409 protein-coding genes, 2 tRNA genes, 1 other RNA gene and 2 pseudogenes (1 of these 414 only partly in view) are annotated in these 461,373 nt (G+C 55.4%); 164 read left to right on the top strand and 250 right to left on the bottom strand.

Features of this window, described 5'->3' with window-relative positions; all coding sequences use genetic code 11:
- Nucleotides 1-623, bottom strand: the 5' portion of a protein-coding gene (xth, locus tag W822_RS37930) for an exodeoxyribonuclease III (RefSeq protein WP_024005925.1). It extends 160 nt beyond the left edge of the window; 623 of the gene's 783 nt are visible here — the first part of the coding sequence; its start codon is at nt 621-623; its stop codon lies beyond the left edge, outside the window.
- A gap of 97 nt (nt 624-720) precedes the next feature.
- Here xth and W822_RS37925 point away from each other — a divergent pair, with 97 nt between their 5' ends.
- The 10 genes from W822_RS37925 to W822_RS37880 all read left to right on the top strand — a co-directional run bounded on the left by W822_RS37925 (nt 721) and on the right by W822_RS37880 (nt 13,253).
- Nucleotides 721-1,902 carry an acetyl-CoA C-acyltransferase family protein gene (locus W822_RS37925; protein ID WP_024005924.1) on the top strand — a complete coding sequence of 394 codons (1,182 nt, stop codon included), beginning with the start codon at nt 721-723 and terminating at the stop codon, nt 1,900-1,902.
- Nucleotides 1,903-1,908: 6 nt separating this feature from the next.
- Complete coding sequence (locus W822_RS37920) at nt 1,909-2,691, top strand: spermidine synthase (protein WP_024005923.1); 783 nt, start codon at nt 1,909-1,911, stop codon at nt 2,689-2,691.
- A 152-nt stretch (nt 2,692-2,843) separates the two neighbouring features.
- Nucleotides 2,844-3,764 carry an ABC transporter substrate-binding protein gene (locus W822_RS37915; protein ID WP_051401789.1) on the top strand — a complete coding sequence of 307 codons (921 nt, stop codon included), beginning with the start codon at nt 2,844-2,846 and terminating at the stop codon, nt 3,762-3,764.
- A gap of 69 nt (nt 3,765-3,833) precedes the next feature.
- Nucleotides 3,834-4,724, top strand: coding sequence for an ABC transporter permease (locus W822_RS37910; protein WP_024005921.1), 891 nt, complete (start codon nt 3,834-3,836; stop codon nt 4,722-4,724).
- 1 nt (nt 4,725) lies between these two features.
- Nucleotides 4,726-5,520: an ABC transporter ATP-binding protein gene (locus W822_RS37905; protein WP_024005920.1), complete on the top strand. Its 795-nt coding sequence runs from the start codon at nt 4,726-4,728 to the stop codon at nt 5,518-5,520.
- A 249-nt stretch (nt 5,521-5,769) separates the two neighbouring features.
- Nucleotides 5,770-7,050: an efflux RND transporter periplasmic adaptor subunit gene (locus W822_RS37900; RefSeq protein WP_024005919.1), complete on the top strand. Its 1,281-nt coding sequence runs from the start codon at nt 5,770-5,772 to the stop codon at nt 7,048-7,050.
- 9 nt (nt 7,051-7,059) lie between these two features.
- Nucleotides 7,060-10,314: an efflux RND transporter permease subunit gene (locus W822_RS37895; RefSeq protein WP_024005918.1), complete on the top strand. Its 3,255-nt coding sequence runs from the start codon at nt 7,060-7,062 to the stop codon at nt 10,312-10,314.
- Between the two features lie 2 nt (nt 10,315-10,316).
- On the top strand, nt 10,317-11,843 hold the full coding sequence (locus W822_RS37890) for an efflux transporter outer membrane subunit (RefSeq protein ID WP_024005917.1): 1,527 nt from the start codon (nt 10,317-10,319) through the stop codon (nt 11,841-11,843).
- A 12-nt stretch (nt 11,844-11,855) separates the two neighbouring features.
- Nucleotides 11,856-12,569 carry a pyridoxine 5'-phosphate synthase gene (gene pdxJ / locus W822_RS37885; protein WP_024005916.1) on the top strand — a complete coding sequence of 238 codons (714 nt, stop codon included), beginning with the start codon at nt 11,856-11,858 and terminating at the stop codon, nt 12,567-12,569.
- A 102-nt stretch (nt 12,570-12,671) separates the two neighbouring features.
- On the top strand, nt 12,672-13,253 hold the full coding sequence (locus tag W822_RS37880) for a nitroreductase family protein (protein ID WP_024005915.1): 582 nt from the start codon (nt 12,672-12,674) through the stop codon (nt 13,251-13,253).
- A 99-nt stretch (nt 13,254-13,352) separates the two neighbouring features.
- On the opposite strand, the gene W822_RS45900 is transcribed toward W822_RS37880, so the two are convergent.
- The 7 genes from W822_RS45900 to W822_RS37850 all read right to left on the bottom strand — a co-directional run bounded on the left by W822_RS45900 (nt 13,353) and on the right by W822_RS37850 (nt 21,221).
- The gene (locus tag W822_RS45900) at nt 13,353-14,009 is read right to left on the bottom strand and encodes a monovalent cation/H(+) antiporter subunit G (RefSeq protein WP_024005914.1); all 657 of its coding nucleotides are present in this window, start codon (nt 14,007-14,009) and stop codon (nt 13,353-13,355) included.
- Nucleotides 14,006-14,287, bottom strand: coding sequence for a K+/H+ antiporter subunit F (locus tag W822_RS37875; RefSeq protein WP_024005913.1), 282 nt, complete (start codon nt 14,285-14,287; stop codon nt 14,006-14,008). The genes W822_RS45900 and W822_RS37875 overlap by 4 nt, the downstream gene beginning before the upstream one ends.
- Nucleotides 14,287-14,778, bottom strand: a complete 492-nt coding sequence (locus W822_RS37870; protein WP_024005912.1) for a Na+/H+ antiporter subunit E — start codon at nt 14,776-14,778, stop codon at nt 14,287-14,289. The genes W822_RS37875 and W822_RS37870 overlap by 1 nt, the downstream gene beginning before the upstream one ends.
- Nucleotides 14,775-16,415 (bottom strand): monovalent cation/H+ antiporter subunit D, encoded by a 1,641-nt coding sequence (locus W822_RS37865; RefSeq protein ID WP_024005911.1) that lies wholly within the window; start codon nt 16,413-16,415, stop codon nt 14,775-14,777. Before W822_RS37865 ends, W822_RS37870 begins: the two co-directional genes overlap by 4 nt.
- Nucleotides 16,412-16,753 carry a Na+/H+ antiporter subunit C gene (locus W822_RS37860; protein ID WP_024005910.1) on the bottom strand — a complete coding sequence of 114 codons (342 nt, stop codon included), beginning with the start codon at nt 16,751-16,753 and terminating at the stop codon, nt 16,412-16,414. The genes W822_RS37865 and W822_RS37860 overlap by 4 nt, the downstream gene beginning before the upstream one ends.
- Nucleotides 16,744-19,743, bottom strand: coding sequence for a monovalent cation/H+ antiporter subunit A (locus tag W822_RS37855; RefSeq protein ID WP_024005909.1), 3,000 nt, complete (start codon nt 19,741-19,743; stop codon nt 16,744-16,746). Before W822_RS37855 ends, W822_RS37860 begins: the two co-directional genes overlap by 10 nt.
- A 263-nt stretch (nt 19,744-20,006) precedes the next feature.
- Nucleotides 20,007-21,221 carry an anti-sigma factor domain-containing protein gene (locus W822_RS37850; RefSeq protein WP_172642798.1) on the bottom strand — a complete coding sequence of 405 codons (1,215 nt, stop codon included), beginning with the start codon at nt 21,219-21,221 and terminating at the stop codon, nt 20,007-20,009.
- Between the two features lie 229 nt (nt 21,222-21,450).
- Here W822_RS37850 and W822_RS37845 point away from each other — a divergent pair, with 229 nt between their 5' ends.
- On the top strand, nt 21,451-22,230 hold the full coding sequence (locus W822_RS37845; protein ID WP_024005907.1) for an SDR family oxidoreductase: 780 nt from the start codon (nt 21,451-21,453) through the stop codon (nt 22,228-22,230).
- A gap of 3 nt (nt 22,231-22,233) precedes the next feature.
- On the opposite strand, the gene W822_RS37840 is transcribed toward W822_RS37845, so the two are convergent.
- Genes W822_RS37840 through W822_RS37835 form a run of 3 tightly spaced genes read right to left on the bottom strand, consistent with a single transcriptional unit; the run spans nt 22,234 to nt 24,042 of the window.
- Complete coding sequence (locus W822_RS37840) at nt 22,234-23,235, bottom strand: Bug family tripartite tricarboxylate transporter substrate binding protein (RefSeq protein WP_031243003.1); 1,002 nt, start codon at nt 23,233-23,235, stop codon at nt 22,234-22,236.
- Nucleotides 23,236-23,284: 49 nt separating this feature from the next.
- Complete coding sequence (locus tag W822_RS45895) at nt 23,285-23,656, bottom strand: hypothetical protein (RefSeq protein WP_024005905.1); 372 nt, start codon at nt 23,654-23,656, stop codon at nt 23,285-23,287.
- On the bottom strand, nt 23,653-24,042 hold the full coding sequence (locus tag W822_RS37835) for a hypothetical protein (protein ID WP_024005904.1): 390 nt from the start codon (nt 24,040-24,042) through the stop codon (nt 23,653-23,655). Before W822_RS37835 ends, W822_RS45895 begins: the two co-directional genes overlap by 4 nt.
- Before the next feature lie 174 nt (nt 24,043-24,216).
- On the opposite strand from W822_RS37835, the gene W822_RS37830 reads away from it, so the two are divergent.
- Nucleotides 24,217-24,939: a M23 family metallopeptidase gene (locus W822_RS37830; RefSeq protein ID WP_024005903.1), complete on the top strand. Its 723-nt coding sequence runs from the start codon at nt 24,217-24,219 to the stop codon at nt 24,937-24,939.
- 104 nt (nt 24,940-25,043) lie between these two features.
- Here W822_RS37830 and W822_RS37825 read toward each other — a convergent pair whose 3' ends face one another.
- The 4 genes from W822_RS37825 to W822_RS37810 form a co-directional block, all read right to left on the bottom strand.
- The gene (locus W822_RS37825) at nt 25,044-25,469 is read right to left on the bottom strand and encodes an organic hydroperoxide resistance protein (RefSeq protein WP_024005902.1); all 426 of its coding nucleotides are present in this window, start codon (nt 25,467-25,469) and stop codon (nt 25,044-25,046) included.
- A gap of 138 nt (nt 25,470-25,607) precedes the next feature.
- Entirely contained in the window at nt 25,608-27,050 is a 1,443-nt protein-coding gene (locus W822_RS37820; protein WP_024005901.1) for an efflux transporter outer membrane subunit, read from the bottom strand.
- Complete coding sequence (locus W822_RS37815; protein WP_024005900.1) at nt 27,047-30,229, bottom strand: efflux RND transporter permease subunit; 3,183 nt, start codon at nt 30,227-30,229, stop codon at nt 27,047-27,049. Before W822_RS37815 ends, W822_RS37820 begins: the two co-directional genes overlap by 4 nt.
- A gap of 10 nt (nt 30,230-30,239) precedes the next feature.
- Nucleotides 30,240-31,439, bottom strand: a complete 1,200-nt coding sequence (locus W822_RS37810) for an efflux RND transporter periplasmic adaptor subunit (RefSeq protein WP_253272302.1) — start codon at nt 31,437-31,439, stop codon at nt 30,240-30,242.
- Between the two features lie 806 nt (nt 31,440-32,245).
- Between W822_RS37810 and W822_RS37805 the strand changes: the two genes are divergently transcribed.
- From W822_RS37805 to W822_RS37790, 9 genes and pseudogenes are all read left to right on the top strand, one after another.
- Entirely contained in the window at nt 32,246-33,964 is a 1,719-nt protein-coding gene (locus tag W822_RS37805) for a ShlB/FhaC/HecB family hemolysin secretion/activation protein (protein ID WP_253272301.1), read from the top strand.
- An 88-nt stretch (nt 33,965-34,052) separates the two neighbouring features.
- Nucleotides 34,053-43,670, top strand: coding sequence for a hemagglutinin repeat-containing protein (locus W822_RS45890; protein ID WP_024005897.1), 9,618 nt, complete (start codon nt 34,053-34,055; stop codon nt 43,668-43,670).
- Nucleotides 43,667-44,062 carry a DUF596 domain-containing protein gene (locus W822_RS37800; protein ID WP_024005896.1) on the top strand — a complete coding sequence of 132 codons (396 nt, stop codon included), beginning with the start codon at nt 43,667-43,669 and terminating at the stop codon, nt 44,060-44,062. Before W822_RS45890 ends, W822_RS37800 begins: the two co-directional genes overlap by 4 nt.
- A gap of 188 nt (nt 44,063-44,250) precedes the next feature.
- Entirely contained in the window at nt 44,251-45,102 is an 852-nt protein-coding gene (locus W822_RS0123725; RefSeq protein WP_024005895.1) for a hemagglutinin, read from the top strand.
- Nucleotides 45,099-45,542 carry a hypothetical protein gene (locus W822_RS46350; protein WP_155848156.1) on the top strand — a complete coding sequence of 148 codons (444 nt, stop codon included), beginning with the start codon at nt 45,099-45,101 and terminating at the stop codon, nt 45,540-45,542. The genes W822_RS0123725 and W822_RS46350 overlap by 4 nt, the downstream gene beginning before the upstream one ends.
- A gap of 136 nt (nt 45,543-45,678) precedes the next feature.
- Nucleotides 45,679-45,912 (top strand): hypothetical protein, encoded by a 234-nt coding sequence (locus tag W822_RS46345; RefSeq protein ID WP_155848155.1) that lies wholly within the window; start codon nt 45,679-45,681, stop codon nt 45,910-45,912.
- A gap of 150 nt (nt 45,913-46,062) precedes the next feature.
- A complete protein-coding gene (locus tag W822_RS0123720; RefSeq protein ID WP_024005894.1) occupies nt 46,063-46,449 on the top strand; it encodes a DUF596 domain-containing protein in 387 nt (128 codons plus the stop codon).
- A gap of 6 nt (nt 46,450-46,455) precedes the next feature.
- Entirely contained in the window at nt 46,456-46,830 is a 375-nt protein-coding gene (locus W822_RS37795; RefSeq protein WP_024005893.1) for a hypothetical protein, read from the top strand.
- 222 nt (nt 46,831-47,052) lie between these two features.
- Nucleotides 47,053-47,402 (top strand): annotated as a pseudogene (locus tag W822_RS37790) (immunity 8 family protein).
- A 363-nt stretch (nt 47,403-47,765) separates the two neighbouring features.
- Here the strand turns inward: W822_RS37790 and W822_RS37785 are convergent.
- The gene (locus W822_RS37785) at nt 47,766-48,689 is read right to left on the bottom strand and encodes a LysR family transcriptional regulator (protein ID WP_024005892.1); all 924 of its coding nucleotides are present in this window, start codon (nt 48,687-48,689) and stop codon (nt 47,766-47,768) included.
- 92 nt (nt 48,690-48,781) lie between these two features.
- Between W822_RS37785 and W822_RS37780 the strand changes: the two genes are divergently transcribed.
- The 3 genes from W822_RS37780 to W822_RS37770 are packed head-to-tail and all read left to right on the top strand — an operon-like array spanning nt 48,782 to nt 51,561.
- Complete coding sequence (locus W822_RS37780) at nt 48,782-49,735, top strand: isocitrate lyase/PEP mutase family protein (protein ID WP_024005891.1); 954 nt, start codon at nt 48,782-48,784, stop codon at nt 49,733-49,735.
- Nucleotides 49,728-50,570: an amidohydrolase family protein gene (locus W822_RS37775; RefSeq protein ID WP_024005890.1), complete on the top strand. Its 843-nt coding sequence runs from the start codon at nt 49,728-49,730 to the stop codon at nt 50,568-50,570. Before W822_RS37780 ends, W822_RS37775 begins: the two co-directional genes overlap by 8 nt.
- Nucleotides 50,571-50,616: 46 nt before the next feature.
- A complete protein-coding gene (locus W822_RS37770; RefSeq protein WP_051401758.1) occupies nt 50,617-51,561 on the top strand; it encodes a tripartite tricarboxylate transporter substrate binding protein in 945 nt (314 codons plus the stop codon).
- Nucleotides 51,562-51,724: 163 nt separating this feature from the next.
- Here the strand turns inward: W822_RS37770 and W822_RS37765 are convergent, their stop codons facing one another.
- The 3 genes from W822_RS37765 to W822_RS37755 all read right to left on the bottom strand — a co-directional run bounded on the left by W822_RS37765 (nt 51,725) and on the right by W822_RS37755 (nt 53,835).
- Complete coding sequence (locus W822_RS37765; protein ID WP_024005888.1) at nt 51,725-52,111, bottom strand: cupin domain-containing protein; 387 nt, start codon at nt 52,109-52,111, stop codon at nt 51,725-51,727.
- Nucleotides 52,112-52,201: 90 nt separating this feature from the next.
- Nucleotides 52,202-53,017, bottom strand: coding sequence for an AraC family transcriptional regulator (locus W822_RS37760; protein WP_024005887.1), 816 nt, complete (start codon nt 53,015-53,017; stop codon nt 52,202-52,204).
- 41 nt (nt 53,018-53,058) lie between these two features.
- A complete protein-coding gene (locus W822_RS37755) occupies nt 53,059-53,835 on the bottom strand; it encodes an AraC family transcriptional regulator (RefSeq protein WP_367379361.1) in 777 nt (258 codons plus the stop codon).
- A gap of 329 nt (nt 53,836-54,164) precedes the next feature.
- Between W822_RS37755 and W822_RS37750 the strand changes: the two genes are divergently transcribed.
- The 5 genes from W822_RS37750 (at nt 54,165) to W822_RS37730 (ending at nt 60,575) form a co-directional block, all read left to right on the top strand.
- Nucleotides 54,165-55,841 carry a 2-isopropylmalate synthase gene (locus tag W822_RS37750; protein WP_024005885.1) on the top strand — a complete coding sequence of 559 codons (1,677 nt, stop codon included), beginning with the start codon at nt 54,165-54,167 and terminating at the stop codon, nt 55,839-55,841.
- A gap of 147 nt (nt 55,842-55,988) precedes the next feature.
- Nucleotides 55,989-58,271, top strand: coding sequence for an FdhF/YdeP family oxidoreductase (locus W822_RS37745; RefSeq protein WP_024005884.1), 2,283 nt, complete (start codon nt 55,989-55,991; stop codon nt 58,269-58,271).
- A gap of 151 nt (nt 58,272-58,422) precedes the next feature.
- Nucleotides 58,423-59,343 carry a bifunctional helix-turn-helix transcriptional regulator/GNAT family N-acetyltransferase gene (locus W822_RS37740; protein WP_024005883.1) on the top strand — a complete coding sequence of 307 codons (921 nt, stop codon included), beginning with the start codon at nt 58,423-58,425 and terminating at the stop codon, nt 59,341-59,343.
- Entirely contained in the window at nt 59,340-60,266 is a 927-nt protein-coding gene (locus W822_RS37735) for a DMT family transporter (protein ID WP_024005882.1), read from the top strand. The genes W822_RS37740 and W822_RS37735 overlap by 4 nt, the downstream gene beginning before the upstream one ends.
- 30 nt (nt 60,267-60,296) lie before the next feature.
- Nucleotides 60,297-60,575, top strand: coding sequence for a 3-hydroxyacyl-CoA dehydrogenase family protein (locus tag W822_RS37730; protein ID WP_024005881.1), 279 nt, complete (start codon nt 60,297-60,299; stop codon nt 60,573-60,575).
- A gap of 45 nt (nt 60,576-60,620) precedes the next feature.
- Here the strand turns inward: W822_RS37730 and W822_RS37725 are convergent, their stop codons facing one another.
- Genes W822_RS37725 through W822_RS37705 form a run of 5 tightly spaced genes read right to left on the bottom strand, consistent with a single transcriptional unit; the run spans nt 60,621 to nt 66,794 of the window.
- The gene (locus W822_RS37725; RefSeq protein WP_024005880.1) at nt 60,621-61,433 is read right to left on the bottom strand and encodes an enoyl-CoA hydratase; all 813 of its coding nucleotides are present in this window, start codon (nt 61,431-61,433) and stop codon (nt 60,621-60,623) included.
- An 11-nt stretch (nt 61,434-61,444) separates the two neighbouring features.
- Complete coding sequence (locus W822_RS37720; protein WP_024005879.1) at nt 61,445-62,884, bottom strand: aldehyde dehydrogenase family protein; 1,440 nt, start codon at nt 62,882-62,884, stop codon at nt 61,445-61,447.
- A gap of 6 nt (nt 62,885-62,890) precedes the next feature.
- Nucleotides 62,891-63,685: an enoyl-CoA hydratase/isomerase family protein gene (locus tag W822_RS37715; RefSeq protein ID WP_031242980.1), complete on the bottom strand. Its 795-nt coding sequence runs from the start codon at nt 63,683-63,685 to the stop codon at nt 62,891-62,893.
- Nucleotides 63,682-65,799, bottom strand: a complete 2,118-nt coding sequence (locus W822_RS37710; protein ID WP_024005877.1) for an acetate--CoA ligase family protein — start codon at nt 65,797-65,799, stop codon at nt 63,682-63,684. Before W822_RS37710 ends, W822_RS37715 begins: the two co-directional genes overlap by 4 nt.
- A 14-nt stretch (nt 65,800-65,813) precedes the next feature.
- Nucleotides 65,814-66,794 (bottom strand): Bug family tripartite tricarboxylate transporter substrate binding protein, encoded by a 981-nt coding sequence (locus W822_RS37705; RefSeq protein ID WP_024005876.1) that lies wholly within the window; start codon nt 66,792-66,794, stop codon nt 65,814-65,816.
- A 104-nt stretch (nt 66,795-66,898) separates the two neighbouring features.
- Here W822_RS37705 and W822_RS37700 point away from each other — a divergent pair, with 104 nt between their 5' ends.
- Nucleotides 66,899-67,810, top strand: coding sequence for a LysR family transcriptional regulator (locus W822_RS37700; RefSeq protein WP_024005875.1), 912 nt, complete (start codon nt 66,899-66,901; stop codon nt 67,808-67,810).
- 242 nt (nt 67,811-68,052) lie between these two features.
- On the opposite strand, the gene W822_RS37695 is transcribed toward W822_RS37700, so the two are convergent.
- Complete coding sequence (locus tag W822_RS37695; RefSeq protein WP_024005873.1) at nt 68,053-68,970, bottom strand: LysR family transcriptional regulator; 918 nt, start codon at nt 68,968-68,970, stop codon at nt 68,053-68,055.
- A 125-nt stretch (nt 68,971-69,095) separates the two neighbouring features.
- Between W822_RS37695 and W822_RS37690 the strand changes: the two genes are divergently transcribed.
- From W822_RS37690 to W822_RS37660, 7 genes are all read left to right on the top strand, one after another.
- Nucleotides 69,096-70,100, top strand: a complete 1,005-nt coding sequence (locus W822_RS37690) for a Bug family tripartite tricarboxylate transporter substrate binding protein (protein WP_051401757.1) — start codon at nt 69,096-69,098, stop codon at nt 70,098-70,100.
- A gap of 42 nt (nt 70,101-70,142) precedes the next feature.
- A complete protein-coding gene (locus W822_RS37685) occupies nt 70,143-71,339 on the top strand; it encodes a serine hydrolase domain-containing protein (RefSeq protein WP_024005871.1) in 1,197 nt (398 codons plus the stop codon).
- A gap of 7 nt (nt 71,340-71,346) precedes the next feature.
- Nucleotides 71,347-72,954, top strand: coding sequence for a gamma-glutamyltransferase (gene ggt / locus W822_RS37680; RefSeq protein ID WP_051401756.1), 1,608 nt, complete (start codon nt 71,347-71,349; stop codon nt 72,952-72,954).
- Between the two features lie 339 nt (nt 72,955-73,293).
- Complete coding sequence (locus tag W822_RS37675; RefSeq protein ID WP_024005869.1) at nt 73,294-73,845, top strand: cysteine hydrolase family protein; 552 nt, start codon at nt 73,294-73,296, stop codon at nt 73,843-73,845.
- Nucleotides 73,846-73,987: 142 nt separating this feature from the next.
- Nucleotides 73,988-74,971 (top strand): GlxA family transcriptional regulator, encoded by a 984-nt coding sequence (locus tag W822_RS37670; protein WP_253272300.1) that lies wholly within the window; start codon nt 73,988-73,990, stop codon nt 74,969-74,971.
- Between the two features lie 15 nt (nt 74,972-74,986).
- Entirely contained in the window at nt 74,987-75,952 is a 966-nt protein-coding gene (locus tag W822_RS37665) for an arsenic resistance protein (protein ID WP_024005867.1), read from the top strand.
- A gap of 175 nt (nt 75,953-76,127) precedes the next feature.
- Nucleotides 76,128-77,414 (top strand): arsenic transporter, encoded by a 1,287-nt coding sequence (locus W822_RS37660; protein ID WP_024005866.1) that lies wholly within the window; start codon nt 76,128-76,130, stop codon nt 77,412-77,414.
- A gap of 20 nt (nt 77,415-77,434) precedes the next feature.
- On the opposite strand, the gene W822_RS37655 is transcribed toward W822_RS37660, so the two are convergent.
- Entirely contained in the window at nt 77,435-78,106 is a 672-nt protein-coding gene (locus tag W822_RS37655) for a flavin reductase family protein (RefSeq protein WP_024005865.1), read from the bottom strand.
- A gap of 24 nt (nt 78,107-78,130) precedes the next feature.
- Entirely contained in the window at nt 78,131-79,099 is a 969-nt protein-coding gene (locus W822_RS37650; RefSeq protein ID WP_024005864.1) for a Bug family tripartite tricarboxylate transporter substrate binding protein, read from the bottom strand.
- A gap of 224 nt (nt 79,100-79,323) precedes the next feature.
- On the opposite strand from W822_RS37650, the gene W822_RS37645 reads away from it, so the two are divergent.
- Nucleotides 79,324-80,346 carry a LacI family DNA-binding transcriptional regulator gene (locus W822_RS37645; protein ID WP_024005863.1) on the top strand — a complete coding sequence of 341 codons (1,023 nt, stop codon included), beginning with the start codon at nt 79,324-79,326 and terminating at the stop codon, nt 80,344-80,346.
- 52 nt (nt 80,347-80,398) lie between these two features.
- Here the strand turns inward: W822_RS37645 and W822_RS37640 are convergent, their stop codons facing one another.
- The 6 genes from W822_RS37640 to W822_RS37615 form a co-directional block, all read right to left on the bottom strand.
- Nucleotides 80,399-81,145 carry an amino acid ABC transporter ATP-binding protein gene (locus tag W822_RS37640; protein ID WP_024005862.1) on the bottom strand — a complete coding sequence of 249 codons (747 nt, stop codon included), beginning with the start codon at nt 81,143-81,145 and terminating at the stop codon, nt 80,399-80,401.
- On the bottom strand, nt 81,142-81,795 hold the full coding sequence (locus W822_RS37635; RefSeq protein WP_024005861.1) for an amino acid ABC transporter permease: 654 nt from the start codon (nt 81,793-81,795) through the stop codon (nt 81,142-81,144). Before W822_RS37635 ends, W822_RS37640 begins: the two co-directional genes overlap by 4 nt.
- 52 nt (nt 81,796-81,847) lie before the next feature.
- Nucleotides 81,848-82,714, bottom strand: a complete 867-nt coding sequence (locus W822_RS37630; protein WP_024005860.1) for a substrate-binding periplasmic protein — start codon at nt 82,712-82,714, stop codon at nt 81,848-81,850.
- A gap of 41 nt (nt 82,715-82,755) precedes the next feature.
- Nucleotides 82,756-83,424: an RraA family protein gene (locus W822_RS37625; RefSeq protein ID WP_024005859.1), complete on the bottom strand. Its 669-nt coding sequence runs from the start codon at nt 83,422-83,424 to the stop codon at nt 82,756-82,758.
- Nucleotides 83,425-83,605: 181 nt separating this feature from the next.
- Complete coding sequence (locus W822_RS37620; RefSeq protein WP_024005858.1) at nt 83,606-84,208, bottom strand: DNA-3-methyladenine glycosylase family protein; 603 nt, start codon at nt 84,206-84,208, stop codon at nt 83,606-83,608.
- A gap of 79 nt (nt 84,209-84,287) precedes the next feature.
- Complete coding sequence (locus tag W822_RS37615; protein ID WP_253272299.1) at nt 84,288-84,974, bottom strand: GntR family transcriptional regulator; 687 nt, start codon at nt 84,972-84,974, stop codon at nt 84,288-84,290.
- Nucleotides 84,975-85,143: 169 nt separating this feature from the next.
- Between W822_RS37615 and W822_RS37610 the strand changes: the two genes are divergently transcribed.
- From W822_RS37610 to W822_RS37595, 4 genes are all read left to right on the top strand, one after another.
- A complete protein-coding gene (locus W822_RS37610; RefSeq protein WP_024005856.1) occupies nt 85,144-86,274 on the top strand; it encodes a sugar ABC transporter substrate-binding protein in 1,131 nt (376 codons plus the stop codon).
- Between the two features lie 69 nt (nt 86,275-86,343).
- Complete coding sequence (locus tag W822_RS37605) at nt 86,344-87,864, top strand: sugar ABC transporter ATP-binding protein (protein WP_024005855.1); 1,521 nt, start codon at nt 86,344-86,346, stop codon at nt 87,862-87,864.
- Nucleotide 87,865: 1 nt separating this feature from the next.
- Nucleotides 87,866-89,896, top strand: a complete 2,031-nt coding sequence (locus tag W822_RS37600) for an ABC transporter permease (protein ID WP_034280403.1) — start codon at nt 87,866-87,868, stop codon at nt 89,894-89,896.
- 79 nt (nt 89,897-89,975) lie between these two features.
- Nucleotides 89,976-90,851, top strand: a complete 876-nt coding sequence (locus W822_RS37595; RefSeq protein WP_024005853.1) for an SMP-30/gluconolactonase/LRE family protein — start codon at nt 89,976-89,978, stop codon at nt 90,849-90,851.
- A gap of 89 nt (nt 90,852-90,940) precedes the next feature.
- On the opposite strand, the gene W822_RS37590 is transcribed toward W822_RS37595, so the two are convergent.
- The 4 genes from W822_RS37590 to W822_RS37575 form a co-directional block, all read right to left on the bottom strand.
- The gene (locus W822_RS37590) at nt 90,941-92,092 is read right to left on the bottom strand and encodes an alpha-hydroxy acid oxidase (protein ID WP_024005852.1); all 1,152 of its coding nucleotides are present in this window, start codon (nt 92,090-92,092) and stop codon (nt 90,941-90,943) included.
- A gap of 22 nt (nt 92,093-92,114) precedes the next feature.
- On the bottom strand, nt 92,115-93,089 hold the full coding sequence (locus W822_RS37585; RefSeq protein WP_024005851.1) for a tripartite tricarboxylate transporter substrate binding protein: 975 nt from the start codon (nt 93,087-93,089) through the stop codon (nt 92,115-92,117).
- A gap of 77 nt (nt 93,090-93,166) precedes the next feature.
- A complete protein-coding gene (locus W822_RS37580) occupies nt 93,167-94,153 on the bottom strand; it encodes a hydroxyacid dehydrogenase (RefSeq protein ID WP_024005850.1) in 987 nt (328 codons plus the stop codon).
- Nucleotides 94,154-94,165: 12 nt separating this feature from the next.
- Nucleotides 94,166-94,846 carry an RraA family protein gene (locus W822_RS37575; protein WP_024005849.1) on the bottom strand — a complete coding sequence of 227 codons (681 nt, stop codon included), beginning with the start codon at nt 94,844-94,846 and terminating at the stop codon, nt 94,166-94,168.
- Between the two features lie 131 nt (nt 94,847-94,977).
- Here W822_RS37575 and W822_RS37570 point away from each other — a divergent pair, with 131 nt between their 5' ends.
- The 6 genes from W822_RS37570 (at nt 94,978) to W822_RS37545 (ending at nt 100,095) form a co-directional block, all read left to right on the top strand.
- A complete protein-coding gene (locus tag W822_RS37570) occupies nt 94,978-95,847 on the top strand; it encodes a LysR family transcriptional regulator (protein WP_024005848.1) in 870 nt (289 codons plus the stop codon).
- A 1-nt stretch (nt 95,848) separates the two neighbouring features.
- Nucleotides 95,849-96,787, top strand: a complete 939-nt coding sequence (locus W822_RS37565; RefSeq protein ID WP_024005847.1) for a DMT family transporter — start codon at nt 95,849-95,851, stop codon at nt 96,785-96,787.
- Between the two features lie 118 nt (nt 96,788-96,905).
- Entirely contained in the window at nt 96,906-97,889 is a 984-nt protein-coding gene (locus tag W822_RS37560) for a tripartite tricarboxylate transporter substrate binding protein BugE (protein ID WP_024005846.1), read from the top strand.
- A 131-nt stretch (nt 97,890-98,020) separates the two neighbouring features.
- Complete coding sequence (locus W822_RS37555; RefSeq protein ID WP_024005845.1) at nt 98,021-98,917, top strand: EamA family transporter; 897 nt, start codon at nt 98,021-98,023, stop codon at nt 98,915-98,917.
- Nucleotides 98,918-99,400 carry a glutathione peroxidase gene (locus tag W822_RS37550; protein WP_024005844.1) on the top strand — a complete coding sequence of 161 codons (483 nt, stop codon included), beginning with the start codon at nt 98,918-98,920 and terminating at the stop codon, nt 99,398-99,400.
- Nucleotides 99,397-100,095, top strand: a complete 699-nt coding sequence (locus W822_RS37545) for a glutathione S-transferase N-terminal domain-containing protein (RefSeq protein ID WP_024005843.1) — start codon at nt 99,397-99,399, stop codon at nt 100,093-100,095. The genes W822_RS37550 and W822_RS37545 overlap by 4 nt, the downstream gene beginning before the upstream one ends.
- Before the next feature lie 134 nt (nt 100,096-100,229).
- On the opposite strand, the gene crcB is transcribed toward W822_RS37545, so the two are convergent.
- From crcB to mltG, 8 genes are all read right to left on the bottom strand, one after another.
- Nucleotides 100,230-100,619, bottom strand: coding sequence for a fluoride efflux transporter CrcB (gene crcB / locus W822_RS37540; RefSeq protein WP_024005842.1), 390 nt, complete (start codon nt 100,617-100,619; stop codon nt 100,230-100,232).
- A 189-nt stretch (nt 100,620-100,808) separates the two neighbouring features.
- A complete protein-coding gene (locus tag W822_RS37535; RefSeq protein ID WP_024005841.1) occupies nt 100,809-102,110 on the bottom strand; it encodes a Glu/Leu/Phe/Val family dehydrogenase in 1,302 nt (433 codons plus the stop codon).
- A gap of 167 nt (nt 102,111-102,277) precedes the next feature.
- A complete protein-coding gene (locus tag W822_RS37530) occupies nt 102,278-103,069 on the bottom strand; it encodes a hypothetical protein (protein WP_024005840.1) in 792 nt (263 codons plus the stop codon).
- 12 nt (nt 103,070-103,081) lie between these two features.
- Nucleotides 103,082-103,735 carry an ankyrin repeat domain-containing protein gene (locus W822_RS37525; RefSeq protein ID WP_024005839.1) on the bottom strand — a complete coding sequence of 218 codons (654 nt, stop codon included), beginning with the start codon at nt 103,733-103,735 and terminating at the stop codon, nt 103,082-103,084.
- A gap of 97 nt (nt 103,736-103,832) precedes the next feature.
- Nucleotides 103,833-104,600 (bottom strand): TatD family hydrolase, encoded by a 768-nt coding sequence (locus W822_RS37520; protein WP_024005838.1) that lies wholly within the window; start codon nt 104,598-104,600, stop codon nt 103,833-103,835.
- Between the two features lie 13 nt (nt 104,601-104,613).
- Nucleotides 104,614-105,675, bottom strand: coding sequence for a DNA polymerase III subunit delta' (gene holB / locus W822_RS37515; RefSeq protein ID WP_024005837.1), 1,062 nt, complete (start codon nt 105,673-105,675; stop codon nt 104,614-104,616).
- Nucleotides 105,672-106,310 (bottom strand): dTMP kinase, encoded by a 639-nt coding sequence (gene tmk, locus W822_RS37510; protein WP_024005836.1) that lies wholly within the window; start codon nt 106,308-106,310, stop codon nt 105,672-105,674. Before tmk ends, holB begins: the two co-directional genes overlap by 4 nt.
- On the bottom strand, nt 106,307-107,320 hold the full coding sequence (gene mltG / locus W822_RS37505) for an endolytic transglycosylase MltG (RefSeq protein ID WP_024005835.1): 1,014 nt from the start codon (nt 107,318-107,320) through the stop codon (nt 106,307-106,309). Before mltG ends, tmk begins: the two co-directional genes overlap by 4 nt.
- Nucleotides 107,321-107,537: 217 nt before the next feature.
- Between mltG and ygfZ the strand changes: the two genes are divergently transcribed.
- Entirely contained in the window at nt 107,538-108,530 is a 993-nt protein-coding gene (gene ygfZ, locus W822_RS37500; protein WP_051401755.1) for a CAF17-like 4Fe-4S cluster assembly/insertion protein YgfZ, read from the top strand.
- On the opposite strand, the gene W822_RS37495 is transcribed toward ygfZ, so the two are convergent.
- The 3 genes from W822_RS37495 to W822_RS37490 form a co-directional block, all read right to left on the bottom strand.
- Nucleotides 108,522-109,658 carry an enoyl-CoA hydratase/isomerase family protein gene (locus W822_RS37495; RefSeq protein ID WP_024005833.1) on the bottom strand — a complete coding sequence of 379 codons (1,137 nt, stop codon included), beginning with the start codon at nt 109,656-109,658 and terminating at the stop codon, nt 108,522-108,524. The genes ygfZ and W822_RS37495 overlap by 9 nt on opposite strands.
- A gap of 144 nt (nt 109,659-109,802) precedes the next feature.
- Nucleotides 109,803-110,192, bottom strand: coding sequence for an RnfH family protein (locus W822_RS0123710; protein WP_081724400.1), 390 nt, complete (start codon nt 110,190-110,192; stop codon nt 109,803-109,805).
- Nucleotides 110,185-110,619, bottom strand: a complete 435-nt coding sequence (locus W822_RS37490; RefSeq protein WP_031242966.1) for a type II toxin-antitoxin system RatA family toxin — start codon at nt 110,617-110,619, stop codon at nt 110,185-110,187. Before W822_RS37490 ends, W822_RS0123710 begins: the two co-directional genes overlap by 8 nt.
- 168 nt (nt 110,620-110,787) lie before the next feature.
- Here W822_RS37490 and smpB point away from each other — a divergent pair, with 168 nt between their 5' ends.
- Nucleotides 110,788-111,249: an SsrA-binding protein SmpB gene (smpB, locus tag W822_RS37485; RefSeq protein ID WP_024005830.1), complete on the top strand. Its 462-nt coding sequence runs from the start codon at nt 110,788-110,790 to the stop codon at nt 111,247-111,249.
- Between the two features lie 198 nt (nt 111,250-111,447).
- Here smpB and W822_RS37480 read toward each other — a convergent pair whose 3' ends face one another.
- The 4 genes from W822_RS37480 to ppsA all read right to left on the bottom strand — a co-directional run bounded on the left by W822_RS37480 (nt 111,448) and on the right by ppsA (nt 115,890).
- Nucleotides 111,448-112,422, bottom strand: a complete 975-nt coding sequence (locus tag W822_RS37480) for an SPFH domain-containing protein (protein WP_437177152.1) — start codon at nt 112,420-112,422, stop codon at nt 111,448-111,450.
- Nucleotides 112,423-112,437: 15 nt separating this feature from the next.
- Entirely contained in the window at nt 112,438-112,890 is a 453-nt protein-coding gene (locus W822_RS37475) for an NfeD family protein (RefSeq protein WP_024005828.1), read from the bottom strand.
- Nucleotides 112,891-112,980: 90 nt separating this feature from the next.
- Entirely contained in the window at nt 112,981-113,310 is a 330-nt protein-coding gene (locus tag W822_RS37470; protein ID WP_024005827.1) for an FKBP-type peptidyl-prolyl cis-trans isomerase, read from the bottom strand.
- 213 nt (nt 113,311-113,523) lie between these two features.
- A complete protein-coding gene (gene ppsA, locus W822_RS37465; protein WP_024005826.1) occupies nt 113,524-115,890 on the bottom strand; it encodes a phosphoenolpyruvate synthase in 2,367 nt (788 codons plus the stop codon).
- 144 nt (nt 115,891-116,034) lie between these two features.
- On the opposite strand from ppsA, the gene ppsR reads away from it, so the two are divergent.
- Nucleotides 116,035-116,880: a posphoenolpyruvate synthetase regulatory kinase/phosphorylase PpsR gene (gene ppsR / locus W822_RS37460; RefSeq protein ID WP_024005825.1), complete on the top strand. Its 846-nt coding sequence runs from the start codon at nt 116,035-116,037 to the stop codon at nt 116,878-116,880.
- A 55-nt stretch (nt 116,881-116,935) separates the two neighbouring features.
- Here the strand turns inward: ppsR and W822_RS37455 are convergent, their stop codons facing one another.
- From W822_RS37455 to rpsB, 17 genes are all read right to left on the bottom strand, one after another.
- Complete coding sequence (locus tag W822_RS37455) at nt 116,936-117,712, bottom strand: TrmH family RNA methyltransferase (RefSeq protein ID WP_024005824.1); 777 nt, start codon at nt 117,710-117,712, stop codon at nt 116,936-116,938.
- A 74-nt stretch (nt 117,713-117,786) separates the two neighbouring features.
- The gene (locus tag W822_RS37450; protein ID WP_024005823.1) at nt 117,787-118,860 is read right to left on the bottom strand and encodes a fatty acid desaturase; all 1,074 of its coding nucleotides are present in this window, start codon (nt 118,858-118,860) and stop codon (nt 117,787-117,789) included.
- A gap of 213 nt (nt 118,861-119,073) precedes the next feature.
- Entirely contained in the window at nt 119,074-119,676 is a 603-nt protein-coding gene (gene rnhB, locus W822_RS37445) for a ribonuclease HII (protein ID WP_051401754.1), read from the bottom strand.
- A 34-nt stretch (nt 119,677-119,710) separates the two neighbouring features.
- On the bottom strand, nt 119,711-120,880 hold the full coding sequence (gene lpxB / locus W822_RS37440; RefSeq protein WP_024005821.1) for a lipid-A-disaccharide synthase: 1,170 nt from the start codon (nt 120,878-120,880) through the stop codon (nt 119,711-119,713).
- Nucleotides 120,877-121,671, bottom strand: coding sequence for an acyl-ACP--UDP-N-acetylglucosamine O-acyltransferase (gene lpxA, locus W822_RS37435; RefSeq protein ID WP_024005820.1), 795 nt, complete (start codon nt 121,669-121,671; stop codon nt 120,877-120,879). Before lpxA ends, lpxB begins: the two co-directional genes overlap by 4 nt.
- Nucleotides 121,668-122,126 carry a 3-hydroxyacyl-ACP dehydratase FabZ gene (gene fabZ / locus W822_RS37430; RefSeq protein ID WP_024005819.1) on the bottom strand — a complete coding sequence of 153 codons (459 nt, stop codon included), beginning with the start codon at nt 122,124-122,126 and terminating at the stop codon, nt 121,668-121,670. Before fabZ ends, lpxA begins: the two co-directional genes overlap by 4 nt.
- Before the next feature lie 94 nt (nt 122,127-122,220).
- Nucleotides 122,221-123,312: a UDP-3-O-(3-hydroxymyristoyl)glucosamine N-acyltransferase gene (lpxD, locus tag W822_RS37425; RefSeq protein WP_024005818.1), complete on the bottom strand. Its 1,092-nt coding sequence runs from the start codon at nt 123,310-123,312 to the stop codon at nt 122,221-122,223.
- The gene (locus tag W822_RS37420) at nt 123,309-123,917 is read right to left on the bottom strand and encodes an OmpH/Skp family outer membrane protein (RefSeq protein WP_051401753.1); all 609 of its coding nucleotides are present in this window, start codon (nt 123,915-123,917) and stop codon (nt 123,309-123,311) included. Before W822_RS37420 ends, lpxD begins: the two co-directional genes overlap by 4 nt.
- Nucleotides 123,918-124,035: 118 nt before the next feature.
- The gene (bamA, locus tag W822_RS37415) at nt 124,036-126,405 is read right to left on the bottom strand and encodes an outer membrane protein assembly factor BamA (protein ID WP_024005816.1); all 2,370 of its coding nucleotides are present in this window, start codon (nt 126,403-126,405) and stop codon (nt 124,036-124,038) included.
- 115 nt (nt 126,406-126,520) lie between these two features.
- Nucleotides 126,521-127,855, bottom strand: a complete 1,335-nt coding sequence (gene rseP / locus W822_RS37410) for an RIP metalloprotease RseP (RefSeq protein WP_024005815.1) — start codon at nt 127,853-127,855, stop codon at nt 126,521-126,523.
- Nucleotides 127,856-127,860: 5 nt separating this feature from the next.
- A complete protein-coding gene (gene dxr, locus W822_RS37405; RefSeq protein ID WP_024005814.1) occupies nt 127,861-129,033 on the bottom strand; it encodes a 1-deoxy-D-xylulose-5-phosphate reductoisomerase in 1,173 nt (390 codons plus the stop codon).
- A 32-nt stretch (nt 129,034-129,065) separates the two neighbouring features.
- A complete protein-coding gene (locus W822_RS37400; RefSeq protein ID WP_024005813.1) occupies nt 129,066-129,938 on the bottom strand; it encodes a phosphatidate cytidylyltransferase in 873 nt (290 codons plus the stop codon).
- An 11-nt stretch (nt 129,939-129,949) separates the two neighbouring features.
- On the bottom strand, nt 129,950-130,717 hold the full coding sequence (gene uppS, locus W822_RS37395; protein WP_024005812.1) for a polyprenyl diphosphate synthase: 768 nt from the start codon (nt 130,715-130,717) through the stop codon (nt 129,950-129,952).
- A gap of 51 nt (nt 130,718-130,768) precedes the next feature.
- Nucleotides 130,769-131,329, bottom strand: coding sequence for a ribosome recycling factor (gene frr / locus W822_RS37390; RefSeq protein WP_024005811.1), 561 nt, complete (start codon nt 131,327-131,329; stop codon nt 130,769-130,771).
- Between the two features lie 9 nt (nt 131,330-131,338).
- Nucleotides 131,339-132,052 (bottom strand): UMP kinase, encoded by a 714-nt coding sequence (gene pyrH / locus W822_RS37385; RefSeq protein WP_024005810.1) that lies wholly within the window; start codon nt 132,050-132,052, stop codon nt 131,339-131,341.
- A gap of 198 nt (nt 132,053-132,250) precedes the next feature.
- Nucleotides 132,251-133,126 (bottom strand): translation elongation factor Ts, encoded by an 876-nt coding sequence (gene tsf, locus W822_RS37380; RefSeq protein WP_024005809.1) that lies wholly within the window; start codon nt 133,124-133,126, stop codon nt 132,251-132,253.
- A gap of 195 nt (nt 133,127-133,321) precedes the next feature.
- Nucleotides 133,322-134,071: a 30S ribosomal protein S2 gene (rpsB, locus tag W822_RS37375; RefSeq protein ID WP_024005808.1), complete on the bottom strand. Its 750-nt coding sequence runs from the start codon at nt 134,069-134,071 to the stop codon at nt 133,322-133,324.
- Between the two features lie 435 nt (nt 134,072-134,506).
- On the opposite strand from rpsB, the gene map reads away from it, so the two are divergent.
- From map to W822_RS37350, 4 genes are read left to right on the top strand one after another with little or no spacing between them, the layout of a single operon-like run.
- Complete coding sequence (gene map, locus W822_RS37365) at nt 134,507-135,310, top strand: type I methionyl aminopeptidase (RefSeq protein WP_024005806.1); 804 nt, start codon at nt 134,507-134,509, stop codon at nt 135,308-135,310.
- 37 nt (nt 135,311-135,347) lie between these two features.
- On the top strand, nt 135,348-137,951 hold the full coding sequence (locus tag W822_RS37360; protein ID WP_024005805.1) for a [protein-PII] uridylyltransferase: 2,604 nt from the start codon (nt 135,348-135,350) through the stop codon (nt 137,949-137,951).
- 5 nt (nt 137,952-137,956) lie between these two features.
- The gene (locus W822_RS37355) at nt 137,957-138,670 is read left to right on the top strand and encodes a MarC family protein (RefSeq protein ID WP_024005804.1); all 714 of its coding nucleotides are present in this window, start codon (nt 137,957-137,959) and stop codon (nt 138,668-138,670) included.
- Nucleotides 138,667-139,155, top strand: a complete 489-nt coding sequence (locus W822_RS37350; RefSeq protein WP_024005803.1) for a disulfide bond formation protein B — start codon at nt 138,667-138,669, stop codon at nt 139,153-139,155. The genes W822_RS37355 and W822_RS37350 overlap by 4 nt, the downstream gene beginning before the upstream one ends.
- Nucleotides 139,156-139,251: 96 nt before the next feature.
- On the opposite strand, the gene W822_RS37345 is transcribed toward W822_RS37350, so the two are convergent.
- From W822_RS37345 to aceE, 9 genes are all read right to left on the bottom strand, one after another.
- On the bottom strand, nt 139,252-140,493 hold the full coding sequence (locus W822_RS37345; protein WP_024005802.1) for a multidrug effflux MFS transporter: 1,242 nt from the start codon (nt 140,491-140,493) through the stop codon (nt 139,252-139,254).
- Nucleotides 140,486-140,977, bottom strand: coding sequence for a MarR family winged helix-turn-helix transcriptional regulator (locus W822_RS37340; RefSeq protein ID WP_024005801.1), 492 nt, complete (start codon nt 140,975-140,977; stop codon nt 140,486-140,488). Before W822_RS37340 ends, W822_RS37345 begins: the two co-directional genes overlap by 8 nt.
- Nucleotides 140,978-141,236: 259 nt before the next feature.
- Nucleotides 141,237-142,754, bottom strand: coding sequence for an amidophosphoribosyltransferase (purF, locus tag W822_RS37335; RefSeq protein ID WP_024005800.1), 1,518 nt, complete (start codon nt 142,752-142,754; stop codon nt 141,237-141,239).
- Nucleotides 142,755-142,813: 59 nt separating this feature from the next.
- On the bottom strand, nt 142,814-143,302 hold the full coding sequence (locus tag W822_RS37330) for a CvpA family protein (RefSeq protein WP_024005799.1): 489 nt from the start codon (nt 143,300-143,302) through the stop codon (nt 142,814-142,816).
- An 18-nt stretch (nt 143,303-143,320) separates the two neighbouring features.
- Nucleotides 143,321-144,262 (bottom strand): SPOR domain-containing protein, encoded by a 942-nt coding sequence (locus tag W822_RS37325; RefSeq protein WP_024005798.1) that lies wholly within the window; start codon nt 144,260-144,262, stop codon nt 143,321-143,323.
- Between the two features lie 32 nt (nt 144,263-144,294).
- Entirely contained in the window at nt 144,295-145,599 is a 1,305-nt protein-coding gene (folC, locus tag W822_RS37320) for a bifunctional tetrahydrofolate synthase/dihydrofolate synthase (protein ID WP_024005797.1), read from the bottom strand.
- A 128-nt stretch (nt 145,600-145,727) separates the two neighbouring features.
- Complete coding sequence (gene lpdA / locus W822_RS37315; protein WP_024005796.1) at nt 145,728-147,629, bottom strand: dihydrolipoyl dehydrogenase; 1,902 nt, start codon at nt 147,627-147,629, stop codon at nt 145,728-145,730.
- Nucleotides 147,630-147,641: 12 nt separating this feature from the next.
- Nucleotides 147,642-149,405, bottom strand: a complete 1,764-nt coding sequence (aceF, locus tag W822_RS37310) for a dihydrolipoyllysine-residue acetyltransferase (protein ID WP_024005795.1) — start codon at nt 149,403-149,405, stop codon at nt 147,642-147,644.
- A gap of 11 nt (nt 149,406-149,416) precedes the next feature.
- Nucleotides 149,417-152,119 (bottom strand): pyruvate dehydrogenase (acetyl-transferring), homodimeric type, encoded by a 2,703-nt coding sequence (aceE, locus tag W822_RS37305; RefSeq protein WP_024005794.1) that lies wholly within the window; start codon nt 152,117-152,119, stop codon nt 149,417-149,419.
- Nucleotides 152,120-152,413: 294 nt separating this feature from the next.
- Here aceE and W822_RS37300 point away from each other — a divergent pair, with 294 nt between their 5' ends.
- The 6 genes from W822_RS37300 (at nt 152,414) to W822_RS37275 (ending at nt 159,375) form a co-directional block, all read left to right on the top strand.
- Nucleotides 152,414-154,168, top strand: coding sequence for a PAS domain-containing sensor histidine kinase (locus W822_RS37300; protein ID WP_024005793.1), 1,755 nt, complete (start codon nt 152,414-152,416; stop codon nt 154,166-154,168).
- The gene (locus tag W822_RS37295) at nt 154,165-154,770 is read left to right on the top strand and encodes a response regulator transcription factor (protein ID WP_024005792.1); all 606 of its coding nucleotides are present in this window, start codon (nt 154,165-154,167) and stop codon (nt 154,768-154,770) included. The genes W822_RS37300 and W822_RS37295 overlap by 4 nt, the downstream gene beginning before the upstream one ends.
- A 15-nt stretch (nt 154,771-154,785) precedes the next feature.
- Nucleotides 154,786-155,655, top strand: a complete 870-nt coding sequence (gene folD / locus W822_RS37290; protein WP_024005791.1) for a bifunctional methylenetetrahydrofolate dehydrogenase/methenyltetrahydrofolate cyclohydrolase FolD — start codon at nt 154,786-154,788, stop codon at nt 155,653-155,655.
- Nucleotides 155,652-157,826: a M3 family metallopeptidase gene (locus W822_RS37285; protein WP_437177151.1), complete on the top strand. Its 2,175-nt coding sequence runs from the start codon at nt 155,652-155,654 to the stop codon at nt 157,824-157,826. Before folD ends, W822_RS37285 begins: the two co-directional genes overlap by 4 nt.
- 20 nt (nt 157,827-157,846) lie before the next feature.
- Complete coding sequence (locus W822_RS37280) at nt 157,847-158,470, top strand: SCO family protein (RefSeq protein WP_024005789.1); 624 nt, start codon at nt 157,847-157,849, stop codon at nt 158,468-158,470.
- A 140-nt stretch (nt 158,471-158,610) separates the two neighbouring features.
- Nucleotides 158,611-159,375, top strand: coding sequence for a glutathione S-transferase family protein (locus tag W822_RS37275; RefSeq protein WP_024005788.1), 765 nt, complete (start codon nt 158,611-158,613; stop codon nt 159,373-159,375).
- Nucleotides 159,376-159,524: 149 nt separating this feature from the next.
- Here W822_RS37275 and W822_RS37270 read toward each other — a convergent pair whose 3' ends face one another.
- The 6 genes from W822_RS37270 to proC all read right to left on the bottom strand — a co-directional run bounded on the left by W822_RS37270 (nt 159,525) and on the right by proC (nt 164,752).
- The gene (locus W822_RS37270; protein WP_024005787.1) at nt 159,525-160,226 is read right to left on the bottom strand and encodes an ABC transporter ATP-binding protein; all 702 of its coding nucleotides are present in this window, start codon (nt 160,224-160,226) and stop codon (nt 159,525-159,527) included.
- Between the two features lies 1 nt (nt 160,227).
- Nucleotides 160,228-160,995, bottom strand: coding sequence for a high-affinity branched-chain amino acid ABC transporter ATP-binding protein LivG (gene livG / locus W822_RS37265; protein ID WP_024005786.1), 768 nt, complete (start codon nt 160,993-160,995; stop codon nt 160,228-160,230).
- Nucleotides 160,992-162,230 carry a high-affinity branched-chain amino acid ABC transporter permease LivM gene (locus tag W822_RS37260; RefSeq protein WP_024005785.1) on the bottom strand — a complete coding sequence of 413 codons (1,239 nt, stop codon included), beginning with the start codon at nt 162,228-162,230 and terminating at the stop codon, nt 160,992-160,994. Before W822_RS37260 ends, livG begins: the two co-directional genes overlap by 4 nt.
- Complete coding sequence (gene livH, locus W822_RS37255; protein WP_024005784.1) at nt 162,227-163,153, bottom strand: high-affinity branched-chain amino acid ABC transporter permease LivH; 927 nt, start codon at nt 163,151-163,153, stop codon at nt 162,227-162,229. The genes W822_RS37260 and livH overlap by 4 nt, the downstream gene beginning before the upstream one ends.
- A gap of 170 nt (nt 163,154-163,323) precedes the next feature.
- Nucleotides 163,324-163,884 (bottom strand): queuosine precursor transporter, encoded by a 561-nt coding sequence (locus W822_RS37250; RefSeq protein WP_024005782.1) that lies wholly within the window; start codon nt 163,882-163,884, stop codon nt 163,324-163,326.
- Nucleotide 163,885: 1 nt separating this feature from the next.
- Nucleotides 163,886-164,752, bottom strand: coding sequence for a pyrroline-5-carboxylate reductase (gene proC, locus W822_RS37245; protein ID WP_024005781.1), 867 nt, complete (start codon nt 164,750-164,752; stop codon nt 163,886-163,888).
- A gap of 226 nt (nt 164,753-164,978) precedes the next feature.
- On the opposite strand from proC, the gene ugpB reads away from it, so the two are divergent.
- The 4 genes from ugpB to W822_RS37225 all read left to right on the top strand — a co-directional run bounded on the left by ugpB (nt 164,979) and on the right by W822_RS37225 (nt 169,234).
- Nucleotides 164,979-166,289: a sn-glycerol-3-phosphate ABC transporter substrate-binding protein UgpB gene (gene ugpB, locus W822_RS37240; protein WP_024005780.1), complete on the top strand. Its 1,311-nt coding sequence runs from the start codon at nt 164,979-164,981 to the stop codon at nt 166,287-166,289.
- A 109-nt stretch (nt 166,290-166,398) separates the two neighbouring features.
- The gene (gene ugpA / locus W822_RS37235; protein WP_024005779.1) at nt 166,399-167,280 is read left to right on the top strand and encodes a sn-glycerol-3-phosphate ABC transporter permease UgpA; all 882 of its coding nucleotides are present in this window, start codon (nt 166,399-166,401) and stop codon (nt 167,278-167,280) included.
- 13 nt (nt 167,281-167,293) lie between these two features.
- The gene (gene ugpE / locus W822_RS37230; RefSeq protein ID WP_024005778.1) at nt 167,294-168,139 is read left to right on the top strand and encodes a sn-glycerol-3-phosphate ABC transporter permease UgpE; all 846 of its coding nucleotides are present in this window, start codon (nt 167,294-167,296) and stop codon (nt 168,137-168,139) included.
- A 12-nt stretch (nt 168,140-168,151) separates the two neighbouring features.
- Entirely contained in the window at nt 168,152-169,234 is a 1,083-nt protein-coding gene (locus W822_RS37225) for a sn-glycerol-3-phosphate import ATP-binding protein UgpC (RefSeq protein WP_024005777.1), read from the top strand.
- A gap of 212 nt (nt 169,235-169,446) precedes the next feature.
- On the opposite strand, the gene W822_RS37220 is transcribed toward W822_RS37225, so the two are convergent.
- The 6 genes from W822_RS37220 to W822_RS37195 form a co-directional block, all read right to left on the bottom strand.
- Nucleotides 169,447-173,706 (bottom strand): two-partner secretion domain-containing protein, encoded by a 4,260-nt coding sequence (locus W822_RS37220; RefSeq protein ID WP_024005776.1) that lies wholly within the window; start codon nt 173,704-173,706, stop codon nt 169,447-169,449.
- Nucleotides 173,707-173,756: 50 nt separating this feature from the next.
- Nucleotides 173,757-175,397, bottom strand: a complete 1,641-nt coding sequence (locus W822_RS37215) for a ShlB/FhaC/HecB family hemolysin secretion/activation protein (protein WP_024005775.1) — start codon at nt 175,395-175,397, stop codon at nt 173,757-173,759.
- Between the two features lie 300 nt (nt 175,398-175,697).
- Entirely contained in the window at nt 175,698-176,789 is a 1,092-nt protein-coding gene (locus W822_RS37210; RefSeq protein WP_034280592.1) for a high-affinity branched-chain amino acid ABC transporter substrate-binding protein, read from the bottom strand.
- A gap of 196 nt (nt 176,790-176,985) precedes the next feature.
- Nucleotides 176,986-177,945: a LysR substrate-binding domain-containing protein gene (locus W822_RS37205; RefSeq protein ID WP_024005773.1), complete on the bottom strand. Its 960-nt coding sequence runs from the start codon at nt 177,943-177,945 to the stop codon at nt 176,986-176,988.
- 119 nt (nt 177,946-178,064) lie between these two features.
- Nucleotides 178,065-180,113: an ATP-dependent DNA helicase RecG gene (recG, locus tag W822_RS37200; RefSeq protein ID WP_024005772.1), complete on the bottom strand. Its 2,049-nt coding sequence runs from the start codon at nt 180,111-180,113 to the stop codon at nt 178,065-178,067.
- A gap of 19 nt (nt 180,114-180,132) precedes the next feature.
- Nucleotides 180,133-180,519 carry a Rid family detoxifying hydrolase gene (locus tag W822_RS37195; RefSeq protein ID WP_024005771.1) on the bottom strand — a complete coding sequence of 129 codons (387 nt, stop codon included), beginning with the start codon at nt 180,517-180,519 and terminating at the stop codon, nt 180,133-180,135.
- Nucleotides 180,520-180,866: 347 nt separating this feature from the next.
- Here W822_RS37195 and W822_RS37190 point away from each other — a divergent pair, with 347 nt between their 5' ends.
- Genes W822_RS37190 through W822_RS37180 form a run of 3 tightly spaced genes read left to right on the top strand, consistent with a single transcriptional unit; the run spans nt 180,867 to nt 184,316 of the window.
- Nucleotides 180,867-181,898, top strand: a complete 1,032-nt coding sequence (locus W822_RS37190; RefSeq protein WP_024005769.1) for a Fe(3+) ABC transporter substrate-binding protein — start codon at nt 180,867-180,869, stop codon at nt 181,896-181,898.
- 49 nt (nt 181,899-181,947) lie between these two features.
- Complete coding sequence (locus W822_RS37185; protein WP_051401752.1) at nt 181,948-183,612, top strand: ABC transporter permease; 1,665 nt, start codon at nt 181,948-181,950, stop codon at nt 183,610-183,612.
- The gene (locus W822_RS37180; protein WP_024005767.1) at nt 183,612-184,316 is read left to right on the top strand and encodes an ABC transporter ATP-binding protein; all 705 of its coding nucleotides are present in this window, start codon (nt 183,612-183,614) and stop codon (nt 184,314-184,316) included. The genes W822_RS37185 and W822_RS37180 overlap by 1 nt, the downstream gene beginning before the upstream one ends.
- A 43-nt stretch (nt 184,317-184,359) precedes the next feature.
- Here W822_RS37180 and ntrC read toward each other — a convergent pair whose 3' ends face one another.
- From ntrC to rph, 6 genes are all read right to left on the bottom strand, one after another.
- Entirely contained in the window at nt 184,360-185,919 is a 1,560-nt protein-coding gene (ntrC, locus tag W822_RS37175; protein ID WP_024005766.1) for a nitrogen regulation protein NR(I), read from the bottom strand.
- The gene (locus W822_RS37170; protein WP_024005765.1) at nt 185,916-187,073 is read right to left on the bottom strand and encodes a two-component system sensor histidine kinase NtrB; all 1,158 of its coding nucleotides are present in this window, start codon (nt 187,071-187,073) and stop codon (nt 185,916-185,918) included. The genes ntrC and W822_RS37170 overlap by 4 nt, the downstream gene beginning before the upstream one ends.
- Before the next feature lie 179 nt (nt 187,074-187,252).
- The gene (glnA, locus tag W822_RS37165) at nt 187,253-188,665 is read right to left on the bottom strand and encodes a type I glutamate--ammonia ligase (RefSeq protein ID WP_024005764.1); all 1,413 of its coding nucleotides are present in this window, start codon (nt 188,663-188,665) and stop codon (nt 187,253-187,255) included.
- A gap of 266 nt (nt 188,666-188,931) precedes the next feature.
- Complete coding sequence (hemW, locus tag W822_RS37160; RefSeq protein WP_253272317.1) at nt 188,932-190,137, bottom strand: radical SAM family heme chaperone HemW; 1,206 nt, start codon at nt 190,135-190,137, stop codon at nt 188,932-188,934.
- The gene (gene rdgB / locus W822_RS37155) at nt 190,137-190,730 is read right to left on the bottom strand and encodes an RdgB/HAM1 family non-canonical purine NTP pyrophosphatase (protein WP_024005762.1); all 594 of its coding nucleotides are present in this window, start codon (nt 190,728-190,730) and stop codon (nt 190,137-190,139) included. Before rdgB ends, hemW begins: the two co-directional genes overlap by 1 nt.
- 56 nt (nt 190,731-190,786) lie before the next feature.
- On the bottom strand, nt 190,787-191,533 hold the full coding sequence (rph, locus tag W822_RS37150; RefSeq protein ID WP_024005761.1) for a ribonuclease PH: 747 nt from the start codon (nt 191,531-191,533) through the stop codon (nt 190,787-190,789).
- A gap of 162 nt (nt 191,534-191,695) precedes the next feature.
- On the opposite strand from rph, the gene W822_RS37145 reads away from it, so the two are divergent.
- On the top strand, nt 191,696-192,628 hold the full coding sequence (locus tag W822_RS37145; protein WP_024005760.1) for a YicC/YloC family endoribonuclease: 933 nt from the start codon (nt 191,696-191,698) through the stop codon (nt 192,626-192,628).
- A gap of 30 nt (nt 192,629-192,658) precedes the next feature.
- Here the strand turns inward: W822_RS37145 and W822_RS37140 are convergent, their stop codons facing one another.
- On the bottom strand, nt 192,659-193,531 hold the full coding sequence (locus W822_RS37140; RefSeq protein WP_024005759.1) for a pirin family protein: 873 nt from the start codon (nt 193,529-193,531) through the stop codon (nt 192,659-192,661).
- A 98-nt stretch (nt 193,532-193,629) separates the two neighbouring features.
- Nucleotides 193,630-194,391: an SDR family oxidoreductase gene (locus tag W822_RS37135; protein WP_024005758.1), complete on the bottom strand. Its 762-nt coding sequence runs from the start codon at nt 194,389-194,391 to the stop codon at nt 193,630-193,632.
- Between the two features lie 246 nt (nt 194,392-194,637).
- Between W822_RS37135 and gmk the strand changes: the two genes are divergently transcribed.
- From gmk to W822_RS37120, 3 genes are all read left to right on the top strand, one after another.
- A complete protein-coding gene (gmk, locus tag W822_RS37130) occupies nt 194,638-195,273 on the top strand; it encodes a guanylate kinase (RefSeq protein ID WP_024005756.1) in 636 nt (211 codons plus the stop codon).
- A 38-nt stretch (nt 195,274-195,311) separates the two neighbouring features.
- On the top strand, nt 195,312-195,518 hold the full coding sequence (gene rpoZ / locus W822_RS37125; protein WP_024005755.1) for a DNA-directed RNA polymerase subunit omega: 207 nt from the start codon (nt 195,312-195,314) through the stop codon (nt 195,516-195,518).
- Between the two features lie 247 nt (nt 195,519-195,765).
- The gene (locus tag W822_RS37120) at nt 195,766-197,901 is read left to right on the top strand and encodes a RelA/SpoT family protein (protein WP_437177157.1); all 2,136 of its coding nucleotides are present in this window, start codon (nt 195,766-195,768) and stop codon (nt 197,899-197,901) included.
- On the opposite strand, the gene W822_RS37115 is transcribed toward W822_RS37120, so the two are convergent.
- Nucleotides 197,873-198,568 carry an ABC transporter ATP-binding protein gene (locus tag W822_RS37115; RefSeq protein ID WP_024005753.1) on the bottom strand — a complete coding sequence of 232 codons (696 nt, stop codon included), beginning with the start codon at nt 198,566-198,568 and terminating at the stop codon, nt 197,873-197,875. The genes W822_RS37120 and W822_RS37115 overlap by 29 nt on opposite strands.
- On the opposite strand from W822_RS37115, the gene W822_RS37110 reads away from it, so the two are divergent.
- Nucleotides 198,549-199,223 carry an arylesterase gene (locus W822_RS37110; protein ID WP_172642796.1) on the top strand — a complete coding sequence of 225 codons (675 nt, stop codon included), beginning with the start codon at nt 198,549-198,551 and terminating at the stop codon, nt 199,221-199,223. The two genes, W822_RS37115 and W822_RS37110, sit on opposite strands and share 20 nt — an antisense overlap.
- On the opposite strand, the gene W822_RS37105 is transcribed toward W822_RS37110, so the two are convergent.
- A complete protein-coding gene (locus tag W822_RS37105) occupies nt 199,198-201,162 on the bottom strand; it encodes a SurA N-terminal domain-containing protein (RefSeq protein ID WP_031242943.1) in 1,965 nt (654 codons plus the stop codon). The two genes, W822_RS37110 and W822_RS37105, sit on opposite strands and share 26 nt — an antisense overlap.
- 222 nt (nt 201,163-201,384) lie before the next feature.
- On the opposite strand from W822_RS37105, the gene ugpQ reads away from it, so the two are divergent.
- Both ugpQ and W822_RS37095 read left to right on the top strand, forming a co-directional pair.
- Entirely contained in the window at nt 201,385-202,146 is a 762-nt protein-coding gene (gene ugpQ / locus W822_RS37100; RefSeq protein ID WP_024005750.1) for a glycerophosphodiester phosphodiesterase, read from the top strand.
- A gap of 16 nt (nt 202,147-202,162) precedes the next feature.
- Nucleotides 202,163-203,020: a 23S rRNA (adenine(2030)-N(6))-methyltransferase RlmJ gene (locus W822_RS37095; protein ID WP_024005749.1), complete on the top strand. Its 858-nt coding sequence runs from the start codon at nt 202,163-202,165 to the stop codon at nt 203,018-203,020.
- Here the strand turns inward: W822_RS37095 and greB are convergent.
- The 7 genes from greB to W822_RS37060 form a co-directional block, all read right to left on the bottom strand.
- On the bottom strand, nt 203,001-203,558 hold the full coding sequence (gene greB / locus W822_RS37090) for a transcription elongation factor GreB (RefSeq protein WP_024005748.1): 558 nt from the start codon (nt 203,556-203,558) through the stop codon (nt 203,001-203,003). The genes W822_RS37095 and greB overlap by 20 nt on opposite strands.
- Before the next feature lie 4 nt (nt 203,559-203,562).
- Complete coding sequence (locus W822_RS37085; protein WP_024005747.1) at nt 203,563-204,411, bottom strand: 3',5'-nucleoside bisphosphate phosphatase; 849 nt, start codon at nt 204,409-204,411, stop codon at nt 203,563-203,565.
- A 206-nt stretch (nt 204,412-204,617) separates the two neighbouring features.
- Entirely contained in the window at nt 204,618-205,541 is a 924-nt protein-coding gene (locus W822_RS37080; RefSeq protein WP_024005746.1) for an alpha/beta fold hydrolase, read from the bottom strand.
- A gap of 80 nt (nt 205,542-205,621) precedes the next feature.
- Entirely contained in the window at nt 205,622-208,207 is a 2,586-nt protein-coding gene (locus W822_RS37075; RefSeq protein WP_024005745.1) for a DNA internalization-related competence protein ComEC/Rec2, read from the bottom strand.
- 158 nt (nt 208,208-208,365) lie between these two features.
- Nucleotides 208,366-209,163, bottom strand: coding sequence for a TatD family hydrolase (locus W822_RS37070; protein ID WP_024005744.1), 798 nt, complete (start codon nt 209,161-209,163; stop codon nt 208,366-208,368).
- Nucleotides 209,164-209,252: 89 nt separating this feature from the next.
- The gene (gene lolD, locus W822_RS37065; RefSeq protein ID WP_024005743.1) at nt 209,253-209,963 is read right to left on the bottom strand and encodes a lipoprotein-releasing ABC transporter ATP-binding protein LolD; all 711 of its coding nucleotides are present in this window, start codon (nt 209,961-209,963) and stop codon (nt 209,253-209,255) included.
- Nucleotides 209,956-211,188, bottom strand: coding sequence for a lipoprotein-releasing ABC transporter permease subunit (locus tag W822_RS37060; protein ID WP_253272316.1), 1,233 nt, complete (start codon nt 211,186-211,188; stop codon nt 209,956-209,958). The genes lolD and W822_RS37060 overlap by 8 nt, the downstream gene beginning before the upstream one ends.
- Before the next feature lie 405 nt (nt 211,189-211,593).
- On the opposite strand from W822_RS37060, the gene W822_RS37055 reads away from it, so the two are divergent.
- The 8 genes from W822_RS37055 to lysS all read left to right on the top strand — a co-directional run bounded on the left by W822_RS37055 (nt 211,594) and on the right by lysS (nt 221,082).
- Nucleotides 211,594-213,282 carry a Na/Pi cotransporter family protein gene (locus tag W822_RS37055; RefSeq protein WP_024005741.1) on the top strand — a complete coding sequence of 563 codons (1,689 nt, stop codon included), beginning with the start codon at nt 211,594-211,596 and terminating at the stop codon, nt 213,280-213,282.
- An 8-nt stretch (nt 213,283-213,290) separates the two neighbouring features.
- On the top strand, nt 213,291-214,388 hold the full coding sequence (pstS, locus tag W822_RS37050) for a phosphate ABC transporter substrate-binding protein PstS (protein WP_024005740.1): 1,098 nt from the start codon (nt 213,291-213,293) through the stop codon (nt 214,386-214,388).
- Between the two features lie 88 nt (nt 214,389-214,476).
- Nucleotides 214,477-215,436, top strand: a complete 960-nt coding sequence (locus W822_RS37045) for a hypothetical protein (RefSeq protein ID WP_024005739.1) — start codon at nt 214,477-214,479, stop codon at nt 215,434-215,436.
- Nucleotides 215,424-217,136, top strand: coding sequence for a single-stranded-DNA-specific exonuclease RecJ (recJ, locus tag W822_RS37040; RefSeq protein ID WP_024005738.1), 1,713 nt, complete (start codon nt 215,424-215,426; stop codon nt 217,134-217,136). Before W822_RS37045 ends, recJ begins: the two co-directional genes overlap by 13 nt.
- Before the next feature lie 143 nt (nt 217,137-217,279).
- Nucleotides 217,280-217,429, top strand: a complete 150-nt coding sequence (locus tag W822_RS46340) for a hypothetical protein (RefSeq protein WP_155848153.1) — start codon at nt 217,280-217,282, stop codon at nt 217,427-217,429.
- A gap of 155 nt (nt 217,430-217,584) precedes the next feature.
- A protein-coding gene (prfB, locus tag W822_RS37035; protein WP_155848152.1) for a peptide chain release factor 2 occupies nt 217,585-218,689 on the top strand; the annotation gives its coding sequence in 2 pieces (ribosomal slippage) (nt 217,585-217,665 and nt 217,667-218,689; 1,104 coding nt in all).
- Nucleotide 218,690: 1 nt separating this feature from the next.
- Nucleotides 218,691-219,440, top strand: coding sequence for an SDR family NAD(P)-dependent oxidoreductase (locus W822_RS37030; protein ID WP_024005735.1), 750 nt, complete (start codon nt 218,691-218,693; stop codon nt 219,438-219,440).
- 118 nt (nt 219,441-219,558) lie between these two features.
- Nucleotides 219,559-221,082, top strand: coding sequence for a lysine--tRNA ligase (gene lysS, locus W822_RS37025; protein ID WP_024005734.1), 1,524 nt, complete (start codon nt 219,559-219,561; stop codon nt 221,080-221,082).
- A gap of 70 nt (nt 221,083-221,152) precedes the next feature.
- Here the strand turns inward: lysS and W822_RS37020 are convergent, their stop codons facing one another.
- From W822_RS37020 to W822_RS37005, 4 genes are all read right to left on the bottom strand, one after another.
- The gene (locus tag W822_RS37020) at nt 221,153-223,045 is read right to left on the bottom strand and encodes a LysR family transcriptional regulator (protein WP_024005733.1); all 1,893 of its coding nucleotides are present in this window, start codon (nt 223,043-223,045) and stop codon (nt 221,153-221,155) included.
- A gap of 14 nt (nt 223,046-223,059) precedes the next feature.
- Entirely contained in the window at nt 223,060-224,367 is a 1,308-nt protein-coding gene (locus tag W822_RS37015; protein WP_024005732.1) for an MFS transporter, read from the bottom strand.
- Nucleotides 224,368-224,444: 77 nt separating this feature from the next.
- Complete coding sequence (locus tag W822_RS37010; RefSeq protein ID WP_024005731.1) at nt 224,445-225,695, bottom strand: Zn-dependent hydrolase; 1,251 nt, start codon at nt 225,693-225,695, stop codon at nt 224,445-224,447.
- Complete coding sequence (locus W822_RS37005; protein ID WP_024005730.1) at nt 225,692-227,074, bottom strand: dihydroorotase; 1,383 nt, start codon at nt 227,072-227,074, stop codon at nt 225,692-225,694. Before W822_RS37005 ends, W822_RS37010 begins: the two co-directional genes overlap by 4 nt.
- A gap of 335 nt (nt 227,075-227,409) precedes the next feature.
- Between W822_RS37005 and W822_RS37000 the strand changes: the two genes are divergently transcribed.
- Nucleotides 227,410-229,359, top strand: a complete 1,950-nt coding sequence (locus W822_RS37000) for a PhoX family protein (RefSeq protein ID WP_031242933.1) — start codon at nt 227,410-227,412, stop codon at nt 229,357-229,359.
- Between the two features lie 213 nt (nt 229,360-229,572).
- On the opposite strand, the gene W822_RS36995 is transcribed toward W822_RS37000, so the two are convergent.
- Nucleotides 229,573-230,355: an IclR family transcriptional regulator gene (locus W822_RS36995; protein WP_024005728.1), complete on the bottom strand. Its 783-nt coding sequence runs from the start codon at nt 230,353-230,355 to the stop codon at nt 229,573-229,575.
- Nucleotides 230,348-231,142, bottom strand: coding sequence for an IclR family transcriptional regulator (locus W822_RS36990; RefSeq protein WP_024005727.1), 795 nt, complete (start codon nt 231,140-231,142; stop codon nt 230,348-230,350). Before W822_RS36990 ends, W822_RS36995 begins: the two co-directional genes overlap by 8 nt.
- A 160-nt stretch (nt 231,143-231,302) precedes the next feature.
- On the opposite strand from W822_RS36990, the gene W822_RS36985 reads away from it, so the two are divergent.
- From W822_RS36985 to W822_RS36960, 6 genes are all read left to right on the top strand, one after another.
- The gene (locus tag W822_RS36985) at nt 231,303-232,469 is read left to right on the top strand and encodes an acyl-CoA dehydrogenase family protein (RefSeq protein ID WP_024005726.1); all 1,167 of its coding nucleotides are present in this window, start codon (nt 231,303-231,305) and stop codon (nt 232,467-232,469) included.
- Nucleotides 232,470-232,540: 71 nt separating this feature from the next.
- Entirely contained in the window at nt 232,541-233,512 is a 972-nt protein-coding gene (locus tag W822_RS36980; protein WP_024005725.1) for a Bug family tripartite tricarboxylate transporter substrate binding protein, read from the top strand.
- Between the two features lie 20 nt (nt 233,513-233,532).
- Nucleotides 233,533-234,495 (top strand): tripartite tricarboxylate transporter substrate binding protein, encoded by a 963-nt coding sequence (locus W822_RS36975; protein ID WP_024005724.1) that lies wholly within the window; start codon nt 233,533-233,535, stop codon nt 234,493-234,495.
- An 18-nt stretch (nt 234,496-234,513) separates the two neighbouring features.
- On the top strand, nt 234,514-235,671 hold the full coding sequence (locus tag W822_RS36970; protein WP_024005723.1) for an acyl-CoA dehydrogenase family protein: 1,158 nt from the start codon (nt 234,514-234,516) through the stop codon (nt 235,669-235,671).
- 10 nt (nt 235,672-235,681) lie between these two features.
- Complete coding sequence (locus W822_RS36965; protein ID WP_024005722.1) at nt 235,682-236,671, top strand: YhdH/YhfP family quinone oxidoreductase; 990 nt, start codon at nt 235,682-235,684, stop codon at nt 236,669-236,671.
- 23 nt (nt 236,672-236,694) lie between these two features.
- The gene (locus tag W822_RS36960) at nt 236,695-238,815 is read left to right on the top strand and encodes an acetate--CoA ligase family protein (protein ID WP_024005721.1); all 2,121 of its coding nucleotides are present in this window, start codon (nt 236,695-236,697) and stop codon (nt 238,813-238,815) included.
- 208 nt (nt 238,816-239,023) lie between these two features.
- On the opposite strand, the gene fdx is transcribed toward W822_RS36960, so the two are convergent.
- The 18 genes from fdx to W822_RS36865 form a co-directional block, all read right to left on the bottom strand.
- On the bottom strand, nt 239,024-239,365 hold the full coding sequence (fdx, locus tag W822_RS36955; protein WP_024005720.1) for an ISC system 2Fe-2S type ferredoxin: 342 nt from the start codon (nt 239,363-239,365) through the stop codon (nt 239,024-239,026).
- 25 nt (nt 239,366-239,390) lie between these two features.
- A complete protein-coding gene (hscA, locus tag W822_RS36950; protein ID WP_024005719.1) occupies nt 239,391-241,253 on the bottom strand; it encodes a Fe-S protein assembly chaperone HscA in 1,863 nt (620 codons plus the stop codon).
- Nucleotides 241,254-241,266: 13 nt separating this feature from the next.
- Nucleotides 241,267-241,794, bottom strand: coding sequence for a Fe-S protein assembly co-chaperone HscB (gene hscB / locus W822_RS36945; RefSeq protein WP_024005718.1), 528 nt, complete (start codon nt 241,792-241,794; stop codon nt 241,267-241,269).
- 2 nt (nt 241,795-241,796) lie between these two features.
- Entirely contained in the window at nt 241,797-242,120 is a 324-nt protein-coding gene (gene iscA / locus W822_RS36940; RefSeq protein ID WP_024005717.1) for an iron-sulfur cluster assembly protein IscA, read from the bottom strand.
- Nucleotides 242,121-242,125: 5 nt separating this feature from the next.
- Nucleotides 242,126-242,509, bottom strand: a complete 384-nt coding sequence (gene iscU, locus W822_RS36935) for a Fe-S cluster assembly scaffold IscU (protein WP_024005716.1) — start codon at nt 242,507-242,509, stop codon at nt 242,126-242,128.
- Between the two features lie 20 nt (nt 242,510-242,529).
- Nucleotides 242,530-243,741: an IscS subfamily cysteine desulfurase gene (locus W822_RS36930; protein WP_024005715.1), complete on the bottom strand. Its 1,212-nt coding sequence runs from the start codon at nt 243,739-243,741 to the stop codon at nt 242,530-242,532.
- A gap of 15 nt (nt 243,742-243,756) precedes the next feature.
- Entirely contained in the window at nt 243,757-244,260 is a 504-nt protein-coding gene (locus tag W822_RS36925) for a Fe-S cluster assembly transcription factor (RefSeq protein ID WP_024005714.1), read from the bottom strand.
- A 297-nt stretch (nt 244,261-244,557) separates the two neighbouring features.
- The gene (locus W822_RS36920; protein ID WP_024005713.1) at nt 244,558-245,049 is read right to left on the bottom strand and encodes a low molecular weight protein-tyrosine-phosphatase; all 492 of its coding nucleotides are present in this window, start codon (nt 245,047-245,049) and stop codon (nt 244,558-244,560) included.
- A 305-nt stretch (nt 245,050-245,354) separates the two neighbouring features.
- A complete protein-coding gene (locus W822_RS36915) occupies nt 245,355-246,347 on the bottom strand; it encodes an LLM class flavin-dependent oxidoreductase (protein WP_024005712.1) in 993 nt (330 codons plus the stop codon).
- A 211-nt stretch (nt 246,348-246,558) separates the two neighbouring features.
- Nucleotides 246,559-247,332, bottom strand: a complete 774-nt coding sequence (gene trmD, locus W822_RS36910; protein WP_024005711.1) for a tRNA (guanosine(37)-N1)-methyltransferase TrmD — start codon at nt 247,330-247,332, stop codon at nt 246,559-246,561.
- A complete protein-coding gene (rimM, locus tag W822_RS36905) occupies nt 247,332-247,922 on the bottom strand; it encodes a ribosome maturation factor RimM (RefSeq protein WP_031242929.1) in 591 nt (196 codons plus the stop codon). The genes trmD and rimM overlap by 1 nt, the downstream gene beginning before the upstream one ends.
- Before the next feature lie 257 nt (nt 247,923-248,179).
- The gene (rpsP, locus tag W822_RS36895; RefSeq protein WP_024005708.1) at nt 248,180-248,437 is read right to left on the bottom strand and encodes a 30S ribosomal protein S16; all 258 of its coding nucleotides are present in this window, start codon (nt 248,435-248,437) and stop codon (nt 248,180-248,182) included.
- 121 nt (nt 248,438-248,558) lie between these two features.
- The gene (locus W822_RS36890; RefSeq protein ID WP_024005707.1) at nt 248,559-248,798 is read right to left on the bottom strand and encodes a sulfurtransferase TusA family protein; all 240 of its coding nucleotides are present in this window, start codon (nt 248,796-248,798) and stop codon (nt 248,559-248,561) included.
- 147 nt (nt 248,799-248,945) lie between these two features.
- Entirely contained in the window at nt 248,946-251,561 is a 2,616-nt protein-coding gene (alaS, locus tag W822_RS36885) for an alanine--tRNA ligase (RefSeq protein ID WP_024005706.1), read from the bottom strand.
- A 191-nt stretch (nt 251,562-251,752) separates the two neighbouring features.
- Nucleotides 251,753-252,433: a C39 family peptidase gene (locus W822_RS36880; protein WP_216593309.1), complete on the bottom strand. Its 681-nt coding sequence runs from the start codon at nt 252,431-252,433 to the stop codon at nt 251,753-251,755.
- A 114-nt stretch (nt 252,434-252,547) separates the two neighbouring features.
- Nucleotides 252,548-253,588, bottom strand: a complete 1,041-nt coding sequence (locus tag W822_RS36875) for a CDP-6-deoxy-delta-3,4-glucoseen reductase (protein WP_024005704.1) — start codon at nt 253,586-253,588, stop codon at nt 252,548-252,550.
- A 4-nt stretch (nt 253,589-253,592) separates the two neighbouring features.
- Nucleotides 253,593-255,920 carry a DNA topoisomerase IV subunit A gene (gene parC, locus W822_RS36870; RefSeq protein ID WP_024005703.1) on the bottom strand — a complete coding sequence of 776 codons (2,328 nt, stop codon included), beginning with the start codon at nt 255,918-255,920 and terminating at the stop codon, nt 253,593-253,595.
- Complete coding sequence (locus tag W822_RS36865) at nt 255,917-257,923, bottom strand: DNA topoisomerase IV subunit B (protein ID WP_051401750.1); 2,007 nt, start codon at nt 257,921-257,923, stop codon at nt 255,917-255,919. The genes parC and W822_RS36865 overlap by 4 nt, the downstream gene beginning before the upstream one ends.
- A gap of 296 nt (nt 257,924-258,219) precedes the next feature.
- Between W822_RS36865 and trxA the strand changes: the two genes are divergently transcribed.
- The 3 genes from trxA to W822_RS36850 all read left to right on the top strand — a co-directional run bounded on the left by trxA (nt 258,220) and on the right by W822_RS36850 (nt 260,443).
- Nucleotides 258,220-258,546 carry a thioredoxin gene (trxA, locus tag W822_RS36860; protein WP_031242926.1) on the top strand — a complete coding sequence of 109 codons (327 nt, stop codon included), beginning with the start codon at nt 258,220-258,222 and terminating at the stop codon, nt 258,544-258,546.
- Nucleotides 258,547-258,629: 83 nt separating this feature from the next.
- A complete protein-coding gene (gene rho / locus W822_RS36855; RefSeq protein ID WP_024005700.1) occupies nt 258,630-259,886 on the top strand; it encodes a transcription termination factor Rho in 1,257 nt (418 codons plus the stop codon).
- 218 nt (nt 259,887-260,104) lie between these two features.
- Entirely contained in the window at nt 260,105-260,443 is a 339-nt protein-coding gene (locus tag W822_RS36850) for a PsiF family protein (protein WP_024005698.1), read from the top strand.
- Nucleotides 260,444-260,605: 162 nt separating this feature from the next.
- On the opposite strand, the gene W822_RS46510 is transcribed toward W822_RS36850, so the two are convergent.
- From W822_RS46510 to metE, 14 genes are all read right to left on the bottom strand, one after another.
- Nucleotides 260,606-261,094: a DUF5339 family protein gene (locus W822_RS46510; protein WP_024005697.1), complete on the bottom strand. Its 489-nt coding sequence runs from the start codon at nt 261,092-261,094 to the stop codon at nt 260,606-260,608.
- Between the two features lie 24 nt (nt 261,095-261,118).
- Nucleotides 261,119-261,376: a hypothetical protein gene (locus tag W822_RS36845; protein ID WP_024005696.1), complete on the bottom strand. Its 258-nt coding sequence runs from the start codon at nt 261,374-261,376 to the stop codon at nt 261,119-261,121.
- 274 nt (nt 261,377-261,650) lie between these two features.
- On the bottom strand, nt 261,651-262,346 hold the full coding sequence (locus W822_RS36840; protein ID WP_024005695.1) for a fumarylacetoacetate hydrolase family protein: 696 nt from the start codon (nt 262,344-262,346) through the stop codon (nt 261,651-261,653).
- Between the two features lie 140 nt (nt 262,347-262,486).
- Complete coding sequence (gene ppa, locus W822_RS36835; protein ID WP_024005694.1) at nt 262,487-263,020, bottom strand: inorganic diphosphatase; 534 nt, start codon at nt 263,018-263,020, stop codon at nt 262,487-262,489.
- Between the two features lie 24 nt (nt 263,021-263,044).
- The gene (locus W822_RS36830) at nt 263,045-264,463 is read right to left on the bottom strand and encodes a heme biosynthesis HemY N-terminal domain-containing protein (protein ID WP_024005693.1); all 1,419 of its coding nucleotides are present in this window, start codon (nt 264,461-264,463) and stop codon (nt 263,045-263,047) included.
- Between the two features lie 3 nt (nt 264,464-264,466).
- Nucleotides 264,467-266,311, bottom strand: a complete 1,845-nt coding sequence (locus W822_RS36825; RefSeq protein WP_024005692.1) for a uroporphyrinogen-III C-methyltransferase — start codon at nt 266,309-266,311, stop codon at nt 264,467-264,469.
- Between the two features lie 92 nt (nt 266,312-266,403).
- Nucleotides 266,404-267,219, bottom strand: a complete 816-nt coding sequence (locus W822_RS36820; RefSeq protein ID WP_081724398.1) for a uroporphyrinogen-III synthase — start codon at nt 267,217-267,219, stop codon at nt 266,404-266,406.
- Nucleotides 267,220-267,228: 9 nt separating this feature from the next.
- Nucleotides 267,229-268,185, bottom strand: a complete 957-nt coding sequence (hemC, locus tag W822_RS36815; RefSeq protein WP_024005690.1) for a hydroxymethylbilane synthase — start codon at nt 268,183-268,185, stop codon at nt 267,229-267,231.
- Between the two features lie 260 nt (nt 268,186-268,445).
- Nucleotides 268,446-269,168, bottom strand: a complete 723-nt coding sequence (locus W822_RS36810; protein WP_024005688.1) for a TerC family protein — start codon at nt 269,166-269,168, stop codon at nt 268,446-268,448.
- Nucleotides 269,169-269,329: 161 nt separating this feature from the next.
- Nucleotides 269,330-270,028, bottom strand: a complete 699-nt coding sequence (locus W822_RS36805) for a TerC family protein (protein WP_024005687.1) — start codon at nt 270,026-270,028, stop codon at nt 269,330-269,332.
- Between the two features lie 232 nt (nt 270,029-270,260).
- Nucleotides 270,261-271,142: a succinate--CoA ligase subunit alpha gene (gene sucD / locus W822_RS36800; protein WP_024005686.1), complete on the bottom strand. Its 882-nt coding sequence runs from the start codon at nt 271,140-271,142 to the stop codon at nt 270,261-270,263.
- Nucleotides 271,143-271,156: 14 nt separating this feature from the next.
- Nucleotides 271,157-272,317: an ADP-forming succinate--CoA ligase subunit beta gene (sucC, locus tag W822_RS36795; protein ID WP_024005685.1), complete on the bottom strand. Its 1,161-nt coding sequence runs from the start codon at nt 272,315-272,317 to the stop codon at nt 271,157-271,159.
- 90 nt (nt 272,318-272,407) lie between these two features.
- Nucleotides 272,408-272,980 (bottom strand): DUF2889 domain-containing protein, encoded by a 573-nt coding sequence (locus W822_RS36790; RefSeq protein ID WP_024005684.1) that lies wholly within the window; start codon nt 272,978-272,980, stop codon nt 272,408-272,410.
- A 299-nt stretch (nt 272,981-273,279) separates the two neighbouring features.
- Nucleotides 273,280-275,574 (bottom strand): 5-methyltetrahydropteroyltriglutamate--homocysteine S-methyltransferase, encoded by a 2,295-nt coding sequence (gene metE, locus W822_RS36785; RefSeq protein ID WP_024005683.1) that lies wholly within the window; start codon nt 275,572-275,574, stop codon nt 273,280-273,282.
- Nucleotides 275,575-275,878: 304 nt separating this feature from the next.
- Here metE and W822_RS36780 point away from each other — a divergent pair, with 304 nt between their 5' ends.
- Together W822_RS36780 and cfa are read left to right on the top strand one after the other, a co-directional pair.
- Nucleotides 275,879-276,796: a LysR family transcriptional regulator gene (locus W822_RS36780; protein ID WP_024005681.1), complete on the top strand. Its 918-nt coding sequence runs from the start codon at nt 275,879-275,881 to the stop codon at nt 276,794-276,796.
- Between the two features lie 193 nt (nt 276,797-276,989).
- Nucleotides 276,990-278,123, top strand: a complete 1,134-nt coding sequence (gene cfa, locus W822_RS36775) for a cyclopropane fatty acyl phospholipid synthase (RefSeq protein ID WP_031242917.1) — start codon at nt 276,990-276,992, stop codon at nt 278,121-278,123.
- A 98-nt stretch (nt 278,124-278,221) separates the two neighbouring features.
- Here cfa and recX read toward each other — a convergent pair whose 3' ends face one another.
- Together recX and recA are read right to left on the bottom strand one after the other, a co-directional pair.
- Nucleotides 278,222-278,701, bottom strand: a complete 480-nt coding sequence (gene recX / locus W822_RS36770; protein ID WP_051401785.1) for a recombination regulator RecX — start codon at nt 278,699-278,701, stop codon at nt 278,222-278,224.
- Entirely contained in the window at nt 278,694-279,773 is a 1,080-nt protein-coding gene (gene recA, locus W822_RS36765; protein WP_024005678.1) for a recombinase RecA, read from the bottom strand. Before recA ends, recX begins: the two co-directional genes overlap by 8 nt.
- Nucleotides 279,774-280,438: 665 nt before the next feature.
- Here recA and W822_RS36760 point away from each other — a divergent pair.
- Complete coding sequence (locus tag W822_RS36760) at nt 280,439-281,344, top strand: recombination-associated protein RdgC (RefSeq protein WP_024005676.1); 906 nt, start codon at nt 280,439-280,441, stop codon at nt 281,342-281,344.
- A 181-nt stretch (nt 281,345-281,525) separates the two neighbouring features.
- Here W822_RS36760 and W822_RS36755 read toward each other — a convergent pair whose 3' ends face one another.
- Entirely contained in the window at nt 281,526-282,035 is a 510-nt protein-coding gene (locus tag W822_RS36755) for a hypothetical protein (protein WP_024005674.1), read from the bottom strand.
- A 129-nt stretch (nt 282,036-282,164) separates the two neighbouring features.
- On the bottom strand, nt 282,165-284,186 hold the full coding sequence (gene uvrB, locus W822_RS36750; protein ID WP_024005673.1) for an excinuclease ABC subunit UvrB: 2,022 nt from the start codon (nt 284,184-284,186) through the stop codon (nt 282,165-282,167).
- A 102-nt stretch (nt 284,187-284,288) separates the two neighbouring features.
- Here uvrB and W822_RS36745 point away from each other — a divergent pair, with 102 nt between their 5' ends.
- From W822_RS36745 to W822_RS36735, 3 genes are all read left to right on the top strand, one after another.
- On the top strand, nt 284,289-285,488 hold the full coding sequence (locus tag W822_RS36745; protein WP_024005672.1) for an amino acid aminotransferase: 1,200 nt from the start codon (nt 284,289-284,291) through the stop codon (nt 285,486-285,488).
- Nucleotides 285,489-285,628: 140 nt separating this feature from the next.
- A complete protein-coding gene (gene lexA, locus W822_RS36740; RefSeq protein ID WP_024005671.1) occupies nt 285,629-286,315 on the top strand; it encodes a transcriptional repressor LexA in 687 nt (228 codons plus the stop codon).
- Nucleotides 286,316-286,333: 18 nt separating this feature from the next.
- Nucleotides 286,334-287,530 (top strand): benzoate/H(+) symporter BenE family transporter, encoded by a 1,197-nt coding sequence (locus tag W822_RS36735; RefSeq protein ID WP_024005670.1) that lies wholly within the window; start codon nt 286,334-286,336, stop codon nt 287,528-287,530.
- A 124-nt stretch (nt 287,531-287,654) separates the two neighbouring features.
- Here W822_RS36735 and W822_RS36730 read toward each other — a convergent pair whose 3' ends face one another.
- Nucleotides 287,655-288,248: a transglycosylase SLT domain-containing protein gene (locus tag W822_RS36730; RefSeq protein WP_024005669.1), complete on the bottom strand. Its 594-nt coding sequence runs from the start codon at nt 288,246-288,248 to the stop codon at nt 287,655-287,657.
- 75 nt (nt 288,249-288,323) lie between these two features.
- Here W822_RS36730 and W822_RS36725 point away from each other — a divergent pair, with 75 nt between their 5' ends.
- Entirely contained in the window at nt 288,324-289,472 is a 1,149-nt protein-coding gene (locus W822_RS36725; protein WP_253272296.1) for an AI-2E family transporter, read from the top strand.
- A gap of 122 nt (nt 289,473-289,594) precedes the next feature.
- Nucleotides 289,595-289,813, top strand: a complete 219-nt coding sequence (locus W822_RS36720; RefSeq protein WP_024005667.1) for an HP1242/YdcH family protein — start codon at nt 289,595-289,597, stop codon at nt 289,811-289,813.
- Between the two features lie 118 nt (nt 289,814-289,931).
- Here W822_RS36720 and W822_RS36715 read toward each other — a convergent pair whose 3' ends face one another.
- Nucleotides 289,932-290,765, bottom strand: coding sequence for a porin family protein (locus W822_RS36715; RefSeq protein ID WP_216593308.1), 834 nt, complete (start codon nt 290,763-290,765; stop codon nt 289,932-289,934).
- A 230-nt stretch (nt 290,766-290,995) separates the two neighbouring features.
- On the opposite strand from W822_RS36715, the gene W822_RS36710 reads away from it, so the two are divergent.
- A complete protein-coding gene (locus W822_RS36710) occupies nt 290,996-292,000 on the top strand; it encodes a linear amide C-N hydrolase (RefSeq protein ID WP_437177156.1) in 1,005 nt (334 codons plus the stop codon).
- A gap of 230 nt (nt 292,001-292,230) precedes the next feature.
- Here W822_RS36710 and W822_RS36705 read toward each other — a convergent pair whose 3' ends face one another.
- A complete protein-coding gene (locus W822_RS36705; protein ID WP_024005664.1) occupies nt 292,231-292,518 on the bottom strand; it encodes an I78 family peptidase inhibitor in 288 nt (95 codons plus the stop codon).
- A gap of 302 nt (nt 292,519-292,820) precedes the next feature.
- Nucleotides 292,821-292,905 (bottom strand) — tRNA-Leu (locus W822_RS36700).
- Between the two features lie 288 nt (nt 292,906-293,193).
- Between W822_RS36700 and W822_RS36695 the strand changes: the two genes are divergently transcribed.
- Nucleotides 293,194-294,174: a Bug family tripartite tricarboxylate transporter substrate binding protein gene (locus W822_RS36695; RefSeq protein WP_024005663.1), complete on the top strand. Its 981-nt coding sequence runs from the start codon at nt 293,194-293,196 to the stop codon at nt 294,172-294,174.
- A gap of 27 nt (nt 294,175-294,201) precedes the next feature.
- On the opposite strand, the gene W822_RS36690 is transcribed toward W822_RS36695, so the two are convergent.
- Nucleotides 294,202-294,831 (bottom strand): LysE family transporter, encoded by a 630-nt coding sequence (locus W822_RS36690; RefSeq protein ID WP_024005662.1) that lies wholly within the window; start codon nt 294,829-294,831, stop codon nt 294,202-294,204.
- A 299-nt stretch (nt 294,832-295,130) separates the two neighbouring features.
- Between W822_RS36690 and W822_RS36685 the strand changes: the two genes are divergently transcribed.
- The 5 genes from W822_RS36685 to W822_RS36665 all read left to right on the top strand — a co-directional run bounded on the left by W822_RS36685 (nt 295,131) and on the right by W822_RS36665 (nt 300,989).
- The gene (locus W822_RS36685) at nt 295,131-296,351 is read left to right on the top strand and encodes an ABC transporter substrate-binding protein (protein WP_024005660.1); all 1,221 of its coding nucleotides are present in this window, start codon (nt 295,131-295,133) and stop codon (nt 296,349-296,351) included.
- A 91-nt stretch (nt 296,352-296,442) separates the two neighbouring features.
- Complete coding sequence (locus W822_RS36680) at nt 296,443-298,365, top strand: ABC transporter permease (RefSeq protein WP_024005659.1); 1,923 nt, start codon at nt 296,443-296,445, stop codon at nt 298,363-298,365.
- Entirely contained in the window at nt 298,362-299,102 is a 741-nt protein-coding gene (locus tag W822_RS36675; protein ID WP_024005658.1) for an ABC transporter ATP-binding protein, read from the top strand. The genes W822_RS36680 and W822_RS36675 overlap by 4 nt, the downstream gene beginning before the upstream one ends.
- Complete coding sequence (locus W822_RS36670) at nt 299,099-299,857, top strand: ABC transporter ATP-binding protein (protein ID WP_024005657.1); 759 nt, start codon at nt 299,099-299,101, stop codon at nt 299,855-299,857. The genes W822_RS36675 and W822_RS36670 overlap by 4 nt, the downstream gene beginning before the upstream one ends.
- 367 nt (nt 299,858-300,224) lie before the next feature.
- A complete protein-coding gene (locus W822_RS36665) occupies nt 300,225-300,989 on the top strand; it encodes a helix-turn-helix domain-containing protein (protein WP_024005656.1) in 765 nt (254 codons plus the stop codon).
- Nucleotides 300,990-301,141: 152 nt separating this feature from the next.
- Here W822_RS36665 and W822_RS36660 read toward each other — a convergent pair whose 3' ends face one another.
- The 17 genes from W822_RS36660 to rpsA all read right to left on the bottom strand — a co-directional run bounded on the left by W822_RS36660 (nt 301,142) and on the right by rpsA (nt 315,458).
- The gene (locus W822_RS36660) at nt 301,142-301,393 is read right to left on the bottom strand and encodes a hypothetical protein (protein WP_031242909.1); all 252 of its coding nucleotides are present in this window, start codon (nt 301,391-301,393) and stop codon (nt 301,142-301,144) included.
- 2 nt (nt 301,394-301,395) lie between these two features.
- Complete coding sequence (locus W822_RS36655) at nt 301,396-301,635, bottom strand: FixH family protein (protein WP_024005654.1); 240 nt, start codon at nt 301,633-301,635, stop codon at nt 301,396-301,398.
- 12 nt (nt 301,636-301,647) lie between these two features.
- The gene (ccoG, locus tag W822_RS36650) at nt 301,648-303,150 is read right to left on the bottom strand and encodes a cytochrome c oxidase accessory protein CcoG (RefSeq protein ID WP_024005653.1); all 1,503 of its coding nucleotides are present in this window, start codon (nt 303,148-303,150) and stop codon (nt 301,648-301,650) included.
- A gap of 20 nt (nt 303,151-303,170) precedes the next feature.
- A complete protein-coding gene (ccoP, locus tag W822_RS36645; protein ID WP_024005652.1) occupies nt 303,171-304,073 on the bottom strand; it encodes a cytochrome-c oxidase, cbb3-type subunit III in 903 nt (300 codons plus the stop codon).
- Nucleotides 304,074-304,078: 5 nt separating this feature from the next.
- On the bottom strand, nt 304,079-304,240 hold the full coding sequence (locus tag W822_RS36640; RefSeq protein ID WP_024005651.1) for a cbb3-type cytochrome oxidase subunit 3: 162 nt from the start codon (nt 304,238-304,240) through the stop codon (nt 304,079-304,081).
- A 25-nt stretch (nt 304,241-304,265) separates the two neighbouring features.
- A complete protein-coding gene (gene ccoO, locus W822_RS36635; RefSeq protein ID WP_024005650.1) occupies nt 304,266-304,928 on the bottom strand; it encodes a cytochrome-c oxidase, cbb3-type subunit II in 663 nt (220 codons plus the stop codon).
- A gap of 10 nt (nt 304,929-304,938) precedes the next feature.
- A complete protein-coding gene (ccoN, locus tag W822_RS36630; RefSeq protein ID WP_024005649.1) occupies nt 304,939-306,414 on the bottom strand; it encodes a cytochrome-c oxidase, cbb3-type subunit I in 1,476 nt (491 codons plus the stop codon).
- Between the two features lie 227 nt (nt 306,415-306,641).
- Nucleotides 306,642-306,833, bottom strand: coding sequence for a cbb3-type cytochrome oxidase assembly protein CcoS (ccoS, locus tag W822_RS36625; RefSeq protein WP_024005648.1), 192 nt, complete (start codon nt 306,831-306,833; stop codon nt 306,642-306,644).
- 9 nt (nt 306,834-306,842) lie between these two features.
- Nucleotides 306,843-307,820: a P-type ATPase actuator domain-containing protein gene (locus W822_RS36620; RefSeq protein WP_024005647.1), complete on the bottom strand. Its 978-nt coding sequence runs from the start codon at nt 307,818-307,820 to the stop codon at nt 306,843-306,845.
- A 74-nt stretch (nt 307,821-307,894) separates the two neighbouring features.
- Nucleotides 307,895-308,812, bottom strand: coding sequence for a cysteine synthase CysM (gene cysM / locus W822_RS36615; RefSeq protein ID WP_031242908.1), 918 nt, complete (start codon nt 308,810-308,812; stop codon nt 307,895-307,897).
- 164 nt (nt 308,813-308,976) lie between these two features.
- Complete coding sequence (locus W822_RS45880) at nt 308,977-309,528, bottom strand: ComEA family DNA-binding protein (RefSeq protein WP_024005645.1); 552 nt, start codon at nt 309,526-309,528, stop codon at nt 308,977-308,979.
- A gap of 218 nt (nt 309,529-309,746) precedes the next feature.
- Nucleotides 309,747-310,739 carry an ADP-glyceromanno-heptose 6-epimerase gene (gene rfaD, locus W822_RS36610; RefSeq protein WP_024005644.1) on the bottom strand — a complete coding sequence of 331 codons (993 nt, stop codon included), beginning with the start codon at nt 310,737-310,739 and terminating at the stop codon, nt 309,747-309,749.
- Nucleotides 310,736-311,665, bottom strand: a complete 930-nt coding sequence (gene rfaE1, locus W822_RS36605) for a D-glycero-beta-D-manno-heptose-7-phosphate kinase (protein ID WP_024005643.1) — start codon at nt 311,663-311,665, stop codon at nt 310,736-310,738. Before rfaE1 ends, rfaD begins: the two co-directional genes overlap by 4 nt.
- Nucleotides 311,666-311,669: 4 nt before the next feature.
- Nucleotides 311,670-312,890 (bottom strand): lipopolysaccharide assembly protein LapB, encoded by a 1,221-nt coding sequence (gene lapB / locus W822_RS36600; RefSeq protein ID WP_024005642.1) that lies wholly within the window; start codon nt 312,888-312,890, stop codon nt 311,670-311,672.
- On the bottom strand, nt 312,880-313,257 hold the full coding sequence (locus W822_RS36595; RefSeq protein ID WP_024005641.1) for a LapA family protein: 378 nt from the start codon (nt 313,255-313,257) through the stop codon (nt 312,880-312,882). The genes lapB and W822_RS36595 overlap by 11 nt, the downstream gene beginning before the upstream one ends.
- A 122-nt stretch (nt 313,258-313,379) precedes the next feature.
- A complete protein-coding gene (locus W822_RS36590; protein ID WP_024005640.1) occupies nt 313,380-313,742 on the bottom strand; it encodes an integration host factor subunit beta in 363 nt (120 codons plus the stop codon).
- A 3-nt stretch (nt 313,743-313,745) separates the two neighbouring features.
- A complete protein-coding gene (rpsA, locus tag W822_RS36585) occupies nt 313,746-315,458 on the bottom strand; it encodes a 30S ribosomal protein S1 (protein ID WP_024005639.1) in 1,713 nt (570 codons plus the stop codon).
- Between rpsA and W822_RS36580 the strand changes: the two genes are divergently transcribed.
- Entirely contained in the window at nt 315,452-315,661 is a 210-nt protein-coding gene (locus tag W822_RS36580; RefSeq protein WP_024005638.1) for a hypothetical protein, read from the top strand. The two genes, rpsA and W822_RS36580, sit on opposite strands and share 7 nt — an antisense overlap.
- A gap of 52 nt (nt 315,662-315,713) precedes the next feature.
- Here W822_RS36580 and cmk read toward each other — a convergent pair whose 3' ends face one another.
- From cmk to gyrA, 7 genes are read right to left on the bottom strand one after another with little or no spacing between them, the layout of a single operon-like run.
- Nucleotides 315,714-316,391, bottom strand: coding sequence for a (d)CMP kinase (gene cmk, locus W822_RS36575; protein ID WP_024005637.1), 678 nt, complete (start codon nt 316,389-316,391; stop codon nt 315,714-315,716).
- Nucleotides 316,388-317,722 carry a 3-phosphoshikimate 1-carboxyvinyltransferase gene (gene aroA / locus W822_RS36570; RefSeq protein WP_024005636.1) on the bottom strand — a complete coding sequence of 445 codons (1,335 nt, stop codon included), beginning with the start codon at nt 317,720-317,722 and terminating at the stop codon, nt 316,388-316,390. The genes cmk and aroA overlap by 4 nt, the downstream gene beginning before the upstream one ends.
- Nucleotides 317,719-318,618 (bottom strand): prephenate dehydrogenase, encoded by a 900-nt coding sequence (locus tag W822_RS36565; protein WP_024005635.1) that lies wholly within the window; start codon nt 318,616-318,618, stop codon nt 317,719-317,721. The genes aroA and W822_RS36565 overlap by 4 nt, the downstream gene beginning before the upstream one ends.
- Nucleotides 318,615-319,751 carry a histidinol-phosphate transaminase gene (gene hisC, locus W822_RS36560; RefSeq protein WP_024005634.1) on the bottom strand — a complete coding sequence of 379 codons (1,137 nt, stop codon included), beginning with the start codon at nt 319,749-319,751 and terminating at the stop codon, nt 318,615-318,617. The genes W822_RS36565 and hisC overlap by 4 nt, the downstream gene beginning before the upstream one ends.
- Before the next feature lie 12 nt (nt 319,752-319,763).
- Nucleotides 319,764-320,852 carry a prephenate dehydratase gene (gene pheA, locus W822_RS36555; protein ID WP_024005633.1) on the bottom strand — a complete coding sequence of 363 codons (1,089 nt, stop codon included), beginning with the start codon at nt 320,850-320,852 and terminating at the stop codon, nt 319,764-319,766.
- Nucleotides 320,845-321,978: a 3-phosphoserine/phosphohydroxythreonine transaminase gene (gene serC / locus W822_RS36550; RefSeq protein ID WP_031242904.1), complete on the bottom strand. Its 1,134-nt coding sequence runs from the start codon at nt 321,976-321,978 to the stop codon at nt 320,845-320,847. Before serC ends, pheA begins: the two co-directional genes overlap by 8 nt.
- Nucleotides 321,979-322,014: 36 nt before the next feature.
- Nucleotides 322,015-324,711, bottom strand: coding sequence for a DNA gyrase subunit A (gyrA, locus tag W822_RS36545; protein ID WP_024005631.1), 2,697 nt, complete (start codon nt 324,709-324,711; stop codon nt 322,015-322,017).
- 495 nt (nt 324,712-325,206) lie between these two features.
- Here gyrA and ompA point away from each other — a divergent pair, with 495 nt between their 5' ends.
- From ompA to W822_RS0123680, 4 genes are all read left to right on the top strand, one after another.
- Nucleotides 325,207-325,773, top strand: a complete 567-nt coding sequence (gene ompA / locus W822_RS36540) for an outer membrane protein OmpA (protein WP_024005630.1) — start codon at nt 325,207-325,209, stop codon at nt 325,771-325,773.
- A gap of 211 nt (nt 325,774-325,984) precedes the next feature.
- The gene (gene ubiG, locus W822_RS36535; RefSeq protein WP_024005629.1) at nt 325,985-326,710 is read left to right on the top strand and encodes a bifunctional 2-polyprenyl-6-hydroxyphenol methylase/3-demethylubiquinol 3-O-methyltransferase UbiG; all 726 of its coding nucleotides are present in this window, start codon (nt 325,985-325,987) and stop codon (nt 326,708-326,710) included.
- Nucleotides 326,707-327,405, top strand: a complete 699-nt coding sequence (locus W822_RS36530; RefSeq protein WP_024005628.1) for an HAD family hydrolase — start codon at nt 326,707-326,709, stop codon at nt 327,403-327,405. Before ubiG ends, W822_RS36530 begins: the two co-directional genes overlap by 4 nt.
- Nucleotides 327,386-327,982: an OmpA family protein gene (locus W822_RS0123680; RefSeq protein WP_051401749.1), complete on the top strand. Its 597-nt coding sequence runs from the start codon at nt 327,386-327,388 to the stop codon at nt 327,980-327,982. The genes W822_RS36530 and W822_RS0123680 overlap by 20 nt, the downstream gene beginning before the upstream one ends.
- Nucleotides 327,983-328,126: 144 nt before the next feature.
- On the opposite strand, the gene ssrA is transcribed toward W822_RS0123680, so the two are convergent.
- Together ssrA and W822_RS36525 are read right to left on the bottom strand one after the other, a co-directional pair.
- Nucleotides 328,127-328,476: a transfer-messenger RNA gene (ssrA, locus tag W822_RS46150) on the bottom strand.
- Nucleotides 328,477-328,493: 17 nt separating this feature from the next.
- Nucleotides 328,494-329,066: a DUF1415 domain-containing protein gene (locus tag W822_RS36525; protein ID WP_024005626.1), complete on the bottom strand. Its 573-nt coding sequence runs from the start codon at nt 329,064-329,066 to the stop codon at nt 328,494-328,496.
- Between the two features lie 162 nt (nt 329,067-329,228).
- On the opposite strand from W822_RS36525, the gene W822_RS36520 reads away from it, so the two are divergent.
- Nucleotides 329,229-329,936, top strand: a complete 708-nt coding sequence (locus W822_RS36520; RefSeq protein ID WP_024005625.1) for a hypothetical protein — start codon at nt 329,229-329,231, stop codon at nt 329,934-329,936.
- Here the strand turns inward: W822_RS36520 and rfbD are convergent.
- The 4 genes from rfbD to W822_RS36500 form a co-directional block, all read right to left on the bottom strand.
- The gene (gene rfbD, locus W822_RS36515) at nt 329,927-330,910 is read right to left on the bottom strand and encodes a dTDP-4-dehydrorhamnose reductase (protein ID WP_051401748.1); all 984 of its coding nucleotides are present in this window, start codon (nt 330,908-330,910) and stop codon (nt 329,927-329,929) included. The genes W822_RS36520 and rfbD overlap by 10 nt on opposite strands.
- Nucleotides 330,897-333,965 (bottom strand): efflux RND transporter permease subunit, encoded by a 3,069-nt coding sequence (locus W822_RS36510; protein WP_024005623.1) that lies wholly within the window; start codon nt 333,963-333,965, stop codon nt 330,897-330,899. Before W822_RS36510 ends, rfbD begins: the two co-directional genes overlap by 14 nt.
- 2 nt (nt 333,966-333,967) lie before the next feature.
- Nucleotides 333,968-335,146 carry an efflux RND transporter periplasmic adaptor subunit gene (locus tag W822_RS36505; RefSeq protein WP_051401747.1) on the bottom strand — a complete coding sequence of 393 codons (1,179 nt, stop codon included), beginning with the start codon at nt 335,144-335,146 and terminating at the stop codon, nt 333,968-333,970.
- A 106-nt stretch (nt 335,147-335,252) separates the two neighbouring features.
- On the bottom strand, nt 335,253-337,460 hold the full coding sequence (locus tag W822_RS36500; protein ID WP_024005621.1) for a carboxy terminal-processing peptidase: 2,208 nt from the start codon (nt 337,458-337,460) through the stop codon (nt 335,253-335,255).
- A 171-nt stretch (nt 337,461-337,631) separates the two neighbouring features.
- Between W822_RS36500 and W822_RS0123675 the strand changes: the two genes are divergently transcribed.
- Both W822_RS0123675 and W822_RS36495 read left to right on the top strand, forming a co-directional pair.
- Entirely contained in the window at nt 337,632-338,855 is a 1,224-nt protein-coding gene (locus tag W822_RS0123675; protein ID WP_031242898.1) for a lytic murein transglycosylase, read from the top strand.
- 134 nt (nt 338,856-338,989) lie between these two features.
- Nucleotides 338,990-339,066, top strand: a tRNA-Met gene (locus W822_RS36495).
- 80 nt (nt 339,067-339,146) lie between these two features.
- Here W822_RS36495 and W822_RS36490 read toward each other — a convergent pair.
- Entirely contained in the window at nt 339,147-340,517 is a 1,371-nt protein-coding gene (locus W822_RS36490) for a sensor histidine kinase (RefSeq protein ID WP_024005620.1), read from the bottom strand.
- A complete protein-coding gene (locus W822_RS36485; RefSeq protein ID WP_024005619.1) occupies nt 340,514-341,224 on the bottom strand; it encodes a response regulator transcription factor in 711 nt (236 codons plus the stop codon). Before W822_RS36485 ends, W822_RS36490 begins: the two co-directional genes overlap by 4 nt.
- Nucleotides 341,225-341,456: 232 nt before the next feature.
- Here W822_RS36485 and W822_RS36480 point away from each other — a divergent pair.
- The 3 genes and pseudogenes from W822_RS36480 to sstT form a co-directional block, all read left to right on the top strand.
- Nucleotides 341,457-341,915: pseudogene (locus tag W822_RS36480) on the top strand (tripartite tricarboxylate transporter TctB family protein); the annotation flags it as partial.
- Nucleotides 341,916-342,007: 92 nt separating this feature from the next.
- Nucleotides 342,008-343,513 (top strand): tripartite tricarboxylate transporter permease, encoded by a 1,506-nt coding sequence (locus W822_RS36475; protein WP_024005617.1) that lies wholly within the window; start codon nt 342,008-342,010, stop codon nt 343,511-343,513.
- 326 nt (nt 343,514-343,839) lie between these two features.
- On the top strand, nt 343,840-345,078 hold the full coding sequence (gene sstT, locus W822_RS36470; protein WP_024005616.1) for a serine/threonine transporter SstT: 1,239 nt from the start codon (nt 343,840-343,842) through the stop codon (nt 345,076-345,078).
- Nucleotides 345,079-345,306: 228 nt separating this feature from the next.
- Here the strand turns inward: sstT and W822_RS0123670 are convergent, their stop codons facing one another.
- Nucleotides 345,307-345,636, bottom strand: a complete 330-nt coding sequence (locus tag W822_RS0123670; RefSeq protein ID WP_081724397.1) for a barstar family protein — start codon at nt 345,634-345,636, stop codon at nt 345,307-345,309.
- Nucleotides 345,627-346,136 carry a ribonuclease domain-containing protein gene (locus W822_RS36465; protein ID WP_253272295.1) on the bottom strand — a complete coding sequence of 170 codons (510 nt, stop codon included), beginning with the start codon at nt 346,134-346,136 and terminating at the stop codon, nt 345,627-345,629. Before W822_RS36465 ends, W822_RS0123670 begins: the two co-directional genes overlap by 10 nt.
- A 256-nt stretch (nt 346,137-346,392) precedes the next feature.
- On the opposite strand from W822_RS36465, the gene W822_RS0123665 reads away from it, so the two are divergent.
- From W822_RS0123665 to W822_RS36460, 3 genes are all read left to right on the top strand, one after another.
- Nucleotides 346,393-347,673 (top strand): MFS transporter, encoded by a 1,281-nt coding sequence (locus tag W822_RS0123665; protein ID WP_253272294.1) that lies wholly within the window; start codon nt 346,393-346,395, stop codon nt 347,671-347,673.
- 37 nt (nt 347,674-347,710) lie between these two features.
- On the top strand, nt 347,711-348,502 hold the full coding sequence (locus W822_RS0123660; protein WP_081724396.1) for a CDP-diacylglycerol diphosphatase: 792 nt from the start codon (nt 347,711-347,713) through the stop codon (nt 348,500-348,502).
- Nucleotides 348,503-348,789: 287 nt separating this feature from the next.
- A complete protein-coding gene (locus W822_RS36460; RefSeq protein ID WP_024005613.1) occupies nt 348,790-349,299 on the top strand; it encodes a hypothetical protein in 510 nt (169 codons plus the stop codon).
- A 102-nt stretch (nt 349,300-349,401) separates the two neighbouring features.
- Here W822_RS36460 and W822_RS36455 read toward each other — a convergent pair whose 3' ends face one another.
- The 4 genes from W822_RS36455 to W822_RS0123650 form a co-directional block, all read right to left on the bottom strand.
- Nucleotides 349,402-351,108: an FMN-binding glutamate synthase family protein gene (locus tag W822_RS36455; protein WP_024005612.1), complete on the bottom strand. Its 1,707-nt coding sequence runs from the start codon at nt 351,106-351,108 to the stop codon at nt 349,402-349,404.
- 137 nt (nt 351,109-351,245) lie between these two features.
- On the bottom strand, nt 351,246-351,737 hold the full coding sequence (locus W822_RS36450; RefSeq protein ID WP_024005611.1) for a hypothetical protein: 492 nt from the start codon (nt 351,735-351,737) through the stop codon (nt 351,246-351,248).
- A 167-nt stretch (nt 351,738-351,904) separates the two neighbouring features.
- A complete protein-coding gene (locus W822_RS45875) occupies nt 351,905-352,480 on the bottom strand; it encodes a hypothetical protein (protein WP_024005610.1) in 576 nt (191 codons plus the stop codon).
- A 203-nt stretch (nt 352,481-352,683) separates the two neighbouring features.
- Entirely contained in the window at nt 352,684-353,250 is a 567-nt protein-coding gene (locus tag W822_RS0123650) for a hypothetical protein (RefSeq protein ID WP_031242888.1), read from the bottom strand.
- 139 nt (nt 353,251-353,389) lie between these two features.
- Between W822_RS0123650 and W822_RS36440 the strand changes: the two genes are divergently transcribed.
- Entirely contained in the window at nt 353,390-354,079 is a 690-nt protein-coding gene (locus W822_RS36440; protein WP_031242887.1) for a cytochrome b/b6 domain-containing protein, read from the top strand.
- 2 nt (nt 354,080-354,081) lie between these two features.
- Here the strand turns inward: W822_RS36440 and W822_RS36435 are convergent, their stop codons facing one another.
- The 9 genes from W822_RS36435 to W822_RS0123645 form a co-directional block, all read right to left on the bottom strand.
- Nucleotides 354,082-354,534, bottom strand: coding sequence for a c-type cytochrome (locus W822_RS36435; protein WP_024005607.1), 453 nt, complete (start codon nt 354,532-354,534; stop codon nt 354,082-354,084).
- Between the two features lie 195 nt (nt 354,535-354,729).
- Nucleotides 354,730-356,106: an adenylosuccinate lyase gene (gene purB, locus W822_RS36430; RefSeq protein WP_024005606.1), complete on the bottom strand. Its 1,377-nt coding sequence runs from the start codon at nt 356,104-356,106 to the stop codon at nt 354,730-354,732.
- Between the two features lie 58 nt (nt 356,107-356,164).
- Nucleotides 356,165-357,283 carry a tRNA 2-thiouridine(34) synthase MnmA gene (gene mnmA, locus W822_RS36425; protein ID WP_024005605.1) on the bottom strand — a complete coding sequence of 373 codons (1,119 nt, stop codon included), beginning with the start codon at nt 357,281-357,283 and terminating at the stop codon, nt 356,165-356,167.
- 49 nt (nt 357,284-357,332) lie between these two features.
- On the bottom strand, nt 357,333-358,559 hold the full coding sequence (glcF, locus tag W822_RS36420) for a glycolate oxidase subunit GlcF (protein ID WP_024005604.1): 1,227 nt from the start codon (nt 358,557-358,559) through the stop codon (nt 357,333-357,335).
- A 6-nt stretch (nt 358,560-358,565) separates the two neighbouring features.
- A complete protein-coding gene (gene glcE, locus W822_RS36415) occupies nt 358,566-359,663 on the bottom strand; it encodes a glycolate oxidase subunit GlcE (protein WP_024005603.1) in 1,098 nt (365 codons plus the stop codon).
- A gap of 7 nt (nt 359,664-359,670) precedes the next feature.
- Nucleotides 359,671-361,176 (bottom strand): FAD-linked oxidase C-terminal domain-containing protein, encoded by a 1,506-nt coding sequence (locus W822_RS36410; RefSeq protein WP_024005602.1) that lies wholly within the window; start codon nt 361,174-361,176, stop codon nt 359,671-359,673.
- A gap of 188 nt (nt 361,177-361,364) precedes the next feature.
- Complete coding sequence (gene aroG / locus W822_RS36405; protein WP_024005601.1) at nt 361,365-362,438, bottom strand: 3-deoxy-7-phosphoheptulonate synthase AroG; 1,074 nt, start codon at nt 362,436-362,438, stop codon at nt 361,365-361,367.
- A gap of 360 nt (nt 362,439-362,798) precedes the next feature.
- On the bottom strand, nt 362,799-364,256 hold the full coding sequence (gene tldD / locus W822_RS36400) for a metalloprotease TldD (protein WP_024005600.1): 1,458 nt from the start codon (nt 364,254-364,256) through the stop codon (nt 362,799-362,801).
- Between the two features lie 21 nt (nt 364,257-364,277).
- Nucleotides 364,278-364,970, bottom strand: coding sequence for a DUF4136 domain-containing protein (locus tag W822_RS0123645; RefSeq protein WP_051401746.1), 693 nt, complete (start codon nt 364,968-364,970; stop codon nt 364,278-364,280).
- 223 nt (nt 364,971-365,193) lie between these two features.
- Between W822_RS0123645 and pepN the strand changes: the two genes are divergently transcribed.
- Nucleotides 365,194-367,932: an aminopeptidase N gene (gene pepN, locus W822_RS36395; protein ID WP_024005598.1), complete on the top strand. Its 2,739-nt coding sequence runs from the start codon at nt 365,194-365,196 to the stop codon at nt 367,930-367,932.
- Nucleotides 367,933-367,953: 21 nt separating this feature from the next.
- Complete coding sequence (locus tag W822_RS36390; RefSeq protein ID WP_024005597.1) at nt 367,954-368,967, top strand: class 1 fructose-bisphosphatase; 1,014 nt, start codon at nt 367,954-367,956, stop codon at nt 368,965-368,967.
- Here W822_RS36390 and W822_RS36385 read toward each other — a convergent pair.
- Complete coding sequence (locus W822_RS36385) at nt 368,946-370,010, bottom strand: aldo/keto reductase (protein ID WP_024005596.1); 1,065 nt, start codon at nt 370,008-370,010, stop codon at nt 368,946-368,948. The genes W822_RS36390 and W822_RS36385 overlap by 22 nt on opposite strands.
- 105 nt (nt 370,011-370,115) lie before the next feature.
- On the opposite strand from W822_RS36385, the gene W822_RS36380 reads away from it, so the two are divergent.
- The gene (locus W822_RS36380; RefSeq protein WP_024005595.1) at nt 370,116-371,063 is read left to right on the top strand and encodes a LysR substrate-binding domain-containing protein; all 948 of its coding nucleotides are present in this window, start codon (nt 370,116-370,118) and stop codon (nt 371,061-371,063) included.
- Nucleotides 371,064-371,158: 95 nt separating this feature from the next.
- On the opposite strand, the gene W822_RS36375 is transcribed toward W822_RS36380, so the two are convergent.
- Nucleotides 371,159-372,139 carry a quinone oxidoreductase family protein gene (locus W822_RS36375; RefSeq protein WP_024005594.1) on the bottom strand — a complete coding sequence of 327 codons (981 nt, stop codon included), beginning with the start codon at nt 372,137-372,139 and terminating at the stop codon, nt 371,159-371,161.
- A 147-nt stretch (nt 372,140-372,286) separates the two neighbouring features.
- On the opposite strand from W822_RS36375, the gene W822_RS0123640 reads away from it, so the two are divergent.
- On the top strand, nt 372,287-372,892 hold the full coding sequence (locus tag W822_RS0123640) for a MarR family winged helix-turn-helix transcriptional regulator (protein WP_024005593.1): 606 nt from the start codon (nt 372,287-372,289) through the stop codon (nt 372,890-372,892).
- Between the two features lie 66 nt (nt 372,893-372,958).
- Here W822_RS0123640 and W822_RS36370 read toward each other — a convergent pair whose 3' ends face one another.
- A complete protein-coding gene (locus W822_RS36370) occupies nt 372,959-374,455 on the bottom strand; it encodes a helicase HerA-like C-terminal domain-containing protein (protein WP_024005592.1) in 1,497 nt (498 codons plus the stop codon).
- Nucleotides 374,456-374,684: 229 nt separating this feature from the next.
- Between W822_RS36370 and W822_RS36365 the strand changes: the two genes are divergently transcribed.
- The 6 genes from W822_RS36365 (at nt 374,685) to W822_RS36340 (ending at nt 378,945) form a co-directional block, all read left to right on the top strand.
- Nucleotides 374,685-375,422: a YebC/PmpR family DNA-binding transcriptional regulator gene (locus W822_RS36365; protein WP_024005591.1), complete on the top strand. Its 738-nt coding sequence runs from the start codon at nt 374,685-374,687 to the stop codon at nt 375,420-375,422.
- Nucleotides 375,423-375,430: 8 nt separating this feature from the next.
- The gene (gene purD / locus W822_RS36360) at nt 375,431-376,714 is read left to right on the top strand and encodes a phosphoribosylamine--glycine ligase (protein WP_024005590.1); all 1,284 of its coding nucleotides are present in this window, start codon (nt 375,431-375,433) and stop codon (nt 376,712-376,714) included.
- A complete protein-coding gene (nadD, locus tag W822_RS36355) occupies nt 376,711-377,298 on the top strand; it encodes a nicotinate-nucleotide adenylyltransferase (RefSeq protein WP_024005589.1) in 588 nt (195 codons plus the stop codon). Before purD ends, nadD begins: the two co-directional genes overlap by 4 nt.
- A 41-nt stretch (nt 377,299-377,339) precedes the next feature.
- Nucleotides 377,340-377,744 carry a ribosome silencing factor gene (gene rsfS / locus W822_RS36350; protein WP_024005588.1) on the top strand — a complete coding sequence of 135 codons (405 nt, stop codon included), beginning with the start codon at nt 377,340-377,342 and terminating at the stop codon, nt 377,742-377,744.
- A 7-nt stretch (nt 377,745-377,751) separates the two neighbouring features.
- A complete protein-coding gene (gene rlmH / locus W822_RS36345) occupies nt 377,752-378,222 on the top strand; it encodes a 23S rRNA (pseudouridine(1915)-N(3))-methyltransferase RlmH (RefSeq protein WP_024005587.1) in 471 nt (156 codons plus the stop codon).
- Between the two features lie 111 nt (nt 378,223-378,333).
- Entirely contained in the window at nt 378,334-378,945 is a 612-nt protein-coding gene (locus tag W822_RS36340) for a Maf family protein (RefSeq protein ID WP_024005586.1), read from the top strand.
- Here the strand turns inward: W822_RS36340 and maiA are convergent.
- From maiA to W822_RS36325, 3 genes are read right to left on the bottom strand one after another with little or no spacing between them, the layout of a single operon-like run.
- Nucleotides 378,927-379,571: a maleylacetoacetate isomerase gene (gene maiA / locus W822_RS36335; RefSeq protein WP_024005585.1), complete on the bottom strand. Its 645-nt coding sequence runs from the start codon at nt 379,569-379,571 to the stop codon at nt 378,927-378,929. The two genes, W822_RS36340 and maiA, sit on opposite strands and share 19 nt — an antisense overlap.
- Before the next feature lie 5 nt (nt 379,572-379,576).
- Nucleotides 379,577-380,530 carry a 4-hydroxy-3-methylbut-2-enyl diphosphate reductase gene (gene ispH / locus W822_RS36330; protein ID WP_024005584.1) on the bottom strand — a complete coding sequence of 318 codons (954 nt, stop codon included), beginning with the start codon at nt 380,528-380,530 and terminating at the stop codon, nt 379,577-379,579.
- Entirely contained in the window at nt 380,530-380,985 is a 456-nt protein-coding gene (locus W822_RS36325; protein WP_034280355.1) for an FKBP-type peptidyl-prolyl cis-trans isomerase, read from the bottom strand. Before W822_RS36325 ends, ispH begins: the two co-directional genes overlap by 1 nt.
- A gap of 69 nt (nt 380,986-381,054) precedes the next feature.
- Here W822_RS36325 and radC point away from each other — a divergent pair, with 69 nt between their 5' ends.
- From radC to rpmG, 9 genes are all read left to right on the top strand, one after another.
- On the top strand, nt 381,055-381,795 hold the full coding sequence (gene radC, locus W822_RS36320; protein WP_024005582.1) for a RadC family protein: 741 nt from the start codon (nt 381,055-381,057) through the stop codon (nt 381,793-381,795).
- A gap of 209 nt (nt 381,796-382,004) precedes the next feature.
- The gene (gene kynU / locus W822_RS36315) at nt 382,005-383,222 is read left to right on the top strand and encodes a kynureninase (protein WP_024005581.1); all 1,218 of its coding nucleotides are present in this window, start codon (nt 382,005-382,007) and stop codon (nt 383,220-383,222) included.
- Between the two features lie 152 nt (nt 383,223-383,374).
- Nucleotides 383,375-383,632 (top strand): hypothetical protein, encoded by a 258-nt coding sequence (locus tag W822_RS36310; protein ID WP_437177155.1) that lies wholly within the window; start codon nt 383,375-383,377, stop codon nt 383,630-383,632.
- Between the two features lie 232 nt (nt 383,633-383,864).
- Nucleotides 383,865-384,131 carry a type B 50S ribosomal protein L31 gene (locus W822_RS36305; RefSeq protein WP_024005579.1) on the top strand — a complete coding sequence of 89 codons (267 nt, stop codon included), beginning with the start codon at nt 383,865-383,867 and terminating at the stop codon, nt 384,129-384,131.
- 368 nt (nt 384,132-384,499) lie between these two features.
- Nucleotides 384,500-386,242, top strand: a complete 1,743-nt coding sequence (locus W822_RS36300; protein WP_031242877.1) for an ArnT family glycosyltransferase — start codon at nt 384,500-384,502, stop codon at nt 386,240-386,242.
- A gap of 18 nt (nt 386,243-386,260) precedes the next feature.
- Complete coding sequence (locus W822_RS36295; protein WP_024005577.1) at nt 386,261-387,646, top strand: MATE family efflux transporter; 1,386 nt, start codon at nt 386,261-386,263, stop codon at nt 387,644-387,646.
- A complete protein-coding gene (locus tag W822_RS36290) occupies nt 387,630-388,877 on the top strand; it encodes a multidrug effflux MFS transporter (RefSeq protein ID WP_155848149.1) in 1,248 nt (415 codons plus the stop codon). Before W822_RS36295 ends, W822_RS36290 begins: the two co-directional genes overlap by 17 nt.
- A 301-nt stretch (nt 388,878-389,178) precedes the next feature.
- Complete coding sequence (gene rpmB, locus W822_RS36285; protein ID WP_024005575.1) at nt 389,179-389,415, top strand: 50S ribosomal protein L28; 237 nt, start codon at nt 389,179-389,181, stop codon at nt 389,413-389,415.
- A gap of 36 nt (nt 389,416-389,451) precedes the next feature.
- Nucleotides 389,452-389,619 (top strand): 50S ribosomal protein L33, encoded by a 168-nt coding sequence (gene rpmG, locus W822_RS36280; RefSeq protein WP_014750397.1) that lies wholly within the window; start codon nt 389,452-389,454, stop codon nt 389,617-389,619.
- A gap of 124 nt (nt 389,620-389,743) precedes the next feature.
- On the opposite strand, the gene W822_RS36275 is transcribed toward rpmG, so the two are convergent.
- Nucleotides 389,744-390,646, bottom strand: coding sequence for a LysR substrate-binding domain-containing protein (locus W822_RS36275; protein WP_024005574.1), 903 nt, complete (start codon nt 390,644-390,646; stop codon nt 389,744-389,746).
- 105 nt (nt 390,647-390,751) lie between these two features.
- Between W822_RS36275 and W822_RS36270 the strand changes: the two genes are divergently transcribed.
- On the top strand, nt 390,752-391,828 hold the full coding sequence (locus W822_RS36270) for a YeiH family protein (RefSeq protein WP_024005573.1): 1,077 nt from the start codon (nt 390,752-390,754) through the stop codon (nt 391,826-391,828).
- A 1-nt stretch (nt 391,829) separates the two neighbouring features.
- Here W822_RS36270 and W822_RS36265 read toward each other — a convergent pair whose 3' ends face one another.
- Nucleotides 391,830-393,620, bottom strand: a complete 1,791-nt coding sequence (locus W822_RS36265; RefSeq protein WP_024005572.1) for an aminopeptidase P family protein — start codon at nt 393,618-393,620, stop codon at nt 391,830-391,832.
- 139 nt (nt 393,621-393,759) lie between these two features.
- Between W822_RS36265 and W822_RS36260 the strand changes: the two genes are divergently transcribed.
- Nucleotides 393,760-394,143, top strand: coding sequence for a DUF423 domain-containing protein (locus W822_RS36260; protein ID WP_031242872.1), 384 nt, complete (start codon nt 393,760-393,762; stop codon nt 394,141-394,143).
- A 140-nt stretch (nt 394,144-394,283) separates the two neighbouring features.
- On the opposite strand, the gene W822_RS36255 is transcribed toward W822_RS36260, so the two are convergent.
- The 3 genes from W822_RS36255 to W822_RS36245 are packed head-to-tail and all read right to left on the bottom strand — an operon-like array spanning nt 394,284 to nt 396,172.
- Nucleotides 394,284-394,937 carry a CoA transferase subunit B gene (locus tag W822_RS36255; RefSeq protein WP_024005570.1) on the bottom strand — a complete coding sequence of 218 codons (654 nt, stop codon included), beginning with the start codon at nt 394,935-394,937 and terminating at the stop codon, nt 394,284-394,286.
- Nucleotides 394,938-394,939: 2 nt separating this feature from the next.
- Nucleotides 394,940-395,647, bottom strand: a complete 708-nt coding sequence (locus W822_RS36250) for a CoA transferase subunit A (RefSeq protein WP_024005569.1) — start codon at nt 395,645-395,647, stop codon at nt 394,940-394,942.
- 48 nt (nt 395,648-395,695) lie between these two features.
- A complete protein-coding gene (locus W822_RS36245; protein ID WP_051401745.1) occupies nt 395,696-396,172 on the bottom strand; it encodes an acyl-CoA thioesterase in 477 nt (158 codons plus the stop codon).
- A gap of 270 nt (nt 396,173-396,442) precedes the next feature.
- Between W822_RS36245 and W822_RS36240 the strand changes: the two genes are divergently transcribed.
- A complete protein-coding gene (locus tag W822_RS36240) occupies nt 396,443-398,089 on the top strand; it encodes an electron transfer flavoprotein-ubiquinone oxidoreductase (RefSeq protein WP_024005567.1) in 1,647 nt (548 codons plus the stop codon).
- A 110-nt stretch (nt 398,090-398,199) separates the two neighbouring features.
- Here the strand turns inward: W822_RS36240 and acs are convergent, their stop codons facing one another.
- Complete coding sequence (gene acs, locus W822_RS36235) at nt 398,200-400,179, bottom strand: acetate--CoA ligase (RefSeq protein WP_024005566.1); 1,980 nt, start codon at nt 400,177-400,179, stop codon at nt 398,200-398,202.
- Nucleotides 400,180-400,871: 692 nt separating this feature from the next.
- Here acs and W822_RS0123635 point away from each other — a divergent pair.
- Nucleotides 400,872-401,564, top strand: coding sequence for a C40 family peptidase (locus tag W822_RS0123635; RefSeq protein WP_024005565.1), 693 nt, complete (start codon nt 400,872-400,874; stop codon nt 401,562-401,564).
- A 201-nt stretch (nt 401,565-401,765) separates the two neighbouring features.
- Here W822_RS0123635 and W822_RS36230 read toward each other — a convergent pair whose 3' ends face one another.
- Nucleotides 401,766-402,110: a DUF2325 domain-containing protein gene (locus W822_RS36230; RefSeq protein ID WP_024005563.1), complete on the bottom strand. Its 345-nt coding sequence runs from the start codon at nt 402,108-402,110 to the stop codon at nt 401,766-401,768.
- A 291-nt stretch (nt 402,111-402,401) separates the two neighbouring features.
- Here W822_RS36230 and W822_RS36225 point away from each other — a divergent pair, with 291 nt between their 5' ends.
- The 7 genes from W822_RS36225 (at nt 402,402) to W822_RS36195 (ending at nt 412,582) form a co-directional block, all read left to right on the top strand.
- Entirely contained in the window at nt 402,402-403,067 is a 666-nt protein-coding gene (locus tag W822_RS36225; protein ID WP_024005562.1) for a TetR/AcrR family transcriptional regulator, read from the top strand.
- The gene (locus W822_RS36220) at nt 403,045-405,366 is read left to right on the top strand and encodes an acyl-CoA dehydrogenase (protein ID WP_031242868.1); all 2,322 of its coding nucleotides are present in this window, start codon (nt 403,045-403,047) and stop codon (nt 405,364-405,366) included. The genes W822_RS36225 and W822_RS36220 overlap by 23 nt, the downstream gene beginning before the upstream one ends.
- A gap of 2 nt (nt 405,367-405,368) precedes the next feature.
- Nucleotides 405,369-406,652 carry an acetyl-CoA C-acetyltransferase gene (locus W822_RS36215; protein ID WP_024005560.1) on the top strand — a complete coding sequence of 428 codons (1,284 nt, stop codon included), beginning with the start codon at nt 405,369-405,371 and terminating at the stop codon, nt 406,650-406,652.
- A gap of 9 nt (nt 406,653-406,661) precedes the next feature.
- Nucleotides 406,662-408,587, top strand: a complete 1,926-nt coding sequence (locus W822_RS36210) for a 3-hydroxyacyl-CoA dehydrogenase NAD-binding domain-containing protein (RefSeq protein ID WP_024005559.1) — start codon at nt 406,662-406,664, stop codon at nt 408,585-408,587.
- Between the two features lie 111 nt (nt 408,588-408,698).
- On the top strand, nt 408,699-410,168 hold the full coding sequence (locus tag W822_RS36205; protein WP_024005558.1) for an OmpP1/FadL family transporter: 1,470 nt from the start codon (nt 408,699-408,701) through the stop codon (nt 410,166-410,168).
- Nucleotides 410,169-410,274: 106 nt separating this feature from the next.
- Nucleotides 410,275-410,853: a chalcone isomerase family protein gene (locus W822_RS36200; protein ID WP_024005557.1), complete on the top strand. Its 579-nt coding sequence runs from the start codon at nt 410,275-410,277 to the stop codon at nt 410,851-410,853.
- A 49-nt stretch (nt 410,854-410,902) separates the two neighbouring features.
- Complete coding sequence (locus tag W822_RS36195) at nt 410,903-412,582, top strand: AMP-binding protein (protein ID WP_024005556.1); 1,680 nt, start codon at nt 410,903-410,905, stop codon at nt 412,580-412,582.
- Nucleotides 412,583-412,793: 211 nt separating this feature from the next.
- On the opposite strand, the gene W822_RS36190 is transcribed toward W822_RS36195, so the two are convergent.
- Nucleotides 412,794-413,783 carry a CysB family HTH-type transcriptional regulator gene (locus tag W822_RS36190; RefSeq protein ID WP_024005555.1) on the bottom strand — a complete coding sequence of 330 codons (990 nt, stop codon included), beginning with the start codon at nt 413,781-413,783 and terminating at the stop codon, nt 412,794-412,796.
- A 233-nt stretch (nt 413,784-414,016) separates the two neighbouring features.
- Nucleotides 414,017-415,123, bottom strand: coding sequence for an LPS export ABC transporter permease LptF (lptF, locus tag W822_RS36185; protein ID WP_024005554.1), 1,107 nt, complete (start codon nt 415,121-415,123; stop codon nt 414,017-414,019).
- Nucleotides 415,124-415,179: 56 nt separating this feature from the next.
- Here lptF and W822_RS36180 point away from each other — a divergent pair, with 56 nt between their 5' ends.
- From W822_RS36180 to tdh, 6 genes are all read left to right on the top strand, one after another.
- Nucleotides 415,180-416,703 carry a leucyl aminopeptidase gene (locus W822_RS36180; protein ID WP_024005553.1) on the top strand — a complete coding sequence of 508 codons (1,524 nt, stop codon included), beginning with the start codon at nt 415,180-415,182 and terminating at the stop codon, nt 416,701-416,703.
- On the top strand, nt 416,693-417,127 hold the full coding sequence (locus W822_RS36175) for a DNA polymerase III subunit chi (protein WP_024005552.1): 435 nt from the start codon (nt 416,693-416,695) through the stop codon (nt 417,125-417,127). The genes W822_RS36180 and W822_RS36175 overlap by 11 nt, the downstream gene beginning before the upstream one ends.
- Before the next feature lie 36 nt (nt 417,128-417,163).
- Nucleotides 417,164-418,165 carry a hypothetical protein gene (locus W822_RS36170; protein ID WP_024005551.1) on the top strand — a complete coding sequence of 334 codons (1,002 nt, stop codon included), beginning with the start codon at nt 417,164-417,166 and terminating at the stop codon, nt 418,163-418,165.
- Between the two features lie 126 nt (nt 418,166-418,291).
- Nucleotides 418,292-418,984, top strand: a complete 693-nt coding sequence (locus W822_RS36165; RefSeq protein ID WP_024005550.1) for a Bax inhibitor-1/YccA family protein — start codon at nt 418,292-418,294, stop codon at nt 418,982-418,984.
- Between the two features lie 274 nt (nt 418,985-419,258).
- Nucleotides 419,259-420,461: a glycine C-acetyltransferase gene (locus W822_RS36160; RefSeq protein WP_024005549.1), complete on the top strand. Its 1,203-nt coding sequence runs from the start codon at nt 419,259-419,261 to the stop codon at nt 420,459-420,461.
- Between the two features lie 26 nt (nt 420,462-420,487).
- On the top strand, nt 420,488-421,525 hold the full coding sequence (gene tdh / locus W822_RS36155) for an L-threonine 3-dehydrogenase (RefSeq protein WP_024005548.1): 1,038 nt from the start codon (nt 420,488-420,490) through the stop codon (nt 421,523-421,525).
- An 18-nt stretch (nt 421,526-421,543) separates the two neighbouring features.
- Here tdh and W822_RS36150 read toward each other — a convergent pair whose 3' ends face one another.
- On the bottom strand, nt 421,544-422,482 hold the full coding sequence (locus W822_RS36150; protein WP_024005547.1) for an AraC family transcriptional regulator: 939 nt from the start codon (nt 422,480-422,482) through the stop codon (nt 421,544-421,546).
- A gap of 357 nt (nt 422,483-422,839) precedes the next feature.
- Here W822_RS36150 and W822_RS36145 point away from each other — a divergent pair, with 357 nt between their 5' ends.
- Complete coding sequence (locus W822_RS36145; protein ID WP_437177154.1) at nt 422,840-423,751, top strand: tripartite tricarboxylate transporter substrate binding protein BugD; 912 nt, start codon at nt 422,840-422,842, stop codon at nt 423,749-423,751.
- 145 nt (nt 423,752-423,896) lie between these two features.
- On the opposite strand, the gene W822_RS36140 is transcribed toward W822_RS36145, so the two are convergent.
- The 19 genes from W822_RS36140 to W822_RS0123630 form a co-directional block, all read right to left on the bottom strand.
- Nucleotides 423,897-425,597, bottom strand: a complete 1,701-nt coding sequence (locus tag W822_RS36140; protein WP_024005544.1) for a mucoidy inhibitor MuiA family protein — start codon at nt 425,595-425,597, stop codon at nt 423,897-423,899.
- 141 nt (nt 425,598-425,738) lie between these two features.
- Complete coding sequence (gene recO, locus W822_RS36135) at nt 425,739-426,326, bottom strand: DNA repair protein RecO (RefSeq protein WP_024005543.1); 588 nt, start codon at nt 426,324-426,326, stop codon at nt 425,739-425,741.
- A complete protein-coding gene (era, locus tag W822_RS36130; RefSeq protein ID WP_024005542.1) occupies nt 426,319-427,242 on the bottom strand; it encodes a GTPase Era in 924 nt (307 codons plus the stop codon). Before era ends, recO begins: the two co-directional genes overlap by 8 nt.
- Nucleotides 427,239-427,991, bottom strand: coding sequence for a ribonuclease III (gene rnc, locus W822_RS36125; protein ID WP_024005541.1), 753 nt, complete (start codon nt 427,989-427,991; stop codon nt 427,239-427,241). The genes era and rnc overlap by 4 nt, the downstream gene beginning before the upstream one ends.
- Nucleotides 427,991-428,797 (bottom strand): signal peptidase I, encoded by an 807-nt coding sequence (gene lepB / locus W822_RS36120; protein WP_024005540.1) that lies wholly within the window; start codon nt 428,795-428,797, stop codon nt 427,991-427,993. Before lepB ends, rnc begins: the two co-directional genes overlap by 1 nt.
- Before the next feature lie 11 nt (nt 428,798-428,808).
- Complete coding sequence (gene lepA, locus W822_RS36115) at nt 428,809-430,602, bottom strand: translation elongation factor 4 (protein WP_024005539.1); 1,794 nt, start codon at nt 430,600-430,602, stop codon at nt 428,809-428,811.
- A 220-nt stretch (nt 430,603-430,822) separates the two neighbouring features.
- Nucleotides 430,823-432,322: a DegQ family serine endoprotease gene (locus W822_RS36110; RefSeq protein WP_024005538.1), complete on the bottom strand. Its 1,500-nt coding sequence runs from the start codon at nt 432,320-432,322 to the stop codon at nt 430,823-430,825.
- 19 nt (nt 432,323-432,341) lie between these two features.
- On the bottom strand, nt 432,342-433,346 hold the full coding sequence (locus W822_RS36105) for a MucB/RseB C-terminal domain-containing protein (RefSeq protein ID WP_024005537.1): 1,005 nt from the start codon (nt 433,344-433,346) through the stop codon (nt 432,342-432,344).
- Complete coding sequence (locus W822_RS36100) at nt 433,343-433,840, bottom strand: sigma-E factor negative regulatory protein (RefSeq protein ID WP_024005536.1); 498 nt, start codon at nt 433,838-433,840, stop codon at nt 433,343-433,345. Before W822_RS36100 ends, W822_RS36105 begins: the two co-directional genes overlap by 4 nt.
- Nucleotides 433,841-433,849: 9 nt before the next feature.
- Nucleotides 433,850-434,449: an RNA polymerase sigma factor RpoE gene (rpoE, locus tag W822_RS36095; RefSeq protein ID WP_024005535.1), complete on the bottom strand. Its 600-nt coding sequence runs from the start codon at nt 434,447-434,449 to the stop codon at nt 433,850-433,852.
- Nucleotides 434,446-434,967, bottom strand: coding sequence for a hypothetical protein (locus tag W822_RS36090; protein ID WP_155848148.1), 522 nt, complete (start codon nt 434,965-434,967; stop codon nt 434,446-434,448). Before W822_RS36090 ends, rpoE begins: the two co-directional genes overlap by 4 nt.
- The gene (fabF, locus tag W822_RS36085; protein WP_024005533.1) at nt 434,951-436,180 is read right to left on the bottom strand and encodes a beta-ketoacyl-ACP synthase II; all 1,230 of its coding nucleotides are present in this window, start codon (nt 436,178-436,180) and stop codon (nt 434,951-434,953) included. Before fabF ends, W822_RS36090 begins: the two co-directional genes overlap by 17 nt.
- Nucleotides 436,181-436,360: 180 nt before the next feature.
- Nucleotides 436,361-436,597 carry an acyl carrier protein gene (acpP, locus tag W822_RS36080; RefSeq protein ID WP_024005532.1) on the bottom strand — a complete coding sequence of 79 codons (237 nt, stop codon included), beginning with the start codon at nt 436,595-436,597 and terminating at the stop codon, nt 436,361-436,363.
- Between the two features lie 318 nt (nt 436,598-436,915).
- Nucleotides 436,916-437,662: a 3-oxoacyl-ACP reductase FabG gene (gene fabG, locus W822_RS36075; protein ID WP_024005531.1), complete on the bottom strand. Its 747-nt coding sequence runs from the start codon at nt 437,660-437,662 to the stop codon at nt 436,916-436,918.
- 9 nt (nt 437,663-437,671) lie between these two features.
- A complete protein-coding gene (gene fabD / locus W822_RS36070) occupies nt 437,672-438,604 on the bottom strand; it encodes an ACP S-malonyltransferase (RefSeq protein WP_024005530.1) in 933 nt (310 codons plus the stop codon).
- Between the two features lie 25 nt (nt 438,605-438,629).
- On the bottom strand, nt 438,630-439,604 hold the full coding sequence (locus tag W822_RS36065; protein WP_024005529.1) for a beta-ketoacyl-ACP synthase III: 975 nt from the start codon (nt 439,602-439,604) through the stop codon (nt 438,630-438,632).
- 59 nt (nt 439,605-439,663) lie between these two features.
- A complete protein-coding gene (gene plsX, locus W822_RS36060) occupies nt 439,664-440,704 on the bottom strand; it encodes a phosphate acyltransferase PlsX (protein WP_024005528.1) in 1,041 nt (346 codons plus the stop codon).
- Nucleotides 440,705-440,806: 102 nt separating this feature from the next.
- A complete protein-coding gene (rpmF, locus tag W822_RS36055) occupies nt 440,807-440,989 on the bottom strand; it encodes a 50S ribosomal protein L32 (protein ID WP_024005527.1) in 183 nt (60 codons plus the stop codon).
- A gap of 56 nt (nt 440,990-441,045) precedes the next feature.
- Nucleotides 441,046-441,603: a YceD family protein gene (locus tag W822_RS0123630; RefSeq protein ID WP_024005526.1), complete on the bottom strand. Its 558-nt coding sequence runs from the start codon at nt 441,601-441,603 to the stop codon at nt 441,046-441,048.
- Nucleotides 441,604-441,712: 109 nt separating this feature from the next.
- On the opposite strand from W822_RS0123630, the gene W822_RS36050 reads away from it, so the two are divergent.
- Both W822_RS36050 and W822_RS36045 read left to right on the top strand, forming a co-directional pair.
- Entirely contained in the window at nt 441,713-442,315 is a 603-nt protein-coding gene (locus W822_RS36050) for a Maf family nucleotide pyrophosphatase (RefSeq protein ID WP_024005525.1), read from the top strand.
- A complete protein-coding gene (locus W822_RS36045) occupies nt 442,312-443,013 on the top strand; it encodes an SAM-dependent methyltransferase (RefSeq protein WP_024005524.1) in 702 nt (233 codons plus the stop codon). The genes W822_RS36050 and W822_RS36045 overlap by 4 nt, the downstream gene beginning before the upstream one ends.
- Here the strand turns inward: W822_RS36045 and W822_RS36040 are convergent.
- From W822_RS36040 to W822_RS36020, 5 genes are all read right to left on the bottom strand, one after another.
- The gene (locus W822_RS36040) at nt 443,010-443,792 is read right to left on the bottom strand and encodes an N-acetylmuramoyl-L-alanine amidase (protein ID WP_437177153.1); all 783 of its coding nucleotides are present in this window, start codon (nt 443,790-443,792) and stop codon (nt 443,010-443,012) included. The genes W822_RS36045 and W822_RS36040 overlap by 4 nt on opposite strands.
- Before the next feature lie 114 nt (nt 443,793-443,906).
- A complete protein-coding gene (locus tag W822_RS36035; RefSeq protein WP_024005522.1) occupies nt 443,907-444,584 on the bottom strand; it encodes a protein-methionine-sulfoxide reductase heme-binding subunit MsrQ in 678 nt (225 codons plus the stop codon).
- A 16-nt stretch (nt 444,585-444,600) separates the two neighbouring features.
- Complete coding sequence (gene msrP / locus W822_RS36030) at nt 444,601-445,584, bottom strand: protein-methionine-sulfoxide reductase catalytic subunit MsrP (protein ID WP_024005521.1); 984 nt, start codon at nt 445,582-445,584, stop codon at nt 444,601-444,603.
- A 63-nt stretch (nt 445,585-445,647) separates the two neighbouring features.
- Entirely contained in the window at nt 445,648-446,313 is a 666-nt protein-coding gene (locus W822_RS36025) for an HAD-IA family hydrolase (protein ID WP_024005520.1), read from the bottom strand.
- Between the two features lie 19 nt (nt 446,314-446,332).
- Nucleotides 446,333-447,286 (bottom strand): RluA family pseudouridine synthase, encoded by a 954-nt coding sequence (locus tag W822_RS36020; RefSeq protein ID WP_031242858.1) that lies wholly within the window; start codon nt 447,284-447,286, stop codon nt 446,333-446,335.
- Between the two features lie 551 nt (nt 447,287-447,837).
- Between W822_RS36020 and W822_RS36015 the strand changes: the two genes are divergently transcribed.
- On the top strand, nt 447,838-451,023 hold the full coding sequence (locus W822_RS36015; protein ID WP_024005518.1) for an Rne/Rng family ribonuclease: 3,186 nt from the start codon (nt 447,838-447,840) through the stop codon (nt 451,021-451,023).
- 121 nt (nt 451,024-451,144) lie between these two features.
- On the opposite strand, the gene W822_RS36010 is transcribed toward W822_RS36015, so the two are convergent.
- From W822_RS36010 to W822_RS35975, 8 genes are all read right to left on the bottom strand, one after another.
- Entirely contained in the window at nt 451,145-452,104 is a 960-nt protein-coding gene (locus W822_RS36010; protein WP_024005517.1) for a Bug family tripartite tricarboxylate transporter substrate binding protein, read from the bottom strand.
- A gap of 140 nt (nt 452,105-452,244) precedes the next feature.
- The gene (locus W822_RS36005; protein WP_031242857.1) at nt 452,245-452,424 is read right to left on the bottom strand and encodes a hypothetical protein; all 180 of its coding nucleotides are present in this window, start codon (nt 452,422-452,424) and stop codon (nt 452,245-452,247) included.
- 1 nt (nt 452,425) lies between these two features.
- On the bottom strand, nt 452,426-454,147 hold the full coding sequence (locus W822_RS36000; RefSeq protein WP_024005515.1) for an FAD-dependent monooxygenase: 1,722 nt from the start codon (nt 454,145-454,147) through the stop codon (nt 452,426-452,428).
- A gap of 241 nt (nt 454,148-454,388) precedes the next feature.
- Nucleotides 454,389-454,829 carry a MarR family winged helix-turn-helix transcriptional regulator gene (locus W822_RS35995; protein ID WP_024005514.1) on the bottom strand — a complete coding sequence of 147 codons (441 nt, stop codon included), beginning with the start codon at nt 454,827-454,829 and terminating at the stop codon, nt 454,389-454,391.
- 14 nt (nt 454,830-454,843) lie between these two features.
- Nucleotides 454,844-455,719 carry an acetyl-CoA carboxylase, carboxyltransferase subunit beta gene (gene accD / locus W822_RS35990; protein WP_024005513.1) on the bottom strand — a complete coding sequence of 292 codons (876 nt, stop codon included), beginning with the start codon at nt 455,717-455,719 and terminating at the stop codon, nt 454,844-454,846.
- Nucleotides 455,720-455,742: 23 nt separating this feature from the next.
- A complete protein-coding gene (gene trpA / locus W822_RS35985) occupies nt 455,743-456,573 on the bottom strand; it encodes a tryptophan synthase subunit alpha (protein ID WP_024005512.1) in 831 nt (276 codons plus the stop codon).
- 9 nt (nt 456,574-456,582) lie between these two features.
- A complete protein-coding gene (gene trpB / locus W822_RS35980; RefSeq protein WP_024005511.1) occupies nt 456,583-457,782 on the bottom strand; it encodes a tryptophan synthase subunit beta in 1,200 nt (399 codons plus the stop codon).
- A gap of 53 nt (nt 457,783-457,835) precedes the next feature.
- Nucleotides 457,836-460,154 carry a RelA/SpoT family protein gene (locus W822_RS35975; RefSeq protein WP_024005510.1) on the bottom strand — a complete coding sequence of 773 codons (2,319 nt, stop codon included), beginning with the start codon at nt 460,152-460,154 and terminating at the stop codon, nt 457,836-457,838.
- Between the two features lie 120 nt (nt 460,155-460,274).
- Between W822_RS35975 and W822_RS35970 the strand changes: the two genes are divergently transcribed.
- Nucleotides 460,275-460,784: an NAD(P)H-dependent oxidoreductase gene (locus W822_RS35970; RefSeq protein ID WP_031242852.1), complete on the top strand. Its 510-nt coding sequence runs from the start codon at nt 460,275-460,277 to the stop codon at nt 460,782-460,784.
- Nucleotides 460,785-460,960: 176 nt separating this feature from the next.
- Here the strand turns inward: W822_RS35970 and W822_RS35965 are convergent, their stop codons facing one another.
- Nucleotides 460,961-461,311 (bottom strand): RidA family protein, encoded by a 351-nt coding sequence (locus W822_RS35965; RefSeq protein ID WP_024005508.1) that lies wholly within the window; start codon nt 461,309-461,311, stop codon nt 460,961-460,963.
- Between the last annotated feature and the right edge of the window lie 62 nt (nt 461,312-461,373).

Genomic DNA, 461,373 nt, shown 5'->3' with positions numbered 1-461,373 from the left:
CCCATCATACGGTAGTCCCACCAACTGAACAGTTTCTCGTCCTGCTCGAACAGTCGGAAGGAATCGGTCAGCCCCAGGCCGCTGAGCGACTGCAAGGCCTCCCGTTCTTTGGGGGAAATAAGGATATCACCCGTATATTTGGCGTGTACGTCCCGATCTTCCGGCGCAATGTTGTAGTCGCCGCAAATGGCCAGATTCGGGAACAATTTCAATTGTGCTTCCACGAACTGGTTGAGCGCCGCGTACCATTCGAGCTTGTAGAGGTATTTTTCGCTGTCCAGCGAACTGCCGTTCGGGCAGTAGGCACAGATGACACGTAACGGGCCGGCCGTGGTCTCGCAGGTGGCGCTGATCAGCCGCTGCTGGGTATCCGGATAGAGTGGGTTATTGATAACCACGTCCTGCAGCGAACTGCGTGAAAGAATGGCCACGCCGTTATAGGTTTTCTGACCCGTCCAGACAGCGTCGTAACCCAGCTCCTGAAAAGCGTCCCGTGGAAATTTCTCGTTAACCTGTTTGAGCTCCTGTATGCAGAGTATATCGATACTATGCTGATCCAGCCAGGCCAGTACCTGGGGCAGCCTGACGGTGAGCGAATTGACATTCCACGTAGCAATTTTCATAGCGGTCCTGAATTTCCGTTTAACACAAACAGCGCACGGCCATTGTAAGCCGGATGCGTTATGATTCGTTTCTCTTCAATCAAAAAAAGGAATTATCATGTCTGACGTTTTCGTGGTTTCCGGTGTTCGTACTGCGATTGGCAGCTTTGGCGGCGGTCTGAAAAATGTAAGCCCGGGTGAGCTGGGCACAACCGTGATCCGCGAGGCGATGAAACGTGCAGCCGTGGCGGGCGACGATATCGGTCACGTAGCAATCGGGCATGTCATCAATACCGAACCCCGCGATATGTATCTGTCGCGTTATGCCGCGGTCAGCGCGGGTGTAGCCCAGGGCACGCCGGCCTTCAACGTGAACCGCCTTTGCGGCTCGGGCCTGCAGGCCATTGTGTCGGCAGCCCAGACATTGCTGCTGGATGATGCGCAGATTGCCATTGCCGGCGGTGTTGAAAGCATGAGCCGGGCGCCTTATATCGCGCCGGCCCACCGTTTTGGCGCCCGCATGGGTGACAGCGTGATGCAGGATATGATGACAGGCGCACTGTCGGATCCTTTCGAAAAAATGCATATGGGTGTGACCGCCGAAAACGTGGCGCGTGAATACGGCGTTTCCCGCCAGCAGCAGGATGAACTGGCCCTGGCTTCGCATCAGCGCGCCGCCAATGCGATTGACAACGGTTATTTCAAAGAGCAGATCGTGCCCGTGACCATGAAATCACGCAAGGGCGAAGTGGTCTTTGACACGGACGAGCACGTGCGGCGCGATGTCACGCTGGAGAATCTGTCCTCACTCAAGCCGGTTTTTGTCAAGGAAGAGGGCACCGTGACGGCGGGTAATGCATCCGGCATTAATGACGGCGCTGCCGCGCTCGTGCTGATGAATGGCGATGCTGTCAAAGCGCGTGACGTGAAACCTCTTGCGCGCCTTGTCGCCTATGGTCATGCCGGGGTTGACCCGCGCCTGATGGGAATCGGCCCTGTTCCGGCAACACGCAATGCGCTGGCTCGTGCGGGCCTGAAAATCGACGATATGGATGTGATCGAAGCCAACGAAGCGTTCGCTGCCCAGGCTTGCGCGGTCACGCAGCAGCTTGGTATGGATCCGGCAAAGGTCAATCCCAATGGCAGCGGCATTGGCCTAGGTCATCCGGTCGGGGCTACCGGTGCCATTATTACCGTCAAGGCGTTGCATGAACTGCAGCGTATTGGCGGCCGCTATGCACTGGTAACCATGTGTATCGGCGGCGGGCAGGGCATTGCTGCGATTTTCGAACGGGTCTAATGAACGATGTCACAGCGCAGACGAGAGCCGCACCCCGACTTTGATGATCCGATCATCTCCGAGTCCGAGGGAGTCCGGTATTTGCATTTCAATAGCGAATGGATACAGGGCGCCATGCGGGTGTCCCGTCCCGAAAAGCTGGAATTTGAGTACACACAGCAAATGATGGCGTGGCTGCTGTTTCTGGCGCCTCCCATTGATCGCGATATCGGCATTCTTGGTCTGGGAGCGGGTTCGCTGACGCGTTTCTGTCAGCACCATTTTGACAGCAATATCGTGACAGTGGAATGGAATCCGCAAGTGACCTCGCTCTGCGAATCGGCTTTTGCCCTGCGTCAGACGGACCGCTCCCAGGTGGTGCACCAGGATGCACATGACTGGGTACAGGAGCCGTACAATGACAATCGTTATGGTGTGCTGATGGTGGATCTGTACGATTACACAGCGCAGGGGCCGGTCTGTTCGTCGGCTGAATTCTATCGCGGCTGTCGCCAGGTCTGCCGTGATATCGGCGTGGTCACCATCAATCTTTTCGGCCATCACGGCAGTTTTCGCAAGAATATCCGTCACATTGGCAGCGCCTTCGATGATCGTATGATACTGTTTCCTGAAACGATCGACGGCAATCGTATCGTGATTGCGTTCACGGGTCCGCCCTTGCGGGTAGCACGGCAGGCATTGCAGCAACGTGCCCACCAGGTGCAAAGCCTTTACCGGCTGCCGGCAACCGGATGGCTTAAAACCCTGCTCAGGGAAAACGGCCGGACCGGGGACGTGCTCGAGTTCTGAGCGCCAGGAAGCGCCCGCAATATTCTCGTTAATACCACTGGCACATCCCGTTGAGCTGTGACAAAATCGCCGGGGTTGAATTATGTCATTCAGGAGTTGTTATGGTGAAGGCCAAATTAACCACCGTATTGTCAGCAGCGTTTTTGTCGGCCATGCTTTCGACAGGCACTACTTTTGCAGCGGACAAGTTCGTGGCGGTAACCGCGATTGTCGAGCATCCCGCACTGGATGCTGTTCGCGATGGCGTCAAAGAAGCCCTGATCAAAGAGGGTTTTGAAGAAGGCAAAAACCTGAAGTGGCGCTATCAAAGCGCGCAGGGCAACACGGGTACCGCCGCCCAGATCGCTCGCCAGTTCATCGGTGAAAAACCCGATGCCATTGTCGCGATCGGCACTCCTTCTGCCCAGGCGCTGGTGGCAGCAACCAAAACCATTCCGATCGTTTATTCCGCTGTAACCGACCCCATTGCCGCACAATTGGTCAAATCCCTGGATGGTTCCGGAACCAACGTCACCGGGTCTTCCGATGCGCTGGAGCTGGAAAAGCAGGTGGATCTCATCAAGCAGGTCGTACCCCAGGCCAAACGGGTTGGCATCGTCTACAATCCAGGTGAAGCCAATTCAAGCGTCGTGGTAAAACAACTGAAGGAATTGTTGCCCAAATCGGGCATGACGCTGGTTGAAGCCTCGGCCCCCCGGTCTGTAGATGTGGGCTCGGCTGCGCGTAGTCTGGTCGGCAAAGTAGACGTGATCTACACTAATACCGACAATAATGTGGTGTCTGCGTATGAAGCCCTGGCCAAGGTCGGCAATGAATCGAGGATTCCGCTTATTGCCGCCGATACCGACAGCGTCAAACGTGGTGCGATCGCGGCGCTGGGCGTCAGCTATAAAGGCCTGGGCGAGCAGGCGGGCGTGATTGTGGCGCGTATTCTGAAAGGCGAGAAGCCGGGCGATATACCGTCAGAAACGGCCAAGGTACTCGAACTATTTGTCAATCCCGCTGCGGCACAGAAGCAGGGTGTCAAGTTGAGCGACGAATTTATCAAAAGCGCCAAGGTCGTCGTCAAATAACGCAAGACGACATTTACACCAGCCTGGGGCAACTCAGGCTTTTTTATTTCATCAGAAATTCTCTTAAACATGTCACTTTTTTCTTCTCTTGGTGCGCTAGAGCTCGGCTTTATCTATGGCCTGGTCGCACTGGGTGTGTTTATCTCGTTTCGCGTCTTGCGCTTTCCCGATCTGACCGTGGACGGTACCTTCGCGACCGGTGGCGCAGTCGCCGCACTGCTGATCAGTGGTGGACATGATCCTTTTGTTTCCAGTCTTGCTGCCATGCTTGTGTGCGGATTCGCGGGCATGGTCACCGGCTGGTTGAATGTAAAACTGGGCATTATGGATCTGCTGGCCAGTATCCTGATGATGACTGCGCTGTATTCGATCAATTTGCGTATCATGGATGGTCCCAATATTCCCCTGATTACGAGCGATACGGTTTTTACATTGACGCAGCCGGGGTCCATCGACGATTTTGTATGGCGGCCGGCATTGTTGTGCATTATTGTGATTGTCATCAAAATTCTGGTTGATGCCTATTTTTCGACGCGCTCCGGGCTTGCCATGCGGGCCACGGGTTCCAATTTGCGAATGGCCCGCGCCCAGGGTGTGGCCACGGGCCGGATGGTTCTGATCGGCATGTCATTGTCCAATGCACTGGTGGGCCTGGGCGGTGCGCTCTTTGCCCAATCTCAAGGCGGCGCAGATATCTCCATGGGTATCGGTACCATTGTGATTGGCCTGGCAGCGGTGATTGTGGGCGAAAGTATTCTGCCGGCACGACGTTTTCTGCTGATTACCCTGGCTGTCATCATCGGCGCCGTCCTGTACCGATTCTTTATCGCGCTGGCGCTCAATAGCGACTTCATCGGCCTCAAAGCGCAGGATCTGAACTTGATTACCGCCTTGCTGGTCGCCATTGCCCTTATTCTTCCGAAACTGCGCCGCAAGCGACGCAATCGTGGAGGTGCCTGATATGTTGAACGCACAAGACTTGTTTATTACTTTCAATCCTGGCACTCCGATTGAAACCCGGGCGCTGCGCGGGCTGTCATTGACCATCCCTGACGGACAGTTTGTGACCGTCATCGGCTCAAACGGGGCCGGCAAATCGACTTTTCTGAATGCCGTGTCCGGTGAGCTGATGGTTGATTCAGGGACCATTCAGATCAATAACGAAGATGTGACACGTAAAAGCGTATGGCAGCGAGCGGTCAATGTGGCGCGTGTTTTCCAGGATCCGATGGCCGGCACCTGTGAGGATCTGACCATTGAAGAAAATATGTCGCTGGCCTATTGCAGGGGGACCCGGCGCGGTCTGCGCCCGGCGCTACGCAACCCGTTGCGCGATCTGTTTCGCGAGCGACTGTCGATTCTGGGCCTGGGACTGGAAAACCGGCTGACCGATCGCATCGGCCTGCTGTCTGGTGGCCAGCGTCAGGCCGTCAGTCTGCTGATGGCGGCGCTACAGCCGAGTAAAATTCTGCTGCTTGACGAGCATACCGCCGCGCTTGACCCGCGCACGGCCGAATTTGTACTGCAGCTGACCGAAAAAATTGTGGTGTCACAAAAACTCACGACAATGATGGTCACGCACAGTATGAAACAGGCGCTGGAAATCGGTGAGCGCACAATCATGCTCCATCAGGGACAGGTCGTGCTGGATGTATCGGGTGAGCAGCGCAGCAACATGACGGTGACCAATCTGCTGCAGATGTTTGAAAAAGTGAGGGGAGAGCAGATCAGTGATGATGCCCTGTTGCTCGATTGACGCAAAACACGGTCATAGGTCCATTTTTTACGTGAATTTACTGTGAAAAGGGCCGTCGGTCGTGTCACCGTGTTATTTTTATGCGGTGCACACGATATCGGCTGCGAGCCAGAAAAGACCCTCTTGCTTTAGGGTTTATACTAAATAGTATTTGCTTAGGCAATTAATTTCTGGTTATAATCCTCTCTTCAATACCGTTCAATCTGCTATCCATCAGGATCAGCCCTCGCTCTCAAGGTTACCCAGTCAATGACAAACAGACTCATTTTACGCAAGCGCTATATTGCAACAATTTTGCTGTCGTGCCTGGTTGCGCTTGGTGGTTGCGGTAAGGAAGACCAACAGGCTGGTGCCCAGAATGGTCCGCCTCCGACCCCCGTCAGCACAATCAAAGTCACCGAGACGCCAACAACCATTTTCACCAGCCTGCCAGGCCGCGTCAACGCTGTGCGTGATGCGCAGGTACGTGCGCGGGTCAATGGTATTGTTCAGAAAATCGAATTCGAGCAAGGTCGTGAAGTCAAGAAAGGGCAGGTACTGTTCCGTATCGATCCCGCTACCTATCAGGCACAGGCTGCCCAGGCTGAAGCGGCATTGAACCAGGCCAAGGCAACGGCCGGCAGTGCGCGTCAACTGGCTAACCGCTACTCGACACTGGTCAAATCCAACGCCGTCAGCCGTCAGGAATATGACGATGCCCGGGCCCAGGCCAATCAGGCCGATGCCACCATCGCGTCGGCCAAGGCTGCATTGGACGCAGCCCGTATCAATTTATCTTATACCGACGTTGAGTCTCCCATTGACGGGATTATCGGCCGGGCATTGGTTACCGAAGGCGCATTGGTCAGCGGTACCGAAGCCACCGAGATGGCGCACGTGCAGCAGCTTGATCCGGTTTATGTCGATTTCACGCAATCGACCGCCGAACTGTATCGCCTGCGTAAAGCCATGGCCGACGGTCAGCTGACCAAAGTCGACGAAGACACGGCGCTGGTGCAACTTGAGCTGGAAGATGGCACAGAGTACGCAGAAAACGGCAAGTTGCTGTTTACGGGCGTCAGTGTCGAACCCACGACGGGTCAGGTCACTTTGCGTGCCACCTTCCCCAACTCAGACAAACTGCTGTTGCCGGGTATGTACGTCAATGTCAAGCTGGAGCAGGGCAAAGACGACAAAGCATTGTTGATTCCCAAGCAGGCGATCCAGCGTTCCACAGACGGATTGAGCAACGTGATGGTGGTTCGCGAGGGTAAAGTGTCAGCGATCGCCATCGAAACGGGTGGGGACGTGAAGAACGATACGATTGTCACCAAAGGGCTGAAAGCGGGTGATGAAGTTGTTGTCGAAGGCTTCCAGAAGATTCGTCCTGGTGCACCAGTCAAACCCCAGCCCTGGAAAAGAGACAACGCTGCCGCAAAAGGCGGCCAGCAACCTGACTCCGGTGCCCAGCAGCCGCCCAAACAGGAAGGCGACAAGCCTGCGCCAGATGAAAGCAAGCCTGAATCGCAGGGCGACAAGCCGGCACAGTGAGTATAAAACATGTCAAATTTTTTCATTAACCGGCCCATTTTTGCCTGGGTTATTGCCATCATCATATTCTTCGCGGGTGTGATTTCCATTCCCAATATGGCGGTTTCGCAATATCCGGAAGTGGCTCCGCCTACGATTACGGTACGCGCTACCTACCCAGGTGCGGGTGCTGAAGAGGTCGCACGTTCGGTTACCAGTCTGATCGAGAACGAGCTGAACGGTGCGGAAGGCATGTTGTACTATGCCTCCACCAGTGACTCATACGGTGCTGCCAAGATTGATGTCACCTTTGAACCAGGTGTTGATCCCGATCTGGCACAGGTGGATGTACAGAACCGGATTGCCAGCGTCAACTCAAAGCTGCCTCAGGCAGTGACACAGCAGGGCATTACGTACTCGAAAAGTACGGCCGGCTTCCTGATGATTGTCTCACTGACCTCGACTGATGGCACGCTGGATGATTCTGGCCTGGGCGATTACATCACACGGAATATCCAGAACTCGATTTCCCGTATCAAGGGTGTCGGTGAATTCCAGCTGTTCGCGTCGCCACGCGCCATGCGCATCTGGGTCGATTCGGCAAAAATGACCTCGTATGGATTGACCACGAGCGATATCAAGACCGCCTTGCAGACTCAGAATGCGCAGATTACGGGTGGTACGCTGGGTTCACCGCCCACACCCGACGACCAGACCACCAGCGCGACCGTTATCGTTAACGGCCAGCTGAGTACGGTCAAGGAATTCGGCGATATCGTCTTGCGCGCCACCAGTGGTGGCTCGACAGTCAAGCTGCGCGATGTTGCCCGTATTGAAGTGGGCGCTGACTCTTACCAGTTTGGCTCCCGTCTGAACGGTCAAACGTCGGCTGCTTTTGCCGTGTCGCTGGCGCCTAACGCCAACGCGCTGGAAACCTCGAAACTGGTTCAGGCCGAAATGGAAAGCCTGGCCCAGTATTTCCCAGACAATATCAAATACACCGTCCCATATAACACGGCACCGTATGTTGATGCGTCCATTAACCAGGTGGTTCATACTCTGATCGAGGCGATGCTGCTGGTGTTCGTCGTGATGTTCGTCTTTTTGCAGAATGTCCGCTACACGCTGATTCCTGCCATTGTGGTGCCGGTCGCCCTGGCCGGGACGATGGCGACCCTGCTGTACATGGGGTATTCCATAAATACGCTGACGATGTTTGCGATGGTGCTAGCCATTGGTATTCTGGTGGATGATGCCATTGTGGTGGTCGAAAACGTCGAGCGGATCATGGCCGAAGAGGGGTTGCATCCCAAAGAGGCAACGGTGAAGGCAATGCCGCAGATTTTCGGGGCCATTGTCGGTATTACTCTGGTATTGATGGTCGTGTTTGCGCCGCTGTTTTTCATGAGCGGATCGGCGGGGGTGATTTATCGCCAGTTTGCGGCAGCCATGATTATTTCTATCGGCTTCTCGGCATTCCTGGCCCTGACCTTTACGCCTGCCATGTGCGCGACGCTGCTCAAACCGGTGCCTAAAGGGCATCATGAGAAAAAAGGCTTTTTCGGCTGGTTCAACCGTACGTTTTCAAGCATTACGCATAATTACACCGGTCTGGTGGGTGCGCTGCTGAAACGGGGCGGGCGCATGATGCTGATCTATCTGGCGCTGGTCATCGTGCTCGGCTTTCTGTATTTACGCTTGCCCAGTTCGTTTCTGCCAACGGAAGACCAGGGCTATGCCGTGACCAACATCGAATTGCCGGCAGGCGTATCGGCCAAACGGACGGAAGATGTCATCAAGCAGGTCGAGGACTACTACAAGAAACAACCCGAGGTGGAAAATATCATTACCGTCCAGGGCTTCAGTTTCAACGGGTCCGGTCTGAACTCTGCGATTGCCTTTACGCCGTTCAAGAAATTTGCGGATCGCAAGGGCGACGAGCATAGTGCCATGTCCGTAGCCGGTCGTGCAACGGGGCAACTGCTTTTCGGCATTCCGGATGCGATGGTGCTGTCCATTGTGCCGCCGTCAATCCCATCCCTGGGGACGGCTACCGGTTTTGACCTGCGACTGCAGGATCGTGGCGGCATGGGACAGACCCAATTGCGCGAAGCGGCCAATCAGCTGATTCAACTGGCAGGTCAAAGCAAGATCCTGTCCCAGGTCCGTATTTCGGGGCTGGGTCCTGGTCCGCAATTGAAAGTGACCGTTGATCGCGTCAAAGCCTACTCCCTTGGTGTGAATATGGCCGAGGTCGGTGCTGTCCTGTCTGGCACCATAGGTAACAGTTATCTGGGGCAATTTCCGAACCAGGGCTGGATGCAGAACGTCTGGATTCAGTCTGAAGCAGGTCAACGGATGTCGCCTGACGATATTATGAAACTGCGGGTTCATAACACCAGCGGCGAACTGGTTCCAATGTCATCATTTGTGACGCTGGACTGGGTACAGGGTCAGACGCAGGTCCAGCGGTATAACAGTTATGACGCTATTACCATTCAGGGACAAGCCAATCCAGGCTACGCCAACGGTGAAGCCATGGATGAAATCGTAAGACTGATCGGTCAGTTGCCATCCGGCATCGGCTATGAATGGACCGGTCTGTCCTATCAGGAAGTGCAGGCAGGCAACCAGGCACCGATCATGCTGGCCCTGGCCTTTGCAGTGGTGTTCCTGGTGCTGGCCGCCTTGTACGAAAGCTGGTGGATTCCGCTATCGGCAGTGCTGATTGTGCCCCTGGGTATGTTGGGTACCGTCGGGCTGGTCTCGCTGGTGGGTATGTCGAATGACATTTACTTCCAGGTGGGTATGATTACCGTTATCGGTCTGTCGGCGAAGAACGCGATTCTGATTGTCGAGTTCGCCAAAGATACCTACGCATCGGGCGAAAAAGGCCTGATTGAAGCGACGCTCGAAGCCGCACGCTTGCGTTTCCGTCCGATCCTGATGACCTCATTCGCCTTTATTATGGGTGTTGTCCCACTCATGCTGGCGAACGCCGAAGGTGCTGCAAGCCAGCAGGCGGTTGGTTACGGGGTGTTTGGTGGTATGCTGGCCGCAACTCCATTTGCCGTCCTGTTCGTTCCGACATTCTTTGTGGTTGTCATGACATTCTTCAAAGTCAAACCACGTTTGCTGGGTCGCCAGGCCGATGAGCACGAAAAAGCGTCCGAAGCTGAAAAAGAATCTCAGCATATCTATAAAGATGTGGCTGAGGCAGATGATATGACCACGAAGGACGAACCGACACGTCCGGACGGATCACCTTCGAAAGGAAACGAATAATCATGCAAGGGTCACAACGTACATTGCCCCGTTTGTCTGCTGTATTTATCGCGGTTTTACTGGCTGGCTGCTCGCTCAGTCCGGATTACACCCGGCCCGACGCACCGGTCCCGGGGAACTATCCCGGACAGAATGGTGCCACCCAGGCATCGGCTGCCGATCTTGGCTGGGAGCAGTTCTTCCATGAGCCACGCCTGAAAGCGCTGATCGGACTGGCGCTCGAAAACAACCGTGACATGCGTATCGCGGTCAAACGGGTTGACGAGGCGCGCGCTCAGTATGGTATTACCCGTAGTGATCAGTTTCCGCAAATCGGGGCAACCGCCCAGGAATCAGCCCAGCGCCTGCCACGCAACATGCGTATGGCAGGCCCGGACAGTCCGTCGGTTACCCGCAATTTTTCGGCCGGTATCGGCATCACCGACTTTGAACTGGATTTCTTTGGCAAGCAACGCAATCTGTCAGAAGCGGCATTTCAGTCATACCTGGCGACTGTGGAAGGACGCAAAACCGCGCAAATCAATCTGATCGGTCAGCTGGCCACCGCGTATTACAATTTACGCGCCGCGCAACAGCAAAAAGACCTGGTGGCCAAAACGCTGAAGTCGCGTCAGGCCACCTATGACCTGGTTCAGACCCGTTTCCGTGGCGGCGTTGCATCTGCACTGGACGTGAACCAGGCCAAAACCTCTCTGGATGCGGCTCGTGCGACATCGGCAGAACTGGATCGCAGCGAGAAGCAGGCACAGAACGCAATGCAACTCATTATTGGCGCGCCGTTACCGGCAGATTTGCCGCCGGCCAGCCCGTTTGCAGGCGATGTCCTGATGGCGAAAATTCCTGCCGGCCTGCCTTCAGATCTGCTTGAACGACGCCCCGACATCATTGCTGCCGAGCACGATTTGCTGGCGGCCAATGCCAATATTGGTGCAGCAAGAGCGGCATTTTTCCCCAGTATTTCGCTTACCGGTCTGATCGGCTCGACCAGTCTCGGCCTGAGCTCGCTGTTTGATGGCGGGCAGGGCACCTGGTCGTTCAATCCGGTGATCAATCTGCCTATCTTTACCGCCGGTCGTCTGCGCAACAACCTGGAATTGACGGAAGTGCGCAAGGATATTGCCGTGGCGCAATATGAAAAATCCATTCAGACCGCGTTCAAGGAAGTGGCCGATGCGCTTGCGGGCGAATCGACCTACGGTGCCCAGCTGGATGCGCTTCGAGATCAGCAGAAATCGGCCTATGAGTCACTCAATCTGGCAGACCTGCGCTATAAAAACGGGATAGACAGCTTCCTGCAAGTCCAGACCGCGCAGATCAATCTGTTCACCGTGCAACAGAGCTTCGTGCAAGTAGGTCTTGGATCGTTGCTGAATAAAGTTGAACTGTACAAGGCGCTTGGTGGCGGCTGGAGCCGCGATACTGTGATGCGACCAAATCCCGATGCACCGGTATCGAACACCGCTCCCGCGTCGAATACGGTTCCCGCTACAGGCAATGCCACACAAATCACACCGACCACGCAACAGTAGTGCAGAGGCATCATGATTGATCTGGGTGTAAATATTGATCATGTGGCCACGCTGCGCCAGCAGCGTGGCTGTGACTATCCCGATCCGGTACGCGCCGCGCTGCTGGCCGAACAGGCCGGCGCCGATGCGATTACACTGCATTTGCGCGAAGATCGACGGCATATACAGGATAAAGATGTATTCGCCCTCAGGCCGTTATTGAAAACCCGGATGAATCTGGAGTGTGCCGTTACCGAAGAAATGCTGGATATCGCCTGTCGGGTTCGCCCCCAGGATGTCTGCCTTGTGCCGGAAAAGCGGCAGGAGCTGACCACCGAAGGCGGACTGGATGTGATCACGCACTTTGACGCCGTCAGCCAGGCGGTATCCAAATTGCATGATGCCGATGCCCGTGTCTCGCTCTTTATAGATCCCGATGCCGCGCAGATTGACGCCGCCGTGAACGCCGGTGCACGTGTTATTGAACTGCATACTGGCTCTTATGCGGAAACCACAGGTGAGGCGCAACAGGCCGAGCTTGAGCGCATTCGGATCGCGATTGCCCATGGATTGCGCCAAGGACTGAAAGTGAATGCCGGTCACGGATTGCACTATCAGAACGTACAGGCGATCGTCGCACTGGGAGGCATCACCGAACTCAATATCGGGCATGCCATCGTTGCACAGGCCATCTTTGATGGTTGGGAAAAAGCAGTACGTGATATGAAAGCGTTATTGCGGCACTGACACATCACCACTGGCTCTGGGGTCATCCGGCAATTTGGCCGTGCGCTCGGCTATCATATAGCCTATCGCAATTAATGTATTATGCAATACAGGTATTTTCCCATGACTCAACCTATTGATTTTCTGTTATCCCGCAGTTCGATGAAACTGGTGACAGCGCCTGCGCCCAGTGATGAAGACCTGGCGAAAATTTTGCAGTCAGCCATGGCAGCCCCCGACCACGGCGGTCTGCAACCGTGGCGCTTTAAAATTATTCGCGGCCAGGCCATTCAGAAATTCGCTGATTTTTCCATTGCATTGCGCCAAGGCAGCGATACGCCGTTCACTCCGCAAAAAGAGGCAGCGACCCGTGCCTGGCTGAGCGAAGTGCCAATGATCATTGCCGTAGCCTGCCACATTGATTACGGCAATACGGCAATCAGCGAAACGGAAAGAATGCTGGCCACAGGAGCAGCCGTCACCAATATCCTGAACGCAGCTCATATGCTGGGTTATGGTGCATTCTGGAGCACCGGTATTGCAACTTATATCGATGAGTTCCAGTGCGGCCTGGGCTTCGATGCGCTCGATTACCGGTTTCTTGGATTCATAGCGATCGGCACACCCAAAATGCCGATCCCGCCCAAGAAACGTCCGGACTATACCCAGTTCACAGAAGAGTGGAGTGAACCGCTGGACGTCTGAGAGGACGTCTTTAATCGTCGGCTTTACGATATACGGAGCTGTCGCCCCGGCTGATACTGCCCGGGCTGTCCCCGGCGAATGATCCGAGGCACGAGCCCGTCAGGTCCGATCTGGCGGCTTATGTGTGTCTTTTTTATCTCGTATCGCAGAAGGCTTATCGTCGTTCTGCGGCAAACTGTCGGTGTTCTCAGACAAGCCGTCGGCATGATCCGAGCCGGCAGTGTTATCCGATTGTTCCCCAGCCTGTTTTTCAACCTGTTTCCCGGGCTGTGGGCCAGACTCGGCTGGTCGCGGCTGCTCAGCTACCGGCTTCTGCTCTTCGGGCTCCATCTCCAGTTCGGCTTCTATTGAGGCCACATCCTGCGCTGCCACCCGTTCATTTTCCTCTTCAGATGCCGTCTGATCCGTTGAGGTATCCTGTCGTGATGTTTCTTCGGGCGGAAGATGGGATCGCTCTTCGCGCAACACAAAAGAACGCACCAGCAGGATCGTACTGACGGGCGACGTGATGAAAATAAACAGGCCGATGACGATTTCATGCAGAAACGTGCGATCCTTCAGACTGAACGTAAGCAATAGCGAGGCCAGCAACAAACACCACAGGGCGCTGGAGTAAATAATGGCCTGGATATGGACACGCGGAAGGAAGTTGTTGACGCGCACGATACCGATGCTGGCGGCCAGCACAAGAAGGCCGCTGGCCACCATCAGAATGCAGGCCGGAATAATAATGAATGGCGACAGGGATGCCATCATGGTTCAATTACCTCGCCACGCAACAGAAAGCGGGCCATTGCAGCCGTACTCAGAAAGCCGAACAGGCTGACCAGCAGGCCGATATCAAAATACCAGGACGTGCGATAAAGCATACCCAGTGTCAGGGCGATCATCATGCCGATCAGATACAACGCGTCGATACCCAGCACACGGTCCTGGGGAGTGGGGCCCACAAACAAGGGATGGCTGATAATCACGCCTGCCAGGGCAAAGCAGAACAGCGTGAAATAGCACGACCAGATCAGAAGGGTTTCCATTACTCGAATATCTCCTTCAATGGTTTTTCATAGCGCTCAACGATATAAGCGACCCAATCCGTGTTCGGATCCAGATCCAGAATGTGCAGTTCGACCGAGTCTCCTGATTCCGGAAAGCCCGCCCAGACGGTACCTGGCGCGTAATTGATAATGGAGGCCAGGATGGCCAGCCCGTGCGGATCACGCAGCGATAACGGAATCGTTACAAAGCCGGGTCTGATATGTGTTTTGGGATACTTCAGAATCAGACCCAACGCCCACGTATTGGACTGGAACGTATCGGCCAGTACAGTAGCGGCCAATTTCAACATGACCCATAATCGGCGCGGTTTGGCCAGAAACGGTCTGAGGCGGCGTGACATCAGCACGATAATCAGGGCAGCCACCAAGGCAAAGACCAGTGTGCCTAAACCCAATGGGATATCTGCCAGCAGAATCCAGATGACAGCAAGAAACAGAGTGAGTGGCAACCAGGAGAACCAGGATTTCATTGGGTGCCTCCGTGGGGGAGTGCGAATGCGGGTCGCGTGTTGAGCACGGCTTTCATGTAGGCGCCAGGATCATCCAGCTGTTTGGCGGTGAGCGATAACTGGTCCATGACGGGGCCGGCGAAAACGGTCAGGCCGATGCACAGCAGCAGAAGCAGCGTAATGGGAAAGGCTTCGCGTCGGCTCAGCACAGGTGGTTTTAACTGCTCGTCACTCCAGAACATCCGGATACCGGCGCGGCCCAGCGCGATCACGGTGGCCATACCTGAAATGAGCATGGCAATCACGAACAACCAGACACTAGTGGTGGAGGCAGCATCGGTTTCTGACAAATCCAGCGCCTTGGATAACAGCGCGAATTTGGCAATAAAGCCCGAGAATGGCGGCATGCCGGCGATCACCAGTGCGCAGATAAAAAACGCTAATCCCAGAAAGGCCAGTGCGAACGGAATGGGTTTACCCACCACGGTACCGGAATAATCGGACTTGTCCTGGTCTTCGGCACTAAAGGCCTCCAGGCTGATGGCCAGCACGTTGCCGCCAAAGGTTTCGGTCCGTTTGATGAGTTCGATCAGGTAAAAAAATGTGCTGGTGACCAGAACAGAACTGAGCATATAAAACAGCGACGGTCCGGTCAGGATGACACTTGGCATACCCAGCGCCGTCAGCAGCGTACCCGACGACATGATGATGCAATAGCCCACCAGGCGTCCGCTGTTTTTTTCCGAGAGGATACCGAGCGTGCCAAAGAGCAGGGTTGCCAGCCCGATGACGTACATCCAGTCGCCACTGAAGGCAGCGGGCGCGCCCGTAGGCAACAGGAGTGAGCCGATGCGCAGCAGTGCGTAGATGCCGACTTTACTCATAATGGCAAACAGTGCGGCGACCGGCGCCACCGCCGCCGAGTAGGCGCTGGTCAGCCAGAAATTCAGGGGCCATGCGCCAGCCTTGATCAAAAACGCGACGCCAAGAATAGCACATGCGGCTTCAAACAGGCGGCGGTCGTCGCCCGCCAGAGTGGCGGCCCGCAGACCCAGATCAGCCATATTAAGCGTGCCGGTAATGCCATATAGCACCGAAATGGCGATCAGCAGCAGGAACGAAGCAATCAGATTGACTGTGACGTAATGAAGCCCTGCAGCCACCCGTGCCATACCGGACCCATGCAACGCCAGCCCATAGGAGGCCGCCAGAAAAATCTCGAAAAAAACAAAGAGATTGAACAAATCGCCGGTCAGAAATGCGCCATTGAGGCCCATCAGAATGAACTGGAAAAGCGGGTGAAAGAACACGCCTGCTCGATCCCAAAGGGCAGTCGAATACAACAAAGAACACAAGCCCAGGATCGCAGTCAGCATCAGCATAATGGCGCTGAGCTGGTCCGCCACCAGCACGATGCCGAAAGGCGCGCGCCAGTTGCCCAGCAGATAAACCATAATATGGTTTTCATAATCGTTCGGGATGCGGCCGGTTGTAATTCCAAAAAGCGCCACCGCCACACAAAACTGTGCCAGTACAGATATGACGCCCACCACCACACCGGCCGTGCGGTACTGATCCCGCAAGGCAAGCATGAGTGCGCCCACGACCATGGGAATCACCACGGGCAGAATGGGAAGATGAGTCATCCAGCTATTCATTGCGACTCCGTTCCGTCAACATGGTCGGTATTGGACAGACCGCGCAGAGCCAGTATGACCACCAGGAAAAGGGCCGTTGTGGCAAAGCCGATCACAATCGCCGTCAGCACCAGTGCCTGAGGTACCGGATCCGCATAATTGGCCAGGGTGGTTGCCACGCCTTTTTTCAGGATCGGCGGCGCGCCCGTCGTCAGTTTGCCGGTGGTGAAAATAAACAAGTTGACCGCATAGGACACCAGCGTGAGCCCGATAATGACCTGATAAGTCCGGGGCCGCAGCAGTAACCAGATACCCGAACCCACCATAATGCCAATGGCGATTGAAAGAATCAGTTCCATGATGGGGCTCCCTGGTCATTCGGTGTCGCAGATGGTGACGGCGGATCAGCGGTATCCCGCTTTAAATCAGCCTCGGGCGTATTGCCCGAAATGGGGTTGCCTGCCTGATTTTCATCTGAGGTTTCTGCCGACGCTTTTTTGTAGAATCGCAGAGACTGGTGACTGAGCGCAACCAACATGAACAGCGTTGAGCCCACCACGACTGCGAATACGCCCAGATCAAACAGCATGACACTGGACAAATGCAGGTGACCCAGCGGACCCAGGTCGAGGTCGGCCGCCAGGGCGGACAAAAATGGCAATTCTGCGAACCAGGCGGTGATTGATGCGGCGCCGGCCATCAGTAATCCGGCCGAAATCCAGTATTGAGGGAAAATACGCGAACGATCTTCCACCCAGCGGATGCCGCCCATCATATATTGCAGGATCACCGCCGCGGCGAATATCAGGCCGCCGACGAAACCACCACCGGGCAGGTTGTGACCTCGTAGCAGAAAGAACAGGGCGATCAGCGTCGAGATCGGCATAATGAAACGCGAAATCACCGTAGGCACCAGCATCGTGCCGCGTGGCAGCTCTGCATCTTCGTCAACCGCTGCGGTGTCGCCACTCTGTCGGAAACGCCGATCTTCCAGTGCCTTCAGGCTTTCGCGCGGCGGACGGAAACGCCGAAGCAGGGCGTAGACGGTGAGCGCCACAATGCTCAGTACTGTAATTTCACCGTAGGTATCAAAGCCGCGGAAATCGACCAGCAAGACATTGACAACATTGGACCCGCCGCCTTCAGGCAGGGCTTTTTCAAGGTAAAACGAGGACACGCCTTCGGGCCGCGGGCGCGATAACTGCAAATAGGTCAATACGGTCATACCCATCCCGGCTATCACGGCAATAATCATGTCCCGCAGCCGGCGCACCATTGCCCGCCCTTTGTCGGAGGCGGGTTCGGTTGTCATCCTGCGGGGCAGCCAGCGCAGACCGAGTAACAGCAGCACCGTGGTCACCATTTCGACCACCAATTGCGTAAGCGCCAGATCGGGCGCAGACAGCCATAAATATGTCAGGCTGCAGCACAGGCCGGCGCCGCCCAGCAAAACCAGAGAACGGAAGCGGTTATATTTTGCCTGGTAGGCTGCGCCCACCGCGCAACACGCTCCGATAATCCACAGCAGAGTGAAGGGGAGGTCGATATTGCGCATCACGAGCTTTGGCCAGGCTTCAAAAAGAAGCAGCGGCATGATGGTGACCACAACCGTAATGACCACAATCCACAGCACCTGGGGTTGCAATCGCCTGGTCGAAAACAGACTCATGACCTGATAGGCGACCGTATCAATCGTATTCATCAGACCGTCAAAAAAGGCACGTCCGTCCAGGCGATACAGCAAGGGCGTCTGGCCCGGCATGCGTTTTTGCAGCGGCCTGAGGATGATCGTCAGCAAAATACCGCCTCCCATGGCGATCAGGCTCATGGTGAGCGGCAGATTAAAGCCATGCCAGATCGCCAGGCTGTAGTCGGGCAGCGCGGGGCCGAGGATGGCCTGGGCGGCGGAGGCAAGAATGGGGCCAATCACTGTTTGGGGCATCATGCCGATCAGCAGGCAAAGCAATACCAGAACCGCGCTGGGCACCAGCATCCATCGGGGCGGTTCGTGCGGTTCTCTGGGCAAATCGGTCGCTTTGGGACCAAAAAAGACCTGTACAATCAGACGCACCGAATAGGCGACACTGAATGCGCTGGCCAGCACGGCAAAAACCGGTAGCCAGGTGGATACTTCAAGATAATCCGGCAGGTTCAGGGTTTCGGCAAAGAACATTTCTTTTGAAATAAACCCATTTAGCAGCGGAACCCCGGCCATGGCTGCAGCGGCCACCACGGCCAGCGTCGCGGTAATCGGCATGGCCTTACGCAGACCCGACAGCAGAACGAGGTCGCGCGTGCCGGTTTCATGGTCGACAATGCCGGTCGCCATAAAGAGTGAGGCCTTGAACGTAGCGTGATTGACCATATGGAACAGGGCCGCAATCAGCGCAAGCTTGCTGTTCAACCCGAGCAGCAGGGTGATGAGACCCAGATGGCTGATGGTGGAGTAGGCCAGGACCGCCTTCATGTCCCGCTGAAAGGTCGCGACAAAGGCGCCCAGAAACAGTGAACACAACCCGGCCATGCCGATGACCCAGAACCATGCAGCGGTATCGGCAAGAACCGGCCAGAATCGCGCCAGAATGAACACGCCCGCCTTGACCATGGTGGCCGAATGCAGATAGGCCGACACCGGCGTAGGCGCGGCCATGGCGTTCGGCAGCCAGAAATGGAATGGAAACTGCGCGCTTTTGGTCAGCGCGCCCAGCGCAAACAGTATAAGGATGGTCAAATACCAGGGATGCCTGCGCAAGGTATCGCCGGAGCCCAGCACCACATCCAGGTCATAGCTGCCCACTACGTGACCGATCATGAGCATGGCCGCGAGCAGACAGAATCCGCCCGCTGCCGTGATTGTCAGTGCCATGCGCGCGCCGCGCTTGGCGTCCTGCCGGTGATTCCAGTAAGCAATCAACATGAACGAAGACAGGCTGGTCAACTCCCAGAAAATGACCAGCTGAATAATATTTCCCGATAAAACCACCCCAAGCATCGACCCCATGAAGGCCAGAAAAAAGGAGTAGAAACGGGTAACCGGGTCTTTTGGCGACATGTAGTAGCGCGCGTAAAGCACCACCAATGCACCCATGACAGTGACCAGCATCGAAAACAGCCAGGCATAACCGTCCATGCGGAATACAAGATTCAGTTTGTACGTGGGAAGCCACTGCAGGGTCTGGATAACGGTATTGCCGGCCAGCACGTCGGGCAAAAAGGTCAGCGTGATAATTGCGCCGATTATTGCAATAATTCCTGCCATCCAGCTTTCTGGCGATCTGGCGTGATCGGGCAGTAATCCGACAAGGACACTACCCAGAAACGGAAGAATTAGAAGCAGGATTAATGACATTAAGTGCTAGTTATGAGGATTTATGGCGAATTATTACAATGATACTTTATCTTTTCGGCATACCGATTAAATTTTTTAATCTCGCTGAATTTGAGCTGAAAAAATCGGTCTTTCACGACACAACAATGACTTGTATCGTTGAAAGATGGTCGAACGGAGTGTTATGAACGCATCATGAACGCGATGAATACACCCGTGCAAAACGACAACAGTCACCAGGGAGCCGTACCCGATTCACAGGCGGCAAACTCAGACCAGGAAAATTACCGCTGCAGATCTGCCACGGTTCCCTGATAAAGAATAGAACCGGACGGCCGGTCGTTGCGCGATCCGCCTTCGGGCTCAAGACTGATCAGAATCTGGTCGCCCGCGGCAACTGGCCCTACCTTGTCGGCAGCAAGCGCAAACGCGCGACTGTCGCGAATCAGGCTCAATGGTACGCTGGTTCCGTTTGACCGTTTCCAGGCTTGTAACACCAGTCCTTCGGAGACCGTCTGGCGCAGCACCGGTGAAAATTGTGCGTCACCCCTGGCATTGAATCGAACCACCCAGCCGGTCTGCGCTTTGCTCATGGATGAGTCCAGCACTGCCACTTTATATGGAATCGCAGAGGCAGGCGTGCTCATATACCAGGAGACGAGCGCGGCGATAGCCAGTAATAGCGCCAGAATGCGCCAGAAGGGGAGCATGAACCAGAGTTTTCGCGCACTGCTTCTGAGACCGGATACAAAAGACGGTTCAGATGCATCCTCGTCGTCCGGCTCGGAAATGGTCGTGGCGGCTTCCGGTGAAGCGGGCCTGACAAATGTCGCTTTTTTTATTTTTTCCCAGACGCGGCTGCTGGCCACCTGGGCAGGCAATTGGCTCAGAAAGTGAGTAAATTGCGCTTCCCAGAGCAGCGCAATACGTGAAACACCCGCGTCATCGTTCATCAATTTATAGACGAGTTTCTCTTCATTTTCCGATAGGCCCCCCAGAACATATTCGCCTATTTTTTCCGTCGCGTTGTGCGGTGGGGAAAACTCGGGCAGATGCTTGCTCAAATGTTGCAGGCCGAGAAACAGGTTTTCTTTGAACCGGCCCAGTGGCATACCCATTTTGGTTGCCGTCTGCGCCTGCGACATGCCGCTGAAGTACATATTGATCATGGCCTTTTGCGGCTCTTCGGGCAATTCTTCAAGATGCAGATAAAAAGCGGGTGTGGCCGGCAGATCTTCACGCACGTCTGCATGCAAATTGCTGCTGACTTCATTGAGTACGGACTCGTCCTGATCCTTGCTGGCGGCCTGGATCGCATCATAATGCTCTTTGAAAATCTGGCTGATGCGATAGCGCAGGATAGAGTAAATCCAGCCTCGCGCCGGACCCATATCATCTTCGTAGGCTTCGGCATTGTTCCAGATGAGCCCGAAGGTGGACACCACCGCCTGTTCGGCCAGGTTGTAGTTGCCCAACACTCTGAGCGAGAGCGCCATCATTGGCGGTCCTTCATGTTTGAACAGAGTCTGTAATGCGCTCTTCTGCTTTTTTGCACACGCTTTTAAGATTTTTTCGTAATTAAAAGGGGTGTTTCTGGCAAACATGTACTTTTTCCAGGAAATTGGGTGAAAATAGATTCAAGTTTACCGCAAACCGGCCTGATGCAACTATCTGACTTTTGTCAGGCCACGTTACAAATTAATTGACAACACATTTTCAGGGAAGGCAATGCAACACCAGGGTTCATACACAGATCAATTCAGCCTGCAGGGCAAAATCGTGTTTATCAGTGGTTCGACGCGCGGGCTGGGCCTGGAAATGGCCTCGGCCATGGCGCGTTGTGGTGCCCAGGTGTACATTAACGGCCGCACTAGCGCCTCAACGGCGCAAGCCTGTGCCATGCTTGCTGAACAGGGTGTAAGCGTTCAGGGGATTGCCGGCGATATGTCCGTTCCACAGGATATCGAGCAGTGCATAGCGACGCTGGAAGACAGGCACGGCCGCTGCGATGTGCTGGTCAATAACATGGGCATTCGCATTCGCCAGCCGCTGGCTGCATTTGATATCGAACAGATGCGCCAAATGCTGGAAGTCAACCTGCTGGGAGCCATGTATCTGTCGCAAAAAGCGGCGGCGCTCATGCACAGACAGCGATGGGGACGTCTGATTACGATCACCTCGGTCGCAGGCGAAGTCGCCCGTCCTGGCGATGCCGTCTATCCGGTGACCAAACAGGGACTGACCGGCATGATGCGCGCGCTGGCCGTCGAGCATGCACAGGCCGGGATTACGAGCAATGCGATTGCACCCGGCACTTTTGCAACAGAGACGAACCGGCAGATGATTGAGTCTGAAGCCGGCCAAACGCTCGCGAGGCGAAATCCGACCGGTCGCTGGGGCCAGCCCGAGGAAATTGCCGGTCTGGCCGTATTTCTGGCTTCGGACCTTTCAGCCTATGTCAATGGACAGGTCATCGCCGTGGATGGCGGCCTGTCCGTGCTGTTCTGATACTCAATTGATTTTCAGATCGAGCTTTTCAATCAGTGGCTGCCAGCGTGCTTTTTCCTGACCCATGTATTCTTTGAAGGCTTCGGGTGTGGTCGGGATGGGATCCATATATTGCGCTTTCAGTTTCTTCTCGACTTCCGGATCCTTGAGTGCGGTCAGCAGTGCATCGGTCAGCGTATTGCGAATTTCGATCGGTACTTCAGACGAAATGATGAAGCCGGACCAGGCTGCGCCTTCGATGCCAGGCGCGCCCGCTTCAGAGACCGTCGGGATATCGGGCAGTGAACTGTTACGCTGGGCGCTGGTCTGCGCCAACGCGACCAGGCGTCCTTCCTTGACCAGCGGCAACACAGCGATCGGCGCCAATGCGGTGAATTGGGTGTCGCCCGCGATCAGAGAATTGAGCGCGGCGGGTGAAGAGGGGTAAGGCACGGCGGTCGCCTTGCCATTGACGGCCTGAAGCATCAGCTCCATGGACAGGTGTGACCCCGTGCCCGTACCGGAGGTGGCGAAATTCAATTTGTCCGGCTCGGCCTGAATTTTTTTGATCAGTTCCTGCAAGGTGGTAATACCCGATTTTTTAGTGACCACAATGACATTGGGCTGAGTCACCGCCATAGTCAGGGGCGCAAGATCTTTCTCTGGGTTATAAGGCAGCTTGCTGTAGATGAACTGGTTGTTCACAAGCGGCCCCGTGATGGAAATACCGAAGGTATAGCCGTCGGGTTTGGCTTTGGCTACCTGATTCGTGCCGATATTGCCACCCGCACCGGCCTTGTTTTCGATCACGATGGTCTGGCCCAGTTTTTTTTCGGCGCTGCCCGCAATAATCCGGGCAATCTGATCGGGTGTGGATCCAGGGCCGAAAGGCACGATCAGCGTGAGTGGATGCTCAGGCCACTGGCTGTCTTTGGCCTGTGCGGGGAGCATGCCCAGCATCAGTGAACTGACGGTCAGGCTGGCCAGTGCCAGTCTCACCATCGTTTTTCTTTTGTTCTTTTTCATTTTGCAACAATATCCTTTGGAACAATATAAATAATGATCTCGATAAAAATCAGCGGTCCTGACCTGTCATGATATGCAGAAATATTTCATACGGCTGCATTTCGTTGGGCCCGGCCTCAGTCGAGACGGGGGTCTGCTGGATCCGGACGTACTCGGCGTAGGGCAGCGTTGCCTTCAGCTTTTCAAAACGCGCTTCGCATTCCGGAAACATATCCGATTCGGCCGGATCGTCCGCGTAGCGGGTCGCGTATTCCGCAGTCATGCAGGTAATGATGGCCCGTTCCTTATCGAACTGGGTGTAGTCGGCTGTGTCATCGTTCAGCCCGTTCAGACTGATGCCAAGATAGATCAGCGCCACCAGCACAAACAGTGCCGCAATCAGATACTTGATAAAACGCATGCGGCCACGAGTATCTTTCATAATCCCGTCTCGTCCTTTTTCAATCCGAATAAGGTAGTCGCCAGTGTTTCGTAGGTGTTTTTCGCATTCGGCGGCAGACTGTCAAAGACATCGTGCAGTGAATATTTCATTCTGTAGGCACGCTGAAAACTGTCGTACACTTCGGTTTGCTGGGCACGCAATGCCTTGGTCGACACCTGCTGCAGCAATGTCTCGTAAGCCGCATGACACTCCTTCCGGATGGTCGATAATGCGGTCTTGTCCACGTATTGCGAGCTGAGCAGCAGGGCACCGCGGGTCACAATGCAATCGGACTGCAGGGACAATCGCAAGCGCTCGTCAGCCTGTCTGTCCGAGCACGCGCTCAACAGCAAAAGCACGGGAATAATAAGAGTCAGTCTGAGCATCTGGCAGCCATCGCAGCCAATCCCGGCGTGTACAAGCAAGGGTGGTCGACGAGATCGGGCGATATCGGAAATGGGTAGAAACGAAAACTATACACGGATTCGGGGCGTAATTGAGCTTAAATAAGTAAAATGCATTCTCATGATCATACTCATCTCTTTCCTTCGATGCGAGCCATGTCGGGTTTAGCAGGCTGGCGCGGTCTGGTACTGCTTGGCAGTCTGGCTGCGCTTATGCAATGCCCGGTGGCGCACGCGCAATCCGATGAGGATCTGGACATCATCCCCGAAGCACCCACGGTCGATTCCGACGTCAAAACCATACGGGGCCTCGCAGACGATCTGGCGCCGCCCAAAGGCTGCAATAGCAAGGGTTGCGACCCGTCGCTCAAGCTGGATTTAAAGATCATGGGCTTTCTGTCGTCGCCGCTCGATAAAAGCTATGTGTCCTCGCGTTACGGCTTGCGTATGCATCCCATCTATAACCAGTTGCGATTTCACGCCGGCGTGGATCTGGTTGCACCCATGGGCAGTCAGGTCAAGTCCACCCTGGGCGGCAAGGTTTCTTTTGCAGGTGTAAAGGGGGGGTATGGGAACATGGTGGTTGTTGACCATGGATCCGGTTACGAAACCCGTTATGCGCATCTGCGCAATTTCGCTCCGCGGCTGGCTGTCGGTCGTATCGTCGATAAAGGCGAAGTGATTGGTGCGCTGGGCGATACGGGACAAGTCACGGGCGCGCATTTGCATTATGAAATACGCTATAACGATCATGCCATCAATCCCCTGACGGGTCAGGGAGCTGCCGGTATCGGACGCATTGAAAAAACCTCGGTGATCAAAGGCGGTCAAAGCCAGCGCATGCGAACAGGACGCATCCGGACAATCATCCGGCATTGATGCGACATTGGAGTCTTATTGATGTCCTGTTTTGCGCTCACAGGCTGCCACTGCTGTGGCCATAATGATGCGGGGCAGCAGGGCAGTCCGAAGCAGATAAGACGTTAAACGACAGTGAGGGTGACGTCAACGTTGCTGCGTGTGGCATTTGAGTAAGGGCATACCACATGGGCTTTTTTTACCAGTTCCTGCGCGACACTGCGCTCTACGCCGGGCACAGAAATCTTCAACTCGACCTCAATGCCAAATCCCTGTGCAATCGGACCAATGCCGACACTGCCTTCAATACTGGTTTCATCAGGCAGCTTGACTTTTTCTCGTGAGGCGACCAGCTTCAAGGCTCCCAGAAAGCAGGCCGAATAGCCTGCGGCGAACAGCTGCTCAGGGTTCGTTCCCTCTCCGCCAGCCCCGCCCAACTCCTTTGGAGTGGTCAGTTTGACATCGAGCACGTTATCGGAAGACACAGCCCGCCCGTCACGACCGCCGGTTGCGGTGGCATGGGCGACATAAAGCACTTTTTCAACTGCCATGATTGACTCCTGATGAATGTTACAGGTTAACAGATCGTGAGTTCCCGTTATAGCATCCCTATGGCAGACATCGGCCCAATGACCCTGATTCCGGACAGGGAATGGCGCGCGGTCCAGTTGCGGGCCCGGGCCTGCCGTTCAGGGCTGCCAGCCGCCACCCAGCGTTTTGAACAGGGCCAGGCGGTTAATCTGTTCCACCAGCCGCAGCGTGATCATGTCCTGCTGCGCAGTATAGTAGGTTCTTTGCGAGTCCAGTACTTCGAGAAAGCCGCTGCCACCGCCCCGGGAGAACAGGGCATTCGAAAGTTGAAAGCTGCGGTAAGTCGAGTCAACCAGTGATTGCTGGGCTTGCAGTCGCGCTGCAATATTGGTTCGCACCGCCAGCGCGTCGGCCACTTCCCTGAAGGCGGTTTGAATGGTTTTTTCGTAGGTCGCCAGCAAAATATCGCGTTGTGCCTTGGTCAGATCCAGATTGCCCTGGTTGGCACCGCCATCGAAGATGGGCAGGCTGATTGACGGGGCAAAGCTCCACGCCAGCGTCCCGCTTCCAAACAGGCCCGACAGGCTGCTGCTGGCTGTTCCTGCCGAACCGAGCAACGAAATACTTGGGAAAAAGGCGGCGCGGGCTGCGCCGATATCGGCATGAGCTGCGATCAGATCGTGCTCCGCGGCCAGCACGTCCGGCCGTTGCTGCAACACACTGGAGGGCAACCCGGCAGGCGGCATGACCAGACGCGAAGCGGCCCGTCCCTGCAGGGCAAAGTCCGCGGGCGGAAGCAAATTGCCGGGCACCGGTGCACCCGTCAGCAGCGTCAAGGCGTTTTTATCCTGAGCCAGCTGTGATTCATATTCCGCCACCTTGACCCTGGCGGCATCCACTGTGCTTTGGGACTGCGCCAGCGTGAGACCGGACTGGGCACCCAGTTCATGACTGCGGCGAACCAGCTCATGTGACTTTTGCTGATTTGCCAGCGTGCTGCGCGCGAGCGCCAGCTGTTGACCGGTGGCCTCAAGCTGCAGCCAGGCGGCAGCAATTTCACTGACCAGGCTGATCTGGGCGCTGCGACGGCTTTCCTGGGCGGCCAGATAGCGTTGCATGGCCGCAGCCTTCAGGTTGCGAATTTTCCCGAAAAAATCAATCTCGTAACTGGTCAACCCAAGATCGACACTGTAGCGTGTCGACAGTGTGGTTTCGCCGGAATTGGAGACACTGGCCGGGGTACGGCTGCGGCTGACCTCGCCATCTACGCCTACCGCAGGCAGGCCATCGGCTCTGGCAATGCCATATTGCGCGCGGGCCCGTTCAATATTGAGCGTGGCAATCCGCAGGTCGCGGTTGTTCTGCAAACCCAACTGTACAACCTCACGCAGGCGGGGATCCGTAAAAAAGGTACGCCAGTCCAGGTCGTTGGCCGTTGGTAACACTGAGGTACCGGCCGACGCCGGTGCCTGGGGCCAGCTTGCGGACACCGGCGCGGCTGGTTGGTGATAATCGGGCGCCAGATTCACGCAGCCTGCCAGTCCCAGAACAGGCAGGGCGAGCATGGCGATTTTGTGCGCGGAAGTCTTGAAATCTGTCATACCGTGTGACCCGTTTGATTGCTGTCCGGGGAATGAGTGCCGTGGCCATCATTATGCGAATGGCGCTTGCGTCTGAAACTGCGCACCAGCACAAAAAATAGCGGAACAAAAAAGAGACTGAGCGCCGTGCCGACCATCATGCCACCCAGCACGGCGGTACCGATAGCATGCCGGCCACCGGCGCCAGCACCGGTCCCGATTGCCAGGGGCAGAACGCCAAAGCCAAAGGCCAGCGACGTCATCAGGATCGGTCGCAGGCGTTGACGCACGGCGATCAAAGTGGCTTCCAGAACAGAACGGCCTTGCTCCTGCAACTGCTTGGCGAACTCAACAATCAAGATCGCATTCTTGGAAGTCAGGCCGACTGTTGTCAGCAAGCCGACCTGGAAGAAGACGTCATTATGCAGCTCCCGCAAGGCGGTAAAGAGCAATGCGCCGACAATCCCCAGTGGCACGACCAATATGACGGCAAAGGGAACGGACCAGCTTTCATAGAGCGCCGCCAGGCACAGAAAAACGAACAGAATGGAGACCGCGTAAAGCAGCGGGGCCTGCGCACCGGAAATGCGCTCCTGCAGCGAGGCGCCGGTCCATTCAAAGCCGATGCCTGCCGGCATTTGCTTAAGTACGTCTTCCACGGCCTGCATGGCGGCACCGGAACTCACATCGGGTGCGGCATCCCCCAGAAACTCCAGGCTGGGGCTGCCGTTATAACGGCTCAGTTCGGGCGAACCGAAGCTCCATTTTGAACTGGAAAACGCGGGGAAGGGCACCATCTCGCCCAGCGTATTCCTTACATTCCACTGGTCGATATCGCTGGGCAGCATGCGAAAAGGCGTATCACCCTGAACGTAAACGCGCTTGACACGGCCTCGGTCCAGAAAATCATTTACGTAAGTGCCTCCCATGGCGGTCGACAGGGTACTGTCTATGGCATCGGTATTCAGACTGAATGCACCGGCGCGGGCATCATCAATGTTGATCGTAAATTGCGCCGTATCTTCGGGTGCATCAATCCGCACGTTCATCAGCTCCGGTCGCTCGGACAGCAGTTGCAGGGCCTTGCGGCTGGCTTCGACCAGGGCGTCATGGCCCAGTCCATTGATGTCCTGCAGGAAGAAATTGAAGCCCGAACTCGAGCCCAGACCGCGCACAATAGGCGGCAGCGTCGCAATAATGCGTGCGTCCTTGATATACGCCAGATCCTGGGTCGCCTTTCTGGCAATGGCGGCAGAGGATTGCTCGGGCAGTGGGCGTTCACTCCAGTCCTTGAGCATTACATACGCTCGTGCCGAGCTCTGGTCGCCGCTGCGACCGGTAATACTGGTAATACTGCGCACGTCGGGCTGCTTGAGAAAATATTTTTCAATTTCCCGCATGACAGGCTGCAGCCGGGCATCGGTCGCCCCTGCGGGCAGGGTAATCTGCAATCTGACGGCGCCCTGATCCTCGGGTGGCAAAAAAGAGGTGGGTAAACGCAAGAACAGAAAGCCCATGAGCACGGCGATAATGACATAGACAATCAGGCCGCGCCGGGGACGTTTTGATACACCGGCGACGGCTGTCTGGTAACGGTCTGCGGTCCGGTCAAAACGCCGGTTGAACCCCATGAAAAAACGATCCACGTAACCAAGCGGCCCCTTGCGGGCCAGGGTCGGGTCGATATGCCCGCCTTTTTTCGCCGGTTTGAGCAGGCTGGCGCACAGGGCAGGGGTCAGGGTCAGCGCAACAATAACCGAGAGCACCATCGCAGAAACGATCGTAATGGAAAACTGCCGGTAAATCACGCCGGTAGAGCCGCCAAAAAATGCCATCGGAATGAACACGGCAGACAGCACAAGTGTAATCCCGACCAGCGCCGGCGTAATTTCCCGCATGGACTTGCGGGTGGCCTCGCGCGGCGGCAGCCCCTGTTCATGCATTACGCGTTCTACGTTTTCCACCACCACGATCGCATCGTCCACCAGCAGGCCGATCGCCAGCACCATTCCAAACAGTGTCAGAGTGTTAATGGAAAATCCGGCGACCGACAGCACCCCGAACGCACCCAGCAGAACCACCGGTACGGCAATGGCCGGAATCAGCGTGGCACGCAGGTTCTGCAAGAACAGATAAATGACCAGCACCACCAGCACCATGGCTTCCAGCAGGACTTTGACGACCTCGTCAATGGATGCACTGATGAAAGGAGTCGAGTCGACGCCGATAAAGGTTTTCAGGTTGTTGGGGAAAAACGGTTCAAGCTCTGCCAGCTTCGCGCGCACGAGATCGGCCACTTCCACGGCATTGGCGCCGTCAGCGGCAATAATCCCCATACCGGCACCTGGCAGGCCTCCCAATGCAGAGCGGATCGTCAGGTTTTCAGCGCCCAGTTCAACCCGGGCCACATCGCGAATGCGGACGACGGCGCCATCGGGTGCCACGCGCAGCACCACATTGCGAAAATCGTCTTCGGTCTGCAGCATGCTGCGCGCGGTAATGGTCGCATTCAATTGCTGGCCACTGACGGCTGGCAAAGAGCCCAGCTGGCCGGCAGATACCTGCACATTCTGCTTTTCGATGGCAGCAGTCACATCCGAGGGCATCAGGCTGTAGCCAAGCAGTTTTTTGGGGTCCAGCCAGATGCGCATGGCATAGCCCGTTCCGAGGGTCTGCACTTCGCCTACGCCGTCGATTCGGCTGATCACATCCACCAGATTACTGGTGATGTAATCGCCCACATCCACCGGCGAGGCACTGCCATCGTCCGAATACAGCGAGACCACCATCAGGAATTCTTCCCCGCCTTTGGTGACCGTCACCCCGCGGCTTTGCACCTGCTGGGGCAGCCGCGACATGGCCTGCTGCAGACGGTTCTGCACCTGCATCTGGGCCACATCGATATTGGTGCCGGCATCAAAAGTGAGGGTGATGCGCGCGCGCCCGGCAGCGTTACTGGTGCTGCGCATGTACAGCAGATTGTCCAGCCCCTTGAGTTGCTGTTCGATGACCTGGGTCACCGAGTCTTCTACCGTCTTGGCAGAGGCACCGGTGTAGGTGGCGGTAATGGCCACGCGGGGCGGCGCAATATCGGGATACTGTTCAAGCGGCAAGGTATGGATGGATGCCAGGCCTGCCAGCATAATCACAATGGACAATACCCAGGCAAAAATGGGCCGGCTGATAAAAAACTGTGCCATATCCCGATTCCTAGCCCGACTGGCGTGTGGTTTCCACCGGCCGAACCAGTACGCCGGGGCGCACGCGTTGCGACCCGGTCAGCAGCACCCGTTCACCTGCCGCCAGCCCGTCCAGCACCTGCCAGTTGTCGCCGATCGCCCGTCCGACTACGACGGAGCGTTCCTGCACTTTGTTTTCAGCATCGACGACCAGCGCAACCGTACTGGCGTCGGGCCGCCGGGTGACCGCTTGCTGCGGTACGAGGACAGACTGGTCGCCCGTATTGTTTTGCAGCACGGCCCGCACATACATGCCGGGCATCAAAATCCGGTCGGGGTTGGGCACTTGCGCACGCAGCGTAATCGAACCGGTGCTGGCATTGACGGTCACGCCGCTGAAAGTCAGGCGGCCCGTATGAGAATACATCAGTCCATTTTCGAGCCTGATGCGAATAACCGCATCGTTTTCCGATGTCGCCTGTAAACGGCCGGCCTGGATATCTTCCTTCAATTGCAGTATTTCAGCTGACGATTGCGACACGTGTATATATACCGGATCCAGTTGCTGCACGGTCGTCAATGCCGTCGTCTGATTCGCGGTCACCAGCGCACCCGGCGTCACGTTGGACAGTTCGATCCAGCCGTCAATGGGAGAGACAATGCGGGTATAGTCCAGGTTGATCTTGGCGCGCTGCTCCTGTGCGCGGGCGACAGCCAGGTCGGCCGCGGCCTGTTGCGCATCAGCCTGCGAAGCCTCATTGATCTGTTCACTGATCGCATCAATACGAACCAGCGAACGATTGCGTTTGGCCACCGTTTGCGCGTTGGCCAGCGTGGACGCGGCTTTCCTGACACTGGCGCGGGCCGCAGCGTACTCTGCCTCGTACACCGCCGGATCCAACTGATACAGCACCTGTCCTGCCTTGACCATGGATCCTTCGGTGAACAACTGTTTCTGCACAATGCCATTCACTTGCGGACGAATCTCGGCAATCAGCGGAGACACGGTACGCCCGGGCAACTCGGTGTCAAAGGTAATGCGCTGTGATTTGAGCGTGATGACGCCGACTTCGGGCGGCCCGTCGGCCTTGGGCGCCGGTGCGGGATCCTCGTCCCTGGAGCAGCCCGAGACCAGCAGGACGACCAATAGCAATGCCGGCAGCAATAGCGCTGGCATGGAAAAAAAACGATGTTGCTTTTTCATTGTAGACAGACTGACAAATTTAATCATGGCATCGTATATAAACGGGAGCAGGGGACGAACACCATTCGATGCCCCCTTGCCGCAATGTCAGCTTCCCCGATTCGGGCAGAAAATGTGCGCGTCGGGTGCGCCGGCGCTTACCGGCGATGTCGGACAAAACAGGCGAAACGCGAAAATAGTAGCATGATTACACAGTATTTCAGTTGAAACTTTTGTATCACACGGCCAAATTGCACTTTATCTAATAAAAACGGCAATTTGCGGCATTTTCGTAATCGTTTGAAAGGCTTGTTACATCGCGCGGAAAATCACAACTGTATATTTTTGCACCGGAGAAAAGGGTGTGACGCCGTTCATCGGTCATACTGCTTTCGCGCATTATTCAGAAACGCCAGTTCAGATAGGCGTTTACCCGATGTTCACGCATGCGGCCGCCGTCAATCTCAATATCAAACTCATAAAACAACCTCAAAAAAATGCAAGTAATTTGATGAGGCGATAAGACAATCAATGGACGTGAACGTTTTTTTTCAGGGCAGAGTGAATTGAAAAGAGGAGGGGTCGCTGTGCCGAACGCACTCCCAGGTAGGAGAACGTCACCGTGAGTCATGACTCGCAGACAAAGGAGTTTTTTTGCCTAATTTAGGGTTTTCTTGATCTAGGTAAATTACATTTCGGCAAGACCTCTCTACAATGCTGCCCAATAAAAATGGGGTTGGCAGAAAGTGATGTTGGAAGAGGCAATTTTCAATGCACGCGATGGGCGGTTGCCGCAAAGGCGGGTGCGCCCACTATTTTCGCTCACGCAATGCAGTCGGTCGTCTCGGCAGCTTGTGATTTCTATCTTGCTCGTGCTCGGATGCATTTGGGAGACCTCTGCGCGGGCACAGGCGCTTCGCCCCGAGATGCTGGACGCGCAGCACTTTCAACGGCAGCAACAGCAGCAACAATTTCTTCAAAGCCAGTTGCCTGCGCCCCAAAGCGTGTCCCGTGCGTCGGCTGTTGCGCCACCGGATCGCACTCAATATCCCTCGGAGACACCGTGTTTTCCCATTACGTCGGTTGAACTGACGGGAGAGTCGGCAGAGCGTTTCGCCTGGGCGTTGAATTCGCTCCTTGCTCCAGAAAAAGCTCCAATGCATTTGCCTTCTCCCGTCGGGCAGTGCCTGGGTGTGCAAGGTATTGCACTCGTGGCCGATCATGTGCAGAACACCATCATGGCGGCCGGATACGTGACGACGCGTGTGCTGGTCGGCTCTCAGAATATCGGCGGCGGCCATTTGAATTTGTCGGTTATCCCAGGGCGTGTGCAGGATATTCGCTTTACAGACTCATCCGAGTCACGGGCTCGCCGCTGGAACGCGTTGCCTGTGAGGGAAGGCGGGATTCTCAATATCCGCGATCTTGAACAGGGACTGGAGAACTTTCGACGCATTCCAACGGTAAACGCCGATATCCAGATTGCACCTGCGAATGAGCCGGGCAAAAGCGATCTGCTGATCAACTGGAATCAGTCCCGGCCATTTCGCCTGATGGCCAGTTTTGACGATGCGGGCAGCAAAAGTACCGGACGCTATCAGGGAAACCTGACCGTGTCGCTTGATAACCCCTTGACACTGAACGATCTTTTCTATGCCAGTCATACCCAAAGTCTGGGTCACCCCACCAGCCATTCTCGACGCGCCAAAGACAGCGCGCTGCATTATTCCGTCCCGTTTGGCTACTGGTTGCTGAGTGCGAACTTTTCAACATTCAACTATCGCCAGCCTGTGGCGGACATTCATGAAAGCTATGTCTACAGCGGACGCAGTCGCACGCTGGACCTGAGTCTCAGCCGCCAGGTGTATCGCGACGCCAAACGCAAATTCAGCGTCTATCTGAAAGGCTGGGCGCGTCATTCCCGAAACTATATTGATGAAGTGGAAATCCCTGTCCAGCGGCGCCGCATGGCCGGCTGGGAAGCGGGGGTCAATCATCGCGAGTACCTGCGCGCGGCCACGCTCGACGTGAATCTGTCCTATCGGCGCGGCACCGGGGCGGGTAATGCACTTAAAGCGCCGGAAGAAAAATACGACGAGGGTACTTCACGGCCGCGCATCTGGCGCGCGTCGGTCAATCTGAGCGCGCCGTTTACGCTAGGCAAACAACCGGTTCGCTACACCGGTACCTGGCAGGCGCAATGGAACAAATCACCACTGATTGCACAAGACCAATTCAGCATTGGCGGTCGCTATACCGTGCGCGGCTTCAGCGGCGAGTATGTGCTCATGTCCGACCGCGGCTGGTTCTGGCGCAACGAGCTGGCATTCTCGCTTTCCACACTGGGTATTGCCGGGCATGAACTGTACGCAGGTGTTGATGCGGGCCATGTCAGTGGACAGCATGCCGACCGACTGGTGGTGCGCTCGCTCATCGGATCGGCCGTCGGTCTGCGGGGCAGTCTATCCAAATACGTGCACTACGATTTTTTCATTGGCAAGCCATTGAATAAACCCAACGGGTTTAAAACACCAGCCACAACAGGTGGCTTCAGTATCAGTTTTTCGTTGTAAGACGGATGGGCCTGTCATGTCGAAATTTTTCGCGTTTCCTTGCGGCATGGGCGCAGCGGGCCATCAGAACGTCGGTTAGGGGAAGAGTATGAATAAGCGCTGCTATCGTTTGCGATTCAATCACGTTCGCGGTCAGTGGATGGCCGTTGCCGATATTGTGGTCGGCCCGGGTAAAAGTCATGCAGGCCGCTCGGGCGGCGCGGCTGGCTCACAAGACCAGGTGAACGCCAGAAACAAATGGGGTATTGCGATGATCCCCGCATTGCCCCGATTGCGCCTGATCATGCAGGCGATCGTGCTGGCGGGCGTCACGGGCCTGATTGCTTTTGTGCCGGATCACACAGCGCAGGCCCAGATCGTGGCGAACAAAGCTATGCCGACCCATACGCAGCCGTCAATCGTCACCACAGCCAACGGGCTGCCTCAGGTCAATATCCAGACCCCCAATAGCGCCGGTGTCTCTATGAACAATTACAGCCAGTTTGACGTGCAGCCCAGCGGCGCCATTCTGAACAATTCCCGTACCAGCACCCAAACGCAGCTGGCAGGCTGGATTCAGGGTAATCCTTTGCTGACAACGGACAGCGCGCGCGTGATCGTCAACCAGATCCAGTCGTCCAATCCGAGCCTGTTGCGTGGCTATATTGAAGTGGCGGGCCAGCGCGCCCAGGTAGTGATGGCCAACCCGGCTGGTATCAGCTGCGAGGGCTGCGGTTTTATCCATGCGGACCGCGCGGTCCTGACTACCGGGCAGGTCGGCCTGAATCCTTCTACCGGAGCACTGGACAATTATGTGGTGCGCAGCGGCACGGTCAATATAGCCAATATGGACGCCAGCCAGACACCTTATGTGGACGTGCTCGCTCGTGCGGCGAAGGTGACAGGTACCATTCGCGCAAAACAATTAGATATCAAAACCGGCATCAATACGATCGATGCCAATACTGGCGCTGTTTGCGCTTCTGCCGGCAGGACTGAAGTCACTGCCGCCTCCGATGCCTCGGCAGCCTCGGACGGACGGGGCGATCAGCCAGAAGTCGCTATCGACATCGCCGAACTGGGCGGCATGTATGCCGGGCAGATTACGTTACTCGCGACCGAGCACGGTGTGGGCGTACGCAATTTGGGCAACATCCGCGCCGGAGAAAATCTGACGCTCTCGGCCAATGGGCAGTTGCACAATCGCGGTACCCTGGCGGCAGATGGGGCATTAAACGTGCAAGCCGACTCGTTGCTGAACGATGGCACACTCTATGGCGGACAAAACACCGCCGCCACGACCGTCACTTCCCTGAAGAACAATAAACAGATCCTGTCGGGCGGCAATATTGCGTTGACAGCGAACGGTGCGACCGGAAGTCTGACGCTGGGATCAGAAAGCAGACTGGCTGCCGGTCTGGATTTATCGGAAACCAACCAGGCACAACCTGGCACGTCGGATAAATCGAGCGCCACGACTGGCAAAGATAGTCGTTCCTTAAAAGACAAAGACAGTCGTTCCTTAAAACCCGGTCAATCGATTTCTCTGAACGCCAAAGATCAAGCAATAGTAGCCGGTACGATACAGGTCGACGGCAGCCTGCTTGCGCAGGCCGATACGCTGTCAGTATCGGGCAGCGAACTGGTGGCGCAAGACATCCGTCTAACCTCCCGTCAGGGCGATCTGCTGGCCAATAAAGCCAAGATTCATGCGCACACCTTGGCAGTGAATACGCCATGGCAGCTTTCCACCGAGGAGGCGCAGATCCAGGCCGAAGCCTTGCAATTGAACGCTGGCAGTATTCGCAACCGCCGGGGCAAGCTGATTCATACCGGGTCAAATCCCTTTGTATTGCAAACCGGTGCCCTGGATAACCAGGGCGGGTTGATTGCGACCGTCTCAGCAAACCTGACTATCAAGAGCGACAGCATCAATAACACTGAGGGGACGATCCTGCAAACCTCTGCTGCCGAGACCTCGGCCAACCCGGACGACAACGCGCTAAATATCAATCGATTGAACATCAATCAGCTGAGTATCAATAGCGGGACACTGACCAATACGCGCGGCACGATCCGTAACAACACCGGGGCAGTGAATCTTGCGCTGGCAGACAATGCCTTGCTCACAAACCAGGCCGGCCAGATTCATAGCGGCACGACCCTGACATTGCGTGCAGGCGGCATCGATAACCAGGCGGGTCGTATCCTCGCGGGTGAGCGCCTGCAGTTGCAGCTGGATAAGCAAGGGCAGGGCGTGGATAATCGTCGCGGAAAAATCGCGGCTCAAACGCTTGACGGATTTAACACCCGCACGCTGGATAACCGGGAAGGCCGAATCGAAGTCAGTGGTGAAACCGGCCTGTGGCTGGCCACGACCGGTCTGCTCACAAACGAGCAAGGCATCATAGCGGTCAAAGGGTCATTAAACATTCAGGCGGGCGATGTGGACAACCGTCAGGGCGTGGTCTCTTCTCAACGGAACGCCCGAATCCATAGCGCGTCCGGTTTGAACAACGACGGCGGCAAGGTTGTAAGTGATCAGACCCTCTTCGTTGAAGTGGATGGCGATCTGCACAACCAGAACGGCAACGTATCTGCCGGAACGGATATGGTGCTGCGCGGCGATACGGTCAATAATCAGGCTGGCAAACTGTTGGCCAATGGCGACGTGGCGCTGAACGCCTCAACGCTGCATAACGAGAACGGCCGCATCGCTGCCCAGCGATTGCAGCTGCGCGGTGGTGCTATAAACAATGACGCGGGTCTGATACAGGCCGTACAGGAAATGACCATTGATACCGATGGGCATCAACTGATCAATACAAACACGGGTAAAGACAAAGGCGTGATCAGTGGCGGTACGCTGCAACTTGCCACCGGAAAACTGGATAACCGCGAAGGGTTTATCGGCGCCGCCAAAGCAGCCACGCTGCAAACCGGCACGTTAGACAACCGGCAAGGTCGTGTGGGAACTGATGATCTTCGTATTCAGGCAAAGGACCTGGACAATCGGCAAGGCAATCTGCAAAGCGTCAAGAACATCGCGCTGGACCTGGGCAACGCAAGCCTGGATACGCGCTCGGGGCTGATCCGCGCCGGAGACACATTGCACATCTCTGCGGCTACGATCAATAATGACGACACGTTCGATGGTGATCGGGCAGCGCAACAGCAAAAAGGCATTCAGGCCAATACGATCACACTGGCTGGTGGTACGCTGTTCAATCATAGCGGTTTTATAGCGGCCACACAAAACCTCGAATTCAACATATCCGACAGCCTGAATAACCAGAGTGGGTATATCACCTCCCTTGGCACGACACGTATTCTTGATCCGCAGGGCAACCTGCTCGTCAACAACGAACAGGGCTATATCAGCGGCAAAGAAAAGACGCAGGTTCAAAGCGCACAATTGACCGGGCAGGGCGGCACCTTCGCAGGTGATCACCTGTCACTGGATCTCAGAGGCGATTACCAGAATGCCCATTCCCTGATTGGCCACACGCGGCTGGATCTGAGCACCACCGGCGATGTGTACAACGAGGGCAAGCTCGAATCGGCCAACGCGCTGGCGATCCAAGCGCACAACCTGAAAAATACGCAACAAGGCAAGATACAAGCGAAACACACTCGTCTACAGGCAAGCGATACCATACGGAACGAGGGCCTGATCAACGGACAGAATACCGTGGTGGTCGCGGACCGCATTCACAACCTTGGCACAGGCCGCATCTATGGCATCCGGCTGGGACTTCAGGCCAGAGAACTGTCAAATGGCGGGAAACAACAGGACGATACCTCTCGGGCCGGTACCATCGCGGCACGCGACCGGCTGGATATCGGCGCCCAGACCTTGTCCAATCAGGATGGTGCGCTGATCTACAGCGGTGGTGATGCGGCCTTCGGGCGCACACTGGATCCAGACGGCAGAGTCACAGGCACCGCCTCTTCGATCGTAAACAACGGTTCGATGATTGATATCGCCGGCTCAGCGCAGATAAAAACCGAACAATTGCGCAATCTGAACGCAGACTATCGCACCGAATTACAGCAGGTGGGTCCCGTTCGAAAGGGCAAGGACTACGAGCCCATTCCGGAACACAGTTCCTGGGACCCTAGCTTGCATAAGCGGTATGACAGCGATTCGGCTGTGGTGCTGACAATGGAAAAATCGATGCTGTATTACGAAGGGCCTGACGACAAATTGTGGGACTTCTGGGGTAAGCCCAACGCGCTCAAGATAGGTAAGCGATATCGAGGTGGCGGTTTTCCAAGTGCATATATTGATGACCGGCGGGTTGGCATAGCGCCGAGCTATTACGTGTCTCGCTTGGATGACGAAGACATTCTTTTTCCGTGGATTATTGATGAGAGTAAGAAAGTCTACTCTCTGGTCTACTCCCCAGACGATCCGATATGGGAAAAAACGGGTATTCCCGCGCCTGACCGCAATATTCCGCCATCCACCATCAAGGTCTGCTCAGGAATCTCGTGGAACGAGGTTTGCCAAACCAAGCCCAATCCCGAGATGAAGCGGTATATAGACAACAATCCCAGCTACGCCAAACTTGATGAACTCATCTCGCAATACAACCATGCCATCCAGGGCTATCACGAGGATATGTTCCGTGAGTACGAATACGAGGTGACCACGCAAGAAACCCGTATCACGCATAGCAAGCCCGGTCAGATCTCGATCGGCAAGAATCTCGCCCTGTCTGGCGGGGCCTTCACCAACGATAAAAGCCGGGTAGCTATTGGCGGCGCGATGACAGGGACTGTGCAGTTCATCAACAATATCGATGATGAGAATGCCATCCGCCGAATCACGGAACGTGGACGCCACCGCGAGCACGACGATGATGACGATTACGGCGACTGGCACGATTACGAAATCCCCCGTGAAGAACACATTCCGGCGTCGGTGGCCGTCGTGCAGATCGGCCAGGGCGCTCAAAGCCAAAGTGTCGATATTGTACCGGTTCCAGACCAGACAGCCGAAATCTCGGCCGGCGGCGCTGCGCCGGTCAAACCGGGCGATCTTGTTGGCACGGGTCATGCCATTATCGAAGTCAGTCCAGATAAGCCACTGGAAGGCACCGTGACAGGCTCGTCCGAACCGGCACCGGTCATCCGCACCACGACGCCACGACGTGATTTGCCCTCAGCCAGCCTGTTCATTATCCGCCCCGATGGGCAGGGCGGACCGCTCATTGAAACCGATCCGCAGTTTACCCAATACGGCAACTGGCTGACCTCCAACTACATGCTTGAACAACTGGGCCTGGACCCGCAGCACACCCTGAAGCGCCTGGGCGACGGCTTCTACGAGCGTAATCTGATCAACGAACAGATCGGCCAATTAACCGGCCGTCGTTTCCTGGACGGCTATCAGAATGACGAAGAACAATACCGCGCCTTGATGAACAACGCGGTCACCTTCGCCAAAAAATTCGATCTGCGTCCCGGCATCGCGCTGACCGCCGAGCAGATGGCACAACTGACCAGCGATATTGTCTGGCTGGTCGAGCAAACCGTGACCCTGCCGGACGGCAGCCAGCAGCGTGTGCTGGCGCCGCAGGTATACGTTAAAGTGCGCAAGGGCGATTTGCGCGGCGATGGCGCACTGGTCTCGGCAGACCAGATCAAGTTGCAGGCAAACGATACGGTATACAACAGCGGCACCGTCGCCGGCAGACAGCTTGTGGATATCACGGCGGACAGCATTGCCAATATGGCGGGCGGTCGCATGAATGCCGATAAAATTGCGCTGACCGCCAAAGACGACATCCGGGTGGTGGGCGGGCAGATTTCTGCAGAGCAGGCGTTGAACCTCAAAGCCGGCCACGACATTGAAGTAGCCAGCACCCTGAATCACATACAGACACGTTCGGACCAGGACAATTACGAATACACGGACCTGGATAGACTGGCCGGGCTATATGTGACTGGGTCCAAAGGCCTCGGCCAGTTGCAGGTGCAGGCGGACCGGGACCTGATCTTAACGGCCGCTGCTCTTGGTAATGCAGGCCAGGGCAAGGACAGCAGCACTGTGCTGCAGGCGGGAAATAATCTGGCCTTGAAAACCCTGACCACGCGCATGAGCGAGCTTGTGGTGAGCGATGCCAGTAACTACGTCAAACGGATTGGGTCAGAAGAAAAAGGCACGCACATCGCCAGCAACGGCGACATTGTCATGCGGTCCGGCAACGACCTGAGCTTACGCGGCGCAGACGTCACGAGCCAGCAGGGCGCCGTCAATTTGCAGGCCGGGCGCGATGTCCGTATTGAAGCCGGATTGTCCGAAAGCGGCGGCCAGCTGCGTCATAAGGGAAGCAAACGTACCGGCCTGGCGACCAAAACAACAGAGATCCGAAGTGACGTGCAGCGGCAAACCCTGGTGGGCAGTGCGGTTAGTGGAGAAACCGTTAGCATTCAGGCGGGGCGCGACCTGAAAGTCGTAGCCAGCGACGTGGTGTCAGACAACAGTACCACCCTGATCGCCCAAAACAACATTCGGATCGAAGCGGGTACCGAAAACAATCGCGAACACGAATACCGCAACACCACCAAATCCGGTCTGCTTGGCGGCAGCGGGGGCCTGGGCTTTACCGTGGGTACGCAAAGCCTTACCCAACAAACCGACAGCCAGGGCGCGATCCAAAGCCAGGCGCGCAGCAGCGTGGGTAGCATCAAAGGCGACACCCGGCTTGTTGCCGGCGAACAGGTGCTTGTTCGCGGCTCTGACGTGCTGGCGGGCGATGACATTCTGATCGCCGGTAAAGCGGTGACGATCGATCCGGGCACAGACCAGCGCCAGTCAAAACACGTGACTGAGTTTCGTCAGAGCGGCCTGACCATCGGGGTCGATGCGCCCATCATACAGGCCGTGCAGGCAGGTGTCCGTGCAACCGAACAGGCTGGCAAAAGCAAAAACGCCCGCGTCAATGCCATGTCGCTTGCCAACGTCGGCTGGTCGGGCTACAAGATCGGGCAGCAGGGAGCCAATGTGGATCAGGCCATGGGCCAGTTACAGGCAGGCGATGCCAAGGGCGCAGCCGAAACCGCTGGCGTCAAGCTATCCATTACCTACGGCAGCCAGCGCAGCCGCAGCAGTACCGAAGTGCAGCAGACCGAAACCAGCGGCAGCCAGGTCCGTGCGCAAAACACCGTAACGATACTGGCCACAGGTGCAGGCACCGACTCTGACATCACCGTCATCGGCTCCGATATCGCAGGGAAAAAGGGCACGACCCTGATTGCGGACGATGCCATCACCCTGCAGGCTGCAGAGCAAACTACCCGCGAGCGCAGCAAAAATAGTTCTTCGGGCGGCAAAATCGGCGTCTCAATCGGATATGAAAATGGCTCGGCGGCATTTGGTATCACTGTGGGCGCAAATGTAGGCAAAGGCAAGGGCGTTGGTGATGAAATCTGCTACATCAATACCCATGTTGGCGATCGCGATAGCGCGACCCTGATTCAAAGTGGCGGCGCAACCACCCTGAAAGGCGCACAGGTGGCTGGCTCGCGAGTGAGGTTAAAGGCTTCAGATCTAACCATAGAAAGCCTGCAGGACAAGGCCACCTTCAAGGGCAAGCAGGACGATGCTCGGGGTGAAATCACGATTGGCTATGGGGCCTCTGGCTCAGGTAGCATCTCACGCTCTAAAATCTCGGCCGACTATGCTGGCGTGAACGAGCAGTCTGGTATATTCGCGCAGGATCAGGGGTATCAGATTGACGTGGCGGATCACACCGATCTGACAGGTGCCATCATCACCTCCAGCGCCGCTGCGGAGCAAAAGGGGCTAAACCGCCTCACGACCGGCACGCTGGACGCGCGCCATATCGAAAACCACAGCAAGGTCAAGGCCACCAGCGTGGGTATCGGCGGCGATGGCAACCCCATGGGCGTCTTCGGTGGAAGCAGCTCGGGGCTGACGGCCAGCTTTGGATATGGGTCATTCAGCAGCAACGAGAGCAGCGTATTCCACAGCGGCATCAACACCGCCAACATTGCCATTACGCGGCCCGACGCTCAACAAGCCCTGACCGGCAAGACGGCCCAAGACACCATCGCAAGCATTCATACCTCACTGACTAACGATGAAGCCCTGGCCATTCGCGGACTGGACAACACCTTCGACAAAGACGAGGTGCAAAAACAAATCGATCTGGACCGAGATATCTCGCAGCAGTTCAGCAAAAACACCCAGGAGGCCTCGGGTGAGCTGAAAAAACGCATGGCGCGCAACGACGCCGATTTTAAAGCGGGACTGATCAGCGAAAAAGAACGCGATGAGCGCAATGCGCAGTTGCGCAACCTTGAGTGGCTGCTGGGCACTGTCTCTGCTGGTCTGGCCACACCCTCCAACGGTCTGGCTGGATCTCTGGTCGCAGCAGCCAGCCCCACGATTGCCCGGGAAATCGGGCAGCAGTTCAAACAGGCTGGCAAGGAGGGTAGTGCAGGGCACATTTTCGCCCATGCGGCACTGGGCGCGCTAGTGGCGGGTGCGACCGGCAATGGTGTTGCTGGCGGGGCGCTGGCTGGGGCAGGGGCTGAAACCATTGCCCCCATTACTGCCAAACTGCTCTTCGATAAAGACGTCACTCAGCTGACGCCCGAAGAGAAAAAAACGGTAAGTTCGATTGCGAGCCTGACCGGAGCCGGGCTGGCAGGAGCTGTTGGTGGAAACGGTAAAAACCTAGTCAGCGGCAGTGTGGTGGGGCGCACCGCAGTCGAAAATAACTATTTGACTAACGCTCAACTGGAGAACCTTGCACAACAGATAAGGAATTGTTCTGGAGATCAGTGCGATAAAGTTATCCGGGAGATGGTGGACACCAATATTCGGCAACAAGAAGAAATCCAGCCCTTTTGTGCGGCCTCGCCCGAGCAGTGTCAAACAAAATATGGCCACTTGCTTGACGAGATGGATGCTTCAATTGCGTTGATCAAAAAGCTGGATATCGACAAAACCTTGTCCAACAAGTTTCGCAATTACCTGATCGCGATTTATATGCTGAATAGCGAAGCCCGCGGCCTTGCGGTTGAGGATGGATGGGCTAAGCGTATTGAGGAGATGGGGGTCGACAAGGAAACGGCACAGTTAATAGCTGCGGAACTTCCTTCGATGTTCGGCTCTCCCGGCGGACGAAAGGCTGGAAGAAGAAAGGTAAGCGTTCAGCCTGAACCGAATAAAATGCAGATAGCGGATAAGGATAATAGTGTCGCAGGTAAAAGCTCTATCAAGACACCTGCGTCAACTGCGTTATCGAAACAGCAGTCAAATTCCAAGCTGAGCGAGTCTGAACGCCTAAATTTGGAAGCTTTTGACAGTTTTACGGGCGGCGCTAGCCGTCTGAAGAAAGGTCAGATAACGATGGATGGTCAAGCGATTAAGGCCAACGGTGAATTTAGCAAGAACGCAATGGTATTTGATAATGTACCGCGATCCAAAGTCGTGAAGTACTATAAGAAACTCGCAGGAATTGAGTTTCTGCCGAACCCACAATTAATGACAGAAACACCAGATATTTACGGTAATCCCGGAATTCTATACACGGTGGAAAAGGGAAAAATTACGTATACATTGAGGAGCGGTTCTAGCTCAGTCGATAAGACAAGAGCGAAATGGACTATAGAGATAAGTGGGGTAAGAGGGTATCCCGTAGGTGAGCGTGTAGTAAATCGGAAAAAAATTGAGATGAAATTCAGATGAAAATATATGAAGACATTCCAGAAAATGTAATGACCGATCTCTTGGAAGCTGTGGAGGGATCATCTGCAGATGCTATGTGGACTTATATCCGTGAGGACATACCCGGTGTGTCATCATGCACATACGACGAGCGAAGGAACTATTATTTATCAGTCATGTATCAATTAATGAAGGCGGGTCGGTTGAAGATTGCATTTAATAACACCTTTTGGGAGGGCACAATAGAGGAGCAGCTTCAGAGATATTCGGATCGATGGCCGAACGACGAAAATTGTTTGTTCAAAGCAGATTTTCAATTGATTGAGAATCCGGACGACGGTGGGCTTTATTTTTGGGCTAAGGGATGTTTTGTTTGGATATACGAAGATGGATTCGAGGAATGGACAAACTAAGCTGCTTAGCATTTAGCATTTGTACCTTTCTAATTAAATTTTCTGTCGGGACTAATTTACGTCTGGACGACAACCGTCAACGACGTCGCAGGTGGAGTGCTTGACGGGGCGGAAAGCAATGCGATTAGATCCATTACAGCGAATTTGATCTCCGGAAAACACATCAGCCACCGGACCCCCGAAAAAAAATGGATAGTGTCAGTGGCAGTATGGTCGGTAGCACGGCGTTCGAGAATAACTATTTTACCGGACTGAAATTTAACAAGTTATCCGCCTGCATTTATGGGCAAACTTGCGTCACTAAGGACGAGAAGACAAAAGCAAAAGCCGAAGCGGAACGCATGAGAGAATTATTGGATCGGGAACTGCGGAACGTGTGCTCAGTCAATCAGTCTGGCGACGCATGTAGAACGGCAGTGATTACAGCGATTCGTTACATTGCGATTGAAGATACTTGGCGTATTATGGACAAGGATGTGAAACGATCAGCGAAATCGACCTTCGACTATTTGTATAAAACCCCGGAAGGGGAGGATAACTTTGTACGGTATCTGAACACGATCGACAATCGAGCGGACTTTTTTGGTGCTAGTAATCTCTATGAGAAAAATGAAGGGACCGGTGTTAAGTGGTTCGGAGCGGCTGAAGACGTATCGCGCGCATTTGATGGAGGCTTAGGTGCTGATGGTAACGGCTCGCAGTATTCATTTTTTATAGGTTCGCTCTCTGCATGGACTAATACTCCATCAATTTATGAGTGGCGACAAGTAGCAGGGAATACACTCTTGAAAGCAGGCTATCCAAATTTTCAAAATCTTTACATTCATAGTACCGATAACCCGATCAAGTGGGATGTCGACCAATTACGAAATGAACAGAAATCACTTCAAAATGTCCATACTAGGTATCTGACTGATAGAACAGTCTTCAGATGGCTTATAGAACAGAATAAAGATTTTAATATTTTAGATTATGAAGCGCGGGTTAAATACGGATGCTCCGTGTTCGGCTTAAGTGAAAAACAAGGTTGTAGGCCATGAGTAATGGGACAAAGTATAGATACTGTTTAATTGTCTCGGTTTTTACGTTTATTGGGCCGTGGATAGGCGGACTGTTACTCTATTATGGATTCAGTTTTTATTCTTTCTTCACAAAAGAACGGATGGATATTTTGACACTTCTCACGGATCTAATTTGGTCACCGATAAGCGCAATTTCAGGATGTTTTTTTATCCCTTCAGCTTTCGTAACAGGCTTGATTGCCGCGCTTTTTAGATTACGTCGAAAACTGTTTTCTCTTGCGCTAATTTCAGTTATTGGAGCAATATTAAGTTTTCTACAAGCCACCTTACTGTTTGAGCACGGTTCCATGCCTGTCTGGTTGATGTTTGCGGGATTGGGATTTTGCGCTTCCTATATGAGTGGTCGTTTAACGTTTCCGGTAGTTAACGTTGAATCAGAAAAAATGGGTGTCCCATAGGCTTCAGCCCGGTTCTGAGACGGCCTATGCATTTCAGTCTACCAAAATTAGAATGAACTTGACATCATATGAATAGCGATGCGAGAAAGCGAACAGGCTAGTGTAGTTAGATGAATGAATTCACTAGGAGTAAACAGTGAAAAAAATATTTGGCATCATTCTGTACGTGCATGCAGTCATCTGGGCACTGACCGCACTAACTCGCATTTATTTATGTATTACCGGTTACGTAGATAACATCGGAGGAACTCAAGTTGTTTATTTTCTGTTTGCTATTGGCCAATTAATATTGGCAGGTGGTGCGTTTGCTTGGGCACGTTATCTACGCAAACCTGTAAAACCAGCTCTGAACCCAAAGACTCTTACATAATTCTCGCATTTTGCATATCTTTTGAAATCTGTCCGTCATATTCGGGTCGTGAAGCTCCATTGCCCGCGTATGCGTTTTGGGTGCCTTTAGCGTCGCATATCCCGTAAGTGAGCATGTAGTTAATCGCAAAAAAAGTGAGACGAAATTCAAATGAAATACCAACAAATTGAAGATCATATATACAACGAAATAATAGAAGCAGTCGAAGGCTCAAGCGCCAATGCTTTGTGGGGTTTTATTTGTAGGAGGATACTAGGAACATTTGTTTGTTACGAAAATCGAAAGCAATTTTTTTTATCAGTGATGTACTGCTTGATGAAAGAGGGACGATTGAAGTTGGCATCCAAAGGGACATTTTGGGAAGGAACGATAGAAGAACAGCTTGAAACTTATTCGAGCCGTTGGCCGAAGGACGAAAGCCGCCTGTTCAAGGCAGATTTTCAGTTGATTCAAGACCCTCAAGACGGTGCTGTTTACTATTGGGCCGAAGGAGGTTTTGTCTGGTTATATGAAGACGGATTTGAGGAATGGACTTAATGTGAAATGAGACTAGACAATAAACAGAGAGAGTCCATAACAAGAAACATGTTATTAGGTTCAGAGTCCTATGTTAATGAACATGAACGAATTTCGCGATTTTTAAACGCCCGTTACGGATACATAAGTACAGCATTCATTCGATGTCAGACGCCGGAGCAGGGTGAAGATTTATATAGAATATTAATTAACGGAAAAGTGATAGTCGGGTTTGATTTATCCATGGTTGATGGAGAAATCAGTGAGGTATTTGAGATATCCGTCGCCGATTTCTCACGCGAAGCACAACCTAAGCTAATTAGGTTAAATTTAAAAGTAGGTTTTTATTTGGCAAGAGAAAGAGAAGCACCGCGCAAAAACGTTGCTTCGGAAATGAAATGACACGCTCCGACGGTGATTATTGTTCAGTATCTGAACACGATCGACGAGCGAGCAGATTTTTTCGCGGCTAGTAATTTCTACGGAAAAAATTGAAGGGTTCGGCGGTAAGCGGTTCGGAGCGGCTGACTACGTGACGCGCGCATTTGGGGAACGAAGGTCGCTCTATCAAGTCGCGTGAATGCGGATTAAAGAACAGACCTAGTATCGAAAATAGGTGCATTTATGTCAAATATCATAATTAAGAGTATTGATAGCTTTGACTATGATCCAATCTCCTATATTCCTAGCGGGATAGAAGATTTGGCTATAAATTTAACCGTTACCATTGGAGTTAAGGATAGTTCTGGTGGTGATAATTTTGATCTGTTTGTTTGTTCTCTTGAATGGCTTTTGAAAAATATATGGGATCCTGAAATAGTAAGACATACGCTCATTATTCGAAAGTATGACATTGAGGAAATAAAAAAATTATCACTACTTGCATGGAAAAATGCAAAAGCAATACATGGCTAGAAACAGCAGAAAAGCTTTCGCGCTATTTCGAGTGGGAATTTGAAGACTACAAAGAATGATATGCATTGCTCTATCGCGCAAATTTTGACGCGGGGCAGATCAGCGAACAAGAACGCGATGAGCATAATGTGCAGTGGCGCTACTACGATTGCCTGTTGAGCACTGTCTCCGTTGGCCTTGAAACGTCTTCCAATGGTCCGGGGAGGGACGGAATTCATGTAATGCCCCAGCATTGTCTGCTCAATTTACGCGACTAAAGCAAACGTCCGAGCCGGGATTTCCTAGTCGTTAGTTGAAGATACGCTCACGAACCTTTATTTTTCGTTAAGGTAACACAGGCCAAATAATGGAACTAAATATAGATCAACACTATTGGTCAAACTCTATCAATGCAACGTACTCGATTGAGATAGCCTAGTTTTTCAGACTTTCTCGGAATCCAACGGCATAAAGCAACGGGATTCAAGCATTACGCGTCTGGCAATATTTACCAAAGCGATAATGCCTTCTGAGCGCGTTGCCTTGGGATAGGCTGCGCAAATGTGAAGTGCTGAGAATGGCGTCCTTTGTCTATAGCTAATAACTGACCCTTTTTGAATCTCCTCTCTGAGTATACAGGTTGGCAGAACGCCCACCCCAACACCGCCAGCCACCAGACGTGCGAGCATGGCCAGACTGTTGCAAGTACTGGAGGTGAGCTCTCCGCCGCCTTCATTTTCCCACCAGTCGAGCATCATCTCATGTAAAGGCGACGTCTTTGGCATACCCAGAATGGTAACGTCTGCCAGTGTGTCTGGATTGGCCATGCTGAGGTGAACGGGTGCGGTCCTGCTTCCCATCCATGCCACCGGTGCTGTCGCCAGTGGCTCGATATGAACGTGTGGCGGGTAGCCGGGATCAGCAAGAAAAGCGACGTCCAGTTTATTGGCTGCCAGCTCTTCTGAAAGCACGTAACTATTACTGACCGTCAGTTCAATTTTGACTCTTGGGTAACGCTCTCCGAAAAATGAGATGATCTGCGGTAGCACTGCAATCGCAATCGTTTCCGACGATCCTACACGCAGGGTTCCCTGTAGGGGGTCACCCGTTCTTAAGCGTGTTTCCATCTCGTTCAGCAGTTTAAGGAGCTGTTCAGCATATTGCGTAGCGACCACACCGTCTGCATTGAGTTTTGCAGATCTGCCGTCACGATCAAAGAAAGTCGTTCCCAGTGCTTCTTCCAAATCACGAATTCGAAGTGAAATAGTGGGTTGTGTGACATTGATATGTGCTGCTGCAGCCTGGAACGAGCCGAGTCTGGCAATGGCAGCGAGCGCTTCAATCTGAGCCAGAGAATAATGACGCATTGGAATTTCCTATAGAAGTCCCGCTAAAAGTTTAATTTGTCTAATGAATTGGGCCTTGATAGCATAACCTAAACCACTTGAAGAGGAAACAAATGAGCAAGGCCAAACAACTACGCGACGCAATTTATGCGCCGGAGATTCTGATCCAACCCGGTGTGTTTGATGGCTTCAGTACCAGACTAGTCGAACATTTGGGGTACACAAGTGCATTTATCACAGGAAGCGGAGTAAGCGAATCTCGCATCGGCCAGGTCGACGTAGGCCTCATGGGCCTGGAAGAAAACATTGCCGCTGTGCGCAGCATTGCCGCATGCTCCGATCTTGCCCTTCTCGCCGATGGCGACACCGGCTACGGTAATGCCATCAATGCCTATCACACTGTGCGCCTTTTTGAACAGGCGGGTGCAGCAGGTGTGATGCTGGAGGATCAGGTCTGGCCAAAGCGTTGCGGACATATGCGCGGCAAGGAAGTCATACCGCAAGACGAGATGGTCCAGAAACTTCGGGCAGCTTGCGACGCGCGCAAAGATAAGAATTTCATTATTAAATCCCGTACAGATACGCTCGCCACCCACGGGCTGGATGAGGTATTGCGACGACTGAACGCATATGCTGAAGCCGGGGCTGATCTGCTTTTCGCCGATGCGCTTCTTGACGCTGAACAAATTCGCACGGTCGCAGCAAACGTACCCAAACCGCTTTGTGTGAATATGGGCTTCGGGATCCGGCAACGGTCAACTACACCGCTATTGTCGGCAGCGCAGCTTCAGGAGCTTGGCGTTGCCGTTGTGATTTATCCCCGACTATTGACTGCCTGCGCGCTCGCCGGTATGAAAAAAGGCCTCGAAATTCTGGGCGAATCGATTACCAGCGGTCAGGCAGCGGACCGGCCTGACGTTGCGTTAAGTTTTGAGGAGCTGAACGAGATTATGGGAATGGCTCAGATTGAAGTGTTGGAGCAGCGTTATCTGACACCAACCCAGAAAATGACCAAATACGGATCCGAAGGAGCAGGTTCGATCACGGGCGGAGGCAGGAATGACTGAGCGGCCTGATACCATACCTCGTATTCCTGAAGGTGCAGCCGACTGTCACGCGCATGTCATAAAAAAAGACATGCCCCTTTCCGATAACCGCCATTCTCAGCCTGCGCGTGACGCAAGTGTCGATGACTATCTGCAAGTACTGGATACGCACGGAATCACCTATGGACTGCTGACGGCCCCCAGTTTTTACGGAGCCAATAATGACGTACTTTTGCATGCGCTTGCCCAGGCTGATGGCCGTTTGCGTGGTACGGCCATTGTAGAGCCGGAGATTTCTGAAACCGAGCTTTCGAATTTACAGGACAATGGTGTGTGCGGACTTCGATTCAACTGGATTCGGCGCGATACTTTGCCCGACATCGAATCTCGTGGATATCAGCGGCTACTTTCAAAGGCAAAAAATCTTGGACTTCACATAGAGATTTATCTGGAAGGCGAATTTTTACCTCCTGTCCTCAAAGCGGTTAACAAAAGCGGTGCCCGCGCGGTGGTCGACCATTTCGGACATCCAGAAGGAAAGGATGGGATTCATAGCCAGGGATTCCACGTACTACTTGACGCCATTGAAGCTGGTAATACGTGGGTCAAACTTTCAGCGCCATTTCGTTTACGGTGTAGTGATCCGGCGGCACTGGCAAGAAAAATTCTTGCTCAATCCAACGGCGAACGTGCAGTCTGGGCAACAGATTGGCCATGGGTAGGTCATGAAAACGATATGGTCTATGCCGATTGCATCGATTGGCTGTTTGATTGGGTCCCGGATAAAACAGCAAGGGATCGCGTTCTGGTAGAGAACGCGCACGGCCTTTTTGGATTCGGATCAACTAAAACATAGTTTATATACCGCGTATATATTTTCGATCGACAGGGGGGACAATCTGATGAACAAATATAAGTATTTAAGTGCAGCATTCCTGATGGTTATCGCACAGGTATCAACTGCTCAAGATGTAATTAAACTGATCATACCGACCTCGCCGGGTGGCGGAACTGACTCGCTATTCAGAGCCATTGCCCGGCAGGCTGAACCGCATCTGAACGCAACACTTGTTGTTCAGAATGCCGGCGGCGCGGGTGGTGCAATTGGTGTCAGCCAACTTACGCGTTCAAAACCAGATGGCTTGACCATTGCTGGCGTGTGGATGGGGCCGATTACTGTCGCCCCGCATACGATCAAAACGAACTACAGTATGAAAGACTACATCCCCGTAATTATGGTGGATAGCGCACCCTATGTGCTTTGCGTGAAACCGGAATTTCCTGCACGCAACGGCAAAGAGCTTCTCGAAGTACTTAAAAGCAAACCAAACACCTATACGTTTGGCACCGATGGTGTTGCTGGTCCAGGACAGCTCGCTGCGGAGCGCATTTTCCAGCACTTTGGGGTCAAGGCTCGAGACGTTCCATATCGTGGAGCAGGGGAGACAATGCCTGCCTTGCTGGGCGGGGTAGTAGACGTGTATGTTGGATCCGTCCCGCCGGCGGTGACAATGGAAAAGGCCAAGACTGCCAAATGTCTGTTGGTGACATCCGCCAAGCCGGTTAGCGCGCTACCGAATGCGACCACTCTGAAAGATATCGGGATTCCAGAGAACGAAACGCTTTTATGGCACGGTATTATCGCTCCGTCAGGTACACCGGATGAGGCCGTGAAACGAATCGAAGATGCATTTGAAAAGGCAGCGAGCTCTCCTGAAATAGAAAAATTTTTCGAAACTGCTGGTGTTACAAAGACGATTCTTAAACGTGAAGCGTTCTCAAAGTACATCGAACATGAATACGACACGATGGGGAAAATGGTCGAACAATTAGGCCTGAAGCAATAGGGGTCCTCTCATTCTCTCAATATTCAGAGAATCACCGATCATGTAGATCCGTCAATATCCCTTAGTAATGAATTCGTACCTGGGAGCTACCCCTGCATTATTCATTGCGCGCTGTGCAGACTAGCGTAGCAGTGAGTCGGTGCCGTGGCACTCGGCACCAACACTATATCCATACATCATTCCGGGCTGTTCGCTGTCCGGTCTCCTCGCCCGTATTCAACACACCACGCGGCTCAATGAGCATCAGTTTGACCTCATGTTCGGCATAGGGCTTGTGCTCAATCCCTTTGGGTACGACGTATAGTTCGCCTTGCCGCAGCAAAACGTTCCCATCGCGGAAGTCAATGCGTAACTCACCTTCGAGCACAAGGAATGCTTCGTCGGTATCGACATGAGTATGCCAGATGAAGTCACCTTCTAGACGAACGATTTTGAACTGATAGTCGTTCATCTCTGCTACGATTTTGGGGGTCCATTGCTCATAAAAAAGGCCAAACTTTTGTGCAAAGTTAATGGCTTGTCGATGATTTGTATCGGGTGTCGGTGTCATGCGGAGATCCTGATGAGAGCCAGAAAGCTCCATGTTATAAAAGCTGCCACGCTCAGGTCTTGTACGATCGTGCAGGTTGTCGCGGCACTTTTATCGGGAATGCTTGATGCGTCTGAACCATCGCGCAGGGGACACGCCATACGCAGAGGTGAACTGGCGTGCCATATGGCTTTGATCAAAGAAACCTGCCGACAGTGCTGATTCGGCAATACTCTGGCCTGACATCATCAATCTGCGGACTGCATCCAGGCGGCGCATGATCAGGTAGCGATAAGGGCTGGTGCCATACAGTGTCCGAAAGTCCCGGCAGAGTTGCCAGCGATCCAGGCCGCTGGCTTCTGCCAGTTTGTCCAACGTAATGGACTGCTCCAGTTGGTCGAGAATGTAGGCCCGAGCGCGCTCCACGGCAATGAAGTCAGGATAACGCCGGATACGGCGCTGACCGGCCACAGCGACTAGCGCGTGTGCCAGGTCGTGCAGTGCATCGTCTTCTTCCATCGGATCGATGTCGGCATCCATGGCCTGAAGCAACGGCAGCAATGCTGTCCGAAGCCGCATGTCGCTGGAGAGTCCACCTTCGACGAAAGGTAGCGACTTGCCACCCAGAATCTGCTGAATCATGGACGGCTCAATGTACGCCATCCGGTAACGGAATCCGGCTTCAGTCCCGGCCTCACCGTCATGAAGCTCATCGGGATGCAACACCAGAATCGTCCCCGGCAGGCTATGGCGCTGGCTGCGGCGGTATCGGAAACTCTGCACCCCAGCGAGGGTGAGACCAATGGCATACGTATCGTGTCGATGTGGAACGTAACCATGCCCGCCAAAATAGGCTTCAATACACTCTATTTTTCGAGGCTTGATGGCTTGTAGCACCCAATCGTCGTGTGTGGTTGTTTTGGTCATTTTTTTGGTTAGACCTCTGGCCTGATCGGAAATTGGCACATTTAGGTTTGTAATTTGACTGCGTTCGTGTTTCGGTAACGTTGTATGAACTCCGACGGCGATTGTCTAAACTGTTTTTTGAACGCTGTTGCATAGGCACTGTGACTGTCATAACCACTATTGAGTGCAACCTGAGTGATCGGTGCGCCTTGCATCAGTTGTGCGAGCGACGACATCAGGCGCAACTGCTGGCGCCATTTGCCAAATGTCATGCCCGTGCTTTTAACGAATCGACGATGAAAGGTTTTTTCGCCAATGGCTAACATCGATGCCCAGTCTCCGGCGGTTGACGGATGGCTTGGATCACCCATGAGTTTGTAGCAAACATTTTGTATCGGTGCGTCCTGCGGCCAGGGCAGATGAAAGGGCAACGCGGATGGTGTGCTGAGTTCTTCCAGCAGCAATTCGCCCAATAAATGGGTGCGGCGCGAGATAGGTACCGCGTAATTTACGCAAGTCAACTGAGTAATGATCTCTCGGAGTAGTCCGGATACTTGCACGACGCAGTCCGTAGCAGGCAGGTTCGCGCAGATGTCTTTGTGAACAAAGAGGCCGTGCGCCTGCAAGGCAACGGGGATGACCAGACGATGGGTAACCTCAGGGCGCAGCCACACGGCAGAGGTGGGGGGAACCAGCCATTGTCCGGTTTCCGCTTCAACACGTAGCAGTCCCTGGCTCGCGTAAATCAGATGGCCGTGTTGATGTTGATGTATAGGTACGACATGTCCCTGAGGGTAGTGCATGGCCACTCCGGTGACAGGCAAATCCGATGCTGCCATTGCATCTGGCTCGCATGATTTAGCAGGCTGGTCTGGGGATGAGGCCCTCATGTTTCTATTTTGTCTAAAAATATAAATAAAAAGTCTATTTTAATGTAGATAGACAAAACGTACAAACATAACATGACAAGACATTTTCAATCAGGACTCATCCGCCTCATGTCGCCGTCCGTTCGCCTTGCGTGTCTGCTACGACTACTGACCTTTGGTCGGGGTCGGTACGCATTCGCTCGCACCACGACCCATCCTGATTCCCCCTGACCCCGACCATCGTCAGCTTTGCTTGAGCCAGGGGAGTCAGGTGTTAATGACCACTTTGGAGTATTGCTATGCTGACCGATCCTTCCCGAAAATACCGCCCGTTTCCACCCGTCAATCTGACGGATCGACAATGGCCGTCGCGTACCTTGACACAAGCCCCTGTTTGGCTGTCCACCGATTTGCGTGATGGCAACCAAGCCTTATTCGAGCCGATGAACCGCGATCGCAAGCTGCGTTTGTTTCATGAACTGGTGCGTATCGGTTTCAAGGAAATTGAGGTGGGCTTTCCGTCTGCATCGCGCACCGACTTCGACATCGTGCGTCATTTGATTGACGATGATCAGATTCCCGCAGATGTGACGCCTATGGTCATTACACAGTTGCGCGAAGATCTGATTGAAGAAACGGTGCGCAGCGTAGCCGGCGCGCGACGCGTGATTGTGCATTTCTACAATGCGATTGCACCTGCCTGGCGGGAAATCGTATTCCAGATGAGTGTGCCGCAAATCATCGAAATGGTTGAGTATCACATTAGCTTGTTCGGGCGGTTGACGGCAGCTTACCCACGAACCCAATGGGTGCTTCAGTATTCTCCCGAAACCTTTTGCATGGCCGAATTGGATGTGTCCCTGGCCGTGTGCAATGCCGCCATTCGTGCCTGGGATGCCGGGCCAGCACGCCCCATGATTATCAATCTGCCGACGACGGTGGAGGTTGCCACGCCTAATGTGTTTGCCGATCAGATTGAATGGATGGATCGGACGCTGGAACGGCGCGAGCATATTGTGCTGTCCGTGCATCCCCATAATGATCGAGGTACCGGTGTTGCCTGCGCCGAACAGGCCTTGTTGGCCGGTGCCCAGAGGGTGGAAGGATGCCTGTTTGGTAATGGCGAGCGCAGTGGCAACCTGGATGTCGTGACCCTGGCACTGAATCTGTACACACAGGGGATTGCTCCGGGGCTGGATTTTTCCGATATCGCCGCCGTTGCGCGTGTTTCCGAAGAGTGTACGGCGTTGCCTATTCATCCACGTCATCCTTATGTTGGCGACTTGGTGTTTACGGCTTTCTCGGGCTCCCATCAGGATGCCATCGGTAAAGGCTTTGCCGCGCAACAACCTGATGCACTCTGGCGCGTTCCGTACTTGCCAGTCGATCCGCAAGACCTTGGCCGCACCTATGACAGCATCGTGCGTGTCAACAGCCAGTCGGGCAAAGGCGGGATCGCATTCTTGCTACAACGCGACCATGGTATCGTCATGCCGCGGCGTATGCAGGTTGAGTTCAGTGCCATTGTCCAGGCATTGGCGGACGATAGCGAAACTGAATTGAGCAGCGCGCAGTTATGGGAAGTGTTTGAACGAACCTATCTGACGCCGGTACGCGAGCAGCCCGGTTTTATCTATAGCGCTCACCGACTCTTTGAACATGCCGATGGTCAAAACATCGAACTGGATGTGATCGCTGCTGGTGGAGAGCTGGAGCGCTTCCAGGGTATCGGAAATGGCCCGATTGCTGCGACGGTGGCCGCATTGGGGTTGCCGTTGCGTATCGACAGTTACGAGGAGCGTAGCCTGGGTGCAGGCGCAGATGCCGCTGCGTTGGCGATAGTAGAGGCGGCATGCCCGGGTGTGCCCGGTTCGCGCTTCGGCGTGGGGCGACATCCAAACATCACTACTGCGTCAATTCTGGCGGTATTGAGTGCTGCAGCCCGATTTTCTGAGGCGAGTGTCGTCGTTAGTTAAACCGGTTTGACTCACCTGAAGGAAACAATTCGTTGTCCGCATGCGTTATATTTAAAGAGCTGACTTCAGGAAGAAATATTTCATTTTCGATTTTTTTCCTGTTCTCCCACCCGGTTATATTCTGCATATAACGATTCAGGACCTATCATGACCATAAATAGACGTGAAGTACCCGGCATTCGTCCTTACGATGCACCGGCAGGAGGGTGGGGGGCTCTCAGGGCGACGGCTGTGGCAGTCAGAACACAAATGGATACTTTGGAGGCACCGATTACCCTGCTGCGCACCAACCAGCCCACGGGTTTTGACTGCCCAGGCTGTGCCTGGCCGGATAAAGAGCATCGTTCCACCTTCCAGTTCTGCGAAAACGGTGCAAAGGCTGTCACGTGGGAAGCAACGAATAAACGCGTCACAGCAGAGTTTCTCTCCCAAAACACGGTGACCTCGCTGCTGGAAAAAACGGATTATGAACTGGAAAACTATGGCCGATTGACTCAACCGCTGGCGTATGACCGCAAGACAGATACATTGCGGCCCGTCACCTGGGAAGCGGCATTCGAGCGCATCGGCACAGTATTGCGGGCATTGCCTTCGCCCGATCAGGCGGAGTTTTATACCTCTGGCCGGGCCTCCAACGAAGCGGCCTATTTGTTTCAGCTTTTTGCCCGGGAATACGGCACCAACAATTTTCCCGATTGTTCAAATATGTGCCATGAAGCGACCAGCGTAGGATTACCGCAGTCAATCGGTATCGGCAAAGGGACGGTATCGCTGGAGGATTTTGACCACACGGAATTGATTATTTCAATCGGACATAATCCCGGGACGAATCATCCGCGAATGATGGGAACACTGCACGAGGCATCCCGCAGAGGGGTTCCCATCATTGTTCTGAACCCGTTGAGGGAAAGGGCGCTTGAACGCTTCACCGATCTGCAGAATATGGTTGAGATGGCGACCTACGGCTCGACCAGAATCGCTTCGTCCTATTACCAGGTCAAATCAGGGGGTGATACCGCGGCGCTCAAAGGGATCATGAAAGCGCTTCTTGCCTTGGAACAAACCGATCCGAAAGTCGTTGATCGTGATTTTATTGCAGAACACACATTGGGATTCACCGAATTTGCCCAAAATCTGATCGACACACCCTGGGAAAGCATTGAGCAGGAGAGTGGTTTATTGCGCTCAGATTTGGAGCAAGTAGCAAGCGCCTATGCCAAATCCAATGCCACCATTGTGTCCTATGGAATGGGTGTGACACAACATAATAAAGGCACGTCCAATGTTCGGCTGATTGCAGATTTGCTTCTGATGAAAGGCAATTTCGGAAAACCGGGAGCCGGTATTTGCCCGTTGCGCGGGCATTCCAACGTTCAAGGGAACCGCACCGTCGGCATTACCGAAAAGCCGTCTGAAGCATTTTTGCAAAATCTGGAGCAGGTATATGGATTTATACCGCCGAAGGCGCATGGGCATGACGCGGTACAGGCGATGCAGGCCATGATTGACGGAACGTCAAAGGTCTTAATCTGTCTGGGCGGCAATTTCGCCGTAGCACTGCCCGATTCGGGGCAGTCATTCCAGGCGATGCAGCAACTGGATTTGAGCGTACATATCGGGACGAAATTGAATCGCTCGCATCTTCTTGTGGCCAAAGAGACTTTCGTGTTGCCCTGTCTGGGGCGTACCGAGCTTGACATTCAGGCCGGAGAACACCAGTCCGTTACAGTTGAGGATTCCATGTCCATGGTTCATGCTTCTTCCGGAAAACTGAAACCAGCCTCCGAGCACCTCAGATCAGAACCGGCCATCATTGCCGGCATGGCCGAAGCAACTCTGCCGGAAAGTAAAATTCAGTGGCAGTATCTGGTAAGTCATTACGACGCCATCCGTGATCTGATCGAAAAAACGATCCCGGGGTTTGATAACTATAACCAAAGGATCAGAGTGCCTGGCGGATTCCGGATGCCGTTGCCGCCCACTGAACGCAAGTGGCCCACCAAAACCGGGAAGGCCATGTTTTCGGTATTCGAGGGCGTCAGGGAAGATGCAGCGGTAAAAGACGAGGGCGATCATATATTGCGTCTTATCACACTGCGCAGCCATGATCAGTACAACACAACGGTATATGCTTTGAATGACCGTTACAGGGGCGTATTTGGACGTAAAGACGTGTTGTTCATGAATGACATTGATTTGGACAGACTGGGTCTGGAGCATGGCGATCTGGTGGATATAGAAACCGCCGTGTCGGATAGAAAGCTGCGCATGACCGGCATTACGGTAATCGCCTATGACATTGCACCGGGCTCGGTCGGTGCCTATTATCCCGAAGCGAATGTACTCGTGCCGCTGGATTATATAGATAAAGAAAGCGGAACACCGTCATATAAATCCGTTCCCGTCATGGTGAAGCGCAGTGCTGAATGATGTCATTTTTTGAGGATGCCGCAAAGACTGGCGTGTGTCTGCGGCGCAGCACAATAACCACCGCACCCGGCCCTAATCGCTCAAATATCACCTTGACATTGTTGCCTAAAGCAAATAATAATGTGCTTCAGGCAACCAAATGAGATAAAACATGCTTACGACGACGATAGAGCAGCGTGCACTGGCGGTTCGCGGGTTCAATCGCTTTTACACGCGCCAAATTGGTGTGCTGCACGAGCATCTCTTGAATAGCGAGTTTTCCCTGACAGAAGTCCGTATTCTTTATGAACTGGCTCATCGTACGGGGTTGACTTCATCGAATCTCTGTCAAGAGTTGAGCCTAAACGCTGGCTATTTGAGCCGGGTTATTACTGGTTTCGAAAAGAAAGGCTTGCTCGTCAAAACGCGATCGGCTGCGGACGCAAGGGTATCCCAATTGGAGCTAACGGAACAGGGGCGCGCGGCTTTTGAACCTTTGAACGACGCCTCGCAACGCGAAGTCACCACTATGCTGGAAGCTCTGCCAGAAGTCGCGCAGCATCAATTAATCGATGCGATGCGACAAATTCGAATGCTACTTGGTGATCGCGAGACAGACTACATATTACGTGATCCACAGCCGGGTGACATGGGTTGGATTATTCACCGGCAAGCGATTCTATACGCGCAGGAATACGGATGGAACATCGAATACGAGGCACTCGTGGCCGAGATTGTCGCTAAATTCGTAAAAGAGTTCGATTCCAGCTCGGAGCGTTGCTGGATTGCAGAGAAAGACGGCAAAGTGGTGGGATCGGTATTTGTCGTTCGACAGGATGACACGACCGCAAAATTACGTCTGCTCTCGGTTGAGGCCAGTGCGCGTGGTATGGGTATCGGCAGCCGTTTAGTAGACGAATGTCTGCGTTTTGCTCGCCTTGCCGGCTACACGAAGATGGTGCTGTGGACAAACAGTGTGCTTACCGATGCACGCAGGATCTATGAAAAAGCCGGGTTCCAGCTCATTGAGGAGGAACCGCATCACAGCTTCGGCAAAGATCTGGTCGGGCAAATCTGGGCGCGCGACCTGTGAGCCCTCGGGGCAAAGCGACACTTGCGGCGGCAACAACAGGCGTGCTGGTCGGGGCGGCAATGGTATCCACTCGAGCGGTTTCCAGCCATGCATCACCGGAAACACTCGCATTTCATCGATATTTGATCGGTCTATGCGTTCTCGCAGTGCCACTGTTGTTTTGCCCACGTACGCGATTTTCGCTAAAAGACGCAGTCGGCATCGCTACTCTTGGTATCTTCCAGTTCGCGATACTGATTGTGCTGCTCAATTACGCGCTGAAATCTATATCAGCCGCGACATGTGCACTCGTCTTCTCGACGATGCCACTATTTACTATGTCACTTGCTGTCGTATTGCGGCGTGAGCGCTTCCACCCGACCAAACTGATCGGACTGCTGCTCGCCTTCTGCGGTATTGGCTTTCTGCTTGGCCCCGCAGCTTCACCTTCCATGGTACATACCGCCAGTCCTGCCGCTCCGACCGCGCTTATTGCGCTGGTAGCCGCAACGTTGATAGGTGCATTCTGCAGCATTCTGTATCGACCATATCTGCAGCGTTACCCCGCATTACCGACCAGTGCGTTAGCAATGTGTGCCGCTGTCGTTTTCCTTGGTTGTCTTTGTTGGGGTATGTCGCAAGCTCTCGTCCCTCACCTATCAACTGCACAGTGGGGAAACGTCATTTTCATCGGGCTATCAAGCGGCCTGGGCTACTTTTGCTGGCTCTGGGCGCTGGCAAGAATGGATGCCAGCCGGGTCGTTGCGTTTCAAGCGCTGGGACCAGTGACAGCGGCTACTATCGAACTATTCAACGCTAGTCAGTTTCCATCATGGCAACTGCTGATGTCTATTGTGCTCGTAGTCGCGGGGCTCCTCGTTGCGCTACGAAAAGTTGATCGAAGATCGACTCCCTTGTCCACCGAACACGATCCAGCACTGTAAGATGCGGTACGAACCAGTCTTGCGCCGCGCATGCAGCTTATTGGCCTGATGCAGCGTTATGACTTTACCGGTTTGAATCTGAGCTTGCGCAATCTGGAGGATAAGGCTATGGTGGATGCGCCTCAGGATCTGAACCCGCCAGCGCTGAAAGATCGGGTTGAGCGGGGTGAACTCGGCATTTCTACAGGTAAAGGGTTTTACGATTATCAGGGTAAATCCGCACAGGAGATGCAACGCAAGCGTGATGCAGAGCTCTGGCGGGTGATGGCGAGTCTGGGAGATCTGGTTCTGGATCCTAAACCGTTGTGATTTTCAGCACCGAATCCAGTTTGAACCAATAAGGCCGTTTGCCGCTCAACATCCCGTAAAACGGGCAGGGCGCCTCTCCACGAAGTGCGCGATCCCTTCCTTGAAGTCCTCGCTTTGCAAACTCATGACCATTTCTGTATTGGCTTGCGTTACCGATTCTCCCAGTGATTGAAACGGTGCTTCCCATAGTTGTTTTTTCATGGTGCGAACAGAGCGCGGCGAGACCTCGTCGCTGAGCTGACGTGCCAGTTGCCTGGCGGTATCCATGAGTAAATCGGCTGACACGACGCGGTTAACAAGTCCCATCGACAAGGCTTCGGTAGCATCAATCTTGCGCGAAGTCAGCAACAAATCCGTTGCGTTCGCGTGGCCGATGATACGTGGCAACATCCAGGCGATTCCATGCTCGGCGATCAGGCCGCGCTTGGCAAAAGCGGTAGCAAACACCGCTTTGTCAGACGCAATGCGAAAGTCGCTATAGAGCGCCATAATCAATCCCAACCCGGCCGCGGCGCCGTTGATAGCGCTGATAACGGGCTTGGGTGCGGCAGGGAAATATGAATAACGAGTCTGATAATCTGCGCGGCGGTTCATGTCATAGGGGCGCATCCATTGCTCGGCCTGAATGTCTTCGGGTGGCAGCACTTCGAGCTCGTCCATGTCCATTCCTGCACAAAATGCACGTCCAGCTCCAGTGAGGATAATCGCGCGAATATTCTCGTCGCGTCCCGCTGCCTCGACGGCTGAACGCAGCTCCGCTTCCATAATTTTGGTGAGCGCGTTCATGCGTTGCGGGCGATTCAGGATGATAGTGGCTATCGCGTCGTCTACTATATAATTCAGTGTTTCGTATGTCATGATATAAAAATTCAAAGAGAAGATAATTCGAAAAACTTGGCAGGAAGCTGTATGGCAACGGTTTCAAGAAATTCTTCTATTCCATCTTTGCCATTTTCACGCCCGATGCCAGATTTCTTGAAACCACCGAATGGCGCCGCCGGATTAAAAGGGGCGCCATTAATATCGACCTGTCCAGCTCTAATACGGCGCGCTACGGACAGGGTAGCCTCATCTGGCGGCCCCCATACTGCGCCCGCAAGACCGTACTCGGTCCCGTTTGCCAGCTCGATTCCGTTTTCTACATCGTCATAACAAATGATACTGAGCACTGGGCCGAAGACTTCTTCATTTGCAATTGTCATATCAGGCGAGACTTCGGACAGGACAGTCGCAGGCACAAAAAATCCACGATCCGGAACAGGCTGATAGCTTTCTATAGTCTGAGCTCCTTGGGCAAGTGCTGCTTCTATCATGGCCTGCACTTTTTGTTGCTGCATTTTGGAAACCAGCGGACCCAGTCTTGTTCCCGCGTCTGCCGGATCGCCCATACGATAACCTGCCAGCAACTCCTTTGCGAGCTGTTCAACCTCATGCAGCATACTGCGCTGTACGAGCAGGCGGGTCATGGACGAGCAGGTTTGCCCCGAGTTGAGCATGCAACTGGCCATGGTGGCTTTGACGGCTAAAGACAGGTCTGCGCCGGGCAGCACAAGTGCAGCTGACTTCCCACCCAGTTCCAGCGCCAAGCGCTTGATATCCCTGCCGGCAACAGACGCGATATGCCTGCCTGCATGCGTGGAGCCTGTAAAAGAAATCATGTCCACGTCGGGATGGGATATTAATGTTTCGCCAACATCAGGACCGCTGCCATGTACAAGATTAAAAACGCCTGGCGGCAAGCCAGCCTTATGAATTGCCTCTGCGAGCATAAATGCGCTGGTAGGTGCAATTTCAGATGGTTTTAGAACGACGGTGCAGCCAGCCAATAGCGCAGGTACGATTTTTCCGGTAATTTGGTGCAAGGGATAATTCCATGGTGTGATACAAGCCACCACGCCAACGGGTACTTTTTGCACCAGAGAATGGCCGACTCGTGTCTCCCAATCCACATCAGCAGCCAGTTCGGCATAACTTTCCCAGGCCGCAATGGGTGCGCCGACCTGGATGCGGGCCGACAACTTGCAGGGCATGCCAACCTCGCGGGATATTGCGCTCGCGAGCACCTCTGAGTGAACCGATAGCGCTGCGGCCACACCACGCACCGCTGCGATGCGTTCATTCAACGGAGTATTCGACCAGCCGGTAAAGGCTCTGCGCGCTGCAGCCACAGCCTCCTGCACATCTTCCCGCGATGCCGAACGATAGCGGGCAAAAACCTCCTCTGTAAAACTGTCCGTTACCGGCAATTCGTCTTCACCCTGCGCGATGGTCATTGCACCGTCTATAAATAAATGATTATGTTTGAGCATGAGTATTCAATCCTCGGTGGAACGAGAGAGGGCAGAGTGAGTGCGTCGGGAGAGAAATTCGCGCATGACCTGCTGCGGTTCACCTGTGGCATAGCATTCAAGCTGATAGCGGATACCGGCGCTACATGCTTGTTCGAAGCCTGCCTGCGTGCATTCCCTGAAACGCTGCTTGGTCATGCGCATAGCAGTTTGCGGCAGGGCAGCCAATTTGCGTGCACGGTCCAATGCGCTTGGCAAAACTTGATCAATCGGCACCAAATCGTTGATCAGGCCGAGGGCATGTGCCCGCTCCCCGCTGATGAGTTCTCCGGTCAGCGAGAGTGCCTGATTCAGTGAGTGTCCGATCTGCAGGGACATCAGATACGATCCGACAATGCTTGCAAGTCCCGCCTTAATTTCTGGCTGTCCCATGCGTAGTGTGGCGTGAGCGACTCGCAAATCACACATCAGGGCAATTTGAAATCCGGCGCCCACGGCTGTGCCGTTGAGTGCCGCAACGATTGGTTTGTTCATGTCACGCACCGCTTGATACATGGCGTGCTGTCGATTGAGCCAATCGGCCAGATTGATGGTATCGATTGTGACCGACTCGTCGAGGTCCTGGCCTGCGCAAAACGCACGCTCACCGCTGCCGGTCAATACCATCGCCCGAACGCCGGGATCGGCATCGAGCGTATATAAAACCTTTGTAAGCGCCGAACGCAAGGGTGCATTAACGGCATTCATGCTTGCGGGGCGATTGAGCCGGATGATTGCAATATCGTCGATATATTCCGTCAGTACAGTATTTTGGATAGTCATGACTCCTCCTTTGTTCGTTCGATAACGGCATCGACAGCCCAGCCTCCGGAGCCCATATCGCCAATAATGAGCGGATTGAGGTCAATGGATGCAATGTCGTGTTGATATGTGGCTGATAACCGGCCGAGTGCGACAGCGACGCGCGCCAGCGCGACAAGGTCCACTGGCGCCTCGCCTCGTACGCCGTCCAGAATCGGCGCGATACGCAGCGTACGCAGTTTGGCGATCACGTCCTGTTCCGAAAAAGGGTAGAGCAATACGACGAAGTCACGCAAGGCTTCGACATACTTGCCGCCATCACCGATCATTACGACGGTGCCAAAGATAGGATCCTGCCGAACACCCAGTGCAAATTCGTGTCTGCCCCGTACACGCCTGGCAACGATGACGCCATCGAACGGAACGTCCAGGGCAGCGACGCCTTGTGCGCACCGATTCCATGCCTCGACAATTTGCATTTCGCTGTCCAGTCCAAGGAACACCAGGCCATGTTCCGATTTATGTGGGATAAGGGCAGAGCAGGCTTTGACAACAACTTCATGCCCCAGGTCGCGCCATGCCGCCACGGCTTCGTCAGCGCTATTGCAAACAGCATACGGCACGATCGGAATACCCGCAGCGGCAAGCATGGCCAGGCTTGCATCTTCGCTCAGAAAGCGATCATGGCCTGCGCCGAGGCGCGAAACAGGCACGCCGATTGTTTCCAGACCGTCGCGCCTTTCAGCCTGCTGGATCAGCGCGCCATGACGGCTCCATTGGTGCAATGCGTGAATGGCATCGGTTTCATTCGCAAAGACCGGTATATTTGCGTCGCGAAAGTGCTGGCGCACAGATACCTGAGGCGCGCACACGATCGCAGGCTTGCCGGTGGCTGCGGCAAAGCGCGCGGTGTCCGCGGCCATGCCGGGTACGTCGTAACCCGGACCGGCGACCGGTACGCCGATAAGAAACATATCTGCATGTGGATCGGTTGCCAATACGTTAAGCGTGGACGCATACATACCACTTTGTGTCATGAGCGTCGCTGTGAGGTCTACCGGATTTTGCGCAGTTGCAAAGCTGGGCATGATCCCGGAAAGATCCCGGATGACAGCAGGGTGCAGTTCCGTCAGCGGCAGATCCAGTGTCTCAGCCACATCTGCGCAAAGCACGCCGACTGCGCCGCTATGACTCATCACGACCAGGCCGTTGGCAGGCCGTGGCGGTGTAGCCAGGTAGAGTTCAACCGCATTGACGAGACCATGTACATCCGGGGCTCGCCAAATACCATGGCGCTCCAGAAAAGCGTCGACCACCACGTCATCATTGACAATCGCACCGGTATGCGAGGCTGCTGCCTTGGAGCCGTTCGCACTGCGGCCAGCCTTTAGTGCAATCACAGCAGCACCGTGCGAACGAGCCAGTCGAACAGTTCGGGAGAGCATATCAGGGTCCGCGAGCGACTCGATATACAACAGAATGACCTGGATGTCCGGATCGGCCGCACATGCTAGCGCCAATTCACACACCGATGTATCCGCGTCATTGCCCGATGCGATCAGATAACGCACGCCTATGCCGCGTTCACGCAGCATGGCATAGGGCATCACGCTGGCTGCGCCGCTTTGACTGACAATTGCAACCGGCCCATCTTCTGGTTCGATCTCCATAAACATGGTGCTGAAATTCATGACCGCGCCGGTATGGAAATTGGCTACGCCTTGCGCATTGGGACCGACCAGCCTGATGCCCAGTCGCCTGGCCTGGTCTACCAATGATTTTTGCCGTTCGACACCCGCATTTCCTGTCTCACCAAAACCCGAACTCATGACAATAGCAGAGTGGATACCACGCGCAGCGCATTGGTCAATTACATTCGGGACAGCATCCTGGCCCACCGCGACAATGGCGACATCGGGTGTGTCTGGAAGCTCGGTGAGCGAAGCATATGAAGGCAGGCCCTGGACGGTATCGCGACGCGGATTGACTGGATAAATCGTACCCGCAAAGCCGAACCGCTGCAGGTAATGAAGTGGTCGCCCGCCCACTTTGTTGGGATCTTCCGTAGCGCCAATCACGGCGATGCTGCCGGGGGCAAGGGTTGTCTGCAGAACAGGATCAAAAGAAAAAGTCATGAATGCTACTCGTGTTAATTCAACGTGGCGCCTGAGTTCTTGACAACGGGTGCCCATTTTTCGATATCGCTGTTTATGAGCCTGGCGAATTCCGCCGGCGTTGTCGTTTGTGCCTGCGCACCATCGGTCTGCATACGCGCCTTCATTTCATCGGTCGACATCACAGCTGCAATTTCACGCTGCAAGCGGTTCACAATTGACTCTGGTGTTCCTTTTGGGGCCAGCACGCCGTACCAGATCGTGACATCGAAACCCTTAAGCCCCGCTTCTTCAGCGGTTGGGACATTTGGCAGCAGCGGAGAGCGGGTCGGTCCTGTCACGGCAAGGGCATTCACCTTCTTGGCCGAGATATTTTGCGTCTGCTGGGCAATCGTATCGAACATCATGGAGATCCGGCCGGCAAGCAGATCAACCAATGCTGGGGCCGATCCCTTGTATGGAATGTGGTTGATCTGGATGCCGGCGGAGGTGCGAAAGAGCTCCCCGGACAAATGATTTGAACTGCCATTGCCGGCAGAGCCATAAGTGAGTTCACCCGGCCTATCCTTGGCCAGCTTTACCAACTCACCCAGTGTTTTGACGGGCAATTGCGGATTCACAACCAGCACATTCATTGTCGTGGCCATCAGGCTGACGGGAGCGAAATCCTTAACGGGATCGTAGCGTAACGAGGCGTAAAGGCTCGGATTAATTGCCATCGTGCCGGTGGTGCCAAAAAATATCGTGTAACCGTCAGCCTTTGAACGTGCCACCAACTCTGCGGCAATACTGCCGCCGGCGCCGCCTCGGTTATCCACAATCACCTGTTGCCCAAGGCGCTGACCCAGATGCTGAGCCAGTACACGCGCCATTGCATCAGTTGGCCCCCCGGCAGAAAATGGGACAACCAGATTGATCGGACGTTTCGGATAGGCGGAGTCATCCGCGTGAACTAGCGTTGGGGCCAGCAGGCAGGCGGCGACACATGTCGCCGTGAAGTATTGGACTAATTTCACAGTTGTCTCCTTCGGTGTTGTATGTCCTGGCGACAAGCTTAGCGATAATTCTGATTTATATAAATACACAGTTTATAATTTCAGATTTCCATTTAAGTGAAATCATGAACCTAAAGCAACTGAGTACTTTTCTGCTGGTGGCAGACATGCAGTCGCTTTCCCGTGCAGCTATTGCATCTGACATGGCCCAATCTCTGGTCAGTCGCCAGATCGCCATGCTGGAAAAAGAATGGGGTAAACGCCTGTTCGACAGAACGGGGCGGGGCATGGTGCTTTCCGAATTTGGGCGACGCATGTATCCAGAAGTCAAGCGGGTTCTCGACCAAATCGATCAGCTCAACACAACTGCACATCAGGCCGCCGGCATACTCACGGGCACCGTACATATCGGTGTATTGCCCTCGCTGGCCCGACAGTTATTACCGTTATTGCTGGCCGATATCAGCGAACGTGCGCCGCTACTTCGCATGCATGTCACCGAAGGATTCAGCGGATCTTTGGATGAGCAGCTTGCCTCCGGGCGTCTGGACATGATTGTGGTCAACCGCTACGGTCCCTCTGCGGCGCGCGGGGAAGATGTTCTTGGCAAACTGGATACTTTTCTGATCGGCAAGGCAGGTCGTCCAGAACTGGCGGCTGAGAGTCTGGATTTTCATGCGCTTGACGGACTTCCGCTGGTATTGCCCGCCGTACCCAACGGTTTGAGGGCGACACTGGATGTGCTTTCCCGTCGCCACGATACTAAATTGAATATCGTGATGGAGGTCGAAACCGCGACGGCGATGAAAGACGTCGCCGCAGGCGGTCATGCCTTCACGTTATTGCCTATGGCTGCGGTAGCTCAGGAAGTGGCCGCCGGAAAACTGGAGGCAAGCCTCGTTACAAAGCCGCGGATTCGGAGAACAATCGCACTGAGCGTGACGCGCCAGCGCCCGCTATCGGACGGAGCAAAGCTCGTGGCGTCGCGCGTACGATTATTGACCTCGGGACTGTTGGAGACATCCGTATGCCGCTAGATTCGCTTAACAGCCATCGCTAATCTTATCGACTTGTGATTTGATGAACGAATCTATCAACTCTTTCACACAACCAGGCATCGCATCCAACTCACGCACAAGCAGACTGCGCTCCCGTATGGCCCAGGGTTCCTCCAATGGAACAGTAACCAGACGCATGGTGTCGCGATATTGCGCAGCGCTTATCCTTCTGGGTGCTATGGTGGTGCAGTTCAATTCAAGGACGGAAGACCGTTCATGGTTTAAGCGACTGTTGATTGTGAAGCTAGATATTGTGCACACAATGATCTAATTTGAACCAATGAGGGTGGCATTGTCTTAGCTTCGAGAGTAATAAAAGCAAATTGAGAAGATAATTTGAGCGCCGAACCTATTTTCAACTGAACAAGTTCGCCAGTATCGATGAAGCGCTGGGCTGCATGTTGTACGCCAAAAAATACGGTGTCGCTGGTCCGGACCAGCTCGATCAGCGCTTCCATATTGCTCGATTGATACTGTATGAGGTCTGCGAAATGTGCATCTGCTCCTAGATAAGAATTTAAACTATGCATCACTTCAACACTGATTGCTCTTGCCGTAGCGGCAAGCGGATAGCGAGCCAGCAACTCATAGTCGATGACTGACGCTGCAATCAAAGGATGATTCGCGCGGACGGAAAAACCCAGTGGAGTCGGTGGAAAAAGGTCCAAGTGCAAATCTGAATCAGCGGGAATGCGGTTGCGATGTACAACCATTGCATCTATCGTACCTTCACGTAACTCCTGGAGCTGCATTGCAGGTGTTCCCCCGCTCAGCAGCAGTTTAATTCCGGGAAATTCTCGCATCATTGCACTCAGCAAAGGCACCGACAAAATCGCCGTGGGAGTCGGGCCGAGCCCGAGTTTGATCGTGCCTACGGCACATTCTGCCAGCAGGCTGGCACTACGACGTAGTTCGGAGAGTTCTACACGGATTCTTCGAGCACGTACCAAAGCCAATTCACCCAGCGGAGTGAGCCTTTTTCCTTTGTCCCTTTCCAAGAGACGTCCGCCCAAGTCTTCCTCCAAGGCTTGGATGCTGCGGCTTAATGCCGGCTGGGTGAGGTGCAGCTTGGCAGCAGCGCGACTGAACGACTGTGTTTCGACAAGAACCAAAAAATGCTCAAGTTGCTGTATGTTCATGACGCAATCAAAAAAATATAAAAATTTATTATACGTAATTAACTAATTATGCATTGGACGTTATGAAAATTTGCTTCTACTATTGCTTAAGTCATATATCCTTTTATTTCCGGAGCAATTTTCTCATGACCACTCATGCTTTCCATGAAAAACTCAATCCACGAAGGCTAGTCGGTATCGGAGCTGCGATGACTTTATTGCTGAGCGCAACGTGTTCCATGGCAGCAACTTGGCCGACACGCCCTGTATCAGTGTATGTCCCGGTTGCTGCCGGCGGTGCCGCGGATGCATTGGCGCGAGTCTGGGGAGCCTATGTATCGAAGGAAATCGGAGGTACGGTGGTGGTTGAAAACAAACCGGGTGCAAACGGCAGCATCGCAGCCGCCTATGTAGCAAAACAGCGTCCCGATGGTTACGCGCTGTTGTTCGGGAGCACGTCCACAATGTCGATCAACCCGTTTACATACACCAAGCTAGCCTACAATCCCGGCCGGGATTTCGATCCGGTCACAGAAATAGCTGTGACTTCTCAAATACTGGTTTCCAATCCTTCAACTCACATTCGTTCCATCAACGAGTTGGTTGATCAGGCCAAGGCCAATCCGGGTAAATTCACTTACGGCTCGGCCGGCATCGGTAATTCGACTCATCTTAATGTTGCTTTCCTGGCAAAACATTTTGGTATTGAGATGACTCATGTACCCTATAAAGGTGCTGCGCCGGCAATGGTCGATCTGGTAAGCGGCCAGGTAAATTTTGCCGCTGATGCACAATCAGGCGCGTTGCCGCAAATCAGGGCAGGGAAGGCGATTCCGTTAGTTGTTTTCGGTGACGAGCGCCTGCCGGAACTACCGGATGTGCCAACAGTTGCCGAAGCTGGTGTCACCGGTTTTCCTGGTAGTGGCTGGTATCGCTTAATGGCTCCCAAAGGAACACCCTCGCACGTTATCGATCGGTTAACAGAGGCCACACGCAAGTTCTGGGCCGACGAGAATGCACGTAAACAGGTTGCAGAATTATATATGGTGGGGCCTAAGGCGTTTGGTCCGAAACCAGTGCTCGAAACCATGAAGCGGGAAACCAGGATCTGGGGACCCATTGTAAAAAGTATGGGTATTCGCAATAACTGATTTACCGATTCTCTTCCATATAACAGTATTGCAAAGACAAAGATGCAGAAACTATCAACACTACCCACTGCCCAGCCCTCTGTCCATCTGCCGCAGGCAGAGGATTTTCTCCTTTGGCCACCATGTATTCAATCCTATGGCTACCGCATCGTAGATCAGCTGTTCGCCACTCGGACAATAAATAAAGGCACGAGCCCTAAGCCATTTCCCAGAGGGACCGAGATAGACATTAGCTATGAAATTGGCGACGACACCAGAAACTTGAACCGTTTTATGGATATCAATAATGTCGCCGGACTTTTGGTTATTCACCGCGGCGAAATTGTTATGGAACGTTACGGTCTTGGCCTACAACCGCAAGACCGCTGGTCTACGATGTCCACTGTGAAATCGATGACTGCCATGCTTGTTGGTGCCGCGATTCAGGACGGGTCTATTTCAAGCATTGACGACCAGGTATCACGCTATATACCCGAACTGAAAAATTGTCCTTACGACGTTGTGACGATCAGGCATTTGCTCACAATGTCTTCAGGCATCGCTTGGGTGGAAGACTATGCGGATAAGCACTCGGATGTCAACAGATATAGCAAGTCGCTGGCGGACAAGGTTCCAGGAGGAGTCCTGCAACTTTTGCGCACATGTCCGCGTGCGCATGCGCCAGGCACCGTGTGGCATTACAACACGGGCGACACATATCTGCTTGGGGCAGTTTTGAGTGCGGCAACAAACCGGACGTTGGCCGATTATATGTCAGAGCGCATATGGCAACCTTGTGGCATGGAGTTCAATGGTTTTTACACCCTGGAATCGGAAGAAGGCCAAGAAATCGGTGGGAGTCGTGCCGGCATGACCCTAAGAGACATGGGCCGCTTTGCGCAATTTGTCATCGACGGAGGAATAGTGGAGGGCAATCGGATCTTGCCCGAATCCTGGGTCGACCAGGCTGCCGAGCCCGCATTTTACATTCCTGAGGATCAGCTTGCCTCGCATCGCAGCGCACTCGGTTTGCGGTCCTACGGCTATAGCTGGTGGTTGCGTGACGACGGAGCCATGCTGGCGATGGGGCATTCGGGGCAGCGAATCTTCATTGACCGGACAGCGAAATTGGTCGTAATTCAATTGGCGGTCTATCCGGAGCCCCGATACGTAAGTGAATACGAACCTGATCGAGATAAGGAGCTTAATGCATTGATTGCAGCCGTCTCCGATCGGATGGATATTGGTCATGCCCGCTAGAGAAGCGATGATCGCTGCTGCCCAGCCGGAAGCAGCGGAAGCGGGGGCCCGCGTTCTGATGGCAGGCGGCAATGCCGTGGACGCCGCCATTGCCGCGGCCTTTACCCAGTGTGTTGTAGACCCGTTAATGGCCGGTATAGCAGGGTACGGAACACTACAGCTTGCGATGCCAGATAATGGTGTTCATACGTGTATCGATTTTGGCGCTCGCGTTCCGGCGGCCGCCAGCGACGATATCTGGGCAGGACGTAATATCAATGAGACTCCAGATGGTTACGCATTTGTGGTAGAAGGGAACGTCAATGAAGCGGGTTACCAGTCTATTGGCACGCCGGGCACATTGGCTGGTCTAGATTATGCGCTGTCGCGCTACGGGACATGGTCATTTGCCGACGTGCTTGAGCCAGCTATCGCTCATGCGCGTAATGGTGTCGTGGTGCGACCTCATATGTACCAGTATGGTGCGCTCGACGTGGCTCCCGGCGGAATGCTGGAAACTTGCGATCGTCTGGCGCTCTCGAAAACGGGACGGGAAGTCTTCCTGAACCCAGACGGCACGTTCAAGCGTCCGGGCGATCGCATTGATAACCCGGCGCTATTGCAAACTTTACAGCACCTGTCTCGGCGCGGCGCGGACGATTTCTACCATGGGGATATTGCGCGACATATTGCAAATGATATGTCGGCTAACGGTGGGCTGCTATCCATTCAGGATTTGCAAAATTACAGTGTTCAGGAGATGACGCCAATTTGGGGCGATTACCGTGGCTGGAAAATCGCGGGTTTCCCTCCACCGGCAGGCGGTCTTTCGTTAATTGAAGCGTTGCATGTTCTATCGAACTTTGACATTGCTGCTCTGGAGCATAACAGTGCAGCATATTTAAACGTACTCGCAGAAACCTTAAAGTGGGTCACCGTCGATAAAGACAATTTTATCGGCGATCCCGAATTTGTTGATGTGCCAGTGCATCGCCTTTCTTCGGATCAGCATGCAGCCAAGATCGCCACAAATATTCGTGAAGGCTTCAACGTGAATGTGTCGCGTATCAGCAATGGAAACGTGGCGAGCGAGCCTGCCGATACGACCCAGGTTTGCGTCATGGATGCTGGCGGCAATGCCGTATCGCTTACACATAGTCTCGGTACGAGTTCCGGTATCATCAGTGATGGGCTTGGCTTCTTGTATAATGGTCTGTTAAGCGGCTTTGACCCCCGTCCAGGGCGGCCCGCATCCCTTGGGCCAGGAAAGCGGCGCACCAGTTCCCAAAGCCCGGTTCTCGTTTTCCGGGATGGCCGAGTGTGTATGACACTAGGGGCGCCGGGCGGTACCGCGATACTGTCGGCTTTAACACAAGTTATGGTGAATGTGATCGATTTTGGCATGAGCGCGTTCGAGTCGGTTGCTGCGCCTCGGATTTCCGTCGCAAGCAACACCGTTGAAGTATCCAATCGGATACCCACTTACGTAACGGACGCGTTGGCCAGAAATGGACAACGCGTCTCCCGTTCTCATCAGAGTTATGCATTTGCCGCACCTCATTTGATATTAAAGAAGGATGCCGTATTGCAGGGAGGGGCAGACCCGCAGCGTGATGGAGTGGCATTACGTTGCTAAAACTCAAAGTATTCTGGTTTCGGAGATTTAGCGGCTGGAATTTCAGCTTCTTTATCTAATATGGGCGAGCGTCATTCAATCCTAGATGTTCTAATACTCAACTTTACATAATATATATTATGCGTATTTTATCTCACAGAAAAACTAACTTACCAGCCACTATAGGCGACTTCTCTTGTGATTGCCCCTTTCCGTAAAACCACTGGTTTCTATTGATGCCGCATGGGTCTAACAACCATCGTGTCGATATCGCCATCTAAATTGTCAATTCCGCCTCTTTGCATTAATTGCTGCTCGGGCGAGCATATCACTTCTATTAATCACTTCCAGGAGAATCTGATGAAAAAGCGTGGTTTGATCGTTGTCGATCTGCAAAACGAATACCTGCCTACCGGCAAACTGCCGCTGTCGGAAATTGAAGTCGCCAGCGCCAACGCCGCACGAGTAATCGCCGACGCCCGGCACAAGAATATCCCTGTTTTCCATATCCGCCACGAAGCGACCAACGATCAGTCGCCGATCTTTGTGCCAGGCTCCGACGGCGTCAAGATCCAGCCAGGCGTGGCACCTGCCGACAACGAGCCCGTCATTATCAAGCATCATATTAATGCGTTCCGGGATACTGACCTTAAGCAACAACTGGACGCCCAAAGTGTTGAAGAACTCATCATCGTTGGTGCAATGAGTCATATGTGCGTGGATGCAATTGTACGCGCTGCGGTCGACATGGGTTATCCCGTGACTGTTCTGCATGATGCCTGCGCGACGCTTGACCTGTCCTTTGAAGGTGTCAATGTGCCCGCAGCTCACGTCCATGCGGCAATGATGGCCGCCTTCGAATTCGGTTATGGCACGGTCAAATCCACTCAGGACTACCTGTCTGCAGTTTGATTGACGAATCAACCGGTGTTCTCAGTTTGCTGTCTTCCCGTACCTGCTTATTTTTTCATCAACGTGTGCCCTATGTATAATGGCAAGTTAATGCTTGAACGAAATGGGTATTTAAAGGTGTTCCACAGACATGCGGAAGAACATGCAGATTGAGATCGGAATTGTCTTGTATCCCCATGCCCAGATGGCCACGATACTCGGCCTGACCGATTTGTTTGCGCTCGCCGACAAAATCGCCATCCGGCATGGCAGCGGTGCTGAACCGATGTTACGGCTGACTCACTGGCAATGGGATGGCTCCGAAAAGTCCCTTGCCCGTGTCTACGATTCATTGCCCTCTGAAACCGGCACACCTGCGGTGCTGATTCTGCCGCCCAGCCTCGAAGAACCCATCTCGGCTCAGGCCGCAGCGCCGTACCGGGACTGGCTGATCGCCAGACACAAGGCGGGGGTCACGCTGGCCTCTGTCTGTGCCGGGGCTTTTTTGCTTGCTGAAACGGGTTTGCTATCCGGGCGCACGATCACCACCCACTGGCATTACGCGGAAAAGTTCAATGCCCGTTTTCCGGACATTCGCCTGGATGTCGATCACCTCATTATCGACGCCGACGACATTGTGACCGCCGGTGGCATCATGGCCTGGACAGATTTGGGTCTGCGCCTGGTTGATCGTTACCTGGGCGCTGCCGTGATGATTGATACAGCAAGAACACTGCTGGTCGATCCGCCCGGACGGCAACAACGGTATTACAGCGCCTTTGCTCCGCGCCTGTGTCACGGCGACGACGCGGTCCTGGCAGTTCAGCATTGGCTTGAAGAAACAGGAATAAAGGACAACTCACTTGCCGACATGGCGCAACGCGCAGGCATGGGGGAGCGCACCTTTCTTCGACGGTTCCGTAAAGCCACGGGCATGACGACGACAGACTATATCCAGCGTTTGCGCGTGGGTCGGGCGCGCGAAATGCTACAGGCAACATCGGCACCCATTGAGACGATCGCCTGGAATGTCGGCTATAGCGACCCAGCGGCTTTTCGCAAGGTATTTGTCCGCGTTGTCGGATTGACGCCCGGAGACTATCGCCGACGGTTCAATACCGGGCCACAGGCCAATAGTCTAAGTTGAGACATCACACTCATGATTGAGCATCTTAGATCGCTGCTGGAAGCACATCAGGTCCGGATTTATTTTTTTACCCTCATCAGCGGCGCGTTACTTGGTTTTGCCATCCCTGGCACAGATGAGTTGGAAGCCGCCATCAATCCGGCACTCGCTGTCATGCTATTTGCCACATTTCTGCAAGTGCCGCTGGCGCAAATTGGTACCGCCTTGCGCAATGTCAGATTTCTCACTGCCCTGCTTTCGACCAATTTCATTGTCATGCCCGCGGTTGTACTGGGGCTGGTGCAACTATTGCCAGACGATTCAATGCTGCGCCTGGCGGTATTATTTGTATTATTAACCCCGTGTATCGACTATGTGATTACCTTTACACATTTGGGACAAGGCAATGCCCGACTACTGCTGGCGATGACCCCTGTTCTCCTGCTCTTGCAAATGCTTTTGTTGCCGGTCTATTTAAGCGCAATATTGGGTAGCGAAGTTTCAAACCTAGTACAGGCTGGTCCGTTTCTCCATGCGTTCGTCTGGCTGATTTTCGTTCCACTGTTGCTGGCGGCGATCACCCAGTTCGTTGCCAGACGAACCAGAGCAGGCGCTCAGTTGCTTGAATGGTTGAATTTATTGCCGGTACCCGCTACTGCGCTTGTGCTCTTTATTGTGCTGATTTCGGTCATGCCGCAAATCGGTAATGCCCAACAAGCGGCCCTGAGTGCAGCGCCGATTTATATTTTGTACGCCATGATCGCGCCGCTGGCCGGCCAGCTTGTCGGCAAAGGTTTGCGGCTTGAACCCGCCGCGGCCCGGGCGGTTTCTTTTTCCGCTTCATATCGAAATTCACTTGTGATACTGCCACTGGCCTTTGCCGTGCCGGGCGGTGTGCCGCTATTGCCTGCGGTGATTCTCACGCAGACTATTGTGGAACTGGTTTTTCTGCCGCTTTATGTGCGCTGGATACCAAAACTGGCACAAGTCCAATCGAGCTAACGCTAGCTACAGTATAAACATCACTACAGCAGCCGGAAAATTCAATGCAAAACTTCAATAGCTTTCCACGTCGGCTTCTTTTGCAGATTGGCAGCACACCCCCTCATTAACACAGTAAAATCGGTACACTTTCCGATCCGCGCCTTGCGCCGGATAACCGCAAGAGCCTGCCAATATGTTGATTTCCGCCCTTATTTTTGTCCTAACCATGACGCTGGTCATCTGGCAACCCCGTGGTCTGGGTGTGGGCTGGAGCGCCATGCTGGGCGCCGTTCTGGCGCTGGCCACGGGCGCGATTCATCTGACGGATATTGTCGTGGTCTGGAATATTATCTGGAATGCAACGGCCACTTTCATTGCCATTATCATTATCAGTTTGCTGCTGGACGAGGCCGGTTTCTTTGAATGGGCCGCCCTGCACATTGCACGCTGGGGCCGGCAACGCGGCCGCCTGCTCTTTTGCTTTGTTGTGCTACTGGGGGCTGCCGTCTCTGCTCTCTTTGCAAACGACGGAGCCGCGCTGATTCTGACTCCAATTGTCATGGCCATGCTTGTCGCACTGGGTTTTGGGCCCGCCGCCACCCTTGCGTTTGTAATGGCAGCCGGGTTTATTGCCGATACCGCCAGTCTGCCGCTGATTGTGTCGAATCTGGTCAATATTGTGTCTGCCGATTATTTCGATATTTCCTTTGCCCGTTACTCCCAGATCATGGTCCCAGTCAATCTGGTGTCCGTCGCGGCAACGCTGCTCGTGTTGCTGGTTTACTTCCGCGCAGACATTCCCCAGGATTACAACGGCGGGTCATTGAAGGTCCCCGTCCAGGCGATTCGTGACCGGCGCACTTTTTTTGCGGGCTGGCTGGTATTGGCTCTGTTGCTGATGGGCTTTTTCTTCCTGGAAGACACGGGCATCCCAGTCAGCGTGATCGCTGCTGTGGGCGCGTTGATTTTATGGATTGTGGCAGGCACCGGGTCCATCATTCATACCCGAAAGATCCTTCACGAAGCGCCCTGGTCAATCGTATTTTTCTCACTTGGCATGTATCTCGTTGTATACGGCCTGCGCAATGCCGGCCTGACCGGCTATATCACGAATGTGCTTGATTGGCTGGCGCAGCAGGGCATCTGGTCGGCCACCCTGGGTACGGGCGTGTTGACTGCCCTGCTCTCTTCAATTATGAACAACCTGCCCACCGTCCTGATCGGCGCGCTCTCTATCGAAGCCAGCCAGGCAATCGGCCTGGCTCGCGAGGCGATGATCTACGCCAACGTCATCGGCAGCGACCTGGGACCCAAAATCACGCCGGTAGGAAGCCTGGCTACCCTGCTCTGGCTTCATGTGCTGGCACGCAAGGGGGTCAGAATTACCTGGGGCTATTATTTCCGTGTCGGCATCGTGTTGACTGTCCCTGTCCTTCTCATCACGCTCGCTGCACTGGTCGCACGCCTGCAGTGGGGTTGAATCCGGGCCTCTCAAAATTATTAAGAAGCTCCACCCTGCTTTTCACCGATCCATCCCTCGCCACCTGGCGGGCGCTGCAACATGGGCTTATGGATGATTTCGCCCAGCGTACTGTAAAAAGGCCCGCCCAGGCGCGCTACCGGGTCGATACGGTGACTGTCCAGACGATGACCGTCATACACAAGGCTGGACAAATGAAAGCCGACGACTTCGCCGATATATAAGGTATTAATGCCTCGTCCAAGTACCACTTTCTGGTCCAGCCGACATTCCATCTGTATTGGCGTGCCGGCAATACGAGGTGGCGCAACGACGCGACTTGGCAGAAGGTTGATATCAAGTGCCGCGGTTTCACTGTCCCCATTAGGAAAATTCGCTGCAGTCTGATGCATTTTTTCCATTGATGCACCATTGACCACGTTGACGACAAACTCCTTTCGAGCCGAAATATTAAGGGCCGTGTCTTTGGGTTCTCCTTCCCGTGTGGCGATATTGATCGCCAGCATGGGCGGGCTGGTGCAAACATAGTTGTACGAACTGAAAGGGGCTGCATTGACCGTGCCGTCTTCATTCAGTGTAGTGATCCAGGCAATGGGTCTGGGCACGACACAACCGACGAGCAGTTTGTAGCTCAGTTCGGTATCAAGGCGCTCTTTGCCTATATAGGTGAAATCGCCGTCATCTTCAAACATACTTGTTCCTGTTTTGCGTCTAGTTCATTTCGCAAGCCCGATGGCTTGCAGCAGTTCTGTCATGGCAGCCCGATCCTGGCGTACGAAAGCGTCTGTCTGTTCAGGCGTCAGGGCCAGGATTTCACCGTCCACCTGGCGCAAAAAAGACGCGTAGTCTGGCTTGCGATCAATTTTCAGAAGCGCCTGGTTCAGCCGGTCTATGATTGCTTTTGGCGTACCTTTGGGCGCAGCCAGGCTGTACCAGGTCGCAACCTCCGCGTCGTGCACACCGGCCTCCTCCATTGTCGGTACATCCGGCAGCAAAGGGGACCGTGACTTGGCGCCATATGCCAGCGCTTTGACGCGACCGTCCTTAACGTATTGAAGCGTAGCAGACAGATTCAAAAACGCGAGCTGCACCTGCCCACCCATCAGATCGGTTAACGCAGGGGCCGCCCCGCTATAGGGAACATGAACGATATCGATTCCGGTTTTGCGCTTGAATTGCTCGCCACTCAGATGGGTTGCACCGCCCGCGCCGGCAGAGCCGAAGTTGAGCTGGCCCGGATGCTGTTTTGCATACCGAACGAGTTCATCGACGTTATTGACTTTCAGTCCCGGATTGACAACCAGCATATTGGACTGGCGCGTCACGATCCCAATGAAGCTGAAATCACCAATGCCATCGTAGGCAACCTTCTGCAACAAGGGTGTCACCACGTGACCGGCTGATGTACCCATTAACAAGGTATAGCCATCAGCCTTCGCATTGGAAACATAAGCGGTTCCCAATGCCGCTGCCGCGCCCGGCTTGTTTTCAACAATGACCGGTTTACCCAGTTCCGTGCGCAACTCGGATGCAAGTTTGCGGGCCAGTACATCGGCCGGGCCCCCGGCCGCATACGGATTGATCAATACCACCGGTTTCACCGGATAGTCCTGTGCGTAGGCGGCGCTCGCTCCGACGCTGACGATGAGCGTGACGATACTCGCTAGACGACGAATTTGAATCATTGCTTTGTCTCCAATTGTTTTACCGAAGCATAATCCAGCCTGGATATAAATGCAATAGTCCAGTTTAATGACCTTTATGTTTACTGCAACCGAAAACTGCACTTCCTATTCAACGCTCACCCCAACCCGCCAGAGCCGCAGCAAGCCCGGTGCAAGTCAATATTCAGACTATGAGCAGCACGTTGAGTGCGTTATAATTTTTCAATCTGGATATTGAGCTGAACATGAAGCCTATTACTCTACGAACAGTTGCCCAACAGGCCGGGGTCTCCATCGCCACAGTGTCCAAGGTCGTCAACGGTATCAATAAAGGCATTTCTGCGGAGACCGTTGCACGGGTCCAGCGCATTATTCACGAATTGAACTACCGGCCCAACAGAATGGGTCGCGAACTGCGCACGCAACGCAACTATATTGTCGGCATGGCCATCGTCGATAACTCACCGACTTTTTTGACCGATCCCTATATCACCCAGCTGGTGGCGGGCCTGTCCAACTATCTGGGCGCGCAAAACTATGGCCTGCTGTTGCATGGTATTTCACCTGAAATGGTGGAACAGTCCTTTCTATTGAAAGAATCTGTTGTCGTGGCAATGTGCCTGATGCTCTCGGGGACTGCGACCCAGAGGCGGCGGCATTTGGATCTGGTGCGTGCCAGTGGCCATCCCATGGTCGTCTTTCAGGAACAGCCTCGCCGGACAATCACAGACTGCTGCTTTGTGAACCAGGACGACCTGGGCGGCGCACAGGTACTGGCAATGAAGGTGGTAGCCCGCCACCCGAAACGCGTTTTCATACTCACACCGGAGCTGCCCTGGCACGCAATCGAGAGCCGTGTGAAAGGATTGCGCAAGGTGCTGGATAAACACAAGTGCAATTATCATGTTATTGCCAGTGATGAAAATCAACCATCGTCCACCCTGCTTTCACTGGAAGCGGCCATCGCCAGGCATGGCACGCCAGACACCGTTGTGGGCGCCAATGATCATCTGGCCTATGTCGCCTACCGGCATCTTACCGACAACGGCTATCGGGTACCAGAGGAGATCGGTATCACCGGTTTCAATGCATTTGACACAAACGCCTTCCTCAGGCCGGTACTGGAATCAGTACGATCCCCTGCCTATGAACTGGGTGAAACGGGAGGAAAAGCACTGCTTGCAAGACTGGAACATGGCCGGTTCGACTCAGATTCAATCACCCTGCCTGTCACGCCAGTCAGTGGCACGACATTGTTGACTGACTGATTCTCTACATACGATTCATTCCTGATTGTTTCTTTTGCATACTAGATACTTTCTAATCGGCGACCTGTTCGATCACGGCTCGCAAAAACCGTCGCAGCCTTTCGTTTTTCGGATTGACAAACATCTGATCGGGCGTGCCCTGCTCGACTATCTTCCCACCATCCATGAAGATCACTTTATCTGATACCTCTTTCGCAAATTGCATTTCGTGTGTGACCAGAATCATGGTCATGCCCTGGCGCGCCAGTTCCCGAATCACGGCCAGCACTTCACCGACCAATTCGGGATCCAGTGCCGAGGTAATCTCATCCAGCAGCAGCACACGCGGCTTCATCGCCAGGCATCGCGCGATCGCTACGCGCTGTTTCTGACCACCCGATAGCTGTGCCGGAAATGCGTCAGCCTTGTCCGCGAGCCCGACACGCTGCAACAACAACATTGCTTCCTGTTTCGCCTGCGCTGGCGTCAATTTCAATACCTGAACAGGCGCTTCGATCACATTACCCAGGACCGTCATATGCGGGAACAGATTGAAGTGCTGAAACACCATGCCGATTTTGGTGCGCAACTGATTGATATTGGTCGCGGCAGTCACCTGTTGACCATCAAAAAATACCTCTCCGGACGAGATGACCGCCAGGCGATTGATACATCGGAGCAATGTACTTTTGCCAGAGCCGCTCGGGCCGATCAGAGTAACACTCTGGCCCTCCTGGACCGACAGGCTGATGCCCTTAAGCACCTCGATCTTGCCGAATGACAGGCGCACATCCTCAAGTCGGACGATCTCCTTGCTCATGACGCATCCCCTTTTCGCTCAAGTCGTTTAGCCAGGCGCGATAACGGAATGCAAATAGCCAAATAGATAACTCCGGCCATCATATAAACGGCAAGACTGCGATAGGACTGAGTGGCCGCATCATAAGAACGGTACATGATTTCCGGCACGGAAATGGTCAACGCCAGCGAGGTGTCTTTAATCATGGCAATGACAAAATTGGTCAGAGGTGGCAGCGTAATTACAAAAGCCTGCGGCAGCACAATCCGTTTCATCGCCTGGAAAGCTGTCATGCCCAGTGAGCGCGATGCTTCCACCTGACCAAAATCAATGGCTTCAATGCCTGCACGGAATATTTCAGCTGAATAGGCACCGCCAATGAAACCAAGGGTCAGAACCGCTGCGGTAAAGGCATCGAAACGGATACCGATATTGGTCAGCCCGTAATACACGATAAATAGCTGTAATAAAGCGGGCGTGGCACGCACCAATTCGATATAAACAGCTGCCACTCTTTTGAGCCATCGAACACGCGACATATAGGTAAACGTCACCGTGAGCCCGATCACGACGCTCAGGATCAACGCCAGGACAGTCAATTCCACCGTAATGACGGCGCCCTGCAGAATGTACAGAAAATATTTTTCAATCAACGCAACATAATCCGTCATGATATTCCTGAAAGCCTGCGTCAGATAAAACCGAAATGGTCGGCAGGACTTCCTACCCGAACTTTCCGGTGAGGTACGAGGGGTTGGTCATGCCATATTTAGCGAGAATTTTTTTGCTGTCACCGGCCGCGATGATTTTTTCAATACCGTCATCGAACGCCTTGATCAGATTGGCTGTCCCGTTTTTTGAAAATACATAGTAGTTGGCCGGCAGCGTATCACTCCCCAGATAGGACGGCGCCAGTGCTTCCAGCACCGCAAAATCATAGTCCGGATTCTGGCGTTGCGCATAATCGAAGGTATAGCCCCACCAAATGGCCCCATCAATCCGGCCTGCTTTCAAATCCATGAGCATGGGATCGGCTGTATCGTACTTGCGGATATCGCCGGTCGCGAATTTCTTTTGAATGGCCGCCGCTTCAAGCTCCTGGGCAGAGCCCCTCACAGTACCGATGACCTTGCCTTTCAGATCAGCCGTCTTTTTGATGGAATCATTTTTGCGCGCCACCAGAACATCGATTCCATACCAGGTCGGCCGTTCATTATAGGCCACCACTTTTTCACGCTCCGGTGTCCGATACAGCATGGCAATCACATCGACCCGCTGGGAATCCAGCGATGGCGCGAAGGCCGAATGGGTCAGAATAATCGGGTCGACCTGCACACCGATCTGCTTGGCAATGGCCAGCGTAAAATCGGCGTCGACGCCCTTCCACTCTCCCGAAGCCACATCTACCCATGACTCAGGTGGCACGCTGAAGGCGCCGACCCGCATGAATCCCCTTTTTTTGATATCGGCAAGTACATCTGCCGCTTGCGCCTGCGCGCTTTGAATTCCGGTCAGCATGCCGCCTGTGGTGATGATGGCGCCGGCGCCCATCGTGGTCAAAAATTGTCGGCGGGAAAATTGCGCTTTCATGTTGGTATCCTGTCAAAGAAAACCGCGACTTATGAAGAAAACTACAGTACACCGTACTTTCGATACACATCGTTCAGCAACAGGCCGTTAGCCAGTTCTTCACGTGTATGATTTTCACTTTCTACTTTTTCAAGCGATTTTTCGATTACCTGCTCTGCAATATCGATGGGGATCACAATGACGCCATCGGCGTCGGCAAACACGAGGTCGTTGCAATGCACCGTTACTCCGCCACACTCGATAGGCAGATCGTAGTTCATCATCTTGCCCCTGCCCTGCGAGTCCAGCGGTCCGATCCCGCCATGAAATACCGGAAAATTCAGCTTGCGGATATATCGGATATCGCGCACCAGACCGTCGGTAATACAGCCCACCGCACCGCGATGCTGCGATGCCGTGCTGAGCAATTCGCCCCACGGTGCGATCCGGGTGGTCGGACCATCACACCCCAGCACGACAACATCATCAGGTTTCAGATCGTCAATCAGCGCGATTTCATGTTCGTAGGGATTTTCGCCAGGTGCGACTGAAAAGGTATTCATAAAATAACCGGTCCGTGCACTGCCAAAAATCACACTTTCTTCCGACAGCGGCCGAATAAACGGCAACATGGCCTGATCGCGATATCCCATGCTGTCCAGTACATCGGACAGGACTGCGGTATATAACTTTGTTTTCAGCGTGTTGAAATCGAACTGCTTTTTTTTCATGTCCCTGCCTCGTGATGATTAAATGCGGCACGGATCGCCTGATTCATTCAACAAGCATGAAAGGTTCGCCGACGCGCCGCAAAACAACCTAGGTTAAACGTTTAACTATATTAAAGGATTTATTTTGAGATCGTCAATATAGGGATTTTACCGAAGCCCAAGGAGACTCAGATGAGCGCGTTTACTTGGAAAGTGCCCACAAATACAGGGATGCCGTGCTGCAATACGGCGAATAGCGGCGCCGATAGCGTTCAAACCGCTCACGCGGCAGGGTTTTATGGCGATACAGGCGCATGATGCCACGCTGAATCGCAAGATCCCCCCAACTGAGCACGTTGGGACGGCCAAGAGAAAATATCATCAACATTTCCGCCGTCCAGACACCTATGCCCTTCAACCCGGTAAGCGTTTGGATAACCTGCGCGTCATCCATGGTCGCAATCGCCGTCAGATCCAGTTGCCCTGATTTCACCGCCTCGGCTACCCCCAGCATATATTGAACTTTTTTCATACTGGTTCCACAGCGCTGCAGATCCGCTGCCCCGGCTGCCAGCAGCGAATCGGCTGTAAGCTGACCGTCGCATAATTGCACAATACGGGCATTAACGGTGCGTGCCGCGGCGGTTGAAATCTGCTGGTCAACAATACAGCGTATCAAAGCAGGAAACAGATCGGGCATGGTTGCACGCTCGATCCTGCCGATCTGCTCGATAGCCTGGGCCAGGCGCTTGTCACGCTTGCTGAGCCAGTTTATTTCGGTGTCGCCGTATTGAAAGATCTGCATATCGAGTGCCTGTCTGGAATAAAAATGATTGTAAACAGATCGCCTGGCATGAGCAACGAACGCAATCAAATTACCGACATTAATCCGGCGACAAGACGTTTTTTTCCATGATCAGTTCGCTAGCGCTCATCAGGTCCTGCACCAGTGCAGCGGCGGCCTGCTCCGGACGTTTCATTTTAATGCCCTGCACCATATTTTTATGATGGATATGTGCCTGGCGATTCATCAATCTCTCGGAGTTGATAGCCAGATCATAATTGAGCACTGGTCCGATCTGCAGCCAGAGTGCCTCAATCATATCGAAGAGGATCGGCATGCCTGCAGCTCCATATACACAAAAATGCAAGTTTTTATTCAGCCTCACAGCAACCTGCCCGTTCGGCTCTTTCGATTGGCGTGCTTCTTCGAATAGTCGCTGCAGATCCAGCATCCGGTTTAATTGTCGCTGGTTGCGATTTAAGGCCGCCTGGGCCGTCGCCAGCCCTTCGAGCTCAATACGGATCGTACGCAATTCCAGAAATCGGCTGACCGTCATGAGCGGAACACGAATGGCACGATTGGGAAGAATCTCCAGTGCACGCTCTGCCACCAGTCTGCCGACCGCTTCCCGCACGGGCATGGCGCTGGTGCCAAGCGTATCGGCCAGGCTGCGCAAACTGAACATTTGTCCTGGCAAAAGCTGGCCTGAAATCAGTAGTGAACTCAGTTCGTTATGCACCCGATCCGAGAGCGTGCTGCGGTCTACTTTTTTCAATTTGCTGCTCATTTTAATCATTAAATGGCTTCCTTTTTCATGATTGACAGTAGCATAAATGTCGTGCTAACGTGCCATCATAGTGTGATCACAGATCATACAATAGCCTGATAATAATGGGCAAATTTAAAAACAACGATTGTTCTATTCATTTGAAATTGGATCTTACCGGAGACATAAGATGCAACCAAAATCAATACTGCTGGCTTCACTGCTGGCCGTTACCATGACCCCTTTCGGCCCTGCCTCCCACGCACAGGCTGCCGAGAAATACAAAATCTATTTGAGCATGAGTTTCATTGGTAATGACTGGCAGGCCGAAGCGGCCAACATGGTCAAGGCCATGGCCAAAACACCGGCGCTCAGGGACAAGGTCGATCTTCAAGTCCAGGTATCTGGAGAAAACGCACAAAAGCAAATTCAACAGATTAATGCCATGGTGCAGGCAGGCGCCAAGGCCATCGTGGTCTTCCCGATCTCCCCTACTGCCTTGAATCGTGTCATTAAAAATGCCTGCAATAAGGGGGTCAAGGTGTTTGCCTATGACGGCGAAGTGACCGAGTCATGCGCGCATAATGTAGCGATCGACCAGCATGAAGCGGGTCGTGTGACGGCAGAGTGGCTGGCCAAAAAAATGAATTACAAGGGTAATGTCGTCATGCTGACCGGTGTGCCGGGCACGTCGGTTGACAAGTATCGGACGGAAGCCGCTAAGCAGGTATTTGCCAAACATCCGGAAATGAAAGTCGTGGCAGAAACACCGGGCATGTGGAATCAGGCAGTCGCCCGTACCGAATTATCAAAAATTGTGGCTGTCAGAAGTTGGGACAAGATCGATGGACTCTGGCTTCAGGTTGGCTGCTATACAGCAAACTCGATGCAACTGGAAGCTGGCAAGGATCCGAAGGATCTGCTTCCATGCGCAGGTGAAGGCTCCAATGGCGGACGCGTGCAGATGCTGCCTGCCGATACAAAAATAGACGGTGCGAACGGAAGCTACCGGCCCCTGGGTGCTCCCAGAATTTCTTATGCCTCTCCTCCGTATTCGGGCGCGCTGGCGTTAAAACTGGCCGTACAAGCAATTGAAGGTAAAACCTTTCCGGAAAAAATCACGCTTCCCCTGCCACAAGTAACAAATGAAACAATCAAACTTTGTAAAGACGGAAGTTGGACCGACCTGAAAGACGGCTGCAATGTCTTTTCACCCAAACTGGTCAGCAAACCCGGCTGGTTTGCATCCATTTACTCCGAGCAAACAGAAGGCCTGGGCATCAATGCAGCGCTCAATTCCGAGCCTGACGCCCAGCAATAAACAATGTCAACCGGATCAGGCGCGCCTCTTGCGTGCGCTTGATCCAAACTCATACCGGAATCGCGACTTATGAATGAGTCTGCCATTGCATTACGTTTGTCGGATATTTCAAAGAACTATGGTCCTGTCAACGCCTTGAGCGACGTTTCGCTGACGGTCAGCCGTGGCCGGGTCCATGCCTTGCTGGGAGAAAACGGTGCTGGAAAATCCACCACGGTGAAATTGCTATCGGGTCTGATCACGCCAACGAAAGGCTCGATTGAGATATTTGGCCGTCCTATCCACCTTGCTTCGCCCGCACTGGCGCAGAAAGCAGGAATACAGACCGCGTTTCAGGAAATGACGTTGCTGCCCGATCTGTCGGTATTCGATAATATGTTGCTGCCTTACTCGTCAACCGACCCGATTGGCATGTTCAGACGCAAGCAGCTTCGCGAGCAATTGCAGCACCATTTCGAGACACTGGATTTCCCGGTTTCGCTGGATCTGCCGGTCAATCGCTTCAATCTGGCATTACAGCAAAAACTCGAAATCGCCCGCGCATTATTTCGCAAACCACAGATACTGCTGCTGGACGAACCTACATCGACGCTGACGGCCGCCGATGTAGACTGGCTCGGCAATATTATCGGCAGGCTCAAAGCCCAGGGGGTCACGGTAATATTCATTTCTCATCGCATGAAAGAGGTACGTCAATTTTGCGATGATCTCTCTATCCTGCGCAATGGTCGTCATGTCGAAACCCGTGCAGCAAATGCGTTTTCTGATACCGAAGTGGTCGAATCCATTATGGGCCGCTCCATCTCCCAGGTGTTTCCCAAAAAGCGACAGCCTGCGGCTGCCCAGTCCGTATTAAGCTTGAAGAACATATGTTCGCCTAAACTGAAAGACATCAGCATCGATCTGAGAAAAGGCGAAATTCTCGGACTCGCGGCGCTTCAAGGCATGGGTCAGCTGGATGTATTTCAAATGTGTTTTGGAATCGAACAGCCGGATTCCGGAACATTATTGCTTGACGGACATCCCCTCACCCTGCTATCGCCGGTCGACGCCATCAGACCGAATATTGGTATCGGATTTGTACCAGAAGACAGAAAAACAGAGGGCTTGCTGCTTAATCAAAGCGGCCTGAAAAATACGTCCTTACCGGTACTCTCGCAATTGTGCGCGTGGGGCGCGATCGACGAAAAAAAAGAAGCAAAATTGGCCGCGACTGTTTTCAAGCGGATTGATCTGGACCGGCGGGCGCTCTGGATGGATGCAGGCTCTTTTTCAGGCGGAAACCAGCAGAAAATTGTGATTGCCAAATGGTTATTGGCACGCAGCCGCATCCTGTTGCTGTTCGATCCTACACGCGGCATTGATGTCGGCACCAAGCACGAATTGTATGAACTGATCGCCGACTTCGCCAATCTGGGCGGCGCCGTTCTGTTTTACTCGACTGAAATCCCCGAGGTGGTCAACCTCTGTCACCGGGTTCATGTCATGTACAAAGGGGAAATCACAGATACAGTTGATGGCGACGATATCAGCGAGACTCGCATTATGGACATTGCGATGGGAAATACCAGACACGAGGGAGTGCACTGATATGAATGCTCAATATACCGTCTTTCATCGGTATGGGACCTTGATGGCTGCTTTTATCGTGATGTTGATATTGCTGCTTGTCATTATTGCGTCAAGCGCCGGCTTCAGCTATTTTGATATTTCTCTGCTGGCCAGTGGTGGAACGACATTGGCACTGGCGGCCATTGGCGGGACCCTGGTAATACTCAGCGGAGGTTTTGACCTCTCGGTGGGCGCGGTGATTTCACTTGTAAACGTCGTTCTGGCGGCAGGCTACATTGACGACAACACACCAGCCGCCTTTGCCTTGTCTTTCGGACTGGCAATACTGGTGGGTGCCGCCTGCGGGCTGGTCAATGGTGTATTGGTGGCCTATGCCCGCATTCAGCCCATTGTTGTTACTTTATCAACAATGTTTATTATCCAGGGCATTACCTTACTAGTCATGAATTCGCCGGGCGGAACGGTCCCGTCGTCCCTGGGAACCTATTTGATGGGCGATATTCTGCCTGAATTATTCCCGGCTTCACTATTTCTTATTCTGCTTTCCCTGCTGGTGTGGGCCTGGATCAAGAGAACGCCTTTTGGCCTGCATCTCTATGCGACCGGTGGCAATGCAGAGGCCGCCCGTGCTGTCGGCATACCGATTGCACGCAGCTATTTATTGACCTATACACTGGCCGGTGCTTTCTACGGGCTGGCTGGTTTTTTTCTGAGCGCCCAAACCGGTGCGGGCGATCCGCTGGTCGGCAATTCGCTTTTGCTTTCCGTGTTTGCGGCTATTGTCATTGGCGGCACCCGTCTGGGCGGAGGCAAGGGCGGGCCGGTAGGCTCCGTCATCGGTGCATTCGTGCTCATGCTTATTGTCAATATTCTGCTGCTGTTTAACATTTCGGCATACTACTCTACCATTGCTCAGGGGGTTGTGCTGATTATGGCGGTCATGATCAGCGGGTTTGGCAAGGAAGCCGAACTAAGAAAGTTCCTCCGGTTGCTCAGGCACAGGATACAAGCCATGCGTCAGCGACGGCTCGCTTCACAGCTGAATCAGGAGTCTAAATATATTGATGCGTGTGCCGGCGCGTCAGCATCACCGGACAGCCATATTGCGTTTAATCGCAAACACCAGAAAGACTTGCGTATTTCACTGCCCGCACTTTGTGGCCTGATCGTCCTGTTGATCGCAACCCAGATTTTTCTCGGCCGCAATGTGTTCGAATGGTCATACTGGAATTCCATGCTCGTATTGTCGACCTTTCTTATAATCCTCGCCCTGGGCCAGGGGGTCGTCGTGTTTACGGGCGGCCTTGACTTGTCCCTTCCATGGACGATTGCGCTATCAGGCATACTGTTCACCGGCCTGACTCAGGGCACAAATGAAGCGCTGATCTATGCTTTGCCGCTGATTTTGTTCATTGGTATTCTCATCGGATTTGCAAACGGGATCATGGTTGCCGTCCTGGGTATTTCCCCCATCGTCGCGACATTGGCCAGCAATGGCATACTTCAAGGCATTGCCCTACTCTATTCGGGTGGCACGCCCAGCGCCTACCCGTCGCCACTCATCAGCTGGCTAATGACCGCCCGGATCGCCGGTATTACACCCGTTATATTCCTATTGATCATTTTTGTGATCCTGGCTGTATTTCTGCTGAATAAGACCCGTTTTGGCCGGCATGTTTATGCGACGGGCAGTAATTTGCATGCGGCCTACCTGTCTGGTGTGCCTACCCGTCGGATCCTCATCCTGGTATATGTATTGTCCTCGCTATCCGCTGCAGTTGTTGGGGTCCTGCTCACGGGTTTTTCAGGACAGGCAAGTCTTGGAATGGGAGATGATTACCTTTTGCCATCCATCGCAGTGATTGTGGTTGGTGGCGGTCTGATTACGGGAGGTCGCGGACATTATTTGGGCATTCTGGCAGGTGTATTGCTGCTGACAACCCTGCAAATCCTGCTGGCCGGAAGCGGTCTGCCTTACGCAGTACGCCCTATTTTATTTGGTTTTGTCCTGCTTGCTGCAGTCGCCCTGCTTCGGGAAAAGGCGAGGTAACCCCAAGGCGATGCAGGGGACTTGAAGACTGTGGTGTACGGAGACAAAACAACAAAACGTTTATGAACAGGAGACTGGTATGAAAATCGAAGTGTTGGTGGATGTCAAGACAACCCTGGGAGAAGGACCATTATGGGATGTGCAGGAGCAACGCCTGTACTGGATAGACAGTGCGGACGGCAGAGTCTTTCGTGCCACCGCTCAGGGAAATGAACTTCGCGCATGGCAGGTACCGCAGAAAATTGGCTCAATGGCTTTGCGCAAAGGCGGTGGTGCCATTGTATCGTTGGCTCGGGGTCTGCATACACTGGACTTCGAGTCTGGAGGCATCCAGCTCATTACGGACCCCGAGCCCGAATTGCTGAACAATCGCCTGAACGATGGCAAGGTGGACGCGCAGGGGCGGTTTGTGTTTGGCAGTATGGACACGCTGGAAGAAGGCCCCAACGGCGCCCTGTATTGTCTGGATACCGATATGTCTGTGCGCAAGCTGGACGATCACATTATTGTCTCCAATGGCCCATGCTGGAGTCCGGATGGTCGCATTTTCTATTTTTCGGATACCTGGTCCGGCGATATTTGGGCCTATGACTATGATCAGAAGACAGGGAATATTTCCAACAAACGCGTTTTCACGACCCTTCAGGGCAAGCACTTCCGATCTTCAGACGGCTCGACCGTCGATGAGGAAGGCTGCTTGTGGAATGCGCAGGTCTACGAAGGGATACTTGTTCGGTACAATCCTGACGGTTCGGTGGAACGCACTATACCCATGCCGGTAAAAAATGTCACCAGTGTGATGTTTGGCGGGCCTGATCTGGATGTGCTTTATGTGACCTGCATGTCAAAACCCCCGCTCCCCCGTTTTCCCAAGGATAGCGTACTGGGCGGCAGTGTATTTGCCATCACGGGCCTGGGTATTCGTGGCCTGCCCGAACACCGGTTTGCAGGCTGATGCCGATTGACGATTCGCGTTGCAGATTCTGTGGCATAGCTGCTCACATGAACCTGCAACGTAGCACGCATGCAAAGGACGCCCGTTTCTTATTTTTTTCGGATATGGTCCTGTGACAAGGCGCCGATATGTTGAACGCCAAGCAGGCCCAGGTCGCGGGATATTTCAGCTGTAATTAACTGTATGGCCCTGTCCAGGCCCATACGCCCGCCCACCGCCGCAGCATAATTGAACGGTCTACCGACAAATACACATTTTGCCCCCAGCGCCAGGGCCTTAATCACATCGGTGCCGCGTCGTACTCCGCTGTCGAGCATCACGGGCACGTTTCCTGCAATATCCACAATCTCGGGCAGTACACGCAAGGGCGCAATGCTACCGTCCAGCTGACGTCCACCGTGATTGGAGACGATCAGGCCATCAACGCCGTTGGAAATGGCTGTGTGGGCGTCCTCTGCGTTAAGAATGCCTTTGATCACCAGCCTGCCCTGCCAGCGTGCCCTGATCGCACGCAAATGGTCCCAGCTGATGTGTCCGCGATCGGAATAATCACGCAACACGTTTTTCGACAAAATCGGGGCGCCACGCGTAGCATAGTTGTTTTCAAAATGCGGCATGCCATGTTTAAGACAGGTCTTCAGGAACGTGCTGCAAACCCAGCGTGGATGCGTGATGCCATCGAACAGTAAACGCAGCGAGGGGCGCAGCGGCGTAGAAAACCCGGCGCGGATATTATTTTCGCGATTGGCCGCAACCGGCGTATCTACCGTAATTACCAATGTACCGAATCCGGCGTGTGCAACCCGTGCAACCAGCTTCTCAATCTCCTGCGTGTTGCCCGGCAGATAGGCCTGAAACCACGTTGCCGGCGCGACGGCCGCCACCTCTTCCATGCGAATCAGGGACGAGCCGCTCATTATCATGGGAATGCCAGCAGCAGAAGCGGCTTGCGCCTGCACGATATCCCCGCGATAGGCAGACAGCGCACTGAGCCCCATCGGCGCGATCCCGACCGGAGAGCGATATGGGTTGCCGAACAGCGACAGGCTTGTATCGATCGTTGAGACGTCCACCAGTGCTCTGGGGATAAACGCAAAATCCTGAAAAGCCTGCCTGTTATCGTCGACAGACGCGTTGGTTTCCACCCCACCCCGTATATATTCGAAAACGGGACGGGGTAAATGTCGTTGCGCCAACGCTTCAAAGTCATCCAGACTGAGCGCCTGATCTGTTCGTGCCATATGTGACTGGTGTCCTTACTCTTTATTGGGCTTTTTCTGACCAGGGACTTTGCTGCCAAAGGTCCTTGAACTCGCTTTCGGCTTCCTGCAGTTCAGCGTGATAGGTTTTGCTGTCCATATAGCGTAAGGGAACGAACATGGTTTTCGCTTTCTCGATGAACTCGGGATCGGCTGACGCCTTCTGCACTGCGACGCGAAGTTTGCCGGCAATATCGTCCGGCAACCCTTTGGGTGCGGCAATGCCCCGTAATGAAGCCATGATGACATCATAACCCTGTTCCTTGAATGTCGGCACATCAGGCGCCAACGTACTGCGTTCCTGGCTCATTGAACCCAATAGCCGAATATCGGTTCCGCCTTTTTGGTAAGCCAGGACTTCACCCACATTCATGGCCGCCAGCATGATCTGCCCGCTTTGAATGGCATTACGTACCTCTCCTGCTCCCTTGAACGGAACATGGTTCAATTGTGTTCCGGTCAGTTTTTCAAATTTCATCATGGCCAGATGATCATCGGACCCAACCCCGGTCGTGCCGACCGTCACTTTGCCTGGATTCTCTTTGGCATACTTTTCCAGATCCTTCAGGGTTTTGATATCGCCCTTGCCACTAACGGCGAAACCGTCCGGATCATCGATCAGATTGCCGATCAGGTCAAAATCGCTCCAGTGATAATTGGCCTTGCGTTCGAGGGGAATGGTCAGCATATTGGGCGTATTGACAAAGCCGATGGTATAGCCGTCGGGCTTGGCCCGTTTGATTTCCGAAAATCCGATGGCGCCACCGGCACCCGGCCGATTCAGCACTACGATATTGGCTCCATCACCGAGATATTTTTGGATATACGGGGCGATGGCACGCGCTACCAGATCGGTCCCGCCACCGGGTGCGTACGAAACGACCATGCTGATGGCATGTTCGGGATATTGGGCATTGGCCTGAACAGCGCCCACTGTCAGCGCTGCAACCGCCAGCACCCGCGTAAATGTATATTTCATGGATTGTCTCCGTTTTTTAGTAAGAATGGAATGTCTGTTCGCACATTGGCAATCCAGGCATCCCGTATGACTTGCTGCTAGGATTGCACAACATGTAGCGGGGGTTTGCCGTCGACCATCAGCAATATCTGCTGGGCCGCCATTTTCGCAACATTATGACGACCTTCATGAGATACGCCTGCCGTATGGAAAGTGGACACCACATTCGGGTGGCCCAGCAGTCGATTGTCGGGCCCAGGCGGTTCCTGTGTCCAGACATCCAGCCCCGCCCCGGCCAGATGGCCACTTTGCAGCGACGCATACAGATCGTCTTCGTTATGAATGCCGCCGCGAGCAGTTGAGACAAATATGGCGCCGTTTTTCATGGCGCCGAACGCATCGGCATTGAACAGTTCACGCGTGTCCTGATTGAGCGGACAATGCAAGGAGATAATGTCACACTCAGCCAGCAGGACAGCCAGCGATACAGGCTTTGCCTGCCTCAACAGGATGTCCTGATCGGTCAGATACGGATCATAAGCCAGCACTTTCATCCCCAGTGCTGCAGCGATGTGTGCAAAGCGCGTACCAATGTGGCCGATACCGACCAGCCCCAGTGTTTTGCCCGCGACTTCATGACCCATCAACGCTTCGCGACTGCTCGCCTGCTGCGCCACCAGAACACGGTCAGACTCCACGATGCGGCGAGACACGGCCAACACCAGACCTAATGCCATTTCGGCCACTGAATTGGCGTTACCGCCGGCCTGATTGACCACAGTGATATTGCGTGCCTTGCACGCACTCACATCAATCGTGTCATAGCCAGCACCGGACGATGACACGGCTTGCAGTTTCGGACATTGTTCCAGCAATGCTTCGGTCACGAATAAGCCCTTGGGCAATTCGTCTTTGGCCGCCGAAACGTGATAATAATGTGCCTGGCTCAATGTGCGGTGCCACTCCGAAGGCGGTGCCTGTACATCAATGATTTTCAGTTCGACGTTGTCGTGCGCTGTCATCAATTGATCGAATACCGGATCGATCCACAAATTCGTGCGGACAACACATACCTTTTCGCTCATATCAGTCCCTGGTCAGTCGGCTTTTTTTGGGTCGTAGCCTAGTTTGGCCAATTCGATGTCAATCCAGCTTACGTCCAGGCGATCGCTATCGATATCACGAATGATGCTGGCTTCCAATGCATTTTTTTCACTCGCCCATTTGAGAATATCGCCAGCCTCGTCAAAAGGTACGCAAAGCAATCCGTCGGCGTCTCCGATAATCAGATCGCCCGGCTCGATCACCATTCCGTCAAGACTGATCGTCGTGTTGATTTCCCCGGGGCCATTCTTGTACGGCCCTCGGTGCGTGACGCCCGCCGCATAGACGGGAAAATTGCCTTGGCTGATTGTATCGATATCCCGGATCGCGCCGTTGATCACGAAACCGGCAATTCCCTTGCGACTGGCGGTGCGAACCATCAACTCGCCGATAATGGCATTTGTCGTATCCCCGCCCGTATCGACCACGATCACGTCACCTGGCGCCGCCATCTCAATTGCCTTGTGTACAAACAGGTTGTCGCCGGGTCGCGATTTCACGGTCAGTGCAGGTCCGGCCATTACCCCGCCCGCATGCATCGGACGCAACGATGGACCTCCGGCAGTCAATCGAAGCATGACATCGCTGATATTGGCAACGGGAATATCGGCAAATGATTTGACCAGCGCGGCCTCTACAGCGCGACGGCGGGTACGGATTTTAATTTCTACCATATCGTGTCTCCAGATTAAAGTTCAGGTGATTTTAGGGGTTAGAATCGCTGATATTGATCAATATTTTTACTTTGAAAAAGCAAAAATATTGCATTTATGGTAACAACCGTTTTCGCCAGGGAACAAACAGGATGGATACCAATTATCTGGAAACCTTTATCAAGACGCTCGATTGCGCATCAATTTCCGACGCGGCGCGCTATCTGGGCATTACGCCTGGCGCCGTTTCGGCCCGGATCCGCGCGCTGGAGGAGGAGTTGGGTCAGCCGCTGATCCGACGTTCCGGCCATACCGTCAGACCGACCGAGCACGGTCTGTTGATCAGCGATAAGGCACGCCAGATGATCCAGGATTCACGGGATATGACCGCCATGATAAAGAGCGGCAATGTGCTGGGCGAGCTACGACTGGGTTCTTTTTTTTCAGGCCTCACTACCCATCTGCCGCGGCTGCTGGAAAAAACCTATGAACAGCACCCGGAGCTGAGCGTCTTCGTTTCGTATGCCCCTTCAGTCGAACTGTGTCAGCAGGTACATACTGGCGTGCTGGATATTGCATTGGTCATTGAGCCGCAATTTGCCATTTATAAAAATTGCTCGTGGCTGAAAATCCAGGACGAACCCCTGACGCTGATTGTGCCGCCCGGGTGTGCAACCAAACACGCCCATGATCTTTTGCGAACCGAACCCTTTATCCGCTACGCCCGAAGCTCATACAGCGGGCAACTGGTGGATCGTTATCTCAAAGATAACCGCATTGTGCCCAACCAACGGCTGGAAATCGACAGCCTGCTGACCATTGCCTCTCTGGTGGCGCGCGGCGTTGGCGTGGCGCTGGTGCCCGACTCGTTTTCACTGGAAAGCCTGGGCAAAAGTATCAGAAAGGTGCCGCTGCCCGGTCGAACTCAGATCAGAAAAATCGGCATGATATGGTCAAATCAGAACCCGCGCGTTACTATCAGCAAATCCATTGCCATGTATGCCAGGGAACTGTTCAACTGAAATGACAACTGTAATTCATACAAGGCCCGGCCTGTGGTGGTCCTGGGGAGCCCCCATTGTATTTATCCTGCTGTGGTCTTCGGGCTTCAGCTTCGGGAAGATCGGCCTTCAATATGCAGAACCACTTACCTTGCTGTCGCTGCGCTATGCCTGCGTGGTGATTGCCCTGCTGCCCGTGCAGTACGCGCTGCGTTTGCGCTGGCCCGCAAGCCGCCGCGAATGGCTCAATATTTCAGTTGTCGGGCTGCTGATTCAGTTCGTCTATTTCAGTTTCAGTTACGTCGGCATGAAACAAGGCGTGAGCGCGGGTACGGTCGCCTTGATTGTGTCTTTACAGCCGATTCTTGTCGGCATCTGCGCGCCGTACCTGACAGGAGAGCGTCAGAGCCGGCAGCAATGGGTTGGTCTGGCACTGGGCCTGGCCGGGGCACTAATCGTCATCGTCTCGGGATCATCCCTGCAGACAGGTACTTGGACCGGTCTGGTGCTGGTCGTCATTTCTCTTTTCGCGCTGACAGGTGGTGTGCTATATGAGCGTACAAAAAGCGCGGGCATCGTCGGTCCGCATCCGGTCACGACCAACATTATTCAATGTGCGATCGGCCTGATTTTCTGCGTGCCGCTGGCGTTATTGATGGAAACCAATCGAGTCGACCTGAGCTGGCAGTTCGGCGGTGCGCTGGCATATCTGGTTTTCTGCAATTCCATTATTACCATTTCCCTGCTGCTGGCCATGGTCAGGCGACAACAGGCTGCCCGGGTCTCCGCGCTCTTTTTTCTGGTGCCGGCCTGCGCGTCGGTGGTGGCCATGTTCATGCTGGGAGAGACCATGCCGCCCGCAGGCTGGACGGGTATGACCCTGGCCGTGATCGGGGTGTTGCTGGCCAGTTCGGGTGCCTCATCTCAGGCAAAACAAGTCTCTACCGACCCGGTTCCCTGAGTACGTCTGCCGAACGCAGGTTCGTTCAGCCAGTATGGTAATGGTATTTACTCATATATTTCATATCAAATTTCTAATAACCTGCTGCTCTGTTCATTGATCTGTTTCAGGAGTGCGTATGCAACGCTGGCCCCATATTGTTCTGTCTGCCGTATTCGGCAGCCTTGCTGTCACGTCTGCCCAGGCTGCAAGCGATTATCCGACCCAGGCGATCCGGGTGATTGTGCCTTTTGCTCCCGGTGGCTCCACCGATATCGTGGCCCGGATCGTCGTACAGGAAATGTCGAAAATTATCGGTAAATCCATGGTCATAGAAAACAAGGCAGGCGCCGGTGGCGCTATTGGTGCTGCAGATGCCGCCCGGGCTAAACCGGACGGCTACACGCTGAGCATCGCCACGGTATCTACGATGGCGGTCAATCCGGCCTGCCGCCCGGACGACCTGACCTATGATCCGATCAAGGATTTTGCGCCAGTATCCAACTTTGTCAACACGCCAAACGTCGTAGAAGTGCACCCATCTTTTCCGGCCAGCAATTTCAAGGAATTTGTTGCAGAGCTGAAAAAAAATCCCAAAGAGTATTCATATGCATCTCCCGGGGTTTGCAGCATTGCTCACTTGATGGGCGAGGCGTTCAAACAGCAATTGGGCGTGCAGGTCAGCCATGTGCCTTATAAGGGAGCGGGTCCGGCCCTGACCGATGTCGTGGGCGGCCAGGTCAAAGTCATGTTTGACAATCTGCCCTCTTCCATGCCAAACATCCTGAGCGGCAAGCTCAAACCGATCGTGCTGGCCTGGCCGGAACGCATCAAGGAATTGCCGGATCTGCCGACCTACGCCGAGGTAGGCCATCCTGATCTGAATAACGGTGTATTCTATGGTCTGCTGGCTCCCGCCGGCACGCCCAAGGATGTTATCGCCAAACTCAACGAAACCGCGACAGCCGCGCTCAAGGCACCCAATGTCGTGGCGGCGCTGCAGAAACAGGGGGCCATTCCCGACCCTGGCTCGCCTGAGCATTTCGCCGAAGAAATCAAACGACAATACGATATTGCCAAAGAGATTGTGAAAAAAGGCAATCTGCAAATGAAGCGCAATTGACCTTCTCCCGGACGGGTGGCGGACTGGCATTTCCGCCCCGTCAGGCTGGCCTCTTTCCCGAGCGTCATTTACCCGTATAAACCCTAAATTCGCTTTCGGTTTCGGGTAGAATGGCGCAAAGGATGAAAGGCATGGCAGCGGGCAACACAATACGTACATATTCTCAGACTCTTGGTATCGTCGCACTGATCGGTTCCATGGCTTCCTTGTGCATTGGCACGTCGTTTGCCAAATCGCTGTTCGATGCTGTCGGCGCCCAGGGCACGACAAGCTACCGCCTTGGATTTTCCGCCCTTGTGCTCTGGTGCGTATGGCGACCCTGGCGCTTTCCCCTGTCGCGCAAAAATGCGCTGGCGATTGCCAGTTATGGCCTGTGTCTCGGACTGATTAATTTCCTGTTCTATATGGCGATTCGCACCGTCCCGCTGGGGGTGGCGATCGCCATTGAGTTTCTTGGACCGCTATCGCTTGCTATTTTTTCTTCCCGGCGCAAGATCGATTTTTTATGGATTGGTTGTGTGGCGCTCGGGCTGTATCTGCTGATCCCGCAATCACAACAGGACATATCTTCGATTGATCCGATCGGCGTTATGTATGCCATCGGTGCGGGCGTATTCTGGGCGCTGTATATTGTATTTGGACAGCGTACTCGCAATATTCATCCAGGACAGGCAACGTCGCTGGGTATCACGGTCGCCGCCCTGTTTGTTTTACCGTTCGGTATCAGTCATAGCGGTGCCGCGCTGCTGACGCCTGCATTCATCGTATCGGGCCTGCTCGTCGCTGTGCTGTCCAGTGCGATCCCTTATTCACTCGAAATGATTTCCCTGCGCTCGCTGCCGCGCAAAACCATGAGTATTCTGCTGAGCCTGGAGCCGGCCATGGGAGCCCTGGCAGGACTGGTTATACTGCATGAACAACTGACGACCGGCCAATGGCTGGCCATCGCCTTTATTGTCGCCGCTTCTGTCGGCTGCGCCATGACCTCGCCGGCGCCGCCCGTTGTCGATACTGATCGGGAGAATTAAATGAGCCAATTCTATTCCATGTCCGTTATGTTGCAAAACGGCGAGACCCTGGCGCTGTCTTCGTTACGGGATAAAGTCGTACTCGTGGCCAATGTTGCGTCCCAATGTGGCTTTACGCCTCAATATACCGGGTTGCAAAAACTGTACGAACAATACAAGGACCAGGGGCTGGTGGTGCTGGGGTTCCCCTGCAACCAGTTCGGCAGCCAGGAGCCAGGCTCCGACGAGCAGATCAGACAGTTCTGCAATCTCAATTTTGGCGTCACCTTTCCGCTGACGCGCAAGACCGAAGTCAATGGCGACGGCACCCATCCGGTGTTCGCCTGGTTGAAAAAAGAAAAACCCGGTCTGCTGGGTATACAATCGATCAAGTGGAATTTCACCAAATTTCTGGTCGGCCGCAATGGCGATGTTTTGCAGCGTTATGCGCCAACGGTCAAACCGCAGGACATTGAACAGGATATCAAGGACGCATTGAAATGATCGATTTATATTACTGGACGACCCCTAACGGCCATAAAATCACCCTTTTTCTGGAAGAAGCCGGGCTGGAATATTCCATTCACCCCATCAATATCGGTAAAGGCGACCAGTTTGCACCCGATTTTCTGAAAATCTCACCCAACAACCGGATCCCCGCCATCGTCGACAACAATCCGAACGATCATGGTGATGCCATTTCCGTGTTCGAATCCGGGGCCATTTTGCAGTACCTGGCCGAAAAGACGGGTCGATTTCTTTCAGACAATTTACGGCTCAAAACCCAGACGCTGGAGTGGCTGAACTGGCAGATGGGCGGCCTGGGACCCATGGCTGGCCAGAATCATCATTTCGGTCAATATGCACCGGAGAAAATTGAATACGCCATTAAGCGTTATGTCAAGGAAACGGCAAGATTGTACGGTGTGCTGGATCGTCGCCTTGAAAACCGCGAGTTCATTGTCAACGACTACTCCATTGCAGATATGGCCTGCTACCCCTGGGTCGTGCCTCACGAACGCCAACAACAGGATCTGAACGACTTCCCGAATCTGAAACGCTGGTTCGATACGATTGCCGCCCGCCCTGCCACTGAGCGCGCCTATGCCCTGGTCGAACAGGTGAATCCGGGTCAGCCACCCAACAATGACGAAGCGAAAAAAATTCTGTTCGGGCTGGATGATCCCAACGACGCTTAAGCGCTGCGGCTCAAATTGCCCGGCGCGGCAGGCGTTATGAAACTCTTGCAGACGGCTTGCCTATGATGCCGGCTCGGCCTGACTGAATCGACGGGGCTGATCATTGATCAGTCCCTTCTCTTTTCCCGCGACTTTTATTCGTAAAGCCGACGGATCGCAGTCACGGTATAAAGCCCCAGCGTGGTCAGTAACAGAGACCCGATCACATGCAGGCCGATCTCCAGCAATGCCCACTGAGCCTTGCCCTGATGCAGCAACATTGTGACTTCGGCAGAGAAGCTGGAAAAGGTGGTAAGCCCGCCCAGAAACCCGGTCACGATCAGCAGCCGCCACTCGGGGGGAAAAGAAGGAAAAGCACCGAAGACCCCCAGCGCCAGACCGATCAGATAGCCACCGGCCAGATTGGCGACCAGCGTGCCCATGGCAATATTGTGAAAAGTGCTATTGAGTGCCAGTCCGAGCGCCCACCGCAAAACGGCCCCGCCGGACGCGCCGATACTGATCATGAATATGGATAGAAGCATGCAGTGACCCCAATTGTTTCCGTTCTGTTTTTGCGGGCACAAAAATACCCGCGACTCCGGCTCGCTGTTCAAAACAGAAAGCCGGTTGCGCAGGTATCATTATCTGTCCTGTGGACAGCGGTTCGGGCAGTGCCCGGGAGGATAGCCATCTCCACCAGGACAAATCATAGCATGTTCATTGGCCGTAAATCAGGGATACAGGCCGCGAACTTCGCGTGACTCCAGAATACGTGAGCAAGCCACAATAAACGCAGCGGTACGCAATGAGACAGAGTGCTGTCTGGCCACTTCTGAAACGGCACGGTAGGCTTCGCGCATCAGGCGTTCCAGACGGTGGTTGATTTCTTCTTCTGTCCAGAAAAAGCTGGAGAAATCCTGCACCCATTCAAAATAACTGACCGTCACACCGCCGGCATTCGCAAGAACGTCGGGTACGACATAGACGCCTTTTTCGGTCAGGATGTCATCGGCTTCCGGTGTCGTCGGGCCATTGGCGCCCTCTACAACTACCCTGGCCTTGACAATATCCGCCACGCGCGCATCGATCTGGTTTTCCAGCGCAGCAGGAATCATGAAATCGGTTTCGACCGACCAGAAATCGTCAACATCCACCTCTTCCGCACCCGCAAATCCTTTGACGCCGGCATGCTTTTCAACGTGCGCCAGTAACTCGTGCACCTGGATGCCGTTGGTGTTGCGAATTGCGGCGGTGTGATCCTGTACGGCGACAATTTTTGCACCGGATTCGAAAAACAGGCGCGCAGCCGTTCCACCCACATTACCGAAACCCTGAACGGCGACGCGGGCGCCTTCAATCGAGATATTCAGATCACGAGCAGCTTCGCACGCTACGACGAAAACACCGCGACCGGTGGCTTCTACCCGTCCCAGGCTGCCACCCAGTGAAATCGGCTTGCCGGTAACCACGCCGGTGGCCGTCGCACCCACGTTCATGGAATAGGTGTCCATCATCCACGCCATGGTCTGGGGGTTGGTGTTGACATCAGGCGCCGGAATGTCTTTTGAGGGGCCGATGATCACGCCGATTTCGCTGGTGTAGCGACGCGTGACTTTTTCGAGCTCGGCCTTGGAATAATTGCGTGGATCAATACGCACGCCGCCTTTGGCGCCACCATACGGAAGATTGACTGCAGCATTTTTGATCGACATCCAGGCCGCCAGCGCCATGACTTCAGACAGGCAGACGTCCTGGTGGAAGCGCACGCCGCCCTTGCCCGGACCACGGGAGGTATTATGCTGAACGCGATAACCTTCAAAATGCGCAATCGTGCCGTTGTCCAGTTCAACAGGAATATCAACAATCAGAGCGCGCTTCGGTCGTTTGAGTGTTTCAACCCAGCGTTGCAAAGAACCCAGATAGGGCGTAACACGGTCCACCTGTTTAAGATAAATCCCCCACGCACCCAGATCTTCTGAATTCAGGTAAGAGGGTAAGGCGTGCTGGCCGTTGCTGTTTGTATCCTGACTCAAAATCTTCTCCTTGAGATGATCAGACAAAGCACAAGTGTAACGTTAATATGATATGTCCCTATTTTTTTGTATTAAAAATTAAATAGGGACATATCAAATGTCTGTTTCAGGCCATAGCAAACGTGTTGTTCTGATCAACACGCCTGCCGGTCAGTCAACCATCCGGCTTATTGCACCGAATTGATGATCACCTTCGTCTTTTTACTGCCGCTGGTAATGACCGATTCCATGGTCAGCCCTTTTTCCGGGCAGTACCAATCGGTCACCTGCGAGGTCCCTGCTTTTGCCGCATTCCCGTTATTGCCCGCGACACCGCTAAGATTACCACTAGAAGTGGTCGCCGTATAGGTAACCGGCATGCATTGCAAAGTGCCCACGGCGGTCGCGTGGCTTTGCAGCTTGCCTACTTTTCTGGCACTGGTGGAAATTGAAGCATTGCTGACGTTGATTTGATTGAGCGGGATACCATTTTGCAGGGTCACGGTCAGATTGACATTCGAATGACCGGATACGGGAGCCAGGGTCTCGCCAGGACTGACTGTATTGGCGGGCTTGAGAAAATACCCCTGAAGCGCACTTTCCACGGTGGTTTTCATCAAGGTGTTCATCAGGCCCGACGCATCAAAAGCGCCATTGAGTGACGATTGTCCCTGACGCACGGTCAAGGTAAACGGCCCTGTCCCCTGCACTCTTTGCCCCGCGATCGGCGCGTCAGCATCGACGGTCAGGCTGGCAGTACATTCGTCGGCACTGATTCTGTTGACCTGATCGACCCGAACAGCGAACCGCGCCTTGGCCCCATCGACCGAACCGGACAGGCGTGCATTGGGTTTAAGCCACGGGCTGTCGCAGTAGCTTTGATCGGCCCGGGCTGTGCCTGTGGCCAGTATACCCGCCAGGCCAAGCAGTACGATCAACGGTTTCAGAGCGGTTGAACGAGAGACAAGGTACCGGTTCATGGTTGGTGTTCCTTATTTTTGATTCAACGCTTGAAGGACGTCGCTGTTGCCCATTTTTTTGGCCATATCGAGGGCACTGACGTTTTTCTGGTTGATGGCACGAGGATCGGCGCCGGCCGCAACCAGTGCACGCACAGCGTCGGCATTTTTCGAGGTGACTGCCATCAAGACAGGTGAGCTGCCATCAGGTGCCGGCGCGTTCGGATAGGCACCCTTGCCCAGCAGAAACTTGATCATATCAACGTGCCCTTTGGAGGCGGCATAATGCAGCGGCGTCCACCCCAGGCGATTGACCTTGGCGCCCCTTGCGACCAGTTTTTCGGCACGAGGCACGTCACCAATAATGGCCAAATACATCAACGGTGTCTCGCCAGTGCGATTGACGGCGTTGACATCGGTCTTGGGATTGGCCGCCAGCGCATCGAACACACCCATGGATTGGTCACGGATCGCCTGAATCAGTGCGGGTTCGCCGTTCTGATTGACCATATTGGGATCGGCGCCCTGGGAAATGGCCTGGGTCACATCGCTGGGGCGATCATTTTTGACATCGTTCCACCAGTTGCTATTGCTGCCGCTATTGGCAGCGCACGCACTGACGACAACCGCAAGGCTGGCAGCAAGAATGCTTTTCTTCAGGACCGAACTACTTCTAATGTTATACATGATATATCTCTCCTAACTTTATGAAATAATTCAATTATTTGATATATTGAGCGGGCAATCAGCTTTTAACTTAAACTTAAAGCAATATAACAAATAATCACTGTATCTTTTTGAATAAATTGAAAAAATTATTTGTAGAAGCCTCTGCAACTTCACTAACGGGAATTTGTTTGATTTCTGCGATTTTTTCGGCTACGTGGATGACTTTGGACGGGTCATTGCGCTTGCCGCGGTACGGAACCGGCGCCAGATAGGGAGAATCGGTCTCAATCAGCAAACGGTCCAGCGGCATGCGGCGAGCCACATCATGCAACTGAGTGGCGTTTTTGAAAGTAACAATACCCGACAGCGAGATATAGAAATTCTGTTCCATCGCCTGCTCTGCAACATCCCAGGACTCGGTGAAGCAATGCATGACGCCACCGCAGCCGGCCGCATTTTCTTCGCGCATCAACCGCAACGTATCTTCAGCAGACGAACGCGTATGAATTATCAGCGGCAAGCCGCTTTGATTACCAGCCCGGATGTGGACCCTGAAGCGTTCGCGCTGCCAGTCCAGCGGCTCGGACAGGCGATAATAATCCAGGCCGGTTTCCCCGATCGCCACGATCCTGGGATGCTGTGCATGTTTGCACAGCATATCCACATCCGGTTCCGGGGTGTCTTCGTAATCCGGATGCACGCCAACCGAGCCCCACAGATTGGCGTGCGTCTCTATCAGATTGACGATGCGCGGCCAGTCCGGCAAATTGACACTGACACAGAGCGCATGAGTGACCTGATTGCGTTTCATATTCTCCAGGATCTCGGACAGGTTTTCCTGCAGATCCGGAAAATCAAGGTGGCAGTGGGAATCGACATACATAAGCTAATCCGTTTTATCCATTTTTTGACAGGCAGGTCACGCACACGCGCTGCAGCACAGACTGGATGAACAGTCGGCTGTTGAGCGGGTGGTCTGCAATTCGTTGCTGGGCGGCAAGCCAGACGGCGGTCTGGCTGATTCTCGGCGCACTCAGTTCCTCGGCAATCGCTTTGATAAAAGGCATCAGTCGGGGAAAGTAGCGCAACGGCAGGCCCTGACTATGCAGCATGAGATCTGTGAACAGACGTTGTAATGTGCCCAGCCACTCAGCTGGCTGCAATTTATCCAGGCGGGCCGTGTAGTCGGCCATATCCGGCATGGCACGGTCGGCCAGGCTTTGTGTGAAGGAACCGAGCCAGTAGCTGACGGGTTCGGTGCTGGACTGACTCAAAGTCAGCGCTCCGACAGGCGCCCCGCCGCTGGCATGCAGCCAGGTATCGGCCTGGGTTTCAGACAGCCCCTGCGCTTGCAGCCAAGCCAGCCCTTCCTCGCGCGCCGGCATGGGCAGACTCAATCGTCGGCAACGCGATAAAAGCGTGGGCAAAACCTTGTCGGGGGCATGCGACACCAACAGAAAAACAGTACCGGGTGCCGGTTCTTCAACCGATTTGAGCAAATAATTGGCCGACGCGCTATTGAGCGCTTCTACGGGAAACAGAATAATCACACGCATTCCGCTACGGTGCGTGGTCACACTCAACAATGAATCCAGTTGCCGAACCTGGTCGATGCGGATCTCACCCGAGGCTTTTTTGGCTGCTGCGCCTTCCTGCGCATCCGTCACGGTCGCTGCTTCCTGAAGACCATACTGTTGTGCCAGCCGATCCGGCATGATCAGCCGCAGATCGGGGTGACTGTCGTTGGCAATCCACGAGCACGACTCGCAGGTGCCGCAGGCAATGCCGCCTGTCGGACGTTCGCATAACAAGCTGGTGGCCGCGGCCCGCGCAAAGGTGAGCTTGCCGATTCCAGGCGGCCCGTATATCAGCCAGGCATGGGCGAAACGCTCGCGATCACCCAGCCATTGGCTGGCGCTTGCCGTTTGCCAGGGGAAAAAAGGCGTGATTGCACTCATGGGGATTGATCCTGTGCGGCGTGCTGCGCCAGCACTGCCGTAAGCTTGTCCTGCAGCTGTTGGGTAATGTCCGCTTTGGGCCTGCTTGAATCAACCACATAAAATCGTGAAGGCTCTGCGTTCACGCGCGCATGATAGGCATTGCGCACGCGCTCGAAAAATTCGCTGTCTTCCCGTTCAAAACGATCCTGCTCGCGACTTTTGAGCAGGCGCTCGCGCGCGACTTCCAGGGGAACATCAAAAAGAAGGGTCAGATCGGGCTGCAATTGCTGTTGAACCCAGTCTTCAAGAACCCGGATGCGTGCCGCCGGAAAATGGCGCCCGCCACCCTGATAGGCGTAGGTCGCATCGGTAAACCGGTCGCTGATCACAACTTTGCCCGCGCGCAGTGCGGGCCGGATGACCGACAGGATATGCTCCTGCCGGGCAGCAAACATCAGCAGTGTTTCGGTTTCCATATGCATGGATTCGGTCAGAAGCATGGTCCGCAGCACTTCGCTGACGGGTGTGCCGCCTGGCTCGCGAGTCATGACCACATCATGTCCCAGCGATTCGCACAGATCGCGCAGGTGGCCGATATGAGAGCTTTTGCCCGCCCCGTCCACGCCTTCGAGTGTTATAAAAAAGCCCTTCATTCTGTGCCTTTCTTCAGGATATAGGTCTTGACGTTGCGGTTGTGTCCGCGCAGGTCTTCGGAAAATTCGCTGGAACCATCGCCCCGCGAAACAAAGTACAGGTAACGATGACGTTCGGGGTGAACGGCGGCCTGCAGCGACAGCAGTCCGGGGCTGGCGATGGGCGTAGGCGGCAGGCCGACCCGGGTGTAGGTATTCCAGGGCGTGTCGGTCGTGAGGTCATTTCTGGTGATGGCCCCCTGGTAGGCCTCTTTCATCCCGTAAATCACCGTCGGATCGGTTTGCAGCAGCATTTTTTTCTCGAGCCGATTGATGAAAACCCCCGAGACGCGGTTGCGATCTTCCTGATGGCCGGTTTCCTTTTCGATAATGGACGCCAGAATCAGCGCCTCATAGGGCGTTTTCAAGGGCAGATCGTTATCGCGCTGGTCCCAGATTGCAGCAAGATGCTTTTGACCCTCATGATAGGCCCGCCGCAAAATGTCCATATCGGAGTCCCCGGGCACAAAGACATAGGTATCCGGAAAAAAAAGACCTTCCGGGCTGTCATGAGACGAGCCGAGCTGGGCCAGAATATCGGCGTCGTTCAGTTTGTCCAGCGTCTGCGTGATATTCGGATTGGCTTTCAGCGCATTGCGTATCTGCTGATAGGACCAGCCTTCGATAATCAGGAACCGGCTTTTGCTGGTCTGGCCTGAGGCCATGCGCGCCAGCAAATCCACCGGCGTGTCGCCCCGCTTGGCTTCGTACGCGCCAGCCTTGAGCTGGCGGTCCTGCCCGGTATATCGTGCATACATCACAAAGAGGTAGGGTTCGATCTGAATGCCCGCGGCTGCCATGGTTTGCGCAACGGTGGCAATCGTGCTGCCGCGCGGCACGGCATAGTCGATCACCTCGGCGCTCATGGGCGCGGGTGTTCTCGTCCAGTGCCATACCTTGCCTGCCAGGCCGGCCGCCAGCAGCAGAACACAGATGATGAACGAAAAAACGATATATTTGAAAAGTTTCATGAATGAAATAAGGATATGCCGGGTACGGCGCTCACAGACCGTCTATTGTATCAGGCACACCCCATTGCCGGTGCGCCCGGGCTGTCGTGAATCCGCGTTGCTTTCAGTGTTTACCCGGAAAAAACCTATTCAATGCGTTACCATACAGACAGAGAATTTTGCATAGAGTACGACGGCATACTACGTCGACTCCGCCGTATTGAAAAGGAAATTTGCCATGTCCACTGTTGATTTTTCCACGGACTCCACCCCTTTTTCCGCCGACACGCCGTTACACATGACGTCACTGTCCGATTATCGCGTACTGACGATCTACGGCGCCGATGCGCCGACTTTCCTGCAGGGCCAATTCACCCAGGACGTCGCGGCAGCAACCGAGCAGACAGCTCGATTATCTGCCTACTGCACGGCCAAGGGCCGCATGCTGGCCAGTTTCATTTTCTGGCAATCGGGCACACCGGCGACAGACGGCACCAAGGCCTTCCATGTACTGGTGCGCAGCGATATTGCCGAGAGTTTTGCCAAACGCCTGCGCATGTTCGTCCTGCGTGCCAAAGTCACCATCGAAGATACCGGAATGACGCCAACCGCCTATTGGGCCGGCGAAAATGTTGATCTGGCCGCCGGCAAACTTGGCACGCCGGCCCCCTGGCAAGTCGTGGTGACCGGCTCCGCAGTGCAGATCGGCCTGCCAGCCGGCACCGGAATACAGCGCGGCCTTTTGATTGGCGATCATGATATTGACGCAGGTACCGCTCAACCTGGTCAACCTGACGAGTGGGCAGTACTGGATATTCTGGCCGGTATACCCTGGGTTGAGCAGGCCAATCAGGAGATGTTTATTCCGCAGGATGTCAATCTGGATGCCATAGGCGCGGTCAGTTTCACCAAAGGGTGCTACCCGGGTCAGGAAGTGGTTGCCCGCAGCCATTATCGCGGCAAATTAAAACGCCGCATGCTCAACGGGTTTTGCGATGTGGCTGGTGAAACGTCCCCCGCCGCCGGGACCGATATTACAGACATCACAAACATACGTGAGCCTAGCGGTCAGGTTGTCAACGTAGCAACGCTGGCGGACAAGCAGTTTCTGTTGTTTGAAGTCCGGCTTGAAGCGGCCGAGCACAATCAACTGGTGCTGGGCGATGAGAATGGCACGCCCATCACCCTGTTGCCCATGCCTTATCTGCTGGATAAACCTGCGCTAGCCTAAGCTTGCCAGGGGGCTGCGCGCCGCGTCCTGCCACGGTGAGGCCAGTATGGCCTGCACGTCATCCCGGGTGACCTGCTCGATCGTGGCCGGCTGCCATCGCGGTGTTTTATCCTTGTCGATCAGCAAGGCGCGAATGCCTTCCTGCAATTGTCCATGCGCGCAGCAATGGAGTGCCGCGTTATATTCGAGCTTGAAGACGTCGGCCAATGACAAATGCCTTGCCGACTCCTGCAGGATAAGGCCCAGTACGACCGATAGCGGAGCGCCTTTAAGCATGGTCTGCGCTGCCCTGGCCAGCCACGCGTCCTCATGATCGGCCAGTGCGGCGATATCACGATAGAACGTCGTGATGTCCCTCGTACCGCAAAGCATGGACAGAAACGCATAATGCATTTGTAACGGTCCAACCTCCAGCGTCGCGGCTGCACTCTGTGTGTTCAAAACTTCATGAATCTGCTGCTCAAGCGCACGTTTTCCGGCATCTGGATTCCAGACTATTTGCTCAAGATCGGCAGACACGGCTGACCAGTCTGCATGGCGCACACAATAATCGGCCATGCCGGTAAACAGCGCGTCCGAGGCATTCAGAATAGCGCCGGTCGCAGCAAGAAAGCGTCCCAGGCGCCTGGGTAGACGCGCAAGTTCCCAACTGCCCCCTACATCGGGAAACAGCCCAATGGTCACCTCGGGCATGGCCAGCCGCGATGTGTCGCTGACGACACGGTGCGAAGCGCCCGCCATCAGGCCCATACCCCCGCCCATCACCACGCCATGTCCCCAGCAGATAATGGGCTTGGGATAGGTATGGATCTGATAATCCAGGCGATACTCCACATCAAAGAAGTGCGCCGCATAGGCATTGTCCGCGGCGGGTTTGCCGGCATTCTCCTGCATGCTGGCGTACAACTGATGCAGGTCACCGCCGGCGCAGAATGCTTTTTCGCCTGCGCCTTCAAAAATCACAAATGCTATTGCGGGGTCCTCCGCCCAGCGAGTCAGTTGGTCGGTCAGTAACTGGCACATTTCCAGTGAAAGACTGTTGAGCTTGGCAGGCTGATTCAACGTGGCGATGCCATAGTTTCCCTGATGGGACAGCACTTTTTCCTGAAATAAAACCGGGGCGGTCATCGTATCTCCTGTTGTTATAGAATATTAAATGGGTGCGCCGCCAGCCGTGTCTGTGAAGCTCAGGCAGCGCTACCAGATCCTGGGTCATGCATTCGGGCATCCCGCGCATGAACCCCGGTCATTATAGCCCTGTGCCGGATCGGGTCAATCGGACTTACTGGTGGCCTGCCCCGCCGGTGTCGTTTCCAGGTATTCCTGCCACGCCACTTTGCTTTTCTTCAAATGCTTGCGCTTCAGTATTCCCGCCTTGCGGTGAGCAGCACGGCGGCGGCGTGATTCCATGGGGTCGAACGTTAATGCGCGATACAGCTCAACCCGGTCACCCTCATGCACGATATGATCCGCTGGCTTGCGGATACCGAAGATGCCCGTTCCCGCAATATCCGTACCCTCAATTGCACACGCGGCATACACACCTGATGCGGCGATGGCCTGCTCGATGGTGCTGCCCGCCGGCAGCGCGACCGCAGTCCGCCATATTTCACCGGATGAACGCGCATAGCAAATTGTGACCGAAATCAGCTGCTCAGACATAGATCTGCTCAGCCCGTTTGGTAAATGAGTCAATAAAGCTATTGGCGATGCGATTGAATACCGGCCCCACCAGCATTTCGAGAGACCGGCTGTTGAAGGCGTAATCAAGCGCGAACTGCACTTTGCAGGCGTCGGGCGCCAATTCGATGAACTCCCAGGTACCATTCAACGATGAAAAGGGTCCATCCACCAGATGCAAATGAATTTTATTGGGGAAATGATGGGTATTGCGTGTCGTAAAGGTCTGTTTCAGGCCTGCGAAACTGATGATAATAGAGGCCGTCATGCCCTCTTCATCCCTTTCAAGCACCTGGGCCCCGCCGCACCAGGGCATGAATTCGGGGTATTTCTCGACGTCGGCGACCAGATTGAACATATTGGCGGCCGAGTACGGGAGCAGAACGGAGCGATGGACAGTAGTGGACATGAATAATTTGGCTACGGCGGTGGACAGGGAACAGGCAAAATACGCCAACAGTGTAATCAACCTGCAGCACAAGCAGGTTGATTCAATTACAATTGCGTGAAATCATTGCATTTTGCGCGATTAAACAGACCCTATTTTAACGGGTCAAATCCATTTATAAAATCAAACATGAGCATTACCGACAATCGCAAGGCAACGCACGACTATTTTATCGAAGAGCGCTTTGAGGCTGGCATCGTTCTGGAAGGCTGGGAAGTCAAATCAATCCGGGCCGGACGCGTACAACTGGGCGAAAGCTACGTCATCGTGCGTAACGGCGAACTGCAGCTGCTGAATATGCATGTCAGTCCGCTGGCAACGGCCTCTACACACATCCATCCGAACGCCACGCGTACGCGGAAATTGTTGCTGCACAAAAATGAAATCAACAAGTTGATCGGCAAGGTGGAAATCCGCGGCTATACCCTGGTGCCGCTAAATCTGCACTTTCGCAACGGCAAGATCAAGCTTGAGTTCGGCCTGGGCAAAGGCAAGAAACTGCATGACAAGCGCGATAGCGCGCGTGACAAGGACTGGCAGCGCGAGAAAGAACGCATTATGAAACACGACACGCGCCGACGGGACGCGTGAACTTCGTTTCTACGTGCCGGCACGTATCTCGCCGTCCTGCGCTGTTCATGGACAGGCATCCTTTTGCTGGGGATACGCAGCTGCAAAAAAGCCGCGCAATACAAAGTCCTTGTGGCTACCCGGTTTGAGCAATACGAATCTGAACCAATTAAATCCGGATCAATTCAATCCCGATAGAATCGCTGTGTTTTGTGAGGGCTATCGCGTATTGCGCGGATCAGCCAGTCCGGAACTGGCCAAATCACCCGTAGCGCCCTGTCCCGTTGCTTTGACCACCGTCATGGCCGATGCAATCAGACCACCTACGTCGGCCAGATTGGCCGGCAGAATCAGCGTATTGCCCTTTTTGGCCACATTGGCGAAGGCGTCCACATAGTTTTCTGCGACGCGCAGATTGACCGCCGCCATGCCGCCTGGCTGTTCAATGGAATGGGCCACCTGTTTAATTGCCTGTGCCGTCGCTTCTGCAATCGCAATCACGGCAGCAGCTTCACCTTGCGCCTGATTGATCTGAGCCTGCTTCTCACCCTCTGAACGGGCGATCGCCGCCTCCCGCTCACCGGTAGCAATATTGATCTGCTCCTGACGACGCCCTTCGGAAGCGGCGATCAGGGCACGTTTTTCCCGCTCAGCCGTAATCTGGGCCTGCATGGCGCGCAGAATTTCATTAGGCGGCGTCAGATCCTTGATTTCGTAACGCAGCACTTTAACCCCCCAGTTGGTCGCCGCTTCGTCCAGCGAGGCCACGATTGTGCTGTTAATGGCCTCGCGCTCTTCAAAGGTTTTATCCAGCTCCATGCGTCCAATAACCGACCGCAATGTGGTCTGAGCCAGTTGCGTGATCGCCGAGATATAGTTGGACGAACCGTAAGAGGCGCGCATGGGATCAGTGACCTGGAAGTAGATGACGCCATCGACCTGCAACTGCGTGTTGTCCCGGGTAATACAAATCTGGCTGGGTACGTCTAGTGGAATCTCTTTGAGCGAATGCTTGTAGGCCACGCGATCGACAAAGGGAATGATAAAACGGGCACCAGGTGACAGCGTGCGGTCATATCGGCCCAGTCGCTCGATAATCCAGGCGTGCTGTTGCGGCACGATGGCGATGGATTTGACCAGAAAAACCAGCACCAGTACGATCAGTATGGCTAGAAAAATAATTGAGGTATCCATGATATGACTCCTGAACTAAAGACTGGTGTGGGTGGTGGGCACCGAGACGGGTGCAAGCACAAAAACAATACCGTCAACGTCTGTGATACGGTAGCTGCCTGGTGTGGGATTGCCCGTTTCGGCAGGGTCAAGCCTGACCTGCCATTGTGCCCCCCGATATTGAATGACTGCTGTTTTCATGGGCGACCATTCGGCCACATACACCGTCTGGCCGATATCCAGATTGACATCGGTATTGCGGCGGGCGCTATTGCGCGAGCCGCGCCTGATGACGCCGCTGGATTTGAGTATGAAGAAACCGGCGATGCCCAGGACACTGAAGGCCAGCAGTTGCCAGGCAAGTTCACCGCCAAGCCAGGATACGACCCCCGCGCCGGCGGCGGCAACAGCGACCAGCAACAGAAAAAAAGTACCTGTCAGCAGTTCGAGAATGAGCGCGATAACCGCAACAACAAACCAGATCCACATGTTCGCTTTCCTGCAAGAGACGCGAGCCACCATGGCACGCGTATGAAAACACGGTAGCGACAGGATCGCTACCGGGCTTTACGATAACGATCAGTTAACGCCAAGCAATTCCACTTCAAATACCAGCGTGGCATTCGGAGGAATCACGCCGCCGGCGCCGCGTGCGCCATAGCCCAATTCGGCGGGGATGGTCAGCTTGCGGGTACCGCCCACTTTCATGCCCTGCACACCCTGATCCCAGCCTTTGATGACATGACCCGCACCCAGCGGAAAGGAAAACGGCTGCCCGCGATCTTTGCTGGAGTCAAATTTCTGGCCATTGTCTTTCAACCAGCCGGTGTAGTGAACCGAAACCTGTTGACCGCTTTTTGCTTCGTCGCCACTGCCAACGGTGACATCTTCAATGATAAGGTCGCTCACGAATATTTTCCTTGATACCTGTTAAAACTTAAGTGTACCGTAAGAAATCCACCACCGGTAAAAACGTCCGGCAATGGCCTGCATTGGCGACAGATACCAAAACGGGCATCTTCACCTGACCGAAGCCAGACAAAGATGCCCGCAAGGCAGCGCTTGTAGAGCCGGTGCAATCCTGGCAGACCCACCGGCATCCCCAAGCAAACAGGCCGCCGATTACTTGGCCAGTTGCTGCCAGGTATCAACCACCGTGTCCGGATTCAGGGACATGGTCAGAATACCCTGTTCCTTGAGCCATACAGCCAGATCCGGGTGATCGCTGGGGCCTTGCCCGCAAATACCGACATATTTACCGGCTTTCAGGCATGCGGCAATTGCACGCTGCAGCATGAACTGGACGGCTTCGTCGCGTTCGTCGAAATCGGCAGCCAGCAGTTCCATGCCTGAATCACGGTCCAGACCCAGTGTCAACTGGGTCATATCGTTGGAACCGATAGAGAAGCCATCGAAATATTCAAGGAACTGGTCAGCCAGAATCGCATTGGACGGCACTTCGCACATCATAATCAGGCGCAGGCCGTTCTCGCCTCGTTTCAAGCCATTGTCTGCCAGCAGTTTGACGACCTTTTCTGCCTGATTCAGTGTACGAACAAACGGGACCATGATTTCAACGTTGGTCAGACCCATGTCGTCGCGGACAAAGCGCAAGGCTTCACATTCCATGCGGAAGCATTCAGCAAAATCATCGGCAATATAGCGAGAAGCGCCGCGGAATCCCAGCATGGGATTTTCTTCCTCGGGTTCATACCGAGACCCGCCCACCAGCTTGCGATATTCATTGGACTTGAAGTCGGACAGTCGCACAATAACGGGCTTCGGATAGAATGCCGCACCAATAGTGGCAATGCCTTCGGCCAATTTTTCAACAAAGAAGGCGCGTGGGCTGGCGTAGCCGCGGGCTGCGGATTCAACAGCCTTTTTCAGTTCGGCATCAATGTTCGGATAGTCCAGCACCGCTTTAGGGTGCACGTTGATGTTGTTGTTGATGATAAATTCCAGGCGTGCCAGACCGACACCGCCGTTAGGGATTTGCGAGAAATCAAATGCCAGTTGAGGATTACCCACGTTCATCATGATTTTGACGGGGATCTCGGGCATCTGGCCACGGCGCACTTCTTCGACTTCTGTTTCCAGGAAGCCGTCGTAAATACGGCCTTCGTCACCCTCTGCGCAGGAGACCGTTACTTCGGCGCCCTCTTTGAGGTCTTCGGTTGCGGTGCCGCAGCCGACGACAGCCGGAATACCCAGCTCACGGGCGATAATGGCCGCATGGCAGGTACGACCGCCACGATTGGTCACGATTGCCGCAGCACGTTTCATGACCGGCTCCCAGTTCGGGTCGGTCATGTCGGTCACCAGGACATCACCGGTCTGGACCTGGTCCATCTGGCTGATATCAGAGACAATACGCACTTTGCCTGAACCGATTTTCTGGCCGATGGCGCGACCGGTGATCAACACCTTGCCGGTGGCCTTCAATTTGTAGCGCTGCTGGACATCGTTGCCAGACTGCTGCGATTTAACGGTCTCGGGACGGGCTTGCAGAATGTACAGCTTGCCATCGATACCGTCACGGCCCCACTCAATGTCCATGGGGCGCTGATAATGTTTCTCGATGATGACGGCGTAGCGTGCCAGTTCGATCACTTCGTCATCTGTCAGCGAGTATCGATTGCGTTCAGACACAGGTACTTCAACTGTGCTGACCGCGTTCTCGCCCGGCTTGCGTTCACCATTGAACTCCATTTTGAGCAGTTTTGAACCGATACGGCGACCGACAATCGGATATTTTCCAGAAGCCAGCGTGGTTTTGAAAACGTAGAATTCGTCAGGATTGACGGCACCCTGCACCACGGTCTCGCCCAGGCCATAAGAAGACGTGATGAACACCACATCGTTAAAGCCCGATTCAGTATCCAGCGTGAACATGACGCCGGCACTGCCTTTGTCGGAGCGCACCATGCGCTGGATGCCGGCAGACAGGGCCACGTCGGCGTGGGCGTAGCCCTTATGAACGCGATAGGAGATGGCGCGGTCGTTGTATAGCGAGGCGAAAACGTGACGGATTTTATCCAGCACATCATCGATACCGGCAACGTTCAGGAAGGTCTCCTGCTGACCGGCGAATGACGCGTCGGGCAAATCCTCTGCCGTCGCAGAGGAGCGGACGGCGAAGGAACCATTGCCATCGGCGTCCAGTTCGGCGTAGGATTGGCGAATCTGTTTTTCGAACGCTTCGGAAAACGGTGCTTCGGTAATCCACTGGCGGATTTCGGAACCGGCCAGCGCCAACTCGCGCACATCTTCAGGATTGAGCGTGAACAGGCGATCAGCGATGCGCTTGTCCAGGCCCGATGATTTCAGAAAATCGCGGAAAGCGTCAGCTGTGGTGGCAAAACCACCGGGTACACGAACCCCGGCATTGGCCAGCTGGCTAATCATCTCGCCAAGCGAGGCGTTTTTCCCGCCGACAGAGTCAACATCCGACATGCGGAGTTTCTCGAATGGAACAACATACGACATTTAAGTCACCCTTAGATTAAAATGAAAGCTTATTTGCTCAGAAAAGCCCGCTTTCCTGAGCAAATAAGCCTGACACAGCAAGGCCAGGTGCAAAGTAACATGATTGTACCGTCTTTTTCCACCCTCACAGGATCAAATTAGAACATGTCAGAATCACAAAAAAAGCGGACGGTATTTATCGTATCAGACGGCACGGGCATTACGGCCGAGACCTTCAGTCATTCGGTCTTGTCACAATTTAGCGCCGATTTTGATTTCACGCTGTTACGTGAGCCCTTTGTCACCTCTGTGGAAAAAGCCACGAAGGTCGCCGACAAAATCAACGCCGCAGCACAGGCAGAAAACACCCTGCCGATTTTGTTCAGCACGCTGGTCAAACCCGAAATTCTGAGCGTGGTGCAAAATTCCAATTGTGTTTTTCTGGATATTTTCGGCGCCTGCGTCAATCAGCTGGAAACCGCGCTGGAAACCAAATCTCGGCCTACGATTGGCCTGTCGCACCTGAGCGCCAGCTCCAAACAGTATCGCAACCGGATCGAAGCCATTAATTTCACCCTGGCGCACGACGACGGGCAATTCGTACATGGCCTTAAGGAAGCAGATGTGATCCTGGTGGGGGTCTCGCGTTGCGGCAAAACGCCGACCAGCCTGTATCTGGCCATGCAGTATGCCATCAAGGCGGCCAATTTCCCGCTGATTCCTGAAGATTTCGAACGAGGTACGCTGCCCAGCACGCTGCATCCCTATCGCAGCAAATTGTTCGGCCTGTCGATCCAGCCCGACCGGCTTGCCGAGGTACGGAATGAACGCCGCCCCGATAGCAAATATGCATCAATCAAACAATGTTTGTACGAAGTGGCCGAAGCCGAGCGCCTGATGCGGGTGGAAAGCATTGAGTGGCTATCGACCACAACCAAGTCCATTGAAGAAATTTCCACGACCGTGATTCAGATCCTGGGGCTCAAGTCACACTCTTCGGCCAATTACTGACGCTGTCCTAGGGAGAAGGTCGGCAGTTCGATTGCGCGCGCTGCGGAGCGTGCCCTTAACAAGGTGTGAGATGCTGGCGGCGCTGTTCAAACAGCAAAATAGCCGTCGCCACAGCGACATTGAGCGATTCAACCGCTGCAGATTGCGGGATAAAAAGACATTGATCCGCTTGCGCCAGTATATCCGGATGCACGCCCTGCCCTTCGTTTCCGACCACCCACAGACAGGCACCGGGCAACACCCCTTCATACAGACTGCGCGCACCCGGTGCGAGTGAAGAGGCATAAACGGGCATGTCGAGTTTTTGCCTGATCTGTGAAAAATCCTGATGCTCATGAATATCCAGCGCGAAATGCGCGCCCTGGGCACTGCGCAGCACTTTGGGCGACCAGGCTCCGACACAGCCCGTAGAGAGCAGGACATGCCGAACATCGGCAGCAGCAGCCGTGCGCAAAATCGTGCCGAGATTGCCCGGATCCTGCAGACGATCCACCCAAAGCGCCGTTGCGTCAAAGCGAGCCACTGGCGCCGGAATCGGCCGCGCCGCCACGAACATAACGCCTTGCGGCGCCTGCACAGTGGCAATCGCGTTGAACAACGCGTCAGTCAGTTCATAGTGCAGCGAAGCATCGGTGTGATTCAGCAGCGCACGGATATCGGGCTGTGCGCTGCTTGAGGACCGTAGCAGAACAGACTCGGGCTGACCATAGCGGGCAAGCCATTCCTGACACAAATGCACGCCTTCGAGCAGAAGCCGGGCTTTGTCCCGTCCCGCCGCCACTTTCATGCTCTGCCGCACCAATGCGTTTTCTTTGGACTGAATCTGTTTCATAAAAAAACCCTGCCTGAGCAGGGATAGTAACGTATTTTCAAGCGCAGGCGAGTGACGCGCACCCGCCGACAACCTTAAACGACGTCAGGCGATTTGTTGCCTTTGAAGTCGGTCCAGTAGCGCTCTTGGTAGTTGTACAGCTTGCAGGCCTTGATGGTACGGAAATACCAGGACCAGCTGAACATCTGGATCACGATACGGCTGGGCAGCATGTCTTCCAGCGTCTTCTGCGCCTTTTTGAGTTTATAGAGCGGAATGCTCATATCCACATGGTGTGCAGTATGCTCCATGATGTGATGCATCAGCGAGCCAAACTTGAAGCGGAACATCATGTGGACCGTTGTCGAGACAAAGGGCTGCGCCTTGGCCCAGACGGCCCGGTTGTCATGCCAGACCACACGGGTGTGCGTATGCTGAATGTAAACCACGAAACCGATCATGTAGAACCAGAAAAGCAGCGGAATAAGCCAGGCGAACGCCACCAGCATCAGCACCGATTGACCGGTGGCGGTTGCGGCATAAATCACGCCACCCAGCCAGGCCAGGCCGAAAATACTGACAAGCAGGCCATCCCAGAAGAACACCTTGCGCTGAGTTCCCATATAACCCTTGCTCGGGAACATCATGCGGTTCCACCATATTTCGATGATGTAATAGATACCGGCGCCCAGCGGACCGCGATAGACACGTTCCATAAAACGCCGCATGGGTGACATGGCGTCGTATTCTTCTTTAGTTTTGGGGCACCAGACGAAGTCCATGCCCTTCAGATTGGTGAAGCCGTGGTGCACTACGTTGTGGCCAACATCCCAGAGACTATAGGGAGACACAGCCGGCAAAAAGGCGATGCGGCCGATCCATTTGTTGAGCTTGCGATGGGGGGTCAGGCTTTGGTGGCACGCGTCGTGTCCGATAATGAACAGGCGACCAATGACAAAGCCCGCGACCAGCGCGCAGGCAAGTTTGAGCCACCATGCCGACAGGAACAATGTACCGGCCAGCAGAGCCAGCAGCAGGCTGTAGTCGACAAACAGCAGCAAAAACGCCCGGAACGTATTCTGCTGGGAGATTGGAATCAGCCAGCTACGTATGATTTTCCGGTGCGGTAATTCTGCATCAGGCGCAATAGGGGTGAATTTTGTTTCCATTATTTGAGTTTCACGTCGGGGATCCCCGCAAATAGGCAAGGCGTATTGTACTTCCAATCGGCGTCAGGTACATGTCAATTTGGGACAATGTTTTATTTATTGAGTCGTTGTGGTGAAAAAGCCGATTTTCAGCGCGATCTGGCCTCAGTTTACCGATATTATCGGCAGAATCAAGCCAATTGACTTTTTAATTTCAAAAGTGATTAACTTATTTTACGCCAAAAAAGGCTCGCCTGCAGGCGGGCAGATCAGCACGCGCACCGGCCTGAAAGTCGTACGGTGCACCGGACAGGGTCCATGGGTTTTGAGGCGGGCCAGATGCAAGGCGGTCCCGTACCCTTTATGCTGATCAAAAGCATACTCCGGGTATTGGGTATGTAGCTGTCGCAACTGCGCATCTCTGGCGGTCTTGGCCAGTATGGAAGCAGCAGAAATACAGGCATGCAGGGCGTCGCCCCTGACGATCGCATGACATGGCACGTTCAGACCACGTGGCACCTGATTGCCATCGACCAGTACCAGCTCGGCTACCGGTATTCCGCTGGCTGCAGCCAGCCCCTCAAAAGCGCGCCGCATGGCCAGCATTGTGGCGGCCAGAATATTGAGCTGATCGATTTCCGCGACCGTTGCACTGGCAATGGACCAGGCCAGCGCTTTTTCACGGATACGGTGCGCCAGGCTTTCGCGTTTCGCTTCGGTCAGGGTTTTGGAGTCAGCCAGGCCATTGATGCGACGAGCCGGGTCCAGGATGACGGCAGCCGCGAAGACATCTCCGGCCAGCGGCCCCCTGCCCGCCTCATCAATACCGGCGGTCATGCGAGGCAAAGGCAAATTGCCAAACAGGGATAGGTCAGGCGTTTGCCGTGGCAAGGATCGCCTCCGCTGCCAGCGCTGCCGTATCGCGGTTAAGCGTACGATGCAACTGGCGGAATTTTTCTTCTGTCTGTTCGATATACGTGGTATCGGTCAATGCTTTAACGCAGGCTTGCGCCAGATTCGCCGGCGTGGCCGCTTCCTGGAGCAGCTCGGGCACTGCAAACTCGCGCAATAAGACATTGGGCAGACCGACCCAGGGCAAAGTGGGCCCATCCTGGCCGGCTTTCCACTCCATCAACCGCCGCATGAGCGGCGTCAGCACATAGGAAATAACCATCGGGCGTTGAAACAATGCGGTCTCTAATGTCGCGGTGCCGCTGGCAACCAATGCTGCGTCACATGCTTCCATGATATCCCAGGCGATGGGATGTTCGGCCACACGCGTGGAAAAACAGCGCAGATTGGGCAAATCATGATTAGCCAGAATCGCCTTGAATTGCGCGGCTCGGGCCTCGTTGACCAGAGGCACAATGAAGCGCAGTGACGGATCTTCTTTTAGCAACAGCGTCGCAGCCTGCAAAAATCGCGGCGCCAGTTGAGCGATTTCAGACGCGCGGCTGCCCGGCAGGATGGCCAGGATGCGACCACCCTCTTCGATGCCCAGACGCTTGCGCGCCTGTGCTTTACTGGGATTTTCAGGAATCTGCGCGGCCAGCGGATGGCCGACATACGTAACCGGCACTCCTTCCTTGCGATAAATTTCCTCTTCGAACGGAAACAGCACCAGCATATGGGAAACCGCGGCGCGAATCTTGTGTATTCTTTCATAGCGCCATGCCCAGATGGATGGCCCTACAAAATGCACCGTCGGAATGCCTTTCTTGCGAAGATGATGCTCCAGCCGGAGATTAAAATCGGGGGCGTCAACCCCTACGAACACATCCGGCCGCAGCCTGAGCACCGATGAGCGAAAACTCAGATAGGTATGGATAAGCCGGGGAAGATTTTTGAGCGCGTCAACATATCCGAATACGGACAGGTCGTCCATCGGATGCAGGATGTTCATACCCTGTTGTTGCATATCCGGGCCACCGATGCCACTGGCTGACAGCTGAGGATCTTTTGCGCGTATCCCTTGAATAATACGTGAAGCGAGCAAATCACCGGAGGGTTCGCCCGCCACCATTGAAAGAACCAGGCTCATCCCCGGCTGACGCCGCGCGAGGCGGTCTGAAAAAAGGCGACGAAAGGATCAAGCACGCTCGCCGTATCGGGATGGTCGTGCTGATAGCGCACAATTTCCTCTGCTGCATCGGCCGAGGACAACTTGCGCATATAGATGATTTTATAGGCATCCTTGATGGCGTGAATTTGCTCGGGCGTAAAGCCGCGACGTTTCAGGCCTTCGGAATTGATCCCGGCGGGCCGATAGGGCTGCCCTGCACCCAGCACATAAGGGGGAATATCCTGACGGATCGCGCTCATTCCGCCCGTCATGGAGTGCGCGCCGATATGGATGTACTGATGCGCTGCCGAGCTGCCGCCCACAATGGCCCAGTCGTCGATATGGATATGGCCGGCAAGTTGCACGGAATTGGCCAGAATGGTGTGATTGGCAATCTGGCAATCATGCGCGATATGCACGTACGCCATGATCCAGTTATCGTCGCCCAGGCGCGTCGTACCAACGTCCTGAACCGTACCGGTATTGATGGTCACAAACTCGCGAATGGTATTGCCATCGCCCATTTCAAGCGATGTTTTCTCACCTGAATATTTTTTGTCCTGAGGGTTGCCGCCGATGGAACAAAAACGATAGAACACATTGTTTTTGCCAATCGTGGTCAGCCCGTCGATGACGCAATGCTCACCGACAATGCTGCCTTCACCAATGGTGACATTTTCGTGAATGACAGAATAGGCCCCTACTTTGACAGAGGGATGGATTTTTGCGCCGTCATGGATGACAGCAGTGGGATGGATAAGCTCAGTCATTGTTCGTCCAGGTCGCGAATGGCACACATGATCGCAGCTTCAGCTACGACGCCACCATCAACGGTAGCGCGTGCACTGTATTTACAGATGACTTTACTGATGCGATCAGCAGTCACCTCAAGCTTGAGCTGATCGCCAGGCACCACCGGCTTGCGGAAACGTGCATTGTCGACCCCGACCAGATAGTACGCCTTGCGCGAAATATCATGATTGCAGGAACCGTCTTCGTCCGCAAATGAAAAAATGGCTGCGGCCTGGGCCAGCGCTTCAATAATCAGCACGCCAGGCATGACTGGACGACCAGGAAAATGGCCATTGAAAAAGGGCTCATTAATGGTCACGTTCTTGAGGGCAACAATACTTTTGCCCGGCACCATTTCCAGGACTCTGTCTACAAGCAGCATCGGATAGCGATGTGGAAGCCGCGCCATAATGCTTTGAATATCTACTTGCATGAATAATCCTGTATATAAATAAATGATGGTGGTAGTGGCGCTATTTTAGACAATTTCGCCGGAAAATACCCTCCTGCGCACAAGGAATCCGATATTAGGACTTTTCCAGATCGCGAATCCGGCGACGCAATTGTGCCAGCTGCAGCAGGACCGCTGCATTTTTCTGCCAGAGCGAGTGCTCGGCCAGCGGAAAGACACTGGTGTAACGACCCGGTTTGGTGATATCCGACATGACGGATGTCGCGCCCGAGATATGCACGTCATCGGCCAGGCGGATATGTCCTGCGAGCATGGCCGCGCCGGCGATGGTACAGCGCTTGCCGATGATCGTGGAGCCGGCAATACCCGCACACCCGGCCATGGCGGTGTGGTCGCCGACCTGTACGTTATGTCCGATCATGATCAGATTATCCAGCTTCACGTCGTTACCAATAATGGTATCGTCCAGCGCACCACGATCAATCGTGGTGTTCGCGCCGACTTCCACGTCGTTGCCCAGTACGACTCCGCCGAACTGGACAATCTTGGACCAGCCGCCTGGCTCATGGGTCGCATCCGGGGCGAAACCAAAGCCATCGGCGCCAAGCACGGCACCGCTATGGATAATGCAACGCTCGCCGATGCTCACGCCTGCGTAGAAAGTGACTCTGGCATGCAACAGGCTGTCGCTGCCGATCTGGCAATCACGGCCGATCACGCAACCAGGGCCGATGGTCACGCCGCTAGCGATGCTCACGTTTTCTTCGACCACAACATGCGGCCCGATCGCGACATTCTGGCCCAGATGCGCGCTCTCGTGAATCACGGCAGTCGGGTGGATTGTGCGCGAGAGTCTTGCCAGCCTTTGTTTTTCAAACCATTGGCTCAGCCGGGAATAAAGCAGATAGGGGTCTTCGCAACAGACGATCAGAAAAGGCGTCTGCTCGGGCAGGTGTTCAAGCGCACGCGCAGGTAGCAACACAGCCGCTGCCTGGGTCGACGCCAGTTGGCCAAAGAATTTCGGATTGGAGAGAAAACTGATGGATTGCGGGGTCGCGTTAGTCAGCGAGGCGATGCCACTGATACGTGGCATCGCCCTGCCCTGCGGGTTTTTGATTTCCCACGTTAGACCCTGCGTGTCGGCTGCGCCAAGCAGCTCGTCCAGCATGACTGCCTGAACAGCTTGCGGGTCTTGCGCCATGGTTATTTACCGTTATCGAGCGCTTTGATGACCGTATCGGTAATATCGATACGCGGGCTGACTGTTACGGCATCCTGTACGATCAGGTCGTAATTCTGTTTTTCGGCGATATTCTTGATCGCTGCGTTCGCTTTTTCAACAATACCTGAAAACGCTTCGTTACGACGACGATTGAAATCTTCCTGAAATTCACGGCGCTTGCGCTGCAGGTCGGTATCAAGGTCTGACAGTTCGCGCTGTGCCTTGGTGCGATCTGAGTCGGACATGACAGGCGCATTTTTGTCGAAATTTTCGTACTTGGTGCGCAGTGTGCCGGCCAGTTTTTGCAGTTCGGCGTCACGTTTTTTGAATTCGTTTTCAATTTTCGTCTGTGCGTCTTTTGCAGGCACAGAATCGCGCAGAATTTTTTCTGTATTGACGAAGCCGATTTTGATATTGCTGACGGGCGCAGTTTCAGAAGCTGTCGACGTACCTGCCGGCTTTTTGTCTGCAGCTTTGCCGGCAGTTTGTGCAAACGCACCAGAAGATGCAGAAACGCCGAGCACAGTAGCCACAAGCAACTGGTTAATTGTGCGTTTGTTGAACTTCGTATTTGCCAAGCTAAAACTCATATACGTTAACCTTCAGTGAAAAAATTGATTATAGCGTTAAAAAGCAGGCTGTGACGCCTGCAGCCCTGTAAGGGTAATTGCAGACGTGTTACAACAGACTACGTTTATGGCGAATGAATCAGAACGATGTACCGATCTGGAACTGGAATTTCTGTTTGTTGTCACCCGGCTTTGGACTGATCGGATGTGCATAGGAAATTTCCAGCGGACCCAACGGAGACTGCCAGGACAGGCCGATACCCGTGGAATAACGCCAGCCGCACGGATCCTCTACCAAGCCACCTTCGTTGTCGTTACCAATGGTACAACTTGCCTTGCCCGTGGTGCCCACCTTGCCTGCATCGGCAAAGACGAACCAGCGCAGCGTGCGGTCGTTATGCGTGCCCGGGAAAGGCAGATACAACTGCACATTACCGACGATGCGTTTTGAGCCGCCCAGATAGTCACCCGTGACCAGATCCCTTGGACCCAGCGACGCGCCCTCATAGCCACGAACCGAACCGATACCACCTGCATAAATGTTTTTGATGATAGGGAATGGTTTGTCGCTGGAAAGCGAACGTCCATAATCGGCACTGACGTTAAACGCCAGCGTATAGTCTTTGCCCAGCGGCAGGTAATACTGCTGCTGGCCACTGAACATATAGTATTTCAGATCGCCCACACCCAGCGTTGCCTGAACCGAACTCAGATAGCCCCGCGTCGGTGCCAGTGCATTGTCGCGGGTATCTTTTCTCCAGCCCAGGTTGAGCATCAGCAGGTTGGTGGATGAGCCATAGTCGTCAACGAAATCACGGTAAGCCTTCGGAATCAGGTAGCCTGAGTCCTCACCCGGCAACTTGATGTTACTGTTTTCAAAGGTCGCGCCCAGGATGATGCGATCATTTTCGGAAATAGGTACGCCGAAGTTCATACCCAGACCGATGGTGCGTGTCCGGTAGGAATCCTCGTCCTGCTCGACGTTATAATTCAGCGGTCTTTCTGTACGGTAATACAGCGAGGTGGTCCGGCTGATGCCGCTGGTGGTCCAGTACGGATCGGTATGGGTCAGGCTGATATTGCGGTAGCGCTTGCTGGTATTGACCTGCAGACCCAGATCGGTCCCTGAACCGAATACGTTTTCCTGACTGATGCCGGCAGTAAATGACAATTTGTCGGTGGTGCCGTAACCCACACCAAGGTTGATCAGACCCGTGGGCTTTTCCTTGACGTCCACATTCACGTCGACCTGGTCATCGGTACCGGCCACGGGCATTTGGGTCACGTTCACATCGTTGAAATAGCCAAGGCGATTGACCCGGTCCTTGGACTGGGACAAGCGGTTTTCATCGTACCAGCCCGCTTCCTGCTGGCGCATTTCGCGACGGATAACTTCATCCCGCGTACGCACGTTACCGCCGATATTGATGCGATTTACATAGACGCGACGGCCCGGATCGACAAAGAATGTCAGATCGGCTTCCTGTGTTTCCTTGTCAGGCACCGGATTGGCATTGACGTTGGCGAAAGCATAGCCCAGTCCGCCGAGATAGTTTTTGATGGCGTCGGTGGTTTCCTTGGCGCGCTCTTCGCTATACGTTTCGCCAGCTTTTGGTTTGATCAGCGCCTGCAATTCATTATTCAGGCCCATGAGGTTCCCGGCCAATTGCACTTTGCGCAATTTGTACGGTTTACCCTCATTGACGGTCATATTGATTGAAATATCTTCGCGATCTGGTGTGATATTGACCTGGGGCGTATCCATGGAGAAATCCAGGTAGCCGCGGTCCATATAATATTTGCGGATGGACTCGGTATCTTTTTCCAGTTTTTCGCGCGAGTACTTGTCAGAGCCTGTGTACCATGTCATATATCCGGGCGTGGTCATATCCATCTGGTCGCGCAGCGTACTTTCAGACACGGCTTCATTGCCGACGAAATGGATATCGCGGATCCTGGAAATACTGCTTTCCTGTACCGTGAAACTGATACCGACCCGGTTATTGGGCAAGGGTGTAATGGCCGAATTGACTTCCGTGCCGTAATGGCCTTTCTGTACATATTGCGCGCGGATTTCGTTTTTGGCGCGTTCAAGCAGCGCTTCGTCATAGGCGCGGCCCGCTCCAAAACCAACCCCCTGCAGGGTTTCCGTGATGGTTTTGCTGTCAAATGCCTTCATGCCATCGAACGTGACCGATGTAATAACCGGACGCTCTACCACATTCACGTACACGATATTGTTACGTGTCGAAATATCGACATCATTGAACAGACCGGTTGCATACAGGCGTTTAACCGAATCTGTGGCCTGTGCTTCGGTAAACTGCTGGCCCACCCGGGCGGGCACATAATTAAACAGGGTGGCAGGATCAGTGCTGCGCAGGCCCTTTACCTGGATGTCCTGCACCACGAAGGGCGCAAATGCAAAAGATGCTGACGGAAGAATGAGCATGGCGACCAGGGCCGGAATCGCTTTCTTTTTCATTGAACTGAGCTGTCTCAGAGACATTCGGACTTTCCTTGTGGATACGGATATGCATAAGCGCTAAATTGTATGTCAGAACCCAGCGTCTTGTCAGCAAATTTCCTTGTGTAGTAATACGTTAGCGACTGTTGCGCCACTCTTATCCCGTGATTCGCATCACATCATTCAGAAAGGCGACGACCATCAGGGCGAGCAGCAGCATATAGCCCACCGCCAGTCCTTTTTCCTGCACAAATGCGGGCAAGGGCCGGCCACGGATGATTTCAAACAATGCAAACAGCATCTGCCCGCCGTCCAGACCCGGAATGGGCACGAGATTCAGCACACCGATACTGATGGTGATGAGCGCGACAAATTCAATAAAGCGCTCAACGCCCAGGCTGGCGGATTTACCTGCATAATCAGCAATGGTAACGGGCCCGCTGATATTTTTCCAGGAAACCTGCCCTGTCACCATTTTTGCCAGCATTTTGACTGAAAACCAGGCGGTATCGAATGTTCGGGTCGTTGCCAGGCTGACGCTCTCGAGCACGCCGTAGCGAACAAAGGTCATCGGATAACGTGCATCCAGAGCCACGCCGATCTTGCCCTGCACGACCCCGTCCGGGTTCGGCGTCGGTTTCGGGATGACCTGAAGGGTCAGACGCTGACCATCACGCAATACCAGCAGCGGCACCGCTTTGCCGGGATTTTTTTCAATTTCGGCGATGAACGCTGGGGCATCAGGTGATGTGAGCGAGCCGGCCTGGAGGATCACGTCACCCTGCTTTAACCCGGCTGCTTCACCGGCGCCGCCGGCGATAATTTGTGCGGCGCGGGGCGGCGGTGCATCAATCACCAGTCCATTCTGACCGGACAGATTGACATTTTCGAGGTCCTTGGGCGCTGCCTGCAAGGCAATCGTAACATCACGGGGTGCCTGCTCGCCCTCTTGCAGGGTCAGCCTGACCGATTGGCCCAGTATCATGGGTTCAAGCAATCCCTGTTGCAGTTGCGTCCAGGAACGCACATCGCCGCCATTGAGCGCAAGCACCCTGTCGCCCTTTTTGACACCCGCCAGCTGCGCCGGCGTACCGGAAGCAGGCGCGCCCAGAATGGCTTGGGGAACGCTGGAGCCTACCATGTTCATGCCCGAGTAAATCAGGATCCCCAAGAGCAGGCTGAATGCCGGCCCTGCTGCAAAAATCAGCATGCGCTGCCAGGGATTTTTTTCACTCATGGCACCTCTGCCCTGCTGCGGCATGGCACCTGCTTCGGGCTCGGCCAGAGGCTTGACGTAGCCACCCAGTGGGAGGGCCGACACCACCCATTCTGTGCCACGACGATCACGACGACTAAGCAAGACCTTGCCAAAACCGAGAGAAAATCGCTCGACATGAACACCGCAGGCGCGTGCCGCCAGATAGTGCCCCAACTCGTGGAAGACCACCACGATACTGATCGTGATAATGAAAAAAAGAATACTGGAAAGCATAATAATCAGACAGAGGCCGGTAAAAACGCCGTGGCGCGTTCACGCACCTGACGGTCAAGCTGGAATACGTCATCAATGTGGGCAATATTGCCGGACTGTCCGCTTTGCCAATCCAGCGCCCGCTCGATTACCTGGGCAATCTGCGGAAAGCGCAGCCTGCCCTGCAGAAAATGTGCCACGGCAATTTCATTGGCCGCGTTCAGGGCAATACACTGTGCCTGGCCGGCAGCAAGCGCATCAAATGCCAGTCTCAGACAGGGAAAGCGCTGATAATCGGGCACCGAAAAATTCAACTGGTGCAATTTACTCAGATCAAAGGCGGGTGTATTACTTTCGATACGCTCAGGGTACCCCATTACATAGGAAATGGGAATGCGCATATCGGTGTTGCCCAACTGGGCCAGCAGCGAACCGTCGATAAACTCCACCATGGAGTGCACGGTACTTTCCGGATGGATCACCACATCAATTTGCCCGGCAGGCAGGCCAAACAGATAATGGGCTTCGATGACTTCCAGCCCCTTGTTCAGCATGGTGGCCGAATCCACCGAAATTTTCTGTCCCATGCTCCAGTTCGGATGGCGACATGCCTGCGCCGGCGTAACCGTTTCAAGTTCATGCAAAGGGGTATTGCGAAACGGTCCGCCCGAGGCGGTCAGCACAATGCGTCGAATGTGCTGGCTCTGCCGGCCGTCCTGCAGACACTGAAAAATGGCATTGTGCTCGCTGTCCACCGGCAACAACTGGGCATCATGAGCCTGCACGGTATGCATGAACAACTCGCCCGCCGCCACCAGCGCCTCTTTATTGGCCAGCAGAATGCGCTTGCCGGCCTGGGCGGCTTCAAACGCTGACGCCAGCCCTGCAATGCCGACAATGGCAGCCACGACGCAATCGGTTTCGGGATCTCTGGCGGTTTCGCACAAACCACGCTCGCCCAGCCGGATCTCGGGCAAGGCGTGATCGGCAGGCCAGTGCTCGCGAAAAGCATCCACAGCCTCTACGTCGGGAACAATGATGACTTTGGCCGCGAATGCCAGCGCCAGCTCGGCCAGTTTTTTCATGCGGCGTTGTGCACTCAGGGCATAGACGCGAAACCGGTCGGGGTGTCGGCGCACAATATCGAGGGTACTGTCCCCTATCGAACCGGTTGCGCCGAAAATCGTAATATTCTGCATGGACTTTCCGGGTAGAGCGGGCACGGGTCCCGTTAATGGTAATGACGAATCAGCAGCCACAAGGCGAGCACCACGGGCGTCACCGCGAGAATGGAATCGAAGCGATCCCACACGCCACCATGGCCGGGCAACAGCTGGCTCGAGTCTTTGATGCCGGCACGACGCTTGAGCAGTGACTCATACAAATCGCCGATCATGGAATAGATTGCCAGAATCGCACCGATCAGCAACACCACCGGCAGCGGCAGCGACTGCCCGAGAAACGCGGCAAAACTGCCGTCAATATACATGGTGATGGCCATCCACAGCACGGCAGCTAGCAGTCCACAAGCGGCACCCGAGCGTGTTTTTCCCGGACTGATCGCTGGCGCCAGCCTGGGACCGGCAAAATGGCGCCCGCCGAAATAGGCGAAGGTATCGGCACACCAGATCACACCCAGAAAAGAGAAAATGAACCATGCGCCATATTGCTGATGCATCATGGACAACCCAAGTGCACTGGCGCCAATCACGATCACGCCCATGGCGCTGCCCAGTGCACTCACTGGGGAACTGCCCGTATCGGCACGCTTGAGTGTGACCGGCACCAGTATCGTCCAGAAAAGCAGTCCTACGCCCGCCAGGACGGCAGCCAGGATGTCGATCCAGCTGCTCCACGGTGCGGCAGACCCACTCGCCGGCGCGCCGTGGAAACCTGCAATACTTGCCCAGACTGCCAGCACAAAATAGAGCCCAGCAATAACACGTGAAAAACTGCCCGTTGCCGTGATACGCAGCCACTCCCACAGGGCGATGGCACTGGCAAGCGCCACAAATACACGAAAGCTGACGGGTGAAAGAAAAACGCTGACCATCAATAGAACGATCAACAGAACGACTGCAGTAATGACGCGCTGCAATAACATGCGCTCTCCTTTCAGGAAGATGGCGATTCGTCCGCGATTTGCGCGCTGGTCCGGCCAAAGCGTCGCTCACGTCCACGATACCATTGGATGGCGCGATCCATGTCTGCCGCACCAAAATCCGGCCAGTAACAATCGGTAAAATACAGCTCCGTGTACGCCAGTTGCCAGATCAGGAAATTGGAAATGCGGCTTTCGCCGCCGGTGCGAATGAACAGATCCGGCTCGGGTGCCCAATTCATGCACAGATACGGACTCAATTCTGCTTCGGATATCTGATCGGGGTTTGCAGACAGGTCCGGCCTGGCCTTCATCAATGCACGAAACGCCTGCATGATATCCCAGCGTCCGCCATAATTGGCCGCGATCGTCAATGTCAGGCCGGTATTGCCCGCCGTAGTCGCTTCAGCCTGCGCAATAAGCTTTTGCAGATAGGGTTCAAGCGGCGACAAATCGCCGACAACGCGCAGTCGCACCTGATTGCTGTTCAGGCGGGAGACTTCCTTTTCCAGCGCCTGGACAAACAGCTTCATCAGCAACGAGACTTCTTCCTGCGGCCTGCGCCAGTTTTCCGAACTGAAGGCAAACAGTGTAAGGTAATCGATGCCGTTGCTGCCGCAGTATTCCACGACTCGACGCACTGCCTGTACGCCCTTGGCATGCCCCGCTGTACGGGGCATGAACCGGCGCGTTGCCCAGCGTCCGTTTCCATCCATAATAATTGCGATATGCCGGGGCGTACCGTCTGTCTCAGGGATGGAGAGTGTGGAACTATGGTTCATGAGTTGATCTATTCTGTTAAAAATCGTGCCGCAATGTCGTTGCCTGCGCGATCAGACCGTCATGATTTCGGCTTCTTTCTGAGTCACGATCTTGTCTATGTCAGCCACAAACCGGTCTGTGAGCTTCTGAATGACATCCTGGGCACGACGATCGTCGTCTTCGGAAATATCCTTGTCCTTGAGCAGCTTTTTAAAACCGTCATTGGCATCCCGGCGCAGATTGCGCACGGCGATTTTGGCGTCTTCACCTTCGTTTTTGACGACCTTGACCAGATCACGACGGCGCTCCTCAGTCAGTGCCGGCATGGGGACACGAATGCTCTCACCCATGGAGACCGGGTTCAGACCCAGGTCGGATTCGCGAATGGCTTTTTCGATCGGGCCTGCCATCTGTTTTTCCCAGGGCTGCACACTCAGGGTACGGGCATCGACGACATTGACCGCTGCCACCTGACTGATCGGCACCGGAGAACCATAGTATTCAACCGTCACATGATCCAGAATGCCGCCATGGGCGCGCCCGGTGCGAATTTTGGACAGATTGGTCTTGAGGGTGTCCAGCGATTTATTCATACGGCTTTCGGCCGATTTCTGCAGTTCGGAGATACTCATTACATTCCTTTATACGTGTACCAGCGTGCCTTCATCTTCGCCGCAAATTGCGCGAGCCAGCGCGCCGGTTTTATTGATGGAGAACACTTTGATAGGCAATTTCTGGTCGCGACACAAGGCAAAAGCGGTCGCATCCATGATTTCCAGACGACGCGTGATGACTTCGTCGAAGCTGATGCGCGAATAACGCGTAGCGGTCGGGTCCTTGTTGGGATCGGCAGAATAGACGCCGTCCACCTTGGTCGCCTTCAGGACGATTTCCGCGCCGATTTCCGCGCCGCGCAACGCAGCCGCAGTGTCGGTTGTGAAAAACGGATTGCCAGTGCCGGCGGCAAAAATAACGACTTTCTTTTCTTCAAGATAGCGCAGCGCCTTGGGGCGAATATACGGCTCAATGACCTGATCAATATTCAGGGCCGATTGTACCCGTGTGACCACGCCATGGCCCTTGAGGGCATCCTGCAGGGCCAGCGCGTTCATGACAGTGGCCATCATACCCATGTAGTCGGCAGTGGCGCGATCCATGCCCTGTGCGCCAGGCGCGACGCCGCGGAAAATATTGCCACCACCGATAACAATCGCCAGTTCCACGCCCATGCGTGACACTTCGGCGATTTCACCTGTCATACGATTGATGGTTGCGCGGTTAATACCGTAGGCATCGTCGCCCATTAACGCTTCACCCGAAAGTTTTAAAAGCACACGTTTGTATCTGCTGCTCATGGCCGAACTACCTTAGAAAATTGACACGCTATTGTAACCACTCTGGCCCCGACATTTACTGAATTCAAAAAGAATCCCCTTAAAAGGGGATTCTTTGGATTTGCGACCCTGTCTGGCCGACTGTCTGATGTGCACGATGCGCAGCAGGCGATGACCGCCTGGCCGGCATCATGATTGCCGCAAGCGGCGCAGCACTGCTTAGTTGCCTGCAGCAGCGGCAGCCACTTCTGCGGCAAAATCAGTTGTTTTCTTCTCGATGCCCTCACCAACAACAAACAGAGAGAAGCGGTTGATACGGCTTTTTTTCTCTTTGAGCATCTGCTCAACGCTTTGCTTGTCGTTTTTGACAAAAGGCTGGTTCAGCAGTGTGACTTCTTTCAGAAATTTGGCCACAGAGCCTTCTACCATTTTGGACACGATCTCGGCGGGTTTGCCGGATTCAGCCGCTTTCTGCTCGGCAACAGAACGCTCGGCTTCAATATCAGCCGCCGCGACACCAGAGGCGTCAAGCGCCTTGGGTTTTGTGGCCGCAACATGCATGGCCAGGTCTTTGCCGACGTCAGCATCGCCCTGGTAGTCCACCAGAACACCAATACGTCCGCCATGAACATAGCTGGCCAGCTGATCTTCGGTTTCAAAGCGGGTAAAGCGACGGATCGCCATGTTTTCACCAACCTTACCGACCAGAGCGGCACGCGTGGTTTCAACCGTGCCTTCGTCCATGGGCAGTTCAGCCAGGGCAGCCACGTCAGCCGGGTTCTTTTCAGAAATCAGTTGAGCAACGTTGTTGACGAAGTTGATGAAGTCTTCGTTTTTGGCAACAAAGTCGGTTTCGCAATTGATTTCGACCACAGCGCCGGTTTTGGCGTCAGATGCAATATACAAGCCGATCAGGCCTTCAGCAGTCACACGCGAGGCCGCTTTGCTGGCTTTGCTGCCCAGCTTGATGCGCAGAATTTCTTCTGCACGCGCCATGTCGCCCTCTGCTTCGGAGAGGGCTTTTTTGCATTCCATCATGGGGGCGTCAGTTTTTTCGCGTAACTCTTTGACCATTGAGGCGGTAATCTCAGCCATGATAACTCCAGTTAAATTTAGTAAACGATCCTGCAGGACAGGAAAGAAAGCGGCCCGGAACACAACCGGCGCCACTAGAAACAGTGACAATAGCAGGCACGGATGACAGCCTGGCGGCAATCCGTACTGCGTATTACGTTGATAAATTTGATGAATGCGCCCGTGCAGGACGGGCGCATGATACGACCGTAAAACTTAGTTGCTTTCAGGCACTTCTTCGACGAACTCTTCTTCACCTTCAACGATGGTTTCAACCACACCGTTCAGGTTCTGTTCACGACCTTCCAGCACCGCATCGGCGATACCTTTGGCGTACAGGGCAATGGCCTTGGCAGAGTCATCGTTACCGGGGATAACGTAGTCTACGCCGTCAGGAGAGTGGTTGGTATCAACAACCGCAATGACCGGAATACCCAGTGTACGGGCTTCCTGGATGGCGATTTTGTGGTAACCCACGTCAATGACGAACAGCGCGTCAGGCAAGGTGTTCATATCCTTGATACCGCCAATGGACTTGTTCAGCTTGTCCAGTTCACGATCAAACATGAGACCTTCTTTCTTGCTCATGCGCTCTTTGCTGCCGTCAGCGATCGCCGCTTCCATGTCTTTCAGGCGTTTGATAGACGTTTTGACCGTTTTGAAGTTGGTCATCATGCCGCCCAGCCAGCGGCTGTCTACGAAAGGCATGCCACAACGGGCTGCTTCTTCGGCAACGATTTCACGGGCAGCACGCTTGGTGCCGACGAACAGGATGTTGCCACCGCGCGCCGTGATTTGACGGGCAAACTTCTGGGCTTCCAGAAAGCTGGCAACGGTTTTTTCCAGATTGATGATGTGGATTTTGTTACGATGACCGAAAATGTACTGTGACATTTTAGGGTTCCAGTAACGGGTCTGGTGACCAAAGTGGACACCGGCTTCGAGCATTTCACGCATCAATGACATAATTCTTAACTCCAGAGGGTTAGGTTCCTGCACCGCTTTGATATTGATTTTGTTGTATATAATCAACACCCTAGGAAAAACGGCGCGCTAATAAAATAAAAAATGGTCTGCATTCACGTATTAAATTGCACTTTACATATGCATTTTAAAGGTAAACAGCACCCTTCACTTCTGTGACTCTGATCGATTCCAGAGCCCGTTTTCCAATGTGTTTAAAAGCGCTTTCATTAAGGCGTTGCAGGCTGTACAGAAGGTTGTTCTGCATGGGTTTTACCATTCCCAGCCCCACGAAAGCCACGCTAAAAATACGCTTAAAAACCACCGCTAAGACTTCTTTTTCAGAAGCCCGTTCTCCGAAATTGCCCGCAAATACACCAAACAATTCCGGGAAAGCCTATAATTCTACTATTATTTCACTCATATACTCAAGCAGTTATGGCTACTCTCACAAATCAAGAAGACATTCGTGCCATGCGCGCCGCCTGCGAAGACGCCGCCCTGGTACTGGATCATGTCGCACCCATGATCAAGCCGGGCATTACAACGGGTGAAATCAACAAAATCTGTCATGATTTCATGATCGAGCGCGGTGTTGAGTCGGCTACCATCGGCTACCAGCCACCGGGATATCCTCCCTTTACCGGCGCGGTCTGCACCTCGGTCAATCACGTTATTTGCCACGGCATCCCCGGCGATAAGAAACTCAAGTCAGGCGATGTGCTCAACATTGACGTCACCATCATCAAGGACGGCTGGTTTGGCGACACCAGTCGCATGTTCTATGTAGGAGAGCCTTCTATTTTAGCGCGTCGCCTGACCGATATCACCTACGAATGCATGTGGCTCGGTATCGAACAGGTACGCCCCGGGGCCACCCTGGGCGATATTGGCCATGCCATCCAGAAGCACGCCGAGGGCCAAGGGTTTTCGGTGGTCCGCGAATATTGCGGGCACGGCATCGGCCAGCGTTTTCACGAAGATCCCCAGGTGCTGCATTACGGCAAGCCGGGCGAAGGCCTCAAGCTCGAACAGGGCATGGTTTTTACCATTGAACCCATGATAAACGCCGGACGTCGGGAAAGCCGCGTTCTGGCAGACCAGTGGACGGTCGTGACACGCGACCACAGCCTGTCCGCCCAGTGGGAACACACCCTGATTGTGACAGAAAGCGGTTATGACGTACTGACCCGCTCGCCAGGCATGCCCGCTGCGCCCGCTTTTGTCAAAGGCCTGCCTTAAAGGCCGTTCGATGGCAGACGCGGCGCAGAGGAGTTTCATGAATACAGTCAGCCCGGCTCTTGCAATCCGGAACCGCCTCACTGAACAAAAAGCGCTGGCGCTGGAAAACTATCGCCAGACCCGCTCACGCCCTGATTCGCTGCTGGTCACGCTCAGAAAACAGGCTGACCAGGCCATGAAAGACCTGGTCGCCCACTTTCCGTTGCCCGCCGGTGCCAGTTTATGCGCCATTGGCGGATACGGCCGGGGTGAGCTCTACCCCTACTCGGATATCGATCTGCTCATCCTGCTGCAGCATCCTCCTGAAGCTGGTGAAAAGACCATGCTGGAACGGTTTGTTTCGTCACTGTGGGATCTGGGACTGGATATCGGCCATAGCGTACGCACCATCGACGACTGCCTGAGCGAGAGCGCGAGCGATATTACGGTGGAAACCGGGCTGCTGGAGCTGCGTTACATTCTGGGAAACCGCAAGCTGGCAACGGAACTTGAAAAACGCTTTCGGGAACAGTTGAATCCGCAGGATTTTTTCCTGGCCAAGCAGCTCGAATTGCAGCAGCGATACGCGCGGTATAGCGAAACGCCCTATTCTCTGGAACCCAATTGCAAGGAATCGCCCGGTGCCCTGCGTGATCTGCAGACTATCCAGTGGATCAGCCGCGCCGCCGGACTGTCCGGCAGCTGGCGCGACCTGGTCAGCCACGGCATGATGACGCGCGATGAAGCCGCCAAATGCGCCAAGGCCGAACAGGCGTTCAAGCGCCTGCGCATTGATCTGCATATCCTGGCCGGCAAGCGCGATGATCGCGTGCTGTTTCACATGCAGCCCCAACTGGCGGAAGTCTACCGGATCAGGACAACCGATGGACGGCGCCCCGGTGAAGTGCTGATGCAGCGTTACTATTGGGCAGCCCGTATTGTGTATCTGATGAATCACATCATGATGCAGAGTTTTCGGGAATATTTTTTCCCGGTTCAGGACTGCAGGGCCATGATCGACGAGGATTTCTGTCGCGTAGGCCAGCAGCTTGATCTGGTGGCAGACGATGCCTTCGAGCGCAAGCCCCAGTTGCTGCTCAAGGCGTTTCTGGTGCTGCAGCAGCATCCGGAAGTGAACGATATGTCGGCCAAACTGCAGCGACTGATCTGGAGCTCGCGCCATCGTATCGACGGGCAATTTCGCCGTAACCCGGTGAACAAATGGCTCTTTCTGCAAATACTGCAACAGCCTACCGGTATTGTTCATACCTTCCGCCGCATGAGCATGCTCAGCATCCTGCCGCAATACATTCCGGTATTCCGGAAAATTGTCGGGCAGATGCAGCACGACCTGTTTCATGTGTACACAGTTGACCAGCATACCCTGATGGTGATTCGCAATATCCGGCGTTTCACCATGCCCGAACACGCTCAGGAGTATCCGCTGGCCAGCAGGCTGATAGCAGATATGGACCAGCACTGGCTGCTGTATGTCGCCGCCCTGTTCCACGATATTGCCAAGGGCCGCGGCGGCAACCACTCCACGCTGGGCGCACTCGAAGTGCGCAGGTTTGCGCGCGACCACAACCTGGACGCAGACGACTGCCAATTGGTTGAATTTCTGGTCTTGCATCATCTGACCATGTCGTCCTTCGCCCAAAAGCGCGATTTGTCGGAACCCGCAGTCATTCAGGAATTTGCCGACATTGTCGGTACCGAAAGACGACTGACGGCACTCTATTTGCTCACGGTCGCCGACATCCGCGGCACCAGCCCCAAGGTATGGAACGCCTGGAAAGGCAAGTTGCTGGAAGATTTATACAACTACACACTGACCGCACTGGGCAGCAACGTCTTTGACCGGCAAACGGTCCTGACACAGCGCAAGAACGATGCGATGGCGCTGGTGCGCTTTTCGGGCATCAATGATCAGGATCGCGACCGCTTCTGGAACACGCTTGATGTCGCCTATTTTCTGCGACACGAAGCCCGCGACATCGCCTGGCACACGCGGCTGCTGTATCGCATGCTGCCGCAAGTGGGTGCGCAGGTGCGTGCCCGTCCCACTGAGAACAACGAAGGCATCCAGGTCATGGTCTACGTTAATGACCGCCCTGACCTGTTTGAGCAGATCTGCTCTTATTTCTACGAACAGCGCATCGATATTCTGGATGCCCGCATTCACACCACGCGCCAGGGCTATGCGCTGGACAGTTTCGTGGTGGACAGCGCTGCGATCGACGCTGACATCCGCTCAAATGTGCCGTTGATTGAACATGGCCTGCGCCAGCGCCTGAATGAACCGCTGCCGTCCCCAAACGAACCGCTCACCCTGAGCGGCAACCGTTATGTGGTCGGGGCCAATGTGCGCCGCTCGCGTACCTTTCCGCTGGTGCCCATTATTGAACTTTTACCCGACGAGAACAGTCATTACTGGCGATTATCTATTACTGCCATGGATAGCCCGGGTATTTTGTATGCGCTTGCCAATACATTCAAGCGTCACCAGATCAATCTGCAAATGGCCAAGGTCATGACGCTGGGAGATCGGGTCGAGGATATTTTTATTCTGGGCGGCAGTGCCCTGGATAATCCGCGAACGCAAATGCAGTTTAAACGTGATCTTCTGACCGCCATCAATAACCTGACCGCACAGAAATAGCCCGTATGAGCATCAACGACTATATCCTGATCTTCAGCCGCAGTTTTTTGTTTGTCCTGGCGACACTGCTTCCCATTGTCAATCCGCCTGCAGTAGCGCCCATTTTTCTGACTATGACCGAAGGCGCAAGCGCCACGACCCGCAAGCAACTTGCCAAACGCATTTCGGTCAATGCGTTTGTCATGCTCACCCTGGCCGCCCTGTTCGGCAATATGGTGCTGCGGTTTTTCGGCATTTCGCTGCCGATCGTGCGCGTGGGTGGCGGTCTGCTGGTGGTAGCCAGCGCCTGGCAACTGGTCAACGCCAAAGATCCCGATACCGATGCCCATGAAAAACTGGTGGAAAACTATTCCCAGGAAAAAGTAAAGGCCAGCGCGTTTTATCCACTCACCTTCCCCATTGCCTGCGGACCGGGCAGCATTTCGGCGGCCATCACCGTCGGCGCATCGTTTGACTTTATCAGCGCGGCATCGGGCGTGCTGAACGTCAGCGGCATGCTGCTTGCCGTGCTTAGCGTGAGCGCAATTCTGTTTTTCTGCCTGCGCTTTGCCGCACGCTTTCTGGCCCGTTTGGGCAAGTCCGGCACGGCCGTGTTTATGCGCCTGTCGGCCTTTATTCTCTTATGTATCGGTGTCCAGATTATCTGGGATGGCGCGCATGAACTGATCATGAGCCTGTTTGCCGATATCGCTTCCACCTACTCCAGGACTACGTTATGACCCAGTCTCGCCTGAATTTGATTGCTCTGCTCTGCCTTGTTGCTCTGGGCGTCGCCCTTGTCAGTCAGCATATTTTCGATATGCCGCCCTGCGCCTGGTGTGTACTGCAACGGCTGATTCTGCTGGTAACGGCGGTCGTATGCCTGCTAGGCAATTTGTTGCCAGGCGTGGCAAAACGGGTTGTAGCGGCGCTTGCTGCGGCACTCTCAATCGCAGGCTTGGTCGCGGCGTGGTATCAATATACCGTTGCCTCCGAAATGGTATCGTGCGACCGCACGTTTGCCGATATTTTCATGTCCAAAACCACAGGTCTGGATGGCATGGCGCCTTGGCTCTTTGGCATTTATGCCACCTGCATGGATGCCAAGGTTACCGTCCTGGGTGTCGAATATGTACTGTGGGCGATGCTGTTGTTCGTTGTGCTGCTGGTCATCAGTTGCTATGCGCTGATCGGCCGTACACAGCGTGCTCCCCGTTTCGGCTAACCATCCTGGAGCCCGCGGCTCTCAGATCTTCGCCGGCGCCACCTCTCTTGCCATCAGTCACACGGCGCTCCCGATGGCGTGTGCAACCTGATTAGCCTAATGAGGATGGGTTGAGGTTTCGGACACCAGCACATTATGCTCCTGCCGGCGATCCTGTTTCATGCCGTACCATAAACCGGCCTGGCCCAGAATGGCAGCGCATGCAAGTACGGTAAACGCAGTAAGCGCAGGATTATCCCCCAGCCCGACCAGCGCCGTACAGAGGGCGCCGATCGACATCTGCGTAAATCCGTAAAGCCCTGCAGCCGATCCCACAAGATGCCGCTCGACATTCAGTCCCTTGGTGAGTGCAGCAGGACTGGCCACACCGGCACCAATGGCGAACACAAACATCAGACCGGTGACCACCACGATATGCAGATGGCCCGTCAGCGTAAAGGCCAGCAGGAGAACTGCAGCAAATACGCTTAGCGCATTTCCCCCGATCAGCAATCGCTCCAGGGAGTAGCGACCGATCAATTGCCGCGTTGCCGCATTGCCCACCGACAGTCCCACGATCAGAAGGGTCAGATAAATGCCAACTTCCTGCAAAGGACGGTGCAGATCACCGGTGATAATGAACGGTGCCGCAGCAATAAAAGAATAGATCGCTGTCGTGGCACAACCGCCGCCGAAGGCATACCCCAGAAAGGATGGCGTGCTCAACAGGGACTTATAATCGTTAGCCAGCGCCGCCGGACTAACCTTTCCTGCCGGCGCGCCGGTTTCCGGCAACAGCCGCCAGGCCGACAACAGAGTGACCAGGCCCAGCAGCGCCAATGCATAAAATACCGCGCGCCAGCCAAAATGCAGCGTGAGCAGCGAGCCCAGCAACGGAGCCAGACCGGGTCCGGCCATCATGATCAAATTCAGAAGCGCCTGGTCTTTGACCGCGCTATCGCCCGCCGCTGTATCGCGCACGATAGCGCGGCCAAGTGCCAGCCCGGCACAGCCGCCCAGCGCCTGGAACAGTCTTGCCAGAATCAGGGTCGATTCGCTCTGCGCCAGCGACGCAGCCACGCCCGCGAGTACATAGATCGACAACCCGGCAATCAGCAGCGGCCGCCGCCCAAAGCCATCCGACAACGGACCGTAGACCAGTTGCCCCACCGCCAGCCCAAGAATATACAGACTGATTGTCATTTGCATGGCACTCATGCTGGCATGCAGATCATACGCTGCCGTGGGCATGGCAGGAACAAACATATGCATGGCCAGCGTGCCACTGAGCGTCACCAGCACGAGTAACCACAGGGGTGCCCGCACTACGTTTGAGGAGATTGCGATTTTTTCAGTCATGACGACCTTCTTCAGACCACAAGTTTTCGCCTAGCGATTCCATGGTTCCCAATAATTGTTGCAACACCGAACAGGCAGCACCCAGCTCGTCCGGATTCACGTCGCGAAAAAGACGTTTACGCCCTTCCTGCACCACCCTCTCTACAGTCGCCACGGTTTTTTGTCCTGCTGGCGTCAGATGAATCAATTTTTCCCGACGGTCTGTGCCCTCAAGGCGCTGAACGTACCCGGCCGTTTCCAGTCCATCCAGAAGACGGACCACAGACGAGCTATCCAGACCGATCAGCGCCGCCAGGTCTTTCTGACGCAGTGGCGCTTTGGCACGCGAGATATATAACAGGGGCAGCCAGGTCGCTTCTGTCAGACCCAGAGGCTGCAAGCGACGATCCACCAGCCGCCGCCATTGACGGTTCAGATGACCCGTCAGCGACAAGACCAGCCGTCGGGTATCGGTTTGATGAGTTAAGGGATGTAAGTTAGGCATAGTTGGTATATCAATAGATGACATATCAATTATATACCTTGAAATGTTGCATCGCAACACATGTGGCCGCATAGGCTATTAAAGTGCAGAAAAGAGCGGGTTAATCAATGATCGCCCGGCGTTAAAAAAACCTGCCCGGGTTAATCCCCAACCGGGCAGGTTTAAAAAATGGCTGTCTGTAGCGCCAGCGCTGTGAGCCGGCGACGACACATGCCGCCCCACATTACCTTCTAGGGCAAAACGAAGGCGGCACCTTGCTTTAAGCGTTGGCAGCGTAACCCATATTGAACTGCAGGCCGCCCACTGCCTGGCCTTCCTTGGCCTGATGGCGGGTCAGCCGCAGGCGCTCAAGATAGGCACTGTCGACATCGCCAGTTACATACTGTCCGTCAAAGCAGGACGATTCAAACTGGGTCAGGGCCGGGTTCAAATCTGAAATCGCCGACTTCAGGTCTTCGAGATCCTGATACACCAGCGCGTCGGCGCCGATTTCTTTGGCCACCTCTTCCGGCGTTCTGCCATTGGCAATGAGTTCATCCTGCGTCGGCATATCAATACCATACACATTGGGAAAGCATACCGGCGGCGCGGCCGACGCGAAAAAGACCTTGCGGGCTCCCGCTGCCCTGGCCATATCGACAATCTCGCGACTGGTGGTACCACGCACAATCGAGTCATCTACCAGCAGCACATTTTTATCCTTGAATTCCATGCTCATGGCATTCAGTTTCTGGCGTACCGATTTTTTCCTTACAGCCTGGCCGGGCATGATAAAGGTACGTCCGACGTAGCGGTTCTTGATAAAGCCTTCGCGATATTCAAGGTCCAGCCTGGAGGCCAGTTGCATGGCCGCAGGGCGGGAAGAATCGGGAATCGGCATGACAACATCGATTTCCTGCAGGCGAATTTGGCGGGCAACCTTATCGGCCAGATATTCGCCCATTTTCAGGCGCGCATTGTAAACATTGACGCCATTGATGGTTGAATCGGGACGGGCAAAATAAACATACTCGAAAATGCAGGGCGTCAGGACCGGATTGTCTGCGCATTGCTTTTCATGCACATTACCATCCAGATCAACGAATATGGCCTCACCGGCGTCAACATCACGTACGAAATCAAAGCCGCTGCCTTCGAGCGCAACCGACTCGGAAGCAACCATCCATTCCGTACCCAGCTCGGACTCGAATTTGCCCAGGCACAGCGGCCGGATGCCGAACGGATCGCGAAATGCCAGCAACCCGTACCCTGCGATCTGAGCAACGACGGAATAGGCGCCTTTGACCCTGCGATGAACCGCGGCAACCGCGTTGAACATGGCTTGCGGATCCAGGGAGGTGCCTTTTGCCGCGGACTGCAGTTCATGTGCCAGCACATTCAGCAGAACTTCGGAATCCGAATTGGTATTGATATGCCGCTGGTCGACCTTGAACAGGGATTCGCGCAGCTCCCGCCAGTTGGTCAGATTGCCGTTATGGGCGAACGTGATGCCGAAAGGCGCATTCACATAAAAGGGTTGCGCTTCTTCGAGCGAATCACTGGAGCCGGCCGTCGGGTAACGTACCTGGCCGATACCGGCATGTCCGGGAAGGTCACGCATATTACGGGTGCGAAAGACATCGCGAACCAGTCCATGCGCTTTGTACATATTAAAGTGGTTACCGTAGGCGGTGGCGATGCCTGCCGCGTCCTGCCCACGATGTTGCAGCAGCAGCAGGCTGTCGTACACCAGCTGGTTCACTGGACCACGCCCGACGATACCGATAATTCCGCACATAAAAAGCCTATTCTGAAAAGACGAGAGTAAAAACGAAAAAAAATAACAGGAAAATCAAATTAATAAGGCAGGTACGAGCCGATACTGTCCGGCAAGCGCATCTTGATTTCATGCACGGCCATGACAGCCATGGGTGAAAATCTTGCGTTGACCCACCAGGGTTCTTTGGGGAATGGCGTATAACCGGCCAGGACCACCAGGATCAGCACAATCATGACACCGCGCGCAATGCCGAATAAAATGCCCAGCCCCTGATCGGCTGGCCCCAGGCCGGTAGCCTCGATCATGGTCGCCAGCGTGACATTGACCAGGCCCACCACCAGCAAAATGGCAATAAATACCACCGCATAGCCGATACCCATACTGATCAGTGCATTGTTGATGTACTGCATGACCCAGGGGTACACCACCGGGCCCCACCAGATGGCGCCGATAAATGCAGCGGCATAAGCGATTAATGAGAAGGCTTCCTTGAGAAACCCTCTCATTAATCCCAGCAACCCCGAGATTGCGATAATCCCGAGGCAGGTGTAATCAAACTCAGTCACGTTTGTGCATGGACAAAATCAGTTTGACGAAATAAAACCATTGTCATAGCCCAGCGAACGCAGGCGCGTCTGGGCAGCCTGGGCAGCTTCACGCGACTTGAACGGACCGACACGCAAGCGGTAGATCTGTTTGCCATTGACCACAGAGTTCTGGACATAGACATTGGAGACGCCTTCGCCGGCCAGCTTGCTGCGGCGACTTTGCGCGTCATCGGCTGACCCATAGGAAGCGATCTGCAGCGAGTAATCGCCGGAAGTAACCTTGGGTTTGCTTTTTTCGACTGCCTCGGGCTCGCGGCCTTCCAGGATTGCCAGGGCGCGCGAACCGTCATCGGTGCGATTGCTATCCCTGATGCCGCCCTGCTTTTTGGGCTGTTCAGCCGGTTTGTTGGCGGCGGCCTTTTTGCGCTCAGCGGCCTTTTTGGCATCGGCGTCAGCTTTGGCTTGTGCGGCAGCATCGCGTTTTTCCTGTTCAGCCTGGGCTTCCGGCGTCTCGGGCTGGTTCGCCGTGCCCGAAGCGATGGAACGATTGGGATCAGCCGCCTGCAGCATGCCGGAGAGGGCCGGGTCTGTTGTACCCGGTTGCGTTGGCTGTTCGGCGGTTCCCGAGGCGACTGAACCGTTTACCGGTGGCGTCTGGGGTGCGCTGCCATCGGTGGTGGCCGATTGCGAGGTGGAAGTGGGGCCGCTGGACTCGACGCCCGGCGTGGTGGTGACCGAAAGCGAGTTGCTATCGCTGCCGCCACCGGATACCAGCGGTGGCGTTTGAGCAGGGGCCGGCGTGGTGTCCTTGCTACCGGTGTCGAGCACCATCGGTACAATAATGATGGCCGCCAGAACAAGAATAATCGCCCCGATCAAGCGGTTTCGCGCCTTGGCCCGCAGGTCGTTGGCCTGCTCTCCAGACTGTGTGCGACGTTGCCCTGGCCGATTATTGTCTTGTGAATTGAACAAACCCATAACGTATTCCTGACTGTTTATGAAGATAAGCTTCAGATGGCTGGACGCCCCAAATGCTGTAAGACTTCGGCCACTGTTAAAAAGGAGCCAAACACGACTATTCTATCATTGTCGGAGGCCTTTGAACGCGCAGAATCATAGGCGGCGGCGGGAGAATCGTAAACCGTTACGCTTGGTAACCCTTCTGCGTCGGCCGGCAGCAATTGCCGTATCCGCTGCGCAATATCCTCGCCGCTGCGGCCACGCTCCCCCTGCAGGGTGGCGCAATACCAGTGGTCAATCTTGCGGCCGAACTTTTCGATCACCTCGTCACAATCTTTATCGTTGACCATGCCAACCACGGCATGGGTATAGGGAAAATACGACATGCTATTGAGGTTGTGCGCCAGCACCGCCGCCGCATGAGGATTGTGCGCGACGTCCAGCACCACCGTCGGCTGTCCGGGGATAATCTGGAAACGCCCTGGCAACACCGCCTGCAACAGGCCCTGGCGCACCGATTGCTGCGGCACCGCCAGCCTGTCCCGCAGCGCTTCAATGGCAGCCAGTGCAGCCGAGGCGTTAAGCAACTGGTTGGCGCCGCGCAAGGCCGGATAGGCCAGCGCATTGCGCCGCTGACCGCGGCCGGCATAGGCCCACTGCTGTTTGTCTGCAGAATAATTGAAGTCCCGGCCGAACAGCCAGAGGTCGGCGCCAATTTCACGGGCGTAATCGATTACCGTTTGCGGCGGTTCCGGGTCACTGCAAATGGCCGGACGGCCCTGGCGGAAGATATGGGCTTTTTCCCAGCCGATTTTTTCCCGTGTATTGCCCAGCCACTGAATATGATCGATATCGACGCTGGTAATGATCGAACAGTCGGCATCGATAATATTGACGGCATCCAGCCGTCCACCCAGTCCGACTTCCAGAATGGCCACGTCAATCTCATGCGCTTTGAACAACAATAGCGCGGCCAAGGTGGTGTATTCGAAGTACGTCAGTGAAATGTCGCCGCGTGCCGTTTCAATACGCGCCAATTGCTCGACAATTTGTTCATCGCTTGCCAGTTCGCCACGAATGCGTATGCGTTCGTTAAAGTCGATCAAGTGCGGCGAGGTATACATGCCGGTTTTATAACCGGCAGCAAGATAGATGGATTCGAGCATGGCACAGGTTGACCCCTTGCCATTGGTGCCGCCCACTATGATCTTGACACCGCCTCCCTGGTCTGCTTGCAAACGCTGCGCGACTGCTTTGACCCGGTCCAGACCAAGTTCAATCGCAACAGGATGCAGGGATTCAAGATAGGCCAGCCAGTCAGCCAGAGAATGCGTACTTGTAGGGGCAACAGACATGATAGGAATAAAATACCCGAAAGACGAATTTTAAGTCATCAAAATGAAAAACACTCTTATTTTCGGCGTATGCCTTAAATAAGAGTGTCTTGAAGCGACGGTGCGTAACCGTTACCGCAATATTTGCACTACTTGCGTTTAACCGGCGGCAGATCGGTACATGTACCGTGAGCCACTTCGGCTGCCATGCCCACCGATTCACCCAGAGTCGGATGCGGGTGAATGGTTTTGCCGATATCGACCGTATCCGCGCCCATTTCCACGGCCAGTGCCACCTCTGAGATCAGATCGCCGGCATGGGTGCCGACAATGCTGCCGCCGATAATGCGGTGGGTTTCAGCATCAAACAGCAGTTTGGTAAACCCTTCGGATCGGCCATTGGCAATGGCGCGTCCCGAGGCTGCCCAGGGAAAGACCCCCTTCTCATATTTAATGCCCTGCTTTTTGGCTTCCTCTTCAGTCAGCCCAGCCCACGCAACTTCAGGATCGGTGTAGGCCACGGAAGGAATCACGCGGACATCGAAATAGCTTTTCTGTCCGGCAATGACCTCTGCAGCGACGTGCGCTTCATGCACAGCTTTGTGCGCCAGCATGGGCTGCCCCACAATGTCGCCGATCGCAAAAATATGCGGTACATTGGTGCGCATCTGTTCGTCTACCTCGATAAAGCCGCGCTCGGTTACGTTGACGCCGGCGCGGTCAGCGCCGATTTTCGCACCATTGGGCGAGCGCCCCACCGCCTGCAGAACCAGATCGTAACGCTGTGGCTCTGCCGGCGCGGCATCGCCCTCGAATTTGACCCAGATACCGTCCGGCTTGGCTTCGGCTGAAACGGTCTTTGTTTTGATCATGATCTGATCAAAACGTCCTTCGTTTTTCTTCTGCCAGACTTTAACCAGATCCCGGTCTGCGCCTTGCATCAGACCATCGAGCATTTCGACGACATCCAGGCGTGCGCCCAGCGCAGAATAAACGGTGCCCATTTCCAGGCCGATAATGCCGCCGCCGATAATCAGCATTTTTTTCGGAATGCTTTTGAGCTGCAGCGCGCCGGTCGAATCGACGATCCGTTCGTCCTGTGGCAGGAAAGGCAATTTGACAGACTGACTGCCAGCCGCAATGATGGCATGCTTGAACGCGACTGTCTCGGTCGAACCATCATCCTTTTTAACGGAGAGATGATGTTCATCGGCAAATGTGCCCAGACCCTGAACGACCTTGACCTTGCGGGCCTTTGCCATGCCGGTAAGACCACCGGTCAGCGTCGACACAACTTTGTCCTTGGCCTCGCGCAGTTTATCCAGATCAATAGTCGGCTCGGCAAAAGTAATGCCGTTCTGCGCCAGGTGTTTGGCCTCTTCGAGCACGGCCACGTTATGCAGCAGAGCCTTGGACGGGATACACCCGACATTTAAGCAGACCCCTCCCAGCGTGGCGTAGCGTTCGACCAGCACGACACTGAGCCCCAGGTCTGCGGCGCGAAAAGCGGCCGAATAACCGCCCGGCCCCGCGCCCAGCACGAGAACATCGCAGCCGTCTGCCGGCGCGTTGGCTGGTGGCGAATATTTACCCTGTTCGGCCTCGCCGGATTGGCCGCTGCTGCTGCGTTGAGCCGCAGGCTGCTTCTGTTCCTCGGTTTTTTCGGCTTTCGTATCGCTCGATTGGGCGGTACGATCCGCCTTTTTGTCGGAGATGCCGACGGCCGCATCTGATGTGTCCGAAGCTGGTGCCGCGCCCTTCCCGGCCGCATCCTTAGCGGCTGCATCTTTAGCAGTCGCATCAGCGCCGGCTGCAGCGCCTTCCAGCGTCAGGATGACTGTCCCTTCGGACACCTTGTCACCCACCTTGACCGCCAGCGACACGACCTTGCCTGCGGCAGACGACGGGATTTCCATGGACGCCTTATCCGACTCCACGGTGATCAGGCTCTGCTCTTCCTTGATCGTATCGCCTTCGGCAACCAGCACTTCAATCACTTCCACCGTATCGAAGTCGCCGATATCGGGTACCTTGATTTCAATTTGACTCATCTGTTTCTCCGGTCAGATCAGGACACGACGGAAGTCCGCCAGAATCGCCGCCAGATAGGCATTGAAGCGGGCTGCGGCTGCGCCGTCAATCACGCGATGATCGTAGGAAAGCGACAGCGGCAGCATAAGCCGGGGTGCAAACTCCTTGCCATTCCAGACCGGTTGCATGGATGATTTGGATACGCCAAGGATCGCCACTTCAGGCGCATTGATAATCGGCGTGAAACTGGTGCCACCGATACCGCCCAGTGAGCTGATTGAGAAGCATCCGCCCTGCATCTGCGCCGGTGACAGCTTGCCGTCGCGCGCCAGTTTTGCCAGTTCGGTCATTTCCTTGGCAATTTGGCTGACGGTTTTCTTGTCCGCATCTCGAACCACCGGCACCACCAGGCCATTGGGCGTATCCGCCGCAAAACCAATGTGGAAGTACTGCTTGAGGACCAGATTATCGCCACTGAGCGACGCATTGAACTCGGGGAATTTCTGCAGGCACGAGACCACCGCCTTGATCAGAAACGCCAGCATGGTGAACTTGACCCCGGCCTTCTCATATTCCTTGTTCATGGACACACGGAATGCTTCCAGCTCGGTAATGTCGGCCTGTTCATTGTTGGTGACATGCGGAATCATGACCCAATTGCGATGCAAATTGGCGCCGGAGATTTTCTTGATGCGCGACAAGGGTTTGCTTTCTATCGGACCAAACTTGGTGAAGTCGATATTGGGCCAGTCAAGCACACTCAGCCCGCCGCCACCGACCTGCGTGCTTGTCGTAGTCGATGATGAACTGGTAGCCACAGACAGCGCTGCCTTGACGAATTTGCGAACGTCATCCTGCGTGATGCGCTGCTTTTCTCCAGACCCGGTAATTTGGGTCAGGTCAACGCCCAGCTCACGGGCAAATTTGCGAACGGAAGGCGATGCATGCGGCAGGCTGCGCGAGGAAACGGCAGACCCGAAGGCAGCCGTTGGCGACACGCGCGGGTGGCTTGTGCTGCTCTGAGCCGAGGCTGCTGGCGCTTTGGCGGCAGCGGCGGGTTCGCCCTCTGCCTTGTCAGCCTTGCTGTCTGCCGGTTGACTTTGTGCTTTGTCGCCAGCCGGTGCCGGCGCCGGTTTGCCCGCCGCTCCACTGGCTTTGAGGGTGACTATTGCGGTGCCTTTGGCGACTTTATCGCCGACCTTAACCAGCACCGCCTCGACTTCGCCTTCATCGGAAGACGGAATCTCCATGGATGCCTTGTCGGATTCGACCGTAATCAGGCTTTGCTCCTGCGAAACCTTGTCGCCCGCCGCTACCAGCACTTCGATGACTTCGACTTCGCTGAAATCGCCGATATCGGGAACGGTCACTTCAACAGTGCCGCTCTGACTGGCCTGAGCACTCTGCGCATCTTCTTGAGCGTCAGCGTCATGAGAATCGTCAGCCGCCTTTGCCTTGTCATCCGAGCGTTGCGCAGCAGCGTCCTGGGTTTCGGCCTCTTTCTCCTGGCTGGCTGCAGCCTGCTGATCCGCGCCCTTATCTGAGCCGGCATCGCCTGCCGCCTCCAGGGTCAGAATGACCTTGCCTTCGGCCACTTTGTCGCCGACCTTGACGTTGATATCCTTGACCACGCCGGCAGCGGACGATGGAATTTCCATGGAAGCCTTGTCAGACTCGACCGTGATCAGGCTTTGTTCTTCCTTGATGGTATCGCCCGGCGCAACCAGCAGCTCAATGACTTCAACTTCACTGAAGTCGCCAATGTCCGGAACCTTGATTTCGATTACATTGCTCATAATGATCTGCCTTATGCGTGGTGAGGATTGGCTTTGTTGATATCAATGCCATATTTCTGAATGGCTTCGCTCACTTTCGATTTGTCGATGGTGCGGTCGTCGGCCAGCGCCTTGAGCGCTGCCAGCACAACGAAATGGCGATCCACCTCGAAATGCTCACGCAACTTGTAACGGAAGTCGGAACGACCAAAGCCGTCCGTACCCAACACCCGGTAAGTGCGCCCTTTAGGCATAAAGTCACGCACCTGGTCGGCAAACAGTTTCATGTAATCGGTCGAGGCAACGATCGGACCATCGGTCGCGCTCAGTTGCTGCGTGATATACGGCACTTGCGGTTTGCCGTCTGGATTGAGCAGGTTGTGACGATCCACATCCAGCCCTTCGCGACGCAGTTCGGTAAAGCTGGTCACGCTCCAGACATCGGAAGAAATATCCCAATCCTGCTTGAGCAGTTCCTGGGCCTTGATGACTTCGCGCAAAATCGTACCCGAACCCATCAACTGGACATGCTGCTTGCCGCCCGTGGTCGATTGCAGTTTATACATTCCCTTGATGATGCCTTCGGCGTCACCCTCTTTCAGGCCGGGTTGCGCGTAGTTCTCATTCATCAGTGTAATGTAGTAATACACATTTTCCTGATCTTCCACCATCCGCTTTAAGCCATGCTGCATGATCACAGCGACTTCGTGCGCAAAGGTCGGATCGTAGCTGACGCAGTTGGGAATGGTCGATGACAGAATATGGCTGTGGCCGTCTTCGTGTTGCAAACCTTCGCCATTGAGCGTGGTACGACCCGCCGTGCCGCCCAGCAGGAAGCCGCGGCTTTGCATATCGCCTGCGGCCCAGGCCAGATCGCCGACACGCTGGAATCCGAACATCGAGTAATAGATGAAGAACGGAATCATGATCCGGTTGTTGGTCGAATACGATGTCGCCGCCGCAATCCATGAAGCAAAGGCACCCGCCTCGTTGATGCCTTCCTGCAGCAACTGGCCGTTAGCCGATTCCTTGTAGTACATCACCTGGTTCTTGTCTACCGGTGTGTACTTCTGGCCTTCAGGCGCATAAATGCCGATTTGCCTGAACAGGCCTTCCATTCCGAAGGTGCGTGATTCGTCGGCCAGAATCGGTACCACCCGCTCGCCCAGTTGTTTGTCACGCAACAGTTGATTGAGGAAACGTACAAAGGCCTGAGTGGTGGAAATCTCCCGACCCTCGCTGGTTGGCTCCAGCACCGCCTTGAATACGTCCAGCGCAGGGACCTTCAGTTTTTCGTCGGCCTGTGGGCGACGACGCGGGTAATAGCCACCGAGTTTTTCGCGATGTTCGCGCAGATATTTCATTTCCGGCGAATCTTCAGCCGGCTTGTAATACGGCAGGTCTTCGAGCTGCTCATCAGTGACCGGGATGTTGAAGCGATTGCGGAAATCGCGCAGGGAATTGATATCCAGTTTTTTCTGCTGGTGCGCCGGATTCTGACCCTGCGCGACCGAGCCAAGCCCATAACCCTTGATGGTTTTGGCCAGAATAACCGTAGGCTGACCCACGGTATTCTGCGCCGCATCAAAGGCCGCGTACACTTTGTAAGGGTCATGGCCCCCACGATTCAGACGCCAGATTTCCTCGTCGCTCATGCGGCTGACCATCTCCAGCAAGCGAGGATCCTTGCCGAAGAAGTGCTCGCGCACGTAAGCGCCATCGTTTGCCTTGCAGGCCTGGTATTCACCGTCGACAGTTTCCTGCATTACCTTGCGCAGGATACCGTCCTTGTCGCGTGCCAGCAGCGGATCCCAATAGCCGCCCCAAATAAGCTTGATGACGTTCCAGCCGCTGCCGCGGAACTCGCCTTCCAGCTCCTGAATGATTTTGCCGTTGCCTCGCACCGGACCGTCCAGGCGCTGCAGGTTGCAGTTGATCACAAAGATCAGGTTGTCCAGCTTCTCGCGTGCCGCCAGGCTGATCGCACCCAGGGATTCGGGTTCGTCCATTTCGCCATCGCCGCAAAAGACCCACACTTTACGGTTGCTGGTATCCGCGATACCGCGCGCATGCAGATATTTAAGGAAGCGGGCCTGATAAATGGCCATCAACGGGCCCAGGCCCATGGAGACGGTCGGAAACTGCCAGAATTCCGGCATCAGCTTGGGGTGCGGATAGGACGGCAGACCTCTGCCGCCGACTTCCTGGCGGAAGTTGTCCAGTTGATCTTCGCTCAGGCGGCCTTCAATATAGGCGCGGCCATATACGCCGGGAGATGAATGCCCCTGGAAATACACCAGGTCGCCGCCATGGTTTTCGCTTTCAGCATGCCAGAAATGGTTCTGTCCGCAACCGAACATGGTTGCCAGCGAAGCGAATGAGGCGATATGACCACCCAGATCGCCGCCATCTTCAGGGTTGTGCTTATTGGCCTTGACAACCATGGCCATCGCGTTCCAGCGGATATAGGAACGGATACGCTCTTCCATGGCGATATTGCCGGGATGACGCGGCTCCAGCCCCGGAGGGATGGTGTTGACATACGCGGTATGGGGAGAATAAGGGATATTCGAGCCGGACCTGCGCGCCAGATCGGTGAGCTGCTCCAGCAGAAAGTGTGCGCGTTCGGGGCCTTCCCTGTCCAGCACGGCTTCCAGAGAGTCGAGCCATTCCTGGGTTTCTACGGTATCCACATCTGTGGATTTGCCTGTCTGAGCTTTATCTGACGTAGACATTGAGTTCTCCATATCAATTTTCTATGTTGGCCACCGCACGCTTCGTGTTTATGTAACCATACCATTTTCGGTGTCGCGCACACCCCTTTTGGGTCCGGTGTACACGGGACTGCTGTCCATTCTAAAAGAGCCTCGCGCCTGTGACAAGGAATATTTTATATAATGATATTGAATTTTATAATATGAAATTTGCATTGCAGCGCAACATGCATTTAATGACAAAACTGACGCTCTTGCTGTGATTTTGCATCTAACTCCTTTAAAATGTCAGCGTTATGAATTGTGACCAATAGCATGCCCGAATTACCAAGCAAATCTTTGCTGACCTCGTCTTTTTACGATAGTGCAAAATTCAGGAAACGCGGCCTGTACTGGATCACCCCCGTTTTTGTTCTGGTGCTGTATCTGCTGGTCATGGCCGGTTTTTTCTGGCTCCAGCGGCTGCATAGCGAAAGCGTCATGTTTGTCACCATGGACGAAGAAACCCGGCAGCAGCGCCTGCTATTCTTTGTCATCGCCCTCTCCCTCATTATTATTATCAGTCTGCTCGCTCTGTGGCGCTATACGCGTTTTCGCGCACATGCCGAAGCTGCCCTGCAGGCTGAAACCAGCTTTCGTCGCGCCATGGAAAACTCCATGTCCACCGGCATGCGCGTGCTGGACATGCAGGGACGCATCGCTTACGTGAACCCGGCATTCTGCCGCATGATGGGCTGGAACGAAGCTGATCTGCTGGGTAAAAGCACCCCTTTTCCCTATTGGGTGCCGGGCCGCTATGACGAACACCAGCGCACGCTGGATATTCTCATGTCAGGCAAAACCCCCAGTACCGGACTGGAAGTCGAAGCCCAACGGCGTGATGGTTCACGTTTTACATCCCGCATGTATGTGTCGGCCCTGCGCGATCCCAACGGTGAACAAATCGGCTGGATGACCTCCATGACCGACATTACCGAACCCAAGCGCGTGCGCGAAGCGCTGGCTGCCGCACATGAGCGCTTCATGACGGTGCTCGAAGGCCTGGATGACGCCATCTCTGTCGTGGCCGATACCGTCAACGGACGCGAACTGCTGTTTGCCAACCGGACCTACCGGCGCCTGTTCGGCTCGCAGCCACAGGGGCATGCCGAACTGCTGGCCGGACGCCGCGGCCGTTTTACCGAAGACTCAATCGAACAGTATGCGCCCAGCGTCAACAGCTGGTTCGAGGTTCAGCACCGCATGCTGGTCTGGACAGATGGCCGGCGCGTGCGCCTGCAGGTGGCGCGCGATATTACCGAAAGGCGCAAGCACGAAGAAGAGTCGCGCAACCAGCAGGAAAAAATCCAGCTCACCAGCCGCCTGACCACCATGGGGGAGATGGCCTCTTCACTCGCGCACGAACTGAACCAGCCGCTGACGGCCATCGCCAACTACAATATGGCCGCCGTCGCCATGGTCAAGTCAGGTCGCGCCACCAATGAGTCGTTACTCTCGGCACTTGAAAAAGCGGCCAACCAGGCCGAACGCGCCGGCAAGATCGTCAGCCGTATCCGTGAATTCGTCAAGCGCAGCGAGCCGCGCCGCCAGCGCGTGCCGGTCGAAGAGATCGTCGAGCATGCGCTGGATTTTGCGGAAATCGACGCGCGCAAACGCCAGATCCGCATTGACGCCATTATTCCCGATCATATTCCCCATGTGCTGGCTGACCCCATTCTGATTGAGCAGGTTTTGCTCAATCTGGTCAAAAATGGCCTGGAAGCCATGAATCATACGGAATACGATCTGCTTACCGTGGAAATCAAACTGCAAAGTCCGCTGGTCGAATTCATCGTCACGGATCGCGGCCACGGAATCAAGGAACCCGAACGTTTGTTTGAACCCTTTTTCAGCACCAAATCAGAGGGGCTGGGAATGGGGCTTAATATATGCCGGACCATTATCGAGTCGCATCACGGCAGACTTTGGGCACAGGCAAATCCCGAAGGAGGTACTCTCTTTCATTTCACGCTGCCCTGCGCTCCACAAGAGCCCAATGAATTACCCATTACAGAGGAATTAACCGTATGAACAACTCAAGCAGCATTGTATATATCGTAGACGACGACGAAGCGGTACGGGATTCGTTACGCTGGCTTCTGGAAGCCAACGGCTATCAGGTTGTCGCATTTGACAGCGCAGAGAAGTTCCTCGAAAGCTACAACCCGAACATCGTCAGCGTGCTGATCGCCGACGTGCGCATGCCTGGCATGTCGGGCCTGGAGTTGCAGGAAACCCTGGTGGCGCGCAAGGCCACCATACCGGTGGTCTTCATCACCGGTCATGGCGACGTGCCGATGGCCGTATCCACCATGAAAAAAGGCGCAGTCGATTTCCTGGAAAAACCATTTAATGAAGCCGATCTGCGCGAAATTATTGCGCGCATGCTTGAACAGGCGATCAACAACGCCTCTGAACAGCAGGCCCGTAAAAATCATGAAGAACTGATCGGCCGCCTGACTGCCCGTGAACAGCAAGTGCTGGAACGCATTGTTGCCGGCAGGCTGAACAAACAGATTGCCGACGACCTGAACATCAGTATCAAGACGGTCGAAGCACATCGTGCAAATATCATGGAAAAACTCGAGGTGACCACGGTCGCCGATTTAATGAAAGTCGCATTGGTCAAGTAGGACAACAGAAACAACATGACAGCACGTATTATCGATGGCAAACAGCTGGCCGAAAAACTCAAGCTGGAACTGGTTCCCCGTCTGGCCAGCCTGAAGGAACAGGGAATCGTTCCTTCACTGACTGTCATTCTTGTCGGCGACGACCCTGCCTCGCAGGTATATGTCAATCACAAGGCCAATACCTTCAATAAGCTGGGTCTTGTGTCCTCGGTGGAAACCTACCCGGCCACGATGACCGAAACCGAACTGCTTGCCCGTATTCAGACACTGAACAACGACGCCTCAGTCAATGGCATCCTGGTGCAACTGCCGCTGCCACCGCATTTCAATGCGGACACAGTCATCGAAGCGATTTCTCCGGCCAAAGACGTTGACGGTTTTCACGTGAGCAATGCCGGCGCGCTCATGATCGGTAAACCGACGTTCATTCCCTGCACTCCTTTTGGCGTCATGAAAATGCTGGAAGATCAGCAGGTGACCATTCGCGGTGCGGAAGCGGTTGTTGTGGGCGCCAGCAATATTGTCGGCAAACCCATGGCACTGCTGCTGCAAAAGGCAGGCGCCACCGTGACCATCTGCAATTCCAAGACCCGGGACCTGGGCGCCCAGACCCGGCGCGCAGATATACTGGTGGTAGCGACAGGCAAACCCGGCATGATCACAGGTGACATGATCAAACCCGGCGCCGTCGTCATTGACGTGGGCATCAATCGGGGCGAAGACGGCAAGCTGCGAGGGGATGTGGAGTTTGATACAGCCCGGGAAGTGGCCTCGGCCATTACGCCGGTTCCCGGCGGCGTCGGCCCCATGACGATTGTCATGCTGCTGCTCAATACCGTTCATGCAGCCGAAGAGCAGCACAAAAAACAGCACGCTTCACTATGACCCACATTCAGGATGTCCAGACCATGACCGAGACCGCTTGCGGCAACCCCTTACTTGCCCCGATTACCGAGCTGATCGATTACGCATCCATCCGCCCGGAGCATATTGAACCCGCCATCGGTCAGCTTCTTGCAGAAACACGCCAGGGCATAGAAACGCTGGTCAGTGCCGAGCGCGAGCCCGATTGGGACAATTTCATCGAACCCATGGAAACGCTGTCAAGCCGCTTGTGGCGCGCCTGGTCGGTCGCCGGGCACCTGAATTCCGTCATCAACACCGCAACGCTGCGCGAAGCGTACAACGCGATGCTGCCGGTCATCACCGAGTTCTCCAGCTGGATCGGCCTGAACCACGATCTGTTCAAGCGTTATCAGGCGGTTTCCGAGAGTGCGGCATTTGCACACTATACCCCCACCCGCAAGCGGATTATCGAACTGGCCTTGCGCGACTTCCGCTTAAGCGGTGTCGAACTCGAAGGCCAAAAGCGGGAACGCTATGCGCAACTGAACGAAGAGATTGCGCTCACGTCCCAGAAATTTTCCGAAAACGCGCTCGACGCCATGGACAACTGGCATTATCAGGTTGACGACGCCGCCATGCTTGAGGGTCTGCCCCAGGACGTGATTGATGCGGCGGCGCAAGCCGCTCGCGACGCGGCCGCCGAAACAGAAAAACCGGCGGGCCACGAGCATACCCAGGGGACCGATAATACTCAGACCGCTGGTAATACTCTGAACCCCGGCTGGCGATTTACGCTGAAGATGCCCTGCTATCTTCCTGTCATGCAGTACGCCAAAAACCCCACGCTTCGCGAAGCGCTTTACCGTGGTTATGCCACCCTGGCCTCGGAATTGGGCGACGTACAGTACGACAACTCCGCCGTGATCGAAAAACTGCTGGCCCTGCGCCTGGAAGACGCCCAATTGCTGGATTATGGTAATTTCGCGCAAATGCGGCTGCAAACCCGCATGGCGCAATCGGCCGACGAAGTCATTACCTTCCTGCGTGATCTGGCTGCAAAAGCGCGGCCCTTCGCACAGGCAGACGTCGCCGCCCTGCGCGAATTTGCTGCCAAAGAACTGGGCATGAACGAGCTGCAGCCCTGGGATTACACCTATGTGTCCGAACAGTTGCGACAGGCCCGCTATGCTTATTCCGACGAAGAAGTGCGCCAGTACCTGACCGAAGCCAATGTCATGAACGGGCTGTTTGGTGTGATCCGTACCCTGTTCGATATTGAACTCGTGCCTTTTGATGCACCGGTATGGCATGCCGATGTGCGCGTCTTCGAGGTACGTGAACAGGGCCGCTCCATCGGCTTCCTGTACACCGACCTGTACGCCCGCAAGGGTAAGCAAAGCGGTGCGTGGGTAGACAGCGAGCGCAGCCGGCACGTGACCGACACTCTGAACATCATGCCGGTTGTCTATCTCAATTGCAATTTTTCACGCCCGCAGGGCGACAAACCGGCCCTGCTCACGCACGATGACGTCATTACGCTGTTTCACGAATCGGGCCACGCGCTGCACGCGCTGCTGTCCAAAGTCGATGAGCCGGCTGCCTCGCCTTTTGCCAGCGTCGAATGGGACGCCATCGAATTGCCTTCGCAATTCATGGAAAATTTCACCTGGGAATGGCCCGTCTTTCGCAGCATGGCGATTCACTGGCAAACCGGCAAACAAATGGACAAGGCCTTATTCGATCGCCTGCTGTCCGCCAAAAATTTCCAAAGCGGCATGCAGATGGTGCGCCAGATCGAATTCTCTTTATTCGATATGCTGATCCATACCCGCGAGAAACCGCTGTCCATTACAGCAGTCATGGAGATTCTCACGCAAGTGCGTCAGGAAGTATCGGTCATTATGCCGCCATCCTGGAACCGCTTTGCGCATAATTTCTCGCATCTGTTTGCCGGCGGCTATGGCGCAGGCTATTACAGCTACAAATGGGCCGAAGTGCTGTCGGCCGATGCCTACAGTCTGTTTGAAGAACAGGCAGATGAGACACACGGAACATTGAGTCCGCAAATTGGTCAATCCTTCAAGGATAATATTCTTGCCGTTGGGGGCTCGCGCCCTGCGGCCGAATCCTTTGAAGCATTTCGTGGCCGGGGCCCATCCCCGGAAGCGCTGTTGCGTCACAGTGGGCTGATTGCCGACGCGACCGCGTGATTGTTATGACAGGAAGTATCATGCGTGTTTGCCGAACCCTTTTGCTGGCCGTCGCCAGCAGCCTTGCCGCTCACAGCGCCCTCGCCCAGTCCATTCCAATGGTGCCGGGCGCGGCGCAGGTACAGCGCCCGACCACAATCTATCCGATAGCCAATCACCTGCCCGATCTGTCATTCTCGTTGAATGCCAGCGAGGGCAAGACGCTGACCGAACAGGCCGTCAAAGGCAAAGTGGTCATGCTGTTTTTCGGCTATGCAAGCTGCCCGGACATTTGCCCCACGACCATGGCGCAACTGTCTGAGGTCATGCAGCAGCTGGGCGATAAGGCCCGCGAAGTACAGATTCTGTTTATCAGTGTGGATCCGCATCGCGATACGCCGGAAGTACTGCAGGCCTACGTCAACGCCTTTAACAACGGCGCCATCGGCCTGACCGGATCAGAGCAGCAGATTGCCACCGTGGCGCGTCGCTACAGAGTGGCCTATCAGATCAGCAAACCCAAGGATTCCAGCAACCCGGAATCCTATGAAGTCATGCATGGCCGTGGTATTTATGTGTTCGACAAAGAAGGTCATGCCCGCTATCTGGCCTCAGACAGCGAAACGCCGGAACAACTCACAGACAAAATCCGCAGCCTGCTCTGACACTGCATCGTCGCGCCAGCGGCCCCACATCTGGAAAACACGCGCCTGTTCGGGCAGGTCGCGTGTTCGCAGGCATCAATCCGGACATTTTGTTAAACTGAATCTCACTTGTCATTCCATTCTCATTTTATCGGAAAGCTATGATCACACTACACCATTTGGAAGCCTCGCGTTCGTTCCGCATTATCTGGCTGCTGGAAGAACTCGAACTGAGTTACCAAATAGAGCGACACGAGCGACATCCCGAAACCATGCGTGCGCAAAGCTCGCTCAAAGCGATTCATCCACTAGGCAAAGCGCCGGTGCTGCATGACAATGGCTTTACACTGATCGAGTCCGGCGCCATTATCGAATATCTGCTTAACCGTTACGACAATCGCGGCCTGCGTCCACCCATCTGTTCGGAAGACTACCTGCGCTATTCGCAATGGATGCATTTTGCCGAAGGCTCATTGATGCCGCCAGCTCTGCTCACACTGGTGCTCAACAAAATGGCCAATGCACGGGTGCCGTTTTTTGCACGTTCCATCGTGAAAAAAACTGTCAATGCGACCCTCGATGGTTTTGTCATCCCCGATCTGAATGTAAAACTGGACTTTCTGGATACGGAACTGGGCACGACAGGCTGGTTCTGTGGCAGCCACTTCAGCGCCGCTGATATTCAAATGGGATTCGCGCTGCAGGTGCTGCATGGTCGTGGCCTTGTGGGTGATCATCTGAGCAATATCAAGGCCTTTCTTGAAGCTATTCGCCTGCGCCCGGCTTACCAGCGTGCCAAAGAAAAAGCAGGCTTGCTCACGCTTTCATTGCCGGGCAAGAATGAGTTTCAGGAACCCACCGTTGCACCTGCGCAGCCGTCTGCCGACAGCACGGCTACGGCGCCGGCGGACGATAGCAAGCGTTAAAAAAGCCGGCTCGCAGTACGCGTCCGGCCAGATGTGGGAACTGAAGCAGCCATCTGTAAATGAATTGACGTAGCATTCCATGTGTCCTGGGTCTCATCCGTCGAGCCCGGGCCTTCAAAGGCCGCGGGGATCCCACCCCGCTCACTTTCTCAGTGGCCCAGATAGGCCTTGCGCACCGCGTCGTTCACAAGCAGGTTCGCGCCCGTGTCCGCCAGAACCACCCGACCTGTTTCCAGCACATACCCGCGATCAGCCACTTTAAGGGCCTTGTGCGCGTTCTGCTCTACCAGAAAGACGGTCACGCCCTGCTCTCGAATAGTCTGGATGATCTCAAAAATCTGGGCAATGATCAGCGGCGCCAGACCCAGCGTCGGTTCATCCAGCAGCAGCAGACGGGGTCGGCTCATCAACGCACGACCGATCGCCAGCATTTGCTGCTCACCGCCTGACATGGTGCCAGAGCGTTGCGAGGCTCGTTCCTTCAAACGCGGGAACAATCCAAATACATGTTCAATACCCTGCTCGATCTGCTCGCGCGACAGAAAAAACCCACCCATCTTCAGGTTATCCAGCACAGTCAGGTCCGGGAAAACCCGCCGACCTTCGGGAGACACGGCAATGCCCCGACGCATGATCAGCGAGGTGGGTTCGGCCGTAATCTCTTCACCCAGAAAATGAATTGAGCCCGACGACGCCCTGGGATTGCCGCAAAGCGTCATCAGCAACGTTGTTTTGCCGGCACCGTTGGCGCCGATCAGGGTGACGATTTCCCCTTCCTTCACTTCAAGCGACACGGAATCAAGCGCCTGGATGGCACCGTAGTGTGTACTTACATTATCCAGCGTCAGCATCTTATTCTTCCCCCAGATAGGCCTTGATCACCCGCGGATCGGCACGCACCACGTCCGGCTCGCCGGTCACAATGGGTTTGCCGTGTTCCATCACCAGGATCCTGTCGGAGATTCCCATAATCAGGCTCATATCGTGCTCGATCAACAGCACGGACATATCGAATTCGCGGCGCAAACGGTTGATCAAGCCGGCCAGATCTTTTTTCTCCTGAGGGTTCAGGCCCGCGGCGGGTTCATCCAGCAACAATAGCGTAGGCTTGGTGATCATGCAGCGCGCAATCTCCAGCCGCCGCTGGTGACCATAGGCCAGGGTACCGGCCTCGCGATTGGCGTATTGGCGAATGCCCATGAAATCGAGCCAGAACAGCGCAGCTTCCATCGTCTTGCGCTCGGCACGGCGATAGGACGGTAAGTTAAGCAACCCGGCCAGAAAATTGGACTCATGCTGAGTATGCTGGGCCACCAGCAGATTTTCGAGGGTCGTCAGCTTCTTGAACAGGCGCACATTCTGAAACGTGCGCACCAGACCACGCTGGGCCACCTTGTGACTGGGCAGTCCCGTCAGCGGCTTGCCATGCAAATCAATATTGCCTTCGGTGGGTTTATAAAAACCGCTGATGCAGTTAAAAACCGTGGTTTTACCGGCACCGTTGGGGCCGATAATGGCAAACACTTCATTCTGTTGCACCTGCAGACTGACCGAATCAACGGCAAGCAAACCACCAAAGCGCATTTTCAGAGAATCGACACGCAGAACCGTTGCACTCATTTGCCTACCTCCACATGCGGGCGCTTCACAGGCAGCAGGCCCTGCGGACGCCAGATCATCATCAGCACCATCACCAGACCAAAGATCAGCATTCGGTACTCGGCAAACTGACGCGCCAGCTCAGGCAGCACGGTCAGGGCAATCGCGGCCAGAATCACGCCGATCTGCGAGCCCATGCCTCCCAGCACCACGATAGACAGAATCAGCGCAGATTCAATAAAGGTAAACGATTCCGGATTGACCAGGCCCTGCCTGGCCGCAAAGAAGGCGCCGCCGAAACCGGCAAACATGGCCCCAAGCGTAAACGCTGACAGCTTGATTTTGGTCGGGTTCATGCCCAGCGAGCGACACGCCACCTCGTCTTCTCGCAAGGCTTCCCAGGCGCGCCCCACCGGCATGCGGATCAAACGGGCTGAAATGATAAATGTAATAACCGCCAGCACCAGCGCCATCAGATACAGATAAATAACCACGTCGACCGTTTCAAATTTCCAGCCCATGAGCTGATGAAAGGTTTGCTCTCCTTCGGGTGCGCTGCGGGTCATTTCATAGCCGAACACAGACGGCTTGGGAATGCCCGAAATACCGTCAGGCCCGCCCGTGAAGCTGGTCATATTGGTCAGCAGTAAACGAATAATTTCACCGAACCCAAGCGTCACAATCGCCAGGTAGTCCCCCCGCAGGCGCAACACCGGGAACCCGAGCACGAAGCCGAACAGCGCAGCAAACAGGCCCGAGAGCGGCAACGCCTGCCAGAAACCCCAGCCTGCCCAGTGAAACAGCAAGGCATACGTATAGGCGCCCACCGCATAAAAGCCGACAAACCCCAGATCAAGCAGTCCGGCAAATCCGACAACGATATTGAGGCCCAGTCCCAGCATGACGTAAATCAGGACCAGCGTGGCAATATCGATCTGACCACGGTCACCAAAGAAAGGCCAGACCACCGCGATGACCAGCATAAGGGTAAAGAGCGCGAACATCCCTTTTTGCCCGATGACCGCGTCTTTGTCCGAGCGCAGCTTCTTTGCCGTCTGTATCTTCCTGCCCTTGAAGAGCAGTGGCTTGACCAGCTGCACGGCAAACACGATGGCCATGCCGATCAGTACCAGGCTCCAGTTGGGGACCAGGGTGGTACGAATGCCCTGGCGCACCAGGTCCAATCCGAAAATTGGCGTCAGCAGAATACCTGCCACCAGCGCCGCAATAATGGCATTATTTAGATTGCGCATCATACTTTTTCCACCTCCGGCTTACCCAGCAGCCCGGTTGGCCGGAACAGCAAAATCAGCACCAGCAACCCAAAAGCAACAATGTCCTTGTATTCGGAACCAATATAAGCAGCAGCCAGCGTCTCTGCCACACCCAGCAGCAGGCCGCCCAGAATGGCGCCCGGCACACTGCCGATCCCGCCCAGGACGGCAGCCGTGAAAGCCTTGATACCAGCAATAAAGCCGATAAAGGGATTCAGTTTGCCGATGGTCAACGCAATCAGCACTCCCCCTACCGCCGCAAGCACCGCACCCAGAATAAAAGTAAAGGAAATGACGCGATTGGTGTCAATCCCCAGCAGGCTGGCCATGTGCATGTCCTGTGAACACGCACGCGAGGCGCGCCCCATGCGGGAATGGCGGATAAAGAGCGTGAGTGCAATCATCAGCGCCAGCACGACGCCCATGATCATCAATCTCGAATAGGTCAGCGTGACCGCAAAGTCCCCGCCCATGTTGAACTGGAAAGAGCCCGACAGCAGGTTCGGTACGGCCATGTCGCGCGAGCCCTGGCCGATGGCGACCCAGTTCTGCAGAAAAATAGACATGCCGATCGCGGAAATCAGAGCGACCAGCCGGGGACTGCCGCGCAGGGGCCGATAGGCGATCTTCTCGACCGCATAACCATAAAACCCGGTAACCACGGCCGAGATCAGCAGCATGGCGATAATCACGACCGGTATCGGAATACCGTTATTGATTCCCATCGCCGACAGCGTGACCAGACCGACATAGGCACCGATCATGTAGATTTCACCGTGGGCGAAATTGATCATGCCGATAATGCCGTACACCATGGTGTAGCCAATGGCGATCAGGGCATAGATAGCACCGAGCGATAGCCCGTTGATCATCTGTTGAGTAAACTGAGGTAGAAATTCCTGCATTATGCGCTCCCCTTGCCGCTCCGCGCACTGATGGGATTGTGTCCCGACAGGGCGTTGGTCGCGATGTTCTTATTGGATGACGTCTGTGTGAATGTAAATCGTGTTGAAACCGGAACCGCAGTGAACCGCTGCGTCTGCACTGCTTTTCCGCACCAGGTGTTTATTGCAGATCATGCCTGAACACTGCGTGGCTGACCGAGATTCCACATCAGGATGCGAAATGGTGCAAGCAGCATGGCATTGATGGCCAGTTTGACACCCACGTCTCCGGTTGCCAGTGTGACCCAGGGTACATCGGTGCCTGCGAACGCGACCGCGAAAAACAGAAACGTATCGATAATGGCTGCGAGCCAACCTGCAATGAAGGGTGCTTTCCACCAGGACCCATTGCGCAGTTTGTCGAATACGAAGATATCAAGCAGCTGGGCAACCAGAAATGCACTGCCCGAAGCCAGAGCGATACGTGCATCGGCCAGCGCATAGGACACCAGGACGGCAAAGACAAAGCCGATAGAGACGACTCGCCGGGCGGGCCCGGGGCCAAAACGCCGGTTCAGAAGATCCGTGACCAGAAAACAGACCGGATAGGTAATGGCACCCCAGGTCAACCACGCGTTAATATGAAACTGCGGCTGAACCAGGACGTTGGAGGAAACGATAATCAATCCCATGATGGCTACCGCCAACAAGGTTTGATTGGTCGTCATTTTGTCAAATCTGGCAATCATCATCTTATTTCTTTCCTGTATCCGTAACGGTCGAGCCGGCTGCGGACTCCCGCGCCATCTCGGCTGCCCGGTCATTGGCTGCCTGCATGGCCGCCTGTACCAATCCTGTAAAATCGCCCTGCTCGAAACGGGCTAATGCGGCCGCGGTCGTTCCGCCGGGCGAGGTCACTTTTTCACGCAACCGCGCTGGTGAGTCCTCTGAGTCAGCGGCCAGCAGGCTGGCCCCCTTCAGGGTCGCCAGCGCAAGGCGGCGGGCCTGATCCTGGTCTAGGCCCAGTTGTATACCGCCCGCCATCAGCGATTCGATAAAGAGAAACACATAGGCGGGGCCGCTACCGGAGAGCGCCGTCACGGCGTCCAATTGCGACTCCTGCCCGACCCAGACCGCTGCGCCGACCGAACTGAGCACGCGTTCTGCCAGTTCCCGATCTGCTTCGGGAACGGTTGGCACCGCATACAGGCCGGTTACGCCCTGACGGATCAGCGCAGGCGTATTGGGCATACAACGAATAAGGCGGGCGCTGCGAGCGGCATCGGCCCCGTTCAGCCAGTCAGACAACAACGCGGTTGTCAGGCCGGCCGCAATACTGATTACCAGCGTGTCGTCCCGCAAAAACACGCGCGAGGCCTGTACTGCCTGCTGCATGATTTGGGGTTTGACGGCGTATATCCAGATTTTGTATTGGCTCAGGCTTTCCGAAGCCTGCTCGGCTGTGGGTATACCTTTTTCTTCCCAGGCGGCCCGTGTGGCCGGATTGGGATCAACCACAAGCAGGTCTTGTGGCTGGCAAAGATTACCAAGCAAACCGCCCAGCATGGCACCTGCCATATTGCCGCCGCCGATAAAAGCGATAGTCAGAGAATTTTTCATGGTCAGCGATTGTACTCTGCTAATGCCTGCCCGCACATCCGAAAATACGCTAAGTCAGACAAAAAAACATGCAAACGGGTGATTTTATAGGGCTTTCACCACAAAATCACGACACCCCTATGACTTAGGGATAGTCACTATTCTGTAACAAACGAGTCATACTATAATGCCGTTTATCACTGCCTGCTTTTAAAACCACGGCACTCATCTCTCGGAGAACTCCATCATGCGCTTCACGATCCGCACCCTATCCCTGGCCTGCATCATGTCCCTTGCCAGCATCAGCGCCCACGCGGCCACCGATGTCACGTTCTGGCATTCCATGGAAGGGCCGCTGGGTGAACGAGTCAACGATATTGTCAAGGATTTCAATGCATCCCAGAAGGACTATGTGGTCAAGGCAACCTACAAGGGTAATTATGGAGAATCCATGAACGCCGGTATTGCCGCCTACCGTGCCGGACAGGCACCGGATATCCTGCAGGTATTCGAAGTAGGCACGGCGACCATGATGTACTCCAAAGGCGCCATCGTACCCGTTCAGGAAATGGCCGAAAAAGCCGGCAACCCACTGGATCCAAAAGCCTTTGTCCCCGGTATCGCGGGCTACTATTCAGATACCAATGGAAAACTGGTCTCCATGCCATTTAACAGCTCCACGCCTATCATGTATTACAACAAGGATCTGTTCAAGAAGGCCGGCCTGGATCCGGAAAAAGGACCGAAAACCTACGCCGATATCGAAGCCTTTGGCAAGAAGCTCAAAGCGGCTGGCGTCGAATGTGGCTACACGACATCATGGCCGGCCTGGGTACTGATTGAAAACTTCGCCGCTCTGCACAATGTGCCTTACGCCTCCAAGGACAACGGTTTTGGCGGCCTGGATACCCGGATCGATCTGCACTCGGACGCATTCCTGAAGCACTTCGAATTCCTGAGCAAAATGTCCAAGGAAGGCACATTCACTTACGGTGGTCGCGGCGATGATGCCAATGCACTCTTTACGTCCGGCAAATGCGCCATGTTTACGGGTTCCAGCGGCTCTCGCGCCAACATCCTGAAAAACGGCAAGTTTGAATTCGGCGTGACCAAACTGCCCTATTACGACAATGTCGTCAAAGCCCCTCAGAACAGCGTGATCGGTGGTGCCTCGCTGTGGGTGTTCTCTAAAAAATCACCTGAGGTCTACAAAGGTGTCACTGCGTTCTTCCACTACCTGACCAAACCCGAAGTGGCCGCCAAATGGCACCAGGATACCGGTTATGTACCCGTGGTCAAAGCTGCCTACGACGCTACCAAGGCATCCGGCTACTACGAGAAGAACCCTGGTACCGACGTGCCGTTCGAGCAGTTGAACGTCGAAACGACCGCCCAGTCACGTGGCGTGCGCCTGGGCTTCCTGCCACAAATCCGTGACATCGAGGAAGGTGTGATGGAATCCATGTTTGGCGGCAAAGTCTCAATCAAAGATGGCGCAGCGGACATGGAAAAACGCGCCAACGAACTGCTGGTTCGTTTTGAAAACGGCAATAAATAATCGGCGGTAAGTAGCAAAACAGCGAGGGCTGACACATCACCCTCGCTGTTTTTTTTACTGCTACGGATTGGGTCGGATCGTCCTCCCGCCACTGCATCGGAATGTTCTCATGGAAAAACGCGTTGTTTTCAACCATAAACTGCTGCCTTACCTGTTACTTGCCCCGCAACTGATTATCACGATTGTTTTTTTCTTTCTGCCTGCCGGCCAGGCCATCTGGCAATCGTTTTTTATCGAATCGGCCTTTGGCGGCGATCAACAATTCGTCGGTCTGGACAATTACACCAGCCTGTTCGGCAACAGCACTTATCATTCCTCCTTCTGGGTCACTCTGCTGTTTTCGGGGCTGGTCGCGATCATCGGACTGTCCGTCTCGCTGGTGCTGGCAGTCATGGCCAATCGCGTCGTCCGTGCCGCTGGCGCGTATAAGACCTTGCTGATCTGGCCTTATGCCGTCGCGCCCGCCGTAGTGGGCGTGTTGTGGGCGTTCCTGTTTTCGCCCGCCGTGGGAACGCTGGCAGTGTATATGAGCAATCTGGGCATCAGCTGGAACCCGCGTCTGAACTCCACCGACGCCATGACACTGGTTGTGATAGCCGCAGTGTGGAAACAGATTTCCTACAATTTTCTTTTTTTTCTGGCCGGGCTGCAGTCAATACCGACATCGCTTCTTGAGGCTGCTGCCATAGACGGGGCCAGCCCGTTCCGGCGTTTTCGCACCATTGTCTTTCCCTTACTGTCGCCAACGACCTTCTTTTTGCTGGTCATCAATATTGTGTATGCGTTTTTCGAAACGTTCGCGATTATCGATACGACGACACAGGGCGGCCCGGGTGTATCGACCAACATTCTGGTCTACAACGTTTATAAAACTGCATTCAAATCTTTCGACTATGGTTCCTCCGGCGCGCAGTCGGTGATCCTGATGATGATTGTCATTCTGCTGACAGTGATCCAGTTCCGCTATGTCGATCGCAAGGTCCAGTACTAAGGAGAGACGCACTATGATTGAACGACGCCCCTTGCTGGATATGCTGGCCCACCTGATTCTGATTATCGGACTGGTGGTGGTTGCATTCCCCCTTTACGTTGCCATTGTGGCCTCGACCCAGACAGCCCAGGAAGTGGCTAATGCGCCGATGTCGCTGCTGCCCGGCAGTCACTTTATTGAAAACTACAAGACTGCCCTGCTCGGCGGCTCCAGCAGCGCACCGGTCAGCGTGGGCCATATGCTGTGGGTCAGCTTCGTGACCGCCATGACGATCGCCGTAGGCAAAATCGCAATCTCCATGCTGTCGGCCTTTGCCGTGGTCTATTTTCGCTTTCCGTTTCGCATGCTGTGTTTCTGGATGATTTTCATCACCCTGATGTTGCCCGTGGAAGTACGTATTTCGCCTACGTTTGAAGTAGTCGCGGGGCTGGGTCTGACTAACACCTATGCAGGCCTGACGCTGCCGCTGATTGCCTCGGCCACGGCAACCTTTCTGTTCCGGCAATTTTTTCTGACCGTGCCCGATGAACTGATCGAAGCAGCACGAATAGACGGGGCCGGACCCTTGCGTTTTTTCCGCGATATTCTGCTCCCCTTATCAAAAACCAGCATCGCTGCCCTGTTCGTAATCCAGTTCACGTATGGCTGGAATCAGTACCTGTGGCCTCTGGTCATGAAAACCACAGATGACATGACACCGATCGTCGTGGGCATCCGGACCATGATCGGCGGCGGCGACAGCGTGACCGACTGGAATATTGTGATGGCCACAGCGCTGCTGGCCATGATCCCGCCCGGATTGGTCGTTGTGCTGATGCAAAAATGGTTCGTCAAGGGTCTTGTGGACACCGAGAAATAAAGGATTACTTAGATGGCAACACTTCAATTGAACGATATCAGGAAAACCTATCCCGGCAATGTCGCCGTGATTCACGGGGTAGATATCGATGTGCAGGACGGCGAATTCATTGTGATCGTCGGTCCCTCAGGCTGCGGCAAGTCCACCCTCATGCGTATGGTTGCAGGTCTTGAGACGGTCACTGCCGGCCAGATCCTGATCGACGGCGCCGTGGTCAATGAGCTGGAGCCGGCCGAGCGCGATATCGCCATGGTCTTTCAGAACTATGCCCTGTATCCGCATATGTCGGTATACGAGAACATGGCGTATGGGCTGAAAATCCGCAAGCTGACCAAAGAACAGATCAATGAGCGCGTACAGCAGGCTGCTGCAATTCTGGAACTAAGCCAGTTGCTGCAACGCCGGCCCAAACAGCTGTCGGGCGGCCAGCGCCAGCGCGTAGCCATGGGCCGCGCCATCGTGCGGGATCCAAAGGTCTTTCTGTTTGACGAGCCGCTGTCCAATCTGGATGCCAAACTGCGCGTGCAGATGCGACTGGAAATCCAGAAACTGCATCGCCGGCTGCGCACGACCAGTTTATATGTCACGCATGATCAGGTCGAAGCCATGACGCTGGCCGATCGCATGGTGGTAATGAATAAGGGCGTCGCGGAACAAATCGGCACGCCGATCGAGGTGTTCGAAAAACCGGCCACGACCTTTGTGGCGGCATTTATCGGTTCCCCGCCGATGAACCTGATCCCCGTCTCGGTGACAGCCGAGGGTCTGATTAAAACCATGGACGGACAACAAATGTCCATTCCCGCCGGACAGATTCCCGAACGCGCGCGTGGCAAAAACATCATTCTGGGATTTCGCCCTGAACACGTTACGCTTAATCAACCCGGTATTCCGCTGGTGATTGAAATGATCGAAATTCTGGGTTCGGAAAAACTCATTCACGCAAGAGTGGGCGAGACACTGGTCGTGATTCGCTGCGATGTGCACGATGCGGGGTCGACCCATTACACGCTAGGCGACACCATTGATGTCGGACCGGACACCCGTCATCCGCTGCATTGGTTCGATCCGGAAACAACACGGCGAATAGACTAGGCAGCAATGCTAACCATGGCACATAACAACAAACAACCACCAGCGCCAGCAAACGTTCAAACACTCAGGAGCGGATGGAGCGGAAACGAAAAGGACTGAGTCTGGTTCAATACCAAACTCAGTCCTTAACCAACTAATCAGGCCTAACAGTCAAGCTTTAGTGGGGCAGCTCAATGAACCGCCCCCCTATTGCCGGCCATCAGGCTAAGCGTTTATTTGGTATCTCTGTCCACATAAACATCACCATAGGCCAAAGGCTGGCCTTTTTCCAGTCGCTCTTTGATGTTCGTACCGACATCAAATTCAAACCCCGCCTGAATGTGCTTTTCAGGCGCGTCGGGTGCGACGATCTGCTTGCCATCCATCTTCAGGGCTGAATGGTTTGCAGTGAGCCCGACCGGACCCTGATCGTTTTCAATCTTATGCACGTAGTAGCCATCTCCTTTGGCCTGCGCGCTGACACCGGCGATCGTCCCGTTTTCCCAGTCCTTCTTCAGGCCTTCCAGCACTTTGCCGGGTTCGTACGGAGTGAAGCTGCCTGCGCCAGAGGCGGCCAGATTCAATGTGCCTTCATGCGTGACCGATTGTGTACCCTGGGTAGTCACGTTGCCGGCAATATGACCTGTCACCTGATTCGCCGTCAGGCTATCGCCCTTGAACGTCAGGTCTTTGCCTGCCTGAATATCAAGATGACCGGCGCTTGAATGGCCTGCCGTGTTTGACTCGTTACGGGCAACATCGATATTGAGCGAGGCGCTGCCCGCAGCCGGTGTCCAGACCTGATCCTTCACACCGCCCGACAAATTCAAAGCAAAACCGGTATTAGTATGATGATCAACATTGGCGCCGGCAGAAACAGACACATTGCCGTCGGTGCGAATAGCCACGTCCTGGCCATTGACCTTGGTCGCCACAATATCGACCCCGTTCTTGCCATCAAGCCTAATGGTATCGGCATTGACAGTGCTGACTTTATGAGCCAGCTTTTTGCCGTGCGCAACATTCAGGTGCCCGCCCAGATTGAGGCTGCTCACATTTGCGCCGATGCCGACGTTGGCGCCGACATCCACACTGACATGCTTGCCTTGCTCCTGAACGCCGGTCAGCACGATTTTGTCGCCTTTAGCGTTCAATGAACCGACATTGATCTCGGTTCCCTGAATATGCAGATCGCCCTGGCTACCCAGATTCAGCTCCTTGGCATGGATGGCCGGCGCGATGCCCGTTTTCTGGCGGCTGTTATGGCCGTTCGCAGACACGGCAACATGAATGGACGGCACTGCCGCACCGGCAGCCGGAATGACCAGCCCGCCGATACCCACCTTGGCATCGAAACCACCGGCGCGCTTGGTGTCCGTATTGTCGGCCTGACTCAGCACCAGATTTTTGCCAGCGGTCATATTGACCGTGCCGGACGAGTTGATATCCGCCTGGCTGTGCAGATCATCCTGCGCATGGACGTTGACGCTGGCGCTATTGATCTCGGTTTTGACTGCCTTGGCCGAATTTTCTTTCTCGTGCTGGAAGTTGGCAGCCACATCCAGCGATAGGTTCACGGAGTTGTAATCCTTGGTGGAGGCGTTGATGCCCACACTGCCGCCACCGTGATTGTCCACAAAGCCCTGTTCGTTGTAAGCAGAGCCCAGCTCCAGATTGCCGCCGCTCAAATTGACCTCGTCCTTGCCGTTGTAGATTGTACCCTCATCGTGCAACTTGTTTTTGGCATCCACATTGACAACCGTGGCATCCAGTTTCGTCCCCTGGACGACGGTATCCTTGCTGTCGCGGCGACCGCCCTGCCCGCTGATACCGACCCCGACGGCCAGGCCTTTGTCAAAGCCCAGGTTCACGTCAACGCCAGCATGTACCGATGCATCTACGGCTGACCCCGTTCGACCACCCGCGGCGGCCTGATGCGAGATATGATCGGCCGATTCGTTGATCGTCACGCCACTGATATGCGTGCCCTGATGAGCGATCTCATGTCCTTTGAGGCTGACGTCTTTTCCGGCTGCAATCTGCGTGCCCTTGACGGTGGAGTCGGTTGCGGTGTCGTCCTTATGTTTGACATCCAGTGCCAGGCCGATGCTGACCCCTTTTTCGTTAACCCCGCCAGACAACGTAAGCGTAGCGCCGGTATCCGTTTTCCTTGTGCTTTCCATATCATGCTGGGCGGTCGTTGTGATGGAGGAACCTTGCAATCCGACATTACCCTGCGAACTTTCAATCCGGCTTCCAGCCACGGCAATATGGTCACCTGCGATCTGCACGCCTTTCTTGCCACTCAGTTGCGCAGCCTGATGGGTGCCGCTCTCGTTGATGACTTTATTGTTTTTGATAATCAGTGCCAGGTGCCCTTTTATCTCTTTATCCTTGAGGCTGAGCTTGTCGATCTTCGCTTCGGCGCTGATGCCGGTATTTGCGACCGACACCCGTTTCGTATCTTTGGCGCCGGCTACGTTTACCTTGCCGGCCGATTTGATGTCCAGAAAGCCGTTGGCCTTGACCTGGCTGCCGACGATATCAATATCACGTTCGCTCAGCAGAACCAGATTGGAGTCGGACGCCAGAACTGAACCCTTATTCTCTTTGTCCTGGCGATCGGTAACGATTTTATCTTTGGTGATATCGAAGATCGCGCCGATGCGCTTGTACTGGCGCTGGTCGGACTGGCTCACAACCGAATCAATCGTCAGATCGCCCTGTTTTGTGTACACAAAGGCGCCCTTGTCAGACTTGACCCGACTTCCTGAAATGGCAACCCCCCTTTGTGCCTCCAGCACCAGAAGCTGACGCGTATTGATATCCGAACCGACTTTCAGTTTCTGACGAAGCGTATCGCCCGCAGAATTAGAACCGCCAAATCCGGCCCAGTATTTGAGCATATCGGTTTTGATCGTCTCCTGCTGTGTTTCGTCGGCGGTGATATTGACTTTGCCGCCCGATTTGGCCACCAGCGAATCAGCCTGGATGGTGACGCCTGACAACGACATATCGCCTCCGGTATCGATGACCAGTTTATCGGCACTCAGGGTCGACGCAATGTGTGCCTGGTTCATTGCGCGATCCAGCGCATCACCGTTTTTTATCCTGTCACGTGCCGTGGTTGCAGTGCGGTCAATTTCATTGCGGAATTTCTTGGACTTTTCGGCCAATGTTTCCTGTGTCGTTCCTGACAAACTGAGTTTACGACCCGCCTTTAACTCAACCCCCTGTGCCTGGATGGTCAACGCCTTTCCTGTCAGATCCGACGCTGCGGCCACCCGGACGATATCAGATTCAATCTGTGTACCGTGAACGGTTTCCTGGTGCTGCTTTTGCGCGTCGGTATGGAACCACAATCCCTTATAGCGTCGTGCGCTGGAGGTGGATTCGTCTTTGGTTACCTGCGCATCAAAATTAGCATTGCCGGCAGCAATATCCAGCTCCCTGATTTTGATTTTTGCGCCATTGATATTCAATTTGTTTTCAACGTTCAGTTGCGCATTATCTGCCACCAGCTCTGAAGCACGGTAGGCTTGTTTTTTATCGAACGTCTCAGTGCGCAAAAATACGCCATCGCCCAGCTTGTCGACTTTGGCCGTTTTGTTTTGAACCGTGTCGATCTTGCCGCGCAAATCCGCATTGCCTGCCGTCAGCTGAACCTGTCCGGCTCGTAGCGCCAGGCCTTCGCCGACCACCGTGGCGCGTGAATCGGTCGAATGAATGCGAATACGCCCGGATTGAATACTGCCCAGCAGATGTCCATCCAGCACCCTTCTGTGCTGGTGTTTTTTCAATTTGTTTGCGACCACATTGCCACTGGAATCACGCGACACCTGGTTGCGCCCCATCACAATATTAACCTCATCCTGCGCACTCACATCGCCGTTAATATCAACGGCGGGCGCCAGTAAATCAAGCACCCGGGCGTCATTCAGCTCACCCTCAAGCGCCAGTTTTTTATCGGACGTGATTTCGTAACCGCTCAGGTCGTCATTTTCAACAATCGGCTTGCCCACCACCAGGCTGGCACGCGGCACGTTAATAAAGCCGCAGCCCTGGCAGGTGATTCCGCTGGGATTGGCCAGCACGTAGTCAGCGACCATGCCAAACACTTCCTGTTTGCCCAACAGCAAAGATGGATTATGCCGGATCACTTCGTTTAGAATCACCTTGGCCGTAGCGCCCTTGAAGTTCGCGTTCGCGTTCAGCTCCCCTGCCAGCACAGAGGAGCCGCTTGTCAGCGAATTGTTCAACACCGCGCCCGCTTTGTCCACATTGTATTTATAGTATTTGTTATGAGACAAACCCCTTGAATTGGGTGACACGATATCAACAATTTCAACGTCGCCCTTTTTATAAATTTTCTGAGCGCCATTGCGCTCGCCGACAATATCGGCCCAGGCTACGGATGAGACATAGGACAAGGCCAGCACAACGGCCAGGCGGCCGGGAAAAGATAAACGCAACGTGGGCTGCAAAGTTGTCATAAGATGACCTCCTTAAATAAAACAGGTACGTAAAGTGCGAAGAGAGACAGCTAAAACCAATACATCAGTTTCAGACTCAATGAACTGTCGCTCAAAGATTCCCTGTCCTCCTTGAAGCGACCTTTTGAAAACTCCACCCTCGCCTCTGCACCCTGGCGATGGTTTAGTTTCAATCCGACGGACCACGAGTGTCCCCATACGGTATCCGTGGCGGGCGTCGGTTTAATCACGCCGATATCGAACCCGACATACGGTTCGATATCCCAGTCACCGCGAGAGACGCTCAAATAAAGATTGTTGCGCAGCACGGCACCTTTTTCCGCAGCAGCACTATATCGGCCCAGTCCGCGAATAGCGTAGCGATCCAGCAGTTCGAGCTGCTTGATCGTCGGTAAAAAATCCGGGCTGTACTGGGCTATCAATTCATGATTATGTCGCCACAATGTCTGGCCGCTGCGATGATGAAATTGCGCGTTCAGGTTCAAATTGACTTTTCGGTAGGCTTTTTTGTATTCGTCGGCATACCCGCTCACCCAGGGCAGTCCCTGTTCAAACCCCACATCGCTCATCAGCACCCCCGAGGGCATCACCTGCAAATGACTCCAGCCAAGCTGGGCGTTGACGATACTCGGACTTTGCAGATAGATAACGGATTTTTCAAAACGTCCTCTTGCCGCGATCCGCTCCAGCTGGCCGTAAATCGACGAGACATGATTGGACCCGCGTGAGAAAACATAATTGACACGGCCCCCTGCCTGCCAGGTTCTGCCGTCCAGTTCATATTGATTGTTATTGATGGCCAGCGCCGTCCGATATTGGGAGATTGATCCGAATACACTGAAGTCCCAATAACCATAAGGGACCGAGTACTGGAACGCCAGGCTGCGACTATAAGGATCAAAATGCCGGTTCTTGAAGGAGTGGCTGGCACTGAAGGTCAGCGAATCGGATAAAGCAAACGGGCTGTCGATGATCAGGCCCGTTCTGGCCACCCATTGCCCGGTTCCCTGGCTGCCGCTATTGTCCAGTGCGATGTAACCGCTTGCCCGCCCGGCGGACGTGTTGCGTAACAGCAGGTCAATATTGCCATCCTCTTGCGGCAGCACATCGACCGTGACCCTGTTGGATAAAAACCGGTTGGTATGATCCAGGCCCTGATCGAGCCGGTGGATATTCAGGGCATCGCCCTGCAAGCCGGGGAAAAGCATCTGCGGATTGACAATGGCATCTGCGCCGCTGATCGATCTGACCACACCTTCTGTGATACGCAAGTACAGAATCTGTCCTTTGGGTTCGAACGCCAGGGATTGATGAAGATACCCTTTATTCAGATAAGCCGTGGTGATATCGCGACTTAACTGATTCAGTCTGTCGGCGTTCAGACACTCCCCGGCACGCGGCAACAGCGCTTCTATGTCAACCCGTGTCTTGCCGACCAATAAAAGTTGTTGATAGTCCAGGCACGACTGTCCCCGGCCCTGGAATGTGGGCTGTTCAGATGCCTGCAGCGGCTGATACTGTTGCTGAAGAATCCTGCGTTGTTGCTGCTCGTGCCGGATGCGGTCAAGCTCCCGCTGTGCGGACCTCTGAACGTTGACGTGATCCGACACGTAAGCACCCTGCGCAGTTGCACCGAACTGCACCATCCATAAAAGTAACGCGTACCGCAACGCACTTTTGAACCGAAACAATGAACTCTTCCTACTGACTGAGCGATAAACGCATGATCACGCATCTTGAACTGACGGCGTATCTTAAATAGTTCGGTTTTAAATTTCTATCACGTGCCGACAAGAAGTCGAGTGCTGTTTGAGAAAAATCAAACTGGAGTGATTTTTTCGTTGGCTGGCACAAAAAAAAGACTGAATCCCGCATAGGAGTCCAGTCTCTTTTATTAATAAATAACACAATGGGCGTCGCACCGCCTGCAAGGCAGGTTTATTGTTGTCCGGCAACACCGGCAAACCATGCCGCAGCGGGTCGTTGCCTTCTTACTTTACCGCCGTTTTGCTGCCATCCTTGTGCCAGGTGTAGATATCGAACTTGAAGGTGTTCAGATCGCCCTGCTTGTTCCAGGACAAGTCACCAATAACCGATTTAACAGTGTTGGCATGCAGCCATTGGGCCACTTTTTCAGGATCGGTGCTCTTGGTTGCCTTGATGCCTGCGATGATGGCCTGGGTCGCGGCGTAAGAGGTCAACTGGAAGGCGCCGGACGCATCACGCTTTTTGGCCTTGAATGCTTCGACCACGGCCTTGTTCTCGGGCAGCGCCGAATAATCGGCGGGCAGCGTCAGCAGCATGCCTTCAACCGCCGCGCCGGCGATCGCATTGATCTCGGGGTTACCGGCGCCTTCGGGACCCATGAATGTCACTTTCAGGCCCTGTTCGGCCGCCTGGCGCATCAACAGACCCATTTCAGGATGATAGCCCCCGTAGTATACGAAGTCGACACCGGCTGATTTCATTTTGGTGATGACAGAAGAGTAGTCGGTTTCACCGGCGTTGATCCCCTCGAACATCGCCACATCAACATTGGCTTTTTTCAGATTGTCCTGCACAGAAGCGGCAATGCCTTGTCCGTAAGACTGCTTGTCATGCAGGATCGCCACTTTCTTGGGTTTGATGCTGTCGATAATATATTTGGCCGCTGCCGGGCCTTGCTGATCGTCGCGTCCAATAGTGCGGAATACGAACTCAAAGTTTTTGCCATCGGTGACGTTGGGTGCCGTGGCAGACGGCGTGATCATGACGACGCCTTCCTGATTGTAAATCGAGGCTCCGCCAACCGTTGCGCCGGAGCATACCGGCCCGACAACAAAACCGATTTCCTTGTTGACGACATTATTGGCGGCAATCGGGCCCTGCTTGGGTTCGCAGGCATCATCGACTTCAACCATTTCCAGTTTCTTGCCGTCTACGCCACCAGCCGCATTGGCTGCTTCAATCGCCGTGCGGATGCCTTCGCGAACCATGTCGCCGTATTGCGTGACAGGACCGGTTACCGGTCCCACCGCCGCAATCTGGATGGTGTCGGCAGCCAGAGCCTGGCCAGATAGCATCAGGCCGGCAGAAATGGCCATTGAAATTGCAGATGCTTTCAGATATTTCATTTGTCATACTCCGGTAATTGTAAAAATACGTAAAAACGTATTAGCGCTGTTATTCTCGCATTTTTTGAATGCGCTGGCGCAAATTTCGCAGAATGCTCAAGGTAAACCCTGATTTCCCTTGCCATCAGGCCACGGGAGACGACGCAGGCAGCTTTCCTGTCGTGATTTAACCAGCCTGTGCGGCCGATTTAAGTTTACTGTTCAGCATTCTGACGCCATTCAAATCGCACTGGTAGATGCAGTCGGCGAGCGCCTCAATGGCCTGCAGCCTGGGAAAACTGCGCCGCCAGATCAGCACCACTTCCCTGTTTGGAACCGGGTGCGCTAGCGGCACATAACGCACAAGGTCATCGGGCGCTGGGGGCTTCTCGGGCAGCGCTGTCATGGGCAGTAAGGTAATACCCAATCCGGCCGCCACCATATGACGAATGGTTTCCAGCGATGAGCCTTCAAATGACCGCTGTATTCCGTCGGTAGCGGCGGAAAAACGTGACATTTCCGGACATACTTCCAGGACCTGATCGCGAAAGCAATGGCCGGCGCCCAGCAGCAGCATGGTTTCCTGCTTAAGCATGCGCGGATCGATTTGCGTCTCGTGCGCCCAGCGATGATTGCGCGGGATGGCCGCGATGAAATCTTCCTCATAAAGGGGGCGAATTTCAAGACCGGCTTCAGGCAGCGGCAATGCAACAATGGCGCAATCAATCTCGCCCTGCCGAAGTAGCTCCAGCAATCGTACCGTAAAGCTTTCCTGAAGGATCAGCGGCATTTGCGGCGTCTTGCGCAATTGCAGTGGAATCAGTTTGGGCAGCAGGTACGGGCCAATCGTGTGAATCACGCCGACCCGCAGGGCCCCGGTCAACGGGTCATTGCCCTGTCTGGCGATCTCTTTCAGATTCGCGCTTTCTTCCAGAATTTTCTGGGCCTGCGTCACAATTCTCAGGCCGATCGGCGTCACGCCCACTTCATTGCCGCCGCGTTCGAATATCGCCACACCCAGTTCATCTTCCAGTTTCTTGATGGCGACAGACAAGGTGGGCTGGCTGACAAAGCAGGCTTCCGCGGCGCGACCAAAATGCCGCTCGCGGGCTACTGCAATAATATATTTAAGTTCGGTAAGCGTCACGCCGGGCTCCGCAAAAAATAAGTTCAGTCAGGCCTGAAACACCGGCCCTGGACACGATAGTCCTTTGGAAACGCAACAGCATTGATACGACCATCAACATTCAACAAACACAAAAAATCTTACATACGAAGCAAGTCTGCCCGCTGGCGCGCCCATCGCTGCAGATGGGCCGCAGCCGCTTCCGGATAGACCGACTGCAGATCCTGCGCCGTATCGCGCGCCTGCTCGGCGATAGGGGCATCTTCATCAATATCCGCAAAACGCAGCAACGCCATGCCGGATTGCCGCAAGCCAAGAAACTCGCCCGGCCCGCGCTGCTCCAGATCACGTCTTGCGATTTCAAACCCGTCCTGTGTCTCGTACATGGCCTTCAGCCTGGCAGTAGCCACACTGGATAAGGGTGCCATATAAAGCAGGACACAGAGCGATTCGTTCTGACCACGACCGACGCGGCCCCGCAACTGGTGCAGTTGCGCCAGTCCAAAGCGCTCTGCATGTTCAATAATCATCAGCGAGGCATTGGGTACATCCACGCCCACCTCAATCACGGTGGTGGCCACCAGCAGATCCAGCTCGTGCCGGTGAAAAGCAGTCATGACGGCCGTTTTTTCCTGCGTCGGCAAACGTCCGTGCAACAGGCCGATCCGCAGGCCGGATAGCTCCTGCTGCAGCCGGTCAAAGGTGTCGGTTGCCGTCTGCAATTGCAGCGCCTCACTTTCCTCAACCAGCGGGCAGACCCAATAGACCTGTCGTCCCTGCAGGATGACATCATGCACATGTGCCAGCAATTCACTGCGCCTTGAGTCGGCAAACAGTTTGGTCACCACCGGCGTACGTCCAGGAGGCAAGGCGTCAATGACCGACACATCCAGATCAGCAAAAAAGGTCATGGCCAGTGTACGCGGAATGGGGGTGGCGCTCATACTTAACTGATGCGGGGCAATGGTCTCCTGCTCACCCTTGCGGGCCAGACTCAGGCGCTGCCCGACCCCAAAGCGATGCTGCTCGTCAACCACCATCAGACCCAGTTTGGCAAAGGTCACATGCTGCTGAATCAGCGCCTGCGTTCCCACCACCAATTGCGTGACGCCGTCGGCGACCAGGGCGGCAGCCTGCTGTTTTTTCTTCGGCGTCAGACTGCCGGCCAGCCAGCCCGTCGCAATGCCCAGAGGTTCAAACCAGGCACTGAGTTTTCTGTAATGCTGTTCAGCCAGAATTTCGGTGGGTGCCATGATCGCCACCTGAAAACCCTGATCGATTGCGTGCGCTGCCGCAATGGCGGCGACCACGGTTTTGCCGCTGCCCACATCGCCCTGCAGCAAGCGCTGCATGGGATAACTGCGCTTCATGTCAGTCAGAATCTCGCGGCTGACTTTTTCCTGGGCCGGGGTCAGGGCAAAGCCCACCTGGGCAAGCAATCGCGTCACCAGGCCGCTGCCCTTGCCTTTCATGGCATAGGCCTTTTTGTTTTGTCGGGTGGCGCGTGCAACCGACATGGCCAGTTGCTGGGCCAGCAGTTCGTCGAACTTGACCCGTTCCCATGCCGGATGCGTTTTTTCGATCAGCGACTGGGTATCCGCATCCTTGGGGGGATTATGCAGCAGCCGGATCGAATCGGCAAACGGCGCCAAATGATATTTTTTCTGGATGGCTTCGGGCAGCGTATCGTCCAGTCGCACACGGGCAAGCGCGGCATTGACCGCCTTGCGGATTTGCGGCTGGTTCAATCCTTCGGTGGCCGGATAGACCGGTGTCAGCCGGTCTGAAAGCGGCGCGCCGGCGCGACTGACTTTGGGATGCACCATCTCGAATCCCCAGAAGGACCCGCCGCGCACCTCGCCACGAACCCGGATCAGGCGCCCTTCTTCAACCGCTTTGATCTGGCTGGGATAAAAATGCAGCCAGCGCAGCGACAATTGACCGGACTCGTCTTCGATCGTTGCCACCAGCTGGCGCCGCCCACGAATCTGCACCTCGGACTTGCGCACGATTCCTTCTACCTGGGCCATCTGGCCTGGATAAAGCGAGCCGATACGATGCACGGCCGTTTCGTCTTCATAGCGTAACGGCAGATGCAATACAAAATCGAAGTCCTCAAGCAGTCCAAGCGACGCAAATTTTTTGTCGATGGCTGCCAGGCTTTCTTTTTTTGCAAACGCGGTGGGCATGTGGGGGCAATGCTGGGTATTAAACGACGATGATCGCCTCGACTTCAAACAGCGCCCCCTTGGGCAAGGCACTGACCTCTACCGTGGAGCGGGCGGGAAAGGGTTCAGGAATCAGCTCGGCCATGACGTTATTGGCAATGCCAAAATGAGTCAGATCGGTCAGAAACAGCGTCAGTTTGACAATGCTGTGCAGCGAGCCGCCGGCAGCATGAATCACTGCACTCATGTTGCTGAATGCCTGGCGCACCTGCTCTTCGACCTGTTCTGAAACCAGATCACCGGTCGCCGGATCCAGCCCGATCTGGCCGGAAAGGTAAACAGTGCTGCCTGCCGGCGCGACCACTGCCTGGGAATAAGGGCCGATGGCACTGGGCGCTTTATCTGTTTGTATCACTTGTTTGGTCATGAAATTCTCCAATGTATGAACCGATTGCTATAGACAATAGTAATAGTATATACACATTCATCGCAAAAACAGAACCGTGCCTGCTCCCTGCTGACGGCGTATTTATAAGCGTGTCCGGGGCTTGTACTAAGATTGCGCCCGTCTTCACATCCGGCGCACCTGAATTTTTGCACGAAGCCGGAAATTTCACAAAAATTTTATGAAAGCTTGATATGTTTCATTCCTTACTTTTACCTGAAGTATTATATTGAAAATCATTCTTATTCTAAGCAACATTCGGTATACATCCGGCCAGTTCTCAATGAAATGACGTGCGTGTTGCCACTCTCATCGGAAAAAAGGAAGTCATGAAACCGTTCTCTGCTCTGACCCAGGCTCTGGCGTGCGCCGGCGTTCTCTTTTCAGCCCAGGCCTATGCCGCCGGCGAAGTCAATATCTATACGACCCGCGAGCCCAAACTGATCCAGCCCATTCTGGAAAACTTCACCAAAGAAACCGGCATCAAAGCCAATACGGTATTCGTCAAGGACGGTCTGATCGAACGCGTCAAGAGCGAAGGCGAGCGCTCGCCGGCCGATCTGCTGATGATGGTGGATTACGGTAATCTGATTGACCTGGTCAATGCCGGTGTGACCCAGCCGGTCCAGTCCGACACCCTTGAAAGCGCCATTCCTGCCAGCCTGCGGGATCCCGGCCATCAATGGTATGCGCTGTCTACCCGCGCACGGGTGCTTTACGCAGCAAAAGATCTGAACCTGGATAAATTCACCTATGAAGAACTGGCCGATCCGAAATGGAAAGGCAAAGTGTGCATCCGTTCCGGACAGCATCCCTACAATACCAGCCTGTTTGCTGCCGTCATCGCCCACGATGGTGCAGAAAAAGCGCAGGCATGGCTGGAAGGGGTCAAGGTCAACCTGGGACGCAAGGCGGCCGGCGGTGATCGTGACGTTGCCAAGGACATTCTGGGCGGCATCTGCGATATCGGTATTGCCAATTCGTACTATGTCGGCCAAATGCTGAACGCGGCACCCGACTCTGACCAGCGCAAATGGGGTGAGGCGATCAAGGTCATTCTGCCCACGTTTGCCAACAGCAAGGATGGCGGCACCCACGTTAACGTGAGCGGAGCAGCCGTTGCCAAATACTCGACCAATAAGGACAATGCCGTCAAACTGCTGGAATACCTGGCTTCGGAAAAAGCGCAGGGCCTGTATGCCAGCGCCAACTACGAATACCCCGTGCGCGCGGGCATCAAACCTGATGCAACCGTAGCCAGCTTTGGCGCGCTGAAGGCCGATACCCTGCCCCTGGCAGACATCGCCAAATATCGCAAGCAGGCCAGCGAACTGGTTGATAAAGTCGGTTTCGATCAATAACCGCTAACCCGCAGCTTGCGCTGGATTTTTCCGATATCATCTCTCCGGTATGACCGTTCCTGTTCAAGCTGCTCTCTCATCGACCCACCGCTGGCCCCCCAGCCAGTGGGTCGCTGCCTGTCTGGCCCTGTGTGTGCTGGCGCCGGTGCTGGTGCTGGCAGCGCTGGCATTCTCGGGTGAATTCGGCCATTGGCAGAATCTGCTGCAACATGTCCTTCCCGTGTCGGTGTCAAACACGGCCCTGTTGCTGCTGGGTGTTGGCGTTCTGACGGCCCTGATCGGCGGAGGCAGCGCCTGGCTGACCAGCGCTTATCTGTTTCCGACCCGCAAGCTGGTGACCTGGGGGTTGCTGTTGCCACTGGCGGTCCCCACTTATATTATGGCGTTCGCCTATCTGGATGTGCTGCATCCGCTTGGCCCGGTGCAAACGCTTATCCGCGATCTGCTAGGCTATACCTCTCCGCGACAGTTCCGGCTGCCCGACCTGCGTTCCATGCCCGGCGCCATCATGCTGCTGGGACTGGTGCTCTACCCTTATGTGTATCTGAGTGTGCGGGTCATGTTCATGACCCAGGCGGCCAGCCTGCTTGAAGCGGCCAGGACCCTCGGGTGTTCCCGCCGCGAAGCATTCTGGCGTATTGTCGTTCCCCTGGCCCGGCCTGCCATGGCGGTGGGCCTGAGTCTGGTGCTGCTGGAAACCCTGAATGACATCGGCGCCTCGGAGTTTCTGGGCATCCAGACCATGACGATTTCCATTTATACCACCTGGATTACGCGCTCCAACCTGCAGGGTGCAGCGCAAATCGCCATCGTCATGCTGGCCGTGGTCACCTTCCTGATTTTCATGGAACGCTATGCCAGACGCCGCCAGCGCTATGCAATCACCCAGCGCATGCATCCGATACAGCCGGTGCAGCTGCGCGGACTGCCGGCGCTGGTTGCCATGGTGCTAGGCTGGTTTCCGATTGTCACCGGCTTTATTATTCCATTCTGGTTTCTGGTCAATGAATCCTTCAAACGCCTGTCTTCACTGCAGGCCATTTCTGCAGAGTTGTTGAAAGCGACCTGGAACACGTTATCGGTGTCGCTGACTGCCACCGTTGTGACCCTGACCTTTGGTCTGATCATCGCCTGGTCGGCGCGTTATGCACGCAGTGGCACGGCGCGTGTGCTGGCACGCTGCAGCAGTCTGGGCTACGCCATCCCGGGAACAGTGCTGGCCACCGGTTTGCTTATTCCCTATTCCTGGCTGGACCGCATTATTTCAAGTGTCATGAACACACTGGCCGGTATTCCACCACAACTGTTTATCATGGGCTCGGCCGCAGGTATTGTGTGCGCCTACACCTTACGCTTCATGGCCATTTCGGTCGGCAGTGTGGAATCGGGGCTGGCCCGCATCCCCCCGTCTCTTGAACAGGCCTCGCGCAGTCTTGGCCATTCTGCCTTTCAGAGTTTTGTACGAGTTCACTTTCCGTTGTTGCGACCGGCGCTTGGCGCGGCTGCGCTGCTTATTTTTGTCGATGCCATGAAGGAATTGTCGGCTACGCTGCTTTTGCGTCCCCTGAATTTTGAAACGCTGTCCACCTGGCTTTATGCCGAGGCCGCCAGGGGCACTTACGACGAAGGCGCGATCGCCGCGCTGATTATCGTCTTTGCCGGATTGATCCCTGTCATCTTGCTGGCCCGTACACAATTGAAGGCAAATTACTGATGTCTACCCTGCCGATCCTGCAAATCAACAATGTTCGACTTGGCTACAAACAGGGCCGTGATTTCAAGACGGTAGTCGATGACTTCAGCATGCAGGTGCCTGCGGGCGAAATCGCCTGCCTGCTCGGGCCTTCCGGTTGCGGCAAAACGACTGTCCTGCGCGCCATTGCCGGCTTTGAACCGGTCTACGCCGGGCGCATCGTGCTGGAAGACCAGGTGCTGTCCGAACCTGACCGCATGGTTGAACCCGAGCATCGGCGTATCGGCATGATGTTCCAGGATTACGCCCTGTTTCCGCATCTGACGGTGGAACAGAATATCGGCTTTGGCCTGCGCAAGGCAAAGCCCGAGCAGCGCAGACAGCGCGTTGATGAGTTACTCGCACTGGTACGTCTGTCAGACCTGCGTGAACGCTATCCGCACGAGCTTTCAGGCGGACAACAGCAACGGGTGGCACTGATCCGTTCGCTGGCACCCGCTCCCCGGCTGCTGTTGCTGGACGAAGCGTTTTCCAATCTGGATACTGAAATTCGTCAAAAGCTGGTGGTGGAAGTTCGCAGTATCCTGAAGCAAAGCGGGATCAGCGCCATTCTGGTTACGCATAACCTGGAAGAAGCGCAAGCCATTGCCGACCATATCGGCACAATGAAAGACGGCCGATTATGCGCCTGGCAACGCCGAACTCAGGCGGACATCGCTGCGTAGGCTGAACTCACGCCGGTTTGCCCATCTTGCATGGGTGCCACGATCAAATATGCTCTATTCCCAATTCCTTGAGCTTGCGTGTTACGGTATTGCGGCCGATACCCAGCCGCGCAGCCGCATCAATACGCCGCCCCCGGCAGTTCTCCAGCGTTGTGGTCAGCACAATACGCTCAAATTCCCGCGTCAGATGATCCATGATGTCTCTTTCATTGGCCTGCAAACGCTGGCGCACTTCCTGTTCCAGCTTGTCCAGCCAGTTTTGTTGATCGTCGCCTGTAAAGGCCACGGCCTGAGGCGTGGCTGGTGTGTACACGGGTTGCTGAGAGGGGTAGGCACTCCCCGCCTCGGCAGTACCAGTCAGACTGCCTGAAGTCAAGGTGGGAGCCTCGCCGCCTCTGCCCGGTTCCGACGAAAAACTCAGGCTTGCCATCAATTCAGGCGGCAGATCATTCTTGTCTATGCGTTGCGCGGGCGACATGACGGTCAGCCAATGGCAGAAATTTTCCAGCTGACGTACATTGCCCGGAAAATCAAACTGCTGCAACACCGCCAGCGCTTCAGTACTCAGTTGCTTGGGAGGCACGCCCAGACTGTTGGCGGCCACCTTGAGAAAATGGGAAGCCAGCTGGCCGATGTCTTCCTTGCGTTCACGCAACGGCGGGACCCGCAGGCGAATCACATTCAGGCGGTGAAACAGATCTTCGCGAAAGGCTCCCTGCTCTACCCTGACTTCCAGCGGCTGATGGGTCGCGGCAATAATGCGCACATCCACATTGACCGGCTGGGCGCCGCCAATCCGATAGAAGTTGCCTTCGGCCAGGACCCGCAGCAGGCGCGTCTGCAATTCCAGCGGCATATCGCCGATTTCATCCAGAAACAAGGTCCCGCCATTGGCTTCTTCAAAGCGGCCGCGACGCTGCGCACTGGCACCGGTAAAAGACCCGCGCTCATGGCCGAACAGTTCTGCTTCCAGCAAATCGCGGGGAATGGCTGCCGCATTCAGCGCCACGAACGGTTTGCTGGCTCGGGTGCCATGTTTATGCACCGCCCGCGCAATCAATTCCTTGCCTGTGCCGGACTCTCCGGTAATCAGCACCGTGACCTTGGACGGCGCCAGCCGGCCGATCGCGCGGAAAATTTCCTGCATCTGCCGCGACGACGACTGCGTCATCATTTTGTCATAGTCGGCCGTGGCCACGGGCGGCGCGATTACCTCGGCCGGCGCCTGGCCCGCCTGCAACCGACCATGTTCGCAGGCCCGTTCAATCAGGGCAACGGCCTCGTTCACGTCAAAAGGTTTGACCAGATAATCGAAGGCGCCTTCATGAAAAGCCGTGACCGTGCTATCCAGATCGGTATAGGCCGTCATCACAATCACCGGCAGATCCGTGGCCCGCTGCTTAATGGACTTGAGCAGATCGATCCCGGAAATATCGGGCATGCGGATATCCGTGACCAGGACATCCGGCCTGTCCTGTTCCAGCGCGTCCAGGACATCTCTGGCCCGTTCAAAACAGGTAGGTGTCATGCCCGCCCGCTGCAGTGCCTTGTCCAGTACCCAGCGAATAGCCTGATCATCGTCGACAATCCAGATTGATTTCATGCTTGCTCCAGCGGTAACAACATTCTGAACTCGGTATGACCTGGTTCGGAATCAAATTCGATAAGTCCCCCGTGCTGATGCACCAGTTCCTGGGCCAGGCTTAGGCCCAGTCCGGTGCCCTGCGCGCGACCGGTCACCAGGGGATGGAAAATTCTGTCTTTCAACGGTGGCGGCACACCCGCGCCGTTATCCACCACCGACACCACCACGACCAGACGATGAACCTTGTTCAGCAAATAGAATTTGTTCAGGATCCGGGTCCGCAGCGTAATACGGGGTGCGACGGGCACGGGGTGCTCATCATTTGGCATACCGGTCCGGTCGGCATCGCCATCGGTATAGGTATCGTTATCGCGCGGATTGTTACCACGCGACGCAATGGGTGAATGATCGCCCAGCAGCGACTGCGCGGCGTTGCGCGCCAGATTCAGATAAGCCTGAACCAGCTTGGCCATGTCCGCTTTCATATCCGGGACCGATGCATCGTAATCCTTTACGATCGTAATGCGATCATGGTATTCGGCCTTGATCAGGGCATGCACACGCTCACAGACTTCGTGGATATTGATCATGGACAATGACAATTGTGATTGACTGGGCCGAATCAGGCGATCGACCAGGCCCTGCAGGCGATCTGCCTCGGCAATAATCACCTGGGTATACTCCCTGAGCGACGGATCCTGCAATTCCATTTCCAGCAACTGCGCCGCTCCGCGCAATCCGCCCAATGGGTTCTTCACTTCATGCGCCAGATTGCGAAAAGTGTCCTTATAGATTTCGATTTCCTGGAATAGCCGTTCATTGCGCTCTGCCAGTGCGTGCTGTTCAAATTCGCGCACTTCAATCAGAATTCGCCATGGCATGGCCTCCAGCCGTGTCAGTGTCACGTTGGCCGGTATGTTCTCCAGCGGCTTGCGCAAGGTCAGCGTCAGGCGCACACTGGAGAGTTTTCGACCCGATACATAGTGCAGTGCCTTGTTAAACGCCTGCGGATCGGTAAACAAATCGACCGCCAAGGTGCCGTCCAGGGATTTGAGCGAGCGTTCCAGCAAGTCCTGCGCTGCGCTATTGATATGCAAAAGACGTCCGTCGTCATCGGCCAGCAATACCGAAGTGGCAAGAAGATCGTATGCGTCTGTGAGTTTCGCTGCCATTGTGGGTCCTGGAGTGTCAACGGCGCGAACAGCGTCGTTATTGATGATACGTCATCATTCCGGACCGAAGCGGCAATGCTGCCGGATTCAGCCTTGAGTCGGCAGGCACGTTGCCTGCCGCATACCAATCAGTCGCGGGCCGAAGGGTTGGGTTGAACCGCAGCGGCCCGGCACGTTGCTTATATTGAGTAGTACAGATCGTACTCAACGGGGTGCGGCGTCATGCGAAGACGGGTCACTTCCTGCATTTTCAGTTCGACATAGGCATCCAGCATGTCATTGCTGAACACCCCACCACGTGTCAGAAACTCGCGGTCTGCATCCAGCGCAGCAAGCGCCTCTTCGAGCGAAGCAGCAACGGTCGGGATTTTCTTGTCTTCTTCCGGCGGCAGATCGTACAGGTTTTTGTCTGCAGGATCGCCAGGATGAATCTTGTTCTGCACGCCATCCAGACCGGCCATCATCAATGCAGAGAAAGCCAGGTAAGGGTTGGCCAGCGGATCGGGAAAACGGGCTTCGATACGGCGACCTTTAGGATTACCCACGTAAGGAATCCGGATTGAGGCGGAACGGTTACGGGCGGAGTAAGCCAGTTTGACCGGCGCTTCGTAATGCGGCACCAGGCGTTTATAGGAATTGGTACCCGGATTGGTGATGGCATTCAGTGCGCGCGCGTGCTTGATAATACCGCCGATGTAGAACAGCGCGAATTCGGACAGGCCGGCATAGCCGTTGCCGGCAAACAGGTTCTGGCCATCTTTCCAGATGGATTGATGCACGTGCATGCCTGAACCATTATCGCCAAACAGGGGCTTGGGCATGAACGTCGCCGTTTTGCCATACATATGCGCCACATTATGGACGGTATATTTGAGAATCTGGTTCCAGTCGGCACGTTGTACCAGCGTAGAGAACTGGGTGCCAATTTCCAGCTGGCCGGCACCGGCCACTTCATGGTGGTGAATTTCAACAGGCACGCCCTGCTCTTCCAGGATCAGGCTCATTTCAGAACGCAGATCGGCAAAGGAATCAACAGGCGACACAGGCACATAACCGCCCTTGACGCGCGGACGATGTCCCAGGTTGCCTGACTCGGACTCAGTACCTGAAGACCAGGGGGCTTCGTCGGATTTGATTTTGAATGAGCAGCCGGACATATCGTCTGTCCAGGTAATACCATCGAAAACGAAGAATTCAGGTTCCGGCCCAAAATAGGCGGTATCGCCCAGGCCACTGGATTTCAGATACGCTTCGGCGCGTTTGGCCAGAGAGCGCGGATCGCGATCGTAGCCTTTCAGATCGGACGGCTCGACCACGTCGCAGGTCATGATCAGGGTGGGCTCTTCACGGAACGGATCCAGGCGCGCCGATTTGGCGTCGGGGATCAGGAGCATGTCGGAAGCCTCAATGCCTTTCCAGCCGGCGATGGAGGAACCATCGAATGCCTGACCGGATTCGAATTTATCTTCGTCCAGCAGTTTGGATGGAATGGTCATGTGGTGTTCTTTACCGACGGTATCGGTAAACCGGAAATCGACAAAAGTCACTTCACGATCACCAATCAGCTTAAGAACGTCTTGAGGGGTTGTCATACTATCTCCATGAGTAATGTCCAATGACAGGGCCTGGCCGGCCTTATGCCTGTTGATAGAGCAAATATCGTGCCAACAATAAATGACCGGACGCAAGGCATGAGTGCGCCATATCGCACCATTTTAGTGCTTTTTGGTGCAAGTCGCGCACCTTTTTTGTGCTTGCGTGCCGGAGCGCACCAGAATAAGACAGCATCGCTGCTGCACGACGGTGGCGGCCGAGTGGCTGAGTAAGTCATATCAACTCGCCTCGTGCCGCCATATGATCATTCCGACGGCAGAAACATGGCCTGCAGATCATTCAGGAAGGCCTGTCCCTGTTCCGTGGGGCAGATCGTCAGCGGGTCGGACTTGAGCAAGCCGCGTTCAACCGCCTTGCGGATTGTTGGTGCTACCGTCAGTAGCGACAGACTGGTACGCTCCTGAAAGAGTGTAGCTGGCACGCCATTGACCAGACGCAAGGCGTTGAGCATGAACTCAAAAGGCAGGTCGCCTACCGTCAGAACCTGCTCGGACATGAGGCGAGCCGAGCCATCGCCATCCAGCGTACGATCCATCCAGCCTTGCGGATGCTTGATATTGGCGCGGCGGATAATCCTGTCATGGAACGACAGCTTGCTGTGGGCGCCCGGACCGATGCCGATATAGTCGCCGAACTCCCAATAATTCAAATTATGGCGGGCACGACAGCCTGGCCGTGCATACGCTGAAATCTCATAATGCTCAAAACCGGCCTCTTGCGTTGCCTGCAGCAGCATGTCCTGAATATCGGCAGCACTGTCTTCGTCAGGCAGGCCTTTGGGCGGATATTTGGCAAACACCGTATTGGGCTCCATCGTCAAATGGTATAACGACAGGTGCTGCGTTCCAAACTGCAATGCCCGCTGCACATCGGCACGGGCTTTCCCGACGGTCTGGCCGGGCAATGCGTACATCAGATCGATATTGACCTGATCAACGGCACTCATGGCCAGCGCAATCGCTTGTTCAGCCTGCGCAGCATTATGAATCCGTCCCAGTTGCTGCAGGGCCTGATCGTCAAAACTTTGCACACCAAGGGAAATCCGGTTCACACCCGCAGCGGCGTACTGCGCAAAGCGATCGGCCTCTGCCGTGCCCGGGTTGGCTTCCATGGTGATTTCGGCGTCGGGCGTCAATGGAAGATAAGAACGCACCATGGCCAGCATCTGCTCAATCGCTTCACCCGATAGCAGACTTGGCGTGCCGCCGCCAATAAAGACGGTATAGACTGTACGCCCCCAGACCAGCGGCAGTGTCGCCTCCAGATCACGGCGCAACGCAGCCAGATAACGTGCTTCGGGGATCTCCTGCTTTCTTTCGTGGGAGTTGAAATCGCAATAGGGGCATTTGCGCACGCACCAGGGCACGTGAATATACAGCGACAGTGGCGGCAGCCCTTGGGTAAAACCGATAGCCGGCTTCAGACGCTGCAGGGGAATGGCAGTTTCGATCACGACGCTTCCAGATCAGCCAGCAGACGCCGCAGCGCCATGGCCCGGTGACTCACGCTGTTTTTAACCTGAGGATCAAGTTGCGCAGCCGTTTTGCCCAGTTCAGGCAGATAGAAATACGGGTCATAGCCGAAGCCGTTTTCGCCGGCAGGCGCATGGGCAATTTCTCCCGGCCAGGTTCCTTGTGCAATGATCGGACAGGGATCGTTTTCTGATCGCACAAAGACCAGTACCGCAATATAGGCCGCCCGACGGTTCTGATGCTGCTCCAGCTCAAGCAGTAAACGCCGGTTGTTGGCTGCGTCGGATTTTTCTTCGCCAAACAGAGTGGCATAGCGAGCGGACAGCACGCCGGGCGCGCCGTCCAGCGCCTGGACTGCCAGGCCCGAATCATCTGCCAGCGCAGGCAGGCCGGTATGCCGGCTGGCATGACGTGCCTTGGCCAGTGCATTTTCGACAAACGTATGAAACGGTTCGGGCGCCTCAGACACATTCAACTCTTGTTGCGGGATCAGGCGCATACCCAATGGCGCGAAGAGTGCGCTGAACTCACGCAACTTGCCTTTGTTTCCCGAAGCCAGTACAACATCCATATCTCTACTCTATATCCAAAAAATTATTGCCGGACGTGTTCGCCCGGTATTGTCGATTACACAGGCCAGGCCGATTGCTGCTCACGCAACAAACGCGCAATACCTGATTCGGCCAGCGCCAGCAGGCTATCGAGATCTTGGCGACTGAATACCTGCCCTTCGGCTGTTCCCTGCACTTCAACGAATTGCCCGGAACCGGTCATCACCACGTTCATATCGGCATCGCAGGCCGAATCTTCTTCGTAGTCCAGATCCAGCACGGCGTGGCCCTTGTACATGCCGACTGAAATGGCCGCAACCCGATCATTCAGCGGGTTGGAGGTAAGCAGACCCTTGCCGAGCAGCGAGCTGACCGCATCAGCCATGGCAATCCAGGCGCCCGTAATACTGGCGCAGCGCGTGCCGCCATCGGCCTGGATGACGTCGCAATCGATCTGGATGGTGCGCTCGCCCAGCTTTTGCATATCCATGACTGCACGCAGACTGCGTCCAATCAGTCGCTGGATTTCCTGCGTGCGGCCGCTTTGCTTGCCACGCGCGGCTTCGCGGTCGGAACGCGTGTGCGTAGAACGGGGCAACATGCCATATTCGGCGGTGACCCAGCCCTGCCCTTTTCCGCGCAGAAACGGGGGCACGCTGTCGAGCACCGACGCATTGCACAGCACACGGGTATTACCCGCCTCGATCAGGACAGAGCCTTCTGCATAACGAGTGTAACTGCGCGTAACAGAAAGTGGCCGAATCATATCGTGTTCGCGTCCGGACGGTCGGGCAAAGTTCAGTTTGAGATCTGCGCTGGGCATAATATCCTCATTGATTATTAATCGTTACATTGTAGTGCGCCGCGCACACAAAATGGTCATTTGCATCACTTATAATCTGATCAGTCAATGACTGGCTTTTCCGAAAGGTCTGCTGCCCCGTATTTGCGCAGGCTCAATAATCTTAATCATACCGGACAATATATGATTCACAGCATGACGGCTTTTGGCAGTGCCCGCTCCGAATTTCTTCTCGGCAGCGTCAGCGTCGAACTCAAAGGTGTCAACAGCCGCTATCTTGATCTGGCCTTCCGAATACCCGATGAATTGCGTCATGCAGAAACGGCCATCAGGGAACTGCTATCCAGCCACCTGAAGCGCGGCAAACTTGAAGTGCGGGTCTCATTCGCCCGCTCGGGCAGCCTGCAGCAGCACGCATTTGAAGACGAGCAACTGACACTGATCAACGAACGCTATCTGGCGGCCAAAAAAATCATTCCCGATCTGACAGCCCCAGGCATGAGCGACCTGCTGCACTGGCCTGCCCCCAATGAGTACGATGAGGACGATTCGCCGGCCATGTGGTTGAACCAGTGCATGCAGGCCAGCCGCAGCGCACTTCAGGAACTCATCCTGGCCCGTGCCAGGGAAGGACAGCGACTGGCGAGCGCCATGCTGGAAGCGGCCGAGGAAATGAAAAAGGTCATTGCCGTCATTGAGCAGCGGCTGCCTGAAATACTGGACGAATATCGCAAAAAGCTGGCAGGAAAACTGACCGATAGCCTGAAGGTGGCCTGCCCTGGTGGATTCGAACAGATCAGCGGGTCAGAACTTTCAGCCAGGATTGCAGCCGAATCGTCCCTTTTTTCGCTACGCATTGACGTCGCAGAAGAGCTGACCCGGCTTGCCGCACACCTGCAGGAACTCAGCGTCATTCTGTCTACCGGCAAATCAGAATCAAAATCAGCCGCCAAGACGCTCAGCCTGGGTAAACGACTGGATTTCCTGTTCCAGGAAATGAACCGGGAAGTCAATACGCTTGGTTCTAAATCCAGCTCCCTGGAAATCACGCAGTCGGTCATTGATCTGAAGCTGTTGATTGAACAACTACGGGAACAGGCGCAGAATATCGAATAGATCAGCAGGTCTGTTTTTCCGATTGTGTCTTTACGCCCAGGGCAGGTCCGGCGGGATCAGGCGCTTCATGTCGGTATCGACTTTACCGAAACGCGGATCGTGGGCGTTCCAGTCTTTTTGCGCCTGAATGATGTCCTTACGCGAGCCGACAAAATTCCACCATATCTGGAAATCGGGAACATCAATCGGTGCGCCACCCAATAACATGAGCCGGGTATCTGCTGTAGACTTGATCTGTACAGTATGATTGCCCGTTCCCAAATAGGCAACGTCGTTCAGCTCAACGCGTGTCCCGTCAATGATGGCCGGTTCACCGGTAATGACGAACACACCGTATTCGAACTCCGGGAGCAGCGCCAGATCAACCTGAGTCTGCCCCTGCATCTGAATATCAACACCCACTAACGGCGTGTACTGGCGTGTGGGCGCACGGCGGTCGGCAAACTCGCCGGTGAGCAGTGTGAATGTGGCTCCGTCTTCCATCCACTGTGGCAATTCAGGATAATGGTCAAAAGCGGGTGCAATGGGTGTTTCCAGTTCGGGCAGCGCAATCCATAGCTGCACCGCATGCAGCACATCAATTCCGGGCGGGGTCTGTTCGGTATGCGCGATGCCGTGCCCTGCCGTCATCAGGTTCACCTGTCCGCGGCGGATCAGCTTTTCGTTGCCCAGGCTATCCTTGTGCAGCACTTCACCTTCCAGCATCCAGGTAAAAGTCTGCAAATTGATATGCGGGTGCTCGCCGACCTGCATGCCGGGATTGCCGGCCTCAAAACGCGCCGGCCCGGCATGATCCAGGAAACACCAGGAGCCGATCGTGCGCCGTGCCCGGTTGGGCAAGGCACGCGCAACCGGAATACCGCCGACATCAGCCAGCCGGGGATTGATTATCTGAATCGTCATATCATGCTCCCTATGTTAAGTTTCACACCGTCGGGCCTGGCGGCCCTGAGCTGAAAACGGCACCGGCCAGCAACATCCAGGCACCGGCAAAGACAAGCCTACCCCCGTCCGACAAAAGGCATTTTGGTTGCCATGATCGTGACAAACTGCACATTGGTTTCCAGCGGAAACTCGCACATGGCGCGTACGGTCTGCGCCACGTGGGCCACATCCATGACCGGCTCGACCTGCACCTCGCCATTGGCCTGAATGATGCCTTTTTGCATGCGTTGCGTCATATCGGTGCCGGCGTTGCCGATATCTACCTGGCCGCAGGCAATATTGTAGGCACGGCCATCGAGCGACAGCGATTTGGTCAATCCGGTGACCGCATGCTTGGTGGCGGTATACGCAATGCTCATCGGCCGTGGCGCGTGGGCTGAAATTGAGCCGTTATTGATGATGCGCCCCCCCTGCGGGTCCTGATGGCGCATGGCCCGAAACGCAGCCTGGGCGCAGAGAAACATGCCCGTCAGATTAACGTCGACAATGTCGCGCCATTCCTGTGCCGAAAATTCATCTACCGGTACGGGGGTACCGCCGCGGCCGGCATTATTAAAGAGCACGTCGATTCGTCCGTATTCTCGCTGCGCCGTGTCAAACAAACGGCGCACCTCCTGCTCACTGGTCACATCGGTGGGCACTACCAAGGCCCGCGTCGCGTCTGCTCCGGCCGCCGTACGGGTTTTCTCCAGCGCTTCGGCGCGTCGACCCGCCAGCACGACCGCGTAGCCGGTGCCCAGCAACTCAAGCGCAACCGCGCGTCCGATGCCCGAACCGGCACCGGTGACCACAGCGACTTTCAGAGAGGGGGTATTCATTTTCTTATTACTCCTTTGGAAACGGAACCGCTATGCTATCAGGTTTGGAATCATCGTCACATGACGGCTGGCCGCAGACTTTTCATGCTGTTTCAAGCGCTGCCGGTACGGTCAGAGTGCGGTCAGCAACAAACCAGGCACCGAAAAAAAAGTCAGCTCCTGGACAAAAACGCGCCAGAGACGAAGGATTGACGAAAACACCGACGTTTTTTGCTATGATTTTCTTTTGCCGCCACCGTTATCATTATGCTTAAATTTCCCGGTAATGTCTTCATGATTATCGCCCCCAGCGGCGCGGGCAAATCCAGTCTGGTCAATGCACTGCTTGCACAGGACCCCAATATCTCGCTTTCCATCTCTTGCACGACGCGTGATCCGCGGCCGGGCGAGCAGGAAGGTCGCGAATATTATTTCACCTCCAAAGACAAATTTATTGAACTGCGCGAGCAGGATCAGCTGCTCGAATGGGCAGAAGTGCACGACAATTATTATGGGACACCGCGCCTGCCGATCGAAAAGGCCATTGCCCAGGGCAAGGACATTCTGCTTGAGATCGACTGGCAGGGTGCGCGCCAGGTGCGCCAGCATTTTCCCGGCGTCACCGGCATTTTTATCCTGCCGCCCTCCATTGACGTGCTCGAAACCCGGCTGACGCAGCGCGGGCAAGACGCTCCCAGTGTCATTACACGGCGGATACTGGCGGCCGGAAACGAAATCGCCCACGCCCCAGAGTGCGAATATGTTATCATCAATGAAGACTTTGCCACAGCCCTGAATGAATTACAGAAAATCGTTGCAGCCGCAAGGCTCCGATACCAGTCTCAGGCAGCCCGGCATGCGCAACTCTTCTCACAGCTCGGAATTTCTGATTCCGTCCGGTAAGTTAACTTTATTTTTGCCCAACCGCTAAGGACAAAACCATGGCTCGTATTACTGTCGATGATTGCATGATGCACATCCCCAACCGCTTCAACCTCACACTGGCCGCAACCTACCGCGCCCGTGAACTGGCCCAGGGCCACGAACCCCGTGTCGATCCGGACAAGGACAAACCCACCGTGATCGCGCTGCGCGAAATTGCCGAAGGCCTGACCGGAGCGGAAATGCTGCGCAAAGTGCCGACCTGATTTCAGGTGCAGGCTGGCTGATATGGGACTTAAGGACGCTTCTTCTTCGCTGCTGCATGCACTGCGTGCCGGCTCTCCTTTCCGGCGAAAAAATCGGGTCAGCCACAGCCAGACACAGAAAATCACCGCAGCGCCTGGGGTCGCGTCAAAGCAGCAAAATGACGAACAACGCATTCCGCCCCAGGCCATCCCGAACAGTTCGACCCGCCATGAACCGGTCATCGCCTCGCTGGCGCACCTGACCGAAATGCTGTCCACCTATATGGACAGCAAAGAAATCGACAAGGTCCGTGAAGCCTACCGCTTCGCCGACCAGGCTCACCTTGGGCAGTTCCGCTCTTCCGGCGCACCCTACATCACCCACCCGATTGCCGTCACTGAAATTTGCGCAGGCTGGAAACTCGATTCCAACGCACTGATGGCTGCCCTGTTGCATGACGTGATCGAAGACCAGAATGTTTCCAAGGCAGAGCTGGCTGAAAAATTCAACCCCGATGTGGCCAACCTGGTCGATGGCCTGACCAAACTGGAAAAACTCAACTTTGCGACCAAGGCCGAACAGCAGGCTGAAAGTTTTCGCAAAATGCTGCTGGCCATGGCCAAGGACGTGCGCGTTATTCTGATCAAACTGGCAGACCGGCTGCACAATATGCGCACGCTGGATGCAGTGGGGCCGGACAAGCGCCGGCGGGTAGCCAACGAAACGCTGGAAATCTATGCGCCGATTGCCCATCGGCTCGGCCTGAATGCGCTGGTTCGCGAATTACAGGATCTGTGCTTTGAAGCCAGCCATCCCAACCGTTATAACGTGCTGAAAAAAGCGGTGCTGGCGGCACGCGGCAATCGCCGTGAAGTGCTGACGCGCATCGCGGAAAACATCACGTCTGCCATGCCGGCCAATGGCATTGAAGCGGAAATCAGCGGGCGGGAAAAATCGCTGTTCAGCATTTACAATAAAATGCGCGAACAGAAAAAATCCTTTTCCGATGTGCTGGATATTTACGGATTTCGTATCATTGTCCACACGCTGCAGGAGTGTTATCTGACCCTGGGCACCATTCATCAGCTGTACAGGCCGGTGCCGGGCAAATTCAAGGATTACATCGCTATCCCAAAGATCAACGGCTACCAGTCGCTGCACACGACCCTGGTCGGCCCCTATGGCACACCGATCGAGTTTCAGATTCGTACCCGCGATATGGATCATATCGCCGAAAAAGGCGTGGCCTCGCACTGGATGTACAAAGAAGACGACATCTCGCTGAACGATCTGCAAAAGCAGACCCATCGCTGGCTGCAGTCGTTGCTGGACATCCAGAGCCAGACCGGCGACTCGGGCGAATTCCTGGAACATGTAAAAGTTGACCTGTTCCCGGACGCCGTCTATGTGCTGACCCCCAAAGGCAAAATCGTCTCGCTGCCTCGCGGCGCCACGCCGATCGACTTTGCCTACAGCATTCACACCGATATCGGCAATCAGGCCGTCGCCGCAAAGATCAATGGCGAATTCGTGCCCCTGAAAACGGAAATCAAGAGCGGCGACACCATCGAGATTGTGACCTCGCCAGCCTCCGAACCCAATGTGCAGTGGCTCAACCATGTGCGCACCGGTAAAGCCCGCTCGGAAATCCGCCATTTCCTGAAAACGGTCAAATACGAAGACTCCATTCATTTTGGCGAAAAAATGCTGAAGCAGGCACTGCAGGAACTCAATATTCCCCTGCCCGACCCGGATAATGCCGAATGGGAAAAGCTGGCTCGCAGCTCGGGCGCTTCATCGCGGGAAGAAATTCTGGCCGATATCGGCCTGGGTCGCCGCCTGGCCGCGGTCGTCGCACGCCGCTTCGCCGTGGAAAACGCCATGCTGGCCACCAGTGCAGCGGTGATCGATGAAGTCTCTGTTGCGCATGCCGGTATGATTTTCATTCAGGGCAATGAAGGCCAGGCTGTGCAACTGTCCGGCTGTTGCAGCCCCATTCCTGGCGACAGTCTGATCGCCTTGATCCGCCCCGGGCACGGACTGGTCGTGCACACTGATGACTGCCCTACCGCCCAGCGCCTGCGTGCACGGGAACCTGACCGCTGGGTACAGGTGTACTGGGATGAAGAAACGGCTTCACACCTGCCGGTGCGCATGGAAATTGTCATTCGCAATGAAAAAGGGGTGCTGGGCAGGATCGCGGCGCAAATTTCCGCAGCCGACGCGAACATCCTGACCATGTCCATGAACGAAGACACCCTGAATCTGGCCGTGGTGCATCTGACCATCCAGGTACATGACCGCAAGCATCTGGCCCGGGTCATTCGCATGGTGCGCCATGTATCGCAAGTGCAGAAAGTGGCGCGCCTGAAGGTCAGACCAAATCAGGATCCGGCACTGTAGCGGCCAAACGTCCCGACACCAGGGTAATTCGCTGGTCGCACCTTGCGGCCAGTTTTTCATCATGCGTCACCAGCACCAGGGTGGCGCCCTTCTCCCGGTTCAGATCAAACATCAGCTCGGCAATTCGCCGGCCCGTTTCAGTGTCCAGGCTGCCGGTTGGCTCGTCCGCAAACAAAATGGCGGGCGTCACCACAAACGCCCTTGCCAGGGCCACGCGTTGCTTTTCTCCCCCCGAGAGCGTTTTGGGATAATGATGCATGCGCGAGGCCAGCCCCACCCGCTCCAGCATCTGCTGCGCCGCATCGCGGGCCGGCTGCCCCTGCAATTCCAGTGGGAGCATCACATTTTCCAGTGCAGTCAGATTCGGCAGCAGCTGGAATGACTGGAACACGAAGCCGATATGGCGGGGGGGCAGCCGGGCACGGGAATCTTCGTCCATAGCGAAGATATCCTCACCCATCAGCCGCACCTGCCCCGATGAAGGCGTGTCCAGCCCGGCCAGAATGCCCAGCAGCGTGGATTTGCCGGAACCGGAACTGCCTGTAATGGCCAGCGTTGCACCGCGTTCGAGCACAAGTGAAATATCATCTAAAATGTGCAGGGTACCGGTTGCCTCGGCAACGTTTTTTTTCAAATGAGAAACTTCAATGACGACGTCAGCATCCATCATGCGTGTTCTATCCCTTCTAATCAGTCTGTGCGTGTTTATTTGGCCGACGGTCACGACTGCCCAGGAAACACCGAAATCGGCTGCCGCGCCGGTCATTCTGGTGGTGGGTGACAGCCTGTCTGCAGAGTATGGTATCAGACGCGGCGCAGGCTGGGTGCAGTGGCTGGGTGACAATAAAAAAGAAGCCCTGGGTGATGCCCGCCTGGTCAATGCCAGTATCAGCGGCGACACCACGGCAGGTGGCCGCAGCCGCCTTGCGCCGCTACTTGAAAAACACCAGCCTGCCATTGTCATACTGGAGCTGGGGGCCAACGATGCCCTGCGCGGCCTGTCCCTGCAGGCCAGCCAGGATAATCTGAAAAACATGATCGGCTCAGTCAAAGCCGCGGGCGCCCGTGTCATTCTGATCGGCATGCAAATTCCGCCGAATTTCGGCCCGGACTATGCCCGTCAGTTTCAGGAGATGTTCGGTTCGCTGGCCAAAGAAGAGGACACCTATCTGGTGCCCTTTCTTTTTGCCTCATTTGCGCTGGACCGCAATATGTACCAGGATGATGGCATTCATCCGGCAGAACAGGCCCAGCCACTGATGGCACAAACCGTCTGGCCTGTTCTGCAGCAGGCGCTTACTGATTACCGGCAGCGTCGTTAATGACCTTGGCCGCTTCCGGATGAATCTTGACATCATGCGACTGGCGAATCATGCGGGTCACGCTCTGGGCCGCCTGCGCCCCTGTGCCCGCCACCATGGCCTGACGCAGGTACTGGTCGAACATGCCGCGTGCCTGCTCTGTAGGTTCGGTCACTTTCTCAATCTGGGCGATGGCATAACCATTGGGCAGATCAAAACCGACGAAGGCCGGTAAAGCATCAGACGGCGCGTTCATGATTGCGTTCAGCATGGCGGGCGGTAACTGGGACTGAGTCAGGCGACTGATGGTTTGCTCCTTGCCAAAACCGGTCAGCTCGCCCGGCCCCTTTTCTTTGAGCATGGCCAACTCTGAGGCGCCATCTTCTGCTGCCTGCTGTCTGCCTTTTTCATCGCGAATACGGTCAAGGACAATCTCCCTGACGTCATTCAGTGCGGGAACCGCAGCCGGAATATCCTTGGCCACATGCACGACCATGAGTTCAGAAGGGGAAATTTCAATCACGCCCGAATTCTTGTTCTGCCTGCGTACTTCGTCTGAAAACAGCGTTTCGCGAACCCGGCCCGATTCAAAATAAGCCGCGTCCTTGCTGTCGATGGCCGCATTGTCACCCGCCTCTTCCTTTGGCAGCAGCGCAGACTCGCCCACGCCGCTGACATGACGGATTTCCAGTTGCAACGCATCGGCCAGCGGCTGCAGCGAATCGCGCTCTGTGCTGGACAGCTGGGTCAGTTTGGTGGACAGATCTGCAAACTTCTCGGATGCCTGCTGCAGCTGAATTTCCTTTTTCAGGGAATCCTTCAGACGATCCAGCGGCTCGACCTCGCCCGGTTCGATGCGGGCGATCTGCAGAACATGCCAGGCGTTGTCAATTTTGACAGGATCGGTGATACCCGGCTCGGCAGGACCAAAGGCCGCTGCATCCAGGGCCGCAATATCACCCTTGGACAGGGTACCCAGGCTGCCTCCCTGGTTTTTGGAACCCGCATCATCGGAGTAGGTTTTGGCCAATTCGGCAAAGGAATCAGGATTCTCCCGGGCTTTTTGCGCCACTTCAGCGGCTTTGTCCTGGGCTGCTTTCTGAGCTGCCTCGTCGGCACCGGCAGGAATCTGAATCTGGATATGGTTGATCTGGCGGCGTTCCTTTTTCGTGTATTTGGCGATATTGGACTTGTAATAACTCTCGATATCGGCATCGGATACGTCGGCTACGGTCTTGAGCGCGGCTTCCTGGTTGAGCACAATATAATCGACATTAACGTGGGCAGGAATCTCAAGCGATTGTTTGTTCTTTTCATACCAGGCTGCCACCTCTGCGTCGGTAACCTGTACTGACTGCTCGTAAGCGGCCGCTTCGAAATTCTTGAGCCTGACTGTGCGCTCCTGTGTCATGGCCGTCTGCAGCAAGGCCGCCGTCTGCGCCGGCACCGCTACCGTATTGGCTACCGGTTCAAGCAGTTGGGCAAATGCCAGATTCTGGCGCACGTACTGCTCGTAATCGATATCGCGGATGTTGCGCTCGGCCAGGAACTGGCTGTATTTCTGGAAAGAGTACTTGCCGTTATCCTGGAACTCGGGCGTACTGGCAATAGCCTGACGAACCATATTGTCGGTAGCATTGAAATGGCGATCCACCATTTCCTGCTGCAGCACCTGGTTATCTACCAGCTGGTCCAGCCAGATCTGGCGATTGGCCGGCGTATCGACCGCATTGATATTGAAATTGCTGCCATTCTGTTCACGCAGCTGGTTCAGGCGCTCGCGCCAGGACTGATCGAACTGTGACTGGGTGATGTCGTTTTTGCGAACCGAAGCCAGCGGCACATCACTATTGGAAAACGACTGATAGTCGGCAATCCCCAAAAAAACAAATGAAGGCACGACCAGAACGAAAAGAACAATAAGCAATATACGTTTATGCGTGCGAAAGGATTCTAGCATTGTGTTCCCGACCAAAATGAATGTCTGATGCAGACCGAAAAGGCACGCCAAAGGCGCAGCTTCCCAGAACAACCGCTTATTTTAAGCGTTTTTTCAATTAAAATAAAACTTTAGCGTCAAATGAGGCAATTGGCTACCGTGCCGGCCGGTTACTTTCCTCTTTTTGTGCGCGGGACGGCGCCGTGCCCGTCTTTCACCGTCTATCATTCTTCAGGTGTCCGCATGTCTTCAAAACCCCTTGAGCCCTGGCCCTACCCGTCTGTCATCGCCCATCGTGGCGGCGGCAGCATCGCCCCCGAAAATACGCTTGCCGGGCTGCGCTGCGGCTTTGACCATGGGTTTCTCATGTCCGAGTTCGATGTCAAACTCAGTCAGGACAATCTGCTGATCATACTGCATGATGACACGGTCGATCGCACCTCGGACGGCAGCGGCGCGGCCGCGGCCCTGACCTACAATGAACTGGCGCAGCTGGACATGGGCGGTTGGCACTCGGCCTGGTATGCCGGCGAGCCGCTACCTGCCTTCAGTCAGTTTGCCCGCTTTATTCTTGAAAACGGCTTGTTCTGCAATATCGAAATCAAGCCCTGCCCTGGCCGGGAAGTCGAAACCGGCGTGGCCGTGGCCCACGCCGTGCTGAAATATTGGGCCGACGGCGGCGTCTCGCCCCTGATCTCCTCTTTTTCGCGCGAGGCTCTGGCCGCCTTTGCCGAGATTGCTCCGGCCATACCACGCGCATTTCTGATTGACAGGGTCCCCGAAGACTTTGAAAGCATTCTGCAATCATTGGGTTGCCAGGGCATCAATGTGAATCAGAAATATCTTGATGAACCCACCATCGATCGCATCCACGCGGCCGGCTATCGGGTGTGCGCCTATACAGTCAACGACTATCGACGCGCCCGCCAGTTGCTTGCCTGGGGTTGCGACGCCATCTTTACGGACGAACTTGTCCGCATTCCTGCCGATATCGGCGCTTATTAAATAGAAGTCCTGCCTTATGTTCAGTTACCGTCACGCCTTTCATGCAGGCAATCACGCCGATGTGCTCAAGCACGCCGTGCTGCTGCATATTCTTGAATATTACAACCGCAAGGAGGCGCCCTATTGGGTCATTGACACGCACGCCGGCGCGGGGGTCTACGACCTGACCGACGCGTGGGCAGAAAAAACGGCGGAATTTCGCGACGGCATTGAGCGGCTCTGGCTTCAGCCTGAACTGCCCGCGCTGCTGGCCGACTATATTGAACATGTGCGCCAATTGAACGATCACGGTGCGCTGAATGTCTATCCCGGTTCTCCCTGGATTGCCTTGCAAATGATGCGCCCGGCAGACAGGCTGCGACTGTTCGAGTTGCATTCAACGGAGATTACGCATCTGGACGAAAACATCCACATGCAATCGCGTGACATTGCACGACAAGTCAGTATTTTCGAAAAAGACGGCTTCACCGGCCTGCTGTCCCAGTTGCCACCCGCACCCCGGCGCGGCATTATCCTCATCGATCCGTCTTATGAGGACAAGAATGACTATCGTCATACCCTGACTGCGATCAGGGAAGGTCTCAAGAGGTTCGCCACGGGCTGCTTTGCCGTCTGGTACCCGCTGGTCCGTCGCAAGGAAGTGCACGACATGATAAAGCAGCTGGAAAAATTGGCCGATGTCAGCTGGGTGCACGCACGCCTGGCGGTCAAGCGTCCGCCCGACAATGGCTATGGTTTATATGGAAGCGGCATGTTTGTGATCAACCCGCCCTATACGCTGGCTGCCGCACTGCGCGAAGCCATGCCGGTTCTGGAATCCCGGCTGGCCCAGGATGATCAGGCACAAGCCACCGTTATGCATCAGGATAAATAATTTCCAGCACCTCAAGCTGCTTCACGCCAGAGGGGGTGCGCAGCGTCACCGTATCGCCCTCCTGCGCCTTGAGCAGCGCCCGGGCGACCGGTGAAATCCAGCTGATCTTCCCCTGCAGGGGTTCGGCTTCATCGACCCCCACAATCGTGACCCGATACTCTTCGCCCAATTCGTCACAGTAAAGCACTTCGGCACCAAAGAAGACGCGGTCGCGTTCGGGCTGACTGCCCGGATCGACCACCTCGGCCAGTTCCAGCCGTTTGGTCAGGAAACGGATGCGACGATCGATTTCGCGCAACCGCTTCTTGCCGTAAAGGTAATCGCCGTTTTCCGAGCGATCGCCATTGGATGCGGCCCATGACACAATCTGCACGACATCGGGGCGCTCAACATTCATCAGCTGCGTCAGTTCCTCGCGCAGCGCCGTATAGCCCTGCCGCGTCATGTAATTGCGGGTACCGGGTGGCAGCGCAACGGCCTCAGGACCTTGATCGTCCTCGTCGTCGTCTTCCTTTTCTTTGACAAATGCTTTATTCATAATCTCAGTTAAATGCTTTCCAGACGGGGACAAGATCGGAAGGCAGGCCTGGCAGGCCGCCCAGATCGACACGGCTTTCCTGTGGACTGTGAAAATCCGATCCGCAGGAGGCCAGAAAACCGTACTGCCGGGCGACATTGGCATATTGGTGGTATTGATCTGGCGTATGAGAACCGGTGACCACCTCTATCCCTTTGCCACCCATCAGTTTAAAAGTACGAAACAGCGTCGTAAACTCACGACGCGAATACTTGTATCGGCCAGGATGGGCAATGACCGCCACTCCACCGGCCGAATGGATCCAGCCCAGCGCTTCATCCAGTTGCGCCCATTCCCCGGCTACATAGGCGGGTTTGCCATCGGCCAGATACTGATCGAACACCGCCTGCATGCTGGAACAATGCTTTTGCTCGACCATATAGCGTGCGAAATGGGTACGACTAAGCAGATTGGGATTACCTGCATAGCCCAGCGCACCCTCGTAGGTGCCCGCAAAGCCCAGCTCGGCCAGTTTATCGGCCATGGCATGCGCGCGCTGCTCGCGATCACGCCGGATCTTTTCCAGCCCTTCGTTGAGATCCCGGTCTTCGACATCAATGTTCAGGCCCACCACATGCAGGGTACGCTCGGCCCAGGTCACCGAAATCTCAATGCCCGAAACAAACTGCATGCCCAGTGCCTCGGCCTGCTTGCGGGCCGCAGCGATACCACCGATTTCGTCGTGATCGGTCAGGCTCCAGAGTGTCACGCCATTGGCATGCGCACGCGTTGCCACCTCGGTCGGAGTCAGAACCCCGTCCGATACAGAAGAATGGCAGTGCAAATCCGCCTTGAATGTCCGCGATTCGATCATGCTATTTCCAGGTTGCCTGTTGAACAGAACTCAGCCCCCACCACAGTAGTGATGGTGCCTGCATTTCGGTCATCTTAATGACATTTTACGCGTTCTGCGCGGCCAGTTCCTCTTCGGTCGCATTTAGCAGCGCAAAGCGCTGCGCTGTACTCAGTACAAATCGGTGCAGTGATCTGTAACGTAATGGCAGGTGTAAGGCAAGGGTTTCAGGCAAGCAGAAACTGCCGGACTGCCTGTACCTGAGACTCGGGAAGCAGCGACGGGGCGTGTCCGGCTCCCGGAACTTCGATCATTGTCAAATGACTGTTGCGCGCCTGCATCTGCCGGGCAGTGTCGCTGCTCAGCAGGTCAGAACGTTCGCCTCGAATCAGCAAAATAGGGCATGTGAGTGCCTCAAATGCTCGCCACAGCATGGCTTCTCCGGCTTTAAGCATATTCTCGTCCTGCAGCCCGGCAAAGGCCTGGGCGATAGCCAGATCATAATGCTGCCCCCACCCCTGCGCCTTTCGTATAATCACGGCCCGGGTGAAGGCCTCCCATTGCGCATCGTTCATCGGACCAAAAGAGGCGGCGTTGGTTTTCATATGTGTCACGGCGTCTTCAAAGGAATCGAATTGCATGGGTACGCCCACATAGCCTGCAATGCGCGCAATAGAGGCAGGTTCGATGGCCGGCCCCACATCGTTCAGAATCAGTTTGCGCAGCGACAGACCCGTCGTGGCAGGCAAGTTAGTATTGCCACCCGTGGCGATGGCCTTTTGCTTGGCGCCCACAACGGCCGCAAACGCCAGCGCAATCAGGCCCCCCATTGACGTACCCAGCCAGTCCAGCGTGGTGGGCTGCAGGCGCGCCAGCAGCGTCATGATATCCGACACGTACTGGGGTACCACGTAGCTGGCCGGATTGACCAGAAAATCGGACGCGCCCCGGCCTGCAATATCGGGGCACACCACACGATACTCCCGTGACATTGCCCGGGCGACCTCATCAAAGTCCTGACCATTACGCGACAGGCCATGGACACACAACAGAATCTGCCCGTTATCGGGATCACCCCACTCCCTGTAGGCCATGCGATGAATACCGGCAGGACTCATGCAATTGATAAAATTCAAACGGGGCGATTCCATAAAAACTCCTTGAATGACACAATGACAGAAAGAGGCTGCGACCGCCGCGCCGCTGCGTTTACGATCCCATTCATCATAAGCTAAAACCCGTCCCAATACCGTCGCGTGGCAGCCCTTGCACTATTTACCCACAACCCCTCGGCGGTCGAACGCAACTGTATCGCGCCGGTCTGTATCGTGTCCATAGCCAGGCGCGAGGTATCGCGCCAGCGCGCCATGACCGTGGCTGCAGGATGCCCGTATCGATTCAGATAGCCTGCCTGGGCAAACGCGACCAGCGGCTGCGCGGCTTCGACCAGCATCCGAGACGATGAGCTGGCCGACCCGTGATGCGGCATCATCACCACATCGACTGCAAGCAAGCCAGGCCGGGCTGTCACCAGTTCTTTTTCAACCGATGCCCCGATATCACCGGTCAGCAGTGCCGAATGGTACCTACCGTCAATCCGTAAAACACAACTGTGATCATTGTCCGCTTTGGCTGGCAGGCCTTGCACCGGCCACGGATGAATAAACTCAAACCGGACACCATCATATGCAAAGGCAACACCACGCTGGCACAGGTCGAACATGGCTTGCGGATCTTTTATTTGCAGATCACGCTGCAATGCCTGTTGCTCTTTTTCCAGATAAAAATTGAGTGCAAACGGTGTATATGCGTGGCGCACCTGCACCTGCTGCAGCACGCTGCCAGCGCCACCTGCGTGATCCAGATCGGAGTGGGAAATAATGAGTTCATCGATTACCGAAATGCCAAGCGCCTGCAAATACGGTACGACGACGCGGCTGCCACTGTCATTGTCATGACTGTGTCTCACGCCCGTATCAAATAGTACCGTGTGATGCCGTGTCTGCACCAGCACGGCCGCACCCTGCCCTACGTCCAGCGCAGTCATGAACCAGTCTCCCGGCAATGGCCGTGGCGCCCGGTAAACCAGAACGGGGATCAGCAACATCAACCCGAATACGCGAACAGGAAATCCTTTGGGCAGGGCAAATATCACAAGCCCCATCATGCCAGCTACGACCCAGTGCGTGGGTGGAGCAGGAAAAACCGCTGCAGCCCAATCCTGTCTGGCCAAGACGTCGGCAGCGTCGATCACGCCTTGCAACAGGCGATGCGTGAACCCGGCCAGCCACAACGAGGCCTGCGGCCAGACGCCGCTGGCACACAGCACAGCCAGGAGCAGCGCCAGCGGCGTGACCAGGCCGCCAATGATCGGGATAGCAAAGGCATTGACGATCGGCGACACAAAGGCGTATTGATGAAACAGACCGACCAATAACGGCAACAGCGCAACACTCATAAACAATTGCAATGTCGCTGCCCGTGCGACGCTCTGCGCCAGGCGCTGCCACCACGCCGTCGAAACCGACAGGCACTGTTCACCACGTACACCCCAGAGCATCAGACCCGCGATGGCAGCAAAAGACAGACAAAACCCAATCGACAACACGGCCCAGGGATCGATCACCAAAATCAGCAGGCCGGCCAGCATCAGAAGCGTCATGCCTTTTGTCTGTATCCTGAAGGTAACCGATATCCACAGAATGGCGAGCATGACAAACGTGCGTTGCGCCGGAATGCCCCATCCAGCCAGAAGCGAATACGTGCCCGCAACAACCAGGCCGCTGGCCGCCGCAGCAATGTGCGCAGGCTTGCGCTCGGCAAGCCATTTTCCCTGCAGGCGCAATCGCCGCCACAACCGGAATACGCCCAGGCTACCAAGCGCCGCCAGCATGGTGATATGCGAGCCGCTTATAGAGACCAGATGCGTGATGCCGGTCAGATTGAAAATCTTCCAGTCGTCCTGATTAATACCGTTCTGGTCGCCCATGACAAGTGCAATCATCACCGGACCATATCGCTTGCCATGCAGCACCTGATTCAGGGTACGTCGCAGATCAAAACGTAATCGTTCAATGGCGGTGCCCCATTGGCGCCAGGGTTCATCCCACAACAGACGCGGCGCACCGCTGACCGAACCGCTGGCGCGAATGCCTGACGCGAACAAGTATGCGTCGTAATCGAAGCCATGAAAATTGCGCGGCGTGCGATGTCGCTTCAGTTTGATTGTCATCTGCCAAACCTGTCCGGGACGAACATCGGGCAAACCGTCGAGTGGACGCTGTGGTTTAGTGTAAGGCCCACCGCGCGTCCCCGTAAACCAGCGCAACAGCACCCGGGAAGGCAGACCGCTGATGTACTTGTCAGGCAGGATGTGCGACTCGAAGGCCCAGCCATTGACCAGGTCTCGCGGCAAGCCGGTGACTTTGACCCGGATGGTAACAGCACGATTCTCCCATTGTCGATCAAGAATATCGGCCAGCCGCAGCTGCGCCCGCCACGCAGAATACAGCGCGCCACTGAGCAAGCACAGGACAAGCAGGCTGAATACGGGCAACCATTCGGCAACGATGCTGTCCAGAACGAACCGCAGCAAACGGCGACGGACATACTTACCGTCGCCTCTTTTACCCGCTGCACGCAAACGACATGAACGCGTCTGCAACAATAAGCAGGCAAACAGGCACAACCCCCACCCTGCACCGAGCCAGATGATGGACGGCAGCGACGGCCACCACTGCACCACGGCAATCCCCAGCGAGAGACAGAACAGCCAGAGGGGCGCGGGCAATCGTAATAAAACAGCGTGCGAATGCATGAGTCAGTCTGAAAACGAATGGGTAAAATGCAACCATTGTTCACGACGACAGTCGACGGGACAAGCTGCGGGAGACGGTTATGTCAGTGAGTAATGACCGTCCCGGATACACAGGACTTATTGTGGATTGTTGCGATTGACGTCACTGCCCGCGGCAGTCACATGGCCAGCCTGGGCAAAATGCGCAAGGCGCTGGCCCCTGTTTGCTGTGCCACTTCGACCTGGCTCATGCCCCGTAACTGCGCCAGCACCTGTGCGATGGCCGGAATCTGTTCGGGGGTATTGCGGGGATGCGCACCTTGCAGCCAGGCTGGGGCAATATCGGGCGAATCCGTTTCAAGAACAAGACCCGATATGGGAACACGCGTCGCGAGACGCCGGATCTGGCGCGCCCGGGTAAACGTCATCGCCCCGCCCAGCCCCAGGGCAAAGCCACGCTCGACAAACCGGTCAGCCTGCTGGTCACTGCCGTTGAAGGCATGTGCAATGCCGCCCACCTCCGGCACACGATTCAGGTATTTCAGAATCATGTCCTGTGAACGACGCACATGCAATAACACCGGCAAATCATGTTTGCGCGCCAGCTTCAGTTGCTCGTAATAGAAATGCTCCTGGCGCTTACGGGGTTCGCCTTCGGCGATATCCTTGACAAAAAAATCCAGGCCAATTTCGCCAATGCCCACAAATCGCGGATCGGATAAGGCCTGCGTGACCTCTTGCGCCAGTATATCAAGGTCTTCATCAAGTGAGCGGGCAACGAAAAGCGGATGAATGCCCAGGGCATAATAGCCACCGGCAAAGGAATGGGCCAGATCACGGACCGCAGCAAAATTGCAGCGCCCGATGGCAGGGATCACAATACGTTCAACCCCGGCCGCTTTGGCTCTGGCGATCACACTAATACGATCGTCATTGAATTCGGATGCGTCAAGATGACAATGGGTATCGATAAACATGATCTCTCCTTCGACAGAACAATTGCGCCAGATCACCATGAGCGGCGACCTTGCGCAATGCATTCCGCTTCATCTTAACGCTTCACGGCTTATGCCGCCTGTAATACGCCACGGTCCATCAGCAATTGCCGGTCAGCCAGCGACGCGAGTTTGGCATCATGCGTCACAATCACAAATGCGGTTTTGAATTCCTCATTCATTTGCTTGAGCAGCGCAAACATGCTGGCCGAGGTTTCCCGGTCCAGATTACCGGTCGGCTCATCGGCCAGTACGCACACCGGGCGGGTGACGAGCGCGCGCGCCAGCGCCACGCGCTGACGTTCTCCGCCTGACAACTGGCCCGGCGTATGATGAATACGCGCCTTCAGGCCGACCCGTTCGAGCACGGCCTCGGCGCGGGAACGCGCTTCTTTGCGGTTCATGCGTCGCACAATAAGCGGCATGGCCACGTTATCGAGTGCATTGAATTCGTTCAGCAGATGATGAAACTGATACACAAAACCCAGGCTTTCGTTGCGGATATGACTGATCTGTTTTTCGCTCAGGGAACGCGTTTGTTGCCCATTAATCAGAATGTCGCCCGAGGTGGGTTTGTCCAGCAGCCCCAGCATGTGCAACAAGGTGCTTTTGCCCGAGCCCGATGCGCCGATAATGGCGACCATTTCGCCGGCACGAACCTGCAGGGACACGCCCTTCAGAATATCCAGCCGCGAATCTCCATCGTCATAATATTTCACGACATCGCGTGTTTCAAGGGCATAGCCGTCTGCCGGCCTGATGTCTTTTTCAGGATTAATCATGACGCAGGACCTCCGCAGGTTGCAGACGGGAAGCCCGCCAGCTCGGATAAATTGTCGCCAGCAGCGAGAGCACCAGCGATGTTATCCCGATCAATGTAATGTCGTTCACTTCGGGATGGGAGGGCAAGGTGCTGACAAAATAGATACTCGGATCCAGGAAGTGAATGCCGAACAGCCGTTCAATAAACGGAATCACGATATCAATATTGTAGGCAACCAGGCAGCCGAAGAACACGCCCAGGAAAGTGCCGATAAAACCGATCAGAGAGCCCTGCACCAGGAAAATCTTGCCAATCTGCACAGGGCTGACCCCCAGGGTTCGCAAAATGGCAATATCCGATTGCTTGTCCTTGACCGCCATTACCAGCGAAGACAACAAATTGAATGCCGCCACCGCCACAATCAGCACCAGAATCAGGAACATCATGCGCTTCTCGGTTTTGACGGCCGCAAACCAGGTGCGGTTGTCCATCGTCCAGTCGCGCGCCACCACACCGGGCGGCAGTGAATTGGTCAATTGCGTCGCCACTTCCGGCGCGCGAATCATATCGTGAATTTTCAGGCGGACACCGGCAGCGCCGCCGTCACGAAAAAGTACCGCAGCATCCTTCACCGAAATAAAAGCCATGTTCGAATCATATTCATAATGGCCGGAATTAAAAATGCCTGACACGGTGAATTGGCGCATCCTTGGAGAAAACCCCGACGGATTGATCGAACCTTGCGGCGTCATCAGCAATAGCGTGTCGCCGACCGTTACCCCCATGTACTGGGCCAGGTTGGTGCCGATAACCAGATGAAAGCTGCCGGGCTCAAGACTGTCAAGCGAGCCATTCACCATTTGCTGCGGCAACTCAGATACTTTGCCTTCGTTGGCCGGGTCAACACCGCGAATCTCCACGCCTTTCAGAACATCGCCGCGAGCCAGCATGCCACCGGCCGCCACAAAGGCCGAGGCGCCTTCCACTTCCGGATTCTGTTGCGCTTCCTTGGCCAGCTTTTGCCAATCGTCGGTGACTGCGACCGGATCTTCATTGGGCACAATTAACTGGATATGAGGCAGTACCGACAGCATCCTGTCGCGCACGTCCACCTGAAAACCATTCATGACCGACAGCACGATGATGAGGGCGGCTACACCCAGTGCAATCCCGACCATGGAGGTGCCGGCAATGAAAGAAACAAAACGGTCGCCTTTCCTGCCCCGCCCCCGCGTGCGAGTCAGGCCGGCGTACCGGGCGCCAATCCATAATTCAAAAGGTATTTTCACGTAGTTTGATCTTTATTAAAAACGACAAAACAGTCGAGCCCCTGATGATAGCTGAAAACCGTTATGGCTCAAAGGCAGGCCCGGGTACAGAAATAAGATTGTATTTCAGTGTATTTGTTCCCGACTGCGCAAACATCTGCTCGCGCGATCTGCCAAATCGCCGTCCGCCCAATTGTAACAATATTGTAACCGCACGCTTTTACACTTTATCGCGGTCGGATGGATGCCCACCCATCCGGCTCATCCCGGCAGACAACGACGTTGCCGGTCCCAAAGAACACGACACCGCGATATAGACAACCTCAAGTAACCCCCGTAATTCAATACCCGCTACGTAATTAACTAACCATTTCGAAAATTATGGACATCGACATTTTTAGTGAACTACTCGTGCCCGTCATTGGCGGACTCGGCGTCTTTATGCTCGGGCTGGAATTCATGTCCGACGGCATCAATAATCTGGCCGCAAACAAAATGCGTGCCTGGCTGGCAAAGCTGGCCGGCACCCCGATCAAAGGCCTGGCGGCCGGTACAGTGATCACCGGCGTACTGCAATCGAGCACGGCAATGACCGTGATGGTGGTGGGTCTGGTCAACGCTGGCGTAGTCGGATTGCGCCCGGCGATCAGTGTCATCATGGGCGCCAACATCGGCACTACACTGGGCAACGGCCTGATTGCGCTGCCACTTGGACCGCTGGGCCTGATCAGCGCAGGCATCTTCGCCCTGCTCTACGTGTTCAGCCGTTCTGACCGGACTCGCAATATTGCGCTGGCCATCATTGGTTTCTCGCTGATTTTCTATGGGCTGAATCTGCTGACCGGCGGGCTCAAGCCATTGCGCAACATGCCTGAAGTAATGGAAACCATTTCTTCGCTGTCTGCCGCAACCTATAGCGGTCTGGCGGTCTGTGTGCTGACCGCAGCTGGCATCACCGCCATGATCCATTCCTCTTCGGCGACCATCGGCATCGTCATGGGCCTGGGCGCCGCGGGCATACTGGACTGGCAGACCGCAGTGGCCTTCTCGCTAGGCGCAGACCTGGGCACCACCATCACCTCCTGGATGGCTTCGCTCAACCTGTCAAAGAACGCCAAGCGCGCCGCCTACGCGCATATCTCGTTCAATTTTATCGGCGTGGCCATCATGTTTCCCCTGTTTTTTCTGTCTATGGACATTCTGCAATGGGCGATGGGTCTGTTCGGCATGGAAGTCGGCAAAGCCATCATCGTGGATGGCAAGGAAACATTCCCTCTTGTGCCGGTCGCCGTGGGCCTGTACTCGATAGGTTTCAATATATTCAATACCGCGGTGCTGTTCCCGTTCATCGGAGTCTTTGATCGTGTCCTTTCCCGCATCGGCGCCAGCCGGGAGGACGAAGAAGATTATGCGGTTCCCCGTTATCTTGCAAAAGAAGCACAAAGCCGGTTCGACACCGGTGTGGCCGCGGTCAGTAAGGAACTCGCCCGTTACACTGAGGGCGCCGGCTTGTTGCTGGCCAGCGCACGCGGCAACGAAAAGGTATTGAAAAATTCTGCCGAACACGAACTGGCATTGAACACTTTGAATCAGGAAATCCGCGCGTATACGGCAGGCCTGTTCAACAACAATCTGACGATGCAGCAGGCCAATTTGGCTGCGAGTCTGATCGAAGAGGAAGATTTCTGCGCCAGTCTCACGCAGAATCTGTCACAGATTTCGCGCCGGGTTGAACGGCAATTATTCTCGGACAACGGCAAAATCATTGTGTCGGCCATCCTGGACATGGTTGAAGATGCCGTCAAAAAAGGCCCGCAAGGCGTCTATCTGCCACAGGCCCATGCCAGCCAGATTTTGGCGCTGCGTGAACGTGCACTGCAGCCCGAACAAAAGCTGAGCTGGGACGAACGCGGCGCAATCCTGACCCTGCTTGGCAGTGCCGAGCGTGCTTTCAATCTGGTGCAACGCATCTCCGAAGAACGGCAGTCAGTGTCACGCGAACTGGGGTCTGACACGAACAAGCCGGCAACTAGCCAGCCCGCCTCAGGCATGCTGGCCAACCCGCTGTGAGGTCGCGTATGGATACGTCTTTCAACAATCAGAATAGAATGCGACGCCGCCTGGTGCAATCGGCTGCCGCAGGCGTGGCTGTCGGTATCATGACACCCCTGTGCCGGGCCAATACCTTTGGAGACAGCCTGTTAAAAGGAGCCGGCTCAACCTTCGTCATGCCGCTGGTTCAGCGCTGGACAAAAGAGTACCGCGAGGACGGCGTCGGAACAGAGTTTGCCGCGCACAATTCGGGGCTCGATACCGACCTGTGGGGAAGGGCCGCACTGGACTATGAAGCGGCAGGTTCACTGGCGGGCCTGCAGCGGCTGCAGGCCCGGGCGGTGGACTTTGCCCTGAGCGAGTTGCCCATGTCGCAGAAAACGCTGACCAGGCTCGGCCTGATCCAGATTCCCATCGTGCTGGGCGGCGTCGCCATTGTGACCCATTTGCAGGAATTGACCCGCCCCTTGCGCCTGGACGGCGCCACGCTGGTTTCTATTTTCCGCGGTCGCATCTCGCGCTGGAACGACCCGGCGATTGTAGCGCTTAATCCGGACGTGAATTTACCCGACCTGACGATTAAGCCCATCTATCGTACCGAAGGCTCAGGTACAACCTACACCCTGACGCGCTCCCTGGAAACCCAGGACAGCGCATGGCCAGGGGATGTGGGTGTCGACGCCCTCGTGCGCTGGCCGGTCGGGTTGCCGGCGCGTGGCAGTTCCGGAATGGCGCAGGCGCTGCTGGCCCGAACGGGCGGTATCGGCTACCTGGATGCGGTTCAGGCGGCCAGCACAGGACTCAATATCGCCGCACTGGCCAACTCAGCCGGTCAATTTGTCACGCCCGGCAGAGCGGCCATTGAAGCGGCAGCACAGGGCGCTGCCCGGCAGATCGCGCTGAAAAACGAACCGCCCCAATTGGTCAACGCGCCTGGCGAACACAGTTACCCGATCACGGCCACCGTACTGGCCATTCTGAATGCGGCGAATAAAAAACGCGGCGACCGCCGCGCCCGCACCTTTCTGAAATGGGCGCTCAGTCATGGCCAGCAAAGTGCCTTCGATATGGGTTATGTACCATTGCCGCCTTCCATCGTCGAGCAGGTACGTGCCATGCTGTAAATGATCGGGGGCGCGACGCAAGTCGACGCCACAGCCGGATTGCAACGGCGCACCGGAAAAGGCATCGGATTACGCGTATAATCCCCGAATGGAATTGATCATTACGGGGGCGCTGCCCCCCGCTTCAGTCGCTGACGAAACTGCCCGTCACCTGGCCAATGCGGCCCCCCTGCTGCAACGCCTTTTTGAGCACGCCGTCGCACAGGTTCATCTGGCCGATCCTGACCAGACAGGCTGTACGGCTTATGAGGCCTGGCTGCTCGGACAACACCGCTTTGTCCCTGACCCAGCGCAAACATTATGTGCAGGACTGGCGCCCATCCTGGCCCCCGGTGGTCCGGCCGACGAACCGGTATGGCTGTTCCAGCTGGCTCACTTCGGCCTGAGCCAGAGCGGCGCGCATATGCTGACGGCGGATGATATTGTCGTGACCGAACAGGAAAGCCTCGCGTTATATGAAAGCGCGGCTGACATCTTTACCGATACACCCTTCGTATTAAAAGTACATACGCCACAAGGATGGACCGTCGGCGTACCGGATGGTTTCACCCTGCCCTCACGCAGCCCGTCCCTGATCGCCGGCGCCGATCTGTCGCATGTCTGGCCCCAGGACGATGCCGTCAAACCGCTGCGTCGCCTGCTGAGCGAATTGCAGATTGCCTGGCATCACCATCCTGTCAACGAAATTCGACGTCAGTCCCGGATGCCTGTAATCAATGGCGGCTGGCTGTTTGGCGGGGCGCGTCCCGAGCAGTTGTCAGCGCCGGAGCGCGCCCTGCCATTCGTCCTGCGCGCACTGGAGGCTGCCCACCGACAGCACCAGTGGGGACACTGGCTGGCTCAGTTGCCGGGCGTTGAACAGGAATTGACGCAACAGCTGGATGCCGCACTCAGACCCGAATTATCGGGCAATCCTGTTACCAGGCCCGTCAAACTGATCCTGACCGGCACCGACCGCTGGGTCACCCTGACCCTGGAACCCACGCCGGCACTCTTGAAATGGCTGCCGGGCAAACGCAAGCAATGGAAGCAATGGTGGTCTCAGTAAAAATTACAAGCCGTCCGCTGAACCCGGACTATGAATCGCAATTGCTGGCTGGCGGTGCACACGCGCTGCTGGCCCGCTTATGGGCTGCGCGCGGGGTCACCTGCCCGGAACAGACCAGGCAATCCTGGGCTGACCTGCTCAATCCTTCGCAACTGAGCCAGGCAGACCGTGCTGCGGTGATTCTGGCCGATGCCATCGTCGCCGGGCAGAAACTTTTGATTATTGCCGATTACGACTGTGATGGCGCCACGGCTTGCGCCGTTGGCCTGCGTGGTCTGCGCGCCTTTGGCGCCGATGTCGATTTTCTTGTTCCCAACCGGTTTGAGACCGGCTACGGGCTGTCTCCCGCCGTGGTCGAACTGGCCAGCCGCCATCACGCTGGCAAGCCGGATCTGCTAATCACCGTAGATAATGGTATTGCCAGTATTGAGGGCGTGGCCGCCGCCAACGCGCTCGGCATGCAGGTGCTGGTGACAGACCACCACTTGCCGGGCGATACCCTGCCTGATGCGCTTGCCATTGTGAATCCCAATCATCCGGGCTGCCCGTTCCCTTCCAAGAACCTGGCTGGTGTCGGCGTTATTTTTTATGTCCTTTTGGCCTTGCGCGCCGAATGGCGTCGCCGCGGCCTGGTCGAAACAAACGGCGGTCCGCGTCTGGACACGCTGGCCGATCTGGTCGCGCTTGGCACTGTGGCCGATGTCGTCAGACTGGACGCCAACAATCGCCTGCTGGTTGCGCAGGGCCTGAAAAAAATCCGTGGCAGCAAATTACAGGTCGGCCTCAAGGCCCTGTTCCTGGTCGCCAGTTGCGACCACCGGCAGGCCACGGCACTGGACCTGGGCTTTCGTATCGGCCCGCGCATCAATGCCGCCGGCCGCCTGGCCGACATGAGTATCGGCATACGCTGCCTGACCACCGATGACGAAGCCGAGGCGCTGTCCCTGGCCCGGGAGCTGGACGCTATCAACCATCAACGCCGTTCCATCGAACACGATATGAGCGAACAGGCCCAGGCCAGTCTGGATGCACCTGGCAAAGCCCGCCATGCCACCGTCTGCGTTTATCATCCGGACTGGCATCAGGGGGTCGTCGGCATCGTTGCCTCACGGCTCAAAGAAAAGTTCTGGAAGCCTACGCTGGCTTTTGCCCCGGGAGACCCCGGCGAGCTGCGCGGATCGGGCCGCTCGGTACCTGATGTGCATCTGCGCGACGTGCTGGATCTGGTGTCCAAAACCCATGCGGGCATGATCCTCAAATTCGGCGGCCATGCCATGGCGGCGGGCTTGACGCTGCGCGAAGATGCCTTCGAGCAGTTTGAAGAGGCCTTCGATCTGGCGGTTCGGCGCATCAGCGGCAAGGACAGTTTCGAACCACTTATCGAAACCGATGGCTCGCTCGATCCCCTCTATACGACTGCAGAAATAGCCGGAATGCTGCAGGAACATGTTTGGGGCGCCGGCTTTCCGCCGCCGCTCTTTCGGGATACGTTCAGGATCGTCAACCAGCGCCTGTTGAAGGAAAAACATCTGAAATTACGCGTCGAGCGCATGAACCAGCACTATGATGCAATCTGGTTCAACCACGCCGAGGCGCTGCCGGAATATATCGACCTGATCTATGAGATTGCGCCCAATGCCTGGAATGGCGTTGTAAATGTGCAACTGATGGTACGCCACGCCGAGCCTGTCGCGTTCTAGCAGACGATTCAGACGCGCGATCTATTACGATTGCTATCAAACCTGCCGTTTTCCGGTATTCTTGTTACAACGGTTACCGTCACACTAAAGGCAAAGACGGCGCAATTTGTTACGCTGCCTTTTTGTCTTCTTCCAATGTCAACATGAAATACCTTACCGCCCTTCTGTTGTTTGCGCTTATGGCACTGTCCGCCTGCACCACGACCGGCACACCGGGACAGCACATCGATGGCGTCGTCGGCACGGTCGGTGGCGCCTTTGGCAATGTTTCGGGTCAGCGCCCAGCCCCCTGATCGCAACAAAGACGTTCGTGCGGCCATCGCCTGCTCTGCTTCACTGGCCAGACCAAGCGAAGGTTTTGCCGGTCAACTCCGCTCAAGCGCCAGCGAATGCGCCGCGTGCGTTAAAATAAAGGGTTAAAAAATCAATCAGCAAGGAAAATATTCGCATGGAAGCAGAACGTCAGAACCAACTCGTTGCCCGTCTTGCCGACTACGCAGAACGCGAGGATGCACTTCGGAGGTATCTTTGACGTCGAATCCAAATCGGAACGACTGCAGGTAGTCAATCTGGAACTGGAAAATCCCGACGTCTGGAACGATCCCGAAAAAGCCCAGGAACTGGGCCGTGAAAAAAAGACGCTGGAAAACGTCGTCCTTGTTTTGGACGAGCTGCGCCAGAATATCCAGGACACCCAGGAACTCTTCGAACTGGCCAGCGCCGACGATGACGACGCAACCCTGCTTGCTATCGAAGAGGACGCCGACAGCTATGGCAAAATCATCGACGGCTTTGAATTTCGCCGCATGTTTTCCAATCCCGCTGACCCGCTTAACTGCTTTGTGGACATTCAGGCCGGCGCCGGCGGTACTGAGGCCCAGGACTGGGCCTCCATGCTCTTGCGCCAGTACCTGAAGTATTGCGAACGCAAGGATTTCAAAACTGAAGTACTGGAAGAGTCCGACGGCGACGTCGCCGGTATCAAGTCGGCCACCATCAAGGTCGAAGGCGAGTACGCCTTTGGCTATTTGCGCACGGAAAGCGGCGTGCACCGGCTGGTGCGCAAAAGCCCGTTCGACTCGTCCAATGGCCGTCATACTTCATTTGCCAGCATCTACGTTTATCCCGAAATCGACGATTCCATCGAGATTGACGTGAATCCGGCCGACTTGCGTGTGGATACCTATCGCGCCAGCGGCGCCGGCGGCCAGCACATCAACAAAACAGATTCGGCCGTTCGTATTACGCACGTACCAACCGGGATTGTCGTGCAATGCCAGAATGACCGCTCGCAACACCGCAACCGTGCCGAAGCCATGTCCATGCTGCGCTCCAAACTGTATGAGCTGGAAATGCGCAACCGGCTGGCCGAACAGCAAAAGCTGGAAGACGCCAAAACAGAGGTGGGCTGGGGCCATCAGATCCGCTCCTACGTGCTGGACAACAGCCGCATCAAGGATCTGCGTACCAACGTGGAAATCTCCAACACCCAGAAGGTGCTGGACGGCGACCTCGACCCGTTCATCGAAGCCAGCCTGAAACAGGGAGTCTGATATGAGTGGAACCATCGCCATTGTGACGGGCGCCTCGCGCGGCCTGGGAGCGCAACTGGCGCGCCAGCTTGCCGGCAACGTGCAGCAACTGATTACCGTGTCGCGCAATCAGGACGAACAGACCGCGCAACGGGCCCAGGCCAGCGGCTGTCAGCACGACCACTACGCGCACGACCTGTCCGACGTGCAGCATATCGAAGCTGCAGCGCTGGGCATCTTTGCCGTGCTGAACAAAACCGCCGACCGCTACGTGCTCATCAATAATGCCGGTTCTCTGGGCCCTGTCGGCCAGTACGACACACTCAGCGATGCGCACGCCGTCTCGGCCACCTTCAATCTGAATGTGACCAGCGCCATGCTGCTGACCACTGCGCTGCTGCGCGCCACCGAGGGCCTGGGTGCCGATGTACGCGTCATCAACATCTCGTCCGGAGCCGGCCGTTCTCCGACCGCAGGCTGGGGCGTATACTGTGCGACCAAGGCTGCGCTTGACATGTACACGCGCGTCGCCCGACTCGAGGCGCCGCATGCACGACTGGTATCGCTGGCCCCGGGCGTCATCGACACGAACATGCAGGCCGATATTCGTGCCAGCAAACCCGACGACTTTCCCGATCTGGCCCGATTCACCACGCTGAACGAAACAGGAGCGCTGGCCAGCCCCCAATCTGTCGCAGAGAAAATCATCCGTTACCTGAACAGCGCGGAGTTTGCCAGCAAGGAACTCGACGATATTCGTCAACACAATTAACATTCATGATATGTCGCCACGGCGGACGATTGTTTCGCCCGTGCCCCGACATGTCGCAACCCATTTGCCGGGTTGGAATAGCCATCCCTGACCGGCAACGCAAAAGATCAGCAACCTTATGAACGACACCCAGAAAGACGCCGCCACCGACGTGGACGAAAATAAACTCATCGCAGAGCGACGCGGCAAACTGTCCCGCCTGCGTTCAGCCGGCGTGGCCTATCCCAACAGCTTCAAGCCCGAACACAAGGCGCAGGCCCTGCATGAACAGTTCGGCGCCCTGGACAAGGAAACGCTCGACCCCCAGGCCAACCCGGCACGGGTGGCCGGTCGCATGATGCTCAAGCGCGTCATGGGCAAGGCCAGTTTCGCCACCATTCAGGATGTCAGTGGCCGCATTCAGGTCTATCTGGATAAAAAAGGCGTGGGCGATGAAGTGTATGAACAGTTCAAAACCTGGGATATCGGCGACATCATCGGCGTCAGCGGGCGGGTTTTCAAGACGAACAAAGGCGAGCTGTCCATTCACGCCGAATCGATCAACCTGATTTCCAAATCCCTGCGTCCCCTGCCGGACAAATTCCACGGCATTGCCGATCAGGAACTGCGTTACCGGCAACGGTATGTTGATCTGATCATGACCGAGGAATCACGCAACACTTTCAAAGTCCGCAGCAAGGCCATTGCCGCCATGCGCTCGGCCATGAACGACTCCGGTTTCCTGGAAGTGGAAACCCCCATGCTGCACCCGATTCCTGGTGGCGCAGCGGCCAAGCCGTTTGTGACACATCACAACGCGCTGGACATGCAAATGTTCCTGCGGATCGCACCCGAACTGTATTTGAAGCGCCTGGTCGTCGGTGGCTTTGAACGTGTTTTCGAGATCAACCGCAATTTCAGGAACGAAGGCGTCAGTCCGCGGCACAATCCTGAATTTACAATGATGGAGTTCTATGCGGCCTATACCGACTATCAGTGGCTGATGGACTTTACCGAGCAATTGCTGCGTGACGTCGCGGTAGAAGCGACTGGCAGCGCGGTGTTGACGCACCAGGGCAAGCCGCTGGATCTGAGCCAGCCGTTTGACCGCCTGACCATCACGCAAGCCATTATGAAATACGCATCGGGCTATACCGAAGCCCAACTGCAGGACGTTGAGTTTCTGCGCACCGAGCTGCGCCGGCTGGGGGCCGATGTGGATGGTCCGGTTCTGGCCCGTGCGGGTGTGGGTGCGCTGCAATTGGCCCTGTTTGAAGAAACAGCAGAATCACAATTGTGGAACCCGACATTCATCATCGACTATCCGGTAGAAGTCTCTCCCCTGGCACGCGCCTCGGACAGCAATCCTGAAATCACAGAACGCTTCGAGCTGTTCATTACCGGCCGCGAAATTGCCAACGGCTTTTCAGAGTTAAACGATCCCGAAGACCAGGCCGCCCGTTTCCAGGCTCAGGTGGCTGCCAAGGACGCCGGAGACGAGGAAGCCATGTATTACGATGCCGATTATATTCGCGCACTCGAATACGGCATGCCGCCCGCCGGTGGTTGCGGTATTGGTATCGACCGGTATATTATGCTGCTGACTGACAGCCCGACCATTCGGGATGTGCTGCTGTTCCCGCATTTGCGCAAGGAAGATTAGAACGGTTGCGCGTTTGCGCAAGAAAGGCCAGGAAGGTCACACCCTTGCGCAATAGCGGCTTTCAGGCATGTCAGGTGGCGGCGATGTCTCCACCGTCATCCAGTTTGAGCCGCAGATAATCAATCAGATTGCGTTCTACCGAATTAAGCTGCCGGTTTTTAAGATACGACAAACGGATCGTCCTATGCAACTGCGGGACCAGCGGAATAAACCACGCCTTCTGCGCCGAAATCAACCCTTCTACTGCGGACCGGGGCAATAGCGATCCATACTTGGCCTCGTCAATCCAGCGCTGATTGATGTTCAGGCTGTCGGACTCGACATCCGCGACCAATGTGACACCCTGTGCAACGCAGTGATTATCAATCAGCTTGCGCAGACCAGATTCGCGTCTGGGCAAAACCAGCGGGCAGTCGTGCAACGAATACCACGATAGGGGCTGGTCCTGCGCAATACCTAAACGGCTTGCCAGCGCGGGCGCAACGACCAGCCCAATCGGCTCCGGCGCAGAGACCGCTTCCTGAATCAGCCAGGAGACATTGTCTTCCACAAAAGCCAGATGAATATGCTGGCTGCGCAACAACCCCACCAGCACCTGCTGCTTGTCTTCGACAATTTCCAGTCGAACATCGGGGTATCGCGCCTGCCATTTTGCGACCTGGTTGACGATCAGTTCACTGAGTCGGCTATTGACGTCGGTACTGGGCACCACGCCGAGCGACAACCGTTGATTCTGCTGCAATCGCTGTGTCTGCAAAAAGGACTGTATATCGGCCAGCATGTGTCGCAAACCTTGTTGCAACTGAAAAACAAACGTGCCCGAAGGCGTGAGAGACAGCTGTCGTACGCCCTGATGCCGATCGATCAGAACCGTATCAAGGGAGGATTCAAAACGTTTGAGCTGAGTGGTAATGGCCGGCTGGGCCATATACAACTGGGTGGCAGCCTTGCGAACCGAACCTTGTTCCGCGACCAATCCGAAATACCGCCACTGCTTCAGCGTTGTGCCTGGCGAAAAGAGCGGCGGATCCGACGCAGGCCGATCCACAACGCGGCGCAGATTGTGCAACAGGAGTTTGGAGGCTGGATGGCTGTCATAGTCCCGCAACTCGATGGCGGACATCAGTGTACTGTCCACCGGACTCAGCTGCCAGTTGGCATCGCATGTTGTATCCAGACAAAGCTGATTGACCAGGAAGACGCGGTCATCCTGGGGCGGGCGCATCATAATCTGCAGATAATCGCGATCATCATATTCATAATTCAGCTGCAGTTGTGCGCACAACTGCATGGCCTGCTGCAGCAACGCCCACGGCATGCGTGGTATGCATACCCTTCCCTCGTATCTGCCGTCCACAGCTTGCCTGGCGGGCTGGTTCTCGACTGATTGCGAATGCAAGAGAAGCCAGCCGCCTGCCTTAATAAAGGAATTGGCGCCCGGATTCTCCAGAATCGGGCTGATGACAATATCAAATTGGGCCAGCCGTGGCCATGGGGGCGTCCAGCCGGCCTGACTGTCGGCGTCCTGCAGGTAGCCGTCGTAAAACTCGATACAGAAAAGGGTATCGCGATACTGACGCTGGGTCCTGAGGATCGCATCAAAGAAAACGGCGCTGGTTTGTCCGCGATATGCCGCATACGGAAAGCGAACCCTGATCCAGCCCAACTCATGACAGGCCGCCTGTGTGTATCGACAGGCAAAGTCTTCCAGCAGGCACATCCGCAAAAAATGATGGCTTAAAACAAGCGCCGAATCATCAGGAATGAATTGCCGGAATTCGCGTTGAAACAAAGGCAGCCCGCAAAGCTGTTCCAGCTCGCTGATCGACTCGCTGATGCCCGATCTTGCAATACCCAATTGCGCGGCAGTCTGTGCCAGACTTCGCGACTGGCACAGATGGCAAAACCGGATGAGATTCCTGAATTCGAGCTGCTGCAGGATATGCCTTTGTTTAAGCGTCATGACGCTATTATGACTCACCTTTTGAGTCTGGACATTCCAACCGTTGCCAGCAAACCGATTACAGATGCAATAAACATATAATAGCTCGGCGCCATCACATCAATCGTGGTCGCCCAGGTCATGAGCGCAGGCGTAAAACCGGCAAAGAAAATGGCGGCCACGTTATACGAGACAGCCATACCGGTAGAGCGGACCTGAATTGGAAACAATTGCGCCAGGGCCGAAGGCGCAACGCCGGCAAACAGCGCCACGGCAAAACAATTTAAAATCTGGACAATAATCAAATTGGTCACGGTGGGCGAATGATGCAACCAGGTCAGCAATGGCCAGGAAATAAACATCAGTATCACGCACCCGGCACGTAAGACTTTATAGGCACCCATACGATCTGCCATGCGTCCGGCAAAGACACATCCGATGACCATGAAAATATTGCCCACAAGCGACGCCGTAAAAGCCTGATTCCGGGTGAACCCAAGACCGATAACCGGTGAGGCATAGTAGGTCGGCATATAGATCACCAGCACGTAGACACACACCGTCCAGAGAATCGAAAACAGAATACCCAGGATCATATGACGCGGATAGCGGCGAACGATATCCAGCAACGGCTTTTTATCTGCGGGCCGGGTCTGTTTTTGTTGCGCTTCGAACTCGGGTGTTTCATCCAGCGTACGACGAATATAATATCCCAGCGGTACGATCAGCAATCCGACCACAAAAGGAAGGCGCCAGGCCCATTGCGAGATGGTGGCATCGTCGAAAAAGCTTGTAATCATCATGCCCATGAATGCCGCCAGGATATTCGAAATTCCCATGCTGGCCTGCAACCAGGCGGCGTAACTGGCGCGCTTTTCCACGGGTGCACTTTCCACCAGGAAAGCTGTCGCGCCACCGATTTCTCCGCCTGCCGAAAAGCCCTGCAACAATCGTCCGGCCAGCAGCAGAATAGGCGCACCCACCCCGATCATCCATACCGGTGGTGCAATCGCAATGATCAGTGTGCCCAATGCCATGATGCCGATCGTCAATGTCAGTGCTGCCTTGCGCCCGACGCGATCGCCGTAGGACCCCAGATACAACGCCCCGATCGGTCTGGCGATAAAACCGACGGCAAAGACGAGGAACGTGCTGATGAGCGCCGATACCTCATCACCCGCGACAAAGAAGCTGTGTCCGATATAGCTGGCAAAAAACGCAAACACACTGAAGTCATACCACTCCAGCGCATTTCCGATGGAGGCTGCCGCGACCGCCTTGCCTGTTTTACTATTGCTTTGAGTTGTGCCGGCTGCGCCGGCAGGCACACTTTTATCGGGCACCCCTGTCTCCGGGTACTGTTGAATTTTTTCCATATTTTGTCCTTTTACCCCGAACAACAATTGTCATTCGGATCGATCTAGTTCTTTGCTGTCGCGTCGAACCGCTCTATCGCATCAATCAGCACGCTCACTCCCTGCCCTAATTCTTCTGCCGAAGTCCACTCGTGAGCGCAATGGCTCTTGCCCTCCTTGCTGGGCACAAAAATCATGGCTGAGGGGCTGATATGGCTTAAAAATGCGGCATCGTGCCCGGCCCCGCTGGGCATGACTTTGTACGGCAAACCAAGGCTGTCACTCGCATCGCGAATATGCGTCATCAGTGCCGGCGCGCACACAACAGGCTGGGTGTCGGTGACGGTATCGCAGGACAGCAATGTGACCTGATAGGTATCGGCTGCCCTGGCGGCAATCTGCTCCAATTGTTTGTGCAAGGCCTCCATGCTGGGACGATGATCCGAACGCATTTCAACTGAAATTTCTGCAAACCCGGGTACAACATTGCTGGCATTGGGTTTGACATTGAACTGACCGCAAGTAGCGACAACATAATGCTCCGGCGTCTCACTGGCCATTTGCGCGACACACTGCCGAATATCACAGGCGGTTTGTGCTGCTGCAAGCAGTGCGTCACTGCGCATATTCATGGGCGTGGTGCCTGCATGCGCGGCCTGTCCACGAAAAGCCAGGCGCACCCGGATGATACCGACAATGCCGCTGACCACGCCGATCGGCGTGGCTTCGTTCTCCAGCACACAACCCTGCTCGATATGAATCTCAAAAAAAGCCTTGATATCGTCACGCTTGATCAAATTATCCGGCTTGCCGCCCATACGCACAATCGCATCGGCAAGCTGCTCTCCGGTCTGCGGGTGGGCACTACGCAGAATGTCATCCGACAAGTAACCGCTCATACCCCGGCTGCCAATACAAGACTGGCCCCATTCACTGGGTTCTTCCGCCAGAAAATCGATGACTTCAAGCGTATGCTTCAGCTTGATATTACGTTCCTGCAGCGAGGCCACGCATTCGAGCCCGGCTACAACGCCCGCGACGCCGTCAAACCGTCCACCGCCCGGCACCGTATCGCTATGCGAACCAACAGCAATGACACCGCTGTTTTTGTCAGCCCCTTCCAGGCGCCCGACCAGATTGCCGGCCGCATCCACATGCACCGCCATGCCCAGTTGCTCCATGCGCGCAGTGATCCACTGGCGCCCTTTCAGAAATGTCTCGCTAAAAGATCGTCTGGTATAGGGCAGTGCCTCGTCCGTAATGGTGCCCAGTTCCATCAGGGCATCCCAGTAGCGTTGTTGATTGGCTTTCATCATGATGACGCAAGTCCTGCAGTTGATAAGGGGCGGATAAATTGGCCACTGCCCGGTTCGGCCGTCACGTTACTGCCATCGAATACCCAGTTGCCGCGCAGCATGGTCTTCTTGACTTTATAGTCAATCGTGCGGCCATCGTACGGGCTCCAGTCAGAGAAGTTCTGTCCGCTGGCCTTGCCGTCATAGACATACGGTTCTTTTTTCAGAATCGCCAGATCAGCGTCACGCCCGACTTCCAGTGCGCCTTTGGTATCCTGAATGCTGAACAGTCGTGCCGCGTTATACGTCAGTACCTGCACCACCCGGCTCAATGGCACGTTGCGCCTTGACGCCTCGGACACCATCATGGGCAGCAGCACTTCCAGGCCGGTTGCGCCGGACGCATTGTCAAACATATTCGCGTTGGACTTGCGATCCAGGGACCAACTGACATGGTCAGTTGACACAACCGTCAGCGTCCCTGCCGCCAGATGCTGCCAGAGCGCTTCGCGCTCGCGTTTGCCTCGAATCGGCGGATTCACTTTACCGCGTCCCACCAGACGGCTGACATCGTCTTCTTCAGACAGCACCAAATAATGCAGACAGGCTTCCATCGTCGCAGGGTAGCCCTGCCGTTGATACGAGGCACAAATTTCATAGCCACGCCCATTGGAACAATGCACTACATGCGCACGGCAACCCGTGTCAGCACCCAATTCGTATACCTGGAGCACGGCCAGGTTCTCGGCGTAGACCGGCCGGCTGGCAGAATGGGCGGCATAATCTGTCCGCCCCTGGGATTTGACGCGTTCGATCAAATGCTTGACGACTTCATCATCCTCATTATGCACGCCGGCAATCAAGCCGTACCCGCTGATGGCAGCAAAGCAATCATGCATGGTATAGGCCGGGATTCGGGGAAAACGCTCGGGGTCGGTGCCAAATGTGGAAAATTTAAAGCCGATTGCGCCGGCGGCCACGATTTCATCGATTTTGGCGGCCCCGTCGTCCGGATGAACCGTGCCGTAAAGAGCAAAATCCACCCTGGCCTGTTCCCGGGCTTCCTTTTTTTTCAGTTCAAAGCGCTCAGCGTCGCAAATGAGCCTGCCCGCATCATAAGGCATATCGACAATCGTGCCGACACCGCCTGCCGCCGCGGACCGGGTGGACCAGATGAAATCTTCCTGCCCTTTCTGGCTGCGGCTATGTACCTGCGAGTCTATCGCTGCAGGAAAGACATAGCAATCAGAATAGTGTTCAGTCTGGCGCGCTGCAGGAAGGCCGCTGTCGACCGCCCCCACATGAGCCACTTTTCCGTTTTGGATCGCGACATACCCATTGGGAATCTCGCCATGCGCCAGTACCAGATGGCCGGTTATCAGTAGATCAAATTCTGTCATACGTTCTCCGTGATTTTTCACAAGAGTGCCACAATCGGCCCGCGTTGTCGTATTCTGAATTTTGATCTGACTTATAATTTTTTCAGAACAATAAAAAACTGGAGACAGATTAAATGTAAAGACAGCCACTATATACTGCAAAAAAACGATCTGACTGATACTTAAAAGTGAACTGCGAATTGTCTTTCCCGGCCATTACGCTGCCAAAGACCAGGCGATGGATACATACATATGGCCGCAATCTTGAGCCCCTCCACAAAGACCATCCACCATACGATTTCCTGTCATATTAAACCTGTAATATGCCCGCATTATTGTCAACAGGATCACGTAACATGAAATCCGCTACTTTCTCTCCATCGCGCCGTCGCAGTCTGAAAGCATTGGCCGGCGCGCCTATGTTGCCGCTTACAACCGGCGTTCTGGGCAGTTTTGCCGGTTTTGCGACTGCCCAAACAACAGACGCGGTGAAAAAGGCTTTTGCCTCTGCTGAATTTATCGGGATGGCAGCGCCTACGCTGGACAATCCCGCCGCGCTGGCTGACACCACCGTTGGCTCTTCCCTGAAAATCAAGTGGGCAGACAATACCGATACGACCCTTGAACTGGCGTACAAGCCATTTTTCCTGACCGGCGATAAAGTGCCCGACGGCAAAGGCGGCGAGATCATTGCCGGCGGCTATTTCGACATCAATAACAAACCCATCATGGACACCTCTGTCGCCGGTAAAGAGCGTCAGATTTTCTCCGACAGTCCCGACGGCACGTCCTTGCTCAAGCTGGACAATGCCAAGGTAGATGGCGTCAAAGGCAACCCCGTATTTGCCGTCGTGCAGTTCGAATACACCACACGCAATCTGAACGGCGACGATATGTACGGCAAACTGCCCTCTCCCATCGCCGTACTGACTTTGGACCAGGATCCGGAAACCGGTCATCTGTCACTGGTGAAATATCACAACGTTGATACCTCCGGCGTGCACGGCCTGTGGATTACCTGTGGCGCCTCGCTCTCGCCATGGAACACGCACCTGTCCAGCGAAGAGTATGAGCCCGATGCGTTCAAGATCGACAAGAACGACGAATTCAAAGGCTACAGCAAGGCGCTGTATGGCGACGAAACCAAAGCCAATCCTTACCACTACGGCCATATGCCGGAAGTAACTGTTAATCCGGATGGCACGGGTACCGTAAAAAAACACTACAACCTGGGCCGGATTTCGCATGAATTGATCCAGGTCATGCCCGATCAGCGCACTGCCCTCATGGGAGACGATGCCAACCATGGCGGTCTGTTCATGTTTGTGGCCGACAAGGAAGCCGATCTGTCTGCCGGCAATCTGTATGTCGCCAAATGGCACCAGACCAGCGGCGAAGGCCCTGGCTCCGCAGATCTGACCTGGGTTCACCTGGGCCACGCCACCAGCGATGAAATCGAAGCGCTGGCCAACAAGCTCAAGCCCCAGGACATCATGGAAGTCAAGTACGAAGACCCCAAGGATGATTCCTTCAAGAAAATTGTGTTCGACAAGAAAGTGAACTGGGTCAAGCTCAAGCCAGGTATGGAAAAAGCAGCGGCCTTCCTGGAAACGCACCGTCATGCAGCCGTTGCCGGCGGCAGCATGGGTTTCTCCAAAATGGAAGGTACGACCGTCAACGCCAAGGACAAGATTGCCTACTCGGCCATGTCCTATGTACGCGACGCCATGCTGGATGGCTCATCCGACATCAAGGTAGAAGGCCCCTACGCCGGTGCCGTATACGCCCTGAACCTGAAAGGCGGACAAAAAGATAATACCGGTAAAGAGATCAACAGTGAATGGGTACCTGTGGACATGAAGCCGCCAGCAGAACTGGTCGGTGAAGATCTCAAAACCCCTGACGCGCTGGGCAATACCGCCAATGCAGACAAGATTGCCAATCCGGATAACATCAAGTTCTCCGAAAAACTGCGCACCCTGTTCATCGGCGAGGACAGCGGTACGCACGTCAACAACTTCCTGTGGGCTTACAACGTAGACACCAAACAGCTGGCACGTCTGCTGTCCTGCCCCGCCGGTGCAGAATCAACCGGCCTGCAGTCGGTGGACGAGCTGAACGGCTGGACGTACATCATGAGTAATTTCCAACACGCAGGTGACTGGGAAAAAGGCAAAGGCGGCAAGCCTGGCCTGCACGATGTCGTGAAAGAGAAAGTGGCCCCGCTGATCGACGAAAAATATCATGATCGCTTCAGCGCCGCCGTGGGCTATCTGACCGGCAAGGAAAAAGCCGTCAAGGCGTAAGCGATCGCTTTTACTTCATCTCGCTCCGAACTTTCGCCTCACCTTCTTCAGGGTGAGGCGTTTTTTTGGTTCGCATGCCAACCCACAGTAACAATGGCCTCCTGGGCCGAATGAACTCAAAGAAGCGCAATTAATGTTCGCAGGGCAAAAGGAAGTCGCTTACTTTTATTCCGGCTATCCGGAAGAATACTAAATGCCCTCCCATAAAAACACTCACAACCCAAGCGTGTTCTGTACGCTGTTCACCAGTACAAGCAGCCGCTTGGGAATTTCTCTATTACGCTCGGCAAAGCCCCCGTCAGTAACAGGAACCCCGCAATTGAGTATAAAAATATTTGCGTCAACCGGCTTTGCAAACGGCACCGCAAAGCCAAACGAATGCGGTAACCACTGCCCATTGTTGGAGCAATAACCGTAGCGTTCGAATTGGCGATAAGTCTCCGCCAGACTGTGTTCATGGCCCTTATAATAGTCCGGTTGAGTCACACGAATTTGATTCAAAACCGCAGTACGCTCTTCTGCAGAAGCGCGACAGAGCCACGCCTTGCCCGCAGCCGTTGACATCATGGGCAAGGCAGCGCCGATATCGGGATGAGCCTGCAAGGTTTCGTTGGCACGTGCCGTTTCCACATAAACCATATTACAACGATCGCGAATGACAAGTGAGACGGCGCCATTGATTTCCTGCGCCAACCTCAGCATCAGCGGGCGGGCCATCTGCCTTAACTGCAGGCTGGCAAGCAGTGGATAGCTTAACGTCAGCAACGTCGGCCCCAACAGATAACGTCTGCCTTGCTGTGCGCGGCGCAAATATCCAAGTTGTACAAGTGTATGGGTGAGTCTGGCGACCGTGCTCGGAGACAGTCCGGTACGCAGCGAAATCTGTTTGTTCCCCAACGTGCGCTCTCCCGATCTGAAGCATGCAAGCAGGTCAATGGCCTGAGCCAGTGTGGACGCAAATTGCGGATCTGCTGTTTTCTTTTCTTGCTCAGGCATCTGGCCTCTCCCGTTGCATGCACTGTACAACGTCATCAACCATCGCCAACAATGGACCGGCGGCGACATCCTCGATGGATTTGTCTTTCAACCGTGACACGGGTACCCCGCAATTGAATACCAGGTGCTCGCCAAAGATGGGGACCGGTAACGCGACCGCAACCGCATGCACATCGGCCTGCCAGTCGCCAAATGAGAGGCAATAGCCTTTGTTGTTCCAGTCACGTTGAGCCCCTCTCCAGGCAGCCCCGTGCGTTTGCATTTGCCAATCGTCCTCACTGCGGATCTGCTGAAGTACGCTCTTGCGCATGGTCGACGATGCGTTCGCCAGCCACGCGCGCCCCATTGCAGAACCCAGCAATGGCAGCCGGGCACCAATATCCGGTCGAAAGCCGATGGCCTCGTGGCCTCGGCTGGTCTCGAGGTACACCATATGCAGATTGTCATACAAGCCCAGCGACACGGACCCTTCGCATCGGTCTGCGAGCGCCCGCATGAAGGGCCTTGCCATTTGACGTAATCGAATACCGCTGAGCATGGGATGCACCAGAGACAGAATACCGGCTCCAAGCCGATATCGTCTCAACTGCCCGTCGTACAACAATAGGCCCTTGAGCGCGAGCGTATAGGTCAGCCGGGAAATGGTGGCTTTGGACAGGCCAGTTCGCTCTGCCAGATCTTTATTGCTGAGCGCCGGCTCGGCCATCCTGAAACACTGCAATACGGCCATGCCGTGCGCGACGGTTGTTGCAAAACGGGGATCACTGTGTGTACCGGTATTTTTCATACTGATTCCCAAGAAAAATATCATCCAAAACAAAATGCCTAAATTTTAAATTCAATATATCGAAACAATAATATCGATATTAACGATAAATTGCTATGCTTTTTGGACAATCACACGCATGCAACCCCAATACCAACGAAAGCAGAGAAGGAGAATCAATATGCTGCGGGACCCTGAATCGTTCACCCTATTTCTGGATTCACTGCGGCGGTTTGTCCATGAACGCCTGGTACCACAGGAAAAACAGGTCGCTCAATCCGACCTGGTTCCTGATGATCTCGTCAGAGAAATGGCAGACCAGAATATGTTCGGCTATTCAATACCCGAAGAATACGGCGGACTCGGAATGACCACTGAAGAACTGGTCCTGGCCGCCATGGAGTTATCGCAATGCTCGGTCGCTTTTAGAGCACGTGTAGGCACCAACACGGGGATCGGATCTGAAGGATTGGTGGCCGATGGCACACCCGAGCAGAAGCAGCGTTATCTGCCGGAGTTGGCAAGCGGGCGAATGACCGGTTCATTTGCATTGACCGAGCCAGAAGCCGGCTCAGATGCCACTGCCTTACAGACCAGCGCGCGCCGCGAAGGGGATCATTACGTGCTGAATGGGACAAAATGCTTCATTACCAATGCTCCGATAGCTGATCTATTTACCGTGATGGCACGCACGGATCCTGACAATCCCAAGGCAGGCGGCATTTCGGCCTTTCTCGTGGAACGCGGCACGCCTGGGCTGTCCACCGGACACCCCTACGAAAAAATGGGACAGGCCGGCTCGCCTGTGTCGGAAGTGCATTTTGATCATTGTCGCGTTCCCGCATGCAATCTGATTGGGGGCGTCGAAGGCATGGGTTTCAAAACCGCCATGAAGGTACTGAACAAGCAGCGCATTCACCTGGCGGCACTGTGTATTGGTCCGGCAATCCGCATGCTGGACGAAGCCATGAAGTTTGTGGGCAATCGTGCTCAGTTCGGCCAGCCGCTGATGAATTTTCAATTGATTCAGGCGATGATCGCCGATTGCAAAACCGACATTGAAACGGCAAAAGCGCTGGTCATGCAAACAGCTCGAGAGCGCGACGACGGCAAGGACGTCGCGATGAATGCATCCATTTGCAAATACTTTTGCTCGGAAATGTGCGGACGGGTTGCGGACCGTTGTGTACAGATGTTTGGCGGCTACGGCTATATCGCAGACTTTGGTATTGAACGCTTCTACCGCGATGTACGCCTGTTCCGCCTGTATGAAGGAACCAGCCAGATTCACCAGCTCAATATCGCCCGCCTGACGTTGAAAAACGCCGGCTTCGAACCCGGCCGTTAAAGCCCCTATTTTCATTCAACCGCAATACAAAAATGCCTCACAAGAAGGCCCATTAAACAAAGGAGACCATCATGTTTAAAAAATCGATAACAACGATGATTGCTGCTTTTGTCATCAGCGTCGCGCCCGTACTGGCATATGCAGCCTATCCCGAACAGCCCATCAGACTGATTGTCCCATTTGCGCCAGGTGGATCAACCGACATTCTGGGACGACTGCTTGCCGAGGCCATGCGTCCTGTTCTGGGACAGGTGATCGTGGTCGAAAACAAACCCGGGGCCGGTGGCAATATAGGAGGCCACTTTGTCGCCACTGCAAAACCGGATGGCTATACCGTTCTTCTTGCCGCGGCAGGGCCAACGGTTATCAATCCCAGCTTGTACAAGAACATGAACTACAGCCCCGGCAAGGACCTGCAGCCGGTGACTGCGCTGACCCGCGAGCATAACCTGATGGTCGTCAACCCTGAGATTCCCGCCAAAAATCTGAAAGAGTTCATTGCATATGCAAAAAATCATCCACAAACAATCTCCTTTGGCTCTCCGGGCACGGGAAGTCCTGCCCATCTGGCAGGCGAACTCCTGAACAAAATGGCGGGTCTGAAAATGCAGCATGTACCTTACAAGGGTTCGGGCCCGGCCATTAGTGATCTGCTGGCCAACCATATTAATGTGATGATTGACAACATGCCGCCGCTGTTGCCCCATGTGATCAGCGGGAAATTGCGCGCGTTGGGTGTTCCCAGCTCAAAGAGAGCCGAGGCCCTGCCCCAAGTTCCGACATTTGAAGAACAGGGACTAAACGGTTACGTCATCATGGCCTGGAAGGGCTTGATGGTGCCCAAAGGCACCCCTGAACCCATTGTCCGGCAACTACATAATGCCGCAGTACAAGTGTTGCAACGTCCTGACATCCGCAAGCGCCTGACCGAACTGGGCGCCGAGCCCGAAGGCAATACACCAGAGGCCTTTGCCAATCAGATCAGTGAAGAAACACGCTGGTGGGCCGATATGATCAAACAGACCAATATCAGTATTAATTAAAAAACCGCCGGAGCAATGATATGAAAAATATGATCCCCCTCATCGCTTTGTCTGTAGCGGCCGGTTTTTCTGCGCCGGTGCTTGCCAGCGAGTATCCGGACAGGCCAATTACACTTGTCGTTCCTTACGCTGCCGGCGGCGGTACCGATACGGCGGCCCGGATTATTGCCAAGAAACTCGCCGAAAAATTGAAACAGCCAGTCGTTGTCGAGAACAAGGCTGGCGGCGCAACACAGATTGGCACCAGCTATGTGGTGCGAGCCAAACCCGATGGTTATACCTTGCTGATGGGTACCGCCAACCTGGCTACCAATCCTGCATTTTATAAAAAACTACCTTATGACGTTGAAACAGATCTGGTTCCGGTCGTGCTGGCAACCGACGTACCGGTTTACATCTTTACCAGCCCTGATAGCAGCGTTAAAAAGGTCCAGGACATTCTGGACCGAAGTAAAAAAACCGGAGATTTGTCGTATGCCACTGCAGGCGTTGGCAGCATTCCGCACATGGCAGCAGAAATTTTCAACCGTAAAACGGGTCTGCATTTACAGCATGTGCCTTACAAAGGCAGTGCCGAGGCGGTCGTGGCCACCTCCGGCAATCAAGTCCCTCTGAGTTTTGACAATCTGGCGCCCGCATACGGGCAAGTGAAGGCGGCTCGCCTGGTGCCTTTGGCCATCGCCGCCGACAAACGCAGCCCTGCCCTGCCAAACGTACCGACGCTCACGGAATTGGGCATTCCTGTGATCGCTGCTTCCTGGTGGGGAGTTCTTGCGCCCACAGGCACTCCACCAGCAGTCATCAACACGCTCAATACACAGATTAATGAGGTACTGAAGGAGAAAGCGGTACAAGACTATCTGCTCCAACAGGGCATTCATACCGTTGGCGGAACACCAGAGCAATTTGCACAATATATTCACGACGAAGCTGAAAAATGGGACGGCATTGTTCGTGATGCCAATCTGCATCTTGAAAATTGAACCAGGATATTTTGACCTATGTTGGATGAAAAAACGGAGACCCTGAGGAATAAAGTCAGGCACTTTATCGATACGGTTGCAATACCCCTTGAAAACCCGGCGCTGGAAAAAGATGTTGAAGCACTGGATGCCGTCTGCAGGCAGCTGCGTGCACAAGCCAGAACAGCCGGTGTTTACGGCCCGCAGTTACCTCTCGAATGGGGTGGGCTCGGATTAAACTGGGCAGAGTGCGCCCACATTTTTGAAGAGGCTGGCCGCGGTATGCTCGGTCCGCTTGCACTCAATTGCGCGCCACCGGATCAGCCGAACATGCTTACCCTTTTACACCTGGCCACCGATGAACAGAAACAGACGTATCTGGGCCCTCTGGCCCGGGGTGAAAAGCGTGCATGTTTTGCAATGACCGAGCCGGCACCTGGCGCAGGCTCTGACCCGAATATGTTGCAAACCCGTGCAACCCGGCGCGCTAATGGCTGGCTGATTAATGGACACAAAAAATTCATCAGTGGCGGCGTTGCTGCCGATTTCGCCATTGTGCCTGCAAAAACAGATGAGGGTGTGACGCTGTTTATCGTGGATACCGACACGAAAGGATACCGAGTAACGAGAGATATTCCGACGGTCACTGGCTATCAGATCGGCGGGCATGCAGAGATTCTCATTGAAAACTGTCACGTTCCTGATAGTGCAGTGCTAGGCCAGATTGGCATGGGGATGAAGCACATTCAACTACGCCTGGAACCGGCTCGCCTTTCACATTGCATGCGATTTATCGGCCGGGCCAGGCGCGCCCTGGAAATTGCACAAGACTATGTGCAAACAAGACATACCTTCGGCAATCGATTATCGGAGCTGCAGCAAATCCAGGCCATGATTGCCGATTCCCATATAGACCTGCATGCGAGCCGGCTGATGACACGGGAATGCGCCATGCTGATGGATCGGGCAATATCGGTAAAAAATGAATCAGCAATGACAAAGATATTCGTATCGGAAGCCGTTGGCCGGGTTGCCGATAGATGCGTGCAAATGATGGGAGCGCTTGGCGTATCGGATGACACCGTCGTCTCGTGCATCTGGCGGGAATCCCGCCCTTTTCGCATATACGACGGCGCCAATGAATTGCACCGGGCCTTCCTGGCGCGGCGTATTTTGCAGGCGTCTATCACTCCATAAGGAAATCAGCATGACAACATTTTCAGCCTTTCGCGTGGAAACTCCAGATGCGGGAAAACCACCCGAATGTCATGTCCGGCAACTTCAATTTGATGACCTGTCGCCGGGCGACACCATCATCAAAGTGGCTTTCGCCGGGGTAAATTATAAAGATGCACTGGCCGCAAACGGTCAGGGAAAAATTGTTCGGGATTACCCGCGCATCACCGGCATTGATTTGAGCGGGCACGTTGTCTCATCCGCGAATCAGCAACTGAAAGAAGGTGATCCCGTGGTTGTCCATGGCTTCGGGCTGGGCGTTGAGCATGACGGCGGACATGCACAATATGCGCGCGTGTCATCCGACTGGGTTCTGCCCTTGCCTGACGGACTTAGCCTGCGTGAGGCAGCGACACTTGGTGCTGCCGGATACACTGCTGCGCTGGCACTACATTGGATGGAAATGTGCGGATTAAGCCCCGACCAGGGCGAAATCGCTGTCACCGGTGCGACAGGCGGCGTCGCCAGCATTGCGATTGACATATTGAATCATTGCGGCTACCAGGCTGTCGCCATTACCGGCAAGCACGCTGCACATGATTATCTCAAAAAGCTTGGCGCGGCCAGAGTGATTGCGGTTCCCGATCTTGAACCGAGCGGACCGCTTGCTTCCGGCCAATGGGCCGGCGCCATTGACTCGGTAGGCGGTTCAGTTCTTTCCTGGCTGCTTCGGACGACAAAACCGGAAGGCGTGATCACCGCCTTCGGCAACGCTGGTGGTGCCAACCTTTCTACGAGCGTCTTTCCTTTCATTCTGCGAGGCGTGAAATTGCTGGGCATCAACGCGGGTGGCCCGATGGCGCTACGCAGGAAAATCTGGGACAAGCTGGCTATAGAATATCGTCCTGATCATCTGAATGATATATGTCAGGTGATATCACTGCACAGCCTGCCACAAGTCACGAAACAAATGCTGGAACGCAAAACAACCGGCCGCAATGTCATCGACATGGCACTTTGAAACCCTTATTCGATGTACTTAATATGAATACATGCCAGACCCTGAACTCACTTTTTTCCCCCAAGAGCATTGCAATTCTGGGTGCATCAAACGCAACAGGCAAGTCCGGAGCCGTCCCCATTGCGCTGCTTCTTGATGCCGGATATACCGGAAAAATTTATCCGGTCAACCCCCGGCAGGATAGGGTTTATGGCCTGCCCTGCCACGCCAGCCTGAACGATATCAGTGATACGATTGACCTTGTCATTATTGCTGTTCCAGCCGTTCATGTACTTGCTGCCCTTGAACAATCCCGGCCTGGCCAGATCAGAAACGCGGTGACCTTTACTTCGGGGTTTGCCGAGGTCGGCGATGCCGGCAGTCAATTGCAACAACAACTTCACGCCTTTGCGCGCGAGCGGCGCATACGGTTGCTGGGACCAAACTGTCTTGGCTTTATCAATGTCCGCGATCATACCTATGCAACCTTCTCCCCTGCTCCGCTCAACGGCCGGCTACCTGCCGGCGACGTCGGCATGGTCACTCAAAGCGGCGCTTTCGGCGCCTACGCCTATTGCCTGGCACGGGAACGCAATCTCGGACTGTCATTCTGGATTAGTACAGGAAACGAAAGTGATATTGATGTCGCCGATTGCATTCAATGGCTGACAGAGGACCCTCATACCCGTGTCATCATGGCCTATATCGAAGGATGCAAAGACGGCGACAAACTGAAGCGCGCCCTGTCAGCAGCGAACAGTGCAGGCAAGCCTGTGGTTGTGACCAAAATTGGCAGAACCGCGTCGGGCGCTCAGGCTGCGGCGTCCCACACGGCTGCGCTGGCGGGTGACGATGCCGTTTACGATGCATTGTTCAAACAATACGGTGCAATCCGGGCCTACACAATCGACGAATTTTTCAACGTGGGACAAGCACTTAGCAAATGGCCTCACCACGCAGCCAGCCAAAATTTGGCGATTATTTCCATATCAGGCGGCGTCGGCGCATTGATGGCCGATGAAGCCGATGACCATCATCTGAGTCTGCCCGCCCCGCCAGATGATGTACAAGCCAGGCTACTGGCGCGAATTCCCTTTGCCAGCGCGAACAATCCAGTCGATGTCACCGGCCAGGCCCTCACGGACCTCTCTATCCTTCTGGATACCAGCCGTGATCTGCTGGCAACAGGCAAGTATGGTGCGCTTGCTATTTTTCTGGCTGCTGCGGGCTCATCTGAAGCATTGTGGCCGCATTTGCAGGAATTGGTCAGCGTGCTGCACGCCGAATACCCGAACACCCCGATTACGATCAGCGCGCTGCTGCCACCAGAACGTATCACAGCGCTACAGGAAAAGGGATCGATGGTGTTCGCCGACCCAAGCACAGCGATCCGCACGTTATCCAGAATCATGCACCACCGACCGGGAAAACGTGCCGCACTATCATGTGGGAAAGAAGCCGTTGCGCAAAAAACGAACGTGAACCTGCCAGGGGGTACAGGCGCGTTAAATGAAGCCGATTCACTCACTATTTTGAAAAATGCGGGAATCGCTGTCACTCCATTTTCAGTGGCAACAACGAAAGCAGCTGCACAGGATATTGCGCGCCAATTCAGTTGTCCTGTCGCGATGAAAATTGTATCCGCCGACATTCTGCACAAAAGTGATATTGGCGGTGTCAAACTGGGAATCAGCGGAGATGACGCCGTGGCAGATGCGTATCTCGAAATTCTGTCATCAGTGCAGCGCGCTCAACCTTTGGCCGACGTTGAAGGCATCCTCATCGCTCCCATGCACAGCGGGGGCATCGAGTGCATTATGGGCGTGTATTGCGATCCGGTTTTCGGACCGGTAGTGATGTTTGGTCTGGGCGGAATATTTGTGGAAGTTCTCAAGGATGTCAGCTTCAGGCTTGCTCCGTTCGATCAGGCAGAAGCACTTTCAATGATCCATGAGACTCAGGCAGTTTCCCTACTTAAAGGGGAACGAGGACAAGGCGCCGCTGACATTGCTGCATTGGCCGACACCCTTGCTGCCCTATCACAATTGGCATATGCGCTTGGTGACCGGATAGAGTCGATTGATATCAATCCCATTATTGCATTACCGCAAGGACAGGGAGTACGAGCGCTGGACGGCGTCATTATTCGCAAATCTGCCAGCTAAGAGCAACATACTTTCTATATTGGTATAGCCATTGCTCTTAGCATTACCATATCAAGATAAAACGAAAAGGCCTGAGCCCGGTACTATACCTTGCTCAGGCCTTGAGTTACTGATCTGCCGCCTTCCAACACATAAGTATCTGGCTACCTAAGGGGCATTATTTTTTTGGTCGCGTCATTAACTAGCCAGGAAAGTATCCATTTGGTAATCAGTGATTTTCCTTAGCATGATTAATCGTGTACTTGGGAATTTCCACAACCAGATCCTGATCAGCCACCAAAGCCTGGCAAGACAAACGAGACACCGAGGTCAGGCCCCAGGCCTTATCCAGCAGGTCCTCTTCGTCGTCGCTCGCCTCTTCCAGCGAGTTAAAGCCTTCCTTGACCACCACGTGGCAGGTCGTGCAGGCGCAGGACAGCTCACAGGCGTGTTCGATCTCGATATGATTGTCCAGCAGGATGCGGCAAATGGACGTACCTTCGGGCGCGTCATTAATGACCGCGCCATCGGGGCAGACGTCGGGGTGCGGTAAGACTGTAATCTTGGGCATAAATGGGGTCCGTTATACTGTATTTTTAAGCAATATCATTCAGCGATTTGCCGGAAAGCGCATCGCGAATGCTTCTGTCCATGCGGCGCGCGGCAAAGTCATCGGTCGCTTTGGCCAGCCTGTCGGTCGCATCGCGCCAATCCTGAATATCATCACTGTCGGACAGGCCAGACAGCGATTCAATGTGTTCGGTAATCTCGCGGATTTCGTCTTCGCTCAGCAAATCGCGGTCTTTATCCATGGCAGCCTTGACCGAATCGAGCAACTGGCGTGCATCCACCTGTTGCTCACGCAACATGCGTTGCTGTGCGTCTTCACCGGCGTTCTGCATGCTTTCCTGCAACATGGCAGTGATCTGCTCGTCCGTCAGGCCATAGGACGGCTTGACGGTAATCTGCGCTTCTTTGCCCGTGCTTTGCTCGGACGCAGTCACACTCAGCAGGCCATCGGCATCCACCTGAAACGTGACGCGAATACGTGCCGCACCCGCCACCATTGGAGGAATATCACGCAGCTCAAAACGCGCCAGCGAGCGACAGTCCGTCACCAGATCGCGTTCACCCTGCAGCACGTGAATGCTCATGGCAGTCTGGCCGTCTTTATAGGTGGTAAATTCCTGAGCTCGTGCCACGGGAATCGTGCTGTTACGAGGAATGATTTTTTCCACCAGACCGCCCATGGTCTCCAGACCCAGCGACAGTGGCGTCACATCCAGCAGCAGCCAGTCTTCGCCGGGCGCGCGGTTGCCTGCGAGCAGGTGGGCCTGACGGGCGGCGCCCAGCGCAACCACTTTATCCGGGTCCAGGTCTGTCAGGGGTTGCTGGTTAAAATATTCACGCACGCGATTACGCACGACGGGCATGCGGGTCGCACCGCCCACCAGCACAACACCGTTGATTTGCTCTGGCGTCAGGCCGGCACTATGCAGTACATCATCGACCAGCGTCAGCGTACGGCTGACCAGGTGACGCGTGATATTTTCAAAATGATTCTGCGGGAACATCTGATCGATGTTCAGTCCGTTTGACAGCGACACTTCAAATGCCGCTTTGGTGGTGCCCGACAGTTTCTCACGCATCTGGCGGGCCCGGCTCAACAGCAGCCGGCGGTCTGACATAGTCAATGCTTCCTGGCTGTGATGCTTCATGATATCGGCCACAATGGCTTCGTCAAAATCATCGCCACCCAGTTGCGTATCACCGCCCGTGGCCACGACCTCAAATACACCTTTACTCAGGCGCAGGATGGAAATATCAAAGGTACCGCCACCCAGATCGTAAACGGCAAAGACGCCTTCTGATGCGTTATCCAGCCCATAGGCAATGGCAGCTGCTGTGGGTTCGTTCAGCAAACGCAGCACATTGAGGCCCGCCACACGGGCTGCATCACGTGTCGCCTGGCGCTGGGTGTCATCAAAATAGGCAGGAACGGTAATCACCGCGCCAACCAGGTCATCTCCCAACGCGTCTTCGGCCCGCTGGCGCAGTTTGGCCAGAATTTGTGCAGAGACATCAACCGGTGTCTTGTCACCCTGTCGGGTGTGGATACGGACTGTGCCCTCGCCCGGCGTAAATTCATAAGGCAGGTTCATACTGACCGCTTCATCATACGAGCGGCCCATCAGGCGTTTGACGGAAACCAGCGTATTCAGGGGATCGCTGTTTTGCTTGCGCACGGCCGGATAGCCAATTTCAACGCTCTGTCCATCCAGATAACGTACGACAGAAGGCAACAACTCCTTGCCCTCTTCATCGGCCAGTGTTTCGGGAATACTGTTGCGAACGGCCGCGACCAGCGAATGCGTTGTACCCAGATCAATGCCGACGGCGAACCGACGCTGATGAGGAACCGGAGCGTCTCCGGGTTCGGAAATCTGTAAGAGTGCCATGCTAATTGAGACTTTATTTAGAGTGACGCAGCAACGCTTTGGCGTCCTGGTGAATTTTCGAAATGAACATGCCTTCGCGCACTTTTGCGGTGGCTGCCGGAATATTTTTTTCGACGTCGATCAGGGTTGCCAGTTGCGCGTACAGTTCGGATTCGGCCTGTTCCAGCGTGCCCAGAAACTGGCGCACACGATCCGCATCGGGTTTGTCGCGCAGTTCGTCCAGTTCTTCGTGCCATTCCATCTGGGCCATGAGAAACTTCGGCGCCATGGCCGTGTTGTTCTCGGCGCCGACATCGCCACCCGCCTGTTCACACAAATAGCGGGCGCGCGATAGCGGATTGCTTAGCACCTGGTAGGCTTCATTGATACGGGACGACCACTGCATGGCGACCCGCTTTTCAGCCGCCGAGGCAGTCGAAAAACGGTCCGGATGAACCCGGGCAGACACGGTCTTCCATGCCTGCTCCAGTTCCGGCAGGGACAGGGCGAACTGCTGCGGTAAACCGAATAAGGCGAAATGCGATGCAACCTGCTCTGTCACGTTTACACCGTAAATGATTCGCCGCAGCCGCAGCTGGCTTTTTCGTTCGGATTGGTGAATTTGAAGCCTTCATTCAATCCTTCACGGGCGTAATCAAGCTCTGTGCCATCGATATAGGGCAGGCTTTTCGCATCGACAAACACCTTCACACCATGGCTTTCAAAGACTTCGTCAGCCGTGTCAGGTTCATCTACGTATTCCAGTTTGTACGCCATGCCGGAACAACCGGTAGTGCGTACGCCCAGGCGCAAACCAATGCCCTTACCACGCTTTTGGAGGTAGCGTTCAATGTGCTGCGCCGCTTTTTCGGATAAGGTAATGGCCATAACGTTTAAACCGTATGCTTGTCTTTGTAATCCTGAACGGCCGCTTTGATGGCGTCTTCAGCCAGGATGGAGCAGTGAATTTTAACGGGCGGCAGCGCCAGCTCTTCGGCAATCTGCTTATTGCGGATGTCGAGCGCCTGATCCAGCGTCTTGCCTTTGACCCACTCAGTCACGAGCGAGCTGGAAGCAATCGCAGAACCGCAACCATAGGTTTTAAAGCGTGCGTCTTCGATCACGCCTTCCTGGTTGACCTTGATTTGCAATTTCATCACGTCGCCACAGGCAGGCGCACCCACCATACCGGTACCGACCGATTCGTCGCCTTTCTCGAACGAACCGACGTTACGGGGATTTTCATAGTGATCAAGAACTTTGTTGCTGTATGCCATGATAATTTCTCCTGAAACTGTTAATGCGCTGCCCACTGAACACTGTTCAGATCGATGCCTTCCTTGGCCATTTCCCACAAGGGTGACATATCGCGCAGTTTGTCGACACGGGATTTAATCAGTTCGACCGTATAATCGATTTCGGCTTCGGTGGTAAACCGGCCGATGGTAAAGCGAATGGAACTGTGTGCCAGTTCGTCGTTACGACCCAGTGCCCGCAATACATAAGAAGGTTCAAGACTGGCAGAGGTACAGGCAGAGCCGCTGGAGACCGCCAATTCCTTGATCGCCATGATCAGTGACTCGCCTTCGACATAATTGAAGCTCACATTCAGATTATGCGGGACGCGTTTTTCCATATCGCCATTCAAATACACTTCTTCGATGGTCGACAGGCCATTCCACAAGCGATCGCGCAGTGCGCGGATACGTTCGTTTTCGGCGTGGCCTTTTTCCTTGGCCAGACGGAACGCTTCGCCCATGCCCACGATCTGGTGGGTTGCCAGTGTGCCGGAACGGAAACCGCGTTCATGACCGCCACCGTGCATTTGCGCTTCGATGCGAACCCGTGGCTTACGGCGGATGTACAGGGCACCGATGCCTTTGGGGCCGTAAGTTTTGTGTGCAGAAAAGGACATCAGGTCCACTTTGAGCGTGGCCAGATCAATATCAACCTTGCCGGTTGCCTGTGCAGCATCGACGTGGAAAATAATGCCTTTTTCGCGGCACAGTTCTCCGATGGCGGGGATATCCTGGATCACGCCGATTTCGTTATTGACATACATGACGGAAATAAGCGTTGTATCGGGACGAATCGCAGCCTTAAGCACGTCCATGTCGATCAGCCCATTGTCCTGAACGTTCAGATAGGTGACTTCAAAGCCCTGGCGCTCCAGCTCACGCATGGTATCCAGCACCGCTTTGTGCTCGGTTTTTACCGTAATCAAGTGCTTGCCGCGTTCTTTATAAAATTGGGCAGCGCCTTTGATGGCCAGGTTGTCTGATTCGGTTGCGCCAGAGGTCCACACAATTTCACGCGGATCGGCGTTGACCAGATCAGCAACCTGCTTTCTGGCCTTTTCGACGGCCTCTTCCGCTGTCCAGCCAAAGGAATGGCTGCGGGAAGCCGGGTTACCAAACTCTTCGTAAAGCCATGGCACCATTTTCTCAACTACCTCAGGGTCAACCGGGGTGGTTGCTGAATAGTCCAGATAAACGGGTAATTTAAGCATTCTATACTCCACTGATTAAGCGATGACAGATGCCAGGGCATCCGGTGTCTTTTTCATTTGTACAACTGGGGCATCCGCCTGATGTTCAAGCTGGCGCATGCGCTGCTGGTCGACCAGATCCTGCAGGGAAACGGAATCAAGATAATCGACCACCGTGCGGTTCAGCCGCGTCCAAAGATCATGCGTCATGCATTTGCCGTTGAGCGCGCCGTTTTTACCGGTGGAACAGTCCGTTTTACTGCCACAGCTGGTCGCATCAATCGGCTCATCAACCGCAAAAATGATATCGGCGATGGTGATGTCGCGCGCGAATTTGGCCAGCGAATAACCGCCGCCAGGACCGCGCACACTGTCAACCAGCTCATGACGGCGTAATTTGCCGAAAAGCTGTTCCAGGTAGGAAAGAGAAATGTTCTGGCGCTCGCTGATTGCCGCAAGCGTGATGGGCCCGCCATTTTGGCGCAAAGCGAGATCAATCATGGCGGTAACAGCGAAACGACCTTTTGTAGTAAGACGCATAGCGAATCCTTTGCCAGTAAACCGAGTAATTTACTCAAGTATAGCAAAATCCCTAGTAAATTACTAGGGATTAATGCAATGCAAAATAAAAGGTGTTGCAGCGGGGCCGAAATGGCGGAAGAAGGATCGCTGCAGGTCAGTGCGCCGGGGCGGGCAGCTGCTCCATGAGCATGGACGCCGAGGGGCGTTGAGGACAATAGCGTGGCGCCCTATTGCCTGGCCTGAATTCTTGCGTAGTGAACGGGTTTGCTCGGGGGCTGGAACGGCGAACCAGATCCAACCCGGCGTGTACTGCGCTTAGGCAGCCTGATATTGTTTGACCCGCTTGCTGATGATTTCAAAAACCCCCTGACAGGCGTCTTCGAGATAATCGAGCATACGCGTGAAGCTGTCCAGACCACCATAGTAAGGGTCCGGAACGGTTGCCTCTTCGTAGTCGTTGGCAAAGCGCATCAGCAACATTAATTTGTGCTGCTGCGGTTTGGGGCAGATTTGCTGCAAATAAGAGAGATTTTCCCAATCCATTGCGAGGATCAGGTCAAATTCCTTGAAATCGCTGACAGTAACCTGCCGCGCACGACATTGCGAAATGTCGTAGCCGCGTTTTCGGGAAACCAATTGGGCGCGACCATCCGGAGGATCACCAAGATGGTAGTCCTGAGTTCCGGCCGAGTCTGTCGTAATGGAATCCTGTAAGCCTGCCTCTTCGACCAGGCGACGAAAGACCCCCTCCGCAGCGGGAGAGCGACAGATATTGCCCATGCATACAAAAAGAACTTTAGTGACCATAGCCATATAGTGTGATGGAAAACCCTAAGAAAGGCAAGAAATATTTACGTTTCGGTATGAGTTATATAGCGTTTTTTTCTTAAAAATCAAGATGCTAAGCCGGACAAAATGCCGCCGGCGAACGATACTTAAATCATACACGCTTTAAATTCAAGTGAAAATAGCATTAAGCCAAATATTTAGTGCGCAGCACAACTTTGATGCCTTCTGCGCATCACGATCGCGCAGCTTGACAAAAACAGTTGTGCAACGCACACAAAACTGACAAAACTGCACAATTTGCCTGCGTGCCAAACGCACTAATTTCAGGCAGCTGGCGCAAAAATGGGCGCGGTCAGTTCCAGAGAGCGCAACCTGGCCTGCACGTCGTAGATGCGCGCGGTGATCATCAGCTCATTGACGCCGGTCGCCTCGATAAAACGTTCGACGCCATGCCGGACCGTGGCCGGCGAACCCACCATTGAATACGCCAGTTTCTGCTCAACGCCCGCCTTTTCCATGGGGGTGACCAGCGCATCCAGGTCCTTGACCGGCGGCGGCATTTTGCCGGGTTTGCCGCGAAACAGCTGAACCGAGGCCAGTTGCATGGAGGTATAGTGAAAACGCGCCTCTTCGTCGGAATCGGCTGCGATGACATTGACACAGGCCATGGCGTACGGTTTGTCCAGATAGGCCGATGGCTTGAACATGCTTCGGTAAACCGAGAGCGCGGGCATCAGGTCAGTCGGCGCAAAATGCGATGCGAATGCAAAAGGCAGGCCCAGATGCGCTGCCAGCTGGGCACTATACAGACTTGAGCCCAGCAGCCATAAAGGGACGCGCAAACCGGCGCCGGGCACCGCCCGCACAGCCTGTCCGGGCTGCTCATCCTCAAAATAAGCCCGTAACTCCTGAACATCCTGCGGGAATCGTTCGGCCGCAGCGTGAATATCCCGCCGCAGCGCCCGTGCGGTGGTCATATCGGTACCCGGTGCCCGCCCCAGCCCCAGATCAACACGATCCGGATATAGCGAGGCCAACGTACCAAACTGCTCGGCAATGACCAATGGCGAATGGTTGGGCAACATGACGCCGCCCGAACCTATGCGGATCGATTGCGTGCCGGCGCCGATAAACCCCAGCGCCACCGAAGTCGCGGCGCTGGCAATACCGGGCATATTGTGGTGCTCCGCCATCCAGAAGCGGCGATAGCCATGCTTTTCAGCGGTTTGCGCCAGCTTCAGCGAGTGATGCAACGCTTCACGGGTGGTTTCACCTTCATTGACGGGAGACAGATCAAGCACTGAAAATGGAATCACAACAACCTCACTATACAGATAAGGGACGCAGGCCAATGGTCCGCAGCACCCGCCGGGGATGACACAAACCGAAACAGGGCCTGGCAGCAGGCCGCAGGCGACGTCTGGCGTTGCGGATTTGTTAATCTGGCGGAAAATAATTGACTAAGCAATAATAATACAGGCAGGAAACAAAAAAGGCAAAACCCCCTACCCTTAATACGGTCGTGAACTAACGTTCCCCGGGCGACGACAGCGATTGTAAAAAGGCTTCATCCTCTTTACTTAGCCAACCTTTTTCCCGTGCAACAACAATAAGGTCGGGACGACGATTCGCGGTTAATCTCAAGGACGCTTCGCGCCGCCAGCGCGCGATATTGCGGTGATGTCCGGACGACAAAACAGCAGGCACCGGAACCCCATTGAACACCTCGGGACGCGTATAATGCGGGCTGTCCAGCAGGCCTGACAATGAAGACTGAAAAGAATCCTGTATCGCCGAATCGGCCGTATGCAAAACATTAGGCAAGAGCCGCACGGTTGCATCCATGATCGCCATGGCGGCGATCTCACCGCCCGACAGTACAAAATCACCCAAGGACAATTCATCATCAACGTACTGGTCGATAAAGCGCTGGTCGATGCCTTCGTAACGACCACAGAGCAACACCGCTCCCGGCCCCTGAGCAAGCAGTTGCGCCTGGGCCTGATCGAATCGGCGGCCCACCGGACTCATAAGAATGACAGGCAGGCGCGCCGCGCCGCCGGTTTGCTGATGCGAACGCACCGCGAGCAGTGCACTTTCCAGTGGCTGGCTCAGCATCACCATGCCGGGTCCGCCGCCGTAGGGGCGGTCATCGACCGTATGGTGCACATCGCTGGTGTAATCTCTGGGATTCCAGGTATTCAGAGACCAGACGCCCTGGCGATGCGCCCTGCCCGTCACACCGGAATCACTCACGGCAGTGAAGAGCTCCGGAAACAGCGTGATGACGTCAAAACGCATCAGAAATCCAGAGGGAATCGGGTGACAATACGTCGGCCGGCAACATCCACTTCGGGAACGTGTTCGCTCACAAAGGGAACCAGCCATTCCCTGACCCGGCCTTTAGCATCGAGAATTGGAGCAGGCTCACCCTGAGCATCTGCCTGGTGACGCGCCACGCGTAAAACACCGTGCGCGCCGTTATCCATGACTTCGAGCACAATACCAGCCAGCTCGCCGCTGTCTTCAAAATAGACACGGCTGCCGATCAGATCGACCCAGTAGTACTCATCATCTGAAGCGGATGGAAACTGGCTGCGGCTGGCAAAAACCGAAGTGCCTTTCATGGCCTCAGCCTGATCACGATCATTAATGCCGTCAAGCGCAGCAACCAGATCGGTCCCCTGCTCTCGCACACGCCGCGCCTGAACTGCCGTATAGGCAGACAGCAATTTGCCGTCGCGCGGCGAGACGCGGGCCAGCCACCACTGCTCAATATCCTGCAGCACGCTGCGATCATCGGTGTAGGGCTGGATTTTGACCATGCCCTTGACGCCATAGGCAGATACAATGCGACCAAGCTCGACCAGATCTTCGGGGACCATGCTCATTCCAGCTCCAGGCAGGGAAAACTAAGATAATTGATAAAAATGCAGTTTACGGACGAGACCATGACTGCACACGAGGAAGATACACTGGCAGCCGGATATTGGCAGCCGAAAATGGCAAAGCCCTGGCGAAAAGCCAGGGCCAGAGCCGATCTTCTACTTACCCGTTGGGTACAGGCAAAGCAACGCCGTCGCCTGATTCAAAAGCCAACCTTCAAGCAGGCTCCGCTTTTGGATCAGGCCGCTTTGAACGCCAGAAATTAAGCGTTGGTTGCTTTAGCCGAGTATTCTTTGACCAGACGAGCAACGGCGGGTGACAGCTGAGCGCCGTTTTCAGTCCAGTGCGTTACACGGTCAAGCGCGATACGCAGGGCTTCTGTGCCTTCTTTTGCCACAGGATTGTAAAAGCCGACGCGCTCAATGAAACGGCCGTCACGACGGTTGCGCGAATCAGCAGCAACCAGATTGTAGAACGGGCGTTTTTTTGAGCCACCGCGGGCCAGACGAATAACCACCATAGGTAGACCTTTGTGAATGAGTTCAGGAATTCTTAAAACAGAAGATGATAGCACCAATTACCCTCTTCTGCCAAGAAAATTCGTCAGCATTTACCAGAAAAACCGAATTAAAACAACAGACTTAGCGTCTTTGCAGATAATGCACCGCGCCACTCTCGGTTTCTTCCTGCGATAAAAGCGGATTATGGGTCTGTTTGGAAAAGGCCTGGAAATCGCGAATCGCGTTACGGTCGGTCGTAATGATTTTCAATACCTCACCGCTCTGGATCGTGGCCAGCGCCTTTTTCGCCCGCAAAATGGGCAGCGGACAGGTCAGGCCAGAGGCATCAACGACCTGAACGAATGCGACATCTTCTGACATAGTAGCTACCTCTTATTCCTGTTGTTGCGTTCACGCCTCATCGAGCGAATGCCGGCGTTGCTGAGCGATAACCCTGCCCTGCTCACACACCCGTCATTGGAGGATGGCGAACAAACTCATCGACCCATCCTTAAAACCGCGACACGCTTACAGCCGCGATTCCACCCATTCCTGCACACCGGCCACCGCCCCGGGCAAGGCAGTAGCATCACTGCCTCCACCCATGGCCATATCGGGCCGGCCACCGCCTTTGCCGCCAATTTGCGCAGAGACATGTGAAACCAGATCGCCGGCTTTGACTTTATCGGTCAGGTCAGCGGTCACCCCAGCGGCCACACTGATCTTGCCGTCGCTTTCGGCAGCCAGCAGCACGATCCCGCTTTTGAGGGTGTTTTTCAGATTATCAATCAGGCCTCGCAGCGACTTCGGATCCGCATTGGGAATCACCGCGGCCAGCACACGCGTTCCCTTGACCTGAATTGCCTGAGAGGACAAATCTGCACTGGATGCCGCGGCCAGCTTGGCCTTAAGACGATCCAGTTCCTTTTCTGCAACACGCAATTGCTCTTGCTGTAAACGGGTTCTGTCCACCAGATCGGCCGGATTGCTCTTGAGGATGGCGGCAGCCTGCTGGACCGAGGCATTCAGATTCTGAACCCAGGTAAAGGCATGGCGACCGGTAATGGCTTCTACCCGACGCACGCCTTCGCCTACGCCACTCTCGGACATGACCTTGAACAAGCCGATATCACCGGTGCGTTCGACGTGCGTGCCGCCGCAAAGCTCTCGTGAAAAACCGATATCGAGCACCCGGACGCTGTCGCCGTATTTTTCGCCGAAAAGCGCCATGGCCCCCTCGGCAACCGCGTCATCAAAAGACATCACGCGCGAAGCCACAGCCTGATTGGCCAGTACCTCATTATTGACAATGGCTTCTACTTCACGGATCTGGGCGGCCGTAACCGGTGCGCCATGAGAAAAGTCGAACCGGGTCTTGTCGGGATCAACCAGCGAACCGCGCTGCTGCACGTGCTCGCCCAGCACCTGTTTGAGCGCCTTGTGCAGCAAGTGGGTTGCCGAGTGGTTGCGCATCGTATCCTGGCGTCGCGCAGTGTCCACCTGCCCCTGCACTTCGTCGCCGATCTTCAGACTGCCCAGGCTGACCGTACCATGATGACCGAACACGCTGGACTGGATTTTCTGCGTATCCACCACCTCGAACGACGAACCAAAGCCGTTAAGCACACCGCTGTCGCCTACCTGGCCGCCCGACTCAGCGTAAAACGGGGTGGTATCCAGCACCACGATGGCATCCTGCCCTTCGTGAACCACATCGACTGCCGTGCCGTCCACATACAGCGCCTGCACTTTGCCGGTGGCCTGCAAATGATCATATCCTTCAAAGCGGGTCTGAACACCTTCATACTGCAGATTGGCGGCCATTTTGAATTTGCCGCTGGCCTTGGCCTGTGCCTTCTGTTGCGCCATTGCCTCGTCGTACCCCTTCTGGTCTACGCCGAACCCGCGCTCGCGGCACACATCTGCCGTCAGATCGAAAGGAAAACCGAAGGTATCGTACAAACGAAAGGCGGTCTGGCCATCCAGTATGCCGTCCTTGCCCAGGCTACCCAATTCGTCGTTCAGAATGCGCATGCCATTGACCAGCGTCTCCTGGAAACGGACTTCTTCCTGACGGATAACGGCGGCGACACGCTCGGCATTGGCAGCCAGTTCAGGATAGGCCTCGCCCATTTCGGCCACCAGATCATTGACCAGCTGGTGGAAAAAGGGTGTGGACTTGCCCAACTGATAGCCATGACGCAGGGCGCGACGGATAATTCGACGCAACACATAGCCACGCCCGACGTTGCCGGGAATAACGCCGTCCACGATCATAAAGCTGCAGGCGCGGATATGGTCGGCGATCACCTTGAGCGAATTATTGCCCAGGTCGGTGGTGCCGGTTTCACGTGCCGCTGCCTTGATCAGGCTCTGGAACAGATCGATTTCATAATTGGAATGCACATGCTGCAGGACGGCGGCAATCCGCTCCAGGCCCATGCCGGTATCGACACAGGGACGTGGCAGCGGCGTCATATTGCCCTGCTGGTCGCGCTCAAACTGCATGAACACCAGATTCCACACTTCGATATAACGATCGCCATCTTCTTCAGGCGATCCCGGCGGACCACCCCAGACATCGGGACCATGGTCATAGAAAATCTCGGAACACGGGCCACAAGGGCCGGTGTCGGCCATTTGCCAGAAATTGTCAGACGCGTAGCGCGCACCCTTGTTGTCGCCGATACGGATAATGCGCTCTGCCGGCACGCCGATTTCCTTGAGCCAGATATCGTAGGCTTCGTCATCTTCCTGATAAACCGTGACCCACAGTTTTTCTGCCGGCAGACCATAAATGGTGGTCAGCAGTTCCCAGGCGTAGCGGATGGCGTCCTGCTTGAAATAATCGCCAAAGCTGAAGTTGCCCAGCATCTCGAAGAAGGTATGGTGCCTGGCGGTGTAGCCGACATTTTCCAGATCGTTGTGCTTGCCGCCCGCGCGCAGACAGCGCTGCGACGTGGTCGCACGCGAATAGGGGCGGGTTTCCTTGCCCGTGAAGACATCCTTGAACTGCACCATTCCCGAATTGGTGAACAGCAGCGTCGGGTCGTTCCCCGGCACCAGTGACGAGGACGGCACAATGGAATGCCCTTTCGATTCAAAAAAGTGCAGGAATTTGTGGCGGATGTCAGCGACTTTCATTGTGTGAAATGCAAGAAAAATTTGGTAACCCGTTATTATAAGGGGTCTTTTGACAATTGCGTGAGTCCGTCGCATAAAAGCCAAAGGAATGCACAAGGCAATGTATTGACAGTCCCGGAATCCGCCTTTGCCGGCTCTGGCCGCAGCACTCCGCTCGCATTTGCAACAGGCCGGCGACCACAAGGGTCGTATCAGCTGAGATTAAGGGGTATGAGAATTCCGCGATTTGCGAAGAACATATCAAACAGCTCAATGTCCATCACCACGTTCGCCTGATTCGACTCATCCGTCCCGGACGGATTATGAAAGACCAGGCGGTTTGTTTCCGGCTCGAAACGATGCACCAGCACCAGATGTCCACCTTTACGCGGCGGTTTATTTTCCGGATGCCGTATTGTCGGGTGAACTGAAGCGATGAAAAGACAATCATCATTCAGGCGCGGCAATACTTCCTGGATCGAAATATCTTCAACAACACAGGCTTCAAATCCATACTCTGCGTTGATAAACTTCACGAAGGGAAAATAAAAAAGACCCTTGATCGTTCCATCTTCAACTTTATAGCCGCCATACTTTAAACACAAAGACAAAAGTGAAAACAGCGGAACGTCAATGTCACGCGCATATTGGAGCACCATGCGCAAGCACGCCATACCGCAAATATGTCCGCTCCAAAGCTTGTACTCCTGCCTTGTCCTGGCCCCAGACTCCCCCCATTTTGGATCATCCGCAGCGTCGATCTCTCCTGACAAAAAACCTTTAATCAAATCGGCAGACACCCATTGAGCGCAGTACGGCATGGGCTTTGCTGTTTTTTTGAAAGTCGTCATAAGCAAACCAATATTCAAAAAATGTTGAGTCTGTTTTTGCACATCCAAATCTGGATGTAGTTACAACCACCTGAGGTTGACAAACCGATAGGCAATCTGGCAAAAAAACGGCGCATCAATATGAAGCGCCGTTACTATTCAGTTGCGGTCGCACACTCAATTATGAATGGCGTCTGCTTCCGATGTAAACGAGTCGGCAAAGAACTCTTCTTCGGGCAGGCCACAGAGGCCGGTATATTCCGTGCGCGCACTATTGACCACGATCGGCGCGCCACACGCATACACCTGATGGCCTGACAGATCAGGATGATCCTGAATGACAGCCTTGTGCACAAAGCCGCTGCGGCCTGTCCAGGCGTCGTCCGGGGTCGCGTCCGAGATGACGGGCACATAGGTGAAAAACGGCAGATCGCGCGCCCACTGTTGGGCCAGTTCGTTCATATACAGATCATGAGGACGGCGTCCGCCCCAATACAGCGTGACCGGACGGGTAATGCCTTTCTGGATGATGTGTTCCATCATCGCCTTGATCGGCGCAAAGCCGGTGCCGCTGGCCAGGAAGATAATCGGCTTGTCGCTGTCATCACGCAGAAAGAATGATCCCAGCGGGCCTTCCACACGCAGGATTTCGCGCACTTTCATTTGCGTGGCGCCCGCGCCGAAAACGTGATCGGTAAACACGCCGCCCGGCAGGTGACGTATATGCAATTGCACCGGCTCTGTGCCGTTGGGTGCGGTCGCCATGGAGAAGCTGCGGCGCTTGCCGTCTTTCAGGATGAATTCGATGTACTGGCCCGCATAATAGCGAAAGGGTTCGGTCGCCGGCAGTTGCAGGCTGATAACCATCACATCATCGGCCACCTTGTCCAGCGTCATGACACGTGCAGGCATCTTGCGGATCTGGATATCGCTGGCCATCCGCACTTCGCGCACTTCAATATCCATATCGCTGGTCGCATGCGCCTGACAGAACAGGGTATAGCCTGCGCTGATATCTTCAGCCGACAGGATCTGGGCCGGTGCCGGGCCGGCATCGAACGTGCCCGACATGACTTTGCCCTTGCAGGTCGAGCAGGATCCGCTGCGGCAGCTGTATGGCAGCACGAACCCGGCCTCCAGCGCCGCATCCAGAATGGTTTGTCCTTCTTTCGTTTCAAACTGATGGTTGCTGGGATGCACCGTCACTTTATAGCCCACGACTTTACTCCTTGTTCGCTGCCATCACCGGCAGCAATGTTATGTTTTTCATTCGGACATCGAAGAGGCGACCCTTGCGTGCGCGCTTGCCGATATAGTCGGCCAGCGCCTGCAGCGACAAGGTATCTTCGGTGTGCTTGTTGCGATAAATACCTGATACCACGATGCCCTCTTCGCCCACCGGAATAATCTGCGCCAGGCTGTCGTTCGCATCCAGCGTCATCAATTGCGTACCGCGTCCACCGCCGGCGAGCGCCTTGACTTCCTTGAGATCGATCACCAGAATTTTACCCTTGCCGGTGTACATGGCCAGATGGCTGCTATTGCCAAAGACGGGGACCGGACGCAGCAAATGCTGTTCGGCCTCGACGGTCACGAATTGCTTGCCGGCTTTCTGGCGACTGGTCATATTCGACAGTTTGGCGGTAAAGCCCAGGCCATTGCTCTGCATGAGCAGCCAGCGAGTGTCGGCAGCGCCCGCAACAAAATGGGTGATTTGCGTACCACGCTCCAGATCGATCATGGTTGTGATGGGCTGGCCATCTCCGCGCGCAGACGGCAGCGTTGCGACGGCCACGGAATACACACGCCCATTGCTGCCCAGCGCGATCAGCGTATCGGTGCTCTGGCACTCATAGGCTGCATACATGCGATCGCCGGTTTTGAAGCCAAACTGGGTATGATCGTGCCCATGTCCCTGGCGTGAACGCAGCCAGCCTTTTTCCGACACAATCACCGTGACAGGTTCTTCGACAATGCGCGTCTCCAGCACAGCCCGTTCGGCCTCTTCGATGATCGTACGCCGCGGGTCGCCATATTTTTTGGCGTCCGCTTCGATTTCTTTGCCGATCATGCGCTTCAGGGCCGACGGGTTGTCCAGCAATTCCTGCAGCTTTTTCTGCTCATCACGCTTGTCGTTGAGTTCCTGTTCTATCTTGAACCCTTCGAGTTTCGCCAGCTGGCGCAGGCGCATCTCCAGAATGTCTTCGGCCTGCCTCTCGGTCAGCGAAAACCGCTGCATCAACGCAGCGCGCGGCTCGTCGGATTCGCGTATGGTCTGGATGACTTCATCGACGTTGAGATAGACCACCATGCGCCCTTCCAGCACATGGATCCGGTCGATGACTTTATCAAGACGATGCTGCGTGCGTCGCGTCACGGTCTGGGTGCGGAAACTGAGCCATTCTTCCAGTACGGTGCGCAGATTGCGCTGGCGTGGGCGACCATCAATGCCAATACACACCAGGTTGACTGATACCGTACCTTCCATGCTGGTTTGCGCCAGCAGCAGATTCACAAATTCGTTGCGATCAATGCGCGAGGATTTGGGCTCGAACACCAGCCTCACGGCTGCTTCGCGACCCGATTCATCACGCACCGCGTCCAGCAGGGCCAGCATGGCAGATTTGTTTGCCTGCTGGTCGGGCGTCAGCGTTTTCTTGCCCGCCTTCACTTTGGGATTGGTAATCTCTTCGATTTCTTCCAGCACTTTCTGGCCGGAGGTATTGGGTGGCAGTTCGGTCACGACCAGTTGCCACTGGCCGCGTGCCATTTCCTCAAACTCCCAGCGCGCGCGGGCCTTGAGCGAACCCCGGCCCGACGAATAAATCGCGGCAATGTCGCTGGCTGGCGTAATGATTTGCGCGCCGCCGGCAAAATCCGGGCCGGGAATCAGCGTGTACAGTTCCTCGTCGGACAGGCGCGGATGGCGCAGCAACGCCACCGCTGCTGCTGCCACTTCATTCAGGTTATGCGACGGTATTTCGGTTGCCATACCCACGGCAATGCCCGAAGCACCATTCAGCAGCATGACGGGCAGGCGTGCAGGCAGCATTTGCGGTTCCTGCTGGCTGCCATCGTAGTTCGGAACAAAGTCGACCGTGCCTTCGTCGATTTCACCCAGCAGGACATCGGCAATCGGCGTCAGCCGTGCTTCGGTGTATCGCATGGCCGCAGCCCCGTCGCCATCGCGCGAGCCAAAATTGCCCTGCCCGTCGATAAGCGGATAACGCAGGGTGAAATCCTGTGCCATGCGCACCAGCGCATCGTAGGCAGCCTGGTCCCCATGGGGATGGAACTTGCCCAGTACATCGCCCACGACCCTTGCAGATTTGACCGGCTTGGCACCGGCCCGCAAGCCCATTTCGCCCATGGCATATAGAATGCGCCGCTGGACCGGCTTCTGGCCATCGCCTACATCGGGCAAGGCACGGCCGCGCACCACCGACACGGCATAGTCCAGATACGCCTGCTCGGCGTATAGCCCCAGGGTGATGGTTTCGTCTTCGGGACGCTCTGCTTCAAACAGATCGGTCTGGTCTTGATCACTCATACATCCACTTCCGCTAAGTTACCTTTATCTTCGAGCCAGCTGCGTCGCTGGGCAGACTCGCCTTTGCCCATCAGCATATCAAACATTTTTTTCGTTTCGTCGGACGTCAACTCGCCGTAACCGACAGGCAACAGGCGCCGCGTATCGGGATTCATGGTGGTTTCCCACAGTTGCTCTGCGCTCATTTCGCCCAGGCCTTTGAAGCGGCTGATGCTCAAAGCCGTGGGCTTGACACCGTCCTTCTGTACCAGTTTGTCCTGCACCGCTTCCAGCTCGGATTCATCCAGGCAGTACAGCTTGCGCGCGGGGCGCTTACCCTGGGCGGGAACGTCGACACGGAATAGTGGCGGCTTGGCGATAAACACAAAGCCGTTCTCTACCAATTTCGGAAAATGGCGATAGAACAAGGTCAGTAACAATACCTGGATATGCGAACCATCCACATCGGCATCCGACAGAATGCAGATGCGCCGGTAGCGCAAGCCCGAGAGATCGGGGTTGTCGGTGGGACTATGCGGGTCGACGCCGATGGCCACGGCAATATCGTGAATTTCGTTGTTGGCAAAGAGGCGGTCTTTTTCCACTTCCCAGGAGTTCAGGACCTTGCCGCGCAACGGCAGCACGGCTTGAAATTCCTTGTTGCGGCCCATTTTTGCAGACCCGCCCGCAGAATCGCCCTCGACCAGGAACACTTCGGTACGGGTGCTGTCGGAAGACTCGCAATCGGTCAGCTTGCCGGGCAAGACGGCTACACCGGAGCTTTTGCGTTTTTCGACTTTTTGCGCCGAACGGGTACGGACCTGCGCCTGGCGGATGGCCAGTTCCGCCAGTTTACGACCGGCCTCCACGTTACTGTTCAGCCTTAACTCGAATGAGGTTTTGGCAAAGCCCCCTACGAGTCTGACGGCATCGCGGTTATTAAGCCGTTCTTTGATCTGGCCCTGAAATTGGGGATCCAGCACCTTGGCCGAGAGCACGAAGCTGGCGCGGGAGAAGACGTCTTCGGGCAGCAGCTTGATGCCCTTGGGCAACAGGTTGTGCATTTCGATAAAGCTTTTCAAGGCGGTATACAAGCCCTCGCGCAGGCCTGCTTCGTGGGTGCCGCCGGCCGAGGTTGGAATGAGGTTGACGTAGGATTCACGCACCACCTGCCCTTCTGCCGTCCAGGCGACGGCCCATTCTGCGCCCTCGCCATCGGCAAAATACTCGTGCCCTTTGTCAGCGTACTGGCTGTCGGAAAAAATGGGCACCAGCAGTTCTTCGCCGGCAAGCGATTCGGCCAGATAGCCTGTCAGGCCGCGTTCATAAAGCCATTTTTTCTGTTCGCCGGTTTTTTCGTTGTTCAGGACGACCGTGACCCCTGGCATAAGCACAGCCTTGCTGCGCAACAGGCGCACCAGCTCAGCCGTCGAAATCTGGGCGGTGTCAAAATACTTCGGATCAGGCCAGATACGCACGCGCGTACCGGTCTTTTTACGCGGCACCGCGTCGCCAAGGCGATTCAGAGGCGTCTCTACCCGTCCGCCGTCGGCAAAGACCAATTGATACTCGCTGCTATCGCGCCAGACGGTGACTTCCATACGGGTCGACAGCGCATTGGTCACTGACACGCCCACACCGTGCAGACCGCCGGAAAAGGCATATGCGCCGCCGGCCTTTTTATCAAATTTGCCACCGGCGTGCAGCCGGGTGAACACAATTTCCACCACGGGCGCCTTTTCTTCCGGGTGCAATCCGACCGGGATACCCCGGCCATCATCTTCCACCATTACACTGCCATCTGTGTTCACGGTCACGGCAATCTGCCTGCCGAAACCCGCCAGGGCTTCGTCGGCAGCATTATCGATAACCTCCTGAATAATGTGCAGCGGATTTTCGGTACGGGTGTACATGCCCGGGCGTTCGCGCACAGGCTCCAGTCCTTTCAGGACCCGGATGGATGCTTCGTCATAGCTTTGCTTGGCGGCCACGTGTTTCTCGATACTGTTCAAAAAAACAGACATTTTACGTGCTCAAAGCGTTTTTTGTCGCTCAAAAATCACGCTTTCTGACAATCTCTATCGATAAATGGTATTCTTACATTTAACTACAGACGCATTTGGCTGCTGTTTGCCTGTCAGGAGTACCCCTCCTCACCCAGGCCCGGCTTGATCATGCCGGCATCGGAATTCAAACTGACAAATCCATTTCGATGCAGCTCACATCAAAACCTGTCCGCTTTGATCGCCCTCCTGTCAGGGCATTCCAAATACGTTAATTTCCTTTCTGACTATTCTTGGCTACTTTCTCCTGAAACATTATGAGCGATCTGATCAAACACGCAACCGAAAAAACATTTGAAGCCGATGTGCTGAACTCGGAGCTGCCGGTGCTGGTAGACTACTGGGCGCCGTGGTGTGGTCCGTGCAAGGCGATTGCGCCGCTGCTGGAAGAAGTCTCGCGTGACTACGAAGGACGTGTCCAGGTCGTCAAGGTCGACGTTCAGGATCACCCCGAAGTCGCTGCCCGCTTCGGCATTCGCGGCATACCTACTCTGATGGTTTTCAAAAACGGCGAAGCTGTTGGTACCAAAGTCGGCGCAGTCAATAAAACCCAGCTTACCGGGTTTATCGACGAATCCATTTAAGTCATTTTCTCGCGCGGGCTCATTCGTCAGCCCGCCACCCTGACTCATATTTTCCAATCTTATCTATCCGTACTAATTAAATAATGCACCTTAATGAATTAAAGGCACTGCATGTGTCGCAGCTGCTCGAAATGGCTGCAGGCCTGGACATCGAAAACGCCAACCGCTTCCGCAAGCAGGAACTCATGTTTGCCATCATGAAGCGGCGCGCCAAGATGGGAGAACAAATCTTCGGCGACGGCGTGCTGGAAGTGTTGCCCGACGGCTTCGGCTTCCTGCGCTCGCCCGAGACCTCCTACCTGGCCAGTACAGACGACATCTACATTTCCCCTTCCCAGATCCGCCGCTTCAACCTGCATACGGGTGATTCCATCGAAGGCGAAGTGCGGGTTCCCAAGGACGGCGAACGCTACTTTGCGCTGGTCAAGGTGGAAAATGTCAACGGCGTGTCACCCGAGCTGATGAAACACCGCATCATGTTCGAGAATCTGACCCCCTTGCATCCCGATGATCCGCTGATTCTTGAGCGCGACATCAAAAGCGAAGAAAACAACACCGGCCGTATTCTTGACATTTTCTCTCCCATCGGCAAAGGCCAGCGTGCCCTGATCGTCGCCAGTCCCAAATCGGGCAAAACGGTCATGATGCAACACATTGCCCACTCCATCACCACCAACTATCCCGACGCGACCCTGATCGTGCTGCTCGTAGACGAGCGGCCTGAAGAGGTCACGGAAATGACGCGCACGGTACGCGGCGAAGTCGTTGCCTCGACCTTCGATGAGCCCGCGACCCGTCACGTGCAGGTTGCTGAAATGGTCATCGAAAAAGCCAAACGTCTGGTTGAACTGAAAAAAGACGTGGTCATTGTGCTCGATTCCATTACCCGTCTGGCGCGTGCCTACAATACCGTGGTGCCCTCTTCAGGCAAAGTGCTGACCGGCGGCGTGGACGCCAATGCCCTGCAGCGCCCCAAGCGTTTCTTTGGTGCGGCCCGTAATATAGAAGAAGGCGGCTCACTCACCATTATCGGTACCGCATTGATCGAAACCGGCAGCCGCATGGATGAAGTCATTTACGAAGAATTCAAAGGCACCGGTAACTGCGAGGTTCATCTTGAACGTCGTCTGGCCGAGAAGCGTATTTACCCGGCGATCAACCTGAACAAATCCGGCACCCGCCGTGAAGAGCTGCTCATGAAACCCGAGAAGCTGCAACGCGTCTGGGTTCTGCGCAAATTCATCCACGACATGGACGAGATCGAATCAATGGAATTTATTCTGGACAAGATCAAATCGACGAAGAACAACGATCAGTTCTTCGACATGATGAAAAAATAATCGCAGACATTCATCGGAAAAATGCCTTCCACATTACGTGTGAAGGTATTTTTTTTGGATGCGACCATTATTGGTGAACCACCGGTTTTTCCTGACGTTTTTTAACACATTGCGCACTCGGACACATTCCGGATTCCTCCGATAGAGCGTATGCTATGTGCTGCATGGCGCTCGGCCATGCCTTGATTGCCTTATTTATCTGTCGAAAAGGATTGAAAATGAAAATCGTCAGCAAATCAGCCTGGGCAGCCGCTATCGCCCTGAGTTTTTTCAGTGTCGGCGCGATGGCGCAAACCACTGCAACCACGAAAAAAGAAAACAGCCAACAGACCCGGATGGCGACCTGCAACGCCGATGCCAAAACCAAAAGTCTGCAGGGCGATGCGCGCAAAAGCTTTATGAAATCGTGCCTGAGCGGCAACGCCACTGGCAAGGATGGCAAGCCACTGAGCAGTTCACAGCAGCGCATGGCCGACTGCAATCGCGACGCCAAAACAAAATCACTGACCGGAGACGCGCGTAAAACCTTTATGTCCTCTTGCCTGAAAAAATCCTGACAACGCCGGGCGACGTAAATTGAAATAACAGACAAAAAAAAGCGACCTGCAATGTGACTTGCGGGGTCGCCCAGAGAGAGTAATTCTGATGAAGCAACCTGCAACTGCCAGCGCTTCATCCGTTTTTCTGCAACCGCAGCCGGTCAAGGCTGCGGCCGACTTTTATTGCGGCATGTTTTTTTCCTGCTGAGCCAACATATCCAGTGCCTGTTTGCAGCTTGACTCCAGTTGTGCCTGATCTTTAATGGCGGCCATCTGTGTGCGTTGCTGCTCAATCATCTGGTTCATCTGTTCCGCAGAACCTCCTGCCTTGGTGACCATGTCTTCAGCTTTCTTGAAGTAGTCCTGGCATGCTTGCGGAAGGCTGCTGTCTTCGCTGGCGGGCGTAGACGAACCGCTGGCTGCAGCCGGTGCCTCACTTGACGCAGGTGCATCGGTCGAGGGAGCCGGTGCCTCAGATGAAGCAGCAGGCGCAGACTCGGCTGGCGCCGGTGCTGATTCTGCCGGTGCAGTCGGTTCAGCTGCCGGCGCGGCGGGGGCTTCGGACGTCGCACCCGGTGTTGCCGGCGCAGACGAATCTGACCCCTTATCGCACCCGGCCAAACCCAGTACCCCGGCCAAAATGGCCGTCAGAACCCATGAACGTGTCATATTAGGTTTCATGCGTGGCCCTTTTTATTGTGGCTGAGTACCGGAACCAGAAGCAGGAGCGTCGCCAGATGGCGCGGGCGTTGTACCGGAATCAGCGGGGGCAGTAGAGGAATCCGCTGGTGCAGCGGGCTCAGCCGCCGGTGCCGGTGATGCCGGTGCTTCGGAAGTCGCGCCCGGTGCTGCCGGTTCGGCTGAATCGGACCCATTGTCACATCCGGCCAGACCCAGCAATCCTGCAAATACTGCTGTCAGAACGATTGATCGTGTCGTATTAAGCTTCATGACTTATCCTCTTTATTTGAAATGCGAAATCAGTACAAACCATTATTCGCACTTTCGGCCCAAAGATCATTACAGAACGGCCATAAAGTGCTTATATTTGTAACATTCGTATTTTTTTCAGGTGATCGTCAACTTCGATATCTGCTTGATTTGTATTGCAAAAGCAATAAGACACCGTTTTGACGGTGTCTTATTATTTAACGTTTTGAACGGCCTGTCGCTGTGATGCGTCGCTCTACGATAGAGCGACACAGCAGCGTCAATCGCGCCCGGCTCAGACGATGCGCACGTTCAATTGTCCCAGTCCCGCCACTTTGCCAACCAGCTCATCTCCTGTTTTTACCGCACCCACGCCTTCAGGGGTCCCGGTGAAAATCAGATCGCCGGGTTGCAGTTCAAACAGGCCTGACAAATAGGCGATCGATTCGGGAATAGACCAGATCAGTGAGGCAATCGTGCTGCTTTGGCGGGTTTGGCCATTGACGTCCAGCGAAATGGCTGCCGACTCAATATTCTCCACACTGTCAGCCGGATGCACGGGTCCGATAGGGCCGGACAAATCGAATGCCTTGCCCACTTCCCATGGTCTGCCCTGCTTTTTTGCCTCGCCCTGCAGATCGCGCCGCGTCATATCCAGCCCCAGCGCGTAGCCATATACCATCTCTGCTGCCTGCTCGACTGTCACGTCTTTGCCGCTCTTGCCAATTGCCACAACCAGTTCCATTTCATAATGCAGATTGGCGGTTTTGGAGGGATACGGCATTTGTCCTGTCTGTCCGTCTGCGACCGGCAACAAGGCATCAGCGGGCTTGCAAAAGAAGAATGGGTCTTCACGGCCGGTGAAGCCCATTTCCTTGGCGTGTTCTGCATAGTTGCGCCCTACGCAGTAAACACGACGCACGGGGAACCGCGCATCGCTGCCGGCAATCGCAAGCGAAACAAGCTCTGGGGCTGGAAATACATATGTCATAGCAGTCTCTTCAATAGTCTTGATTATCATTTATCAGGCAATCGTCGCAGCACTCCGCCTTGCTTTTTGCCGGACCCATCAAAAAAGGGCACGGTTGTGTTGTACCGCGCCCTTTTTTTTAATCGCTGGAATCGAAAGGATTATTTACCTTTCTGGAATCGCTCGATACTGGAGGTGATTTCCGCGTGTGCCGCGTCAATGCCTTCCCAGCCTTTGACCTTGACCCATTTGCCCTTTTCCAGATCTTTGTAGTGTTCAAAGAAGTGCTGGATACGTTGCAATTCCTGCTCAGGCAGGTCAGTGTGAGCATTGATATTGCTGTACGGGGGGTACAGTTTATCTACCGGACGCGCCAGCAGTTTGGCGTCGCCACCGGCCTCGTCATCCATTTGCAAAACGCCAAGGGCGCGGCACTTGATGACCGAGCCCACAACAACAGGGAACGGCGTGATCACCAGGACGTCCACCGGATCGCCATCGTCGGACAGCGTATCAGGAACATAGCCATAATTGCATGGGTAGTGCATGGCGGTCATCATGAAACGATCGACAAAGATCGCACCCGTCTCTTTGTCCACCTCGTATTTAACCGGATCGGCATTCATCGGAATTTCGATGACAACATTGAATTCTTCCGGTGTCTTGGAACCGGCAGGGATATTTTTCAAGCTCATAATCAACTCTTCGGGTTACTGTGGTTACGGTTTTTCATTCAGTTCTTCAGCACGGATGCCGGGAATCGGCGCGCTGTCAAAGTACTCTTCGTCTGTCTCGGGGCGCCTGGCGTAAATGGCTTTTGCGGGCGCTGCATCGCCCTGCTCAGCCTCCGCTTCGGCCTGCGCATCGTTGCGCTTGCGATCAGGAGGGCCATCCGGGTCCATGCGGGTATCGGCCGCAGGCAGATATTTTTCTCCGGCCACCACCGGCAACATGGAAATGGATGCCGAGGCAAAGCGCCAGTGCTTGACCGCTTCCGTGGGTTTGCCCAGACGGTCATACAGCGCACCCAGCAGCGAATGGGTGCGCGGGTCTTCGCGCAATTTGAGGCTGCGCGTCAGATAGCGTTCGGCCTGGCCCCACAGTTGCGCAGCAAGACACAGAAAGCCGAGCGCATTGAGCAGATCCGGATTGTTCTCGTCTTTCTCAAGCCATAGCTGGGCTTTAGTCAGACGGGCATTGACCTGCTCCTGCGGACATTGCACGTAGGCATTCAGCAGGCGGGCATCAATTTGATTGCGCAGCGATGTTTCAAGAATCTGACCTGCTGTATCAGCATGGCCCGCAGCCTGGGCTTTTTCAGCCGCAGCCAATGCGATCAGCGGCATGGTCTTTTCTGCCGAACTGAACGATTTCCAGGTGTTGGCCCAGCTGTCGCGCGTGGTCGCCTTCATGACGGCGGCTCCTGCGTGTTCGATCAGGCGCCGGCCTTCGAAGTCGTCAATGGCGCCTTTCTTGGTCAGCGTACGCGCCACATCCAGCAACTTGTCCTGGTTGCCGATCTGCTTGTAGCCTCGCAAGAGCAGTTTCTGGATATGGTCCTGGTTTGCGCCGCCGGCTTTGGCCAACGGCTCCAGCAAGGCCAGGGCCTGTTTGGACTCGCCCTGCTCCAGCAGCATTTCTGCCCGTATGGTGGCCGCTGCATCCTGCATTCTTGGATTGCCTTCGGCTTTGGATTGTGCGGTCAGCAATAAGGCATCCCGTTCGGCATAGCGTGCCTGGTTATGCGCCGCCTTGGCTGCGGCCAGGCTGGCAAGGGCCTGGCGACCGCTATCTCGACTGCGATTGAGCAGGCGGGTCAAATCTTTCTCGGCGGGGCTGCTGCGTCCCTCCAGTAATTCAACCCAGCCACGCTCAAGCAAATCGTAATCCTTGCGCGTGTGCCGGCGCTGGTTCCAGGTTCGAATTCGCGTGGGTGCATCCATCAGAAAACCGATAAGACGGAACACCAGGTAAAACACAAAAAATGCGATGACGATAAAGACCAGGCCCGCCGCAAGCGAAACCGTGCGACGTTCGTCGCCGGTCACCACCATAAAATAACCACTGGAATCACGCAGCAGCAGCGCGGCCGCAACGGCAATGGCAAGCAGGACGAGTAATTTCAAACTGGTTCGCATGCACTACTCCTGTCCGGGATTCATGGATTTGAGCTGATTGCGCGTTTCGTCCACTGCTTTCAAGCTTTGTGTGATCGCTGGCATTTGCGGCCGGACCCCGGTTTTGAGCAATTGCTGAATCTGCGCCAGCGCCTGCTGGGTATCGGACGAATCCTGATTGAAACTTTGCTTCAAGCCTTTGACCACGGTCTCCAGCGAGGCGGTCCAGATGCCCTGCTGACCGTTGAGCAGCGCCTGTTGCGCAAAATGCAGGTTCTGTTTCAGATTGGCGCGCAGCTGGGCAGCCTGATCGACTGTCAGCAGCACCTGATTGGGATCGGCGAGTTTTTCCACGCGAACAATGCCGCCCAGGTCGGAACGTAATCCGTGCCAGGCAGAGGCTGGCCAGGTTTTGACCTCGTTCCACGCCCGCTCATACCAGGCGTCTGAACCGGTTGAGACGGCACCGCCGTCTGCACGCTGAGTTGCCTGCCCGTCACTGTTCGTCACCGTGGATGACGCAGCCATGGGACGCGCGCCGGCCTGGTCAGGCGCAATCATCGGCAGTGCATCAATGCGCTCGGACAGTGCCGATACCTGGGAAAACAGTGCGTCGACACCAACCACCGGAGCTGACTTGAGCGCCACAATATCGGCGGCAAGCGCGCCCTGCAGTCCGGCCAGCACAGGCGCATCTGCCTGGTCAATGGCTTTTCGGGCTGTCTCGAGCGAAGCGACGGCATTGTCCAGATTACCGGAAATAGACAGCTCGTTTTGCGCCATCGTCACCAGACGGCTGACATCATTGAGCACAAATACACTGGCTTCATGACGAGATGCCTGCAGGCGAGTGTTTTGCAATTGCGCAAGCTGCTTCTGCGAGGATTCCAGCTGGTCACGCAAGGCGATGATCTGTGCAGACTGGCGATCCAGCTGATCGCGAATGTCGGCCGGCAATGAGCCTGTGCCACCCGCAGCAGCCGGGGCCGCGGAATTCGTTAAGGCCGTGCCGGCCTGAACAGAAGAAGTCGAATCGGTATGGCTGGCCGACCCGGAAGCGGCAGCCTCATCATGCGGGGCCTCGCTATCGTTCCCGGCCTTTTCTTGTGCTGTGGAACCGGAGTCTGCAGCCGGGCTGACGGCATCTTGTGTCGTATCACTGTTGTCTTTGGCGCCTGCGGCATCTGTGCCGGTGCCATCGCTATGGTCGGCTGCCGGTCCCGCCGGTATGTCGCTGGTGCTGCCTGCAACACCCGTCTCTGCCCCTGTCTCGGCACCGGTGCTTGCGGTCGCATCAGCCGGCTGCTGCGTATCCGTAGAAGTATCGCCACTGCCAGCCGCGCCGGATGATGAATCTGACGATGTCTCGTTTTCGGTGCCACCAGAGGTGTTCGCATCAGGGGAGGATGCCGATGGCGCTTGCCCGTTGCTGTCTGCGCCGGATGCGCTGTCTGTTCCGGGCGCATTGTCTGCGCCGGACACATCGGATGTCGGGGACGCCGGTTCGCTACTGGACTGGCTGCTATTGTCAGCAGAAACCAGTTGATTGTTCTGGGCGTAATAATAACCGCCCGCTGCAATGGCGGCCACCACCACAATCGCACCAATAATGGGGCCACGGGTGCTTTTGGTCGCTTCGGGATTGTCTTTGTCGGTCAGGGGCGGAACAGGCGTTGCGCCGGCATGTTGGCCTGCCTTGCTATCACGCGGTGTATCGCTGCTGCCGGCCGGCCCGGTCGATGTTTCGTTAGCGAGCTTGACATCAGTTACCTCATCTGTGGCTGTGCGCGTAGCGCGTTCCTGATGTGCAGTCGCATCCGGCTTTTTTTCACTGTCCGTCTTTGACGCGTCGTCCCGTTTTTTTTCCATGTTTTTTAATTCCTTGCTATCCAGAAAACCAATACACCGCAGGGTGATCGTTCATGAAAGATATGTGCATTGTAGTGGATTACAGCAGGCTTTTAATCGGACTTTGTAACCGCATGGAAAATTGCAGCATCCTCGGGCGAGGCCTGCACAATACGCAATGTTGCCGGGTCGCAACCTGAAAACGCCTGCTGCCACCCTTGGATCAGGCTGTCCTGCTGCCCTGGGTGCGTGACCACAAAAGTGATGGATCGGGTGGCCTGCGCCGGGAACCAGCCTGTATCTGCTACATTTCGTATGAAGGACTGGACGCCTTGCGGGCTGGTCAGCACCACATAAAGCGGACCGGTGCCTTCTCTGAGCAGAAAAGCCATTTGCCGCTGCTCCTGCTCGCACCAGAGCCGGGCCTGCCGCGTGTATAACGGCAATCGCGTAACCGCGACTGAAGCCGCCTGCAATTGCCCGGCAAACCAGTTATTGCCGGTGGTGCCACACACAATCAGCACTGACTGCAGCGTGGCAAACACGCCGCTGTCTTTCAACGTCGTCACAAAGCCGCCGGCATCGCGCGCCTGACCGGCAGCGGGTGAAAGGATATCATGCTCCGGCACACCCCGGGCCTGCAGCGTCCTTGCCGTGCCCGGCCCGACGCAACCCGCCTGCAATTGAGCAGGCCACCTCACACCCTGCTCATCCAGCAAATCAAAAAAACAGTCCGCGGCATAGCCACTGACGAAAAAGATCAGATCATATGCTGCAAGCATGGGAACCGGCTCACTCACCGGCTTGCGGCTGAGCGTGAGCGCAGGCAGGACTACCACCGCCAGGCCTGCGTCCTCAAACTGTCGTTGCAACGACTCGTTTTTTCCTTCAGGTCGGGTCAGGACGACCGTGGCTTGGGATAAAGACACGGCCCTGGCCTACGCCTTCTTATCGTCGGGCTGCGTCGGCTCTTGCAGGGCCGCCAGAATCTCATCTGCCCCCTGCTCTTTGAGCGCCTGTGCTACGTCATTGCCCAGTTGCTCGGCGCCTTCGGCGCCCGCCGTACGGGGGCTGCGCAAGACACGTTGCCCGTCCGGGGTTGCCACCAGGGCATTCAATGTAATGGCATTGTCGGTCAGGGTTGCATAAGCGGCGATAGGCACCTGGCATGAGCCACCCAACGCCCGGGACACCGCCCTTTCGGCCGTCACACAGGCGGTTGTAGCCGGATTGGCCAGACCAGCCAGCATCTCGATCAATTCGCTGCGGGACTCGAGGGTCTCAATACCCAGTGCGCCCTGCCCGGCTGCCGGCAGACTTTCGGACACATCCAGCCGCGACGCAATGCGATCAGCCAGGCCAAGACGCTCAAGTCCGGCTGACGCCAGCACAATCGCATCATAATCGCCCTTATCCAGCTTGGACAGGCGTGTATCCAGATTGCCTCGCAGCGGTTTGACAACCAGCTCCGGATAGGCAGCACGAATCTGCGACTCACGGCGCAGGCTGGAGGTCCCGACGACGGCACCGGCAGGCAGTTCACTCAATTGGTGATAATTGGGCGACACAAACGCATCGGTCGGATCGGCCCGCTCAAGAATGGCGGCCAGGGTAAAGGGCGATTGCAGGTCAACGGGCACATCTTTGAGGGAATGGACGGCCAGATCGGCCCGGCCATCGACCAGCGCCGTTTCCAGTTCCTTGATGAACAAGCCTTTGCCTCCGATTTTTGACAGGGTGCGATCCAGAATCTGGTCACCCTTGGTCGTCATTTCCAGCAAGTTCACCTGCAACCCTGGAAAACGCTCGATCAAAAGATCCCGAACGTGATATGCCTGCCAGAGTGCAAGGCGACTGGCCCGCGTGGCAATGGTCAGTTTTTTAGGTTCCGTCACGTACTGCTCCTGCAAAGTATGGGTTAACGCAAATAATGAATCGCAACGGTCACAACAATACCAATGACTGCCAGGATAAACAGACCCTGTAATATGCTGCGCTTGGGTTTTTCTTCCATGATGTCAGACCTTCTTACGAGTAGCAGACCAACTGTCTGCGAACACAAAAACAACAACCCCGCCGGGGGCCGAAAGCCTGGCGGGGTTGCCTTGCCGATAGGAACCGGCCCGATTGAACCGGATGATTCAATGAGCTCGGATTAGTGCGCGTCGGATACCGCTGTTTTGCCTTTACGGGCAGCCAGCCATTTTCCAAGCCCGACAACGACAATCACGCCGATGACTTCTACCGCAATCTTAACAGTTTGCGGAGCAGCTTCGCCGTTGAAGAATGTTCTCTCGGTAAATACATCCGAAATCAGCATGCCACCGGCGAGCCAGCCCAACAGACCGGCGCCCAGCGTAATGACCAGCGGATACTTGTCGATCAGCTTCAGGACAAGGGTGCTGCCCCAGATGATAATCGGCACACTGACGATCAGACCGAATGCCACGTAGGCGACTTCGTGTCCGGGCGTGGTTTTCTGTGCTGCCGCCGCAATCGCAATCACGTTATCAAGACTCATGACAAAGTCGGCGATCAAAATCGTTTTGACGGCTGTCCAGACAGAAGTGCCTCCGGCCACATTGCCGTGCTCATCTTCTTCGGGGATCAGCAACTTGATACCGATCCAGACCAGTAGCGCTCCGCCGACGATTTTAAGATATGGAATTTCCAGGAGCTTGAGCGCAAATGCGATCAAAATTACCCGCATCAAAATAGCACCGAATGTGCCCCACAAAATCCCTTTCATGCGTTGCGCTTTTTCCAGATTGCGGCAAGCCAGTGCGATGATGACAGCATTATCGCCGCCCAGAAGTATGTCGATAAGAATAATCTGGAAAATTGCAGTCCAGCTCAGGGTCTGAAAAAACTCAAGCATAATGATTGATCGCCTTGGTTAATGTTGGGTCATGGGTTTGTGGGCAGCCGGCGCCTTGCCGTTCAGCCCGTGGAGCGAGCCACGGCATAAAAAAAGGGACACTTCAAGCGCCCCTTGACTGCTCCAGACTGCGAGCAATTATAAAACAGAGTATTCAGTCATTAGTCAGTTTTACCCCGACTGACGAAAAATTTACCCAGCACTACAACAAGGAGCGCACCAATAATTCCCATGGTAATCCCAAACTGGTGGTGCGTCATATTCGCCAGGGACGCCCAGGCCTCGGAGCGCGGCTCGATCACCGGGTCTCCTACGAACATTTCACCTGCGATATAGCCCAGCAGTGCGGCGCCAAGCCATACGATCACGGGGAATTTTTCAATTACACTCAATAGCAGCGTACTTCCGAAAATCACAAGCGGAATGCTCAGGGCAAGACCGATAACCAGTAGCGTGGTATCGCCATGCGCAGCTGCCGCAACGGCAACGACGTTGTCCAGGCTCATGACCAGATCGGCAACCAGAATGGTGCGAATCGCGCTCATCAGCGAGGCGTGCTGCTTCTCTTGTCCTTCACCTTCATCATCGGAATTGACCAGCGACACACCGATGTAGACCAGCAGAATCGCACCGATAATTTTCAGGTAAGGAAGCATCAGCAATTTAGCAGCAACGAGTGTCAGAATAATCCGCATAACGATCGCGGCGCCGGAACCGATCACAATTGCTTTTTTCTGTTGATTTTCCGGCAGTGTTCGGGCTGCCAGTGCTATCACAACTGCATTATCACCCGATAGCAGAATATTGACCCAGATAATTTCCAGCAGGGCGAGCCAGAACGCCGAAGAACCTACATCCATAGTGAACCTTCCAAAAAAACTTTTAAATTAGAAAATGATGTCTGTGTTATCGCCCGCCCGATTGCCGGACCGGCACGTTTTTATTGCGCTTACCATTCTATGAATATTTGCTTACAGCCCCCTGACTGAAGGTCGCTTGCCAAAAGAAAATGCCCCTGGAAATCACAACTGTGTTGTGACCTTCAGGGGCATAGCACTATTGATCGTCAGCGACGATCATAAGTGTGAAGACTTACAGAACAGACTTGAGCAATTTACCCATTTCGGATGGATTGCGTGTCGTGCGGATACCGCAAGCTTCCATGATTTCCAATTTGGCATCGGCTGTATCGGCGCCGCCGGAAATCAGTGCACCGGCGTGACCCATGCGTTTTCCTGGAGGTGCCGTCACACCGGCGATAAAGCCGACGACTGGTTTTTTCATATTGTCTTTGGCCCACTCGGCAGCATTGACTTCGTCCGGACCGCCGATTTCGCCGATCATGACAACCGCGTCGGTTTCAGGATCGTCATTGAACATCTTGAGGATGTCGATGTGCTTCAGACCGTTGATCGGGTCACCACCGATACCGACGGCGCTGGACTGACCCAGGCCAAGCTCTGTCAGCTGAGCAACCGCTTCATAGGTCAGGGTGCCTGAGCGGCTGACCACACCAATGCGACCCTTTTTGCAGATATGAGCCGGCATAATGCCGATTTTCAGTTCGTCTGGTGTAATCAGACCCGGGCAGTTAGGGCCCAGCAACAGGGTTTTTTTGTTCTCTTCGCGCATACGATTGCGCACGGCCAGCATGTCGCGAACAGGAATACCTTCGGTAATGCAGATGACCAGATCCAGGTCAGCGTCAACGGCTTCCCAGATCGCGTCGGCCGCGCCTGCGGGCGGTACATAAATAACAGATACGTTGGCACCGGTCTGCGCCTTGGCGTCTTTGACAGACGCGTAGATCGGTACGCCTTCGAAATCTTCGCCGGCGCGTTTCGGATTCACACCCGCGACAAACGCATTTTTGCCGTTGGCGTAATCACGACACATGCGTGTGTGAAACTGGCCGGTCTTACCGGTAATACCCTGGGTGATGACTTTGGAGTCTTTATTGATCAGAATTGACATGAAAAATTCCTTGCTTACTTAACGGCGGCAACGACTTTGGTCGCGGCTTCGGCCATGGTATCGGCGCTGATGATTGGCAGTCCGGACTCTGCGAGCATTTTTTTGCCCATCTCTTCGTTGGTGCCCTTCATGCGCACAACCAGAGGGACCGACAGGTTAACGGCCTTGCAGGCGGCAATGACGCCTTCGGCAATCACGTCGCAGCGCATAATGCCGCCAAAAATGTTCACAAGGATCGCTTTGACTTCCTTGTTTTTGAGCATGATCTTGAACGCTTCGGTCACTTTTTCTGCTGTCGCGCCACCGCCGACGTCCAGGAAGTTGGCAGGCTCGCCGCCGAACAGTTTGATCGTGTCCATGGTAGCCATGGCCAGGCCTGCGCCGTTGACCAGGCAGCCGATATTGCCGTCGAGCTGAATGTAGGCCAGATCGAATTTGCTGGCTTCCACTTCTGCAGGATCTTCTTCATCCAGATCGCGGTATTCCACGATTTCGGGATGACGGAACAATGCATTGGAGTCAAAGTTGAATTTGGCGTCCAGTGCGATGATGTCGCCTGAACCGGTCAGAATCAGCGGATTGATTTCGGCCAGTGAAGCATCGGTATCCCAGTACGCCTGATACAGTTTCTGGAATTCGACGGCTGCTTTGTCCACGGACGCATCGGGAACGCCGATGCCGCGAGCCAGTTCGCGCGCTTCGTCATCTGTAAAACCTTTGGCCGGATCGACAAACACCTTGAGGATTTTTTCCGGTGTTTTTTCTGCCACTTCCTCGACGTCCATGCCGCCTTCGCTGGAGGCCATGACGCAGACACGCTGGCTGTTGCGATCCGTCACGATACCCACGTAGTATTCTTTCTTGATGTCCGCGCCCTCTTCAATCAGCAGGCGATTGACCTTCTGGCCTTCGGCGCCGGTCTGGTGCGTGACCAGTTGCATACCCAGAATTTCGGAAGACAGTTGACGGACTTCATCAATGGATTTAGCCAGTTTCACACCACCGCCCTTGCCACGGCCACCTGCGTGAATCTGCGCCTTGACAACCCAGACGGGGCCACCGAGTTTCTCGGCGGCTGCGACCGCCTCGTCTACGGAAAATGCGGGAATGCCGCGAGGCACCGTCACGCCGAATTTTTTCAGCAGCTCTTTGCCTTGATACTCATGGATCTTCATGTATTACCTATTAGCGTAGGATAAAAAAACAAATGCTCCGCACACAGCGAGCACACGAAATAATACTATTTGATGCCGGTGACACGAAAATTACTGCCTTGCCTTGCGCTTGCCGCCGTCTTCCGGCCTGACATACCATTCCGGGTAGTACTCTTTGACTACAGGCGAGGTCAGCGCCAGGGCATGACATCCATCGAGTTGGAACGGCTTTTTGCCCGCCCTTTGCGCACGCTCACGACGTTGAGCCGACAGGCTTTGCACAAAGACGGTGGGCAGCAGTACAACCAACTCCGACATATGCGTACAGCCATCGATGGTGCCGAAACGCTCCCGCACTGCAGCCCGGAACTGGCGCAACAGATGCAAACCGACCAGCCCGCGATACGCGTCCTCAATGGCCATACAGGCGGCATCATACGGCGCCGAATCATATTTGGCACGCACATCGGTAATTAATCCTTCTGCCGTCACCAGCAAGACGATTGTCATATCGTGTACCGGGTCGCCTGCCAGGTGCATGCCCCCGCGCGAGGTCGGAAAATCGTAAGCCTTGACATCCACCAGATGTGCCTCTACTTCCCAGAGGGCGTCCTCTCGGAGATAGGAATTCATGGTAATGCTACGGGTGTGAATTGGCTTTCGTGCCGAGGTACCCAGGGACATGTTCGAAGGATTGTTGATTAATTTGGTCTGTAAACCGATAAAGTATAGCGTACTACCCTGCGCGCCTGCTTTCAAAAAGGCCGTTTTTGCGAAATTTTGCTGCAAAGCAAAACCAGTATGCACGCGCCGGGACGTGTCGACCGACGACTTTGGCCCGGCTCTGCAGCAACCGCGTACCAAGCAGATCCGGTCCTGCTGTATCCGGCGATCGGCCAAAAAAAACACGGGACGCCATGATACGGCGCGCCCGTGATGAAAAAACCGTCAGGCCCCATCCGGGCCCTGACTTTTAAACTGCGTTATACCGCTGACCGCAGAGCCTGCGCCGCATTGACCATTTCGATCAGCGCGCTGCGGGTCTCCGGCCACTGCCGTGTTTTCAGCCCGCAATCAGGGTTGACCCACAACTGCTTACGATCCAGACGCGTCGCAGCCTTGTTCATCAGCTGAATCATCCATTCCCGATCAGGCACATTCGGAGAGTGGATATCATAGACGCCCGGGCCGATATCGTTCGGATAATTGAAGCGCTCAAACGCTTCCAGCAACTCCATGTTGGAACGGGACGTTTCGATCGTAATCACGTCGGCGTCCATGGCTGCAATGGATTCAATAATGTCATTGAATTCTGAGTAGCACATGTGAGTATGAATCTGGGTTGTGTCCTCGACACCCGAGGTGCTTACACGGAAGCAATCCACTGCCCAGTCCAAGTAAGCCTGCCATTGCGCTTTCCTGAGCGGCAGCCCTTCACGGAACGCCGGTTCGTCGATCTGGATCACGCGGATACCGGCCTTTTCCAGGTCCTGCACTTCATCGCGCAGGGCCAGAGCCAATTGCAGGCAGGTTGTCTGGCGTGGCTGATCATCACGCACGAATGACCACTGCAAGACCGTGACTGGCCCGGTCAGCATGCCTTTCATGGGCCTGTCGGTCAGCGACTGAGCATAGGCCGTCCACTCGACGGTCATGGGGATCAGACGGGCCACGTCGCCATAAATGATGGGGGGTTTGACGCAGCGTGAGCCGTAACTCTGGACCCAGCCATTCTGTGTGAAGGCAAATCCGGCAAGCAATTCACCGAAGTATTCCACCATGTCGTTGCGCTCGGGTTCGCCATGAACCAGCACATCCAGGCCGGCTTCTTCCTGGAACTTGACCACTTCACGGATTTCTTCGCGAATGGCTTCTTCGTATTTGGTGTCGCTGATCGCACCGGCTTTCCAGTCGCGGCGCACCTTGCGGATTTCAGGTGTTTGTGGAAATGAACCGATCGTGGTCGTGGGAAAATCGGGCAGACCCAGCGCTTCGCGCTGTTTCGCAATGCGCTCCGCAAACGGCGTGCGCACGCGCGATACCACTGCGGCCTGGCCCAGCCTGTCGGCTACCGCCGGATTGTGGATGCGTCGCGACACCTTACGTTCGGCCAGCGCCTTACGCTGTGCCTCGAGTGCATTCTGCTGTGCTTCGGTCGCGTTTTTGTTCAGAAGCGCGGCCAGCAGGGCCAGTTCATCCAGTTTTTGCACCGCAAACGACAACCAGCTTTTGATTTCCTCGTCCAGCACGGTTTCTTCGGCCAGATCAACCGGCACATGCAGCAGAGACGATGCGGGCGCCAGCCACAACTGTTCGCCCAGTTTATCGGCAGCCGCTTTCACTCGATCTGCGGCGGCATCAAGATCGGTTCGCCATACATCGCGACCACTGATCAACCCCGCTGACAGAACGCGGTCTGCTGGCCAGGATGACAGCACCCGGTCAAGCTGCCCGGGTCCGCGCACCAGGTCAAAATGCACGCCAGCCACCGGCAGCGACGTCACCAGCTCAGTATTGTCGCCCACGTCACCAAAATAAGTGGCCAGCAGAATATCTACCGGTTGGGCGCTGAGTTCGGCGTATACCTGACGATAGGCCTGTTGCCACTCAGCAGGCAAATCGAGCACCAATGCCGCTTCATCGATCTGCACCCACTTCACACCCAGAGCCGCGAAACGCGCCAGCACATCCTTGTAAACCGCCAGCAATGCCGGCACCAATTCCAGCTTGGCCGCATCTTCAGCGCTGGAAAACGCCGGCCCTTTGCTCAGCCAGAGATACGTGAGCAAACCCGGGATAACCGGCTTGACCTGATAGCCCAGGGCCTGCGCTTCGCTGATCTGGTCGAACAAGCTGGTGCGCGCCAGATAGAATGCCTGATCGGCAGCCAGTTCGGGAACGATGTAGTGGTAATTGGTATCGAACCATTTGGTCATTTCGCATGCGGCTGCGGGCTCACCCGTAGGGGCACGGCCACGCGCCATTCTGAACAGGGTGTCCAGATCGACGGAGGCATTTTGTGGGTGATTGAAGCGAGTGGGCACCACACCAAGCGTGGTGGACCATTCCAGGATGTGGTCGTACCACGCAAAATCGCCGACAGTGACAAATGCATTGCCTGCTGCATGCTGGATCGCCCAGTGCCGTTCGCGCAACTGCCTGCCGGTTTCAACCAGCTCTTGTTCGTTTGACTGACCAGCCCAATAGGCTTCCAGTGCTTTTTTCAATTCCCGCTTCACGCCGATGCGTGGAAAGCCTAGGTTGTGTGTCAATGCCATTTCTTAACTCTCTTGGTAATCATTCAAAATTGCCGCCCCTGTGCAAGGATGTGGGGCGACAACGTACGTGGGCTGAATCTGTCAGTGACCAGATTGTGCCCCGGCAGCAACAAAAGCGGGCTTCGAATTCTTGCAATTAATATTAGTAAAATTCATACACTTTTATATCTGTTTGTTTTTTATGATTATTTTTATAAATAATATGGTTATAACAAGACGAAATCACGACTCAGACAACGGTCGCGCACTTTCTTGGTAAGATGAATTCATTAAATGAAATAAACTCACGCCAATAAGCAATATCATGATTGAAATTAAACATCTGGAAACCCTGGTCGCCATTCGCGAAGCCGGCAACCTTCAGGACGCCGCGGAAAGACTGTCCGTCACCCAGTCTGCCCTGTCCCATCAAATTCGCGAACTGGAGGGCAGGCTGAATTTGAACCTGTTGAACCGTCGTACCCGCCCTGCCCGTTTCACCACCGCCGCATTGCGACTGCTGAAGCTGGCCGATGACGTTCTGCCCCGGGTACGCAGTGCCGAGCGCGATATGCAAAAACTGGCTTCGGGCAGCACGGGGCGTTTGTATCTGGCCATCGAATGCCATTCCTGTTTTCAGTGGCTGATGCCCACCCTGGATGCGTTTCGCCTGCAATGGCAGGACATTTCCCTGGACTTGTCAGCGGCCTTTTCGTTCGCACCCATTCCGGCCCTGATACGCGGCGACCTTGACCTGGTCATTACCTCCGACCCCATTCCCAACGAGGCCGTGGAGTACGTGCCCTTGTTCAAGTATGAACTGGTCCTGGCCGTGGCCTCAGACAATCCGTTGGCGCGCAAGCGGTTCATCAAGCCTGCGGATATGGCCAACCAGGTGCTGATCACCTATCCCGTAGAAGAAGAAAGGCTGGACATTTTCACGGCTTTCCTGGATCCGGCAGGCGTTGAACCGGCCTCCATTCGCAAGTCGGAACTGACGCCCATGATTATCCAGCTGGTCAACAGCAACCGCGGCGTTGCCGCCCTGCCAAACTGGGCGCTGACCGAGTACCAGGAACAAAACTGGTTACGGATTGTGCATTTGGGAGAAGCGCCCGGCATCTGGCGCACGCTTTACGCAGCCATTCGCACCGAAGACCTGCAGACACCCTATGTGCAGGCATTCGTCGAACTGGCGCGGGAGATTTCCTTCAAACATTTGGCAGGGATTCGCATGGCCTAAGCGTCTTTTTCACAAGCGTTGTTAATTGCATACGCAACCGCTTTTAGGGTTGCAAAGCAGGCCACCAAAGATATATATTTCCTTTAGGGAAAAAATATTGTAATGCGCAAGGACATGAATTTTTCCTATGCAGTAGCGTATTGTGATGGTTTTCATGCACTTCTCTTTCTCTAAATCAGACAGGAGCAGGACAATGGCCGTGGGCAGTCAACATTCAGCATCCGTGGATCATTTGAGCAAAATTGCTGCATCAGCAGGAATCACGATCAATGGGGATGCACCGTGGGATCTGCGTCTCATTGACGACAAAGCAGCAGACCGCATTCTTGCCCAGGGCAGCCTGGGTCTGGGTGAAAGTTATATGGATGGGCAGTGGGAATGCGAGCAGATCGACGAACTGATCAGCCGCCTGCTAAGACATCGCATTGATGAAAAAGTGAAAACCGCCTCGACCCTGTGGCATGTATTGCGCGCCAAGTACATCAATAATCAGACGCGATCGAAAGCCTGGGAGGTCGGTGAAAAGCATTACGATCTGGGCAACGAATTTTTCCGGGATATGCTGGACGCCCGCATGACCTACACTTGCGGTTACTGGGACCAGGCCACCACACTGGATGAAGCACAGGAAGCCAAGCTGGATCTGGTCTGCCAGAAACTGGGACTTGAGCCGGGCATGACCGTACTGGATATCGGCTGCGGCTGGGGCAGCTTCATGCGATTTGCCGCAGAGCGCTACGGCGTTCAATGTACCGGCATTACCATTTCCAAAGAACAGGCAGAGTACGGGCAGAAAATGTGCGAAGGACTGCCTATCAAATTTGTCCTGCAAGACTATCGGGACCTGTCGGGTCAATATGACCGCATTGTAAGTTTGGGCATGTTTGAACATGTGGGTCGTAAAAACTATCGAACCTATTTCGAAGCGGCCCGAAAAAACCTGAAAGAGGACGGACTCTTTCTGATGCATTCAATCGGTGGCCTATACCGCGACCATGATCCCGACCCCTGGATTCACAAGTATATTTTCCCCAACGGTGAAATTCCGGTCATCGGTCAGGTTGCCGATCATACCGAAGGTCTGTTCATTATTGAGGACCTGCATAATTTTGGTGCCGATTACGACAAAACACTCATGGCCTGGCATGCCAACTTCGAAAAACACTGGGCAAAACACGCGCCTCAGTATTCCCAGCGCTTTTATCGTATGTGGCGCTATTATCTGCTGATTTGCGCCGGCTCCTTTCGGGCACGGGACAACCAGCTATGGCAGTTTGTTCTCTCGCCCAAAGGGGTGCCAGGCGGGTACCGGCGTCCCAAGTTATAACCAGCCCTTCCAGCAGACTGGCCTTGTAGCAGCCGACAAATAGCAACCGGCCCTGCAGGGCGCCGCCATATAGCCAGCCGAGCGACAATGCGGCCTGGCTAATCTTCTGATGGTGAACGGATAATTTTTCTGACAATGTCCGCGGAAAAGCCGCGGCTGAGCAGAAATCGCGTCTGCCTGGCGTACTCCTGAGGAGTGCTGTACACCTGTCCCTTGAATTTTTTTTCCCAGACCACTTTGGCGCGCGCGTATTCCGTGTCATTCAGGCTTTGCAAGGCCGCATTCACTTCTTCTTCAGCAAGCTTATGCTGGCGCAGTTTCGCAGCAATGCGAACCGCCCCCCATTTTTGCGCGCTGACATTTGTGGTTGCCTGCAGAAAACGGCTGTCAGACTGCCAGTTTTCTTTTTTCAGGCGCGCCATCACTGTATCCAGTTCGTCAGGACTGTCTGCGTGAGGCGCCAGCTTCTTTCTGAGCTCGTACTCGGAATATTCACGGCGGGACAAATAAGCGATACCACGGGCAAGCAGGCTGCGGCCCTGGCCGCGTCTGCCCTGCCCTTGAGAAAAATCACTCATCTGCCTGTGCGGCCTGCGCAGCATCTTCAGGGTCAGCAACGAACTCCTGCGCCCGGGCGATGATACCCATATTGTCGCGAACCTTGTTCTCGATTTCGATCGCCATCTCGGGGTGCTCTTTCAGGTATTCACGGGCATTGTCTTTGCCCTGCCCGATGCGCGTACCGCCATAGCTGAACCAGGAACCGGCCTTGTCTACAATATTGGCCTGCACGCCCAGGTCAATGATTTCGCCCTCCCGGGAAATACCCGCGCCGTACATGATGTCGAACTCGGCCTGTTTGAAAGGTGGCGACACTTTATTCTTGACCACTTTGACACGCGTTTCGTTGCCAGTGACTTCGTCACCCTTTTTGATGGAACCAATGCGACGGATATCGAGTCGCACGGAAGCATAGAACTTGAGCGCGTTGCCGCCCGTTGTGGTTTCGGGGCTGCCGAACATGACGCCGATTTTCATGCGGATCTGGTTGATGAAAATGACCATGCAGTTGGTACGCTTGATAGAGGCCGTCAGCTTGCGCAGCGCCTGGCTCATGAGGCGTGCCTGCAGGCCTGGCAGGCTGTCGCCCATATCGCCTTCAATTTCGGCGCGCGGCACCAGAGCGGCGACCGAGTCGATCACGATCAGATCGACAGAACCGGAACGCACCAGCGCGTCGGTAATTTCAAGGGCCTGTTCGCCCGTATCAGGCTGCGAAATCAGCAGATCGGACAGATTCACACCCAGCTTGGACGCGTACTGCACGTCCAGCGCATGTTCGGCATCGATAAAGGCGCAGGTGCCGCCGATTTTCTGCATTTCGGCAATGACTTGCAACGTGAGCGTGGTTTTACCAGACGATTCCGGACCATAGATTTCAATGACACGGCCTCGTGGCAATCCACCCACGCCCAGCGCGATATCCAATCCGAGAGACCCGGTAGAGACGACTTTAATATCGTGCTCAACCTCGTTATCGCCGTAGCGCATAACAGAGCCTTTGCCGAACTGCTTTTCGATTTGTGAGAGTGCTGCGCTGAGTGCCTTGGCGCGTTCTGCGCTGGCGGCTTTGGATTGCTTGTCGTCCATGGAGGGTCCTTGTGACTGAATAGAAAAACCTGATATTGCAATATAAGCCCAAACTGCATCTGATTAAAGGCGTGGATACCGCAAGTACCGACATTTTAGCGTGAGGGTGGATACTTTGTGCCGCCCCCGGCGACTTTCATTCCGATGCATTGCCTTCCATACTGTCCCATCGTGCAGACCGGGCTGATCTTGTGCCTGTCAGGAGTGTTGACAGCAATTATACTGTATATTTAGACAGTATAACGATATTGTCTAAAATTTTTCGCCACGCTGTGCCTTCTTTGCCATATCAATTCAGGACATTGTCAGAGCTTAGCTATTAGTATGGCGCGTGATGCTGTTGATGCGGCAAGTTTCAATCCCCTTTTGGCGCGTCTTCGGCATTGTCAGTGCTATACCCCGTAAGTTTATATAGCACTGAAACCCGTATTAACCTGCCTCCGGGCAGGTTTTTTTTACGCTTTTTTGTGCATCGGGCATTCGTCCGCATATGCCGCTGCAATTCCCGCGCCCGCCTGCATTCCTTTGCTCCCCACCGTCGGCTTCCCGGGAAACGCAACACGCATCGGCGCCTTCAAAAGCGCAAACTTTTACGAAGCCCGGTGCCTCACCACCGCGCTGCAAGCGACGATAGCCGGTACAATGAATCCTTTTGGCGTAAAAGTATGTGGTTTAAGAATCTGAGCGTTTACCGGCTGGCTGCCGACTGGAAACCCACACAGGAAGAGCTGGAGGACAAGCTGGCAAAAGCCGCTTTCGTACCCGGCAACAAATCCGACATGAACAGCATGGGCTGGGTGCCCGCCCGGGAAAACGGTTTGCTCGCCCATGCGGTTAACGGCCAGTATCTTGTTTCCCTGCGCATCGAAAAGAAACTGCTGCCGGCCACAGTCATCAACCAGTTCACTCGTGCCCGTGCGCTGGAAATAGAAGAACAACAGGGCTATAAGCCCGGTCGCAAACAAATGCGCGAAATCAAGGAACAGGTCACCGACTCGCTTCTGCCCAAGGCATTCAGCATTTTTCGCGATACACGCGTCTGGATCGACCCGCAAAACCACTGGCTGGTCATCGATGCGGCTTCTGCTAGCAAGGCCGATGAAGTGATCGGCGCGCTGGCCAAGGTCATCGACCCGCTGCCACTCAAGAGCCTGTATACCGAACAGTCCCCCGCTGCGGCCATGACCGAGTGGCTGCTTGCCGACGAAGCGCCGGCCATGTTTTCGATCGACCAGGATACTGAATTGCAATCATCATCGGAAAACAAAGCGACCATTCGTTACGTGCGTCAAAGTCCCGAGAAAGAAGACGTGCAAAAGCACATTCAATCGGGCAAGCAATGCACCAAGCTGGCACTGACCTGGTCCGACCGTATTTCATTCGTGTTAAGTGAAAACCTGATCATCAAGCGCATTGCGCCGCTTGACATCCTTAAGGAAAACCAGGATATGAATGCCATGGACGAGGAAGAACGGTTCGATGCGGACATGACCCTGATGACTGCAGAACTGGCCGGACTGCTGCAGGCACTGGTCGAGGCGCTGGGTGGCGAAAAGCAAACCGCCAAATAATACGGTACTGCTCAGAAATACGGTACTGCCCAGACAAAAATGGCGACCTGCCCACGCAGATCGCCATTTTTTTCGATTCGTTTATTGCCCGTACTCCACAACTGTCATTTTCCTTCCCGGGAAGTTAGCCCCTGCTCAACATTCCTTGCGCCACCGGTCCTCGTGCGCGACAACAGCCAGGTTATTGCAAATTGATGGTAACGGTGTACGGCACCGGCGTTGCCTTATGTGCGATGGCCGCCTGCTCCTGGCGGGACTCCATATCTGTTTTGAACAAAACCCGCAGTTCATATAGCCCTTCGGAAGGGATGACATATTCTGTATCGCGTTGCAGGGAATAAGCTTCCTGACCGAACAGCGTGAGCTCAATGGACTCGTCCCCCTTCAGATTCACCTTCAGTTTCTGATCCTTGAATGCCCGGAACTGGTATGACGAGTAACCTGCACCCAATATATAGCCGGTATACATGATGGAGTGTTCGTTCAGCGGAAAGCGAACGCTCTGAGTCATATTGGTCAGCGAATTGATCAGGGCTTCGTTATGCTTTTGTTCGGCTTCCTGTTTGGCCGGAACCGGTTCGGCGACCGTCTCGACAACCTGTTTCTCTATATATCCGACAATAATGACACTCAGAACCGTTACCAGGGCTATGAGCGCAATGAATTGTTTACTGAAGGAGTTCACACGCATTTTGGGTCAGATCGAACTTGTTGAAAAACGGACTGTATCATAACCTGATTTATAAGGACCTTAATCGGCGGGTAGGTAAAGAATGAATATTGAATATCCGTTCCGTCATAAAGCAAAAGGGACGGCCGCTTACCGCAACAATACCCTTTCCTTGAGCCTTGTGAGCTGATCGCGCGCCGCCGCCGCCTGCTCGAACTCCAGGTTGCGGGCATGATCCTGCATCTGTTTCTCCAGCTTGCGTATTTCCCTGGCCAGTGCCTTTTCGTCCACCAACAACGCTTCTAGGCGGATGTCTTCCGAAGTTTGTTCCTCAGACCCATCCTGGATGACGCCATCGATCATTTCCCTGACAGACTTGCGCACACCCTGCGGCGTGATACCGTGTTCGGTATTGAAGGCAATCTGCAGATTGCGCCGCTTTTCGGTTTCCTGCATGGCGCGATGCATGGAGTCGGTAATACGGTCTGCATACAGGATCGCACGGCCATTCAGATTTCGGGCGGCGCGCCCGATGGTCTGGATCAGGCTGCGTTCTGAACGCAGAAAACCTTCCTTGTCGGCGTCCAGAATGGCAACCAGCGATACTTCGGGAATATCCAGTCCTTCGCGCAGCAGGTTGATCCCCACCAGGATATCAAACTTGCCCAGTCGCAGATCGCGAATAATTTCCACGCGTTCCACGGTATCGATATCCGAATGCAGATAGCGCACCTTCAGGCCGCTTTCGGTCAGGTAATCGGTCAGGTCTTCTGCCATACGCTTGGTCAGTGTGGTGACCAGCACCCGCTCGCCCACAGCGATACGCTGCTTGGCTTCACCCAGGAGATCGTCCACCTGGGTGAGCGCCGGACGCACCTCGACCATGGGATCGACCAGACCGGTTGGGCGCACTACCTGGCGCACCACATTGTCGGAATGCTCGTTTTCATAGTCGGAGGGCGTAGCCGAGACAAAAATGCTTTGCCGGATGCGCTGCTCAAACTCTTCCATTTTGAGTGGCCGGTTGTCCATGGCCGACGGCAGGCGAAAGCCAAATTGCACCAGGGTTTCCTTGCGCGAGCGGTCACCGCGATACATGGCGCGCAACTGCCCCATCATCCAGTGGCTTTCATCGAAGAACATCAGGGCGTCTTGTGGCAGGTAATCAATCAGCGTGGGCGGCGGCTCGCCTGGCGCAGCGCCTGACAAATGTCGCGAATAGTTTTCGATTCCCTTGCAAAAACCCAGCTCCTGCAGCATTTCGATATCAAACCGGGTGCGCTGTTCAATGCGCTGCGCCTCAACCAGCTGATTATTGTCCACAAAGAAACGGGTGCGCTCGCGCAATTCTTCCTTGATGGTTTCAATCGCGCGCAATACCGTATCGCGCGGCGTGACATAATGCGAGCTCGGGTATACCGTGAACCGGGGTACCCGCTGGCGTATTTTGCCCGTCAGCGGATCGAACAGATCGATGCTTTCCAGCTCATCATCAAATAATGACAGGCGCACCGCCAGTTCCGCACTTTCCGCCGGAAAGATATCGATGACTTCGCCACGCACGCGAAAGGTGCCGCGGGTAAAGTCAATATCGTTACGCTCATACTGCATGGAGACCAATCGGGCCAGAATTTCCTGGCGCGGGGTGTGGTCGCCCGTGCGCAACACCAGGACCATGGCATGGTAATCGCCGGGGTTACCGATACCATAGATGCAGGAGACCGTACCGACGATAATGGTGTCGCGTCGCTCCAGCAGGCTTTTGGTTGCCGACAGGCGCATCTGTTCAATATGCTCGTTGATGGAAGAGTCCTTTTCGATGAACAGATCGCGCGTTGGCACGTACGCTTCGGGCTGATAGTAATCGTAGTAGGACACGAAATACTCAACCGCGTTGCGGGGAAAAAACTCGCGAAACTCGGAGTACAGCTGCGCTGCCAGCGTTTTGTTGGGGGCCAGCACCAGCGCTGGCCGTCCCAGGCGCGCGATAACGTTAGCCATCGTGTAGGTTTTGCCCGAACCGGTCACGCCCAGAAGCGTCTGGTACATCAGGCCGTCGTCCACGCCTTGCGTGAGGGCCTCGATGGCGGCCGGCTGATCGCCGGCGGGCGGGTATGGCTGGTAAAGCTGAAACGGGCTGTCGGCAAATTCGATAAATCCGGCTTCGCTCATAGATTGTGCATCCAGGGGTTAAATTGCCGCTGATTTCGGCGTACAATCATCCATTATCCACTTTTATTGACCTTCCCTGCAACCTTACCTTCCTTTAAAACGATGACCACTCTTTTCAATGCCGTCGAGCTCGCCCCCCGTGATCCCATTCTGGGCCTGAATGAACAATATAATGCCGATACCCGTGATACCAAGGTAAATCTGGGTGTGGGCGTATATTACGATGACAATGGCAAGATCCCTCTGCTCAAAGCGGTGCAGGAAGCCGAAAGACAGCGCGTCCAGGCGCACGCCGCACGCGGCTACCTGCCTATCGAAGGTATCGGCAATTACAACAAGGGTGCTCAGGAACTGCTGTTTGGAAAAGATTCAGCCGTCATTACCGAAGGTCGCGCGCTCACCTTCCAGGCCTTGGGCGGCACGGGTGCGCTGAAAATCGGCGCCGATTTCCTAAAGCAGCTGCAGCCAGATGCAACGGTCCATATCAGCGACCCGAGCTGGGAAAACCATCGCGCGCTGTTTGAACGCGCCGGTTTCAAGGTTGAAACCTACGCCTATTACGACGCCACAACCCATGGCCTGAACTTCGACGGCTTTGCCGCCTCGGTCAAGGCCATGCCGGAAGGCTCGATTGTTGTGTTGCATGCATGCTGCCACAACCCTACCGGCGTTGATCCGACCGTGGAACAGTGGCAGCAGATCGCAACCATTATCAAGGAACGCAAGCTGGTTCCTTTCCTGGATATCGCCTATCAGGGCTTTGGCGATGGCCTGCAGGAAGACGCTGCCGTGGTGCGCCTGTTTGCCGATCTGGGCATGTCCATGTTTATCAGCTCTTCTTTCTCCAAATCATTCTCGCTGTATGGCGAACGCGTCGGCGCCCTGACCGTTGTGACCGGCAGTGCCGATGAAGCCACCCGCGTGCTCAGCCAGATCAAGCGCGTGATTCGCACCAACTACTCCAACCCGCCCACACACGGCGGCATGGTGGTTGCACAAATCCTGAATACGCCCGAATTGTTTGAGCAATGGGAAAATGAACTGGCGCAAATGCGTGATCGCATCCGCGACATGCGCAAGCAGCTCACCGACAAACTGAACGCAGCAGGCGTCAAACAGGATTTCAGTTTCGTCATGGCACAGCGCGGCATGTTCTCCTATTCCGGTCTGACCAAAGAACAGGTGGAACGCCTGCGCAATGAGCACGGTATCTATGCTGTCAACAGCGGCCGGATCTGCGTGGCCGCCCTCAACAGCCGCAATATCGACAGCGTGGTCAAGGCCATCGCCGCGGTACTTTGATCCACAACGGGCAAATTCGCGGCTCACAGGCGTTTTTCAACTGAAAACGCTTGCCAACCGGTAACGAATGCGGCAGAATACGGACTGTATATACATACAGTCCGTTTTTTATTTATCCGCCACTTTCGTTACGGGAAACCATGAGCCTTAAACTCACCGCGCGCCAGCAGGAAATTCTCAATCTGATCAAAGCTGCCGTTGAACGAACCGGCTTTCCACCTACCCGTGCTGAAATCGCCACGGCGCTGGGGTTCAAATCACCGAACGCAGCAGAAGACCATTTGCGCGCCCTGGCCAGAAAAGGCGCCATCACACTTACTGCGGGCGCTTCCCGAGGCATTCGGCTTGTCGACGAACCCGATAATACTGCCATGACAAGCCCGACCACGCGATCCTCCCCATCCAGTACGGGCGTGTCGCTGGCAGACAGCCTGCGCCAGCTGCTGCTGCCCGTGGTGGGTAAAGTGGCTGCCGGCAGCCCTATTCTGGCAACCGAACATATTCATCGCGAGCTGACCATTGACCCGTCGCTGTTCGAGCAACAACCCGATTACCTGCTGACGGTGAAAGGCCAGAGTATGCAGAACATCGGCATCATGGATGGCGATCTTCTGGCTGTCAAGCGTTCTCACGAAGCGCGCAACGGCCAGGTGGTCGTGGCCCGAATTGATGACGAAGTGACAGTCAAACGCTTTAACCGCAAGGGTCGCACCATTGAACTGCTACCCGAGAACGACGAATTCTCGCCCATTATCGTGACCAATGAGAATGACTTCGCGATCGAAGGCATTGCAGTCGGATTGATCAGGCCGCATAATCTGCACTGATTCTCTTTTGGTGCGGTCATGAACGTCTGGCAACAATTCAAATATGATTTTTCGGCTTCGGCGTTCATCGCGGGTTTTATTACGGTTCTGGTCTCCCTGACCGGACCTGTCGCCATCATCATCCAGGCCGCCAAAATGGGCGATCTGAGCCAGGCGCAGCTCACCAGCTGGATCTGGGCCATGTCCATTACCAGTGGCGCTTGCGGACTCTGGCTCAGTCTGCGATATCGCACTCCCATTGTCTGTGCTTTTTCTACCGGCGGCGCTGCGCTGTTGATCGACGCCCTGCCGCAATACGCTTACAGCGATGTGATCGGTGCCTATATATTTGCTGCCGTGCTGGTTGTGCTGCTGGGAGCCAGCGGCCTGTTTTCCCGCCTGATGCAGCACGTACCGCGCAGCATCGTCTCTGGCATGCTGGCCGGCATTCTGTTCGTGTTCGGCGCACATTTGTTTGTCTCGCTGCAACAGGCGCCGACACTGGTGTTGCCGATTATCCTTGCGTACCTGATCATCAAGCGTGTGATTCCACGCTATGCGGTACTTGCCGCATTGCTGACAGGCGTCATCGTCTGCCTTCTGCTGGGCCAGCTCAACACCCAGGTGCTGCGCTTTACGTTTGTGATTCCAGAAGCGACCCTGCCGGGGCTGTCCCTGCCCGCGTTAATTGGCGTCGCAGTCCCGCTGGCCTTTGTTGCCCTGGCATCCCAATACGCACCGGGCGTTGCCGTACTGCAATCCAGTGGTTACCACCATACCCCCATTTCACCCCTGATTACCACGACCGGCATCTCGACCATTCTGTTTGCGCCGTTTGGCCTGCACGGCACCACCCTGGCCGCCATTACGGCCGCCATTTGCACCGGGCCCGAATGCCACCCCGATCACCAGAAACGCTATGTCGCTGCGGTGGTTTGCGGCGTGTTCTATATTTTCTTCGGCTTGTTTGCGACCGTGGTCACCACCCTGTTCATTGCCATTCCGGAAACCTTTGTCGCCTCGCTGGCGGGCCTGGCATTGCTGGGGGCACTGTCGTCAGGGCTGGCAGGCGCCATGGCAGATGAATCAGAACGCGAGGCCGGTGTCATCACGTTTCTGATGACCGCCTCCGGAGTGTCATTTTTTGGCGTCGGCTCGGCATTCTGGGGCCTGATCGCCGGGGTCGTTGCCTACGCGATTTTGGTGTGGAAGCGCAAGGCTTTACAGCCGGACTGACCCGCGCGGCTGGCCGATCTGCGCAGATACACTGATTTACGCAGTCGCGTCTGCCTGCGTAACTGCTCGCCCCCACGCGACAACACTGACCAACACCGCAACGACCATCCATCCCTGCAACACATTACATCAGTTCATCACGACACTGGTTATATTGCGCTGTATAGCGCGCCGCCCGGCTGCGAACAATCTCGGCGGTACGCATCAGCCACGCCTTGGACTGATACGTTTTTCTGCGATAGCCGCCCCATCCTTCGTGGTAATTCAAATATTGCCCATAAGCATCCCATTTGGATGTGCCGTTGAGCACCTGGGCCTTTGACATATACCAGCCCATGAAATCCAGGGCGTCCTCAAAGTCATCGCGACTTGCACTTTGGCCGGTTTCACGCTCGTAATCGCTCCAGACTTCGTCTTTGGCCTGGGCATAGCCATAAGCCGAACTGACCCTGCCCCATGGAATAAACCACAGGACATAATTCTTGGGAGGCTTGGCATCATGCCGATAGGAAGATTCCTGATACATCATCGCAAATGGTACGGGAACAGGCACGCCCCACTTGGTTTGCATCTCCAGAGCGGCGGTGTGCCAGCGCGGCTTCTCCCGAAAGATTTCGCACAGATCTTCGGCGTTTTTCGGCGGCGCCGTAGAGCATCCTGCCAGCGTTGCGACGCCAGCCAATATCACAAGTGTAAGGAGTGTTTTCAATCGCAGCACGGACCTGTCACCTCTATTGCAAATTTGCCACCATTGTAAAGAATATCTACTTGAATCTGAACAAAATCATCTAGAATGGCATCAACCTTCATCATGCTGACGCCCATTATGGCCTATCTGAACCGCTCCAGTATTTACTTCAATACGTTTATCATTATCCTGATTGCGGCCTCCCTCGCATTCTTCAGGCTGCTGGTTCCGTTTTACGGCGCGATTTTCTGGGCGATCGTCCTGGCTGTACTGTTTCGCCCCCTGCAAGTGTGGATTCTGGAACGACTGCCAGGCAGAAACACGACAGTCTCCATTATCACACTGATTATCTGTCTGCTGATCGCCATCATCCCGCTGATCCTGATCTCCATTTCGCTGATCAACGAATCAGTCATGCTGTACCAGCGCGTGGAATCGGGCCAGTTCAACATGGCCGAATATATCAGGCAGATTTCAGATGCGCTACCCGAGTCGGTCCGCAACTTTCTGGCGCAATTCGAGATCTATAACTTGTCTTCACTGTACGCCAAAATCTCCTCCAGCATGATGCAGGCCAGCAAATATCTGGCGACACAGGCATTCGACATCGGACAGAACTTCTTCGCGTTTCTGGTTGAATTCTGCATTATGCTTTATCTGCTGTTCTTCCTGCTCAAGGACGGCCCGGCCCTGACGCATCGTATCAAGAATCTGATCCCCCTGACGGACGAACACAAGCAGTTTTTGTTTCAAAAATTCAATACTGTGGTGCGTGCTACCGTCAAGGGCAACGTGGTCATTGCTGCCGTGCAGGGTCTGCTGGGCGGGCTGATTTTCTGGATCCTGGGCATTCAGGGTGCCCTGCTGTGGGGGGTCGTGATGGGATTTCTGTCATTATTGCCCGCAGTCGGCGCAGCCATAGTCTGGCTGCCTGTGGCCGTGTATTTTCTGGTGACAGGCAATGTCTGGAATGGCGCTATTCTGATTCTTTTCGGCTTCCTGGTGATTGGCCTGTCGGACAATATCCTTCGCCCCTTATTGGTCGGCAAGGATACCAAAATGCCGGATTATCTGGTGCTGATTTCCACGCTGGGCGGCCTGAGCCTTTTCGGTTTGACCGGCTTTGTCATCGGCCCGCTGATTGCCGCCATGTTCATTGCCATTTGGGATCTGTTTCCTGCTGCGGTCAATTTGAATGACAAAAACAAAGCGGCGCCGGCCACTCACCGGCGCCCGCCCCCACCCGCGGAATAATTGGAAAGTTTGCGTAATAGCCTGTTTCCATTGAGAAAAAAACGCCGCGCCCGAATCCTTGGGTGCGGCATTCTTTGTCTGTATAATGAATTTTTCAACCACAACAGACGGAGGTCGTCGTTATGTTCCCTGAATATCGTGATTTAATATCCCGGCTCAAAGAGGAAGATGCCAATTTCAAACGTCTCTTCAACAAACATAATGATCTGGATCAGGAGTTACAAACGCTTGAAACGCAGGACTTCAGTAACAAACACACTGAAATAGAAAAGAAAAAAAAGGAAAAACTGCAGCTCAAGGATCAGCTCTATAGCATGCTGAAAGAAAAAGCAGCTACCTGACCAACGACGAATCCGTAACCGGGGCGCAATGCCCCGTTTGTCATGGTACGGTGTCATTTGAAAATATCATGGAAAATTGCCCGCCTGTCCCAGGCGATGCCGCCGTCTCACTGTCAATCTAGAAACGATACGTCAGACCCAGCACCGGGCCACGCAATTGGGTGTCATATACGTGGCCGTTGCGGTCGTAATCCACGTCCAGCACCTTGTAACCCGCCGAAACCGAGAGATGATCGCTGAAAGCGTAGTTGAGGGTGGCCTGTGCAGACCAGGCAAACCGCGAGCCGGCTCCAAAGCCTCCAATACTGGCCAGCCCCTGAACCGAGAGTTTATCCGTCACATTCGTGAAGACGCGTGCTCCGATGACAGGCTCAGCCCAGCCAAAGCTTTCTCTGTAACTGCGCGAACGTCCCAGCGCACTCACTTTGAGCTTGTTCGACACGTGCCAGATGCGCATACCGGCCAGCGCATCGAGCGTCAGTTCCGGCGTATCGACCACACGATAACCGCCCAGCAGGGTAGCCATGAACAACTTGGAATCGACCTGACCTTCCAGCTTCGTGCCTGGCGGAACGGGCCCGATACCAGGCAAAGGACCAGACCCCCGAATTTCCCGTGTATCCACATAGGCTAGGTCTGCCGACAAGACATAGCGGCCGGATCGCCCCCACACATCGATAAATCCACCAAGCCGAAGATCATCAAAAACCTTGGAAAACGATTTATCTACTCCAATTGTCGGCCCGCGCCGGAACGGCGAAATGCGCCCGTGAAGTTCTGCTGCCCAGAGATAGGGAGTGATCTGCAGCGCCCCGTCAGCATTGCGAATCAGTCCCGGCGTTTCGAGGGCAGGATCGCCGGCGGTTTCGGTTGAAAGCGGCTCGGCAGCATGGGCCGGGAGTGCGCACCATGGCGCCAGAGCAATGGCCAAAGCCGGGACAAATCTGTTCAAGACAACCTCTATGGTAAATGGTGCGCTCAGATGCATTCGCATCATTCGCTACAGGGACGACACAAACCCCTGGCCCGGACCGGCCAAATTCCCCCTCACCGCTGTCGGATAATCTAAGTATACTGTAGTTTCATTTTTTAATTATTCCAAATATTTTTAAGGAAAGAAGCATGCTTGTGAAACCACATTCGCTCAAGACGCTCTGCACCGCCATGGCGGTCACCGCAAGTATGCTTGCGACCTCGGTGTATGCCTGCACCCGGTTCGTCTATCACGGTCACGGCGACGAAATTATCACGGCACGGTCAATGGACTGGAAAGTGGATGTGGGCACCAATTTATGGGTCTTCCCGCGCGGCATGCAGCGCTCGGGAGAAGCCGGGCCCAATTCGGTTAAATGGACATCCAAATACGGCAGTGTCATTGCCTCGGGTTACGATTTTTCGACCACAGACGGCATGAATGACGCCGGACTGGTGGCCAATCTGCTGTGGCTGGCCGAATCGACTTATCCTGAATACGATGGCAAAACCCCCGGTTTATCCATAGCCGTCTGGACGCAATATGTCCTGGATAATTTTGCAACGGTCCAGGAAGTCGTCGATACCCTGAAGACAGAGCCTTTCACATTGGTAACAGATAATGTACCGGGAGAGAACCGGCTGGCCACGCTGCACCTGTCCCTGTCCGATGCCTCGGGCGATAGCGCCATTATCGAGTATATCGATGGCAAGCAAGTGATCCATCACAGCCGCGACTATCAGGTCATGACCAATTCCCCGATATTCGAAAAACAGCTTGCCATGGAAGAATACTGGAAACAGATCGGCGGGACCGTGATGCTGCCCGGCACCAATCGCGCATCGGATCGTTATGCCCGTGCCATGTTCTACGTCAACGCTATCCCAAAGAGCGAGAATGAAGTCGAATCCATTGCCAGCGTGTTTTCCGTTATTCGCAATGTGTCGGTGCCCTTTGGCCTGACAACGCCAAATGAGCCGAATATTTCATCAACACGCTGGCGCACGGTTGCCGACCAGAAACGATTGCGGTATTTTTTTGAATCGGCAGTCAATCCCAATATTTTCTGGGTAGACTTGAAAAAACTGGATCTGTCTGAAAAAACAGGCAAGGTGATGACCCTGCAATTGGGGAAAAACCAATCGACGATATATTCGGGTATGGCCAATGAACAATTCAAACCGGCCAAACCGTTCAAATTTCTGGGACTTTAACGTTCCGGCGCTTTAACGGCTGCCCGCTGGTTTGAGTCCTGTCGACCCGCCAGCGGGACCCATTTGACAAAACACCCAACGCCCGGACAGCGTTGAATCCCCTGACCAGCCCTCACCGGTGAACGACCAACGCATGGTTGTATGTCGTGCGATGTAAACCGCGTTTGGCTATCAGCGCGCAGCGCCAGAGCCTCTGCCAGTGTCATCATACCTGTATCCCGTTCATTCTTTTACCCGCAGGTGATCCGCTCGATTTTACTGTCCTTGCCTACATATACATTCAGACGCTGCGCCGAGTAATCCATGGTTACCACTGTGTCAGGATGAATAATGCGCGTATTTTTGGGCAATGCGGATCGATCAAGCGCTGCGCCTGCCGTTCCGACCAGATTCTGACGGCTCGCGGCACCGCATTCGTCCGTCGCCTGTGTGTGGACCGGACGTTGACCCTGACTGGTAGAAGGCGATTGACACGCCGCAAACATGACCAGAGGAATAATGGCAAAAATGGATTTCATGGAAACTCCTTTAAATCGACATGCTTCTTTATACACCAATTGCCTTGGGCATCTTGCGGGATTCGTGCAGACAAGGCCAATTACGCACGACCATCGCTGCATGCGTATGCCGGCTCAATGCGGTTGAAATGAGGCAGGATTAAACAGAGTTTGAATGAAGTAAGATTAAGCGCAGAGGGAGCTTATTTGAGAATACTCGTCCTTCGTTTGCGGGGCGGGGCTGGCCTGTCGGGTTGAACCACAGCGCCTAATAAGAAGGAGAGTGAACAGTTGATCGTTGCGATCAACAGGTATAAAAGCTTTGGTGCCCAAGGGGGGACTCGAACCCCCACACCCGAAGGCACATGGACCTGAACCATGCGCGTCTACCAATTCCGCCACCTGGGCATAAGCAGGAAACACACTACGTTGTTTACCGCTTAAGAGCTAAGAAAGAGATTATATATAGTCTGAATTAAAAAAGCCAGTACCGCACACATTTCTTTTAAAAAATCAGGGTAAATCAAATGGATTGTTGTAAAAAGGCGCCACATCCGGTTTGGTAAAAAACGCCACAACCGGTTTGATCTGCGGGTCGTGATCGGACCGGCCCCACCGGCGCTTGTCATATAATCTTCACAACGCCCGCCGCTTGCGGTTCCTTTCCTTCTCTCTTTTGCCATTATGAAAACGCTTTTGACCTCTCCCCGGTTTTTACCCTGCCTGACTCTGCTCGCAATCAGCGCCACCGTGCTGCCTGCGGTTAACGCAGCCGATTTTCCCGACAAAACCATACGGCTGTCTGTCGGTTACCCCGCAGGCGGCCTGAGCGATGTGGTGGCGCGCAAGCTGGCAGAAAAGGTATCGGACACCCTCAAGGTGCCTGTGGTGGTGGAAAACCGCCCCGGTGCGGGTGGCACCATTAACATTGGTGAGGTCTCACGGGCAAAGGCAGACGGCTACACACTGGCATTTTCCGCCACCAGTCCGCTGACACTCACCCCTTTCTTTTCCAAGGTCGCCTATGACCCGCAGAAAGCCGTCGTGCCCGTCATTGGCGTTATGTATTCACCTGTCGTGCTGCTGGGTACAAAAGCACTGAATGCAAACCGTTACGACGAGTTCATCCCGGCGGCCAAAAAGACGCCAGGTGCTGTACGCTGGGCGACGTCCGGCATGGGTACTATCGGTCATATTATGTTTGAGCAGATTGCACATGACAACGCACTGGAAATGACACTGGTGCCATACAAAGGTGGCAGCCAGCAGATGAACGACGCGCTAGGTGGGCAATTCGAGGTATTCTCCACCAATGTCTCGGCAACGCTCATTGAAAACATCAAGGCCGGCAAGTTACATGCACTGGCCATCGGTGCCGATCAGCGTCTGGACAGCCTGCCCGATGTGCCCACATTCAAGGAGCTCGATCAGCCTAAAGCGAATCTGAAATCGAATTTCGGGATTTTCGCACCGGCCGGCACGCCGGCGCCCGTGATTGAAACGTTGAACAAGGCATTTGATGCAGCACTGCAGGATCAGGATATTGCCGACAGTCTGCGGCAATCTGGCAATATCCCGTCCGCTGGTACCGCCAGCCATTTTCAGGAGATTGTGGACGAAGAAACCCGTAATAATCAGGCCATTATCCGGCAGGCCGGACTGGCAGCGGCGAAATAGACCGGGCCGCCGATATAGCCGGCAGCATTATTTGCCGGCCTGATGAACCAGAGATAACAACCCCGCGGCCAGCGTAAACAGACCGGCAAAACCGCGGTTAAGCATCTTCTGCTGTCTGGCTGTATGCATCAGGCGTAAAATTTTTGCCGCCAGCCACGTATAGCCACTCATGACAATGACATCCACGACCGTCATGGTAATGCCCATCACGACATATTGCTGAGTCAGCGGGCCGCGCGGGTCAATGAATTGCGGCAATACCGCGAGCAGGAACACCATGGCCTTGGGATTGCTCATATTCACCAGAAACCCGCGCAAAACCAGCTTGTGCGGGGGGACGTCAGGCGCACGGGTCTCGATCTGGATGAGCTTGACCGGTGCCCGCCACTGCTGCCATGCGAGATAAAGCAGGTAGCCTACGCCAAACCACTTGATAAGCGAAAACGCCCAGCTGGTGGTGGTCAGCAGCACGCCAACACCGGCCGCGACAATAGTCACCTGGACTGCAAGGGCAATTTGCAGGCCCAGAATATTCCACAGACCGTGGCGCAAGCCGTGGTTCAGTCCGGTTGACATGGACGCGATGGCGCCCGCACCAGGCGAGAAGCTGATAATCCAGCACGCCAGGAAGAACGCTGACCATAATTGCCATGACATAGATAACGACCCCGAAAAAAAAGAAAATACCACGCCAACGGCAAGCGCAGATCCGTCAGGCACGTGATGCCGGTACGACCCAAAAGCAGCGGTGTCACGCCAAGCCCGACCGTATAATGATGAATATTATTATACGCCTGTCTGTTGCAGTGCAGCGCCAGCCATGCGAACAAGACGGCTCAAACACGCCACATTCCATGGATAAATTGCACACCGACAGTCCCGAAATTTATTTATTTTTCGGTAACTAATTTACACTTGCATCTATACAGAAAACACAAGCATTGTCAGGAGATACCATGCATAAAGGTGCCCGCAAGGGGTTATTGGCTGTCATTACAACTGCGATCGCTGGTCTGGGTATCGCGCCCCTTGCCCAGGCGCAGACCAACGATGAAATCCGGATCGGCGAAATCAACAGCTACAAAATTTTCCCGGCCTTCCTGGAGCCATACAAGAACGGTATGCTGCTGGCCGCCGAACAGGCCAATCAGGATGGCGGCATTAACGGCCGCAAACTGACCATTATCACGCGCGACGATGCGGGCAACCAGGGCAACGCCATCAAAGAAGCGCAAGCACTCATCAGCCGCGACAAGGTACATGCGCTGACGGGCGGATTCCTCTCCAATATCGGCCTGGCCCTAGCTGACTTTGCCGCGCACAAAAAGGTGTTCTATCTGGCCAGCGAACCGCTCACCGACAAACTGGTGTGGGCTGATGGCAACGACTACACCTATCGCCTGCGGGCATCCACCTACATGCAAGTGGCCATGCTGGTGCCCGAAGCGGTCAAACTGAATAAAAAACGCTGGGCGCTGGTCTATCCCAATTACGAATACGGCCAGTCTGCCGTCGCCACATTCAAAACCCTCATGAAACAGGCGCAGCCCGATGTGGAGTTCGTGGCAGACCAGGCAACACCTCTGAATAAAGTCGATGCCGGCAGTGTCATTCAGGCCCTGGGCGACGCCCGGCCCGATGCCATTTTCAATGTGCTGTTCGGACCGGACATTACCAAGTTCGTGCGGGCCGGAACCACCCGCAAGTTTTTTGAGACTATTCCTGTGGTCAGCCTGCTGACCGGCGAGCCGGAATATCTGGACACGCTGGGTGCCGACACACCCAAGGGCTGGATCGTGACCGGTTATCCATGGCAGTTTATCGACACGCCCGAACACAAGGCGTTTATTGACGCCTACCAAAAGCGCTTCAATGACTATCCTCGCCTGGGATCTATCGTCGGCTATATGGCCATCAAATCACTGGCTGAAGGATTCCGTAAGGCCGGCACGACCGATACGCAGGCGCTGACCAAAGCCTTTTCCGGACTGGAAGTGGTGTCGCCTTTCGGCCCCATTTCCTATCGCCCCCAGGATCATCAATCGACGCTGGGCGCGTATGTCGGCAAACTCGATGTCAAGGACGGACGCGGAATCATGACAGATATCAAATACGTTGATGGTGCCACCGTCCAACCCGATGACGCGCAGGTTGCCAAGATGCGGCCGGCAAAGTGAATCCGGCCTACCCGCTTCAAATGAACCCTAGCATGTCGCATCGACGCCAGCGCAAACAGACCTGCCAACAGAACCGTCAGCGGAACCGCCAATGGATCTGACCGGATTTGCCGTCCAGTTCCTCAACGGCCTGGCAGGCACCTCGTCGCTCTTTATGGTCGCTTGCGGCCTCTCCCTGATATTCGGGGTCAGCCGCATCGTCAATTTTGCGCACGGCTCGTTGTATATGTTTGGCCTGTACTTTGCCTACAGTCTGACCATGCGATTTTTGCCGGCCACACCCGGTGGCTTCTGGGCCGGCATCCTGCTGGCAGCCACGCTGACAGGCGTGCTGGGCGCTGCAATTGAACTGCTGATCCTGCGGCGCATCTATCGGGCGCCCGAGCTTTTCCAGTTGCTGGCCACGTTTGCACTGGTCCTGGTTTTGAGCGATCTGGCATTATGGATTTGGGGCCCTGAAGATCTCCTGGGGCCGCAAGCGCCTGCGCTCTCCGGTTCCATTGCCGTATTCGGACGCCAATTTCCCACCTACAATATTCTGCTGATCTTCATTGGGCCCGCGTTGCTGCTCACGCTATGGCTGCTGCTGACCCATACCCGATGGGGCACGCTGATTCGCGCAGCGACGCAGGACCGGCAGATGCTCGAAGCCCTGGGCGTCAACCAAAGCTGGCTGTTCACCAGTGTATTCGCGCTGGGTGCCTTTTTGGCCGGCCTGGGCGGCGCCTTGCAGCTTCCGATTGAACCGGCCAGCCTGAATCTGGATTTGCTCACGATTGGTGACGCCTTTGCCGTGGTCGTCATTGGTGGTATGGGTTCGATTCCCGGCGCGTTTGTCGCCGCGTTTCTGATTGCCCAGGTCAAGGCGATGTGCATCGGCCTGGGTACGGTACATCTGATGGGTATCGATATTGCTTTTCCCCAGCTGACGCTGGTGGTTGAATTTGTGATCATGGCTGTGGTCCTGGTTTTCCGTCCCTGGGGATTGTTCGGTGCACGCACGGGTGCCCCCCGCAATGTCGCGGCTCCGGAAGCACCCTACCGTCCGGCAGGCCCGCCAGTCAAAATCCTCGGGCTTGCCATCGTGATCGCCCTGGCCGCTGTGCCGCTGCTTGCCGATACCTTTCCATATCTGCCAGTACTCATTCAGGACATCCTGATCGCGGTCCTCTTTGCAGCCAGCCTGCACTTTATTATGGGACCCGGCGGTATGCATTCGTTTGGCCATGCCGCCTATTATGGCGTGGGTGCCTACGCCGCTGCCTTGCTGTTGCAGCGCTATGCGCTGTCCATGCCGCTGGCTATCATGCTGGCGCCGTTCGTGGCCGCGGTGGCGGCCCTGATCTATGGCTGGTTTTGTGTACGACTGTCGGGCATCTATCTGGCCATGCTGACACTGGCTTTCGCGCAGATTACCTGGTCTGTTGCCTACCAGTGGGATGAGGTGACCGGCGGCTCCAACGGGCTGATCGGCATCTGGCCTTCGGCCTGGCTCGAAGATCCCAGCCATTTCTATTATTTCACCCTGATTGTTGTGGTACTGGCCGTATTCATTTTGCGCTGGCTGCTGTTTTCGCCGCTCGGGTATGCGCTGCGGGCAAGTCGCGATTCCATGCAGCGCAGCGATGCCATTGGCATTGACGGCATGCGTGTGCAATGGATCGCCTTTATCATTGCCGGCTTTTTCGCCGGGCTGGCCGGTGCCCTGTTCGTCTTTTCCAAAGGCAGCATTTCGCCCGAAGAACTCTACGTAAGCAAATCCATTGACGGCCTGGTGATGGTTCTGCTGGGCGGCATCCAGTCGCTCAGCGGCCCCTTGACCGGCGCTACGTTTTACACGGTTCTGCACGACTACATCACCGGGATCACCGAATACTGGCGGGGTCTGTTCGGCCTGATCATTCTTGTGCTGGTTCTGCTTTTTCCACAAGGCCTGGGAGGCCTGGGTCATCGTATCGCAACTTGGCTTGGTCAATCGCGCAGGCAGGACAATGCCGGCAGGAGCCTTTCATGAGTCTGCTTGAAGTCACCCACTTGAGCCGGCATTATGGCGACTTTATCGCCGTCGAAAATATCAGTTTCAGCCTGCAGGCCGGTGAGCTGCTCGCGCTCATCGGCCCCAATGGAGCCGGCAAATCCACCACCTTTAATATGATTGGCGGACAACTGGCAGTGACCCGCGGTCAGGTTCTGCTCGAAGGCAAACCGATTACAAACCTGGCGCCGCGACGGATCTGGAAAAAAGGCGTAGGCCGCACCTTTCAGATTGCCGCCACATTCGGCTCGTTTACCGTGGCGCAGAACGTACAAAATGCCCTGCTTTCCCACCATGGCCGCAGCTATTCATTCTGGCAAACGGCAGACCGTCTGTATCGCGATCAGGCCGACGCGTTGCTCGAACAGGTCGGCATGCGAGGCCAGGCCGATAGACACTGTTCAGAACTGGCCTACGGCGATGTCAAACGTGTCGAGCTGGCCATGGCACTGGCCAGCGAACCCCGGTTGTTGCTGATGGATGAGCCCACCGCCGGTATGGCGCCGCAGGAACGCCAGGAGCTGATGGCACTGACCCGTGACATTGCCCGGGCACGCAATACCGGCGTGCTGTTTACGGAGCACAGTATGGATGTGGTGTTCGGCTTTGCCGACAGAATTCTGGTGCTGGCGCGCGGTCAGCTGATTGCCCAGGGCACACCACAGGACATCCGCCAGGACCCGCAAGTGCAACAAGTGTATTTTGGTACAAGATGAACACAACCACGCTACCCCCTGCCGCCGAATCGATGCCCGTCCTGCTGCAAGTCGACGCACTGGATGCCTGGTATGGCGCCGCGCAAATTCTGTTCGGGCTCAGCCTGACTGTCAACAAAGGCGAAGTGGTGGCGCTGATGGGTCGCAACGGCGCCGGCAAGTCCACGACCATCGAAAGCCTGATGGGCCTGGTATCCCGCAGGGGTACCGTCCGTTTCATGAACCGGGACATATCCACATGGAAGCCCTATCAGATCGCCCGGGCGGGCGTGGGCTTCGTACCCGAAGAGCGCCGTATTTTCTCGGATCTCAGTGTGATAGAGAATCTGGACACCGGCAGACAGCCACCGCGCTTTTGGCCGGACGGCCAGCCCGTCGCACACTGGACACCTGAATCGGTGTTCGCCCTCTTCCCCAATCTGGCGACCATGCAAACCCGACGAGGCGGACAAATGAGCGGCGGCGAGCAGCAAATGCTGGCCGTCGCCCGCACACTTATGGGCAACCCGTATCTGATGCTTCTGGATGAGCCCTCGGAAGGCGTTGCCCCCATTGTCGTCGAACAGATGGCGGACATGATTCTTGCGCTCAAGGCACAGGGGGTCAGTATTCTGCTGTCCGAACAGAACATGGACTTTGCCCGACGGGTTTGTGACCGGGTGTACGTGCTCGAAAAAGGCCAGATCAAGTACGAAGGCAGCATGGCGGCGCTCAGCAAAGACGAGCAGGCCCGATCCGCTTATCTGGCCGTCTGAGCGGTCCACTTAGCTCGCTGTAAAAATCGGCAGAACGACCTTACCAGCCGCCGGCTTGATGACAGCGCACTGACAGCACACACGTGTGGCGCGCGCCCTGCTGCGCCTGCCCGCTTACCACGACCGGATTGCGCGTAGCCCAGGGCTGACGGCTGGCTGGCTATGGTATAATTTGCAGGAAAGATATATGTAAAAATTGGGAAAATTTGCTGGCCATGCCTGCTCAATTTACAATGCAGGCCTGCCTCGCAATTCAAGTCATTATCGTGTCACTTCGAGCCCGTATTCCGGTTCTCCAGCCGGAGCGTTCATTGAGCCATTGCCGCCATTTGGCATTTTGGAGTGTTATAAGGTCACGGTCCATAAGATGATTAAGCATCAGCTACTCGACAAGGATTCTGTTCGCTGCAACACATGCGTGCTTGGGCATATTTGCGTGCCGCAAGGGCTGAACGTGCAAGATACGGCAAGATTGAATGATTTGGTCAAGGAGCGCGTCCGTATTCCCAAGGGCACCCTCTTTTTCAAAGCCGGAGACCGCCTGACTGCGCTCTACAGCATCCGCTCCGGTTCCATGAAATTGCAGCTGGAAAACGAATCCGGCCATATGCAGATAACCGGCTTTGCCTTTGCCGGGGAAATCATCGGGCTGGATGCGCTGGCTGAAAATGCGCATATCTCGAACGCGATCGCCATGGAAGACACAGAAGTGTGTGTCATTCGCATGAGCGATCTGAATTTTCTGTCCAAAGAAATTCCTGCCCTGGCCTACCGGATTACGCGGCTGATGAGCCAGGAAATATCGCGTTCACACAATATGGTGCTCTCGCTGGGTGCCATGCGCTCCGAACAGCGGCTCGCCGCGTTCCTGATCAATCTGTCGCAACGCTTTACCTGCCTTGGTTATTCGGGAAGCGAATATGTGCTCAGAATGAGTCGCGAGGAAATCGGCAATTATCTGGGCCTGACGCTTGAGACGGTCAGTCGCCTGCTATCGCGATTTGCCAAAGAAGGCCTGATCCGCATTCACCAGCGCGAAGTCCAGATTCTTGATTTCAACGGTCTACAGACGCTGATCCAGAATGATCCGGTACATCGGGTCGAATTCCCGAAACTGACGGCCTGTAACTAGGCCGTTGTTCCAGCCGTTGGTTGCGTTCAGGAACCGGCCAGATCTGTTTAAGGCAAGGCCAAATCCGGCCTGATCCGGTCAAATTCATCCGATCCAGGACGCGCGCCCGACGTCACGATGTATGCCCCCTTAAGGGCGTGAAAGAGCGTGCTTCAATCTTCTGCATCACGCTTTGAAAAAAGCGACATCTGATTACCGCTGTTGGCCATGAAAAAACTCAGGGTGCTTGAAAAAGCGGCCATCAGCCAGAACAGGAAAAAACCTGCTGCATAAGCCAGTTCACTGGAAACCCGGATATAGCCGAATAAAGGAATATCCCTGGGGTCGATCAGCGCAAACACCACACCGCTGGCAATCCCTGCAGCAAGAAACGATGGCCAAAGTATCCACATCAAGATACGCATTATTATTCCTGTGGTGTCGTTGTGCCGGTCGCAGGCGCTGGCGCGGCGGGGAGTTTACCCTCGCGGATCACGACCAGCCCCTGCTTGCGCGCGTCCAGTCGCATATCGCGATCGGGATTGTTTTGAAACGCCAGAAAGATGGTGATGACACAACCGATAATGGCAACAAAGGGGCCCGCCATCAGCAGCCAGGGCCAGGGCTCCTTGTACCACGGTCCGCTATCTCGTTCCTGCACTTGCATGTTCACTCCTTGTCAATTGGGGACATAAAAGGTGGTGTCCCGCTCTGCCGATAAGGCACCCGCTTTCTGATCCGTGTTTTCAATCCGCAGCGTCAACGGATGCAATCCTGTCGCCGATCCTTCTGCCGGTGCGCGGATCACCATGGGAAACCATTGGCTTGAAAAAGCGGGCACCTTGATCTCCCTCGCATTCTCTTCTCCGGCCAGTACGTTGACCTGTGCGATATCGTTGACGCGCGCCGTGAGCGCGAATGTCTGGTCGTTCTCGGACATATTGATCAACTGGATGCGATACACGTTTTCGATCATGCCGCCAGGGATTTCACGCCCCAGCGCGCCACGGTCCCGCACGATATCCACCCGCAATGGCGTGCGCATGGACAGCGACACAATCAGGCCAATGATGAACACGCTCAACAGCGCAAAGTAAACAAATACCCGTGGCTTGAACAGGCGCTGGCGAGCCTGTTTGTTATTCAGACCATCCAGCATGCCGCTTTCCGATGTGTACCGAATCAGGCCGCGCGGGTAATTCATTTTATCCATGACCTGATCACAGGCATCAATACAGGCGCCACAGCCAATACACATATATTGCAGGCCGTCACGAATGTCGATACCCGTCGGGCAGACCTGCACACAGATGGTACAGTCCACGCAATCTCCCAGCCCGGCCTGACTGGGTACGATTTTTTTCGATCGCCTACCGCGCGGGTCGCCGCGAATCTTGTCATACGTGACCACGAAGGTGTCCTTGTCGACCATGACGCTTTGAAAGCGCGCATAAGGGCACATGTATTTACAAACCGATTCACGCAGGAAACCGGCATTCCCCCAGGTTGCAAAGGAATAGAAAATCATCCAGAACCATTGCCAGAAGCTCAGTTGCAGATGAATCAGCTCGGAACCCAATTCCCGTATCGGGGAAAAATAGCCAATGAACGTCGAGCCCGTCCACCATGCCACCATGATCCATAGCAGATGCTTGGTTCCCTTGATACGCAATTTGCGCAGGCTCATGGGCGACTCGTCCAGACGGATGCGCGCGACGCGATCCCCTTCTACCTTGCGCTCGATCCACATGAAAATTTCGGTATACACCGTCTGCGGACAGGCGTACCCGCAGAACAGCCGGCCGGCCAGGGCGGTAAACAGAAAGAGACCGTAGGCCGAAATGATCAGAATGATGGCAAGATAGAACACATCCTGGGGCCAGAACACGATACCGAAAATATAGAATTTGCGCTCAGTCAGATCAAACAGTACCGCCTGTCTGCCATTCCATTGCAGCCACGGCAATCCGTAAAAAATCAGCTGAGTGGCCAGCACCAGCATAATCCGCCATTTGGCGAACACGCCGGTGATCGAGCGCGGGTAGATTTTCGCGCGTATTTCCTCTACCTGCGTATTGCTGTCATCTGCAGAGACAGCTCTGGTGGCAGGTTGAAGCCTTGGCGGTCGCCAGTCAGGGACCCCATCCTGACCGGCCGGCTTTTCTGATTGATTACCAGACATAATAATAGTTCTCTACAAAACTACTTGTTGGACAAGCCCCATACATAGGCGGCAAGCATGCGGATCTGATCATCGGTCAGGAAGTGCTTCTGTGCAGGCATGACTCCCTGGCGGCCATGCAGAATGGTGTTTACAATCGTATCCCTGGAGCTGCCGCCAAGCCAGACCGAGTCGGTCAGATTCGGCGCGCCTAGCGCCTGGTTTCCTTTGCCGTCCATGCCGTGACAGGCAAAGCAGACCTTCTTGAATCCGGCCTGACCCGCTGCCAGCAGCGTCGGATCGCTGGTGAGACCGGACAGTGAGCGTACGTAGTGGGCAATCTCATTGGCCTGAGCCGGCGTGATCGCAGCCCCCAACGGTGCCATAACGCCATGGCGACCTTCTGTAATGGTTTTGATAATGACCTCGGGTGTGCCGCCATAAAGCCAGTCACTGTCCGTCAGATTGGGGAAGTTGGGCGAGCCCTTGGCATCTGAACCGTGACACTGCGCACAGTTGTTCAGGAACAGCCTTTTGCCGATCGCATGGGCTTCCTGATTTCTGGCCAGATCCTCAACCGGGATGGACGCAAACTGGTCAAACAGCGGTTTCATCTCGGCAGTCTGCTGTTCGCGCTCGGCCACCACCTGTTTGGCCGAGGTAAATTCAAGCAGACCGGGATAAGAACCCAGTGCAGGATACAGGACCATGATACCCAGGGCGATGACGCAGAGGCCCAGGTACATGACTGTCCACCAGCGCGGAACCGGATTATTGAGTTCGGTCAGATCCCCGTCCCAGACATGGCCGGTGTCCTGCACCTGCTCGGGACGCTGCTTGAGCCAGCGGCGCTGTGAGAACAACAGCCAGACACACCACGCCACCCCAACCAGGGACACAGTGGCGATATAGTAACTCCACGTATTGCTGAAAAAATCACTCATTTTATTTACCCTTTACCACGAGTTGTCGTTTCTTCGTCGGGGACGGCAAACGGAAGCCGTGCAGCCTCTTCGTTGTCTTTGACTCGTTGCCGGGACCAGGCCCAGGCAACAATGCCAAAAAACGTCACGATAGATACAACGGTCATGATCCCTACAAGGATGTCCATAATTTCACCTGTCCCCGTACGTCACCTAGTTGGATCCCGTGCTGCTCTGCTGCTCGCGAAATGCAGACATATAGCCCACACCCAGACTTTGCAGATAGGCAACAACGGCGTCTTCTTCGGTTTTACCCTTCAGGGCGGCAGGCGCATCCTCGATCTGTTGGTCGGTATAAGGTACGCCCAGCGTACGCAGCGTCTTCATGCGCGCCTGGATGTTTTCCTCGGAGACATCTTTATGCTGCAACCAGTAATAACCAGGCATATTGGATTCCTTCACCAGATCGCGCGGATTGCGCAGGTGGACGCGGTGCCATTCATCTGAGTAGCGTCCGCCCACGCGGGCCAGATCCGGGCCGGTCCGCTTTGAGCCCCACAGAAACGGGTGATCATAAACAAACTCGCCGGCGACAGAGTATGGACCGTAACGGGACACTTCGGACTGCAGCGTCCGAATCTGCTGTGAGTGACAGCCCACACAGCCTTCCTTGATGTAGACGTCGCGGCCGATCAGCTGCAACGCCTGCAACGGCTGAACCCCGGGGGCCACTTTGGTTGTGTAATGCTGGAAAAACAGCGGCACGATCTGCACCAGGCCGGCAAATGAAACGACCAGAATCGAAAAGATAATCAGCAGTCCGACGTTTTTTTCCAGTGTTTCATGTGTAAAGAAACGCTTTTTTGAATTCGCCATGATCATTCTCTTAAACAGCAGTAGCGGGTTGAGCGGGAACACGGGCATCATGTCCGTTGAAGTCGGGAACCGGCGGATTCACACCTTGGCGCCCCTTGATCGTCATGATCGTGTTATAGAACATGACCAGAACCCCGCTCAGGAAGCAGATACCACCCAGGATCCGGATGATATACAGCACATATTTGGAGGCAAGCGCCTGCACGAATGCATAGGTGAGCGTGCCGTCAACTTCGGTAGAACGCCACATCAGACCCTCCATGACACCGGCAATCCACATTGAAGCGATGTACAGCACTACGCCGATGGTGGCCATCCAGAAGTGCGCTTCAACCAGAGATTTGCTGAACATGGTTTCACGGCCGTACAGGCGGGGAATCATGTAGTAAAGGCTGCCGAATGTAATCATGGACACCCAGCCCAGTGCGCCGGAGTGAACGTGCGCCACTGTCCATTCGGTGTAGTGGGACAGTGCGTTCACCGTGCGGATCGACATCATGGAACCTTCGAAGGTGGACATGCCGTAGAACGACAGCGCCACAACCAGGAATTTCAGGATCGGGTCGGTGCGCAGTTTATGCCAGGCGCCGGACATGGTCATGATGCCGTTGATCATGCCACCCCAGGATGGCGCCAGCAGAATCAGAGAGAACGCCATGCCCAGGCTTTGGGTCCAGTCAGGCAATGAGGTGTACAGCAAGTGATGAGGACCTGCCCACATATAGGTGAAGGCCAGCGCCCAGAAGTGCACAATGGACAGGCGATAGGAGTAGATCGGACGATTGGCCTGCTTGGGAACGAAATAGTACATCATGCCCAAAAAGCTGGTGGTCAGAAAAAAGCCCACGGCATTGTGACCGTACCACCATTGCACCATCGCGTCTTGCGCACCGGCATAGGCCGAATAGGAATTGAACCAGCTGTAAGGCAATTCGATATTATTGAAAATGTGCAGAATCGCAATGGTCAGAATGAATGAGCCATAGAACCAGTTGGCCACGTAGATATGCTTCATCTTGCGTTTGGCAACTGTGCCGAAAAAGACGATCGCATAGGCAACCCAGACCAGTGTGATCAGGATATCAATAGGCCATTCAAGTTCGGCGTATTCCTTGCTGGACGTAAAGCCGGCAGGCAGTGTAATCGCGGCCGAGACAATGACCAGCTGCCATCCCCAGAACGTGAACGATGCCAGCGGCCCGCAAAAGAGCCGCGTCTGACAGGTACGCTGGACGACATAATAGGACGTTGCAAACAACGCACTGCCCCCGAAGGCAAAAATGACTGCATTGGTATGCAGGGGGCGCAGGCGCCCGTAGCTGAGCCAGTCAACAAGATTGAGTTCCGGCCAGACAAGTTGTGCAGCGATGAAAACGCCCACGAACATACCGACAATTCCCCATATGACGGTCATGATGGTGAACTGTCGTACGACTTTATAATTGAACACCTCCGCGTCTGCGGGAAGCGCATTCTGGGTACGCATAGCTATTCCTCTAAAAAAAACCTGTTCTGCCATCTTAAAGCGATCTCTGCCAGGCGATTTGACAAATATCAAGACCCTTGGAGACATCGCATAAACTCCCGAAAAATCGCAAAATTTCACCTTTTTCAGGAATCGGAAAACAACAATTTGCGCAACGCATCAAGACAACCTCGATAGCATAGACACCGGTTTTATCCTCACGGCCTGTGCGTCGAAACCACCGGGTTTTAACTTCTTCTATTTGCCGTTTTCTGCTCACTACCCGCTTGCACCGTCAGGCTGTCTTCATCATGCAAAATCGCATTGGCGTTTTCTTCGGTGTTGTCAAACTGGCCGGCCATAATGGCCCAGTACAGTACGCCGCCGATCAACAGGACAAAGACAAAGGCCAGAAAAATCAGGAGAAAAAAAACATCCATGGTCAACGCCTAAGCCAGACCGGAAGGGATGGCCTCGTCCCGGGACAGGAGCTGCGCCAATGGATAATTTCGGTAGAAGCGCCAAGCGCAGACGGCGACCGCCAGCGACGAGACAAACATGGTGATTGCGGCCAGCCAGGGCTGTACCCAGCCGATCATGGCAAATGGGATCATGAGCAGATGCCAGAAAAGCGAGCCATACAGGCAGCGACGCGCGACGCTGACTGTTTGCCTGCGCAGGGTGGCCAATGCAGACGGCGACAGTCCGGGGTTGGCCAGAATGATGCCGCGCGCAGCCGCCTGCGCAGAAGGCACGGCCATTGCCATGGCACAGGGGCAACTCATGACAAATAGCGCTACCAGGACAGGAATCGCATGCGCAGCGTCGATATACCAGTACCAGACCAGGGCCGACAAAATGGAGAGAATGATTTGCGCGATCACGAAATACAGGCCCACGCGATCAGCCGTTTCTGACAGAAGCGCCGATTCCCGCTCGAACAGCGCGTCGACCGCGACGCCCGCGGATTGTCTGGCCGCCAGCGCCAGATAGCGCGCCGTCAGCACAAAGGCAACGAACATGGCGATGGACTCGAAATAGACTTCGCCGGACTGCCGGACCGTCGCGATGGCGCTGGGAATGAAAGCGACCACGATCCCCAGCCCGATGGGCCAGTTCATGGAACGTTGATGATTATCGGATTGATTGCTGGACAGAAAGCCGCGCCAGATGGGCCACGCGCAGTAAAGCAGAACCGGAACGGTAAGCACGAGGCTGCACCAGTTCATGACCACAATCGCGGTATCCAGTGTATCGACGGTTTCGGCATCAGCGTAACCGTCGCGCAAATACCCGGGGAAGGCAAACATCATGACCTGCATCATGACCAGCCAGGCCAGCCCCAGACGTGCGAGCATATGCCGGCGCCGCATGCGTTCATGCGTGCTCAGGCCTTGCGGGATCGAGAAGATGGATGTCGGCTTCATACTCCCCGATCATAATATTGATCGGAGAATACACTCTTGATCTAAATCAATAAACCAGCTATCTGCCTGTAAAATCAGACAGGATTGAAGACGCCTTGCGACAGATATCGGTCGCCGCGGTCACAGACAATGAACACAATGGTCGCGTTGCTCACCCGTTCTGCTGTCCGCAGCGCTGCCACCAGCGCACCCGCCGACGAAATCCCGCCGAAGATGCCCTCGCTGGCCGCCAGATGCCGTGCCATATCTTCGGCTTCCTGCTGGGATATCAGTTCAAACTGGTCCACGCCTGCGGCATTATAAATGGCAGGCTGATATGCTTCCGACCACTTGCGGATGCCGGGAATAGAGGCACCCGGTGCCGGCTGAGCGCCGATGATCTGAATATCTGCGTTGCGCGATTTCAAATAGGAACCCACACCCATAATAGTGCCGGTCGTGCCCATGGCGCTGACAAAGTGGCTCACCTGCCCGTCCGTCTGATTCCAGATTTCCGGACCCGTGCCTTCGATATGGGCGCGTGGATTGTCCGGGTTGGCGAACTGATCCAGTACTTTGCCCTTGCCCTCTGCCTGCATGGTAATGGCCAGATCCCGCGCATACTCCATGCCACCCTTATCGGCCGGCGTCAGAATCAGCTGCGCGCCATAGGCGTTCATGGAAGCGCGGCGCTCTACAGAAAGATTATCAGGCATGATCAGAATCATTTTGTAGCCGCGAATAGCTGCCGCCATGGCCAGGGCGATGCCGGTATTGCCGCTGGTCGCCTCGATCAGCGTGTCGCCGGGCTTGATTTCACCACGTGCTTCTGCGTGTTTGATCATGGAAGCGGCCGGACGATCCTTGACTGAACCGGCCGGGTTATTGCCTTCAAGCTTGGCCAGAATCACATTGCCTTTTGCCTTGCCAAGATGTTCCGGAATGCGTTGCAGGCGTACCAGGGGGGTGTTGCCGATCGTATCTTCGATGGTGGGATAGGTTTTTGTCATGATGGCTCTGAAAGTATGGGAATACGCCGGACAACCGATGTGGCGATCCGGAAAATAACGGTCAGTAGCACCGGCGCAGCTGCCTTTCACAAAAACGACTTCATCGGTGCCTGGTGCCGATCATCATAGCACTCCTGGCTGGTCGCCCGGATTTATACCCTGCCCCGCTAGTGGATTTTGTCGCGAATTCCGGCGCTGTCGGTTCCATTCCGTGTGTTCGCCACGGCTTGGACACGGCGGTCTGCGTGGGTCCCCTTGTCGTGCTCCCGGGCCGGCTGCCGCGGGCGAGGCCGGATCAACATGGGCAGGGCCGGCAGGGCTACGCCCGCGGCTGGGTTTCGCAGGGATTTCGTTCTGTCAGCTGTTACGTCAGACGGTGATTCAAATGCCACACCAGATGGCGCGGCCGGCCGATTGCCTGTTGCCGACTGAATGGGCGGCGTGCTCACCGTGACATTCTGCTCACGCAAGGCTTGCCGTTTTCTGGGACCGAAGCCCGGTACCCGTGCTGCAAAGTCCTCCATGGAGACAAAGGCTCCCTGACTTCTGGCCGACAGAATGCGATCTGCCGTTTTGACGCCAATACCCTTGACGGCAAGCAGCTGCGAGCGACTCGCCTGGTTCAGATCCAGCGCAACGGCGAATCCGCCCTGCATCGCACACAATGACAGCACGCCCCAGGCAAGCAATATCCGTAAATGACGAAAGGAGACAATCATGACGTTGACACCAAGCGATAGCGAAAACCGTCAGTATGCCTGAAAGCCACGTCCTGCTGCCTGGCTGCTGCGACAGGTTTATCCACGCGTAAACATGGCCGCATCAAACCGTCAAGGCCCAAACCAAGACAAGCCACGGCATTCAACGTCGCGCCACTCCACGTCACATCACACTAAGCCACGTCACTTCAAGCCATGCAACTCAAACGCCACGCAACCTAGGCTATACGCTTCCTGAGCGTTCTGACATACTGCGACACGCCGCGCTCTACGTCGTACATATCGGCATCGAAACCTGCGGCACGCAATTGGGTCGTATCGGCCTGCGTGAAGCTCTGATAGCGCCCTTTCAGATCATCCGGGAACGGAATGTAACGGATCAGGCCTTCACGCACCAGAGCGTCGAGCGACAGGCGCGCTTCATTTCTTTCTTCGCGCAGTGTATTGACGACCGCGCAGGCAATATCATTAAAGGGTTGTGCACGCCCGGTACCGCAATTGAAAATACCCGATTGTTCCGGATGATCCAGGAAAAACAGGTTGACCGCCACGACGTCGTCCACCGAAATAAAGTCGCGTCGCTGTCCGCCGTCTTCATAGCCGTCCCAGCCGCCAAACAAGCGTACATGTCCTTCGGCAAGGAACTGGTTCATATTATGAAAAGCAACCGAGGCCATGCGCCCCTTGTGCTGTTCGTTGGGACCATACACATTGAAATAGCGCAACCCCACGACCTGCGCAGTACGATGCTCAAAACGCTGGCGCACGACCTGGTCAAACAGAAACTTTGAGTAGCCGTAAACATTCAGCGGCTTTTCGTTCTCCAGCGCTTCAACATAGTCTGGCCCGGCGCCATACACAGCGGCGGACGAGGCGTAGATGAAGGGAATGCTGCGTGCCTGACAGAAATTGAATAATTCCAGGGTGACCCGGTAATTGTTATCCATCATGTACCGGCCATTACGCTCGGTGGTGTCCGAACATGCCCCCTGATGGAAGATGGCCGTGACAGGACCAAACTGACCATTGTTGATGCGGGTACGAAATTCGTCTTTGTCCATATAGTCGGCAATGACGCCCGAGCGCAGATTGACGAATTTGTCACCATCGGTCAGGTCGTCGACCGCCAGGATATCCGTGATGCCCCTGTTGTTCAGGCCACGAACGAGATTGCTGCCGATAAAGCCGGCGGCGCCGGTTACGATAATCATGTCAATTCCTCTGCACTTACAATAGATGTGCCCAGTTTACCTACTACTATACCACCAGCCTTGTTCGCCCATTCGACAGACTGCTGCCAGTCCAGTCCGGCGGCGCGGGTCACGGCCATCGTGGCCAGAACGGTGTCGCCGGCACCCGATACGTCAAACACCTCATGGGCAGCGGCATCGACATGGAACCGCCCCGCTTCGGTATACAGCGTCATGCCCTGTTCAGATCGCGTGATCAGCAGCGCTTCCAGCTCCAGCCGCTGGCGCAGCGCCTGCGCTGAACGGGTCAGCTCGTCTTCGGTTTTCCACTTGCCCACCGCCTGCTGCATTTCAATGCGATTGGGCGAAATCAGGCTCGCGCCGGTGTAACGATCGTATTCGTCGCCCTTGGGGTCTACCAGAACCGGCTTGTCGCGCTTACGGGCCATCTCGATCAGCGGCGCGCAATGGGTCAGCACGCCTTTTGCATAATCAGACAACACAACGATGTCGTGTTCGTCCAGCAGCCGCTGGTAATGCTGCTCCAGATTCTGCAGGGTTTGTTCGCCGGGCAGATAATCAAAATCAATCCGAATCAATTGCTGCTGACGGCCAAGCACGCGCATTTTCAATGTGGTATGCATCTGGGGATCGGGCAGCAGCTGGGCACGAATGCCACCTTCGTCTGCCAGTCTGGCAATCTGCTGGCCCGCTTCGTCGTCACCGACGATGCCCAGCAGGGTCACCTGCCCGCCCAGGGCGACAATGTTTCTTGCCACGTTGGCGCCGCCGCCAAGACGGTCTTCCCGTTTGGCAACCCTGACCACCGGCACGGGCGCTTCGGGTGAAATACGGTCGACTTCACCAAACCAGTAACGGTCAAGCATCACATCGCCCACCACCAGCACCCGGATCTGACTGATTTTTTCAATTGGAAACTTCGGCATACGACTATTCCTCGGGACGGCGTGGCGAATAACTTTCCCAGGAGTTACACCCGGGGCATTGCCAGTAATAGGTCTGCGCCTGGAATCCGCAGACCCGGCAAGCGTATTTGTCTAAACGGCGGGTATGTTTGTCGATCATGGCCCGCAACAGGCCAAGGTCCAGATCAGGCATGCGCTGTTGCAGTTCGCCCTGTTCGCCCGAACCCTGCTCATGCGTCAATTCGCTGTTGAGCACCTTGTCAAAGCCCAGCAACGACGGATGCTGCCGCAGCGACTCCTGGGCAAACTGCCAGGCAGGCGCAAAACCCTGTTCACGCAGAGCGGCGAACACCACTTCAAACACATCCAGCGAAGGATGTGCAAAGTAGTGATCCCGCAGCAGGTTAACGGCCTGTTCGGTTTCACCCGTCGCTTCGAAATTATCCATGATCTGCCGCGCCACCAGGCCCGCAAACTCGGGCGCGCGCTCCAGTGCCGAGAGCAGCCATTGGCGTTCTGTCTTGCCATCGCCAAGGCGCCGGGCCAGGTACGCACGCAACATGGCGATACGGGCGTAGGAAGCCTGCGACGCGGCCGGTCCTGTGGATTGTGCCGCTTCACGTTCAGCGGCATTCAATTCGGCATCAACACGGGCAAAATCCGGCTCTTTGGCCGTCAGTGCCGACTGGGCCCGTTCGCAATGATAGTGCACCTGCTGAGGCAGTGGCTCATCGGTCAGTTCGCGCAGGCGCGCGGCCACCGCGATTGCCTTTTCCCAATCATGCTCGGCTTCGTAGATACGAATCAGCGCGCGGGTCGCCGACACGCCATAACTTGTATTCTGCACTTCCTTGAAAGCGTTTTCGGCACGATCAAACATGCCTGCCTTGAAGTAGTCCTGGGCGATTTCATGCAAGGCATGCTCTCTGTCTGCACGAGGCAGATCTGAGCGCGACAGCAGGCTTTGATGAACCCGGATGGCGCGTTCGATTTCTCCGCGCCGACGAAACAGACTGCCCAGGGCAAAGTGCAGCTCGGTTGTTTCAGAATCGAGCTTGGCCACTTCGATAAAGGCATCTATCGCCTTGTCGTGATCTTCATTCAGCAGAAAATTGAGTCCGCGGAAATAAGAGTCGGGCAAGTTCCTGCTTTCAGAAACCAGCTGCCTTACATCTACTTTGGCTGCAATCCATCCCAGCCCGAACAGAATGGGAATCAGAATCAGCCACCAGGCTTCAAAGTCCAACAGCGGTCTCCCGAACAGGCGTTTGCAAAGCGCTACCGCTGGCCGGCACTGTACTACGCAGGCGCAATTCTTCTGCCTTGAGTGCATTGAGTGATTGGCGCGTATCGGCCACATCGCGGTTAAGGCGATCCACCTCCCCTTTCAGGCGACTGACCTCCCGGGTTTTACGCACCCGGGTGGGAATGCTGACCAGCCATGCAAAAAGCGCGCCGACAAAAAACGCCAACAGCAGCACCACGATGAGTGGTACGCCAGCAAAAACATAGTCGCCAAAAAAGCGGACCGTAACCGGATCGGTATTTTTGAGTGCAAATAAAAGTACCAATAGAAAGAGTACGATTCGCAATGCCCAGACAAGATAACGCATCAGCCTGCTCCTGAAATTGATTTACCCGCCATTGTAATGCGAATTGGGGCCCAAAAAGCAAAAACCCCGATTTTGCAATCGGGGTTTTAAGACAACCTGAAACGAAGATTTCTCGGGACAGATCAGAGATTGGCAACCTTGATCGCCTGAGCGTCAAAATGCCCCTCTTCGGATGTATCCTGCTTCGTATCGGCAGCAGAGGTAAAAACAGAATCAACGCGCTCGCGCAGTTCCTTGCCTGCCTTGAAGTGAGGCACCCGTTTGCCGGGTACCATCACCTGTTCGCCAGACTTGGGATTGCGTCCAACCCGTGGAGCACGCGTTGACAGCGAGAAGCTGCCAAAACCGCGAATTTCAATGCGCTGACCTTTTGATAAAGCCACGGTCATGGCATCGAGCATCGTTTTGACTGCGAAGTCGGTGTCACGGGCGGCAAGCTGGGGGTAGCTTGCCGCTAGTGCTTCAATCAACTCTGATTTAGTCACAGCTTAATCGTCTTTAGCTTGGTCAAGCTTCGCCTTGAGCAAAGCACCCAGGTTAGTCGTACCGGAAGATGCACTGGTATCGCTCATGCGTTGCAGTGCACCTGCTGTTTCAGCATTGTCACGTGCCTTGATCGACAGCTGGATTGAACGTGCCTTGCGATCAACGTTCAGGATCATGGCTTCAATGTTCTCGCCTTCTTTCAGGACAGTCGTGGCATCTTCGACACGGCCGGCTGAAATTTCAGATGCGCGCAGATAGCCTTCGACATCCAGAGACAGGGTCACAACCGCACCCTTGGCTTCAACAGATTTGATCACGCCAGGAACAACTGCGCCCTTGTCGTTTGTTGCAACGTAGTTGTTGAACGGATCGCCTTCGAGCTGTTTGATACCCAGAGAAATGCGCTCTTTGTCGGTATCGATGGCCAGAACCACGGCATCAATCTCGTCGCCTTTCTTGAAGTTACGCACAGCTTCTTCGCCAGAGTCTGTCCAGGACAGATCAGACAGGTGAACCAGGCCATCGATGCCGCCAGGCAGACCGATGAATACGCCAAAGTCTGTAATGGATTTGATCGCGCCATGAACTTTGTCACCACGTTTGAAGTTGGTGGCAAAATCTTCCCATGGGTTCGCACGGCACTGTTTCATGCCCAGCGAAATACGACGACGGTCTTCGTCAATTTCCAGAACCATGACTTCGACTTCTTCGCCCAGGCTGACCACTTTACGTGGGTCAACGTTCTTGTTGGTCCAGTCCATTTCAGAAACGTGTACCAGACCTTCGATACCGGTTTCGACTTCAACGAATGCACCGTAATCGGTGAGGTTGGTGACTTTACCGAACAGACGTGTACCTTGCGGGTAACGACGAGCCAGACCGACCCATGGGTCTTCGCCAAGCTGTTTGACACCCAGGGAAACACGGCTTTTTTCCTGGTCGAACTTCAGAACCTTGGCCTGGACTTCCTGACCAACGGACAGCACTTCGGATGGGTGACGCACGCGACGCCATGCCATGTCGGTAATGTGCAGCAGACCATCGATACCGCCCAGGTCGACGAATGCACCGTAATCGGTGATATTTTTGACCACACCGGTTACGACAGCGCCTTCCTGCAGGTTTTCCAGCAGTTTCTGGCGCTCTTCGCCCATGTTCACTTCCAGGACGGAGCGACGTGAGAGAACGACGTTGTTGCGTTTACGATCGAGTTTGATAACCTTGAACTCCATCGTTTTGCCTTCATAGGGAGTTGTATCCTTGACAGGACGCAGATCAACCAGTGAACCAGGCAGGAAAGCGCGAATGCCGTTAGTCATGACAGTCAGGCCGCCCTTCACTTTGCCAGTGATGGTGCCAGTGACCATTTCGCCGGACTCGAGTGCTTTTTCGAGTGACAGCCATGCAGACAGGCGTTTTGCACGATCACGGGACAGGATGGTGTCGCCGTAACCGTTTTCGAGTGAATCAATGGCAACGGAAACGAAGTCGCCTTCGGTCACTTCCAGTTCGCCCTGATCATTCAGGAATTCTTCGAGGGGGATGAGAGATTCAGACTTCAATCCCGCATTAACAACGACAAAGTTGTGATCGACACGGACCACTTCGGCTGAAATCACTTCACCTGATTTCATATCCTGGTTTTTTACGCTTTGAGCGAACAGATCGGCAAAGCTTTCGCCACCAGTGGCGTCTTGTAAAGAAATGGATGACATTAGAAAAATCCCGGGACCGTCACGGTCTCCTGGCCTTAAAAACACGCTTTGGCAACAAAACAGGCTGCCGCGGCGGAGTGGAAAAATTCTTTCGTCCGAATGAAACGAAAGCCCTGATGAACGACAGCAACGCAGAACCTGCCGGTTTGCCCTGGCTGTCGAACCTTACTGCTTTTTGGAATAAAAACCGCTTTTTGGAATAAAAACCGTTTTTTGGAACAAAAACTGCACTTTGGGTGGCGCTGCCTGGTGACATCAGCCCAGATTGCGCCAATGTGTGAGGATGCGATCCACCGTCTGACTGATATCCAGACCGGAAGAATCTACAATGATGGCGTCGGCTGCCGGCTTAAGCGGAGCCACGGACCGGTTCTGATCCCGATCATCGCGTGTCTTCAAGTCTTTCAACAAGTCGCCAAGATTAGCAGAAAAACCTTTTTCGATCAACTGGTTATAGCGTCTTTGGGCACGCGCGTCGACGTCGGCAACCAGGAAAATCTTGAGCGATGCATCGGGAAAGACGACCGTGCCCATGTCCCGCCCGTCGCAAACCAGCCCCGGAGCCTGCCGAAACGCCCGCTGGCGCTCCAGCAGCGCATCGCGCAGGGGCGGCAGCGGCGCAATCCGGGAGGCCATCTCGCCAATGTGTTCCTGGCGCAACTGTTCGGTCACGTCGTCGTTGTCAAGCAACACTTTACCGTCCTGGAACCGGATGTCCAGCTGGCGGGCGATGTCGGCCAGGGCGTTTTCATCCGTGTCGGCCACGCCTTTTTTAAGGGCTGACAGTGCGCTCAGTCGGTATAGTGCACCACTATCGAGCACCGTCCAGCCCAGCACGTCGGCCACGCGGGCCGCCACCGTCCCCTTGCCGGAGGCGGTCGGCCCGTCGATTGCGATTACCGGCACTGTACCCTGCGGCAATTGAGCGTTCATGATGCCACCTTTTGCGTCTCCAGCAACGATGCATACACCTGGAAATAATCCGGAAAGGTCTTGCTGACGCAACCCGGATCCAGAATCGTGACGCCGACCGGGCCGAATACCGCCAGTGAGAAACACATTGCCATGCGGTGGTCATCGTATGTGCCGATACTGGCGGTCTGCCACTGGCCGGGGGCCGGCGGCGTAATGCGTATCCAGTCGGGCCCCGAGGCGACCGTCGCACCCAGTTTGCTCAGCTCGGTATGCATGGCATGAATGCGATCGGTTTCCTTGACGCGCCAGCTGGCGATATTGCGCAACGTGCAGGGGCCGTCGGCATATAGCGCCAATACGGCTGCGGTCATGGCGGCATCCGGAATCAGGTTGAAATCTTCATCGAACGCCGGCAAAGGCTGCTCGGTGACACTGCCTGCACGCTCGACCACCAGAGCCTGATCCCGGAAGGTGACTTTTGCGCCCAGCCGTTCGATAAAGTGCGCAAAGGCGATATCGCCCTGGATACTGTCCCGGCCGACACCATTGATCTGTACCGGACCCTGGCCCAGCAGGCCCAGTGCCAGAAAATAGGAGGCACTGGAGGCATCGCCTTCGATATGGATGGTTTCGGGTGCCGTATACCGGCTATCGGCGGCGATGGTGAAGCGCTGCCAGTCCTCTTGGACGACCTTGACGCCGAAGCGGGCCATCAATTGCAATGTAATGGCGATATAGGGCCGGGAAATCAGCTCACCCTGGACCTGCAGCACTACGTCCCGCCCGGTTTTCGCCGCCAGCATGGGGGCAGCCATCAGAAAAGCGGTCAGAAACTGGCTGGAAACGGTGCCCTGAATAGGGATCGGGCCGTCAATATGCAACGGCCCGGGCGATATCTGCAAAGGGGGATAACCAACCTGCCCTTCATAGCTGATCTGTGCGCCAATAGCCTGCAAGGCGGTGACCAGATCGCCGACCGGGCGTTCATGCATGCGCGGCACGCCATGCAGTCGATACTGCCCGCCTGCTACGGCCAGCGCCGCGGTCAGAGGGCGAAACGCCGTACCTGCATTACCCAGGAACAGATCGGCCTGCGCTTGCGGAAAATGCCCTTTGCCGTGCACCACGACCTGGTTGTCCCCGCAATCATCAATCTGCAACCCGAGGGTACGCAAGGCCGCCAGCATGACGCGCGTATCGTCCGAGTCCAGCAGACCCTCAATGCGCGTGCTGCCTTCAGACAGCGCGGCAAGCAGCAGCACCCGGTTGGAAATGCTCTTTGAACCCGGCAACGTCATTTGCCCGCTGGCCAGGGCAGCCGGGGGCAGATAATGTGTCTCTTGGCTCATGTTGGTGAATTCTCCCAATCTCGTCGCGCCTGGGCGGCTGCGGTCAGCCATGCCTCGAACGCTTCGGTGTTGTTACTTTCCAGCAGTTGCCGGGCCTGTTCCAGACAGCGCTGAAAACGGGTGATTTCCTCAAGCATGCAGTCACGATTGCTGGAAAAAATGTCTCGCCACATAATCGGCGCGCCGGCGGCGATCCGCGTAAAATCCCGAAATCCGCTACCGGCGTACTTCAATTTCAAATCGGCCTGATCCGCATCCAGCAGACTGTACATATAGAGGGCGGACAGAAAATGCGGCATATGGCTGACCGAGGCAAAAATACGGTCATGCGTGGCGGCATCCTGAATGCACACCGTCGAGCCGCAGGCTTCCCACAGGCGGGTCAGCAAATCGGTCTGTTCAGGGTGGTTTTCCGGCAATGGCGTCAGAATAACCTGTTTCTGCTCATACAGAAACGCCTGCGCGGCCTGCGGTCCCGATGTTTCTGCTCCGGCAATCGGATGACCGGGAACAAACTGCCCGATACGTTTACCCAGTACCCGTCGAGCCACCGCAATCACCTGTTGCTTGGTACTGCATACATCAGTCAGCAGCGCATGCGGTTGCAAAAAAGGCACGATCGCCTTGAATACCGCCTCAACCGCCGATACGGGCGTGGCCACGACAACCACATCAGCCTGCACGATGTCTTCGAAGTCGGCCACCCTGTCGATAATACCCAGTTCGAGCGCCTTCTGAAGACTGACCGGATCATGACTGAGGCCCAGCACCTCGCCTGCCACGCCATGGCGCTTGAGCGAGAGCGCCAGCGAACCGCCGATCAGCCCGACACCGACAACGGCCAGAACCGGAATCCTGAACGCCTGCGCGTCAGTGTCGGCGGGATACCTACTCACTTGCCCAACACCTCTTTGAGCGCGGTAATAAACCGGGCGTTTTCCTGCGGCAGACCAATGGAAATGCGCATATGTTCCGGTAAACCGTCGCCGATGACGGGACGCACGATCACGCCTCGTTGCAGCAAGCCGGTATTGACCGCCGCCGCATCGCCAACGTGCAAAAGAACAAAATTACCATAGCTGGGCACGTACGCCAGTCCCATCTGCTCAAACTGTTCGCAAAGCCACTGCTTGCCATCCCGGTTCAGCTCATAGGTTTTCTCAAGAAAGTCTTTGTCCTTGAGTGCCGCAATAGCAGCCACCTGGGCCAGCAGATTGACATTGAACGGCTGGCGAACGCGGTTCAGGTAGTCGGTCATTTCAGGGCGGGCAATCGCAAAACCCATACGCACACCCGCCAGGCCATAGGCCTTGGAAAAGGTGCGCACGACGATCAGATTGGGATACTCCCGCACCAGTTGTGCACTGTCAAAGCGCAGTTCAGGGTCCAGATATTCGTTGTAGGCTTCGTCCAGAACAACCGTTACGCGCGTGCCGTACGCAGCATGAACTTTCTGGACAAACTGGCCGATGGCCTTGCCCGAATGGAAGGTACCTGTCGGATTGTTCGGATTCGCAATGAATACCAGTCGCGTATCGTCGGCAATGGCATCGAACATGGCTTGCAGATCATGCCCGTAATCGACGGCCGGCACCTTGATATGCCGCGCACCGCGCGCCTGCGTAGACAGCTGATAGACAATAAAGGCGTGTTCCGCATAAACGCAGGACGCATGCTCGTCCAGAATGGCAAGTGAGATGATTTCGAGCAAATCGTTGGAGCCGTTGCCAACAGTCAACCATTCGGCCGGCACCTGATAATGCGTGGCCAGCGCCTGCTTGAGTGAAAAGGCATTGGGATCGGGATAGCGACCCAGCGCCTGCCCGGACACACTGTCCAGAAACCCGGCAATGGCCTGACGGGCAGACTCGGGCATGCCCAGCGGGTTTTCGTTGGAGGCCAGCTTGACGATGCTGGCCGGGTCCAGCCCGTACTCGCGCGCCAGCTCATCAATGGGCTTGCCCGCCTGATAAGGCATCATGTCATTCACATTACTACATATACCGACTGTATTGGCGGCACCAGACATTCAAATCACCTTCTATTGCATTGGGTAGGAACCCAGAATTTTGAAAAATGCGGACTGCTGTTTCAGCTCTTCCAGCGCCCGCGCAACGTTCTCGTCAGAGCTATGCCCCAGGACGTCAACGTAAAAATAATACTCCCACTGCCCCGTACGGGCCGGCCGTGATTCGAAACGGGTCATGGAAACGCCGTTGCGCGCGAAGGGGCTGATCATTTCATACACTGCCCCCACCCGGTTGGGCACGGCAAAAATCAGGCTGGTCTGGTCGCGACCACTGGGGGCGGTCTCGATATTGCCAATGGCCAGAAAACGGGTCTTGTTATTGGCGTCATCCTGAATGCCCGAGGCCACCAGGCCCAGGTTCCAGAAGACCGCAGCGGTTTCTCCGGCAATCGCCGCGACCGTTTCGTCCTGCGCGGCATGTTTGGCGGCTTCGGAATTACTGGCAGCCGGTACGATCTCCAGGGTCGGATAATGCTGCGATAGCCATTTCTGACATTGCGCGAGCGCCTGGGGATGCGCCATGATGCATTTGACCCCATCCATGGTGCCATGCAGGCTCATGAGACAGTGACGAATGGGAATGGAGCGCACGCCGTGCACTTTGACCGTAGAATTAAGAAACAGATCAAGCGTTCGGTTGACGGCACCTTCGGTGGAATTTTCCACCGGCACCATGCCCACATCGGCCTGTCCGGCTTCAACCGCACGGAAGACTTCGTCAAAAGACGGACATGGCAGGGAATGCACGGAATGGCCGTAAAACTCCGTGGCGGCCTGCTCTGAGAACGATCCTTCCGGCCCAAGATAAGCGACGGTAAGACCTTTTTCCAATCCGCGACAAACCGAGATGATTTCGGCCCAGACCGCACGCACACCCGTTTCAGTGAACGTACCGTAACGATTGAGTTCCTGCAGATGCCGGATAACCTGCGCTTCGCGCTCGGGCTTGAGCACTGCACTGTCGGCCTGGTGCTCATGCTTGACCTTGCCCACCTCGATGGCAGTCTGCGCGCGCTGATTGAGCAAGTCCAGAATACTGCGGTCAATGTGATCGATCTTGTCGCGCAGCGATTTGAGCGCGTCCTGTAGTGAATTATCCATGCGTGCGCTCGAACTCTTTCATAAAGTCAATCAGGGTGGTGACGCCTTCCATGGGCATCGCGTTGTAGATGGACGCCCGTACCCCGCCCACGGATTTATGCCCCTTGAGCGCCAGCAGGCGATGCTGGGTGGCTTCCTTGAGGAACTGCGCCGTCAGCGCATCGCTGGCGAGCGTAAACGGGACATTCATGCGGGAACGGAAGGCCGGCTGAATGGGGTTGGCATAAAAGTCGCTACTGTCGATCTGGGCATACAGCGCCTGTGATTTGGCCAGGTTCTGTCTCTCGATCTCGGCCAGGCCGCCCAGTTGCAGCAGCCATTTGAACACCAGGCCGCAAATATAAATACCATAGCTCGGCGGTGTATTGTAGCGGGACCGATCCTTGGCGACATTCACATAGTCGAAGGCCGACGGACAGCATGCGAGGGCATGACCCAGCATATCCCGGCGCACGATGACCATGGTGACGCCGGCCGGACCGGCGTTTTTCTGTGCACCGGCGTAAACCATACCGGTGCGCGAAACATCGAGCGGACGGGACAGAAAGTGCGACGAGGCATCCAGTACCAGCGGGACGTCGGGTGCACCCAGCGCCTGCATGTCGGGCATGTCGGCAATCTCGACACCGCCGATTGTTTCGTTGCTGCAGTAATGTAAATAAGAGGCATCGGCCTGAACCCGCCAGGAATCAAGCGGCGGCACCCAGCTCCAGGGCTGATAGGTCACGCCGTCAATCTGCTTTTCGCCGTCGGATGCAGCAGCGATGCGGATCGTACCGTAGCGCTGCGCTTCCTTGTGAGACTTGACCGACCAGCTGCCGGTCAGGACGTAATCGGCGCTGTTTGAGGGGTTGCGTGCAATCAGGTTCATGGGCACGATGGCATTTTCGGCCGAAGCGCCACCCTGCATGAACATCACGGCGTAATCGTCCGAGACCCCCAGCAGCGTGCGCAGATCGGCTTCGGCCTCATCACAGATCTGCGTAAACTCGGCACCGCGATGGCTCATTTCCATGACCGACATGCCGCTGCCATGCCAGTCGAGCATTTCCGCAGCCGCCTGTTCCAGCACAGACTTGGGCAGCACTGCCGGGCCGGCCGAAAAATTCCAATATTGCATACCCATGTTCTACCTTGAAATAATGGTCAAAGACCGGAAAAATCAGGACTCGTTGTCTGTGTCCGGCGAAGCAGGTCCTGCTTCGCCAGAGGAATCGTTGCCGTTGTCGACGGGTGGCTGAGACTCACCGGCATTGCCTGCCGTTTCCTCTTCACCTTCATCGACATCGGCATCGCTTTCCACGACCCGTCGTACACCACACAGCGTGCTGCCGTCATCGACACTGATCAGCGTCACGCCTTGCGTTGCGCGTCCCATTTCCCGCACTTCGGCAACGCGCGTACGTACCAGCACGCCGCCCGTCGTAATGAGCATGATTTCGTCGGACGGATTCACAAGCACTGCCCCCACCACCTTGCCGTTACGGGCGCTGGTCTGGATGGCGATCATGCCCTTGGTGCCACGCCCATGACGAGTGTATTCGACAATGGAGGTGCGTTTGCCGAAGCCGTTTTCGGTCGCGGTAAGCACACTTTGAGATTCATCGCCTGCCACCAGCAGCGAAATCACCTGCTGATCCCCTTCCAGATTCATCCCGCGTACGCCGCGCGCGGTACGTCCCATTGGGCGGACATCATTCTCGTCGAATCTGACGGCTTTGCCGGCATCGGAAAACAGCATGACATCGTGTTCGCCATCGGTCAGATCGGCGCCGATCAGATAGTCGCCGTCATCGAGCGCGACGGCAATAATGCCGGCTTTGCGTGGATTGGAGAAATCGGACAGCGGCGTTTTCTTGACGGTACCGCGAGAGGTCGCCATGAAAACGAAACTGGTGTCGGTGAATTCACGAACCGGCAGAACTACCGTAATTTTCTCGCCATCGATCAGCGGGAACATATTGACGATCGGACGACCACGGGAGCCGCGAGTGCCTTGTGGCACTTCCCAGACCTTGAGCCAGTACACCCGGCCACGATCGGAGAAACACAGCAGGTAATCGTGCGTATTGGCGATAAACAACTGGTCGATCCAGTCGTCTTCTTTCATGGCGGTAGCCTGCTTGCCCCGGCCGCCGCGTTTTTGCGAGCGGTATTCGGACAGCGGCTGGCTCTTGATATAGCCGCTGTTGGACAGGGTCACGACCATGTCGGCCGGCGTAATCAGGTCTTCGGTATCCAGCTCGGTGGCATTCATGATCACTTCTGAACGCCGCATGTCCTTGGCATTGGTCGAAAACTCTGCCTTGATGGCGGTCAGCTCATCGGAAATAATCGCGGTAATGCGCTCGGGCTTGGCCAGGATATCGAGCAAATCGGCAATATTGTCCATGATTTCACGGTACTCATTGACGATTTTGTCCTGCTCCAGGCCGGTAAGGCGCTGCAGGCGCATATTAAGAATTTCCTGGGCCTGAGTGTCGCTTAAACGATACAGTCCGTCGTTCTGCAGACCGAAAATATCAGCCAGCGTTTCCGGCCGATATGCCGCGCTGCCGCCCAGCACGCCACCTTCATCGGCGCGCAGCAACAGTTCGCGCACCAGCGAGGAGTCCCAGTTGCGTGCCATCAGTTCCTGTCTTGCGACAGGCGGCGTCGGCGCGCCCTTGATGATGGCGATGAACTCATCGATATTGGCCAGTGCAACTGCCAGCCCTTCAAGCAGATGACCACGCTCGCGCGCCTTGCGCAGCTGAAATACCGTACGGCGTGTAACCACTTCCCGGCGATGACTCAGGAAGTACTCAACCATCTGCTTCAGATTGAGCAGGCGCGGCTGGCCTTCGACCAGCGCGACCATATTGATGCCGAAGGTATCCTGCAATTGCGTATGCTTGAACAGGTTATTCAGAATGACTTCGGGAACTTCGCCACGCTTGAGTTCGATCACCAGACGCATACCGTCTTTGTCAGACTCGTCGCGAATGTCCGAGATACCCTCGATTTTCTTTTCGTTGACCAGCTCGGCGATGCGTTCCTGCAACGTCTTCTTATTAACCTGATACGGTAATTCGTCGACGACGATGGATTGGCGATTGCCCTTTTCCATATCCTCGAAATGGGTCTTGGCCCGCATGACGACCCGTCCGCGGCCGGTGCGATACCCTTCGCGCACGCCGGTAATGCCATAGATAATGCCGCCCGTTGGAAAATCGGGCGCGGGAATAAGTTCGATGAGCTCATCGAGGGTACAACCCGGATTGCGCAGGCAATACAGGCAGCCGTCGACCACTTCGCTCAGATTGTGCGGCGGAATATTGGTCGCCATACCGACCGCAATGCCGGAACTGCCGTTAACCAGCAGATTGGGCACGCGCGAAGGCAGTAACAGCGGTTCCTGCTCGCTGCCGTCGTAGTTAGGCCCGAAGTCGACCGTTTCCTGATCGATATCGGCCAGCAGCTCGTGGGCGATCTTGGCCAGGCGGATTTCGGTGTATCGCATGGCAGCGGCGCTGTCGCCGTCGACCGAGCCGAAGTTACCCTGACCGTCGACCAGCATATAACGCAGGGAGAAGTCCTGCGCCATACGGACAATGGTGTCATAAACGGCCTGATCACCGTGCGGGTGATATTTACCGATGACGTCACCGACGATACGAGCCGATTTCTTATAAGCGCGGTTCCAATCGTTGTTCAGTTCGTGCATGGCAAACAACACCCTGCGATGCACCGGCTTGAGCCCGTCCCTGACATCGGGAAGCGCCCGGCCGACAATTACGCTCATGGCGTAATCGAGATAGCTGCGACGCATTTCCTCTTCTAGCGAAATGGGCAGGGTCTCCCTGGCAAAAGAATCCATAGTACTCATAACTTATTTTGATAGACACAAACAGCAAAAATCCGGCAGGCGTGGGTTCAGTCTCGCACGCGGGGCGAATCTGTCATTCTATCATTGTTACTGCTCGCACAGAGCAGCGCCAAGCGCGCTTTGTGAACATTTATCGGCACTTTTAACATTTAAGACTTTACTTTAAGTATTGCCCTTTAATTTTTCATTTCTTTCAGAAGCGAGCGTTGAATTGCGGGCGTTTGCAGCAAATTTGAAACATGCCATGTTGCTCAAATCCAACAAATTTGGTGCTTATACGACATTATTGGAAAGTTCCCTTAAAAATGTAGGGCTTAGCCTCTGCAAAGACGCCAAAAATCGCTTAAGATTGAAACACGAACAAGGGAAAACTAGTGCAACCCTTTGAATCCATATCCAAGCGTTGCTATACTGACCCTGAATTTCAATCTGCGGCGGGTTTCGCTGCGAGTCAACTTTTAGCTATCAAGCTCAACGAGGAGAAACATGAACAAACCCTCTAAATTCGCATTGGCATTCGCCGTTGTTGCAGCCGCAACGTCAGGTGTAGCATCAGCGCAAACCGTCGATAACTGGGTTAATCCATACGGTCTGGTGTGGATGAACGGTACGAACGAACACTGCTGGCGCGACAATTTCTGGACACCCGCAACTGCAGCTCAAGGTTGTGGCGCTCCTGTCGCTCAAGCTGAAGTCGTTGCCAATAAAGTAACCTTCAACGCTGATACATTCTTCGACTTTGACAAAGCAACCCTGAAACCAGAAGGCCGCAATATTCTGGATCAAGTTGCCCAGCAAGCTACCCAGCTGAACCTGGAATCTCTGATCGCGACTGGTCACACCGATTCCATCGGTACCAACACATACAACCAGAAACTGTCTGAGCGTCGTGCTGCTTCAGTCAAGAACTACCTGATCTCCCGTGGTGTTCCTGCTGACCAGATCATCGCTTCCGGCCGTGGTGAAACACAACCTGTTGCATCAAACAAGACTCGCGAAGGCCGTGCTAAAAACCGTCGCGTTGAGATCGAAATCGTAGGTACACGCCGCTAATCGCGCGTATCCTGCCATCCGGCTCCTAGTAGCAGTAAAAAGGGCTCCTTCAAGGAGCCTTTTTTACGTGCCCGTTTTCGTTTTATGCGCCGGTTTTCTTTTGCTTGCCGCGCATACGTCCGTATCTGTCCCGCCCACGGGGTGCATGGCAGGGTTACAGGTGTAAAATGGGCTATCATATACCGTCCTGCCACTCTCTTCAGTTACGCTCATGTCCCAGACCAGTACGCCCGCCGCCCTGCCCGCCAACGCCAGCCAAGCCGAGCTGGATAAATTTGGCGATCTTGCTGCCAAATGGTGGGATCCGACCAGCGAATTCAAACCGCTGCATGCGATCAACCCGCTACGGCTGGAATGGATCTCGGCCCTGTCCGGGGGGCTGAGCAACAAATCCATTATTGATGTCGGCTGTGGCGGTGGCATTCTTGCCGAAAGCATGGCTGTAGCGGGCGCAAACGTCACCGGCATCGATCTGGCACAGAAATCGCTGAATGTGGCCCGGCTGCACGGCCTGGAGAGCGGCGTGCAGGTGGAATATAAAAACATCAGCGCAGAACAGATCGCCATCGAGCGCCCCGGCCAGTTCGATATCGTCACGTGCATGGAAATGCTGGAGCATGTTCCCGATCCGGGTTCGATTGTTCGCGCCTGCGCGACGCTGGTCAAACCAGGTGGCCTGGTTTTTTTCTCCACGCTCAACCGCAACATCAAATCATTTTTGTTCGCCATTGTCGGTGCCGAGTATGTGCTTAATCTGCTGCCTCGCAATACCCACAACCACAGCAGCTTTATCAAGCCAAGCGAACTGGCGGCCAGCGCACGCGCGGCCGGCCTGGAACCCATGGCCATGAAAGGCATGCAATACAACCCCATTACCGATGTGTACTCACTGGACAACGACACCTCGGTCAATTATCTGATGGCGACCTATAAATGATCACCACTGTTTTTTTCGACTTCGATGGCACGCTCGCGGACAGTGCACCGGACCTGGCGCATGCTGCAAATTTGCAACGCCAATACCGTGGCATGCCACCCATGGCTTATGAACTGTTGCGCTGCGTCGCTTCCCAGGGCGCACGGGGCCTGCTGCGGGTAGCGCTGGGGTTGACGCCGGAAGATGAAGAGTATGAACCCACCCGCAAGCAGTTTCTGAGCGATTACCGGGCATGCATGACGCAAAACACGGCCCTTTTCCCCGGGATCGATGACCTGTTCGGGCGCATCGAGGGCTCAGGGCTGCGTTGGGGCATTGTGACCAACAAGGCTGAAGCGCTTTCGCTGCCCATGTTTGATCATCTGCAACTGACCGACCGCAGTGTTGCCAATGTGTGTGGCGATACCACGGCGTTTTCCAAGCCTCACCCGGCCCCCCTGCTGCATGCAGCCACGCTGGCAGGCGTCGATCCTGAAACATGCATTTATGTCGGCGACGATGAACGTGATATTATCGCCGGAAAGGCAGCAGGCATGCCCACCGTCGCTGCCGCTTATGGATATTGCAATAACCCTGACGAAGTACAGGCATGGCACGCAGACCAGATTGCACAAGCACCTGAAGACATCTGGGATGCCGTAGAAAAAATCAAAAACAGGCGCATACAGGGAAATCATGAAACCAATTTCGTATAGACAGACCGCTGTCACTGCTTTTGCCGCATTGTTGCTATCGGCCTGCACATCCATCAATCAGGGAGGTGCACAGCAGCCGGGCGGCGGCATTGCCGTCGATACCAGCGGCTTGCCGGTCGCGCAACGCAGTGTGACCACGCCCAGCAACTGGAACGATTTGATCAAACAGATCCGCGCATCGGACACTTTGAAGCTGGGAATCCAGGTGAACCGCGTTCGCGACGGCAGCCTGCGCGTCATCCTTCCAGGGGGCAACACTTATAAAGGTGGCAATGCCCGCCTGGACAATAGAATGAAACCGGTGTTGAATACGGTCGCCAATGCCTTCGCCCAATCGCCCTATCTGCGCATCAAAGTCGTCGGCCATTCGGACTCACAAGGCGATTCGGTTACCAACCAGACACTCTCCATCTCACGAGCGACGGCAGTGGTCAATTATCTGATCGGGCGTGACGTCAAAAGCGTGCTGATTGAACTCGAGGGCCGGGGCTCGATTGACCCGCTGATGAGCAACAGTACGGCACAAGGGCGCGCAACCAACCGGCGCATTGAACTGTATCTGTACGAGATTCGCTAGACTGCAGACAGTGAAATCCGGCCATGACATCCGGCATGCCCGGCGTGCCTGATAAGCACCCGATACCGCGACGCCACACTGCAATAGAAGCCCCCATCACCGGCTCCACACTGCAACAGGAGCGAAAAAGAGAGCCAGAAAAAGAAAAAGGGAGCCGAAGCTCCCTTTTTTATCCGTTCTGTTGCCAAGTGGATAAAGCTCCTAGCGAGCCAAAATTAGGCTGCTAATGCGTAACTTTCGTCATTTGCATTTAAAGGTTTTGCTTGATTTACGGTCATCGCCTACCGGCTGCCAATCTTCCTATCTTTTCCCGTCGAAACCATGGCGTCCCCATCAACAACATACTTCACATCATGCTGGCAACAGCCCAAAATACGCTGTTGGTGGAGACGGCGGGAGTCGAACCCGCGTCCGAAAAACATTCAGTCAATCAGATATACAGCTTGAGTTGAATAATACCATAAAGCCGCGCCGTATACAATACCTTAAGAGGCGTAAAAGCCGTGTTATTTCAACGAGTTACTTCGCCCTCTTGTCCATCCTGCAGGAGTTTTTCCCACCCCTGCGGCCCCAGCTCGCGTACCACGGCGATATTGCGCTCGAAAATGACAGAAGGATCGGGATACTGCTGAGCGGCTTTATCCAGGCTGTCCTCACGCAATAAATGCAAGATGGGATATGGCGCGCGATTGGTGTAGTTGCTGATGTCATCCGCGTCGGTATCGGCAAACTGATAGCGGGGATGAAAACTGGCCAGTTGTATGTCGCCCACCAATTCCAACTCATCCAATACCGCATCGGCGATATCAAGATAATTGTTGAAATCGTCAAACACCTCGAACATCGCGGGAATAATCAACAGCGTCGTGTCGATCTGCTGCGCAGGCGTAGCAGCAAGCAACTGCAACTCTTCGTACAGCCGGGCGGTCAGTGCCTGCGCATCCTGTGCATCGCTCACGACCAGGCGTACCTGTCCCCGGACATATACGCTTTTGGCGAACGGACACAGGTTAAGCCCGATGACCGCTTTTTCAAGCCATAGACGCACACGCGTTTCGACGCAGGCAATTTCATTGGTGTTCATATCAAATTTCCAACAGGCGCACGCGACTCGGCGCAAGAAGTGAACAGATCACGGAGGTATTGGTGACTTTGGCGCCCTCGCGCCCGTTGTCATCCGGTTACTTGCTAAAATACCCGGTTTATCCGGATTTATTTGGACTGGCACTGCCAGCCGCGATTCTTTATGACAGATACTAGCACAAACGCGCTTTTCATTATCACCAGTGCCACCAACGCACCTTATCCCGCCCGTCAGCCCGGCCAGACGGACAACACGCAATTTGAAGCGCTGCTTGCCACGGTCAATAGTATCAGCACTCATGCACCCGAGGCGCGCATTGCTGTCGTAGAGTATTCTGCCTACCCCCTGACTGCAGCCCAGCACGATACCCTGATTCAGCACGTGGACTACCTGATGGATTATTCACGCAACGAGCAGATCCAGGGGTTTGACCGAAACCTTCCCGATCATCAGACCATTGCCGCAATCAGTGAACTGACCGGACTGCTGTGGTTTTTGCAGGTCGGTCTGCATCACGACCTGTACGCGTCGTTTCGCCGGGTCTTTAAAATGTCGCCGGGGACTCAACTGACGGCCTCACCCGCAAGTACGACACATTTTTCCGATAACGTGCAGGGCCGTTACGTATTTCCCAATGCCGCTCTGGCTGCCGATGCAACGGGTGCGCTGGCGCTGCGCTTTGCCAACGATTACTGGAGTATGGATGCGTCACAGGTGTCCTCTTTTATCGCCTCACTGCAAGAGATCCTCGCGCAGATGCGTATGATGGCCGATCAGGGTCAGCCGGTATGTGCGGAAGCGATGCTTTACCGGCACCTGGATGCAGGCAAAATCTACTACGATCTGAAGCCTGCCATCACTCAGGACTGATCGCGCCTCCAGTCTTCGCAGAGCCGATCGACAGCAGCATCGACGCCCGCCTGCCACGCGGGCAGTGGCAGCGCGAACGTGCGCAGAAACTTGGCCGTGTTCAGCCGGCTGTTGAGCGGTCGCCGGGCGCGGCTGCCATAGTCTTGTGAACTGACGGGCAGCAATTGCTCCAGTGTGAGCGTCGCCCCACGGGTGCGCATTCGCGCCAGAATATGATTGGCATAATCGAACCAGCTGGTTTGACCCGCCGCAGCCACATGATATAAACCGTCTTCAAGGTGTTCCGGGTGCTGGCCATAACGCTCCAGCACGTCGAGCGTGATGGCCGCCAGCAGCCTGGCGTCAGTGGGCGCGCCGATCTGATCATTTACCACGCTCAGGGTCTGTCGTGTCCTGGCCAGTCGCATGATGGTCTGAAGAAAGCCGTTGCCCGCACTCGCATAAACCCAGCTGGTTCGCCAAATCAGGTGACGACAGCCACTGCCCATAATGGCCAGGTCGGCGGCCAGTTTGCTTTGGCCGTACACATTACAGGGGCGGCCCTGATCGGTCTCGCGCCAGGGGCGCGTACCCGATCCGTCAAACACATAGTCACTCGAAAAGTGAATCAGCAAGGCACCACAACGGACAGCCGCCTGCGCCAGTACCGCGGGCGCATGGGCATTGATCAGCATGGCGGCGGTCTCGTTGTCCTCTGCTTCGTCTACGGCAGTATAGGCGGCCGCATTGATAATGACATCCGGCGCCCGCGCCAGCGTGCACTCGTACAGTTGCGCGGGATCCTGAAAATCCGCCAGCCACCTCTCACGAAGAGGTGCAGACATCTGCGCCTCGTCATTGCGGCCCGCAGGCCCGTCCCGCCAGTCGGGTGCCATGACCTGCGCCGACGCCGGCAACGATGCCAGTATCGCGCGACCGATCTGACCGCTGCGTCCGAACAACAGAATTTTCATCTCGCCCTTATTCAGGATCATTGAACAATTTTCCAGTATGGCGGCGCAAAAAGGCGCTGACGTCATCTACGATCAGGAACACGGCCGGAATCACCAACAGGCTGAGGAACGTCGAGGTGATCAGGCCACCCAACACGGCAATCGCCATAGGCGAGCGAAACGCCGGGTCTGCCGAGCCCCAGCCGACAGCCAGCGGAATCATGCCTGCGCCCATTGCCAGCGTCGTCATCAAAATGGGACGAGCCCGCTTGTGGCAGGCGTCCCTGAGCGCATCCAGACGACTCATGCCCTTTTCCTTGATGGCCAGGATGGCATACTCAACCAGCAAGATTGAGTTTTTTGTTGCAATCCCCATCAACATGATCAGCCCGATCAGCGACGGCATCGAAAAACTCTTGTCGGCCAGCAACAGGCCGACAAACGCACCCCCCAGCGAGAGCGGCAGCGCCGCCAGAATCGTCAACGGCTGCAAGAACTGCTTGAACAGCAGCACCAATACGATATAAATGCAAATAATCCCGATCACGATGGCCAGGCCGAAACTCTGGAATAATTCTTCCATCACTTCTGCATCGCCAATGTCAATCACCGACACGCTGGCAGGCAGATTTTTCATGGCCGGCAACTGATTGACCTGTTTGACCGCGTCGCCCAATGCAACACCCGACAATTCTATTTCAAATGTAATATTACGGGCGCGATCATAGCGATTGATCACGGCCGGTCCTCCGCCCAGGCGCACATCGGCTACGCTCGACAGCGGCACCGGCCCGCGCGCACCGGGGACATGCAGATTTTCAATAAAATCCAGATCGCCAATGGCCCATTTTTTAAGGGCTACCACAATCGGAATCTGGCGCTGATCCAGATTCAATTTGGACAACTGCACTTCAAAGTCCCCAGCCGTAGCCACACGCAGCGTATCGGCCATGGCAGCGCTGGTGACACCCAGCTGGGCCGCATCGTCAAAACGCGGATGCACCTCCACTTCAGGACGCACCAGGCTGGCGGACGACGAGATATTGCCCAGCCCCGGTATAGTGCGCAATTGCCGACCGACCTGCAAGGCGCTTTGCATCAGCGCATCGGGCTGTTCACTGGAGAGCACCAATATATATTTTTCTCCCGAGCCTCCCAGCCCGACTTTGAACCGTACGCCGGGTACGTCGGCCAGACGCCGACGGATATCCGCTTCAATTTTCTGTTTGACCAGACGCTCGCCTCGCGGTTTGAGCAAAACCGTGAGCGTCGCCTTGCGCTCTTCCTGCGTGAGTCCGCCGGCAAATGGGTCACCGCCAGCGGCGCCTCCGCCGATACTGGTGTAGACAGAGTTCACGGCATCGTTTTGCATCACAAGTTGCCGCACACGTTCGGCCGTCCTGATGGTCTCGGTCAGGGGTGTTCCCGGTTGCAGCTCTACATAGACCTGGGTCTGGGACATATCATCGGCAGGCATGAAGCCGGTCGGCAAAAGCGGAATCGCCACGATCGAGCCGATAAAAAACAGGCCTGCCAGAACAACGGTGACCCAGCGATGGCGTAATGAACGCTCTACCCAGGTCATGTAAAATTTCAACCAACCCGGATCTTTGGGGGTTTCTTTCTTTGGTTTCAGAAGATAGGCGCACATCATGGGTGTCAGCATGCGCGCCACGACCAGCGAGGCAAAGACAGCCATGGCGGCTGTCCAGCCAAACTGTTTGAAAAATTTGCCGGCAATGCCACTCATAAATGCGGTGGGCAAAAACACGGCGATCAGCGTAAACGTCGTTGCCACCACGGCCAGGCCGATTTCATCGGCCGCTTCCATGGCCGCCCGATAGGGAGATTTGCCCGATTGCAGATGGCGAACAATGTTTTCGACCTCAACAATCGCATCGTCCACCAGAATCCCCACCACCAGCGACAGCGCCAGCAGCGTGACCCCATTGATCGTGAACCCGAAAAAATACATTCCGACAAACGCCGGTATGATGGACATGGGCAAGGCAACAGCGGACACCAGCGTGGCACGCACATCACGCAGGAACAGCCAGACGGCCAGCACGGCAAGCAGCGCGCCTTCGTAGAGCATATGCATGGCTCCGTCATACTCTGACTGAACGGGCTCAACCATATCAAATGCCGTTTTGAACGTGAGATCCGGATAGGCTGCTTTGATCTGCGCCAGTGCATCGCTCACGCCGCGCCCCACATCGACCTCGCCAGCGCCGCGGCTGCGCGCCACCTCAAAGGCCACCACAGGTTTGCCATCCAGAAATGCAGCATTGACAGGATCGGCAAAACTGTCGCGAACCGTTGCCACTTCGCTCAGCGTGATGACTTTGCCATTGTTCAACGGGATACGCAAATCCCTGAGTTCATCAGCGCTTTTGACAGCGCCGAGCGTGCGAATCGGCTGCTTTTGCAGACCCAGTTCCGCTTTGCCTCCGGACTGCTCCTGCTGCACAGCCTTCAGTTGCCGGGACACGTCGGCCACGGTAGCGCCCAGCCCCTGCAGCAACACGGGGTCCATATCCACCCTCACCTGGCGGTCCCGCCCGCCGACACGACTGACCTTGCCCACACCGGAAACGGTCAGCAGCTTGCGGGCGATGGTGTTGTCAACCAGCCAGGACAGGTCGGTTTCATCCCGCCGCGTGGAACTGACGGTAAATGCGAGAATCGGCTGTTGCGCCAGATCCAGCTTGGTGACAATGGGCTCCTGCGTATTGGCCGGCAGCTCGTTGCGCACCGAGGCGACCGAAGAGCGTACATCATCGACCGCTTCCTGTATGGGCTTTTCCAGTTCGAATTGCGCCGTGGTCGTGGCCACACCGTCCTGCAAGGTACTAAAGACATGGTCAATGCCCTGCACGGTCGCCAGATTGTCTTCGATCTTGCGGGCCACATCGTTTTCAAGCTGACTGGGTGTGGCGCCCTCCAGTACGGTGGTCACCACGACCGTAGGCAGATCGATATCGGGAAAGTTCTGAATCCGCATGGCATGAAACGAGTACAGTCCCATCAGCGTCAGCAGAACGAAAAGCATGCACGCGGGCAGCGGGTTTTTAATCGACCAGGCCGAAACGTTCATATTCAGCTTTCCGGTTGACTCGTCGAGGATTGCACAGCAGGCGCTGATCCCGACGCGGGAGCATCGCTGCCGGGAGCTTGCTCCGCCGATTGCGGGGTCGACTGCGCCCCGACCACGTGCACCGTGTCACCGTCATTCAGGAAAGCCGCGCCCTCGATGACCACCTGATCACCGCCATGCAATCCATCGACCACTTCCAGCGTATTGCCGGCTGCGGTGCCGATCTGCACCTTGGTCTGCGCGACCCTGCCCTGCTCTTTCACGACAAACACAAAATTGAACCCGTCGCGCAGCACAAGGGCCTGGCGGGGAATGGTCAGACCCTGTCGTGACGGTAATGAAAATGTGCCGCGCAAATACATGCCGGCCCGCAGTTGCGGAGCGGCCTCAAGATCAACATACGCCATGCCCTGGCGCGTTTCCTCATCCAGGGTCGGTCCGATCTGCCGAATGCGCCCGCTTACCCGTGTATCATCCGGCAGAAATACCTGAACCGGCATGCCTTCTCGCACCCGCATAAGATTGCGCATACTCAGGCGGGCCTGCCATTCAAGCCGGTTGTCCACCACCAGGTGGAAAATCTCTTCTCCCGGGTTAACGACAGCGCCGAGCACCGCGTTACGCACGGAGATGGTGCCGTCCGATGGAGCAACAAGTTGTGTGTAGGAGGTGCGCTGGGTTTGCGTTTCCAATGCCGCAGTGGCCGAACTGACCTCGGCCTGCGCATTTTTCTCATTGGACAGCGCCTGGTCCACTTCAGACTGACTGATCGCACCGGTGTTGCGTATTTTTCTGATGCGGTCGGCATTGCGGCGGGCCGTCTCGAGCGAGGCCTGAGCCTGGCGCAGACGGGCCTGAGCCTGTGTCAGATCGCCCCGGCTGGAAGTATCTTCGAATTCGGCCAGCACCTGCCCTTTGCTGACGCGGTCACCCACATCGGCATGCAGAGCCTTCAGTCGCAGACCATTGGTTTGCGCACTGATGCTGGCATCATTCCAGGCGCGAACGTTGCCCGTTGCACCGATCCCTGGCGTGACTGTGTTCATGTGCACAGTCTGAACCGACACGGTGAGTGCCGGGCGCGAAGAAGGCTCCTGGCTGCTTGCCAGGCTCACAGGAACCGCATTTAACGAAACCACCATCAATGCACAACGCATCGCTTTTGTAAACAAGTTCAGCACGGGTATCTGCCTGCTCGATTGCAAAAAAACAAGACGTATCGTATGGGTAAATGCGATACGTCTGCCTGATTATATTGTGTGTCGTTGTAACCGGGTTTATGTTTGCCTATTTCTGGTTTGCCAGGTCTGCCACGATATTGGCCGCTTCCTTGATAGCGATATCCAGACTTTCCTTGCGTTTTTTCTCATCGGCCAGTTCCTGCGTCAAATTCCCCTCGCCTGCGGCCAGGCCGTCATCCAGACGGAAAGAATTCACATCGGACTCACCCAGCTGCTTGCGGCGCTCCTCAAAGTGCGATTGTTCTTCGGACATTTTTTCGCGCTCTTCCAGACGGGTGGCATAACGCAGTGAAATAACTTTTTTCTCTGAGGTCTTGCGCGCATAGGCCAGTTCATCCAGCAGGAGTTTCCAGCTGTCCGAGTTTTGCGCCCGTTGCTCGTGCTTGGTCTTCAGCGGGCCGATAATCTTGGCCAGCGAATCGTAGCCACTGTATTTGGTGGGCGCGATCTTGCTCCACGGCATGGCATTTTCATAACTGGACTCGCCCAGTTCGGTCGGGTCAAAGGCCGAGGGGAACACGATATCGGGCACCACACCTTTTTCCTGAGTGGAACTGCCATTGACACGGAAAAACTTCTGGATTGTCCATTTGAGCGAGCCCAGCTCTTCGCCTTCATGCCGGCGCAGGAATTCGTCCAGGCCACGGATGGTCTGCACAGAGCCCTTGCCCCAGGTTGGGTCGCCGATGACAACACCACGTCCGTAATCCTGAATGACGGCCGCGAAAATTTCCGAGGCAGAGGCAGAAATGCGATTGACCATCACGCCGACAGGCTTGTTCCAGACAATCTTGCCGCTTGCACTGCGAACGTTGGACACCGTGCCTTCGGCCGTGCTTACCTGTACGATGGGGTTCGGTCCGCCCAGAAACAGGCCGCTCAGATTGGCCGCTTCGCTCAGCGAACCCCCACCGTTATTGCGCAAGTCAAGCAGGACACCATCGACGCCTTCTTTTTCAAGTTTTTCCAGAATGGTGCGCACATCGCGCGTGACACTCTTGTAATTGCTTTCCCCGCGCGCCTTGGCATCAAAGTCTTCATAGAAACTTGGGATGGTGATAATACCGATTTTACGCTTGGCACCCTCTGCGCCGGCTTCAAATATCCGATAGCGCGCCGCCTGATCTTCCATGGTCACTTTCTGACGAACAATGGACACCGTGGTGTGCTTGCCTTCCATTCCTCTTTCGGCAGGAATGATTTCGATGCGCACGGTGGTCCCGCGTTTGCCGCGGATCAGTTTGACGATATCATCAAGACGCCAGTCCACCACATCTTCCATGGGGCCTGATGCGCCCTGCCCGACCGCGACAATACGGTCACCCGGGTTAAGTTTGCCGGAGCGTGCAGCCGGGCCACCCGGCACGACCTCGCGGATTTGCCCGTACTCATCCCGTTTCTGCAGCACGGCACCGATTCCGTCGACGGACAGGCTGATCTGTACATCGAAGTTTTTGGCAGAGCTCGGGCTGTAATAAGAGGTATGCGGGTCAGTACTGTTGCCGTAGGCATTCAGGAACATTTCGGCGACATCTTCGCCGTTCATGCGCATGATCTGGTTGCGATTATTGATATAGCGCTTTTTGAGCTTTTCAACAATCACGCTGTCTTTGCTGCCCGCCAGTTTCAGGCGCAGATAGTCGTTCTTGATGCGCTTGCGCCATAAATCATCGATCTGTGCTTCAGAGCTGGCCCATTGTGCTTTCTTGCGATCCAGGTCAAAAGACTCTTCAACATCAAAATCGAACGGTTTGTCCAGCAAGGCGATGGCGTGATCGAATCGCTGTTCGACGCGATCGCGATATTTTTCAAACATCACAAAGGCCGGCGCCAGGCGACCCGTCATCAGCATGGTGTGAATATTGTTGCGCACGGGCTCGAACTGGTCGATATCTGATTTGAGCAGATACATCTTGGCCGGATCCATCATCTTCAAATATTCTTTGAAGACTGCATGAGACATGGTTTCGTCCAGAGGCTTCTTGTCATACTCAAAGCGCGTGAGGATATTGGCGACGATAATGGCCGCCTTGGCCTGGTCGACCGTGGGCTCCAGCTCTTTTTTCTCCGGCTTTTTCAATGAAACCGGCGCTTTGGAACTATCGCTTGCGGCGTCGCTGTTCTGAGCCAGCAACGCATGCGTCGATTGCGACTGATCAAGTCGTTCTATACGGTTCAGCGCTTCCGAGTCGGCGTATACGCAGGCCGAGGTGGCTAAAAGCGCCAGAGCCGTTGCCAATACTTTCAACTTCATACAATGCAATCTCAACGAATGAATAGGATAATGGATACTGATTCTAACGAACTGCGGTCAATTTTACCCATGTTTTACGCCAATCACATGAAATCACAAACAAAATAGCACATACGTTAGAATTTGACTTCAGTCGATTACACGCGATAATCATCTCCAGGAGCCGTATTCATGCCCATCAGCCGTTCGCACCACCGCCCTTTTCGCTCATTGCACCGGCTCACCGCCATGATGACAATTGGCATACCGTGCGCTGCTTTTGCCCAAAGCGGCGACTTCGCCGCATGCATGCAGAAATTGCAGCCGCAGGCCACCCGTGCCGGCATTTCGGCTCAGTCGTTCGCCCGATTCACCCAGGGGGTCAGCCCGGACATGAGTATTCTGGAAAAACTCGATTACCAGCCGGAATTTCGCCAGCCGATCTGGGACTATATGGCAGGCCTGGTCGATGAACAGCGCATCAGCGAAGGCCGCAGCAATCTGTCGCGCTACGGCAATATTCTGCAACGGGTGTCGGCGCAGTATGGCGTAGACCCGGCCACGGTCGTGGCGGTCTGGGGAGTCGAGAGCAACTACGGCCAGACCCAGGGCAAATATCCCCTGGTGCAGGCGCTGGGCACGCTCAGCTGCTATGGCCGCAGACAGGCTTATTTCCAGAAGGAGTTTTTCGCCACGCTCAGAATCCTGCAATCCGGCGATATCCAGCCCCAGCGGCTGGTCGGCTCCTGGGCCGGCGCGTTCGGTCACACTCAATTCATGCCTTCGACCTTCGAGCGCCTGGCTGTGGACTTTGATGGCGACGGCCGACGCGATCTCATGGACAACGCGACCGATGCCCTGGCCTCGACAGCGAATTTCCTGGCCAAGGGCGGCTGGCAGACAGGCCAGCCCTGGGGGTTTGAAGTGCGGCTGCCGGCAGGCATGAGTACCGCGGGGGAAGGCCGGCGCAATAAAAAATCCGTCTCAAGCTGGACAGCAAAAGGCGTGGTGACGGTGGACGGACAACCCCTGGACAGCCGGGTCTCGCCCTCCCAGAAAGCGGGCCTGCTGACGCCAGCCGGTGCAACGGGGCCGGCCTTTCTGGTGTTTCGCAACTTCGATGTCATCTACGGCTATAACGCGGCCGAAAGCTACGCGCTGGCGATCGCGCATCTGAGCGACCGTCTGCGCGGCGGCGGTGCGTTTGCCACGCCCTGGCCGACCGATGACCCAGGGTTGTCGCGCGCCGAACGCATGACGCTGCAGAAGGCGCTGCTGGCCAGAGGTTACGATATCGGTGAACCCGACGGCCTGATCGGCAGCAAGACGCGCGATGCGATCAAAACAGAACAAAGCAAACTGGGACTGACGCCCGATGGCCGGGCAGGACAAAAAATTCTGCGTGCGCTGCAATAAAAAAGCTTGCACAAGCAGAAAAACCCTGATATAGTTTCATGCTTCATCAAATCGCGATTGGTTTTTCAGATTTCTGTAAAGAAAAGCGTTATTTGATGTTCATTGCCCTGTGTTAATAAGGGGTTGTGCAAGATGGCTCTTTAGCTCAGTCGGTTAGAGCGACGGAATCATAATCCGCAGGTCCCCCGTTCGAATCGGGGAAGAGCCACCAGTCGAGCACTTCAAAACCTTTATTAAATCAAACATTCAAGCCGCCACGTTGCGGCTTTTTTGTTGCCTCACGATCAGCCATCATCCCTGCTCGACCGGAAACACAATCGTCACATTCAGCCCTGGCGCACGGTCACTGAACGTGAGGGTACCGTCGTGCATGGCCACAATCGCCATGACACTTTTGAGTCCCAGGCCAAAACCCGTCGCGTTGGGATCCAGTTGATAGAAATGCGTGCCCACATTGTCATATTCACTGGCCGGAATGCCCGCACCATCGTCCTGCACCTGAATAGTCAGCCGCTGGCCGTCACCTGCCAGGCTCACCCAGACATGTTGCCGCGTGTATTTCAGCGCGTTGTCCACCAGATTGGCCAGCATGCTGGCAAGCAGATCGCTGTCCCCATACATATGGCAATCGCCCTGCACCGACAGCGTTAATTCGCGTTGCCGGTCTTCGGCAAATGCACTGTACAGGTCAATCACATCGTCAGCGATGATTGAAAAATCATACATGCGAAACGACTGACGGTGCACGCCCGCTTCAATTTCGGATATCTGCAGCAACTTTTCAAAGAGCTGATTCAGGCTTTCGATTTCCTGGACGGCAAAGTACGTTGCCTGCAACACATCATCTGCCGAATGGCCAGGTCTCTGCACAGTGCGCAAGCGGCTGATAATCCGCGTCAGCGGCGTGCGCAGATTATGCGCGATCGTATCGGACACATGCCGCACGCCATTCATCAGCACCTCGATCCGGTCGAGCATGGAATTGATTTCATGGCTCAAATGATAAAACTCGTCCTGTATTTCCGAGAGCGGAATTCTGGACGACAACTGGCCGCCGCTGATGAGGGTCGCCGTCTTGTGGATGCTGCTGACGCGATAATCCAGCTCCCTGCGGAAAATAAAGGTGCCAACGATGACCAACATCAACGCCACAAAAAGCGTGACCAGGCAGGCCTGTCCGATCAGGGCGATAGTTTTGTTCGTGTCGGCCAGGTCCACCCCCACGATCAGCGTGCTGCCATCATCCAGCCCCACCACACGGAACCGGCCCGTGACCGGGACGCCGTTATTGATCACATCTGCTTCGGCAATGTCGGACAGGCGCGACACCGGCGCCGCATCCAGATTTCCGATGACTTTCTCGCCGGTCTGGTTAAGCAAAAGATACAGTTCGCGATCGGAATCGACTTCATCGGACAAGGTAAAGGCAAGCGAGCGCACCAGGCGATCCGAACCGCCCGCTTCAAAATCGGTCACCAGGCGATGGGTGGTCGACGCAATCTGACGCTGCAATTGCGAATGCAATGCCCCCACCACCTGCAGATAAATGAATGCCATCAACACCAGAATGGAAAAGATGGCGAGCAGGCCGTAATTGAAGGTCAGACGAAAGGAAATGGAATCCCAGGTCCGGCTCAAAAAACGGATTAAGCGGGCAATCATGCTGGCTCGATATCCTGACCCGGTGTCGCGTGCTCGGACAAGACGTAACCTTCGCCCCATACGGTGTGAATCAGTTGTGTCTGCTGGCCGCTGTCAATCTTTCGGCGCAGGCGGCTGATCTGCACATCGATCACATTCGATTGCGGGTCAAAACGATAATCCCATACCGATTCCAGCAACATAGTGCGTGTGACGACATTGCCTGCATTTTGCATCAGATGCACCAGCAGACGGTATTCCCGGGGCTGCAGGCTGATGACTTTGCCCGCACGGTGAACCTTGCGACTGATCAGATCCAGCTTCAGATCGGCCATCCGCAGTTCCTTTACGGTATCGTCGGTGCCAGCGCGGCGCACCAGCGCCTCGATGCGGGCCACCAGCTCCGAAAAAGCAAACGGCTTGGTCAGGTAGTCGTCACCACCCGATTTCAGACCGCGCACCCGCTCATCGACACCTGACAAGGCGCTGAGCACCAGCACGGGCGTCTTGTTGCCAAGCGCGCGCAATGTTGACAGGATGGTCAGGCCGTCAATATTGCCAGGCAGCATTCGGTCCAGAATAATGATGTCCCATTGCTGCTCGGTCGCGCGTCGCATGCCATCGGCGCCATTGCCGCAGACTACGGCATCGTGCCGCAATTCATTCAGGCCGTTGGCGATATAGCGCGCGTTTTCGTAATCATCTTCGATGATCAGACAGTGCCACATGGGCATTCCTCCGTATTTCCTGTCATTTTTAATCGTTCCGGACTTGCTGTTCTGCAGGGACAATACGCCCCCTTCCCCCCGTAATCCGGACAGCTTACCAATATACCGTCTTCTTCAATTGCAATCATGACAAAACGGTAATGTTTTCGTCATCCACTGAAAGACTTTTGTCTCTTTACAATCCTTCGGCTATACACCTGCAATTTTAGTGGAGACTTAAAAGGTAAAGTTTATGCACATAAAAAATCAACAGGACTTCTGGTCCGGCCTGATGTTCGTGGCTATCGGACTGGGGTTTGCCATTTTTTCGGTCAGCTACGACATGGGCACGCCAAGCCGCATGGGCCCTGGCTATTTCCCATTCTGGCTCGCCATCTGCATGGCCCTGCTGGGCGCTGTGGTCGCCCTCGGCTCCTTCCGGGGTGAACACGTCGAGGACAGCGGCATTGGGCACTTCGACTGGGACATCCTTTTTCTGATCATCGGCAGTATCTGTCTGTACGCCCTGATGCTCGATCACCTGGGTCTGTACATTGCCACCCCACTGCTGGTTATTTTCTGCAGCCTGGCCAGTCATGAATTCAGCCTTGTCATTGCTGTCGGCAATGCCATTTTCCTGACCATTTTCTCCTGGCTGGCGTTCGTCAAGGGACTGGGTCTGATCTTTCCGCTGTGGCCTCAGCCCATTGGCGAATGGAGCCTGCTTGCCCAGATTCTGATTCCTGTCGGCTTCATTATTGCGGTTGTCATGCTCGTGCGTCGGATCAAAGGAAAATAATCATGATGGAATTATTACAACATCTGGCGTTGGGCTTTTCGGTTGCCTTTACACCCGAGAATCTTGCCTACGCCCTGCTCGGATGTATTCTGGGCACGCTGATCGGCGTGCTGCCTGGCATCGGCCCGGTTCCGACGATTGCCATGCTGCTGCCACTGACCTACATTCTGCCGCCCACCGCAGGCCTGATCATGCTGGCCGGGATTTACTATGGCGCTCAATATGGTGGTTCAACCACTGCAATTCTGGTCGCACTCCCTGGGGAAACCTCGGCGGTGGTCACGGTGCTGGACGGGCACCAGATGGCCAAGAACGGACGAGCAGGCGCGGCACTGGCTATCGCTGCGCTTGGTTCGTTCTTTGCCGGGTGTTTTGCGACCGTGTTGCTGGCCGCCTTCGCCCCCCCACTGGCCGAAGTGGCTTTCAAGTTCGGTCCGGCTGAGTATTTCTCCCTGATGGTATTGGGTCTGGTCGGCGCCGTTGTGCTGGCCTCCGGCTCGCTGCCAAAGGCGATCTGCATGATTCTGCTGGGTCTGTTGCTGGGCATGATCGGTACCGACGTGAACTCGGGTGTGGCGCGGTTTGACTTCGGTATTCCTGAACTGCAGGACGGAATTGACTTTGCCGTCGTGGCCATGGGTGTTTTCGGTCTGGCCGAAATCATGAACAATCTGGCACAGAAAGAAAACCGGGTCGACATCACCGACAAAATCGGTGCACTGTACCCTAACGCTCAGGAATTGCGTGAAGCCGCACCGGCATGTATTCGCGGCACGCTGCTGGGTTCCGCACTGGGTATTTTGCCCGGCGGCGGCGCGGTACTGTCTTCGTTTGCATCCTACACGCTTGAGAAAAAGCTGTCCAAGAATCCTGAACGCTTCGGCAAGGGCCACCCGGCCGGTCTGGCGGGTCCTGAATCGGCCAATAACGCCGCTGCACAGACGTCGTTCATTCCGCTGCTGACGCTGGGTATCCCGGGTAATGCCGTGATGGCGCTGATGGTGGGTGCCATGACGATTCACAACATTCAGCCTGGTCCGCAGGTGATGTCCAGCCACCCTGAATTGTTCTGGGGTCTGATCACCTCCATGTGGATCGGTAACCTGATGCTGGTGATTCTGAACCTGCCGCTGATCGGCCTGTGGGTCAAACTGCTGAAAGTGCCGTACCGTGTGCTGTTCCCCGCTATCGTGTTGTTTTGTACCGTCGGCGTCTACTCGCTGAACTACAACGTGTTCGATATCTATATCATGGCGGCATTCGGTGTGATCGGTTATATCTGGAGCAAACTGAAATGCGAAGGCGCACCTTTGCTGCTCGGTCTGGTACTGGGCCCGATGATGGAAGAAAATTTCCGTCGCGCCCTGTTGCTGTCGCGCGGTGATTTTACAACCTTCGTGACGCGTCCTCTGTCCTTGTCATTGCTGGTATTCGCTTTGGCGCTTGTGGTTCTGGTGGCGCTGCCTTCGATTCGCAAGAAACGCGAGGAAACGTTCGTAGAGGAAGACTGATGCACTGACGGATGGATCGCTGCGGCGGCCTGTCCTGGAGCATTTACTGAGCCCCACGCCGATCACGGCCTGGGGCGTTTTTATTTGACAGCTCACTTTCGCGACAGCACCCTGATGCAGTCAGATTGACATCGTTTTGAAACACAACAATTAAAAAAACATCTAACATATCGTCCATCGGGCATCGCTGACCATAACGCCTGGACGCTGTTTATCGACAGCGGGACGTTATGACTCTCGTTTTCGCTTTCCTGCAGCCTGCCCGCCCGATGCTCGCGACGAAGTCCGGCCGGGCCGCGGGAGCTTCGTTATTCAGGAATTACGTTATGTTTTTACAGTCCCTCTTTGCCGCTTATTTTCGCGGCAATCTGGTCCGTCAGATTCTGATCGGCCTGGTCCTCGGTATCGCATTTGGTCTGTTTTTGCCCCAGGCGGCGCAAAACAGTGCCATCATCGGTACGTTCTTTACCGGCGCGCTCAAAGCGGTTGCCCCGGTCCTGGTCTTTGTCCTCATTGTGTCTGCCATCGCGCAGCACCAAAGCGGCACCAAAGTCCATATCAAACCCATTCTGTTTCTGTATATCCTGGGTACCTTCGCTGCCGCGCTGGTAGCAGTGCTGGCCAGCTTTGCCTTTCCCACTACGCTCACCCTGACAGAGAGTCAGGTGACACAAAATGCGCCAGCCGGTATCGCACAAGTGCTGCGCACGCTGTTTCTCAATCTGATTGACAATCCGGTCAACGCCATTTTATCGGCCAACTACATAGGGATTCTGAGCTGGGCTATTCTGCTGGGTTTGGGTCTGCGTCACGCCAATGATGGCACCAAGTCTGTCCTGAGCGACGCAGCGCAGGCAGTCACCAACGTCGTGCGCTGGGTGATTCGTCTGGCGCCGTTCGGCATTTTCAGTCTGGTCGCCGCGACGATTGCGACCACTGGCCTGGGCGAACTGCGGGCGTACGGGCAATTGGTGCTGGTATTGGTCGGCAGCATGCTGGTGGTCGCCCTGGTGCTCAATCCGCTCATTGTGTTTCTGAAAATTCGTCGCAACCCGTACCCGCTGGTCATCCGATGCCTGGTGGAAAGCGGCGTCACGGCGTTTTTCACTCGAAGCTCGGCGGCCAACGTGCCGGTCAACCTGTTGCTGTGCAAAAAATTGGGGCTGCATGAGGATACCTATTCCGTGTCCATTCCGCTGGGCGCTACGATCAATATGGCCGGCGCCGCTATCACCATCAGCGTTCTGACTCTGGCTGCAGTTCATACGCTGAATATTCCGGTGGATCTGCCGACCGCACTGCTGCTCAGCATTCTGGCCACCATCGGCGCTTGCGGTGCATCGGGCGTGCCCGGTGGATCACTGCTGCTGATTCCCATGGCTTGCAGCCTGTTCGGCATCAGCAACGATGTAGCCGCCCAGGTCATTACCGTCGGGTTTATCATCAGCGTCGTGCAGGATTCGTGCGAAACAGCGCTCAACTCTTCTACCGATGTGCTGTTTACGGCGGCCGCCGATCTGGCCGCAAGCGAACAACAAGCAGACAGCCGGAAAGCGGTGGTCTGATGCCGGTCTGCCTTCAGGCTGAATCCAACCAGGCCTATCGGGCCTGAGATATCTGCGAGACCGATAAGCCCTATAAGGGCCACAGGCCAACAAGACCTGCCAAAGCCAGAGACAGGAGGCTCATTGTCCCGGCAATGAGCCGCTTTTTTTATATCGTTATTTTGTCATGAAACGGTCATGGGGGAATCGCAGGCCGACTCGGGCAAAGCGCCCCGTTGGGCATGAATCTCAGTCCAGATCGATTTGCACGTCAGCGCGTTCGGCCGCCACGGCCCTGAAGATATCCAGCAGCCCTTCATAATACAGTTCACCCAGCTCGATGGCGCTGCTCGCATGGTTGTACCAGACAATCTTATAAGGTCCTTTGACATCGGTACTCAAACTGTCGTATAGCGCGTCCAGATTGCGTCCAAAGTACTGGGGCAAATGCAGCGACATCTGCAACTGGTCATAAACATCATCAATAGAATGAATATGGGTCAATTCGCAGACACGGACCGCCGGAGGCGCAATGCGCACGGTTTTCATTCGGCGGCGTTTGGAGGTTCTCATTGACATGCGGGTACCTTGTGAAATGTCTCATAATGATCGACGGTCACATACTGCTGTCCTGACTGGCTGAAAACCAGCCGCTTGGCGTTGCGCTTTTTGCCACGATAATCCAGGTCGGCTTCTTTCCACTGTCCCTGGGGCAAACGCCGTTCAAAGTTACCGAACCGGTCACCGCCAATGGATTTACCACGCAGGGCGGCAATGTCGGAAAAATAGCGGCCAGGCGACCAGCCCGCCTCCCGTGCCTGTCTCTTGGTCACAAAATAGCCGGGCAGTTGCTGTTGACGGGCCAGCGAGCGCACAATATCGGATAACTGAGCCGGATCAATGCGTCCCCCCAGCGTTTTCTTGTTGAAGATATCCAGCACAATCTCGCATCGATCTCCTGCGGTCGGGGAAAAGGCAATGCCTTTAAACGATGCCGAGGCCGTGGTGGGGGCAGACGACCCCATGGCGCCAGCCGGTACGCTGAAGGCAAGTAACAGGATCAACAGTAACCGTTGCATTTGACCACTCGCAAACATGTTTTCGGTGACCAAAGTGTAGCCTATTGTCTTGACGGAATGAGGAAAATCTGCCAGCAGAATTGATACATTTTGAACAAGCCAACTTTTCATAGCACGGCCGTCAAAATTGGTTTAATGTTGCGACTGTTGTCGTCTTCTGCTGATTACACCGCTGTAACCTAAATTTTTCATGTCAAATTTCTCTTCACACGACCCCGAGCCAACGCCGAACGAGCCTGCGCCAGCAACCCACATCATGTTGCAGCGCCGTTTTGCACCCTATTTCTGGACCCAAATATCGGGCGCGGCCAATGACAATCTGTTCAAGTTCGCGGTCACGATCATGCTGACCTATCATTTGTCGGTCAGCTGGCTGCCACCCGAGATGGCGGGCGTGGTCATCAACGGCATGTTTATCATTCCATTCCTGCTGCTGTCAGCCGTCAGTGGACAAATGTCCGATAAATTTGAAAAAGCACGCTTCATGCGCTGGATCAAGACGGCTGAAATTGTCATTATGGTCGTCGCAGCGTTCGGACTCATCTATCAGCAGGTCTATGTTCTGCTGCTGTGCGTGCTGCTGATGGGGATTCATTCCACCGTATTCGGCCCGGTGAAATTTGCCTATCTGCCCCAGGTGTTTCACGGCACAACGCTGGTCAGCGGCAATGGATGGGTTGAAATGGGCACATTCGTGGCGATTTTGCTGGGTAATATGGCCGGCGGATTCCTGGCTGGCATCGAGGGCGTGGGCTACTACTATGTGGCGGCCAGTTGCGTGGTCATCGCAATCGCCGGACGTTTTTTTTCGGGAATGGTGCCGCCCACCCGTATTTCATCGCCCGAACTGGAACTGGACTGGAATCCTGTGGGCGGCACAATCGCAAACTTGAAGTATGCCTTCCACGATCTGCATGTGTTCAAAAGCATTCTGCTGATCAGCTGGATGTGGTTCTTTGGCGCGGTCTATCTGAATATATTCCCGGTCTTTGCCAAGGAAATTCTGCGTGGTGACGAGCAGGTGGCGACCCTGCTGCTGGGTGTCTTTTCAATCGGGGTCGGTTTCGGTTCTGTTCTTTGCGGATGGATAGGCAAAAAAGGACTTAACGTCCTGAAGCTGGTTCCCATTGGCGCAGCCGGCATGACCGTGTTTTCCATCGGACTGTATTTTTCGACCGACCACCTTCACTCAAGCCATTTGCTGACCTTGCACGAATTTGTCACGCTGCCGTCGAACTGGAAACTGATCGCCGGCCTGTTTCTGCTGAGCATGTCTGCCGGGTTATACAGCGTTCCCCTCTATGTACTGATTCAGCAGAAGACGCCGAAAACGCACTCTGCCCGCGTGATCGCGGCCAACAATATCATGAATGCCATTTTTCTGGTCGCCAGTTCCGTCATCACCGGCCTGTTGATCGCCTATAGCACGATTCCGCTGATTGTTCTATTCCTGGGCATTGCCAACGCAATCTTCGTGATTCTGGTTATGCGCTCGGATCATTCTTACATTACTGAAATGCGCGAGCCGATGGAATAATTCGCAAATCTGCGCACTCGCCCGAGAAGGAGCCTATATGATTGACCGTCCTCGCCGCCGGCTTCTCGCCGGCATTCTTGCCCTGTCGGGCCTGCTGAGCGCGTGTCAGACACCGGTTGTACCCGAGCCGCGCGCCGCTGTCCCGACCAAAGCAGTGGCACGAGGCGATATTCTTTGGCATTTCGTGCATGACCAGTGCGTGCCGAATGCGCTGGCGGGAAAAAATCCGCCCCTGCCATGCATCAAAGTTGACCTGGATAATCGCTATGTCATTTTCAAGGACAAAAACGGCCCCCTGCAATATCTGCATATGCCGACCGAACATGTAACCGGACTGGAAGATCCGCGCGTAGCCAACGCTTCACGCACGCGGTATTTTGCCCAGGCCTGGCACAACCGCGACTATATGGACCGCCTGCTCGGCAGGCCTGTCCCGCTGCAGGATTATTCCCTGACGATCAATTCAAAAACGGGCCGCAGCCAGAACCATTTGCATATTCATATTTCCTGCGTTCGCCCTGTGCTGCGCGATCGGCTGACTGCCCGACACACAAATTTCAACTCCAGCTGGCAACCTGTACCTGGCGGTATTGGTGGCCATGACTATCGGGTGCGCACGATATCCCTGGAAGAACTGACCTCGCCCGGCGCGATCGCACTGACAACCCGTACCCTGGCAGGTGCAAAACGCCACATGGATCAGCTCAGCCTTGCCCTGTACCCCTTGTCCGAACGACGATTTCTGCTCTTTGCGACACAGGGCATAGGCGCCTCGGCCGAGGGCGACTTCCAGGATCATCGCTGCCCGCAGTTACTGGCAACGCAATAGCCCAATCATCGGGCAAGGCAGCAGGCCACGCACTGGGCGATGCAATAGAGCGCTCAATAGGCCATCAAAGGGCCACAGCCCGCTCTTTCGCTGTCCTGTCTGTGGCCTGAACGGGCCGATTTGTGACAGATTCGATCGCTGGCAACGGTCAGACTCCTATTCGTATAATTTCGTAAATATGTTTATGCGTTACCGAATTTTCCGACCAGGGGAAATAAGATATAGTATATTGATTCGTTAAAGTCAGGAACGGCCCTTTGAACCCGTTCGCACGCGTAAGGATATACATGAAATCGTTCATAAAGTTGCTCATTTTGCTGGCGGTCGCAGCAGCCATTGCGTTTGGAGCGTGGAAAATTATTGAGACAACACTTTTTAATGACGACGATGTCGAACCCCCCCAGCAGTCGGAGCTCCATCAGCCGCCTCCCCAGCCCGCGCCTCCTCCAAAGCAGGAAGACCCGTACCAGAATGCCCAGGGCGACGATGCCAGTAGCGACACCGCCCCCAGCACCCTGACATGTGGCGACGCCAGCAAAATTATCGGCAATCTTTACGATATGCGGGTTAATGGCAAAACCCAGGAAGAGGCCAACGAAGCGGTCAGCAATAATGACAGCATTCCTGATGAGCGCGTCTCGTCTTTCATTGAATTTGTCGAGTTGTTGTGGACCACGCCCAAGGCAAAAATCACAGACAAATCCCGGTTTATCAAGGACTTTTCTGCCAACTGCGAGAAGCTGATGCAGGCACCTGCCCCTGCAGCGGGTGTGCCACAAAAGCCTGCAGGGCAATAAAGGCGACATTGACGGCGGTATTGACCCCGTTACCCTGAGGACAGCGTCGCTCCCGGGGGTGCTGGCCTAAAGAAGTGATGAGCGTGCGCGGGCCGAGCCAGGTCAGGGGCTGCTCACCGCGTTTGCGGGTTCGCCCTGCCCATTTGGCGTGTCGATATTCTGATATCCCATATTGATTTGCGAGGCGACCCGGTCAATAGATCGTGCCGGCAGAAAAGAATGGGCCTGTGCCAGTGGCCAGCATATCTCGAAAATCCGCAGCCGATATTTACCCTGAAGCAGATCCCCTTTTTCCAGTTCCGGATAAATGGCCGACAGAAGTTTGACTTCAGCGCTAGATACACGCCGTACAACGTGATGCGCCCGCAATTGTTGCGGATGGGTCAGACCGGCCGCCTGCAGCAGTTCGGCCAAAGCTTCAATTGAATTACGATGAAAATGCCTGACCCGATCAGCCTTATCGGGCACCACGACCGCTCGCTGCCGTGACGGATCCTGGGTGGCCACGCCCGATGGACATTTGTCGGTATGGCAGGCTTGCGCCTGGATACAGCCAATCGAAAACATGAAGCCACGCGCGCTATTACACCAGTCTGCGCCCAATGCCAGCGTCCGCAGCATATCGAAAGCCGAAATAATTTTACCCGACGCACCGATCTTAATGCGCTCGCGCAGCCCGGCGCCGATCAGCGCATTGTGTACCATCCGGAGTGCTTCCTTGAGCGGCACCCCCATATGGTCGACGAACTCCACGGGTGCCGCGCCGGTACCACCTTCGGATCCATCCACCACGATAAAATCAGGCGTAATATCAGTCTCCAGCATGGCCTTGACAATGGCAAACCACTCCCAGGGGTGACCGACACACAGTTTGAATCCCACCGGCTTGCCGCCGGACAACTCACGCAGACGCCGGACAAACTGCAGCAGTTCCACGGGCGTTGAAAAAGCCGAATGCGCTGACGGAGAATCACAGTCGACGCCGGGCGTGACGCCCCGTACTTCGGCGATTTCCGGCGTCACCTTTGCCCCGGGCAGAATGCCGCCATGCCCGGGCTTGGCACCCTGGGACAATTTGATTTCAATCATTTTGACATTGGGTAGCGTGGCCTTTTTCGCAAAGGCGCTTTCGGAAAAATGACCGTTCTCATCCCGGCAGCCAAAATAACCGGAACCAATATTCCAGATCAGATCACCCCCTTCTTCCAGATGATATTTGCTGATTCCCCCCTCGCCGGTATCATGGGCGAAACCGCCGGCTTTCGCGCCACGGTTCAGGGCGCGGATCGCGTTGGCGGATAAGGCACCAAAACTCATCGCCGAAATATTGAATACCGATATGTCATAAGGTTGACTGCACTGCCCTTGGCCCACCAGGATCCGGAAATTTCGATCCGGAATATGGCTTGGCACCATGGAATGATTCACCCACTCGTAATCTTCGCGATACACATTTTCGATCGTGCCGAACGGGCGCTTGTCGATCTGCTGCTTGGCCCGTTGGTAGACAATGGAACGCTGCGCTCGCGAAAACGGCAAGGTATCAGTGTCGCTTTCGATGAAATACTGGCGCATTTCGGGACGGATAAATTCAAGCAGAAAGCGCATATTGCCAATCACAGGATAGTTACGCTTGATCGAATGGCGCTCTTGTATCAGGTCATAAATGCCCAGCAGGGTCAGCATCAGACAGACAATGGCCGCGACATACCAGCCTGGCGCGCCGATTGCACCCAGAACCAGAAATACGACTGAGCCAAAAATAACGAGGAAAAACGCCAGAAAGCGCACATGAAATAACGAAGGCATCGCACACCTATTTATCAAGACTGAACAACCAAAGATTACGATAGCTTTGTGACAACGCAAAAAATGATGGTCGTAAAAAACCCCGCGATAAACGCGGGGTGATCATACTTGCGTCAATGATTGACCGACAGCAGGTATTATTTTGCAGCTGTTTTGGGCGCAATCGCCTCGACAACGGAACCCGCAACCTGGTCGTCACGTACCATGAAGAGGAAATCGTTGTTCTGACGAATACCGGTCAGAGAAGCCAGTTGGCCGCCAACCGTAGTTGCGTAACCCTGTTCCTTGGGCGCTGCATTCAGAGCGGCTACGCCTGCAGGATTGAGGGACAATTTGACAAACGAACGACCCTGGCTGTCACGAACGCGATCAACGCTGGTCAGATTGGCGCGCGTAATGATCGGCGTTTTGCTGACATAAATGGTCTGTTTCTCACTCAGCTTAACAGGACGATAACTTTTGATGACTTTGTCAGAAGCCAGGAACACATCAACTGCCGTACCTTGTGCGGCGGGTGTTTGTGCTGTGCTGCCGGGTGTGCTTTCGGTCCCCGTCTTCATTGTGTTACAACCGGCCAGAATGGCAGCCAGCGGAAGCACAACCAACGCAACTTTTCTGGATAATTTCATAGTATTTTCCTAATTAAAACGGATTTGAGAACAACTTCGCGTAAAGCTGTCCTTTTACGTTACAACATATTCAGACAAAAAACAACGTGCAGTTGTTATCAAGCCTCAATAATGAACAGCAGCGCAACGGTAAAACGACAGCCATAAATGCGGAAGGCACCCGGCTTTTATTTTTTGCCGCGAATAATATCAGCCGCCGTTTTGGCATTGTTCAGCGTCGCCATAGGCAACAGCAGAACACCATCGTCGACGGCGCCAGGCGAGGCGATTGTTGTTGAAAACACGGAATCATTCAGACTGGCCAGTACCATTTTACCTTTGGCGATCTTGCCTGTAATTTCGGCATTCAGCTTGCGTGTACCTTCCGGCGTCAAACGCAGCCCGAGCGCCGGACGATCCCCCGCCTTGGTCACAAACACTTTTTTGACATCGGTACTCGTCAGAATCGGGCCGACAGCAAGATAGGTTTGGGCACCCACTTGAAGTGGGGTGGTTTTTGCAGGCACAACCTTGGTCGTTTTCTTGCCAGGTGCGCCGGTGCGGATCGTGGTTTTCGGCTGTTCAGTCGAGCCAACATAAATTTCCAGGTTACCGGCGCCGGTTCTTTGCACCCCTGCCGAGGTACTGCCCGGACGCGCTTCTGTTGCCGGAACGGTTCCCGACGTATCTTTCTTTTCAAAAACACTGCATCCAGCAAGCGCTGCCATCACTGCAGCGACGGTCACAACGGTGGTTAGTTTCATAGTTTGCCTTTCAGATATAGATAAAAAATGCTGCATAAACAAGAGACAGAATCCTTCGCCTGCCTAATTTAATCATTAAAGCCGGGTAAATTCATTGCAAAATGTGAATGTAGCGGTTTGTTTGGGTAAAGGATTGCAAAGTGTGGGGCAAAACCGGAACGAAGTGCCACAACGATGGCACCTGCTCTTACGGTTCGGCAGATTTAATGAAAATAGCCGCGACATTTATCGCTATCGGACAAATTAATGGTATTGGTTCCCGGCACCAGCCGGACCTTTTTGGCCAGCAGACCGCCATACTGAACGGCGCCGGAAAAAGGCTTGGTATCCATCCAGTACAGACGCGTGGTCAGATAGTATTCGCCGGAGGGCACATTGGTAAACGCATACTGGCCAAAGGAATTGGTTTTGGACGCATAGGCTCTGGCCGCATAGCGCGGGTCGGGTTTGCCCTTCAGAATATGCCCGCGACGGCACACCGCATCGAACCATTGATTGCTCATGGCCGATACCGGATTGAGCACCACGTCGACATACCCGCCACTGCGTTCACCGCCATTGATGGCGTCATAAATGAAAGTGCGCCCCACCAGCATGGTCGGCTGACCGACGGGCACGGCATACGCGCTTTCGTTGTAATCCATACGCACGACCTGCTTGCGCGGGGAGTGGCTCAGGGAAGGATCCCGGCCGCCCGTTTTTGTTGACGAGCACCCTGCCAGCACTGCGGCTGCAATGATCGCCGACATGACTTTGATTGAACGAGACATAAATACCTATGCGGTAACCTGTTTAAGTAGTTTGCTTATCATAGAACAACTTGGTGCCGATTTCACATCAAATGATAGAATAACTGTAAAGTTCGGGCTATGGCAATGGTGATAGTCGCCAACATTCAGGAAAGTACACGTGGAAAAAATCAGGGTCTGGGATCTGCCATTGCGATTGTTTCACTGGGCGCTTGTCGTCTGTGTGCTGGGCGCTTATGCCTGCGTCAAATCCGCCGGCATCACCGAAGGATGGCTGTCCGAAACCGGCCTGGACTGGATGACATGGCATTCGCGATTCGGCTACGGTGTACTCACCCTCATCCTGTTTCGCCTGATCTGGGGGCTCTTCGGTCCGCGCTACGCACAATTTCGTCATTTTATAACCGGCCCCACACGCGTCCTGACATATTTGCGCAACCCGTCTCAAGTGATCGGCCATAACCCGCTGGGAGCATGGTCAGTCGTTGCCATGCTCGCAGCTTTCGGGCTGCAGGCAGTCAGTGGCCTGTTCGCCAGCGACGATATCCTATTTGACGGTCCGCTAAGCTCCCTCAATCCGACGCTCAGCCGCATATTCAACTCACTGCATCATGCCAGCGAATGGGTTCTTATTTCACTTGTAATATTACATCTGTGTGCAATTATCTATTACACGCTATTTCGCCGACAGCCGCTGCTGCGGGCAATGGTTACCGGCGACCTGCCTGTCACCCGGGATCATCACGCCGGCGCTGTTGAACCGGCACTGGACAACGCGCCGGTCGCCCTGAGGGCGGTAATCATACTGCTGGCATGCGCCGCACTGGTTTTCTGGATATCACAATACTGATATCAGTCGTCCTTGCGGTAATTATCATGGCAGGCTTTACAGCTTTGCCCGACCCCGCCGAAAGCAATCTTTATTTTTTTCATATCCCCGGATTGAGCCTCGGTTGCCAATTTATCCACCGCAACCAGCATTTTGTCTTTTGCCTTATTAAAGCCTTCCGGATCGGTGAATACTTCGTCTTTGGCATCGCCGCCTTCAGTGCCTTTATAAAAGGCCTCGAACGGAAGCGGCGCCAGTGTCTTGAGCAGGCTGGCGTATTTGATGAACGCTTCCTTCTCGTAGGGCTGTTCACCCTTGACCATATGGCCCATGCGCTTGAAGTTATCACCAATGAATTCCATGCCATGATGTCGATAGTGGCGGGCTTCTTCAGGTTTGAGAAACTCAGCATGCGCCGTCATTGACAGTACGGCCATACAGGTTGCTGCAGCAATCACCAACGATACTTTCTTCATGTCTTACGCTCCTGGAAAATCAGAATGCTTATCATAGCGCAAACAAGAACCACTGTACGATAGCGCAAAACAAAAAACAGCCGGTGACACACCGACTGTTTACCAAATGCATCACATAGACCCGGCACGCATGACCGGCTGCTCTGACATCCACGACACGTCACTCAGGGCGTGCATTCTCGCGGACAATCGCGTTCAGACTTGGCCGGCCAGTTCTGCCGCCAGGCCGATATAGCTGCGCGGCGTCATCTGCAACAGCCGTTGTTTGGCGTCTTCGGGCAGCGCCAGGCCTTCGATAAATTCCCGCAAGGCCTCTTGCGTGATCCCGCGACCCCGCGTCAGCGCTTTCAATTGTTCATAGGGTTCAGGCAGCCCGTGACGGCGCATGACAGTCTGCACCGGTTCAGCCAGGACCTCCCAGCACTGATCAATATCGCGATCGATGGATTGGGGATTAAGCTCCAGCTTGCCCAGGCCTTTGTTGCAGGAATCCCAGGCCACCATGCAATAGCCCAGGGCGACACCCAGGTTACGCAGTACCGTGGAATCGGTCAGATCACGCTGCCAGCGGGATACGGGCAGTTTCTCTGACAGATGTTTGAGCACGGCATTGGCCAGCCCGATATTGCCTTCGGAATTTTCAAAATCAATGGGGTTGACTTTATGCGGCATGGTGGAAGAGCCCACCTCGCCTTCACGCAGGCGCTGTTTGAAATAGCCCAGCGCGATATAACCCCAGATATCCCGATTGAAATCGAGCAGGATGGTATTGGCGCGGGCAATCGCATCAAACAGTGCCGCCATCCAGTCATGCGGCTCGATCTGGATCGTATAAGGATTCTGAGTCAACGACAGGGAGGTCAATACGCCTTTGCTGATTGCGGGCCAGTCCAGTTTCGGATACGCAGAATAATGTGCGTTGTAATTGCCGGTCGCACCGTTCAGTTTAGCCAGCGGTGTAACGGCACCGATGGCGGCAATGGCATTTTCCAGGCGTGCAGCAACGTTGGCAAATTCCTTGCCCATCGTCGTCGGACTGGCCGGCTGGCCGTGGGTCCGCGCCAGCATGGGTTGCCGTGCAAACTGACGGGCGTAGTCCTTCAGCACAGCAAGCAAACCCTGCAAGGTCGGGACAATGACCTGATCACGCGCACGTGTCAGCATCAAGGCGTGCGAAGTATTGTTGATGTCTTCGGAGGTGCAGGCAAAGTGAATAAATTCTGCCGCAGCCGATAATTCCTCGTTGCCCGCCGCCTTCTCTTTCAGCCAGTATTCCACAGCCTTGACATCGTGATTGGTTTTTTTCTCGATATCCTTGATGCGTTGTGCATCGGCCTCGCTGAAATTGTCGACCCAACTGCGCAGCGCCTGCAACGCCTCGGGTGAAAAAGCCGGCAATTCGCTCAGACCGGCCTGTGATAACGCAATCAGCCAGGACACTTCGACTTCCACCCGATGCGCCATGAAGCCCGCTTCGGACAGATAAGGACGCAACGAGGCGCCACGCGAGGCATAACGGCCATCCAGCGGAGAGAGCGCATTGAGAGGAGTAATCGAATCTGAAATATTCATAATGAACCAGGAGAAAAAGAAGAATAAAAGTTACAGGCTGGCACGCAGTGCGCCAGGATCAGACGATAATGCCGCCGCCCAGGCAAATATCACCATCATAAAGAACACTGGACTGGCCGGGCGTGACGGCCCACTGCGCCTGAGTAAATCGCAAATGCAATTGCGCGGGAGTGTCTGGATGAACCAGCTCGCAGGCCGCATCTGCCTGACGATAGCGTGTTTTGGCACCGTAGCGCCCTACCGCCGGTGCGTGACCCGCTACCCAGCTGACATCGTCGGCCAGCACGTCATGCTGCAGCAACCAGGGATGGTCATGACCCGATACCACGTACAGAATATTATTTTTCAGGTCCTTGCGCGCCACATACCAGGCGTCGGCAACGCCATCATCATTCTGGCGGCCTTTGACCCCGCCAATGCCCAGGCCCTTGCGCTGGCCCAAAGTATAAAATGCCAGACCGTGATGCTCACCCACCTGCTGGCCGTCATCGGTCAGAATCGGGCCAGGGTTGGTCGGCAGATAGCGGTTGAGAAATTCGCGAAACGGCCGCTCGCCGATAAAGCAGATGCCGGTGGAGTCTTTTTTGGCCGCGTTGGGCAGGCCCAGTTTATGGGCAATTTGACGCACCTCGGTCTTGTCCATCTCGCCCAGCGGAAACAGGGCCTTGGACAATTGCGCCTGATTGAGGCGATGCAGGAAGTAGCTTTGGTCTTTGCTGGCGTCGCGCCCTTTGAGTAATTGATAGGCGGTGGCGCCCTCCTGCTGCACGGCGCGTACGCGGGCATAATGCCCGGTGGCAATATAATCGGCCCCCAGGGTCAGGGCGTGATCCAGAAAGGCCTTGAACTTGATTTCCGCGTTACAGAGCACGTCTGGATTGGGCGTGCGCCCGGCCGAGTACTCCCGAAGAAATTCGGAAAAGACACGGTCCTTATAATCGGCCGAAAAATTGACGGCCTCGATGTCAACCCCCACCAGATCGGCAACGCTGGCGGCGTCCAGCCAGTCCTGGCGGGTCGAGCAGTATTCGGAATCGTCGTCGTCTTCCCAGTTTTTCATGAAAAGACCGACCACATCGTAGCCCTGCTCTTTGAGCAGCCAGGCGCTGACCGACGAGTCGACGCCGCCCGACATGCCGACCACGACACGAGGTTTTACAGAAGTTTGTTCAGTCATGGGCGACATTTTACCGCCCCGGCTGTAAAAACGGGGGAATCCGGGCGATCTAGGCGCTTAATGCCTCATCCACCACTTCCACCCAGTGGCGCACCGGGGTGGGCGTGCCCGTTTGCAGATGGGACATGCAACCCATATTGGAGGTAATAATGACCTCGGGCTGGGCCTGGTCGATCGCGGCAAGCTTGCGGTCGCGCAGTCCCGTGGCGATCTGCGGCTGCAAAACGGAATACGTGCCGGCCGATCCGCAGCACAGATTGGCCTCCCCGAACGCCTTGAGGCCAAATCCCAGTTCTGCAAGCATGGACTCAGTCAGGGGTCGCAGGCCCTGCCAGTGCTGCAGCGTGCAGGGCGGGTGAAACGCCACCCGCTGTGGTAACGGCTTTTTGAACCTGGCTTTCAGACGGGCCGCTTCGGGTGCGATCAATTCTGCAATATCTTTGACATGCTGAACCAGGTAACGGGCTTTTTGCGCATACTCAGGCTCATTGCGAAGGTAAAACGGGTACTCCTTGACGAAGGCACCACAGCCCGATGCATTCATAATAATGGCTTCCACCTCACCCGATTCCAGCAGCGGAACCCAGGCGTCGATATTGCTTTTCATTTGGGCGACACTGTTCTGCACCTTGTCCAGGTGGAAATTGACGGCACCACAACACGTCTGGCGAGAGATATCGACCGATGAAATGCCGGCCGCGTCCAATACCCGGATAGTAGCGGCATCGATGGACGGCATCAGCGCGGGCTGCACGCAACCGAGCGGCACCAGCACCCGGCGCTCGTGCCGGGTCTTGGGAATGGAGCCTGCGGGCCTGGATTCGGGCAGCTTGGCGGCCAGCGTGGCCGGCATGAAGGAGCGCAGCATGCGACCCAGTTTAACCGCCGGCGCAAAGGCTGAAGAGTTCAGCCCCGCCGCCAGCAGCGTACGACGCAGGCGATCCGTCGGCGTGCGCGGTACTCTGTCGGCCACCAGCTCACGCCCGATGTCCACCAGGTGTCCGTATTGCACCCCCGAGGGACAGGTGGTCTCGCAGTTGTGACAGGTCAGACACTGGTCCAGATGTTTCTGGGTAATGCTGGTGGGCTGGGCACCTTCGACAATTTCCTTGATCAGATAAATACGGCCGCGCGGGCTGTCGCGCTCGTCTCCGAGTATCTGATAGCTGGGACAGGTGGCCGAACAGAAACCGCAATGCACACATTTGCGCAGAATCGCATCGACTTCTTCGCCATAGCTGCTGTTTTTCGCCCAGTCGGCTAAATTGGTCTGCATGATACGTTAAATGTTCCTGAGTAACCGGTTCGAATAAAAAGTGCCCAGCGGATCAAGATTGCTCTTGAGACGGCGGGTAATACCGGCAACGCCATCACTCAACGGGTGAAATACGCCGTCGGCCGGCTGGCTGGTACCTGCGCCGGCACGAAACAGCGTGGCATGACCGCCACGCTGGGCTGCCGCATGACGGATATTGGTCACATCACTGACCTGACGCAGCCAGCGCTGCGCACCCCCCCACTCCACCAGCGGCATCGATTCATTCACGGGGTCGGCGAGCGGCGGCACACAGATTCGCCAGACCGTGTCGCTGAAGAACGGATGGGTATGTTCTCTTAACGAATGCCAGAGTGCCTGCGCCTGCGCCTCCTCGACAAGCTCGCCCCCCAGGACCTGGCGCGCCTGTTTGACGGCAGGCTCGGCGCCCGATACGCGCACATACAGCGCACCGTCCTGGGTATCATCCTGCGGGATCCACGATGCCGCGCTGATGCCCAGCGCCCGCGCCTGCCATTGTGCAAAACACTCAAATGCTTCACGCAAGGTGCAGTGACGCAGCAGCGTAATATTCGCGATCGACTTGGGAAGCACCTTGAAAGACACCTCCAGGATCGGACCAAACACCCCCATGGAGCCGGTCAGCAGACGCGACATGTCAAATCCCGCCACGTTCTTCATGACGGTGCCGCCAAAATGCAGTTCCTGTCCTTCGGCATTCATCAAGACTGTGCCCAGCACAAAATCACTGGCGCCACCCGCAGCCATGCGCCCCGGTCCTGCCAGGCCGGTTGCAATGGCGCCGCCAATCGTCGCCGCGTCGCCGAAATGCGGGGGCTCCCACGCCAGCCGCTGATTCTGTTCGTCAAGAACAGCTTCGATATCGCTTAGCAAGGTGCCGCAACGCGCGGTCATCACCAGTTCTGACGGTTCATAACTGCAGATGCCCGCGTAGGGGGTAACATCCAGCTCCACCAGCTGGTCGCTATGAGTGATGGCGTTGCCATAAAAAGCCTTGGTGCCCCCCCCGCGGATCACAATCTGCTTGCGCCCGGCCACAGCCGCCGCAATCTGTTCGGTCAGATCTTCTTTGATAAATTTCATATGCAATCTAGAAACGTTCGATGTCCGGGAAGGCAATCTGACCGCCATGTACATGCATGCGGCCATATTCGGCGCAGCGGTTCAGGGTCGGTATCTGTTTGGTCGGATTAAGCAGCATGTCGGGGTCAAAGGCTTTTTTGAGCGCACTAAACGCATCCAGCTCTTCACGCGAAAACTGCGAGCACATCTGGTTGATTTTCTCCAGCCCGACGCCATGCTCACCGGTCACCGTGCCGCCTACCCGGATGCACAGTTCAAGAATGTCGGCACCGAAATCCTCGGCACGGCGGACCGAGTCGGGATCGTTGGCGTCAAACAGAATCAGCGGATGCAAATTGCCATCGCCGGCATGAAAGACATTGGCACAGCCCAACTGGTACTTTTCTTCCATCTTGACCATTTCGCCCAGCACATGAGCCAGCTGGCTTTTGGGAATCGTGCCATCCATACAATAGTAATCGGGCGATACCCGGCCTGCCGCTGGAAACGCATTCTTGCGTCCGGCCCAGAAACGCAGGCGTTCCTGCTCTGACTGCGAAACCTGCAGGCGCGTGGCCCCGCAATCGGAAAAGACTTTTTCCATGCGACCGATCTCGTCCTGCACTTCGGCCTCGGTACCATCGGACTCACATAGCAAAATGGCTTCCGCCTCCAGGTCGTAGCCGGCGTTCACGAAAGGCTCGACCATATGGGTCGCACGCTTGTCCATCATTTCCAGGCCGGCGGGAATGATGCCCGAGCCGATGATGTTTTTGACCGCAACGCCCGCCGCCTCGACCGATGCAAAACTGGCCATGACGACACGGGCCAGTTGCGGCTTGGGAATGAGCTTGACTTTCACTTCGGTCACAATGCCGAGCATGCCTTCGGAACCGATGAAAGCGGGCAACAGGTTCAGGCCGGGCGCGTCAGGCGCATCGGCCCCCAGTTCAACGATATCGCCATCGATGGTGACGATGCGCAAACGAATGACGTTGTGTACCGTCAGGCCATATTTCAGGCAATGCACACCACCGGCATTCTCTGCAATGTTGCCGCCGATCGAACAGGCAATCTGGCTGGACGGATCCGGGGCGTAGTACAGATCGTACGCGGCCGCCGCTTCCGAGACGGCCAGATTGCGCACGCCCGGTTCAACAATGGCCGTTGCGGCCTGCGCATCAATGCGCTTGATCCGGTTCAGCTTGGAGACGCCCAGCAGCACGCCCTGCGAATGGGGCGTGGCGCCGCCCGACAGGCCGGTACCCGCACCTCGCGGCACGACGGGCACACTGAATTTCTTGCATGTTTTCAGGACATGAATGATTTGCTCTTCGTTTTCCGGAAGCACGACCAGTCCCGGCATGGCCTTGAACAGTGTCAGGCCATCGCATTCGAATGGCTTCTTTTCTTCGGGACGGGACAACACACAGTGCGCCGGCAGACCACGATGCAGTTCGGCAATCAGTTCAGAAAAATCTGTTGCGCTTTCTGCAGCCTGCGATGCATGTTGCAACTCGGCACTCACATCCATGACAACCCTTTTTTTGGACTTCAGTATAAACACTAAAGTATACTCCGCCGGCCCAAATACAAAAGCGTGATTAACCCTAATGATTGTTCACTCGCGCGATAAAGCAAAATGACATCGGGGCACATAATGGCCCCGATACATGCAACTGAAAAAGGCGCGCGGACACGTTGTCCGCGACATTGACCGGATCAGGTATTGATGTCTGTTTTCTGTTCCCGACGGGTACGCACCGCCTGGGCCAGCCGTTCCAGCACCTGCACTGAGGTATCCCAGCCGATGCAGCCATCGGTGATACTCTGGCCGTAAGTCAGCTCGACACCTTCTTTCAGATCCTGGCGTCCGGCAACCAGGTGGCTTTCGATCATGACACCGCAAATGCGATGGTCGCCCGCTTCGATCTGGCGTGACACATCGTCAATCACCAGAGGCTGATTCTCATATTTTTTGTTGCTGTTGGCGTGGCTTGCATCAATCATGATGCGACTGGGCAAACCGGCCTTGGACAACTGCTCGGACATAATGTTGATATTTTCGGCATCATAATTGGGTGCTTTGCCGCCGCGCAGGATGACATGACAATCGTCATTACCCGTGGTGGAGACGATGGCCGAATGCCCGCCTTTGGTGACGGACAGAAAATGATGAGGCTGTGATGCTGCGTTGATCGCGTCAATTGCAATCTTGATATTGCCATCGGTTCCGTTCTTGAAGCCTACCGGGCAGGACAGGCCTGAAGCCAGCTCACGATGCACCTGGCTTTCGGTAGTACGTGCACCGATTGCGCCCCACGACACCAGGTCAGCAATATATTGCGGTGTGATCATATCAAGGAATTCGCAGCCGGCCGGCACGCCATGCTCATTGACTTCGAGCAGCAATTCGCGAGCCAGTCGCACGCCCTTGTTAATATTGAAACTGCCGTCCAGGTCCGGATCATTGATCAATCCTTTCCAGCCCACGGTCGTACGCGGCTTTTCGAAATAAACTCGCATGACGATTTCCAGATCCTCGCTGAAACGGTCACGTTGTTCCTTCAGACGTTTGACATATTCGCGGGCAGCAGCCGGATCGTGAATCGAGCATGGACCGATAATGACCACCAGCCGATCATCGCGCGCGTGCAAAATACGATGGATGGCCTCGCGGGTATCGTGCACCAGACTGGACACCTGAGTGGAACAGGTAAATTCACGCATTAGATGGGACGGCGGACTCAGTTCTTTAATTTCTCGGATACGTAAATCATCAGTATTGTAGGACACGGAAAACTCCAGGTAGATCGTTAATCAATGGGTCGAATCGGCAAACCAGTCCGCTGCGCCCTGCAGTGCCGGAAAACAAAAAAGGCCACCAGATATTGGCGGCCTTTTGATGTTTTGTAGCTTCTTGCAGCTTTCGCTAAGTACGCAACGTCCTTTCCTCCGCCTATCGCGTCGAAAATGTAAAATAAAAATAGAAAAAAACGTGGCTGACTTGTTTCATAAAGGCAATCCTAGCACAGCTTTTTGCGCAGCAACATATCTAGCCGGGGCAAATTGAAAAATATTTCCAGACTGTGCCAGCCCCGCCACACATTGCTGCCCAGTCAGACAGCATGCAGGCGGGAACCGTCAACCACTTGCTCAGGCCGTTCCGCCGACGGTCAGGCCGTCCATGCGGATGGTCGGCATGCCAACCCCGACCGGCACGCTCTGGCCTTCCTTGCCACACGTGCCCACACCGGAGTCCAGCGCCAGATCATCGCCGATCATGGACACTTTATTCATGGCATCGGGGCCGTTGCCGATGAGCGTGGCACCCTTGACCGGATAAGTAATGCGCCCGTTTTCGATCATATAGGCTTCGCTGGCCGAAAAAACGAACTTGCCGCTGGTAATGTCCACCTGTCCGCCCCCGAAATTGACGGCGTACAGACCTTTTTTCACGGAACTGATGATGTCCTGGGGATGATGATCGCCGCCCAGCATAAAAGTATTGGTCATGCGCGGCATGGGCAGATGCGCATACGATTCGCGACGGCCGTTGCCGGTGACTCTGGTCTTCATCAGGCGGGCGTTGAGCGAATCCTGCATGTAGCCGCGCAAAATACCATCTTCGATCAGCACGTTGCGCTGCGTAGCGTTGCCTTCATCATCAACATTCAACGAGCCGCGCCGATCCTTGATCGTGCCGTCATCAATCACCGTGACCCCTTTTGAGGCCACGCGTTCTCCGATACGATCAGAAAAGATGCTGGAACCCTTGCGGTTGAAGTCACCTTCCAGGCCATGGCCGACCGCTTCGTGCAGCAGAATGCCGGGCCAGCCGGACCCCAGCACAACCGTCATTTCACCGGCGGGCGCATCGCGCGCCTCCAGATTGGTCAGAGCTTCATGAACGGCTTTGTCCACATATTCCTGCAACAAATCATCGGAGAAATAGTTCAGACCCAGCCGCCCGCCGCCACCGCCATGGCCCATTTCGCGCCGGCCATTACGCTCGACGATGACCGTCACGGACAGGCGCACCAGCGGGCGGATATCGGCAGCCAGCCGACCATCGCTGCCCACGATCATGACCACATCGTATTCGGAACCCAGTCCGGCCATAACCTGAATGACATGCGGGTCTTTGGCACGAGCAAGGGTTTCGACGCGGCCCAGCAAGGCGACTTTCTCGGTGGCCGGCATACCGGCAATCGGATCATCCTGGCCGTACAGATCGTGCGAACGGTTTTTGCCGTTGCCCACTACTTTCATGCGCCCTTCGCCCTGGCGCGCAATCGCCTTGACCGTGGCGGCCGATTCCATGAGGGCTTCCGGAGACAGCTTATCCGAATAGGCGAAAGCAGTTTTTTCGCCGGCCAGCGCCCGCACCCCTACCCCCTGGGAAATGGAAAAGCTGCCGGTCTTGACAATACCCTCTTCCAGGCTCCAGCTTTCGCTGCGCGTGTACTGAAAATACAGGTCGGCATAATCGACCTTGTGCGTGAAAATTTCGGCCAGCGCAGCTGCCATATGGTTTTCATTCAGATCCCACGGGTCCAGCAGCAGGGATTTTGCCGTTGCAACGGCCTGAAGATCGGATTCGATAGGTTTCATGTATGGATGTCTTTTAATCTTTTAAGGTTTCTTTATTGTAACGGGAGGCGCTGCGCCGGCCACATTACCTTTGTTGCGTTCAAACTCGACGGTGCGTACCCGGCCATTGCTGCCCGGGAACTGGTCAAACACGGATGCGGCCAGGTAAGGCATGACTTCGGGCAGACTGCGCTCACGCGAGTCAGCTACGGCGCTGGCGCGGAAAACTTCATTGCCATTCTGCTGCCTGTCGCGGATATAAACTGTCAGCGAGTAGCGGTTGTACGGCACGGGAACGGTCTGATAACGCGGCGCCATGGCAAACCCGACGCTGCTGTAAAACGGATTACCGTAATAGCCATAAGGGAAGCCCATGCCCAGACCGAAAGTCGGGTAAACATCATAATTGCCGGTTTCGCGCGTCACCAGTTGCTGTCGTACTTCGGTGCCTGTGGCAAAGCCCACTTCAAAACGGGCAGACTGTCGTCCCAGGGCTTCGGTCAGGCCGGTACGGAACATATTGTTGCGAATGTATCCCACGTACGTTGCCTGCTCCAGATTGCCCGCGCCACGATCGACAAACCGGTAATGCTGCCCGGCGGCACTCGCGGGCCATTGCTGAAATGACGTGACCTGCGTGGTAAATTCACTCGTTGTGGAGCAGGCGGTCAATGCCAACAGAAATAAACCAGTCAGCCCGACCCTCAAAAAACGGGGCTGTTGCAGATTTCGCATGCTTCTTTCTCCTGCCAAACACACCATGACCATTCACCGCTTCGCGCCGCCTGACATGCGCCGCAAACTGTACTTCAATTTTGACACAATTCCCCTTTTAAGGTTCCAATTTACGGTGAGCCTCTATAATTAACATAATATAAACGAATTGCCGTTTTTCAAGTGAACCGCGCCCGCCTTGCGGGGGTTCGCCTCCCGTTCACCAGCATTACAGTGACTGCCCATGCCTACCGACTCCCCCGAAAAAGATAACCATACCGTTTATCGCAAAGATTACCAGCCGTACCCCTTCAGTCTGGATGCCGTGGCGCTGGATTTTGAACTGGACGAAACCCGCACGGTCGTGAACTCAACGCTCACGTTCACCAGCAAAGACGCGGCACCGGCAGACCTGGTGCTTAACGCCGAAGACATCACGCTGGATGCCCTGCACCTGAATGGCCAGGCACTTGCCGCTGATACGTATACGCTGAGTGACACGCAATTGGTCATTCCGCAACTGAGCGGCTCATTCAAGGTGCAGGTTCGCACCGTCATTGATCCCTCGGCCAATTCGCTTTTCATGGGGCTGTACAAATCGGGCAGCGGCTTTTTTACCCAATGCGAAGCGGAAGGCTTTCGCCGTATTACCTATTTCCCTGACCGCCCCGATGTCATGAGTATCTATACGGTGACCCTGTCGGGCGACAAGGAAAAATACCCGTATCTGCTTTCCAACGGCAATCTGGTGTCATCACAGGATCTGCCCGATGGTCGCCATCAAGTCGTATGGCACGACCCATTTCATAAACCCAGCTATCTGTTCGCCCTGGTCGCAGGCGATTTCGATATCCGCGAAAAGACCGTCCAGACCCGCAATGGGCGTGACGTTTTGCTGCAAATATACAGCGACAAGGGCAGCCGCGACAAAACAGAATGGGCGCTCGCTTCGCTGGAGCGTTCACTGGTGTGGGACGAGAAACGCTTTGGCCTGGAGCTGGATCTGGATCGCTTCATGATTGTTGCCGTGCGCGATTTCAATATGGGCGCAATGGAAAACAAAGGCCTGAATATTTTCAATGCCGGTTATGTGCTGGCCGATCCCGACACCGCGACCGACGCCAATTTTTCCGCCGTCGAAGCCGTCATCGGACACGAGTATTTCCATAACTGGACTGGTAACCGCGTGACATGCCGCGACTGGTTTCAATTAAGCCTGAAGGAAGGCCTGACCGTTTTCCGCGACCAGGAATTTACCGCAGACATGATGGCCGCCGGCCTGGACGACCAGGCGGCAGCCAGTGCGCGCGCGGTCAAGCGGATTGACGACGTAAGCGTGCTGCGCGCCGGCCAGTTCCCCGAAGATGCCGGCCCGATGGCTCACCCGATCCGTCCCGACAGCTACGAATCCATCGGCAACTTCTACACCGCGACTGTTTATGAAAAAGGCGCCGAAGTCATTCGCATGCAGCATACCCTGCTGGGCGAGGCTGGCTTTCGCGATGGCATGGACGAATACTTCCGCCGCCACGACGGACAGGCCGTGACCTGCGACGACTTTGTCAACGCCATGGAATATGTCTACGAAAAATCGCACCCCCAGCGCGATCTGTCAGTTTTCCGCCGCTGGTATTCCCAGGCCGGCACACCCCGCGTCAAAGTGACAATGCAACACGATGCTTCTCAGCACACCGTCACCTTGACCCTTGCGCAGACGACACCGCTGGTCGGTATCGAAAAAATCCGCAAGGATTTTGTGAAAAAGCCATTTCATATTCCGTTTGCCATTGGTCTGCTCTCTGCCAACGGACAGGCACTGGCGCTGCACGAAGCCGATGCAGACACCCAGGACCAGAGCAAACAGCAAAATGGAGGTGAACATACCCGCCTGCTGGAGCTGACTGCCGAGCAGCAGTCCTGGACCTTTACCGGCATTGCCGATAAACCCGTCCCATCACTGTTGCGTAATTTTTCTGCGCCGGTCATTGTGCAATATGACTGGACGGCTGACGAGCTGGCCGTGCTGGCCAAATCCGATCCCAATCCTTTCGCCCGCTGGGAGGCCGGTCAGGCGCTGGCGACCCGGGAAATATTGGGTATCACCCAGGCCCTGAAACAGGGAACGTCCGCCGGTTTGTCCGATGTGTTCGTCGAAGTCTGGAAAAACAATCTGCTGGACGCCGGCCTGGATGCCGGTTACCGCGCGCGTCTACTGACCCTGCCCTCGGAAAAATTCCTGGCCGAGCATATGGACCCGATCGAACCGGTATGGCTGGCCAAGGCCCGTCACACGGTTCGTGAAAGCCTGGGCCTGGCGGCGGCCAGTGAATGGACTGGTGCATTGCAAGGCAACGACACCCCTGGCGAATATCGGCCCGACCCTATCAGTGCAGGCAGACGCAGCCTGAAGAACCTGGCCCTGTCATTCCTGATGGCAGCGGGTGATCAGGCGGCCTGCCAACAGGCGCTGCAGCAATATCAGGCTGCGCACAATATGACCGACTGCATGGGTGCCCTTGGCGCTATTGTCAATTATCATCATGGCGATAAACGCCAGGAAGCCATTGCCGATTTCTATGAAAAATGGCAACACAATCCGCTGGTGATCGATAAATGGTTCGCCCTGCAGGCGACGGCCGCCGACACCCGCACCGACACCATTCGCGGGCTGATGGCGCACCCGGCCTTTTCCCTGCGCAATCCCAATCGCGCCCGCTCGCTGATATTCCAGTTCTGCATGAACAACGCCGAAGGCTTCCATAGCGAAGATGGCGCCGGGTATCGCCTGTGGACGGAAATGGTGCTGGCGCTCGATAGTATCAATCCGGAAGTGGCCTCGCGTCTGGCGCGGGTCATGGACAACTGGGCGCGCTATACTCCTGCATCGAAATCACAAATGAAATCCTCGCTTGAACAGGTCCGCAATCATGAAGGCCTGTCCAGCAATGTCAGCGAGATTGTTTCCAAAGCCTTGCGAATTTAATACTCTTTTTGCGGAGACACTATGTCACGAAAAACCCTTACCCAGTATCTGGTTGAGCAACAGCGCAACAACAACGCGATCGAGGCGGAAGTCCGCCTCCTGGTGGAAGTTGTGTCGCGCGCCTGCAAAGCCATCAGCCATGCCGTCAGCAAAGGCGCGCTGGGTGGCGTACTGGGAAGCCTGGAAAGCGAAAACGTCCAGGGCGAAGTACAGAAAAAACTTGACGTCATGTCAAATGAAATTCTGCTGGAAGCCAACGAATGGGGCGGCCACCTGGCGGGCATGGCATCGGAAGAAATGGAAACCATCCATCACATCCCGAATCGCTACCCCAAAGGCGAATATCTGTTGTTGTTTGATCCCCTGGACGGATCATCCAATATTGATGTGAACGTCTCCATCGGAACAATTTTCTCGGTCCTGAAAGCACCGGGCGACATCTCGGGGCGTGAAGTCACCGAACAGGATTTTCTGCAACCAGGCAGCCAGCAGGTCGTGGCCGGCTACGCCGTCTATGGCCCGCAAACCATGCTGGTGCTGACCATTGGCAACGGTGTGATGGGTTTCACACTGGACCGCGAACTGGGCAGCTGGGTGCTGACGCATGAAAACATGCGCGTTCCCGAAGACACCAAGGAATTTTCGATCAATATGTCCAATATGCGGCACTGGGCGCCCGAAATGCGACAGTACATTGAAGACTGCCTGGCCGGCTCCACCGGCCCCCTGGGCAAGGACTACAACATGCGCTGGATCGCCTCCATGGTAGCCGACGTACATCGCATCATGACCCGTGGCGGCATTTTCATGTATCCCTGGGATGCCCGCGATCCGAAGAAGCCGGGCAAGTTGCGTCTCATGTATGAAGCCAACCCCATGAGCTTCATCATCGAGCAGGCTGGTGGCATGGCGACCGATTCGGTCAATCGCATTATGGACGTCCAGCCGACCGAACTGCACCAGCGGGTCGGCGTGGTACTGGGCTCGAAAAACGAAGTTGCGCGGGTCAAAGATTACTGCGCCGGATCAAAATAATTTAAGCGAATCGCATCAATCTGTTCCAGAATCTGGCTGTCCAGCGTCAATCCGCTGACAGCCAGATTTTCTTTGAGCTGCTCGGGTGTACGCACGCCGATGATGGTGCTGGCAACCTGCCATTTGGTATAGCAGAAAGCCAATGCCAGCTGTACCGGCGTCAGACCGTGTGTTCGTGCCAGGGCGTTGTATTTACGCGCAGCTTCCAGCGCATCCGCACGTCCCCAACGCTGCTTGCGCACCGACTCAAACTTCGCGATACGCGCCTCCTGTGGCGCAAGCGGGCCGGTCAGGCCCGAGACGTCGTACTTGCCGGTAAGCAGGCCGAATGCCAGGGGTGAATAAGCCAGCAGCGACACATGCAGGTGATGGCAAAGTTCATCCAACCCATTTTCATACGAACGGTTCAACAGGCAATAGGCATTCTGAACGGTTGCTACCCGTGGCAGATTTTCTGCCTGCGCAATACGCACAAATTCGCTCACGCCATAGGGCGTTTCATTGGACAGGCCGATATAGCGGATTTTGCCGGACTGCACCAGTTGCGACATGGCCTGCAGTTGCTCATCAATACTGCTTTGCTCGGGATTGGTTTTTTCCGGATCAAAATAGCGATTGCCGAAAGCAGGCACGGGCCGGGTCGGCCAGTGAATCTGATAAAGGTCAATGTAATCGGTCTGCAAGCGCCGCAGACTGCCTTCGCACGAACGTATGATATCCTGCGCCCGCATCCCCTTGCCTTCGCGAATCCACGGCATGCCCCGCGACGGGCCGGCCACTTTGGTGGCCAGGATCAGGGATTGGCGCTGGCCGGGATGGCGGGCGAACCAGTTGCCCAGTATCGTCTCGGTCGCCCCGAAGGTTTCGGCCCGGGCAGGCACCGCGTACATTTCGGCCGTATCCAGAAAATTGACGCCATGCGCCACGGCCTGGTCCAGAATTTCAAATGCAATGGGTTCGCTCACCTGTTCACCGAAGGTCATGGTGCCCAGACAAATATCGGTTACTTCCAGATCACTCTTTCCCAGCTTGACTTTCTGCATGACTATCCTTAGAAAATAAGAGAACAGCGTCGATTGTAATGCAGTTGACTGCATCAAATATTTTGAACATATAATCAGAACGTCTAACGTTGATTGATCAGGATCATGAACCCGCCGCCCACCAGAGAAATCCACCAGGTGCTCACCCCCGAAACCATCCAGATGTTGGTACTGATTGCCGAAAAAGGCAGTTTCGCCGCCGCCGCGCGCGAGCTGAACCTCGTGCCCAGCGCCCTGACCTATCGCGTGCGACAGGTTGAAGATGCCCTTGATGTATTGTTGTTCGATCGCAAGTCCAGGCACGCAGTACTTACGCCGGCGGGCAGTGAACTGATCGACGAAGGACGCCAGTTGCTGGTATCGGTGGAGCAGATCGCGCATCGTGTAAAACGGATTGCCACCGGATGGGAACCATTATTAACGATTAGTGCAGACACCATCGTCTCACGCAAAGTGCTGTTCGAGTTATGTGAAAAATTTTTTGCCCTGAACGTGCCGACGCAGTTGCGCATTCGCGAAGAGGTACTGGACGGCACCTGGGAAACCCTGATCGCCGGTCATGCGGATCTGGCCATCGGCGTCAGCAGCACCTTGCAAAGCACCGATATTCTGTCGCTGCCGCTCAATAAAATTTCATTTGTGTTTGTTGTCTCACCCGATCATCCACTGGCAACGGCACCAGAACCGCTGGAAGAACAACAGATCGCCCAATACCAGTCGGTAGCGGCAGCCGATTCGGCCAGATATGCACGGCGTATTTCATATGGAATTCAGGCCACGCAGCGCGTCTTTACCGTGCCCAACCTGCACGCCAAAGTACTGGCGCACCGCATGGGACTGGGCTGCGGCTTTCTGCCCTACTCGCATGCCAAGCCCTATCTGGATACCGGCGAGCTGATTGTCAAAAAAGTGGCCGCCTGCCCGCGCGTCGTGCAAAGCAACTATGCCTGGCGCAAGCCGTCTCATGGCCGCACGCTGGGTAATGGTCTGCAATGGTGGCTGAATGAATTGAATGACAGTGACACGCGTCAGGCGCTGATGGCCGATGAATAGCGGCAAGCCACGCCAGCTACTGCCCGCCCGTAACCTGCCTTGACCGGGTATGTCATGCAGGCGACCGGCTGTTCTGCCGCGCCGCCTGCATCTTATCAGTCAAGCGTAATGACTGTCGCGCCGGTTGTCTTGCGCGAAGCCAGCGCCTGGTGCGCCTCGCCTGCGTCTTCCAGGCTGTAGCGCTGGTCAATTTGCACTTTGATTTTCTTTCTGCGGATCATATCGAATAACTCGTCAGATGCGGCTTTGAGTTTTTCCGGCGTATCCACATGCGGGCCCAGTGTCGGCCGGGTCACATACAATGCGCCCTTGCTGGCCAGAATACCCAGATTCACACCGGTCACGGCACCTGACGCATTTCCGAAGCTGACCATCAGGCCGCGCGGTTGCAGGCAATCCAGGGAACGCTCCCAGGTGTCCTTGCCAACCCCGTCATACACCACCGGCACTTTCCTGCCATTGGTCAGCGCCAGGACACGCTCAACGACGTCTTCCTTGCTATAGTCGATGGTCGCCCAGGCGCCGTGCGACAGGGCAAGGTCCGATTTCTCGGGACTGGAGACAGTACCGATAAGCTTGACGCCAAGCGCCCGGGCCCACTGGCAGGCAATCAGGCCCACGCCACCGGCGGCCGCATGAAACAGAATGGTCTCGGTTCCCTGCAGGCGATAGGTCTGGCGGAACAGATATTGCACTGTCAGCCCCTTGAGCATAACCGCGGCCGCTTCGTCAAACGACAGAAAATCGGGGATCGCCAACACATTTGCGGCAGGTACATTGCGCACCTCGGCATAGGCGCCGATCGGACTTTGGCCGTAAGCCACGCGGTCGCCTTTTTTCAGATGCGTGATCCGGCTGCCCACGGCCTGCACAATCCCTGCACCTTCAAAACCCAGGCCATGCGGCAAAGGTTGCTGGTACAGACCGGTGCGGTAATAAATATCAATGAAATTGAGGCCGATCGCCTTCTGTGCAATCTGCACTTCGTTATCGGCCGGCGCCCCTACCTCTTCAGAAATCACTTTCATGACGCCTACATCGCCATGTTCGTTGATCTGTACTTTTCTTGATAACATTGTCACCCCACCCTCCTGAGTTGTCGGCATAAATCACGATGAATAAAACAGATTAGTGTATTTAAGACGATACGCTGTATTAAATCAACGGAGTCAGTTAAAATAATTATAATGATACAGTCAAAATCTGCTTAGGCAGTAATTAAAATGAATACAGGCAATCCACCCTTAACCTCTGCCGACGACGCGCAGAATCCCGAGATCTCATCCAGTGCGATCAGCGAAGCCTGTGGCCCCTTGTATACCAATGCTGCAAACAACAAAGGGTTGAAAAACATCGGCTATCTGATCCGGCTGAACAATCATTCGATTTCACAGATGATTGATGCCGAAATGGAACCCCTGGGGCTCACCGCCTCGCAATGGCACCCCATTGTCATTATCGGCCTGGGCAAGGCCAACACGCCCGCTGGCGTCGCTCGCACCGCAGAAGTCGATACGGGCGCTATGACCCGCACGCTGGACCGCCTGGAGAAAAAGGGGTTTCTCAAACGCCATCGCTCAACCCATGACCGGCGCGTGGTACAACTTGAACTCACGGAAAAAGGCCACACCGTGACAGAAAAGCTCATGCCCGCCGTCTCGCGCGCGCTCAATGCCCACCTCAAGGGGTTTACCGAGGAAGAGACGACGCTCTTGATCAGCTTTCTGCAGCGCATGCAACAAAACGGCAATCCTGAAGCCTATCAGCGCTTACTCAAAGAAATTGAGCTCAATCCGGAGTGCAATATCTCCAGCCGCAGCGGCGACTAGAACGACCACGCTGTGCCCCTGTGCCCTGGCCCCGCACCTCACAGCGGGGCCTGCAGGATCAGGACACTAGCGCTTTTTACCGACCAGTGAACCCAGTACACCGCGGATCAACTGCCGGGCAGCGCCACGCACATAGCTTTTGGCCACCTGTTGCACCACGCCATCGCGACGCCCACCACGTGGGCCGGTCGAACCGATCATCAAATCCTTCACCATACCCAGAATGCCTTCATCGCCAGCCTGGGCTGGCGCGGTTTTGGCACCGTCCTGTTCTGTATTTTTTGTCTCGGCCCGCTTTGCCAGTACTTCGAATGCCGACTCCCGATCGACAATCTTGTCGTATTTGCCGCCAAAGGGTGACTGGTTGCGCAGCGCCTGGCGTTCGGCGTCTGTGGCCGGTCCGATCCGGCTGGCAGGCGGCAGCACCCAGCCGCGCTGGGTGACGCTGGGACTGCCCTTGGCATCGAGAAACGACAGCAGCGCCTCTCCGACACCCAGCTCGGCAATCGCCTGGGTAATATCGAGGTCGGGATTGGGCCGCATGGTTTCCGCCGCCGTTTTGACCGCGCGCTGATCCCGCGGCGTAAACGCGCGCAAGGCGTGCTGCACCCGATTGCCCAGCTGACCCAATACCGTATCGGGAATATCTAGCGGATTCTGGGTCACGAAAAACACGCCCACGCCTTTGGAGCGCACCAGACGCACAATCTGCTCAATTTTTTGCAGCAGCGCCGCCGGTGCGTCGGTAAAGAGCAAGTGCGCTTCATCAAAGAAAAACACCAGGCGTGGTTGTTCGGGGTCGCCGATTTCGGGCAGGGCTTCGTAAATTTCGGCCAGCAGCCATAACAGGAAAACCGCGTACAACTTGGGCGCCTGCATCAGACGGTCTGCCGCCAGAATATTGACAACACCCTGGCCGTTGGCATCTGTGCGGATCAGATCGTGGATATCCAGCATGGGTTCGCCAAAAAAATGATCGGCCCCCTGCGACTCCAGTTGCAATAACGCGCGCTGGATCGCACCCACCGTCGCCGTCGATACATTGCCATAGTTCTGGCGCAATTCCGATGCACGGTCGGCCACGTTTTGCAACATGGCGCGCAAATCCTTCATATCAAGCAGCAGTTGTCCTTCGTCATCGGCCACTTTGAACACCAGGTTCAGCACACCCGTCTGCGTGTCGTTCAGATCCAGCATGCGCGACAGCAGCAAGGGCCCCATATCCGATACGGTTGCGCGCACCGGGTGGCCCTGTTCACCGAAGACATCCCACAAAACCGTGGGCGCCGCTCCCCATGAGGGTGTCGGCAAATTATATTTCTGCAGGCGCTCCTGCAATTTGGGGCTATCGGCGCCTGCCTGCGAAATACCGGTCAGGTCGCCCTTGACATCCGCCATGAAGACGGGCGTGCCGATACGGGAAAAGGCCTGGGCCAGGACCTGCAGCGTGACGGTTTTGCCGGTGCCTGTAGCGCCCGTGATACACCCGTGGCGATTCGCCATTTTGGGCAGGATGACCACGTCTTGCTGGCCACTTTTTGCAATGAGTATCGGATCTGCCATATCTGTTCCTTTTGTATCGTTCGCGCCAAATGAGTGCGTTGCCGCGCCGGTTCACAACACAGTCGGGCCGGGCAATGCGCGCGCCCCGATTCAAAACAGGGAGCATGCGAGAAGACCATGGCCCCGGTGCCAGGTTGGTAAAACGACGTAGCCAAGCCGTATTCTATAAAAGTTTGTGACGGTTCAGGGTAAAATTCTTTATTTCAGTACTTCAAGAGTCAATCAAACCATGGCAGGTCACAGTAAATGGGCAAATATCCAGCACCGTAAGGGTCGCCAGGATGCCAAGCGTGGAAAAATCTGGACAAAAATCATTCGTGAGATCACGGTCGCCGCAAGAGCCGGCGGCCCTGACCCGGATGCGAATCCAGCCTTGCGCCTGGCCTGGGACAAGGCTACTGCCGCCAATATGCCCAAGGACAATATTCAGCGCGCCATTACCCGCGGCGCAGGCGGCGCAGACGGTGAAAATTACGAATCCATCCGTTACGAAGGCTATGGCATCAGCGGCGCGGCGGTCATTGTCGACTGCATGACCGACAATCGGACCCGTACCGTTTCCGATGTACGCCATGCCCTGACCAAACACGGTGGCAATCTGGGCCAGGACGGTTCAGTCAGCTTTATGTTCAAGCATTGCGGACAATTCATTTTCAGCCCCGATTATGCCGAGGACCAGATCATCGAAGTGGCGCTGGACGCCGGGGCCGAGGACGTCGTGACCGACGAAGAAGGACTGATCGAAGTGCTGTGCGAGCCATCCGTTTTTTCCGATGTACGCGCCGCCTTTGAAAAAGCCGGGCTCAAGCCCGAAATGGAAGGCGTCATCATGAAGCCGCTGAACGAAACCGAACTGACCGGCGATGACGCACGCAAGATGCAGAAAATCCTGGATCAGCTCGAAAGCCTGGATGACGTGCAGGAGGTCTATACCACCGCTGTCTTCAATGAAACCGAAGAAGGATAAAACACCCCATGAAGGCACTTGTCATTGGTAACGGCGGGCGTGAACACGCCATCGCCTGGCGCCTGGCGCAGTCTCCGCGTATTTCAACCGTCTTTGTCGCACCCGGCAACGGTGGCACCGCCACCGACCCGGCGCTCACCAGCCTGCCGCTGTCCGATCTGCAGGAACTGGCGCAATTTGCGCAAGATGAACAGATCGAGCTCACCGTGGTCGGACCGGAAGCCCCTCTGGCCGCTGGTGCCGTCGATCTTTTCCGCAGCAAGGGATTGCCCGTATTCGGGCCCACCCAGGCTGCCGCACAACTGGAAAGCTCCAAGGATTTTGCCAAAGCGTTCATGCAGCGACACGGTATTCCTACTGCGGCCTATGCCACCTTTACCGACCCGCAGGCGGCCCATGACTATATTCGCAGCCAGGGCGCGCCCATTGTGGTCAAGGCCGACGGCCTGGCCGCCGGCAAGGGCGTCGTTGTCGCAATGACCGAAGTCGAAGCGCATGACGCGGTCGACAGCATGCTGGGCGACGGCTCGCTGGGTAGCGCGGGCGCCCGCGTCGTGATTGAGGCCTGCCTGGAAGGCGAGGAAGCCAGTTTCATCGTCATGTGCGACGGCAACCACGTTCTGCCCATGGCCAGCAGCCAGGACCACAAGCGCCAGCTGGACGGCGACAAAGGGCCCAATACGGGGGGCATGGGCGCCTATTCGCCCGCGCCCATCGTGAGCGAGATGCTGCACCAACGCATCATGGACGAAGTCATCTGGCCCACCATTCGCGGCATGGCCAGCGATGGCATTGAATACACCGGCTTTTTATATGCCGGCGTCATGATCGGCGAGGGACCCGACGCAACCCGGCCCATCAAAGTGCTGGAATTTAACTGCCGCATGGGCGACCCCGAAACCCAGCCCATCATGATGCGCATCCGCAACGATTTTTCAGAAGTCGTGCAGCACGCCATCGCCGGAACACTTGATCAGGCCAGCATCGACTGGGACCCCCGCACGGCGCTGGGCGTCGTCATGGCTTCGCACAACTATCCGGGCACTCCCCGCACCGGCGACGCCATTACCCACATTCCCGATGCCACGCCAGACTGCGTGACTTTTCATGCGGGCACCCGGCTGCAGGACGGTGTTCTGCAAACCTCGGGGGGTCGCGTACTGTGCGTGACGGCCCTGGGCGAGACGCCGGCGGCAGCCCGCAGCATTGCCTATCAGGCCATTGATGCCATTCAATTTGACGGCAGCCAGTATCGCAAGGATATCGGCTGGCGTGCCCTGAAGCAGGCATGAGAAAAATAGGACTCCTGGGCGGCAGTTTCAATCCCGTGCATATGGCGCACCTGTCCATGGCCAGAACCGCCCTGCGCGCACTCAATCTGGATGAAGTACAGCTCATTCCTGCCGGCAACCCCTGGCAGAAGCAGCCGCTACGTATCAGTGGCGCCCAGCGCATGCAAATGCTGGCGCTGGCTATCCGCGATGAACCAGGCATCGTCATCAACGACACTGAAATCAACCGCGACGGCGCCACCTACACAATTGATACGTTAAGAGGCCTGCCCGGCGACGCCAAATACTACTGGCTGCTGGGTACTGACCAGCTCAACAATTTCTGCACCTGGCAGAACTGGCAGGAAATCACCAACTATGTGACGCTGACCGTTGCCTGGCGCACCGGCTACCCCTTGCATATTCCCACGGAACTGGATGCGCTCTTGCGCCAGGACGGCAAGGGCCTGATTACATTGCCCTTCAAAGCCATGGACATTTCGTCGACCGAGATCCGCAGCCGTATCGCGCAGGGTCAGGATGTGTCGGCATTTGTTCCCGCGCCCGTTCTGGATTACATTAATACTCACGGACTATACCGTTAACAGGCTATGCCTCGTTCACTGAACCGGAAACTCTCTTACTTATGAATATACAAAAACTGCAACGTCTGGTCATCGACGCGCTGGAAGATGTGAAAGCCCAGGACATCCGGGTATTTAACACCACTCATTTGACCAGCCTGTTTGACCGGGTTGTGATTGCCAGCGGGACGTCCAACCGCCAGACGCGCGCGCTGGCCAGCAGCGTAGTCAACGCGGCCAGAGCGCACAAAATCCCCATTATTGCGCTGGAGGGCGAGGAGTCAGGCGAATGGGTCCTGGTCGATATCGGCGATATCGTCATTCACTGCATGCAACCGGCCATTCGCCAATACTACAACCTGGAAGCGGTCTGGGGTGATAAGCCGGTTCGCGTCAGATTGCTGGATCAGTCAAAAGGCCCTGCCATGCAAGGCCTCGCCATGGACGACGACAACACAGACGAGTAAATCGCTCATGAAGCTTCATGTCATCGCTGTCGGCACCCGCATGCCCGAATGGGTCAATACCGCCTGGAAAGACTATTCCAAGCGGATGCCGGCCGACTGCATGATTGAACTGCGGGAAATCAAGCCAGAACCCAGAACATCAGGCAAAACCCCGGCACAAATGATGGAGGCCGAAGCGCGCCGCATTCAGGCCGCCCTGACGCCCAATACTATTGTCATCGCACTCGATGAACACGGACGTGATCTCACCACGGTGGAGCTATCGCAACGGCTGGAAGGCTGGCGCGGTCAGGGTCAGGACGTCGCCTTTCTGATCGGCGGCCCCGACGGCCTGGATGCCTCGCTCAAACAACGCAGCGCCGGCCTGATTCGTCTGTCGTCCCTGACCCTGCCCCATCCCATGGTACGCATCGTTCTGGCAGAACAGCTTTACCGCGCCTGGGCCATTCTGACCAATCACCCCTATCATCGTGCCTGAGATACCGATGCATGGCATGACTTATTTTCGATCATGACAGCGACTTTCCAAACCCGCTACACGCCAACTGCCGCATCCGGCCCGGGCACAATCCCCGGCCCCGATTCAATCATGTCGCAGGTCCAGACGCAGCCGATTTTCCTGGCCTCGGCCAGCCCCCGCCGTCGCGAACTGCTCACACAAATGGGCATCGTTCACGATGTGCTGCATGTGCCTGCACCGCCCGGTGAAGACGAACCGATACTGCCGGGAGAACATCCTGCCAGTTATGTCAGGCGCACTGCCCGTGACAAAGCGGAACGGGCCGTAGCCCATCTGGCAGATTGCGGTCTGCCACCACGGCCGATCCTGACGGCAGACACCACTGTCATGCTGGGCTCACAGATTCTGGGCAAAGCCCATACCGACGACGATGTACGCGATGCGCTGCGTACGCTGTCGGGCAAAGAACATGAAGTGCATACAGCCATCGTCCTCGCCTGGCAAAATCGCCTGTACGAAGACGTATCTATTACGAGTGTGATAATGAAGTCGCTGGACAGCGACGAGATCGAATGGTATGCCCAATCGGGCGAAGGCATCGGTAAGGCCGGCGCCTATGGCATCCAGGGACTGGCCTCAGCCTTTGTCAGTTCCATCAACGGCAGCTACAGCGGCGTGATGGGCCTGCCCCTGTTTGAAACCTGCCGTCTGCTGGCGCGCGCCTATTCCGCGTCAGGCTGATTGCCAGGGGCAGCGTTCACAAATGCCTCTTCCTTATTGCAGGCGGCATCAATGCGCGTAATGGTGGGATAAGGCGACAAGTCCAGATCAAAACGCCGGGCATTGGCCACCTGGGGCACCAGGCAGAAATCGGCCATGGTGGGCGTATCACCATGACAATAAATACCGGTATCGTTAGACGATGCCAGGATTTTTTCCAACGAATCGAAGCCCTCGCGGATCCAGTGCAGATACCATTCGTTTTTCACTTCATCGGACACGCCCAGTTCACGTTTGAGATATTTGAGCACGCGCAGATTGTTCAGCGGATGGATATCGCAAGCAATAAACTGGGACAACGAACGTACCCGCGCCCGGCCGGCTTGGGTTGCCGGCAGAATCGGCACTTGCGGATAAGCTTCTTCGAGATATTCCATGATGGCAATCGACTGGCCGATGCTGACGTTCTGATCAATAAATGTGGGCACCAGCGCGGTCGGATTCAGTTCGCGATAGGTTTGCGCCAGGTGCTGGCCGCCATCACGAATCAGGTGCACCGGCACCGACTCGTAGCTCAGGCCTTTGATATTCAGTGCGATCCGGACCCGATAGGCCGCCGAACTTCTGAAATACCCATATAGCTTCATCTGTCTTATCTCCCTGCCTGTTGTTTACGTGACAACTCCCTGGGCAAGGGAAACGTCACATTTTCTTCTGTACCGTTCATTCTGCGCACCGAGATGGCGCCCAGGGCTTTCAAACGTTCTACCACCTGCTGCACCAGCACTTCGGGCGCCGAGGCGCCGGCTGTAATACCGATTTTGCCCGCGCCCTGCACCCATTCGGGCCGTATCGCATCGGCGTTGTCGATCAGATACGCTTCGCATTCGAGACGTTCGGCCACTTCTCGCAGGCGGTTGGAGTTGGAGCTGTTGATACTGCCCACCACAAAAAAGACATCACATTCAGGCGCCAGCACTTTGACTGCATCCTGACGGTTTTGTGTGGCGTAGCAGATATCGCTTTTTTTGGGTTCGACTATACCGGGGTATTTCGCACGCAGCGCGTCTGCCACCCGTCTGGCATCATCGACCGACAGCGTGGTCTGCGTCACAAATGCAATATTGCCGGGATTGTCCACCTGCAGGGCGGCAACATCCTCGGGCGTTTCCACCAGATGCATGCGGCCCACTGCCTGTCCCAGCGTGCCTTCCACCTCGGGATGGCCCTTATGTCCGATCATGACGATTTCCAGGCCGGCGGCATGCATCTTGGCCACTTCAATATGGACCTTGGTGACCAGCGGACAGGTGGCATCAAAGATACGCAGCTCGCGCAATTGCGCTTCTGCCCGCACCGCGCGTGATACACCGTGAGCAGAAAAGACCACGATGGCGCCGGCCGGCGCCTGATCCAGTTCATCGATGAAGATCGCGCCTTTATCGCGCAGGCTCTCGACCACGAATTTGTTGTGGACGATTTCATGGCGAACGTAAATCGGCGCGCCGTGCAATTCCAGCGCCCGCTCCACGATATCAATGGCGCGATCCACGCCGGCACAGAAGCCGCGCGGTTCGGCCAGAATCACCTCACTGTTCTGCGCCATTACAGGACTCCGAGCAGTTTGACGTCAATCCGCAGATCCACGCCCGCCAAAGGATGATTGAAATCGAACAGGGCCGTATCGTCGTTCCACTCGCGGAAAACACCGGAATACCGGCCACCATTGGGCGCAGTAAATTCGACCATATCGCCAGGTTCAAATGTGGCATCGGCCCCGGCGTCGCGCGTCAGCATCTGGCGGGTTACCCGTTGCAGCAGCTCGGGATTGCGATCGCCATAGGCCGCCTGCGCCGGCAACTCATAACTGAACGACTCGCCTTCTGCGTGACCCAGCAATGGTGTTTCCATAGACGGAGACCACTGCCCGGCGTTGAGCTGCAAGGTACCGGGTTTGCCGGTAAACGTGTCAATAAACACGGAACCGGCGCCGGGCCCGGACATCAGCGTAATACGATAGTGCAGGGTTAAGTATGAATCAGCATGGACAATTGGATTCATGGACTGAGTATTCGCGGTCAAAATCTGTCACCGTAAGGCTTTTCTGTAAAACGCCTATTTTAGCCGACAATGTACGAACACACTGCCAATTCCCCTTATTCGGCCAAGGACAGCGTTCCGGCCGCCCGCCTCGCCAAAAACGGCGACACCCTGCTGCCCCCGCCCTGGCCGCGTGAAAAACTGCTGGCCCTGGGACCCGCCGCCCTGTCCAATACCGAATTGCTGGCCATCCTGTTGCGCACCGGCACCGTCAACATGAATATCCTGCAGTTTGCCCAATACGTCCTGGATGAGGCAGGCGGCCCCCGCAATCTGCTGGCCAGCAACTACCACAGGCTGCGAAAAATCAAAGGATTGGGCGACGCGAAAATCTGCTCCTTTCTGGCCGCCATCGAATTTGCCCGGCGTCACATGCAGGACACCATGCAGTACGGCATCGAACTGAACCGGCCGGCTGTCGTTCGCGATTTTTGCATCAGCCTGCTGTCGCACGAGAAAGTCGAAAAATGCCTGTTGCTGCTCGTCAATACCCGCCACCAATTGATCCATCATGAGGAAGCGTCCCGCGGTACCCTGAACCAGACAGCGGTTTATCCAAGGGAAATTGCCGTCTCGGCCCTGCAACACAACGCCTGGGGCGTCATTCTGGCGCACAACCATCCCTCGGGCCTGGCCGAACCGAGCCTGGCAGACATCCAGCTGACCCAGCAGTTGCGCAAAGGCCTGGCCCTGCTGGATATCCGCCTGGTGGACCATATTATCGTGGCGGGCGGCGCTGCGATCTCGCTGGCGGAACAGGGCAAACTTTAGGTTATGGTTCTGCCGACTACCCATACTGGCCGCTCTATCCGATTTGCGCTCTATCCGATTTGAGCAATGGCCGAATGCGGACCGATCGCTGCCTCTCAAAACAGGCTGTGGCGCCACCAGTCCTCACAGCGTCATATTGCATACGTGATAGCAGGCTATAATTGCAAACGTCATAATGAAAATTAAAGATACATTACATCCGAAAAAAAATGACTGACCGCACTTTCTACGAGAATCTGGATGCCATTGATCCGCTGGAACCACTGCGCGCAGAATTTCACCTGCCTGTCGATGCGATTTATCTGAACGGCAATTCGCTGGGCGTCATGCCGTTGGCCGCTCCCGTTCGTGCCAAACATGTCATGCTGCAGGAGTGGGCCGATGATCTGACTGCCAGTTGGAACAAGGCCCAATGGTCTACACTTCCCCTGCAACTGGGCAATAAAATAGCCCCTCTGGCTGGCGTGGGACCTGACGAAATTGTCGTTTGCGACTCCACCTCAGTCAATCTCTATAAAGTACTCTATACGGCCATGGACATCATGCGCCGGCGTGCGCCCGAAAAACGCCGTATCGTCAGCGAAAAAAACAGTGCGCCGACGGATCTTTACATTGCACAAACCCTGTGCACCCAGTTCGGCATGACCCTGGATCTGGTCGACAGCGACACGCTGCATGCGGCGATCGACGATCATCTGGCCATTCTGCTGCTGACCCATGTCAATTACCAAACCGGGGCCGTTCACAATATGGCCGATCTGACCGCCCGCGCCCATTTGCACGGTGCGTTGGCCGTCTGGGACGTATGCCACTCCGTCGGTGCCATCCCGATAGAGTTTGGACGGAGCGATGCGGATTTTGCCGTCGGGTGTACCTATGCCTACCTGAATGGCGGTCCGGGTGCCCCCGCTTTCGTCTGGGTACATCCACGCCATGTTGATCAGATCGCCCAGCCCCTGGCCGGCTGGATGGGGCATGCAGCTCCGCTCGCATTCGACCAGCAGTACCAGCCTGCTGCCGGCATTCTGCGCTATTTATGCGGCACCCCCGCCATTCTGTCCATGTCTGTACTGGAGAGCGGTCTGGATGTTTTTCATAAGGCACAGGGCTACGGCGGCATGACGGAAATTCATAAAAAGGCCCAGACACTGACCAGTCTGTTTATCCAGCTCGTCGAAAAAGAATGCGCCGGCTCCGGCCTGCGCCTGTTATCGCCCCGTGACCCTGAACAACGCGCCAGCCTGGTCAGCCTGACACACCCCAGCGCGGCCCACGCCATTATCCAGGCATTGCGCGCCCGCGGCGTCATCGGCGCTTATCGCGAACCAGACATATTGCGTTTCGGATTCGCCCCGCTTTATACCCGCTATACCGACGTATGGGATGCCGTCATGCAATTGAAATCCGTACTTACGACATTGTCATGATTGTGACAGTATTTTTGCGATTTCTTCCCTACAGTACTCAATCAACCTGCTGCTAAGCCGTCTGTTCCTGCCCAGCCTGATGTGGAGATGCCATGCGCTGTGACGTCAATTTTATTTTCACCCCGACCTGCAAGCTCGATGTTCAACTGAATATGGCACCCGAGGCTGCACTGGCTGCCCAATCCCAGCAATGGCTCGTGCAGAAGTGGGAAGAACTCGATTGCGAACCGCTGCGCGCGAGCGGCAAAGTATTGGTTCTTGACCGTATCCTGGGCATCACCGACGCGCTGGGCTATGATTTTTTGCTCAAACACGACGAACAACGTGAAACCCTGGCGCGCCATTGCGTCAATGCCCTGGGATCACGTCACGTTACGGTAGACTTGCCGGGCCTGTCAGTCAAAGCCTGAAGCCAAACCAGCCTGTTTTTGCCTACCAAAGGCTGGTTTGACAACGAAATCGGCCGTTACCCGCGAAAACGCATAGCCGTTCCTGTGGTATTTTCACCGAAAACGCTATGTATTCAATGACTTCTGTGCTAAAATTTTTGATTCGTTTTTGGATACGTTGCTTTATACCCTGCTTTTTCAGGCATTTTCCGGGTAATAAGGCTGGCGACCCGCTCAACCCACAGGAATAATCATGAAAGATAGTATTCATCCCGAATACCGCGAAGTCGTGTTTCTGGACCAGCAAACCGGTTCAAAAATCATCAGCCGCTCTACACTGACTTCTCGCGAAACCATCGAACTGGATGGCAAAACCTACCCGCTTTTCAAATGTGATGTGACTTCAGAATCCCATCCGTTCTACACCGGCGCGCAAACACGTATTGTTGAAACCGGCCGCGTTGAAAAATTCCGCGCCCGTTTCGCCAGCACAGCCGGCACCCGCAAGAAAGCATCCTGATCCCGAAGCGCCGTCTGGCGCGCAACAATGCGCAAGCCCAGACCGTGTTCGCAATCGGCATGATCACAATCGGCATACACTGAACAGCCCGGCTGCGCAGTTTATGCCGATTGTGCATTTACGGCTGTCTCTTCTGCTGCACCCATCCCTCTTATCCTTGTTCTTGGCTTTCTCTCTGCACGCAATGGCAGCCGAAGACCGCCGCCGCCCCATTACCCCCGGCCCAAAACAGAAATGCCTCAGTCGGGTAGCACGCTGACATGTATTTCGGCACCACGGGGGAAAACAAAAACAGAAGCGTGGCTTTTAACAGGGCTTTTTCAGCTAAAATACGCGAAATCCCTTAGTTGTAACTCCAACGCTCATCCATGCAACGCACAACGCCCTCCCGCCTGACCGAAATCGCCACCCGCAAACTTTCCCGGACAGCCTTGCTCGTGGTCGGCGTTCTGTATATTTTTGCCGGGCTGTTTTATCGTGATCCCTGGAAAACCGATGACCTGACCGGCATCGCGACCATGCTCACGGCGGTGCGCGGACAGGAGCATGCCTGGTTGCTGCCGCAAATCGGCAATTATGCCTATGCCCAGGAAGGCCCGCTGCTGACCTGGATTGGCGCGCTATTCATTCAGATATTCAGCCCGCTTTTTGCGCTATTTCAGTCGCCGCTCGAAGCACAGATCACAGCGGCTCGCCTGCCCATTTTCATTTATTTTTTCCTGATTATCCTGACCACCTGGTACGGCACGTATCTTCTTGCCCGGCGCAAGGAATGCCAGCCACTGGCGCTACCCTTCGGCGGCGAGCCCAGCCCGCAGGACTATGGGCGGATGATTGCCGATGCCGCCGTACTCTTTATTATCGCGACCATCGGCATCGTGATTCGCATGCACGAAACGTCCAATTTTCCGCTGATCATGATGTGCCAGGCGGTCGCATTCTACGGCATGGTACGCATGCTGGACCACCCGATACAAGGCAGTACGCTGGCCGGCCTCGGGCTGGGCGCCGCTTTTCTGACGCGCGGCGCCATTGGCGGCGTCCCCGTACTGCTGGCGCTGTTGGCGCTGGTGTTCTTTCGCAATATGGGTCGCCGGCAAAAATGGTGGCTGCTCTGGAGCCTGGTCATTGCCGCCACCTGCTGCCTGCTTTGGCTGCTGTGCGCCCAGAACACAAACGAATACTGGGCGCGTAGTTATTTATTCTGGAACAATTCGCTGTTCAGTCTGCCTACACTCAGGGAACTGCTCTCGACGCTGCGCGATTTGTCGTGGTTTTTGTGGCCGACCTGGCCGTTCATGATCATCGCCTTATGGAACTGGCGCAAATGGATGGATTCACCACATATATTCATGCCGCTACTGCTGTTGGCAGCATCCTTCATTACCGTGATTTTCCAGGAAGACGCCTTTGAATCCGAGTATGCCATGCTGGCCGTCCCCTGCGCCATTCTGGCTGCCCTGTCCCTGCCAACCCTGCGTCGCTCGTTTGTGAATACGCTGGACTGGTTTTCGATCATGATCATGTCACTGGCGATGATTGCAACCTGGCTGGGCTGGATCGCACTCAACTTTGGATGGCCCCCAAAGATTCATCATAATATTACCCGCCTGCTCACCGGGTTCGAACCCCATATTTCAGCACTCACACTCGTGCTGGCCGCAGGTGTCTGCGTGGCGTGGGGGTTGACAGTGTCGTGGCGTCTGCGCAGCAATCCTGCCGTGCTCTGGCGCGGTATCGTATTGTCGGCGACGGGCCTGACTCTGACCTGGATGCTGCTGGCGCTGCTCTGGCTGCCCTCGATCAACTACAACCGCAGTTACAAGGCCGTATCACAGGAACTGGCGACGGTCATTGCCGAAAATCAGATTCCTGCCGATTGCATTCGCCAGCATGGCGTGGGGCTGGGCCAGCGTGCCGCGTTCTATGTTTTCCAGGGGGTGCAGTTTTCCTTTGACGCGCAGTGCCGATATGTTTTGCTGCAAACGACGTTTGAAAAGATTGATGACCAGGCGGAGCCCTACCCCGATAACGCTCGGCTGATCTGGCAGGGCAAGCGCCGTCCGGACAGACACGAAGTGTTCCGCCTGATTGAACTGCCGCCCAGATAATCGTCCATGCCGTCCCGAATGACACCGCAGGCCAGGCAGGGCCCTGTTCGCAATATTGTGCGACTGGCGTGGCCGATGCTGATCAGCCAATGGGCGGGCATCGCATTTGCCGTGCTGGATAGCACGATGCTGGGACACACCAATCCCATTTCACTCCAGGCCATGGCCCTGTCAGTGTCCATTTTCATGACTATCCATATTGGTCTGATGGGAATTGTGCATGCGCTGGTGCCCATTTGCGCACAATTATTCGGGGCGTTACGCCATGCGGAGATTGGCCGCTTTATCGGCCAGGGGATCTGGCTGTCGCTTTTTCTTTCCATCATCGGCGGCACCCTGCTTCTGTTTCCCGACGTCTGGCTGAGTTACTCAGGCGATCTGCCACTACAAGTGCGGCAGGAAGTGGCGGTGTATTTGCGCATCTGCTGTGTCGCCCTGCCCGCCGCCCTGATGTTTCGCTGCGTCTATGCTCTGGCCACGGCCGTGCAGCGGCCGCGTTTGTTGATGTATATCAGCCTGGCATCGGTACTGGTTAAACTGCTCTTTAACTGGCTGCTGATATTCGGACACGGCGGCTTTCCCGAACTGGGCAGCGCGGGCGCGGCAACCTCAACGGCCATTGTGTCATGGATCGCCCTGGCTGCAGGGTTGCTGGCGGTTTCGCGCGACCGGTTTTATGATCCATTCAAATTGCGACTGGGACACCCGGTCTGGTCTGCCCAAAAAGAAATTCTGCAACTGGGCCTGCCCATGGGCGGCTCCTATCTGGCCGAAGTCAGTTCATTCACCTTTATGGCTCTTTTGGCTGCCCGCGAAGGCACCATCGTCTCGGGAGGCCACCAGATTCTGGCCAATCTGGTCTCGCTGCTTTATATGCTGCCACTGGCGATCGGGATTGCCACCTCATCGCTGGTGGCGCAGGCACTGGGCGCCCGTCAGCCCGACCAGGCCCGGCGCCTGGCGCGAATCGGCATCGGCCTGGGTCTGGCCGGCGTCGTGCTCAGCCTGCTCATTGTCATGACCGCCCGACCGCAGATTATCCAGATTTACACGTCGGATCCGGCCATCGCGGCCATGGCCTATGCTTTGCTGACCATCCTGCCCCTGTTACACACGAGCGATGCGCTACAATGCATGCTTTCCTATATTTTGCGAGCGCACAAAATCGCGACCATGCCATTTGTGATCCAGACCGGATCGCTGTTCGGCATCGGACTGGTCGGCGGCTGGTATTTTGGCTTTGGCCCCGGCTATCGCCAGCTTGACGGTGTCGCTGCTCTGCTTACCCCCGGTGCTCCGCCAGGCGTCGCTTCGCTCTGGATCATGTGCAGTTTCAGTATGCTGCTTTGCGCCATTACACTTGCCATTTGGTACTGGAAGTCTGTGAATGTCCGAAAACAATAACGCCAACGCGCAACCGCCCAATACAAAGCCCCTTGATAAAAAGGTGCCCCTCTGGCTCTGGCTGCTGGGACTGATGACGGCCATTGGTCCCCTGACCATTGATATGTACCTGCCATCTTTCCCGACCATTTCTGCCGATCTGCGTGTTCCGCAAAGTCAGGTTGAGCTGACGGTCTCCACCTATCTGCTGGGGCTGGCATTATCACAATTGTTTTATGGCCCTATCGCCGACCGTTACGGACGCAAAAAGCCGCTGCTGGGCGGCCTGATGATTTATATGCTTGCCACCATCGGCTGCGCGCTGGCAACCAGCGTAGATTATCTGCTCTTTTTCCGTTGCATTCAGGCTTGCGGCGCGGCCGCGGCCATGGTGATTCCCCGCGCAGTGATTCGCGACCAGCTCAACACGCGCGACTCCGCCATGGCCATGTCAATGATGATGCTGATTATGGGCGTTGCACCGATACTGGCGCCGCTGATGGGCGGCTATCTGTCGCCTGTGACCGGCTGGCGGGGCCTGTTCGCGATCATGCTGGTCTATAGCGCCCTGATGTTTTTCCTGGCCATCTTCCGCCTGAAGGAAACCATGCCGGCGCATAAGGCTGTTCCCCTGCAATTGGGCACCATTGCACATAACTATGCTGCCCTGCTGCGCAGTCGCAACTACATGGGTTTTTCTCTGGCAGGCGGCATCGGCATGTCGGGGCTGTTTGCCTATATTTCCGTCTCTCCCACCATTTTCATCAATATGTATGGCGTGCCGCAGCAGCATTTCGGACTGTTTTTCGGATTGAACGCTTTCGGATTGATTGCCGGTTCGCAAATCGGCGCCCGCCTGTTGCGGGTTCACACCCCGCTGGGCATTCTGCGCACGGCACTCACCTGCGGCTTCATCAGTATTCTGATCGGCCTGGGGCTGGCGCTGGCCGGCATGCTCAACCTTACGTTGCTAACGCTTACATTGATGGGCTTTACCACCAGCCTGGGTTTTATCCTCCCTAATGCCACCGCACTGGCCCTCAGGGACCAGGGACACCGTCTGGGCGTGGCGTCCGCACTCATGGGCTGCCTGCAGTTCCTGTTCGGAACCGTCAGCAGCAGCACCGTCAGCAGCAGTCTGACCGACTCGCCCGTGCCACTGTTTGTCGGCCTGGCCGTCTGCAGTCTGCTTGCGCTGCTTTGCGGCAAGATACTGGCGCGCCCGGCAGATCGCCATTTCGGTAACCAGTGACAGGTGACAGCCGGCCGGCGCGCTACGTGGGGAAAAACTGACGGAATAAGAATAAACGCTTGAATTTATTTGTTTTTTTGATCTATAATGCTTGGCTAACCTTGGATGGTGCAGTAGTGGCGTGATTGATCATCTGGCCGGTATGGTGCCAGGCAGGCGCCAAGCCTATTTGACAGCCGCCACAAGCGAAGCGTCCGGGTAAATTTTTCGGTTTCCAATCGTATTTGATACGTTGCGAAACATTCACAGAAGGCTGGCCTGAGCCAAAAATCAGGTCTTCAAACTTAACGAGGTCACGATCATGGCAAAAGTATGCCAAGTCACCGGCAAAGGCCCAATGTCCGGTAATAATGTTTCACACGCAAACAATAAAACAAAACGTCGCTTCCTGCCTAACCTGCAGAGCCGTCGTTTCTGGGTTGAAAGCGAAAACCGCTGGGTTCGCCTGCGCGTTTCCACAAACGCCCTGCGCACCATCGACAAGAAAGGCATTGATGTCGTTCTTGCTGAAATGCGTGCAAACGGCCAAAGCGTTTAATTCATTCCTATTAACGATTAACTCCAGGAGCCCATCATGGCAAAAGGCATTCGCGAAAAAATCAAGCTGGAATCCACAGCTGGTACTGGTCACTTCTACACAACGACCAAAAACAAACGCAACACTCCAGAAAAAATGCTGATCAAAAAATTTGATCCCGTTGCGCGCAAACACGTTGATTACAAAGAAACAAAACTGAAGTAATCACGGCAACACCCAACACCGGCCCCGCGGCCGCCTGCTTTATCGAAAGCCAGGTACCGCGGGGCTTTTGTTTACCTGTTTAATGTCATGCGAACCCGTCGTAGCGCCGGCATGCCAGGCTGTTTCATGCAGATGCCTTCCTGGCATCGCGGTTGACCGAATCCAGGAAACTGCGCATCAGACGGCCCTGATAGCGTGAGCGATGATAAATGATCGACAACTGCCGCGTCAGATTGAGAAACGGCGTATCCAGCAAGGCCAGCCTGCCTGAGCTGACCGCATGAGTCACCGCCACCTCGGGAAGAAAAGCGATGCCCAGCCCCGCAATGACCGCCTGCTTGATGGCTTCGATCTGCCCCAGCTCCATGACCACTTTGGCCTGCGGCAGTTTGTCCAGTTCGATGTCGCTGACAGCCCGGGTAGCCGACCCGCGTTCACGCAAGATCCAGCGGGCGTCCAGAAAATCGGCCGGTTGCAGGCGATCGATCGCTGCCAGCGGATGATCGGGACGCGTGCATACGCACAACGAATCATCCATCCAGTGCATCGACTCGACCGCTTCATGATGAACCTGGCCTTCGACGCAAGCCACGTCGATAGTGTGATCGACAATCTGCCGGACAATTTCATCTGTATTGGCGACGGTCAGATGGACGGTCACCCGGTCATTATTGAGTACAAAATTACTCAACAGGTCGCCCACGCGGTAGTTGCCGACCGTGTTGCTGGCACCAATCCGGAACTCGCCCGTCAAAATATCGGCCTGGTCATCTGCCCGCTGCCGAAACTCAATCATACGCTCAATGATTTCCTGCGCCAGCGGCAACAGACGCCGACCCGTTTCATTTAAATAAAGGCGCCCCTTGTCGCGGTCAAAGAGCGGTGCACCCAGCTGCTTTTCGAGTTCGGCCAGTGCCATGCTGGCCGCCGGCTGCGTCAGATGCAGGACATCGGCCGCCGCCTTGACGCTACCCAGGCGCGCGATGCTGATAAAAACATCCAGTTGTCTTGGGCTGAACAGTGCCATCAGTTTTCCTTATTCTAGTTATAAACTATTGTAACTTTACTTATACCATATCCACGCCTATGATCCATACCTATCAGTAATAAGCTAATGGATAATTCATATATTATGTCACTCACAGCCGCACCCACCCAGGTGATGTCAGCCAACAGCAGTATGACCCCGTCTGCCAAAGCCGGCAATGACGCAGCACCGCGTAAAAACTCACTCTGGCCAGGCTTGTTGCTGGCCGTGGTTATTGCAGTCGTGGCTGAATTTGCCGGTCGTGCCCTGCCGATTATTGGCGGCCCTGTCTTTGGTATCCTCTTTGGCATCGTGTATCGAAGCACATTTGGCCTGCACGCGACACTGCAGCCTGGCGTGAGTTTTTCTTCCAAGAAAATCCTGCAGGTGTCAATCATTCTGCTCGGTTTCGGCCTGAGTTTCACGCAGGTAATGGCAACCGGTGGTGAATCGCTGGCCGTCACTCTGGTGACCGTAACCGTCGCCTTTTTGAGCGCCTGGCTGCTGGGTCGCCTGCTGCGCACCCCGTCTGATCTGACCACCCTGATTGGCGTGGGCACCGCGATTTGTGGCGGCTCGGCGATTGCAGCAGTCACTCCGATCTTAAAGCCATCGGAGCACGACACGGCGTTCGCCATCTCGACGATCTTCCTTTTCAATATTCTGGCGGTCCTCACCTTTCCAGCCATGGGTCATTTGCTGGGTCTGAGCGATTACGGCTTCGGCATGTGGGCCGGCACGGCGATTAATGACACATCATCGGTTGTGGCCGCCGGCTATGCCTATAGCCACGCTGCCGGTGATTTTGCCACCATCGTGAAACTGACCCGCGCCACGCTGATTATTCCGATCTGCCTGTTCCTGGTGGTGCTGGTCGGCATGCGCAATCGTCGCCAGGGAGAACAGTCGGTCAGCCTGACCAAAATTTTCCCCTGGTTCATTGTGTGGTTTCTGATGGCCTCGCTGATCCGCAGCACCGGCATTCTTCCCGATGCCATGCTGGAGTGGCTGAATCTGGCCGCCAAGTTTCTGATCGTAGTGGCGCTGGTGGCCGTGGGCCTGTCAGCCGACATGCGCAAGATATTTGCGACAGGCCCACGCCCGATCGTACTGGGCTTTCTGGTGTGGATGGCGGTATCGGTCAGCAGTCTGATTGTTCAATACGCCATGGGCCAGATGTAGGTCAGATAGCGACGGTTCTGCGCTGCAGCCAATCCAGCGCGGGACCGGACACCCTTGCGGACAAGCGGCGTCGAACCTCTTCGTGATAACCATTGAGCCATACCCGCTCCTGTTCACTCAGCAAATCACGGTCAATGCAGCGCGTGTCTATCGGGCAAAGCGTCAGGGTTTCAAACTTGAGATAGCGGCCAAACTCAGACTCACCTGCTGGTACGGCGCAGATCAGATTTTCAATGCGAATGCCCCACTGTCCGGGACGATACAGCCCCGGCTCATCGGATGTGATCATGCCTGCTTTCATTTCGGTATCGGAGGCACGATAGGCGCGATGGGAGATCACTTGCGGGCCTTCGTGTACGTTCATGAAATAGCCCACCCCGTGCCCCGTCCCATGACCATAGTCCAGCAATTGCGCCCATAAAGGCGCGCGTGCCAGCGTATCGAGCAGCGGTGCGGGATAATCTTCGGGGAACACCGCCATTGCCAGCCCGATCGTGCCCTTGAGCACCAAGGTAAAATCACGCTGCTGCTCCACCGTCAAATCACCGACAGGAACCACACGCGTGATGTCAGTCGTACCATTCAGGTATTGGCCGCCGGAATCGATCAGCAATAATCCATTGCCTTCAATCACAGAAAAGGCCTCGGGCGTCGCCATATAATGCGGCATCGCGCCATTGGCATTGAAACCGGCAATGGTGGAAAAACTGGGTGACACAAAATGCGGCTGACGTGCACGGGCCGCGGTAATCCGCTCGTCAATTGTCAATTCAGTCACGGGCTCGCCGCTTTCAAGTGCGGCTTCAAACCATGCAAAAAACTCGCATAGGGCCGCGCCATCCTGCTCCATGGCCCGTCTGACGTGGGCAATTTCAGCGTCGTTTTTAACCGATTTGAAGCGTTGTGACGGGTTGAGTTTTTCGACCAGTGTGACTGTGGGCGCATTGGCAAGCAGCCCCACGGTGGTCCGCGCCGGATCCACTAGAACAGAGGTCTGGGCAGGCAGCGAGGCCAGTTTGCTCCGAATGTCGTCATAGCCCTGAACGGCCACACCGTCTGCCGCAAGCCGGGCGATGAGTTCGGGGGCCACTTTGGCTTTGTCTACAAACAGTATTGCGTCATCTGGCCCGATCAGCAGATGCGACAGAAAGACCGGGTTATAGGATACGTCGGCACCACGCAGGTTCAATGCCCAGGCAATATCATCAAGCGCGGAAATCAGGTGCCATTGCGCACCCGCTTCATCCATCGCCTGACGGATGGCTTGCAGATTCTGCTGGCGGCTGCGCGTGGCATAAGGTGCTGCGTGCTCTGTAACGGGCGCGACCGGCAAGGCCGCTCGGTCCGGCCAGATGGCCGATAGCAGATCGGTGTCGGTATCCAGCTTGCTGTTGCTGCCGGCCAGCGCGTTTTGCAGTTCGTGTGCTGCCTTCAGACTGAGGACATGGCCATCCACGCCAATCACCGAACCGTCCCTGACATGAGCACCAAGCCATTGATTCACACCAGGCACATCGCTTTGGCCAAGTTTCATTAGCGTGATGTTGCTGCCCTGCAGCTGTTTTTCTGCCTGCTCCCAGTAGCGCGAGTCCACCCACAGCCCCGCAAAATCGGCCGTGACCACCAGTGTACCGACCGAGCCTGTAAAACCACTGAGCCAGCGCCGCCCCTGCCAATAGTCCGGCAAATATTCCGACTGGTGGGGATCCGCTGAAAGAATAAGATAAGCATCAAGGTGCTGGGCCGCCATTGCAACACGCAATTGCGCAAGACGTTCGGATGCGAAAGACATGGTAAAGAGACACTCCGGAAAAGCAATCATACAAGCAATACCGCAACCGCTGCTGTGGCACTGCGCAAACATTTACAATACACCATCATCGCAGAAAAAACAGGCGGTGATACCCGCATACCTTCAAGACGATACCCTTATGACGAATTTCTCTGCTTTGATCCGCGGCGCTGCCATCAGCGGCTTTATCGGCGTGGGCGCAGGCGCCTTCGGCGCACATGGCCTGAAAAACCTGGTCGACTCTGCCCTGCTGGCCGTCTGGCATACCGCCGTACTCTATCAACTGATACACACACTGGCAATATTATTGTTGATTGGACTCGCCTCACATGTGAACGAAACGGCGCTGCGCTGGGCAGGCCGACTGTTTGCGGCCGGTATTGTGATTTTCAGTGGCAGCCTTTATGTGCTTGTGTTGACAAACATCAAATGGTTGGGAGCCATCACACCCATCGGCGGCATGTGTTTTCTGGCTGGCTGGTTGTGCCTGGCGCTAGCTGCGAGCAAGACCGCTATACGTTAAGGTTTGGTGAGCCCCTTGAGCAGACCATGACATGCCGCTTGTAACTCAAATACACTGCTCATATCCGAACACGCCGCTTATAACGAAAAAGCCGGCAGCACGCAACGTAATGCGCACCGCCGGCCATGCTATCTGCACACTCAGGAAACTGCAGAGACGTCCAGTTTGGCTTTGGTTTTTTCCTGGATTTCTTCAACAGTGACGCCTGGCGCCAGTTCAGTGACTTTCAAACCGTTGTCTGTCACTTCCATTACGCACAGATCGGTAATGATCACATCCACTACGCCGACACCCGTCAGCGGCAGCGTGCATTCAGGCAACAGCTTGATGTCGGTCGTACCGTCTTTCTTGCGCGCGATGTGATCCATCAGCACGATCACGCGACCGACGCCGGCGACCAGATCCATGGCCCCGCCCATGCCCTTGACCATTTTGCCTGGGATCATCCAGTTGGCCAGGTCGCCTTTTTCCGAAACCTGCATGGCACCCAGAATGGCCAGGTTGATTTTGCCGCCACGAATCATGGCAAACGAATCGGCAGAAGAAAAAATGGACGAACCGGGCAGCGTTGTGACAGTCTGCTTGCCCGCATTGATCATGTCCGGATCAATTTCCTCTTCAGTCGGGAACGGGCCGATGCCCAGCAGGCCGTTTTCCGATTGCAGCCAGACTTTCATGCCTTCGGGAACATGATTGGCCACCAGTGTCGGCATGCCGATACCCAGGTTCACATAAAAACCGTCTTGCAGTTCTTTGGCTGCGCGTGCAGCCATTTGATCGCGATCCCATGCCATGTTTACTCTCCTTTGGACGGACGTGTGGTGCGTTGTTCAATCCGTTTTTCAGGATTCTCGTTCAGTACGATGCGCTGGACATAGATGCCGGGCAAATGAATCTGATCGGGATCCAGTTCACCGATCTCGACGATTTTCTCGACTTCGGCAACGGTGATCTTGCCGGCCATGGCGACATTGGGATTGAAGTTGCGGGCTGTCTTGCGGAAAATCAGATTGCCGCTGCGATCGGCGATGTGCGCTTTGATCAGCGAGACATCGGGTGTGAGCGAACGCTCCATTACATACTGATCACCATCAAATTCTCGGATTTCCTTGCCATCGGCCACGATGGTGCCAACGCCGGTACGCGTAAAGAAGGCAGGAATGCCGGCGCCGCCGGCGCGCAGTTTCTCGGCCAGCGTGCCCTGGGGAGTGAACTCCAGCTCCAGCTCGCCATTCAGGTATTGACGTTCAAATTCTTTGTTTTCACCGACATAAGAGGCGATCATTTTTTTAACCTGGCGCGTATTGAGCAACTGGCCCAGTCCAAAGCCGTCGACGCCCGCGTTATTGCTCACGCATGTAAGCTCCTTGACCCCTGAATCCCGAAGGGCCGCAATCAGCGCCTCGGGAATACCGCAAAGACCAAAGCCCCCAACGCCGATCATCTGCCCGTCGGCCACAATGCCTTCGAGCGCCTGACTGGCATTTGCAAATACCTTATCCATTTACTCTTCCTTTCCTGATGATGAAACATGAACAGCGGACCACTTGCATTACGCTGTGACGCCCGTTGATGATGAGATTGCTGCAAACTGTTTTTCCAGCGCCGCCCGGACCGGCGCCGGCCAGGCACAGGATGTACCTGTTTTCAGATGACTGAGCACGACGACTGACCGTGCGCGCGCGTAGACTGTATCGGGCTCGCCTTCACGGCGCATAAGAACCGAGCAATCGAGACTGGAACGACCCAATCTGACGGGCTGATGCACCACTTCAATATTGGCAGGCCACGTCATGGGTTTGAGAAAATCACACTCGGCCCGGGCGAGCACGATACCGGTACCGGCCGCAAACAAATTTTGCATGGGTGCGAAGATATGGATGCGCGCCTCTTCCATGGCACGAAAGTACACGGTGTTATTCACGTGCTGCAAGATGTCCATATCCCCCCAACGCAGGGCAAATATATGACGGTGCTCGCCGTAAATGGCATCGTCCGAAGCCCCGGTGGGCATGCTGCTATCAGGCATTGAAATGGCCTCCTTTTAACCAAATTACTGTAACAGATTTTGATGACAGGCACCCTGACCGACCCCGGCGTATTGGTACTTATACTAGGTAGACCTATCGCGACGGCAATGTGATCACAAATCTGCCGCAGGTTGTTCCGCCTGACAGATCAAACAGTGGTTTCAGCGCAGTTAACCACGACTTCACCGAGAAATAACTGCAATTGCACTAGCATTGCAATACAATCGACACTAACTACAGAATTACATTATCTTCAGGAGCACACGCGAATGTCAGAACGCGAATCAATGGAATATGACGTCGTGGTTGTCGGAGGCGGACCTGCCGGTCTGGCTGCCGCAATCAGATTAAAACAACTCTGTCAGGAAAAAGGGCAGGACTATTCGGTCTGCGTACTGGAAAAAGGCGGCGAGATCGGCGCACATATTCTATCGGGTGCCGTCATGGATCCGCAGGCTCTGAGTGAACTAATCCCAGACTGGAAAGAAAAAGGCGCACCGCTTGGCGTCGAAGTGACCGAAGATCAATTTCTTTTCCTGAACGAGACGGGACATAAATCCACACCCAAATGGGCGCTGCCCCCCTGTTTTCACAATGAAGGCAACTATATCGTGCGCCTGGGCTATGTTGCACGCTGGCTGGGTGAGCAGGCCGAGGCCCTGGGCGTCGACATTTTCCCGGGCTTTGCGGCCACGGAACTGCTGTATAACGAAGCAGGCGGCATTCGTGGCGTCGCCACGGGCGACATGGGCCTGGATCGTGATGGCAACCAGACCGCCCATTACCAGCCGGGCATGGAACTGCATGCAAAATACACACTCTTTGCCGAGGGCTCACGCGGACAACTCGGCCGTCAGCTGATCGAAAAATTCAAGCTGGATCAGGGACGTGACCCGCAAAGCTACGGTATCGGCATTAAGGAAATGTGGGAAATCGAACCGTCCAAATTCAAGAAAGGCCTGGTGGTTCACACCGCAGGCTGGCCACTGGACGCCAATACGTATGGCGGCTCTTTCCTGTATCACCTGGAAGACAATCTGGTCATGGTCGGCATGGTGGTGGGGCTGGATTACACCAATCCGTGGCTGTCTCCTTTTGAAGAATTCCAGCGCTACAAAACCCACCCCAGCATTCGTCCTTATTTTGAAAACGCCAAACGCGTGGCCTATGGCGCACGCGCCATTACGGCCGGCGGCCTGCTGTCGCTGCCCAAACTGGTCTTCCCGGGTGGCGCACTGATCGGCTGCGAAGCCGGTTTTCTGAACGCCAGCCGCATCAAGGGCAGCCATGCCGCGATCAAAACTGGTTCGCTGGCTGCAGAAGCGGCCTTCGACGCACTGACCGCCGAGCGCAGTCAGGACATTTTGTCGGCCTATCCGATTGCCTTTGAACAGTCCTGGCTGTATGAAGAGCTCAACAAGGCCCGTAATTTCAAACAGTGGTTCAAGAAAGGACGCCTGATCGCCACGCTGATGACCGGCATCGAACAGCTAGTCTTCAAAGGCAAAATGCCGTGGACGATTCATCGCAAAAAAGCCGATCACGAATGCCTTAAACCGGCTGCCGAGTGCACAAAGATCGAGTACCCAAAACCCGATGGCAAGCTCACCTTTGATCGCCTGAGTTCGGTCTTTATTTCCAATACCAATCACGAGGAAAACGAACCGGTTCACCTGACGCTCAAGGACCCCTCTGTTCCTGTGCAGACCAACCTGCGCGTTTATGCAGGGCCTGAACAACGTTACTGCCCTGCCGCCGTCTACGAGTTCGTTCAGAACGAACAGGGCGAGGATCGTCTGCAGATCAATGCACAAAACTGTGTGCACTGTAAAACCTGTGACATCAAGGATCCAACGCAGAACATTGTCTGGGTTGCCCCCCAGGGCGGAGAAGGCCCGGTGTACAACGGTCTATAATCGCTGATCTGCCTGGCCGACTGTGCTGACAAATCATTCAGCACAGCCCGGCTAAAAAAAAGCGGCTGCCTCCTTCGGGAGTGCAGCCGCTTTTTGCTGGCGCAGTCTGATCAGACAGACTCGGTCAACTGCTCCAGTATGGCCGGATTTTCAAGCGTTGAGACATCTTGCGTGACCTCTTCGCCTTTGGCAACCACTCGTAACAGGCGACGCATGATTTTGCCCGAACGCGTCTTGGGCAGATTGTCGCCAAAACGAATATCCTTGGGCTTGGCAATCGGGCCGATTTCCTTTGCAACCCAGTCACGCAATTGCTTGGCTATTTCTTTGGCCTCGTCACCGTGCGGGCGGTCACGCTTGAGTACGACAAAGGCCACCACCGCTTCGCCGGTCGTGGCATCGGGACGGCCGACCACGGCCGCTTCTGCAACCAGTTCATGTGAAACGAGTGCTGACTCCACTTCCATGGTACCCAGGCGATGTCCCGATACATTCAGCACATCATCGATACGCCCCATAATCCAGAAGTAGCCGTCATTATCGCGTTGCGCACCATCACCGGCCAGATAATAACCCCGATATTCCGCCGGGAAGTAGCTGTTTTTATAGCGCTCGGAATCGCCCCAAACATTACGTATCATGGCCGGCCATGGTTTTTTGATAACCAGAAAGCCGCCCTTGCCATTGGGCACATCTTCGCCGGTTTCATCAACGATGGCCGCAAAAATGCCAGGCAGCGGCAAGGTGCATGAACCGGGCTTCAGGGGGGTAGCACCAGGCAGCGGAGTAATCATCTGACCACCGGTTTCCGTTTGCCACCAGGTATCGACAATGGGACAGCGTTCCTTGCCCACATTCTTGTAATACCAGACCCACGCTTCCGGATTGATGGGTTCGCCGACCGAGCCGATAATACGCAGGCTGGACAAATCGAAGCTATCGGGATGCACTTTGGCATCGGCGTCGGACGCCTTGATGAGCGAACGAATCGCCGTTGGCGCCGTGTAGAATGTGGTGACCTTGTGGCGCCCGATCATGTCCCAGAAGCGGCCCGCATTCGGATAAGTAGGAACACCTTCGAAGACCACTTGCGTCAGGCCGGCGGCCAGCGGACCATAGGCCACATAGGTATGCCCGGTGATCCAGCCTACATCGGCGGTACACCAGAACACATCGCCGGGCTTCTGGTCAAACGTCCATTTGACCGTCAGCATGGCCCACAGCAAATAACCTGCAGAGGAATGCTGCACGCCTTTGGGCTTGCCCGTCGAGCCGGACGTATACAAAATGAATAACGGGTCTTCCGAATTCATGACTACCGGCTCGCACTCATCAGACTGACCCTGTTCAAAATCTTCCCACCAGATATCGCGCCCGTCCACCCAATGTGTATCGCCACCCGTGCGACGATACACAATCACCGAACGCACTTTCTCGGTATTGCTCTGCGACAGCGCTTCATCAACGGCAGGCTTCAGGGGCAGCGCCTTGCCGCCACGATACTGACCATCGGCCGTAATCACGACAGAGGCGCCGACATCCACGATCCGTTCATGCAGGCTCTTGGCCGAAAAACCTCCGAACACAACCGAATGAATGATACCCAGACGCGCGCAGGCCTGCATGGCAACCACGGCTTCGATAGACATGGGCAGGTAGATGATGGCGGTGTCGCCTTTTTTATATCCTGCCGCCTTCAGGCCATTGGCAAAGCGGCACACCCGCCCCAGTAGCGCTTTATAGGTGACCGGTGTCACTGCCCCGTCATCTGCCTCGAAAATAATTGCCGTCTGATCTCCCCGTCCTTCTTCGACGTGCTTATCCAGGCAGTTGTATGAGACATTGAGCTCACCATCTGCAAACCATTTATAGAAAGGCGCACCCGAGGAATCCAGCACTTGCGTAAATGGACGGGTCCAGCGCAAATGCTCGTTTGCCTGACGCCGCCAGAACCCTTCGAAGTCATCTTCAGCTTCTTTATAGAGCGCTTTATAGGCGTCCATACCCGGTATCACCGCATTCCGTACGAATTCTTCATTAGGTGGAAATACGCGATTCTCGACGAGTACGGACTCGATTGAAGTGGACATAAAAGCAGTCTCCTTGAATAAAAAATAAAAGCAGATAATTCGTTCAGGCCGGATCGCGCCAGGTGTCGCGTCGCCGATATCTCTATATAGTATCCGAGATTAAATTAAATAGAAATCAGCAACAACCTTAGACCGACTGCCCGGGCAGACCCCTGGTTCTAACCAGCCCATGAGCAACCTCGCTTATTCAGGTTGTTTTCTCATTCCCCGGTACACTGTAGCCTATTTCATGCGATTTAATTTTGCGGCAGATCAGATGGGCATGCTAAAAATATTGACAGACGATGCCTCATGACGGTGAAACGCATTCAGAATAACCGATCGCATCCGATGCCGTTCAAGAGAACATTTCATGGGGGATCGACGTGAAGTGTGCCATTCCTACCAAAATATCACAATTGAATTTTATTTTTACATTTAACACAGCCTTGAGCTGACAGAATATTGAAACGTCACAATCAAAGAAGTTCCTGCAAATGAATTTAACTAACAGGCAAAAACCAGCAACATCGAGTCAATATCGAACCATCTTCTCAAATCGCTCGTTTTTTGATCAGAAAGTGAATTTTTCTTGATTTTCGCCTAGAAAATCTTTAGAAAACGGTTGTGACTGCCTTGATTTTTATGTAGAATTTGCTCAGCTTTTGGAAAAGCTAGTTCGGACACCCTACTTTTAACGATATGTAACGACTATGCCCCCACAAAACCCTGTCAGTCCAGGCAATTTGCGTTCCCGTTTTCGACGGTCGTTGCTTGCCCTCCTCAGTATCTCCCTCAGCAGTTTAACTTTCTCCCACGTCGCTTTCGCCGACGATTTTGATCAGGAACAAACCCAGAAACTCATCATCACCCAGAATGGCGTGGTCGATGCAGCGACTGAAAAACCTGTATCAGAATGGGATCCCCGCATTTCAGACCCGATCGGCGACTTAATTGCACAGGCCAAATTGCGCCGCAATAACAAGGATGCCGCCATTGATTCACCCGTATCCGCATCCAGCGAACTGGCTGAAGCCGCACTCAACTATCTGGGCGTGCGTTATCGCTATGGTGGAACTACCCCGAAAGGCGGCTTTGACTGCTCCGGTTTGATCTACTATACCGCCAGCAAATATATGGGTGTGAATCTGCCGCGCGTCGCAGCTTCGATGGCCCAGATTGGCGAGTCGGTCAGCCGCGATGAACTCAAGCCTGGCGATCTGGTCTTTTTCAATACCCGCGGAAAACGCTATTCCCACGTTGGTATCTATGTAGGTGAAAACAAATTTGTTCATTCGCCACGTACGGGTTCTGTCGTACGTGTCGACAAAATGGACAATGTGTACTGGAACAAACGCTACAATGGCGCGCGCCGGCTTGAAGGGCAACGCGTCGCTTCACGCTGATCGCAGATCAGTGTAAGTCTGCCCAGGCAACCGCGCCTGCGCATCAGACAAAACAGACCGGATATTCTTAACGAGGAATATCCGGTCTGTTTTATTTTGCGCAAGCAGTCTGACGACACTGTCTATCTGACCACCTGGGCGCCTATCTGCCTGCCTGCGCACCCTGCTGCCCCAAAACCGGGACAGCAGCCGGGCAAATGATCAGCCACGCTTGCCAGCTGTCTTGCGCTGCGGACAATCGGCGCAACGGAAACCCGATTGCGTCAGCGCCTGCTCCATGCTGCAGAGCGAGCGTCGACAAGCCACGACAGGCACGCCCGCTTTCTGTGCGGCTGACCGGAACGATTTCATCACATTGTGCCCCAGGAAGTCGGTCAGCAGAATCACCATTTGCGTTCCGGTCGGAAGCTGATAGGTTTTCTTCTGATGGGACGGATCCCGCCCGCTGATATGCTGTTTGATTTCAATATTATGATCTTTTAAAAGCACCGGGATATTGCCCAGACGATCGGCGCCAACCACTACTGCACTCATATTTCCAATCATAGTCATCTCCAAAGAAACTGGATTGATTATAAATAAGAATCATTATTATTAGCAATAAATATTTTCATATATTTATGACTATCTGATTGAAACGACCGTTGAATCGATCACAAGCGACCAGCCCCTTGGTAGCACGGTGCGCTTTACCGTGCAGTCGGGCGCTTACTCTACTCTATATGGCACTCTGGTTAAATCTGTCGCTATCGTGTACGTGCTAGGGTTATTCCTGAATAGTTATTTTTCGCAAGCCGCCATAAAATTAAAACACTTGTTTAAATCGTGTGTTTGATTATGGCCACCAATCGCAGTGAAGTTACCCGCAGATCCATCCTGAACGCTGCTGAAACCCTGTTTGTGAAGACCGGGTACGATGCGACCTCACTGCGTCAGATCACAACAGCCGCCAGCGTCAATCTGGCATCCATCAACTATCACTTCGGCAGCAAGGAAGAACTGGTTCGTGCCGTTCTCAAACGTCGCCTGGAGTGGATCAACCGGGAACGTATCCGCCTGCTCGACGAGCTGGAAAAAAGCGCGCATCCCAACCCGGTCAAACCTTCGCAACTGGTTGATGCTTTCTTTGGCACACTGCTGCGACACGCGTCTGACCCGGACCATGATGCCAATATTTTCATGCGCCTGCTCGAGCGCACCATGACCGACCCGTCAACGTTCATCAAGACCCTGTTTGCCCAGGAATATATTGAAGTGGTCTCCCGCTACAAAGCAGCCTTTGTCCGTGCCATGCCCGACGTGCCCGAGGCGGAAATCATCTGGCGGTTTCATTTCATGCTTGGCGCCACATCCTACGCGATTGCCGGCATCAATATTTTGCAGGGCGTTCTACCCAATGTGACCTCCCCCATCGTCGACGAAAACGTCTATGACGAATTGCTCCTGCCCCGATTAATGAGTTTCCTACTAGGAGGACTTCGTGCCCCTCTCCCAACACATTAAAGCGTTTCGCAAACGTCGTATCAGCCAACCTTTACTGGCCAAATTCAGAAAGGTGTTGCCGGCCATGTCGGACACTGAAAAAGATGCCATTGAGGCGGGCACTGTCTGGTGGGACGCGCAACTTTTCAGCGGGAAACCCGACTGGGCCATGTGGCAGCAGTTTCCCAAACCCACCCTGACACCTGAAGAACAGGCCTTCATGGACAACGAAGTGGCACATGCGTGCTCACTGGTCGATGACTGGAAAATCACGACCGAAGATTTTGACCTGCCTGCCCAGGCCTGGGATTACATCAAGTCCAGGCGGTTCCTGGGCATGATCATTCCAAAACAATACGGCGGCCTGGGTTTCTCGGCGTTTGCCCACTCCGAAGTCATGACCCGGCTGTCCACCCGCAATTCCGCGCTGGCCGTCTCGGTCATGGTGCCCAACTCACTCGGCCCGGGCGAGCTGCTGGTCCACTACGGTACCGAAGCGCAAAAAGACCACTATCTGCCCCGGCTGGCCCGGGGAGAAGACATCCCCGCCTTTGCGCTGACCAGCCCATGGGCCGGTTCGGATGCCGCCGCCATTCCTGATAGCGGCGTTGTCTGCATGGGTGAATGGAATGGTGAACAGGTTCTGGGCATGAAGGTATCCTGGAACAAGCGATATATCACACTGGCGCCGGTCTGCACATTACTGGGCCTGGCGTTTCGCCTGTTCGATCCGGACGGTCTGCTCGGCGACAAAAAAGATATCGGCATTACCTGCGCGCTGGTGCCACACGACCATCCCGGTGTACAAATTGGTCGCCGGCATTTCCCCCTGAACGCCATGTTCATGAACGGCCCTACCCAGGGCACGGACGTCTTCATGCCGCTCGATTTCATTATCGGCGGCCCCAAAATGGCCGGCCACGGCTGGCGCATGCTGATGGAATGTCTGGCGGCAGGTCGCTCAATCTCGCTGCCCTCTTCCAATGTCGGCATGTCGCAAATGACCGTGCGCGCTGTCGGCGCCTACTCGCGTATTCGCAAGCAGTTCAATTTGTCCATCGGCAAATTCGAAGGCATCGAAGAAGTGCTGGCCCGCATGGGCGCCTACACTTATATGACCAATGCTGTGCGTGTCATGACAGCAGGTGCGGTGGATCTGGGTGAAAAACCATCGGTGGTGTCGTCGATTGCCAAGTACCATGTAACCGAACGGGCCCGCGTTGTGGTCAACGATGGCATGGATATTATCGGCGGCAAAGGCATCTGCCTGGGTCCGTCCAATTTCCTGGGTCGGGCCTACCAGCAGATTCCGGTGGGCATTACCGTCGAAGGCGCCAATATCCTGACGCGCAGTCTGATTATCTTCGGTCAGGGCGCGATTCGCTGCCACCCTTATGTCCTGCGCGAGATGTCCGCCGTGCAGGAACACGACCAGAAGGTCGCACTCGACAAATTCGATGAAGCACTGTTCGGCCATATCGGGTTTGCCGTCAGCAACGGGTTCCGCTCGCTGGTGAGCGGTCTGTTTGGTTCAGGCATCCTGGGTATCAAGGCCGGGCATTCGAGCCAGATGCGCCCCTATTACGGCCAGATTACCCGCCTGTCATCCGCACTCGCGCTAAGCGCAGACGTGTCCATGCTGGTGCTGGGCGGCAGCCTGAAAAAAAGAGAGAAAATCTCTGCTCGATTGGGCGACGTCCTGTCTTTGCTCTACCTGGCGTCGGCCACACTCAAGCACTTTGAAGACCAGGGTTGCCAGTCCGACGACGCAGCCTTTGTTCACTGGGCCGTGCAGGATGCACTTGAAAAAGCGCAAACCGCCCTGCTCAATGTCTATCGCAACTTTCCAAACCGCTGGATCGGCGCGGCTCTGAGGTTGATTGTGTTCCCCTGGGGCCGCGTCTTCAAACGCCCCAAAGATCGCCTTGACCGTGCCATTTGCGAACAACTAATGCAACCGGGTGCCGCACGTGACCGGCTGACCGCCAATTGTTATCTGCCTGACAGCGAAGATGATCCGGTCGGCGTCATTGAAAAGGCACTGGCCGCCACCTTGCGCGCCGAACCGATTGACGCCAAGATTCGCGACGCCGAAAAACGTGGTGTGTTTGACGGACGTCCGGCAGGCAATGTACGCGACGTTTCCGATCTGGCCCATCAACTGGATCAGATCAGCGACGAAGAATATGCCTTGTTGCGCGAACGCGATCGCCTGCGTGACAAAGTCATTCATGTCGATGATTTTCCGTTTGATCTGGGCATCGCCAAAACCCCCTATTCGTCTGAGCCTTCAGCGTCCAACCCAACCAAGGAATCCTGAACATGACATTCAAACCTGTTTATGTCGTCGATGGCGCCAGAACCCCCTTTCTGAAAGTACGCGGCGGCCCTGGCGCTTTTTCCGCGGGCGATCTGGCGGTACAGGCCGCGCGCGCCATGTTGCTGCGCCAGCCGGTCGAAGCCACTGCGCTGTCTGAAGTCATTGTCGGCTGCGCCGCACCCACACCGGATGAAACCAATATCGGCCGTGTCGTCGGCCTGCGCGTGGGCACGGGCAACAAGGTGCCGGCCTGGACAGTCATGCGCAACTGCGCTTCAGGCATGCAGGCACTGGATTCTGCCTGCGTCAATATCCAGACCGGTCGCTCCGATCTGGTACTGGCTTGCGGTACCGACGCCCTCTCACGCGCGCCCCTGCTCTTTTCCGATGGCATGGTTAACTGGCTCGCCAAATGGAATGGCGCGAAATCGACCGGGCAAAAACTCGCACTGTTGCGCCAGTTCAAACTCAGCAACCTGGCACCGGTCATTGGTCTGCTCAAAGGACTGACGGACCCCGTCATTGGTATTTCCATGGGTCAGACCGCTGAAAATCTGGCCTGGGAATTTGGCATCACCCGCAAGGAAATGGATGCGTTCAGTGTACGCAGTCACGAGCGCGCCATCGCCGGACAGAACCGTCACGCGTTTGACGAAATCACCGCGATTATCGACGCCAAAGGCAACGCCTATACCGAAGACGACGGCATTCGTCGCGACTCTACCGTAGACAAATTGGGCAAACTCAAGCCGGTATTCGACAAACCCAGCGGCAATGTGACCGCAGGCAACAGTTCGCAAGTAACCGATGGTGCAGCAGCACTGCTGCTAGCATCTGAAGAGGCTGTCGCCAAATGGAATCTGCAGCCCATCGGACGCATCCTGGACGCACAATGGGCCGCACTGGATCCTGCACAGATGGGTCTGGGTCCGGTACATGCAAGCGTGCCCATTCTGCAACGTCACAATCTGGGTCTGAATGACCTGGACTTGTGGGAGATCAATGAAGCGTTTGCCGCTCAAGTGTTAGGATGCATCCGGGCGTTCGAAAGCGAACAATACTGCCAGGCGCATTTCGGCCTGCCGGCCCTGGGGACACTGGACCAGGACAAACTCAATGTCGACGGCGGCGCCATTGCCCTGGGGCATCCTGTCGGCGCGTCAGGCGCACGCATTGTCCTGCATCTGCTGCAGGCCCTGCGCGCACGCAATCTGAAGCGCGGCATGGCAGCCATTTGCATCGGCGGCGGCCAGGGTGGCGCCATGCTCGTTGAAACGCTCGGGTAAGGATTAATCATGACAACAGAGAAGACATACAAAAACTGGACAGTACAGAAAGACGCACGGAATATCGCGTGGCTGACCATCGACTGCCCCGATCGCAGCATGAATGCACTGGCCAGTGACGTAATGGAAGAACTGTCCGACATTGTCGGTACACTGGAATTGTCGCCGCCCGCCGCCATGATTGTTCGCTCCGGCAAACGCAACGGCTTTATTGCTGGCGCCGATGTGAAAGAATTTCAAAGCATTGACAACGTCGATGCGGGCCGCAAGCTGATCGAGCGCGGCTGGCACCTGTTCAACCGGATCGAAAAACTGTCCTTTCCCACGCTGGCCCTGATTCACGGCGCGTGCCTGGGGGGTGGCCTGGAACTGGCGCTGGCCTGCCGCTACCGCATTGCCGTCGATTCTCCCAAGCCGGTCATCGGATTACCCGAAGTCAAACTGGGTATTTTCCCGGCCTGGGGCGGGCTCATGCGACTGCCGCGACTGATCGGTCCGCAAACCGCATTGAATATGATGCTGACGGGTCGCACCCTGGATGGTCGCCGCGCCCGTTCGGCGGGTGTGGTCGATCTGCTGGTGGCGCCACGTGTCGCCGAGAAGTCAGCCGTGGATCTGGTGACTTCGGGCAAGCCGGCACGCAAGGCCAAAGGACTGGCAGGGATGTTGAATCACGCGCCCCTCAAGTCACTGGTCGCCTCGCAGGCGCGCAAGAGCGTCAAACAGAAAGACCCATACGGCCATTATCCAGCAACGCTCACTATGCTGGATATATGGGAGAAACACGAGGGCGATCCGCTGGCCGATCCGCAAGCGCTGACCCGGCTGCTGCAATCGGACGTCACGCGCAATCTGATCCGCGTCTTTCACTTGCAGGAACGCCTCAAGGCCTTCGGTAAAAAACAGAACGCCAGACCCGTTCGTCACGTTCACGTGATCGGTGCCGGCGTGATGGGCGGCGGTATTGCCGCCTGGTGCGCCTTGCAGGGTATCAAAACCACGCTGCAGGATACCGATGCACAGAGAATCGCCGGCGCGTTCAAGAACGCGGTATCGGTGTATGCCCGCAAAGATCGGTATACCGCGCAGGCTGCGCGTGACCGCCTGATTCCCGATCTGGCAGGCGATGGCATCGCCACGGCTGATCTGGTGATCGAAGCGATCAGCGAGAATCCACAAGCCAAGCAGTCTCTCTATCAGCAGATCGAACCGAAAATGAAAGAAGGAGCGATCCTGGCGACCAATACCTCCAGCCTGTCTATTACCGAGTTACGTACGGTACTGGCGCATCCCGAGCGATTTGTCGGCATTCACTTTTTCAATCCGGTCTCACGCATGCCGCTGGTCGAAGTGGTTCATGCCGATGGCATCGCAGACGACACTCTAGATACCGCGACAGCTTTTGTGGGCAGCATCGGCAAACTGCCTCTGCCGGTACAGGATACCCCGGGCTTTCTGGTCAATGCAGTGCTCGCCCCCTATATGCTCGAGGCCATGCGCTGCATCGACGAAGGTATGGATCCGGAAGTCATCGACACGGCCATGCTGGAATTTGGCATGCCGATGGGGCCCATCACCCTGGCCGACACGGTCGGGCTGGATATCGCCATGGCCGCCGGCAAACAACTCTCAGATGGACAGCAGCCACCGCGTTGTCTGCAGGACAAAATTACCCAGGGCAAGCTCGGCACGAAAACCGGTGAAGGATTCTACGTCTGGAAAGATCGGAAGCGTGACCAGCGCAGCAAAAAGCCCGTTCCACAAGGACTGGCGCAACGGCTGATCAAGCCACTGATTGACCAGACAGAAAAGCAGTTGGCAAACCATATCGTCGAGGACGCCGACCTGGCCGACGCAGGCGTCATTTTCGGCACCGGATTCGCCCCCTTTACCGGTGGGCCCATTCATTACAGGTTGAAAAAAGGAGGAGCATGACGACAGACAGTATCCCAAAAAAGCAGTGCGTTTTATTACAAATGTGATACCACCTGACATGACCTCGTGCTCTGTCAGTGTCATCACCAGTTTTACACTTAGGATGGACGTATGAAGAGACATACACACAAACTGCGGCGAACACTTATAAACGCAGCATTGGTCGGATTGGGAACCACAAGTTTCTCCACCGTGCACGCCGCCGGATTCAATTTGCTGGAACAAAACGCAAGCGGGTTGGGCGTCGCCTACGCTGGAAGCGGCGCGGTGGCGGAAAACGCCTCAACCATTTATTACAACCCGGCCGGTATGACCAATCTGCCCGGCCTGAACGTGTCGATCGGTGGCAACTATATTATCCCCTCGTTCAAGTTCAGTAATGACCGCAGTAGCCTGCCTGGCGCCTTTGGCACCCCCAACGCGCAGTTCTCTGGCGCAAAGCTGGGCGATGAGGGTGACAATGCGGGTGGTGGCGCCTTCGTACCCAATGCCTATGTTTCCTGGCAGGTAACGGATCGCTTCTTTGCCGGTCTGGGTATCGGTGCGCCCTTCGGGCTGGCCACCGACTATGGCGATGGTTTCATGGGTCGCTATCATTCGAAGAAGTTCGAAATTGAAACCATGAACTTCAATCCGTCATTGGCCTATCGGCTGAACGATAGCTGGTCTATCGGTGCGGGCATCAATATTCAGCATATCAAGGCAGAATATGAGAAGAGCACGGTCGTCGATATGCGCAGCCAGGTCAGCGGCGCCGTCACGCAGAAATATATCGCTGCCGGCGTGCCGCCCCAGCAGGCTGCGGCCATGGGAAAGGCCGTTGGTGATCAATATGGTCCGATCCTGGACGGTGATGCCAAAGTCAAAATGAGCGACACGGCACTGGGCTGGAATATTGGCGTCATGTTCCACCCGACCGAAGATACGCGAGTCGGCCTGTCCTATCGTTCACGTATCAAATACACTGCAAAAGGCGACACCGATGTGGACATTCATCGTCCGTCGGCCACGATGATCGGCGCCATGCCCGCGCAATTGCAGGAAATCTATAGCCTTGTGCCGGCATCCCTGACGTCGACATCCAGCGCCAGCGTCACCCTTCCCGATACGGCATTGCTCAGTATCTATCAGCGTGTCAGTCCGCGTTGGGAATTGCTGGGTGATATCCAGTGGACAGGCTGGAGCAGCCTGCCGGAACTGACCATCAAGAGCGATACGCTGCCCAGCGCCAGCCTGGACCTGAGGTTCAAGGATTCCTGGCGTATTGCCGTCGGCGCCATGTATCAGGTTGCACCACAGTGGAAGCTGAAAGCCGGTGTCGCATGGGATCAGTCTCCGGTTCGCAAGGCGGAACATCGCCCTGCTTCGTTGCCTGATAATGACCGCTACTGGTTCTCCGTGGGTGCTCAATATAAACCTTCGGAAAATACAGCGATTGATGTTGGCTACAGTTATATGTATTTGAAAAAATCACATATCGACAATACCAATAATGATAATCTCGCACAGTATGGCCGTCTGAGTGGCAGCTACAAGTCGCATGGCCATATCTTCGGTCTACAGGTTTCGCACCGGTTCTGACGCGTCACTTGGACAGCCTGTGAACCCGGTCATGCCTGACGCTCGATCAACCTGCGCCAGGCATGACGGATTCAACCAAAACAAGATTTTCATTGGGAGACAAGCAATGAAACTGACTCGATCTTTTCTGGTCGCCGCCATCATGGCGCTGTCGGCCCAGACCTTTAATGCCCGCGCCCTGACGGTAGACGGCCACACGGTCCCCGATACCTACACCCTGAACAATACGCAACTGGTTCTTAACGGCGCCGGCATTCGCAAGAAAGTGGTATTCGACGTTTACCTTGCTGCGTTGTACACTAGTACCAAAACCAGCCAGGCACAAACCATTATCAACAGCACAACGCCTCGCGCCTTGCGACTTGTGCTGTTGCGCGATATCGATAGCACGTCTCTTGCAGATGCATTGAACGAGGGCCTGCGCGACAATACCACAGACAGTCAGTGGCAGGCGATACAGCCTTCTGCCAAACAATTCGCCAGCCTGCTTCTTCAACAGAAAAGCCTGAAGCGAGGCAGTATCATCGATATCCTGTTTTCAGGTTCGCGGGTGTCTGTCTCGGCATTGGGCGCGCAACAGGGTGCAGTCAATGATGGCGAATTTGCCAAGGCGGTGCTTGCCGTCTGGCTGGGTAAAGATCCGGCGCAGTCGACACTCAAGCGCGCACTGCTTGGCGCCGGTTGACAACACGGTCCAAAAGCGGTTTGCTGTCCTTTCACTCCAAGGATAAGACATGGAAAAAATCTGGCTAAAAAATTATCCCAACGGTGTTCCTGCCGAAATTAATATCGACGACTATGCGTCGCTGGCGGAACTCTTCAATCAAAGTTGTGAGCAGTTTGCCGGCTCAACCGCCTATATTTCCATGGGCTGCTCACTCAGCTATACCCAATTGCATGATGCCGCCTGCCGTTTCGCGGCATGGCTGCAAGCCAACGGCGCAACACCGGGCACACGGGTTGCACTGATGATGCCCAATGTCCTGCAGTATCCCGTGGCCCTGTTCGGAACCCTGCTGGCCGGTTGCGTGGTCGTCAATTGCAATCCGCTTTATACAGCAAGGGAGCTGGAGCACCAGTTGAAAGACGCTGAAGCCGAATTCGTCGTTGTCGTGGAGAACTTCGCCCATACCCTTGAGGCGGCACGACCCGCCCTGCCCATGCTCAAGCATGTCATCGTGGCTACACTCGGTGACATGCTGGGTGCCTTCAAAGGGACGGTTCTGAATCTGATCGTCAGGCATATCAAAAAAATGGTGCCTGCCTGGTCTCTGCCGGGCCATATTCCGTTTGCGCACATATTGAAGCAGTCAAAAGCGACCGACTTTACCCCGGTCAGCCTGAATCATTCGGATATGGCCTTTCTGCAATACACCGGTGGTACTACCGGTGTTGCCAAAGGTGCGGTGCTGACCCATGGCAATCTGGTCGCCAATTTGTGCCAAGCCTATGCCTGGGTCAAGCCCTACGTAAAAGCCAATGGCAAGGATTTTGTCGTCACTGCCCTGCCGCTTTATCATATATTCGCACTCACAGCCAATTGCCTCACCTTCATACGGCTGGGTGCGACCAATCTTCTGATTCTGAACCCGCGTGATATCCCCGCCTTTATCAAAGAACTCCGCAAATATCCATTTACAGCCTTTACCGGCGTCAACACCCTGTTCAATGCACTCATGAACAACCCCGAGTTCAAGTCAGTATCATTCGACTCGCTCAGTCTGACACTGGGAGGCGGCATGGCAGTGCAGCGGCCGGTAGCAGAAAGATGGCAACAGATCACCTGCAAACCGCTAACCCAGGCATACGGCCTGACCGAAACCTCTCCGGCCGTCACCATCAATCCGCTGGATCTGAAGACATTCAATGGCGCCATCGGCCTGCCCGTGCCCTCCACCGACATTTCATTTCGCAATGACGCGGGCGAGGAACTGGGAATCAATGAAACCGGTGAATTATGCGTCAAGGGCCCGCAGGTCATGCGCGAATACTGGAAGCGCGAATCCGAAACACAAAAGGCGTTTGAGCCGGACGGCTTTTTGCGCACCGGTGATATGGGCTATATTGATGAAAACGGCTATATTTTTCTTGTTGACCGCAAGAAAGAACTGATTATTGTCTCCGGGTTCAACGTATATCCGTCCGAAATCGAAGAGGTGGTCGCCTCGCACCCCGGTGTCAACGAAGTTGCCGCCATTGGTTCCGATAATGGCGCGGCCGGCGAAGTGGTCAAAATCGTGGTGGTACGCAAGGACCCTTCTCTGACCGAACAGGCACTGATCGATTTTTGCAGGAAGGAACTGACTGGATACAAGGTGCCGAAAATTGTTGAGTTTCGCGACGAGCTGCCCAAATCACCGGTAGGCAAAATTCTCAAGCGCGAACTCAAAGACAGGCCCAAAAAACCGGAATAAGCCGTTCGCTGATCTGTTTCAGCGTTGGCGTGAAAACAAAACCCGAGTGATATAAATAGCCCCTGCGATGAACTGCACCCCAAAAGTTGGACCTGATCCAGCCTTTGGCGTGTTTGTCACAGTGAACTGACCGTAGCCGGGCCTGCTTTTTTCCTGTCACACCCTGTACGAATTCGGCACTTGCGGGTTTGGCGCGCTGCGCCGGCCGTCGTCAGGAAACGCGTCGTAATGGAGGCACGTAGTCAACGTCGGTATCGCCAGTGCCATTGGAATTGAGCGCAGCTTCGATGGCATCGCGGCTCAGTTCCGGGGTGAGCATGCTCAGAAAATCGTAAACGTAGTCACGCAGGAAAACGCCGCTTTTCAGACCAATGCGAGTCGTATGTTTGCCAAAAAGATGGCCCACCGGAATACCAACAAAGCCGCCGTCGCGGCGCGGATCGAAAGCGACCCCGGCGATAATGCCGATCCCCATTTCCACATCAACATAGGTTTTGATGACGTCGGCATCAATGGCTTCAAGCACGATATCGGGTTTGATGCCTTTTTCGGCAAAAGCCTGATCAATGGAGGTTCTGCCGGAAAATGCACGATCATAAGTAATGATCGGGAATTCGGCAATCTGCTCCAGCGACAGGTTCCTGGCCTGAGAAGAGGTCAGCTCGGTGAGCGGATGATCGGGTTTGACCACCAGGGTGTGCTCCCAGCAATAGCACGGCAAGGTCGCCAGGCCGGTCACTTCGGACAGTGATTCAGTGGCCAGCGCGATATCTGCCTGCTCCTGCAAGACCATCTGCGCCAATTGCATCGGACTGCCCTCGGCCAGGGAAACATGAACCTTGGGAAAACGCCGGCGAAACTCGGGAATGAATTTGGGCAAAAAGTAGCGCGCCTGGGTGTGTGTGCATGCAATCACCAGGCTGCCCTCATCCCGTCGCGCAAACTCATCGCTGACTTTCTTGAGATTGTCCACCTCGATCATGATGCGCTCGATAATACTGGCCACCGCCTGACCCGGCTTGGTCAATCCCTTGATCCGCTTTCCGTGGCGCTCGAACACCTTGATGCCCAGTTCATCTTCAAATTCAATAATCGCCTTGGACACGCCGGGTTGGGATGTGAACAGAATGCGCGAGGCTTCGGTCAGATTGTAATTGCGCCTGATGGTTTCACGAATGAAACGAAATTGTTGTAGATTCATTATCCTTGCCTATAGGAGCCACCTGGTCGCTGCAGCCGGACATCCGGAACAATGACAACAGAACAATGGGCCGGGACCCAGGACCGTCGCGCAACCGCGGGGGGTAATGGATGCAGTCATGAAGCGCACCATCACATAGATTATAAGTTATAACGAATCGTTTTTATATAATTAATTAATATATACATATAGTCAAACCCGGCCGAACCGGGGCGCCCAGCCGGCCATGGTGACTATATTGTTTGTTTTTTCGGCGTTTTAAGACGCATTCGGGTGTGAAATGCGTACAGACAGAGCAGGAAGACAATGACATGCAAGGACAGTGTGCCGGTCAGAAAATCCAGCTTGCCGTTGCTGATCCAGCCTCGCATGAGGTTGATCAGGTTCATGTAAAGCAGTCCTGTCAGCCCGGCCAGCAGCAGGTCACCGGAGCGACCAAGGCGTGGATTGACTGCCCCCAGGGGAATAGCCAGCAGAGCGAGATTGAGCGCCGCAATCGGCAGTGAAATACGCCACATGATTTGTGCCTGGCTTTCCGCCTTGTGATCCTGCACCAGATTGATGGTCGGACGCGATTTCATCTGGTTCAGGGCATTCTCGCGTGCTACTTGATCAGCGCTGACGCCCGACGAATTCTCCAGTCGCATCGTATAAGAATCAAAACTCACCATGCGAAATTCTGCGCTGTCGGTTTTCATGTCATAACGGTTGCCCGGACCAAGTACAACGTAGCGATCGCCATTATCTTCACGCCGTACACGCGCATTTTTCGAGGTCACAATGGTGTACCAGTCTTTATCCAGCACGCGGGCAAAAACCGCGCCGATCTCTTCGTCGGGGTCCTTCGGGGTTTCTGTAAAAAACACGCGCGCGCCGCCAGCTGATTCAATGAACTGGCCTGCAGTAATTTTGGACAGATCGGATCGCTGCTCGTAACGTTGCCGGTATTCCTCGATCTGGCGATACGCCCACGGCGTCACTTCAAGTGTGAGAATGGCAATCAGGGCACAGACCGGCAATGCCACGCGCAATACCGGTGCGATCCAGTCCTTGAGCGAGACGCCGCTGGCAAACCAGACCACCATTTCCGATTCTCTGTAATTGCGTGAAACGGTTGTGATGGTCGCAATAAACAGCGCGACCGCCAGAATGGTGGGTAAGGCCGTAATACTGGAGAGCGCTGCGATGCCCAAAACGATGTCTGCGCCGATCTGGCCTTCAGCGGCCTGGCCAAGCAGGCGTACCAGCAGGACACTGAGCCAAACGATGATAAGCGTGGAAAAGACAACGCCACCGTGACTGGTGATTTCTGCGACAACGGACCGTTTGAATAGCGACATAGGTAAAGATCGGCGATAATGAGAACATCTTTTCGACGCCTCAAGGTAGAAACAACATGGAATTTAACACACAAACCAGTCGCTCGATTCAACAAATCAAAACGCCTGCTTTATTCGTCGGGGTCTACACTGAAGGCGGCCTTGGAGAGACGGCCAAGCTGATCAATCACGCTTCCAATGGCGCCGTCGAGGCCGTGCTCAAACACGAATTCAAGGCGGCCGCCGGATCAATGATCGACCTGCGCACCCTGCCTGGCGTGCGCGCCGAACGCGTTGTTCTGGTCGGGCTTGGACCAAAGGAAAAGTTCAGCGGCAATACGCTGTCGCGGGCCCATGCCGCCATCGCAGGTTATTGCAGTGACGCATCGCTGGCCGAAGCGGTCTCCACCCTGCTTGAAGAACCCTGCCCGGCCACCACGCTGCGCCATAGCGCGCAACTGGCCGCAACCGCAGCCGGCAACGCCACTTATAAATACACCACCACGTTAAGCAAGGACAAACGCCCGGCCGCCGCAACGTTAAAAAAACTGACATTCACAATTGACAAACCGAACGCAAAACAGGTGGACGAAGGCCTGCGCCATGGCGCTGCCATCGCCCAGGGATTGAGCCTGACCCGTGAACTGGGCAATCTGCCGGCCAATATCTGCACGCCCACCTATCTGGGCAACCAGGCCAAACAGCTGGCCAAAGAGCATAAATCCATTACGGTAGAGGTGCTGGAACGCAAGCAGCTCGAAGCGCTCAAAATGAACGCGTTTCTGTCGGTTGCAGCCGGCTCCGATCAGCCCCCGCGCTTCATTGTGCTTAAGTATTCCCATGGCAGCGACAAGAAAAAACACAAGTCCGAAGGACCGGTCGTGCTGGTCGGCAAGGGCGTCACATTCGACACGGGCGGCATTTCCCTGAAACCGGGCGCGGGCATGGATGAAATGAAATTCGACATGTGCGGCGCGGCATCCGTGCTGGGTGTGTTCAAGGCAGTCGCCGAGATGGGACTGGACACCGAGCTCATCGGGCTGATTCCTGCTACCGAAAACATGCCTAACGGCCAAGCCACCAAACCAGGCGATGTCGTCACCAGCATGTCCGGCCAGACGATTGAAATTCTCAATACCGACGCAGAAGGCCGGCTGATCCTGTGCGATGCCCTGACCTACGCGGAACGCTTCGAACCTGCGCTGGTCGTGGATATCGCGACCCTGACCGGAGCCTGCATTGTCGCCCTGGGCAACTTCAACAGCGGCCTGTATGCGACCGATGACGCCCTCGCCGAGGATCTGCTGGGCGCGGGCCGACGCGCACTGGATACCGCCTGGCGCATGCCGCTGGATGACGAATACCAGGATCTGCTCAAATCCAATTTCGCCGATATGGCCAACATTGGCGGGCCCGCTGCCGGATCCGTGACCGCGGCCTGCTTTTTGTCGCGCTATACCAAGGCCTATCGCTGGGCCCACCTGGATATCGCCGGTACGGCATGGCTCAAGGGCGGTAAGGATAAAGGCGCATCCGGACGCCCGGTTCCCATGCTGTGCCAGTTTCTGATCGAGCGGCAGGCCGCGACGAATGCGCATTGATTTTGCCTTCGGTGCTGCCGACCGCCTGGGCATGGCCTGCGACGTGGTGCGCAAGCAATACCAGGCGGGTCAGCCAGTGCTGATCTATTGCACCGACCCCAAACGGCTTGCCGTGTTTTCACGGCGGCTGTGGGCGCTCGAAGATATTCTGTTCATTCCGCACGATGAAGTGGGTCCCGGCACTCCGCCCGACAGCCCGGTCCGGGTGACCCGCCACAGTCCCGCCGACGCGCTGCAAGACGGGATTGCGGTTCCCTGGCTGTTGAATCTGGATCTGGCCTGCCCGCCCTATACGGAGCGATTCGAACGCATACTGGAAATTGTCTCTAACCATGACCAGGACAAGGCCGCCGCCCGCCTTCGTTACAAGCAATACTCGGCGGCAGGTCACGATGTCCGGGCCCACAACATTTCCAGTCACTGACAACGCCCGGCGCCATCACCGGAAGGAGTCCCTCACATGTCCATCACTTTCAGAAAACGCCCTGACCATACCCTGTCTACGCCCGAGGCGAAAGAGCCGCATCTGGATCTGCATTCGATCGACGCCGGGCAGGCAGATGCCCTGGACGACGACGATATTCCGGTCCTGCTGCCGGCCGAGCCCGACAAGACACGCGAGGCCGTTCGCCACACGCTTTATACTCCGGACCCAAACCGCAGCGCCACCACCTCAGGCGCATCGTCAGCAAACCCGGATCGCAGATTTCAGGATCGCGCATTACCGGATCACGTTATGCAGGATCGAACTACACCGCATGATGATGCCGCGCCAGATCGCCCGGCATCGTTTCTGAAGCGCGAGAAGGCCGCCGTCCATATTCCCCCGCCACCGTCAGTCCCCCGTCGCGCCGCTGCGCATACTGACGCGCAAACGCCTGAGCATGCATCCACCCACCCATCAGCGCATATGCCAGCTCCTGCGGCACCACAAGGCACGACGCAGGCAACCCATGCAACGCACCCGACAGCGCAAACACCTGCTCGCACTGTCCCGCCTGCGCAACCCCCAGTCTCTGCAGCGACGCAGCAGCGCCCGCCTGAAATCCATTCCCCCACCGCCGCACCCGAATTGCCAGGACATCCGACGACACAGGATTATGCACCGTTTCTGAACACGGCGAAAAACAGACAGGACCCGCATAACAAACCTGAGCTATACGTCTGGTCTGACGATGAAAACGACGCATTTGCCCAGGTAGCCAAACGTGATTTCACACTGAACCGGATCGAGCCCACAGCAGGCCGCCCGTCATTCGATGCATCACTGTTTCGTGCCCCGTCACGCCCGCAGGCGCTGGCTTCCGCCGCTACACCCGCCAGCGTTGCCGATCCCGCTACTGCCATGCAGGCGGAGATTGATGCGCTGGTAACCGAATTGCTGGACGAGTCGCATGACTATCTGAAGCGACGTTTTCTGGAAGAGATCCCCGAAATCATTGCAAAATACCGCCAGAACTGATTAAGTTTACAGTACTGATTTCTGTGGATTTTTTTCTTTTCAGGTAAAATTCAGGGAACTGTCAGAAAAATCTTCTGTCTGATGTATACTGAATTTCAAGAAACCTGAAATGTTTTTGGAGAAACCATGACTGATTTGCGCCAGACTTTACCGCAGGAAGGCTATGCACCGGGCCAGGTGGTGCGCAACCGCGTGTTGCGCAATACGTACTGGCTGCTTGCGGCTTCCCTTATCCCCACCGTTCTGGGTGCAGCCCTTGCCTTGCAGCTGAACCTGAATGCCATGCTGGCCCCCGGCATTTCCACCATCGTTTTCCTGGTGGGTGCCTTCGGCCTGATGTTTGCCATCGAAAAAAACAAGAACAGCTCGCTGGGCGTCGGACTGCTTCTGCTGTTTACTTTTTTCATGGGCATGATGCTCTCGCGTCTGATCGGCCACGTGCTTGATTTCCGTAACGGCGCACAACTGATTATGCTGGCCTTTGGCGGTACCGCCGCCATCTTCGGCGTCATGGCCACCATTGCCACGACCAGCAAGCGTGATTTCACGGGTATGCAGAAAACCCTGTTTATTGGTGCCGTCGTGCTGCTCCTGGCGGCACTGGCCAACATGTTCCTGCAAATACCAGCGCTGGTCCTGACCATCTCCATTCTGGCTATTGTGATTTTCTCGGCCTTTATGCTGGTGGATGTGCAGCGCGTGGTCAATGGCGGCGAAACCAACTATATTTCGGCTACGCTGGCCATTTATCTGGATATCTACAACGTTTTTGCCAATCTGCTGGCCCTGCTGGGTATTTTCGGCGGCAGCCGCGAATAATCCGGCGCTCGCGCCACGTATCTTACCTTGCCACCACACATTTGCTGTGGTGGTTTTTTTTACCGTTGAGTATCCAAGAAAACCATAGCAGTTCAAGGACTGCGCCTGGAAAATTCCGAGGCAGCGTCTCGGAAATGAGCATCACCGAACTGCTTAATCGGCCGGGCCCAAGTCCCAGGATGCAGCCGGGCGCTTTGGGTCATGATTGTACAATCCATCAAACGCACCTTCAGGTATCCTTGAGTTTTCGCATTGCAAAACTCAAGGAGATCCTATGCGCGAGCGCTTCCTTGCCCACCTGAGCACGACCCTCGACCACATCCGTGCGGATGGCTACTACAAGGCCGAACGTGTGATCGACAGTCCGCAGGCGGCCCAAATTCACCTGGCCTGCGGAGCGGATGTGCTGAACTTCTGCGCCAACAACTACCTCGGCCTTGCCGATGACCAGAGACTTCTGCGTTCCGCCCAGGAGGGGCTGGATCGCTATGGCTTTGGTATGGCGTCGGTACGCTTCATCTGCGGCACACAGTCAGTACACAAACAACTGGAAGCCGCCATTTCCGGATTCCTGGGTACAGAGGACACGATTCTCTACGGCAGTTGCTTCGATGCAAATGGCGGTCTGTTCGAGACCCTGCTGACAGAGGAAGACGCGATCATTTCCGATGAACTGAACCACGCCTCGATCATCGACGGTGTGCGACTGAGCAAGGCCAGTCGCTTGCGCTATCGAAACAACGACATGGCCGATCTCGAAGCTCAACTGAAGGCAGCCGAGGCGGCCGGAGCACGCTTCAAGCTGATCGCAACCGATGGCGTTTTCTCTATGGACGGCATTATTGCCGACCTGAAGTCCATCTGCGATCTGGCCGACAAATATGGTGCGCTGGTGATGGTGGACGACTCGCATGCTGTCGGCTTCGTCGGGGAGAACGGGCGCGGCACGGCGGAATACTGCGGCGTGGAAGGCAGAGTGGACATCATCACCGGGACGCTGGGCAAGGCGCTGGGCGGTGCCTCCGGAGGCTACACGTCGGGCCACAAGCAAATCATCGAACTGCTGCGCCAGCGCTCTCGTCCGTACCTTTTTTCGAACACCCTGGCGCCATCCATTGCCGTTGCCTCGATCAGGGTGCTGGCGTTGCTGCGCAGCCCGGAAGGCGCACAACTGCGTCACCGCGTGCGCGAAAACGGCGAGCACTTCCGCAAGGAGATGAGCCGGCTGGGTTTCTCTCTGGCCGGCAAGGACCATCCAATCATCCCTGTCATGCTGGGCGATGCACAAGTGGCCTCCCGCATGGCCGATGCGTTGCTGAAAGATGGCATTTACGTCGTCGGTTTCTCCTATCCTGTTGTCCCCAAGGGCAAGGCACGTATCCGTACGCAGATGAGCGCAGCGCATACCACCGAGCAGATTGACCGGGCTGTGGCCGCTTTCGCCAAAGCGGGCAAGGCCATCGGTGCGATCACCTGACTCTGTCTAATCAAGGAATCACCATCATGAAAGCACTGGCCAAACTGACGCCTTCCGTTGGTCTCACACTGACCGACGTTGAAAAGCCGGACGTCGGTCACAACGACGTTCTCATCAAGATCAAAAAAACCGCTATCTGTGGCACGGACATCCACATCTGGAAGTGGGATGACTGGGCGCAAAAAACGATCCCCGTTCCCATGCACGTCGGCCATGAGTATGTCGGCGAAATCGTCGCGGTAGGTCAAGAGGTGCGTGGCTTCCAGATCGGCGATCGCGTTTCCGGCGAGGGTCACATCACCTGCGGCTTCTGCCGCAACTGCCGCGCAGGTCGCCGCCATCTGTGCCGCAACACCGTTGGTGTAGGTGTCAATCGGCCAGGCGCGTTTGCCGAATATCTGGTGATCCCGGCCTTTAACGCCTTCAAGATCCCCGATGACATCCCGGACGATCTGGCCTCGATCTTCGATCCGTTCGGCAACGCAACGCACACGGCACTGTCGTTCAATCTCGTGGGCGAAGATGTCCTCATTACAGGCGCGGGCCCCATCGGCATCATGGCAGTCGCCATTGCGCGCCATGTCGGCGCCCGCAACGTCGTCATCACCGACGTGAATGACTATCGACTGGATCTGGCACGCAAGATGGGCGCGACACGCGCCGTGAATGTCAACCGGGAGACCCTGCGTGGCGTGATGGAAGCGCTGCACATGAGCGAAGGGTTCGATGTGGGCCTGGAAATGTCCGGGGTACCCAGCGCGTTCACCTCGATGCTGGCGTGTATGAACCACGGCGGGAAAATCGCCCTGCTGGGTATTCCACCCGCCAACACGGCCATCGACTGGAACCAGGTCATTTTTAAAGGCCTTGAAATCAAGGGGATCTATGGCCGCGAGATGTTCGAGACCTGGTACAAGATGGTGGCGATGCTGCAAAGTGGCCTTGATCTGAGTCCCATCGTCACCCACCGCTATCCGGCGTCGGAATTCCAGGCAGGCTTTGACGCCATGCTTTCCGGCCAAAGCGGCAAGGTGATTCTGGACTGGGAAGCCCTGCCGGCCTGATGCTGCATCTCATGCATCTCAGGTACAGCGATTGCGCTCGAAGCGCAGACGCCGCCGCCCTTCATCGTGCTCGTGATGGGCGCGCTCGCGGCTATGCTCGGAGCCCGAACCAGGTATGCATATACCGCTATCACGCACATACTTGCCGGGGGTCACTCCGAATGCCTCCCGAAAACGTCGAATCAAATGGCTTTGATCGACGAAACCGACACTCACAGCCACATTCGCCGCGCTGTGACCCGCGAGCAGCAGCTTGCGGGCATGAGCCAGGCGCACCGACGTCAGGTAGATGTTGATGGGCACGCCCATCTGGGCAACGAACGCCCGCATCAAATGGGGCAAGCTCAGGCCCACCATGGCGGCGATCTCGGCGCCATTGATTGGATCGCCGTAGTGGACGTCGATGAATTCGCGTGCGATGCAGACAGCCCGATTCTCGTTGCCTGCTTTTTTAATCTCCGAATCTGGGTGGGCATAGACAAAAACAGACCTCAGCGCAGCCACCAACGCTACCGCGTGATCAAGCCCGGAGTTATTTGCTGACAGGCAGCGATGCGTTTGGGTCAGGCGCCCGAACAGCGCCCTGTCATCGTAGAGCCCCACACGCATCATTCCCAATTGAATCTTTGATCGAAACGTGTCGGCGCATAGTTCCTGGATCAGGCCAGGTTGCGGGTAGAACGCACGGTATGACCATCCTTCTGTATCTGCTGCGTGTCCGGTATGCGCGATACCTGGCGGTATGAGCAGTGTGGAGCCAGCCGACGCGGTGAGGCAGCGCCCTTCTGTTTCAATTTGCTCTGCGCCCCGCTCAAATACGGCAATGACGAACTCTTCATGTGCGTGGCGGGCGAATCGGTGTGTAATACAATCTGCCTTCAACAGGTCGATGCCGCCAAGCACATTCGCATGCCAATAACGGATGGCCTCCGGCGCGTGCGGCTTCGACGAACCCATGGCTATGCACTCCTCAGTACCACTTGGGAGGTTGATCCCAATTCATTATAACGAATGCTCCAAAATGGGGCAATTTCCGGCAGGGCTGACACATCTGACGCTGCTCCCGTTGTCCGGCGGGCACCCGATCGGGCTTGCCACGCTGGCTACAGGCAAAAATATGCCCTGTTATCAGTGATTTAAGGGTAATTATCTAGTGACGACTGACGGTATCCTGACTAGACTTAGCGGCTGGTTCATACGCCAACGTTTCGATGCAATAAACACAAATACAGGAAAGAGATGCTACATACACTGAAAAACGCTCGCTTGCTCCGCCATGTGGCGCTGGCCTTTGCACTCACTGGCGGCACCGCCATGGCGGCAGATTACCCAGACCATCCCGTATCCATGATTATACCGTTCACAGCGGGCGGCCCGACAGACAACGTTGCCCGCTCTCTGGGCGAAGCGATGCAAAAGTCGCTGGGCCAGACAGTGGTCATCGAAAACAAGGCGGGCGCAGGCGGCACCATCGGCACGACGCAGGTTGCCAACGCCAAGCCAGATGGCTACGATGTCCTGCTGATGCATATCGGATTTTCGACTGCCCCGTCGCTGTATAAGCGCCTGGGCTATGACCCCGAGAAAAGCTTCCGGCCGGTAGGCCTGGTGGTCGATGTTCCCATGACCCTGGTCGCACGTGCTGATTTCCCGGCCAATAACATGAAAGAGCTGGTGGAATACCTCAAAGCCAATCAGGATAAAGTCACGCTGGCCAACGCCGGTGTGGGCGCCGCCAGTCATTTGTGCGGCACCATGCTGATGGACACGCTGGGCGTCAAACTGCTGACGGTCCCTTATAAAGGCGCCGGTCCTGCCATGAATGACCTGCTGGGCAAACAGGTCGATCTGCTGTGCGATCAGACCACCAATACCACCCAGCATATCAAAGCAAAAACGGTCAAGGCCTACGCCATTACCAGCGATAAACGCAATGCCCAGTTGCCTGATCTGCCGACCATGCAGGAAGAAGGATTCAAGGATTTCAACGTCGGCATCTGGCACGGCATGTGGGTACCGGCCAAAACACCGGATAATGTCGTCGCCAAACTGCAGGCCGCACTCAAGGACGGACTGGCAAGCCCCAAATTCAAAGAGCGCATGGATGCCCTGGGTGCCACGATCCTGTCAGACCAGGCAACGCCTGAAGCCCTGGACGCCAAAGTCAAAGAACAGATCCCCGTATGGGCAGAACTGTTCAAAAAAGCAGGTGTTCAGCCTCAGTAACCTGCCAAGCCGGCCAGAGGACAAGGCATAGGGTTTTGCCTGCATCCTCCGGGCTATGCTCCAACAGTATCAGAAGTGAAAAAAGCCGGAGTTCATCTCCGGCTTTTTGCTGCACGCCTCAATGGCGAGGGTAATCCCTCAACAATCAGGGCAATCCCTCTACATCCAGGTTTTTCGGAAACTGGACCGAGAATTTCAGAAGAACGGCACGCTCTTCTCCAGCCGCCAGCGACAGCTTTTGCGCGTAACGACCATCGCCCTTGAGCGCCAGATCACTGCCCGACGGTTCCAGGCGCTTGATATCAATTTTCTCGTCCCCGGAGACCGGAAAGCGGTCATGCAGGACCAGCTCGACAGGCTGCCCCCGGTTATTGCGAATCAGGGTTTTGTATTCATAGGTCAGACGGGTTCCGCTGCCTGTCAGACCCGTAGACTCGGTGAACCGTTGCAGCGGCTCACGCTTGACTGAAATGGCCTGATCCACGCCCAGCGCCAGCTCCAGTTCCTCTTTGGGAAAAATGGTTTTCATGTCGGACGAGGCCACAAATTCATTATCAAAGAAGGCGTTGACATTGCCGGCCAGTAGCGGAAAGTCCTTGTCGTTGTTGATTTTCACCGTAGCAAATACCGCAGCAGCCTCGGAGGGAACAAGTTCGTAGGACAGTTTGGCGGGTTCTGACAGCGTCGTGAGCGCCACGCGCTGCTGTTGCCCACCCGCTGCAATGGTCTGCTTGCCCGGCACCTCGAACGTGGTGTTGGTCGCACTGCTTTGCGGGGTGGCTGTCTCATAGCTGGCGGCATCGGCCATCTCCATGGCAGGTGCGCCGCCTTCAGCCATCGCCGACTGTCTGGCGCTCATGCTGCGCATGGGCGCGGGCATTGGACGCCGGGGTACCGCAACGTCAACACGCCAGGGTTCCAGATGCGGCAAAGCGACCCCCGTTACCGGCTGGGCGGTGGATAAGGTCAGGCTCACGTCTGACCAGTCTTCGGAGGTTTGCTGGCTGACCTGGCCAAAATATTGCAGGGACAGTTTGCCGTCGGCCGAATCGTATCGCGCGTCATAGACCGGCCGCCACGATGCACCGGGCACCACGTAGCTCAACACACTATTGACGGTTGCCGGCTTCGCGGCCCGTAGTGTCACGATGACTTTACGAGTTTCGTTTGTCCCGTTCTGATCGATCTGCTCACGACGCTGTTCCAGCACTTTACGGCGCGACAGCACCTGATCCTTTTGTTGCGCATGCTCACGGCGAGTCTGCAGGGCCCCAAGCAAGTGTTCGCCGGTAAACGACATGAGGTCCAGAAAAGCGTCGCGCGACAGCGGCGGCACATCCCGCCCCTGCACGCTATGACCATCCTGATAGTGGCGAATGAATGCGATCTGGTTATCATCCAGTTTGATCTGATCATCCAACTGCCCAAGTTGCCGATCCAGCGCTTCAATCTGGCGATTGACTTCGGTCACACCGTCAGACTGCCCGGCTTGCTGGTAGTCCGGCGTGCTGGACACATGCAGTATCTGAAGCCCGGCATTGGCGGCGTCGGCATTAAATTGCAGTGAGTTTTCGTCGATATCTGCCGGCAGGTTTGCAAAGACCAGTTCGTGTTCGCCTGCCGCGATGGACTGACTGGCGACGCGGTGAATCATCGCCCTGTCCGGATACACAATGACCCGGTCGATACGTGAGTCCGCTTTTACGGTATCGGCCTGGGCAAACGGCGCGTGCAAGGCAAGCAGCAGCGCGCTCGCGACCAGCGAGGGGCGCAGCAGCAAGCGCGCTTGCGCCTGAAGAGGGTATGCATATTTTCTGCAAGGATGCAGGTCGGGCTGCTCGGTCATGGATCATCTCCGCAAAGTCATACCTGGCATCATAACCGAGGTTGAAGCCGCGGCAAACCCGTATGGTTGCAGTATGTCCAACCTGGCTCCTGTCTGCGTTTTGGCGGTCTGCGAAAAGACCGACTCAATACGGTAACCGGCTCAATATTGTTTAAGCGATAGCAGGACATTGCGCGTCATCAACGGCCTGGCTTCCAGGTGCTCATCTATACGCTCTCGCAACATGCGCCGCAACTCGGGTTCGCTCGCCGGTTCATCAAAATCGGGTTTGTTGCCAGGGACCCCGTAACCGGTTTCCTGCAATAATGTCCATTCAAAGCGCCGCAGTGAACCCGAGGCGCGCTCGCCTACGGCCAATTGCTGCAGCGCCTGACGATAGGCGTCATACAGTTGCGGATGGGCATCTTCGCCCGGCAGCAGCCGAATCAGCAACTCATTCATATACCAGGCCGACATCATGGATTTGCCGGACAGGCCATGCAGGCCGGCGAGTTCGGCACGCGTCAGGGTCTTGACCTCGCCCTGACCCGACCAGGATACCGACAACGGCTCAAAAGCGGACAGCACCGGACGCAACACTGAATACGGCCGTTTGGCACCCTTGGCCACGACGGTTATGATGCCGTGCTCCCGGGCAAACAGCCGGGCAATCACAGAGGTTTCACTCCAGGCCGTCGCCTGCAACAGATAGGCGCTGGTCTCCTGCACCCGACTGCTTTGTCTACTCATATCCCAGATCGCGCAGGGCACTTTCCTTTTCAGACCAACCCTTGCGCACCTTGATATAAATTTCCAGGAAAACAGGCTTGTCCAGCAGCGCTGAAATATCCTGGCGCGCTTCTGTGGCAATGCGTTTCATATGCGTGCCTTTAGCGCCAAGCAGAATCGGCTTGTGACTCTCACGCTCTACCACCACACACGCGGCAATACGCGCAGCCTGCTCGTCTTCGTCCCATTGTTCGATGACGACGGTACAGGCATACGGCAATTCGTCACCGACCAGCCTGAAGATTTTCTCGCGAATCAGCTCGGCTGCGATAAAGCGGATCGGCCTGTCAGTGAGCGCATCTTCTTCGAACATGAATTCGCCTTCGGGCAGTCGCTGCTCGATTTCGGACAACAGGGTATCCAGCTGCACCCCTTTGACCGAACTGACGGGTACAACGGCATCATAAGAAAATTTACCCATGATGTGGCCGACGAAATCGAACAGATCATTCTTGCTCTTGAGCATATCGATTTTACTGATGGCCAGAATGCATTTTTTGGAAGCTGGCAGCAAAGGCACGATCTGTTCATCACCGGCAGACCATTTCCCGGCCTCTACCACATGGACGATGACATCCACATCGGCCAGCGCCTGCGTGACCACACGATTCATCATGCGATTCATCGTACCGCCATGGCGGGTCTGAAAACCCGGCGTATCCACAAAGACAAACTGCGTGTTATCACGGGTCAGCACACCATGAATGCGATGACGGGTGGTTTGCGCCTTGCGCGACACGATGGAAATTTTGCTGCCGATCAATGCATTGGTCAATGTCGACTTGCCCACATTCGGACGGCCGACCACGGCGATAAATCCTGTCTTCGCAGGGCCGGCTGCTTCGGCACCAGCGGGCATATTGGGTTCCTGGCTCATTTTTTCTCCTGCTCAACGGCAACCGGCAACGTCAGTTGCGCGACTTTTCGTACGCGCTTTTTTGCGCCTGCCTTGGGCAGGGCCGTTTCAAGCTTATCCAGCATCTTGCGCGCAGCGGCCTGCTCAGCCGCACGCCGACTGCTGCCGCTGGCCTGGCTTCGCAAATCCAGTTCTGCGATATGGCATTCCACTTCAAACTGCTGATCGTGCGCGGCCCCGGTTGTGGCGACCACGTTATAGACCGGCAAGGCGAATTTTCGCCCTTGCAATACCTCCTGCAGCAGGGTTTTGGCATCCTTGCCCAGCGTGTTGAAATCCACCGAATCCAATAACGGCTTGTAGAGCCCTTCGATCACCGTTTGTACTGACGCTACGCCACTGTCCAGATAGATCGCCGCAAAAATGGCCTCCAGCGCGTCGGCCAGAATAGACGGGCGACGAAAGCCCCCGCTTTTGAGCTCGCCTTCACCCAGTCGCAGGAACTGCGGCAATTCAAGCCGATGGGCAATGTCGGCCAGCGTCGCCTGCTTGACCAGGCTGGCCCGGATTCGTGACAGATCGCCCTCGTCTTCCCGTTGCAAACGATGAAACAGAATGGCCGCCACGGTGAAATTGAGGATGGAATCGCCGAGAAACTCGAACCGCTCGTTATGAGTCGCACTGTGACTGCGATGGGTCAGCGCCTGAACCAGCAGGCGCTGATTTTTGAACTCATAGCCAAGCAGACGTTCCAGTCTTGAGAGATTCATCACTTGAACGAGCCTATGCGACCCAGGTCGCCAAAATTCATCCAGATAAAGAAGGCCTTGCCGACAATATTGCGATCGGGCACAAAGCCCCAGTAGCGACTGTCTTCACTGTTGTCGCGATTGTCGCCCATCACAAAATATTGTCCCTGTGGCACCGTGCAGCGAAAATCCGCGCCCTGATACTGGCAGTTTTCTTTTCCGGGGAATGTAGTCATGCCCAGCAAAGCGCCCATACCCGGCATATTCAGGATCGCATGATCGTGATTACCCAGATTTTCTTCAAGCGCCTCGGGCGAACCACTTTGCTGTGACGGGTTCACATAAGGACCCACGCGCTTGACAGGCACGGCCTGCCCGTTGATGGTCAGGCGTTTGTTCTGATAGACCACTTCGTCACCCGGCACACCCACCACGCGCTTGATGAAATCCATGTCGGGATTGACCGGATAGCGAAACACCATCACATCGCCGCGTTGCGGTGTGTTGATCGGTATGATTTCCTGGTCGATGATCGGCAGGCGGATGCCATACGTAAATTTGTTGACCAGAATCATGTCGCCATTCTGCAGCGTCGGCAGCATGGAGCCTGAGGGAATGCGGAACGGCTCGAACAGGAACGAGCGCAGTACGAACACAAACAGGATGACAGGAAAAAAACTCAGTGAATATTCGATCCACCAGGGACGATGCGCCTGTTCGTCGGCGCCGTATTCGGCCACACGCCGCTTGCGAAAAATCAGGGCATCGAACAATTTTATTACACCTGTGATAACCAGCAATATAAACAGGATTAACGCAAAATTCATCTTCTACTTCCTTATTTATCTTCAACCTGAAGGATGGCCAGGAACGCTTCCTGTGGAATTTCCACACTGCCGACCTGTTTCATTCGTTTCTTACCGGCTTTCTGTTTTTCCAGCAGTTTTTTCTTGCGTGAAATATCACCGCCATAACATTTGGCAAGCACGTTTTTGCGCAGAGCCTTGACGTTTTCACGCGCGATAATTTCGGCTCCGATGGCCGCCTGAATGATGACATCAAACATTTGACGCGGAATCAGGCCGCGCATTTTCGTGACCACTTCGCGCCCGCGATAACGGGCGTTGGAGCGATGTACGATCATCGACAGGGCGTCAACCTTGTCGGAGTTAATCAGCAGATCGACCCGCACGACATCGGCCGAGCGGTATTCCAGAAATTCATAATCCATGGACGCATAACCGCGCGAGACCGACTTGAGACGGTCAAAGAAGTCCAGCACGATCTCCGCCAGCGGAATTTCATAGACCAGATGCACCTGACGGCCGTGATAGCTCATATTGATCTGGTTGCCGCGCTTGGCGATACACAAGGTAATGACAGCGCCGACATATTCCTGCGGCATGAACAGCGTGACCGTGACAATGGGTTCGCGTATGTCCGCGATCTGACCGACATCCGGCATGCGCGATGGGCTCTCGATCGTGAGCACTTCCCCGTCATTACGCTCGACTTCATAAACCACCGAAGGCGCGGTGGTGATAATGTCCATATCGAATTCGCGTTCCAGGCGTTCCTGCACAATTTCCATATGCAGCAATCCGAGGAATCCGCACCGGAAACCGAAGCCCAGCGCCTGCGATACCTCGGGCTCGAACATGAGCGCTGCGTCGTTAAGTCGCAGTTTTTCCAGCGAATCGCGCAACTGGTCATACTCGCTGCTTTCTACCGGATACAGGCCTGCAAAAACCTGCGGTTTGACTTCTTTGAAGCCCGGCAGCGGCGCGGGGGCCGGTTTGCTGGCCAGCGTGATCGTATCGCCGACCTTGGCACTGGCCAATTCCTTGATCCCGGCGATAACAAAGCCCACTTCACCGGCTGACAATTTGTCACGCGGCTCTGATTTCGGAGAAAAGACCCCCAGTTGCTCGCACAGATGCGTAGCGCCTGTGGCCATGAACAGGAGTTTGTCCTTGGGCTTGAGTACGCCATTTTTGATGCGCACCAGCATGACGACGCCCACATAATTGTCAAACCACGAGTCGATGATCAACGCCTGCAGCGGCGCTTCTGGGTCACCCTGAGGTGCGGGCACCTTGGCAACGATCATTTCCAGGATGTCGTCAATGCCTTCGCCGGTCTTGGCACTGGCCTTGATGGCGTCACTGGCGTCAATGCCGATCACGTCTTCAATTTCCTTGCGTGCCTCTTCGGGCTCGGCCGAGGGCAGATCCATTTTATTGAGCACCGCCATGACTTCCACGCCGAGTTCGATCGCGGTATAGCAGTTGGCCACCGTCTGCGCTTCGACGCCCTGGGTGGCGTCGACCACCAGCAAGGCACCTTCACAGGCGGACAGGGAACGGCTGACTTCATAGGAGAAGTCCACGTGTCCCGGCGTATCAATCAGATTCAGATTGTAGATTTTGCCATCGCGGGCTTTATAGTGCAGCGCTGCAGTCTGCGCCTTGATGGTGATGCCGCGTTCCCGCTCGATATCCATGGAATCGAGCACCTGCTTGGACATCTCCCGATCGGCAAGGCCGCCGCAGCGGTGAATGAGACGATCCGCCAGCGTAGATTTGCCGTGGTCAATATGGGCAATAATCGAGAAATTACGTATATGTTGCATAAAAAGTGCAAAAGTGCAGTGTCGGCGACAACCGGAAAAGCGTACGCGCCAGCTCACCACAATAAGGATGCCAATGGCATCGGAAATGGTTTTTGGCTGCAGATCCTGCACCCGGACAGCGGCGGGGCCAAATTGAAGTCGGCCAGCCGGTCACAGCGGTACAGACTCAAAAAAGGGACGCATCAAGCGCCCCTTTTGGCCTGCATATCGTATTGTAGCCTTATTTTGCAGGTGTTACGGGTACCCACTGGGTTAAATTGTCACGCCGGATCAGCAATGCCGCGGCTTTGCCTTTTTCCAGCTTATCGACGATTTCGCCAAACTGCTTGACATCCTTGACGTCCTGATTGTTCAGGGCAAGAATCACATCACCCGGCTGAATGCTGGCTTCCAGGGCGGCACCCTTGACATCCTTGACCAGCACCCCCCCCTTGATGCGCATTTTGCTTTGCAGTGAAGAAGGCACTGCTTCGACAACCAGGCCCAGGCGATCGGCGCTGCCGGCCTGTTCACCGGGTTCCGTGACGCTGGCGGTGTCGGACGATCCACTCGGTATTTCGGCAACCTTGACATTCAATGTCTCGTATTTGCCCCGGCGCCAGACTTCCAGAGGAGAGTCGGTATCAGGTTTGGTTTGACCCACCAGACGCGGCAGGTCAGACCATTTCTTCACTTCTCCGCCATTGAATTTGGTAATGACATCGCCTGCCTGAACGCCGGCCTTGTCGGCAGGGCCACCCTGCTCCACATTGCTGACCAGCGCACCGGCCGCCTTGGGCAGACCAATTGCCTTGGCAACCTCTTCACTGACTTCGCCAATCTGCACGCCGATGCGGCCACGGGTCACTTTACCGGTAGATTTGAGCTGGTCGACGACACGCATGGCTTCGTCTATCGGTATGGACAGGGAAATACCCATGAACCCGCCGCTTTGCGAGATGATCTGGGAGTTGATGCCGACTACTTCACCCGACAGATTGATCAGTGGCCCCCCCGAATTACCCGGGTTGACAGCCACATCGGTCTGAATGAACGGCAGATATTCGCCGGTATCACGATTGATGGCGCTCACGATCCCCGATGTCACGGTCGAATCCAGTCCGAATGGCGAGCCAATGGCCAGGACCCACTGTCCTTTCTTGAGCGTATTGGAATCGCCGATCTTGAGAGTGGGCAGATTCTCGGCCTGGATTTTGATGAGCGCAATATCGGTGCGCTTATCGGTACCGATGACTTTGGCCTGGTATTCACGGCCATCGTTCATGGTCACGGTAATTTTGGAGGCGCCATCGACCACATGATTATTGGTCATGATGTAGCCGTCTTTGGAAATGATAAAGCCCGAACCCACGCCACGCGGCACGGTGCGCTCTTCATCGCCGCCCCGGGGCGAGCGGGGACCGCGGTCACCACGCGGCGGTACGAAATCGGGGCCAAAGAAAAAGCGGAACAAATCGTCGGGCGAATCGCCCGGACCAAAGCCCTGGCTTGAACGGGCAGAGACTTTTTCCATCGTGCGGATATTGACCACCGCATTTTCGGTGGCTGCCACGATGGAAGTGAAATCAGGCAGCGCCGTGACGGCTGTGGAGGTCGGTACCGGCGCGGCAGGTGTGCTCTGCGCAAAGCCGCTGTATGGCAATATGATGCCAGCACTGCCCAGCCCGATCATTGCGGCAACGATCGCAGTCGTTAACGGTTTTTTGACCTTGTTATTCATGAGTTTCCCTTTTCAGTATTTACTGTTTTGAAACAGGTTGAATGAATTTAGTTGAAACGGCCAGATCTTTCAGTGTCATCAACGGGATGGCGCCGATGGCTGTGAGCCAGTAATCATCAATACGCTGACGAAATACATTCATCGACCCCACCCTGGCATCTCCTTGATTGTTAAAGGTTTTCTCAGAATCCTTCACTCTCTGGATAAATACCGAAATGGACGACAGACCGTCTGTAAGTATTAGTTGCTTTACGTTCTCTTTAGTTCCTTTGGGGCGAACGATACTCATGATGGGGGTGAAACCTGCCGGGTACCGGATACGCCAGCCTTCCTGCGGCAGATCAACCATCACCGGTTTCTGCTCTACCTGCTTCCAGTCCGTCGTGTCCAGAGGCGATTTCAATCCCGCCGTATCGACATCGCTGCCCAGGGACAAACCGGTAAAGGTAACCTGTTCGATGACCGCGCCCTGCCCGTCAACCGTCTGCGATTTCAGCAGCAATCGGGACTTGGCATCGGCGCACAGGCGAAAACCATAGCGGTCGTCCACTCGTGGCATCACTTCAATCACGTCGCAGGCGCGGCCCGCAACACGGCTATTGCCCTTTTCGGCGCGCACGTCGTAATACTTATCGACGTTGTCCACCGGTCCCAGCAGCAAGGCCGGGAAACGGTCTTTGCGCGGTTTGTCGATGACCACCATTTTTTTGGCCGGAATCAGGCTTTTCACCACATTATTATTGCGCAGGTATTCCTGGGCATCGCCGTCGAGCACTTCAAGGCGTTCCTTGACGCCTTCGCCGTCCACGACATGCGTCACGCGCGAGGTGATCATGACATTGCCCTGCTGGTACAGGAACGTGCCGCTATAGTCGGTAGTTTCTGCAGCAGTCTGGATCTGCATCAACAGCTGCGCCGGTGTCTGGGCAAAAGCCGGTACGCAGGGTACGACGGTCCAGCAGGCAGCCAGCACAAAGCGCCGCGGACGTTCAAAACGGGACGGCAGCCAAGGCTTGCTGATCACTGCGCATCCCCAAGGTCATATGAAACGTGTCGCACCGGGTACGCCCCGACCATCTGGCTGTGCGCAGCCACGTAATCCTGAAACTCGTTACGTGCCATCTCGGCAGGAACGGTGGATGAGCTGACCGCCAGCGCAGGCGCGACCGGTGGCGCCGATTCCTGCTCATAGGGGGCATTGAACCAGACAACCGCGGCGACAGCGGCTGCAGCAGCCACACCAGAGGCGCCCCAGCGCAAATAACCCCGGGTCGGGGCGGCATGATGCGTCCGCTCTGCCGCCACCAGTTTGCTGATGCGGGCATTGAACAGATCGGACGGTTTGATGGCCAGATGTTCGTTGCGCATGACATCGCCGATCAGATGGTACGTATCCCAGGTCTGGCGCCCATAGGGCGTATCCATTCTGGACGCGTCAAACGCGTCGCATTCGCCATCGACCATTTCAGAGATGGTTTCGTTCCAGTCTTTCGCAGGAAGAGTCAGTTTGTTTTCCATATGTATTCCTTACCAGCGGCGATCCGTAGCCTGTCCCAGGACAGGCTTGAGTTTTGCCGCGATGGCTTCCCGGGCCCGGAAAATTCGGGAACGCACGGTTCCCACCGGGCAAGCCATTGCCTGTGCTATTTCTTCGTAACTTAGCCCTTCAAGCTCCCTGAGCACGATTGCCATACGCAAATCGTCGGGTAACGTTTCGATTGCCTCGTTGACTGTCCGAACGATTTCCTGCGTCACCATGCTGGATTCGGGTGTTGCAATATCTATAAGATTGTCAGAATGGGAAAAAGTTTCACCGTCTTTGTTTTCCAGCGTATCGGGATAGCTCAGCTTGCGGTCCGTCGAGGAAAGCCAGTTGCGTGCCGTATTGATGGCAATCCGGTACAGCCAGGTGTAAAACGCACTTTCACCCCGAAATTGGGGGATGGCACGATAGGCCTTGATAAACGTTTCCTGGGCAATATCCTCGACTTCGCTCTGGCTGCCGATCATACGGGCCAGCAGTCCCATGACCTTGCGCTGATACTTCAGCACCAGCAGATCGAAGGCCTTTTTGTCGCCGTTCTGGACCCGCTGCACCAGCTCCCAGTCAACTTCGCGCTCGCTCATATGGCCACCCTGCCCCCTGCGCTCCTGGTATCGACCCAGCGGGCCGATAGAACCAGTACGCGAAAACGCCGCCAGACGTCGGGCGGCTGCCCGATGGACCAGACAGTGACCGTATCGGCAGGTGTGTGGGGAAAATAGGGATCCTGCAACGACAGCGTCAGCCAGAACGGCCCCTGCCAGAAACGCTTCAGAATACGAACGGCCCCGCTATCGGCGGGCATGGTCGTTTCCATCGCATTCTTGGGTGAAGCCGGCACGGCGTTGCGCCAGTACCGGTAAAACCCGTTGGGGCCGACCAGCAACTGCCCGCCAGTGGTATTTCGAAGAGCAGCGCCCTTGCGTTTGACGGCCAGACATAGCGCGGCCAGCACGAACGCGGCCTGGGAGCCGGCAATGCAGAGCATCGCAACCACAGCCAGCCCGCCGCGCATATACGCTATAAAACCGGGCTGGCCAACGTGAAGTCGGACTTGCCAGTGCCGGTTCAGGTCGTTCTGCAAATCAGACCCGTTTGACAATCATCGACCCGTTGGTGCCGCCGAATCCAAAGGAATTGGACAACGCCACATCGATTTTCATTTCACGCGCCGCATTGGCGCAATAGTCCAGATCACACTCCGGATCCTGGTTGACCAGATTGATCGTGGGCGGTGAAACCTGATTGTGAACGGCCAGTGTGGTAAAGACCGCTTCAATGCCGCCGGCTGCACCAAGCAAATGGCCGGTCATCGACTTGGTAGAATTGACTACGGTCTTGTAGGCATGCTCGCCCAGCGCCAGCTTGAGCGCGTCGGTTTCGTTCTTATCGCCCAGCGGCGTAGAAGTTCCATGCGCATTGACATAGTCCACCTGGTCGACGTTGATCTTGCCGTTTTTCAGGGCATTCAGGATACCGCGGCGAGGACCGTCACGGTCAGGCGCCGTAATATGGTGAGCGTCGGAACTCATGCCGTATCCGGCAAATTCACCGTAAATACGGGCACCACGAGCCTTGGCGTGCTCATATTCTTCCAGCACCAATACACCTGCGCCTTCACCCAGGACAAAGCCATCGCGATCCACATCCCAGGGACGCGAAGCCGCCTGAGGATCATCATTGCGTGTCGACAGCGCGCGCATGGCGGCAAAACCACCAATGCCCAATGGCGAAACCGTGGACTCGGCACCACCGGCCAGCATGACATCGGCATCGCCATATTCAATCAGCCGGGCAGCATCGCCAATGGAATGCAGACCCGTGGTGCAGGCAGACACCACCGCGTAAGTGGGGCCCTTGAGCCCAAGCATGATGGAGACCTGACCGGAAATCAGGTTGATCAGGGAGGCCGGAACAAAAAACGGCGAAATACGGCGTGGGCCCTTGGCCAGGTATTCCGTCTGCGTCTCTTCGATGCGTTGCAGACCACCGATACCGGAACTGACAATCGCACCAATGCGCTCGGCATTCTCTTCAGTCACGGTCAGACCGGCATCATTCCAGGCATCGACACTGGCGGCAATACCATAATGGATAAAGGTATCCATCTGCTTGGCTTCTTTGGCAGACAGGTATTTGGTCACGTCAAAGTCTTTGACCTCGCCGGCGATTTGCGCATTGAACCCGGAGGCGTCGAAGCGTGTAATGCGGTCAATGCCGGAACGGCCGCTGACAAGATTATCCCAGGCCTGCGGGACTGTATTTCCGACCGGGGACACAATGCCCAGTCCGGTGATGACAACGCGTCTTTTCACGGTTGGCTCCTACCCTTCACTGAAGTAAATATGTATGAATCAAAACCCAGAAATAAAAAAAGGGCTTGGAAAAAGGTTTATGCCGCCTGTATCAGCAACGATACCGGCGTGAGCCACTTTCCAAAACCGCTTTTTTTATTGCAACCGGAGTGCTCTCGCTTACCGGCTGACTCGCACAAATCAGGCTTTGTGAGAGTTGATGTAGTCAACAGCCTGCTGAACGGTTGTGATTTTTTCAGCTTCTTCGTCAGGAATTTCGGTTTCGAACTCGTCTTCAAGTGCCATGACCAACTCAACCATGTCCAGTGAATCTGCACCCAGGTCGTCAAGAAATGAAGACTCGTTTTTGATTTCTGCTTCATTTACACCAAGTTGTTCAGCGACGATCTTCTTGACGCGTTGTTCGATGCTATCCATGTAAATCTCCAAAGGGGGAAAATCCCGCAATTTTAGCCAACTACAAACCGATTGCAAAAGGCTTTATGTGAAAAAAATATTTTAGCCAAACTGGTTTCTTAAAACCATAAAACTAAAATACAGTTCAAAAATAAACAACTGCTCTTTTACGTATCCTGCATTTTAGTGAAATTTCAGGTCCGTATAAGAAAAAAAACCCTGGCATCTCAAATTACCCTGTTCTGCGCCCCAGTAGCAGCGCAATTACAGTTGAAATAACTCTGCCTCTTTTCACGCCAGCCGCCCATCACCTTCGCTACGGGCGGTCGGCAGGCTGGCTTACTGCATAAACATGCCACCATTGACGTGCAAGGTCGTGCCCGTGATGTATCCGGCCTGGGGACCCGCCAGAAAGGCCACGGCATTGGCTACATCGGCCGGCTGACCCAGGCGGCCCAGCGGGATCTGTCCCAGCAGCGCTGAGGTCTGTTCATCGCCCAGCGCACGGGTCATATCGGTATCGATAAACCCCGGCGCCACGCAATTGACTGTAATGTTGCGGCTGCCCAGCTCACGCGCCAGGGCGCGTGTCATGCCAGCCACGCCTGCCTTGGCCGCTGCATAATTGGCCTGACCGGGGTTGCCCGCAGAGCCGACAACCGACGTGACATTGATAATGCGACCGGCACGCGCCTTCATCATGACCCGCAATACACCGCGTGAAAGGCGGAATACCGAATCCAGGTTGGTGCCGATCACATCGGACCAGTCTTCGTTTTTCATGCGCATGGCCAGACCGTCGCGGGTAATGCCGGCATTATTCACCAGAATATGCGGCCCGCCCTCTTTGCCCAATTCGGCCAGCAATGCATCGCAGGCCGCCGCATCGGTCACATTGAGCACCACGCCCCGGCCGTTACTGTCCGACAGCATCTCTGTGATTGCCTGCGCGCCCGATTCTGACGTTGCCGTTCCCACAACCGTGGCACCGCGACGGGCCAGCTCCAGCGCGATAGCCTTGCCCAGCCCGCGACTGGCGCCTGTGACCAGCGCAATTTGCCCGGAAAGTTCTTTCTGTTCTGACATGCCTGTTCCTTAAGCGTTAATTTGTTCCAGTGCGGCATCCAGGGATGCCTGATCGTAAACGGAAACGGTGACCAGTTCCGGCTCGATACGTTTGATCAGTCCGGCAAGCACCTTGCCCGGGCCACATTCGACCACATGCGTGACACCCTGGGCTTTCATTGCCCTGACCGTTTCCACCCAGCGCACCGGATGCCACGCCTGGCGCACCAGCGCGTCGGCAATGGCCTGTGTGCTATCGGCGATGGCGACATCGACGTTGTTGATGACATCGGTATCGGGCATGTTCAGCGTCAGCTCATTGAGTGCTTTCTCCAGCACGGCTGCCGCCGGCTCAAGCAGACGGGAATGAAATGGCGCAGACACGGGCAACGGTAACGCACGCTTGGCCCCTTTTTCTTTAGCCAGAACGCAGGCACGTTCGACTGCATCCTTGTGCCCGGCAATGACCACCTGTGCCGGCGCATTGAAGTTGACCGCTTCGACAATGGTGTCGCCGCTGGCCTCCTGGCAAACGGCCAGCACAGTGTCGTCATCCAGGCCCAGAATGGCCGCCATGCCGCCGGTGCCGACAGGTACCGCTTCCTGCATGGCGCTGGCGCGAATGCGCACCAGGCGCACGGCATCTTCAAGCGTGAATGTGCCGGCAGCCGTCAAGGCAGAATATTCGCCCAGGCTGTGGCCCGCCATAAACGCCGGTTTGGCACCGCCGGCTTGCCGCCAGGCTTCGTACATGGCAACGCTGCAGGCCAGCATGACCGGCTGCGTGTTGACCGTCAGATTGAGTTCCTCGGCAGGGCCCTGTTCAACAAGCGCGCCCAGATCCTGATCCAGCGCAGCAGAGGCGCGCTGCATGACCGCCGCGATGACGGGATTTGCGCCCCAGCCGCCGAGCATGCCAACTGTTTGTGATCCCTGTCCCGGAAATACGAATGCAAGTTTCATGGTTTTCTTTGTTGATGTAAAAATGTTAGATGCGGACCAGTACCGAGCCCCAGGTAAACCCGCCGCCGACGCCCTGCATCAGCACCAGATCACCCTTTTTGATACGCCCGTCGCGGCGCGCTACATCAAATGCCAGCGGTACGCTGGCCGCTGAGGTATTGGCGTGCTCACCGACGGTTGCCACGACTTTTTCTTTCGGAATACCCAGCTTGCGCCCCAGGAAGTCAATAATACGGATATTGGCCTGATGAGGCACCATCCAGTCGATTTCGCTCACCTGGACATCCGCTTTTTCGCACACCTGACGAGCCGATTTGTCCAGGACGGTGACGGCCTGCTTGAAGACGGACTGACCATCCATGCGCAGGAAAGGATCGCCGGTGACCTGGCCATTTTCAATGCGTCCCGCCGTATTCAGAATCGTGTGCAGGGAACCATCGGCATTCAGTTGCGATGCAAGAATGCCTGGTTCCTCGCTGGCCGTCAACACCACGGCACCCGCCCCGTCTCCGAAAAGCACGCAGGTACCGCGATCATTCCAGTCCAGAATGCGGGAAAACACTTCGGTGCCAATGACCAGTGCGTTGCGGGCATTGCCGGCCCGGATAAAGCTGTCGGCAGTCGCCAGCGCGTAGACAAAGCCGCTGCATACCGCCTGCACATCAAACGCGGCGCCGCCTTTGGCGCCCAGTCTGGCCTGAATCAGGCAGGCCGTGCTGGGGAAAATAAAGTCGGGTGTGGAAGTTGCGACAATAATGAGATCAATCTCGCTGGCCGCGATACCGGCATCGGCAAGCGCCTTTTCGGCCGCCAGAAAGCCCAGCTCGCTCGAGGTCACGCCAGCGTCGGCCAGATGGCGCTGATGAATACCGGTGCGAGTCACAATCCATTCGTCAGACGTCTCCAGCCCCCGCTGAGCCATTTCTTGCGCAAGCATCGTGTTTGTGACGCATTTTGGAGGCAAGTAGCTGCCCGACCCCACGATGGTTGAATAAGTCATGTATGGCTCCGAAGACAAAGAATTGAGTAAAGCAGGCAATTTTATAATTTTTACGGGCTTTATGCGCTGCTTTCGTTATTTTTGGAGCGAATGAGCTGACTGATCTGCTGAACAGAGCTGGAGGTTTTTTGAAGTAATTTGCTGGCAACGGCTGTCCGGGCGCGCTCCAGCGCGACCGTATAGGCGTAAATATCGGCCGAACCGTGACTCTTGATGACCACGCCGCGCAAGCCCAATAGCGCAGCACCATTGTAATTGCGCGAGTCGACTCCATTGCGAAAGCGATTGAGCACGGGCCGGGCAACCAGGCCGGCGGCCATGGTGAACGGATTGCGCATGAACTCGTTCCGGATCATGCTGGCGATCATTTTGGACAGGCCTTCGATGGACTTGAGTACAACATTGCCGACAAAGCCGTCGCAGACGACCACATTGGTGGTACCCTTGAAAATATCGTCGCCTTCGACATTGCCGTAGAAATTGAGGTTGCTGGCACGCAATAGCTCGGCCGCTTCCTTGACGACATCATTACCCTTGATGGCTTCCTGCCCGATATTGAGCAGCCCGATACTGGGGTTGTCGATATGCTCGACCGATTGCGACAGCGCCGCACCCATGATGGCGAACTCCAGCAGGTGTTCTGCCGTACAGTCGACGTTGGCTCCCAGATCCAGCATGGTGGTGGCACCCCCAAGCTGATTGGGAATGGCCGTCGCAATGGCCGGCCGGTCAATACCATCCAGGGTTTTGAGTACGTAGCGTGAAATAGCCATCCATGCGCCGGTATTGCCCGCTGAAACGCAGGCATCGGCACGATCTTCCTTGACACAGGAAACGGCCACACGCATGGAGGAATCTTTTTTCCTGCGCAGCGCTATATCGACCGGATCGTCCATGGTAATCACTTCGGATGCAGCGACGATCTCAAACTGGGCCGGATTGGCCGGCGCAGCCTGTTTGAGCGCAACCTCTAGCTGATCGGGCAAGCCAACCAGTAAAAATGAGGTGTCAGGAAACTTCGCGGCGACCTGAACGGCCGCCGGCACAGTGACGGGAAGGCCGTGATCGCCCCCCATACAATCGATTGCAATTCTGATCACGATAAATAATATTTCCGTAACGGTATTAGTGAGCCGGGGTTAACGCCGTTCGCAGGATACCATACCCGCAGACGCCCCTACCCTTACCGACTAAACAGAGAATTATTCGTCGTTTTTTGTTTTCAGAACTTTGCGGCCACGATAAACGCCGTTAGGGCTGATGTGGTGACGCAAGTGCAATTCACCCGTTGTTGGCTCGATGGCTGTAGGGGGTGTTGTCAGAAAGTCGTGCGAACGGTGCATACCGCGCTTTGAAGGTGTCTTTTTGTTTTGCTGAACGGCCATGATGACTCCGATAATAAAACTGCATAACCCGAAAATTATGCAGGAAATAGGTTAAGTTACTGCTTCTTTAAAGCTGCCAGCGCCGCGAACGGCGATGGTTTTTTGTCTGCCCTGTCAGGCGATCCCTGATCCTCATACTGCACGCATGTATATTCATGCCTGGGTATGTAGGGCAGACTCAGAATAAGTTCGTCTTCCACCAAATCCAGTATTGGCTGGCTCTGCTGAGCCAGAATACGGTCGGGCGCGTCGATATCCAGATCTTCTGTGTCGGTATCCTCGTCCAGGGCCGCCTGATTGGTAACCACCTCGAGCTGCACGCTGCTTTCGACCTCATAGACAAAAGGTTGCATGCAACGCTGGCAGACCAGAACCGGCCGGGCGCTGACATCCAGATAAAGATAACGTTTGCCGTGCTGCGTGCGCTCTCCGCGAACAGACCAGCGAACCTGGCCATCTGCCGGCGACTCGCGACTTTCCGTATTCACAGGCAGAACCTGAGTTGGCAGCAGATCTGCCGCCCGTGAAAATGCAGACAGCGGCGTCTGGCCGCTTTGCTCTGCACCGCGGGAGACAAAATCCAGCACGTCAATCACAGGATGACTGGGTTTCATATAAATTCGATTACTCAGGTTTCACTGCAGGTTTTTTCACCGCAACCCACACAATCCCCGGAAAACATAAGATAATAACTTGTTCGTATCTGATAAGTCAATGAAAACCATGTCATTTTCCCCTCCGCGTCTTATTCTCGCGTCATCCTCAGTCTATCGCAAGGCCATGCTGCAGCGCCTGGGACTGCCATTTGAGACCTTTTCGCCCGATCTTGATGAATCCCCGCTGCCAGATGAAACACCAGCAGCCCTTTCCCAGCGACTGGCCCTGGCCAAGGCGCAACATATTGCCCAGCAACATCCAGGCGCCCTGGTAATCGGCTGCGATCAGGTGGCAACACATGATGGCCAGCCTATCGGCAAACCGGGCTCGTATGAAGGCGCCCTCGCGCAATTGCGTGAATTGTCCGGCAAGGAAGTGCAATTTCACAGCGCCCTGGCGCTAACCGACGGTGAACGCCAGGTGGTTGTCGATGTGATTACGCGTTGTGTCTTTCGCGACCTGACAGACGACGAAATCGCCCATTATCTGACTGTGGAAAAACCCTTCGATACCGCCGGCAGTGCCAAGGCCGAAGGGCTGGGCATCAGCCTGATGGCCGCCATGCACAGCGACGACCCCACGGCCATTATCGGATTGCCCCTGATCGAACTGTGCCGCCAGCTGCGCAGCTATGGCGTCAATCCGACCCTGCAGGCGCAAGTCTTATGATCGACGTCCTGCATCTGCTGCCCGTCAGCCTGGGCGCCGCCCCCGTGGAACGCTGGCTGCCCGCCGAGGCGCGGCAACGAGCCAGCACCCTGAAGACCTATATTGCCGAAAACGCCAAAACCGCCCGTGCCTATCTGAAGCAGACCGGCACCGAGGGCGCCATTCAGGACATCACCATCCATACTCTGAGCGCCAAAACATCGGAATCGGACATGCGCCGCTGGCTGACCGAAACATCAGGCGAGATGGGCCTGGTGTCCGAAGCCGGCTGCCCCGCCGTGGCCGACCCGGGCGCCCGGGTGGTCCAACTGGCGCACCAACTGGGCATTCGCGTGGTGCCCTGGGTAGGGCCGTCTTCGATCCTGCTGGGGCTCATGGCCAGCGGCCTGGATGGCCAGCGCTTCACCTTCCACGGCTATGTGCCGATTGCGCCGGCTGAACGCAGCAAACAACTCAAGACATGGGAGCAGCTGTCCGCGCGCCATAACCAGACCCAGCTGTTTATTGAAACGCCCTATCGCAATATGGCCATGTTCGCCACGCTCCAGGAGAGCCTGAATCCAGGCACCCGACTGTGTATTGCCCGGGCGCTCACAACATCAGACGAATGGGTCCAGACCGATACCATCGCCGCCTGGAAAAAGCGCCCTGCACCGGATCTGGACAAATACCCCACGCTGTTTCTGTTTCTGGCCTAAGGGGTGGACGCCGGAAAATGACGCGCCAGGTCTTGCGCAATCGCCACGGTTTCGCTATCTGTCTGGCCCGTGTAGTTTGCGGGACGGTAGTGCATCTGAAAGGCACTAATAACCTGCCGTGTCTGCGCATCCCACACGCCGCTTTGCGCTATCGGATAACCGATGCGTGCCAGCAGCGACTGGATATAAGCTGGCGAACCCAGTTCGACGGCCGTGACCTGGGGAATGCGCTGCGTCACGGCGTTTTCGTCGTACCAGCGGCCCAGGCCCTGCCGCGCCAGTTCGCGCCAGGGAAAAGCCGGCCCCGGATCCGTCTTGCGCAGTGGCGCAATATCGCTATGCGCAACAATATTCCAGGCATTTACATGATGCCGCGACTGGACATCACGCAACAAGGCCGACAGCGCCCCGATCTGGGCCTTTGAGTATGGCGCCCAGCGGGTACGGGTGCCGTCCAGCGGCCCCGGGTTGACCAGTTCAATGCCGATAGAGGTTGCATTCAGGTCCCGATAGCCGAACCACTGGCTCTGCCCGGCATGCCAGGCGCGACGATTTTCATCGACAAGGGAATAAATCCGGACCGGCTCGTCGGTAATCAGATAATGTGCACTGACCCTGTCCCGGGTAAGAATTCGCAGGGAGTTTTCGTTATTTTCCGAGGTGTAATGCAACACAATAAAGCGCACGCGACTATCCTGGCCTGCGGCATGGTGTGATCGATCAATCGGCGGGCCACCAGCACACCCCGCCAGCCAGGCCAATGTGGTCACCCAAAACAGCAACCAGCCTCGTCTTCCCATGCCCAATCCCTTAAATGAGCCGGATCAGCTCAGGCTGGTTCGCGCTCGTCGTTGTCATTCATCATCGCCGTTAGCCCTGGCGCCCTCATCTGCCTACGCTGCTGCCAGCCGGCGCGCCCGCCAGGCGCGCGCAATACGCCACAACAACAATATCACCAGCAGCGTACCATAGAGGATAGGCTCGGAAAAGTCGTTCTTGCCGGCACGCATCAGCCAGAAATGGATGATTCCCAATACACCAATCGCATAGATGCATTTATGCAGCCGGCTCCAGTTTCTGCCCAGGCGGCGCATCCACCCCTGGGTCGAGGTCAGCGCCAGCGGCAACATGAGCAAAAACGCCGCCATGCCCAGAAAAATAAAAGTGCGATCCAGCACATCGGTAATCATGGATGAGATATCCATATTACGATCCAGCACCACCCAGGTCAGCAGGTGCAGCACGACATAGAAAAACGCGAACAGGCCCAGCATGCGTCGTATACGCACCAGGGCCGGCTGATCCAGCAATTGCCGGATCGGCGTGACGGCCAGGGTCAGCAGCAGCATGACCAGCGTCCAGAATCCCGAGGACCGGGTGATGAACTCCACCGGGTTGGCTGTCAGTCCGTCGTTATATCCCAGGTAAAACCAGCGCAGAAACGGCAGCAGACAGAGCAGAAACAGCAAGGGCTTGACCCGCCCCACCTGCGCCGCGGTCCAGCGCCGGCGCATTGTTGCCGCCGATCGCAGGCTCGCCGACCCCCGGGATGATTTGATTGATTCAGACATGCACGCCCTCCCCTGCTCAATAATTGGCTCGCAGATCCATGCCGCTATACAGCGAGGCGACCTGCTCGCCGTAACCATTGAACTTCAGGGTCGGCACCTTGGGATCGAAAAAACCGCCTCCGATCACACGCTCATGTGATTGACTCCAGCGCGGGTGCGGCACATCGGGGTTCACGTTCCCATAAAAACCATATTCTGACGGCGCAATGGCGACCCAACTGGTCTGCGGCATGGTTTCGGAAAGCACAATTTTGACAATGGATTTGCCCGATTTGAATCCATATTTCCAGGGAACGATAATACGCAAGGGCGCGCCGTTCTGATTGGGCAGACGCTTGCCGTACAGGCCGAAGGTCAGCAACGTCAGCGGATGCATGGCCTCATCCATGCGCAGGCCCTCCCGATAAGGCCAGGGAATAATGCGATCGCGCAACCCCGGCATGGCCTCGGGCTGCATATCGGTAATGAACTGGACAAATTTGGCCTTGCTGGTCGGCTGCACCTGCTTGAGCAAAGCCGACAATGGATAGCCGACCCAGGGGATGACCATGGACCAGGCTTCGACACAGCGCAGCCGATACACCCGCTCTTCCTGCGGGGCAAGCTTGACCAGTTCGTCCAGATCGAAAGTGCGGGGTTTTTCTACTTCGCCACTGACCTGCACCTGCCATGGCGAGGTGCTCATCTTGCCAGCGTAATCCAGAGGATCGCCCTTACCCGTCCCGAACTCATAGAAATTATTATAGGAGGTGACATCTTTTTCAGTGGTCAGTTTGCGATCGATTTTTGCCGCCGCATATTCAGGATTGGCTTGCATACCGGCAATCGCAGGCAAAGTATCTGCCGCAGCAGAACCGGGCAGTATCGCCCCCAGACCGCCCAGTCCGGTACCCGCCGCCAAACCGGCCATCTGCTGCATCCATTGTCGGCGCGCACGCCAGACAGGTTCCGGGGTAATCTGGGAAGAAGATATATATGGGTAGCGCGGGCGTGAGGACATGCGGAACTCCTGTGAGTATTGCAGCAAAAATACAACAGTGGAAACAACCCCTCTTTTTTCCGGTTAGACCGCCACTTTACGACATTGTTCCTTTAAAAATGCCTGCAATTGCGCAGGACTGTGAACAATCATGGTCGGTTTGCTGTCAACCAGTTCCCGCTCGGTGTGCGCACCATAGGTGACTGCAATACTGTCCATACCGATCGCCTGGGCCATCTGGATGTCATGCGAGGTATCGCCCACCATCACCGCCTCCTCAACCGGCAGCTCCAGTTCATCCAGAATTTCCTCAAGCATGCCTGGGTGAGGCTTGCTGAACGTCTGATCGGCTGTGCGACTGGCGTCGAAATAATGCCCGAGTTGCGTCCCGTTGAAGACCCGATCCAGTCCCACGCGGCTCTTTCCAGTTGCCACGGCCATCCGCACGCCATCGGCCTTTAATTCATCCAGCATCCGGGTCATTCCCTCGAACGTGCGCAGCTCAGGGTCCTTGAGCAGGTAGTGGATACGATAGCGCTCAAGAAACCGTGGCAGTTGCGAGGGCTTCAGGTCGGGCACCGCACGATGCAGGGCCTCGTCAAGCGACAGGCCGATCACCCAGCTGGCCTGCGCAGCGCTGGGAACCGGCAGATCCATATCGCGACAGGCGGCCTGAATAGCAGCAACAATCGAATGGGTCGAATCCATAATCGTTCCATCCCAGTCGAAAATGACAAGTGAATAAGGCATTGGTGTTTCCGTAAAATAATTAAAGGTGACTGCTCAGGGTATCGAGCAGCCGGCTGCATGCCTGTGGCAAGGGCGCCACCAGCGACAGCGGCTCCTGGGTAAGCGGATGGGGTATATCCAGCGTATGGGCGTGCAGGAACATGCGTGCAAAACCCTGGCGCGCGAAGGCAGCGCGGGTGTCGTCATTGCCGTATTTTTCATCGCCGACAATGGGAAAACCGCTAGCGGCCAGATGAACCCGTATCTGATGGGTTCTGCCGGTGCGCAATTCAGCCTTCACCAGACTATAGCGACCATAGCGGGCTTCTTTGCTGACAATGGTATGCGCCGGCTTGCCGTCGGGACGCACGCGCACGCGCCGCTCACCGTCGCGGGTCAGGTATTTTTCCAGCGGCAGGCGGATATGCTGCCGGTCATTGACCCAATCACCTTCCACCAGCGCCAGATAGCATTTTCTGCCGCGACTTTCCTTGAGCATGCCATGCAGGGCGACCAGCGCCGAGCGTTTCTTGGCAATCATCAACAACCCCGAGGTTTCCTTGTCCAGACGGTGCGCCAGCTCCAGAAAGCGGGCCTCGGGTCGCGCCGCCCGCATTTGTTCGATCACGCCGAACGACACGCCGCTGCCGCCGTGGACGGCGACGCCCGCAGGCTTATCGATCACAATCAAGGCGTCATCCTCGAAAACAATGGGAAACTCAGCGGCGGGCACCGCCCGCTTTTCATCCGGTTGCGCGACCCGCAGGGGCGGAATGCGGACCTCATCGCCCTCTTTGACCCGGTATTCAGCCTGGACCCGGCCCTTGTTTACACGCACCTGCCCGCTTCTGATGGCCTTGTACAGATGGCTCTTGGGAACCCCCTTGCACTCGCGGATCAGGAAATTATCGATGCGCTGACCGTCGGATCCGGCATCTGCACGGACCAGCCGTACAGAAAAAGTGGGTTTTTTATCAGAAGTTTGTTTGCACATACTCAAAAGAGCCTTATAATTCGGAGACCACAAAAAGACTGAATAAAACCGTCCGGCGTTGAGAAACCCGCAGTCATATAGCTGCAAGCAGGTCTCCGCCCGTCAGCCAAATACGCATTGTACCGTCCTAACGTCAATCCGCTATCTGTATTTCAGTCTTTTGAGTGACTGGCCCATGAACATGACGGCATCGGCTGGATCTGTTATTAACGCGGCAGGCCATACATCATCTGCCCACAGATTCCACCGCCATCATGTTCATAAGCGTACAGAATAAACGAAGCGCCCTGGTTTTTTATTCTTTCCTGACGGCACCGCAAGGCAACGGCAGGACGGAAACACAGAAGAATTAAACAATTGATATTACTTTACTCTGTTAATTTTCTGACTGGCTCTGCTGCACGTCGACATCCGACGGCGGACAGTCCCACATAAAGCGCCCCTGACCTGCGAGAGGTTACGCGCAGTCAGTCGTATATTCGTACGTTTCACAGTCATTCGTGGTGAGGACAACGGCGTTCGTTGCCCTCGTTTAACGGAGAAACTGCTCTATGAAACGCATGTTATTCAACGCAACGCATCAAGAAGAATTACGCGTTGCGATTGTCGACGGCCAGAAACTGATCGACATCGACATTGAAACCGCCGGCCGTGAACAACGCAAGGGAAGCATCTACAAAGGGGTCATCACTCGCATCGAGCCCGGCCTGGAAGCCTGCTTTGTCAACTACGGCCATGACCGCCACGGCTTTCTTCCCTTCAAGGAAGTGGTTCGCAGCTATTTCAAGGAAGGTGTGGATGTTCGCAGCGCGCGCATCCAGGACGCCTTGCATGAAGGCCAGGAACTCATCATCCAGGTAGAAAAGGAAGAACGCGGTAACAAGGGCGCCGCCCTGACCACCTTCATTTCCCTGGCAGGCCGCTATCTGGTCCTGATGCCCAACAATCCACGTGGCGGTGGCGTATCACGCCGCATCGAAGGCGAAGATCGCCAGGAATTGCGCGATGCCATGGAACAGCTCGATCTGCCTTCCGGCATGAGCATCATCGCCCGTACCGCCGGCATCGGCCGCAGCGTTCCCGAACTGCAGTGGGATCTAAAATATCTGCTGCAACTGTGGCGCGCCATTGATGCGGCCGCCAAAGACTATCCGGCTCCCGTCCTGATTTATCAGGAATCCAGCCTGGTCATCCGTGCCATCCGCGACTATTTCTCGCCCGATATCAGCGAAATCCTGATCGACACCGAAGCCATTACCCAGCAGGCGACTGCATTCATGCAGGACGTGATGCCTGACAATGTGAACCGGGTCAAACGCTATCAGGACGACATCCCCCTGTTTTCCCGGTTCCAGATCGAACACCAGATCGAAACCGCGTATTCCCGTACCGTCCAGTTGCCTTCCGGCGGCTCTGTCGTCATTGACCACACCGAAGCCCTGGTCGCCATCGACGTGAACTCGGCCCGGTCTACCCGCGGTGCCGACATCGAAGAAACTGCCATGCGCACCAACCTGGAAGCGGCCGAAGAAGTGGCCCGCCAGTTGCGACTGCGCGACCTGGGCGGTCTGATCGTGATCGATTTCATCGACATGGAAGACAACAAAAACCAGCGTGCCGTCGAACAGAAACTGCGTGATGCCCTGCACGTCGACCGTGCCCGGGTCCAGATGGGAAAAATTTCCCGTTTCGGCCTGATGGAACTGTCACGCCAGCGCCTGCGACCCGCCCTGAATGAAGGCTCGCATATTACCTGCCCGCGCTGTAACGGCACCGGCGTCATCCGCGATGTTGAATCCAGTGCCCTGAACGTGCTGCGTCTGCTGCAGGAAGAAGCCATGAAGGAAAACACCGCCGCCCTGCATGCGCAGGTACCGGTGGAAGTGGCAACGTTCCTCATGAACGAGAAACGTTCCGATATCGTCAAGCTCGAATCGCGCCTGAAAGTCAATCTGGTGCTGATTCCAAACAAACATTTCGAGACGCCGCATCATCATATCGAGCGCATTCGTTACGATGATTCCCGCCTGGATGATCCCAAAGCCAGTATCGATCTGATCGAAGCGCCGGAAACCACCGTGAAGTGGGAATCCACCAAAGACAAATCCGAGCACAACGAACGTCCTGAAGCACTGGTCAAGGGCATTTCGCCCGATCAGCCTGCACCAAGCGCAATCAAACCTCAGGCACCGGCACAACCTCAGCCAGTCACCTCGGCAGCCGCCCCCGGCATCCAGGGATTCCTGCAGAAAGTGCTGGCATGGCTGGGTGGCCCGAAAGAAGCCGCCCCTGCCGAAACACCTAAAGTGGCCGCACCTGCTGAAAAATCAGAAGGTCGTGGCACGCGTGGTGGCTCGCGCCAGTCAGCCGGCGGCGAGCGCGGCGGTCGCAACCGTCGCGGTGAAAAGCGCACAACCGCCAAGTCCGACGAGGACGGCGAAACCCGCCGCAACCCACGTGGTCGCCAGCGCAAGCAGGAAGACGCCGAGACCCAGGCAGCCGGCGGTGCAGATAAAACCCCGACTCCAAATACCTCTCAGGACAGCGCCAGCACAGAAGACAGCGGTGGCCGTACCCGCAGCCGTCGCGGACGGGGTCGCAACCGTCGTGGCGCAGGCGAGGAAACCGAGAACGCAGTTGCAGCGGCCACCGGCGCCGAGAGCGTCGCAACCGATGAAACAGCCGATACAGCCCAGGCCGAAAAAGCCCCTGCATCACGCCGCAGTCGCCAGGCCAGCCCGGAAACTGCCGCCCGCCCGACTCCACTGGAGCAAAGCCTGATTGACGACGATTCGGAAGATGACAACGCCCTGCCCGCAGAGGGCGAAGATGCACAGACCGGTGATGCCGAACCGCGTCGCCGTCGCCGTCGCAGCCGTCGTGGTCGCCGTCAAAACGAAACGACAGAAAGCACGCAAACCGACAAGGCGTCGTTCGTGCCCAACGAGGTGATGCTTGCCTCAGGATCTGTCGCTGCTGCTGACACTGCTGGCGAAACGGCAGCAACGGATAGTGCCGGAAGTACTGAAAGCGCAGCCAACGCTCGCAACGCCGATACCCATGCACCAGCAAACGTAGCTCCTGCTGCAGCAAAAAACGCCAATACTGTGACACAACCTGCCGCTGCAACTGACGAAACGGCAAAGCCTGCTGCTTCCGAAGCACCAGTACAATCAGCGGCGTCAGATGCCAACGAAAGCCCGGCCACACAAGCGGCCGTCGAAGCAGTGCCGGAGTCAGCGCCCGTTCAACAGCAAGATGATCAAACTGATCAAACGGCACAAGCCGAGCCCGCAGCACAGGCAAGCACGCCGGCTGCCGATCATCCTGTCGCCGCACTGGCAGAAACAACGCAGGCGGTTTCCGATAAAGCGGAACCGGCAACACCTGTCGTTGAGCAAACTGCTGTTGCTGCACACGATGAGCACGTCACCGCCGTTGAGCAGGCAACAACACCATCCGAGCCTGCAGGGCAAGAGAGTGCTGTTGAAGAAACAACGCAGGCTGTTACCGTAGCCAGCCAACCGGAACAGGTCGCCAACACCTCGCCAGTCGCCAGCAAGGAAATTCTCAAAGAGATTGTTTCCGAAGTGGGGATGGAATGGGTGGAAACCAAAGCCGGACTGACTGAAGAAGCAATGCTGGCACCACCTCCAAAACCGGCTGGACGGCCCCGCAAGGCACGTCAGCAGGCTAAGGAAGAACCGCTGGAAATCATCGAAACACGCGGCGAGTAACGCGTAGAGGGGTTGTCTGTCATTACTGGTAGACAACCTTGGTCAAGGTAAAGGAAAGCCCCTTGTCGGGTGCCGTAAGAAAACGGTGCGAATTCGACAAGGGGCTTTTTTTACGAATTGATTATTGCAGCGTAATATTCCCCGCCTTGATCACCTTGGCCCAATCTTCGCGCTCCTTGTCGGAATAGGCTTTGAAGTCAGGGCCCGACATGGGCATGATCTCGACGCCCAGGCCTTCCACTTTCTTGCGGACCTCATCTGACTCAAGTGTGTCTTTCAGATCCTTGTCCAGTTTCTTGACAACATCTTCAGGCATACCGGCCGGACCGACCAGTCCTTGCCAGGCATAAGCAACAAAATCGCCCACCCCTTCCTGCGCCATGGTGGGAACATCGGGCAACAATGGCAGGCGTTCAGGTACCGTCACGGCCAGCACACGCACCTTGCCGGCCTTGATGTTGGGCAATGAGGAGCCCAGGTCGCCAAACATCAGGTCGACCTGTCCACCGATCAGATCCTGCAATGCAGGCGCCGCCCCTTTGTATGGAACATGCACGATATCTGTTTTCGTGAGTTGCTTGAAGCGCTCCAGCGCCAGGTGGTGCGGAGAGCCGGCACCGGCCGAGCTGGCAGACAGCTTGCCCGGCGTTTTTTTCGCAGCCTCGATAAGTTCATTGACGGTCTTGTAAGGCGAATTGGCCGGCACCGCCAGCACCAGGGGGAAACGGGCCAACCCGCCAATGTAGGTGAATTTGGAAGGGTCGTACGTCAATTGCTTATACAGTGACGGATTGAATGCCAGCGTACCGGAATCAGCGGTGCCGACCATATATCCATCCGGCTTGGCACGAGAGATGGCCGATGCGCCGATGGCCGTGCCGCCACCCGGTTTGTTTTCGATAACGATGGTCTGCCCCAGCTTTTTCTCCAGGGAGGACGCAACGGTGCGTGCAATCACATCGGTGCCGCCGCCTGCCGGATAAGGAACCACCCAGGTCACCGGCCCCTCGGGCCAGGCAGCGTGTGCAGCTGTTGCACACAGCGCCAGGCTTGTAACGACCAGCCATCGTTTGATTGTCATTGTCTTTCTCCACATTGATATTGTATTTTGGTACCCGGGGTTCACGCCCCGGTTTGCAAACGCCTGTCCGGCACAAACACGCGGGCACGTGAACAGATATCTTGCCACTTTGGCAGGTCAATGACTACTGGCAATTTCCATTAGCTGTTGCGCGCCGCCTCATCGATCAGCCTGCAAATCACATCCGGCTGGCCGATCTGCTCGCTCATCAGCAGTGCCAGCCGGGTCAGCATCAGTGATTGCTGCGCCTGCGGAATTGAGTCCAGTGTTTCTGCCAAGTGGTCATAGACTGTTTCCAGCGCCTGTGTTTCTATGCTCATGTCAATTCTCCTTTTGTGCAGCACGCGCGGGCAGATACCCAAAATAATGGGAGAGGCAACCCGGTGTGTATTGGCGCCAGCGCGCGCTCACATGATGATCGGGCCTGATGACATAGATTTCACCTCCGTCTGCGGCATAGCGCTGCGACAGCAGTTCGGGCGCAACCTCATGCACGCAGGCATCGTCTTCCCGAACAGGGGCTGCCGATGCAGCACGCAGGATATGCAACCCGACAGGCTGACCGAATGCCGTGAGTGAAGCCAGTTCCTGCAGCACGGCGTCGACGTGCGCCTGGGGCGTGTCTTGTGCGCTTATGTAGACGACCTGGAATCGCCCGTCAAACTGATCGTACAAATAACCACCCCCGTTCAGGCGCAGATTGGGAAATACCACTCCGTTTTCCAATGCAACGGGCATCACGCTGTTGTCGTCCTGCGTACTGTTTAATGGTGACGTGCGATAGGCGTGCGCACGCGAGGTTCGCCAGTGAAAAAGCGGGCGTACAAAATCATGGCGCAACGAGAGCGTCAATGTGGCATCGCGCAACAAACGGTAGCCGTCGGTCGGCGGCGCCATAAAGCGGGTACTTTTGCCGGCCTCGTCAATAATTTCGCGTGCAGCGCCGACCCTGTCGTGGCTATACGTTTTCAACAGGGACGAATCGGCCTGACCGTTCGCGACCGCAGCCAGTTTCCATCCCAGATCCATGGCGTCCTGAAAACCGGTATTGGCGCCACGCACCCCGAAAATCGGCAGTAAATGTGCTGCATCACCGGCAAACAGCACACGCTGGTGAACATAGTCGGGCAGTGTCAGGGCTCTTGCTGAATACACCGACGCCCAGTCCATTTCCCATGCTTTATCCGTATAGCCCATCATTTTCAGCTGGGCATTGACTGCCTGCGCCAGATGTTCGGGCCTGAGTGCCTCTTCGCTGCTGACGTCGGCAGCCAGTTGATAGTCAAAACGCCAGATATTGTCGGGCTCTTTATGCATCAGAATGGTATTGCCTGGGTTCCATTCCGGTGAGAAAAATGCCAGTCTTTCGGTCGGCAGATCCAGATCGATCCGGATATCGACAATCACAAAACGGCCTTCGTAGCTATTGCCTTCAAGCGCCAACCCCAGTTGCTGGCGCACGGTGGAACGAGCGCCATCGGCCGCCACCAGCCAGTCGCAACGACTGCTGTACTCCCCTTTCGGCGTATCGATCACCATCTGAACGCCGGATGTGTCCTGGGTGAAGGACAACAGCCGATTGCCCCAACGCAGCTCAATCAGCGGTTGCGCCTGTATAGCCTGTACCAGATACGTTTCCAGCCAGTTCTGCTGCAAATTATTCAGTGGTGGAAAACTGTCATTTGTATCGACCGGCGTTTCCATACGAAAAACGCGCTGACCCTGGTAGTACGAGTTTCCACTGGTCCATGGCAGCGCCTTTTGCATCACGCGCCCCGCCACCCCGGCAAACTGCAGGATCTCCATTGATCTTTTGGTGAAAACGATGGCGCGGCTGCCCTCGGTGACCTGGCATTCCGGGATCAGCACGGATGACCGGATGCCATGGCGTGCCAGAATAAGTGCAGTCACCAGACCGATGGGACCGCCACCCACAATCGTGACCGGTGTGGCCGACGCGAGATCAGCCGCCGGGAAAAACGGGGCGTAAAGCGTGTATGGATGATACAGGGACGAACGGGCCTCCCGAAGGGGAAGATGCATAAAGGTCTCCAGACTCTTTCATGGGACTGGCCGTCAAAGCGTGACGGCCTTTTCTGAATATTAATTGAAAAATCAACTAAATACAATCACGTCCAGATACGGATATACCCGTATTACATCAATGCACGAGTGGCGCGCCCTCTATGGTTGCCAAAGACCTGTTCTGTGTCCTGCGGTTTGACATTTCATGAGCAGCACAAAATGAATTGAACCCGCTGATGTACTGTGAGCTATTGGCTGTCTAACCAGACAGGTTCTGATGAATTTTTCCAAACAGGGCAAACAGCTGCTGTTTTTCCCGAAGCGTCAGGGATTTGAGCGCCAGTTCGTTGCGCTGCACGATCAGGTCAACGATATCAGAGTAGACCTGTTGACCCGCTTCGGTCAGGAAAAGTTCGAAAGCGCGGGCGTCACGGCTGTCGCTGCGCTTTTCAATAATGCCTTTTTTAACCAGGGCGCCAATCGCCCGGCTCGCCTGGCTTTTGTCCAGATTGGCCAGCCGGGCCAATTGGATGACCGACGCCGTCCCGTAGTAGCCCAGAACGGCAATCGTTCGCCCTTCCCCGGCATTCAGCTCAATGCGTTCGATATCGGAGTAATCGACCTGTCGATCAATCAGTTTGGATAACTGATGCAACTGATAGGTCAGCGTTTTTTCGAGTCGAAAAGCATCGGTATCCATTCTGGCCTCCGGGTTCAGGCCGCAACCGCTTCACTGGACTGGCGCGTGAGCAGCGCCATCAGTCTGGCCAGCTCGGTGCGCAACTCACGTCGGTCGATCACCATGTCAACCGCCCCTTTTGCGAGCAGGAACTCCGCACGCTGAAAGCCTTCAGGCAGTTGTTCACGAACGGTCTGCTCAATGACCCTGGGACCTGCAAAACCAATCAACGCCTTGGGCTCGGCAATGACCACATCGCCCATGAAGGCAAAGCTGGCAGAAACCCCACCCATGGTCGGGTCGGTCAGCACACTGATAAAGGGCAGCCCTTCCTGGGCCAGCCGGGTCAGCATGGCATTGGTTTTGGCCATCTGCATCAGCGAAAACAGGCTTTCCTGCATGCGCGCGCCGCCCGAAGCGGCGACGCAGATAAAGGGCGTCTTGTTCTGAATGGCCGCCCGAACGCCGCGGGCAAAACGCTCGCCCACGACCGATCCCATTGAACCGCCCATGAAATCGAATTCAAAGCAGGCTAACACAGCGGGAACCGTGCAGATGCTGCCGCTCATGACAATCAGCGCATCGGATTCGCCCGATTTTTGGGTCGCTTCAGCCAGCCGCTCTGGATACTTGCGGCTGTCCTTGAACTTGAGCGGGTCCGTGGAACGAATGCCTTCACCAATTTCCACCCGACCGTCTGCATCGAGCAGAGAGTCGATGCGCGCACGCGCGCCCAGCCGCATGTGATAGCTGCATTTGGGGCATACGTTAACGGTTTCCACCAGATCGTCGTTATAAAGCACAGATTCGCAGGAGGGGCATTTAACCCATAGCCCTTCGGGAACCCGTCTTCCCTGCTGTTCCGTCTTTTTATTGATCCGTGGTGGAAGAATCTTGTCTAACCAACTCATTGTCTATCCTTAGTTCCAAATACTTATTTTTTGATCTGATCCAGCGCCTGCCGGATCTCTCGCAACCAGTCGCCCGCTGCCGTCACCGCCATCTCGGACGCATCTGCCTCGGGGTGCCGGGCAATGGCCTGCGTAATGGTTTCTATCAAACGACTGCCGATGACCACCGCATCGGCGGCTTCGGCCACTTTTGCAGCACTGGCTGCATCACGAATACCAAATCCCACCCCGACTGGGATGGAAACATATTTTTTAATTCCGGCCAGCCGCTCACGCACTTCATTAATGTCGATGGCGGACGAGCCGGTTATGCCCTTGAGCGATACGTAGTACAGATAACCTTCTGCCCGCTTGGCAACCGACTGGATGCGCGCCTCGGTCGAGGTCGGCGACAGCAGGAAAATGGGCGAAATGCCACGCGTACGGAGATCTGCGGAAAAATCGTCATATTCTTCCGGCGGACAGTCGACAATCAGGACACCATCGACCCCCGCTTTCTCTGCGGCGCGGGCAAACGCTTCTTGTCCCATGGCTTCTATGGGATTGGCGTACCCCATCAGTACGACAGGGGTCGTCTGGTCCATTTTACGAAATACAGCCACCATGTCCAGTACATCGCGCAACCCCACGCCTTTGGCAATCGCCCGTTCGGCGGCCTGCTGAATGATGGGGCCGTCCGCGACGGGGTCTGAAAACGGTACGCCAAGCTCAATGATATCGGCCCCCGCGCGCACCATGCCATGCATCAGGGGCACAGTCGTCGCAGGGTCGGGATCACCCGCAGCGATGTAGGGAATCAGGGCTGCGCGGCGTCCCAATCTGGCAAATGTTTTGTTGATTCGTTGCTGGCTCATGACCGTTCCTTACAGGTCCACGCCGGTGTATTCGGCAACGGTATGCATATCCTTGTCGCCCCTGCCAGACAGACACACGAGCAAAATAGCGTCGCGTGACAACGTGGGCGCCATCCTGGCGGCGTGAGCCAGGGCGTGTGAAGACTCCAGCGCAGGCATGATGCCTTCCAGCCGGCAGCATTGGCCGAAAGCGGCCAGCGCTTCGTTGTCGTCTACAGTTACGTAGGTCGCACGCTTGCTGTCATGGAGCCAGGCGTGTTCCGGACCGACACCCGGATAGTCGAGCCCCGCCGAAACGGAATGGGTTTCCTGGATCTGGCCATTGCTGTCCTGTATGACATAGGTACGGTTGCCATGCAGCACCCCGACCTTGCCGGCACTGATGGAGGCCGCGTGACGGGAGGTATTCAAACCCGCCCCGGCCGCCTCGACACCAATCAGCTGGACCTTCCCGCGGGACAGATAGGGATAGAAAATGCCCATGGCATTGGAGCCGCCGCCAACGCACGCAATAATGGCATCGGGCTGGCGGCCCGCACATGCAGGCATTTGTTCAAGGCATTCCTGGCCGATAATCTGCTGAAAGTCGCGCACCATGGCCGGGTACGGGTGCGGACCCGCTACAGTGCCGATAATGTAATAGGTATCGTCGATATGGGTAACCCAGTCGCGCATGGCTTCGTTCAGCGCATCTTTCAGGGTACGCGAGCCCGATTCCACGGGCACGACCGTTGCGCCCAGCAACTTCATTCGATATACATTGGATGCCTGCCGACGCACATCTTCGGCACCCATATAAATGACGCATTCAAGACCATAGCGGGCCGCAACCGTCGCAGTGGCCACGCCATGCTGGCCCGCACCCGTCTCGGCAATAATGCGCTGCTTGCCCATTTTGCGGGCCAGCAGAACCTGGCCGATACAGTTATTGATTTTATGGGCGCCAGTATGGTTCAGGTCTTCGCGCTTGAACCAGATTTGCGCCCCGCCCAGCTGTTCAGACCAGCGTCTGGCGTGATAAACCGGGCTGGGACGTCCGACAAAATGCGCCAGTTCATAGCGATATTCGGCAACGAAATCGGGATCTTCTTTGTATTTCTCGTAGGCTTCATTCAGTTCCGAAACAGCATGCATCAGCGTTTCGGCAACGAATACGCCACCGTAACGGCCGAAATGGCCCCTGTTGTCGGGAAAGGAATAAGCAGTCAAATTGGCTCCTGGCCTCGGGCGGAAGACGGGCGTAAACGGCTATTTTACATGTTTTAACAACGTGCAGCGCTGATAATTCCGGGGATATCCAATATGGCGTTCATGGCCTTTCGCAGTTGTTCACCGTCACGCACCTCTACCGTAAAATGCAGATGGGCGATGGATGCCTTGCTTTGCGTATTGACCCCGACCACGTTCAGTTTCATGCGCGAGAACAGCTCGGTCAGATCCTTAAGCAACCCCGCACGGTCCTGGGAATGAATCGCGATATTCACCGGGTAGACCGTCTCGCCGGTGTCCCCCCAGGTCACATCGATGACACGCTCGGGATTTTTGTTTTTCATGACGGCAAATGACGGGCAGTCACTGCGATGGATTGAGACGCCGCGCCCCCGTGTTACAAAACCGCTGATCGGATCGGGTGGGGCCGGATGGCAGCAGCGCGCCAATTGGGTAAGCAGAGAATCAACCCCCACCACCAATACCCCGCTTTTACCGGTTTTCACGGCGCTTTGGGCTGCGGACTCGCGGGCCACGATGGTATCGTAAGCCGCTGCCGGATCGGCCTCGGGCTCCTGGAAGACCGTGGCAATTTGCCTCAGGCTGAACTCATCCTTGGCTGCAGCCACATACAGGTCGTCACTATTGGCAAACCCCAGGCGCTCGGCCAGTTGTTCCAGATTGACAGCCGATTTACCCAGCCGCGCCAGTTCCTTTTCAACCATATCCTGGCCGGTGGTGATCCGCTTCTGCAATTCAATGGCATTGAACCACAGGCGAACCTTGGCGCGCGCACGAGGACTTGCGAGATAGCCCAATTGGGTATTGATCCAGTCGCGCGACGGTCCGCCGGATTTGGCGGCAATAATCTCCACGGTCTGCCCATTCAGCAGCTTGGTGTTGAGGGCCACCATCTGCCCGTCCACCCGCGCGCCCCGGCAACGATGTCCCAGGTCGGTATGCAGATGATAGGCAAAATCGACCGGTGTCGCGCCCTCTGGCAGCTCGATAACCCGCGCCTGCGGCGTCAGGACATAAATACGTTCTGACGATTTTTTGTGCTGGCGCGACTGCCTGGTCTGCGCAACCTTGGGCTCGGGGGCCGCCAGCACCGCAGCGGAGTCCTTGCCGCTTGCAGCCACCATTTCGTCGGTGAGATCGGTAGCCGGCAGGCCGACTTCCTTGCGCCACGCCAGCAACTGGCGCATCCACGAAACCTGGCGATCATACATGGAAACCGCAGCGACCTGCCCACCCTTGGGACCGGCTTCCTTGTAGCGCCAGTGCGCTGCCATGCCGTATTCGGCAAAGTCGTGCATTTTGCGGGTACGGATCTGCGCCTCGAAATTATGACCATCTGCCGTTTTCAGAACCGTATGCAGGGAACGATAGCCGTTGGGCTTGGGACGTGCGATATAGTCATCAAACTCATTCATGACCGGTGTCCAGCGTGCCTGCAACAGCGACAGCGTTGCATAACAGTCCCGCTCGCTGGCCACAATAATACGGATGGCCAGCAAATCGTATAACTGGTCAAAGCTCAAATGCTTGTTACGCATTTTATTGTAAATGCTGTAGATGTGCTTGGCCCGTCCGGATACCTCGGCCTGTACGCCCATCTCGGCCAGCGACGCCGCAATTTCATCACTGAGCGCCTGAATCCGCGCTTCGCGTTCGATGCGCCTGCCTTCCAGTTTTCGGGCAATCTCTTTGTAGGTATCGGGCGCCAGAAAGCGGAAAGACAGATCTTCCATTTCCCATTTGATCTGCCAGATGCCAAGCCGGTTGGCAAGAGAGGCGTACACATCGCGGGTTTCTTCGGCCAGTTCGATCGGGCATGGATTTTTGGTCTCGGCATACCAGCGCAAAGTCTGCAGGCGCGACGCCAGGCGGATCAGAACGATACGCAGGTCACTTGCCATGGCCAGCAGCATTTTGCGCAGCATTTCACGCTGGTCAGACGATTCGTTGCGTCCCCTGGACGACGCGTTGCGCGCGATCGCCCCGATTCGCAGCAGCGCGCGCGAACCATTGATCAGACTGAACGTTTCAAGTCCGAACAGACTGATCAGCTCATCTTTACGATCCACCTCTGACTCGTCTTCCAGGTCAATGGGAATCGCCAGCACCAGTGCGGCCACAAGCGTTGCGGCATCCAGTTGCAGAAGCGACAAGATACGCAGTACGCCCTTGGCGTGCTGAATGGATGGCTCGCCGGTTGCAATTTCCGCACGCTGCAAAATCGGTGCGCACCAGTCGATTGCCTTCTCTACCATGCTGCGGCCAGCCTCATCCAGGCCGGCACAAACAGCATCCATCCATGCGCTATCTTGCAGGGAATCGGGTGTGAATGCGGGATCGTTGGTTTTCATGAGTGCGGCAGGTAAGTCGGATAATGCCGTATTTTAACGCTCCCCGGTCCAAAAGAGCAGACTTGCGTCATTTGTTTATCCAGTAGACAATATAATCCAACACGCTGACTTATTTATTTTATGCCAACTGAAATTGCGTCTGCTTCGTTGCTGATTGTGTGGCACTCTCGCACGGGTGCAGCCGAGCAGGCAGCGCAATGCGCCTGTGATGCGGCGATGGCCATTCGCGCCGAACTCAATGACACGCACACGATACGGTTGAAACGCGCCGCCGATGTCACTGCCCAGGATATGCTTGACGCCCAGGCCTATTTGTTTTGCGCGCCCGAAAATCTGGCCTCGCTGGCCGGTGAAATGAAGGAGTGTTTCGACAGGCTTTACTACCCCTTGCTGCATCGTATCGAAGGCCGTTTGTTCAGTGTGATTATTACGGCGGGCAGCGATGGCCAGGGTGCGCTGACCCAGGTTCGGCGCATTTGCCAGGGCTGGCGACTGAATGAACGTGTGCCGGGCCTGATCCTGAATATGCAAAGCGATACCGAAGCGGCCATTCTGGCGCCCAAAACGCTTTCGAATGAACAACGCCGACAGGCTGAAGAAATCGGCGCGACACTCTTTGCCCTGCTGTGATCAACGTTGTTGCTTCATACGCCAGACGATCACGTCGCCCCCTGCCCGCCCTGTCAGGTCTGCCGTGTCAAGCCTGTACTGTTAAGCCCATCCAGTCGGGCACGCCCTGTCTGGTCTGTGCGAGCGCATTGCCTTCAGGCAGCGTCGCTCTCTCAAAAACAGGGACAACCGACCCTTTACAGCGCCGCCGTGGCCACGATCTCCACTTTATAGTCGGGGTTGGCCAGGCGCGCTTCGATGGTTGCGCGCGGCGGTGCGTTTTCTTTTGACACCCATTCGTCCCATGCCTTGTTCATTTGGTCGAATTCTTTCATATTTGCCACGAATATCTGGACCATCAGCAAACGTTCCTTGCTGGTGCCGGCTTCCTTGAGCAGGGTATCGATCATTCCCAGCACCTGCCGGGTCTGCCCCTGCATATCGAGCGTGGCATCGTCGGGCACCTGACCCGCAAGATAAACAACACCGTTGAATACGGCCATATCGGACAGGCGGCTGCCTACGTTGGTACGCTTGATATCACTCATCACTGACTCCTGTGTGAACATTGTCAAAAGCGTGCATTATCACACACTCGGCAAACGCCGGG

It is taken from the genome of Advenella kashmirensis W13003, from assembly GCF_000506985.1.
In the GTDB taxonomy this organism is placed as follows: Bacteria; Pseudomonadota; Gammaproteobacteria; order Burkholderiales; family Burkholderiaceae_B; genus Advenella; species Advenella kashmirensis_A.
This window is presented reverse-complemented; position numbering and strand designations above follow the sequence as displayed.

Coding starts and splice junctions, on each gene's coding strand:
- W822_RS37925 (WP_024005924.1), top strand. CDS start 721: ATGTCTGACGTTTTCGTGGTTTCCGGTGTTCGTACTGCGATTGGCAGC.
- W822_RS37920 (WP_024005923.1), top strand. CDS start 1,909: ATGTCACAGCGCAGACGAGAGCCGCACCCCGACTTTGATGATCCGATC.
- W822_RS37915 (WP_051401789.1), top strand. CDS start 2,844: ATGCTTTCGACAGGCACTACTTTTGCAGCGGACAAGTTCGTGGCGGTA.
- W822_RS37910 (WP_024005921.1), top strand. CDS start 3,834: ATGTCACTTTTTTCTTCTCTTGGTGCGCTAGAGCTCGGCTTTATCTAT.
- W822_RS37905 (WP_024005920.1), top strand. CDS start 4,726: ATGTTGAACGCACAAGACTTGTTTATTACTTTCAATCCTGGCACTCCG.
- W822_RS37900 (WP_024005919.1), top strand. CDS start 5,770: ATGACAAACAGACTCATTTTACGCAAGCGCTATATTGCAACAATTTTG.
- W822_RS37895 (WP_024005918.1), top strand. CDS start 7,060: ATGTCAAATTTTTTCATTAACCGGCCCATTTTTGCCTGGGTTATTGCC.
- W822_RS37890 (WP_024005917.1), top strand. CDS start 10,317: ATGCAAGGGTCACAACGTACATTGCCCCGTTTGTCTGCTGTATTTATC.
- pdxJ (WP_024005916.1), top strand. CDS start 11,856: ATGATTGATCTGGGTGTAAATATTGATCATGTGGCCACGCTGCGCCAG.
- W822_RS37880 (WP_024005915.1), top strand. CDS start 12,672: ATGACTCAACCTATTGATTTTCTGTTATCCCGCAGTTCGATGAAACTG.
- W822_RS45900 (WP_024005914.1), bottom strand. CDS start 14,009: ATGATGGCATCCCTGTCGCCATTCATTATTATTCCGGCCTGCATTCTG.
- W822_RS37875 (WP_024005913.1), bottom strand. CDS start 14,287: ATGGAAACCCTTCTGATCTGGTCGTGCTATTTCACGCTGTTCTGCTTT.
- W822_RS37870 (WP_024005912.1), bottom strand. CDS start 14,778: ATGAAATCCTGGTTCTCCTGGTTGCCACTCACTCTGTTTCTTGCTGTC.
- W822_RS37865 (WP_024005911.1), bottom strand. CDS start 16,415: ATGAATAGCTGGATGACTCATCTTCCCATTCTGCCCGTGGTGATTCCC.
- W822_RS37860 (WP_024005910.1), bottom strand. CDS start 16,753: ATGGAACTGATTCTTTCAATCGCCATTGGCATTATGGTGGGTTCGGGT.
- W822_RS37855 (WP_024005909.1), bottom strand. CDS start 19,743: ATGTCATTAATCCTGCTTCTAATTCTTCCGTTTCTGGGTAGTGTCCTT.
- W822_RS37850 (WP_172642798.1), bottom strand. CDS start 21,221: ATGATGGCGCTCTCGCTCAGAGTGTTGGGCAACTACAACCTGGCCGAA.
- W822_RS37845 (WP_024005907.1), top strand. CDS start 21,451: ATGCAACACCAGGGTTCATACACAGATCAATTCAGCCTGCAGGGCAAA.
- W822_RS37840 (WP_031243003.1), bottom strand. CDS start 23,235: ATGAAAAAGAACAAAAGAAAAACGATGGTGAGACTGGCACTGGCCAGC.
- W822_RS45895 (WP_024005905.1), bottom strand. CDS start 23,656: ATGAAAGATACTCGTGGCCGCATGCGTTTTATCAAGTATCTGATTGCG.
- W822_RS37835 (WP_024005904.1), bottom strand. CDS start 24,042: ATGCTCAGACTGACTCTTATTATTCCCGTGCTTTTGCTGTTGAGCGCG.
- W822_RS37830 (WP_024005903.1), top strand. CDS start 24,217: ATGTCGGGTTTAGCAGGCTGGCGCGGTCTGGTACTGCTTGGCAGTCTG.
- W822_RS37825 (WP_024005902.1), bottom strand. CDS start 25,469: ATGGCAGTTGAAAAAGTGCTTTATGTCGCCCATGCCACCGCAACCGGC.
- W822_RS37820 (WP_024005901.1), bottom strand. CDS start 27,050: ATGACAGATTTCAAGACTTCCGCGCACAAAATCGCCATGCTCGCCCTG.
- W822_RS37815 (WP_024005900.1), bottom strand. CDS start 30,229: ATGGCACAGTTTTTTATCAGCCGGCCCATTTTTGCCTGGGTATTGTCC.
- W822_RS37810 (WP_253272302.1), bottom strand. CDS start 31,439: ATGATTAAATTTGTCAGTCTGTCTACAATGAAAAAGCAACATCGTTTT.
- W822_RS45890 (WP_024005897.1), top strand. CDS start 34,053: ATGAATAAGCGCTGCTATCGTTTGCGATTCAATCACGTTCGCGGTCAG.
- W822_RS37800 (WP_024005896.1), top strand. CDS start 43,667: ATGAAAATATATGAAGACATTCCAGAAAATGTAATGACCGATCTCTTG.
- W822_RS0123725 (WP_024005895.1), top strand. CDS start 44,251: ATGGATAGTGTCAGTGGCAGTATGGTCGGTAGCACGGCGTTCGAGAAT.
- W822_RS46350 (WP_155848156.1), top strand. CDS start 45,099: ATGAGTAATGGGACAAAGTATAGATACTGTTTAATTGTCTCGGTTTTT.
- W822_RS0123720 (WP_024005894.1), top strand. CDS start 46,063: ATGAAATACCAACAAATTGAAGATCATATATACAACGAAATAATAGAA.
- W822_RS37795 (WP_024005893.1), top strand. CDS start 46,456: ATGAGACTAGACAATAAACAGAGAGAGTCCATAACAAGAAACATGTTA.
- W822_RS37785 (WP_024005892.1), bottom strand. CDS start 48,689: ATGCGTCATTATTCTCTGGCTCAGATTGAAGCGCTCGCTGCCATTGCC.
- W822_RS37780 (WP_024005891.1), top strand. CDS start 48,782: ATGAGCAAGGCCAAACAACTACGCGACGCAATTTATGCGCCGGAGATT.
- W822_RS37775 (WP_024005890.1), top strand. CDS start 49,728: ATGACTGAGCGGCCTGATACCATACCTCGTATTCCTGAAGGTGCAGCC.
- W822_RS37770 (WP_051401758.1), top strand. CDS start 50,617: ATGAACAAATATAAGTATTTAAGTGCAGCATTCCTGATGGTTATCGCA.
- W822_RS37765 (WP_024005888.1), bottom strand. CDS start 52,111: ATGACACCGACACCCGATACAAATCATCGACAAGCCATTAACTTTGCA.
- W822_RS37760 (WP_024005887.1), bottom strand. CDS start 53,017: ATGACCAAAACAACCACACACGACGATTGGGTGCTACAAGCCATCAAG.
- W822_RS37755 (WP_367379361.1), bottom strand. CDS start 53,835: ATGGCAGCATCGGATTTGCCTGTCACCGGAGTGGCCATGCACTACCCT.
- W822_RS37750 (WP_024005885.1), top strand. CDS start 54,165: ATGCTGACCGATCCTTCCCGAAAATACCGCCCGTTTCCACCCGTCAAT.
- W822_RS37745 (WP_024005884.1), top strand. CDS start 55,989: ATGACCATAAATAGACGTGAAGTACCCGGCATTCGTCCTTACGATGCA.
- W822_RS37740 (WP_024005883.1), top strand. CDS start 58,423: ATGCTTACGACGACGATAGAGCAGCGTGCACTGGCGGTTCGCGGGTTC.
- W822_RS37730 (WP_024005881.1), top strand. CDS start 60,297: ATGCAGCTTATTGGCCTGATGCAGCGTTATGACTTTACCGGTTTGAAT.
- W822_RS37725 (WP_024005880.1), bottom strand. CDS start 61,433: ATGACATACGAAACACTGAATTATATAGTAGACGACGCGATAGCCACT.
- W822_RS37720 (WP_024005879.1), bottom strand. CDS start 62,884: ATGCTCAAACATAATCATTTATTTATAGACGGTGCAATGACCATCGCG.
- W822_RS37715 (WP_031242980.1), bottom strand. CDS start 63,685: ATGACTATCCAAAATACTGTACTGACGGAATATATCGACGATATTGCA.
- W822_RS37710 (WP_024005877.1), bottom strand. CDS start 65,799: ATGACTTTTTCTTTTGATCCTGTTCTGCAGACAACCCTTGCCCCCGGC.
- W822_RS37700 (WP_024005875.1), top strand. CDS start 66,899: ATGAACCTAAAGCAACTGAGTACTTTTCTGCTGGTGGCAGACATGCAG.
- W822_RS37695 (WP_024005873.1), bottom strand. CDS start 68,970: ATGAACATACAGCAACTTGAGCATTTTTTGGTTCTTGTCGAAACACAG.
- W822_RS37690 (WP_051401757.1), top strand. CDS start 69,096: ATGACCACTCATGCTTTCCATGAAAAACTCAATCCACGAAGGCTAGTC.
- W822_RS37685 (WP_024005871.1), top strand. CDS start 70,143: ATGCAGAAACTATCAACACTACCCACTGCCCAGCCCTCTGTCCATCTG.
- ggt (WP_051401756.1), top strand. CDS start 71,347: ATGATCGCTGCTGCCCAGCCGGAAGCAGCGGAAGCGGGGGCCCGCGTT.
- W822_RS37675 (WP_024005869.1), top strand. CDS start 73,294: ATGAAAAAGCGTGGTTTGATCGTTGTCGATCTGCAAAACGAATACCTG.
- W822_RS37670 (WP_253272300.1), top strand. CDS start 73,988: ATGCAGATTGAGATCGGAATTGTCTTGTATCCCCATGCCCAGATGGCC.
- W822_RS37660 (WP_024005866.1), top strand. CDS start 76,128: ATGTTGATTTCCGCCCTTATTTTTGTCCTAACCATGACGCTGGTCATC.
- W822_RS37655 (WP_024005865.1), bottom strand. CDS start 78,106: ATGTTTGAAGATGACGGCGATTTCACCTATATAGGCAAAGAGCGCCTT.
- W822_RS37650 (WP_024005864.1), bottom strand. CDS start 79,099: ATGATTCAAATTCGTCGTCTAGCGAGTATCGTCACGCTCATCGTCAGC.
- W822_RS37645 (WP_024005863.1), top strand. CDS start 79,324: ATGAAGCCTATTACTCTACGAACAGTTGCCCAACAGGCCGGGGTCTCC.
- W822_RS37640 (WP_024005862.1), bottom strand. CDS start 81,145: ATGAGCAAGGAGATCGTCCGACTTGAGGATGTGCGCCTGTCATTCGGC.
- W822_RS37635 (WP_024005861.1), bottom strand. CDS start 81,795: ATGACGGATTATGTTGCGTTGATTGAAAAATATTTTCTGTACATTCTG.
- W822_RS37630 (WP_024005860.1), bottom strand. CDS start 82,714: ATGAAAGCGCAATTTTCCCGCCGACAATTTTTGACCACGATGGGCGCC.
- W822_RS37625 (WP_024005859.1), bottom strand. CDS start 83,424: ATGAAAAAAAAGCAGTTCGATTTCAACACGCTGAAAACAAAGTTATAT.
- W822_RS37620 (WP_024005858.1), bottom strand. CDS start 84,208: ATGCAGATCTTTCAATACGGCGACACCGAAATAAACTGGCTCAGCAAG.
- W822_RS37615 (WP_253272299.1), bottom strand. CDS start 84,974: ATGAGCAGCAAATTGAAAAAAGTAGACCGCAGCACGCTCTCGGATCGG.
- W822_RS37610 (WP_024005856.1), top strand. CDS start 85,144: ATGCAACCAAAATCAATACTGCTGGCTTCACTGCTGGCCGTTACCATG.
- W822_RS37605 (WP_024005855.1), top strand. CDS start 86,344: ATGAATGAGTCTGCCATTGCATTACGTTTGTCGGATATTTCAAAGAAC.
- W822_RS37600 (WP_034280403.1), top strand. CDS start 87,866: ATGAATGCTCAATATACCGTCTTTCATCGGTATGGGACCTTGATGGCT.
- W822_RS37595 (WP_024005853.1), top strand. CDS start 89,976: ATGAAAATCGAAGTGTTGGTGGATGTCAAGACAACCCTGGGAGAAGGA.
- W822_RS37590 (WP_024005852.1), bottom strand. CDS start 92,092: ATGGCACGAACAGATCAGGCGCTCAGTCTGGATGACTTTGAAGCGTTG.
- W822_RS37585 (WP_024005851.1), bottom strand. CDS start 93,089: ATGAAATATACATTTACGCGGGTGCTGGCGGTTGCAGCGCTGACAGTG.
- W822_RS37580 (WP_024005850.1), bottom strand. CDS start 94,153: ATGAGCGAAAAGGTATGTGTTGTCCGCACGAATTTGTGGATCGATCCG.
- W822_RS37575 (WP_024005849.1), bottom strand. CDS start 94,846: ATGGTAGAAATTAAAATCCGTACCCGCCGTCGCGCTGTAGAGGCCGCG.
- W822_RS37570 (WP_024005848.1), top strand. CDS start 94,978: ATGGATACCAATTATCTGGAAACCTTTATCAAGACGCTCGATTGCGCA.
- W822_RS37565 (WP_024005847.1), top strand. CDS start 95,849: ATGACAACTGTAATTCATACAAGGCCCGGCCTGTGGTGGTCCTGGGGA.
- W822_RS37560 (WP_024005846.1), top strand. CDS start 96,906: ATGCAACGCTGGCCCCATATTGTTCTGTCTGCCGTATTCGGCAGCCTT.
- W822_RS37555 (WP_024005845.1), top strand. CDS start 98,021: ATGGCAGCGGGCAACACAATACGTACATATTCTCAGACTCTTGGTATC.
- W822_RS37550 (WP_024005844.1), top strand. CDS start 98,918: ATGAGCCAATTCTATTCCATGTCCGTTATGTTGCAAAACGGCGAGACC.
- W822_RS37545 (WP_024005843.1), top strand. CDS start 99,397: ATGATCGATTTATATTACTGGACGACCCCTAACGGCCATAAAATCACC.
- crcB (WP_024005842.1), bottom strand. CDS start 100,619: ATGCTTCTATCCATATTCATGATCAGTATCGGCGCGTCCGGCGGGGCC.
- W822_RS37530 (WP_024005840.1), bottom strand. CDS start 103,069: ATGAACCGGTACCTTGTCTCTCGTTCAACCGCTCTGAAACCGTTGATC.
- W822_RS37525 (WP_024005839.1), bottom strand. CDS start 103,735: ATGTATAACATTAGAAGTAGTTCGGTCCTGAAGAAAAGCATTCTTGCT.
- W822_RS37520 (WP_024005838.1), bottom strand. CDS start 104,600: ATGTATGTCGATTCCCACTGCCACCTTGATTTTCCGGATCTGCAGGAA.
- holB (WP_024005837.1), bottom strand. CDS start 105,675: ATGAGTGCAATCACGCCTTTTTTCCCCTGGCAAACGGCAAGCGCCAGC.
- tmk (WP_024005836.1), bottom strand. CDS start 106,310: ATGAAGGGCTTTTTTATAACACTCGAAGGCGTGGACGGGGCGGGCAAA.
- mltG (WP_024005835.1), bottom strand. CDS start 107,320: ATGAAACTTTTCAAATATATCGTTTTTTCGTTCATCATCTGTGTTCTG.
- ygfZ (WP_051401755.1), top strand. CDS start 107,538: ATGTCCACTGTTGATTTTTCCACGGACTCCACCCCTTTTTCCGCCGAC.
- W822_RS37495 (WP_024005833.1), bottom strand. CDS start 109,658: ATGACCGCCCCGGTTTTATTTCAGGAAAAAGTGCTGTCCCATCAGGGA.
- W822_RS0123710 (WP_081724400.1), bottom strand. CDS start 110,192: ATGTCTGAGCAGCTGATTTCGGTCACAATTTGCTATGCGCGTTCATCC.
- W822_RS37490 (WP_031242966.1), bottom strand. CDS start 110,619: ATGTCCACTACTGTCCATCGCTCCGTTCTGCTCCCGTACTCGGCCGCC.
- smpB (WP_024005830.1), top strand. CDS start 110,788: ATGAGCATTACCGACAATCGCAAGGCAACGCACGACTATTTTATCGAA.
- W822_RS37480 (WP_437177152.1), bottom strand. CDS start 112,422: ATGGATACCTCAATTATTTTTCTAGCCATACTGATCGTACTGGTGCTG.
- W822_RS37475 (WP_024005828.1), bottom strand. CDS start 112,890: ATGTGGATCTGGTTTGTTGTTGCGGTTATCGCGCTCATTCTCGAACTG.
- ppsA (WP_024005826.1), bottom strand. CDS start 115,890: ATGTCGTATGTTGTTCCATTCGAGAAACTCCGCATGTCGGATGTTGAC.
- ppsR (WP_024005825.1), top strand. CDS start 116,035: ATGTCAGAATCACAAAAAAAGCGGACGGTATTTATCGTATCAGACGGC.
- W822_RS37455 (WP_024005824.1), bottom strand. CDS start 117,712: ATGAAACAGATTCAGTCCAAAGAAAACGCATTGGTGCGGCAGAGCATG.
- W822_RS37450 (WP_024005823.1), bottom strand. CDS start 118,860: ATGGAAACAAAATTCACCCCTATTGCGCCTGATGCAGAATTACCGCAC.
- rnhB (WP_051401754.1), bottom strand. CDS start 119,676: ATGACCGCCGGTATTGATGAGGCGGGCAGGGGGCCGCTGGCCGGAGAT.
- lpxB (WP_024005821.1), bottom strand. CDS start 120,880: ATGAGCCTGGTTCTTTCAATGGTGGCGGGCGAACCCTCCGGTGATTTG.
- lpxA (WP_024005820.1), bottom strand. CDS start 121,671: ATGACTGAGCTTATCCATCCCACTGCTGTCATCCATGACGGCGCAAAA.
- fabZ (WP_024005819.1), bottom strand. CDS start 122,126: ATGCAAGTAGATATTCAAAGCATTATGGCGCGGCTTCCACATCGCTAT.
- W822_RS37420 (WP_051401753.1), bottom strand. CDS start 123,917: ATGAGTTTTAGCTTGGCAAATACGAAGTTCAACAAACGCACAATTAAC.
- bamA (WP_024005816.1), bottom strand. CDS start 126,405: ATGTCTCTGAGACAGCTCAGTTCAATGAAAAAGAAAGCGATTCCGGCC.
- rseP (WP_024005815.1), bottom strand. CDS start 127,855: ATGCTTTCCAGTATTCTTTTTTTCATTATCACGATCAGTATCGTGGTG.
- dxr (WP_024005814.1), bottom strand. CDS start 129,033: ATGCAGAATATTACGATTTTCGGCGCAACCGGTTCGATAGGGGACAGT.
- W822_RS37400 (WP_024005813.1), bottom strand. CDS start 129,938: ATGTTATTGCAGCGCGTCATTACTGCAGTCGTTCTGTTGATCGTTCTA.
- uppS (WP_024005812.1), bottom strand. CDS start 130,717: ATGAACCATAGTTCCACACTCTCCATCCCTGAGACAGACGGTACGCCC.
- frr (WP_024005811.1), bottom strand. CDS start 131,329: ATGAGTATCTCCGAACTGCAGAAATCGGCCGAAAGCCGTATGAATAAA.
- pyrH (WP_024005810.1), bottom strand. CDS start 132,052: ATGAGCAGCAGATACAAACGTGTGCTTTTAAAACTTTCGGGTGAAGCG.
- tsf (WP_024005809.1), bottom strand. CDS start 133,126: ATGGCTGAGATTACCGCCTCAATGGTCAAAGAGTTACGCGAAAAAACT.
- rpsB (WP_024005808.1), bottom strand. CDS start 134,071: ATGTCATTGATGCGTGAAATGCTCGAAGCCGGTGTCCACTTTGGTCAC.
- map (WP_024005806.1), top strand. CDS start 134,507: ATGGCTACTCTCACAAATCAAGAAGACATTCGTGCCATGCGCGCCGCC.
- W822_RS37360 (WP_024005805.1), top strand. CDS start 135,348: ATGAATACAGTCAGCCCGGCTCTTGCAATCCGGAACCGCCTCACTGAA.
- W822_RS37355 (WP_024005804.1), top strand. CDS start 137,957: ATGAGCATCAACGACTATATCCTGATCTTCAGCCGCAGTTTTTTGTTT.
- W822_RS37350 (WP_024005803.1), top strand. CDS start 138,667: ATGACCCAGTCTCGCCTGAATTTGATTGCTCTGCTCTGCCTTGTTGCT.
- W822_RS37345 (WP_024005802.1), bottom strand. CDS start 140,493: ATGACTGAAAAAATCGCAATCTCCTCAAACGTAGTGCGGGCACCCCTG.
- W822_RS37340 (WP_024005801.1), bottom strand. CDS start 140,977: ATGCCTAACTTACATCCCTTAACTCATCAAACCGATACCCGACGGCTG.
- purF (WP_024005800.1), bottom strand. CDS start 142,754: ATGTGCGGAATTATCGGTATCGTCGGGCGTGGTCCAGTGAACCAGCTG.
- W822_RS37325 (WP_024005798.1), bottom strand. CDS start 144,262: ATGGGTTTGTTCAATTCACAAGACAATAATCGGCCAGGGCAACGTCGC.
- folC (WP_024005797.1), bottom strand. CDS start 145,599: ATGTCTGTTGCCCCTACAAGTACGCATTCTCTGGCTGACTGGCTGGCC.
- lpdA (WP_024005796.1), bottom strand. CDS start 147,629: ATGAGTCAAATTGAAATCAAGGTACCCGATATCGGCGACTTCGATACG.
- aceF (WP_024005795.1), bottom strand. CDS start 149,405: ATGAGCAATGTAATCGAAATCAAGGTTCCGGACATTGGCGACTTCAGT.
- aceE (WP_024005794.1), bottom strand. CDS start 152,119: ATGTCTACGTCAGATAAAGCTCAGACAGGCAAATCCACAGATGTGGAT.
- W822_RS37300 (WP_024005793.1), top strand. CDS start 152,414: ATGCCCGAATTACCAAGCAAATCTTTGCTGACCTCGTCTTTTTACGAT.
- W822_RS37295 (WP_024005792.1), top strand. CDS start 154,165: ATGAACAACTCAAGCAGCATTGTATATATCGTAGACGACGACGAAGCG.
- folD (WP_024005791.1), top strand. CDS start 154,786: ATGACAGCACGTATTATCGATGGCAAACAGCTGGCCGAAAAACTCAAG.
- W822_RS37285 (WP_437177151.1), top strand. CDS start 155,652: ATGACCCACATTCAGGATGTCCAGACCATGACCGAGACCGCTTGCGGC.
- W822_RS37280 (WP_024005789.1), top strand. CDS start 157,847: ATGCGTGTTTGCCGAACCCTTTTGCTGGCCGTCGCCAGCAGCCTTGCC.
- W822_RS37275 (WP_024005788.1), top strand. CDS start 158,611: ATGATCACACTACACCATTTGGAAGCCTCGCGTTCGTTCCGCATTATC.
- W822_RS37270 (WP_024005787.1), bottom strand. CDS start 160,226: ATGCTGACGCTGGATAATGTAAGTACACACTACGGTGCCATCCAGGCG.
- livG (WP_024005786.1), bottom strand. CDS start 160,995: ATGAGTGCAACGGTTCTGCGTGTCGATTCTCTGAAAATGCGCTTTGGT.
- W822_RS37260 (WP_024005785.1), bottom strand. CDS start 162,230: ATGATGCGCAATCTAAATAATGCCATTATTGCGGCGCTGGTGGCAGGT.
- livH (WP_024005784.1), bottom strand. CDS start 163,153: ATGCAGGAATTTCTACCTCAGTTTACTCAACAGATGATCAACGGGCTA.
- W822_RS37250 (WP_024005782.1), bottom strand. CDS start 163,884: ATGATGATTGCCAGATTTGACAAAATGACGACCAATCAAACCTTGTTG.
- proC (WP_024005781.1), bottom strand. CDS start 164,752: ATGAAAAATTCTCTGACTATCGCTTTTATCGGCGGCGGCAATATGGCA.
- ugpB (WP_024005780.1), top strand. CDS start 164,979: ATGCGCTTCACGATCCGCACCCTATCCCTGGCCTGCATCATGTCCCTT.
- ugpA (WP_024005779.1), top strand. CDS start 166,399: ATGGAAAAACGCGTTGTTTTCAACCATAAACTGCTGCCTTACCTGTTA.
- ugpE (WP_024005778.1), top strand. CDS start 167,294: ATGATTGAACGACGCCCCTTGCTGGATATGCTGGCCCACCTGATTCTG.
- W822_RS37225 (WP_024005777.1), top strand. CDS start 168,152: ATGGCAACACTTCAATTGAACGATATCAGGAAAACCTATCCCGGCAAT.
- W822_RS37220 (WP_024005776.1), bottom strand. CDS start 173,706: ATGACAACTTTGCAGCCCACGTTGCGTTTATCTTTTCCCGGCCGCCTG.
- W822_RS37210 (WP_034280592.1), bottom strand. CDS start 176,789: ATGGCCATTTCTGCCGGCCTGATGCTATCTGGCCAGGCTCTGGCTGCC.
- recG (WP_024005772.1), bottom strand. CDS start 180,113: ATGCCCACCGCGTTTGCAAAAAAAGAAAGCCTGGCAGCCATCGACAAA.
- W822_RS37195 (WP_024005771.1), bottom strand. CDS start 180,519: ATGACCAAACAAGTGATACAAACAGATAAAGCGCCCAGTGCCATCGGC.
- W822_RS37190 (WP_024005769.1), top strand. CDS start 180,867: ATGAAACCGTTCTCTGCTCTGACCCAGGCTCTGGCGTGCGCCGGCGTT.
- W822_RS37185 (WP_051401752.1), top strand. CDS start 181,948: ATGACCGTTCCTGTTCAAGCTGCTCTCTCATCGACCCACCGCTGGCCC.
- W822_RS37180 (WP_024005767.1), top strand. CDS start 183,612: ATGTCTACCCTGCCGATCCTGCAAATCAACAATGTTCGACTTGGCTAC.
- ntrC (WP_024005766.1), bottom strand. CDS start 185,919: ATGAAATCAATCTGGATTGTCGACGATGATCAGGCTATTCGCTGGGTA.
- W822_RS37170 (WP_024005765.1), bottom strand. CDS start 187,073: ATGGCAGCGAAACTCACAGACGCATACGATCTTCTTGCCACTTCGGTA.
- glnA (WP_024005764.1), bottom strand. CDS start 188,665: ATGACAACCCCTCAAGACGTTCTTAAGCTGATTGGTGATCGTGAAGTG.
- rdgB (WP_024005762.1), bottom strand. CDS start 190,730: ATGGATGTTGTACTGGCTTCGGGAAACAAAGGCAAGTTGCGTGAGTTC.
- rph (WP_024005761.1), bottom strand. CDS start 191,533: ATGCCCAGCGCAGATCTCAAACTGAACTTTGCCCGACCGTCCGGACGC.
- W822_RS37145 (WP_024005760.1), top strand. CDS start 191,696: ATGATTCACAGCATGACGGCTTTTGGCAGTGCCCGCTCCGAATTTCTT.
- W822_RS37140 (WP_024005759.1), bottom strand. CDS start 193,531: ATGACGATTCAGATAATCAATCCCCGGCTGGCTGATGTCGGCGGTATT.
- W822_RS37135 (WP_024005758.1), bottom strand. CDS start 194,391: ATGAATACCCCCTCTCTGAAAGTCGCTGTGGTCACCGGTGCCGGTTCG.
- gmk (WP_024005756.1), top strand. CDS start 194,638: ATGCTTAAATTTCCCGGTAATGTCTTCATGATTATCGCCCCCAGCGGC.
- rpoZ (WP_024005755.1), top strand. CDS start 195,312: ATGGCTCGTATTACTGTCGATGATTGCATGATGCACATCCCCAACCGC.
- W822_RS37120 (WP_437177157.1), top strand. CDS start 195,766: ATGCTGTCCACCTATATGGACAGCAAAGAAATCGACAAGGTCCGTGAA.
- W822_RS37110 (WP_172642796.1), top strand. CDS start 198,549: ATGACGACGTCAGCATCCATCATGCGTGTTCTATCCCTTCTAATCAGT.
- W822_RS37115 (WP_024005753.1), bottom strand. CDS start 198,568: ATGGATGCTGACGTCGTCATTGAAGTTTCTCATTTGAAAAAAAACGTT.
- W822_RS37105 (WP_031242943.1), bottom strand. CDS start 201,162: ATGCTAGAATCCTTTCGCACGCATAAACGTATATTGCTTATTGTTCTT.
- ugpQ (WP_024005750.1), top strand. CDS start 201,385: ATGTCTTCAAAACCCCTTGAGCCCTGGCCCTACCCGTCTGTCATCGCC.
- W822_RS37095 (WP_024005749.1), top strand. CDS start 202,163: ATGTTCAGTTACCGTCACGCCTTTCATGCAGGCAATCACGCCGATGTG.
- greB (WP_024005748.1), bottom strand. CDS start 203,558: ATGAATAAAGCATTTGTCAAAGAAAAGGAAGACGACGACGAGGACGAT.
- W822_RS37085 (WP_024005747.1), bottom strand. CDS start 204,411: ATGATCGAATCGCGGACATTCAAGGCGGATTTGCACTGCCATTCTTCT.
- W822_RS37080 (WP_024005746.1), bottom strand. CDS start 205,541: ATGGAATCGCCCCGTTTGAATTTTATCAATTGCATGAGTCCTGCCGGT.
- W822_RS37075 (WP_024005745.1), bottom strand. CDS start 208,207: ATGCATTCGCACGCTGTTTTATTACGATTGCCCGCGCCCCTCTGGCTG.
- W822_RS37070 (WP_024005744.1), bottom strand. CDS start 209,163: ATGTTTATCGATACCCATTGTCATCTTGACGCATCCGAATTCAATGAC.
- lolD (WP_024005743.1), bottom strand. CDS start 209,963: ATGATTAATCCTGAAAAAGACATCAGGCCGGCAGACGGCTATGCCCTT.
- W822_RS37055 (WP_024005741.1), top strand. CDS start 211,594: ATGGACATCGACATTTTTAGTGAACTACTCGTGCCCGTCATTGGCGGA.
- pstS (WP_024005740.1), top strand. CDS start 213,291: ATGGATACGTCTTTCAACAATCAGAATAGAATGCGACGCCGCCTGGTG.
- W822_RS37045 (WP_024005739.1), top strand. CDS start 214,477: ATGGAATTGATCATTACGGGGGCGCTGCCCCCCGCTTCAGTCGCTGAC.
- W822_RS46340 (WP_155848153.1), top strand. CDS start 217,280: ATGAAATACCTTACCGCCCTTCTGTTGTTTGCGCTTATGGCACTGTCC.
- W822_RS37030 (WP_024005735.1), top strand. CDS start 218,691: ATGAGTGGAACCATCGCCATTGTGACGGGCGCCTCGCGCGGCCTGGGA.
- lysS (WP_024005734.1), top strand. CDS start 219,559: ATGAACGACACCCAGAAAGACGCCGCCACCGACGTGGACGAAAATAAA.
- W822_RS37020 (WP_024005733.1), bottom strand. CDS start 223,045: ATGACGCTTAAACAAAGGCATATCCTGCAGCAGCTCGAATTCAGGAAT.
- W822_RS37010 (WP_024005731.1), bottom strand. CDS start 225,695: ATGATGAAAGCCAATCAACAACGCTACTGGGATGCCCTGATGGAACTG.
- W822_RS37005 (WP_024005730.1), bottom strand. CDS start 227,074: ATGACAGAATTTGATCTACTGATAACCGGCCATCTGGTACTGGCGCAT.
- W822_RS37000 (WP_031242933.1), top strand. CDS start 227,410: ATGAAATCCGCTACTTTCTCTCCATCGCGCCGTCGCAGTCTGAAAGCA.
- W822_RS36995 (WP_024005728.1), bottom strand. CDS start 230,355: ATGCCTGAGCAAGAAAAGAAAACAGCAGATCCGCAATTTGCGTCCACA.
- W822_RS36990 (WP_024005727.1), bottom strand. CDS start 231,142: ATGAAAAATACCGGTACACACAGTGATCCCCGTTTTGCAACAACCGTC.
- W822_RS36985 (WP_024005726.1), top strand. CDS start 231,303: ATGCTGCGGGACCCTGAATCGTTCACCCTATTTCTGGATTCACTGCGG.
- W822_RS36980 (WP_024005725.1), top strand. CDS start 232,541: ATGTTTAAAAAATCGATAACAACGATGATTGCTGCTTTTGTCATCAGC.
- W822_RS36975 (WP_024005724.1), top strand. CDS start 233,533: ATGAAAAATATGATCCCCCTCATCGCTTTGTCTGTAGCGGCCGGTTTT.
- W822_RS36970 (WP_024005723.1), top strand. CDS start 234,514: ATGTTGGATGAAAAAACGGAGACCCTGAGGAATAAAGTCAGGCACTTT.
- W822_RS36965 (WP_024005722.1), top strand. CDS start 235,682: ATGACAACATTTTCAGCCTTTCGCGTGGAAACTCCAGATGCGGGAAAA.
- W822_RS36960 (WP_024005721.1), top strand. CDS start 236,695: ATGAATACATGCCAGACCCTGAACTCACTTTTTTCCCCCAAGAGCATT.
- fdx (WP_024005720.1), bottom strand. CDS start 239,365: ATGCCCAAGATTACAGTCTTACCGCACCCCGACGTCTGCCCCGATGGC.
- hscA (WP_024005719.1), bottom strand. CDS start 241,253: ATGGCACTCTTACAGATTTCCGAACCCGGAGACGCTCCGGTTCCTCAT.
- iscA (WP_024005717.1), bottom strand. CDS start 242,120: ATGGCCATTACCTTATCCGAAAAAGCGGCGCAGCACATTGAACGCTAC.
- iscU (WP_024005716.1), bottom strand. CDS start 242,509: ATGGCATACAGCAACAAAGTTCTTGATCACTATGAAAATCCCCGTAAC.
- W822_RS36930 (WP_024005715.1), bottom strand. CDS start 243,741: ATGCTTAAATTACCCGTTTATCTGGACTATTCAGCAACCACCCCGGTT.
- W822_RS36925 (WP_024005714.1), bottom strand. CDS start 244,260: ATGCGTCTTACTACAAAAGGTCGTTTCGCTGTTACCGCCATGATTGAT.
- W822_RS36920 (WP_024005713.1), bottom strand. CDS start 245,049: ATGGTCACTAAAGTTCTTTTTGTATGCATGGGCAATATCTGTCGCTCT.
- trmD (WP_024005711.1), bottom strand. CDS start 247,332: ATGCGTTTTGACGTCATCACGCTGTTTCCGGAGCTCTTCACTGCCGTG.
- rimM (WP_031242929.1), bottom strand. CDS start 247,922: ATGAGCATGGTCCCCGAAGATCTGGTCGAGCTTGGTCGCATTGTATCT.
- rpsP (WP_024005708.1), bottom strand. CDS start 248,437: ATGGTGGTTATTCGTCTGGCCCGCGGTGGCTCAAAAAAACGCCCGTTC.
- W822_RS36890 (WP_024005707.1), bottom strand. CDS start 248,798: ATGTCAGAAGATGTCGCATTCGTTCAGGTCGTTGATGCCTCTGGCCTG.
- alaS (WP_024005706.1), bottom strand. CDS start 251,561: ATGAAAGTCGCTGACATCCGCCACAAATTCCTGCACTTTTTTGAATCG.
- parC (WP_024005703.1), bottom strand. CDS start 255,920: ATGAGTGATCAAGACCAGACCGATCTGTTTGAAGCAGAGCGTCCCGAA.
- W822_RS36865 (WP_051401750.1), bottom strand. CDS start 257,923: ATGTCTGTTTTTTTGAACAGTATCGAGAAACACGTGGCCGCCAAGCAA.
- trxA (WP_031242926.1), top strand. CDS start 258,220: ATGAGCGATCTGATCAAACACGCAACCGAAAAAACATTTGAAGCCGAT.
- rho (WP_024005700.1), top strand. CDS start 258,630: ATGCACCTTAATGAATTAAAGGCACTGCATGTGTCGCAGCTGCTCGAA.
- W822_RS36850 (WP_024005698.1), top strand. CDS start 260,105: ATGAAAATCGTCAGCAAATCAGCCTGGGCAGCCGCTATCGCCCTGAGT.
- W822_RS46510 (WP_024005697.1), bottom strand. CDS start 261,094: ATGACACGTTCATGGGTTCTGACGGCCATTTTGGCCGGGGTACTGGGT.
- W822_RS36845 (WP_024005696.1), bottom strand. CDS start 261,376: ATGAAGCTTAATACGACACGATCAATCGTTCTGACAGCAGTATTTGCA.
- W822_RS36840 (WP_024005695.1), bottom strand. CDS start 262,346: ATGACATATGTATTTCCAGCCCCAGAGCTTGTTTCGCTTGCGATTGCC.
- ppa (WP_024005694.1), bottom strand. CDS start 263,020: ATGAGCTTGAAAAATATCCCTGCCGGTTCCAAGACACCGGAAGAATTC.
- W822_RS36830 (WP_024005693.1), bottom strand. CDS start 264,463: ATGCGAACCAGTTTGAAATTACTCGTCCTGCTTGCCATTGCCGTTGCG.
- W822_RS36825 (WP_024005692.1), bottom strand. CDS start 266,311: ATGGAAAAAAAACGGGACGACGCGTCAAAGACGGACAGTGAAAAAAAG.
- W822_RS36810 (WP_024005688.1), bottom strand. CDS start 269,168: ATGCTTGAGTTTTTTCAGACCCTGAGCTGGACTGCAATTTTCCAGATT.
- W822_RS36805 (WP_024005687.1), bottom strand. CDS start 270,028: ATGGATGTAGGTTCTTCGGCGTTCTGGCTCGCCCTGCTGGAAATTATC.
- sucD (WP_024005686.1), bottom strand. CDS start 271,142: ATGTCAATTCTGATCAATAAAGACTCCAAAGTCATCACCCAGGGTATT.
- sucC (WP_024005685.1), bottom strand. CDS start 272,317: ATGAAGATCCATGAGTATCAAGGCAAAGAGCTGCTGAAAAAATTCGGC.
- W822_RS36790 (WP_024005684.1), bottom strand. CDS start 272,980: ATGTCCCTGGGTACCTCGGCACGAAAGCCAATTCACACCCGTAGCATT.
- metE (WP_024005683.1), bottom strand. CDS start 275,574: ATGGCATTGACACACAACCTAGGCTTTCCACGCATCGGCGTGAAGCGG.
- W822_RS36780 (WP_024005681.1), top strand. CDS start 275,879: ATGATTGAAATTAAACATCTGGAAACCCTGGTCGCCATTCGCGAAGCC.
- cfa (WP_031242917.1), top strand. CDS start 276,990: ATGGCCGTGGGCAGTCAACATTCAGCATCCGTGGATCATTTGAGCAAA.
- recX (WP_051401785.1), bottom strand. CDS start 278,701: ATGAGTGATTTTTCTCAAGGGCAGGGCAGACGCGGCCAGGGCCGCAGC.
- recA (WP_024005678.1), bottom strand. CDS start 279,773: ATGGACGACAAGCAATCCAAAGCCGCCAGCGCAGAACGCGCCAAGGCA.
- W822_RS36760 (WP_024005676.1), top strand. CDS start 280,439: ATGTGGTTTAAGAATCTGAGCGTTTACCGGCTGGCTGCCGACTGGAAA.
- W822_RS36755 (WP_024005674.1), bottom strand. CDS start 282,035: ATGCGTGTGAACTCCTTCAGTAAACAATTCATTGCGCTCATAGCCCTG.
- uvrB (WP_024005673.1), bottom strand. CDS start 284,186: ATGAGCGAAGCCGGATTTATCGAATTTGCCGACAGCCCGTTTCAGCTT.
- W822_RS36745 (WP_024005672.1), top strand. CDS start 284,289: ATGACCACTCTTTTCAATGCCGTCGAGCTCGCCCCCCGTGATCCCATT.
- lexA (WP_024005671.1), top strand. CDS start 285,629: ATGAGCCTTAAACTCACCGCGCGCCAGCAGGAAATTCTCAATCTGATC.
- W822_RS36735 (WP_024005670.1), top strand. CDS start 286,334: ATGAACGTCTGGCAACAATTCAAATATGATTTTTCGGCTTCGGCGTTC.
- W822_RS36725 (WP_253272296.1), top strand. CDS start 288,324: ATGGCATCAACCTTCATCATGCTGACGCCCATTATGGCCTATCTGAAC.
- W822_RS36720 (WP_024005667.1), top strand. CDS start 289,595: ATGTTCCCTGAATATCGTGATTTAATATCCCGGCTCAAAGAGGAAGAT.
- W822_RS36710 (WP_437177156.1), top strand. CDS start 290,996: ATGCTTGCGACCTCGGTGTATGCCTGCACCCGGTTCGTCTATCACGGT.
- W822_RS36705 (WP_024005664.1), bottom strand. CDS start 292,518: ATGAAATCCATTTTTGCCATTATTCCTCTGGTCATGTTTGCGGCGTGT.
- W822_RS36690 (WP_024005662.1), bottom strand. CDS start 294,831: ATGTCATGGCAATTATGGTCAGCGTTCTTCCTGGCGTGCTGGATTATC.
- W822_RS36685 (WP_024005660.1), top strand. CDS start 295,131: ATGCATAAAGGTGCCCGCAAGGGGTTATTGGCTGTCATTACAACTGCG.
- W822_RS36680 (WP_024005659.1), top strand. CDS start 296,443: ATGGATCTGACCGGATTTGCCGTCCAGTTCCTCAACGGCCTGGCAGGC.
- W822_RS36675 (WP_024005658.1), top strand. CDS start 298,362: ATGAGTCTGCTTGAAGTCACCCACTTGAGCCGGCATTATGGCGACTTT.
- W822_RS36670 (WP_024005657.1), top strand. CDS start 299,099: ATGAACACAACCACGCTACCCCCTGCCGCCGAATCGATGCCCGTCCTG.
- W822_RS36665 (WP_024005656.1), top strand. CDS start 300,225: ATGATTAAGCATCAGCTACTCGACAAGGATTCTGTTCGCTGCAACACA.
- W822_RS36660 (WP_031242909.1), bottom strand. CDS start 301,393: ATGCGTATCTTGATGTGGATACTTTGGCCATCGTTTCTTGCTGCAGGG.
- W822_RS36655 (WP_024005654.1), bottom strand. CDS start 301,635: ATGCAAGTGCAGGAACGAGATAGCGGACCGTGGTACAAGGAGCCCTGG.
- ccoG (WP_024005653.1), bottom strand. CDS start 303,150: ATGTCTGGTAATCAATCAGAAAAGCCGGCCGGTCAGGATGGGGTCCCT.
- ccoP (WP_024005652.1), bottom strand. CDS start 304,073: ATGAGTGATTTTTTCAGCAATACGTGGAGTTACTATATCGCCACTGTG.
- W822_RS36640 (WP_024005651.1), bottom strand. CDS start 304,240: ATGGACATCCTTGTAGGGATCATGACCGTTGTATCTATCGTGACGTTT.
- ccoO (WP_024005650.1), bottom strand. CDS start 304,928: ATGGCGAATTCAAAAAAGCGTTTCTTTACACATGAAACACTGGAAAAA.
- ccoN (WP_024005649.1), bottom strand. CDS start 306,414: ATGCGTACCCAGAATGCGCTTCCCGCAGACGCGGAGGTGTTCAATTAT.
- ccoS (WP_024005648.1), bottom strand. CDS start 306,833: ATGGATGTTTTTTTTCTCCTGATTTTTCTGGCCTTTGTCTTTGTCCTG.
- W822_RS36620 (WP_024005647.1), bottom strand. CDS start 307,820: ATGAAGCCGACATCCATCTTCTCGATCCCGCAAGGCCTGAGCACGCAT.
- W822_RS45880 (WP_024005645.1), bottom strand. CDS start 309,528: ATGATTGTCTCCTTTCGTCATTTACGGATATTGCTTGCCTGGGGCGTG.
- rfaD (WP_024005644.1), bottom strand. CDS start 310,739: ATGATTATCGTAACCGGCGCCGCCGGCTTTATCGGCAGCAATCTCGTT.
- rfaE1 (WP_024005643.1), bottom strand. CDS start 311,665: ATGCCGAAGTTTCCAATTGAAAAAATCAGTCAGATCCGGGTGCTGGTG.
- W822_RS36595 (WP_024005641.1), bottom strand. CDS start 313,257: ATGCGTTATCTTGTCTGGGCATTGCGAATCGTACTCTTTCTATTGGTA.
- W822_RS36580 (WP_024005638.1), top strand. CDS start 315,452: ATGACATTAGAAAAATCCCGGGACCGTCACGGTCTCCTGGCCTTAAAA.
- rpsA (WP_024005639.1), bottom strand. CDS start 315,458: ATGTCATCCATTTCTTTACAAGACGCCACTGGTGGCGAAAGCTTTGCC.
- cmk (WP_024005637.1), bottom strand. CDS start 316,391: ATGAACGCTCAATTGCCGCAGGGTACAGTGCCGGTAATCGCAATCGAC.
- aroA (WP_024005636.1), bottom strand. CDS start 317,722: ATGAGCCAAGAGACACATTATCTGCCCCCGGCTGCCCTGGCCAGCGGG.
- hisC (WP_024005634.1), bottom strand. CDS start 319,751: ATGTCTGGTGCCGCCAATACAGTCGGTATATGTAGTAATGTGAATGAC.
- pheA (WP_024005633.1), bottom strand. CDS start 320,852: ATGGATAATTCACTACAGGACGCGCTCAAATCGCTGCGCGACAAGATC.
- serC (WP_031242904.1), bottom strand. CDS start 321,978: ATGGGTATGCAATATTGGAATTTTTCGGCCGGCCCGGCAGTGCTGCCC.
- gyrA (WP_024005631.1), bottom strand. CDS start 324,711: ATGGATTCTTTTGCCAGGGAGACCCTGCCCATTTCGCTAGAAGAGGAA.
- ompA (WP_024005630.1), top strand. CDS start 325,207: ATGAACAAACCCTCTAAATTCGCATTGGCATTCGCCGTTGTTGCAGCC.
- ubiG (WP_024005629.1), top strand. CDS start 325,985: ATGTCCCAGACCAGTACGCCCGCCGCCCTGCCCGCCAACGCCAGCCAA.
- W822_RS36530 (WP_024005628.1), top strand. CDS start 326,707: ATGATCACCACTGTTTTTTTCGACTTCGATGGCACGCTCGCGGACAGT.
- W822_RS0123680 (WP_051401749.1), top strand. CDS start 327,386: ATGAAACCAATTTCGTATAGACAGACCGCTGTCACTGCTTTTGCCGCA.
- W822_RS36525 (WP_024005626.1), bottom strand. CDS start 329,066: ATGAACACCAATGAAATTGCCTGCGTCGAAACGCGTGTGCGTCTATGG.
- W822_RS36520 (WP_024005625.1), top strand. CDS start 329,229: ATGACAGATACTAGCACAAACGCGCTTTTCATTATCACCAGTGCCACC.
- rfbD (WP_051401748.1), bottom strand. CDS start 330,910: ATGATCCTGAATAAGGGCGAGATGAAAATTCTGTTGTTCGGACGCAGC.
- W822_RS36510 (WP_024005623.1), bottom strand. CDS start 333,965: ATGAACGTTTCGGCCTGGTCGATTAAAAACCCGCTGCCCGCGTGCATG.
- W822_RS36500 (WP_024005621.1), bottom strand. CDS start 337,460: ATGAAGTTGAAAGTATTGGCAACGGCTCTGGCGCTTTTAGCCACCTCG.
- W822_RS0123675 (WP_031242898.1), top strand. CDS start 337,632: ATGCCCATCAGCCGTTCGCACCACCGCCCTTTTCGCTCATTGCACCGG.
- W822_RS36490 (WP_024005620.1), bottom strand. CDS start 340,517: ATGATTGCCCGCTTAATCCGTTTTTTGAGCCGGACCTGGGATTCCATT.
- W822_RS36485 (WP_024005619.1), bottom strand. CDS start 341,224: ATGTGGCACTGTCTGATCATCGAAGATGATTACGAAAACGCGCGCTAT.
- W822_RS36475 (WP_024005617.1), top strand. CDS start 342,008: ATGGAATTATTACAACATCTGGCGTTGGGCTTTTCGGTTGCCTTTACA.
- sstT (WP_024005616.1), top strand. CDS start 343,840: ATGTTTTTACAGTCCCTCTTTGCCGCTTATTTTCGCGGCAATCTGGTC.
- W822_RS0123670 (WP_081724397.1), bottom strand. CDS start 345,636: ATGTCAATGAGAACCTCCAAACGCCGCCGAATGAAAACCGTGCGCATT.
- W822_RS36465 (WP_253272295.1), bottom strand. CDS start 346,136: ATGCAACGGTTACTGTTGATCCTGTTACTTGCCTTCAGCGTACCGGCT.
- W822_RS0123665 (WP_253272294.1), top strand. CDS start 346,393: ATGTTGCAGCGCCGTTTTGCACCCTATTTCTGGACCCAAATATCGGGC.
- W822_RS0123660 (WP_081724396.1), top strand. CDS start 347,711: ATGATTGACCGTCCTCGCCGCCGGCTTCTCGCCGGCATTCTTGCCCTG.
- W822_RS36460 (WP_024005613.1), top strand. CDS start 348,790: ATGAAATCGTTCATAAAGTTGCTCATTTTGCTGGCGGTCGCAGCAGCC.
- W822_RS36455 (WP_024005612.1), bottom strand. CDS start 351,108: ATGCCTTCGTTATTTCATGTGCGCTTTCTGGCGTTTTTCCTCGTTATT.
- W822_RS36450 (WP_024005611.1), bottom strand. CDS start 351,737: ATGAAATTATCCAGAAAAGTTGCGTTGGTTGTGCTTCCGCTGGCTGCC.
- W822_RS45875 (WP_024005610.1), bottom strand. CDS start 352,480: ATGAAACTAACCACCGTTGTGACCGTCGCTGCAGTGATGGCAGCGCTT.
- W822_RS0123650 (WP_031242888.1), bottom strand. CDS start 353,250: ATGTCTCGTTCAATCAAAGTCATGTCGGCGATCATTGCAGCCGCAGTG.
- W822_RS36435 (WP_024005607.1), bottom strand. CDS start 354,534: ATGAAGAAAGTATCGTTGGTGATTGCTGCAGCAACCTGTATGGCCGTA.
- purB (WP_024005606.1), bottom strand. CDS start 356,106: ATGAATATTTCAGATTCGATTACTCCTCTCAATGCGCTCTCTCCGCTG.
- mnmA (WP_024005605.1), bottom strand. CDS start 357,283: ATGACTGAACAAACTTCTGTAAAACCTCGTGTCGTGGTCGGCATGTCG.
- glcF (WP_024005604.1), bottom strand. CDS start 358,559: ATGCAGACCAATTTAGCCGACTGGGCGAAAAACAGCAGCTATGGCGAA.
- glcE (WP_024005603.1), bottom strand. CDS start 359,663: ATGAAATTTATCAAAGAAGATCTGACCGAACAGATTGCGGCGGCTGTG.
- W822_RS36410 (WP_024005602.1), bottom strand. CDS start 361,176: ATGGATGTGAGTGCCGAGTTGCAACATGCATCGCAGGCTGCAGAAAGC.
- tldD (WP_024005600.1), bottom strand. CDS start 364,256: ATGAAACCTATCGAATCCGATCTTCAGGCCGTTGCAACGGCAAAATCC.
- W822_RS0123645 (WP_051401746.1), bottom strand. CDS start 364,970: ATGCGAAATCTGCAACAGCCCCGTTTTTTGAGGGTCGGGCTGACTGGT.
- pepN (WP_024005598.1), top strand. CDS start 365,194: ATGCCTACCGACTCCCCCGAAAAAGATAACCATACCGTTTATCGCAAA.
- W822_RS36390 (WP_024005597.1), top strand. CDS start 367,954: ATGTCACGAAAAACCCTTACCCAGTATCTGGTTGAGCAACAGCGCAAC.
- W822_RS36385 (WP_024005596.1), bottom strand. CDS start 370,010: ATGCAGAAAGTCAAGCTGGGAAAGAGTGATCTGGAAGTAACCGATATT.
- W822_RS36380 (WP_024005595.1), top strand. CDS start 370,116: ATGAACCCGCCGCCCACCAGAGAAATCCACCAGGTGCTCACCCCCGAA.
- W822_RS36375 (WP_024005594.1), bottom strand. CDS start 372,139: ATGTTATCAAGAAAAGTACAGATCAACGAACATGGCGATGTAGGCGTC.
- W822_RS0123640 (WP_024005593.1), top strand. CDS start 372,287: ATGAATACAGGCAATCCACCCTTAACCTCTGCCGACGACGCGCAGAAT.
- W822_RS36370 (WP_024005592.1), bottom strand. CDS start 374,455: ATGGCAGATCCGATACTCATTGCAAAAAGTGGCCAGCAAGACGTGGTC.
- W822_RS36365 (WP_024005591.1), top strand. CDS start 374,685: ATGGCAGGTCACAGTAAATGGGCAAATATCCAGCACCGTAAGGGTCGC.
- purD (WP_024005590.1), top strand. CDS start 375,431: ATGAAGGCACTTGTCATTGGTAACGGCGGGCGTGAACACGCCATCGCC.
- nadD (WP_024005589.1), top strand. CDS start 376,711: ATGAGAAAAATAGGACTCCTGGGCGGCAGTTTCAATCCCGTGCATATG.
- rsfS (WP_024005588.1), top strand. CDS start 377,340: ATGAATATACAAAAACTGCAACGTCTGGTCATCGACGCGCTGGAAGAT.
- rlmH (WP_024005587.1), top strand. CDS start 377,752: ATGAAGCTTCATGTCATCGCTGTCGGCACCCGCATGCCCGAATGGGTC.
- W822_RS36340 (WP_024005586.1), top strand. CDS start 378,334: ATGTCGCAGGTCCAGACGCAGCCGATTTTCCTGGCCTCGGCCAGCCCC.
- maiA (WP_024005585.1), bottom strand. CDS start 379,571: ATGAAGCTATATGGGTATTTCAGAAGTTCGGCGGCCTATCGGGTCCGG.
- ispH (WP_024005584.1), bottom strand. CDS start 380,530: ATGGCGCAGAACAGTGAGGTGATTCTGGCCGAACCGCGCGGCTTCTGT.
- W822_RS36325 (WP_034280355.1), bottom strand. CDS start 380,985: ATGAATCCAATTGTCCATGCTGATTCATACTTAACCCTGCACTATCGT.
- radC (WP_024005582.1), top strand. CDS start 381,055: ATGTACGAACACACTGCCAATTCCCCTTATTCGGCCAAGGACAGCGTT.
- kynU (WP_024005581.1), top strand. CDS start 382,005: ATGACTGACCGCACTTTCTACGAGAATCTGGATGCCATTGATCCGCTG.
- W822_RS36310 (WP_437177155.1), top strand. CDS start 383,375: ATGGCACCCGAGGCTGCACTGGCTGCCCAATCCCAGCAATGGCTCGTG.
- W822_RS36305 (WP_024005579.1), top strand. CDS start 383,865: ATGAAAGATAGTATTCATCCCGAATACCGCGAAGTCGTGTTTCTGGAC.
- W822_RS36300 (WP_031242877.1), top strand. CDS start 384,500: ATGCAACGCACAACGCCCTCCCGCCTGACCGAAATCGCCACCCGCAAA.
- W822_RS36295 (WP_024005577.1), top strand. CDS start 386,261: ATGACACCGCAGGCCAGGCAGGGCCCTGTTCGCAATATTGTGCGACTG.
- W822_RS36290 (WP_155848149.1), top strand. CDS start 387,630: ATGTCCGAAAACAATAACGCCAACGCGCAACCGCCCAATACAAAGCCC.
- rpmB (WP_024005575.1), top strand. CDS start 389,179: ATGGCAAAAGTATGCCAAGTCACCGGCAAAGGCCCAATGTCCGGTAAT.
- rpmG (WP_014750397.1), top strand. CDS start 389,452: ATGGCAAAAGGCATTCGCGAAAAAATCAAGCTGGAATCCACAGCTGGT.
- W822_RS36275 (WP_024005574.1), bottom strand. CDS start 390,646: ATGGCACTGTTCAGCCCAAGACAACTGGATGTTTTTATCAGCATCGCG.
- W822_RS36270 (WP_024005573.1), top strand. CDS start 390,752: ATGTCACTCACAGCCGCACCCACCCAGGTGATGTCAGCCAACAGCAGT.
- W822_RS36265 (WP_024005572.1), bottom strand. CDS start 393,620: ATGTCTTTCGCATCCGAACGTCTTGCGCAATTGCGTGTTGCAATGGCG.
- W822_RS36260 (WP_031242872.1), top strand. CDS start 393,760: ATGACGAATTTCTCTGCTTTGATCCGCGGCGCTGCCATCAGCGGCTTT.
- W822_RS36255 (WP_024005570.1), bottom strand. CDS start 394,937: ATGGCATGGGATCGCGATCAAATGGCTGCACGCGCAGCCAAAGAACTG.
- W822_RS36250 (WP_024005569.1), bottom strand. CDS start 395,647: ATGGATAAGGTATTTGCAAATGCCAGTCAGGCGCTCGAAGGCATTGTG.
- W822_RS36245 (WP_051401745.1), bottom strand. CDS start 396,172: ATGCCTGATAGCAGCATGCCCACCGGGGCTTCGGACGATGCCATTTAC.
- W822_RS36240 (WP_024005567.1), top strand. CDS start 396,443: ATGTCAGAACGCGAATCAATGGAATATGACGTCGTGGTTGTCGGAGGC.
- acs (WP_024005566.1), bottom strand. CDS start 400,179: ATGTCCACTTCAATCGAGTCCGTACTCGTCGAGAATCGCGTATTTCCA.
- W822_RS0123635 (WP_024005565.1), top strand. CDS start 400,872: ATGCCCCCACAAAACCCTGTCAGTCCAGGCAATTTGCGTTCCCGTTTT.
- W822_RS36230 (WP_024005563.1), bottom strand. CDS start 402,110: ATGATTGGAAATATGAGTGCAGTAGTGGTTGGCGCCGATCGTCTGGGC.
- W822_RS36225 (WP_024005562.1), top strand. CDS start 402,402: ATGGCCACCAATCGCAGTGAAGTTACCCGCAGATCCATCCTGAACGCT.
- W822_RS36215 (WP_024005560.1), top strand. CDS start 405,369: ATGACATTCAAACCTGTTTATGTCGTCGATGGCGCCAGAACCCCCTTT.
- W822_RS36210 (WP_024005559.1), top strand. CDS start 406,662: ATGACAACAGAGAAGACATACAAAAACTGGACAGTACAGAAAGACGCA.
- W822_RS36205 (WP_024005558.1), top strand. CDS start 408,699: ATGAAGAGACATACACACAAACTGCGGCGAACACTTATAAACGCAGCA.
- W822_RS36200 (WP_024005557.1), top strand. CDS start 410,275: ATGAAACTGACTCGATCTTTTCTGGTCGCCGCCATCATGGCGCTGTCG.
- W822_RS36195 (WP_024005556.1), top strand. CDS start 410,903: ATGGAAAAAATCTGGCTAAAAAATTATCCCAACGGTGTTCCTGCCGAA.
- W822_RS36190 (WP_024005555.1), bottom strand. CDS start 413,783: ATGAATCTACAACAATTTCGTTTCATTCGTGAAACCATCAGGCGCAAT.
- lptF (WP_024005554.1), bottom strand. CDS start 415,123: ATGTCGCTATTCAAACGGTCCGTTGTCGCAGAAATCACCAGTCACGGT.
- W822_RS36180 (WP_024005553.1), top strand. CDS start 415,180: ATGGAATTTAACACACAAACCAGTCGCTCGATTCAACAAATCAAAACG.
- W822_RS36175 (WP_024005552.1), top strand. CDS start 416,693: ATGCGCATTGATTTTGCCTTCGGTGCTGCCGACCGCCTGGGCATGGCC.
- W822_RS36170 (WP_024005551.1), top strand. CDS start 417,164: ATGTCCATCACTTTCAGAAAACGCCCTGACCATACCCTGTCTACGCCC.
- W822_RS36165 (WP_024005550.1), top strand. CDS start 418,292: ATGACTGATTTGCGCCAGACTTTACCGCAGGAAGGCTATGCACCGGGC.
- W822_RS36160 (WP_024005549.1), top strand. CDS start 419,259: ATGCGCGAGCGCTTCCTTGCCCACCTGAGCACGACCCTCGACCACATC.
- tdh (WP_024005548.1), top strand. CDS start 420,488: ATGAAAGCACTGGCCAAACTGACGCCTTCCGTTGGTCTCACACTGACC.
- W822_RS36150 (WP_024005547.1), bottom strand. CDS start 422,482: ATGGGTTCGTCGAAGCCGCACGCGCCGGAGGCCATCCGTTATTGGCAT.
- W822_RS36145 (WP_437177154.1), top strand. CDS start 422,840: ATGGCGGCAGATTACCCAGACCATCCCGTATCCATGATTATACCGTTC.
- W822_RS36140 (WP_024005544.1), bottom strand. CDS start 425,597: ATGACCGAGCAGCCCGACCTGCATCCTTGCAGAAAATATGCATACCCT.
- recO (WP_024005543.1), bottom strand. CDS start 426,326: ATGAGTAGACAAAGCAGTCGGGTGCAGGAGACCAGCGCCTATCTGTTG.
- era (WP_024005542.1), bottom strand. CDS start 427,242: ATGAGCCAGGAACCCAATATGCCCGCTGGTGCCGAAGCAGCCGGCCCT.
- rnc (WP_024005541.1), bottom strand. CDS start 427,991: ATGAATCTCTCAAGACTGGAACGTCTGCTTGGCTATGAGTTCAAAAAT.
- lepB (WP_024005540.1), bottom strand. CDS start 428,797: ATGAATTTTGCGTTAATCCTGTTTATATTGCTGGTTATCACAGGTGTA.
- lepA (WP_024005539.1), bottom strand. CDS start 430,602: ATGCAACATATACGTAATTTCTCGATTATTGCCCATATTGACCACGGC.
- W822_RS36110 (WP_024005538.1), bottom strand. CDS start 432,322: ATGAATAACAAGGTCAAAAAACCGTTAACGACTGCGATCGTTGCCGCA.
- W822_RS36100 (WP_024005536.1), bottom strand. CDS start 433,840: ATGGAAAACAAACTGACTCTTCCTGCGAAAGACTGGAACGAAACCATC.
- rpoE (WP_024005535.1), bottom strand. CDS start 434,449: ATGAGCGAGCGCGAAGTTGACTGGGAGCTGGTGCAGCGGGTCCAGAAC.
- acpP (WP_024005532.1), bottom strand. CDS start 436,597: ATGGATAGCATCGAACAACGCGTCAAGAAGATCGTCGCTGAACAACTT.
- fabG (WP_024005531.1), bottom strand. CDS start 437,662: ATGTCAGAACAGAAAGAACTTTCCGGGCAAATTGCGCTGGTCACAGGC.
- fabD (WP_024005530.1), bottom strand. CDS start 438,604: ATGAAACTTGCATTCGTATTTCCGGGACAGGGATCACAAACAGTTGGC.
- W822_RS36065 (WP_024005529.1), bottom strand. CDS start 439,604: ATGACTTATTCAACCATCGTGGGGTCGGGCAGCTACTTGCCTCCAAAA.
- rpmF (WP_024005527.1), bottom strand. CDS start 440,989: ATGGCCGTTCAGCAAAACAAAAAGACACCTTCAAAGCGCGGTATGCAC.
- W822_RS0123630 (WP_024005526.1), bottom strand. CDS start 441,603: ATGAAACCCAGTCATCCTGTGATTGACGTGCTGGATTTTGTCTCCCGC.
- W822_RS36050 (WP_024005525.1), top strand. CDS start 441,713: ATGTCATTTTCCCCTCCGCGTCTTATTCTCGCGTCATCCTCAGTCTAT.
- W822_RS36045 (WP_024005524.1), top strand. CDS start 442,312: ATGATCGACGTCCTGCATCTGCTGCCCGTCAGCCTGGGCGCCGCCCCC.
- W822_RS36035 (WP_024005522.1), bottom strand. CDS start 444,584: ATGTCTGAATCAATCAAATCATCCCGGGGGTCGGCGAGCCTGCGATCG.
- msrP (WP_024005521.1), bottom strand. CDS start 445,584: ATGTCCTCACGCCCGCGCTACCCATATATATCTTCTTCCCAGATTACC.
- W822_RS36025 (WP_024005520.1), bottom strand. CDS start 446,313: ATGCCTTATTCACTTGTCATTTTCGACTGGGATGGAACGATTATGGAT.
- W822_RS36020 (WP_031242858.1), bottom strand. CDS start 447,286: ATGTGCAAACAAACTTCTGATAAAAAACCCACTTTTTCTGTACGGCTG.
- W822_RS36015 (WP_024005518.1), top strand. CDS start 447,838: ATGAAACGCATGTTATTCAACGCAACGCATCAAGAAGAATTACGCGTT.
- W822_RS36010 (WP_024005517.1), bottom strand. CDS start 452,104: ATGACAATCAAACGATGGCTGGTCGTTACAAGCCTGGCGCTGTGTGCA.
- W822_RS36005 (WP_031242857.1), bottom strand. CDS start 452,424: ATGAGCATAGAAACACAGGCGCTGGAAACAGTCTATGACCACTTGGCA.
- W822_RS36000 (WP_024005515.1), bottom strand. CDS start 454,147: ATGCATCTTCCCCTTCGGGAGGCCCGTTCGTCCCTGTATCATCCATAC.
- W822_RS35995 (WP_024005514.1), bottom strand. CDS start 454,829: ATGGATACCGATGCTTTTCGACTCGAAAAAACGCTGACCTATCAGTTG.
- accD (WP_024005513.1), bottom strand. CDS start 455,719: ATGAGTTGGTTAGACAAGATTCTTCCACCACGGATCAATAAAAAGACG.
- trpA (WP_024005512.1), bottom strand. CDS start 456,573: ATGAGCCAGCAACGAATCAACAAAACATTTGCCAGATTGGGACGCCGC.
- W822_RS35975 (WP_024005510.1), bottom strand. CDS start 460,154: ATGAAAACCAACGATCCCGCATTCACACCCGATTCCCTGCAAGATAGC.
- W822_RS35970 (WP_031242852.1), top strand. CDS start 460,275: ATGCCAACTGAAATTGCGTCTGCTTCGTTGCTGATTGTGTGGCACTCT.
- W822_RS35965 (WP_024005508.1), bottom strand. CDS start 461,311: ATGAGTGATATCAAGCGTACCAACGTAGGCAGCCGCCTGTCCGATATG.